Annotated in this window: 318 protein-coding genes, 5 tRNA genes, 1 other RNA gene, 1 pseudogene and 1 riboswitch; of the genes and pseudogenes, 174 read left to right on the forward strand and 151 right to left on the reverse strand. The window is 43.3% G+C overall.

Annotation, left to right across the window (positions count from 1 at the left end; genetic code table 11):
• The 5 genes and pseudogenes from V6M43_RS14755 to V6M43_RS14775 form a co-directional block, all read left to right on the forward strand.
• Positions 1-1477 (forward strand): RHS repeat domain-containing protein (locus V6M43_RS14755; RefSeq protein ID WP_332736544.1); only part of this gene is annotated, 1477 nt, incomplete at its 5' end.
• A complete protein-coding gene (locus V6M43_RS14760; protein WP_332736546.1) occupies positions 1474-1842 on the forward strand; it encodes a hypothetical protein in 369 nt (122 codons plus the stop codon). The genes V6M43_RS14755 and V6M43_RS14760, both read left to right, overlap by 4 nt.
• A 378-nt stretch (positions 1843-2220) precedes the next feature.
• Entirely contained in the window at positions 2221-2757 is a 537-nt protein-coding gene (locus tag V6M43_RS14765; protein WP_332736548.1) for a hypothetical protein, read from the forward strand.
• A 471-nt stretch (positions 2758-3228) separates the two neighbouring features.
• Positions 3229-4185: pseudogene (locus V6M43_RS14770) on the forward strand (RHS repeat-associated core domain-containing protein); the annotation flags it as partial.
• On the forward strand, positions 4142-4630 hold the full coding sequence (locus V6M43_RS14775) for a DUF6438 domain-containing protein (protein WP_039134469.1): 489 nt from the start codon (positions 4142-4144) through the stop codon (positions 4628-4630). The pseudogene V6M43_RS14770 and the gene V6M43_RS14775, both read left to right, overlap by 44 nt.
• Positions 4631-5957: 1327 nt before the next feature.
• Here the strand turns inward: V6M43_RS14775 and V6M43_RS14780 are convergent.
• Entirely contained in the window at positions 5958-6956 is a 999-nt protein-coding gene (locus V6M43_RS14780) for a beta-ketoacyl-ACP synthase III (protein WP_332736552.1), read from the reverse strand.
• Between the two features lie 54 nt (positions 6957-7010).
• On the opposite strand from V6M43_RS14780, the gene ruvA reads away from it, so the two are divergent.
• A complete protein-coding gene (gene ruvA / locus V6M43_RS14785) occupies positions 7011-7595 on the forward strand; it encodes a Holliday junction branch migration protein RuvA (protein WP_039134461.1) in 585 nt (194 codons plus the stop codon).
• 77 nt (positions 7596-7672) lie between these two features.
• On the forward strand, positions 7673-14920 hold the full coding sequence (sov, locus tag V6M43_RS14790; protein ID WP_332736554.1) for a T9SS outer membrane translocon Sov/SprA: 7248 nt from the start codon (positions 7673-7675) through the stop codon (positions 14918-14920).
• Between the two features lie 366 nt (positions 14921-15286).
• Here the strand turns inward: sov and V6M43_RS14795 are convergent, their stop codons facing one another.
• From V6M43_RS14795 to V6M43_RS14840, 10 genes are all read right to left on the reverse strand, one after another.
• Positions 15287-15808, reverse strand: a complete 522-nt coding sequence (locus V6M43_RS14795) for a hypothetical protein (RefSeq protein WP_332736556.1) — start codon at positions 15806-15808, stop codon at positions 15287-15289.
• Between the two features lie 97 nt (positions 15809-15905).
• A complete protein-coding gene (locus V6M43_RS14800; RefSeq protein WP_332736558.1) occupies positions 15906-16664 on the reverse strand; it encodes an SDR family NAD(P)-dependent oxidoreductase in 759 nt (252 codons plus the stop codon).
• A gap of 53 nt (positions 16665-16717) precedes the next feature.
• Positions 16718-19375: a PKD domain-containing protein gene (locus tag V6M43_RS14805; RefSeq protein ID WP_332736560.1), complete on the reverse strand. Its 2658-nt coding sequence runs from the start codon at positions 19373-19375 to the stop codon at positions 16718-16720.
• Positions 19375-20160 (reverse strand): alpha/beta fold hydrolase, encoded by a 786-nt coding sequence (locus V6M43_RS14810; RefSeq protein ID WP_332736562.1) that lies wholly within the window; start codon positions 20158-20160, stop codon positions 19375-19377. The genes V6M43_RS14805 and V6M43_RS14810 overlap by 1 nt, the downstream gene beginning before the upstream one ends.
• Entirely contained in the window at positions 20157-21773 is a 1617-nt protein-coding gene (lnt, locus tag V6M43_RS14815; RefSeq protein WP_332736564.1) for an apolipoprotein N-acyltransferase, read from the reverse strand. The genes V6M43_RS14810 and lnt overlap by 4 nt, the downstream gene beginning before the upstream one ends.
• A gap of 116 nt (positions 21774-21889) precedes the next feature.
• A complete protein-coding gene (gene guaB, locus V6M43_RS14820; protein WP_332736566.1) occupies positions 21890-23392 on the reverse strand; it encodes an IMP dehydrogenase in 1503 nt (500 codons plus the stop codon).
• 53 nt (positions 23393-23445) lie between these two features.
• Positions 23446-24552, reverse strand: coding sequence for a DNA-processing protein DprA (gene dprA, locus V6M43_RS14825; protein WP_332736568.1), 1107 nt, complete (start codon positions 24550-24552; stop codon positions 23446-23448).
• A gap of 66 nt (positions 24553-24618) precedes the next feature.
• The gene (locus V6M43_RS14830) at positions 24619-26544 is read right to left on the reverse strand and encodes an OmpA family protein (protein ID WP_332736570.1); all 1926 of its coding nucleotides are present in this window, start codon (positions 26542-26544) and stop codon (positions 24619-24621) included.
• Positions 26545-26617: 73 nt separating this feature from the next.
• Entirely contained in the window at positions 26618-27217 is a 600-nt protein-coding gene (locus V6M43_RS14835; protein WP_332736572.1) for a 7-carboxy-7-deazaguanine synthase QueE, read from the reverse strand.
• A 76-nt stretch (positions 27218-27293) separates the two neighbouring features.
• Positions 27294-28169 (reverse strand): bifunctional 5,10-methylenetetrahydrofolate dehydrogenase/5,10-methenyltetrahydrofolate cyclohydrolase, encoded by an 876-nt coding sequence (locus V6M43_RS14840; protein ID WP_332736574.1) that lies wholly within the window; start codon positions 28167-28169, stop codon positions 27294-27296.
• A gap of 238 nt (positions 28170-28407) precedes the next feature.
• Between V6M43_RS14840 and V6M43_RS14845 the strand changes: the two genes are divergently transcribed.
• From V6M43_RS14845 to V6M43_RS14865, 5 genes are all read left to right on the forward strand, one after another.
• Complete coding sequence (locus V6M43_RS14845; RefSeq protein ID WP_332736576.1) at positions 28408-31620, forward strand: SusC/RagA family TonB-linked outer membrane protein; 3213 nt, start codon at positions 28408-28410, stop codon at positions 31618-31620.
• Positions 31621-31632: 12 nt separating this feature from the next.
• Positions 31633-33066: a SusD/RagB family nutrient-binding outer membrane lipoprotein gene (locus V6M43_RS14850; protein ID WP_332736578.1), complete on the forward strand. Its 1434-nt coding sequence runs from the start codon at positions 31633-31635 to the stop codon at positions 33064-33066.
• Between the two features lie 342 nt (positions 33067-33408).
• On the forward strand, positions 33409-34014 hold the full coding sequence (locus tag V6M43_RS14855) for a hypothetical protein (protein WP_332736580.1): 606 nt from the start codon (positions 33409-33411) through the stop codon (positions 34012-34014).
• The gene (locus tag V6M43_RS14860; RefSeq protein ID WP_332736582.1) at positions 34011-36056 is read left to right on the forward strand and encodes a hypothetical protein; all 2046 of its coding nucleotides are present in this window, start codon (positions 34011-34013) and stop codon (positions 36054-36056) included. The genes V6M43_RS14855 and V6M43_RS14860 overlap by 4 nt, the downstream gene beginning before the upstream one ends.
• 47 nt (positions 36057-36103) lie before the next feature.
• Entirely contained in the window at positions 36104-36421 is a 318-nt protein-coding gene (locus V6M43_RS14865) for a DUF3467 domain-containing protein (RefSeq protein ID WP_039134432.1), read from the forward strand.
• Between the two features lie 3 nt (positions 36422-36424).
• Here the strand turns inward: V6M43_RS14865 and radC are convergent, their stop codons facing one another.
• On the reverse strand, positions 36425-37117 hold the full coding sequence (gene radC / locus V6M43_RS14870) for a RadC family protein (protein ID WP_332736585.1): 693 nt from the start codon (positions 37115-37117) through the stop codon (positions 36425-36427).
• Positions 37118-37211: 94 nt separating this feature from the next.
• Between radC and V6M43_RS14875 the strand changes: the two genes are divergently transcribed.
• The 8 genes from V6M43_RS14875 (at position 37212) to V6M43_RS14910 (ending at position 44209) form a co-directional block, all read left to right on the forward strand.
• On the forward strand, positions 37212-37415 hold the full coding sequence (locus V6M43_RS14875) for a hypothetical protein (RefSeq protein ID WP_332736587.1): 204 nt from the start codon (positions 37212-37214) through the stop codon (positions 37413-37415).
• 109 nt (positions 37416-37524) lie between these two features.
• Positions 37525-38490, forward strand: coding sequence for a ribose-phosphate pyrophosphokinase (locus V6M43_RS14880; protein WP_332736589.1), 966 nt, complete (start codon positions 37525-37527; stop codon positions 38488-38490).
• Positions 38491-38517: 27 nt separating this feature from the next.
• On the forward strand, positions 38518-39105 hold the full coding sequence (locus V6M43_RS14885; protein ID WP_332736591.1) for a 50S ribosomal protein L25: 588 nt from the start codon (positions 38518-38520) through the stop codon (positions 39103-39105).
• A 95-nt stretch (positions 39106-39200) separates the two neighbouring features.
• Complete coding sequence (pth, locus tag V6M43_RS14890) at positions 39201-39779, forward strand: aminoacyl-tRNA hydrolase (RefSeq protein ID WP_332736593.1); 579 nt, start codon at positions 39201-39203, stop codon at positions 39777-39779.
• Positions 39780-39910: 131 nt separating this feature from the next.
• Positions 39911-40522 (forward strand): fumarylacetoacetate hydrolase family protein, encoded by a 612-nt coding sequence (locus V6M43_RS14895; protein ID WP_332736595.1) that lies wholly within the window; start codon positions 39911-39913, stop codon positions 40520-40522.
• A 105-nt stretch (positions 40523-40627) separates the two neighbouring features.
• A complete protein-coding gene (locus V6M43_RS14900; protein ID WP_332736597.1) occupies positions 40628-42700 on the forward strand; it encodes an alpha-ketoacid dehydrogenase subunit alpha/beta in 2073 nt (690 codons plus the stop codon).
• A gap of 147 nt (positions 42701-42847) precedes the next feature.
• Positions 42848-43489, forward strand: coding sequence for a hypothetical protein (locus tag V6M43_RS14905; protein WP_332736599.1), 642 nt, complete (start codon positions 42848-42850; stop codon positions 43487-43489).
• Positions 43490-43645: 156 nt separating this feature from the next.
• Positions 43646-44209 carry a fasciclin domain-containing protein gene (locus V6M43_RS14910; protein ID WP_332736601.1) on the forward strand — a complete coding sequence of 188 codons (564 nt, stop codon included), beginning with the start codon at positions 43646-43648 and terminating at the stop codon, positions 44207-44209.
• A 44-nt stretch (positions 44210-44253) separates the two neighbouring features.
• On the opposite strand, the gene V6M43_RS14915 is transcribed toward V6M43_RS14910, so the two are convergent.
• From V6M43_RS14915 to V6M43_RS14945, 7 genes are all read right to left on the reverse strand, one after another.
• Positions 44254-44640: a group III truncated hemoglobin gene (locus V6M43_RS14915; protein ID WP_332736602.1), complete on the reverse strand. Its 387-nt coding sequence runs from the start codon at positions 44638-44640 to the stop codon at positions 44254-44256.
• A 6-nt stretch (positions 44641-44646) separates the two neighbouring features.
• On the reverse strand, positions 44647-45414 hold the full coding sequence (locus V6M43_RS14920; protein WP_332736603.1) for an ABC transporter permease subunit: 768 nt from the start codon (positions 45412-45414) through the stop codon (positions 44647-44649).
• 4 nt (positions 45415-45418) lie between these two features.
• Complete coding sequence (locus V6M43_RS14925; protein ID WP_332736605.1) at positions 45419-46129, reverse strand: ABC transporter ATP-binding protein; 711 nt, start codon at positions 46127-46129, stop codon at positions 45419-45421.
• Positions 46126-47361, reverse strand: coding sequence for a nitrous oxide reductase family maturation protein NosD (locus tag V6M43_RS14930; protein ID WP_332736607.1), 1236 nt, complete (start codon positions 47359-47361; stop codon positions 46126-46128). The genes V6M43_RS14925 and V6M43_RS14930 overlap by 4 nt, the downstream gene beginning before the upstream one ends.
• Positions 47361-48374, reverse strand: a complete 1014-nt coding sequence (locus V6M43_RS14935) for a nitrous oxide reductase accessory protein NosL (RefSeq protein WP_332736608.1) — start codon at positions 48372-48374, stop codon at positions 47361-47363. Before V6M43_RS14935 ends, V6M43_RS14930 begins: the two co-directional genes overlap by 1 nt.
• Positions 48375-48439: 65 nt before the next feature.
• Positions 48440-50458 carry a Sec-dependent nitrous-oxide reductase gene (gene nosZ / locus V6M43_RS14940; RefSeq protein WP_332736610.1) on the reverse strand — a complete coding sequence of 673 codons (2019 nt, stop codon included), beginning with the start codon at positions 50456-50458 and terminating at the stop codon, positions 48440-48442.
• 23 nt (positions 50459-50481) lie between these two features.
• Positions 50482-50946: a c-type cytochrome gene (locus V6M43_RS14945; protein ID WP_332736612.1), complete on the reverse strand. Its 465-nt coding sequence runs from the start codon at positions 50944-50946 to the stop codon at positions 50482-50484.
• A 204-nt stretch (positions 50947-51150) separates the two neighbouring features.
• Here V6M43_RS14945 and V6M43_RS14950 point away from each other — a divergent pair, with 204 nt between their 5' ends.
• Together V6M43_RS14950 and V6M43_RS14955 are read left to right on the forward strand one after the other, a co-directional pair.
• Positions 51151-51780 (forward strand): Crp/Fnr family transcriptional regulator, encoded by a 630-nt coding sequence (locus V6M43_RS14950; RefSeq protein ID WP_332736614.1) that lies wholly within the window; start codon positions 51151-51153, stop codon positions 51778-51780.
• A 60-nt stretch (positions 51781-51840) separates the two neighbouring features.
• Positions 51841-53046: a hypothetical protein gene (locus V6M43_RS14955; RefSeq protein WP_332736616.1), complete on the forward strand. Its 1206-nt coding sequence runs from the start codon at positions 51841-51843 to the stop codon at positions 53044-53046.
• On the opposite strand, the gene dinB is transcribed toward V6M43_RS14955, so the two are convergent.
• From dinB to V6M43_RS14980, 5 genes are all read right to left on the reverse strand, one after another.
• Positions 53041-54192 carry a DNA polymerase IV gene (gene dinB / locus V6M43_RS14960; RefSeq protein ID WP_332736618.1) on the reverse strand — a complete coding sequence of 384 codons (1152 nt, stop codon included), beginning with the start codon at positions 54190-54192 and terminating at the stop codon, positions 53041-53043. The two genes, V6M43_RS14955 and dinB, sit on opposite strands and share 6 nt — an antisense overlap.
• The gene (locus V6M43_RS14965; protein ID WP_332736620.1) at positions 54176-57166 is read right to left on the reverse strand and encodes a DNA polymerase III subunit alpha; all 2991 of its coding nucleotides are present in this window, start codon (positions 57164-57166) and stop codon (positions 54176-54178) included. Before V6M43_RS14965 ends, dinB begins: the two co-directional genes overlap by 17 nt.
• Positions 57167-57248: 82 nt before the next feature.
• Positions 57249-58901 carry a SulP family inorganic anion transporter gene (locus V6M43_RS14970; protein WP_332736622.1) on the reverse strand — a complete coding sequence of 551 codons (1653 nt, stop codon included), beginning with the start codon at positions 58899-58901 and terminating at the stop codon, positions 57249-57251.
• A gap of 36 nt (positions 58902-58937) precedes the next feature.
• Positions 58938-59219: a hypothetical protein gene (locus tag V6M43_RS14975; RefSeq protein ID WP_332736624.1), complete on the reverse strand. Its 282-nt coding sequence runs from the start codon at positions 59217-59219 to the stop codon at positions 58938-58940.
• Between the two features lie 9 nt (positions 59220-59228).
• On the reverse strand, positions 59229-59837 hold the full coding sequence (locus tag V6M43_RS14980) for a class I SAM-dependent methyltransferase (protein WP_332736626.1): 609 nt from the start codon (positions 59835-59837) through the stop codon (positions 59229-59231).
• Positions 59838-59900: 63 nt separating this feature from the next.
• Here V6M43_RS14980 and V6M43_RS14985 point away from each other — a divergent pair, with 63 nt between their 5' ends.
• The gene (locus V6M43_RS14985) at positions 59901-60608 is read left to right on the forward strand and encodes a Crp/Fnr family transcriptional regulator (protein ID WP_332736628.1); all 708 of its coding nucleotides are present in this window, start codon (positions 59901-59903) and stop codon (positions 60606-60608) included.
• Positions 60609-60611: 3 nt separating this feature from the next.
• Here the strand turns inward: V6M43_RS14985 and zwf are convergent, their stop codons facing one another.
• Positions 60612-62069, reverse strand: coding sequence for a glucose-6-phosphate dehydrogenase (gene zwf / locus V6M43_RS14990; protein ID WP_332736630.1), 1458 nt, complete (start codon positions 62067-62069; stop codon positions 60612-60614).
• A gap of 41 nt (positions 62070-62110) precedes the next feature.
• On the opposite strand from zwf, the gene V6M43_RS14995 reads away from it, so the two are divergent.
• The gene (locus V6M43_RS14995; RefSeq protein ID WP_332736632.1) at positions 62111-62767 is read left to right on the forward strand and encodes a cupin domain-containing protein; all 657 of its coding nucleotides are present in this window, start codon (positions 62111-62113) and stop codon (positions 62765-62767) included.
• A 2-nt stretch (positions 62768-62769) separates the two neighbouring features.
• On the opposite strand, the gene V6M43_RS15000 is transcribed toward V6M43_RS14995, so the two are convergent.
• The 6 genes from V6M43_RS15000 to V6M43_RS15025 form a co-directional block, all read right to left on the reverse strand.
• A complete protein-coding gene (locus V6M43_RS15000; RefSeq protein ID WP_332736634.1) occupies positions 62770-63177 on the reverse strand; it encodes a MerC domain-containing protein in 408 nt (135 codons plus the stop codon).
• A 136-nt stretch (positions 63178-63313) separates the two neighbouring features.
• Positions 63314-63390 (reverse strand) — tRNA-Met (locus V6M43_RS15005).
• 83 nt (positions 63391-63473) lie between these two features.
• Positions 63474-64664 (reverse strand): pyridoxal phosphate-dependent aminotransferase, encoded by a 1191-nt coding sequence (locus V6M43_RS15010; protein ID WP_332736635.1) that lies wholly within the window; start codon positions 64662-64664, stop codon positions 63474-63476.
• Between the two features lie 23 nt (positions 64665-64687).
• Positions 64688-65620, reverse strand: a complete 933-nt coding sequence (locus tag V6M43_RS15015) for a polyphosphate kinase 2 family protein (RefSeq protein WP_332736637.1) — start codon at positions 65618-65620, stop codon at positions 64688-64690.
• 340 nt (positions 65621-65960) lie between these two features.
• On the reverse strand, positions 65961-66392 hold the full coding sequence (locus V6M43_RS15020; protein WP_332736639.1) for a DUF1573 domain-containing protein: 432 nt from the start codon (positions 66390-66392) through the stop codon (positions 65961-65963).
• 11 nt (positions 66393-66403) lie between these two features.
• A complete protein-coding gene (locus V6M43_RS15025) occupies positions 66404-66850 on the reverse strand; it encodes a DUF1573 domain-containing protein (protein ID WP_332736641.1) in 447 nt (148 codons plus the stop codon).
• Positions 66851-67055: 205 nt separating this feature from the next.
• Here V6M43_RS15025 and V6M43_RS15030 point away from each other — a divergent pair, with 205 nt between their 5' ends.
• Together V6M43_RS15030 and V6M43_RS15035 are read left to right on the forward strand one after the other, a co-directional pair.
• On the forward strand, positions 67056-69449 hold the full coding sequence (locus tag V6M43_RS15030; RefSeq protein ID WP_332736643.1) for an alpha-ketoacid dehydrogenase subunit alpha/beta: 2394 nt from the start codon (positions 67056-67058) through the stop codon (positions 69447-69449).
• A gap of 11 nt (positions 69450-69460) precedes the next feature.
• Entirely contained in the window at positions 69461-70087 is a 627-nt protein-coding gene (locus V6M43_RS15035) for a trimeric intracellular cation channel family protein (RefSeq protein ID WP_332736645.1), read from the forward strand.
• On the opposite strand, the gene V6M43_RS15040 is transcribed toward V6M43_RS15035, so the two are convergent.
• From V6M43_RS15040 to V6M43_RS15055, 4 genes are all read right to left on the reverse strand, one after another.
• A complete protein-coding gene (locus V6M43_RS15040; protein ID WP_332736647.1) occupies positions 70059-70499 on the reverse strand; it encodes a thiol-disulfide oxidoreductase DCC family protein in 441 nt (146 codons plus the stop codon). The genes V6M43_RS15035 and V6M43_RS15040 overlap by 29 nt on opposite strands.
• Complete coding sequence (locus V6M43_RS15045; protein ID WP_332736649.1) at positions 70468-71382, reverse strand: hypothetical protein; 915 nt, start codon at positions 71380-71382, stop codon at positions 70468-70470. Before V6M43_RS15045 ends, V6M43_RS15040 begins: the two co-directional genes overlap by 32 nt.
• Before the next feature lie 184 nt (positions 71383-71566).
• Positions 71567-72289, reverse strand: a complete 723-nt coding sequence (locus V6M43_RS15050; protein WP_039134344.1) for a YebC/PmpR family DNA-binding transcriptional regulator — start codon at positions 72287-72289, stop codon at positions 71567-71569.
• Between the two features lie 114 nt (positions 72290-72403).
• Complete coding sequence (locus V6M43_RS15055; protein ID WP_332736652.1) at positions 72404-73942, reverse strand: amino acid permease; 1539 nt, start codon at positions 73940-73942, stop codon at positions 72404-72406.
• Positions 73943-74113: 171 nt separating this feature from the next.
• Here V6M43_RS15055 and V6M43_RS15060 point away from each other — a divergent pair, with 171 nt between their 5' ends.
• The 4 genes from V6M43_RS15060 to V6M43_RS15075 are packed head-to-tail and all read left to right on the forward strand — an operon-like array spanning position 74114 to position 78622.
• Positions 74114-75349 (forward strand): dicarboxylate/amino acid:cation symporter, encoded by a 1236-nt coding sequence (locus V6M43_RS15060; protein WP_332736654.1) that lies wholly within the window; start codon positions 74114-74116, stop codon positions 75347-75349.
• Between the two features lie 17 nt (positions 75350-75366).
• On the forward strand, positions 75367-76356 hold the full coding sequence (locus V6M43_RS15065) for a DedA family protein (protein ID WP_332736655.1): 990 nt from the start codon (positions 75367-75369) through the stop codon (positions 76354-76356).
• 12 nt (positions 76357-76368) lie between these two features.
• Entirely contained in the window at positions 76369-77598 is a 1230-nt protein-coding gene (locus V6M43_RS15070) for an MFS transporter (RefSeq protein ID WP_332736657.1), read from the forward strand.
• A gap of 19 nt (positions 77599-77617) precedes the next feature.
• Positions 77618-78622 carry a glycosyltransferase family 9 protein gene (locus V6M43_RS15075; protein WP_332736659.1) on the forward strand — a complete coding sequence of 335 codons (1005 nt, stop codon included), beginning with the start codon at positions 77618-77620 and terminating at the stop codon, positions 78620-78622.
• On the opposite strand, the gene V6M43_RS15080 is transcribed toward V6M43_RS15075, so the two are convergent.
• The 3 genes from V6M43_RS15080 to V6M43_RS15090 form a co-directional block, all read right to left on the reverse strand.
• Positions 78623-79195, reverse strand: coding sequence for a hypothetical protein (locus V6M43_RS15080; RefSeq protein WP_332736661.1), 573 nt, complete (start codon positions 79193-79195; stop codon positions 78623-78625).
• Between the two features lie 216 nt (positions 79196-79411).
• Positions 79412-80341, reverse strand: a complete 930-nt coding sequence (gene mdh, locus V6M43_RS15085) for a malate dehydrogenase (RefSeq protein ID WP_332736663.1) — start codon at positions 80339-80341, stop codon at positions 79412-79414.
• Positions 80342-80420: 79 nt separating this feature from the next.
• On the reverse strand, positions 80421-80969 hold the full coding sequence (locus tag V6M43_RS15090; RefSeq protein ID WP_332736665.1) for a TlpA family protein disulfide reductase: 549 nt from the start codon (positions 80967-80969) through the stop codon (positions 80421-80423).
• Between the two features lie 109 nt (positions 80970-81078).
• Between V6M43_RS15090 and V6M43_RS15095 the strand changes: the two genes are divergently transcribed.
• The 5 genes from V6M43_RS15095 (at position 81079) to accC (ending at position 85945) form a co-directional block, all read left to right on the forward strand.
• Positions 81079-81438, forward strand: a complete 360-nt coding sequence (locus tag V6M43_RS15095; RefSeq protein ID WP_332736667.1) for a BlaI/MecI/CopY family transcriptional regulator — start codon at positions 81079-81081, stop codon at positions 81436-81438.
• A gap of 51 nt (positions 81439-81489) precedes the next feature.
• Complete coding sequence (locus tag V6M43_RS15100) at positions 81490-83313, forward strand: M56 family metallopeptidase (protein WP_332736669.1); 1824 nt, start codon at positions 81490-81492, stop codon at positions 83311-83313.
• Between the two features lie 101 nt (positions 83314-83414).
• Positions 83415-83981 carry an elongation factor P gene (efp, locus tag V6M43_RS15105; RefSeq protein WP_039134321.1) on the forward strand — a complete coding sequence of 189 codons (567 nt, stop codon included), beginning with the start codon at positions 83415-83417 and terminating at the stop codon, positions 83979-83981.
• A gap of 96 nt (positions 83982-84077) precedes the next feature.
• Positions 84078-84572, forward strand: coding sequence for an acetyl-CoA carboxylase biotin carboxyl carrier protein (gene accB / locus V6M43_RS15110; protein ID WP_332736671.1), 495 nt, complete (start codon positions 84078-84080; stop codon positions 84570-84572).
• Between the two features lie 35 nt (positions 84573-84607).
• Positions 84608-85945, forward strand: coding sequence for an acetyl-CoA carboxylase biotin carboxylase subunit (accC, locus tag V6M43_RS15115; RefSeq protein WP_039134316.1), 1338 nt, complete (start codon positions 84608-84610; stop codon positions 85943-85945).
• Positions 85946-85993: 48 nt separating this feature from the next.
• Here the strand turns inward: accC and hxpB are convergent, their stop codons facing one another.
• On the reverse strand, positions 85994-86656 hold the full coding sequence (gene hxpB, locus V6M43_RS15120; protein ID WP_332736674.1) for a hexitol phosphatase HxpB: 663 nt from the start codon (positions 86654-86656) through the stop codon (positions 85994-85996).
• 96 nt (positions 86657-86752) lie between these two features.
• Between hxpB and V6M43_RS15125 the strand changes: the two genes are divergently transcribed.
• Entirely contained in the window at positions 86753-87541 is a 789-nt protein-coding gene (locus V6M43_RS15125) for a lysophospholipid acyltransferase family protein (RefSeq protein ID WP_332736676.1), read from the forward strand.
• A 9-nt stretch (positions 87542-87550) separates the two neighbouring features.
• On the opposite strand, the gene V6M43_RS15130 is transcribed toward V6M43_RS15125, so the two are convergent.
• Together V6M43_RS15130 and V6M43_RS15135 are read right to left on the reverse strand one after the other, a co-directional pair.
• On the reverse strand, positions 87551-88063 hold the full coding sequence (locus V6M43_RS15130) for an acyl-CoA thioesterase (protein WP_039134497.1): 513 nt from the start codon (positions 88061-88063) through the stop codon (positions 87551-87553).
• Positions 88064-88113: 50 nt separating this feature from the next.
• Entirely contained in the window at positions 88114-89214 is a 1101-nt protein-coding gene (locus V6M43_RS15135) for a mandelate racemase/muconate lactonizing enzyme family protein (protein WP_332736679.1), read from the reverse strand.
• Positions 89215-89301: 87 nt separating this feature from the next.
• Between V6M43_RS15135 and V6M43_RS15140 the strand changes: the two genes are divergently transcribed.
• The 3 genes from V6M43_RS15140 to V6M43_RS15150 all read left to right on the forward strand — a co-directional run bounded on the left by V6M43_RS15140 (position 89302) and on the right by V6M43_RS15150 (position 92332).
• Positions 89302-90018 (forward strand): SDR family oxidoreductase, encoded by a 717-nt coding sequence (locus tag V6M43_RS15140; protein WP_332736681.1) that lies wholly within the window; start codon positions 89302-89304, stop codon positions 90016-90018.
• 70 nt (positions 90019-90088) lie between these two features.
• Complete coding sequence (locus tag V6M43_RS15145; RefSeq protein WP_332736682.1) at positions 90089-91315, forward strand: proline dehydrogenase family protein; 1227 nt, start codon at positions 90089-90091, stop codon at positions 91313-91315.
• Between the two features lie 162 nt (positions 91316-91477).
• Positions 91478-92332, forward strand: a complete 855-nt coding sequence (locus V6M43_RS15150) for a hypothetical protein (protein ID WP_332736684.1) — start codon at positions 91478-91480, stop codon at positions 92330-92332.
• A gap of 15 nt (positions 92333-92347) precedes the next feature.
• On the opposite strand, the gene V6M43_RS15155 is transcribed toward V6M43_RS15150, so the two are convergent.
• Entirely contained in the window at positions 92348-92821 is a 474-nt protein-coding gene (locus V6M43_RS15155; RefSeq protein WP_332736686.1) for a GAF domain-containing protein, read from the reverse strand.
• An 83-nt stretch (positions 92822-92904) separates the two neighbouring features.
• Between V6M43_RS15155 and V6M43_RS15160 the strand changes: the two genes are divergently transcribed.
• The 8 genes from V6M43_RS15160 (at position 92905) to V6M43_RS15195 (ending at position 100489) form a co-directional block, all read left to right on the forward strand.
• Positions 92905-93699 (forward strand): thymidylate synthase, encoded by a 795-nt coding sequence (locus tag V6M43_RS15160; RefSeq protein ID WP_332736688.1) that lies wholly within the window; start codon positions 92905-92907, stop codon positions 93697-93699.
• A gap of 41 nt (positions 93700-93740) precedes the next feature.
• Positions 93741-94265 carry a dihydrofolate reductase gene (locus tag V6M43_RS15165; protein ID WP_332736690.1) on the forward strand — a complete coding sequence of 175 codons (525 nt, stop codon included), beginning with the start codon at positions 93741-93743 and terminating at the stop codon, positions 94263-94265.
• Between the two features lie 4 nt (positions 94266-94269).
• On the forward strand, positions 94270-95082 hold the full coding sequence (locus V6M43_RS15170; protein ID WP_332736692.1) for an O-methyltransferase: 813 nt from the start codon (positions 94270-94272) through the stop codon (positions 95080-95082).
• A gap of 72 nt (positions 95083-95154) precedes the next feature.
• Positions 95155-96285: a Re/Si-specific NAD(P)(+) transhydrogenase subunit alpha gene (locus V6M43_RS15175; RefSeq protein WP_332736694.1), complete on the forward strand. Its 1131-nt coding sequence runs from the start codon at positions 95155-95157 to the stop codon at positions 96283-96285.
• Positions 96286-96295: 10 nt separating this feature from the next.
• Positions 96296-96604: an NAD(P) transhydrogenase subunit alpha gene (locus V6M43_RS15180; RefSeq protein WP_039134492.1), complete on the forward strand. Its 309-nt coding sequence runs from the start codon at positions 96296-96298 to the stop codon at positions 96602-96604.
• Between the two features lie 3 nt (positions 96605-96607).
• Positions 96608-98062, forward strand: a complete 1455-nt coding sequence (locus V6M43_RS15185; RefSeq protein ID WP_332736697.1) for an NAD(P)(+) transhydrogenase (Re/Si-specific) subunit beta — start codon at positions 96608-96610, stop codon at positions 98060-98062.
• Between the two features lie 32 nt (positions 98063-98094).
• Complete coding sequence (locus V6M43_RS15190; RefSeq protein WP_332736699.1) at positions 98095-99462, forward strand: methyltransferase RsmF C-terminal domain-like protein; 1368 nt, start codon at positions 98095-98097, stop codon at positions 99460-99462.
• A 136-nt stretch (positions 99463-99598) separates the two neighbouring features.
• Positions 99599-100489, forward strand: a complete 891-nt coding sequence (locus V6M43_RS15195) for a LysM peptidoglycan-binding domain-containing protein (RefSeq protein ID WP_332736701.1) — start codon at positions 99599-99601, stop codon at positions 100487-100489.
• Between the two features lie 52 nt (positions 100490-100541).
• Here V6M43_RS15195 and V6M43_RS15200 read toward each other — a convergent pair whose 3' ends face one another.
• Positions 100542-101330: a DUF4382 domain-containing protein gene (locus V6M43_RS15200; protein ID WP_332736703.1), complete on the reverse strand. Its 789-nt coding sequence runs from the start codon at positions 101328-101330 to the stop codon at positions 100542-100544.
• Between the two features lie 216 nt (positions 101331-101546).
• Between V6M43_RS15200 and V6M43_RS15205 the strand changes: the two genes are divergently transcribed.
• On the forward strand, positions 101547-102887 hold the full coding sequence (locus V6M43_RS15205; RefSeq protein WP_332736705.1) for an OmpA family protein: 1341 nt from the start codon (positions 101547-101549) through the stop codon (positions 102885-102887).
• 59 nt (positions 102888-102946) lie between these two features.
• On the opposite strand, the gene V6M43_RS15210 is transcribed toward V6M43_RS15205, so the two are convergent.
• The 7 genes from V6M43_RS15210 to V6M43_RS15240 all read right to left on the reverse strand — a co-directional run bounded on the left by V6M43_RS15210 (position 102947) and on the right by V6M43_RS15240 (position 109673).
• Complete coding sequence (locus tag V6M43_RS15210) at positions 102947-104197, reverse strand: NRAMP family divalent metal transporter (RefSeq protein ID WP_332736707.1); 1251 nt, start codon at positions 104195-104197, stop codon at positions 102947-102949.
• Positions 104194-104871, reverse strand: coding sequence for a response regulator transcription factor (locus V6M43_RS15215; RefSeq protein WP_332736709.1), 678 nt, complete (start codon positions 104869-104871; stop codon positions 104194-104196). Before V6M43_RS15215 ends, V6M43_RS15210 begins: the two co-directional genes overlap by 4 nt.
• Positions 104858-105676: a sensor histidine kinase gene (locus V6M43_RS15220; RefSeq protein ID WP_332736711.1), complete on the reverse strand. Its 819-nt coding sequence runs from the start codon at positions 105674-105676 to the stop codon at positions 104858-104860. The genes V6M43_RS15215 and V6M43_RS15220 overlap by 14 nt, the downstream gene beginning before the upstream one ends.
• Before the next feature lie 9 nt (positions 105677-105685).
• The gene (locus tag V6M43_RS15225) at positions 105686-106324 is read right to left on the reverse strand and encodes a hypothetical protein (RefSeq protein WP_332736713.1); all 639 of its coding nucleotides are present in this window, start codon (positions 106322-106324) and stop codon (positions 105686-105688) included.
• A 22-nt stretch (positions 106325-106346) separates the two neighbouring features.
• Complete coding sequence (locus V6M43_RS15230; RefSeq protein WP_332736715.1) at positions 106347-106739, reverse strand: hypothetical protein; 393 nt, start codon at positions 106737-106739, stop codon at positions 106347-106349.
• Between the two features lie 112 nt (positions 106740-106851).
• Complete coding sequence (locus tag V6M43_RS15235) at positions 106852-106989, reverse strand: hypothetical protein (protein WP_332736717.1); 138 nt, start codon at positions 106987-106989, stop codon at positions 106852-106854.
• 416 nt (positions 106990-107405) lie between these two features.
• A complete protein-coding gene (locus V6M43_RS15240; RefSeq protein ID WP_332736719.1) occupies positions 107406-109673 on the reverse strand; it encodes an aconitate hydratase in 2268 nt (755 codons plus the stop codon).
• Between the two features lie 173 nt (positions 109674-109846).
• Here V6M43_RS15240 and V6M43_RS15245 point away from each other — a divergent pair, with 173 nt between their 5' ends.
• Complete coding sequence (locus V6M43_RS15245; RefSeq protein WP_072037640.1) at positions 109847-110068, forward strand: PspC family transcriptional regulator; 222 nt, start codon at positions 109847-109849, stop codon at positions 110066-110068.
• Between the two features lie 2 nt (positions 110069-110070).
• On the opposite strand, the gene V6M43_RS15250 is transcribed toward V6M43_RS15245, so the two are convergent.
• Positions 110071-110691, reverse strand: coding sequence for a porin family protein (locus V6M43_RS15250; protein ID WP_332736722.1), 621 nt, complete (start codon positions 110689-110691; stop codon positions 110071-110073).
• Positions 110692-110707: 16 nt separating this feature from the next.
• Positions 110708-112402 carry a gamma-glutamyltransferase gene (ggt, locus tag V6M43_RS15255; protein WP_332736724.1) on the reverse strand — a complete coding sequence of 565 codons (1695 nt, stop codon included), beginning with the start codon at positions 112400-112402 and terminating at the stop codon, positions 110708-110710.
• A 128-nt stretch (positions 112403-112530) separates the two neighbouring features.
• On the opposite strand from ggt, the gene V6M43_RS15260 reads away from it, so the two are divergent.
• The 5 genes from V6M43_RS15260 (at position 112531) to V6M43_RS15280 (ending at position 119988) form a co-directional block, all read left to right on the forward strand.
• Positions 112531-115044 carry a M14 metallopeptidase family protein gene (locus V6M43_RS15260; protein ID WP_332736726.1) on the forward strand — a complete coding sequence of 838 codons (2514 nt, stop codon included), beginning with the start codon at positions 112531-112533 and terminating at the stop codon, positions 115042-115044.
• A 21-nt stretch (positions 115045-115065) separates the two neighbouring features.
• Positions 115066-117573 (forward strand): PIG-L family deacetylase, encoded by a 2508-nt coding sequence (locus V6M43_RS15265; RefSeq protein WP_332736728.1) that lies wholly within the window; start codon positions 115066-115068, stop codon positions 117571-117573.
• Entirely contained in the window at positions 117574-117738 is a 165-nt protein-coding gene (locus tag V6M43_RS15270; RefSeq protein ID WP_332736730.1) for a hypothetical protein, read from the forward strand.
• Between the two features lie 115 nt (positions 117739-117853).
• On the forward strand, positions 117854-119551 hold the full coding sequence (locus tag V6M43_RS15275) for a sodium:solute symporter (protein ID WP_332736732.1): 1698 nt from the start codon (positions 117854-117856) through the stop codon (positions 119549-119551).
• Between the two features lie 8 nt (positions 119552-119559).
• Positions 119560-119988: a hypothetical protein gene (locus V6M43_RS15280; RefSeq protein ID WP_332736734.1), complete on the forward strand. Its 429-nt coding sequence runs from the start codon at positions 119560-119562 to the stop codon at positions 119986-119988.
• A 76-nt stretch (positions 119989-120064) separates the two neighbouring features.
• Here V6M43_RS15280 and V6M43_RS15285 read toward each other — a convergent pair whose 3' ends face one another.
• Positions 120065-120901, reverse strand: coding sequence for a DUF2911 domain-containing protein (locus V6M43_RS15285; protein ID WP_332736736.1), 837 nt, complete (start codon positions 120899-120901; stop codon positions 120065-120067).
• 82 nt (positions 120902-120983) lie between these two features.
• Positions 120984-121886 carry a site-specific tyrosine recombinase XerD gene (gene xerD, locus V6M43_RS15290; RefSeq protein ID WP_332736738.1) on the reverse strand — a complete coding sequence of 301 codons (903 nt, stop codon included), beginning with the start codon at positions 121884-121886 and terminating at the stop codon, positions 120984-120986.
• 81 nt (positions 121887-121967) lie between these two features.
• Here xerD and V6M43_RS15295 point away from each other — a divergent pair, with 81 nt between their 5' ends.
• Positions 121968-122489, forward strand: a complete 522-nt coding sequence (locus tag V6M43_RS15295; protein WP_332736740.1) for a YkgJ family cysteine cluster protein — start codon at positions 121968-121970, stop codon at positions 122487-122489.
• A gap of 29 nt (positions 122490-122518) precedes the next feature.
• On the opposite strand, the gene V6M43_RS15300 is transcribed toward V6M43_RS15295, so the two are convergent.
• On the reverse strand, positions 122519-122869 hold the full coding sequence (locus V6M43_RS15300; protein ID WP_332736742.1) for a YraN family protein: 351 nt from the start codon (positions 122867-122869) through the stop codon (positions 122519-122521).
• 33 nt (positions 122870-122902) lie between these two features.
• Between V6M43_RS15300 and manA the strand changes: the two genes are divergently transcribed.
• Positions 122903-124117: a mannose-6-phosphate isomerase, class I gene (gene manA / locus V6M43_RS15305; RefSeq protein ID WP_332736744.1), complete on the forward strand. Its 1215-nt coding sequence runs from the start codon at positions 122903-122905 to the stop codon at positions 124115-124117.
• A gap of 68 nt (positions 124118-124185) precedes the next feature.
• Positions 124186-124743 carry a DUF6580 family putative transport protein gene (locus V6M43_RS15310; protein ID WP_332736746.1) on the forward strand — a complete coding sequence of 186 codons (558 nt, stop codon included), beginning with the start codon at positions 124186-124188 and terminating at the stop codon, positions 124741-124743.
• A gap of 80 nt (positions 124744-124823) precedes the next feature.
• On the opposite strand, the gene V6M43_RS15315 is transcribed toward V6M43_RS15310, so the two are convergent.
• The 5 genes from V6M43_RS15315 to V6M43_RS15335 all read right to left on the reverse strand — a co-directional run bounded on the left by V6M43_RS15315 (position 124824) and on the right by V6M43_RS15335 (position 130217).
• Positions 124824-125882 carry a cyanophycinase gene (locus tag V6M43_RS15315; RefSeq protein ID WP_332736748.1) on the reverse strand — a complete coding sequence of 353 codons (1059 nt, stop codon included), beginning with the start codon at positions 125880-125882 and terminating at the stop codon, positions 124824-124826.
• A gap of 35 nt (positions 125883-125917) precedes the next feature.
• On the reverse strand, positions 125918-126802 hold the full coding sequence (locus V6M43_RS15320) for a maleylpyruvate isomerase N-terminal domain-containing protein (protein ID WP_332736750.1): 885 nt from the start codon (positions 126800-126802) through the stop codon (positions 125918-125920).
• A gap of 25 nt (positions 126803-126827) precedes the next feature.
• Entirely contained in the window at positions 126828-128027 is a 1200-nt protein-coding gene (locus tag V6M43_RS15325; RefSeq protein WP_332736752.1) for an MFS transporter, read from the reverse strand.
• A gap of 15 nt (positions 128028-128042) precedes the next feature.
• Positions 128043-128510 carry a ribonuclease HI gene (rnhA, locus tag V6M43_RS15330; RefSeq protein ID WP_332736754.1) on the reverse strand — a complete coding sequence of 156 codons (468 nt, stop codon included), beginning with the start codon at positions 128508-128510 and terminating at the stop codon, positions 128043-128045.
• Positions 128511-128588: 78 nt separating this feature from the next.
• Positions 128589-130217 carry an acyl-CoA carboxylase subunit beta gene (locus V6M43_RS15335; protein WP_332736756.1) on the reverse strand — a complete coding sequence of 543 codons (1629 nt, stop codon included), beginning with the start codon at positions 130215-130217 and terminating at the stop codon, positions 128589-128591.
• 124 nt (positions 130218-130341) lie between these two features.
• Between V6M43_RS15335 and V6M43_RS15340 the strand changes: the two genes are divergently transcribed.
• On the forward strand, positions 130342-131427 hold the full coding sequence (locus tag V6M43_RS15340) for a DUF3810 domain-containing protein (protein ID WP_332736758.1): 1086 nt from the start codon (positions 130342-130344) through the stop codon (positions 131425-131427).
• A gap of 70 nt (positions 131428-131497) precedes the next feature.
• On the forward strand, positions 131498-134140 hold the full coding sequence (locus V6M43_RS15345; protein WP_332736760.1) for a zinc-dependent metalloprotease: 2643 nt from the start codon (positions 131498-131500) through the stop codon (positions 134138-134140).
• Between the two features lie 66 nt (positions 134141-134206).
• Here the strand turns inward: V6M43_RS15345 and dcd are convergent, their stop codons facing one another.
• Positions 134207-134743: a dCTP deaminase gene (gene dcd / locus V6M43_RS15350; protein WP_332736761.1), complete on the reverse strand. Its 537-nt coding sequence runs from the start codon at positions 134741-134743 to the stop codon at positions 134207-134209.
• Positions 134744-134820: 77 nt separating this feature from the next.
• On the opposite strand from dcd, the gene V6M43_RS15355 reads away from it, so the two are divergent.
• Positions 134821-135459, forward strand: a complete 639-nt coding sequence (locus tag V6M43_RS15355; RefSeq protein WP_332736763.1) for a 4'-phosphopantetheinyl transferase family protein — start codon at positions 134821-134823, stop codon at positions 135457-135459.
• 14 nt (positions 135460-135473) lie between these two features.
• Here V6M43_RS15355 and V6M43_RS15360 read toward each other — a convergent pair whose 3' ends face one another.
• Positions 135474-136745 (reverse strand): DUF2130 domain-containing protein, encoded by a 1272-nt coding sequence (locus tag V6M43_RS15360; RefSeq protein WP_332736765.1) that lies wholly within the window; start codon positions 136743-136745, stop codon positions 135474-135476.
• 126 nt (positions 136746-136871) lie between these two features.
• Between V6M43_RS15360 and V6M43_RS15365 the strand changes: the two genes are divergently transcribed.
• The 6 genes from V6M43_RS15365 to V6M43_RS15390 all read left to right on the forward strand — a co-directional run bounded on the left by V6M43_RS15365 (position 136872) and on the right by V6M43_RS15390 (position 142872).
• Positions 136872-137642, forward strand: coding sequence for a DUF3108 domain-containing protein (locus tag V6M43_RS15365; RefSeq protein ID WP_332736767.1), 771 nt, complete (start codon positions 136872-136874; stop codon positions 137640-137642).
• A gap of 147 nt (positions 137643-137789) precedes the next feature.
• Positions 137790-138863, forward strand: a complete 1074-nt coding sequence (locus V6M43_RS15370; protein ID WP_332736769.1) for a Gfo/Idh/MocA family protein — start codon at positions 137790-137792, stop codon at positions 138861-138863.
• 9 nt (positions 138864-138872) lie between these two features.
• Positions 138873-140144 carry a gluconate:H+ symporter gene (locus V6M43_RS15375; protein ID WP_332736771.1) on the forward strand — a complete coding sequence of 424 codons (1272 nt, stop codon included), beginning with the start codon at positions 138873-138875 and terminating at the stop codon, positions 140142-140144.
• 9 nt (positions 140145-140153) lie between these two features.
• Positions 140154-140624, forward strand: coding sequence for a RidA family protein (locus tag V6M43_RS15380; RefSeq protein WP_332736773.1), 471 nt, complete (start codon positions 140154-140156; stop codon positions 140622-140624).
• Positions 140625-140634: 10 nt separating this feature from the next.
• Positions 140635-141795 carry a D-TA family PLP-dependent enzyme gene (locus V6M43_RS15385; protein WP_332736775.1) on the forward strand — a complete coding sequence of 387 codons (1161 nt, stop codon included), beginning with the start codon at positions 140635-140637 and terminating at the stop codon, positions 141793-141795.
• 9 nt (positions 141796-141804) lie between these two features.
• A complete protein-coding gene (locus tag V6M43_RS15390; protein ID WP_332736777.1) occupies positions 141805-142872 on the forward strand; it encodes a dipeptidase in 1068 nt (355 codons plus the stop codon).
• 26 nt (positions 142873-142898) lie between these two features.
• Here V6M43_RS15390 and V6M43_RS15395 read toward each other — a convergent pair whose 3' ends face one another.
• The 3 genes from V6M43_RS15395 to V6M43_RS15405 all read right to left on the reverse strand — a co-directional run bounded on the left by V6M43_RS15395 (position 142899) and on the right by V6M43_RS15405 (position 144831).
• Positions 142899-143618: a DUF998 domain-containing protein gene (locus V6M43_RS15395; RefSeq protein ID WP_332736779.1), complete on the reverse strand. Its 720-nt coding sequence runs from the start codon at positions 143616-143618 to the stop codon at positions 142899-142901.
• Between the two features lie 17 nt (positions 143619-143635).
• Positions 143636-144277 (reverse strand): DUF998 domain-containing protein, encoded by a 642-nt coding sequence (locus V6M43_RS15400; RefSeq protein ID WP_332736781.1) that lies wholly within the window; start codon positions 144275-144277, stop codon positions 143636-143638.
• A gap of 134 nt (positions 144278-144411) precedes the next feature.
• A complete protein-coding gene (locus tag V6M43_RS15405; protein WP_332736783.1) occupies positions 144412-144831 on the reverse strand; it encodes an SRPBCC family protein in 420 nt (139 codons plus the stop codon).
• Between the two features lie 496 nt (positions 144832-145327).
• Here V6M43_RS15405 and V6M43_RS15410 point away from each other — a divergent pair, with 496 nt between their 5' ends.
• Complete coding sequence (locus V6M43_RS15410; RefSeq protein WP_332736785.1) at positions 145328-145552, forward strand: hypothetical protein; 225 nt, start codon at positions 145328-145330, stop codon at positions 145550-145552.
• A 15-nt stretch (positions 145553-145567) separates the two neighbouring features.
• Here V6M43_RS15410 and V6M43_RS15415 read toward each other — a convergent pair whose 3' ends face one another.
• The 5 genes from V6M43_RS15415 to V6M43_RS15435 are packed head-to-tail and all read right to left on the reverse strand — an operon-like array spanning position 145568 to position 148721.
• Positions 145568-145987: a hypothetical protein gene (locus tag V6M43_RS15415; RefSeq protein ID WP_332736786.1), complete on the reverse strand. Its 420-nt coding sequence runs from the start codon at positions 145985-145987 to the stop codon at positions 145568-145570.
• Between the two features lie 30 nt (positions 145988-146017).
• Positions 146018-146560, reverse strand: coding sequence for an STM3941 family protein (locus V6M43_RS15420; protein WP_332736788.1), 543 nt, complete (start codon positions 146558-146560; stop codon positions 146018-146020).
• 55 nt (positions 146561-146615) lie between these two features.
• Entirely contained in the window at positions 146616-147434 is an 819-nt protein-coding gene (locus tag V6M43_RS15425; RefSeq protein WP_332736790.1) for an AraC family transcriptional regulator, read from the reverse strand.
• A gap of 14 nt (positions 147435-147448) precedes the next feature.
• Positions 147449-147931 carry a GyrI-like domain-containing protein gene (locus V6M43_RS15430; protein ID WP_332736792.1) on the reverse strand — a complete coding sequence of 161 codons (483 nt, stop codon included), beginning with the start codon at positions 147929-147931 and terminating at the stop codon, positions 147449-147451.
• A gap of 19 nt (positions 147932-147950) precedes the next feature.
• Complete coding sequence (locus tag V6M43_RS15435; RefSeq protein ID WP_332736794.1) at positions 147951-148721, reverse strand: family 16 glycoside hydrolase; 771 nt, start codon at positions 148719-148721, stop codon at positions 147951-147953.
• A 671-nt stretch (positions 148722-149392) separates the two neighbouring features.
• Between V6M43_RS15435 and V6M43_RS15440 the strand changes: the two genes are divergently transcribed.
• From V6M43_RS15440 to V6M43_RS15500, 13 genes are all read left to right on the forward strand, one after another.
• Entirely contained in the window at positions 149393-149968 is a 576-nt protein-coding gene (locus tag V6M43_RS15440; RefSeq protein WP_332736796.1) for a Crp/Fnr family transcriptional regulator, read from the forward strand.
• A 126-nt stretch (positions 149969-150094) separates the two neighbouring features.
• A complete protein-coding gene (locus tag V6M43_RS15445; protein ID WP_332736798.1) occupies positions 150095-150748 on the forward strand; it encodes a hydrolase in 654 nt (217 codons plus the stop codon).
• Positions 150749-150770: 22 nt separating this feature from the next.
• A complete protein-coding gene (locus tag V6M43_RS15450) occupies positions 150771-151127 on the forward strand; it encodes a hypothetical protein (protein ID WP_332736800.1) in 357 nt (118 codons plus the stop codon).
• Positions 151128-151137: 10 nt separating this feature from the next.
• Positions 151138-152010 (forward strand): pirin family protein, encoded by an 873-nt coding sequence (locus tag V6M43_RS15455; protein WP_332736802.1) that lies wholly within the window; start codon positions 151138-151140, stop codon positions 152008-152010.
• Positions 152011-152029: 19 nt separating this feature from the next.
• Positions 152030-152893 (forward strand): SDR family oxidoreductase, encoded by an 864-nt coding sequence (locus V6M43_RS15460; protein WP_332736804.1) that lies wholly within the window; start codon positions 152030-152032, stop codon positions 152891-152893.
• 43 nt (positions 152894-152936) lie between these two features.
• The gene (locus tag V6M43_RS15465; RefSeq protein WP_332736806.1) at positions 152937-153326 is read left to right on the forward strand and encodes a nuclear transport factor 2 family protein; all 390 of its coding nucleotides are present in this window, start codon (positions 152937-152939) and stop codon (positions 153324-153326) included.
• Positions 153316-153630 carry a MoaF-related domain-containing protein gene (locus V6M43_RS15470; RefSeq protein ID WP_332736808.1) on the forward strand — a complete coding sequence of 105 codons (315 nt, stop codon included), beginning with the start codon at positions 153316-153318 and terminating at the stop codon, positions 153628-153630. The genes V6M43_RS15465 and V6M43_RS15470 overlap by 11 nt, the downstream gene beginning before the upstream one ends.
• Positions 153631-153644: 14 nt before the next feature.
• The gene (locus V6M43_RS15475) at positions 153645-153929 is read left to right on the forward strand and encodes a GNAT family N-acetyltransferase (RefSeq protein WP_332736809.1); all 285 of its coding nucleotides are present in this window, start codon (positions 153645-153647) and stop codon (positions 153927-153929) included.
• 8 nt (positions 153930-153937) lie between these two features.
• The gene (locus V6M43_RS15480) at positions 153938-154150 is read left to right on the forward strand and encodes a (4Fe-4S)-binding protein (RefSeq protein WP_332736811.1); all 213 of its coding nucleotides are present in this window, start codon (positions 153938-153940) and stop codon (positions 154148-154150) included.
• Between the two features lie 133 nt (positions 154151-154283).
• The gene (locus tag V6M43_RS15485) at positions 154284-155267 is read left to right on the forward strand and encodes an alpha/beta hydrolase (protein WP_332736813.1); all 984 of its coding nucleotides are present in this window, start codon (positions 154284-154286) and stop codon (positions 155265-155267) included.
• Between the two features lie 151 nt (positions 155268-155418).
• Positions 155419-156288 (forward strand): alpha/beta fold hydrolase, encoded by an 870-nt coding sequence (locus tag V6M43_RS15490; protein WP_332736815.1) that lies wholly within the window; start codon positions 155419-155421, stop codon positions 156286-156288.
• A 5-nt stretch (positions 156289-156293) separates the two neighbouring features.
• The gene (locus V6M43_RS15495) at positions 156294-156731 is read left to right on the forward strand and encodes an SRPBCC domain-containing protein (protein WP_332736818.1); all 438 of its coding nucleotides are present in this window, start codon (positions 156294-156296) and stop codon (positions 156729-156731) included.
• A gap of 77 nt (positions 156732-156808) precedes the next feature.
• Complete coding sequence (locus V6M43_RS15500) at positions 156809-157198, forward strand: RidA family protein (RefSeq protein WP_332736820.1); 390 nt, start codon at positions 156809-156811, stop codon at positions 157196-157198.
• Positions 157199-157286: 88 nt separating this feature from the next.
• Here the strand turns inward: V6M43_RS15500 and V6M43_RS15505 are convergent, their stop codons facing one another.
• From V6M43_RS15505 to V6M43_RS15540, 8 genes are all read right to left on the reverse strand, one after another.
• Positions 157287-157772, reverse strand: coding sequence for a hypothetical protein (locus V6M43_RS15505; RefSeq protein WP_332736822.1), 486 nt, complete (start codon positions 157770-157772; stop codon positions 157287-157289).
• Between the two features lie 214 nt (positions 157773-157986).
• Positions 157987-158796 carry a helix-turn-helix domain-containing protein gene (locus tag V6M43_RS15510; RefSeq protein WP_332736824.1) on the reverse strand — a complete coding sequence of 270 codons (810 nt, stop codon included), beginning with the start codon at positions 158794-158796 and terminating at the stop codon, positions 157987-157989.
• A gap of 1 nt (position 158797) precedes the next feature.
• A complete protein-coding gene (locus V6M43_RS15515; RefSeq protein ID WP_332736826.1) occupies positions 158798-159307 on the reverse strand; it encodes a hypothetical protein in 510 nt (169 codons plus the stop codon).
• Between the two features lie 71 nt (positions 159308-159378).
• The gene (locus V6M43_RS15520) at positions 159379-160125 is read right to left on the reverse strand and encodes an SDR family NAD(P)-dependent oxidoreductase (RefSeq protein WP_332736828.1); all 747 of its coding nucleotides are present in this window, start codon (positions 160123-160125) and stop codon (positions 159379-159381) included.
• Positions 160126-160340: 215 nt separating this feature from the next.
• Positions 160341-160961, reverse strand: a complete 621-nt coding sequence (locus V6M43_RS15525; RefSeq protein ID WP_332736830.1) for a lysozyme inhibitor LprI family protein — start codon at positions 160959-160961, stop codon at positions 160341-160343.
• Positions 160962-161108: 147 nt separating this feature from the next.
• Positions 161109-161930, reverse strand: coding sequence for a DUF5694 domain-containing protein (locus tag V6M43_RS15530; RefSeq protein ID WP_332736832.1), 822 nt, complete (start codon positions 161928-161930; stop codon positions 161109-161111).
• Positions 161931-162003: 73 nt separating this feature from the next.
• Positions 162004-162426 (reverse strand): ester cyclase, encoded by a 423-nt coding sequence (locus V6M43_RS15535; RefSeq protein WP_332736834.1) that lies wholly within the window; start codon positions 162424-162426, stop codon positions 162004-162006.
• 74 nt (positions 162427-162500) lie between these two features.
• On the reverse strand, positions 162501-162980 hold the full coding sequence (locus V6M43_RS15540; RefSeq protein WP_332736836.1) for a Crp/Fnr family transcriptional regulator: 480 nt from the start codon (positions 162978-162980) through the stop codon (positions 162501-162503).
• Positions 162981-163961: 981 nt separating this feature from the next.
• On the opposite strand from V6M43_RS15540, the gene V6M43_RS15545 reads away from it, so the two are divergent.
• From V6M43_RS15545 to V6M43_RS15555, 4 genes are read left to right on the forward strand one after another with little or no spacing between them, the layout of a single operon-like run.
• Positions 163962-164573 (forward strand): FMN-binding negative transcriptional regulator, encoded by a 612-nt coding sequence (locus V6M43_RS15545; protein ID WP_332736838.1) that lies wholly within the window; start codon positions 163962-163964, stop codon positions 164571-164573.
• A gap of 55 nt (positions 164574-164628) precedes the next feature.
• Positions 164629-166125, forward strand: coding sequence for a cryptochrome/photolyase family protein (locus V6M43_RS15550; protein ID WP_332736840.1), 1497 nt, complete (start codon positions 164629-164631; stop codon positions 166123-166125).
• Entirely contained in the window at positions 166122-166280 is a 159-nt protein-coding gene (locus V6M43_RS18310) for a DUF2256 domain-containing protein (protein ID WP_442902322.1), read from the forward strand. Before V6M43_RS15550 ends, V6M43_RS18310 begins: the two co-directional genes overlap by 4 nt.
• The gene (locus tag V6M43_RS15555; protein WP_332736842.1) at positions 166258-166563 is read left to right on the forward strand and encodes a TIGR03643 family protein; all 306 of its coding nucleotides are present in this window, start codon (positions 166258-166260) and stop codon (positions 166561-166563) included. Before V6M43_RS18310 ends, V6M43_RS15555 begins: the two co-directional genes overlap by 23 nt.
• A gap of 25 nt (positions 166564-166588) precedes the next feature.
• On the opposite strand, the gene V6M43_RS15560 is transcribed toward V6M43_RS15555, so the two are convergent.
• The 5 genes from V6M43_RS15560 to V6M43_RS15580 form a co-directional block, all read right to left on the reverse strand.
• Positions 166589-167428: a sterol desaturase family protein gene (locus V6M43_RS15560; protein WP_332736844.1), complete on the reverse strand. Its 840-nt coding sequence runs from the start codon at positions 167426-167428 to the stop codon at positions 166589-166591.
• Positions 167429-167444: 16 nt separating this feature from the next.
• The gene (locus V6M43_RS15565; RefSeq protein ID WP_332736846.1) at positions 167445-167678 is read right to left on the reverse strand and encodes a hypothetical protein; all 234 of its coding nucleotides are present in this window, start codon (positions 167676-167678) and stop codon (positions 167445-167447) included.
• Entirely contained in the window at positions 167660-168106 is a 447-nt protein-coding gene (locus V6M43_RS15570) for a hypothetical protein (protein ID WP_332736848.1), read from the reverse strand. Before V6M43_RS15570 ends, V6M43_RS15565 begins: the two co-directional genes overlap by 19 nt.
• Positions 168107-168227: 121 nt before the next feature.
• Complete coding sequence (locus V6M43_RS15575) at positions 168228-169574, reverse strand: MFS transporter (RefSeq protein WP_332736849.1); 1347 nt, start codon at positions 169572-169574, stop codon at positions 168228-168230.
• Between the two features lie 41 nt (positions 169575-169615).
• The gene (locus tag V6M43_RS15580; protein ID WP_332736850.1) at positions 169616-170359 is read right to left on the reverse strand and encodes a hypothetical protein; all 744 of its coding nucleotides are present in this window, start codon (positions 170357-170359) and stop codon (positions 169616-169618) included.
• 212 nt (positions 170360-170571) lie between these two features.
• Between V6M43_RS15580 and V6M43_RS15585 the strand changes: the two genes are divergently transcribed.
• Together V6M43_RS15585 and V6M43_RS15590 are read left to right on the forward strand one after the other, a co-directional pair.
• The gene (locus tag V6M43_RS15585) at positions 170572-174726 is read left to right on the forward strand and encodes a hybrid sensor histidine kinase/response regulator transcription factor (RefSeq protein ID WP_332736851.1); all 4155 of its coding nucleotides are present in this window, start codon (positions 170572-170574) and stop codon (positions 174724-174726) included.
• 412 nt (positions 174727-175138) lie between these two features.
• Complete coding sequence (locus V6M43_RS15590) at positions 175139-176689, forward strand: hypothetical protein (protein WP_332736852.1); 1551 nt, start codon at positions 175139-175141, stop codon at positions 176687-176689.
• A 122-nt stretch (positions 176690-176811) separates the two neighbouring features.
• Here the strand turns inward: V6M43_RS15590 and V6M43_RS15595 are convergent, their stop codons facing one another.
• From V6M43_RS15595 to V6M43_RS15640, 10 genes are all read right to left on the reverse strand, one after another.
• Positions 176812-177909, reverse strand: a complete 1098-nt coding sequence (locus V6M43_RS15595; RefSeq protein ID WP_332736853.1) for a hypothetical protein — start codon at positions 177907-177909, stop codon at positions 176812-176814.
• A gap of 12 nt (positions 177910-177921) precedes the next feature.
• Complete coding sequence (locus V6M43_RS15600) at positions 177922-179811, reverse strand: S8 family serine peptidase (protein ID WP_332736855.1); 1890 nt, start codon at positions 179809-179811, stop codon at positions 177922-177924.
• A gap of 15 nt (positions 179812-179826) precedes the next feature.
• Entirely contained in the window at positions 179827-180171 is a 345-nt protein-coding gene (locus V6M43_RS15605) for a hypothetical protein (RefSeq protein ID WP_332736857.1), read from the reverse strand.
• A gap of 457 nt (positions 180172-180628) precedes the next feature.
• A complete protein-coding gene (locus V6M43_RS15610) occupies positions 180629-181492 on the reverse strand; it encodes a hypothetical protein (RefSeq protein ID WP_332736859.1) in 864 nt (287 codons plus the stop codon).
• 146 nt (positions 181493-181638) lie between these two features.
• Positions 181639-183069, reverse strand: coding sequence for a DUF4041 domain-containing protein (locus V6M43_RS15615; protein WP_332736860.1), 1431 nt, complete (start codon positions 183067-183069; stop codon positions 181639-181641).
• 103 nt (positions 183070-183172) lie between these two features.
• Positions 183173-184834, reverse strand: coding sequence for an ATP-dependent nuclease (locus tag V6M43_RS15620; protein ID WP_332736862.1), 1662 nt, complete (start codon positions 184832-184834; stop codon positions 183173-183175).
• Positions 184835-184999: 165 nt separating this feature from the next.
• Entirely contained in the window at positions 185000-185275 is a 276-nt protein-coding gene (locus tag V6M43_RS15625; RefSeq protein ID WP_332736864.1) for a hypothetical protein, read from the reverse strand.
• A gap of 12 nt (positions 185276-185287) precedes the next feature.
• On the reverse strand, positions 185288-186031 hold the full coding sequence (locus V6M43_RS15630) for a DUF6602 domain-containing protein (protein WP_332736866.1): 744 nt from the start codon (positions 186029-186031) through the stop codon (positions 185288-185290).
• Positions 186032-186477: 446 nt separating this feature from the next.
• A tRNA-Leu gene (locus V6M43_RS15635) sits at positions 186478-186561 on the reverse strand.
• Between the two features lie 52 nt (positions 186562-186613).
• On the reverse strand, positions 186614-187774 hold the full coding sequence (locus V6M43_RS15640; RefSeq protein WP_332736868.1) for a sensor histidine kinase: 1161 nt from the start codon (positions 187772-187774) through the stop codon (positions 186614-186616).
• A gap of 69 nt (positions 187775-187843) precedes the next feature.
• Here V6M43_RS15640 and V6M43_RS15645 point away from each other — a divergent pair, with 69 nt between their 5' ends.
• The 4 genes from V6M43_RS15645 to V6M43_RS15660 all read left to right on the forward strand — a co-directional run bounded on the left by V6M43_RS15645 (position 187844) and on the right by V6M43_RS15660 (position 189484).
• A complete protein-coding gene (locus V6M43_RS15645; RefSeq protein ID WP_332736870.1) occupies positions 187844-188869 on the forward strand; it encodes a glycosyltransferase family 2 protein in 1026 nt (341 codons plus the stop codon).
• A gap of 45 nt (positions 188870-188914) precedes the next feature.
• Positions 188915-189130 (forward strand): hypothetical protein, encoded by a 216-nt coding sequence (locus tag V6M43_RS15650; RefSeq protein ID WP_039128078.1) that lies wholly within the window; start codon positions 188915-188917, stop codon positions 189128-189130.
• A gap of 136 nt (positions 189131-189266) precedes the next feature.
• Positions 189267-189342: transfer RNA gene (locus tag V6M43_RS15655), tRNA-Gly, on the forward strand.
• A gap of 55 nt (positions 189343-189397) precedes the next feature.
• A tRNA-Leu gene (locus tag V6M43_RS15660) sits at positions 189398-189484 on the forward strand.
• Between the two features lie 200 nt (positions 189485-189684).
• On the opposite strand, the gene V6M43_RS15665 is transcribed toward V6M43_RS15660, so the two are convergent.
• Positions 189685-190515: a hypothetical protein gene (locus tag V6M43_RS15665; protein WP_332736875.1), complete on the reverse strand. Its 831-nt coding sequence runs from the start codon at positions 190513-190515 to the stop codon at positions 189685-189687.
• A gap of 146 nt (positions 190516-190661) precedes the next feature.
• On the opposite strand from V6M43_RS15665, the gene V6M43_RS15670 reads away from it, so the two are divergent.
• From V6M43_RS15670 to V6M43_RS15680, 3 genes are read left to right on the forward strand one after another with little or no spacing between them, the layout of a single operon-like run.
• Positions 190662-191915 carry a DUF3667 domain-containing protein gene (locus V6M43_RS15670; protein ID WP_332736876.1) on the forward strand — a complete coding sequence of 418 codons (1254 nt, stop codon included), beginning with the start codon at positions 190662-190664 and terminating at the stop codon, positions 191913-191915.
• Positions 191916-191924: 9 nt separating this feature from the next.
• Complete coding sequence (gene mazG / locus V6M43_RS15675; protein ID WP_332736878.1) at positions 191925-192701, forward strand: nucleoside triphosphate pyrophosphohydrolase; 777 nt, start codon at positions 191925-191927, stop codon at positions 192699-192701.
• Positions 192698-196456, forward strand: a complete 3759-nt coding sequence (locus tag V6M43_RS15680) for a sensor histidine kinase (RefSeq protein WP_332736880.1) — start codon at positions 192698-192700, stop codon at positions 196454-196456. The genes mazG and V6M43_RS15680 overlap by 4 nt, the downstream gene beginning before the upstream one ends.
• A gap of 39 nt (positions 196457-196495) precedes the next feature.
• Here the strand turns inward: V6M43_RS15680 and V6M43_RS15685 are convergent, their stop codons facing one another.
• The 4 genes from V6M43_RS15685 to rplU form a co-directional block, all read right to left on the reverse strand.
• Positions 196496-198178 carry a helix-hairpin-helix domain-containing protein gene (locus V6M43_RS15685; protein ID WP_332736883.1) on the reverse strand — a complete coding sequence of 561 codons (1683 nt, stop codon included), beginning with the start codon at positions 198176-198178 and terminating at the stop codon, positions 196496-196498.
• 122 nt (positions 198179-198300) lie between these two features.
• Positions 198301-198552 carry a hypothetical protein gene (locus tag V6M43_RS15690; protein ID WP_039128095.1) on the reverse strand — a complete coding sequence of 84 codons (252 nt, stop codon included), beginning with the start codon at positions 198550-198552 and terminating at the stop codon, positions 198301-198303.
• Positions 198553-198652: 100 nt separating this feature from the next.
• Positions 198653-198919 carry a 50S ribosomal protein L27 gene (gene rpmA / locus V6M43_RS15695; RefSeq protein ID WP_039128098.1) on the reverse strand — a complete coding sequence of 89 codons (267 nt, stop codon included), beginning with the start codon at positions 198917-198919 and terminating at the stop codon, positions 198653-198655.
• Between the two features lie 37 nt (positions 198920-198956).
• Positions 198957-199259, reverse strand: coding sequence for a 50S ribosomal protein L21 (gene rplU / locus V6M43_RS15700; protein ID WP_039128099.1), 303 nt, complete (start codon positions 199257-199259; stop codon positions 198957-198959).
• A gap of 137 nt (positions 199260-199396) precedes the next feature.
• On the opposite strand from rplU, the gene V6M43_RS15705 reads away from it, so the two are divergent.
• The 10 genes from V6M43_RS15705 (at position 199397) to V6M43_RS15750 (ending at position 211014) form a co-directional block, all read left to right on the forward strand.
• On the forward strand, positions 199397-200890 hold the full coding sequence (locus V6M43_RS15705) for a GH3 auxin-responsive promoter family protein (protein WP_332736887.1): 1494 nt from the start codon (positions 199397-199399) through the stop codon (positions 200888-200890).
• 470 nt (positions 200891-201360) lie between these two features.
• Positions 201361-202089 (forward strand): GNAT family N-acetyltransferase, encoded by a 729-nt coding sequence (locus V6M43_RS15710; protein ID WP_332736889.1) that lies wholly within the window; start codon positions 201361-201363, stop codon positions 202087-202089.
• Positions 202090-202105: 16 nt separating this feature from the next.
• Complete coding sequence (gene argG / locus V6M43_RS15715) at positions 202106-203317, forward strand: argininosuccinate synthase (RefSeq protein ID WP_332736891.1); 1212 nt, start codon at positions 202106-202108, stop codon at positions 203315-203317.
• Positions 203318-203328: 11 nt separating this feature from the next.
• A complete protein-coding gene (gene argC, locus V6M43_RS15720) occupies positions 203329-204321 on the forward strand; it encodes an N-acetyl-gamma-glutamyl-phosphate reductase (protein ID WP_332736893.1) in 993 nt (330 codons plus the stop codon).
• An 11-nt stretch (positions 204322-204332) separates the two neighbouring features.
• Positions 204333-205463 carry an aspartate aminotransferase family protein gene (locus tag V6M43_RS15725; RefSeq protein ID WP_332736894.1) on the forward strand — a complete coding sequence of 377 codons (1131 nt, stop codon included), beginning with the start codon at positions 204333-204335 and terminating at the stop codon, positions 205461-205463.
• A gap of 24 nt (positions 205464-205487) precedes the next feature.
• Positions 205488-206471, forward strand: coding sequence for an acetylornithine carbamoyltransferase (locus tag V6M43_RS15730; RefSeq protein WP_332736896.1), 984 nt, complete (start codon positions 205488-205490; stop codon positions 206469-206471).
• A gap of 84 nt (positions 206472-206555) precedes the next feature.
• The gene (gene argB / locus V6M43_RS15735) at positions 206556-207350 is read left to right on the forward strand and encodes an acetylglutamate kinase (RefSeq protein ID WP_332736898.1); all 795 of its coding nucleotides are present in this window, start codon (positions 206556-206558) and stop codon (positions 207348-207350) included.
• Positions 207347-208471: a M20 family metallo-hydrolase gene (locus V6M43_RS15740; RefSeq protein ID WP_332736900.1), complete on the forward strand. Its 1125-nt coding sequence runs from the start codon at positions 207347-207349 to the stop codon at positions 208469-208471. The genes argB and V6M43_RS15740 overlap by 4 nt, the downstream gene beginning before the upstream one ends.
• Positions 208468-209799, forward strand: coding sequence for an argininosuccinate lyase (argH, locus tag V6M43_RS15745; RefSeq protein WP_332736902.1), 1332 nt, complete (start codon positions 208468-208470; stop codon positions 209797-209799). The genes V6M43_RS15740 and argH overlap by 4 nt, the downstream gene beginning before the upstream one ends.
• A 57-nt stretch (positions 209800-209856) precedes the next feature.
• Complete coding sequence (locus V6M43_RS15750; protein ID WP_332736904.1) at positions 209857-211014, forward strand: 1-deoxy-D-xylulose-5-phosphate reductoisomerase; 1158 nt, start codon at positions 209857-209859, stop codon at positions 211012-211014.
• Positions 211015-211029: 15 nt separating this feature from the next.
• Here the strand turns inward: V6M43_RS15750 and V6M43_RS15755 are convergent, their stop codons facing one another.
• Entirely contained in the window at positions 211030-211446 is a 417-nt protein-coding gene (locus V6M43_RS15755) for a hypothetical protein (RefSeq protein ID WP_332736906.1), read from the reverse strand.
• A gap of 128 nt (positions 211447-211574) precedes the next feature.
• Here V6M43_RS15755 and rseP point away from each other — a divergent pair, with 128 nt between their 5' ends.
• Positions 211575-212924: an RIP metalloprotease RseP gene (rseP, locus tag V6M43_RS15760; RefSeq protein WP_332736908.1), complete on the forward strand. Its 1350-nt coding sequence runs from the start codon at positions 211575-211577 to the stop codon at positions 212922-212924.
• A gap of 56 nt (positions 212925-212980) precedes the next feature.
• On the opposite strand, the gene V6M43_RS15765 is transcribed toward rseP, so the two are convergent.
• Positions 212981-214789 (reverse strand): MutS-related protein, encoded by a 1809-nt coding sequence (locus V6M43_RS15765; protein ID WP_332736910.1) that lies wholly within the window; start codon positions 214787-214789, stop codon positions 212981-212983.
• Between the two features lie 141 nt (positions 214790-214930).
• Between V6M43_RS15765 and ssrA the strand changes: the two genes are divergently transcribed.
• Positions 214931-215306: a transfer-messenger RNA gene (gene ssrA, locus V6M43_RS15770) on the forward strand.
• A gap of 194 nt (positions 215307-215500) precedes the next feature.
• Entirely contained in the window at positions 215501-217996 is a 2496-nt protein-coding gene (locus V6M43_RS15775) for a prolyl oligopeptidase family serine peptidase (RefSeq protein WP_332736912.1), read from the forward strand.
• 15 nt (positions 217997-218011) lie between these two features.
• Here V6M43_RS15775 and V6M43_RS15780 read toward each other — a convergent pair whose 3' ends face one another.
• Both V6M43_RS15780 and V6M43_RS15785 read right to left on the reverse strand, forming a co-directional pair.
• A complete protein-coding gene (locus V6M43_RS15780) occupies positions 218012-219220 on the reverse strand; it encodes an exo-alpha-sialidase (protein WP_332736914.1) in 1209 nt (402 codons plus the stop codon).
• Positions 219217-219729, reverse strand: a complete 513-nt coding sequence (locus tag V6M43_RS15785) for a TlpA family protein disulfide reductase (protein WP_332736916.1) — start codon at positions 219727-219729, stop codon at positions 219217-219219. Before V6M43_RS15785 ends, V6M43_RS15780 begins: the two co-directional genes overlap by 4 nt.
• Before the next feature lie 141 nt (positions 219730-219870).
• On the opposite strand from V6M43_RS15785, the gene V6M43_RS15790 reads away from it, so the two are divergent.
• From V6M43_RS15790 to V6M43_RS15800, 3 genes are read left to right on the forward strand one after another with little or no spacing between them, the layout of a single operon-like run.
• The gene (locus V6M43_RS15790) at positions 219871-220833 is read left to right on the forward strand and encodes a 3-keto-disaccharide hydrolase (RefSeq protein WP_332736918.1); all 963 of its coding nucleotides are present in this window, start codon (positions 219871-219873) and stop codon (positions 220831-220833) included.
• Positions 220834-220844: 11 nt separating this feature from the next.
• Positions 220845-221519 carry a ribose-5-phosphate isomerase RpiA gene (gene rpiA, locus V6M43_RS15795; protein WP_332736920.1) on the forward strand — a complete coding sequence of 225 codons (675 nt, stop codon included), beginning with the start codon at positions 220845-220847 and terminating at the stop codon, positions 221517-221519.
• Positions 221520-221522: 3 nt separating this feature from the next.
• Positions 221523-222416, forward strand: a complete 894-nt coding sequence (locus tag V6M43_RS15800) for an EamA family transporter (protein ID WP_332736922.1) — start codon at positions 221523-221525, stop codon at positions 222414-222416.
• 1 nt (position 222417) lies between these two features.
• Here V6M43_RS15800 and V6M43_RS15805 read toward each other — a convergent pair whose 3' ends face one another.
• A complete protein-coding gene (locus tag V6M43_RS15805; protein ID WP_332736923.1) occupies positions 222418-224964 on the reverse strand; it encodes an ABC transporter permease in 2547 nt (848 codons plus the stop codon).
• Positions 224961-225668 (reverse strand): ABC transporter ATP-binding protein, encoded by a 708-nt coding sequence (locus tag V6M43_RS15810; RefSeq protein WP_332736925.1) that lies wholly within the window; start codon positions 225666-225668, stop codon positions 224961-224963. Before V6M43_RS15810 ends, V6M43_RS15805 begins: the two co-directional genes overlap by 4 nt.
• Positions 225669-225724: 56 nt before the next feature.
• Between V6M43_RS15810 and V6M43_RS15815 the strand changes: the two genes are divergently transcribed.
• Genes V6M43_RS15815 through V6M43_RS15825 form a run of 3 tightly spaced genes read left to right on the forward strand, consistent with a single transcriptional unit; the run spans position 225725 to position 227776 of the window.
• On the forward strand, positions 225725-226408 hold the full coding sequence (locus V6M43_RS15815) for an arylesterase (RefSeq protein ID WP_332736927.1): 684 nt from the start codon (positions 225725-225727) through the stop codon (positions 226406-226408).
• A gap of 10 nt (positions 226409-226418) precedes the next feature.
• Entirely contained in the window at positions 226419-227486 is a 1068-nt protein-coding gene (locus V6M43_RS15820) for an NADH:flavin oxidoreductase/NADH oxidase (protein WP_332736928.1), read from the forward strand.
• 5 nt (positions 227487-227491) lie between these two features.
• The gene (locus V6M43_RS15825) at positions 227492-227776 is read left to right on the forward strand and encodes a hypothetical protein (protein ID WP_332736930.1); all 285 of its coding nucleotides are present in this window, start codon (positions 227492-227494) and stop codon (positions 227774-227776) included.
• A 6-nt stretch (positions 227777-227782) separates the two neighbouring features.
• On the opposite strand, the gene V6M43_RS15830 is transcribed toward V6M43_RS15825, so the two are convergent.
• Positions 227783-229021, reverse strand: coding sequence for a glutamate-5-semialdehyde dehydrogenase (locus V6M43_RS15830; RefSeq protein ID WP_332736932.1), 1239 nt, complete (start codon positions 229019-229021; stop codon positions 227783-227785).
• Between the two features lie 11 nt (positions 229022-229032).
• Entirely contained in the window at positions 229033-230067 is a 1035-nt protein-coding gene (gene proB, locus V6M43_RS15835; RefSeq protein WP_039128178.1) for a glutamate 5-kinase, read from the reverse strand.
• Positions 230068-230155: 88 nt separating this feature from the next.
• On the opposite strand from proB, the gene V6M43_RS15840 reads away from it, so the two are divergent.
• Complete coding sequence (locus tag V6M43_RS15840; protein ID WP_332736935.1) at positions 230156-231133, forward strand: ABC transporter ATP-binding protein; 978 nt, start codon at positions 230156-230158, stop codon at positions 231131-231133.
• A 3-nt stretch (positions 231134-231136) separates the two neighbouring features.
• Here the strand turns inward: V6M43_RS15840 and V6M43_RS15845 are convergent, their stop codons facing one another.
• Together V6M43_RS15845 and V6M43_RS15850 are read right to left on the reverse strand one after the other, a co-directional pair.
• Positions 231137-231337, reverse strand: a complete 201-nt coding sequence (locus tag V6M43_RS15845) for a hypothetical protein (protein WP_039128185.1) — start codon at positions 231335-231337, stop codon at positions 231137-231139.
• Positions 231338-231420: 83 nt separating this feature from the next.
• Entirely contained in the window at positions 231421-232599 is a 1179-nt protein-coding gene (locus tag V6M43_RS15850) for a DUF1624 domain-containing protein (RefSeq protein ID WP_332736937.1), read from the reverse strand.
• Between the two features lie 186 nt (positions 232600-232785).
• On the opposite strand from V6M43_RS15850, the gene V6M43_RS15855 reads away from it, so the two are divergent.
• Positions 232786-233322 carry a hypothetical protein gene (locus V6M43_RS15855; protein ID WP_332736939.1) on the forward strand — a complete coding sequence of 179 codons (537 nt, stop codon included), beginning with the start codon at positions 232786-232788 and terminating at the stop codon, positions 233320-233322.
• Between the two features lie 3 nt (positions 233323-233325).
• Here V6M43_RS15855 and V6M43_RS15860 read toward each other — a convergent pair whose 3' ends face one another.
• The 4 genes from V6M43_RS15860 to V6M43_RS15875 form a co-directional block, all read right to left on the reverse strand.
• The gene (locus V6M43_RS15860; RefSeq protein WP_332736942.1) at positions 233326-234102 is read right to left on the reverse strand and encodes an MlaD family protein; all 777 of its coding nucleotides are present in this window, start codon (positions 234100-234102) and stop codon (positions 233326-233328) included.
• Between the two features lie 8 nt (positions 234103-234110).
• A complete protein-coding gene (locus tag V6M43_RS15865; RefSeq protein WP_332736944.1) occupies positions 234111-234845 on the reverse strand; it encodes an ABC transporter ATP-binding protein in 735 nt (244 codons plus the stop codon).
• Positions 234846-234848: 3 nt separating this feature from the next.
• A complete protein-coding gene (locus V6M43_RS15870) occupies positions 234849-235625 on the reverse strand; it encodes an MlaE family ABC transporter permease (RefSeq protein WP_039128199.1) in 777 nt (258 codons plus the stop codon).
• A gap of 96 nt (positions 235626-235721) precedes the next feature.
• Positions 235722-237611: an ABC transporter ATP-binding protein gene (locus V6M43_RS15875; RefSeq protein WP_332736946.1), complete on the reverse strand. Its 1890-nt coding sequence runs from the start codon at positions 237609-237611 to the stop codon at positions 235722-235724.
• Between the two features lie 62 nt (positions 237612-237673).
• Here V6M43_RS15875 and V6M43_RS15880 point away from each other — a divergent pair, with 62 nt between their 5' ends.
• Positions 237674-238756 carry an amidohydrolase family protein gene (locus V6M43_RS15880; protein ID WP_332736948.1) on the forward strand — a complete coding sequence of 361 codons (1083 nt, stop codon included), beginning with the start codon at positions 237674-237676 and terminating at the stop codon, positions 238754-238756.
• A gap of 71 nt (positions 238757-238827) precedes the next feature.
• Here the strand turns inward: V6M43_RS15880 and V6M43_RS15885 are convergent, their stop codons facing one another.
• From V6M43_RS15885 to V6M43_RS15900, 4 genes are all read right to left on the reverse strand, one after another.
• Positions 238828-240276, reverse strand: a complete 1449-nt coding sequence (locus V6M43_RS15885) for a Gfo/Idh/MocA family protein (protein WP_332736950.1) — start codon at positions 240274-240276, stop codon at positions 238828-238830.
• A gap of 28 nt (positions 240277-240304) precedes the next feature.
• The gene (locus tag V6M43_RS15890) at positions 240305-241360 is read right to left on the reverse strand and encodes a phosphotransferase enzyme family protein (RefSeq protein ID WP_332736952.1); all 1056 of its coding nucleotides are present in this window, start codon (positions 241358-241360) and stop codon (positions 240305-240307) included.
• A gap of 109 nt (positions 241361-241469) precedes the next feature.
• Positions 241470-241988, reverse strand: coding sequence for an anti-sigma factor family protein (locus V6M43_RS15895; protein ID WP_039128237.1), 519 nt, complete (start codon positions 241986-241988; stop codon positions 241470-241472).
• 30 nt (positions 241989-242018) lie between these two features.
• Positions 242019-242603, reverse strand: a complete 585-nt coding sequence (locus V6M43_RS15900) for an RNA polymerase sigma factor (protein WP_332736956.1) — start codon at positions 242601-242603, stop codon at positions 242019-242021.
• A 231-nt stretch (positions 242604-242834) separates the two neighbouring features.
• On the opposite strand from V6M43_RS15900, the gene V6M43_RS15905 reads away from it, so the two are divergent.
• On the forward strand, positions 242835-243194 hold the full coding sequence (locus V6M43_RS15905; protein WP_332736958.1) for a DUF6249 domain-containing protein: 360 nt from the start codon (positions 242835-242837) through the stop codon (positions 243192-243194).
• Between the two features lie 128 nt (positions 243195-243322).
• Here the strand turns inward: V6M43_RS15905 and V6M43_RS15910 are convergent, their stop codons facing one another.
• A complete protein-coding gene (locus V6M43_RS15910; protein ID WP_332736959.1) occupies positions 243323-244912 on the reverse strand; it encodes a S41 family peptidase in 1590 nt (529 codons plus the stop codon).
• Positions 244913-245025: 113 nt separating this feature from the next.
• Here V6M43_RS15910 and V6M43_RS15915 point away from each other — a divergent pair, with 113 nt between their 5' ends.
• The 15 genes from V6M43_RS15915 (at position 245026) to V6M43_RS15985 (ending at position 260101) form a co-directional block, all read left to right on the forward strand.
• Positions 245026-245865 (forward strand): N-acetylglucosamine kinase, encoded by an 840-nt coding sequence (locus V6M43_RS15915; protein WP_332736961.1) that lies wholly within the window; start codon positions 245026-245028, stop codon positions 245863-245865.
• Positions 245866-245892: 27 nt separating this feature from the next.
• Positions 245893-246711 (forward strand): N-acetylmuramic acid 6-phosphate etherase, encoded by an 819-nt coding sequence (murQ, locus tag V6M43_RS15920; protein ID WP_332736963.1) that lies wholly within the window; start codon positions 245893-245895, stop codon positions 246709-246711.
• Between the two features lie 70 nt (positions 246712-246781).
• Entirely contained in the window at positions 246782-247951 is a 1170-nt protein-coding gene (locus V6M43_RS15925) for a T9SS type A sorting domain-containing protein (protein WP_332736965.1), read from the forward strand.
• Positions 247952-247996: 45 nt separating this feature from the next.
• Positions 247997-248560, forward strand: a complete 564-nt coding sequence (locus V6M43_RS15930) for a hypothetical protein (protein WP_332736967.1) — start codon at positions 247997-247999, stop codon at positions 248558-248560.
• Between the two features lie 226 nt (positions 248561-248786).
• Positions 248787-249617, forward strand: coding sequence for a prephenate dehydratase (locus tag V6M43_RS15935; protein WP_039128258.1), 831 nt, complete (start codon positions 248787-248789; stop codon positions 249615-249617).
• The gene (locus V6M43_RS15940) at positions 249614-250798 is read left to right on the forward strand and encodes a pyridoxal phosphate-dependent aminotransferase (RefSeq protein WP_332736968.1); all 1185 of its coding nucleotides are present in this window, start codon (positions 249614-249616) and stop codon (positions 250796-250798) included. The genes V6M43_RS15935 and V6M43_RS15940 overlap by 4 nt, the downstream gene beginning before the upstream one ends.
• On the forward strand, positions 250732-251646 hold the full coding sequence (locus V6M43_RS15945) for a prephenate dehydrogenase (RefSeq protein ID WP_332737118.1): 915 nt from the start codon (positions 250732-250734) through the stop codon (positions 251644-251646). Before V6M43_RS15940 ends, V6M43_RS15945 begins: the two co-directional genes overlap by 67 nt.
• A gap of 53 nt (positions 251647-251699) precedes the next feature.
• A complete protein-coding gene (locus V6M43_RS15950; protein ID WP_332736969.1) occupies positions 251700-252791 on the forward strand; it encodes a chorismate mutase in 1092 nt (363 codons plus the stop codon).
• A 19-nt stretch (positions 252792-252810) separates the two neighbouring features.
• Positions 252811-253830, forward strand: a complete 1020-nt coding sequence (gene aroB, locus V6M43_RS15955) for a 3-dehydroquinate synthase (protein WP_332736971.1) — start codon at positions 252811-252813, stop codon at positions 253828-253830.
• A gap of 13 nt (positions 253831-253843) precedes the next feature.
• Entirely contained in the window at positions 253844-255124 is a 1281-nt protein-coding gene (gene aroA / locus V6M43_RS15960) for a 3-phosphoshikimate 1-carboxyvinyltransferase (protein WP_332736976.1), read from the forward strand.
• A 75-nt stretch (positions 255125-255199) separates the two neighbouring features.
• Complete coding sequence (locus tag V6M43_RS15965; RefSeq protein WP_332736978.1) at positions 255200-256198, forward strand: chorismate synthase; 999 nt, start codon at positions 255200-255202, stop codon at positions 256196-256198.
• A 21-nt stretch (positions 256199-256219) separates the two neighbouring features.
• Complete coding sequence (locus V6M43_RS15970; RefSeq protein ID WP_332736979.1) at positions 256220-256513, forward strand: DUF952 domain-containing protein; 294 nt, start codon at positions 256220-256222, stop codon at positions 256511-256513.
• A 90-nt stretch (positions 256514-256603) separates the two neighbouring features.
• Positions 256604-258277, forward strand: coding sequence for a L,D-transpeptidase family protein (locus tag V6M43_RS15975; RefSeq protein WP_332736981.1), 1674 nt, complete (start codon positions 256604-256606; stop codon positions 258275-258277).
• Positions 258278-258281: 4 nt separating this feature from the next.
• On the forward strand, positions 258282-258728 hold the full coding sequence (locus V6M43_RS15980) for a septal ring lytic transglycosylase RlpA family protein (protein ID WP_052323822.1): 447 nt from the start codon (positions 258282-258284) through the stop codon (positions 258726-258728).
• A 53-nt stretch (positions 258729-258781) separates the two neighbouring features.
• On the forward strand, positions 258782-260101 hold the full coding sequence (locus tag V6M43_RS15985; RefSeq protein WP_332736984.1) for an OmpA family protein: 1320 nt from the start codon (positions 258782-258784) through the stop codon (positions 260099-260101).
• Positions 260102-260214: 113 nt separating this feature from the next.
• On the opposite strand, the gene V6M43_RS15990 is transcribed toward V6M43_RS15985, so the two are convergent.
• Entirely contained in the window at positions 260215-262635 is a 2421-nt protein-coding gene (locus V6M43_RS15990; protein WP_332736986.1) for a transglycosylase domain-containing protein, read from the reverse strand.
• 71 nt (positions 262636-262706) lie between these two features.
• Complete coding sequence (porW, locus tag V6M43_RS15995; protein ID WP_332736988.1) at positions 262707-265649, reverse strand: type IX secretion system periplasmic lipoprotein PorW/SprE; 2943 nt, start codon at positions 265647-265649, stop codon at positions 262707-262709.
• 122 nt (positions 265650-265771) lie between these two features.
• Between porW and V6M43_RS16000 the strand changes: the two genes are divergently transcribed.
• The 5 genes from V6M43_RS16000 to V6M43_RS16020 are packed head-to-tail and all read left to right on the forward strand — an operon-like array spanning position 265772 to position 267814.
• Positions 265772-266167, forward strand: a complete 396-nt coding sequence (locus V6M43_RS16000) for a hypothetical protein (RefSeq protein WP_039128287.1) — start codon at positions 265772-265774, stop codon at positions 266165-266167.
• A gap of 10 nt (positions 266168-266177) precedes the next feature.
• Entirely contained in the window at positions 266178-266585 is a 408-nt protein-coding gene (locus V6M43_RS16005) for a bactofilin family protein (RefSeq protein WP_039128290.1), read from the forward strand.
• 16 nt (positions 266586-266601) lie between these two features.
• The gene (locus V6M43_RS16010) at positions 266602-266805 is read left to right on the forward strand and encodes an AtpZ/AtpI family protein (protein ID WP_332736992.1); all 204 of its coding nucleotides are present in this window, start codon (positions 266602-266604) and stop codon (positions 266803-266805) included.
• Positions 266780-267175: a hypothetical protein gene (locus V6M43_RS16015; RefSeq protein ID WP_332736993.1), complete on the forward strand. Its 396-nt coding sequence runs from the start codon at positions 266780-266782 to the stop codon at positions 267173-267175. The genes V6M43_RS16010 and V6M43_RS16015 overlap by 26 nt, the downstream gene beginning before the upstream one ends.
• A gap of 6 nt (positions 267176-267181) precedes the next feature.
• Positions 267182-267814, forward strand: a complete 633-nt coding sequence (locus tag V6M43_RS16020) for a SprT-like domain-containing protein (protein WP_332736994.1) — start codon at positions 267182-267184, stop codon at positions 267812-267814.
• A gap of 16 nt (positions 267815-267830) precedes the next feature.
• Here the strand turns inward: V6M43_RS16020 and V6M43_RS16025 are convergent, their stop codons facing one another.
• A complete protein-coding gene (locus V6M43_RS16025; protein ID WP_332736995.1) occupies positions 267831-268313 on the reverse strand; it encodes a GNAT family N-acetyltransferase in 483 nt (160 codons plus the stop codon).
• Positions 268314-268564: 251 nt separating this feature from the next.
• Between V6M43_RS16025 and V6M43_RS16030 the strand changes: the two genes are divergently transcribed.
• Genes V6M43_RS16030 through V6M43_RS16045 form a run of 4 tightly spaced genes read left to right on the forward strand, consistent with a single transcriptional unit; the run spans position 268565 to position 276828 of the window.
• Complete coding sequence (locus V6M43_RS16030; RefSeq protein WP_332736996.1) at positions 268565-270853, forward strand: TonB-dependent receptor; 2289 nt, start codon at positions 268565-268567, stop codon at positions 270851-270853.
• Between the two features lie 44 nt (positions 270854-270897).
• Positions 270898-271278, forward strand: coding sequence for a hypothetical protein (locus tag V6M43_RS16035; protein WP_332736997.1), 381 nt, complete (start codon positions 270898-270900; stop codon positions 271276-271278).
• 37 nt (positions 271279-271315) lie between these two features.
• Positions 271316-275686 carry a CusA/CzcA family heavy metal efflux RND transporter gene (locus tag V6M43_RS16040; RefSeq protein WP_332736998.1) on the forward strand — a complete coding sequence of 1457 codons (4371 nt, stop codon included), beginning with the start codon at positions 271316-271318 and terminating at the stop codon, positions 275684-275686.
• A gap of 2 nt (positions 275687-275688) precedes the next feature.
• Positions 275689-276828, forward strand: a complete 1140-nt coding sequence (locus tag V6M43_RS16045) for an efflux RND transporter periplasmic adaptor subunit (RefSeq protein WP_332737000.1) — start codon at positions 275689-275691, stop codon at positions 276826-276828.
• A 3-nt stretch (positions 276829-276831) separates the two neighbouring features.
• Here V6M43_RS16045 and V6M43_RS16050 read toward each other — a convergent pair whose 3' ends face one another.
• Genes V6M43_RS16050 through V6M43_RS16080 form a run of 7 tightly spaced genes read right to left on the reverse strand, consistent with a single transcriptional unit; the run spans position 276832 to position 284699 of the window.
• A complete protein-coding gene (locus V6M43_RS16050; RefSeq protein ID WP_332737002.1) occupies positions 276832-277146 on the reverse strand; it encodes a cupin domain-containing protein in 315 nt (104 codons plus the stop codon).
• 10 nt (positions 277147-277156) lie between these two features.
• A complete protein-coding gene (locus V6M43_RS16055) occupies positions 277157-278350 on the reverse strand; it encodes a hypothetical protein (RefSeq protein ID WP_332737004.1) in 1194 nt (397 codons plus the stop codon).
• A 35-nt stretch (positions 278351-278385) separates the two neighbouring features.
• Positions 278386-279240, reverse strand: a complete 855-nt coding sequence (locus V6M43_RS16060; protein ID WP_332737006.1) for a type 1 glutamine amidotransferase — start codon at positions 279238-279240, stop codon at positions 278386-278388.
• Positions 279241-279297: 57 nt separating this feature from the next.
• Positions 279298-280935: an amidohydrolase gene (locus V6M43_RS16065; protein ID WP_332737008.1), complete on the reverse strand. Its 1638-nt coding sequence runs from the start codon at positions 280933-280935 to the stop codon at positions 279298-279300.
• 15 nt (positions 280936-280950) lie between these two features.
• On the reverse strand, positions 280951-282600 hold the full coding sequence (locus V6M43_RS16070; protein WP_332737010.1) for an amidase: 1650 nt from the start codon (positions 282598-282600) through the stop codon (positions 280951-280953).
• Positions 282601-282607: 7 nt separating this feature from the next.
• Entirely contained in the window at positions 282608-283720 is a 1113-nt protein-coding gene (locus V6M43_RS16075; RefSeq protein ID WP_332737012.1) for a carboxylate-amine ligase, read from the reverse strand.
• 25 nt (positions 283721-283745) lie between these two features.
• Complete coding sequence (locus tag V6M43_RS16080) at positions 283746-284699, reverse strand: ATP-grasp domain-containing protein (protein ID WP_332737014.1); 954 nt, start codon at positions 284697-284699, stop codon at positions 283746-283748.
• A gap of 104 nt (positions 284700-284803) precedes the next feature.
• Between V6M43_RS16080 and V6M43_RS16085 the strand changes: the two genes are divergently transcribed.
• Together V6M43_RS16085 and V6M43_RS16090 are read left to right on the forward strand one after the other, a co-directional pair.
• Entirely contained in the window at positions 284804-285628 is an 825-nt protein-coding gene (locus V6M43_RS16085; protein WP_332737016.1) for an alpha/beta hydrolase, read from the forward strand.
• A gap of 201 nt (positions 285629-285829) precedes the next feature.
• Positions 285830-286132, forward strand: a complete 303-nt coding sequence (locus tag V6M43_RS16090) for a hypothetical protein (protein WP_332737018.1) — start codon at positions 285830-285832, stop codon at positions 286130-286132.
• 77 nt (positions 286133-286209) lie between these two features.
• Here the strand turns inward: V6M43_RS16090 and V6M43_RS16095 are convergent, their stop codons facing one another.
• Complete coding sequence (locus tag V6M43_RS16095; RefSeq protein ID WP_332737020.1) at positions 286210-289437, reverse strand: TonB-dependent receptor; 3228 nt, start codon at positions 289435-289437, stop codon at positions 286210-286212.
• 236 nt (positions 289438-289673) lie between these two features.
• On the opposite strand from V6M43_RS16095, the gene V6M43_RS16100 reads away from it, so the two are divergent.
• A complete protein-coding gene (locus tag V6M43_RS16100; RefSeq protein ID WP_332737022.1) occupies positions 289674-290879 on the forward strand; it encodes a bifunctional 3,4-dihydroxy-2-butanone-4-phosphate synthase/GTP cyclohydrolase II in 1206 nt (401 codons plus the stop codon).
• A 4-nt stretch (positions 290880-290883) separates the two neighbouring features.
• Here the strand turns inward: V6M43_RS16100 and V6M43_RS16105 are convergent, their stop codons facing one another.
• Together V6M43_RS16105 and kdsA are read right to left on the reverse strand one after the other, a co-directional pair.
• The gene (locus tag V6M43_RS16105; protein WP_332737024.1) at positions 290884-295620 is read right to left on the reverse strand and encodes a translocation/assembly module TamB domain-containing protein; all 4737 of its coding nucleotides are present in this window, start codon (positions 295618-295620) and stop codon (positions 290884-290886) included.
• Positions 295621-295868: 248 nt separating this feature from the next.
• Positions 295869-296687, reverse strand: a complete 819-nt coding sequence (gene kdsA, locus V6M43_RS16110; RefSeq protein ID WP_332737026.1) for a 3-deoxy-8-phosphooctulonate synthase — start codon at positions 296685-296687, stop codon at positions 295869-295871.
• Between the two features lie 98 nt (positions 296688-296785).
• Between kdsA and V6M43_RS16115 the strand changes: the two genes are divergently transcribed.
• Both V6M43_RS16115 and V6M43_RS16120 read left to right on the forward strand, forming a co-directional pair.
• Positions 296786-297736 carry an NAD-dependent epimerase/dehydratase family protein gene (locus V6M43_RS16115; protein ID WP_039128343.1) on the forward strand — a complete coding sequence of 317 codons (951 nt, stop codon included), beginning with the start codon at positions 296786-296788 and terminating at the stop codon, positions 297734-297736.
• Between the two features lie 25 nt (positions 297737-297761).
• Positions 297762-298994 (forward strand): peroxiredoxin family protein, encoded by a 1233-nt coding sequence (locus V6M43_RS16120; RefSeq protein WP_332737028.1) that lies wholly within the window; start codon positions 297762-297764, stop codon positions 298992-298994.
• A gap of 3 nt (positions 298995-298997) precedes the next feature.
• On the opposite strand, the gene dapB is transcribed toward V6M43_RS16120, so the two are convergent.
• From dapB to V6M43_RS16145, 5 genes are read right to left on the reverse strand one after another with little or no spacing between them, the layout of a single operon-like run.
• On the reverse strand, positions 298998-299714 hold the full coding sequence (dapB, locus tag V6M43_RS16125) for a 4-hydroxy-tetrahydrodipicolinate reductase (RefSeq protein ID WP_332737030.1): 717 nt from the start codon (positions 299712-299714) through the stop codon (positions 298998-299000).
• A gap of 27 nt (positions 299715-299741) precedes the next feature.
• Positions 299742-300404: a DUF5683 domain-containing protein gene (locus tag V6M43_RS16130; RefSeq protein ID WP_332737032.1), complete on the reverse strand. Its 663-nt coding sequence runs from the start codon at positions 300402-300404 to the stop codon at positions 299742-299744.
• 4 nt (positions 300405-300408) lie between these two features.
• Positions 300409-301326, reverse strand: coding sequence for a ParB/RepB/Spo0J family partition protein (locus V6M43_RS16135; protein ID WP_039128352.1), 918 nt, complete (start codon positions 301324-301326; stop codon positions 300409-300411).
• A gap of 38 nt (positions 301327-301364) precedes the next feature.
• Positions 301365-302192: a ParA family protein gene (locus V6M43_RS16140; RefSeq protein ID WP_332737034.1), complete on the reverse strand. Its 828-nt coding sequence runs from the start codon at positions 302190-302192 to the stop codon at positions 301365-301367.
• 41 nt (positions 302193-302233) lie between these two features.
• Complete coding sequence (locus V6M43_RS16145; RefSeq protein WP_332737036.1) at positions 302234-302914, reverse strand: metal-dependent hydrolase; 681 nt, start codon at positions 302912-302914, stop codon at positions 302234-302236.
• Between the two features lie 119 nt (positions 302915-303033).
• On the opposite strand from V6M43_RS16145, the gene V6M43_RS16150 reads away from it, so the two are divergent.
• The 7 genes from V6M43_RS16150 to V6M43_RS16180 all read left to right on the forward strand — a co-directional run bounded on the left by V6M43_RS16150 (position 303034) and on the right by V6M43_RS16180 (position 308245).
• Positions 303034-303534 carry an NADPH-dependent FMN reductase gene (locus V6M43_RS16150; RefSeq protein ID WP_039128360.1) on the forward strand — a complete coding sequence of 167 codons (501 nt, stop codon included), beginning with the start codon at positions 303034-303036 and terminating at the stop codon, positions 303532-303534.
• A gap of 180 nt (positions 303535-303714) precedes the next feature.
• Positions 303715-304791, forward strand: a complete 1077-nt coding sequence (locus tag V6M43_RS16155) for a metallophosphoesterase (RefSeq protein WP_332737039.1) — start codon at positions 303715-303717, stop codon at positions 304789-304791.
• A 108-nt stretch (positions 304792-304899) separates the two neighbouring features.
• The gene (locus V6M43_RS16160) at positions 304900-305496 is read left to right on the forward strand and encodes a porin family protein (RefSeq protein WP_332737041.1); all 597 of its coding nucleotides are present in this window, start codon (positions 304900-304902) and stop codon (positions 305494-305496) included.
• A gap of 48 nt (positions 305497-305544) precedes the next feature.
• Positions 305545-306357: a 2,3,4,5-tetrahydropyridine-2,6-dicarboxylate N-succinyltransferase gene (locus V6M43_RS16165; protein ID WP_332737043.1), complete on the forward strand. Its 813-nt coding sequence runs from the start codon at positions 305545-305547 to the stop codon at positions 306355-306357.
• The gene (locus V6M43_RS16170) at positions 306357-307289 is read left to right on the forward strand and encodes a DMT family transporter (RefSeq protein ID WP_332737045.1); all 933 of its coding nucleotides are present in this window, start codon (positions 306357-306359) and stop codon (positions 307287-307289) included. The genes V6M43_RS16165 and V6M43_RS16170 overlap by 1 nt, the downstream gene beginning before the upstream one ends.
• A 59-nt stretch (positions 307290-307348) precedes the next feature.
• Positions 307349-307430: transfer RNA gene (locus V6M43_RS16175), tRNA-Leu, on the forward strand.
• A 77-nt stretch (positions 307431-307507) separates the two neighbouring features.
• Positions 307508-308245, forward strand: coding sequence for a DUF481 domain-containing protein (locus V6M43_RS16180; RefSeq protein ID WP_332737047.1), 738 nt, complete (start codon positions 307508-307510; stop codon positions 308243-308245).
• A 5-nt stretch (positions 308246-308250) separates the two neighbouring features.
• Here V6M43_RS16180 and V6M43_RS16185 read toward each other — a convergent pair whose 3' ends face one another.
• The 4 genes from V6M43_RS16185 to V6M43_RS16200 all read right to left on the reverse strand — a co-directional run bounded on the left by V6M43_RS16185 (position 308251) and on the right by V6M43_RS16200 (position 313517).
• Positions 308251-310794 (reverse strand): TonB-dependent receptor domain-containing protein, encoded by a 2544-nt coding sequence (locus V6M43_RS16185; protein ID WP_332737049.1) that lies wholly within the window; start codon positions 310792-310794, stop codon positions 308251-308253.
• A 74-nt stretch (positions 310795-310868) separates the two neighbouring features.
• Complete coding sequence (locus tag V6M43_RS16190; RefSeq protein ID WP_332737051.1) at positions 310869-311849, reverse strand: glycoside hydrolase family 43 protein; 981 nt, start codon at positions 311847-311849, stop codon at positions 310869-310871.
• A gap of 23 nt (positions 311850-311872) precedes the next feature.
• The gene (locus V6M43_RS16195) at positions 311873-313213 is read right to left on the reverse strand and encodes an MFS transporter (RefSeq protein ID WP_332737053.1); all 1341 of its coding nucleotides are present in this window, start codon (positions 313211-313213) and stop codon (positions 311873-311875) included.
• Positions 313214-313223: 10 nt separating this feature from the next.
• Entirely contained in the window at positions 313224-313517 is a 294-nt protein-coding gene (locus V6M43_RS16200) for a hypothetical protein (RefSeq protein ID WP_332737055.1), read from the reverse strand.
• 278 nt (positions 313518-313795) lie between these two features.
• On the opposite strand from V6M43_RS16200, the gene V6M43_RS16205 reads away from it, so the two are divergent.
• On the forward strand, positions 313796-314803 hold the full coding sequence (locus V6M43_RS16205) for a LacI family DNA-binding transcriptional regulator (RefSeq protein ID WP_332737057.1): 1008 nt from the start codon (positions 313796-313798) through the stop codon (positions 314801-314803).
• 3 nt (positions 314804-314806) lie between these two features.
• On the opposite strand, the gene V6M43_RS16210 is transcribed toward V6M43_RS16205, so the two are convergent.
• Entirely contained in the window at positions 314807-316501 is a 1695-nt protein-coding gene (locus V6M43_RS16210; RefSeq protein WP_332737059.1) for a hypothetical protein, read from the reverse strand.
• 80 nt (positions 316502-316581) lie between these two features.
• Here V6M43_RS16210 and V6M43_RS16215 point away from each other — a divergent pair, with 80 nt between their 5' ends.
• Positions 316582-317025: a DoxX family protein gene (locus V6M43_RS16215; RefSeq protein WP_332737061.1), complete on the forward strand. Its 444-nt coding sequence runs from the start codon at positions 316582-316584 to the stop codon at positions 317023-317025.
• A gap of 88 nt (positions 317026-317113) precedes the next feature.
• Positions 317114-317211, forward strand: a riboswitch (TPP riboswitch).
• Positions 317212-317330: 119 nt separating this feature from the next.
• On the opposite strand, the gene V6M43_RS16220 is transcribed toward V6M43_RS16215, so the two are convergent.
• Entirely contained in the window at positions 317331-317453 is a 123-nt protein-coding gene (locus V6M43_RS16220; protein ID WP_332737063.1) for a hypothetical protein, read from the reverse strand.
• A gap of 126 nt (positions 317454-317579) precedes the next feature.
• Between V6M43_RS16220 and V6M43_RS16225 the strand changes: the two genes are divergently transcribed.
• The 3 genes from V6M43_RS16225 to V6M43_RS16235 are packed head-to-tail and all read left to right on the forward strand — an operon-like array spanning position 317580 to position 323502.
• A complete protein-coding gene (locus V6M43_RS16225) occupies positions 317580-319901 on the forward strand; it encodes a PSD1 and planctomycete cytochrome C domain-containing protein (RefSeq protein WP_332737065.1) in 2322 nt (773 codons plus the stop codon).
• Positions 319902-319903: 2 nt separating this feature from the next.
• Positions 319904-321355 (forward strand): DUF1501 domain-containing protein, encoded by a 1452-nt coding sequence (locus tag V6M43_RS16230; protein WP_332737066.1) that lies wholly within the window; start codon positions 319904-319906, stop codon positions 321353-321355.
• Positions 321355-323502 (forward strand): FN3 associated domain-containing protein, encoded by a 2148-nt coding sequence (locus tag V6M43_RS16235; protein WP_332737067.1) that lies wholly within the window; start codon positions 321355-321357, stop codon positions 323500-323502. The genes V6M43_RS16230 and V6M43_RS16235 overlap by 1 nt, the downstream gene beginning before the upstream one ends.
• 150 nt (positions 323503-323652) lie before the next feature.
• Here V6M43_RS16235 and V6M43_RS16240 read toward each other — a convergent pair whose 3' ends face one another.
• On the reverse strand, positions 323653-324645 hold the full coding sequence (locus V6M43_RS16240) for a LuxE/PaaK family acyltransferase (RefSeq protein ID WP_332737069.1): 993 nt from the start codon (positions 324643-324645) through the stop codon (positions 323653-323655).
• A 52-nt stretch (positions 324646-324697) separates the two neighbouring features.
• Here V6M43_RS16240 and V6M43_RS16245 point away from each other — a divergent pair, with 52 nt between their 5' ends.
• From V6M43_RS16245 to bioB, 4 genes are read left to right on the forward strand one after another with little or no spacing between them, the layout of a single operon-like run.
• Positions 324698-325168, forward strand: a complete 471-nt coding sequence (locus V6M43_RS16245; protein ID WP_332737071.1) for a hypothetical protein — start codon at positions 324698-324700, stop codon at positions 325166-325168.
• 9 nt (positions 325169-325177) lie between these two features.
• Positions 325178-326011, forward strand: coding sequence for a UbiA family prenyltransferase (locus V6M43_RS16250; RefSeq protein WP_332737073.1), 834 nt, complete (start codon positions 325178-325180; stop codon positions 326009-326011).
• Positions 326012-326042: 31 nt separating this feature from the next.
• Positions 326043-327158, forward strand: a complete 1116-nt coding sequence (locus V6M43_RS16255; RefSeq protein ID WP_332737075.1) for a M42 family metallopeptidase — start codon at positions 326043-326045, stop codon at positions 327156-327158.
• Positions 327159-327168: 10 nt separating this feature from the next.
• Complete coding sequence (bioB, locus tag V6M43_RS16260) at positions 327169-328137, forward strand: biotin synthase BioB (RefSeq protein WP_332737077.1); 969 nt, start codon at positions 327169-327171, stop codon at positions 328135-328137.
• Here the strand turns inward: bioB and porQ are convergent.
• Both porQ and lon read right to left on the reverse strand, forming a co-directional pair.
• Complete coding sequence (gene porQ, locus V6M43_RS16265) at positions 328115-329113, reverse strand: type IX secretion system protein PorQ (protein ID WP_332737080.1); 999 nt, start codon at positions 329111-329113, stop codon at positions 328115-328117. The genes bioB and porQ overlap by 23 nt on opposite strands.
• Before the next feature lie 161 nt (positions 329114-329274).
• Positions 329275-331680, reverse strand: coding sequence for an endopeptidase La (gene lon, locus V6M43_RS16270; protein ID WP_332737082.1), 2406 nt, complete (start codon positions 331678-331680; stop codon positions 329275-329277).
• 181 nt (positions 331681-331861) lie between these two features.
• On the opposite strand from lon, the gene V6M43_RS16275 reads away from it, so the two are divergent.
• The 10 genes from V6M43_RS16275 (at position 331862) to V6M43_RS16320 (ending at position 341504) form a co-directional block, all read left to right on the forward strand.
• Positions 331862-332674 carry a purine-nucleoside phosphorylase gene (locus V6M43_RS16275; protein WP_332737084.1) on the forward strand — a complete coding sequence of 271 codons (813 nt, stop codon included), beginning with the start codon at positions 331862-331864 and terminating at the stop codon, positions 332672-332674.
• A gap of 2 nt (positions 332675-332676) precedes the next feature.
• Entirely contained in the window at positions 332677-334686 is a 2010-nt protein-coding gene (locus V6M43_RS16280; RefSeq protein ID WP_332737086.1) for a putative porin, read from the forward strand.
• A gap of 66 nt (positions 334687-334752) precedes the next feature.
• Positions 334753-335157 (forward strand): HYC_CC_PP family protein, encoded by a 405-nt coding sequence (locus tag V6M43_RS16285; protein WP_332737088.1) that lies wholly within the window; start codon positions 334753-334755, stop codon positions 335155-335157.
• A gap of 72 nt (positions 335158-335229) precedes the next feature.
• The gene (locus V6M43_RS16290) at positions 335230-335691 is read left to right on the forward strand and encodes a heavy-metal-associated domain-containing protein (protein ID WP_216593771.1); all 462 of its coding nucleotides are present in this window, start codon (positions 335230-335232) and stop codon (positions 335689-335691) included.
• A gap of 17 nt (positions 335692-335708) precedes the next feature.
• Entirely contained in the window at positions 335709-336254 is a 546-nt protein-coding gene (locus V6M43_RS16295) for a heavy-metal-associated domain-containing protein (RefSeq protein WP_332737091.1), read from the forward strand.
• A gap of 84 nt (positions 336255-336338) precedes the next feature.
• Positions 336339-336782 carry a TlpA family protein disulfide reductase gene (locus tag V6M43_RS16300; RefSeq protein ID WP_332737120.1) on the forward strand — a complete coding sequence of 148 codons (444 nt, stop codon included), beginning with the start codon at positions 336339-336341 and terminating at the stop codon, positions 336780-336782.
• A gap of 4 nt (positions 336783-336786) precedes the next feature.
• Positions 336787-337605, forward strand: a complete 819-nt coding sequence (locus V6M43_RS16305) for a hypothetical protein (protein ID WP_332737093.1) — start codon at positions 336787-336789, stop codon at positions 337603-337605.
• 61 nt (positions 337606-337666) lie between these two features.
• The gene (locus V6M43_RS16310) at positions 337667-338749 is read left to right on the forward strand and encodes a hypothetical protein (RefSeq protein ID WP_332737095.1); all 1083 of its coding nucleotides are present in this window, start codon (positions 337667-337669) and stop codon (positions 338747-338749) included.
• Positions 338750-338757: 8 nt separating this feature from the next.
• Entirely contained in the window at positions 338758-340209 is a 1452-nt protein-coding gene (locus V6M43_RS16315) for a gluconokinase (protein ID WP_332737097.1), read from the forward strand.
• Positions 340197-341504 (forward strand): GntT/GntP/DsdX family permease, encoded by a 1308-nt coding sequence (locus V6M43_RS16320; protein ID WP_332737099.1) that lies wholly within the window; start codon positions 340197-340199, stop codon positions 341502-341504. Before V6M43_RS16315 ends, V6M43_RS16320 begins: the two co-directional genes overlap by 13 nt.
• A 2-nt stretch (positions 341505-341506) precedes the next feature.
• Here V6M43_RS16320 and V6M43_RS16325 read toward each other — a convergent pair whose 3' ends face one another.
• From V6M43_RS16325 to V6M43_RS16340, 4 genes are all read right to left on the reverse strand, one after another.
• A complete protein-coding gene (locus V6M43_RS16325; RefSeq protein ID WP_332737101.1) occupies positions 341507-342361 on the reverse strand; it encodes a matrixin family metalloprotease in 855 nt (284 codons plus the stop codon).
• A gap of 87 nt (positions 342362-342448) precedes the next feature.
• Positions 342449-343432, reverse strand: coding sequence for a YpdA family putative bacillithiol disulfide reductase (locus V6M43_RS16330; RefSeq protein ID WP_332737103.1), 984 nt, complete (start codon positions 343430-343432; stop codon positions 342449-342451).
• A 1-nt stretch (position 343433) separates the two neighbouring features.
• The gene (locus V6M43_RS16335; protein WP_332737105.1) at positions 343434-344504 is read right to left on the reverse strand and encodes a 3-oxoacyl-ACP synthase III family protein; all 1071 of its coding nucleotides are present in this window, start codon (positions 344502-344504) and stop codon (positions 343434-343436) included.
• Positions 344505-344571: 67 nt separating this feature from the next.
• A complete protein-coding gene (locus V6M43_RS16340; RefSeq protein WP_332737107.1) occupies positions 344572-345126 on the reverse strand; it encodes a DUF1415 domain-containing protein in 555 nt (184 codons plus the stop codon).
• Positions 345127-345194: 68 nt separating this feature from the next.
• Between V6M43_RS16340 and V6M43_RS16345 the strand changes: the two genes are divergently transcribed.
• Positions 345195-346364, forward strand: coding sequence for a THUMP domain-containing class I SAM-dependent RNA methyltransferase (locus V6M43_RS16345; RefSeq protein WP_332737109.1), 1170 nt, complete (start codon positions 345195-345197; stop codon positions 346362-346364).
• 11 nt (positions 346365-346375) lie between these two features.
• The gene (locus tag V6M43_RS16350; RefSeq protein WP_039128450.1) at positions 346376-346603 is read left to right on the forward strand and encodes a CDGSH iron-sulfur domain-containing protein; all 228 of its coding nucleotides are present in this window, start codon (positions 346376-346378) and stop codon (positions 346601-346603) included.
• 41 nt (positions 346604-346644) lie between these two features.
• On the opposite strand, the gene V6M43_RS16355 is transcribed toward V6M43_RS16350, so the two are convergent.
• Positions 346645-347385, reverse strand: coding sequence for a hypothetical protein (locus V6M43_RS16355; protein ID WP_332737112.1), 741 nt, complete (start codon positions 347383-347385; stop codon positions 346645-346647).
• Positions 347386-347703: 318 nt separating this feature from the next.
• On the opposite strand from V6M43_RS16355, the gene V6M43_RS16360 reads away from it, so the two are divergent.
• Positions 347704-348279, forward strand: a complete 576-nt coding sequence (locus V6M43_RS16360) for a hypothetical protein (RefSeq protein WP_332737113.1) — start codon at positions 347704-347706, stop codon at positions 348277-348279.
• A 48-nt stretch (positions 348280-348327) separates the two neighbouring features.
• Here V6M43_RS16360 and V6M43_RS16365 read toward each other — a convergent pair whose 3' ends face one another.
• Both V6M43_RS16365 and V6M43_RS16370 read right to left on the reverse strand, forming a co-directional pair.
• A complete protein-coding gene (locus V6M43_RS16365) occupies positions 348328-349146 on the reverse strand; it encodes a glycoside hydrolase family 16 protein (protein WP_332737115.1) in 819 nt (272 codons plus the stop codon).
• A 113-nt stretch (positions 349147-349259) separates the two neighbouring features.
• Positions 349260-350733 (reverse strand): hypothetical protein (locus V6M43_RS16370; RefSeq protein WP_332737116.1); only part of this gene is annotated, 1474 nt, incomplete at its 5' end.

The raw sequence follows: 350733 nt of genomic DNA on the forward strand, positions 1-350733 counted from the left end.
CAGTGTACAGTTCCAATATACAGCCACCAATGCCAACAACAGCAGTGCCAGCGGCATCAACAGCCTGGTGGCCAATATCACCCAACTGATCGCAAACTCGGTATCGCCCAGTGAGGTGATCAAGAGCGGGGTGAGCAGCCTGGGCAGCAGCCTCTCCTCACAGACGGCCCTGGCCAACCTGCTGAATACAGCCAACACTGCCAGCGGCAGCAACCAGGCTCCCAAGGCCTACCTGCATGTGTTGCTGTTCAATGACCAATTTAAATTCGATGCCGTCAACAGCAAGGTGATCCCCGTGCCCTATACCGTCAACAGTTGGGGTACCTTGTCCCGGATAGGTGCAAATGCAGTAAGTGTTAAAAAGAACGGTTATGCCTATGTATATTTTAGCAACGAATCCAATGAGCTGGTATATTTTGATAACTTTAACCTGACCCACGAACGCGGACCCGTGCTGGAGGAAACGCATTATTATCCGTTCGGACTCACCATGGCGGGAATTAGTTCTAGGGCGATGGGGAAACTGGAGAATAGGTATAAGTTTAATGAGGGAACTGAGCTGGCCAATAGAGAGTTTAGTGATGGTAATGGATTAGACTGGTATGTTACGAATTATAGAATGTATGATCCACAGATTGGTAAATTCAATCAGATTGACCCCTTATCTATTTTAGCCTTTGAATATTCCCCATATTCATTTGCAAGTAATAATCCTTTGCTTTTCAATGACCCATTTGGATTAATTTCTACGCCTGAGAATCCAGAGGTTTTAGAGGAGGTAATTGTCACTCCAGCAAACAATCGACAACAACGCTTTACATGGTTTGGTTGGTCGAGTACTATTAATACAAATTTTAGTAGGAGTTTGGATCAGTATAGTCAACGAAGAGAAGCTGGCTTAGCTACGGTTCAGCCAAAGGATCCGAGCTGGTATAAGGCAGATGTGAATGAGTATAACATGGAGAAATGGCACCAGAATAGCATGTCTGCAAGACAATTTGAACGACAATTTTATCTGATTTATTTTTCTGCTTTAGCCTTGCCCTTTCTTGCACCCGAACTTGCGGTGGCGGCCCCAGAATTAATTGCTGCAAAATCAGCTGTTAGCGCTACGGCCCAAGCTGTTATAAATGGGCCTTCTAATATTAATGTTCTTGGAATTGGTGCTGATGCATTATTGCCATTTGGTTCGGCTGCTGTTGTCAATGGGGTTGCAAGCTGGCGTCCATTTTCAGCCAATGTTGCTGATAGGTTTTCATATTTAGGATATAATAAGGGGTTAGGGCAAGCAAGCATTGATTTTGGCACTTCTTTTATTGGAGGTGGTATTGGTGAGCGAATTGGATCAAGTCTGCCTCAAGTTAACGGAAGCTTTCAGAAAAATGTAGTTAAAGTCAGCATGGGCGTACCAGTAGCTTTTGGGCAAGAAATTGGCAATATGATAATTACTCAAAAGATGTCAACACAAAAGCAATGAAAAAAAATCTAAATACGATAGTAGTAATAGCGGTTATTATTGGAGTTGTTGGTTTGATAATCAAGAATATTACTGATTCAAACAGAATTAATGATAAGGGTGTGTATGTTATTGGAAATATTGAAAAGATTGGTCCCGGTTCTGGAGGACAAAGAGTTTATGTCAGTTATAAGTTCAGAGGGGAAATTTATAATATTGATTATTTAAATCCAAATTGGCAAGACAATAAAGCAATTGTTGGAAAGTATTTTTTTAAGATTGATCCTACGAATCCAAAATCTATAGATATAGTGTTTGATAAGTTTGTTCCAGATTCTTTAAACGAATCACCTTCCGAAGGATGGGATTCCATACCTATATATTAGTAGGATGCTTTGATGGGTTTCTGATACGTATTAAAAACCGGTAAAATAATGTGGATATTCCATCAAAGCTAACCACTTTATTCCGGAGCAAATAGACCACTAAAAGTTACTGTCATTTTCATGTTTAAAAAGTTATTCGATTTATTAGTCAAAAATATCTATGGTTTAATGATATTTTAATCAGTTATTCTAATAGGTACGTTAGGTCTTTTTTTTCGTAGTGATTCTATAGCCCACCCCCAAGATCAGCCATCTTATTTCTTCGTTAGATCGTATTACCAGTTTAGGGTATTTTTTGGTTCCACTTGTACGATTACATTTGAATAACGATGATGGACTGAAGCGGAAGCCCCAGGATAAAGATTAAAGAAGCAGATTATGATTGGTTTTAAGTGGTTGGCGAGAATCAGCGTAATGTTTTTTGGTTTTAATTTACAATCGGATTTTCCTGTTATGGAATTAAATAATGTAATAAGGAGCAATAAAGTTGATAGTTTTATTGCTAATAAGTTGGACAGTGTGGGAACTTCATATCGAAATCCAATTTTCCCATATAAAGTAAACTTTAAATCTCGAGGCGATTCAATTACTTTCTGCGGTGTCCCAGTCATTGATTACTGGGCGTTAAAATTAGATAGCTCTTATACATTTTTTTTACTTGTTAAGCAGTCCTCTAGCTTAGTCAGTTTAATATCTCAAATTTATGGTCGACAAGAGAGTGAGATTGAATCCGAAATAAATAGTCAATCGACTTCCCTCACTTCATATGCTTGGGAGACTGACAGTGGGACTATCTTATTAAGGAGTTTTATGAATGTTGAAATGGATAAAAAGCATTATGGATGTTCACTTATAGTAATAGGTAATATGAGTTATATCGATATTGTGATCATGCCGCCACTTAGGGGGTTTTAACACTAAGCTGTTATGATTATCTCGAACTAGTTGTTTTTAGGCGGTGTTTCATTAGGATTTTTCATTGCTATCCATCCTGCCAGTACGGTTATGGCGAGGTTGAACCAGAACTGAAAATTTTTATGCTCAATCCTCGCCATCAAAAGGAAGGTTGCAAAAAGCAACCCTAGTAGTGGATAATCCACCCTGGTTGACCACTTTATTCCGGAGTAAACTGACCACTAATAGTTACAGTCACTTTAGTGTTTAAAATGTTATTTTTTTTGTTGGTCTTCAATAATATCCATCATCATTGTCCGGTTTTATGCATCAAACGTGGTCAGATTGACGCAGAAAAGTAATATTTATTTTGCTCGGAAACCAGTGATCAGTTTGGCACGGAAATTAGTGATCAGGTTGCGCGGAATTTCCAAGTTGGTTCCAGCAAATTGGTTGGAGCAGTAAAATGGGGGCAGTGATTATTATCCTTTTGGACTGACTATGGCGGGGATAAGTTCAAAAGCAATGGGGAAAATGGAGAATAAATACAAGTTCAATAAAGGTTCAGAGTTACAGTCAAAAGAGTTCTCTAATGGTGTAGGCTTAGATTGGTATAGTACTCAGTACAGGATGTATGATCCTCAAATCGGAAGATGGCATGTAATTGATCCCAAGCCTACTATGTCTGAAAGTCCGTATTCTGCGATGGGAAGTAATCCGATTTCATTTAATGATCCTTTGGGTGATACTATTCGTGTGGATAATTCCATTACTGGAAATAAACTTTTAAATTCTTCATTTAATGCTTTTGCAAGAACAAAAGAGGGGAGAAAGTATTTATCTAAATATGCATCTAAAAATCAAACTATAGGCGGCCAGACTTTTAAAAAAGATGGCAAATACAGCAAAAAGGGAATTGACTTGAATTATAACGCCAAGTCTTTCGATAAAGACAAAGGCGGTGAAACCACCAAGTCTATTGATGCAGGTGGCAGGGGACAGATTACTATTTCTGTAAATTCAAATTTTTACGAGAAAACAACGGATGGCTTAGTCAATGAAGCAGTAAGTAAAATTGGTACTTTATTCCATGAGTCATTTATTCATGGAAGCTTACATACAGCCGACTTTTTAGACAACAAAAAGTTTGATTACAGCAACATTAATTCGGATGTGAAAAATGCAGTTGGTGACTCGCGACATTATCATCATTATAAGGTATTAAAGGACTATGTTAATAAAGGGTATAATAGCGGCAATTTGTGGCCACTTAATGCATTTAACGGGATGAAAGAAATAAATGACAAACTCAAAGTATTTCCATCAGACCAAGCATTGTTAATTGATATGTGGAATTATGATGGTAATATTGAATTGGATGAAAATGGCAATAAAAAAAATAGTAATGAAGCAGTCAATTATTGCATTTATTTTATTTTGTTCCTGTAATACGAGCGAAAAAGTTTATGCACCTAATTTTGAACAGATTGACTTTACCTATGACAGTGGGTGGAAGGTGGCGTACTCAATGAAAATTTACAAGGACGGTTCAGTTTACATTGGAGACGGCAGATGGAATAAAAAATATTTTTCGGCAACATTGCCTATAGAGAGAGTGAAATCTATGGATAGTCTTTTTACGAAAATTCCTTTTAGCCAGTACGACTCTAATTATAAAGAGGAAATTGAAGATCAATCATCATATAAGGTTATTATAATAAAACCAGATAATGATACTGTATCGGTTTTTGTATACGGGAAAAATGCTCCTTTGTTATTGGAAAACTTTTTTCACGAATTAAAGAATATACGGGAAACACTACAATTAGAGGCAAAGGATACAACTATTTCTTTTTTAAGTTTGCGAAACTTTTATCTACCCCCAATAAAATAGTGAATGTGCCCAACATATGTTGACAGTTGTTTAATATTTCTCAGTTGCCTCCAGAGCCGGGATTTTTGTTCTAAATACATCATTTAGTGTTTTATTTGTAAAGTTGAAGAGGTGTAAATTTCCCCAAAGTTTGGTTCCCTTTGACGATTACTTTTGAATAACGATGATGGACAATCTAATTATTTATCAGGTAACTTTATCCCAACCAACCTATACTGCTTTTACGATGCGAGCCTTTGACCGGTTAAAAAATAGGAGTTATGGCAGGTAAAGCTGGGGACAATAATGGAGTTGGTAAAGCAGTACTTGTTTTTATGTATAGGAGCATTGGTTTTGCTGGAAATGGGCAACCGAAGGTCTAAAAGGGAATTTGCAAGAGTGCCGCGAAAAAGTAAAAAAGCTGGTTACAATGTCTGTCTATTACCACACTAATATATTATACAATTTATAAGGCGTATCAATATTTATTCTTCAAATTATATTCTTGGAATAAGATTTTTAGCAATAAATCTGAGAACCCTATATTAAATGCATTCCTTGCAGTTAGTTTATTGTGTTATATCAACCTTGTAAGTTTTTCATTGTTAATAGAAGCGTTATTCGGGATTTCCATTTTGAATTTTGAAAATTATCATGGCTGGTATTGGATTGGAATTATCTTGGGTGTTATGCTAGTAAATTACTTTTTATTAATCTTTAATGGTAAGCATAATAAAATCATTCAATATTCTAATAATAATAAATCTATAAAAAAAGATTATGCAGTAATTAGTTATATCATATGCACTACAGTTCTTATTCTCGCAATCTTTGCTTTTTAGATGGTGTGAATCCCAAAGATGAAGATTAATATAGGATGTCCTCTTACTTCTTACATTTCATAGCTCCATTTGATCCAAGTAGCTTGCAAGCTTTGTAAGCTTCCCCAAAGTTCGGTCGGCAAAGTTTGAACAGACAACAAATTTGAGGTCCTGTTTTTATTAATTTAAAGATGAGTGAAAGACCACTATGACCGTTCGTGCGTATTGGTTCGACAATCCTTCGAGGGTCCTTCGAGCATCCTTCGAGTAGGGTTCGGAAAGCCTTAGAACCTGATGGTATGCGGGGATATTTTTATCAGAATACTAATTTAGTTTCCATGGCCCATGATAGAACAAGAATACATTCATAAGGCAGGGGTTTCCAAATCAAACTGGACAAACAGGCATATGGTATACACAAACGCCATATTTGATGCACGAAGGTTATTCAATTACTTACTGAACGCAATTCCCAATTCTTACATCTTACTTCTTACCTACAAATCTTACCTCTTACCTCTTAGATCTTACATGTCATAGTTCCACTTGATCCACGTGGCTCCCCAGGTAAACCCTCCCCCAAAAGCAGCAAGCACCAAATTATCTCCCTTCTTTAATTCCTTCTCCCATTCCCATAAACACAATGGAATGGTTCCCGCAGTGGTATTTCCATAGCGCTGGATATTCACCATCACTTTTTCTTTGGGAAGGTTCATCCTTTCTGCCGTTGCATCAATGATACGCAGATTGGCCTGGTGGGGTACCAGCCAAGCAATATCATCTCCCGTCAGGTTATTCCTTTCCAGTAACTCCGCACTTACATCTGCCATTCCCTTTACCGCAAACTTGAAAACGGTCTTGCCTTCCTGGTAGGCAAAATGTTCTTTATTGGTAACGGTCTCTATTGTTGCCGGACGCGCAGAGCCTCCCGCCTTCATATTTAAATAATGCCTTCCACTGCCATCTGTCCGCAAAATACTATCCAGCACTCCGCTTCCATCAGTTGCCGGCTCCAGCAACACAGCCCCGGCACCATCACCAAAAATCACACAGGTGTTCCGGTCCGAATAATCTATAATGGCACTCATCTTATCGGCTCCCACTACAACCACTTTTTTATATCGCCCGCTCTCAATATAGGCAGCGCCGGAAGTGAGTGCAAAAAGAAATCCCGAGCAGGCCGCACTCAAATCATATCCCCATGCATTTACCGCCCCGATCTTATCACATACTATATTCGCAGTTGCCGGAAAAACCATATCGGGTGTAACGGTTGCCACTATCAAACAGTCTATCTCAACAGGATCGATCCCCCTTTTTTTACAGAGCTCTAAAACCGCTGGAACAGCCATGTCAGAAGTGGCTTTGCCTTCCCCTTTCAGTATTCGCCTTTCAGAGATACCGGTACGGGTGCGGATCCATTCATCATTGGTGTCAACCATCTTTTCAAGATCAAAGTTGGTAAGCTTGTCTTCTGGAACATATCCGCCAACTGCAGTGATGGCGGCAGTGATTTTATTAGTCATGCGTTTAATTTCGAAAGCGCAGCGAAATTACGGCTAATAGTTTATTTTGCAGCCATGATCGCTTATCTGAGGGGGAAATTCACACTTATAACCCCAACAACTGTACATATTGATGTGCAGGGTGTGGGATATGAAGTTTTTATTACATTAAATACATTTGCGGCTATAGAGGCACTTGAATCCGGACAATTGTTTACGTATCTTCATATCAGGGAAGATGCGCATATTGTTTACGGTTTTCACACAGTGGCAGAAAAAGAGATGTTTCTCCAATTGCTGGGTGTAAATGGTGTAGGAGCAGCAACAGCCAGGATGATGTTGTCTTCCATGCAACCCGAAGAGATCATTCGCGCCATCACCCAGGGCAATGCCCGGCAACTTGAATCGGTGAAAGGTATAGGGCGAAAAACCGCGGAAAGGATAGTGCTTGAATTGCGTGATAAGGTAACCCGGCAATCGCTTGAAGCAAATATTTCAAATGCAGCAGGCAATACTGCCGAACAGGATGCGTTAATTGCCTTGGTAGCATTGGGGATCGCGAGACCCGCAGCAGAAATGGCATTGAAAAAAGCGATCAACTCCGGATCTGGTTCTGATAAAGTAGAAGAAATAATTAAATCAGCACTTAAAAACCTCTAAGCCTATAGCTGCACGTTTACCTAACTAATTACCTGGGAAAAAAGACTGTGGGCAATTTATTTCATCAACTTTTCAGGTTGGCATTCCTTATCCTGCTGGCTGCTGGTGGTGTTGTGCTGCCATCTGAGGCTGTTGCCTGGCAACAACCCGATACCGCCCGCAAAGCAATTGCCGATACTTCCAAAAAACCTTTGGCCGATTCCGCCATCCTTCCCCTGCGTGATACCATCCGCGGGGTCGATACCCTAAAATATCCTCTACGCGACAGAAGAAGCGAAGACCTCTCTTCTCCCAACAGAAACCCTTTTGACCTTAAGGATCCCTCCAATATTAAACGCAGCGTTGAATATGATCCGGTAACGCGGCAGTATTATTTTGTTGAAAAGATCGGCGATAAATATTACCGCTCACCTACCTATATGAGCTTCGAGGAATACCTCCGCTTCCGCGCCCGCGAACAGGAAGAGGAATATTTCCGCGACCGTGCCGATGTGCTGAGCCAGCTTAACCGTAAACGCATCAAGCCAAAACTTACCGCCCACGAAACTTTCTTCAACAGGATCTTCGGTACCGGTAAAGTGGATATCCGTCCCCAGGGTAATGTGGATATTATCGCCGGTTACCAGGGACAGAATATCAAAAACCCAACGCTTCCCGAACGCGCCCGCCGCAACGGGGGATTTGATTTTGATATGAATGCCAATCTTAGTGTGTTGGGTAACGTTGGTAGCAAACTTAAACTGCCCATCACCTATAATACCCTCGCCAACTTCGACTTCGAAAACCAGCTTAAACTAGATTATACCGGCGATGCCGACGAAATCATCAAACGTATTGAAGCAGGTAATATCTCCTTCTCCACCAAGGGATCTTTGATTCCCGGCGCTCAATCGCTGTTCGGTATCAAAACCCAGTTGCAGTTTGGTAAACTTTTCATCACCACGGCACTGGCTAACCAGCGGGCTCAACGCCAGTCGATGGGACTGCTGGGCGGCGCTGCCACCACCAACTTTGAATTCCGCGCAAACGACTATGAAGAGAACAGGCACTTCCTGCTTTCACAGTTCTTCCGCAAAAATTATAATAAGGCCATGGGTAGCCTTCCCGCGGTGAATTCACTGGTGAACATTCTTCGTATAGAGGTGTGGGTTACCAACCGCACCGGCGTTACCACCGAAACCCGTGATATCGTTGCGCTGGCCGATCTTGGTGAAAGAAATCCTTATAACTTCCCCGACCCCGGCGGTGTTGACAGTCTGCCTTCCAACACGGTGAATGGCCTCTACCGCACCATCACCAGCGACCCCACCAGCAGGTTCTCGGCTCAGATAACCAATAAGCTTCAAAGTCTTGGTTTAAGACCCGTGCAGGATTTTGAAAAGACCTTTGCCCGCAAGCTGGGTCCCAATGATTATTACTATAACCCACAGGTAGGTTTCATCTCCCTCAACCAGCCCCTGCAGCCCGATGAAGTGCTCGGCGTTGCTTTTCAATACAACTATAATGGAAGGATCCTCCAGGTGGGTGAATTTTCTCAGGATGTTCCGCCTGATACTACCGCCATCATCGCCGGTAACCCCAAGGTGCTCTTCCTGAAATTACTGAAGGCCACTTCGCAGCGTACCACATTGCCGATCTGGGACCTGATGATGAAAAACGTTTATGCCCTGCGTACCCGCGAAGGTGGCTATATCTCCAGTGTGCAGCCCACCGATTTCAAGCTGAACGTCTTGTATGAAGAACCGAGCCTGGGTACCAAACGCTATATCCCCGAGGGTCCAAAAACAGGTATCCCGCTTATCACCATCCTCAACCTCGACCGGCTTAATAATAACCGCGACCCACAACCCGATGGGGTATTCGATTATATTGAAGGCTATACCATGATCTCCAACCAGGCCAGGGTGATCTTTCCCCTGCTGGAGCCTTTCGGCCGCGACCTCGACAGTATCGCCTTCCAGGGCGTAACGCAGGACATCCGCGACAAATATGTTTTCACCCCGCTCTATGATACCATTAAGGAAATTGCCAAGACCTTCGCCAACCTCGACCGCTTTATCATCAGCGGTACAGCCAAAGGACAGGCAAGTTCAGATATATCACTCGGGGCTTTCAATGTGCCGCAGGGTTCGGTGCAGGTGTCGGCAGGCGGAAGAATGCTGGTGGAGGGGATTGATTTCCTTGTAGATTATAACCTTGGCTCCGTCAAGATCATCAACCAGGCCATCCTCAATTCTGGCATCCCGGTGAATGTGCAATATGAGAACAGTGCCACTTTTGGAATACAACAGCGAAACTACCTCGGTCTCCGATGGGATTATATGGCTAAAAATACCGCCAAGGAATCATTGACCTTTGGCGGACAGATGGTGCGATTGGGAGAGAGGCCCTATTTCACCAAGATGAACTATAATGAGGATCCCATACGCAACACCATGTATGGACTCGATTTCAGTTATCGTTCCGATTTCCCCAAACTTACCCGACTACTTGATAAACTGCCGTTCTATTCCACCAAGGAAATGAGTAGTATCATGGCCTATGGTGAAGGCGCTATCCTGAAACCGGGGCACCCGCCACAGATCGGAAAGGGAGATGAGGGACTTATATACATTGATGACTTTGAGGGAACAAGAAATAGTATCGACCTGCGTTTTCCGTTGATCAGTTGGTCGCTGGCTTCCACGCCCCAGGGCAATGGACTCTTCCCCGAAGGCTCCTATAATGATTCACTTCCTTATGGATACAATCGCGCCAAGCTGGCCTGGTATAATATTGAACCCAACCTGCAGGACCGTCGCGCGCCCAATAACCCGGTTGCCGGCTACCAGGATTATAAAGACCCTCGTATACAGGCTATCCTCCAGCAGAAACTATTTCCTGCCAAAACACCCGACTACGGACTTGCGCAGCTGATCACTTTTGATATGGCCTATTACCCAACAGAGAGAGGTCCATATAATTTTGATGCCCGGGCAGGAAGTGTTGCGGCCAATGGCAAACTCCTCAACCCCAGCCAGCGCTGGGGTGGTATCATGCGCGGCCTCGACCAGGTTGACTTTGAAACGGGCAACGTGGAATTCATTGAGTTCTGGATGCAGGATCCCTTCCTGGTGCAGCCCAATAGTACCGGCGGACAGCTTTATTTCAACCTCGGAAATATTTCGGAAGATGTTCTCCGCGATGGCCGTCGCTTCTTTGAAAATGGACTTCCAACGCCCAATATACAGGCTGCGGTAGATTCATCATCGCGATGGGGTAATGTTCCCAATAACCCGATACAGGTTACTACTGCTTTCAGTAATGATCCCGCCGACCGTCCCTTCCAGGATGTTGGTTTTGATGGATTGAATGATGATTCTGAAAGAAGAAAATTCAGCGCATACCTGTCGCAGTTAGCAGCAGTTGCAGGCACGGGTTCACCGGCTTACCAATCTGCACTTACCGATCCTTCGAGTGATAACTTCCGCAACTACCGCGATGCAGAATATGACCGCACCCGCGCGGATATCCTCACCCGTTATAAGAACATTAATAATCCACACGGTAACTCGCCCATTGCCGATAATAATTCGACCACTACAACAGCCTTCACGCTATACCCCGACCAGGAAGACCTTAACCGCGATAACACCCTCAACGAACTGGAAGAATACTTCCAGTATAAGGTTGACCTCACGCCTGAAAGAATGACCATAGGGCAGAATTATATCACTGATATGAGAGCCTTCGATATTGATGGCGTCAATCATAAATGGTTTCTTTTTCGCATACCCGTAGCCGAGTATGAGCAGAAAGTGGGCAATATCCCCGACTTTAAGTCGATCCGTTTCCTTCGTATGTTCATGACCGGATTCCAGGATTCTGTTATCACACGTTTTGCCAAGCTGGAACTGGTTCGTAACCAATGGCGTCGCTTCTCCTTTGAGCTCGATACTACCGGTATCTACAAGCCTTTGGCAACAAGCAATCCAACTTCGTTTAATGTGTTGGCGGTGAATGTGGAAGAGAACAGCGGACGTGCGCCGGTGAATTACCTGATACCTCCCGGCATTGAAAGGGTTCAGCAGCTCAGTAATAACAACGTAAATATTTTGCAGAACGAGCAGGCCATGAGTATGCAGATCTGCAACCTGGCAGGTGGTGATGGAAGAGGCGTATTCAAAACCCTTAACCTCGACCTTCGCCAGTATGGTGAACTGAAAATGTTTGCACATACCGAAAGCGTTGAAGGTTACCCCGAGATCCGCGATGGCGATCTCTCTGCCGTTATCAGGATCGGAAATGATTTTGTAGGCAACTATTATGAAGTGCGCATACCCCTGAAGGTTACTCCATTTGGAAGGTATACCGATCAGCAGAATGATATCGTGTGGCCCCTCGATAATGAATTGAGATTATCACTGCAGCGGCTGATTGATCTGAAAATAAGACGTAACAATGTTTCGCAGCCAAACCTTTACTATAAGGAAACCGATGATGATGGAAAGAGTTATGCCATCTTCGGAAACCCCAACCTCGGCGAGGTAAGAGGTATGTTTGTGGGTGTTGTGAACAATACTACCGGTGATGCCTGTACGGAAGTTTGGTTCAATGAACTCCGCCTCTCTTCTATTGATGAAAAAGGCGGCTGGGCTGCCACTGGAAGGGTGGATGTTAAACTCGCCGATCTTGGTACACTTTCTCTTTCAGGTGCTGCAAGAAGTATCGGTTTCGGAAACCTCGAGATGCGGGCCAATGAAAGGGCAAGGGAAAACTTCACACAGTTTGATGTTGCCACCAACCTCGAGCTGGGTAAACTCCTTCCCGCCAAAGCAGGTATTTCTATTCCGGTGTATGCAGGCTATTCACAAACCATTCTTACTCCGGAATATGATCCCTATGATCTCGATGTAAAACTTAAGGCAAAACTGGATGCGGCAACTTCAGCCGAACGTGATTCTATCCGCGCTGAGTCAGTTGATATTACCACCACCAAAACGGTGAACTTCACCAACGTCCGTAAGATTAATACCAGTGGTAAAAAGCAAAAGATCTACAGCATCGAAAATTTTGATGTCAGCTACTCTTATACAAAGATGGAGCGCAATAACCCGCTCATCGAATCAGAAGAGCTCACAAGGCATAGGGGAGGACTCGGTTATAATTTCGTAGCCACGCCAAAGTATTGGGAGCCTTTCAAGAAAAGCATGAAGGCCACCACCAAATGGCTCGACCTGGTAAAGGATTTCAACCTTAACTATGCGCCATCCCTGTTGAGTTTCCGTGCCGATGTAAACCGGCAGTTCGGCGCCATCAGGCCCCGGAACGTGGGTGGTCCCAAAGGCATCATCCCCGAAACCTATGACAAGTACTTTACGTTCGACCGTTATTATAATCTACGCTGGGATCTCACCAGGTCGCTCAATATTGATTTTACAGCAGTGAACCGGGCAAGGGTAGACGAAGATTCGGGTCGCCTCGACCAGGCCGAGAAAAGAAGGATGTGGCGTTTGTTCTGGCAGGGGGGAAGGAATGTGATGTATGACCAGAGCGCTAATATTACTTATACACTTCCAACCACCAAGCTGCCACTGGTAGACTGGACAACCATCCGTCTCGGATATGTAGCGCGATATAACTGGCTGGCATCATCGCTCGATCCATTTGCCAAGAGCCTAGGAAATTTTGTTGGTAATGCACAGGAAAAAAATGTGACGGGAGAGTTTGACTTTACCCGGCTCTATGCCAAGAGCAGGTTCTTAAGGGCGCTCGATTGGGATGCACCACCACCGCCTCCAAAAGCGCCGGAACAACCCAAGGCACCCGGTGATACTACATCAACCGGCAAAAAGGAAAGGGCGAAACGTGATCCAAACCAATTACCGCAACTGAATGGCTTTGTGAAAGTGATCGGAAGAATTATCACCTCTGTTAAAAGAGTAAGCGTGCAATATGGTGAAGTGGGAACTACGTCTATTGCCGGTTATACCGACAGCACAAAAATACTGGGAATGAATCCGGGTTCCAATGCGCCGGGATGGGGATTTGTTTTCGGCAAGCAACCCGATACTTCCTTTATCAATGATTTTGCCCGCAGGGGATTGATCACCCGCAACCCCTTGCTGAATAACCTTAACCGGCAGGATTTCAACCAGCGACTCAGCATCACTGCCCAGTTGATCCCATTGCGTGATCTCACCATTGATATCAGTCTAGATAAAACTTTCGGAAAGAATTACTCCGAGCTCTATAAGGATACCGTGGGCAATGGAAACTTCGTTCGCCTGAGTCCATATGTTTCGGGAACATTCAGCGTTTCCTTTATTTCTTTCCAGACCCTGTTTGGAAAGTTTGAGCCCAACGAGATCACCAATACCTTCAGGACCTTCCAGGAAAACAGGATCATTCTCTCCAAGCGCAATGCCGAAAGAAACCCTTACTGGAAAGACCTTCCGGATAACGAGAAGTTTTTGTCCGACGGCTATTATACCGGCTATAGCAGGTATGCCCAGGATGTGCTGATCCCGGCATTCATTGCTGCCTATACCAAAAAGGATCCGCTGGATGTTGCATTGATTGACCAGGAGAATGGTGACATCCGCTCCAACCCATTCAGGAAGATCATCCCGAAACCAAACTGGCGATTGACTTATACCGGACTCACCAAAATTCCGGCTCTCGAGAAGCGATTCTCCAGTGTCACCATCACTCATGCCTATAGCAGCACCCTGGGGATGAACAGCTTCAACAACAACCTGCTTTTCCAGGATCCCCTGAGTTATAATATGCCTGGCTTTATAGATACGGCCACCGGAAACTTCTTCCCGTACTTCCTGGTTCCGAATATCTCCATCCAGGAGGCTTTTGCTCCATTTATAGATATCGACCTTCAGTTCACCAACCAGCTGACCGCCCGTTTTGAATACAAGAAGAGCCGGCAGTTGAGTCTTAGCCTGGTCGATTTCCAGTTGAGTGAGGCAAGGTCGGAGGAATTCACGATCGGGGTGGGATGGCGTAAGCGCGGACTTAACCTGCCCTTCAAAGTGAAGCTACCGGGAATGAAAGAGTCCTCGAAGGAGTTGTCCAATGACCTTAACCTCCGCCTTGACCTGAGTTTACGCGATGATGCAACAGCCAATAGCAGGCTCGACCAGGAGGCTGCCCTGCCCACGGCGGGACAAAAAGTAATAACAATTTCTCCCTCAATAGATTATGTGCTGAATAATAGGATCAATCTTCGGCTCTTCTTTGACCAGCGACGTACTGAACCCAAGGTTTCGACCTCCGCGCCAATTACCACCACCCGTGCCGGTTTGCAGATTCGGGTTTCCCTTGCTCAGTAGTATGAGCCAATTAGTATTAATGGTTTGATAGTGAAATAGGCCTTGATGCCTTCTCGGTGCCTTCTCGGTTAAACCTAAGTGCCTTTTATGTCGGAGGATGGCCGGAGGATCCGCGGATGATGTTGGGTTGATGATCTCTACCCATCTGACGCATGTCAGGACAGGCGTCAGATGAGTTTATTTCTTAACTTGCTTTAAATGAGACGATTACTTTAGAAATTCAGCCGATAAATTCTAGAATTGTTGCTTTTTCAGGGCACCTGTCTGACGTTTGTCCTGACACATGTCAGACGGGTAAAAGGCTCATTTGATTCTAATAATTGGCTCAAAGCATGAAATAATGGGCTCATTTGTTGGGTGATTGGCTCATCGTTTTCCGACCACTTGCGGCTCGCCGGGAGCACTGGTTCGCTTGAAGAGCATTACATATCCACAGAGATCCTTTTTGGTTTTGTGGACCTGCACCGGCTTGATCATATGGAACTCGGAAGTGCCGGGAACATAAGTGAAGTTGATTATATTTCCATCTACATCTCCCCAGAGGTTCTTCCTGTAGATGACTTGTTTCTCAGTGTAATCATACATCCTCACCTCGTAGAGGCGGGCACCCGGATCACCAATAAAAACAAAACTGTACCATTCCTTAGAATTCAGTGGAACGATAATAGGCATCTCAAATGCACTTTCCATCTGCATCGATGCTTCCCTTAAAAGACTGAAACCATGCGACTTATAATATTCTTTGAGACTATCGATCTGGTGGGTGTAGTTATTGGTGGCACAAGAACGCTGCCGGATAATATTATCCTCTTTCTGTGCAAGTGCCGGCGCAGCAAACAGACTTGTTGCAAGTGCCAGCACTAAAAAAAGGATATGGGATGATTTCATAACAATTTTATAGTCACAAGAATTGTTCCAGTAACTGTATTCTAAACGCAAAAGGAGAAACTTTATGTTTGCCCTTATACTATTAAAGCTGATTTAGTTATTTTTTAAAAGTGAGGTATGAATTTGCCTGGGCAGTTGCCATGATCACCAGATCATTAATACATACATGGGGTGGGAGACTGGCGCAATACCATGCCGTGTCAGCAATATCTTCCGCCCTTAATGGTTCATAGCCAGTATAAACGGCTGCAGCTTTTTCGGCATCGCCCTTAAAGCGGACAATAGAGAATTCTGTGTCGGCAGCACCCGGATGAATGGCGGTAACTTTAATTCCCAGCCTCAGCAGATCAATACGCATAGCTTTGGAAATGGCATCCACCGCGTGCTTGGAAGCGCAGTAAACATTTCCTTTTTCATATACTTCCTTCCCTGCAATGGATCCGATATTAATGATATGGGCATTAGCCGACTGTTTCAGATGCGGCAACACCGCACGGCTAACATAGAGCAATCCCTTCAGGTTGGTATCGATCATGGTTTCCCAGTCATCCATATCAGCCTCATCAAAATAATCGCGGCCAAGTGCCAGTCCCGCATTGTTGATCAGTAAATCAATTTTCGAAAATTCACCCGGGATGCTGTCCACAGCCTGCTTTACTTCATTTTTATTCCGGACATCAAAAACCAACGGAAGGCATTTTACAGAATAGGTTTCCCTGATCTGCTGGCAGAGATAATCCAGTTTTTCCGCTCTTCTTCCCGTTACTATAAGATCATATCCACCTTCTGCAAATTTCTCGGCACAGGCCTTACCAAAGCCGGCAGTAGCGCCGGTTATCATCGCGATTTTTGACATACGCAATATTAAGCAGCATTCATGATTGAACAATAAACCGTTAGAAAAGATCGCTAGCGGATCAACACCATCGTGCCCTTTTTGAAGATTGTTTTGCCGGTAAAATCTGTGCCCTGCACCATCCACACATAAGTGCCGGTTCCCTGAGCATTTCCATTGATATTTCCATCCCAGCCACGGTTGGCTTCGCGGGTGGAGAATACCAGTTGTCCCCAGCGATTATACACCCGGAAATAATCAAACCTTGCTATGCCCACCGGGCGTGGACGAAAGACAGTATTTGAACTGCCACCGGGAGTAAAGGCATTCGGAACAAAAATATCAGGGTTGGTCCGGAACACGGTTATATTAATGGTGTCATAAGCAAAGCAATCTTCCGGCGTGGAGACCCTGAGTACATAGGTCTGGTTCTGCGAAAGGTTTGCTATGGGGTTGGGTATATTGGTGAAGTTGAGTCCGGTTGAAGGTTCCCATACATAAATATCAGCACCGGTGCCCTGTAACTGCAGCGGCTGCCCTAATACTATTGCTGTATCATTACCCGCAAACGCCTGCACCAGCGGCCTTACGCCCACCACCACAGTATCGATTCCGGGTTTGGGGCATCCCTTGTTATCGGTTACCGTCAGCACATAGGATGTTGTAGTTAAAGGGAAGGCTATGGGACTTAATGTTTCAGGTGCTATCAACGTATTTTGGGGGCTCCAGCTAAATGATAATCCATTGATGGTGGCATTCAACTGGATAGAATCTTCATAACAGATGATGATATCTTCTCCAGCAAATGCACCCGGATACGGCACTGTCCGGATATTGATATTTTCAGTTTTAGTACACTTGCCAATACTCGCTGTAACAGCATAGGTAGTTGTAGCAGTGGGTGTTGCAATGGGATTGGAAACAGTGGGATCATTCAGCGATTCTGCCGGCGTCCACTGGTATTTTAATCCATCCCCAAAAGCCTGTAACGGTATTGGATCGGTGAGACAAATAGTTGTGTCGGCGGAAGCAGACAAGGTAACCTCATTCACTACACGGACCCTGATAGAATCGCGGGTGATACAACCATTGTCTTCGAGATCCACATAATAGGTGGTAGATGTTTTCGGGTATACCAATGGGTTAGCAATACTCCGGTTGGAAATATTTGTTGCCGGGCTCCAGGTAAACCTGGGAGCAAGGCTTCCGGGCGAATTGGCCTGCAGTTGCAGGCTGTCGATACTACAGATCAGCGTATCGCGGAAGGGAAGTTCAAGAGCGGGCTTGTCGAGCACATCCACCGTTCCGGTGAATATTTTCTGGCATCCCTTATTGGTTTCAACAGTCAGCCTTACAGTTTTTACTCCCAGTGAATTATAGAGATAGCTCGGGTTCTGTAGCGTGGAAACATCGAGTGGAGTGGTTTCATCACCAAACTCCCATGACCATTTATTCACGGTTCCGTAGCGCGTATTTGATGTGTCGCGGAAATTGAAAGGCGTAAAAAGACAGGCTCCCGTATAAGTAAAGCCGGGGAAGAAACCCGGGTAAACTTTGGCAAGAGTAAATGCAGAATCAAGGCATTGTCCCCCCGGCAGCATCACCATCAATTTAACCCTATAGGTTCCTGTATCGGCATAAAGATGCTGCACATTTCCGAGGGCAGCTGTGGATGTGTCTGTTTTGGTTCCATCACCGAAATCCCATACATGGATGGATCCGGACGGATTTACCTGGCCATTCTGGAAACTGACATTGAAATCATCGCAGAATTTATAATCGGGATTGAGTACGGCTTTCAATGGATTACAATCCGATACTTTAAGGTGAATATCCTTACGATGGACATTAATGAGTTTTCCCCTCCTGTATTCACTAATACAAACGGTTACCACATACTGCCCAACAACGTCGGGGGCAAGACCTGTAATGATTCCGGTAAACCGGTTAATACTTACCGATGATCCAAGTGGACTGGTGCCTGGATAATTAACTTGGTAGGGTAATCCCCGGTAAGGCGGAGGCGCTGCAGGGTTAGGGGCGGGACAAGTATAGCAATCTTCAGCCTGAGTTCTTCCCCCACCATCATAAGCTGAGCATAACTGGTAGGTTAGTGAATCGCCGTCATTGACGTCCCTTGCAGAAAAATCAAATTCAAATCCGGAGCCGGCGCAGATGGCTACAGCATCATTTCCCGTGATCTCTGGACTGCTGTTATGCTCATTGGCAGCAAGTGTGTTGGTACCGGGAATTTCAGCAAGATAAGTTGCACCTGTAGCGGCACTGTTTCCAGAGATATTTTCAATACCTGCGATCCTGCAGCAACGCTGGAAAGAAATTATATATCCATCAGGGTCATCCGGCAGATCGATGGTAGTGCGGTAAAAGCGAAGGTTATAACAGATATCGGTGGGTGGATTGGTGATACATGGATTTGAATTGGGATCATAGCCAATCCTGCTTTCAGATATAAAGGGTGCAATAAATGCTGCCCGGAGTTGCGAGTTATTACTTTTGCGGAAAACAGTGAAAGGAGCCGACTCATCAAACTGTCCCTGACTGTTCTGAAAACAGTCGATAAATAATTTTAGCGTAACCTCATACCGCGAACTGTTAGGAGTGCTACCCACGCCGAGGTATTTATAAGTTAGCTCCCCGCCCCTGATATGGTTGGCACGCGATATGGTAGCCGCGGACAATACGATTATGAGTAGGAGCCAGAATGTTTTCATTAGATGCGATTATGCCCGCCCATATGCAGATCATTCATGAATTTCTGAATGGCAGCAGTGAACTTTTCGGTTTCCTCCAGCATACCCATATGGCCAGAATGCTGAAGTATATAAATATAAGACAATTCAGGAAGATGAACCTGTTGCATGGTATCGGCAAAAGGTACTGCCTGGTCTTCTTTCCCAACGATAAAAAGGACAGGAATAGTTGCCTTTTTCAATATTTCTGTTCTATCGGGTCTTGCTTTCATCGCTTCTAAAAACGCTGCCAGGCTCTCCGGAAGTATATAAGTGTTATCATTTATGATCTTATCTATGGTTTTTACCATTGTTTCACGGTTGGCCGGGGCAAAGAGATTGGCAGTAGCCGTTTGAAGAAAAGCTGCTGACCCATTTTCCCGGATAAAGTTGATGCTCTTGGTTCTTGCTTCCTTTTTGGCCTCAGGATCTGCAAAACCCGTTGAATGAAGCAGTCCAAATCCCCTGAGCCGTTCCGGGTATTTTTCTGCAAAGGCGAGGGTGATATAACCACCCATAGAATGACCCAGCATTACGATAGACTCTATTTTTTCCTTCTCCAGAATTTCCAGTATCTCATCAGCCATTGATTCCATTGTCAAAGAAGATTGCATGGGCGATTGGCCGGTACCCGGAAGATCAGGAATGAGGAGTTGGTAATGATTTTTTAATACCGCTACCTGCTTCTCCCAGATTTGGCTGTCTTCGCCAAAGCCATGTATAAGCATTAGCGGTTGTCCCTCGCCGGTAATTGTATAATGCATCATAGTGCTGGTTTTTTTCTTTTTTTCTTCAGGCTCATTAAGATCAACACAAGTACGCCTGCAACCATGAATTTTGAAATAAGATCACCATTGCGCGAAAAAAAGCTCATCTCCCTCCGCAGGGTCACCACTTCCTTAATGGCAATGGCCTTATCCCAGGGTTGTTGTTGTAATATACGGCCATATGGATCAATAAATGCACTGATTCCTGTATTTGCACTTCTTGCTATCCATCGCCGGTTTTCAATTGCCCGAAGTCTTGCATAGAGTAGGTGTTGCTTATGTCCGGATGTATTTCCCCACCAGCCATCATTGGTGATGATGCCAATTATATTGGCACCATTACGCATGAACCCAGTCATGAAATCACCATAGATACTTTCATAACAAATGGCAGGTGCAATGGCATATCCATTACCGGCATGGCGGAGCACGGTTCTTTCTTCCTGTCTTGCATAGCCACCTGTTGTTCCACCAAATTGTTCAAGCAATGGACCAAGGAAATTCAGGAAGGGGGGAAGCAGTTCAACTCCAGGTACCAGTTTTGATTTATGGTAGCGGGATAGAATACCGGATGAGTCGAGCAGCATGGCGCTATTGTAGGAATCATACCATAGCTCGGTATCGCGGATAGGTCTTGAATATTTTGATTGCTCTCCGCTTCGATAAATCTTATACCCTTCCAATCCGCTTAATAAAACAAGCTTTGGATTATTTCCCAGGAATTCCCATAGTGGTCTCAGTAAATAATTGTTTCGGATACTATCTTCTTCAATTCCATTGGGTAGGTTGATAGCTGTTTCCGGCCAAACAAGCAAGCGGGTATTGCTGTCAATTTGTGAAGCGGAAAGCTGAATGAGTGTGGCCAGTTGTTCATCCTGGGTGCCTACCGTAAATTTTTTATAGGGATCGATATTCGGTTGAACCACTACAACATTATGGAGGGGATCATTATTTTTACGTGCATCATCAGCTAGCCTTGCATCCTTTTTTTGACTGAATGTGCTTACCAGCACCGAAATCAAGATGGGTACGCCGATACCCGACAGCAGGGTAATAGAAAATGCACGGCGATTATTTATTTGTAAACTACCGGTTCTGTATAGCTGCTTGAACAACAAAACATTCATCAGCAATATCCAGAGTGAGCCGCCGCTGGTTCCGGTGAATTCATACCATTGGATCCAGGAGGGTTGTGCAGCAAATGCATTACCCAGTGTGAGCCAGGGCCAGCTAAGATCCCAGCTAAGATGTACGTATTCAAAGGTCATCCAGGAGGCTATAAAAGCCCAGTGGCTGTAGCGGCTACCAAATCTTTTAACTGCCCAGTAAAATGCCAGCCATGGAATACTCATGAGTACCGTATTCACAATAATGGCAGCTATAGAACCCGGACCGGTAGAATTCCAGATCCACCAGGTGGTGAGTGCATTCCAGGTCATCATTGATAATGCACACCAACCAACAAAAGCCCATTTTCGTGGCTGTTGATCAGCCAGCATGAAGAGGGGTATGAACGCAATGAAAATTAAAAAAGTAGTTGGAAGGGGAGGCCATGCTGCAGCCAGTAATATTCCGGATGCCAATGATAAAATGAGGGGATGTATTTTTTTCAAGATCAATTAAAATGAATTGGAGAAATGTACGGAAAGGTTCTCAAAAATAACCCATCTGTTCATTTCTCCAAATCTCTCTCCATCTCTCCATCCCTCCATCCCTCCATCTCTCCAAATCATTTCCTGCTATAGTTAGGCGCCTCCTTCGTAATATCTACATCATGCGCATGGCTTTCTTTCATTCCCGCATTGGTGATCTTGGTAAATTTCGCCTCAGCTTTCAGTGTTTCAATATCTTTCGCCCCGCAATAGCCCATTCCAGCCCTGAGTCCACCAACAAACTGCGCTACTACCTCACGGAGATTGCCCTTGAAAGCAACCCTTCCCTCAATACCTTCCGGTACCAGCTTTTTGATATCATCTTCCACATCCTGGAAATAACGGTCGCTGGATCCCTGCGACATGGCACCTATCGATCCCATTCCACGGTATTCCTTGAACTTACGGCCTTCGTAAATAATGGTATCACCTGGACTCTCTTCCACGCCTGCGAAAACGCTTCCCATCATCACGCAATCGGCCCCCGCGGCAAGTGCTTTTACCATATCACCGGTATAACGTATACCACCATCCGCAATTATGGGAATACCCAATGGCTTGAGTGCACTGTAGGCTTCCATGATAGCCGTGAGCTGGGGAACGCCCGCTCCCGCCACGATACGTGTTGTACAGATAGAACCTGGTCCAATCCCGATCTTTACACAATCAGCACCTGCTTCTACCAACGCTCTTGCACCATCAGCGGTACCCACGTTTCCTGCTATAACCTGGAGACCCTTAAAATTCTTTTTTACATTCTTCACGGCTTCCATCACGCCCTTTGAATGACCATGCGCACTGTCGAGCGTAACGATATCTACACCTACATGTTGAAGTGCAGCAACACGGTCGAGCATGTCTTTGGTTATACCAATTGCAGCGCCGGCAAGTAACCTGCCGAATTCATCTTTATTGGCATTCGGAAAACTGGTGAGCTGAAGAATATCACGATAGGTGATGAGTCCGGCGAGCGTACCATCCTTTCGTACCACCGGAAGTTTTTCGATCTTATATTGCTGCAGAATTTTCTCTGCCTTCTTCATGGTAGTACCTTCGGGGGCGGTGATCAGCTTTTCGCTGGTCATCACTTCACTGACCTTCTTCGATTTGGTATTCTCAAAACGGAGATCCCTGTTGGTGAGAATACCAACCAGCTTATTGTTCTTATCTACAATGGGTATACCACCGATCTTATTCTCTTTCATGAGGCGGAGGGCATCGCCAATAGTTGATTCAGCCAATAATGTAACGGGGTCAAGGATCATTCCGCTCTCACTTCGCTTAACCTTTCTAACCTGCTCCGCCTGCCTTTCAATGCTCATGTTTTTATGCAACATTCCAATACCGCCTTCGCGGGCCAGGGCAATTGCCAGGTTGGCCTCGGTAACAGTATCCATTGCTGCACTTAACATCGGGATGTTAAGACTAATGCTTTTTGTAAGTCGGCTTTGGATATTTACTTCACGGGGTAACACCTGCGAAAATGCAGGAACCAGTAACACATCATCGAAGGTGAGGCCTTCTCCAAAAAATTTATGGGATAAATCTATCTTACGGGTGGTGCTCTTTCTTGTTGCCATGTGCAAAGATATGGCAGCAGGTAAATTAGTGCCAAATTTTTGTATAACCCGCTCTAAACCATTCTGTATTGCTTGCCCGGAAGGCTTTTGATGATGTTCCTTATTTCAAGATTAAGGATAGCACTGGCAGCTGCACCTGAATTCAGACCACTCCGGAGGTATAGTTCATCTATAGCAAGCTGTCCATGGATACCGAGCAGATTTACAATTGTTGCTTCCGCAGTATTTAATTCGCCAAAGAAGGAAAGCTGGTTGTTTTTCCGGTTAGGATCCTTAGGTAGTTCCCATTGTAGTTCTTCCAACAGGTTATCTGCATCAAGAATAATGGTGGCAGTATTCCTTCGAAGCATCATATTGCAGCCTGCATTTTTGTTATCAGTTGTTCGGCCCGGAAATACAAACACCGGATGGTTATAACTTGCTGCAATGGATGCTGTGATCATACTGCCACCTTTAAGACCTGTTTCAACTACAACAATGGCATCGCATATACCTGCCACGATGCGGTTGCGGATAGGGAAGTTATGACGGTCGGGTTTGGTGCCAACTATGAATTCCGTTACCAGCGCGCCCTTACCTCTCAACATTTCCCTCGCCATGGAAGTATGCTCGCTGGGGTAGATGGTATTCAGTCCATGTGCCAGCACACCAATGGTAGGGATATCATATTTAATGGCATTTCGATGTGCCAGTCCATCTATTCCATAGGCCATGCCGCTTACAATGGTGATATCTTTATCACGAAGATCGCGGATCAGTTTCTCCGTCACCTGCCTTCCATATTCACTATGGCTCCTGGTTCCGATAACCGCCACTTTTTTTGGAGCATTGAGAGAGATATTCCCTTTATAAAATAGCAGGGTAGGAGGATCATAGCAGTCTAAAAGTTTTTTCGGGTAGGCCTCATCGTTTAAGAAGATCATTGATAGCTTATACTGTTCCACATCATTCAGTATTTTCTCGCATGCCCTGAAATCGCGGAATCTACTCAACGATCTCGCAATACCAGTTCCAACGCCTTCTACCAATTCAAGGTCGGCAGCACTGGCTTTGAATACGTCAGTAGCTGATTTGAACTTTTCGATCAGCGCTTTTGCGATTACACAACCAACATGCGGCACCCGTGTAAGTGCCACCTGGTACAACCTCTCATCGTCCATACCTACTTTTCAATGAAAATAGAATGACGGAGGGAGTTATACCAGCGTGAAATAACGGTATTTACATTACTGGGAAATTACCTTGAGTTCTGTGCGGCGGTTAAGGGCGCGTCCCTCTTCTGAATTGTTATCCGCTACAGGTACCGTTGCGCCAAAACCTTTATGGGTAAGTCGTTTTGCATCCACTCCATTTTTCACCAGGAAATTCACCACTGAATGAGCCCTGTCATTCGACAGTTTCAAATTGTCGGCCGCCTTCCCAACATTGTCGGTATGTCCATTGAGCTGGATGCTTAATGATGGATTTTCCTTTAATAACTGAACGATCCTTTCGAGTTCAACCTCAGAGTTGCTACCCAGTGCGGCACTGTTGGTTTCGAAGAAAATATTCTTCAAAACGATGGTTGCATTTGCCGTGATAGGCTTAAGCAGGATATCGATATTATAGGTGGAGTCGGGTGATTTCTGGCTTAGTGAAAAATTCTCCGAATAGAATAAGTATCCCTTACGGTTAACATTAAATGCATAATCGCGGCCAATTGGAAGGGTAATCAAATAATTACCTGTTTCGTCGGTTTGTACCTTGCTGATCATCTGGCGGGTAAGGATATCTGTTAGTTCAACAGCAGATGGCAGTCCATCTTTAGTTTTCTCATCCATAACCCTGCCTTTGATCCAGAGCGTTTTCACCGGCCGAACATCATTGCGCATGGTGAATGTATAGAGGTCAAGTCCCCCTTTGCTATCGGCACGGTCACTGGCGTAATAGGCCGTGCTGCCATCGGCAGTGATCACTAGGCTTCCTTCGTTTTCAATGGTATTGATGGGGTAGCCAAGGTTTCGCGGGAGGCTGAAGCTGCCTTTCGGACCTTTACGCGCCATGAAAAGATCATCTCCACCATAGCCCTGCAATCCATTGGAGGTGAAATAAAGACTTTGATTATCGGCGTGGATAAAGGGGCAGCTTTCATCACCACTGGTGTTGATCTCTGGTCCAAGATTTTCGGGTTCACTCCACTTACCGTCTGTGCCGAGATGGGTCACCCAGATATCATTTCCCCCAAATCCTCCCTGGCGCCTGCTCGCGAAATAAAGATCCCTTTTGTCTGGCGATAAGCTTGGCGCTGAATCCCAGAATTCTGAATTTACTTTACTTCCGAGATTAAGGGGTTCACTCCATCCCTGAGGTGTTAGATAGGAAATATAGAGATCGCAACTACCCAGTCCATCCGGGAAATTACATCCTGTAAACACCAGCCACTGGCCATCCTGTGAAATAGATTGAGCACCTTCATTAAGGTTTGAGTTGATCATGCCCGTTAGTCCGCTACTCCGGTTCCATTTCCCACCTTCGATGCGGGTTTCATAGAAATCCTCATTATAATTATTAACGCGACGGGTGAAGATCAGTTGGCTGTTATCGATGGTAAGGGTTGGATAATATTCTGACACGGCACTGTTCACACTATCGCCGAGGTTAATGGGAGTGAAATTGTAATTAGCTATATCCGGATTCTTTGCCTGTTCCAGTGCAAAGAGGTAACAGCGTCGGCGATAGGAGGAGGCCCGCTGGCTGCTTTCATTCAGATCGTTAACCATCATGAAGCTGTTTACAGCTTTGAGGGCATCTTCAAAGCGGCCCTTCCCCGCAAGGTTGATGGAGAAGGGGAGGTTATAATCGCGGAAGTAGTTTGAATCAATTGATTTTGCCCTTTCATAATGCAGGATCGCATTATCATAATCTTTTAGTTCACCATACATGCCGGCAATAGAAAGCCATGCATCTGCAAAGTTGGGATCTATCTTAACGGCATCTTTAAGGAGTCTTATACCTTCCGGAAAATTATCATTCTCTGCCTGTTGCATTGCCTGCTGGTAAAGTTTAGCAGCTTTTGCATTGATCTTATCGGGATTGTATTGTTGTGCATTAAGCGGGAGGGTGCAGATTATAGCAAAGGCTATAGTAATAAAAATGGCTATTCGTTTCAGCATAGATTTTAAACTGGTCTTACTACAACGAAAGTTAGGCCATAATATTAGAGAGAAATGTGAAAAAACTCCCTTCTCAGGGCACATTGATGTACTTATGGCTCTGGATGCTGAGTTCCCAGCGGGGGTGTGCTTTGATATAATCGATGATAAGGGGCAGCATTTGTTCCTTTTTTCCCCATTCGGGCTGGAGGTAAAGTTTGCAGGCAGGCTTCACTTCTGCTGCCCATTTTTCTGCCCAATCAAAATCCGTTTTATTATATACAACCACTTTAAGTTCATCGGCAGCCTGTACCACTTCGGGTAGGGGGAATTTAAATTTCTTGGGTGAAAGGCAGATCCAGTCCCAGTTTCCACTGAGCTCACTACTTCCCGAAGTTTCAATATTGGTCTCAAATCCAGCCTCCTGCAACGCACTTGTAAGGTCGTTCAGATTGTGTAACAATGGCTCACCACCTGTGATCACTGCAAGCCTTCCCGGGTAGGCTTTTGCATTTTCGACGATCTCTTCAACAGATTGTTTGGGATGAAGTGATTCATCCCAGCTTTCTTTCACATCACACCAGCTGCAACCAACATCACAGCCACCGAGCCTGATAAAATAGGCTGCCCGACCCTGGTGAAAACCTTCCCCCTGGAGGGTATAAAATGATTCCATTACCGGCAAACTCAACATCACTCAATTTTTAAATTTCAACTTCCTCACCTCTTCCCTCAAATCTTACCTCTTACCTCTTACTTCTTACCTGTATTCAGTTTTTATCCACACAAGCCTTAAACGTGTTCTTCATCAGGGCCGCTATTGTCATTGGTCCAACCCCACCCGGAACAGGGGTAATATAGCTGCATTTAGGAGCTACCGTCCCAAATTCAACATCCCCTTTCAAGGCAAACCCCGATTTCTTGGAAGCATCTGCAACACGGGTAATACCAACATCAATAACAATGGCGCCATCTTTCACCATATCAGCTTTTACAAATTCAGGGATGCCTAGGGCAGCTACGATTATATCGGCGCTCCTGCAAAGCTCAGCAAGATTTTTTGTATGTGAATGTGTGATGGTGACGGTGCAATTACCAGGATCAGCACTTTGGCTCAATAATATACTCATGGGCCGGCCCACGATATTGCTACGGCCAATTACCACCGCGTGCATTCCCTTGGTGTTAATCTTATAATGTTGCATCATCAATATAATGCCGTAGGGCGTGGCGGGAATAAAAGTGTCCAGCCCCTGAACCATACGGCCAACATTCACCGGGTGAAATCCATCCACATCTTTGGAAGGGAGGATGGTATTGATCACTTTTTCGTCAGAAATATGCTTGGGAAGGGGTAATTGAACAAGGATCCCATCAATATCGGGGTCTTCGTTCAGTTCTTCAATAACGGATAAAAGTTTGTTCTCACTGATCTCGTCTTCCAGCCTTATGAGCGTTGACTTGTAGCCAATCTCCTGGCAGGCCTTCACTTTGGCTGCCACGTAAGTTTCGCTGGCACCATTGGATCCAACCAAAACAGCGGCCAGGTGGGGTATCTTTTTTCCTTCTGTTACGAGCTGGGCTACCTTGATTTTCAATTCATCTTTGGTCGCTTTTGAAACCAGTTGTCCATCTAAAATTTGCATGGCGCAAAGGTAATGTGCGGTTTATTCAGGGAAAAATGGATTTTTTTTAATATTTAAGACAGCATTCTGTTAAATTTATTGTCTTATTAATGGCGTCAACAGTTCAACAAGCCTGGATTAGATTCTCCTCTCTGGCAAAAAGACATATCGCAAATTCGTTTTACCACACTTCCTGATCTCTTACCGTAGAGACTTTTCTTATTGGGTTAATGTAACCCGCCACTTTAAAATGACATATATGAGAAAAACATTCCTGATGTTTACACTATTGCTATTGGTGGCATTGGTGTATGGACAGGCCCGACAAATTACCGGGCAAGTGAAAGATGCAAGCGGTAATCCCATACCATTTGCTTCGGTTAAGATAAAAGGTACCAACACAGGTATTGCGGCCGACCAGAATGGAAATTTTACAATAAGTGCGGAAAAGGGAAATGTATTAGAGATCACAGCGGCCAGCTACGAGCGTTTCGAGGTTACTGTAGCTGACCAGGATATAATATCGGTAACACTTGTATCGCAGGATAACCTGAGTGAAGTAGTTGTTACCGCCCTCGGGGTTCGGCGTGCTAAAAATACCCTGCCCTATGCGGCACAACAAATAAAGGGTGATGAAGTAAACAATACCCGAATAGCCAATGTTGCCGCTGCATTATCTGGTAAAGTTTCCGGGGTTGAGATCCGCCAGGGCAATGGAATAGGCGGCTCTACTAACGTTGTGATCCGGGGAACAAAATCTCTTACCAATACCAACCAGGCACTATTTGTAGTGGATGGTGTACCTATCAATAATGCCACCGGAAATTCAACCAACCAGATGACCGGTAGGGGGGGAGTGGATTATGGAAATGCTGCAGCCGATATTAATCCTGATGATATTGAATCTATAAACATTTTGAAAGGGGCTGCTGCATCCGCACTTTATGGATCACGTGCAGCCAACGGAGTAATTATGATCACCACCAAGAAAAGTAGAAGAGGATTAGGAATTACAATTAATTCAGGTGTCACTTTCGGTTCTATTGATAAGGAGACATTTGCAAAGTACCAGAACCAGTATGGTGCAGGTTATTCGGCAGCGTATGGTTCGCCGGACGAGAACCCGGGCTTCTTTTATTTTGACGTGGATGGAGATGGACAGGATGACCTGGTTGTTCCTACCAGTGAAGATGCTTCCTATGGCGACAAATTTAATCCAGACCTGATGGTATTCCATTGGGATGCTTTCGATCCAACTTCCCCATTTTATAAGACCCCAAAACCTTGGGTAGCAGCGCAAAACACACCTGAAACTTTCTTCGAGAAACCAATTTCCAATAACAACAGCATCATGCTCGATGGGGCAAATGATAAAGGAAATTTTAAGGTTGGTTATACAAGGAGCCAGGAAAAAGGTATTCTGCCGAACAGTGAAGTAATAAAGAATATAATAAACTTCGGTGCAGGTTATGAAATAGCTAAGGGATTAACTGCAACAACAAATGTGAACGTGTCCAAAGTTGAGGGCTTGGGAAGATATGGTACCGGTTATTCAGGAAAGAATGTAAACCAGAACTTCCGGCAGTGGTACCAGACAAATGTTGATAATATAGAACAAAAAGAAGCGTACTTCCGTACACGCAAAAATATAACCTGGAACTGGCAGGATCCTTCAACTGCTGCAGGTACACGTCCCATTTACACTGACAACTTCTACTTCATGCGGTATGAGAGTTTTAATAATGATGAACGCAACCGTGTATTCGGAAATGTTTCACTGAATTACCAGGCAACAGAATGGTTGAGTTTTCTTGGAAGAATCTCTACAGACATTTATGATGAGCTCAGGGAAGACAGGACAGCAGTGGGTAGTGTTGATGTACCTGGATACACTCGTACCAACAGACATTTCCAGGAAACCAATTATGATCTGATGGCAAATTTCAATAAAGATCTTAATGATGATTTTAACTTGCAGGCCTTGCTTGGCACGAATATGAGGCGGTCGAGGTTTGAATCAATTGCTGCATCAACAAATGGCGGGTTGGCTGTACCGGGATTATATTCCATCAGCAACTCATTAAATCCTGTGAATGCACCTACCGAATCATATCAGCCCGTTGCAGTAGACGGTTATTTTGGTGGGATTACTATCGGTTATCGCAATTTCCTGACACTTGATGGAACATATCGTTATGATCGCTCTTCTACTCTGCCTATCGGCAATAATGAGTATGGTTATTTCTCTGTTTCTGGTAGTTGGTTGTTTTCCGAGAATCTGAAAGATGTAAGTTGGCTGTCTTATGGAAAACTTCGTGCAAACTATGCGGAAGTGGGTAATGATGCCCCATGGGGTGCTGTTGCCGATGTTTATAGTAAGCCAAACCCATTCGGAAATACAATCCTTTTCACATTGCCTGATTCAAAGAATAATAATGAACTACTTCCTGAGAGAACCAATAGTAAGGAAATAGGACTTGAAATGGCTTTCTTCGGTAACCGCCTTGGCTTTGACGCAAGCTATTATATAACCAATACTATTAACCAGCTTATTCCTGTTGCGGTTTCAAATGCAAGTGGATATAGCAGTAAATGGCAAAATGCCGGTGATGTGCAAAACAAAGGAATTGAATTATCATTATTTGGCACACCTGTTAAAACAAGGGATTTCAGCTGGACAACAAATATTAACTGGACCCGGAACAGGAATGAAGTGACTGCCCTGTTTGGTGAAAGTAAAAACCTGCAGATAGCTACATTCCAGGGAGGCGTTTCAATAAATGCAACATTGAATGAGCCATATGGTGCAATCATGGGCCGAACATGGGTATACCATGAAAATGGGGGAAAGCTTGTAAGGGATAATGGTCGTTATGCTCTTTCTTCATCAACCAATAATGTTATCGGTAATATGAACCCCGATTGGATAGGAGGAATTTACAACACTTTCAAATATAAAGACCTTTCGCTTGGATTTTTGATCGATGTTCGTCATGGTGGAGATCTTTTCTCACTTGATCTTTATTATGGACTTGCAACGGGTATCTATCCGGAAACAGTTGGTCTAAATGACTTAGGCAATCCATCCAGAAATTCTCTGGAAGATGGTGGTGGTATTATTGTTCCTGGAGTTACTGCCGATGGCAAAGCAAACACGCTCCGCGTACCGAATGATTATGGTACCTACGGATATGCATACAATCCGGCAGCAGCATTTATATATGATGCCAGCTATGTTAAGTTAAGGGAGTTAAATCTAACTTATTCACTACCACCTGCATTGCTCGACAGGCTGGATCCATTTAAGGGTATAGAGTTTTCCCTGATTGGAAGGAATCTTTGGATCATCCACAAGAATCTGCCTTATGCAGATCCCGAGGAAAATCTTTCTGCAGGAAATGCACAAGGATACCAGAGCGGAGCCTATCCAACCACAAGGCAAATTGGACTAAACCTTAAACTGAAATTCTAAAAGATGAATGTTATGAAAAATTATCTGATAATAACCGCAATATCATTAATGACGATGATCTCCTGTACAAAGGATATCTCCAGATTTAATGAAGAAAAGAAATTGCCGGCAGTAGTGCCCGCCGAAACATTGTTTTCGAATGGCCTGGTAAACCTTACAACAGCACTGGCTTCACCCAATGTGAATCTGAATGTATTCCGGTTTACAGTTCAACATTGGGCTGCAACTACCTACCAGGACGAGCCTAACTACGATTTTTTTACAAGAAATATCCCACAGGCCTGGTGGACAAGGATGTATCGTGATGTTCTTGCAGACTTAAAAGAGTCAAAGAAGATCATTGCAGCAACAACTCCGGGTTTAGTATCAGAAGCAACCCTGAAAAACCAGGCTGCTATTGTTGACCTGATGGAAGTTTATGTTTATTCCATCCTCGTAAATACATTTGGCGACGTTCCATATTCTGAGTCAAATGATTTTAATAATCTTTTTCCGGTATATGATGATGCGAAGGAGATCTATGATGATCTTTTTGTTAGGATAGATAATAGTATAGCATCCTTAAGTACAGAGGGTGAAGGATTCAGTTCAAAAGCCGATCTCATTTATAAAGGAGATGTTAGCAGCTGGATCAAATTTGCCAATACCCTTAAAATGCGGCTGGCCATGACTGTTGCAGATGTTGATGATACTGCAAAACAAAAGTTTGAAGAGGCTGAAGAGAATGGATTTACCAGTTCGGCAGATAATGCTGTTTTCCAGTTCCTATCTGCATCTCCTAATACAAACCCTATTTGGGTTGATCTCGTAGAAAGTGGTAGAGCAGATATGGTTGCCGGAAAACCTTTGCTAGATAAAATGGTTGAATTGAATGATCCAAGGTTAGAGGCTTTCTTTGAACCTAATAATGATGGCCAGTTTGTTGGTGGGATTATTGGCGAGAACAATGCTTATGCAACTGTTGCCCGTCCAAGTGAGTTAATAAAAGATCCTGCACTTCCTCACTTATTGCTTGATTATGTTGAGGCAGAGTTTCTTAGGGCAGAAGCAGCGGCAAGAGGATGGGATGTTTCAGGTACAGCAGCTGAACATTATGCCAATGCAATACGTGCTTCAATTATTTATTGGGGAGGTACTGAAGCAGAAGCCACTGCTTACCTCGCACAACCTTCAGTTGCCTATGCATCAGCACCTGGTGACTGGAAAGCCAAAATTGGTTTGCAAAAATGGATCGCCCTGCATAACCGTCCATATATTGGTTGGGTGGAATTACGCAGGCTGGACTTCCCGCTCTTAAGCCCTCCTGCAGAACCTGAATCTGGTTTCCCTAACAGGTTAACTTACCCTATTAATGAACAGACACTCAATCCCGATAATTACACCTCTGCATCTTCAGCCATTGGAGGTGATGAGGTAGAGACTAAACTTTTCTGGGATATATATTGATGCCTGTATTTGCAACCCTATTTTAAAGACCCCCGTTGATTTACTGGCCTCGCATCTGCGGGGCCAGATTTGTTTTTATAACGGTCATGATTACCGTTAAAACACGCTTGACTACAGAACAGAATCTTTGGATCTTGCCCTTGTATGAAGTGTGCGTGTGTGTGTATGTTGTTATGGCTGCTGTGTGCCGGTTTACAAGCCCAGGACCTTTTTGATAGATCCTCCGCCGCGGCTGGTGCATGGAGCCATAACTTTTTAAACCCGGAAGCCGCGTTGATAAATCCGGCGGCAATACCGGCTGAACCGCAGATGGTGCTAAGGCTTGTGACAATAAGACCCTATATGATACCCGGCTTGTCGGCCAGCAGGATCAGTGCACAGAGCACAATTATGAAGGATATTTCTGTTGCTGCCGGCATTAGCAATTTTGCGAATTCCGATTTCCGGGAACTGAAATTTTATTTGGCCAGCGGAAGGAAATTGGGTGAAGATTTTAGTGTAGGTATTTCTATAGATGTTGCAAACAATAAAGCAAGAGGGTATGCGGGGTTGAAGACTTATCGGGCTTTAGCCTCAGTAGCAAGGAATATGAGTGCATTACAAACAGCTGTATCGATTTTCTTTGAAAGCAATGAAACAAAAAGCCGCAACTTTTATCCTGGAATAATTGCTGGTATAGGCAAAGAATGGGCACCCTCATTTTATACTGACCTGGCTCTAATGATATCAGCAAGAACGCAAGTTGTAAATACTTCTCTGCAGTATATCGCAATGTCAAAGCTACTGCTGGCAATCAGGGTGATCAGCGATCCTATGCGTCTCGATTTTGAATCAGGTTGGATCTACCAGAAGCTTCGGCTCAGCGTGCTGGGAGGCTGGCACCCGCAACTGGGCTGGTCACCCGGATTTGCACTTCAGTATTCACCTGCTTTAAAGGAATCAAGATGATGCGGTTCCTGCTTAGCTGCTTGTTCATACTAAATTCAGCTGCATCATTTACGCAGGAGGGAAGTGAGCCAGATCCACTTGCTCTTGAAGCAATGGCAGAGATTACAGAATCGGATATAGAGAATAATGATTTGCAATTAGATCTTCAGCATCTGGTGTCGCATCCAATTTCCATAAACAGAATAGATGGATCATTACTTGCCGATATATTCCGCTTAACACCCCTCCAGGTTGCATCTTTCCTGAATTACAGAGAGGTTTTTGGTTCTATCCGAAGTAAATATGAATTGCAGGCTATTCCATATTGGTCCCCGGAACTTATCAGGCAAATTGCAAAATTCTTTCGTTTTTCGGATGAGGATGCAGGTGATGGAAACATTCTCAATTTACTTAAAAGGGGCAATCACCAACTTCTTATGAGAACAAGTGGACTGGCAGAAAGGATAAAGGGGACAACCCCAGACAGTATGGGTGTAAAAGTATATCCGGGTAGTCCGCAACGTATTTTTTTCAGGTACATCTATCAATATAAGCAAAACTTATGGTATGGCTTTACTGGTGATAAAGATGCCGGTGAAACCCTTATTACAAAAGGTTCTTCTCTTCCGGATTTTACCAGTTTCCATTTTTTTGTTCGGAGAAAAGGTTTAATTAAAACAATAGCAGTCGGAGATTATACAATTAACATTGGACAGGGGTTGGTACAATGGCAAGGCCTTGCTTTTGGTAAAACAAGTGATGCTATGGCTATTTACCGGCAGGGGAATACCCTGCAACCTTATAGATCTGGAGGCGAGTTTAATTTTCACAGAGGAGGGGCGCTTCAATTTCAAAAGAAGCGATATGAGCTTACGGTTTTTGGTTCATTAAGAAAGCTCTCAGGCAGTCTCCTTGCTGATTCCGGTAATATTATTGGTTTTAGTAGCATCAATGAATCGGGATATCATCGTACCCCCGGAGAAAGGACAGGCAGAAAACAGATAACGCAAAGGTCTTATGGGGCACACATGCAATACCTGGGAACAAGTTTTCGGGGAGGTATCAGCATGATCAGGTATAATTTTTCTATTCCTATAATTCCCAGAGATGCGCCTTATAACCTTTTCAATATGAGGGGAACAAACTGGTGGAATGCGGGGATCCATTACAGCCTCAGCATCCGGAATCTTTTTCTTTTCGGTGAAGCCGCAACCTGTAAAACGGGGCTCGCTATGATCCATGGTGTGGTAATTAGCCTGAATTCAAAAGCTGATATGGCAATTGTTTACCGCAACCTTCAGCCTGATTATCAAAGTTTGTATGCCCGAACGTTTTCAGAAAATTCAAATGTTAATAATGAAGTAGGTACATATATGGGGCTGACCCTTTTGCCTCACCCTTCCTGGAAAGTGCAGGCATATATTGACTTTTACAGATTTCCATGGCTCCGGTTCCGTGCTGATGCCCCTACCAATGGTTCAGAGTGGTTACTGCAGTTTACTTATACCAAAAGAAAAAAATGGGAGGGAATGCTTCGCTTGCGAAGTAGTTTAAAGCCGGAAAATCAATCAGGTCAGGTCATCAATCAAATAGTACCGAAAATGAATAAAAATGCGAGAATACATTTTGAAAAGATTTTCAACCCACAATGGGTATTTGCAGCCAGGTTAGACCAGGTATGGTTTGAAAAATCTTCAAATAAGAACCTGGGCTCTGCTTTTTACCTCGATGCCCGATATCAACCCAAAAGAAGTTCTCATGTTATTTCGGCGCGACTTCATTATTTCAATACCGATGGCTATGACGCACGTATATATGCCTACGAGCGTGATCTGCTCTATTCATTTTCTATCCCAGCCTTTTATGATAAGGGCTGGAGATATTACCTTCAGCTCCAGGGGAAGCTTCGCAGGGATATCATTCTCAAAGGGCTTAAAGTTCAATGGTGGTTGCGTTGGGCTCAAACTCTTTACAATAACAGGGAAACAGTGGGCTCGGGCTATGACGAGATCATAGGTAACCGGCGTTCTGAATGGAAATGCCAGTTAATGCTTAGCAGGTAACCAAAGAAGAAGGCTTTTTATTAGCTTTGAAGATTAAATCGATTATAATGGAGAACAGCAATAATAATCCGGCCAACCAACTAAACATTGAAATATCTGAAGAAGTAGCAGAGGGGGAATATGCAAATCTTGCAATCATCACGCATTCACATGCAGAATTTGTTATCGACTTTGTGAACGTGATGCCCGGTACTCCCAAGAGCAGGGTTAAATCCAGGATCATTCTCACCCCGCAGCATGCCAAAAGATTCATGAAGGCCCTTATAGAAAATATTGACCGTTTTGAAGATGTGAATGGTGAGATCAAAGACCTTGAAGAAGTTCAGATCCCAATGAATTTCGGGGGACCAGCCGCACAGGCTTAATGGTCATAAAAGACCCTCATCCGCAAAACTGAAATAGCCTTCCGTACTCACTATAATATGGTCCATTACCTTGATATCAAGGAGCTTGGCGGCTTCCCGTATTTTGTAGGTCAGTTCTTCATCAGCTTTGCTGGGCTTCAGGTTGCCCGAGGGATGGTTATGACTTAGTATCAATGCAACAGCTTCCTGTTCAAGGGCTTTTTTCATAATTATGCGTGGGTCTGCCACAGTTCCGGTTATTCCCCCTGAGCTTATAATTTCTGAATGGCGGATCTTATTGGCACGGTTGAGGAACAATACAACAAATACTTCATGGCTGTAGTCCTGGAATAGCTGTTGCAGGTAAAGCGCAACATCCCTGCTGCTGGTAATGATGGGGCAATCGAGTGCCAGTGCGGCCTGCCTTCGGCGGCCAAGTTCCATGGCTGCAGTAATGATCACTGCCTTTGCTTCCCCAATTCCCTTTACTTTCATCAGATCAAAAACAGAAAGTTTACCCAGTTCCTGGAGGTTATTTCTACACAACTGCATCAGGTCGCAGGCCAGGTCAAGCGCAGACCGATCGCGATTTCCGTTATTCAGGAGAATTGCAAGCAATTCTGCATCGCTGAGTGATATGGGACTTTTACTAAGTAGTTTTTCCCTTGGTCTATCGTCTTTTGCCCATGATTTAATTGAGTAGTTCCGCTCTTGCATGCGGTAAGATTAATCAATAATTTTATGCCAGAAAACAGGGTTTTAACCCAATATCCAAACTGATCCTTTTGAAAAACTTTTAAAATCAATGTCCATGAACGCCCGTACATTCAACCTCTTAGGAGGCTTCCAATCAATGTTATTCTGCATTGGGATTTATGTGGTTGCACTTTTCTTTTCCATCTTTATCTGTTCTGCAATTTTTAAGGCTGTAAGTAGCCGTAAAGTTGCTGATATTGGTGCTGTGAAAGGGATTCAGCCATCTGCCACTGCCCATACCCTGGTAGCATCCAGGTAAAGCAGAAGATTAAAATAGTTGAAGGTTGTACCATCGGTACGACCTTTTTTGTTTTAAGGGCCTTTCTTTTTCTGCCAATGTTTATCTTCGCCGCACCAACTCTACGTCTATGACCGCAAAAATCTTCTCCGGTACCGGTTCCCAATACCTGGCAGAAAAGATCGCCAACAGCTATGGAATTCCGATGGGTAAGATCAATATCCAGAAATTCAGCGATGGAGAGATCCAGCCCGTATACCAGGAAAGTATCAGGGGAGATGTTGTTTTCCTCGTGCAGAGTACTTTTTCACCCTCAGACAACCTCATGGAGTTGTTGCTGATGATAGATGCAGCCCGCAGGGCGTCGGCTTATAAGGTGATAGCTGTTATTCCATATTATGGGTATGCGCGGCAGGATAGAAAGGATAAACCCCGTGTTGCTATTGGTAGTAAGCTGATTGCCAATATGTTAACTGCAGCAGGTGCCGATAGGGTAATTACTATGGATCTTCACGCTCCGCAGATTCAGGGATATTTCGATATACCCGTTGATCACCTCGACAGTTCTGTAATTTTTATACCATATATAGAGCAACTAAAACTGGAAAACCTTACCTTTGCGGCCCCTGACGTAGGAAGTGCCAACAGAATCAGGGAAATAGCAAGTTATTTCAATGCCGAAATGGTTATCTGTGACAAGCACAGAAAGCGGGCAAATGAAATCGCCAGCATGGTGGTTATCGGTGATGTGACTGATAGGAATGTGATACTGATAGATGATATCTGTGATACTGGAGGTACACTCGCAAAAAGTGCCGGTTTGCTGATGGAGAAGGGCGCTACAACCGTTAGGGCAATGTGTACTCATCCTGTTCTGAGTGGTAAGGCATATGAAAATATTGCAAATAGCGTGTTGGAAGAATTGGTGGTTTGTGATACCATACCATTGAAACAGGATATAGAAAAGATCAAGGTGTTATCAGTGGCAGATCTTTTTGGAAAGGCATTGAGAAATGCATTTGAGCAAAGAAGTATTACCAGTCTTTTCATTCATTCGCAAAGACGTGAACAGGAAAAGATCCAGGAAGAACAATGAAATAAGCTTTTTTAAATACAAACAATAATGAAAACAATTACAATCGAAGGACAACTCAGGACCGAAACCGGGAAAAAAGCCACCCGCCAACTTCGCTCTGAGGAGAAAGTGCCAGGTGTAATTTACGGCGGTGAGAAAGAAATTAATTTCGTAGCACCAGCAAAGGCCTTCAAGGCACTGGTATATACTGCAGAATTTCTACTTGCAGAAGTAAAGATCGATGGCAAGTCATACAAATGTATCCTCAAGGATATGCAGTTTGACAAGGTTTCAGATCTGCTTACACACGTTGATCTCCAGGAGCTGGTTGAAGACAAAAAAGTTGTTGCGTCTTTACCTCTTCATCTCACCGGGGCTCCGGCCGGCGTTAAAGCAGGTGGTAAGCTGGTAACAAAGATCAAAGCATTGAAAGTGAAAACCCTTCCGAAATACCTGAAGGAAAGTATTGAACTCGATATCACCAACCTCGAGCTTAATCAAAACATTCGTGTTGAAGATGTAAAAGCAGATAATATGGAGATCATGATCTCTCCACGTATTCCTATTGCATCAATTGTTATGACACGTCAGCTTAAGCAGGAAGAAGCTGATAAGGAAAAAACAGCTAAGAAATAAACTGGCGATCAGTATAGAAAAGTGAAAAAGTGAAAGTATGACCTTTCACTTTTTCATTTTTACAACTTTTGCATTCACCGTAGATTTGATTCCTGATGAATAAATACCTTATTGTAGGTTTAGGGAATATCGGAGATGAATATGCCCACACAAGGCATAATATCGGTTATGATATTGCAGATGCCCTTGTGCAAAAACATGGGGGCCAATTCAGGGCCGACCGTCTTGCGGATGTTGCCGAGATCAAAATAAAGGGCAAACAGTTGGTGGTTATAAAGCCTACAACTTATATGAACCTGAGCGGAAAGGCCTTAAAACACTGGCGCGATAAGGAAAAGATCCCAAATGAAAATATTCTTGTTCTGGTTGATGACCTGGCGTTGCCACTTGATCGGCTGAGAATAAGGGGGAGCGGCAGCGATGGCGGTCATAATGGTTTAAAGAGCATCCAGGAATCTCTGGAAACAACAGAATATCCAAAGCTTCGTTTTGGTATTGGAAGTAATTACCCTAAAGGGCGGCAGGCTGATTTTGTACTTGGCAAATGGAAAGGGGATGAATGGCCGCTGGTATTACTTAAGATCACAAAAAGTGTTGAACTGATTGAGCAGTTTGTAATGGCCGGACTTTCAACTGCAATGAATCAGTTTAACAATGTGCTATTCAAGTTATGATTATTGATTATGAATGGTTATTTTCGCAATCCACGGATACCCCGCAAGCAGTTCAATAGCCCTATGTAATGCCAGGACCATACAGGTCATTATTAATTCTATGATTCTTCAATCATTAAACCCTCTTGAATATGAAAATATTCTGCATAGGCCGTAACTATGTGGCTCACGCCAAAGAACTGGGCAACGATGTGCCAGATGAGCCCGTAATTTTTATGAAACCTAAAAGTGCGCTGCTCCAGGCTCATACCCCTTTTTACTATCCCGAATTTACCAATGAACTCCATTATGAAGCTGAACTGGTGCTGCGCATCAGCAAGAACGGGAAGTATATACAGGACCGTTATGCCAGCAAATATTACGATGCGGTAACCGTAGGTATAGATTTCACCGCGCGCGATATTCAGAACGAGCTCAAAGAAAAGGGGCTTCCCTGGGAAAAGGCAAAAGCCTGGGATAATTCAGCAGTGATCGGTAAATGGGTTCCGCTCGCAGAAATTAAGAGTAAAAAAGAGATACTTTTTAGTCTGCAGAAAAATAAGGAAGTGGTGCAGGAAGGAAACTCATCCCTTATGATCTTTAACTTTGATACTATCGTAGCTCAGATCTCCAATTATTTTTCGGTTAATATCGGTGACCTGATTTTCACAGGAACCCCTGCCGGCGTGGGTGAATGCGTAGTGGGAGATGAACTGGAAGGCTTCCTGGAAGGGAAGTCTATGTTTAATATAGAGATCAAATAAATTCAGTTTTTTATAGTTATAGAACTGCCTTAGGGCAGTTTTATTTTTGCCTTCCCGGTAATGCTAACGACTGTTCGTTTATATTTGCCACCGATTGTTACCGTTATGACTGGAATTGAACTCGACCTGTTGAAGAAGACCTTTCGGCATATGAGTCTGGCCTATTATATGGCTGAGATCTATGAACAGAACCGATCAGTTTGTAAGTATGTGCATTCTACATCCCGGGGGCATGAGGCAATTCAGCTTGCCATGGCAGGCTTTCTGAAGAAAGGCGACTATGTGAGTCCATATTATCGCGATGAAAGCATGCTGTTAGGTCTGGGATTTACACCTTATGAACTAATGCTTCAATTGCTTGCCAAAGCCGATGATCCATTCACGGGAGGCAGGGAGTACTATTCGCATCCCAATTACCGCAATGGCGATAAGCCAACCATCATTCACCAGAGCAGTGCCACCGGAATGCAGGTGATACCCACCACCGGTGTAGCTCAGGGTATTAAATACCTGGAGGAACATCTTCCTTCCAATCTCATCCGAACTCCCGATGGAAGTTTGCCCATAGTGGTTTGTTCCCTTGGTGACGCCAGCGTTACCGAAGGCGAAGTAAGTGAGGCCTTCCAATTTGCCATCCTGAAACAACTTCCCATCATATACCTGGTTCAGGATAATAGCTGGGGTATCAGTGCCACGGCAGAGGAAACAAGGGTTATGGATGCGTATGATTATGCCTCAGGTTTTCCAGGGCTTGATCGCATAAGGATAGATGGTAGTGATTTTGAGGAAAGCTATAATGCGCTGGCAGCTGTTGTGGAAACTGTACGCCAGGAAAGGAGACCCTTCCTGGTTCAGGCACATGTTCCTCTTTTGGGCCATCATACTAGTGGGGTAAGAAAAGAATTTTACCGTCAGTCGGCGGAGTTGGCTGGTCAGTCTATACGTGATCCATATTTGAAACTTCGCAATTCACTGCTCGAAAAAGGCTTGACGGAGGAAGAACTGAATAGCATCGCTGTGGAAGCGGAGCAGCAGGTAAGAACCGATTTTCAAAAGGCAGTGCAGGCTTCCGAACCTGACCCTGATACGGTAGCTGATCATGTGTTCGTACCTGCTACGGTAATCGTTGAATCAGGAACCCGCGAACCAAAAGGCAAAGACCGTATAATGATGGTAGATGCAGCACTTTTCGCCATCCGTGAAATAATGGAGAAAGATCCCACTGCCATTTTATATGGACAAGATGTGGGCAGGCGACTGGGGGGCGTTTTTCGTGAAGCAGCAACTCTGGCGGAGAAGTTTGGAGATCACAGAGTTTTTAACACCGCAATCCAGGAAGCATATATTATTGGATCCACTGTGGGAATGAGTGCAGTGGGATTGAAACCAATTGTGGAAGTTCAATTCGCAGATTATATTTATCCGGCCCTTAATCAATTGGTAACGGAGATATCTAAATCATGCTATCTGAGTTGTGGCAAATTTCCTGTACAGGCATTAATACGTGTGCCAGTTGGTGCATACGGTGGGGGAGGTCCTTATCACAGCGGAAGTATTGAATCAACCCTTCTAACAATTAAGGGTATTAAGGTAGTATATCCCTCTAATGCAGCAGACATGAAGGGATTGATGAAAGCTGCCTTCCTCGACCCTAATCCGGTTGTAATGCTTGAACATAAGGGCTTGTATTGGAGCAAAGTGCCCGGCACAGACGGTGCCCGCTGCATTGAGCCATCAGAAGATTATATACTTCCGCTGGGTAAAGCTGCAGTTGCACTTGAAGCGTTCAGGACTACAGTGGAAGAGGGTGATTCAGTTTGTATCATAACCTATGGCATGGGGGTACACTGGGCAAAAGCCGCTGCTGCTATATTTCCCGGACAGGTTGAAGTAGTGGACCTCCGCACCCTATTTCCACTTGATGAAGAATTGGTTTATGAAACAGTTCGAAAGCACGGAAAATGCATCGTACTTACTGAAGAACAACAAAACAATTCCTTTGCTGAAGCCCTTGCCGGGCGGATCTCATATAATTGTTTCAGGTGGCTTGATGCCCCCCTTGAGGTAATGGGTGCATTGAACCTGCCTGCCGTACCAATGAATACCATTCTTGAATCAGCCATGTTACCCAGTGCTCAGAAGCTCTCACAGCGAATACGGATTATGCTTGAAAATTAAGTGAGCCCTTAACCCTCCATCATTTAATAAATCCATTCCTCCTCTAACATCGCCCTGTTGGTGTATATTATGTTTTTGCTGCAAGTATTTGGTTGGAAATTTATCTCCGAAGTTTTTCGTAATTAAACCAAAACCAAACCTTATCGGATGAAAAACAAAATGCTTAAAGGCGCGCACCTTTCAGAGCGCAAGTCGAGGGAGATCGTTAACCTGTTTTGTGAAGACCTGACCGCAACCCAGATCGCAGAGATCACAGGCGTTAGTCGCGTTACAATAAACGCCTACCTGAAAATGATCCGGACGAAATTGGCGCACCATTGCGACAGTACATTCCCAACGCATCAATTACCAGAAAATTATCTTCTCTCTGGTCAGCAACCCGGAGATTTTCCAAAAACAACCTATTACGGCTTTACAAGATGGAATGGCCTGGTATATTCAGCAGGTTTATCTGATCTGGATAGAGACAGTCTTGTGCAGTGGCAACAACCTGCCCATGCGGAGGCAGGACCTATGGCAACTATTCATGCAGTAGCTGATTTTTCAAACTGGCGACTTTACCGTCGAGATGCGGGTAGTAATGGCCGACATTTTAGTGATGAGATATCCGGCTTCTGGGGACTTACCCGAAACCGCCTGCTAAAATTTCGTGGACTTAACAGGAATACACTTTACCTCCATATTAAGGAGTGTGAATACCGATATAACAACAGGAATGGCAATATGGAAATGAGTCTTTTGCAGATGATCAACAAGACGCCCCTTCAAACATTGCAATTACAATCCTGAACTTTTTATTTTCTCATGTGTGTGTAACGCGGGTAGTTTCTACTACCTGCTTTTTTTATGACAAAAATCATAGCTACATGATAGCAGGAATCATAATGTTTGTGTGACTTGCGCAATATTTTCGGGTAATTATTCAACCCCCAAAATAACAATAGTATGAAATTGTCAAACTGGTGCATCGCTTCCTGTGCGATGCTGTTTTCCTTAACTGCCTGCAATGATAATGCAACAGAAACCACAACAACTGAAACCGCTGTTGAATCAGGTGCTGTTGTAGCCGGACAATCTGCCGTGCAGGATGATGTGTCACAAAAAGATATTGTCAAAGTTGCTATCGGAAGTGCAGATCATACAACACTGGTTAAAGCTGTTCAGGCTGCCGGACTGGTAGACGTTCTGTCCAACGCCGGCCCCTTTACAGTGTTTGCTCCAACCAACGCTGCTTTTGATAAACTTCCTGCTGGTACTGTTGAGGGATTAATGAAGGCTGATAAGAAGGCTGACCTGGAAAATATTCTTCAGTATCATGTTTATGTTGGTGTAATCAAAACAGATTATATGTCAGATGGCCAGGTACTTGGTCAGGCCAATGGAGGTAAGATCAATATCAGTGTTAAAGATGGCAAGGTGATGGTGAATGGAAAAGCAACAGTTCTCGCATCAGTTCCCGCCAGTAATGGAATCATCCATGTGATTGATGAGGTTTTATTACCTCAATAAAAAACATTTAAAAAGGTTTGAAGTTTTCTTCAAACCTTTTTTATTTAATCAAGATTGGCGGGATGGAGAATTTTTAATTCCATAACTGTTGCAATGGACTGTGCCCTTTGGATAATCAAATCTGTATTAGGTCCACTGAATAAGTTGTTTGCCGTATTTCTGAAGATCATTAACCATTGCTCAAAATGTTCTTTTTTCAGTGCTGACAGATGATGTAGGTTTTTGTGAATGGCCATTGGATTACCATTGTAAACACCCGTATAAAAAAGGATGTTCTCCCAGAAATCATACATGGTGGGGAGGTGTTTCTCCCAATTCACCTTTACTACATCATTGAAGAAATAACCAATTACAGGATCTTCCTTTACTATTTCATAAAAGCTGTTAATCAACAGTTCAATGTCTTTCCTACCGGTGATATCTTTTTTCATAAGCTACTAAAGGTCTTTGTTCTTGAATTTTCTGATAGCAATGAATGCAGGTATAACCATCCAGACCACCATAACCAGGGAAGCAAATAATACCCCCAGATTGCTGCCGAAGAAATCTCTGAAAAGGGCCCCGGTAAATCCCATCATTGCTGATATGTCTAGTTGCAATAACAATAGTATCCTCCCCAGATCGATGGGGTTGAGTGCACTGAGCGCTATCATTGCCGTTTCCATTGGGTAGTCCGCAAACTGGAATAGTATGAGTAATACCAAACCATCATAGATAAAGGAAAAATAGAACCATAGGAGCAGTGCCAAACCAATTCCTTTTGCTTTATCACGGGTAATAACAGCCGATAATAATGCCAGTGATGCAAATACGATACTAAGTGCTCCGGCGGTCATCAATAATGTCATGCCGGTTGGTCCCGGGTCATATAATAAAACTGGTAAGCCTAACCCCACAATGGTGGCTAATAGTAGTGATCCGATCAAGCCAAGGTATATGCCGAATAACAGTTTAGTTCTCTTTATGGGTTGGGCTACTAATAATTCAATGAATTCACTTGAATTATAAAGGTAAATAGTACAGAAAATAATGCTGATCAGGGGTACTATGATAAGGGTGATATTCAGAAGACCCAGCACGGCCTTGGAGGGATTATCTTCCAGCATGAAAAGGCTGAGGGAAACGATAAAAAGCAGGGCCGTATAAGCAATGATGATCCTGTTCTTAAGGATATCTATCAATATATATTTAATGATTTTTTTCATAGAATTATTTTACCTGTTCTCTCATGATCTTTGCTATCACCTTATTCAATTTTTCTTCTCCTGTGTCTTTTCGGAGATTGGCAACGGAACTATGCAACCGTAGTGATCCATCCTGGAGGTAAATGATCTCCGTTACAAGGTCATCGAGATCGCTCAGTACATGAGAGGTGACCAGCGTGAGTTTTCCTCTTGATTTTTCTTTCATTATCTTTTCCTTCAGCACCTCGCTTGAGATGGGGTCAAGACCAGCTGTTGGTTCATCCAGAATAAGAATGGCGGGATCGAAAATAAAAGCAAGGGAGGCACTAACTTTTTGCCGGGTGCCACCTGAAAGGGTCCTCATCTTCTTCTTATAAAGAGCAGGTAAGCCAAATGCCTCAACCAACTCCATATCAAGACCTGACTTCTTACCGCGGATATCCTTGACCATATCAATTACCTGTTCAATGGTCATGTTATCAGGAAACCTGCTGATCTGCGGCATATAACCAATATGTTCTCGGTATTGACAATCGCGTGCAATATTTTTTTCATTCACGGTAATAAATCCACTATCTGGAATAACCATACCCAGCAGGCATTTGATGAATGTAGTTTTCCCTGAACCATTAGGGCCAATAAGGGCAATGGTCTGTGATTTATTGCAATTAACTGATATGTCATTCAATACCCGAAGCTTGCCAAATTGCTTATTTACGTTTGTAGCGATAATCATAATGGTAATGGTTTCATCAATGGATATTCATCCTTAAGATTTTCAGGTGTGAGGCCAGGCATAACTTTTTCTGCTTTTTCCAGCAGTCCAACCACCGGACTCCTGAACAGCATCATTGCTGTGGCATTTCTTTCCACGATCATGGCATACACACTTAAGGGCCTGTAGGGTACATCGCCAACTTTATTGCGATTAAGGTCGTATCCCTCATACTTGTCCCAGAAATTGCCATTAAAAGTATTGAGCACCAACGAACCATTTGTTGCTATATCAAAACTGTTGCCGGAGAAATTATTCTTTTCAATGGTGTTATCATCACAGCTTGCCTGAATCCTTATGGCATAGCCATTGTTGGTAAATCTGTTTCTTCTTATAAGTGTACGGCTACTTCCTTCCATATAAATGGCAACGGTATTTTTATAATAGAGGTTGCCTTCTGCGTGGCTATCAGAAATGTCTTTCAGGAGGATACCAAAAGAAGCGCTTCCCCAGTTTTCGCGGAATTCATTATTAAGCATAATAACACGACGGCTATGCATTACTGCCACACCTGATCCGTTATTGTTGAAGATATTATCCAGATAGGTGTCATCATTAGAGAACATGAAATGCAGTCCATATCTTATATTCTTATGGCTGTTATTTTTCATGATCAGCGTTTGTGTAACAAACTCAAAATAAATACCGTCCCTGTGACCGCTTATATTGTTATTATAAATAACGAGGCTGTCGCTTTTCCAGCCATGGATTCCATTACCGCTTTCCAGTTCGCTTATGCCATTACTACTGATTGTATTATTGGCTATATAAGCTTTTGATGCATGCTGGCAGTAGATTCCAAAAAAATTATTCAGTAGTTTATTGTTACGGATACCTACTCCCTTTGCATTTATAATTCGAATAGCGGCAAGTTCATTCATGCTAGAGTAACCTGAATTAATGATAGTGAATCCTTCAATCACCACATTGTGAGCGGTGATGGAGATTACTTCATATTTCTTCTCGCCATCCAATACAGGATTTCCAATGCCCATCAATACGATGGATTTGTCGATAACTATGCCCTTCTCTTTATATGTGCCGGCTAATACGCGAATCAGATCGCCGTCATTGGCCTGTTCAATAATTTGTTTGATAGATTGACCAGGTTGCACTGTAAAGGTTCTTGCATAGGCTGACGGATTATTCATCAGCAGCAAACAACTTATCGTTATGACAAGAAATTTAAACATTATGGTACAATTGTTTTCCATTCCACAGCCATAGATTTATTGTCTTTGATAAATGCGTCTCTGTCTGCTTTAGAGGCAAATGCTGCAATATCCCCACCCATCGGGCCACGAAGATTCCCGCCTTTAGCAAATGCTGCCGATTCGGGCGATAATAATTTTCCTGATCCGGTAAAATCGCTGATATAAATTGATCCCTCTTTAATCTCTGTACCGGTATTTGCTTTTTTATATTCCAAAAGGCAGGTAAGATCATCAAAGAAAAATACCTTTCCTTTTGTACTTACCAGTTCTGTTCCATATTTATTATCCATGATCGTCATCCTGCACTGATCGCAAGCTGCTTTACCAAAGGGGATTTCTTTGGGCCCGGTTTGGCATGAGGCCAATAGGAGCATTGCAGGAATCAATAATGCCGTGAATGCTCTCGGGGGAGTTTTTTTGATGACATGTCGAAGTTCGAGCCACATGCCAAAAATCAATGCGAGTCCCACGCCCACAAAAATCCATCCACCTATATCGGGCATACTGTAAGCGCCAAAATTGAGTAGTTGCTTATAACCTATCAATGGGGGCTGGTAGCTTTGTCCGGGAACTTTAATTGCGGCTGTGGGGTCAAGGTTATGACCGTAGTTATGAAGCCAGATATAGAAGTCAGCCATCGCAACAACTCCAAATGCGAGTATGAAACCAAACCAGGTATAAAAGAACCATTTGCGGTTAATAACAGCAGCCAATACTCCGAAGACTGCCAGGCCACCAATCAGCCAGGGTAAAACACTGAATTCAACGAAATCTTTTGCAGCGATATGCTTCATTCCAATATAATGGTTTAATCCATTTATGATATCAATATCTCCACCCAATTTGTTGGGATATATCTGAAGAAAAAGTCCCTCAGGATATTGCGGCGCCATAAGGTCAATACGCCACATGGGAAGAAAGATTACCGCCCCCAGGGCAATAGCCGCAACCACGCAGATTATCCGGGTTACTGGGTTTAGCTTATTGATCATGATCATACTATTAGGGAGATAAAAAAAGAGGTCTGCCGGTGGCGGCAGACCTTTGAGCTTTTGATTTATTTTTTGGTACTGTCGCTATTACTGTTGTTTTCCGGCGCTTTTGGGTCGGAGCTATTCTTACCTAAACTGAATGTTAGGGGAACATTACTTCCCTTTGGACTCACTCTCACATATCCCTGCATTTCCTGATGGAGTGCACTACAGAAATCTGTACAGTAAATAGGCCAGATTCCAACTTTTTCAGGAACCCATTTCAATGTTTGTGTTTCGCCAGGCATAATGAGGAGTTCCGCATTTTTTGCACCTTTCACAGCAAAACCATGTGGCACATCCCAGTCCTGCTCCAGGTTGGTAACGTGGAAATAAACCTCGTCGCCCACATAAACACCTTCAATATTATCGGGCGAGAAATGTGATCTTATAGCAGTTAGATAAACATGCACTTTATTGCCCTCCCGCACTACCTTAGATTCTTTTTCTCCTTTGGCGGCATAAGGATGTTTGTTTTCTTCGATCTTAAAGATCTTAACAGAATTGGGTCGTATAACATCAGCATGGGCCGATTGCGCATAGTGAGGTTCACCAATGGTTGGGAAGTCATTGATCAGTTGCATCTTATCCCCGCTTATATCATAGATCTGAGCTGCCTGTGCAAGTTCAGGGCCTGTTGGCAGGTAGCGGTCTTTGGTGATCTTATTGTAGGCAACTACATATTTACCATTTGGCTTACGGGTGTCACCACCAGGAACGCTAAGGTGACCAATTGAATAATAAGTGGGTACGCGATCCAGTACTTTAAGATCTTTTACATTCCATTTTACGATCTCTGAAGAAACAAAGAATGAAGTATAAGCATTACCCCTTTCATCAAATTCTGTATGCAATGGTCCAAGTCCGGGTTTCTGAACTTCACCATGAAGGGCAGATTCATACTTAATTACAGGAATGCCATCGTATTCACCTTCGAAATCTTTTGCAGCAATTGCTTTCTGCATTTTACTAAATGAGAATACAGGGATCAGGGCAGCAAGCTTACCGCTTCCTACTATGTATTCACCAGTTGGATCAACATCACAACCATGGGGTGATTTGGGACAGGGGATCATATAAACGATATCCTTAAGCGCAACTGCATCAAGTGTCATCACTTCTGTAAGCATTTCATGTTTGCCACTATGTGTACTCTCATCCCATGTATTGCGGCTATAGCTTGCTTTCTGCTTAACTCCTTTGCCAGCTTTCAGGTATTCTTCTGCTTTTTTCCAGTTCACTGCCATGATAAAATCTTTATCACGCTGAGAAGCATTCACTTCTAAAAGTGTATTTGCCTGCTCACTGTTATAGCAGCTGAAGAAGAACCATCCATGGCTTGGACCCTTACCGGCATGGCTTAAGTCAAAGTTTACACCTGGCAGAATTAACTGGAAGGCGATATCCATTTTACCACTTGTTTTATCAACACTGATGAAGGATACAGTACCCTTAAAATTCTGTTTGTAAGAACTGATGGGTACATCACCATTTGAATTATCGAGTGGAACACTGAACCTGGTACCAGCAATAACGTACTCAGTATTTTCAGTAATAAAGGGGGAGGAGTGGTTACCCGCACTGTTTGGAATCTCGATGATTTCTGCAGTACGGAATGTTTTCAGGTCGATACGGGCAATACGTGGTGTATTGTTGGCATTACCGAAAACCCAGCGTCCATCTATCTCTCCATTGGTCTGGGAGAGTTCGGTATGGTGAAGGTCATCCCATGGAACGAAGCCATGTGATGTTGTAAGCATCGCTTTAGTTTCTTCACTATAACCCCATCCTTTTTCAGGATCAACAGAAAAAACGGGGATCACACGGAACAGACGGCCCGAAGGAAGACCATACACACTCAGCTGTCCACTGAATCCACCGGAAACGAAATTGTAAAATTCATCATACTTTCCAGGTGCTACAAAAGCTTTGGCAGCTGCATCACCACTAACAGCACTACCTGCGTTCTTCGGTTTACAGGCATTGAAACTAAAGGCTGCAAAACAGACCAGTAGTCCGATGCCTAATTTTGAAAGATTGTTCATTGTTGGGTTGTTTTTAGGCTTTATTATTTTACTCCATCATTTTGCCTCATGAATTCATATACATGACGGGCATCATCATCGCTTAAATTTTGATTGGGCATACGTACAAGACAAATCTCTAATTGTGCCTGTGCCTTAGGATCGGTATTCAGCATCTCATCAACGTTAGTGGTGAAATTCATGATCCAGGCTGCAGTATTTCTTTTTGTAACATCTTTCCAGCCCGGTCCTACAAGCCTTTCATCTGTAAGCTTATGGCAGGAAGAACATTTAACTTCATAAACAGATTTACCTTTTTCTGCCATGGCTACATCTAATGTAGCAGGAATCTGTACGTCTTTAAATTTACCTACACCATCCACAGGCGCTGCTGCTTCCGGCTTTGATTCTGTTGTTTCGGAATTTTCTGACTGCTTGTCTTCTTGCTGTGCACCACCGCAGGCAAATAAAAGTGCGGAAAATGTAGCGAGGAGGAGGAGCTTTTTCATAATTGCAATTTTTTTGTGAATGTTACAGACACAAGATTAGCACGAAGCGGAGAGCGCAAATATGATTGAGGTCATATTCTGGCAATAAAGGGTGCCAGTTGATGAAACTCATTAAGCGCAATGATACAGGTCATCCTGCCCCATTACCTATATCATGTTCATTAGTATTGATTATCAATATTATTGCTTAAATTATAGCTCAATTTGTCACTAAAAGAACCTTATATGTCGATGGCAAAACCAACAGTTGAAGAAGATATTCTTCTCAGCTGGGGCGCAGCTTATAAAAAGGTTAATAAAGGCGATATCATCTTCATGGAAGGTGGACAGGCTTGTTTTTATTATCAACTCGTAAAAGGAAGAGTTCGATGGGTAAACATTAATGAAGACGGTCGGGAGTTTATCCAAGTCATGATAGAAGAAGGTGAAAGTTTTGGGGAGTTACCGCTGTTTGATGAAATGCCATATGCGGCTACTGCTATTGCTGATGAAGATTCAATGGTTCTTCGTTTGTGCAAGTCCCATTTTCACCAGATGGTACGCTCCAGCTATGATATTCATTTTAATTTCACCCGCCTTTTGGTAGAAAGATTAAGATTCAAATTCCTTACGCTGAAGGAAATCGCTTACAATAATCCTGAACAACGGATCTCTAACCTTCTCAATTATTACAAGCGTAATAATAGTATAGGTGATAAACTGGTTAAACTACAATATACACGTCAGCAGATCGCTGATATGACTGGTTTAAGGGTGGAAACAGTTATACGAACCATACGTAACCTCCATGAGAGGGGTGCCCTGAAAATTCAGCGGGGCAAAGTTTTCTTTTAAAAATGATTCAAATCATCTTCTGCAGCGATGCGAATGTTTTCTTTTGTAAAAAAATAAGGAATGAATCCAATCGGTAAGAAATGGTGCAGGATAGCTTTGTTCAATCTTTTACTTGTGGCCTCCGCCGGGGTGTTGCTTCGACTGAAAATATTAACCCCGCTTACATGGCTGAACCATAAATATATGCTTCATGCTCATTCCCATTTTGCTTTTGCCGGATGGGTGAGTCTGTTTTTAATGGCAGCTATGATTGGTAACCTTCCCGAAAAATTTTCAAAAGGTTATGAACGCATTCTAATAGCCTATACTATTACTGCTTATGGTATGCTCTTCAGTTTCCCTTTCCAGGGATATGGGGCTGTCTCAATATTCTTTTCCACTCTATCAGTTCTTGTAAGTTGGTGGTTTGCAATCAGGCTATGGAAAAGTATTTCGGAGGAAAATATATGTCCGGTAATTGTATCGAATACAAAATGGTCACTTGCTTTTCTAATTCTTTCGGCAGTTGGAACGTTTTACCTGGCCTGGTTAATGGCCAACAAAGTTGATAATCCTTCCCTTTACTTTGGCGCAGTTTATTTCTATCTGCATTTTCAATATAACGGGTGGTTTTTCTTTTCCATTGCTGCACTTTTTCTCAGCAGGGTTTCTCCATCTTATAGGGAAAAGATTAAAAGACCTCTACAACTTCTCGCCTTAGCCTGCATACCGGCGTTTTTTCTTTCCGCATTATGGATGCGGCTCCCTTCCTGGATGTATTATACTGCAGTAGCGGCCGCAATAGTTCAACTGTTCGCATTCGGGCAACTTCTCCTGCTTTTAGTTCGCGATGCGCGCAATCATATTGCTGATAAAGTAGTTCAAACCATCTGGGGATTATCATTGTTAGCCTTGGTAATAAAATTCCTTTTGCAATCACTTTCGGTATTTCCATCGCTAAGTAAATATGCGTTCGCTTACCGCCCGGTAGTGATCGGATATCTCCACCTGGTATTACTTGGTTTTGTATCACTTTTCCAGATCGGATGGCTCATAAAACAAGGTTGCCTGCCCACAAGCAATCAGAAAATACCTGCTTCAGTATGGGCATTCGTTACCGGCTTTGTACTTACGGAAGGCACCCTGATGGCACAGGGCATCAGCTCAATGTTTTTTGTTGCCATCCCACATACCAATGAAATGTTACTTGTTGCGGCTATCTTCCTGTTTGCTGGCATAGCATGGATGAACAGGCAGGTATGGTGGAGAACAAATGGGTCTTTATAGACCATGCGCCCTTTTTAGTTTACTCTCACCGAATCTTAATTTAATACTGTCAATAGCCTGGTAAAGTCGGATCATTTCCTGAGTATCATCAAACAGGCTTATCTGGTAGTTTCCTGGTATCAGGTGTGTGAAACGGATACCCAGAAGCCGCACCAGTAAACGCCTGTCATATAGTTGTTCAAAAAGAGTCTTTGCAGTTTGAAGCAGAAGATGATCAGCACCTGTATAGGGTATACTGCTTTGTTTGGTTACTGTATCGAAATTGGCATAACGTAGTTTAACTGTAACAGCACCAGTTAGCTTGCCCTGTTTTCTTAGTTCAAATGCTATGCTCTCTGTCATACGAACCAGTTGCGCCTGCAGGAAATGAATATCTATGGTATCTGCCTGGAATGTCTGTTCCGTAGAGATGGATTTTTGCTCGCGGTAAGGCATAACCGGTGATTCATCTATCCCATTGGCCCTTCGCCATAGTTCGGTTCCATTTTTCCCCAAAAGATTATGCATCATCACGAAAGGGATCTCACTTAATGTTTTGACTGTTTCAACTCCCATCCCTTCCAATAAAAGAGCTGTCTCCTTACCAATTCCCGGGATCTTATTGATGGAAAGGGGTGCAAGGAAAAGTTTCTCATTCCCAAAAGGTATTTCGAGCTGACCATTTGGTTTTACTTCGTTAGTAGCAACCTTACTTACAAGTTTATTACTTGCCAGGGCATAGGAGATGGGTAATCCACTGTCTTTTGCTATAGACTTTTTGAGATCGGCAGTGAATAAACTGCAGCTATGGTATTTATCCATCCCACTCATATCAATATAAAATTCATCGATAGAGGATTTCTCGAATACAGGTACTTTTTCTGCAATAATATCCGTAACAAGCTTTGAATAACGACTATAGTCTTCCATATCACCGCTAATGATCATTGCCTGTGGACAGAGCCGCCGGGCGAGTTTCATGGGCATGGCACTATGAATTCCAAATCGCCTTGCTTCGTAGCTGCAGGCTGCAACCACCCCGCGATCACCCGAACCACCAACGATAAGAGGTTTGCCTTTGAGGACCGGGTTTTTCAGACATTCAACCGATACAAAAAATGAATCCAGGTCAAGATGGGCAATATGTCTTTCACTGTTGATCAGCATTTGATTTTCTTTTTCTCAGTCCAAGTTTCTGCATATGGCTTACTTCCAGATTAAATACGCCGAAATCTTCCACCACTTTCCCTGTGAGTTCATAGAATCCATTTCCAACCAATGGGAATCGCTGGAGGGAGTCAGGAAAATGTATCGTATCAATCCAATCAAGTTTCGAATCAATGAATGTTCCAAAACACATCGTGTCACCCTTGATTGTAAGCACGGGTTTATATGTTATCAGGTATCCCAGCATGCTAACCTGTTTGCCTTTATGCAAATGGATTTTGCCTGCTGGGGTATACTGAGAAGGATCAGCATCTACCATTGGAAAAGGATTGTGTAAAGGAAAATCCATTAATTCCATTTGGTCATACAATGTTTCAAGTGGGTATGTAGGCAGATCGGGTAAACTAAATTGGAGCGGTGCTTCCTGGAATAGTTTTACTCCGGCAATTTGTTTTTGTTTCTGGTGGCCCCGGAGCATATTGGCTTCCCATAATAATTGTTTCTTTGTTTTTCCGGTAAAGCGGAAGGCATCTATCCGAATAAGAATATTAAGGCTTTCTTTTCCGATACCGGTTCTATCAATCATGTCCTGCAAATGGAGATATGGCCCACTCGTATTTCGTTCATGGATCAATTGTTCTGCAATGGATTGTTCCAGTGATTTAAGATGGATAAATCCCGTATATACATCATTCCCCCTGATATGGGTAAGCCAGTTACTGTTGTTTACACAGGGAGGATGAATAAGGGCGCCTGTTTTCTCCAGTTCATATAAGTATAATTCCCTGCTGTAGAATCCCCCGAAATTATTGATCACTGCTACCATGAATTCTTTCGGGTACCATGTTTTTAAATAAAGGCTCTGGTAGCTTTCAACAGCAAAGGATGCAGAGTGAGCCTTTGAAAAACTATATCCTCCAAAGCTTTCGATTTGCCGCCACACTTCTTTGCTGATAGCATCCGGATAGCCACGCTCCGTACAATTTTCAAAGAATTTCTCCCTTATCCGCAGCATTTCCTTATTGCCCCTGTACTTGCCACTCATAGCCCGTCGCAGGATATCAGCCTCACCCATATCCAATCCTGCAAAATGATGGGCTACCTTGATCACATCTTCCTGGAAAACCATCACACCATAGGTCTCTTCCAGTAATTCTTTCATAATTGGATGTATGTATTCGAAGCAATCAGGATTATGATACCTTTCAATATAGGCCTTCATCATACCGCTGCTCGATACGCCCGGCCTTATGATGGAACTGGCGGCAACAAGGGTTATATAATCATCGCACTCAAGTTTCCTGAGTAATTGGCGCATGGCCGGACTCTCAATGTAAAAGCATCCAATAGTATCAACCTTCCTTATCTGGTTTTTTACCTTAGGATCTTTTTTGAATTTTTCAATCTCATGGATATTAATACTTACCTGTTGATTTTCCTGAACTAGTCGAAGGGTCTCTTTGATATGGCCGAGCCCACGCTGACTAAGAATATCTAATTTATATAATCCAACCTTTTCAGCGATGAACATATCAATCTGTGTTGTAGGAAATCCCTTGGGAGGCATATACACAGCAGTATACCGGTAAACAGATGATTCGCTTATCAGCATACCGCCAGGGTGTATACTCAGGTGGTTGGGAAAATTTACCAGAAGCTGACCATAGAACAGAATCAGTTGCTGGATAAAATCATCTGCTTTTCGGTTTGAAAAAGAATGCGCCCTCGCGTAACCTTTCACAGCCAATTGGTCTATCTCTGTTTTCGGAAGGCCAAACACTTTTCCCAATTCTCTCACAAGTGCATTGTATTGAAAAGTTGTTACCATACCCAGCAAGGCAACTTGTTTTTTCCCATAACGTTTGAATACATAATCGATTACATCATCTCTGTCGAGCCACGAAAAATCAATATCAAAATCAGGTGGGGAGGTTCGGTATGGATTAAGGAACCTTTCAAAATATAGGTCGAGTTCTATTGGATCTACATCCGTGATCTGCAGGCAATAAGCAACTATAGAATTTGCACCGCTGCCACGACCAACATAATAATATCCCTTACTTTGTGCATAACGAATAATATCCCATGTAATAAGGAAATACGCATTGAACCCCAGCTGATCAATGATGGCAAGTTCTTTTTCTATTCTTTCCTTAGCTTTTTTATTACGAGTACCATATCGACTATTACATCCATCAAATGCCAGCTTTGCCAGGAAAATCCGGTCATCATCTGCTGTTGCGCTGAATGTTTTTTTGTTCTTGTCGGTATGCAATTCCATTTCGATATTACAGGCATCACAGAGGCGAAGGGTGTTGCTTATAATAAATGGGTATTTTGAAAAGGCCGACATCAGATCTGATGTGCTGATAAACATCTCCTGTATGCTGCCCTGTTGATGCGCATGCAATTTTGATAGGAGTACATTATTATCAATTGCCCTTAATAAGCGGTGAGCATTAAAATGCTTCTTACTCTGAAAACTTACGGGGTGGAGAACAACAAGTTTGTGGCTGTATGTCTTAACAGAGAAGCTAAATAATTTAGTAATATGATGCGGACTTATTCCTATAAATTCATGAAGGCATAATTTGTCTGGTGGTTTTTGAGCAATTGGGTATATGATGAACATGCCGGAATCAACCCCCAGAAAAGGAGACTCTGCTGCGTCTTCCGGAAAAGGGATGCCTGCCTGCAGGTAGTAAGACAGAAATGCGTTTATGTTTTCAAATCCCTCGAGATTGGCTGCCAGTAAAATGAAACAGACCTTATTTTGATTTCTTATCTCTGCGCCCAGTATGGGTTTTATGTTATTATTTATGCAAAAGTTATAGAAATCCCATGCATCCGAACTGTTGTTTATGTTGGTGATCGCCATCGTAGTAATGCCCATTTCAACAGCAGTGTTCACTAATTCTTCCGTGGAATATGTGCCATAACGAAGGCTGAAATATGTTTTGCAGTTAAGGTACATCTTGCCCGTTTAGTTGGGCGGTAAAGGTACACTAAATGCTAAATATATTAGTAATTAACTTGGTGTTAGAAAGCCGGATGACCTATGACTTCCATTGCTGATATCTCCTGATAGCCGCATCAACCGTGGGTAGGATGTTTGCTTTACCAATAAGAAAAACCAATCTCGATTGCCTTAATTCCTTCATAACCTGTTCACTGTGAACTTCCGCGAGAATCAGTTTTGTTCCCCTGCTGCTGGCCGACTTGTGAACATCTTTTAGAATATTAATACCTGTGGCGTCAATGATAGGAACGTTTCTCATCCTGATGATCAATGCAAGCGGGGGGGTCTCAATGACCCTTATTGCATCTTTGAATTTATAGGCAGCACCAAAAAACAGAGGACCATTGATCTCAAATAATTCCACACCCTTCGGTAATTGAAATGCGTCGGTGGTTGCAGTTTCATCACCATGATTAATTTGACCAAAATCATTGGTTATAGATGCAACGGAGCTGAACTGTGTCATTTTTCGCATGAAAAGAAATGCAGCGAGTACCATCCCGATTTCTATTGCTACTGTAAGGTCTACCAATACTGTGAGCAGAAAGGTTGTGATCAATACAATCGCATCGCTTTTGGATCCCCGCGCAATTGATAAAAAGTTTTTCCATTCACTCATATTATAGGCTACCGTTACAAGTATACCCGCAAGTGTAGCCATTGGTATCAAAGCCGCCCACCTGCCAACAAAAAGAACAATGATGAGCAGGGTAAGGGAGTGTATCATACCGGCAACCGGTGTACGGCCGCCATTCTTCACATTTGTAGCAGTGCGTGCGATCGCTCCGGTGGCAGGTATCCCTCCAAACAGCGCAGAAAGGATATTACCGCCTCCCTGGGCAATCAGTTCAGTATTACTGCGATGGTTCCCCCCGGTCATACCATCGGCAACAACAGCGGAAAGCAAGGATTCAATTGCTCCCAGCAATGCAATTGTGAAAGCAGGACGTATAAGACTTTGAATAGTTTCCCACTCAATTAGAGGCAACCCCGGTGCAGGCAATGAAAATGATATATTTCCAAAACGACTACCAATTGTATCAGTCGGTAATGAAAGAAAGGAAGTGGCTGCCGTTGTGATAATGATGGCTACGAGTGATCCCGGGATCTTGTAGGTTATCTTAGGCCAGTAAATTATTATGAGGATGGTGAACATTGAAATAAAAACAGCATATATATTAATGGCAGATAATGCCTTTGAGTAGGCCATCCATTTTGTCAGAAAATCGGCCGGCACTGCCCCCATCTCTAAACCAAAAAAATCTTTGATCACTGATGAGAAAATAATAAGTGCTATACCAGTAGTGAAACCAGTTATCAGTGGATACGGAATATATTTAATGAGTGTTCCCATTTTTGCGAAACCCATTATCAGCAGAATTAATCCTGCCATAAAAGTGGCAATGATAAGACCGTTCACTCCATATTGTACAACAATTCCATATACCACTACAATGAATGCTCCTGTGGGTCCGCCAATCTGTACCCTGCTGCCACCGAGCAGCGAAATAATAAATCCCGCAACAATGGCCGTGATAATACCTTTTTCGGGTGATACTCCCGACGCAATGGCGAATGCGATGGCCAGTGGAAGGGCAACGATGCCTACAATGATTCCTGCTGTTAGGTCTTTGCTGAATTGCTGCCTGTCGTATTGCCGCAATGTGTCCAGCAATTTCGGTCTGAACATAAAGTATAGATTGTAATCGGAGATATTAGCTGCTGGTTATTGTACCGGCATAAGGGTCATCTTCATCAGGTTCACATATTCACCAGCAGATCTTATATTACTGCATTCCCGGGGGTCAAGTGCTCTTTCATGAGTTCTGTCAAGTTCCTGCAAAAGCTTTTCTATGAATCGCATGGTAATATGACCATGCACATTATGATATTGCAGGCTTTTTAAAGCTGCATCAATATATCTTCTGATTTCTTCCTCAGATCGGCTGAGAAGGATCTTGTTAATCAGGTTGCACCTGTACTCATTAAGATTCCTCGGCTTAGGCATTATCCGGTTTTAAATTTTAATCCAACATTTCAGGTAGTCATTTACATCCGTATTCACTACATGAAAGTCGGGTGGTATTTCAGTTTCCAGACTGTGGTAGGTAACAAGCCTTGTTCCTTTTGGAACGTTATACAATTGCTTGCAGAGGTAATGGCTGTAATATTCAAATAGCTCAACAGAGTGCTCAACATCCTTATCTATTTTCTCGGTACAGGCAAGATTTTCATAGAACGAATTGTAGAAATAAAAATGGTCATACTGCCTGAAGTTGATCTGTGTGAAATTAGCGTTGATGAAATTTACATTATCCTGTCCGGTTTGCTTCAGGGCCGCATTGGCATAATCTACAAGATATGCTCTTTGTTCCACACCGGTAAACTGTAATTTGGGTTGATAATAAGAGGCGGCCAGGCAGAACTTTCCTGCACCGCTTCCGATATCAAGTATTTTTGCCCCTGGCTCTGTTGCCAGGAAACCACTTGCTTTCCTTGCTACCAGTAATGGTGTCCAATGTCGTCTTGCCATATCCCGTATAGCCTGGGGATAAAGTTCATGACAGGTGGCGTCTGACTGGAACCATTTATCTATTTCCCGATCTGTGGAAGATTGCAGGTACATTTGATAAAGTTAAGGCCTGCATTTGGTGCGAGGATTGATAATTATCACTTTTGAAATTAGGGCATGAGTATCAGGCATTTATTCCCGGTTCAAAGCTGGGATTTCCAGTCCGGTTCTATCATTTCGAACCTACCTCCAAAGGAATGGTCCCTGCTCTCTGCACATATGGTAGAGGCTCAATATAATAAGGGGGACATTCTTTTCAAAGAAGGATTTTATCCCAATGGTATCTTCTTTATCCGTAAAGGGATGGCTAAAAAATACAGGATCAATAAAGATGGGCAGGAACAGATTATTTACGTTGCCAGCCAGGGTGAACTGGTGGGATATCATGCGGTTTTGGCGGAGGATCGTTATCCTGATTCCTGTGCGCTTCTTGAAGATAGTATAGTGGGATTTATTCCAAGGGAAGACTTTCTGAAAACGATCGATTATTCTCCCTTACTTAGCAAGCGCTTACTCAAAACCCTTAGTCACGAATTTGCTGTTCTGGCCAATAATATTACTTTCTTCAGCCAAAGTTCCGTTCGTGAAAGAACTGCCCTGCAACTTGTGGTATTGCGGGAAAAGTATAAACCTATGAATGATAAAAACGGACCGGTGGAAATAACCATGTCCAGGGAAAATCTGTCTAACCTTGTTGGCAGTGCCCGCGAAAATGTTGTTAGGGTATTGTCGGAATTTAAGGAAGCAGAACTTATAACTACAAATGGTAGAAAAATTATTATACTGGATGTTGCGGGATTAATTAAAATCGCAAACCTCCGATGAGTTCTAACCAGGTAAATGGTTCCAGTCTGTTGAATAGGGTTTGATTAATTCAGTTGCCGCTCGTGGCCCCCAACTGCTTTGCTCATAATATCTGAGGTCTTTTCCCTGGTGTTTTTTCCAGTAATCAAGAATTGGCATTACCAGTTTCCAGGCTGCTTCCACCTGGTCGCCCCGCATGAACAGCGTAGCATCTCCTTTTAATACATCGAGGATCAATGCCTCATAAGCTTCTGGTATTTCTTCCTCGTGCGATTCTTTATAGGTAAAATCCATTTCCACCGGCTTGAGTTTCATTTGTAGTCCGGGTACCTTACTTTCAAAAAGCAGGCTGATCTCAAGCTCTGGTTGGATACTTATAGTTAATCGGTTTGGTATTACATCACCTTTAAAGATCTTATTGGGACTATCCTTGAATTGAATGATAATTACTGTTGATTGTCTTTGCATTCCTTTTCCTGTTCTTAAGAAAAAGGGGACACCTTTCCATCTCGGGTTATCAATGTATAACCTGGCAGCAACAAAGGTTTCAGTATAAGAACGGGATGGTACATGTTCTTCTTTCCTGTAACCCCTGTATTGGCCGCGTACAACATTTTTTGAAACAGTTGAAGGGGTGAAGGGCCGAACCTGTTTAATCACAGCGGTTTTGGCATTCCGGATGGTTTCGGCTTCGTATTTAGCCGGACATTCCATTGCGGTTATACATAACAGTTGTAACAGGTGGTTTTGAACCATATCGCGCAATGCACCGCTACCATCATAATAACCACCCCTGCTACCTACAGTAACTTTTTCCGCTACTGTGATCTCAACATGGTCAATATATTTATTATTCCAAAGCGGTTCAAAAACATAATTAGCGAAACGGAAAGCCATGATATTCTGGACGGTTTCTTTTCCGAGGTAATGATCAATGCGATAAAGCTGTTTCTCTGTGAACCGTTTACGAAGGAACCTGTTGAGTTTCTTTGCTGTTTCAAGATCGGTTCCGAATGGTTTCTCAATGATTATTCTATCTAAGTTATCCTGGTTTGCCAGTTTAAAACGATAGAGGGAATCAGATATTATTTCTATAAAACGTGGAGCTACGGCGTAGTAGAATATCCTGATACCCCGCTTTTTGTTTTGAAGGTCAACAGTATCCAAAACTGTCTTCAATTCCAGATAAGTATCTTCTTTCAGGAAATCGCCGCTTATATAAGTGATCCTGCTAGTAAAAGTTTTCCATTGGTTAATATCAGGCGGGCCTGTCCTGGAGAATTCAACAACTCCTGACAGGAGTTCTTCCAGGAATGTTTCCCGCTCAATAGATATATAATCAATACAAAAAATCCGGAATGTATCAGAGAGGTGTTGGTTAATAAACAGATGGTATAAAGCGGGAATCAGTTTACGTCGGGTGAGATCACCTTTAGCACCAAAAATTACGCAAACGGCCGAAGCATCCTTTTTTTGTCTCATACCTGGCTTTTAGCTGATCAATATATTCTATATCGGGGATTATGCAAACGATTGACTTACAATTCATGCAATATTCCTGCCGTTTCATCCTGCTCCGGTTGAATGGAAGCGAAGGAGTTCCGGAATTTTGTACCAAGTATTTATCTATGGCTTATAAAGGAAAGAGAATATATAATATCTACACTGGCCAGCATATTGTTTTTTTGCAAACAGCAGAGGAAACAAATGGAAGGCGCTTGTGCATGCAGATGAGTTACCAGGGTAACGGGCCCGAGCCTCCCGTCCATTATCATCCGCACCAGCAGGAAGTATTTACTGTTAAAAAGGGAGTTCTTTGTGTGCGGATGAATGATAAGCTTGAATATTACCCGGAAGGATCCATGATCCATGTTCCTGAGAATACGCCGCATGCCATGTGGAATGGTCAGCAGGGTGAAACAGTGGTTCATTGGGAAGTACAACCTGCTTTGCGTACAGAATATTTTATGGAGAATGTTTTTGGAATGATCAATAATGCCCATACCAGTCGAAAAGGAACGCTGGGTTTTCTCCAGCGTATTGCTATAGCCTGGCATTTCCGTAATGAATTTCGCTTACAGAAACTACCTCTTTCTGCCCTGAACCTGCTTTACCATCTCTGTTTACCTGTTCTGGGTGTTTTAAGAGTGCGCGGATCTTATAAGGAATTGATGGATTAAGATCAGCCTTCTTTACCGCATTCAAGAGGATCGTTGCATTCCAGGCTTCCTACCCTGTAGTATTGATTCAATAAAGATGTGCCGATTATTGTCATTATTGGAAGATATCCCAGCCATTCGAACTGTCCCCATTTTACAAAGGCGAATTGTGATATAAGGTGAATAGCGAACAAAATTGCAGGGGTCCATTTCCTGTGATATTGCCAGGAAAGAAACAGGCCGAATGCATAAATAAGGTAAATGAATGAAAAGAGGTAGATGTCATTTTTGAAAAACAAAGGTTCAAATGGTATGCTCATAAAGCCCGCAGTAGCAATTAATATTGGCAGTATAGCACAGGGAATGGTTACCAAAAAAGCAAGCTTCCTCAGCGGTTTATTTTCTCTATGGAATAATGAATCTATGATCATGCTCTACAGACGGAATTCAATCACCAACGATACAAAGGTTTAAGCCTTTTAACATTTATTTTAGCTGAAGAAGCTCTTTGACAAAATAACCACATACAGAAAGGCCGAAACCCGATATGATATCAGGTTTCGGCCTTGGTAGCGAGGAGCGGACTTGAACCGCCGACCTTCGGGTTATGAATCCGATGCTCTAACCAGCTGAGCTACCTCGCCAAACGGAGCGCAAAAATATAGAAACTGGTCTAAATGATGAAAAAAATCTCCTAAAACCTGTCTGACATATGTCAGGACGGATGTCAGATGGTGGCGTATTCCTGAAGTGCTTTTTCAAGGCAGTCCATAGCTGCATGGATTTCTTCAACTTTCAACACATATGCCAGTCGTACCTGGTTTTTTCCCAATCCCGGTGTCCCATAAAATCCGGTTGCAGGCGCGAGCATAACGGTTTGGCCATTCCAGGAAAAGCTCTCTAATAACCACTGGCAAAATTTGTCGGCATCATCAATGGGTAGCTTTGCAATTGCATAGAATGCACCTCCTGGGTTTGGACAAAAAACTCCTGGCATGGCGTTCAATCTTGATACAAGAGCATCGCGCCTGCGCATGTATTCTGCCTTGGTGCCATCAAAATAATGGGGTGGTAAATCTATGGCTGCTTCTGCAGCAATTTGTGCCAATCCCGGCGGACTCAACCTTGCCTGCGCAAATTTCATGGCAGCATCAAGTAATTCCTGGTTCCGCGTAACAAAGGCACCTATACGAGCCCCGCATGCACTATATCGTTTGGAGATCGTGTCCATTAACACGATATGATCATCAACTCCTTCCAGGCGCATGGCGCTGAAATGTTCTCCGCTGTAGCAGAACTCACGATATGCCTCGTCGGCAAAAAGAAACAGATTGTGTTTGAGGATAATTTGTTTTAGAATTTCCAGTTCTTCCCTGCTGTATAAATAACCTGTGGGATTATTTGGATTACATACCATGATGGCTTTGGTACGCGGGCCGATTGCCTTTTCGAATTCTTCCATTGCGGGAAGGGCAAAGCCGTTTTCGATATAGGAGGGGATAGGTTTTACCACCACACCAGCTGCCACTGCAAAGCCATTATAGTTTGCATAGAATGGCTCAGGGATGATGATCTCATCACCCGGATCAAGGCAAGCCATAAAACCGAATAGTATAGCTTCCGACCCTCCCGTAGTGATAATGATCTGGTTATGATTCACCTGTATACCAGCCGTTCTGTAATACTCAACCAGCTTACGTCGATAGCTCTCGTTGCCCGCACTATGACTATATTCCAAAACCTTGAAATCAGCATGCCTTACAGCTTCCATCATTTCCGGAGGCGTTTCAATATCGGGCTGACCGATATTCAGATGATAAACACGTATGCCTTTTTTCTTGGCAGTTTCCGCATATGGTACAAGTTTGCGGATTGGAGATGGCGGCATTGCCGAACCGCGTTTACTAATCACTAACATGGCGCAAAGATAAAGGGCCGACCTCAATCATTTCCATTCACGTTACCGTTCTTATCAATTTCGCTCATCAGTTTTTCTCGCATTCCCTGCAATTTGGCTCTTTCAGTTTCACTGATCACAGGGTAGGTGGGGTCAATTTTATCGAACTCGCGGGAGATGATCGCTGCCAGACAAAGGCGGGTGAACCACTTATCATCTGCAGGCAAAACATACCAGGGTGCATTATCTTTTGAGGTTGCGCCCAACATGGCACTGTAAGCATTCATATAATCTTCCCAATGTGCCCTTTCTTCAACATCGGCAGAAGCAAATTTCCAGTTCTTCTCAGGGTCATCTATTCTTTCGAGGAATCGCTTCTTCTGCTCCTTTTTAGATACATGGAGAAAGAATTTAAGAACTATCGTACCGCTCTGCGTCAGGTTCTTTTCAAAACGATTGATCTGTTTGAATCTTCTTTCCCAGAATTCATCATTGATATCTTCCACTGAATTAATGCCGGGCAGGTTCTCATTGAGGATATATTCAGGGTGCACCCTGGTCACAAGTACGTTTTCATAATGTGAACGGTTGAAAATTCCTATTTCACCTCTGGGGGGAAGTGCTTTATAATGCCTCCAGAGGAAGTCATGATCAAGTTCATCGCGGGAAGGAGTTTTGAAACTGTGCACTTTAACGCCCTGAGGGTTGAGCCCAGACATAACATGTTTAATTGCACTGTCTTTTCCAGCGGCATCCATAGCCTGCAAAACTATCAGAATACTATGGCGGTTATGGGCATATAATTTATCCTGCATTTTGGCCAGGTTTTCAATACCAGCCTGCAGCATTTGAGCGCCTTCCTCTTTGCTGAAAATTTTATGATCATAGTCAGTTTCGAAATCCTTTTTAAGGGAAACCTTTTGATTTGGTTTAACCATTAGGGAATCGAGATACTGGAAAAAAAGTTTGATGTCCATGATCATGATTTTATGCTCCAATGTAAATAAAATTGGCTTAACGGTGCCGTCACGGTGCCGTCAATTGTTTTGCTATCCTTCGGAGCTCCTTCGTTTGTACATGTGCTTACCCGGCCTAACCGCTATCTCATCTCTACCCGCCACCCTAGCAACAACCTTACTTCTGGTCCCCATCTGGTCCCCATCTGGTCCCCATCGGGTCCCTATTTTTTACCTCCTTGGTACGGGACGGATACGTTTTCAGATCGGGGGCCGCTCTTACCCATGGTCAGTGATATAAAATAAAAAGAGGCCGTCTCAGTTCAATTGAGACGGCCTCTTTAATATCAGGACGAAGAAATTACTTGCTTCCTTTTTTATCTTTTTCAGCTTCAAACTTTGCATAGTCCTCTGCTTTTAAAACCTCACCACTGATACGGAGTTCAACAGGTTTGTCAACACCCGCTACAGTTACAAAAACAGTTTTGTCAAACGGACCAGGCGCAGCAGCATTGAAACCAGCTGTGATCTTGTTGGTTTTTCCACCCGCTACAGGCTGCTGGGGCCAGGTTGGTGTGGTACAGCCACAGCTTGCTGACGCCTTCTGGATAACCACTGGCTGAGAAGATACATTGGTAAATTCAAAGTTGTAATTAACAGGAACACCCTGCTTGATCTTGCCAAAATTGTGTTTAGTATTGGCAAATTTTACCAATTCTTCAGCACTCTTTGCCTGCGCGAAAATGGCCGCACTGATAATTACTGCAAAAAGAGTAAGCGCTATTTTTTTCATAATTGATCGATTTAATCTTTATTGTTTGTTTGTTTTAATAATTGTACAGATGTATTAACAGGAACTGAAGCCATTGGTTTACCTACTTCACCCTTAATGTAGATGGTTTTTGTTTTCCCGGAGTTGTAAAAGATGGTAACAGATTTTTCAAATTTTCCCTCCGAAGCGGCATTATAGCCAACAGTTATGCTGCTACTGGCCCCGGGAGCTACCAATTCTTTAGACCATTCCGGTGTTGTACAGCCACAACTGGCCGAAACATTTTCTATCTTAAATGCTTCTTTTCCGGTATTGGTAAATTCAAAAGAATAGGTTACCGGCCTGCCATGCCGAATGGTTCCAAAATCATGAGAATTTGCAATGCTAATTACTTCCTGGGCCTTTGTGGCATCAGTTACCTGTCCATCGGAAACAGATAAACTTAGGGTCAGGGCTATCAGGAATGCAACTCTTTTCATTTACTCAGGTGTTCTACCGTAACAAATTTAATAATTGTGATTGACTTTGTCCAGTGCCCGACCCAATTAATATTTTTTTGGCAAAACATTAAATAATTATTTCTAAGGAATTAATTAATAACAATTTATCTACGCGTTAGGTATCTGGGAGGGAAAACCGACTAACGATTGTTCGCTTCCGGTCATTTTCTCTTAGTTTTGTTCGATGGAAAATCTCATGGAAAACGAATTGCTGGATTCTGAAAAGCTAAGCTTCGATCGCTTCCGCGATGAAGTACTCCGTGATTACCAAATGGCCTGTGAGAGCCGCGAAGCCAGCCTGATGGGCCGAAAGGAAGTTCTTACCGGAAAAGCAAAATTTGGCATTTTTGGCGATGGTAAAGAAATAGCCCAGATAGCTACCGCTAAATTTTTCCGAAATGGTGACTGGCGGGCGGGTTATTATCGCGACCAGACTTTTGTTTTCGCGAGTAAGCTGGCTACTATAGAACAGTTTTTCGCCCAGCTTTATGCCAATCCGGACGTTAACCTGGATCCCCATAGTGCCGGCAGGCAGATGAATTCCCATTTTTGTACGCCCAATACAAATGAGGAGGGAGACTGGGTGAATCTTTCCAGGCAGAAAAATATATCCAGTGATATAGCCCCTACTGCAGGGCAGATGCCGCGTGCACTCGGACTGGCATTCGCATCCAAGGTATTCCGTAAGGTGGATTCATTGAAGGCCTTTCCTGAACTTTCAGACAATGGTAATGAAATATGTTTCTGCACTATAGGCGATGCTTCCACCTCGGAAGGGCATTTCTGGGAAGCTGTAAATGCCGCCGGAGTAATGCAAATTCCACTTGCGATTTTCGTGTGGGATGACGGCTATGGAATTTCCGTGCCCAAAAAATTACAAACTACTAAAGGTTCTATTTCAGAAGTGCTTAAAGGATTTCAGCAGCGGGAAGGAACAAACGGAATTGATATTTATAAACTGAAGGGATGGGATTATGCCAGTATGATTGAGTTGATGGAACCTGCCATTCAGAAAATCCGGGATACACATATCCCGGCGATTTTTCATATTGAAGAGATCACACAGCCACAGGGTCATTCAACTTCGGGTAGCCATGAGCGCTATAAAACTCCAGAGCGCCTTGAGTGGGAGCGTTCCTTTGATTGTATTAAAAAATTCAAAGAGTGGATCCTCGAGAACACTCTCAGCAGTGAAGAAGAATTAACTGACATAGAATTAAAGGCAAAAGAATTTGTACGTGATTGCCGCAACAAGGCATGGCTCGCCTACCAGCAACCTATCCGTGAACAGGTGGGCCGAACTACCGAGCTGGCTACGGCTGTTATCAGGCAACTCCCCCTGCAGGCAGCGGCTATGCAGCAGTTGGTTCAGAAACTCACAATGGAGAAAGAACCTACCAGAAGGGATATCATGCTGACACTGCACAGGCTTCTGGGCCTGGCTGGCAGGCATTCGAGTACAAACGAAATGCAGGAATATTATAAGCAGCTTAAGATTGAAAACGAAGCGCTCTACAGCACCCATTTGTACAATGAGGGTTCTAAAGGAACATTACATGTGGAGGCCCGCGAGGCAACTTATGTTGCAGATGCACCTCTGCTGAATGGTTATGAGATCCTGAACAGATATTTTGATAAGCTTTTTACTACCAATCCAAAGGTTCTTGCTTTTGGTGAAGATGTTGGTTATATCGGTGATGTGAACCAGGGCTTTGCAGGGTTACAGGCAAAGCATGGTGAATATCGCATTTCAGATACAGGCATCAGGGAGCTCACAATAATGGGGCAGGGAATCGGTGCTGCTTTACGCGGCCTTCGCCCAATTGCAGAAATACAGTATGTAGATTACCTGTTGTATGGACTTCAACCATTGAGCGATGATGTGGCCACCACACATTATCGCACAGCTGGCAAAATGAGTTGCCCGCTTATTGTAAGAACCCGTGGCCACCGTCTTGAGGGTATCTGGCACAGCGGATCTCCTATGGGTATGATCATTAATTCACTTCGTGGCATGTGGGTATGCGTACCACGCAACATGGTACAGGCTGTTGGTATGTACAATACATTGCTTAAAGGAAATGATCCGGGCATTGTTATCGAGTGCCTGAACGGCTATCGGCTTAAAGAAAAACTTCCCGATGATCTTCTCGGTTATACGGTACCGCTAGGCATACCGGAAGTGATAAGACAAGGTACAGATATCACGATTGTTTCTTATGGATCAACACTTAGAATTGTTCAGGAAGCTGCAGTTTTATTGGCTTCTTCGGGTATTCAATGTGAAGTTGTGGACGTACAGACATTATTGCCTTTCGATATCAATCACCTTATACTTGAATCGTTGAAAAAAACCAGCAGGATACTATTTGTGGATGAAGATGTTCCCGGTGGTGCTGCTTCATACATGTACAATAAGGTAATGGAAGAGCAGGGTGGATATCGCTGGCTGGATGTTGCACCCCGCACACTATCGGCAAAGGCTCATCGACCAGCGTACGCGAGTGATGGCGATTATTTCAGCAAACCTAATACAGAAGATGTAGTAGATATAGTTCTGGAAATGATGGCCGAATAGTTCTTCAAAATATGGAACTCAACTTCTTAACCATTATTGATCTGTTTGGCACATTTGCGTTTGCCTTATCAGGTGCATTTGCAGCAATGGAAAAAAAGCTTGATCCGTTTGGGGTTATAATCATGGCCTTTGTTCCTGCTATTGGTGGTGGATCTGTGAGGGATATTTTGATTGGTGATCTGCCGGTTGCCTGGCTTTCTAATAATATAACAATTGGTATAATCATCGCGGCTGCTGTGTCGGCGATGTTTTTTGGATCGTTGCTTAGGAAATTTGATCCCCTGCTCGAAGCTTTTGATGCACTGGGCCTTGGACTATTTACCATCGTTGGAATTGAGAAAGGTATTTTGCACGGGTATCCACCTGGTATTTGTATTTCGCTCGGAATATTTACCGGATGCTTTGGTGGCGTGCTTCGTGATGTTATTTTGAATAATGTTCCCCTGCTTTTTCACAAAGAGATTTATGCCTCTGCCTGCATTCTGGGCGGCATAAGTTATTACCTGCTTTCCTGGATCGGCATTGACCAGGCCCTGGTAAATATTATTTGTATAGCCATCATCTTCGCAATAAGGATGATGGCGATTCGATACCATTGGAGTCTCCCCGCTATATACCTTGATCGCTCCAATCGATAAACCGTTCCTGGAGATTCGGCGAGGGAAGCCAACAACTTTCCTTTTTTCCAAACCAACTATATCTGTTTTTTGCAATCAGGTCATAGACAAAATTCCGGAGGAAGGCAGGAACATACAATAATATTTTCGTCCATCCCCAACCTCTGAGGCGGTATAGCGTTTTAATCGCAGCGGTTGAACGAGTATAGATTTTCCCCTCTTCATAAAGAATAAATGAGCCCGGTAAATTTTCCTCACCTGTATATTCCTTTAAAAGTGTACGTCCATACGACGATTGTAATGATGCAAAACGGAACCGTGCAGCCGGATCTCTCCTGATCACAAACTGCACGGAACTGTTACAAAGGTTACAGACCCCATCATATAATATAACGGGACTGTTATTTAATGGTGCCCTGGTCAACGTGGTCAATTAATTTCCAGATATCACTCCTTACCATTTTCCGCACCTGATCAACCCTTTCACTCATAATAATGTAGTTGGAATTATTGGGAATATAATTAAATGCTTCTTCATACTTTGGATCAATAAGTGATTTTAGATTTTCAAAGAAATTAGCAGTTACAAAATCATTTTCAGAATTGGCTGTAAACGGAAGAACCTTCTCATATAGTCCCCAGTCAGTAAGCGCTCCTAATTTTATTCTTTCCTGGTGGATGGGATAAAATATTTCCCTTTCAGTTTTTATATATTCTGCCGTTTTTCCTGGAAGGGGTTTCATATAATCGATCTGCACATATTTGCTTACAGGTGTTTTTGGATCTATACCCGCGCGATGTGCATATACTTCATATTTTACCACCGAGCGGTATTCAAGCAGCTTGCTATTATAACTTTCCCAGTTCATTTCCTTGGATCCTGTAATGGCTTTGGAATAACGTTCTTTCATTGATACCGGATTATCAACAAGATCATTGAATTTGGGTGAAACAGTAACAACTACATAATCATATTTGTTTTCCATTTCAGGCGACATCAGTACCTGGTAAAAATACCATCCAAGAAGATCGCCATTTCGTACTGATTGCTCTACAACACGATGGGCATGGCTCCTGACCAGATTCACGTATGCCTCTGACTTGCCTGGATTTACTTTATAAAATGTAACACCAATATACACCTGTTGCCCGGGAGTTTGGGAATGACTCTGTATTGGCATTAATAATAACAGGATCATTGCCAGCATAACCCAGCTACAATTATTAATGATTGGCCTTAAATATCCTAAGGTTAAATTATTTGTTTGCCGGTCGGTCTCTGCCTTGCAACAAACATGTTGGTCTTTTACTAGCATATACAAAGATTAAGGGTGATTGGAATCTTTGGTTGCTGGTGCGGAATTAGTGGGGCGGAAGGGGTGCGGATAATGGCGGTTGCACATGCACGAAATACATATACAAGTTAGCGCTATTGTTGAATATGGACAATAAAAAAACCTGCCTTTAAAGCAGGTTTATCACGAATGAAATCCAAATATATCAGACCAGGTTATGGAAAACTTTCTGGACGTCCTCATCCTGTTCCAATTTGTCCACCAGTTTCAAAACATCCTGTGCCTGTTCTTCATTTAATTCAACAGTGTTCTGCGGTATCCATTCCACTTCTGCCGATACTGGAGTAAGTCCTTTATCTTCCAGTGCCTTTTGCATCAATCCGAAATCAGTGAAGGCGCAACGTACAACTAAAACATTCTCACCATTTTCGCCAGTGCCGTCACCCAGTTCTTCAAGCCCGAAATCTATAAGTTCCAATTCCATATCCTCGGCATTCAACCCTTCGGGTTTCAATTTGAATACTCCCATTTTTTTAAACTGGAAACTCACACTTCCACTGTTTCCCAGGGCACCGTTTCCTTTATTGAAAATTGATTTCACATTGGCAACGGTACGAACATGATTGTCGGTTGCAGTTTCCACTAGTATTGCTACGCCATGGGGACCATATCCCTCATAAAGGATCTCCTCGTAGTTTTCCATGTCTTTACCCTGGGCACGCTTAATTGCGGCTTCCACACGGTCTTTAGGCATGTTCACTGCTTTGGCGTTCTGCATGCAGCGCCTGAGTGCAGGATTCACATCCGGATCGGGTCCGCCAGCTTTTACAGCTATAGCGATCTCTTTTCCTATACGAGTGAATTGCTTGGCCATTCTGTCCCACCTGGCAAACATGGTGGCTTTACGTACTTCGAATATCCTGCCCATATATAGATTGTGGTTTGTAATTGGGTGGCAAATTTAGCTTTTCGGGGTGGTAACACAAAAAAAGCGTCCCGGCCTCAAAAGAGTGGGACGCTTTTCTGGCAAAAGCCTTAGGGATTATTCAAAATCTGATGCTTTCGGAAGTATTTCACCAGGATGATGACCCGGGTCTTTGAGTTTGCTATTTTTCTTGCTATAGGCAAAGTAAACAACCAATCCGAGTACCATCCAGATCATAGCAACTGTTAGTGTTTGTTTATCAAGTGCAAAGATCATGGCACTACATACCAGTACACCGAGAATTGGAACCAATGGAACCCATGGGGTTTTGAATGGACGTTTGATATTTGGTTCTGATTTACGCAGAATCCACACGCCAGCACTCACAAGTACAAAAGCGAAAAGGGTACCGAAACTGGTAAGATCACCAGCCACATGCCCTGGAACAAAGGCGGCAAATGCACCTACAAATATCAAAAGGATCCAGTTTGCCTTATAAGGTGTTTTATATTTTGGATGGAGGTCACCAAATGCTTTCGGGATCAATCCATCACCACTCATGGTATAAAAGATACGGCTCTGTCCCATCAACATTACCAGGATAACCGAGGAGAAACCTGCAAGTATGGCAACCGTGACGGCGGTTGCAAGCCATCCATAGCCGGTCATGTAAGTGGAGATGGCATAGGCAACAGATGCTTCGCGGCCTTTAACCGGGTCAACGAAGTCTGTCCATGGTGCTACACCCGTCAACACATGTCCGAATAATATATATAATATGGTACAAACAGCAAGTGAGCCAAGAATACCTATCGGCATATCACGCGCCGGGTTTTTCGCTTCCTGGGCGGCAGTACTTACTGCATCGAATCCGATGAAGGCGAAGAAAACGATTGCTGCACCACCAAGTACACCGCCCCATCCATGCCTGAATACGCCGGAGTAATCAGCAATAGTTTTGCCGGCCTGATCTTTAAAGGCCTCAGTTCCTTCCGGAATCATATAGGGTGTATGGTTGTCAGGATTAATAAAGCCCCATCCCACTACAATAAATATGAGAACAATTGCTACTTTAATGAATACGATAATAGCATTCACCATGGCCGATTCCTGGGTGCCTTTGATAAGCAAAAGCGTCAGCAAAAGCAGGATGACAAGGGCTGGTGCATTTAAAATTCCCTGGTGTAAAACACCAGATGCATCGGTAAAGCTTTCGAAAGGCGAGTGGCTCCATTCATATGGTATTCGCCCCCCCAGCAAAGTATTAAGGTATTCGCTCCAGGCAATAGATACAGTGGCGGCACCAAGGGCATATTCCATGATAAGGGCCCAGCCTATGATCCATGCAACAAGTTCTCCCATGGTAACATATGAATAGGCATAGGCACTTCCTGCAATAGGAATCATCGCTGCAAATTCAGCGTAGCAAAGTCCGGCAAAAGCACAACCGATGGCGGCAATGATAAAGGAGATAGTAACTGCGGGGCCCGCAGCTTGTCCGGCGGCTGCAGCAGTTCGCACAAACAAACCGGCGCCAATAATGGCGCCTATTCCAAGGGCTACCAGGTTAGTAGCTCCTAGTGTTCGTTTCAACCCTTTTTCCGAATCAGCCGTGGCCAGTAGTTGAGTAAGAGATTTTTTTCTGAATAAGCTCATACAGTTAGTGTGATTTGTTTTATTGAAGCTGTTAAGAAGGGCGTAAAATAAATAATTATTCAATTCGCAGCCGCTAAACTTTGACAGGATGGTGTTTTCAGAGGATTATTTTGGTGGGGTCAGGATTTTTTTGAATTTTCGGCCTTCTTTTCACACACCACAAAACGGATAATGGTAAAACAAAACAGGTTAACCCTCTATATATTGGTAGCTATGGTATTGGGAGTAATCGTAGGCTATATAGTTCACCACAATGCCAGCCCCGGATTCCTGACAAGTTTTGCCGATAATATAAAAATACTGACCACCATCTTTTTACGGATGGTACAAATGATCATTGCACCACTTGTTTTTTCTACACTCGTTGTGGGAATCGCCAAATTGGGAGATCTTAAAGCAGTAGGACGGGTAGGAGGAAAAGCCCTGCTTTGGTTTATTACAGCTTCACTGGCAAGCCTGCTGATAGGAATGCTGTTGGTGAACTTTTTCGAGCCCGGGTCGGTTATTGATCTCAGCAATGCAGATACCTCAGGTGCGCAGGACCTGATAGGAAAGACCAAGGTATTCTCCATCACTAATTTTGTGGAACATGTATTTCCTAAAAGCGTAGTGGAGGCGATGGCCACCAATGAAATTTTGCAGTTGGTGGTATTCAGTATTTTCTTTGGTATAGCAGCCACTTCAATTGGCGATTATGCAAAGCCGGTGATAAAGGCGCTCGATGGGGTTGCCCATATCATCCTGAAAATGGTGAATTATGTTATGGCATTTGCTCCTCTTGGAGTTTTTGGTGCTATCGCAGCAGTAATAGCAGTAAAGGGACTGGAAGTGTTCCGCTTTTATGGTCTGTACCTGTTTTATTTCCTGATAGGCATAATAGTTCTTTGGGCCATTTTGTTGCTGGTTGGGTTCATGATACTAAAAAACCGCATGCCGGTTCTACTGCGTCGGATCGCCCAGCCGTTACTGATTGCATTCAGTACAACATCCAGCGAAGCTGTTTTTCCAAAACTAACAGAGGAGCTCGAGCGTTTTGGTTGTAAGGATAAGATCGTGGCTTTCATACTTCCCCTTGGTTATAGTTTTAACCTCGATGGAAGTATGATGTATATGACATTTGCCAGTTTAGCAATTGCCCAGGCATATGGCATACATTTGGACCTTGGCACACAAATTACTATGCTGTTGGTATTGATGCTCACCAGCAAGGGTATAGCAGGTGTTCCAAGGGCATCACTGGTGGTGGTAACAGCCACCCTCGCCATGTTCAATATTCCGCCGGAAGGTATCGCACTAATATTGCCGATTGATCATTTCTGCGATATGTTCCGCAGTATGACAAATGTTCTTGGTAATGCACTTGCAACTACTGCTGTAAGTAAATGGGAAGGAGAGTTAGAGTCTTAAACAGAAGAAGAATAGATATGATACAACAATTTAAAGGGTTTCTGCTGGTACTGATTGGCTTCATGTTGTTTATGCCGGTCATTGCGCAGCAGGATGTGCGTGTAAGGTTTCTTAACCAGTACGAAGGTCCGGTTACAGAGTTCACATTGGAAACATCGGCTGGCAATAAGGATTATATTACTGATAAGGAAGGATATGCATCTGTTAGTTTGCAACCGGGTGAGAAGGCAATTCTTAAGGCTACGGATCATGACACCACGAGTTTCTCCATCGATCAGTTGCCAGAAAACAAAACAGTGGTCGTTAAAAAGCACTTCTCCTGGAAAGACCTTCTCAACCCAATGTTCTATATAATATATGGTGGCTTGTGGATGTTGTTACTCATTGTATTTGCGGAAACGGGATTGTTCGCAGGTTTCTTTTTGCCTGGCGATAGCCTGCTTTTTGTTGCTGGAATTTATAGCAGTCCGCTAGCTAATGAAGCATGGAAAATAATAGGTATGGATGGCAGAGGTAATGAATGGCTCGACCTTCTTCTCCTGATCGGCCTTATTTCCTTTGCAGGTATTATAGGCAATACGGTTGGATTCTGGTTTGGACGAAAAATTGGTCCATCCATGTTCAGGTGGAAGGATAATTTATTATTCAAAAAACATTACCTGGAAGAAGCCCATGAGTTCTATGATAAGCATGGTGGTGGAGCAATTGTATTTGCCCGTTTCCTTCCGGTAGTGCGCACTTTTGCACCCATTATTGCCGGTATCGTGGGCATGGATAAGAAGAAATTCGCTTTCTATAATATTGTCGGATGTTTGGCCTGGGTGGTGAGTATGATAATGGGGGGGCATTTCCTGCAGCTCTGGGTCAAGAATCAATTCGGCTTTGAGTTAAAAGAGCATCTTGAAGTGATCATAATTGTAATTGTCCTGGTCACAACAGCTCCCGTTGCCTGGAAAGTAATCAGTGGCAAAAGAAAGAAAATGGCTAAAGAGAAAGCTGAAAATTAATCCCTCAACCGAATGAACCAAACTGCTGCCCGATCCGGTTCTGTTTTCAATGTAGCTGTAATCGTTGCAGCGTTAGGTTACTTCGTGGATATCTATGACCTGCTGCTTTTCAGCATCATCAGGGTTCCCAGCCTGCAGGAACTTGGTTTATCAGAAGACCAAATCCGGGATGATGGATTGTACATCATTAATATGCAGATGATGGGTCTTCTCATCGGTGGTATATTATGGGGTGTGCTTGCTGATAAAAAAGGAAGACTTAGTGTATTGTTTGCGTCTATCATTTTATACTCACTCGGAAATATTGCCAATGGTTTTGTTCAAACGGTTGACCAGTATGCATGGGTAAGACTTATATCGGGAATCGGACTGGCGGGAGAACTTGGTGCAGGCATTACGCTGGTGAGTGAATTATTGCCGAAAGACCGGAGAGGTGTGGGCACATCACTAGTAGCCGGTATTGGATTGTCTGGCGCTGTGCTGGCGTATATCATGAAAGAGAATTTCCATTGGCGAACCTGCTATTTTATAGGGGGAGCACTTGGATTCATGTTATTATTTCTTCGGATCAAAGTTGCCGAATCTGGAATGTTCAAGGATGTTAGGGACAGTAAAGTCAGCAAGGGTAATTTCCTGATGTTCTTCAACAATGCAGATCGGTTTAAAAAATATATGCTCAGTATATTGATCGGGTTGCCAACATGGTTTGTGATCGGCATACTGGTTAGCTTTTCAAAAGAATTCGGAAAGCAGATGGGAGTAGTAGGTGAAATAGATCCGGGTAAATCTATTATGTATGCCTATGCGGCTATTTCTTTGGGTGATATAGCCGTGGGACTTGTGAGCCAGGTTTTAAAAAGCAGGAAGAAGGCACTTTTTATATTTTATGGTCTCACTATAATCGGAATGATCTGGTTCTTCAACCTCCAACAGGCTACAGCGCAGGAATTATATTGGGCATGTGCATTACTGGGATTTGGTACAGGCTTCTGGGCAATATTTGTTACAATGGCTGCTGAACAGTTTGGTACCAATCTCAGGGCTACAGCTGCCACCACCGTTCCTAATATGGTGAGGGGTTCCCTGAACCTGATTGCTTTATTATTTACAGGACTGCAGGTGAGTTATAGTTATGTTCAAAGCGGTATAATAACGGCAGTTGTGATCATGGTTATCACATTTGTGGCAGCTGCATATACCCGTGAAACATTTGGCAAAGACCTGAATTATGTAGAAGAATAGTCTCCAAAACAAGCCTTGCATGAAAGTCCTAATTATACGCTTTTCATCTATTGGTGACATAGTACTAACAACACCGGTTATACGCTGTTTGAAAAAACAATTGGAAGGGATTGAATTACATTATCTCACCAAGAAAGCATTCCTACCGGTATTAATTGCGAATCCATATATTGATAAGCTTCATGTTCTCGACGATAATCTCGATACTACAATAGAGGAACTGAAAGCAGAGAAATTTGACCAGGTAATAGATCTCCATCACAATCTCAGGACCCTTCAGGTTAAGCGGGCACTAAAATGCAAAGCACATAGTTTCAATAAGCTCAATGTTCAGAAATGGATGATGACTAACCTGAAGCTGAACATCCTGCCTTCAATCCATATTGTTGATCGGTATTTAAAGACGGTGGAACATCTTGGAGTTAAAAATGATGGGGCGGGATTGGATTATTTCATACCCCCCGATGAAGAGATATCACAGAATGATATTCCCGCTTCACATCAGCTTGGTTACATCGCTATTGTTGTGGGTGCCGCACATTCAACCAAGAGATTACCCCTCGACAGGTTGAAAGAACTGGTGCAAATGATAGATCATCCTATAGTTTTATTGGGAGGTAAGGAAGATCGGATCATGGGTGATGTTTTGGCTGAAAGCGACCCCGTTAAAATATACAATGCTTGTGGTAAGTTTACCCTGAATGAATCGGCCCATCTTGTGCAGCAGTCTAAATTACTGATCACGCATGATACAGGATTGATGCATATTGGGGCTGCCTTCAATAAAAAAATCATAACGGTATGGGGAAATACAATTCCGGAATTTGGGATGTATCCCTATTTTGGAAATGCTGCCCGTAATGCAGCAGGAATGTATGATAGTTTTGAAGTAAAGGGACTTAGTTGCCGGCCCTGCTCCAAGATCGGATATGAAAAATGCCCCAAAGGTCATTTCAACTGTATGATGAAAATTGACCTTGGGGGCATAAAAGCGGCAGCCCAGCGTATGCTTTCAGCTACCTGATTATTTGGCGAAATTGCCGGTCCATTCACCGGCGCTGTCAAAATGATTGAAGCCTACCATTGAATCCTCACAATAAAATGTGCGGGTCCATTCATCCTGCAGATTGAAATAATTGAAAGTGTTGGAACTGGTCTTCACCAGGTATCCACGCCATACTCCTTTATCATCAAAATCCAGGATCACAAACTGGTTTGCGATCACCATGTATCCCGTAAGCTTACTGTCTTTGTCAAACATGTAATATCCGAGCCAGTTATTATTGCTCAGCGGATGAAGGCTGAACGTATACATCGGATTGATACTGTGGTTGTGCAGCGGACTGAAATCTTTGTTGAACTTCGGATTTATAACCTTGTTTTTTTCAGGGTTAATGCCTTCGTTCATAGCTGGATTAATATTCCAGTTATGCTTTGGGTTAATACGAAAATTCTTTCCTGGGTTGATACGCGGGTTCGCGTAGGGACTGATGGTTTGATTTACAAGGGGATCTCTTTCTTTTGGAAGTTCGAGGTCTTGTGCGGTAGCGATCAATCCTGTGAGCAACAATACTACGGTTAGTAAGGGCTTGTTCATACTCTTTTTGTTTGAATAGGTTTCAGAAATAAATGCCTTTGAGGCGTTTGGTAAAGCGGGCCGGAGGCCCTGAGGAGCTTTAAATAGGTATGGGACAAGCGTACTGAGTACAAATCTAATCGTTTCCTTTAGTCATCAAAATAGTTTGCCTGTTTTTTTCGATAAAAAGCACAAAAAAACCGGCGAATGCCGGTTTTTTACCATAGTGGGCTATTATTATAAGGACTTTAATACATCATTCATTGCCCTTACAGCGTCAGCACTCTTTTGGAATAATGCCTTTTCTGCATCGTTAAGGTCAAAATCAACAATTTTCTCCCATCCGTTTTTGCCAATTACAACAGGCACTCCCAGGCAAATATCTTTCTGTCCGTATTCACCATCAAGCTGTACGCAGCAGGTGAATAATTTTTTCTCATCACGAAGAATGCTTTCAACAAGCGCTGCTCCGGCTGCCCCCGGGGCATACCAGGCAGATGTTCCTATCAGCTTAGTAAGTGTAGCTCCACCTACCATTGTATCAGCAATAACCTGCTGCTGCTCTTCTTCGCTAAGGAATTTTGTCACCGGAATAGAATTCCAGGTAGCAAAGCGAATAAGAGGGATCATGGTAGTATCACCATGGCCACCAACAACAAGTGCATTCAGGTCGGCAGGTGAGCATCCCAAACGCTGGCTGAGCTGGTATTTGAAGCGTGCGCTGTCAAGCGTACCACCCATTCCAATGATGCGGTTTTTAGGAATACCTGATGATGTTATGGCAAGTTGTGTCATAGTATCCATCGGATTACTGATCACTATGATTATTGCCTCAGGTGAATATTTTAATATGTTCTCACAAACGGTTTTTACAATCCCTGCATTGGTACCGATCAATTCTTCCCTTGTCATTCCCGGCTTACGAGGAATACCTGATGTTATCACAACTACATCGCTGCCGGCAGTTTTGCTGTAATCATTGGTAGAGCCAACAATACGAGTATCAAATCCAAGCAGCGCGGCTGTCTGCATCATGTCCTGGGCCTTGCCTTCCGCAAGTCCTTCCTTGATATCAAGCAATACCAGCTCCTCGCAAAGTTCTTTGCGGGCAATGTTGTCGGCACAGGTTGCGCCTACGGCTCCGGCACCTACTACAGTAACTTTCATTTGGAAAAATTTATGTGTGATATGATTTATTTGCGCAGCAAAGGTAGGGGGGAAGCTTCAATTATTATTATGCAAAGCACTACTGTTCCAATGTTGAAAGGATCCTGGCAGCAGGGGTTGTATTTTCAAACGTTTCGATGAGTTTTCCTTTGCGGTCATATAATGCAATGAAGGGAAGATTCGACAAGCGGTAATACGTTGGGAGGAAATATTTCTCATCGCGGCCTATATATAGGTTCTTCCATGTTTCAAGGCCATACTGCTTGTAAAACTCCTGAAGCTGCTCTATGGGCTGGTAGGTGGCCATCACCAGGTTGTATTTTTCAAAATCCTTTTTCACATTGTTAAGCTGGTTGAACTGGTCAATACAGTGATGGCAATCCGGACTAAAAAACATCACTATGGTGGCTTTGCGCTTAGCCATATCATCCCTTTTGATCAGATTATCATTCACTCCTTTTAATTCAAAAGGAGGGAGTACCGGGAACCTTTTATAGGGAGGGGGAAGACTATCATTAGCCTGGGCCACCAGGTTGGTGCTGTGAAAGAGAACCATTATAAAGAATGCCAGATACGACCATAACCTGAATTGGAGTGCTTTCAAAAAGTACACAGAACTGAGTTTCATGCACTAAAAATAGCGAGGAGCATCCCTTTCCAACCGTCTTTTATTTTATTTAACAAGAATTATTTGAATTGCTACGATTATTTCGTAGGTTTACGAAAAGTTCGTAGAAATGGAAAGATTAACTGTTCAGGAAGAGGAGGCGATGCAGGCAGTGTGGCTGACAGGCGAGGGAAATGTAAAATCATTTCTTGAGAAAATGGAAGAGCCACTTCCTCCATATACTACACTGGCATCAACCATCAAGAATCTGGAGAAAAAGGGCTACCTGCAAAGCCGGCAGGTTGGTAATATGTATATGTACCGGCCAACAATAACCGAATCGCAGTATAAGCAGGGATACATGAATAATTTCATCCACAATTATTTTGACAACTCTTACAAGGCTATGGTGAATTTTTTCGTAGAGCAGAAACAGCTTAGTAAAGATGAGTTGCAGGAAATTCTGGAAATGATTGAAAGAAAAAAATAACCAACCCCACAAGCCATCCCCATGCCGGCAATACTTATTTATATCCTGAAGATGTCCATAAGCCTCGCGGCTGTCTATATCTTTTATTTCCTGTTGTTAAGGCAGATGACATTTTATCAATGGAACAGGTGGTACCTTCTGGTATATGCCATTATGTGTTTCGTGTTGCCATTTATGGATATATACTGGTGGCTTGACAGCTCACCACAAGATATAAGCTTCCTTCAATACATGCCGGCTATTGGTGATTTCCCCGCTACTGAAACAGCATTGCAGGAAAATCTCTTATACAATTGGAACTGGTTGACAGTATTAATTGGTGTGGGCGTGGGTGTTATGTTTGTGAGACTTCTTATTCAATATGCATCGCTGCTGAAGATGCATTCACGTGCAAAGCTTTTTGTAAATGGCAATGTCAGATTGTATGAAGTAAAAGACGCAATCGTTCCATTTTCATTTGGCTCTGCAGTGTATATTAATCCATCCCAGCATGAAGAGTCTGAACTGAAAGAGATCATCCGCCATGAAATGGTGCATGTGCGCCAGCATCATACAATTGATGTGATATTATCAGAGTTGCTGGTAGTTTTATGCTGGTTCAATCCCTTTGCATGGTTACTTAGAAAGGCTATTCGTCAGAACCTTGAATTTATCGCCGACAGGCAGGTACTGGTGAATGGTGTTGACCGAACACAATATCAATATCTTCTTTTAAAGGTGGTGGGACAACGTCATTTCAGCATGGCCAGCCACCTCAATATTTCAGCATTAAAAAACAGGATTGCCATGATGAACAAGATCAGAACAGCCAGGTTACACCTGGTAAAATTTGCCTTTGCAGTGCCGGTTATCGCAGTATTGCTACTTGCATTCCGGAAGCAGGACGATAGTAAGCAGGAAAATAAGGTTGAAGGAATGACTGCCTTGAATTTTTTTAATCCCGGATTTACTCTTAATGACGGCATGTTTGAATCAGGAACTGATACTGTTCCAGGTAAGAAAAGAGTATGGAAAAATGGACTTAATGAAAAGGGATACTATGTAACGATAGCCGACAATCATGGTGAGTGCATCGTTATTGTAAAAGACAATAACAAAAAGCTGATCAAGGCGGTGCAATTAACTGAGTGGAATGCCAGCAAGTCTTATGAAGCACAGTATGGTGAAATTCCACCACCACCACCACCTGCTCCTGCAGCGCCACCGGCTCCTCCGGCTGTAAAAGGACAGATAGCACCTCCTGCACCTCCAGCCCCACCTGCACTGCCCAACTTACCAGATAATGTTAGCACCCTCGATATATCAGACAAAAAAGCGACTATTCGTCTGAAGGATGGTACCCTCGAACGCTATGACCTGGAATCCCCAAAAGACCGTTCCAGCTTTGAAAAAAAGTATGGCCCTTTACCAGAGGCGCCAGAAAAACCCGATCAAACGGACAATACTATATACCAGACCAATCAAAACAACCAGGAACCGATGGTTATAGCTGGCAACAGGAAAATGACCATGAGCATGCTTCGCCAGATACCGTCTTCCCAGATCGAGTCTATGAATGTATTGAAAGGTAAAACGGCCACCGATAAGTATGGCCAGCAAGGGCAGTTTGGCGTAATTGAAGTAAGCCTCCGTGAAGAAGGTGATATTCCAGCCGGCGTGCTTTATATAGTGGATGGTAAAGAAGCAACCCGCGAACAGGTTAATGCACTTTCAAACGATGAGATCCGGGAAATGAAAGTATTAAAGGGAGACGCGGCTGTTGAGAAATACGGAGAGAAGGGTCGTAATGGTGTTGTGGAGATATACAAACAAAAGGTGATACGTGTTGAATTATGGAATCCACTGAGCATGATGAATAAGAAAGATAACTGCTAGGGGCTGATGTAAATAACGCTACTGTTTCATTGCCCTTTTAACGAATTACAGTAATTTTGCCCCCTCAAATCTATTTTGCATTCAGAAAATTGTAATTCGTTATGGCAAATACATCGGACATCAGCCGGGGCCTTATCATTAAGCTCGATGGCAGCCTTTATAAAATCGTTGAATTCGGGGAAAACAAAACAGCACGTGCAGCCGCAAAAGTATGGGCTAAATTAAAGGGAGTTGATAATAACCGTTCCATTGAACAAACCTGGAACAGCGGTGATACTATATACCCTATACGCGTTGAAAGAAAGAATTTCCAGTTTCTTTATAAAGACGATTCAGGATATAATTTCATGGATAATGAAACTTTCGAACAAATCATTGCGCAGGAAACATTGGTAGATGCTCCACAGTTCCTTAAAGATGGCCAGGAAGTTTCTGTTCTGGTTAATACGGAAACGGATACTCCAATGAGTATAGAACTTCCCGACAAGATTGTTTTGAAAGTTACTTACAGCGAGCCTGGAATGCGTGGAGATACAGCAACAAGAACTTTAAAACCTGCCACTGTAGAGACCGGAGCAACAGTTATGGTTCCTCTTTTTGTGAACGAAGGGGAATTGATCAGGGTCAATACAAAGACAGGAGATTATGTTGAAAGGGTGAAAGAATAATAAGATATACAGCCCCTCTTCGGAGGGGTTTTCTTTTAGGCAATCTTTTTCCCTATCTTAGCCGCCAAAATAATCACCAACGGTAAATTCAGTACAATGGATTTCAAACAAATTCAGGAGTTGATCCGACTGATCAACAAATCGAACATCGGTGAATTGAGTATTGAGGAGAAGGGGTTCAAGGTTACGATTAAGCAAAAACAAGACAACATTCAGCAGGTGATGGCTGCACCGGTTTATGCGCAGGCACCATCGGCACCCGCGGCAGCCGCAGCAGCTGCACCTCAACCCGCATCATCATCATCGCCAGTGGCAGAGAAACCAAAGGCAGCCGAAGCCACTCCCTCCAACCTGGTCACTATCAAGAGTCCGATGATCGGAACATTCTACCGTAGACCTTCACCTGACAAACCACTTTTAGTTGAAGTGGGGGACGAAGTGTCTGAGGGTAAAGTTGTTTGCATTATTGAGGCAATGAAACTTTTTAATGAAATTGAAAGTGAAGTAAAGGGTAAGATCGTAAAGGTTCTTGCTGAAGATGCTTCACCGGTTGAATATGACCAGCCGCTGTTCCTTGTTGAGCCTGCTTAAATCAATGGTTAAGTTCCACCAAACCAAAATGGAAGATGTTTAAAAAAGTATTAATCGCCAATCGTGGCGAGATTGCGCTTCGCGTGATACGTACCTGTCGGGAGATGGGGATCAAAACGATAGCTGTTTATTCTACTGCTGATAAAGATAGTCTACATGTAAAATTTGCCGATGAGGCAGTTTGTCTCGGTCGCCCGCAAAGCGCTGATTCATACCTGAACATTCCTCACCTGATGGCAGCTGCAGAAATCACCAATGCCGATGCTATTCATCCGGGATATGGTTTCCTGGCTGAAAATGCGCGTTTTGCGGAAATATGCGGCGAACATAATATCAAATTTATTGGACCTACGCCCGACCAGATCAGGGCTATGGGTGATAAGATCACCGCTAAGGAAACCATGATCAAAGCCGGAGTTCCGGTTATACCTGGTAGTGAGGGCTTATTGGAGAGTCTTGACCAGTCCTATACTGTAGCCGAGAATATGGGCTACCCGGTCATCATCAAAGCAACTGCCGGTGGTGGGGGTAAAGGTATGCGTGTGGTTTGGGCGAAAGAAGAGATGGAGCGTGCCTATAATAATGCCAAGGCGGAGGCACTCGCCTCATTCAAGAATGATGGCATCTACATGGAGAAATTCGTGGAAGATCCCCGCCATATTGAAATTCAGGTTGCGGGTGACCGTTATGGTAAGGTATGCCACCTGAGTGAGCGTGATTGCTCTATCCAGCGCCGGCACCAGAAGTTGGTTGAAGAATCACCTTCCCCTTTCATGACCCCTGACCTTCGTTTTGCAATGGGAGAGGCAGCCAAGAAGGCAGCTGAGGCTATCAGCTATGAAGGCGTTGGTACAATTGAATTCCTGGTTGATAAGCACCGCAATTTTTATTTCATGGAAATGAATACCCGTATACAGGTTGAACACTGTGTTACGGAAGAGGTGATAAATTTTGATCTTATCAAAGAACAGATCAAAATCGCAATGGGAGAGCCTATCAGCGGAAGGGATTATGAGCCTCAGATGCATGCCATCGAATGTCGTATTAACGCTGAAGATCCTTACAATGATTTCCGTCCAAGTCCGGGAAAGATAACAACACTCCATACCCCCGGTGGTCATGGTGTGCGGGTAGATAGCCATGTTTATGCAGGATATACCATTCCGCCTTACTATGATTCAATGATTGGAAAACTTATTACGGTTGCACGAACAAGAGATGAAGCGATCAATACCATGTATCGTGCTTTGAGCGAATATGTGATCGAAGGTGTTAAGACTACAATTCCGTTTCATCTGCAACTGATGCAGAACGAAGATTTCAGAAGCGGAAACTTCACTACCAAGTTCTTAGAAACTTTCAAGATGAAATAAATAATCGCAATACTTAAGTAGCCGTCTCATTTGAGACGGCTTTTTTTATTATTTCCATAAACCTTCCAGCAGCAACTCATTGAAATTAGCGAGTGACCTTAACTTCAGGTCAGCAGCTCCCCATTTGAGTTCATTATACTGATCGGGTGCAGGCACCACCACACATTTCATTTTTGCTGCCTTAGCTGCAATCATACCATTGAATGAATCTTCAAAGCATACACTGTGGTATGGTTTAACGCCAAGTTGTTCTGCGCACTCAAGAAATACCTGTGGGTGAGGTTTGCCAAAAGGAAGTTCACCCGCAGAAGTAATATTATTAAGGTAGGGCCCTATGCCTAATTTCTCAACAACCATATTGATAAGTCGCATAGGAGAGGAGGATGCAAGCCCGATCCGAAAATCTTTTTGAAGGAAAAAATTAATGATATGCTCAACCCCTGGCATGGGATGCCCTGAGGCTTTTATTTTTTGCAAAGCTGCTTCCTCAATATTTTGAATGGCTGTTGGTGCATGTGCATGATCTACCCCGAAATAGTTGAACCAATGATCGATCCATTCAATAGTTCTTAAACCTGTACTGGAATGGTATTGTTCAGCACTCAGACTGATACCGAAACCAGAAAGCGTTTCAATGCCTGCTTCCTGCCAGTAGGGCTCGGAATCTATCAGCAGACCATCCATATCCAAAATGACGGCTTTCTTTGACATCTGCAAATATACATTTGGAGCAACCAATATTCGATGGTATCTATCATCAAATATGTATATTGCGGCACTGTTTGTTAGTGAATCAACAACCCCTGCATGAGTGAACTGATCGATAGATTAAAACAAATAAGGCTGGTTCGTAAGCTTGTATATGCGGTGGTAGGAATTGTTTCCTATCCCGGACTTTGCTGGGTGAATAAAATAAAGATTACCGGAACCGAGAATATAGAAAATCTTCCAAGGAAGAATGTTTTGTTCGTCAGTAATCACCAGACCTATTTTGCCGATGTTATAACTTTCCTTCATATTTTCTGTGCTGTCAAATGGGGTAAACGTAATGAGTTGGGTATTCCATATTACCTCCTCAACCCATATACAAATGTTTATTATGTGGCCGCAGAAGAAACAATGAAAGGTTCGTGGGTCAGTAAATTTTTTATTCTTGCAGGTGCACTAACAGTGAAGCGTACGTGGAGACAGGGAGCAACCGAAGTAAGACGTGGTCTTGACCCATCCGATACAAGAAAGATAGAACGTGCACTTGGCAATAGTTGGGTTATCACTTTCCCACAGGGTACTACAAGACCTTTTGCTCCCGGCAGAAAAGGTACGGCACTGATTATAAAGAAAAATCGTCCCATAATTGTTCCTGTCGTGATCAACGGATTTTGGCGTGCTTTTAATAAGAAGGGACTGAGTTTTAAAAAGAAGGGCTCTCTACTTACAGTGAATTTTAAAGAGCCACTTCAGATCGATTATGATGCATCACCAGAAATTATCCTGGAACAGATCATGGACTCAATTGAACAAAGCCGCAAATTCATGATGAAAGTGCCTCACCTTGCCGCTACTTTCCAGGATAAACCTGAAAGGATGAAATCCTGACGATACTTTTTATAGATTAAAAAGAGCTTTCAACTCCGTTGCATCATGTGGTTTCATTTTTCCGCCAAGTATAAGTCGCAGTTGCCGTCTTCTTAAAGCCCCTTCATACAACTCCGTTTCTTCTTTCGATTCAGGCACTAATACCGGAACAGGTCTCGGCTTGCGATTTGGATCAAGTGCAACAAAAGTATAATATGCCTCATTGCTCTTGTATTTATACTGGTGGGTGAAATCTTCGCCCCACACCCTGAGATGCACTTCCATAGATGTGTTAAAAGCGCGGGTCACCTTTGCCTCAATGTTTACAACATTACCAAGTTTAATAGGTGCCTCGAAAGAAATATTATCTACTGATGCGGTAACTACCGGGGCATTGCAATGTTTGCCGGCAGCAAGCGCTGCAGCAATATCCATCCAGTACATAAGTCTGCCCCCCATAAGATTGCCAAACAGGTTTGTGTCATTGGGTAAAACCAACTCCGTCATTACAACAAAACTTTCAGAAGGCTTTCTATGGTCCATATAGTTCAATTTTTGAAGCTGCAAGCTACATTGTTTTGGGCAATCACTCTTTATACCCTGATCATTTCAAGTGTTTCCAGAAAGGAAGGATCAACATCCGCTCCAATGCCATTGCCATCCGGAAGTTCCACCATAAAACCATTATAATTCACTCCACCAGTTACAGGATCAGTTTTGTGGCCCAGCAGGCAGGTATCCATATCATAAAAACAAACATTTTCTGATGCGGTTGCAAAATGTGCGAAGGCAGTAAGTGCAACCCTGCTTTCCAGCATACCACCCATCATGCAGGGTATAAAATTTTCTTCACAAACCTTATTGATAGCGATTGCCTCAAGTATACCTCCGCTCTTTGCAAATTTGATGTTCACAAAGCTGCAGGCATTGGCATTGATGAGCCGATCCGCATCATGATGATCATAAACGCTTTCATCAGCCATAATGGGGATGGCACTCAGCTTCTTTAGTTCAGGTAACAAGGCGTCATTCCATGTTCGCATTGGCTGTTCACAGAATTGTATATCATATTCAGCCATGGCCACCAGCGCCCTGGTGGCAGCAGTTGGTTCCCATCCCTGGTTGGCGTCAATGCGGAGTTGTATTTCTGGTCCGGCTGCTTCCCTTATTGCCCTGACCCTTTCAATATCCGTATCGGGATCCCTGCCAAGTTTGATCTTTATAATACGAACGCCCCGATTAATAAAATCCGATGCCTGCGATGCCATATTTTGTGGATCACTGATTCCAATGGTGAGATCAGTTTCCATAGGCTTTAAAGATTTCCCGCCCAGGAACTGGTATAATGGTTTGGAAGCGGCTTTTGCAGCCAGATCATATAAAGCCATGTCAAACGCGCTCTTGATTGTTGAATTGCCCGCAGTGAACCAATGCAGCTCTTCCATCCTTTCTTCTATCTGTAATGCATTCCGACCTTTCCATAAGGAGGCAAAATCTTTTGCCATTACAAAACAGGTATTTTGTGTTTCTCCAACAATCATTGGGAATGCCGAACATTCCCCAACTCCATATACACCCTCATCAGTATGGATGCGGATGAAAATGTTTTGCGCATGGTCCATTGTGCCGGTGGCAATTGTGAAGGGATGCATCGGAATGCTGTAACGGTAGATATCGGTATGTGTAATCTTCATGCTAAGAAATGATTACACAAAATAAGCCAATCCCTGAAGTCTGAACAACAAAAGCGTCGGGTCATTGTTGATAGCTATAAAATTTACATGGAATCTTTAAAGGGAAAGAACGTACTACTTATCGGGGCAACCGGGGGTATTGGAGCACACACGGCTAAGCTACTTGCATCCAGCGGAGCAAATCTTTTTCTTACTGCACGAAATGCGGACAAACTAGATGCACTGGCATCAGATTGTAAACTCGCTGAAAAATATACTGCCGTTGCCGACCTCACCCGGGTGGAGGAAGTAATTGCACTTCACCAACGTTTTTTTGATGTATTCGATCATATCGATATTCTGGTGAATGCATCAGGTATCGGAATTATCAAGACCATGGATAATCTTTCGGAAGAAGAGTTCAGAAGATCGCTGGACACGAATCTTATTGGACCGTTTCTGATATTGCAATCTTTTCTACCTGATTTTAAAAACCAGAAAAAAGGGTTGATCATTCATATACCCGGCGTATTGGGTAAAACACCGATGGCGGGTGCAGCCGCTTACAGTGCATCCAAGTATGGTTTGGTAGGCATGTTACAGAGTATGCGTGAAGAAGTAAAACGCACGGAGATCAGGTTTACAAATCTTTTCCTTGGTGGCGTTGATACTGCCTTTTGGGATAACATTGACCTGCGTGTACAGCGTGAAAAGATGGTACAGGCAGAAGAAGCTGCAAAGGCTATCTGGTTCCTTTGCCAGCAGCCGCTGAGCGGTGTTGTTAGTGAAATGGTGTTACAGCCTTTCAATCACCAGGCCATATGATCAAACTCAGCTCTTTGTATTTGTAATGCCCACATATTTCTCCTTATTTTTGCGGCCATAATTGCGCGCCATGGATCCAAAACCCCTGATTTCTTTCGACAATACTGAGAACGCTTTTGCCTATAAATCTGAAAAGTCGCTTCGTAAAGCAAGTTTCCTTTTTACCAGCATGGGATTTCAGACGTTGGTGAAGTTGGGAACCAGTATAACTCCCTGGGCTATCCGTGCGGGATTACCGATCAGGGGACTGATAAGAAATACAATTTTTGAGCAATTCGTTGGTGGAGAAACGCTGGAGGAAACTGCCCCTGTTGTTAATACCATGGCAAAATACCATGTTCAGGTGATTCTTGATTACGGTGTTGAAGGGGGAGATTATGGTGAGGAAGGATTGGATCACGCGGGGGAAGAATTCATGAAAGTTATAAGGTATGCAGCAACACAGCCTAATATCCCCTTCATGAGTATAAAGGTAACCGGACTCGCACGAACCGGCCTCCTCGAAAAACTTGATGCTGCTTCTGCTACCAAAAGTGGCTTTGAAGGAAGAGTACATACAGAAGTACTTACAGATAGTGAAAAGAAAGAATGGGATAAAGTTGTTGGGCGGATGGAAAGAATCTGTGGCCTCGCTGCTGAATTAAAGGTTGGTGTGCTGATAGATGCAGAAGAAAGCTGGATACAGGATCCTGTTGACGCATTAACCATGCAAATGATGGCGAAGTACAACAAAGAGGTGGCGGTAGTGTATAACACCATGCAACTTTACCGGATAGATCGCTTACAGTTTCTCAAAGACAGTTACAACGCAGCCGAACAGCAGGGTTTCGTGCTGGGCGCAAAACTCGTAAGGGGCGCATACATGGAAAAGGAAAGAGAACGCGCCGCTGAAATGTCATACCCATCACCCATCCAGCCTAATAAGGAAGCATGCGACCGGGATTATAATCTCGCCGTTGAATTTTGTGTTGAGCATGTAGAAAGGATAGCTGTTATAGTTGCTTCACATAATGAATTCAGTAATTTATATACAACTCAGTTAATGGAACGTAAGGGTCTTGCGCATGATCATGAACATATTCATTTTTCCCAGTTGTACGGCATGAGTGATAATATTACTTTCAACCTGGCAAAGGCCGGCTATGCCGTTAGCAAATACCTCCCATTCGGACCCATTCAGGATGTAATCCCTTACCTCATGCGCAGGGCGCAGGAAAACAGTTCGGTTGCCGGACATACCGGCCGTGAACTTGGACTTATTAAAAAAGAACTTGCAAGAAGAAAGTCCACTGACTGAGTTTATTCACATAATTTGATTTTGGTATTATTGTTGTTTCAAATGATCTGTTAGAACGGATCATTTTTTTTGCCCTTCCTATTCCCCAGCCGTATCTACTATAGCCAAATAATCACCGGAAAGCCTTGCTGCATGAGTATAATGCTACGCTAAACTGTCTCTATGTCTTTTCATTTACTGGTTTCCACCTTTGAGGTTGGACGATTTTTACAGATCGTTGGCCTGATCAGCCTGCCTATAATCCTGTTAACTCTCGGTGTGATCTGCTGGTTGCATTACCGGAACAAAAAGCAATCCATTGCCATGGCTGAGGATGCGGATCCTCCACCAGCTTTTTTTCTGCAAGAACCCTCAACAATAATTCCTCTTGAAGGCCAGGCTCCTTACATACGTAACAACACCCTGGTGCATTTATACAATAGCCGGCAACGCCTTCAAAGCAGCCTCTCCATGTATGAGGATCTTCAAAATAGATATGAAGTTCTTCAGCAGTCTTATGATTCAATGGTACATACAAACAATAACAATGAAATCAAAAACAATCATATGGAAAATGAAGTAAGGTCAACAGAAACAGATCATCGCTACCTCGAAGATATGCTGCATGAGAAACAGCTGCAGATTGAATTTCTGCAGAACCAGCTCAGCCAGCGAATCCGAAACTTCCACGAGCTGGAAGCACGCGACAGGGAAATTGTACAACAGGCTTCACAGGCTGATTCCAGGGCAAATGAGTTGCTGCAGCAAACAGAATTATTGAGGGAGGAGCTCCGGCAACTTCAGAGCAACCAGGATTCGTTGAGAATCGCCGAAGAGAAATTAATTAACCAGGAAGAGATCATCCGCCTCCAGGAAAATGCATTGGAAGAAATGAGCAGGAAATTAAAACAGAAACAAGAACTGCTCAGCACTTTGCATGCACAACTCTCCAGTGTATTGGAGGAAGAGAATACAGTAATTCGATTAAGCCAGCCAATGGCGCAAACCGAAAATAATATGGTTGCAGTAGGAGCCTGAGCAGTAAGTATATATTTACCAGTTGATAAGGGATACAATCTTTTCAAGATATAGTTTATCAGTTTCATCAAACTGGTCCAGTTCGCTGCTGTCAACATCAAGCACACCAACAACCGCTCCGTTATGTATTAGCGGAACCACGATCTCCGATCTTGAAAGGCTGCTGCAGGCAATATGCCCCGGGAACAGTTCCACGTCAGGAACTACCAGGGTAGTTGCCTGCTGCCAGCTGCTGCCACAAACGCCGCGACCCTTCCTGATTCTTGTACAGGCAACGGGCCCCTGGAAAGGTCCCAATACAAGTTCATCCTCTTTTACAAGATAAAATCCCACCCAGAACCATCCGAACTGCTCTTTCAGCGCAGCGGATATATTGGCCAGGTTGGCGATAAGGTCGGTTTCGCCTTCAAGAAGTCCACTGATCTGGGGTAGGAGCGATTCGTATTGTTCCTGTTTGGTTCCTTTGAGTATTAATAGATCTTCTGCCATGGTGCAAAAATAAGCAATTCACATACTGCCCACAGTCATCATTTGCACAAATCAACAATCCCTCATTTCCTTAACTTGCAGCCATGCAACAATACCTCGATCTGTTAACACATATCCTCAAGAACGGCACCCAAAAATCTGATCGTACCGGCACTGGTACAATCAGTTGCTTCGGATACCAGATGCGTTTCAACCTGCAGGATGGATTTCCCATGGTGACTACCAAGAAGGTTCATCTCCGCAGTATTATTCATGAATTGCTATGGTTCCTTAAAGGCTCCACCAACACCGCCTATCTAAAAGAAAACGGCGTAAGTATCTGGGATGAATGGGCAGATGAAAATGGTGACCTCGGACCCGTTTATGGTAAGCAATGGCGGAGCTGGGAAGGAAAGGATGGAAAAGTGATCGACCAGATTGCAGATGTGGTGAAGCAACTTCGTACAAATCCTGATAGTCGAAGGATGATCGTTAGTGCCTGGAATGTTGGAGAACTTTCGGAAATGGCCCTGATGCCCTGCCATACCATTTTCCAGTTTTATGTAGCCGATGGCAGGCTTAGTTGCCAGTTATACCAACGCTCTGCCGATACATTCCTGGGAGTGCCGTTCAACATTGCATCCTATGCATTATTAACCCTGATGATGGCGCAGGTATGTGACCTGGAGCCCGGTGAATTCATACATACTTTCGGTGATGTTCATATTTACAACAACCATCTTGATCAGGTTAATCTTCAGTTATCACGCAAACCATATCCTCTTCCTAAAATGAATCTCAATAAAGAAGTGAAAGATATTTTTTCCTTCCGTTATGAAGATTTTGAGCTGCAGGATTATCATAGTCACCCCGGCATTAAAGCGCCGGTAGCTGTGTAACAAATTTTATAAAAAAGGCTGTGAATAATTCAACACCCAGAATGCTATCCCGCAATGAACTCCCTGCTGGCCTTACCGTCAATATTGTTGTTGCCGTTAGTGATAACCAGGTTATAGGAAAGGACAATAAATTGTTATGGCATTTACCAAATGACCTTAAGTTTTTTAAAAACACCACCTGGGGTATGCCGGTGATCATGGGCAGGAAAACATTTGAAAGCGTTGGCAAACCTTTGCCCGGCCGAACTAATATTGTTGTAACTACTAAAGAGGGATGGACTGCCGAAGGCACTACTACAGCCAATAGCCTTCATGCCGCGCTGGAAGCCGCAGCTTCAACCGATGCACTGGAGGTTTATATTATCGGGGGAGGGGAAATTTACCGGCAATCACTACCCATATGCCACAGGGTTTATTTAACCCGCGTGCATACAAAAATTGATGGGGATACCTTCTTTCCGGAACTGCCGGATGGAGAATGGAAGATGCATTCCAAACTTGATTTTACAGCAGATGAACGTCATGCCTTTTCATACAGTTTCGAGATCTGGGAAAGGAAGCAGTAATAAAATGGCCAACAATAAACCCTATAGTTTTCCTGCCATCGCAGTACGATACATTCGTTATTTGATCAGCGCAGGAAATAGCAAAGGTCATGGTATACATTCACCCTTTGTGTTCAGCTTTATCCGCGATATTTTAAATGATAACTCAAAGCATAATTGTTATGAGACGGTCGAAATAATCAGGAGCAGATTACTGAAAGATCAAAATCACCTGGTTGTGGAAGATCTTGGTGCGGGTGCAGGAAGGGGAGGGGGCAGGGAAAGAAGCATTGCCTCCATCGCAAAAAACGCAGCTAAACCACCCCGGCTTGCAAAACTCTTATTTCGCGTGGTTAATCATTTTCAGCCTTCCGTAATGATAGAATTGGGTACTTCTTTAGGCATTACCACTGCCTACCTTGCATCAGGAAATATAAAAGGAAAGTTATATACGCTCGAAGGCGCACCTGCTATAGCAGCGGTTGCAAAACAAACCCTGGATGAGGCGGGAGTTTCCAATGTAGAACAGATCAGTGGTAATTTTGATGATACGCTTGCTCCTTTGTTGAACAGAATTGGTAAAGTAGATTTCGCATATATCGATGGCAATCACCGCTATGAACCAACAATACGGTATTTCAGGCAGTTACTGGCCTCTTCCCATCAAAACAGTATAATTGTTCTCGATGATATTCACTGGAGTAATGAGATGGAAAAGGCCTGGGATGATATCCGCAATCACGCTGGTGTAACTTGTACAATAGATCTTTTTTTCCTGGGCTTTGTTTTTTTCAGACCCGAATTCAAATCAAAGCAGGATTTCATTATACGATTCTGAGAAATAATATTCTCACGTTTCCTGTTATGCGCAATAACACTTAAATTGTCAGCGTAAACAATAACTGACCGCATGATCATTGGCGTACTGAAAGAGCCTTCTTTTGAAGCCAGAGTTTCTCTTCTGCCCGAAGCCGTTTCAGCACTTATAAAACAAGGGAATGAGTTGTGGGTTGAAACGGGTGCAGGAGAATCTGCCTTCGCTTCCGATGATCAATACACGCAGGCAGGGGCATCGGTACGAAACAGGACAGAGATTTATGATGCTCAACTTTTACTTTGCATTCATCCCCCCGAAGAAGGATTTGGTTCATTAAAATCCGGAACCGCAGTTATCGGGGTATTCCAACCACTCTATCGAACCGACCTCATTCAGCAATGGGCTGATTCAGGAATCACCTGTTTCAGTCTCGATATGCTTCCACGAACAACACGTGCACAAAGCATGGATGTTCTGAGCTCGCAGGCAAATATTGCGGGCTATAAAGCCGTACTGCTGGGTGCCTATACTTATGGACGATATTTCCCCATGCTGATGACTGCCGCCGGAAGTATTGCACCCGCTAAGCTTTTGGTTTTGGGTGCAGGTGTTGCCGGCCTCCAGGCTATTGCAACTGCCAGAAGACTTGGAGCAGTAGTGGAAGTATTTGATACAAGGCCCGCAGTGAAAGAAGAAGTGATGAGCCTCGGTGCAAAATTTGTAGAGGTTGAAGGCGCAGCCGATGCAAGCAAGGCAGGTGGATATGCTGTTGAACAGGATGAGGCATTCCAGCAACGACAAAAACAGCGAATCGCCGAAAGCATAGCCAAAGCTGATATCGTTATCACCACCGCCCAAATACCAGGTAAAAAAGCCCCTCAATTGATAACGAAGGAAATGTTGGAATCAATGCGCGCAGGATCAGTTGTGATTGACCTTGCAGCTGCATCAGGAGGAAATACATCACTTACAGTTAATAATAGTACCGTTGTTCATAATGGCGTTACCATAATCGGTAATTCAAATCTTCCTTCCACCATGTCATCAGATGCAAGTAAATTATATGGAAAGAATGTCATGAATTTTATCAAGCTGATTTCTGCAAAGGATGGCAGTCTCTTCCTGAATTGGGAAGATGACCTTGTGAAAGGATCCTGCATACTCTTCGAAGGTAATATCACCAACGAGCGATTAAAATCTTCCGCTGGAACGGGGCTTAATTAATTAAATATTTATGGAAACGCTACTTCAAAAAATTGCACTTCACCAGGAATATATCTACATAGTAATACTGATGATCTTTCTTGGAATCGAGGTCATCGGCAGAGTGCCAAGCGTATTGCATACACCCCTGATGAGTGGAGCCAACGCTATTCATGGTGTGGTTATCATAGGAGCCATCATCGTTATGGGCAAGGCTGAATCTGATAACTATATCGCACTGATCCTGGGCTTCCTGGCAGTTATCCTCGGAACACTGAATGTTGTTGGCGGTTTTGTTGTGACCGACCGGATGCTGGAAATGTTCAAACATAAAAAATGATCCATGGCGTTTTCTGTTCTTACCATAATTTATCTTCTTGCTTCAGTTAGTTTTATAACAGGACTAAAAATGCTGTCAAACCCTTCCACAGCACGGAGGGGTAATCTTATAGCAGCAGCCGGTATGGCGCTTGCTATATTCGGAACCATTTTTCTTTATACAGATGATACCGGAAAAAAACTGGGAAATTATATCTGGATATTTGCCGCACTTTTCATTGGCTCTGTAGTTGGTACTATGGCTGCACGCAAGGTCAAAATGACCGCGATGCCGGAGATGGTTTCATTATTCAATGGAATGGGCGGTGCCTGTGCTGCGCTGATCTCAATTGTGGAATTTAACCACCTCTCACATGAGATCCACCAGTCCACCGGCACTACACTTACTGATATATTTCCTGCCAGCGCAAGTTATTCTGCCTGGTTTTCCGAAATGGCGATCATACTCGCCGGATTGGTTATTGGTGCCATTTCATTTGCAGGAAGTATGATTGCATGGGGTAAACTGAATGGAAGGATCAATGATTTTTCTTTTAAGGGACAACATATTTTTAATATCGTTTTGTTCGTGGTAGTTCTGGGTCTTGCAGGATGGATGGCGGGTGTTTACCAGAACGCAAACAATATGGTATTCTATCTTATCCTCGTACTATCCCTTCTCTATGGTGTCTTCTTTGTATTGCCAATTGGCGGTGCAGATATGCCCGTGGTTATATCACTGCTCAACTCTTTTACCGGCGTGGCTGCGGCCTGCGGCGGCTTCCTGTATAACAATAAAGCAATGCTTACAGGTGGGATCCTGGTTGGCGCAGCGGGTACATTACTTACTATCCTAATGTGCAAGGCAATGAACAGGTCACTGCTGAATGTATTGATAGGCTCATTCGGTGCCTCTGCAGCCGGCACATCAAAAAGCCAGGTGCAGGGCAACTTTAAGGAGATCAACCTGAGTGATGCGGCCATCCTCCTTAGTTATGCGAACAGGGTTATGATCGTGCCGGGTTATGGCCTCGCCGTTGCCCAGGCACAACATAGTTGCCACGAATTAGAAAAGTTGCTTGTATCAAGAGGTGTAGATGTGAAGTATGCCATCCACCCGGTTGCAGGAAGAATGCCCGGCCACATGAATGTGCTCCTTGCTGAGGCAGATGTTGCCTATGAGCAACTGCATGAAATGGAAGAAGCAAATGAAGAATTCCCAACTACGGATGTTGTGCTTGTGCTGGGTGCAAACGACGTGGTGAATCCAGCCGCCAAATCTGATCCGGGTTCACCCATTTATGGCATGCCCATCCTGGAAGTTGAGCTTGCAAAAACATGTATCGTAAATAAGAGAAGTATGAAACCGGGATATGCTGGAATTGAGAATGAACTTTTCTTCCGCCCACGCACATCCATGTTATTCGGAGATGCTAAAAAAGTATTGCAAGATCTTACCGCAGAGATCAAGAATCTTTAAACCTCGTAAATTCGTATCCATAACATATTCGCTTGATAATTTCTCCTTCTATTTATAGAGCATTTGAAAATGCTCCCGGCTTTGATGCAGATGCTTTCTGCGGGGTGCATGCTTCGGGTGAACAGATCAGTTCTATAAGGATCAATCCCGCCAAATTAAATGATCTTTCTGATCTTGGTTTTTCTGTAGAATCTCCTGTGCCCTGGTGCAAAAGCGGATGGTATCTGGAGGAACGTCCTTTTTATACTTTCGATCCATTATTGCATGCGGGGGCTTACTATGTACAGGAAGCCAGCAGTATGTTTCTTGAACAGGCATTGAAGCAAACTCTTGACTGCTCAGCACCATTGAGAGTACTTGATCTCTGCGCTGCCCCTGGTGGCAAGTCAACCCATATTCAGTCAGTTCTGTCGCCTGATTCCGTACTCGTTTGTAATGAAGTGATCCGCTCGCGGGCCGCGATCCTGGAGGAGAATATTACCAAATGGGGCGGGGCGAATGTGATCGTTACCAATAATGACCCACGCGATTTCTCCCGCCTCACTGGCCTGTTTGACGCAATGGTTGTAGATGCTCCTTGTAGTGGTAGTGGCATGTTCAGAAAGGATGCATCGGCAGCAGAAAACTGGAGTGCTGACCTGGTGACATTATGTAGCCAGCGCCAACAGCGGATTATTGCTGATATATGGCCATCATTAAAAGAAGACGGAATACTTATTTATGCAACCTGTTCTTACTCTATAGAAGAAGATGAAATGATAGCTGATTTTATCATGGAGGAACTGGGAGCTGAATCATTCCCCTTATCAATTGATAGCAATTGGAATATTGTTATTTCAAATAGCCCGAAGTATAATGCGACAGGATATAGATTTTACCCCGATAAATTGAAGGGCGAAGGATTCTTTCTTGCAGTATTCAAAAAAACATCGGGCACCGAAAAGAGTAGTAAAAAATCCGTAAGGCCAAAATGGGAAACAGTTCCTAAAATTAATTATAAGGTATTGGAGCGATGGCTATCAGTGAAGGGTATGCGATTTATTTCAATCAACGATTCCATATTGGCCTTAACCGAACAGATGGAAGAAACTCTCGTTCAGCTTCAAAGCTTATACATAAAAAGAGCTGGCATTACTATGGGTAAGATTGCAGGTAAAGAACTTATCCCGGATCATTCCCTTGCACTCAGCACGCTGGTAAGCCCCCATCTTTCCTCAATAGAACTCGATCGGGACCTTGCTTTACAGTACCTGAGAAAGGAAGAGATCAGGGTTGGCGATATTCCTAAAGGCTGGACAATTGCCTGCTATAAAAATCATCCATTGGGCTGGATTAAGGTGCTTCCCAACCGCACTAATAATTATTATCCGAAGGAGTGGCGGATATTAAAACCGGCTTAACGGCAATTTGGCTTCAATTTTGCCGATAATCCTGCATATTTGCAAGGTTTAAATTTCATTTCCTATGCTTCCAAAACCGTTATTCTATACTATTGCCCTCTTGTTTTCTATTCCGGTTTTTGCTCAACCTAATCTAATGGTGCAAAAATCTGGAAACAGCTTCTTTGTTCAGCATAAGGTTGAACCAAAAGAAACATGGTATAGCCTCGGCCGACTGTATAATCTTAGTCCCCGGGATATCGCACCTCTCAATAATACTGATATAACAAAAGGACTTTCCATTGGACAACTTGTAAAAGTGCCATTGGTAGCTTCTAATTTTTCCCAGAACGATCGTAAATCGGCTGATGAAGTTCTTGTGCCCGTATACTACCAGGTTAAGGAAGGAGAGTGGATGTTCCGGATCAGCACCAATAATAATAAGGTTCCGATAGAGCAGTTGGAGAAATGGAATAAAATAGATCGTAACCAGGTAAAGGCCGGTATGAAACTTATAGTTGGCCACCTGAAAGTGAAACGCGATCAATCAGCCCTCGCAACAACAGATTACACTCCGCGAAATGAAAATGCAGTAACCACATCTCCTAAAGCACCGGTTACACCACCCCGTGAAACTAAAGAGATCGTATCAGTTGATACCGATAAAAAGCAGCCTGTTTCTAATCCGGAACCTGCGCCGGTTTTGAAACGCGAGGATAATTCTGGCGGGGCAGCAATAGATTTTAATCGTGGATATTTCCGCCGTCAGTATGAAGGCGGTTCAAAATCAACACAGGGAGCTGCCAATATCTTCCGTAGTACCAGCGGCTGGAAAGATGGTAAATACTATGCCCTGATGGATAATGTTGCTGTTGGAACCATAGTACTGGTAACCAACAGATCTACTAACCGCTCGGTGTATGCGAAAGTGTTGGGAAACCTTTCTGATATAAAAGAGAATGCCGGACTGATAATCCGGATAAGTAATGCAGCCGCTGCAGAGCTGGGATCTGGAGAATCCAGATTCACCGCCGAAGTGAAATATTAAGCATAAAAAAAGTCCGGCGCAGCCGGACTTTTTTTATTTAGAAGATCAGATCTTATTTCATATCTAGTTTAATTGTATCAACAACAGTTACCTGCCCCAATGTTATTGCCACGTTTTTCTCTGCCATTTCATAGGTTTCAGGGCCATAATAATGGAACTGATAATCGCCTGATGGAATATCATAGAACTGGTAATTACCCTCGTCAGTAGATGTTGTAGCAACGGTATCAGAACCTTTCAAAGCATATATCGTAGTAAGAACTGTACCGGGATCAACATAGCCTTTGGCAATGCCTCCTGATGGTACAAAAGAAATAACTCTTATTACCGGCTTCAGGTTAAAGTTTCCACTGTTACCAGCTTCCACCACCGACTTAGCTGCGTCGAAATCAAGGATCAGCCTGTAAAGAACACCTCCCTGAAGATCATTCTGGATCTGAACCTTCAGGCCAGATTGCTGTGCACTTGGAGTTGTCAGATCTTTCCTGGTTCCGTCTTTCATTACAATATAATTATCATCACCGAGGATAAGCCTGAGCTGCTCAAGGCGGCCGGCAGGAATAGTTGCATCAGCTAATAATGTGTCCTTTCCGTTTGTAAGTTCCAGGAGATTATAAACACCTGGGTAAATATTCTGCAATGTTTGCCATTCTCCCGTTTCAGAAGAATTGATCTGGATCTCTTTAATGTCAACCCAAACCTCGGCAATATTGGGATTTGGAGCATCCGTCAGTCGAATCTCCAGCCGGGCCTGCTCCGGATCACCGTCGTTGTTTTGGTTACAGGCTGTAAAAGTCAATGCAGCAATACCAGCTGCCAGGGCAAAAAGTCTTGTTTTCATAAGTGAATGTTTTGTACACCCCAACATATTCAAAGACTGTTCCAGTTAATTAGATTTTACAGAAATTGCGGTCAGCCACACTCGTTATAAAGTAGATTTACTAACTCTTTGTCAACCTTTTCCTATAATTTTCTGTTTATCATGTATTTTTGTATGAATATTAACGATCTGTGCAGAAATAAATGATCTGTTAAAAACGATTCTAAACCAGCTATTATGAGGAAAATACTACTTACGGCAATATTGCCATTGTTTTCAATGATTGCATTTTCTCAGGAGGGCGGTAATGTTTCCCACCTGGGTATTAAACTTGGTACAAATCTGTCAACTATTAAAATGACAGGTGATCAACAAGTGGGCATTGAGTCAGATATTATGTTCCGTCCGATGGGCGGACTATTTGCGAACCTTCCGGTAAGCAGCCGTTTGGCAATTCAACCCGAAATTCTTTACTCAGTAATGGGAGCCAAAATCAAAGATGCCGGAAAGGATATCAATCAAAGATTCCAGGAATTATCTGTTCCGGTTTTACTTAAATATTGGGTCAGCGATAAGGTCAGCTTTTTGGCCGGTCCGCAGTTGGACCTTCTTATGAGTTCAAGGGGCGAGGTCAATAACGAAACAACCAATAATATTGATGATCTGAATCGCTCCAATTTTTCTGCCACGGGAGGATTAGAAGTATGGCCTCATCAAAAATGGGTGCTTGGTGTGCGCTATATTTATGGACTTACCAATATGAGGAGGGATGGCGATCCGTTTGAATGGAAAGACCGGGCATTTAACTTTTCTCTTGGATATAAGTTTGGGGCAAAGGCTGAACCCAAAGTTATTCCCCCACCACCTCCACCACCAGTTGTTGATACTGATAAGGATGGCATCAATGATCCCGAAGATAAATGCCCTACAGAACCAGGTACTGCAAAATATGAAGGCTGCCCCATTCCTGATTCCGATAAGGATGGCATCAATGATGAAGAAGATAAATGCCCTTCAGTTCCGGGAATCGCGAAATACAATGGCTGTCCTATTCCAGATACTGACAAGGATGGCGTTAATGATGAAGAAGATAAATGTGTTGATGTTGCCGGCCTCGCGCGTTACCAGGGCTGTCCTATTCCGGATAGGGACAATGATGGAGTTAATGATGAAGAAGACAGATGCCCCGATCTCGCCGGTCCATCCGAAAACGGCGGATGCCCAATGCTGGAAGCTTCAAAATTCAATGCTTCCAATGTTCAGTTCGTCACAGGTAGTTCAACACTCACTGCCACTGCAAGAAAGGAACTCGACAAAGCTGCAAGAATTCTTAATGAGCAATATCCGCAGTTAAAAGTTGAGATCGCAGGTCATACCGATAATACCGGTAAACCTGAAAAGAACCAGATCCTGAGTGAAAAGCGTGCTGCTTCAGTGAAAGCCTATCTCGTTAAGAAAGGCATTACGGAAGACAGGCTGAGTACAATTGGCCTGGGCCAGGATCAACCAATTGCCGATAACGAAACTGCTGCGGGACGCACAAAGAACCGTCGCGTGGAGTTCAAGGTTAGCCAGTAATTTTACCTACATAATAACAAAAAGGGCCGGAGTAAATTCCGGCCTTTTTTTATGCTCTTCTACAAAAGTGCAAGAAATAATATTGCAGTTAATGTCATAACTGTAAGGGTAAAGAAACCCACAATATTGGTTAGACGATCATTTGTATACCTGCCCATGATCATCTTGTTATTACAGATATGCAAAATGATTGCGATCAGGATAGGTGCTACTATACCATATAAAACGGCGGTGTAAAGAAGTGCTTTAACGGGGTTGATATCAAGAGCCTGGATCAATAATCCCAAGACAAGTGAAACCGCCATGGTGAAATAAAATCCCTTTGCTTCATGAAATTTTTTATCGAGTCCCTCCTCCCAGTTAAATGCTTCTGCCATCATATAACTAAGGGAGCCTGCAAGAATAGGAATGGCTAAAAGTCCGGTTCCAATCACCCCCATCGCAAAAAGTATATAACTTGTTTTCCCTGCAAGAGGTTCAAGAGCTTTAGCAGCTTCCTCTACCGTATTCACTTTATGAATGCCTGCGCTGAATAATACATTGGCAGCCGCCAGAATAATAAAGTAAAATACAATATTGGTGAATAACATTCCCCCTTTGATATCATATTGCATTGCAGTGATCGATCTCTTATCAACGATGATATGTTGCTCCCTTACCTCTTCAACTTCCATGGAGGTTTGCCAGAAAAACAGGTAAGGCGAAATAGTTGTTCCCAGTATCGCAACAATGGCCATCAGGTAATCAGCATTCAGTTGAATTCTGGGAAGAAAAGTGCTGTAAAGAGCAGCCTGCCAGTTTGTATTCGTAATGAATGGAATAAAAATATACGTGAACAAGGAAATACAAAGCCATTTCAGCACAGCACTGATTCTTTTATAGTTCCATTTAATGATACTGTATATGAGTAAGATGGTGAAAAGTACAGAGAAGAACCATCCGGGAAGTTCAGGAAAAAGAAGGTTTGCAACTGCACCCATTCCCGCGATATCTGCTCCAATATTAAGTACTACGGAAGGGAAACTAATTGCTATTACAAGAATAAGTACCGGCCTGGGGTAAAAGCGTTTAATAATGCCCGTGAGCCCCATCTTTGTAACCATCCCAATTCTTGCACACATCTCCTGGATGGCTACCATCAGGGGATAAGTTACTATGGCAGTCCAGAGTAATGAAGTTCCAAACTGTGCGCCAGCTTGTGTGTATGTAGCTATTCCGGATGGGTCATCATCACTGGCACCGGTAATAAGGCTGGGACCAAGTGCTTTTCGGATATAATTGATCCGCTTTGCTTTTCTTCTTTTTCTCATGTTCGGTCGGCTTTCACCCAGCCGGCACGGATCGCAAAAAGAACGAGCCCAACCCGGCTCTTCACCTGTAACTTTTCAAAAAGAGCTTCCCTGTAACCATCAATTGTTCGCTCACTGAGTTTCATGGAATTCGCGATCTCTTTATAAGTCATTTCAGAGGCTGCATATTTAAGGAATTCCATCTCGCGCTCTGTAAGCCTTACCAATTGATCAGGATTCTTTTCTTCTTTATGTATCGTGTGTATCAACTTGCCCGTAACAAAATCTGAATAATAAAATCCGCGTTCGAGAATCTCTGTCATGGCACGCTGAAGTTCTGACTGGGTGCAATCTTTCAGCAGATAACCGCGGCAGCCCGCCCTTATCATCTGTATCACCGAAGTTTCATCGTCATTCATACTCAGGGCCAGCAACCGGATATTGGGATAGCTCTCCGAAAGCTGCCTGGCTGTTGCCACACCATTCATCTCCGGCATATTAATATCCAGGATGGCGATATCAGGAAGGGTGGGAGAGCTGGCAAGTTTTTCCAATAATACTTTTCCATTACTTCCTATGAGTATAACTTCAAAGCCAGGTATATCATTTATAAGATGTGAAAGCGACTCGGCAACTAAACGGTGATCATCGGCGATGGCAACCATATAACGCGATGGTGATTTACTGGGTGACATTTTCTGTTATTTTAGGAAGTCTGATGGTAATAATTGTGCCCATACCCGGACTGCTATCTATATTTATTTCTGCTCCCACAAGCGCTGCCCGCTTCTGCAGGTTACGGAGGCCTGATCCGGCATCTTCAATTGTACGGGAATAATTATCGCCGGGACTAAATCCTTTTCCGTTATCACTGATCCTGAGTTGGAAATCCAATGCTGTATAAACCATTGAAATGCTGATCTCAGTAGCGGCAGCGTGTTTCAGGATATTATTCAGTATCTCCTGAACCATCCTGAAAATTACTATCTCTTTTTTGGAATCTATATTGAAATCTTCACCCTGTGTATGGAACTGGCAATTGATCATTGCCGTTTGCTCGATTCGTTGTAATTCAAAACGGATCGATTCGCGAAGGCCATAAGAAGTTAGCATATCAGAATTTAAACCCTTCGATAGCATCCTGATATATTTAATAACATCTGCCAGAATCTGGTTGGTATCGGTGATACGTTTAACTGGTGCCTGTCCGTCCAGTTCTTTCTCAAGTATGTTGAGATTGATCCTGGCCACACTGAGAAGCTGCCCCATATTATCATGGATCTCCTGGCTCACATCTCGCAGGGTCTGGTCCCTGCTTTCAATCTGTGTGGTAAGCACCTCTTTCTCATAGGCCTCTTTTAGTTGCTGCTGTTCATGATCCTGCCTGATCCTTCTTTTCTGACTACTGAAGATAAAATACACAACAAATCCACTCAACGCCAGCATAATTATTACCGCCGCTGCAAGGGTGTAAATGATCTCAAATTCGGTAGGCTTCATGAAACATATTTATCCTGTTACCCTTTTCTTCTGTAATGTAAAATTAATTATGAATGAAAGGTAAAAAAGCCATTCACTAACTATCAGAATTGGGATCACCTTAACCTGACCCTCCCGGCTAAGAAAGTTATGAATGCCCATGGAAAGAAAGGAAGAAATAGAATTGATAAGGATACCCATCGCAATCCAGAAACTGTACTGGTGGATGGTCTCCTGCCAGTTGTTGCGATCAAACAGCCGGGCTATATAGAACAGGATCTGGATGATCAGTAAGAGACAGGTTAAAACTATTATGATCGTATTAAGGCTGGTGGTGGGAGGTTGAAGATAATATCCATTCAAAATTGCGGCGATATATACAAAACCTATCGATAATTTAAGGGCATTCTTCAACCTCCCCATTTCACCCAACAATGCAATTGTCAGCAAAGCATAGTATATGGGACGGTAGGTGTGATAGTAAAGAAAATTATTTTCATAGATACGAGCCATCAAAGCATCCATGATTTCGCCCGGCAATGCTACAAGCAGGAAAAAAAGAAACAACCTGTTGGCATTGCTAAGTTTTTCCTCACGTATAAAACCCACGATCAGTGCTATTACAATGAGCGCTAATTTTACAAGGGTTCCGATCACATATATATTCATTGTCCTTGAAGCTTAAGGGAAATTACCCTTTTCCGCAGATGGTTGGGCATGGATAATATACCATATAGATTACATCAGCGAAAGCATCAGATCTTTTGTAATTGAGTTGCTGACGTGATCCGTATATTATGAAAACAGGGCTTTTGAATTCAGGATGTTTGCCATAATAAATGGATATACCTGAAATGCCTTCCTGGCGGATCAGCGAATCGAGTACAACGTTAGGAATAAACATTCCCCTTTTAAACTTTCCCCTGAATAATGGCTTCTTTTCGTAATTCTTTATATACTCGGATGCTGTAGAATCTGAGATCTGGACTGCCTGGTATTTTCCTTCGTCAACGATCTTGTTGATGGAAGTGCAGGAAGCAAGTACTATCATACCTGCAAACAGGTATAGCATAAAATATTTCATGGCAACTGGTTTAGGTTAATGTGTATTATAAATATAACTAAATGGTCATGGAAAAACCAGGGTTTGTTGTTCACGCCCCCTGGTTATATGAAAAGTAAGCACACATACTACTTCATTCTTTCCTGTTGATCTTGATATGCTGTTGACGTTTGTGATAAAGCACCACAAGCATGGTCACCAGCGTCAGCAATGCCATAATTAGCATCAGCCAGGGAAGTGTTTCGATGGAAAGGCTAAGCAATTTTTCCATACAACTGATTTGAACTGTTTATAATAGAGGCCGGTATGGCTGTGGCGCCACGAGGCTACCACAACCGTGACCGACCGAACCCGATTCTTTGGTGAAAGTAGTTCACCCGCTATCCCCGGGAAAGGGGAGATTCCTCGTTTTACCACGGGAAAAACCCCGTATGCATGATTTAACAACAACAAAAAAAAGGTCCGCCGTTGGCAGACCGGGGCTAAAATAGGTGCGAGGGAATAAAAGCCCATTTGATAAGGTAATGGTTAGTGGTATCTGATGTAAGCATCCCAACACTGTAAATCTAAGATCATTTTCCAGGGTAATAACGGGCGTTAATCACGTGTGCAGGGGGGTATTTTCCCCGTTACATAAAAAAGCCGCTGTGTATTATACAGCGGCTTCTATATTTTGCTAAGTTGAAATTAACTGACGAACTGGTTACGAATGATATTCAATGCAGCACCTGCTTTGAACCATTCTATCTGCTGGTCATTATAGCTGTGATTGGCCAGTATCGTGTCGGAACTTCCATCCGTATGATTCAAAACGATCTGCAGCGGCTCGCCTGGTGAGAAAGTAGTCAGACCAAGAATATCTATACTATCATCTTCCAGGATCTTGTCGTAATCCGATTTCTCCGCAAATGTCAGTGCCAGCATTCCCTGCTTTTTGAGGTTGGTTTCGTGTATACGTGCAAAGCTCTTCACCAACACCGCCCTAACACCAAGATGACGCGGTTCCATGGCAGCATGCTCGCGACTGGAGCCTTCTCCATAGTTCTCATCACCTACAACTATAGATCCTATGCCCGCTGCTTTATACGCACGTTGTGTTCCTGGCACTGCACCATAATCACCCGTCAACTGGTTCTTTACATTATCAGTTTTCTCATTGAAGAAATTCACCGCTCCAATAAGAAGGTTGTTACTGATATTATCCAGATGGCCCCTGAACTTCAGCCATGGACCCGCCATTGAAATATGGTCGGTTGTACATTTCCCTTTAGCCTTGATCAGCAATTTCAATCCCCTCAGGTCTGTTCCTTCCCAAGCCGGGAATGGATCCAACAACTGAAGTCGCTTTGACGCCGGATCAACTTTTACCTGCACCCCGCTACCATCGGCTGCTGGTGCCTGGTAGCCTGCATCTTCCACATCAAAACCTCTTGCAGGAAGCTCATCACCCGTTGGTGGATCAAGTTTTACCTGCTCACCTTTATCATTGGTTAATGTATCTGTAAGCGGATTGAAAGAAAGATCACCTGCAATGGCCAGGGCCGTTACAATTTCCGGTGAAGCTACAAATGCATAAGTATTAGGGTTACCATCAGCCCTCTTTGCAAAGTTCCTGTTGAAGGAATGTACGATGGTATTCTTTTCCTGCTTTTCTGCTCCCATGCGATCCCACATTCCGATACAGGGTCCGCATGCATTCGCGAATACCTTGGCACCTATGCCATTGAATATATCGAGGAATCCATCGCGCTCAATGGTATAACGTACTTGTTCAGAACCCGGGGTTATCATGAACTCGGCTTTCGTCTTCAGGCCTTTTTCATTTACCTGTTTTGCCAGACTTACTGCTCTACTGATATCTTCATAAGATGAGTTGGTGCAGGAACCAATCAGACCAACTTCAACTTTTGTAGGCCAGCCATTCTTAGCAGCCTCTTCCTTCATTTGGGAGATCGGTGTTGCCAGGTCGGGCGTGAAAGGACCATTAAGATGTGGCTCCAGTTCACTCAGGTTGATCTCGATCACCTGGTCAAAATATTGTTCTGGATTGGCATACACTTCAGCATCTGCAGTAAGATGTTCGCGAATGCCATCAGCCAGAGCAGCAACTTCTGCACGGCCGGTAGCTTTCAGGTACCTGCTCATACTGTCATCATATCCAAAGGTGGAAGTAGTAGCTCCTATTTCCGCACCCATATTACAAATTGTTCCTTTACCGGTACAGCTCATGCTGGTAGCGCCTTCGCCAAAATATTCCACCACGGCACCAGTACCGCCTTTCACGGTAAGGATACCCGCAACCTTAAGGATCACATCCTTAGGGGCTGTCCAGCCATTGAGTTTGCCGGTAAGTTTTACCCCGATCAGTTTAGGCATTTTCAATTCCCATGCAAGTCCACTCATTACATCACAGGCATCTGCACCACCAACTCCTATCGCGATCATTCCCAGTCCACCCGCATTCACGGTATGACTATCTGTTCCTATCATCATTCCACCAGGGAAGGCATAATTCTCCAGCACAACCTGGTGAATAATTCCTGCTCCCGGCTTCCAGAAGCCAATTCCATATTTGTTTGAAACCGAAGCAAGGAAATCATACACTTCACTGCTCTCATGCACGGCACGGTCGAGGTCAACTTTACTATTGTCCTTGGCCACTATCAGGTGATCACAATGCACGGTGGAAGGAACCGCTACAGTAGTTCTGCCCGCCTGCATAAATTGCAACAGCGCCATCTGGGCCGTCGCATCCTGCATGGCTACACGGTCGGGTGCAAAATCCACATAGCTTTTTCCTCTTTCAAAAGACTCTGTGGCGTCTCCCTGCCAGAGGTGGGCATACAATATCTTTTCTGTTAATGTGAGTGGTCGGCCAACAACCTTACGGGCAGCACTAACGCGGCCGGGGAAGCTGGCATACACTTTTCTGATCATCTCTAGGTCGAAAACCATAACGATGTATGTTTGAGGTTTGATTTATAGAGGTTTGAAACCTGGCCTCAACTTTTCCCGGTTTGGGGAACAGGACCAGGGGAAAACCATGGGCACCGCGAAATTACCGATAAAACCGCTTTCTTTATAACCTTTTCGACTGCTAAATTGTTGAAATTGTCTAATTTGCTATTATGAAGAACTTCAAACACTTTATTGAGTGGCATGTGTTTGGCGTGTGCTCCTATTTGGGCGACAAGATGGGTATAGCACCAGCTACCATCCGAAAACACTTCATGTATATTTCACTGCTCACCATGGGATCTCCCATCGTGTTCTATCTTTTCACAGCTTTCTGGCTGAACATCCGTCAGTATATATATGACGGAAGAAGAAATCCGCTTCGGAATTTCTAGGATCAACGGCTGAAATAGTACCCGATTCCAACGCCTGCCTGCGCTGTTCGCATCTTAGGCTTGGTATCACCGTTGGTTATACTCACCAATCCATAGTGATATCCTGCATCTACAAAGAACCCGTTGCTGAAATGATATCCAAGAATCCCGCTCACAGATACATTCACCGGATTATACTGTGTCATGCTGAATACCAGTGGGTCAGTTGCTTCAGAGGTTTTAACTGATCCCGAAAATGCATATCCCAACGCCGGACCAAATTCTGTATACAACCCCTGGTGATGTATCCGCCCCAGTTCAATATGGAAGAGCATGGGGATCTCAATATAATGTAAGCGAAAGGTTTCAGTATCTCCATTTGTTTCACCAGGCAACTTAAGTCCGTTGGTAGAATACTGCAGCCTTGGAGCAAAATAAAGACGGTTATCAAAATCCGCTTTCATTCCTATCGAAGCAGTAAAACCCTGCACAGATGTTCCATTGGTTGTATTTCCATTGTCCTTGTCAACCCTTTTGCCAGAACTCATCTGCCATCCTGCTCTTACATTCCACCTGGTTGATTGTGCATGTGTAGTGCCCGCAATTAATATTACGGTTGCCGCTGCTAAAATTCGTTTCCTCATTGATTGTTTTGGTTATTTAGAATCCTTCCGCTGCATCATCACCCCGCTTGTCTCCTACAGCTTCAATAGTTCCGTCATCTAATATTTTTATCACTTCTGTTCTTCCGATTTGTCCCCTGCGCTTTATCTCATACCCCATTTTTTCAAGGGCGGCACTGATCTCTAATGGAAAATCTTTTTCCAGGAAAAGAATATCTGGCGACCATTGCATATGAAATTTCGGTTTGTTCACTGCATCGAAAGTACTCATATTGAAATCGATCATATTCACCAGTGTCTGATAAACCGATGTTGTGATGGTAGTACCTCCCGGCGTTCCGGCTACAATATAGGGCTTACCGTTTTTAAGTACAATAGTCGGCGTCATTGAACTTAGCATGCGTTTGCCGGCTACAATGGCATTGGCCTCACCGCCAATGGCGCCAAACATATTTGGCACTCCCGGCTTTACACTAAAATCATCCATCTCATTGTTCAATAGAAATCCAGCCCCGCCCACTACAGTACAGGCGCCATATCCGCCATTAAGTGTGGTAGTGATCGCAACAGCATTTCCTGAACCATCAACAATGCTGAGGTGAGTGGTTTCTTCACTTTCCTTTTCTACAGATCCTTCCCTTATTGCCTTGCTATTGCCGGCAGTATCAGGCTTGTATAAACGCAATCTTTCCTTTATATAGGCATCGCTGGTAAGCTTTGCTACCGGCACTTTATAAAAATCCTCATCGCCTAAATAAAAGGCACGGTCAGCATAGGCAAGCCTTTCGATCTCTGTCATCAGTTGTACCGCCTTCAACGAATGGAATCCATATTCAGCAATCGGAAACTGGTCGGTCATCTTCAGCATCATCGGTAATAAAACGCCTCCACTCGATGGAAGCGGCATCGTTACCACATCATATCCTTTGTATTTAAACGCAGATGGATTCCTGCTCACCGCTTTATAATCTTTCAGGTCCTTACGGCTGATGATTCCACCACCTCTTTTCATTTCTGCCACCAGCAGCTTAGCTGTTTTGCCGGCGTAAAATCCTTTCATCCCACGCTTGCTGATCCGCCTTAATGTATTGGCAAGGTCTTTCTGCACCAGCGTATCACCAGCCTTCCATGGATTTTTTTTCGTGAAAACAGTTGACGTAGTATTGTATTTCAGGAAGTTTTCCCGCTCACTATTAAGTCCATCTGCTTCTTCTTCTGTGATCCTGAATCCATTCTCTGCCAGTTCAATAGCTGGCGCGATGAGATCACGGAATGGCAACCGGGCATATGTATGCGCAGTAAACAATCCGGCAACCGAACCGGGAACACCTGCCGCCAAATGCCCATACTGGCTCTTATCAAGGTCGGCATTGCCTGCAGAATCGAGGTACATATCACGATGGGCCTTGCCCGGGGCTTTCTCCCTGAAATCAAGGGTGATATTTCTTCCGTCATTCAGGTGGGCCACCATAAATCCACCCCCGCCAATATTTCCCGCCCCCGGATAAACAACCGCCAGGGCAAGCTTTGTCGCAATAGCGGCATCTATGGCATTGCCACCTTTCTTCAGGATCATCACACCCACCTTACTGGCAAGCGGATGTGCCGATACCACTGCTCCATTCCTTCCTTTGAATGTTTTTTGTATTGAATAGTTATAGGGATCCAACTCCTGGGCCACAACCACATTAACCACTAACAGTCCATAAATAACCGGGAGAAAATATTTCATGCACCTTATTATGGGCTAAAAATAATGATTCTTTTCACCTATCGTTTAAATCGATTCATGAGTTTACCCATCGGGTGAAATTCCTTAGCTTCACAACTCTTTTTACAATTAATATGTTTTAACGCAATATGAAAAGGATCATCCTGATGCTGGCCGCCTTTATGGGAAGCGCCGTGGCCATGGCGCAATTGCAATCGCCCGACCAATTCCTGGGTTATAAAATTGGTACCCGCTATACTCCACATTATCGTATTGTACAATATTACCAGCACGTGGCAAAAGAAATGCCCGCACAGGTGAAGCTGGAACAATATGGAGAGTCTACCGAAGGCCGGCCCCTGTTACTCGCCACCGTGGGATCTGCAGAGAATATTGCAAATATTGAGCAGGTGCGGAACAATAACTTGCGGCTTGCCAATGCAGCCCGCGACAGGATGGCTCCAAATGAGAATGGTCCGGCCATTGTTTGGCTGAGTTATAATGTTCATGGCAATGAAACTTCCTCGTCTGAAGCTTCCATGATGACCATCTATGAATTACTCAATCCATCAAATGCACAATCAAAAGAATGGCTGAAGAATACTGTTGTACTCATCGACCCCTGCCTGAATCCGGATGGGCGTGATCGTTATGTTAACTGGTATACCAGCGTTTTGGGAAAGAATGTGAATCCACAACCCATCGCCCGCGAACACCGCGAGCCATGGCCCGGTGGAAGAAGCAACCATTATAATTTTGACCTGAACCGCGACTGGGCCTGGCAATCGCAGGTTGAAAGCCGTCACCGTATCAAAAAATACAATGAATGGCTTCCCCACGTACATGTTGATTTTCATGAGCAGGGGGTAAACGAACCCTACTATTTCGCACCGGCAGCTGAACCATTTCACGAGGTCATCAGTAAATGGCAGCGCGAATTCCAGACCATGATCGGCAGAAACCACGCGAAGTATTTTGATAAGAATGGCTGGCTATATTTTACAAGAGAAAGATTCGACCTCTTTTATCCTTCTTACGGTGATACCTATCCCACCTATAGCGGATCGATCGGGATGACCTATGAGCAGGGGGGTATCAGGGCCGGACTTGGAATAATAAACGAAGACGGCGATACGCTTACACTTGTTGACAGGGCCCTCCATCATCATACAACGGGTATGAGCACGGTAGAAATTACCTCGCAGAATGCAGCCCGCGTGGTGAAAGAATTCCGCAGCTATTTCAATAATGCTATCAATAATCCGATCGGCGAATTCAAATCATGGGTCATAAAGAATGATGGAACTGATCGTGTAACAAGATTGAAAGAACTCCTTGACCGTAACCAGATAGACTGGTCATGGGCCAACGGTGGTAACCTCAGCGGATTGAATTATCTCACTGGTAAATCTGAATCTTTTAAGGCAGAGAAAGGGGATATTGTAATAAACGTTAACCAGCCCAAAGGGAATTTTATAAAAGTGTTGTTTGAAAGAACTTCCAAATTAAGCGATTCAGCTACCTATGATATCACTGCATGGTCGGTGCCTTTTGCGTATGGATTAAAAACATATGGTGTCGCCAATTATATTACTGCAGTAAATAAAACAGCACCAGAAAATACGGCAACTACCTTCACTGATAACGCTTATGCCTATGCGGTTAAATGGGATGGACTCAACAGCGCGCGACTGCTGTCAGAATTATTGCAGAAGGGGATCAGGGTTCGCTATGCCGAACAACCCTTCCATATTGGAACGGAGCAATTTGAAAAAGGTACCCTGCTGGTAACCCAGGCAGCAAATACAGGGAAGCCTGTGAGGCAGGCGCTGGAGGCAGCAGCTAAAAGTACCGGTACAAAAGTATTCCCTGTTGCATCAGGATTTGTTGATAAGGGCTATGACTTTGGATCTGATCGTGTACGTATAATCAATGCGCCGAAAGTTGCTATGTTATATGGTGAAAATGTTTCCTCCCTTGCCATGGGAGAACTTTGGCATTTCTTTGATCAGCAACTGGAGTATCCTGTTACGCTAACCAGCGCCAATGATTTCATGCGCGAGGGAATGAATAAGTATAATGTGCTTATCCTCGCCGATGGTATGTATGATTTCTTCAGCAAAAAAGAAACCAATGAAGAACTCAAAGCCTGGGTAAGAAGGGGTGGAAAGATCATCGCTCTGGAGAATGCTGTAGCACAAATGGCAAAAACAGACTGGGGTATCAAGCTGAAAGAAGATGATGACGATAAAAAAGATGACGATAAAAAAGCAGATTACAGTCTCCTTCGCAAATATGAAAACCGCGAGCGCGACTGGCTGATGAACAGCATGCCCGGATCAATATTCAAAGTTGAACTCGACCATACACATCCACTGGGTTTTGGCTACCCTGATTTTTATTACACCTTAAAGCAGGATGGTAATATATATGAGTATATAAAAGAAGACGGATGGAATGTTGGAGTTATCAAGAAAGACAATTATGTGAGCGGATTCACCGGAAGTGTTCTGAAAGAAAAGTTAAAGGATGGTTTATTGATCGGTGCACAGGATATGGGAAGGGGACAGGTTGTTTATCTTGCTGATAACCCCATATTCAGGAGCTTCTGGGAAAATGGTAAACTGCTGCTTTGCAATGCCGTATTCCTGGTTGGTCAGTAACAAAATACACGATAAGAAATCATGATCAAAAGGATACTCCCCCTGTTGTTATTTATAGCAGCAGCAAATGGATCGAATGCCCAGACTCCTCAGATGCCCACGGCAGCCGACATCCTGTTGTCAATGCAGAAACTTAAAGTGCTGGGCTCAGTACTCTATGTGGCAGCACATCCTGATGATGAGAATACCCGCCTCCTTGCATGGCTGGCTAAGGAAAGAAAATTCCGAACCGGTTATCTCTCCATAACAAGAGGGGATGGGGGACAGAACCTCATAGGAACTGAGCAGGGTGTATCACTCGGCCTGGTAAGAACACAGGAATTACTGGCAGCACGTCGTATTGATGGAGCCGAACAATTTTTTACCAGTGCCTACGATTTTGGGTTTTCGAAATCAACTGACGAGGCCCTGCGTGTGTGGAAGAAAGAAAAGATACTGAGTGATGTGGTTTGGGTTATAAGGAAATTCAGACCCGATGTAATTATCACGCGATTTCCACCCGACGAGAGGGCAGGGCATGGACATCATTCGGCATCAGCAGTGCTTGCAATTGAAGCCTTCAAGGCTGCTGCTGATCCAAAAAGATTTCCGGAGCAATTACAATTTCTCAAGCCATGGCAGGCAAAGAGAATTCTTTGGAACACCTACAATTTCGGTAATACCAATACACAACGCGAAGACCAGTTCAAACAGGATGTTGGAATTTTTAATCCACTCCTTGGAAAAGGATACGGTGAACTGGCGGCAGAAAGCAGGAGCCAGCACAAGAGCCAGGGATTTGGTGTTCCCCGCCAGCGTGGTCCCCTCTTTGAATATTTCTCGCATACAGATGGGGAAGTTCTTCAATCTGACCTCGCCGATGGTGTTATCCTAAACTGGAGCAGGATCGGCTTACCTGAAGTAAACAACAGGATCGATGCCATAGTCAATAACTTCAAACCACTGGATCCTTCCCAAAGTGTTACTGCCCTGATTGACCTGCGCATTTTAATAAAACAAAAGGCTAACGATGAATACTGGAAGTCTGTAAAGGTCAAAGAGATCGATGCACTCATCCAGGCATGCATGGGAATCTATTTTGAAGCAGTTACCAATCAGCAGGTTGCTGTAACAGGAGACTCCATTAGAATAACACTGAATTTTATAAACAGGAGTGCCATCCCCGCGCAAAAGATCAGCGTATCTGTATTTGACTCTTCTTTTACCCTTGCCCCATCGGCCAGCAATAACCAGTTGATCAGTACGAGTTTCAACCAGTTTGTGAAGTATGATTTCATGAGCGACCAGCCCTACTGGTTACGCGAGCAGATGGATACCGGCAGCTTTAATATTAAAACAAACCTGCTGATAGGTGAGCCCCAAAATATTGCGAATGATATATCTGTGAATTTTAGCGTTGGTGCTGTAAACCTAACTATGAAATATCCCCTTCTCTATAAATTCACAGACCCGGTAAAGGGCGAAATATACCAACCTGTATTTACTGTGCCGCAGGTGGTGGCAGGTGTTCAACCCGCAGTAGTATTGAGTAATCTGCAACCTAAGCATACTCAGTATGTGCAGCTTTCTTATAAGAGTTATTCGCAGAGTGATACAGCAGAATCAAATATTCGATTTGAAATGCAGAATGGAAAATCATTGCGCGAAAAGAATATTCCTGTCAAATTACCACTGGTTAAGAACACCATGCAATCCATCACCTTCCCGCTCGATTCTCTCATTGGTGATCAAAAACCTAACCTGGTATATCCCTGGCTTGAGTTCAAGGGTAAAGGGAAAAAGAACGGCTTCAATAATGCCATGAAAATTATTGAATACGATCATATCCCCACCATCCATTATTTTTTCCCTACCAGTGTTCGTGTGATCAATGAAGAAATAAAAACGGTTGGGAAAAGGATTGGATATATACCCGGATCGGGAGATGGGGTAATGGATGCCTTGAAACAAATGGGCTTTATTGTTGACATTCTCGATGAGGCATCACTTGCAGCGGCTGACCTGAGCCGTTATGATGCCATCATTACCGGCGTGCGTGCCTATAATGTGCGCGAATCGCTCAATAACCACTATGATAAGCTGATGGCGTATATTAATAATGGGGGTAACCTCATTGTTCAGTATAATACTTCCAGCCAGCTGGGCCCGGTAAAGGCTAAGATCGGTCCCTATCCCTTTGATATTTCAAGAACACGCATCACCGATGAGAAGGCTGTAATTAAATTTGAACAACCTTCGCACCAGCTCATGGAATTCCCTAATAAGATCACGGAAAAGGATTTTGAAGGCTGGGTGCAGGAGCGGAGTATTTACCACGCTTCCAACTGGGATAAGCGATACGAGACTATCTTTAGTATCAATGACCCCTCCGAAAAGCCTGATTCAGGAAGCCTGATCATGGCCAGATATGGAAAAGGTAATTTTGTATATACAGGATTGGTATTTTTCAGGCAGTTGCCTGCAGGTGTGCCCGGAGCTTATCGCTTACTGGCAAACCTCGTGGCACTCAATCAAAAGAAAGGATTCTAAATGGCAACCAATAATAACACCCGCAGAGATATGGGGATCATCATTTGTGTGATTCTCGGATTAGTGATCGGTGTCTTCATTAAACGGGTGCATATTGGACTCATTATTGGATTGGCGATCGGATTACTCACCGCCGGACTGGTATCTGGCAGAAAAAGATCTTAGCCATGTCAGAAGATAAAGTGCCTCTCTTTAAATCCTGGACTCACTGGTACATCTTTGTACTGGCATTCCTGCTATTGCTGATCATCGGATTTCATTTTTTTACCCAATACTTCTCATGAGTTATATCGACTGGATAGTGCTGATAGCAACTCTCACAGGTATTATCTCCTATGGATTATACAGGAGCAAAACCAGTAAAGATCTCGATGGCTATTTTCTGAGCAACAGGAGCATGCCATGGTACCTGGTTCTCTTAAGTATAATGGGTACTCAGGCGAGTGCCATTACATTTCTTTCAGCACCCGGACAGGCTTTCACCGACGGCATGCGATTCGTTCAGTATTATTTCGGATTGCCGCTGGCAATGATCATCATCTCCATTTTCTTTGTGCCCATTTTTCATAAGCTCAAAGTGTTTACCGCCTATGAATTCCTGGAGAAACGTTTCGATAAAAAAACACGAACCTTCACTTCATTTCTCTTTCTTGTAAGCCGCGGACTATCAACCGGTATCAGCATTTATGCACCGGCAATTATACTCTCTTCACTGATGGGATGGAATATTTACTGGACCAATATTTTTATGGGTGGTCTCCTCATCATCTATACCGTTAGTGGAGGCGCTAAAGCTGTTGCCTATACGCAGCAGCTCCAACTGATTATCATCTTCACCGGAATGTTCATTGCTGCATACATGATGGTGCATCTCCTTCCCGATGGTATCGGGTTCATTGATTCACTGAAAGTGAGTGGTAAACTGGGCAGACTGAATGTGATCACCAGCGGTGTCAATGAAAATGGCTTTGCCTGGAACGATCGCTATAATATCTGGAATGGTATCATTGGCGGCGGCTTCCTCGCACTTTCTTATTTCGGCACCGACCAAAGCCAGGTGGGACGATACCTCACCGCCAAAAGCCTCTCTGAGAGCAGGGTAGGGCTCCTCATGAACGGCATCGTGAAAGTGCCGATGCAGTTCGCCATCTTACTGATCGGCGCGCTTGTATTCACTTTTTACCAATTTAACCCGGCTCCCGTTTTCTTTAATAAGGCAGTGGCAGGAAATGTGGTTGACAGTGCAGCCAATCACCGTCTCAAGGCAATTGAGTCCACCTTTAATGAACATTCGGCAACACAAACAAGGCTTGTAAATGCATTCGCCAAAGCACCGGAGAACCAGCTGATCATTGATTCAATGCAGGCTAACCAGGCGCTGGTAAACGGAACAAGGGAAGAATACAAACTCGTATTGAAACAAGCCATGCCGCTTGCTGATACAAATGATACCAACTATATATTCCTGCGATTTGTGGTTGATCATATGCCGGTTGGATTAGTAGGGCTACTCATTGCCGTTATATTCCTCGCGGCCTGGGGGAGTATTGCTGCTGCCCTCAATTCACTCGCCTCCAGCACCATGTGCGATATCCATAAACAATATGCAGGAACCCCTCGTACTGAATTACAGGAATACAAGATATCCAAATGGTATACGCTGGCTTGGGGAGTGTTCTGCATTTTCGTGGCACAGTTCGCAACCGATATGGGAAGCCTTATTGAAGCAGTGAATGTGCTGGGATCACTTTTCTATGGCGTAATACTCGGGATATTCCTGGTGGCTTTCTTCTTTAAGAAGGTTGGCGGCGATGCAACATTCTGGAGTGCCGTCATCACCGAAACAATTATAATCCTTCTCTTCTGGAAATCAGATATTGCCTTCCTCTGGCTCAATGTGGTTGGAGCGATGGTGCTGATTATCCTGGCTTTACTCATCAATGCAACGATTGGATCCGGAAAGCGGTCAACAGTATAAAAGATACCATGGCCTTTCTAAAGGGTGGTTTAATACTACTGCTTATTCCGGTTCTCCTGTTCTCCTGCAAGAAAGAACAACTTCGCTCGGGCAGGGAACTGATCGGCGTTTGGGTTGATATTGCACACACGGCCGATACACTGGTGATAACCCGTGAAGCGGGTGGAACCGTTTTGTTCGATAATTCCCTTGCATACCGCACCAATCTTCAAACCTTTTCATTAGCTACAACTTATCGCTACTATATTAGATTAGGTGATGATGTTATTGCTACAAAACCATTGATAGAATACGGCGTGGATAACGCTTTTGAATCATACCGCGAATTTCCCTTTGAATGGCTGGAACCAGGAAGACGATTTAAAATTGAACCTGGGGCCTTCCGGCCCTATATCAGCTGCAGAGGCTGTCTGCTTACTTTTGAAAGAGTCAGGTGAGTGAAGCAAAAAAAATCCGGCAACCATGTGGTGCCGGATTTCTGTTTTTAATTCAATCCTATTTCTATGGATCTTATTATTTGAGTGTTGCAAGCAACTTCTCGTTCAAAGCAACATAATCATCGTTCTGTGCTTTCTTAGCAAGTTCAATTGACTTGTTTGCAGTGGCGATTGCTTCCTGCTTCTTACCCTGTTTTGCAAGGGCATTGGCTTTCTGGTGGTAGATCCAGAATGCATTCGGATTCTGCTCAATTGCTTTGTCGAGCCAACCCACTGCCTTGTTAAGATCTTTTCCATTCTCCAGATAGTACATCGCTGCATTAAAATAAGGACGGTTATCCTTATTCATCAGGTTGTCGATCTGGCTCATGATCTTGTCTTCAATGTTGGCCTTAACGGGAACGGCTACCCCAACATTCGCCCAGATGATCTCGAGATCCATGGATGATGCTTTCACATTATCAAAAACGATCATGAAGTTCTCAACATTAAAAGGTAATGTCTCCGCCTTGGCAGTGATGCGGGCAACATCCTGGTCTTGCTTATATGCAGCCGGACTGGTTACATCAGTTTGCTTGGAAATGATGATGGTCCACTCTGATTGTCCGGGTATAGTAAGCAATCCATATTTACCTGCTGGTACGGGCTTATCGCCAACAATCACATCTTCACCAAAAGTGATGGTGGTGGCAGCATTTGCCCCTGTGCGCCATACTTTTCCAAAAGGAACCAGGTCGCCGAATACCTTACGGCCACGCACAGCCGGGCGTGAATAATTCACTTCAACATTTGATAGGGCAAACTCCTGTTTGATAGTAGTTGCCGGACTAGGCGCCGGCGTACGAAGTTGCTGCGCCTCCACCGCCTGCAAAGTGCAGAAGGCAAGTGTGAAGGCTAAAATCGCTTTTTTCATATTGGTTAAATTTGAGGTGGTAAAGATAACAGCTAATAAGCTTAATTGTTTATGAAGTTGGATTTCAGGTTGGTGGAATTTACTATCGACGGAAGGAAGGATGGAAATCGTGCAGGGTCTTTCTCAGGAACTCCCGGTCCAAATGCGTATAGATCTCAGTGGTGGTAATGCTTTCATGGCCCAGCATTTCCTGCACCGCTCTCAGGTCGGCCCCACCTTCCACTAAATGGGTGGCAAAAGAATGCCGGAAAGTATGCGGCGAAACGGTCTTCGTTATGCCCGCCACCTTCGCCAGCTCTTTGATCATCAGGAAGATCATCACCCTTGTCAGCTTGTCGCCCCGCCGGTTAAGAAATAATATATCCTCAGCACCGCTCTTAATGGTCATAAATCGTCTCGTGTGTTCACGGTATATCCCGATCTGCTGAACTGCCTTATCACCAATAGGTACCAGCCGCTCTTTATCACCTTTTCCTGTTACCCTGATAAAACCACTTTCCAGAAAAAGGCAGGAGATTTTGAGTCCAACTACCTCGCTCACCCGAAGTCCGCAGCTATACATGGTCTCCAGTATCGCCTTGTTGCGTTCGCCCTCAGGTTTACTTCTGTCAACAGCTCCTATAAGCATCTCTATCTCTTCAAAACTCAAAGTATCAGGTAACATCCTTTTCAGCTTTGGACTCTCCAGCAGAATCGTCGGATCTTCTCTGCTGATCTGCTCCACCAGGCAGTACTTATAAAAACTGCGAATGCCCGATAATATCCTTGCCTGTGATGCCTGCGTCATTCCCAGTTCACCTACCCACCGGATGAACTGCTGCAGGTGCTCCATCTGCAGTTGGTCCGGATTGTACATCCACCCCTGTAGCTGTAAATATTGCGTGAGCTTTTCCAGATCATGGAGATAAGCTTCCACCGAATGATCCGATAGTGATTTCTCCAACCTCAGCCATGCTTTGAATCCTTTTTTATAGGGCGCCCACATTTTCTGCTCCGATTCTTTTGGAAAGCAATTTAACGCATTGAAACCTTTATATTGCGCTTTCTTAAAATCAGTATGGAGAGCATGATCGCAGCAATTAATACCCGTGCCGTTAACCTCAGGAAGTTTAAAAAACAACTGCTTACTACAAAGAGTAAATTTCGTCGCTTCCTTACTAAACTGGAAGCTAAAAGGCCGAGGGGATTAGACCAGCTCACACCCGTATTGGAAAAAGAAGTTTGGGAAGAGATCGATTGCCTTACCTGCGCCAACTGCTGTAAGACCATGAGCCCCACCTTCAATAAAAAAGATATCACACGCATCTCCGCTCACCTTGGAATGACCGAAGCCGCTTTTAAAGATAAATGGCTCTACCTCGAGAAAAAAGATAACGACTGGATGAATCGCAAACAGCCCTGCCAGTTCCTGAATCTCCAGACCAATATGTGCAACATATATGAAGTGAGACCAGCGGATTGTGCCGGCTTTCCTCATCTTTCAAAAAAGAAATATGTGGACTATGTGCATGTGCATAAACAGAATATACAGTATTGTCCCGCCACACATAGAATGGTCGAAAAAATGAAAGCTGTTGTGCCTGTTTAAAAGGCAGCGCACTCTTTTACTGGCATCTCTTAGGAAATATCTTCCAGCAATTGAATATTATGCCCCTCTGGTGCAAAGATGATACTTACAATGTCAAACTGCACCCTTCGCCATTGAGGAAAGATTTCCAGGTAAGCTTCCGCGGCAGTTTTTATATTCTTTAGTTTTCTTCTTGTCACCTGTTCTTCAGGCATACCAAAGCCATGTCCCCTCCGGGTTTTGACTTCAATAAAATGCAGGATATTATCAAGGGAGGCAATGATATCTATTTCTTTGCGGCCATATTTCCAGTTGCAGGCCAGGATGGTGTAGCCTCTTTGTGCAAGCCATTGGGCGGCGAGCTTTTCACCACTTTGGCCAGTATCAAGGTGAATCCGCATGGTTTGATGTTTTGCAGTACTTTCGACCAGCATATGAAAAATCAAAATAAAGTATTTGTGCTGGAAGGGAAAGTTCAGCACTATCAATGGGGTGGTTTCACCTACCTGCCTGAATTGCTGGGAATTGACAACCAGAAGGGCGAGCCTTTCGCAGAATACTGGCTGGGCGCACATTCACAGGCAGCTTCTATTATCAGGGGAGATGGATCGCTGGCAGAATTAATTGCGAATGATCCTGCTGTACTGGGAGAAAAGGTGAAAAACACCTTTGGCCGTTTGCCCTACCTGCTCAAGATCCTCGATGTAAAAGATATGCTCAGCATACAGGTGCACCCAACAAAGGAGATGGCCGTCAAAGGATTTGCCGCTGAGAATTCGGCAGGCCTGGCGGCTACTGCTTCCAACCGGAATTATAAAGATGATAACCACAAGCCAGAACTGATGGTGGCGCTGGGCGATTTCTGGCTATTGCATGGTTTCAGGCCGGTACAGTCCATGCATAATATTCTCGACTCCATTCCTGAGTTGCAATTCCTGCTGGAGATTTTTGGAGATGGCGACTATAAAGCTCTTTATAAAGAGGTTATGGAGATGCCACAGGAGGAAGTGAATCGCAGACTGGGTCCACTCCTTGAGCGCATACTGCAGGTTTATGAGAAAGGAAAGCTCCAAAAGTCAGCACCCGACTTCTGGGCAGCAAGAGCAGCCCTCACCTTTAAAAACGGTGAGAATATCGATCGTGGAATATTTTCTGTTTACCTGCTGAACCTGGTATTCCTGAAGAAAGGGGAGGCCATCTTTCAGGATGCAGGAATTCTGCATGCCTATCTGGAGGGACAGAATGTAGAGATCATGGCCAATTCTGATAATGTTTTGAGAGGCGGACTTACACCCAAGCATATTGATGTTCCCGAGTTACTAAAGCATGTTTCTTTTCATGCAGTGGAACCGAAGGTGATAGTGGGAACCACGCTGAATGGTTTCGAGAAGAAGTTCTTTAGCCCTGCTGCCGATTTCGAACTGAGCCAGCTCCATATTGTGAAAGACAGCAGCAAGAGCCTGCATACCCCAACCACTGATATACTGATTGTTTTGGAGGGAAAGCTGGTAGCAGAGGAAGAAAACGCAGGAAGCCAAACCCCCATAATTGTGGATAAAGGGGGTAGCCTACTGCTTACGGCAGGGGCCCGGATAAGGCTGGAATCCCCAACAGGAGCGGTTTTATACCGCGCCACGGTACCATCCTGAGGGCCCTGAAAAACTTTAATGGCCGGAGCCCTCTTTTATTTTATTTTTGCCATCTATCTTCACTCATTATGAAACTGAACAGATCTATAATCATTTCACTTGTTTTACTGATTATCGTTGCGGCCCTATACCGTATCATCCCTTCCCGTCCCCTTGGTTTTGCTCCCCATATTGCCATGGCATTGTTTGGTGGCGCTATGCTTAAAGACAGGAAATGGGCTTTCGCACTTCCCATATTTTCCATGTTCATTAGTGATGCCCTCTATGAGGTGTTGTACAGAAATGGCCTTTCAGATATCTCCGGATTCTACAAGGGACAGATCACCAATTATATTCTCTTCATGGGTCTCACACTAATTGGATTCATGATCCGTAAGGTGAATGTTATCAATGTTGCCGCCGCATCACTCGCTGCGCCAACTGTTTATTTCCTTGTTTCTAACTTCCTGGTATGGATCTCTGGTGGTGGTTTCAACCGTCCCAAAACTTTCGGCGGATTGATGCAGTGCTACACCGATGCACTTCCATTCTATACTGGTAGCCTTGCTGCAACTGCAGTTTTCAGCCTGGTACTTTTTGGAGGATATTATTTTGTAAGCAAACAATCCAAAGCAAGCCTCGCATAATATTATTTTTCCGACCAATCATAAAAAAAGATCCCGCACTAAATGCGGGATCTTTTTTTATACATAAACCTGTCAATTTTTTAAGGAAGCAAAGTTCCGTTCTCTACATAATGCGTGAGCGCATTGCCGCCCGAAAAACTTGTCCAGTTATTCAGATCAAAACTTCCATTGCCGGTTCCTGACCCTGTAATTCTATATCCTGCCACTGCCAATTGATTGCGATTCCAGGTAAGGGGAGTTTTTGCTATGCAGGTTTCAGGCCCTGTAGAATTGTTCCAGAGGAAATATGCAGAATTGGTTCCAAATACTTTTGCAATTCCATTTGCTTCAATAGCTACCGCCGTTTGTTCATCAACACCAATTCCTCTTACAGTTGGCATAGCCCTGTCTTTCATCATGCGCGCCAGCCAGCTTATATGCCTGCCCATGCGGGTGCGCTGCGAATAATGGGAATCAGTAATCGTATTGGCTAAAATTGGAGCAGCAACAAAATCCGCGTGACCAAGTGTGTTATAACGATGATAGGGGTCACCCAATGCCTGCACCGATGTTACCGAGCCGGCAGATGCACTATAATAACTGCTGCCAAGAATTGCCAGTCCCGCACTGGTACCACCCACCGGAACCTTTTTGGTATTGATGAGATAGTTGATAGCATCTTCCGTTGGCGTATCCTTCCAGTAGCTTATATAATTCCACTGGTCGCCACCCGCAATGAAAAGCATTTCTGCATTTCTTATCTTCTGCGCTACCCCGGCATCCATGGCTTTTGTTCTGCTGTCAAGCATTATCGTTTCAACTGAATTGACGGTACCCAATCCAAACATATAACTGTTATACCCATCCGCACCGGAAGACCTTATCACCACAACATCACCACCGCCACTTTTGCCTATCATCCACTGGATGGCAGCATCTACATCTGTGCTTCCACCCATCAGCAATAATCCTCCCGTGGTAGTTGTTTGAACGTCGGCTGCATCACCTGTTAAATAGGTTACGATGCCTCCGCTGCCACCTCCTCCTGGCTTAGCCATTTGAATGGGATCTAATGTTGCAGTATCTATTTTTTCCTGCGTCTTTGCACAGGAGCTCAGAATAGTGAGCGCAATAATTGTTGGGATAAAGCCTGACTTCATAGTGCTGGTTTTTTGTATAAGATAGTAAAATTATCTTATGCCATAACCGCTACCATACCCAATGCCTCTCTCGCGAGTTCTTTACTACCGTCTATCTCCACCCGCTCCATTGCTTCAAGGGGATTGATTGCCCTGGTAAATAGTTGCCAGGCGAGTTCTGCTGGTATGCGGATGCTGGCAGTAGCAATCATGCCTGCATCATTTGTTTCCTTTTCGGTGACACCAGCAATTGTATTTCCATTATAACCAACTTCAGCCTCTTCAATCAACACCCAGCCCTCACCCGTTTTTTTCCATTGCCAACGGAGCAGACTAGCCGAAATGATCTCCATCCTCAAAACAGAACCTTCCCCAGCCTTGCTGTTTCTTAATGCATGGGGCATTCCCATTAATAATGTGCTGATAAACGGATCGAATAATTCAGGCACCATCAGTGGTTCGGGCATGCCAAGTGCTGTCCTGATCTGCTGCTGGTGATGCCATTTTTCAGTGTACTCCCTTGCAACATGAAACCAATTGAGTGATCGTGTTTCTCCTGCCCAACTCACCGCAAAGATCGCTTCAGCCATGGGATCAAGCGATGCCATGCAGGCACAGAATTCCAGACCCGTTGTTTCCAACTGCTCAATCAATAACTCGGCACTCACACGCTTATATGCCGATACCCATTCAGCATTCAGCTTATTGAGAAAATCCACCAGATCTGAATAGGAATTTATTGCTCCAGGCGGCTCCCCAAAATGGCCATCCCTCAGCATGGAAATGGTCCGGATATTTCCATCCAGCAAATGCGCCGCCACATCTTTCACGGTCCACTTCCTGGCCAGCGTATACCGCTTCCAGTCTTCTTTAGAGCAGGATCGCAGGCATTCTATAAGCAGCGTGTCCAATACAGGGAAGAGGGCAACAGTATGGATCATCGGCTATTTTTTTAGGTTGAAATGATCAGAGTAACTGGTCGGGATAATTGGTTTGGGGGATGGCAGTGTTTTTATTAAAGAGATACCTGTTCTTCCATGCTGCAAAAGCCGCGGCCAGCGTAAGGAAGAATAGTATGCTTAGTCCGGAGGCAACACTGTACTGTTCTGCCACCAATCCGATCATCGACGGACCAGCAAGAAATCCTATCAGCCCACCACTGGCTACTGCCGAAATGCCCGTTACAGCGCTTACTCCCGGTACCTTGGTCGCCGCGCTGAATAGCACCGGCACAATACAGGAGAATCCAAGCCCTATCAAAGTAAATCCTGTTATTGCCACTGGTATCGAATTAAATGCAATGGCCAGCAGAAATCCTATACCTGCAATGATACTACCGGCAATGGTTATCCGTTTGCTCCCCACCCTCGGTATCCAGTTATCACCATTGAACCTGCCAATGGCCATGGCAATGGAGAAGCCTGCAAATCCCAGTCCTGCAATGGCCTTGCTTCCTTCCAGTGATTCCTTAAGATAAATAGCACTCCAGTCGGCCACGCATCCTTCGCCCATAAAAGTGACGAAGCAAATAAATGCGAGTCCCAATACACTCCCCGAAGGTAACCGGAAGCCCTGGTCTGATTCAATGATCTGACGGTAGGAGAGGAAGTGGTTACGCATCAGCAATATGCTTACCATCAATACTGCTGCTACCAATAGTATCTGATGATAGGCCGTCATCTGCATGCTGTAAAAGAATGCCGCCAGACCAGCACTGAAGCCTCCTCCCAAACTGTACATACCGTGAGAGGTACTCATTATATGCCTGTTATGTTTTTTCTCCAGCAGGTCAACAACAGCGTTGGTGGAAACGCCATTTAGAAAGCCGATGAGTCCTGTTGCATATAGCGCTATCCACAACATCACCGCACTATTAGCTGTTACCTGGCCAATGAAGGCAATACAATATAGCAGGTGCCCGATCACCAGCCATTTACCAACTGCTATCCTGCGAAACACCGAAGAGGAAATGGCCACCCCTGTTAAGGCACCCACGGGTGCTAACAGTAAGGATAGTCCCAGTGTTGCATCAGTGAGGTTTAACCTCGTTTTGATTTGCGGAATAGCAGCCACCCATATCCCTAATAAAATACTGGCTACTGCAAAAAGGAACCCGATGCTGATGCTGGGCCTATGCCGGAAATAGGAGATGGTATTCTGGAGCATATATATACGCTAAGGTCAGGGATTTTCTGACTCATACACCTCATCCACTTCTAATCCCGACCCGTCGGCTGCCGCCGTGGCAAGAATATCACATCGGTTGTTGTAGGGATTGTCGGCATGCCCTTTCACCCATACAAACTTTATCTGGTGCTGCATGGCGAGGCGGTAATAATGTTCCCAGAGGTCGCGGTTTTTTTTGCCACCCTTAAATCCGGTGGCGATCCAGTTCTTCAGCCAGCCTTGTTCAACCGCTTTTACAACATACTGGCTATCGCTGTATATAGTGATTTTTAATCCCGTCTTTGTTAGTGCTTCCAATCCCGCGATCACCGCCATCAGTTCCATGCGGTTATTGGTTGTTTTGCGGAACCCACCTGAAAGTTCTTTCTCCCTGCTTCCCCATTTCAGTATTGTTCCATATCCACCTCTTCCCGGATTGCCCCTGCTAGCCCCATCCGTGTACATAACTAAGCCTTCTTTCATGCTGCAAATTAAAAGACTTTTTCCATCCCTCCATCCCTCCATCTCTCCATTCCATCCCTCCATCCCTCCATCCCTCCATCACACCTGAAACACCCCCACACTCATATTCCCCACCACCGGGTTATGATTCGCCGCATGTATTCCCTCAGCAATCACCCGCCGCGTTTGCAGCGGATCTATAATTTCGTCTACCCAAAGACGTGATGCTGCATAATATGGACTGGTTTGTTTTTCATAGCTTCCCTTGATCTCATTGAGTAAACGCTGCTCGTCTTCCGGCGCTACTTCCTGTCCCTTGGCTTTCATCGCAGCAACCTGTATCTGTAACAGTGTTTTAGCAGCCTGGTCGCCGCCCATCACTGCAATACGCGCACTAGGCCATGCATAGATAAATCGTGGGTCATACGCCTTTCCACACATCGCATAATTGCCCGCGCCATAAGAGTTGCCGAGTACAATAGTGATCTTTGGAACAACTGAATTGGCAACGGCATTCACCATTTTTGCACCATCTTTAATAATACCTGAATGCTCACTTCTTGAGCCAACCATAAAGCCGGTTACATCCTGTAAGAAAACCAGCGGTATTCTTTTCTGGTTACAGTTGAGAATGAAACGCGCGGCCTTGTCGGCACTGTCGTTATAGATAACACCACCCATCTGCATCTCGCCCTTCTTGGTTTTTAATACAAGCCGCTGGTTGGCTACAATACCAACAGCCCATCCCTCAATTCGCGCATAACCGCAAACGATAGTCTTGCCATACTCGGCTTTGAACTCATCAAATGTGGAGCCATCAACAATGCATTCAATGATCTCCTTCATATCATAGGGCTTGGTATTGCCCTCCGGGAAAATGGTATAGATATCTTTCGGATCACGACTTGGTGCAACTGCAGCAATGCGGTCGAAACCCGCTGTGGGTTTATGTCCCAGCCTGCTCACAATACGCTTCACCTGCCTCAGGCAATCCTCTTCTGTATCAAATTTATAATCGGCGATACCACTGATAGCATTATGCGTAACAGCACCACCAAGGGTTTCTGCATCAACGTCTTCTCCTACAGCAGCCTTAACCAGGTATGGACCGGCAAGAAATATCGAGCCCTTGCCCTCCACCATCAGCGTTTCATCACTCATGATGGGCAGATATGCACCGCCCGCCACACAGGCACCCATCACCGCTGCGATCTGGGTGATACCCATGGCGCTCATCTTTGCATTGTTGCGGAACACCCTGCCAAAATGTTCTTTGTCGGGGAAGATCTCATCCTGCATCGGAAGAAAAACACCTGCACTGTCAACCAGGTAAATCACGGGTAGGTGATTCTCCATGGCGATCTCCTGAAGCCTTAAATTTTTCTTTCCGGTAATAGGAAACCAGGCGCCTGCCTTCACGGTCTGGTCGTTGGCAAGTATCACACACTGCCTTCCACTCACATAGCCGATGCCCGCAACGGTGCCACCAGCCGGGCATCCGCCCTGTTCTTCATACTGCTCATACCCGGCAAAGGCTCCCAGCTCAATGAAGCTCGCCATATCATCCACCAGAAACTCAATGCGCTCCCTGGCAGTAAGTTTTTCGCGCTCATGCTGTTTGGCAATGGCTTTCTTTCCACCCCCCTCATAGATCTTTTCCAGCCGCTGCTTCATTTCTGCCAGGCTCAGTTTCATCGAATCTTCATTGCGGTTCTTTTCTATATTCATGTAAGCAAGTATAAGGATGCAAAATAAGCAGATCTGTTTCTACAAACAAACAGCTGTTAGTATTTGGTAATTGGCCCGAACATTCTTTTATTGCCGTTAGTTTTACATTCAACCCCGCGGGCCAATGAATCAAAGATACCGTTACATAGGATTGTTCTCACTGGTAGGAATTGCCTTTTTGATCAAGCTGTTTTCCCTCTTCCCCAAAGCGGTGGAGAAATATTATTCCACCGGGGCCTATCCCATCATCTCGCGGGTGCTTCGCTGGCTGTTTGGATGGATGCCATTCAGTTTCGGCGACCTTGTATATGCAGTGGCGGTGATCTTTATGGGGATAGCCCTCTATAAGCTGATCCGCGCCTTTGTTCGCAAAACAGTTACCAATGCCTGGCTGCTGCGAAACGGCGTTCGCTTCATGGTGCTCTGGCTCTGGATCTATATAATCTTCAACCTGTTCTGGGGACTGAATTATAACCGCCTCGGCATTGCCGAGCAGTCACAACTCCAGGTTACACGCTACCGCACTTATGAACTCGATACCCTGGTGGTGACCCTCATAACCCGCATGAACAGTCTGCACGCTGCCTCCGTGGAAGAAAGAAATCCCCTCCATCATAAACGAACCCTATTCACCAGGGCCTTCAACGCCTACCAGTCGCCCTCGCGCAATACGCCTTACCTACGTTACGGCGGACAATCAGTTAAACCATCCCTCTATAGTTATATCGGCAATTATCTCGGCTTCACGGGATATTATAATCCATTTACCGGCGAAGCACAGGTGAATACCACCGTTCCGGTTTTTGTTCAGCCCTTCACCACCTGCCATGAAATTGGCCACCAGCTTGGCTATGCCAAAGAGAACGAAGCCAATATGGCCGGCTTTCTCACCGCCAAACACAGTGAGAGCGCGGCTTTCAGGTATTCTGCCTATTTCGATCTCTACCTCTATGCCATCCGCGATCTCTACCTGCGCGACTCGGTAAGAAGTCGTGTGCTGCAGGAAAGAATTTCGCCGGGCGTGAAGGCCGATCTCAAGTTCCTGCGCGATTTTAACCGGCGCCATGTAGGCCTCCTGGAACCCGCCGTGCGCAGCCTTTATGCACAGTTTTTAGTGGCCAATAATCAGCCCCACGGACTCATGAGTTATAACCAGGTGGTGGCCCTGGTGATCGCCTATATGAGAAAATATGGGATTGATGGCTTATAATTTACCACTCAAATAAAGTTTGAAGGCGTACACAAGATTTTCAGCATATTGTCAGACAATTTTAACTTGTATGAGAAAAAACAGTATTCTGCTGATGTTCGCCCTTGCACTGGCCACCGGAGCCATGGCGCAAAAGAAGAACAAGAAGCAAAAACAGCCCGCGCCTGTTGCCGCGGACACAGCAAAAAAGGCCGCCCCGGCCGCTCCCGCCAAGGCCTCCATTAAAGACAAAGTGAAGTCCAGCAAGAAGATCGACGGGATGTTCACCCTCTACCAGGATACTGTTACCGGCAGTGTGCAGATGTACCTGAGAAAAGACCAGCTCGGAAAAGAATATATCTACCAGAGCTTTTCTATGGGTGGACCAACAGCTTTATTCCTTCACCAGAACATGCTTCGCGAGACCTTCCCCTTCAAAGTACAGAAGGCCTACGACAAGCTGGAGTTCATGCAGCTCAACACCAATTTCTATTATGATAAAGGCAACGCTGTTAGCAAAGCTGCCAATGTGGATGTGAGCGATGCGGTTTTCTTTGCCGAGAAATTCACTGTGGAAGATAGCCTCGGCTACCTGATTCCAGTGGATGGTCTCTTGCTTGGCGATAAGCTCGACCAGGTTAAACCAACCATGCCGCCAACAATTCCTCCTGGCGCTGTATTCAACCTCGGAAACCTGAACCCTGCCAAATCTAAATATGGTATGGTGCGCAGCTTCCCTAATAATACAGACGTATTGGTGGAACTGGCATACGACAATCCAAACCCACTGAACCGTGGTGGAAAAGATATCACCGACGCGCGTTTTGTTCGCGTTAAAATGCAGCATTCATTCCTGGCTATGCCCGAGAATGATTACCGCGCAAGAAGAGATGATCCAAGGGTTGGATATTTTGGCGGACAGGTTGATGACCTTACATCACTTTCCTTTACTCCCTACAAAGATTTTATCAGCCGCTGGCATCTTGTAAAGAAAGATCCATCTGCTGCCATCAGCGAGCCGGTTGAACCGATCGTTTGGTGGATCGAGAATACAACCCCTGTTGAATTCAGGCAAACCATCAAGGAAGCAGGAGAGAAGTGGAATGAAGCTTTCGAGAAAGCTGGTTTCCGCAATGCTGTAGTGATGAAGATCATGCCTGATGATGCCGATTGGGATCCTGCTGATATCCGCTATAATGTTATCCGCTGGGTAAGCAGTGCCAATCCGCCTTATGGTGCCATCGGACCAAGTTTCTTTAATCCACGCACCGGACAGATCCTCGGGTCTGATATCACGGTAGAGTGGAGGAGTGGTGCCGGTACACCAAATTTTGATGAGCTGTTCAACGGCGGACTATCAACTGCAGCAGTAACAATGCCGTGGGATAATCCTGCTGAAGCAGTTAAGCCTCCGGTAACAAATGGTTTTGGTCATAAGCACCTTGCCACCTGTGCAATGGCAAATGAACTCGCTATTCAATTCCAGACAGGACTTGCAGCAGTTGAAATTCTTGATGATGCACCTGCTAATGGAAAAGCAGCAGGTGAAATCAGTGAGATGCACAAGCAGTTCCTCTATTATCTGATCATGCATGAAATGGGTCATACACTTGGACTGAACCATAACATGAAAGCAAGCCAGATGCTGAGTCCGGAGCAGATCCACGACAAGGAGATCACTTCAAAGATCGGTTCGCTGGGTTCAGTGATGGACTATCCATCCATCAACGTTAACAGCAACCGCGCTAAGCAGGGTGATTACTATACAACTAAAGCTGGTCCATATGATATATGGGCTATCGAATATGGTTATAAGCCATTCTCTGCTGCTGAAGAAGAGAGTGCTCTCGCGGCTATCCTTAGTCGCAGTACTGATCCTCAGCTCGCCTTCGGTAATGATGCCGATGATATGCGTGGCTCAGGTGGTATCGATCCAAGGGTAATGGTGAATGATAACAGTAATGACATGATTGCATATGCAGAGGACAGGTTCAAGTTGGTGAACACTATGCTCCCCAAATTGAAAGCTCGCTTTGCACGTCCTGACCAGAGCTGGAATGAACTCCGTACACGTTACCTGATGTTACAGGGACAGCGTTCACAAATGGCGAATGCGGTTAGCCGTTATATTGGTGGTGTGTATGTAGATAGAAGTTACCCCGGACAAAAAAGCAAGAGCAATCCTTTCACTGTAGTTCCTGTTGAATACCAGAAGAAGGCGATGGCGTTGCTTACGAAGTATCTCTATTCACCAAATGCCTTCCAGGCCGATGCACAGTTATTCCCTTACCTGCAGGCGCAGCGTCGTGGATTCTCTTTCTTTGGTGTTGGCGAAGATTTCAAAGCACAGAATGTTGCACAGCAGGTACAGATGCCTTCATTGGGACATATCCTGCATCCCAATACCCTGGCGCGTATCAACAACAGCTCACTCTATGGAAATACCTATAGTGTTGCTGATGTTATGGGCGACCTGGCAAAAGGAATTTTCAGTGAAGACCTGAAAGGAAATGTGAATCTTTATCGCCAGAACCTGCAGACAGAATTTGTAAAAGGTGCAGCAGCAATAGTTGATGCAAAAGCTGGTTATGATAATTCTTCAAAGGCAGCCGCGCTGTTAACTTTGAAGAAAGTGAAGACTATGCTTGCCGGTGCTGTAAGTACAAATGAGCAGACAAAAGCACACAGGATGAACCTTGTGCTTATCATTGATAATGCACTTGATCCTGAATAAGGTGATGGTGTAGATGAAAGAATAAACAAAGAAGCCGTCTCATTTGAGGCGGCTTCTTTGTTTATATCAAAACGCATTCTTCCACATCATACTTTCAATAGGCCTGTCTGGCTGTCCGCTATACTTCGCATTTTTCTTCTGGTTGTACTTCACTTCAATTTCACCATCCACCGGGAAATAGATCAACTGCCCGATCGGCATCCCCTTATAAACCTTCACCGGTTGCTTAACCGAAATTTCGAGGGTCCAGTGCCCGCAGAAACCAACATCTCCCTTACCCGCGGTAGCATGAATGTCGATACCCAGCCGGCCGGTTGATGATTTTCCTTCCAGGAAAGGCACATGCGCATGCGTTTCAGTATACTCTTCCGTTACGCCCAGGTAAAAGATATGCGGGTATAATACAAACCCATCTTCAGGTATCTCGAAATATTCGATCTGGTTATGTTTTTTGGCATCGAGGATATGCTCCTTATAAGTGGCAAGCCATTTGCCCAGATGAACATCATAGGAGTTGCTTCCAAGGCATTCACGCTGGTAGGGTTCGATCTTAATGGTTCCTTTTTCAAATTCTTCCAGAATACGGGTGTCCGACAGAATCATGTGCTTCGCTTATTTTATATTTGATGATCAGTGCCCTTTGAAACGGGTCCTGCAATGTTACCTTCAAAATCGCAACCTTGGCCTTATTTTATCAACATAATATCAACCATTCCACCCGGCTGGCTATTTGGCGCATAGAAGAACCTGAAGAATTTTTCCTGGAGCGCGTTCCGCTGAAAAAAGATGTCACCCATCCCTATAAACGCCTGCAGCACCTGGCTGGCCGATACCTGCTGCTGGAACTGTTCAATGATTTCCCGCTTTCGGAGATCATGGTCGCCGATACCCGCAAGCCCTACCTGCCAGGAGAGAAATACCATTTTTCCATCTCCCATTGTGGCAATTTCGCAGCGGCCATTGCCAGCAGCGAAAAAAGAGTGGGGATAGATATAGAACTGGTAACACCCCGCATTGAAAGGATCTCTCATAAGTTCCTCACAGAAAAAGAGCAGGATTTCCTCCGCGAATGGGAATTGTTCGACCGGTTACAGTTAGAACTGGTTACCACTCTCTGGAGCGCCAAAGAGGCGGTGTTCAAATGGTATGGCAATGGAAAAGTTGATTTCCGCGAGCATATCAAACTGGCCGGACCGCTTCATTATACCGCCAGTGAATGGATGCGGCTGCCTTTCAGTTTTGAAAAGGAAGCACCGGTTGAACTCAATATTGAAGCCAGGATCTTTGAACACCTGGTGCTTGCCTTCACGGTATCATAAATTCGGTATACATATTATTCGGGAAGCTCAAGTGGATCGTCATCCGCCAGACTAAGATTCACCATATCAGCACCGGCGATCCCTTCAATACTTCCTTTAACATGCGCGGCATTCAGTAAAACTTTTTCAAGCTGCTTCTCACGTGCCTTCCAGAGTTTTTCCATGGCATCCCTTTCACGCTGAATGCTGAGCTTCATGCTGAGAAATCCTTCGCGTATGGCTTTCCACTGTTCACTGAATTCATTGCTGGTGAGATAATCATAGAGCATATGCATCTTATCTCCCTTATTCTCCTGGTTGCGCGCGGCATTAGAAATTTTGATGATGCTATCCCTCAATACTTGCACCAGTGGCTTCACTTCAGCAAAGCTGCAGATCCAGATGCCATTCTTCTCTCCAAACTGGTCCATATCGGCTGGCATGTTCTGCGTTACAAGGATGGCCATATCAGCGCCCTGGTTTCTGCAATCGGCCTTTAGTTTTTCTATCCAGTCCTGCGAGAAAACTTTTGTTCGCTTGCTTTCAAAAATGATACTGCCACATTCCTGTCCAAACTGGTTGCGGATAGTTAGAATACAATCTGCCCCTCTCACACCTTTCCCCACTTCAGAAACCATATCAAATGGAAAGCAGGTTCTAAGCATTTCTTCCAGTGCGAGTTCCATCACTTCACCCTGTAACTGCATACTGCCCTGTTCTGCCTTGCGACGCATTTCTTCTGCCAGCTTTTTCTGGTCTTCCAATTGTTTTTCCAGCTCTTTCAGTCGAAGCTGAAACTCAGTTTCCTTAGCGATATTTTTCTGCTCTTCTATCTTTCTTATCTCATCAGAAAGCTTTCCTCTTTCCTCCTGAAGCTTGGTGTGCAATACAATCTCCAGTTCGGCTTCCTTATTTTTTAGCTCCTGCTCTTTGCGAAGAAAGTCGAGTTCCTTCTTCCTCGACTCACGAAGTTTTTCTTCATTGTCTCGGTTGGTATCCTGCAATATTTTTAACTGGTTCTCAAAATCAGCATGCATGCTTTTGCGAATGGATTCTTCCAGTTGCTGGTTCTGTTTTTTTAATTCCTGGTCGAGCTGGCTCCTGTACGCAGCTTCCTGGCTGCGCTTGAAAACTTCAAACGCTTCATCTTTTTTACGAAGCTCTTCTTCCTTCTGGTTCCTGTATTCGATCATCTTTTCCCGCAGTTCCTGCTTCTCCTTTTCTATCGCCTCCTTCAGCTCATCATTGAGCGCCTCTTCCAGCGGAAATTCATGTCCGCAGTTGGGACATTTAATATTTGTGGCCATTCCTTCAGATTTATGGCAATTTAAGGGATGAGCGCCGAAGCATTAACAATTTCATATCATTCTTTAACCGGGCTATAGTAAAAGATTAACAGATGCAGTGGTAATTTTAGATCTAAAGCAAAACCTATGAATCGTTTTTTACTTACTCTCTTTGCCGCAATCAGCTTAGCGCTGCCCACCATGGCACAGGACGATGCCTGGAAGCCGGGCGAAAAGATCAATTACACGGTATTTTACAGTGTGATGGGATTATATGTAAACGCCGGAACAGCCAGCTTTACAACCTCCAGCGCCGTGCATGAAGATCGTAATGTATATCATGTTGTAGGAGAGGGAAGAACCAATCCAAGCTACGACTGGATCTTTAAGGTGCGCGATCGTTATGAAACATTCATCGACCAGGAAAGTAAGAAGCCGGTGAAGTTTATCCGCAATGTTCATGAGGGCAACTACAAGCGTTATGAAGAAGTTGTTTTTGATCATGGCGAGAAGGCAGCAGTAACTAAAAAAGGTATCTATAAAATTCCTAATGAGGTGCAGGATGTGGTGAGTTCACTCTACTATGCGCGCAACCTCGATTACGATAAATTCAAACCCAATGATAAGATCCGTTTCAACATGTTCCTCGGTGATGAAGTATATGATATGTATATCCGTTATGTTGGAAAGGAAACGATCAAGACCAAGTTCGGAACCTACCGTGCTATAAAACTCAAGCCTTTGCTGATAAAAGGAAATGTGTTTGAAGGAGGAGAGAAAATGACGGTGTGGGTAACCGATGATGCCAACCATATTCCCGTACGTATTGAAAGTGATCTCAGTGTAGGAAAGGTTAAGGTGGACCTTAATAACCATAAAAACCTGAAGTACCCGCTTACATCGCTTGCAACCAAATAATCATTTGTGATGGTTAATCCATCCCTATTTTCGAAAAGAGAAGGCTTAGGCCTTCTTTTTTTATGCCCATTTGCTATTGATGCCTAATCAAACTTGGCTATCTCTTCAAAATGCTATAATATGAAGATCAATTTTTAAAAAGGGGAAATGAGCAAGATTCGAGTATTGGTAGTAGGCTGCGGAAATATGGGAACCGCCCATGCAATAGCCTATCATAATAATGATGCCTTCAAGATCTGCGGCATCGTGGCAAGAGGAAACAGCAAGCATATACTAAATGAAAAGCTGGGCAATGCCTATGATGTATATGATGATTATTTTACAGCGCTTGAAGCTTCCTCTCCTGATGCGGTTTGTATATCCACCTATCCCGATACGCACGAAAGCTATGCAATAGCCGCATTGGAAAAGAATCTGCATGTGTTCATCGAAAAGCCACTGGCCGACACCGTTGAAGGAGCAGAGCGGGTAGTGGAGATGGCGAAAAGAAAAGACAGAAAACTGGTTACAGGATACATACTCCGCCATCATCCATCCTGGCAGTATTTTATCAAAGCATCACATGAGTTGGGAAAGCCACTGGTGATGCGCATGAACCTCAACCAGCAGAGCAATGGTAAGAAATGGGCCGTGCATAAGAACCTGCTGGAAAGTCTGAGTCCCATCGTTGACTGTGGTGTTCACTATATTGATGTGATGTGCCAGATGACAAGATCGAGGCCGGTGCAGGTGAGTGCCATAGGCGCGCGATTAAGCGATGATATCCCCGCCGATAATTACAACTACGGACAACTACAGATCCGCTTTGAAGATGGTTCTGTGGGATGGTATGAAGCAGGCTGGGGGCCAATGATTAGTGAGACGGCATTTTTTGTGAAGGATGTTTTCGGTCCGATGGGATCAGCCTCCATTGTTGCGAAGCAGGCCGCTGCGGCCGGCAAATCAGATGATATTGATTCACATACAAAAACAGAATCTATTCTTATCCACCATGCTGCATTGGATGGTGATGGAAACTATATCCGCGAAGATGAATGGGTTGACCTTAGTGATGAACCCGATCACCAGGAATTATGCAATCGCCAGCAGGCATATTTCCTGCGGACCATCCGCGAGAGCATCGATCTCTCCGATCATATGCTGGATGCCGTAAACAGCTTGCGAATTGCATTCGCCTGTGATGAATCTGTCAGAACCGGTAAAGTGGTCATGCTCCCATAATACATTTTCATGAAGCGATCATTCAGCATCCATCCTTTCATTGCCTTCCTGCTGGTATCCGTTGCCGTGGGGATCATATTCGGACTGCCACTTAAATCAATAGCCGGCAGTCTCGAAAAAGGAATAGGCGATATCATGTCGGCGCTGGTGATACTGCTTGTATGCGGCGCCATGTTTGGAAAGATCATCGCTGAATCAGGCGCTGCACAAAGAATAGCATCAGCGATGATTGCCGCTGTTGGCGTAAAGCATATACAATGGGCCATGATGGCCATCGGCTTTATTATCGGCATTCCACTTTTCTATGGAGTAGGATTTGTGTTGCTGGTGCCGCTGCTTTTTTCGGTATGTTATAGCTCAAAAATATCTCCTGTATATGCCGGCCTTCCCATGCTTGCGGCATTATCGGTTACTCACGGCTTTTTGCCACCACATCCATCTCCCAGTGCGCTGGTGGTGCAGTTTGGAGCAGATATGTCGCTCACCCTCATACTCGGATTGATAATCGCCATCCCGGCTATCCTGGTAGCTGGTCCGCTGCTCGCCCGGTTCCTGAAAAATATGGACTCAAAACCACTGGCAGCCTTTGTTATAGAAGAAAGACCCGCGACCGAACTGCCTGGCATTTTCAATAGTTTCTTTACTGCCCTGCTGCCGGTATTATTATTGGTGACGGCAGCTTTATTGACATTTCTATGGCCCGTGAAAGGTGCTGCCATCGATATTGTTGCATTTCTCGGATCACCATCCATCGTGTTATTGTTTTCACTTGTTTATGCAGGTATTGCATTGGGCATTTCAAGAGGCATGAGCTTGGCAGCACTCACCGCCCATTGCGGCAGCGCTGTAGTAAGCATCGCACCGATACTACTGATCATCGCCGGTTCGGGCGCACTCAAGCAGGTGCTTACAGATACAGGTCTTAGTCAGTCCATTGCCACTGCATTAAATAAGTTGCCATTGAACCCATTGGTATTGGGATGGTTGATGGCCGCTATCATCCGCGCCTTTATTGGATCCGCCACTGTGGCTGGATTAACAACGGCCGGCATCATGACCAGTTATGCAACAGAAAGTCTCTCGTCTCCAAGCCTGATGGTACTGGCCGTTGGCGCCGGTAGCCTGGCTTTCAGTCACGTGAATGATGCAGGCTTCTGGATGTACAAAGAATACTTTAATCTTACCATGAAACAAACGCTTTTGAGTTGGTCGGTGATGGAAACGCTGGTGGCCATCGTGGGACTGATTGGCGTTTTGATCCTGAATTTTATCTTACATTAAATATCGTTTATGCAAATCATTAATGCCGACAACCAGTTAGAATCACTGGGACTAACATTGCCTCCGCCCCCCAAGCCGCTGGGTGTTTATAAGCCCTGCCTGGTGGATGGAGAATACCTTTATGTATCGGGTCATGGAACCGTGCAGGCCGATGGCAGTCTGATAATTGGCAGGGTGGGAGACACCATCAGTATGGAAGAAGGCAAACTCGCTGCAAGGCAGGTGGGGCTTGCCATTCTGTCCACCATCAAAGCCAACCTGGGAAGTTTGAATAGAGTGAAAAGAGTGATCAAGGTATTGGGGATGGTGAACTGTGTTCCCGAGTTTGAAAAGCATCCCTATATCATCAATGGCTGCAGTGAACTCTTCGCCGAAATTTGGGGAGAAGAAAATGGCATTGGTGTACGCAGCGCGGTAGGGATGGGGTCACTACCGGATAATATTCCGGTGGAGATAGAAGCACTATTTGAATTGCATTAAATTGAAAACTATGGTGCAGCATCAGCAACCCTGGTACACGGTTAACGGAGTTGAAGAATTAGATTCCCCGGCCCTTCTTCTTTATCCCGATCGGGTGAAAAAGAATATCGCCACGCTCATCGAAATGGCCGGCGGAGTAGAAAGACTGCGGCCACATGTAAAAACAAGTAAGTCTGCCGATGCCTGTCAACTGATGTTGGATGCCGGCATCTCCAAATTTAAATGCGCCACTATTGCCGAGGCCGAGATGCTTGCTACCATTGGTGCTCCTGATGTATTACTCGCCTACCAACCTGTTGGACCAAAAATCGACAGACTAATTCAACTTACCCTAACCTACACCAACACACGCTTTAGTTGTTTAATTGACAATGAGGCAGCCCTGGCGGCCATAGCTTTAGCGACGGCCGCCGCTAAAGCTTTGGCCGTCGGAGACGGCAGCACGAACAGTTTAGAGCAACCATTAAACATCTACATTGATCTCAACGTCGGCATGAACCGCACCGGTATCCCCCCTGGCGATGAAGCATTTAACCTTTACATGGCAGCAAGGGAAATGAAAGGCATCAAACCCGTGGGACTGCATGCCTATGATGGACATATTCATGATGCATCGCTTTCAACCAGGAAAGAACGCTCTGCTGCTGCATTTGAACCCGTGTACAAATTGCTGGAAAGGATCGGAGAGCAGGTTGAAGACTATCCTGAATTGATTACAGGAGGAACGCCTTCTTTCCCCTATCATCTTGAAGAAGGAAGGGCAATTTGCAGTCCGGGTACTTTTGTATACTGGGACAAAGCCTATCTCGAAAAATTTACCGAACAACCCTTTCTTCTGGCGGCAATTATTCTCACAAGGGTTGTATCAAAGCCTGGCCCCAACTTATTATGCCTTGACCTTGGGCATAAATCCATTGCCGCTGAAAATGAACTGGCGCGGCGCGTTGGGTTTCTAAATGATACTAACCTGCAACCCGTTAGCCAGAGCGAGGAACATATGGTGGTGACTTCGGCTGATGCCGATCGTTATAAGGTGGGAGATGCCATGTATGCACTTGCCTATCATATTTGTCCATCTGTTGCCCTCTACCGCGAAGCAACATTAATCATTGACCATAAGGTTGCCGGCGTTTGGAAGACAACTGCCCGCGACAGGCGTATCACTCTTTAACTATTGTCTATGTTCATACTCGATGCACATCTCGACCTGTCAATGAATGCGATGGAATGGAACCGCAATCTCCGGCTGCCGGTGGACCAGATCAATGCCCGGGAAAAGCATCTCACGGATAAGCCTGACCGCGGAAAGGCAGTGGTATCTTTACCCGAGCTGAGGAAGGGCAATATCGGGTTAGTGGTAGCCACACAGATCGCACGCTATGTTGCTCCCGATAATAAATTGCCAGGATGGCATTCGCCCGAGCAGGCATGGGCTCAAACACAGGGGCAGCTTGCCTGGTACAGGACCATGGAAGCCGCAGGTGAAATGGTCCAGGTAAAAGACCGCGAAAGCCTCGAAACACATCTTCGGTTATGGATGGATGATAGTGAGAACAGTTCAAAGCCGGTGGGTTACATACTGAGCCTGGAAGGCGCTGATTCACTGGTGGATATTTCATATTTAGAGAAAGCTTACCACGATGGATTGAGAGCAGTGGGACCAGCACATTATGGTCCGGGCCGATATGCCCAGGGCACGGATGCCACCGGCCCTTTAGGCAGTGCCGGCAGGGAATTATTGAAAGAGATGGAGCGACTCAATATCATTTTAGATGCAACGCATTTATGTGACGACAGTTTTTGGGAAGCGCTGGAAAATTTCAATGGACATGTATGGGCGAGTCACAATAATTGCCGTGCACTGGTAGATCATAACCGTCAGTACAGTGATGACCAGATCAAAGCATTGATTGAAAGAGGCGCTGTAATTGGCGGCGCCATGGATGCATGGATGATGGTACCCGGCTGGGTGCGTGGTAAATCGGATCCGCTCAGCATGGGTTGCAATCTTGAATCGCTGATCGATCATATGGATCATATCTGCCAGCTCGCAGGCAATAGTTTACATGTAGGGATAGGATCCGATCTTGACGGTGCCTTTGGGAAAGAGCAATGCCCCTATGATGTAGAGAGCATTTCCGATATCAGTAAGCTGGAAGGCCTGCTGCGGGCTCGTGGCTATGCTGATACCGATATCACCAATATCATGCACGGCAACTGGATCAGATTCCTTAAAAATGCGTGGTGATTCAACAACATGGTCGGAAGATAAATTTAATCCACACGACTTGCTTGAACCAACTCAGAATTGTATTGAATACCAGCCGGCGCTCTCCCATGAATTTTGATATAGCTCCTCGCCGTTATGATCAACCATGAAACATAAGCCAGGATCAATAACCTGTTCACATATCCCCCCAATGCAATAACACCATCAGGAACAGATTCAGGTGGCGCAGCATTTTCAGCATATTCAATTCCCGCATTTTGAAATCCACTCATCATCAACATCATCGCAGCAACCATTAATACTAAACTAAGCCAGGTGGAATGTGCCGATAATAGCAACCGCTTTTTATCCGCTGCCCAATATGGTTTTTTACTGAGATGATAACTGATCAGCAATGCCGCAATAATCAGGGTGGGTATTCCAAGTGCAGCCGCTAGGCCATGAAGCGGATGTTCAACATCAAAGGCCGCCGCCATTGCTGTGCCGATGCCGGAAACAAATAATAAGAAAACACCTGCTTTTGCCCAGATCGATGAAACCTCTTTCTTTAAAATTATCGCAAGGCAAATAGTACTGCATCCCCAAAACAAAAAGAATAGGGTTAGTGCCCACTGGTGACTGCCCAATGCGTATTCACTCACCATTCGCCAGGAGGGGTCAAACTCCGGACTAATAAAATGCAGTATTACCAACAGCAGCAATGCAAGAACAGAGCTGATTATTACAAGCTTAGCCACACTTGTATTTTGTTCTGAATTTTCCATGACGCAAGATTTTGAAGTTATAAACCCAATAATATTTTAGCGATCAGTAGCAGCCAGAGGATATAAGTAAATACAAGTATTCTGTTGGCATAGCCGGCAACTGCAATAACACCAGGCGGCACCGATTCAGGTGGTGTTGCATCGGGGCCCATGGGCATACCGGCTTTCTTGAAACCGGACATCATGATGATCATGGTAACAACCATCAGCACGATACTGATCCAGGTGGAATGAGCCGATAGCAGTACCGATGATCTGTATTCACTCCAATATCCCGTGGACGGAAGACGATAACTTATCAGCAAAGCGGCGATGGGAAGGAAAGGCACGCCCAGCACGGCAGAGAGCCCATGCAGTTTATGTTTGGCATCAAATAGTCCGCCCATGATGGCACCGATTCCTGAAATAAAGAGCAGTACCACACCAATCTTTGCCCAGTTACTGCTTACAATTCCCCATAGAGAAATGGCGAGCAGAATAGAGCTTAAGCCCCATAGAAAAAAGAAAGCGGTGAGCAGCCATTTATGTTTGCCAAAGGCATATTCACTCACCATGCGCCAGCTGGCTTTAAACTCCGGACTCACAAAATGAAGCACCAGCAGGCATGCCAGTGAAAGAATTCCAGCAATCAGGCTGGCAAGAGCAAGCGTATTTTCCATAACATAATTTTTAATTCCGCAACCTTCTGGTTGCAAATATAAATGCAACCGATGAGTTGCGCAAATATTTTTTTAGGGGTATTATTCAAATAGGGTGGGATTAGATATTTACGGCTGCCGGCAATGAATAAATTTTATTGCAGAAGATAGTTTTTAAGAGATTCCCCGATAATCTGGTTCCATCCTTCCTGGTAATTTTCAGGGGCAAAAGCAGGCCCGCCATCGGCGAGGTTTTCAATTCCTTCGTGGGTTAGTTTCACAAGGGTGCTATCGCCTTCCGGAACTAACTCCCAGGTTAGGAGGGAAGTTCCCTTGCTGTGATGGGGATGGGTCCATGTATGCTGCAGCAGCTTCTTTGGCTCAACGCAGGTAATGGTGCAACGGTGGAGATACTGATGCTCTTCACCCGGCTCATAAAACTCAAATACAGCCCCTTCTTCGACCTTAAAGCCGGGGATTGTAAAATACCACTCCCTCATAGCCTCGGGGTCAGTGATGGCCTTCCAGATTATTTCTGCAGGCACTCCAAATTTTTGTTCAATGATGATAGGCATTTAGGTGATTTTATGGGTGTTTAAAGCTCAGAAATTGCCTGTTAGGCCTTATCTAATTTAATTAATCTATTTAAATGGATCGTTCAGGTATAGCAGGAGGGTTGTTTGGCATAATTTTCAGTGCTGTGGACGCTTTGAGGACTACTCATTGACTACTAAAAGACGCTTCAAAGACGCTTCAAAGACGCTTCAAAGACGCTTCAAAGGCGTTTCAAAGACGTTTCTGACACGCTTCTGAGTCGCTTAGAGAAAGCTTAGAGAAAGCTTAGAGAAAGCTCAGAGAAGGCTTAGAGAAAGCTTAGAGACGGCTCTTAGTCGGCTCTTCGTCGGCTTTTCGTCGGCTTCAAACACCGCTCATATGTCGCTTGTCTGGTCTTAAAAAAACTTTACACCTGTTTATAATCAGGCGGGGGGTGTAAGTACCGGAAATATTGGTGTAAAGGCCTTTTGCATTAACAACCAAAGGCTCTATTTTTATAAATCTAAGAGATGAGTTATGGAGAAAATGCCGGTTGTAATAGATTATCTGAAACGTGCTGCTGTTTTTGATTATGCAAAAATTGAAGAGTATTGCAGTGTGCCCGCTGCATTGATAATTGATGCAGTGAATGGAAATAATAAATTGGATGAGATCCAGGTAAGAAGACTTGAATGGTTTTTAGGAATGCTAGGTATTGATTTCAGGATTGTGGAGAAGCTTGATGGGGATAAGAAAGCTTAGGAAATTACAGCAGATTCATCTTCTACCGGGCTCCGTGCCTGTATTATTAACTCTCCTAAACATCACATTGGGACTTGATTCATCCTTATAGAGTGTAAGGAAAGATTGATCCACATTTACGATCTGTATAGTATCATCTTCAATTACTAATTTATTACCTGGAAGCAGCTTATAGTCTGAAATTTTATTATTCCCCTCGTCGCCACCGGGCTGGTCAGATTCATATTCCCCCTGTGGCGAAAATCTGATAGTCAGCCCCTTGTTTAAGCTATTATAGCTTTCAAGCTCAGCATCCATCTCTTTGGTTGTTTCAGATTCGGTATAAAACTTTAGAAACGCCCATTTCCCAATTAGTAATTTTGAAGAATCTTCATTTGAGCAGCATAGTAAAAAGGTGGTAGATAATACTAATAAAGTCAATAAAGTTAAGCGCATAGAGATGGTGTTAAGGAAACAAAGAATCGTCTATTGCCCCTGTGATTTTACTTTGTCTATTAATGTTGCCATAAGCTCGTCAAAAGATATTTTAAGTCCGTTGGCAGAAATGCTTAAAGGAGTTCCATACATGTTATAATTCATCTGCATCATCTTTCTTTTAAAACCACTGGTTTGTTTGTCAATATATTCCTGTGGATTTTTTACATGCAGCATTATGAGTTTTTGACGGTGCATTTCCATTACTGAAATGTCCTCCAGGTCTGACCATAAAATTTGCCCGGCCGAAACACCACTTGAATTATCTGTAACCCCTGTACCGTCTATAATTAAACCGGGTTTGTTGTCTGATAGCTTACGAAAGAACAGGAAAGCAAAAAGCCCAAATATTAATATGGAGGCAAAGCCAACAATGGCAAGTTTTGTTGGATTACCCCAATAGGGATTGGAAATGGGAGGGGGTGATATTACAAACCAAAATCCAATGCCAACGAATGCCAATGATCCTAAAAGCATTAAGAGTATTTTTTTCTTGCTTAGTTCGATCTCTATGATTTCTGCAGATGTTTCCATAAAAATTTATTAGGGTTATGTGGATTTATAAATATACATAATCGCAACATTATATTTACCTGCCGAAAGCCTTTCCTGGTGTTACGCCATAAAAATTCCTGAACTCTTTTATAAAATGTGCCTGGTCGTAATATCCAACATCAAAGAAGAGCTTGTTTTGTTTAAGACTCTGTTTTGAAGGTTTTGCCTTCAGGATATTTTGGAAGCGAATAACCTTGCTAAATGTCTTAGGCGTGTCGCCAATATAAAATTCAAAGAGCCGCCTAAGTTGGCGATAGCTAATACCTGTATTTATATCCTTTTCAATATCCAGTACGCCAGCCCTGCTAAGGATAATTTCAATAGCCTCATAAAGCCTGGGATCATTATCGAACTTTGATTTTTGAAGAACTTCTGTGAAGTAAGTATCAAGTATCTTTTTAGCTTCACCAATATTTTGTATTGCATTAAAATGACTGGCAATGAAATGGGAAGTTGCCGGTACCACCATTTGAAGTTCTTCAAAGCGATTGCTTAATTCGGAGGCATCCACTTTGAATAGTTGCGGAAACATGGTTGGTAAGAAACGAACGCCAATATAATTGAAAGAATGATGGAGCGGGAACTCAGTGAACTTCTTACAAAATCCCATTACGAAGTTGTCGGCCGGATTATTCAGTTCAAAAAATATGTCAATACAGCCATCTGCTACTACACGATAAGTGAAAGGCGATGAAAGCGGCCTGGTGCTTTTGAGCTGCCAATAGCAATAAATTACATTTTGTAGTTCAAGGGCAGGCAACATTTCTATGTAGCTAACATCTTCAGCCGATTGTTTAACGGTTGGCTGAATTGGTTTATATAGTTGCCGTATGGTGTTATTTAAATTCAACATGCTCTCCGTCAAAGTCAAACTTTTTTCCTTACCGGAATCCAGATCTCTTCTTCAGAATCAGGATCGTCATTTTTATACTTTGATCCCATCAGGGCAAAATGTGGTCTTTCATCTACAACGAAATTTGACTGGGGCATCCATGTTGAGAAAATGTATTGATAGGTTTTTGCTGCTTCACGGGCGGGACCTTTGTGTATAAAAATTGCGTATAGTCCCTCGGGAATAGTAACAACATTCATGCCTGCCGGAACCCGGTCAAAATCTGACACCTCGGTAGCTGCCCACTTTTCAAAAGCACTCGTTGGATTGAAATGCTTAAAGAAATCTGGCGGATAAATTTCAAGCGAATACAAGTCAGCGCCAACACTGTTTATTATTTCCGCTCTTCTGGGCATAAACATTTGCCATAATTCCCTGGTCTTATTATTCGCAAATGACATCTCCGTTTTAAGTCCAGCCAATTTCTTTTTAGTCAGAATTTCTAGTCTTGGTTCCATTATTATTTCCAGGTCAATATTAAATCTCTGTTACCTTATCGCCGGTTTTCGGTTGAACTTTCAATGTTTTCTTTGTTACTTTCAGATCTTTGAAATACCCAATCGTACCTATATCCACATATAGTCCGATTCCCCCTTTTTTATGTGTGCCGAGCAATTTGTCAACTATGAAAGTAGAATATTTCATGTCATTTATAAACATTTCGGCCGTTTCTCCGTTCACTTCGATCCGCATGGTGATCCACTCATTCAATGCAACAGGGGCGGAGCCTTCATATTTGAATGGGGCGATCTTTCGCAATGTATCAAATTTATAATGTGGATACGATATGTATTGCACTGCATGATTCCTGTATTGCTGGTTGTTGACTCTGCCAACTTTTGGTCTTACATAAATGCTCTCAAAAGCAGAATCGTTTTCTGCCACCCGAAAGTATAACCCAATAAATCCTGCGATTCCCGCATAAGGCGCTGGATTTTGAAGCTGGCTATACATTTTCACTTCTATGGTTCCATTTTCAAAATCATCCAGCCCGGCAAGTTTGGCATAGTGTGGCTCGTCTACTGTTTCTTCAATATTAGTGCTGTCAAAAGGGATAGCAGTGAGATCCCGTTCTATTTTTAGAACATCCTTACCCTGGAATTTGATTATTTCTCCTGTAACATTATGCAGCTCGAAAGTTTGTTTACCCAGCTTTAACTGCTGTCTGTTCAAGGCATTTTGAGCCACTGCACCAAAGGAGATGCCCAAAACGAAACAAAGGGTTGAAATCAGGAATTTGGTATTCATTATTTTAGTTTTTAATAAATTATACCACAAAGATGCGTTGGCATACAGGCTCCGTCCAATGAACTGTATTAAGAAAAACCATTGATCTAGGTTAAGGTTTTTACGTGTGAGTATTCTTCAACGTTAATTCTTTACAATTCGAAAGTAGGTATAACAGGGATGTTGGTTTTCAAGTAAGCTATTAATTCACAATTTGAAAGTAGTTGTAGAAGGTATGTTGTTTTTTAAGTTCGATATTAATTTACAATTCGAAAGTAGATGTTGAAGGGAAATTGTTTCTTGAGATCGATATTAATTTACAATTCGATAGTAGGTGTAGGGGGATGTTGAAATTTATCGGCGTGAGCTACTTTCGATTTGTAAGAAATCAATACACTGAGTTATAGGTAGCAGTTGTTCTGTACTTTCGATTTGTAAGAAATCAATACACTGAGTTATAGGTAGCAGTTGTTCTGTACTTGCGATTTGTAATAAATCAATAGAATGGTGTATAGTAACTAGTGTAACTGTACATTCCATTTGCAAGAAATCCATACAATTTGTTTAAGGTTTTTATATTGGCGGTAGTTTCTATTGTACAGTATCGCAACTGAGCACTAGTTGTCAACTTCACCGGCTTTGCAGTAAAAGCAAATAAAAAATCTACTAACTTTATTTATCAATATATGCTCATGCACCAACTACACAGTTATCTTAATGCATATGCTTCAAATCCAGTTACAGACGAAGACTTTGAAATAATTAAAAGCCATTTCACCAACAAGACCCTACGAAAAAGACAATATTTTTTAGAAGAGGGGGAAATATGTAAACATTTTGCTTATATCATTAAAGGCGCTATGCGAAAGTATCATGTAGACGACCAGGGAAAAGAACATGTAGTAGACCTTTATATTGAGAATTGGTGGGCAGGTGACCTTGAGAGCTTTGTTATGCTAAAACCTAGTATCTATTACGTAGATGCCTGCGAAGATTGTGAATTGATGCTCATTACAAATGAAAGCAAAATAAAATTGTGTAGTCAATTACCTTCTTTTAATCAATTCTTATTAAAGCTTGATGAGAGAAATCATATTGCTACACAAAGAAGAATAACTTCTACAATCAGCTCTTCTGCCAAAGTTCGTTATGACGATTTTGCAAGTTGTTATCCTGAATTTTTACAACGCTTTCCTCAACATATCATCGCCTCCTACCTGGGCATTACAAAAGAAACCCTTAGCCGTGTGCGTAGCCAGGTTTCTTAAAACATAAACCACTGTATACTTTTTAGACTGTTGACATTTGTCAACATTTTATTTTACCATATATCATCGTTTTAAGCTTATCATTCTATGCAAATTTGTGCTATCAAGCATTTAAATTTTAAAACGATGTCAAAGAATCCCACCATAGGTCTTGCTGGCCTTCTTCGTCCTGAAGATAGTATAGTTGTACTGATCGATCACCAACCTTATCAGTTCACAAATCTGAACAGCCATGAACCAACAATGATTATTAATAATGTTGTCGGTCTTGCAAAAACAGCAAAAGTATTTAAGGTGCCAACTATTCTTACCACCGTCATTGAAGAGCGGGGTGGTTACATCATCAAAGGATTACAGGATGTATTCCCTGAACAAAAACCCATAAACCGTACGTTCATCAACACCTGGGAAGATCCGAAGGTGACTAATATCGTAAATGAAAGCGGTCGTAAGCAACTTATACTTGCCGGACTATTCACTGAGATCTGTGTGGTTATGCCAGCAATTCAGGCACTGGAAGAAGGGTATGAAGTATTCGTTGTGACCGATGCCTGTGGCGGTGTAAGTTCAGAAGCTCATGACATGGCAGTACGCCGTTTGGTTCAAGCAGGTGTTGTTCCGATTAACTGGATGGCTGTAGCAGGTGAATGGCAGCGCGACTGGGCCCGTACCGATACGGCAGCTGGTATGGCTAGCGTCATTTTGGAGCACGGTGGAGCTAGTGGTATTTCTTTAGCCTGGGAATTACAGCTTCTTGCAACTCCTCCTGAAGCACATTAAGGATAGATCTAAAATTATAATCATGAATAATAATTTGGCTTCTCTTATGGAAGAGAATCTATCCCGGGTATGGAGTGAAAGGAACGCTTCCCTTAGATTTAATTCAATACAAACCATTTATACTGCGGATAGTAGTTTATATCATACCGGGCATCAAATATCAGGGCATGAGGCTATCAACGAAAGCGTCAATAACCTACTTGCGGATATGCCTGCCGCTTTTACATTTTTTAAACTTAAACCAGTTGTTATCAATAATATTATTGGACGACTAATCTGGGGGATGGGACCCAATATAGATTCGCTTGTTGGCAAGGGAATGGATATAGCTGTGTTTGAAGAGGGGAAAATAAAATCATTATACGTATTCCTTGATTAGACATAAGAACATGAAGAAAAAAACCAGTTTTTCAACAAAAGGCCATAGAGCCGATATCGGCGACTTAACAATCTATAGAATACTAGCAAACAGATATGCAGATGCCGTTGGCCCATTTGTATTTCTGGACCATTTAGTTCCACAAATTCCCTCATCCTCCATGATGAAAGGAACTGGTGCTCACCCCCATCGTGGAATAGCTACATTAAGTTATATTTTAGAAGGCGAAGATGAGCATTTCGATAGCGCAGGAAATTATGCGAAAGTTTATTCCGGAGGTATTCAATGGATGAAAGCCGGAAATGGAATTATTCATGATGAGACGCTGAATGCAGACTCACGCACAGGAAATAACTATATCCATGGTTTTCAATTTTGGATTAATCTTCCTTCTAAGAATAAAGCTGAAAAGCCGGAATACTTAGCGATCCAAAATAATGAAGTTCCAAAGAAAAAATTATCTGATGATGGTGGTTTTATAAAAGTGATAGTGGGTAATTACGAAGATTTGAATGCTATAATTCCAAATTATTCTAAGCAGTTTTTATATCATATTCAACTTCAGCCGGGCAAAAACATCAGCTTTTTTATTGAGGAAAAAATAGAGGTTGCCGCATTCCTGCCAGCTAAAAATGCGACGCTTAACGATGTTGAATTCCATGGAGGAGAGTTTGTAGAATTTGACAGAAATGCTGGTGAGATAGTTATTGAAAACAAACTGCAGGAAACTACCGACATCATTCTGTTTGGAGGAGAACCTTATACAGAGTCTATTGTGGCCGAAGGCCCTTTCGTGATGAACAGTTCTGCTGAAATAGCAGAAGCCTACCGCGACTTTCATGCCGGTAAATACGGCAAAATCGATTATGATAAAAGTGAATAAACAAATTAAAAATATTGAAATGGACAAGAAGATTGTATTGATTACAGGAACCAATAGTGGTTTTGGATGGCTTACCGCCCATAGTGTAGCCGCATCAGGACATAAAGTTTATGCTACTATGCGGCACACTAATGGGAAGAATGCCGATAAAGCAGAAGCCTTATCCCAGGTAAAGAATATAACTGTTTTAGATGTTTCGTTAACTGATGAAACAAGCGTCAAAAATGCTTTTGATACCATTATAGCAAAGGAGGGAACGATAGATGTATTGGTAAACAATGCAGGTGGAGCGATGTTTGGTGTTGCTGAAAGTTCTACAACGGAAGATGTGCAGCGGATGCTTGATATCAATATGATCGCCCCCTGGAGATTGATGAAATTGGCAATACCCTATATGCGTAAACAATCAGAAGGTTTGATCATAAATATCTCGAGTGGCTGGGGTAGATTTTCCGCTCCTTTTGCTGTTGTATATGCCGCTTCAAAATTCGGTCTGGAAGGTTTGAGCGAAGGTTTACACTATGAACTACGGCCGTTGGGCGTTGATGTAACCATTATTCAACCCGGTGCCTTTCCTACTGAAATGTCTCAGAAGATCCAGTTTGGATCCGACACATCAGTTGTTGATGAATATAAAGCGATAGCAGATGTTCCTGGTAAAATGGGTACTGCCCGTGATCAAATGTTTGAAACTGCAAATCCTGATCCACAGGATGTTGCAGATGCCGTGGTGAAGCTGATCAATATGCCTAAAGGACAAAGGCCACTAAGAACAGTTGTTGACCCAACTACAGGAGAGTTTATCAAAAGGGCTAATGAGGCTGTAAACGTTGAGTATGGAAATATTTTAACAGCATTTGGGATGAAAGGCTTGTTAAACTAAATCGGCATTTAGATCGTCACAAAACATTTAAAGTAATATGAAAATGAGCAATAAAGAAATTGTGTTGAAGGCAATGAATGAGTTGTTTCACGAAAAAGACAGCAGGGCCATAGAACGATATTGGCATGAATCTTATGTGCAGCACAATCCATCGATGATAAATGGCCACGAGGGACTTAGAAATCTTCTGCCCATGTTAGATTCAAACTTTAAGTGGCAGCCAGGTATCATAGTTGAGGAAAACAATATTGTGATTACACATAGTCTCGTACATGGATGGGGCCCGGTGCAAGTTATTGTTGTGGATATTTTCCGCATTGAAGATGGAAAAATTGCAGAGCATTGGGATGTTGTACAGGAAGAAACCCCGGCTTTGAAATCTGCGAGTGGAAATGTTATGACATCTTTCAATGTATTAACCAATGAAAAGTAAATTAACAGGCAATAGGTACAAAATGGATGTGGGTGTTCTGAAAACAGAACTCTATTTCGAATCAGATGAAGCTATGGTTTTTACTGTTTTAGAAGGAGGGGAGTTAACAAAAAATGGCTATTCCGAAAGAGTGGAAACAGTAATAGCTGAAATACGTCCACAGGTGTATATGGTAGCATGGAAAGAAATTTCAGGTGCTACGGTAACGCATGTTGAAGACCATGAAAATGGAATTATTTATAGTAATGCCACATTGCCCGATGGTAGTTTTTATACGCTGAAGGGGTCCATACAACAAATTTAAAAAGAAATATAATTATGGAAATACTATTAAAAGAAGAAAGCAGCAAAGGCTTTGCGATGGCAAGATATAATAATGAACGCGCAGGGATGATGACCTATTCCATAGCATCAGCAGAATTGATCATCATAGATCATACAGAAGTTGAGCCGGCTTACAATGGTAAAGGCGTGGGCAAACAGATGCTCTATAAAATTGTAGAAATGGCAAGAGAGAAAAATATCAAAATCATCCCTTTGTGCCCGTTTGCAGCATCTGTGTTCAGGAAAGCAGTTGATATTAAAGACGTATTGAAAAATTAATCATGGCAATGGAAACGATCAAATATTATCAGAAAGACAATTTGACAATAATCTGGGAGCCGAAAAAATGCATCCATTCAGGCGTATGTGTAAGAACGTTACCAAAGGTTTACGATCCAAAAGGAACGCCTTGGATTAATACAGATAATGCTTCGGTAGTGGCCTTAAAGCGTCAGATTGATGCTTGCCCATCCGGAGCATTAAGTTATATCGTTCCATAGCTAATTCCGTTTACGCAGGCTTTGCTGGAAAATCAAAAGTGTATTCCTAACCAATTATCAGAATAGTATGAAACAGATCAGCATATCGGTAACAACAATTTTATTCTTTTTATTCAATTTAAATTCAAACATCATGGCACAAGCAATCGCCGGTGAAAAAGATCCGAATATCTCAAAACATACCCGTGAATTTTTGAAAGCACTAAACAGTGGAGATGGTCCGCCCTTGGAAAAATTATCACCCAGGGATGCCCGTCAGGTTCTGGTGAATGCACAAAATTCAGTATCCTATGACTACAGTGATATTGAAGAGTCAGAACGAACCATTACCCAGGATGGCCATACAATCACCATTCATGTTGTGAAACCCAAAGGAGCCAAAGACAATCTTCCCGTATTCATGTTTTTCCATGGTGGTGGTTGGGTACTCGGTGATTACCCAACGCATAAACGTTTAGTAAGGGATTTAGTGGTGAAAAGCGGAGCGGTAGCCGTGTTCCCCGATTATACTCCTACACCCGATGCTCAATTTCCAGTAGCTATCAACCAGGCTTATGCGGCTACTAAATGGGTTGCAGAAAATGGAAAGGTTATAGGCGTTGATGGTTCCCGGTTGGCGGTTGCAGGTAACAGTGTGGGAGGAAATATGTCCACCGTAGTTGCCTTAATGGCCAAAGAGAAAAAGGGACCTAAGCTGGCCTTTCAACTTCTGCTCTGGCCGCTTATTGATGCAGACATGAGCCGTCCTTCTTATACGAAATTTGCACAGGGCAGATTCTTGACCACGTCCACAATGAAATGGATGTGGGATATGTATATTCCTAATCCTGAAGACCGCAAACAAAAATACGTTTCTCCAATTAATGCTACTCTGGAAGAATTAAAGGGATTGCCACCCGCATTAATTCAGGTTGCCGAAAATGACATCTTGTATGATGAAGGAATTGCCTATGGCCGCAAACTGGATGAAGCAGGTGTAGCCACCACTGTTACAGTATATACAGGAATGATTCACGACTATGGAATGTTGAATCCCTTATCACATATTCCGGGTGTGCAGGAAGCATTAAGTCAGGCTTCAGCTTTATTGCGCGAAGCTTTGTTCCGGAACCCTTAAATATATTTTTATGATGGCAGCAGTATTATATGAATTCGGGTCGTATGACAGTTTCAATAGAGGTTGAGCATTAAATGCTTTCTTAAGACTGGTAGATGAACCTAAAGAGTATTTGACAGAGTAGCAAACATTAATTGAAAATGAAAGTAAAATGCAACAAATTAAATACAGGTCATTAGATGTAAATGGAGTGAACATCGCATATCGTGAAGCTGGAAACATCAAAAAGCCAACAATAGTATTGCTGCATGGTTACCCTTCATCTTCCCATCAGTACAGAAAACTATTGAATCAACTTTCAGATGAATTCCATCTGATAGCGCCTGATTACCCGGGATTCGGAAACAGTGACTTTCCATCCCCCGAAGAATACGAATACACATTTGATAATATTGCGGCAACTAGGAATGCATTTTTAGAGTTAAAATGCATTACTTCTTATGCTATAATGATGCAGGATTATGGTGCCCCTATTGGATTCAGAATCGCAACCATGCATCCGGAAAGGGTAACCGCAATAATCAATCAAAATGGCAATGCTTATGAGGAAGGGCTTGGAAAAGGATGGGCACCTATTAAAGCATTATGGGCCAATAGAAATGAAAGTACTGAAAAGGCCTTATTACCTGCCTTTACATTAGAAGGTTTAAAATGGCAATATACCCACGGAACCAGAAACCCTGAAAATGTAAATCCTGATTCCTGGCATTTGGATTACCTCAGAATGAGCCGTCCTGATGCCCATAAGGTAAATATAGATCTGTGGTATGATTACCGGAATAATGTAAAATTATACCCCCAATGGCAACAATACCTGAGAAAACATCAACCCCCCATGTTAATTGTATGGGGTAAGAATGATGAATACTTTCCCGAAACTGGTGCAGAAGCTTTTAAGAAAGATCTCGATAATATCGACTATAATATATACGATACCGGGCATTTTGCTTTAGAAGAAGAAGGGGATGAGATCATTGAAAAGATCAGGGCTTTTATGGCAAATGTTTATAAGGCAAACTAGTTGTAATGGAAATCAAAACACAAATCACCATCAATGCCACGCCTGATAAAGTTTGGGCAGTGTTAACAGATTTTGAAAACTATACCAATTGGAATCCATTTATTAAAAGCATCACTGGGAAACCTATAGTTGGTAGTCAAATTGCAGTAAGCATTGTACCGCCACAAGGTAAGAGCATGACATTCAGTCCAACTGTGTTAGTGTTTGAGCGAAACAGAGAGTTTCGCTGGATAGGCAGATTATTATTTAAAGGTGTATTTGACGGAGAGCATAAGTTTGAACTCATTGATAACGGAAACGGGATAACTCTCTTTAATCATAGTGAAACGTTTAAAGGGATCCTGGTAGGCTTATTCAAAAAACAACTTGAAACCAATACCAGGAAAGGCTTTGAACTGATGAATGAAAGCTTAAAGAAAATTGTGGAAAGCAGTAATAGATAGCAATTACTGAAATGAGATAATCATCTTCTTATCCATTTAATAAATGTGATGTATTCATAAAATAAAAAGTCGAGAATATGGAAAAACGTGTAATTAACCCCTGGACCTGGCAAAAAGAACGTAGTTACAACCAGGCGGTAGAAGTAAAGAATGTAACAGGAACCCTCTATGTTTCCGGGCAAACCGCCATCAATGATAAAGGCGAATCAAGTACCGCTGATATGAAAACTCAACTGGAGTTGGCGATTGAGAATCTGGAGAAAGTAGTTACTGAAGCGGGTTATGATTGCAAAAATATTGTACGCCTTAATATTTACACCACATCCACCAAAGATCTTTGGCCGCATTTTAGCATACTCCAAAATTGGGTGGAAAAACACGGAATGGAACAGGCTTTGACGTTATTGGAGGTTGTAAGTCTTTTTGAAACCTTAACTGTTGAGCTCGAGGCAACTGTTGTAAAGTAGTTGATAAAAAGCTCATGATCTTGTAATGAGGGGTGGGCTGACCAATAGAAGCGAATGAATAGTCATCAGTGAAAATTACGTAAGTATTTTATTGAACCCGCTTGTATATGAAATCAGCCTTCTTCATCCATTCCCCATTATTTACGGCTGCTTCTTCTACAAAATGAAGATTTTTGTCAATTGGAGTAATCGTAATTCTCCATTTTGTGGTTTTTTCTGGAATTATTCGCTGACCTTCAAAAATGAAATGATCTGTTTCCCACCTTCCTCTTAGCGTTCTTGAATTGCCGGAAGTGTAAAGCCCATAATAAATATATGTTTTCTCGAGCGGGGAATAGGACAGATAACTTACAGAACTATCAACACCTTCTTTCTCTTTCGAAGCAGATATGCATTGAATATGGTTTCCTTGTATCCTGTCACAAATTTCCAGGTAAGTGGCTTCACTTCCTTCAACCGTCCAGTGACCCTGGAAAACGCTAAGTCTTTGTTGCTCTGGGAGCACCGTTTTTTCCTGGGCCTGCACTCCCATCCAAAAGAATAAAATATATGATAAAGTGAAAAACAGGTTCATTTTATAAACATTTAAGGGATGAATTACTGGTAACGAGTCGGGCTATATGCAGGTTGGGAATTAGTATTCCGTCTGCCGATAACCGCCGATGATTGAAAATATGTTGATGAAGTTATGTACAAAAGCTGATAGTTATTCGTCTGCTGGAACTGAAGCTGGGATTTGCAATTGGTTGATGTTACAATGTCAAGCCCAACTTGCACAAAACCCAATGTTAGCTGTGGTTTTTCTCGATTGCTGATGGGTTCACCCCAAATTTTGATTTAAACGTTCTTGAAAAATGAGAGAAGTTTACAAAGCCAACGTCAAAGTAAACGTCTGTCGGCTTTTGGTGTTTTTTAGAAATTAAAAAGTGTGCTAAGTCAAGCCGTTTTTTAATCAGCCATTTGTTAGGTGTCTCGTTAAATATGGCTTGAAAATCTCTTTTAAAAGTTGAAATACTACGTCCTGTCAACGTTGCAAATTTTTCTAATGGAATGTTGTGCATATAGTTCTTGTTCATATATGCTTCTAAATCAATTTTGAAGTCTGTGTCAAAATTGAAAAGTATGTTTTGCATTGAAGTCTTTTTAAGCAATAGTTCTATCACTTCAATGGTTTTGATTGTCGCTAAATTGTTGGTTAGAGCATCTGGATTTTCAAAGTAAGGAATCAAAGAGTCAAAATAACCTTTTAGAAAAGAATCATGAGGAAACACAAAACTTGGCTTTCCTGTGTAGTTTCCCCTCGGAATAATATTATGCTCTTTAGAATAATTGTATAAGATTTCTTTTGGTAGTAAAATGCTAATGCTCATAAAGGGCTTATTATCCTGAGGTATTTTTTGGATTTTTAAAAGCTGATTTTTGGAAATAAAAGCCATTTCACTTTTATTAAATGTTATTTCTACAAGACCGTCATTGATTATCAACTTACCGTTTAAAATAAATGACAAGGCATGGTCTTCAACAAAAGGTTCAAAATCTTTTCTTGCCTCACCCGTGCAGGAGAATAAAATATTATCTTTTGTTCTGTCTTTAATCATTTTATTGATTTTGCTGAGTGTAATTGATTATTTGTTTGTAGTAAATAGCTGAACGTTCTTTTGAAAAATAATCAATTACCATAAATGCGAAACCGAATACAGTTAATGCAATAGCAATGGCATGTAAATGATGATTTTTCATAAAGCCTAAAAAAACTACTGCTATAACAAAACAAACAGCACTAATGCTAAGAGAAAGAGGATAGAGATATTGAAAATCTTCCACTCTTTTTTTTTCAGCTGTCACAAACTCACCAATATTTTCTTTGCTGGCTTGTACAACCGTTGCCATTGTCTTTTGATTTGAATAACCCATTGAGCCGCCAATGGCAATAAATATTAGTCCAACAATCAGCATAGGAATAAATAATGATTTTGAATTGAGTGTACTTCCAAAATATCGGAACAAGGAAGCAACAAGGATTGTCGCCACTCCAAAAGCAAGAATAAATTTCGCTTCAAAAATTTCTCCTTTATACCAGTTTAAAGTGTGTTCTATCATTTTATTCACAGTTATTGAATTATAAATTTAAAAAAGTCTGCCTAAATAATAGGGCAGACATTTAAATGGCTTTTGCTTATTTATTTTGCGTTGTAACCACCATCAATACTCAATACAGTTCCTGTCATAAATTGATTCTCATCGGAAGCTAAAAAATAAATTCCCTTTGCAATATCTTCAACTTCTCCCAAACGTTTCATTGGATGCAACGCTTCAATGCCTGAAACATCGTAAGTGCCCGAAGCGATAGCATTTTTCAAAATGTCGGTTTTGATAGCCCCTGGTGCAACTGCATTTACACGAATGCCTTGTGTCGCATAATCAAGTGCTGCACCTTTTGTCAAACCGACAACCGCATGTTTGGAAGCATTGTATTGTGCAGTACTTACCAACCCATTCAAACCTGCGATTGATGCAAGATTTACAATTGTTCCGCCTCCCGTTTTCAACATTGCCTTTATAGCATGTTTCATACCGTAATAAACTCCCATTACATTAGTTTCCAGCATTTGTTTTAACTCGTCAGATTCTGTGTCTGCCAATAAAGCGTTGCCTAAAGAAATTCCTGAATTGTTTACAATAGAATCAAGTTTGCCGAATTTTTCAACTGTTTTTTCAATTACAGTTTTTACTTGTTCTTCATTAGTTACGTCCAAAGAGAAAAATGTTACCGAAGCTCCATTTTTTTCAAAGTCTTTTAGTACTTCTGCTTCTTTGTTTGCATTTCTGCTTGTTACAATAACGTTGTATCCATTTTTAGCAAATAGTATTGCTGTTGCTTTACCGATACCGGTTGTTCCGCCTGTAATAATTACTGTCTTTTTCATATTCTGTTTTTTTAATTGTACAGGGCAAAGGTAAAAAGAGAGTAAGTCGGGGATTTTTCTGTAAGGTTCAAATTACTGTCCTGTGAGGTCGTGTAGGGTATGCTAAAATCACAGCTAACGTTAAAGTATTGGCGAAGGCGGGCGCATTTGATTTTTTTCATCCACCTGGATGTTGGCAGCCCGCTTTTGCCAATACCATGTTGTAGGCAGTATTATTATTTATATGTATTAGACCCATTAAAGTTTCTATTATAGATGTTTCTTAAAAAGAACACCCTCTTTTCGATCATCTCGAAATAATAGCTCCAACAATAAAGTCTAGAATTATGGTTTCCAAAGTCGTTCAAATCAAAAATGAATTCCTTCTCTTTAATAAAAAAATCAAGCCATTTTCTTTGCGAGTCAATTAGTTTTCTTTTCATTTCTGGCGTTAATACCGAAAGTGACTTTTGATAGTACTTGTTAAGAAAATTGTCATACGCGTCCATATACTTTGAACCTTTCCAGTTCATACCCATTGTTGTCGTTGCCATTGAATATGATCCATCATATTCGGATAAAAACTCATTAATCCTAATCGTGTCTTTCGCAAATTCAATTTCATCTAGTCTCTGTTCATCTGTCAAGGTTTCAAAATTGCTTTTATTGTCAATTTTAAATTTTTCAAGTTTTTGCTTGATTATAGGTTCAATTCTCTTATTTATTTTCTGCTCAACTTCTGGTTTAAGTACTAAATAATTCAGTTTATCAACTTCAAAAATATCAGTAGTGTCAATTATTTGAGCCACACTTAATTGACAAATAAAGATGGATAGGATTAGTAAGGTTGGTTTCATCGGGCTGTTAATATTGCCTACAACGTTTGTATTAATGAAATATACGAAAATTAGGGACCATCAGAAATAGTTACGTTCATTTAATGAATGGTTTTTAGGAATATTTGGTAATGATTTCTGCAAACTGGAAAAGCTAGTATTGCTGATTCATTTCAGAAAATCATTTGTCTTTACTCGTGTGAACTCCGGTGAACAATCAAAAAAGTAATTTAGCAGATTCAGGTGATCTGAACCAAATATTACCAGAATTCTATCAGATGCATTGGCATTAATTCGCTGAATATTTCTGAATATTTTTAAATTTCTACTGAACCATCGGCCTGTTTCAAAATCAACACCTGTAAAATCATGCTCCTGCGATTCATATTTAAATAGGCCTATCAGATAGTTACCCAGACTTTTTTTTATGTTTACTTCATCATTGGATTGACGTAAATCAGCCAGAATACCTTTGGTTTTGAATAGTGGAATACTATTATATCGTTTCGAAGAATCAGGATTGTTTACAAAATATGTTTCAAATTTATTGGCTTCAATGCTGTCCTTCCCACTTATGATGCTATCGATTTTATTATTAAAATTCCCCCACTCATCAACACAGTATAATTTCTTTAGGCCCATCTGTTTTGCTAACCTGAATCCAATTTGTTCTTCTTCGTTTCTTTTAAGCTGGTAGTTACCTTTTAGGTATTGATTAAAGATTGAATCAGTTTTATGTTGTTTATTAGGTTGCCTTTCTATGACAATAATGGTGGGTTTGAACCTCGCAATTTTACTCACTATATCTTCTATCTCTTTTTGAAACCTAGGTTCCAGAACATCAATTTGATCATTTTTACTGATTTGTTTTACGTCTAAATTTGGGAAATTGAAATGAAAGGTCCCCAATGTCATCACTTCCGTTTTGGGGGACTGGGCAACTATAATGGCAGAGAAGAGTGTCAGCAAGATTGTGAAAATTGCTTTCATTTTATTTTTGACGTATAACGGTCTGAGCGCCGGACTTGTTACAGCCACTTATAAAGTTTCTTTGTTGGCAATGCTATTGTACAATTTTACAACCTTTAGTATCGGCTTTTAATTGGTTCTCAATATTTTGTGCATCAATCAATGCCCAATGTTCAATAATTCTTCCTTCTTTTATTTTAAACTGCCTGTATCCGCTTGTTTGCAATTCAACGCCTGTAGGTTCAATGCCCCGCCAAATACCGATATGTTTTAAATTCATTCTTATTTTGACGATGCATTGGTCGCCTTCTGTTACCTGGTCTTCAATGATGGTCTGGTGTTCGAATGAAAGGCCGGTGTTGATGATCCATTTTTTTGTTCCTTCCTTATCAGGCGAAAGCATTGGTGGCAACGAGTGATCTTTAAAGTGGGGATGTAAGAAGTTTCCCAGGTCTTCCAGCGTTTTGTTGTTCCAGATCTGGTCAATAAATTTCTGTACCAAAATTGAGTTGTCCATTTGCGAATGATTTTAATGTATTCGCAAAATTGGTGATCAGACTAATAACGCACCTGTGTCAAAAATCACAAAATTCATTTTACAGCACGAAATCTGCTTAATGTTTCTCTGCTGATTCCTAGGTACGATGCTGTTTGAGTAAGTGAAATTCTTTGTAAGAAGTCGGGATGTTTTGAAACTAATGCATCAAAACGTTGTTTGGGTGATAATAGTTTGAAGCTGTCTGAATGTTCTTCCTGTTTGGCCATGATCTGTTCTAATACCTTCCTTCCAAAAGTTTCAATCTGGTGCGATTGGTTGTAGGCCTCAAGCAGTTTGGATTTGTCAATTCGTATCGCCTTTGTTTTCTCAGAAGCTTTTATGGTGTATGCGGATTTTACAGATTTAGTGAGGCTCTGGATATTTGTGGCGAAATCATTTTCAAAATAGAATGCGGTATTAATTTCTTTTCCATCCAGGTTATAGCACGATTTGCATAGCCCTGAACTGATAAAGAAAATTGCGTTGCAGATTTGTCCTTCTTTCAGAACGGGTTCATTTTTTTTAAATTCCATTTCTCTCAGACATGTGCATAGAACCGTCCAGTTTTGCTCTGAAAGTTCGGTTATAGATCTGATGTAATTTTTAAAGTTTTCCATGCAGGTGGTTGTCCGGAAAAATAATGGCGGCCAATATTTGAATTTATGAAATTTTGAAGAAGGGATCGATAGTACTATAGCCGGCTAGTTTGGTCATCTTCCCGGTTACTTTTTTACAAATCGGAACTAGGTGGTAGTGCTAGATGGTTTTTTGGTTGCGCGATTATTTTACAATTCGAAAGTAGGTGTGGGGAGGGATGTTGTTTTTCGGGCGCGGGATTATTTTACAATTCGAAAGTAGGTGTGGTGAGGGATGTTGATATTCTGCTACGGTGATTTAGTTTCGATTTGTAAGAAATAAATGCACTGAGCAATAGGTACTAGTTATTGCCGTACTTTCAATCTGTAAGAAATCAATGCACTGTGTTATAGGTACTAGTTGTGACCGTACTTTCGATTTGTAAGAAATCAATGCACTATGTTATAAGTACTAGTTGTGACCGTACTTTCGATTTGTAAAATCCCTCTCTTTCCGGCATTCAGATTAACTTCCCCCATTTTTTGGCCTCCCCAAAATACCTCCTGCGCCAGTTTTAATACCTCCTGCGCCATAAATCATACCACCCGCGAATTTCATTTGGAATCCTTACTGTAACATACTATTCTTGTTACTGTATTGATGACGGGTAGCCTGCAAAGGCTCATTTTTGCAAAAACCTACGGGACTGCCGTGAGAGTGCCGAGAGAGTGCCTAGATAGTCCTTAAAAACCCTGTAGAAACCCTGCAAAAACCCTATGGAAACCCCTGCCGAAGTACGGGAAAACCCAAGTGAACTGTCACGAATAGCACCCCCCGTATGGCACGAATGACCTGTTTTGAAGCACTGATCAGCTTATTTTGCATTGTTCTACCCGGTCAACTGTCACGAATGAACATTTTTATAACGGAACCAGTAAATGTATATACCAAAACACTTTTCAGAAGAAGATATATCGCAAATTCTAAGCTTTATGAAGGAGTTTAGTTTTGCAACGATCGTTTCCATGCAGGATAGTATGCCTGTTGCAACGCACCTGCCGTTTGTAATTGAGGAAAGAGAAGACAAAATTATTCTTGTTGCTCATTTTGCCAGGGCAAATGAACAGTGGAAAGCGATGGAACAACAAACTGCTTTGATAATATTCGCTGAGCCACATGCCTATATTTCGCCAACGCATTATGAAACAGAGTTGAATGTACCAACCTGGAATTATGTTGCCGTTCATGCCTATGGTAAAGTAGAGATTATAGCAGACAAGCAAAAGACTATTGAGGTGTTAGAGAAAACGATCCGCAATTATGAAGCAGGTTATGAGCAACAATGGAACCAGCTTCCTGAAAAATATAAGGATGGTATGGTTAAGGGGATTGTTGCTTTTGAAGTTACAGTAACTGATCTCCAGGCAAAGTATAAATTAAGTCAGAACAGGACTGAAATAGAAAGAAAATCAATTATTGAAAGCCTAAAGAATAGTAAGAGTGCCGTTGAACATAAGGTTGGTGAACTAATGGAGAATAGAAGTGTTTGAAATCTAAATTTCCCAACTAACCAAACAGAATCTCCTTCCCGTTGGTTATAACCAGATGCCAAAACCGGTTACGATCATTTTTCCGCACCAGCTATTTCAAAATCATCCTGCCTTAGCACCAGGCAGCACGGTTTACCTCGTTGAAGAATGGTTGTTTTTTAGGCAGTATACCTTCCACAAACAAAAACTGGTCTTGCATAGGGCCAGTATGAAGTTTTATGAAAGCTGGTTGCGTGAGAATGGTTTTACCGTCAATTATATTGAAACGACAGTTCCTGAAAATGATATCAGGCAATTGGTTGAAACCCTGGCTAAGCAACATGTAAACGATATCCATATTGCTGCTGTAGCCGATGACTGGTTGCATAAAAGAATAAGGGAGGCATGCACTAAGCATAATATAAAACTGCAGATTTATGATAGTCCGGCATTTATAAATACTCCCCACGCTGTTGAAGATTACTTCAATAAGAAGAAGAAATATTTCCAGACCGATTTTTATACCAGTCAGCGGTCGCGGCGCAATATCTTACTGGACAAAGATGGAAAACCTCTCGGCGGCAAATGGACCTATGATGCTGAAAACCGACAGAAATTTCCAAAGAAGGAAAGGGTCCCTGCCATTCAATTGACTGCAGAGAATATGTTTGTATCTGAAGCCAGGCAGTATATAGAAAAGCATTTCCCCCACAATTACGGCGACATCAACAGCCCCTGCTTATTTGCAGTCACCTTTTCAGATGCAGAAAACTGGCTGGATGATTTCCTTACCAACCGTTTTGAGAAGTTTGGAATTTATGAAGACGCCATCGTCGCCAAAGAAGCCGTGCTGCATCATTCCGTACTAACCCCAATACTTAATACCGGTTTGCTGCAACCGCAACAGATTCTCGACAAAGCCCTGGCCGCTGGCAAAGAATTCAATATCCCTTTAAACTCCCAGGAAGGCTTTATCCGGCAGATCATGGGCTGGCGGGAGTTCATCCACATCGTGTATGCGCGGGAAGGCAGCCGGCAACGCAGCACCAATTACTGGAAATTCAAGCGGAAGATCCCACAATCTTTCTGGACGGGTACAACAGGCATTGATCCCATCGACATTACTATTAAAAAGGTGCTACAAACCGGCTATTGTCACCATATTGAAAGACTCATGGTGCTGGGGAATTTTATGCTCCTGTGCGAATTTGATCCCGATGATGTGTATCGCTGGTTTATGGAAATGTTTATTGATGCCTATGATTGGGTAATGGTGCCAAATGTTTATGGAATGAGCCAGTTTGCTGATGGCGGCCTTATGACCACCAAGCCCTATATCAGCGGAAGTAATTATTTAATGAAGATGAGCGATTATGCAAAAGGGGATTGGCAACCTGTATGGGATGGACTCTTCTGGCGTTTTATGCATGTGCACCGGAGTTTCTTTTTGTCAAATCCGCGCTTAGGCATGCTGGTGAACAGCTTTGATAAGATGCCTCCCGAAAAACAACAACTTCATTTAAACAATGCAGAAAACTATTTACAAAACCTCGATACCCAATTCATACAATGAAAGCGGTAAAGAAAGAGAACCTGCCTACAAAAATATGCCTGGCTTGTAACCGACCCTTTAGCTGGCGCAAGAAATGGGCTAAGGTGTGGACGGATGTAAAATATTGTAGTGATAAATGCAGAAATAATAAAAATGCAAAAAGTAATAACTCCTGAATTATCTGTGTCAACCTTAAATGTAAGAGACGTTGATCGCATTATTGAAATGGCCTGGGAAGATCGTACGCCCTTTGAAGCGATCGAGATGCAGTTTGGCCTGAAAGAGAAAGATGTGATCGCGCTTATGCGCAGGGAAATGAAGTCTAGTAGTTTCCGGATGTGGCGGAAGCGAACCAACGGGAGAGGAACAAAGCATGCAGCATTGAGAGGAGAGGAGGTAAAGCGATTTAAGTGTAAGCGGCAGAGAGTTATAACAAGCAATAGGGTCAGTAAGCGTTAGATGGTGTGCGGCAATAGGATTCTTTTCACCTATCTACAGTTTTGGGCATGTCAGGCTTCTCCTCAATATTCCTATCAATAGTAATAAATGGACTGATCATCAGGTACCAAAAGGTTTGCTTCTTAGCACTGTCAAACTCCTTTAACCCATAATGGCGTGATGCAACCGGACTGTATTTATAGGTTCCGAATATTTTATCCCAGAAAACAAATATGTCGGCAAAGTTTGAATCGGTATAATACTGGTTCTGGTCATGATGCACCTTATGGATGTTGGGTGTGATAAACACCTTCCCGAATACTTTATCGGTCCAGGCTGGTAACTGTACATTGGCATGTTGCGCTACCAGGAAGGGCAGTTGCACAATCAGGTAAACGCCTAAAATCTGAAGGTCGATTCCGAAAATAATACAACCTACTGTACTGGCTGTTCCAAATACCAAAACTTCCAGTGGATGCCCCCTGAAAAACGTAGAGGTGTCCATCCTCGTATCACTGTGATGCACCCGGTGAAGCCTCCAGAACAAGGGTGACCTATGTGCCAGCCGATGGAACCAATAGGAGGAGAGATCGAGGCACATCACGCCAATGATCACCTTTAACCAAAGCGGTAGTTCAATCAAATGAAATAGCCCGATCTCATTTGCGGATGACCACTTTACGATGCCTACCTGAACTAGGGCAAAAGCCAGGTTGGCAAAGAAAAACGGAAGCTGGAATAGAACGTTATTGACGAAGTGATTTAAGCGGTGGTCAAATTTAAATGGACTTCCAAGCAGATGCTCCAGACTGTAAAACAAAGCTATCAGGATGATGATAATATAATTACCATCAATCGAGCCAATGTATTTAATTATGCTTTCCATAATTCAGTGGTTGATTTTATTTAATCTCAAACAACACCATATTTATTCCTGCATCACCATCGGCAGAAAAGTAAAATGCAGCACCTGGTTCTATATAGAAATACTCCCCCCACTTCAATCGCGAAAGTTCTTTTCCTTTTTCATTATGGATGATTACCTGCCTGCCCGCAACCATCTGTGCTACCATCGGTCCACGGTCCTTAATGATTTCACCATTGAGCTCTCCCGCCATTAACCTGTAAGCAACCACTCTTTCATTTTCAAACAATAGCGGAAAGGGTAGTGGCTCCAATTTTGTTCCGGCTTAAAAGCCAAAAGCAACTCAACATCGGTTACATGAAAAGGGACAGTATCGCAATTACTCACCCTGTGCACCAGGGTGTCATTTTCAAATGATCTGTAAGAAGCATTACCTATGGTGTTTTTCCCGCTTTGCCATTCTTTTCCTTTTATCTGTGTGCATACCATGGTGGTTGAATAATGCACGAAAACAGAGGGGGTGGAATGGATATGAAACATAGTTGTATCGCCCGGCTCTATATTTACATCCAATAGCCTGATATATTTATTTTCCAGGCTCAACTTATGCAATGGTTCTTTGCTTACCTGCACCTGGGCAGATACTGCATATGAGTTGCATATGACAATAAGTAAAAGCGCGGTCCGTTTCTTTTGCATTCTATGAATTTGCAAATAGCTAATCGTTGGGGGTTGCTTTTCAGTTAAGGTGAAGAAAAATTGCTGTAGCGGGTTATTGCTTAACGGTTATTAAGGTACTTCAATTATTCAGGTAGTGCAATTATTCAGAAAGTTCTCTTTTCTCCAGCTCCACCACCGCCTGCATCTGCTTATCCACTTTCAGGAACTGCAATACCAACCATGCCAGTGCAATTATTATTGCAGCAAAAAATAGGGAAACCGTCCAGCTATAATTTGCTTTTATCGGACCTATTAATCCGGCAAAGGACATCTGTCCCAGGTTGGCAATCGTCATGTATAATGTGAACTGGCTGGCCGACACCTTCTTCCAGCAGCATTGCATGGCAATGGCGAAAATGCCGATACAGGCAAACGTATACAGCAGATTGTAAATGATCATAAAGGCATAGATAAAACTTCTGTCGCCCCAGTAAGCTTTTGAAAACGACAAAATGGCAATGAAGAAAATCGTCCCCACGAAATATACATTCAACATGCCCATTTTGCCGTATTTCACCATCAGAAAACCCCCAAGTATCATCCCGGCAATGCCTCCGACAAGTTTTGCCGTAGAATAATAGCGGGAGTAATCCAAATTCGTCCAGCCCAATTCTGTTACTGTGAATATGGGCAGCATGGTGCTCATATACTTAAATCCGCCCTGGCTGATAAAAAGTACAGAAGCAACCAATATGGAATTTCTTAAACTGCATACACTGTACAGCGATCGGAAGATCATCCGCCAGTTGCTTAGCTGTAATTTCTTCGACTCCGACGAGGCCTTCCCCTTCGTCCAGGGTGCAATTTTTTCGCCCTGCCGTTCTCTTATAAATATCGGCACCAGCATAATAATGCCGATCACGATCGCCAGCATCAGTATCGCAACAGTAAAACTGAATTCACTCAGCAGCCAGCTTCCAACCGCCAATGAAATAGAAATCCCGCAAATTTTTGATCCCCACATATACCCATTCGCCGTTGCCTGTTGTTCTGCTGGAATAATATCCACGGCCATGCCATCAGTTGCCACATCCTGGAATGATCCAAAGAAGGCTACAATAAATGCAGCGATCATCAAATGGTTCAGGTTATTCAACGGATCGGGCACATAGGCCAGGTGAATACAACTGAGTATCAGTCCTGCTTGTCCAACCAGTATCCATGGCCTCTTTCTCCCCATCGGCAAATAGGTGTACCGGTCCATCAACGGCGCCACAATAAATTTGATGCTCCATGGCAGCACAGCAACTATCACGAAGCTGGCAATTTCTCCCGGCGATTTCCCATTCATGGCCATCCATGCCGGTATACCAAAAGTTAACATCCCCTCCGGTATCCCCTGGGCAAAATACAGGGCTATGAAATTGAAGTATCGTAGCCATGTATTTTCCGAGAGGGATGGTATGCCGCGGGTTTTGGGGTCTGCAAATGGTTGGGCTATTTGCATGGCACTGGTCTAAGGTTTAAGGTTTAATGGTTAATGATATCTTACTTAGAACTCAGGTCCTTCCGCATAAAAAGCAGTTCGCTCCATGATTCGTCGAGATAGTCTGACACGTCCCTCAAATATTGTGCATGCGATCCTTCTCCATTAGCAGCTTCATAGACTTCTTTAAATGGCTTGCGATAGCCGGATGCTCTTTCTTTTAGTCCATCCTTATACCTCGTCACCAAAGTATACTGCGCCTTACCACTGCTGCTGGCAGCATAAACGGCTACAGTTACGCCAGCTGCGGTCCAGGTTTTTCTCAGTCTCTTGATCATCTTCACCACCTCATCGCCCTTGCCTATTTTGGGATATACATGTGATATATTGATCTTGTCAGTGAACTCACCCAATCCGATTGTACTCAGGGAATCGATATAAACGGAATAGCCGGCTGATTGCCTGTCGGTTAAATGAGCAGATACATTCTTGTTCCAGTCCTGCGTATGCGCTTCACCAAGGTCACCTCTTGCATCTTCGCTTTCCCAACTCTTTGGTCCCTCGGTGATATGATAGCCGCCGGCATCGGGGCCCGACTGTATCGCAAACACCCTCCACGTTGCATCGCCGGTATGGTATTTCTGTGCATGGGCAGCAAGGCCTTTTTCGAATTCACTGATCTTATCCATTTTGGGGAATACCCGGTGGGTGGAGATCACATTTTTGTTTTGCGCGGTAGCAGCGGCAGGTAGCAGCCCGAGAAGGCAATAAATGAATGCCTTTTTGAAGATTAATTTGAGTGTCATTGTCGATTGGTTTATTGGTTTAGTGTGAAAGACAAAATTCCGCCACCAATCAAATTTCTGTGAGGACAAACCCGCCTTTGATCCCTATAAATCCAGCATTCAGTAGGACAAATTCTTCATGATCAGGATAATTTCATCATTCTGCCCCGAAAGCCGGTTTAATATATAGAAAGGGCAGTAAAAATTGCAGCTTCTATTATCTTTATAAGGAAATGCCCCCGCGTTATACCCCACCTAAACTGCTGGCAACCATTTTTTGGTTTTGCCTGGCACTGCCTCTATTCGGGCAGCAGAAGTATGAGTGGCTTACCACCTCCAGCGGCTTGTCGCAGGGCTATGTTTATGATATATTGCAGGATAAGGATGGCTTCATGTGGTTTTCCACCAAGGCGGGACTCAACCGTTATGATGGCTACAGCTTTAAGGTGTTTTCGCATGATGCCTACAATCCCAATACCATCAGCAGCAATTCCATCAACAAACTTTTTGAAGACAGTAAGGGGCGGCTCTGGATCGGCACTGAGGATAATGGTTTGAATGTGTACGATAAAACCAAAGGGATCTTTCACCACATATTGCACGACCCTAATAATCCAAAGAGTCTGTCGGGTAACAGGATCCCCGGCGATGTGATCGAACTGGCGGATGGACGTTTTCTGGTGTATGCTTCCAACAAAGGGTTTAATCTTATCAACCTTCCCGCCAATTATTTTGAAACAAATCAACCCCCTGCCATCACCCGCGTTGCTGCTGTATCGGACGCAAGCTATGTTCCCCTCTGCAAAGATGAAAAAGGTAGGATCTGGACCACCAGCAAAGGAAAGCTCTACCAGTTTGATGCTGAAAAACTTGCCTTCGAGTTTCGAAAAGACAGTATAAGTTTCAGTAACTCCTATACCACCAATGCCAACGGCAGCATCCTGATGAATGGTGAAAGGTTTCAGCTGGTGGAATTTGATGAAGGGTTTAAGACTTACCCTTTGTTCTCGCGTACAATAACATTTGGCAATGAATCCAGTTTCCTGAAAGAGGAAAAGGGAAGGATCTGGATCGGCATTCCCAATCTTAATCAGTTACTGGTATATGATATAAAAAATTGGCAGAAAGCAAAGCCGGTTGATCCGGATGCTGCATTACTGTTCAGGGACAGTGCCGTGGCGCCAATGAGAATTATGAAGGATAATGCCGGTACAGTTTGGTTGGGAACCAATGGCTATGGTATTCGAAAGTATAGATTTGAATCGGAACTTTTTAATCATCTGGCAAAAGGATATAGTGTAAGGAAGATCAACAGCTATAATCAAAATGAGATCTTCCTGATAGGATGGGGGGCTGGTAAAAGAATGACAACAGATGGTGCACCGCTTTCAGATCTGTCTGCCCAGGGAGGCTATTCCCCACATAATTATTTTATCTCAAAAAGCGGCGATTTCTGGATGATTATAAAGAAGGGGCTGGGGCCGGATAATCATATTGCTACCGCAATTGAAAACTATGATCCGGCAACCGGGGCAAGAAAGGTATATCCTTTATCCCTGCAAATAAGTTATGATGCGCTGGAGCCCATCATGGAAGATAAAGATGGTAAGATCTGGGTATGTGGCTTGAATGGAAAGGTGATGGTACTGGATCCTGTAACCGGCGCTGTATCTGCAATCAGCATCAATACAGATGCAACGAAGGCAATGCTTCCCGATGCTTTTATAACTGCCTTATACCAGGACAGGAATGGCATTTTCTGGATCGGTACAGAAGAAGGTTTTGCAAGGATGCAATATGATAATACAGGCAGGGCTGAGCCCGCAATAACCTGGTACCGGAGTAAGAGCAATGATAAGAACTCCCTCAACTTTAATCATGTTTCCTGCTTTTTAGATGACCCCGTTGATAAGAATATACTGTGGGTAAGCACCAAGGGTGGGGGCTTGAATATTCTCGATAAAACAACGGGAAAGTTTACCCATATCACCACCACGGAAGGCCTCTGCAATAATGTGGTTTATGGTACACTGGCCGATGATGAAGGCAACATCTGGGGCAGTACCAATAATGGGATCTTTTGTTTGCTGAGTAAGAGAAAGGATGAATATGGATCATGGTTATTTCGGCATTTTACCAAAGCTTCGGGACTGCAGGACAATGAGTTTAACACGGGTGCTTTTGCAAAACTGAACAATGGCGATCTGGCTTTTGGCGGTGTTAACGGGTTAAATATTTTTAATCCGGCCACCGTTCTGAAAAATGGGATATCACCAAACGTTTTTATTACAAATGTTTTGGTAGGAAATGAAACGGTGCTGCCCAACGATAAAACGGGAATACTAAAACAAACAATTGAATATACTCCATCCATTACCCTGAATTATGCGCAGGATATTTTAACGCTGGAATTTTCTTCGCTTGATTTTACTGCGCCAAACCAGAACAAGTACCGCTACCAGTTAGTGGGTATTGATAAGAAATGGGTGGAGAGCGGCACGAGGCGCAATGCTACTTACTTACATTTGCCTGCAGGCAACTATGTTTTTAAGGTGCAGGCCAGCAATAGCCAGGGCGTGTGGAGTAATAAGATCAAAGAGCTGCAGGTAAATGTGATGCCACCCTGGTGGCAAACATGGTGGGCTTACCTGGTGTATCTGGTGATAGCGGGGTTCTTACTGCAGACCTATTTTAAGTTTCGGTTGAACAAGGCGAAGCTGCAATCTGAATTACATTTTGAGCAGCAGGAGGCAAAGCGTGTAAAGGAACTGGATACGCTTAAAACTCAGCTCTATGCCAATATCACGCATGAGTTCAGGACGCCGTTAACCGTTATACTCGGGATGGCCAACCAGGTAAAAAGCGATCCCGCCAAATACCTGGATAATGGGTTGGATATGATTGTTCGCAATGGCAATAACTTATTGAAGCTGGTCAATGAGATGCTGGACCTATCCAAACTGGAAGATGGTAAGATGACCCTGAATTTGGTGAAGGGCGATATTGTTGTTTTCTTACGCTATATAGTGGAAGCCTTTCAATCGCTTGCCATCAGTCAGCAAAAGCAATTTCATTTTCTTGCCGATACCGATGAGATGATGGTAGCCTATGATGCAGAGAAGATCAGGCAGATCATTACCAATTTACTTTCCAATGCTTTGAAGTTTACGCCGGCTTACGGTAATGTATATGTGAATATTTCTCAAAAGGGGATGGCCGATAATGAGAAGACCAGCTTGCTGATAAAGGTGAAAGACACGGGAATTGGAATACCTGAAAACCAGATCGAGCATATCTTTGACCGGTTTTACCAGATCGATAACAGTCACACCCGGAATGCGGAAGGCACGGGCATCGGGCTATCCCTAACGCGAGAGTTGGTGAAGCTGATGAATGGAACCATAACGGCAAAGAGTCCGCCAGTGGGGGCAACCAAAGGGACTGAGTTTATCATTACGATTCCTTTGACCAAAGTGAATAATGGGGCAAATGAAAACGGGCATGCAACAGTTGTGAATGAAAATAATGTTGCTATTTCCCCGGCCGCGCCTGCTATTGATTATATCGACGACCATACAAAGGCCGACAGTGCGCCGTTGATATTGCTGGTAGAAGATAATATTGATGTAGTAGCCTATACGGCGAGTTGTTTACCCGATTACAAATTAAGTGTGGGAAAAGATGGTCAGGAGGGATTTGATATTGCTGTGGAGATAATTCCGGATCTGATCATTACCGATGTGATGATGCCGTTTATCGATGGCTTTGAGATGTGCCGCAAGTTGCGACAGGATGAGCGAACCAGTCATATTCCCATTATTATGCTCACTGCCAAGGCCGACATGCAGAGTAAGCTGGAGGGATTGGAGAAAGGCGCGGATGTTTACCTGGAGAAGCCATTCAATAAAGAGGAGCTGTTGGTGCGGATAAGAAAGTTGTTGGAGCTAAGAAAGAGATTGCAGCAATACTATAGTAGTCAGATTGGCATTGCCGGGCCTGGAGCGGGTGTGTTGGCGGTGGCGGGTGAATTAGCGGATGCAGGGAAATTAGCGGCTGAAGAGCCTGCCGAGCATGATTTTGTAAGAAAAGTGAGGGAGCTGGTAGAAGCCAATTTCACCAATTATGAATTCAGTGTGGAGCAGTTATGCCGGTTGATGTTTATGAGTCACTCCCAGTTGCATCGTAAACTGGAAGCATTGACCAGTTGTTCACCTAACCGCTTTATTAAGTTGGTTCGTTTGCAGAAGGCAAAGTCCTTGCTGGCAAATCCTGCACTAAGTATTGGCGCTATTGCGTTGGATTGCGGCTATATTGATGCCGGTTATTTTGCGCGGGTGTTCAAGCAGGAGTATGGCGTCACCCCGCAGGAGTGGAGGGTTGGTAGGTGAGGGGGAAGTATTGTATTATAGAATGATCAAGAACCCTTGAAGAAAGCATATTGAAAGACCCACCAGTACTTGAACTATTTTTTTACACTTATCTATATTATCCAGTATACTCCCGATACTGCCAAATAAAAAACCTCAAATAGCTAAAGGTCCTAAGTCCTAACTTACTTACGTCATAAAATAAAATTCTAAAAAAAAGAAGGACTCCATCTTCATACATCACGCTTAACTAGTACATCACAGAATATTAGATTAATCATTCAGTATGTGAATAAAGTTATTGTTCCCATTGTCATGTTCATATCCGTACTCACTTAGCCACTATGCTAGCATTTAATAATAAAAAATATACAAGATGATTGTAATATATGTAAAAAATACATAATTTGATAGTACTAAACTAATTATTCTTATGAAACTATTTTTGTTAATTATTATCAGTGTAACTATGTTAAATGCATTTTCTCAAACAAAGTCTCCATCTACAATTAAGGATGAGAATGAGTGCAAAGTTCGTCATCCACTTGAACCTTATGTTTTTGATAGAATGATAATACAGGATATAACATACGCTATAGCTGGAGAAAATGTACCTGTAAGTGGTTTGAAAATTGATGTTACAAAACCAGAGGGTACGATATCAGGTTTTTTCCAATTAAAGAAAAAATGGGTAGATATAATAAGCTTTGATATAAAGGGAGGTGTAACTGATAGAAATTTCAGTATTATTAAGGGCTATAAAAATTTCAATACTTCTTTTGAGGTACGTCCTTCTTTTCATATTATTCCTGCAAACAGTGGGGCTATGTATGGGATTTGTGATGTTGCAAAACAAAATACCCGAATACTGAATGCGAAAAATGACTTATTAGAAATTTACAAAGCAAACGTTGTAGATTCTTTATATGTTATCACGGCATTAAGAAATAGGCATTTGGGTGATCTTACTAAGATTGATTCCCTCCCAATAATAAACCTCAAATCAAAAGAAGATACAATCAGATTATTAAGAATATTTCAAGAATTTTTAAGGAAAATAAAGAATGATAATGAAATAAAAATACCTGAGAATGAAACTTTAATGGAAGCAATAAACAGATTAAACATGGCTAAGATGCAGCAGAACGATATCGATATTGCTCCAGAATCATATAATGATTTAGTTCAGGAACTGTATATAAAATATAAAAAGCATTATAAAAATTTGGAGGAAGATGTGATTAACAGAAAAATTAGCAATGCTAGTGAAATTTGGACACGGAAAAAATATTTCTGGATTACTTTTACACCTTTTGCCCGTACTGAAAAAATAACAGAGTATCACACGAAATATGATAACGTTGATTCATTGTATTTTAAATCAAATCATCCTTTTACATATGGAGTTAGTACATATTTAAATTGGTACGTATTTTATCCTAAGAGAAAGTTCGCATATTTGATTCGGCCAGGTATTAGCCTGAATCAAGGAAATAATCTTACAAACCTTAGTCCATTTAATTATGAAACCAGAATACCATTTTTTGCAAATGGTACAGCTATAACCGAAAAAATAAAATCTGGAACAGCATATAATAAAAGTGAAGTGCGAAGTGGTTTTATTGCGCAGGTTCATGCAGAAGGTTACGTACTTCCAATGACAGATTACTTTCTCCCTGGCTTATATGCATCAACTAGTTTCAACTTTAGTCAATTGTATAAATTACCAAATATTATTGGTCGCGAATATGACAAGTTCCAATTAATGTTGGAAGGTGGGCTTGTAATAAATATTAATAGTCGAGAAAAGGATAAAGAAAAGACAATCCTTTCAATTCTAGCATATTATCGCCATGAGGATCTTACTGATAAGGTAAGGACTAATATTCTGACCCAGCAAGCAGAGACTAGAGATGATTTTCGTAAGCGCAATAGTACCTTGGGAATTCGGGTGGGTATTCCTATTAATCTTCCTAAGCGTTAAATATAAAATCTGTCTTATAAATTTAGCTAAGTAATCATCTCCAGAAAAAAGCTTAATCGTGACTAGACTCTGCTTACTGTGGCAGTAATAATTTTGCAACGTACAGAAAGGGAAAAATCTTACTATATTTCAATGGAATTTTTAATATTTGAAATAAATGTGATCGAATACCCAAATTCTGCGGGATTGTAATCATTGACAATTCTTTTGGTTGAAGCAGTATCATTAGTTACAACTAAATTAATTTGTCTGCCAGCTTCGTTTGCTGATTCGATTATCCAGGAAAGGGTAGCATAGTCCGGGTTACTATGTTTACCATTGGCCGATATTACATATGTGTCAGCTGTTATATTTTCGAAAAACGTCCGGTTTGTATTTCTGTCGCTTCCATGATGAGCCACTTTTAAAACCTCTACATGCATTCTTCCATTATTTAATAAACCCTTTTTCTTTAATCCCTCAGTCAAATGGTCTCCACGGCCATCACCTGTAAATAACATACTCCTACCGTTTCCTTCAATTAAAAATGCGATACTGCTTAAATTTGGAATACTTTTATCTGACATTGATAAAATATTGAAATTACCTGCTCCCATTTCATTTTCTCTTGCTGTAATCCATTCTTCCCATTCTGTTTTTAAGGCCTCAAGATTTTCTTTTGTTGGCCCCACGATTGTTATGGTAAGATTGCCATAAGTTAAAGCAGCGTTTGGGGAACCAACTCTGAAAATACTTTGAACGGTTGGGGTATTAATCGGAATTTGTAAAACGTTGCAAAGTGTTGTTACTTTATTCCCTTCTTTAATCCCATTTATTGCGATTCCGGTGGATGCCATATTTACATTGTTGCTGGCGGCATTTGAAAAAATTGTATTTATTCTTTTTGTCATTGCGCCATCATTATCAATTGTACCGCTAAAAGTATTCATCCATAAATCTTTTACTTTTAAAAAATGCTCTTTTCCATTATCACTTTGACTTTTTAATTCGGCTAAGAAATCCAAGATACCTTTTATGTGGTCAATATCTACATGTGTGATAGCCACAACATCGAGAGTTCCTGATGCTCCTACAATATTTTCAAGTTCGGAACGAAGGAAATTATCATAGACATCTGATGGGCCGCCATCTATTAAGAAATATTTTGGTGATTGCCTACTCCCATATTCGATTAGCATACTGTCACCAAATTCGGCTTGAATAACATGAAGTTTAAACATAAATAAGGAGGTTTAAATTTTATTAATAGTTGTATGTAAATTTCCTGTTGTTACAACTATGGCAAAATCCTGAATTCCTTTTACAATATTTGTGGCACTTACTTGTAAAGTATATTGACCTGCAAGAGCATTATCGATTACAATGGTTTCCACATTATTTACGGTGTCCGGCATCCGTAAAAGAGAAGGCAATTTTTCATTTCCTGTCCATTTTTGGTTAGTAAGGTTATAATCAAGCATAAGGTTTAGATTATTCTGCAATGCCCTTCCTGGAAAGTCAGTATAGGTCAAGCATATCCTCAACCAGGTATTTGCAGGCAGGTGTATTTGCAGCCTGATACGCTGGCCGGTAATTTTAAAATGCTCATTGGTGTTTTGGTAATTATCATAAAAAAACAAATAAAAATCATGGTTGGGTGAAGGGATTGTATTTGTCATTTCAACCATCCCGTAACCTTGGTTGAAATTCGGCAAATCTCCAAATTTCACCACAGCATCTATACCAGTAAGTTTTTTACTGCCATTTATTATAGCAGCTTTTACTAAAGCCGCACTTGCCGAATGATTGTGTTTCTTTTGAAAATATTCCCTTACTACTGCGGCACATCCTGCAACGATTGGAGCAGACATGCTTGTGCCGCCCATTATAGCATAATACTTATTACCGGGATAAGTTCCCCAAAACTTTGACAAAGATGCTTTTGAAGACTTTGGAGAAGCAATGTCAGTGCCCGGAGCTACTACATCTGGCTTAATACGAAAGTCATCACAAGGGCCACGACTGCTAAAGCAAGCTAAGGCATTGCTGTTGCCAGAAACGTTTTCAGAATTAAGAGGTGGGTTAGGAAAAAATTGCGGCCAAACTACACCATAAGAGAATTCAGCATAACCCCCACTTTTTCTTGTGCTCCTGCTGGCGCCAACTGTTAACACATTTTTTGCTGATGCCGGAGAACCTATTGATAGAAAATCAGGAAAACCAGCAGGTACATTCACTGGGTTTACTGCATTCCCATCGTTACCGGCGGAAAAAACTAGTAGCATGTCTTTGTTTTTCCATACAAATTCATCGACTTCAACAGAGTTCACAGTATATCTTGAACTTGTAGAAGAACCCCAACTGTTGTTATGAATTCTTGCACCATTATTGTATGCTTCCTGAAACAGTGTTTGTAGCTGAAATGGCAATTTTAATTCTTCATTACCGTCCATAATGGATTGAAAAAACACTTTTGCACCCGGTGCTGTTCCTTTAATTTGACCATTAGATGCTGCACCATTCCCTACAATTGACCCGGCAACATGTGTACCATGTCCTTCCTCGTCAGAATAATCACCCGGTCTGCCCCAGGCAGTTGGAATGAGGTGAATTTGATTTTGGAAATCAGGATGTGTATCATCTATACCAGTATCCGCAACACCTACAATTTGCCCGTCACCGTTATAATTTAATCCCAATGAAGATATGGGAATTAAATTATCAAGTCCCATAATCTGCCTAGCTAAATCATTATGCAGTTTTGGAGGAACATATTCATCAAAGGATTGAACATATATATTCTCTGAAATCTCTTGCATAACAGGTGAATCTTCCAATAAATAAATTCGTATTTTATTACCAGCTGCGCCGGCAATAGCAGCTCCTTTTTGATTAAGCCATTGCTCAACTGTTTGTAAGTCTACGGACCTATGCAACAAAATATCAAAGCAAAGCATTTCTTTTTCTGCTTGGCCAGCAGGGATAACTTTATCCAGTTTTTTTACAATGTGAATGCCAGTATCTTTTGAACTGTAGAATGAAATATCTTTTGCGAAAGGGAAATTTTTTAAATCAAAAAGTGACTTTTGTGTACCAAGACGGATGATATAAGAATTGGGTGGTACAAATTCACTTACTTCCAACTGATAGGCTTCTAGTTATTCCCGGTATTCTTCTAATAAAGGACCTTCAATAGAAAATTTGTAAAATGCCGGAAACCCTGCGTTATTTTCTTCACGTAAAATAATATCCTTTGTAGGATTGTGAATATTGGAGAAACCTCTTATTTTCGAAATTTTCTTAATGACATTATTAATACCATCATCAGGTTGGGTTCCTAAAATCTGCACTATAATATTTTGCTTTTGCAGCTCTTTTAATCCAATCTCGTCAACATCTCCTAAAATATAACTTTGTGTGTGCTGCTTATTTGAAAGAATTTTGTTGACAAAACCCTCTTCTTTTTCATGCATGAAATAAGCAATAACTTTTTGTGAAGACATATAAATTGACTTAAAATGTGATCTCTTAAAGGAAATGAATTTTACACTTTGCAGGCTGGGTGTTTTCCCCGGGTTGGTTAGGTATTTTCCCCATTTAGCATTAGCAGCAAAAGTTACACTAAGTATATAATAAATTAATGATATTCATTCAATTGTTGGCATGAGCTGTTGAATGCATACCTGTTTAACAGCCTTGCCGAAATACGGGAATTGAGCGAGTAATGGAGTATGGATTACAACACAGTGAAAGGCCTCATTTATTATTGGGATACCTATCCCCATTGAATAACACCGAACTGAAAAAAATGATACAGTTTTATCCACACCGGCAAGAGGAAACCATTTAAAAAATGAAGCGCAGCCGGTAATGGATAAAGTGGTTGAAACAAAGTTTACTACTTTTGCAAACTCTAACTGACAATAAAATAAGGGGAGCTTACATACTGTTTTTCATTCTCTAATATCTGATATTTTTTTTATCCCTCTTAAAACTCGCTTTGATTATTTTTGCTGTATCTAGGAAGGTGCTCATAATGCGGGCTTCTTTAGGGGGGGCATAAATACTTAATAATCGATTATCGAGTCCTTTAAAATTTTTATAATAAAAAGTTTTAATTGATTTTTCGTTTGTCAATGGGTCGACATATTCAGCCATTATTGCCATTGATGAAATCTTAAAAATACTATCTAAAAATTTGTTTGACGGAATAGTTGCATAATGGAAGTTAGATGAATTTGGCTTTAAATCGGTTGTGTTTCCATCAAATATCGTTGGCTCAAATGTCATTAAATAATATATTGAATCTTTAACTTTTACAGTGGGTAAAAAGACTAAAAGTTTTGAATGTAAGTCTTTTAATGCTCGACCTCCAATGTTATTAAATTGGTAACTTAAAATATTCTCACCCTCTTTAATATTGCTTTTCGAGAAATCAATTTTTCCTAATGATATGTCAGGGGAGTAGCTGTCCTGTAAAAATGACGTTTGATCTTTAATTGATATAATTTGTTCAGATAATTTCTGTGAAAATTCAATTGATATTTTTTGAATGTCTTGTAGTTTAGATAATTGTTCATTTTGCTTTAGATTTTGAACTGCAATCAAAGCAATTAAAGAGTCCATTTTTTCCACTTTGGTGGAGGTTTGGGCAATTTTATGTGTTAGGTATATTGAAAAGCCTGCAAGAAGTGTTGATGCAATAGTACCTATAATTGTGATAGAATAAAGGAGTTTCTGTTGGCGGGTTGAAAGGATAGGCTTTTTATGGTTTGAATTATTTTGGTGCCTATTAGTTTTCGGAAAATATCTTTTAACTCTCATGTTTTGTTCCTCTTGAGTTCGCAAAATAATTCCTATGGGTGTGGATTACTTTGTTCATTTATTTCATATGGATCGATGTGCTGATTTATGGGATTATACATTTTCATCTGTAATATTGAAGCAGGTTAACTCTGTATTTTATAGGCTTAATTAATAAGTTCTGATGGGAACTTGTTATCGACATGGTTTTCGGTTTTTATATCAAATGCTTCCTGAATTTTAATGATGGATTCCCGAAATTCTCTAGCTTCAGCTAGTTTAGTAAAATGAATTTCAGCATTAGTTTGGGTTAGAATAAATTCTTCGATATCATTAAGTGAGACTTTAAAAAATTCCTTTCTTAGATTAATTTTATTAATTCTTTTTTCTTTAAAATATTGATGTAATTGATATTCTAATTGCGGAGCATTTTCAGAATATATTATAGCATGAATATCAAATTGAAAAGGTACTGAGGCATCACCTAGTTCACGTATTCTATCCAAGGGATCTAATCTTCTAGTCATTCCTATTTTATAAACTTCATCTCCAAATGAGCCAATATTTGAGATTATATAAATATGGCCTACCTTAGTCATTTGTGCTAGTGATATAGCTCTTTCCTTTTTCTCATGCGCTTCGATTAAATTTTGTTCTAATAGTTTGATTCGATTTGACAACTCTTCAATTTCATGTGGATTATGTGGTTGAAATGCCAAGTCTTGCCTAGCTCTTTCAAGGGCTTTCTTGTATGTGTTTTCTTCTTCTTCTGCATCTCTTTGGGCTCTTTCAAATTCCTTTTGCGCTTTTTCCTCTTCACGCATCTGTTCTCTAATTCTGCGTTGCTCTTCCTTTTCTTGGTACTTTTTATCCTCGTACTCGTGTGTTAAAAATAGTTCTTTAAGTTTTAATTCTAAAAAATCACGATTAATTAGAATGTTATGTGATTCACCAAGTTTATTGATGCTATTAAATGTTTCTATGATTCGCAGTTCAATTTTAGAGACATTATTCCATTTGACATTTGCAATTAAAGCATCACATTCTCCATTGAAAGCATATAGCATCAATTTGCTATATCTTTTTGTCATTTTTCTTCCTTCAACTTTACTGCCAGACACTTCCCACTCTGTAAAACAATTAATTGCTGTACCGTCCTTTATCAATTGCTTTTGTTGTTGATAGATAGTATCTAACGCTATCTTGTATAGATCAGAAGCATCGAGATTAAATTTTGGCTCAAATAATCCATATTCCGTGATATCTAATGTTTCACGATATAATTCAACATGCTTCTCTAGTTCAGAATATATTAGCAATCCTGATTTGTATTTATTATTTAGATCTTCAAGTTCCTGCTGCTTATGAGAAATGTTTTCTTCCAGATCATTTAGAAATTTCTCTTTATCAATAATTTGTGAAAATCTAGCAATATAGCTCCTCACTGTATTATTGCAACTTGCTAATTCTGCCTGAGAAGTATCAAACAAATTTTTGGAGTGTTGTAAATCTGATTTTAATAATGAAATTTCGGCTAAGGCAATTTGTAATTCTCTTTCCTTCTCAATTAGAAGTTTTTTACTTTTGTTAAAAAACATAATCTAAGGTTTGATATTTAATTTTTCAATCTGCTAATTATAGTTGCTGCATCATATGTAAATTGCAATGTTACAAGAGGCCCTTGTGTAGATTCCGTAGTATTTAAATTCTCATTTTTTTGATTAGCTCGATCAAGCTTTGCATTTGCTTTTTGCCTTCGCTTTTTGCTTCCAGATTAATGAGTTTTGCAGTTTCTCTTGCTATTAGATTTTTGGAACTATTACCGAGGGTTTCGATCACTTGGCTTTCGATTTTGCCGTAGTCCTCAAACGACACTCTCATTGTCGTCTCGAAATCAGTTCCAAATATGCAAAAGCGATCTGACACACACCAGTTTTCTATACTTAAAATATTTTTCAATTCCTCATCTTTAATGCCAATTGCTTTTAGTGCATCTTGACGTCTGGAACCGTCCTTATCTTCTGTTTTTGCATCATTGTCAAAGCAAATAAAAGTTGGAATTTTATAAAGTGTAAAAAGACGCCACCATTTGGCAAGATTACCCTTGCCGCCAACTCCGATAATTTCAATTCCAAATTCTGTTGGATCAAAGCCTAATCTTTCAAAATAAATTGGCAAGGATAATTCTTCTGTGGGACCTTCAACAAGAATGATTTTGTTGGCAAAGAAACCCGATAAAATATGAGTTGTTGAGTTGTTCGCATAAAAAGGTATAATTGTTTCTTCTTTAGTTTTTTGAGTATTGGACCCTGTATTTAAGCAATGATTAAATAGTAATTCTGCATTATTATTTATTCTAAATGTCGAATCACCATCTTTACGAATGAGATTAATCCCTTCGAGATAGTTTAAATCCACAAAATATGGACTGTGAGTAGTTACGATGATTTGTAAACCATCTTCTGCCATTTTAAACATTTTTTTAGCTAACCACTTTTGGGCTAACGGATGCAAATGTGATTCAGGTTCATCAAGTATAAATATTAATCCTTGGCCTATGAAAGACTTTGCATATGCATGAGCAAATGATAACGCTAAAATTTGCTGTTGTCCAGTACCTAGTTCCTCGTATGCCCTTGTTTCACCATTTTCAGTTGGATGTACTCTCAGAGTTTTGAAATAATTACTGGGGTCATAAGCTGAAAAATCAAATGCTAAAGCATGTGTCATATTTGATAAAACTGTTTCAGCAATAGTTGACATATTTTTACTGAACGTATCAAATTCAGGAACTTCTAGAAATGTATCCTTAATACTTTTGAATAGAGCCTTTAATTTTTCAACCCTCTGTTCATCACTTGTTAATTGATCATGAAATGCCTTTGTCACTCTGGACAAAAGCGTGTACTTTGATGCGTAGCTAAGTTGGAAGTTTAAATTTTGTTCTGACGTTACCACGACACATAAAAGTTCTTCTCGTAGTTGGGTGCTCACATATTTATTTTCTTGACCATTCTCAGCCTGCACTGCATTGAATAAGGTTTCTCTACCTTTTTGTGCAGAAAACTTAAAGCCGCCGCAACTAAATTGTTGTTGATTACCAAGTCTACCTGCAAAGCCAGAAACCGAAGTTTCAATTATTAATTCAATTGTAGGATTTCGCATATGATGATCATAATCTTCAAGTTTCTTATACTTTGGATGAAATTCTCCAAACATCAATTCTATTGCACGTATAATGTTAGATTTCCCTGAATTATTTTCGCCGATTAATACGACCGGCTTATTTTCCGGAAAGTTGATCACTAACTGGTCACCAATTGAACGAAATCCTTCAATTGTTATTTGTTTGAGTCTTGGCATTTCTTATAATATGTCGCTTCAGGTTAATTGTAACAATTCTGGTATTGCCCAACGCGGGACTTTTCTGCACTACTGATGATTTAATAAACTAATGTTTGGTTAAACACAAAAGTGTCATAAATGCTCGTTACCCGTGGTTTTGGCAATACCATGTTATAGTTCGTTTTATTTCCCAGTGTAAACATGCAATGCATCATAGCTTCCATCTTTCGATGGTCCGTAAAATGCGTCTTTATGTCCGTTTACTGCTTCTATATTTATATCAACAGTATTATCTATACTTACTGAACCGCTAACGTCTGCATCAATCTTGCCGCCTTTAACGTAAACATTTTGCTTAGTGGGAATTATTCCTGCATTTTGTAACACAATTACCCAAATGCCAAGTCCAATAGCAAATAATAATGCTTTAAGTGAAATGTTTTTTCCTTTTGTGTCCATTTTATTATTTCTTTAAAATTGTTGAATTCTATTTAGCTCTTTGTCAGTTGCATACCAAATAAAGTTGTTCTTGTTTATTGACTTGTTTGAAAGGACGTCTGTAAGGTTGGATATGAAAAACGAAAATGATAAATCTTCAATATTATAAAGTGAATGTGGATTTGCATCATCTTTCCAATATTTAATGAACCAGTCTTTATTCAAGCTTACGTGATTGACTTTGTATTTCGAAAAATGTTCGTCATCAAAACCATTGTTACTTTGTAAATAAGAATTTACAAAAGCGTTTTGGTCAAAGTTATTTTCATATCCTTCAAATGAAAATACCCCATTAAAGAACTGTTGCATTTTGTCATCCTTTCCGCTGAAAATAAATTGACCGTTTTTATTTGCTTGTTGCAGAACATGATTAATTCCCTGATTTTGCAAATTGGCTTTAACTTCTATTATACCTTTTACTGCATCAGGTGTCAAAATTACAAAGTCTCCTTCTTTGAATAATACTGGGCTTGCATCATCATAGATTAAAAGGTCAATTTGTCTTGAAGATAAATGCTCACCACGATTATTAGTTTGCTTAATAACAAAACCAGTCCCAATAGTGAATTTTTCAGGCAAGAAACGTCTAATTACATTTTTAAGGACAGCTTCCTTATATCGACCATCTTCACCCCAATGAGTAATAAGATTTCTAACTTTATTTGTCAGAGCCAATAGTTCTTTTGTTGTTGTCCTGTGATATTCAATTAAGCTCATTGTGGTATTCTTTTAAATATGACCTATAGCGCTTTTATTTATGCAATAAATTAAATTGCAAATAGACTCTTTGTTCACGAACCATACTTCATAATCTTTCAATTGTGCAAGTATTCTCTGATTGTTCCATTCCGCAAATCTTACTTATGTAATGAGTGTTGGAAATAATTATCACTTGTAATTTTCACTGCTTCAATTGCTCACTCACTCACTTACATCGTTTAGGGGTATGGGTAATAAAAATTCCTTTGTTCCGGTTGTCAATATATCATGTTTATACTAGCTGTGCAATACCACTTATAGGTAATTTTTGTGTCCATAACCGTGGGAGAGGAGATGATAGGAGTTCGTCTCTTGCGTGGCCAGAATTTTTAATTAGGCCGAATGTGCGAGCAAGCTAGTGCAGCTACAAATGAAAAAACCCTCAGCATAGCTGAGGGTCTCTGTGCCCAGGACTGGATTCGAACCAGCACGCCGTTTCCAGCACCACCACCTCAAGGTGGCTTGTCTACCAGTTTCAACACCTGGGCCCGCTAAAAGCGGATGCAAATGTAAGGATTCATCTAATTGCACCCAACATTTTTAGACTGCCTTTTTATCGCCCGTGGGTAAAATGATCCGGAACGTCGTCCCCTTGCCGGGTTCGGAATGTTTTACAAACAACTGTCCCCTATGGTATTGCTCTATGATCCGCTTACTTAATGATAATCCTAATCCCCATCCTCTTTTCTTGGTAGTAAATCCGGGATCAAATACTTTCCCGATATGACTCGAACTTATGCCTTTCCCGGTATCGGTCACATCAATTTGCACGTTTTCGCCCACCGGCCTGATATCCACTGTAATGGTTCCTGTTCCCTCCATGCTATCCAGTGCATTTTTCAACAGGTTCTCGATCACCCAGTCAAACAAGGTCCCGCTCAACGGCACCGTCAGCATTTGCTCACTGCTGTTGAGGGTAAACAGGATCTTGCCCGAGGCCCTTCGCTTCACATAATCCATCATGCTCTGCACCTTGGCCACTATATCCATCGGCTCCACATGCGGCGTACTGCCGATCTTACTGAAACGGTCACTCACCAGCTTCAACCGGTCCACATCCTTTTCCAGCTCATGGGTAATGGAGTTATTTGTGCCGGTCTCCTTCAACATCTCCACCCAGCCCTCCAGAGAGGAGAGGGGCGTTCCCAACTGGTGTGCCGTTTCCTTGGCCATCCCCGCCCATAACTGATTCTGCGCCGAGCGGTGCTGCGTGTTCAATAGCATCAGCGTCAGTAGTAGCAGTATCCCTACTATCACCAACTGGATAATAGGATAATACTGCACCTCATTCAGCAGCCTGGTATTGCCATAATAATATTTATTGGCCACATAGGGCTCTTCACTTAATACCAGCACAAAGGGATCATTGGTCTTGAAGGCCTTGAGCTTTCTTGGTAGGTAGGAGGGGTCCTGCCGCGCACGGGCTGAATCGAGATTGATAAAGTTCACGATACTGTCATGCTCATTGGTCTCGATGATGGGAATATCGGTCTGCTCATTGCGGATCATATTAGGAAGCGTCAACGGCATATCAGGATTGTCGAAGATGGCCTTGCTGGCGCTTACCCACAGTTCTACCTTATCTCTTTCTTCCAGCGCGATCTTTTTTGCGAGATACCTCGAATAGAAGATAGTGCCGATTACAATGATCAGTGCCACTACCGCTAACCAGGTGCGCCAATTGTAGAAGGATGGTATCATCCATCTAATTTAGCTATTCAAATAGTTTGCTTACTGTATTTTTGGCCACTAAATTATTCCGGAGCCATTTTGCAAGCAACCTTATCAATAGTGATCCTTAACTGGAATGGTAGAAAATACCTCGAGAAATTCCTGCCTTCCGTGCTGGCTTCCGGGTATCCGTCTTTTGAGGTGATCGTGGCGGATAACGCCTCCAGTGATGATTCCGTGGCTTTCCTGCAGACTGCATTCCCCACTGTTAAAGTATTGCAGCTTCCAGAAAACTATGGTTTTGCAAAGGGATATAATGAAGCGCTCAAACAAGTTCATTCCGATTATTATATTCTATTAAATTCTGATGTGGAAGTGGAACCGGGCTGGCTTCATCCCCTGATGGCCTTGATCCAGCGTGATGATACTATCGGTGCCTGTCAACCGAAAATCCTGATGTATGATAATAAAGCATCTTTTGAGTACGCTGGTGCTGCAGGGGGATGGCTTGATTCACTGGGATATCCATTTGCCCGTGGCAGGGTCTTTGATTTTTGTGAACTCGACCATGGACAGTATAATGATAACGCGCCTGTTTTCTGGGCCAGTGGTGCTGCTTTGCTGGTAAGGGCAAAACTTTATCATGAGCTCGGCGGATTGGATGAATTCTTTTTTGCGCACCAGGAAGAGATCGATTTCTGCTGGCGTATGCAACTGGCAGGCTATAAAGTGATGGTTTGTCCCGCTTCCGTGGTCTACCATGTGGGTGGTGGCACACTTCCCAAAGGCAATGAGTGGAAGGTATTCCTGAATTTCCGCAACAACCTCGTGATGCTTGCCAAGAACCTGCCGCTATACCAGTCGATCTGGAAGATACCGCTGCGTTTTCTGCTTGACTCTATCTCTGCGTGGAAATCGCTCTTTGATGGACAGGGTACTTATTTCAAAGCGATACTTGAAGCGCATATTGGATTTATGGGATGGTTGGTTTTCCGGCATCGCAAAAGTGTTTTTCCTAAATCAAAAAAAGGTGCGCTAAATGGATGGTACAGCGGGAGTGTCGTATGGCAACATTTTGTAAAGGGTAAAAAACAATTTTCTGAAATTGTAGCAGACAAAAAATGATTTTTATTGTAGTACCCTTATTTTTGCACAGCAATTATCAAAACTATGGCTAATCATCAGGCTCACGAAATAGAGAATCCACTGGAGAAAGATTTTACGCATAGCTGGGTGAATTCTTCTACCTTTCTTTTTTACCTCCAGGTTTTCTGTATTCTTGCTTTTGTTTTAGGTGGATGTTATGGTTTATACACCAATCGCTACAAGGGAAAACCAAGGGTAAATGTTCCTGAAAGTACCCAGTACACACCGAAGTACAAGTAGAAAAAATTTGGTGAAATATTTGGCAGATAACCCATAGTTCTTATCTTTGCCATCCCAATTGAAAAAGAGTTCTTTAGAAATAAATGCTGGTAATAGTAAAGGCAGACTGCCTTCACTAAAGTTACGGCAGTCACAGGCGGAAGTAGCTCATTTGGTAGAGCACGACCTTGCCAAGGTCGGGGTGGCCGGTTCGAGCCCGGTCTTCCGCTCCATTTTAAAAATTAATTCCAGACTCGCGTTTGGAATTTTTTTTTACAGCAAGAATCTACCCGGGTGGTGGAACAGGTAGACACGCAGGACTTAAAATCCTGTTCGCCGAAAAAGCGAGTACGGGTTCGACCCCCGTCCCGGGTACTTATTTAAATTGTTTAAAGGCTTCCTTCCGGAAGCCTTTTTTTATGCACTGAACTCTTTATTCTCCGCATTTTTTGCGGCGAATAAAGCATCTAATCTCCGCATATTTTGCGGTGAATGAGAAGTATAAAATCCTGATAAAGCAAAAGCCCTCATCAATCAATGATGAGGGCTTTAATATCTAAGTTTATTCTCTCGTTTTACATATCATATTCATACTGCACCTTCCCCAGCAACTGCTGTTGCTTGTCGTAACAGAGTTCCATTCGCTTTAATCCATTCGGCGTATACTGGTAATACCATGTCTGGTATTCATTGCTGCCCTCAGGTATCACTACCATCTTTTTCAGTCGGCCAGCCTCATCATATTCAAACATATAATCAGGTAACAACCTGTTGGCCTTTGCATTGAAACGTACAATATCAGTCATCCTGTTCTGCGCATCATAATAATAGTAAACGATCGCGATGGGCAGGTTGGGACGGATAACTTTTTCTTCCACCACATTGCCATTTTCATCCAGCGTAAAAGTCACTCTTGTTGTATCTGAATTATTGCGTACCCTGATCATCTCCGTTGGTTTCCCATCTGCTCCATATCTCCAGCTATGCGTCTCCGTTGTATTCACATTATCGGAACTGTTGGTGGAAGAGATCTTTACCAGTCTTCCCTCCGCATCATATTCATAACTGCCGCGGCTGGAGGCATTCTGTGCACTGTCCTCCGTGGAGCTTAATAGTCCCTTTGCGTTATAAGTTGTTTTGAGATAGGAATCACCTATCACGGTTGTGCTGGTGGTGGTGGTTACCGTTCCTTTCTTCAGATCAACCTGCTGAACACCCGTGAAGCCTGCTGTTTCGGAAGAGTTGCCATCAAAGCTTTCCAGCGTCACTTTTTTGATGCCGTTCTTTTGTAAGAGCGCATATTGATCATTTGCCTGTTGGGTTGTTACCAGGTCTTTGTAATAGTATTGGGAAAAAGCCGACTGACCGGCAAGCATAAGTAAAAAGGTATACAGGATTTTTTTCATAGCGGGATCCGGGTTTTACAATTTAGGTCGCAAGATACATTTTTTGGGGGTTTTGGCAGGGTATGGGAGGTGCACCGATAGTGCAACGATAGAGCAACTGTGGAGCAAGGTTAAAATTGCCTTATTTTTATTCAAATTACTAACCCGTGTCGCATTATCCCGAAAGAAAGGAAAAAGACTGTCTCAATTGCGGAACCATGGTAGAAGGGCGGTTCTGCCAGATCTGTGGCCAGGAGAATATCGTGCCTAAGGAGACTTTCTGGGGCCTCCTCACACATTTTGTATATGATATCACCCATTTCGATTCAAAATTCTTCAGCACCCTTAAATACCTGTTTACAAAGCCGGGCTTCCTTTCTCTCGAATTCCTGAAAGGTCGCCGCGCCAGCTACCTGCATCCTATCCGGATGTATGTTTTTACCTCGGCACTGTTTTTTGTGATTTTCTTCACGCTCTACAGCGCCAGCAGCCTCATCAAAGAAGAGCAGGACCTTGAACAGCAACGTTCCAATATCAGCCTTGCTCTGCTCAATATAAGGGAGAGCGCCGCCAGGGAAACGGATCCCGTCTTCATAACCGCCGCAGGTAAAGCAATTGAAAAACTGAAACGCGATAGTCTCCAGCTTGAAGCAAAACTGGTTGAGAAAAATAATGCAAAGACGGATGTTCCGGAAGTGGTGAACATTGTTAAAGATTCACTGGAGAAGAAAGGGATACCGGTGGGCAAGGGCGACTGGAAAGTTAAGACCCGAACAGGCAGGAACAGGGATGGTGAGTTTGAAGAGGAATCTACCGTTATTCTTGATTCCGCAGAATTGAAAAAAGGTCTGACCGATTTCGGCTACCGCTCCCAGATCGCCTATACTGCCATGCAGGAATCACTGCCAGCCGATAAACGCGACTCCTGGGGTAAACGGATCTTCATGACCCGACTCATCAGCGTTGTGGAAGAACAGAAAGAAGGTAAGAAAGCCTTTCTGCGGGCCTACCTCGATAACCTGTTGCATAGCTTTCCTAAAATGTTATTTATCTCGCTTCCGCTGTTTGCCCTGCTGTTGAAATTATTATACCTGCGCCGGAGAGATCTTTACTTTTCCGACCATGCCATCTTCACCATCCATTTGTATTGCGCCACCTTTATCTTCCTGCTGGCCTGGTTTGGACTCATTAAACTGGAGGAATATACCAACTGGGGTTTCCTCACCGCCCTGATAACCATCTCGGTGTTCCTGATATATTTCTACCTTTACAAAGCAATGCGCCGATTTTATGGACAGAGCAGGAGAAAGACCATTGTAAAATTCCTTTTGCTGAATTTGCTGTCATTCATCATGATGGTTTTCCTGCTATCGATTTTTACTATCCTAAGCGCCACAAGCTTAAGTTCAGGCGCACATTAATAAAAGCATATGAATAAAGCTACCGCCGAGTTTGAAAGACTGGTACAGATAATGGATGAGCTGCGGGAAAAATGTCCCTGGGATAATAAGCAAACCATCCAGAGCCTGCGCCACCTTACCATCGAAGAACTGTATGAACTGGCGGATGCCATCTCCGACGAAAACTGGAAAGGCATCAAAGAAGAGCTGGGTGATATTTTTCTTCACCTTGTTTTCTATTCTAAGATAGGAAGCGAGAAGGGACAGTTCACCCTCGAAGAAGTGCTTCAATCGATTAACCAGAAACTGATCAACCGTCACCCGCATATATATGGCGATGTTACCGTGAAAGATGAAGAAGATGTGAAAAGGAATTGGGAGCAACTCAAGCTAAAGGAGGGAAAAAAATCAGTGCTGAGTGGTGTTCCCAAGGCCCTCCCCGCCATGGTAAAATCAATGCGCCTGCAGGATAAGGCAAAACAGGTTGGTTTTGAATGGGAGAAAGCCGATGATGTTTGGGAAAAGGTGAAAGAAGAAATGCAGGAACTCCAGGAGGCGGTAGAAAAAAACGACCAGGATCATATTGAAGAGGAGTTTGGTGATATGGTTTTTTCGATGGTCAATTATGCACGGTTTTTGCAGGTTGATGCCGAACATGCACTGGAGCGCACCAATAAAAAATTCATAGACCGTTTTACCCGCATGGAAGAGATGGCTACATCCAAAGGATTAAAACTCCAGGATATGAGCCTCACTGAAATGGATGCACTCTGGAATGCTATTAAAGCAGAAAAGCCCCTGATTTGAGCAACTTCGTCCTTACCATATTAAAGCGCAATGCTTATTTCCTGCTGGCGGCTGCCTGGCTGTTTACCATAGCATTCATCATCAATAATTATTTCGCCGGCGCTTCTTCGGCTCCCTATCTCCGTGATGCCATGGAAGAAAGGATCCAGGAGCAGGAAAATGCTTTTGATAAGATCGCCGCAGATACGCTACTGCTGAAAATGCTGGCAGAAGGCAGCTATAGCACGGGACAGCTTGCTGAAATGGCTGACCTTGATTTCGGACTCTTCATCTATAAAGCTGCTCCATCCCAAAGCTGGAACCTCGCTTTCTGGAGCAACCAGCAGGCCGAGCCGCATGATGAAATTATTTATGCCGGCGATAGCAGGCAACTTGTCCGCCTGCGGAATGGACAATATGAATTTATCCGTCAAACGGTTACCCTTGCACGAGAAACGCTGCTGGTGATTGCGCTGGTGCCGATCCGCACCGAATATTTTATCCAGAATAATAACCTGCAGAAACAATTTGTAGGCTTCCCCAAAGCCGAGAACAGCGTCTCACTCAGTGAATATGAAACGGATTATGTTATTAGAAGCAAGGACGGCAAACCACTGTTCTACCTGCAACCAAAAAATATCTATGCCACACGCCACGCCAATGGCTGGAGTATGTTCCTCGATATAATGGCGATCGTGCTCCTGCTGATGGTGATCCATAATGCCGCCAGTAGTATCGCATCGCGATTTGGTTTTATCAAGGGAACACTGTTCCTGTTTGGTACCATCGTTGTACTGAGGGGACTCACTTACATATTCACCGACTGGCTCTCCTGGCGATCCTTTGAACTCTTTGACCCCGTCATCTATAGCTCCAGCGGCTTTCTGCCCTCACTGGGTGATCTGTTGATCAATTCATTTTTGTTTTGCTGGATATTGCTATTCCTGTATCGCCGGTCAACACGCGTAACCATGGAAAGCTTCCGCAACCACATCCTCCAGTGGCCCCTGGTGGCTACCGGTGCAATGATACTGGTGATCATCACCTTCGGTTTTGCCGTGGTGATCCAGAGCCTGATCGCCGATGCACGCATATCCTTTAACGTTACCAATTTCTTCAGTCTCGATATTTACAGTATTGTTGGTTTCGTTGTACTGGCAACGCTGGCCCTGAGCTTTTTCCTGGCCTCGTCAATGATCATCAGATTACTGGAACCACTTCTTGTTCAAAGATCCTATCTCCTATACGCCTTCATGGCGCTGTTCGGATTAATTGTGATCACTTTTATCCGTAAGAACATCCTGGTTGAACTGAACATTTTTGTGCTGGTTTGGCTGATCGCCTATATATGGCTGATAAGGCAGCCGATACTATCGGCAATCGATGGTCGCTGGAATGTTTCAGTGATGTTGTTACTGATCTTTCTCTATTCCATTTCTATATCCATTATCATCGTTTCAGAAAACAGTCGCATTGAGATTGAACAACGAAAACGCACAGCCGAAAAGCTTTCCATGCAGGCGGATCCTACCAGTGAAAGATTGTTAAGTATTGCCCTCACGTATTTTGATAACGATTTTCTCTATTCCAACTTTCATCGCTTTCAGCTCGCTTCTACCAACCAATACCTCAAGGATAGCCTGATTAACAAGAACTTCATGGCTTACCTCAATAAATATGATACGAGGATATTCACCTTTGATGAAGAGGAAAAGCCATTGTACAACGAGGCGCCTGTTTCATATGACACACTGAATACAATTTTCAGGATAGAAGGGAAGCCCACCAATATTCCCGACCTGCGCTATTTCGAGAAATCCTTTGATAAGTTCTCCTATATCAGCCGCAAAATGGTAACGGATACAAGTGGTGTGGCAGTGGGTTATATGTTCATTCTTTCCGAACCCAAGAAGTATAAGAATGATGCCCTGGTTCCTGAGTTGTTCCGCCAGCGGAAAGATTTCATGCCCGATGAATACTCGCCAATTTACAGTTATGCCATCTATAATAACCGCGAGCTGATCGATTATTATAATGACTACGCATTTCCCACCAGGCTAACACCCAACCAGGTTCCGAAGCAGAACTTCTCACGTAAATTCAAGGACAAATACGATGAGCTCTGGTACCGTGATAATAATAAGCTGGTGGTCATTGCACGTCGCGATAACCTGTGGCTGGAGGCTATTACACTGGTAGCCTACCTCTTCAGTACCTTTCTTTTGTTACTCGGATTGTTCCGGCTTATAACCATGATCGTTCGATCAAGACTGAGGTTGAATGAGATCAAACAGGAGCTGCAGATGAACCTTCGAACGCAGATCCATGGTACTATTATTTTCATCAGCCTGTTTTCGTTTTTGGTGATCGGGGTAACAACGATTATCTTTTTCATTAACCGGTATAATAATAATAAACAGGACCAGCTAAGCAAGGCCATGCAGATCATGACCAATGAAGTGCAGACCGAGATGGAAAGCAGGGCCATGTTTGAATACCTGTTGAGCTTATATGAAGGCGGTTATAATGAGGTGCTGGAGAATATGATCAAGGAGGTTTCCGAGATCCATGGAACCGATATCAATATCTATGATCTTAATGGAGAACTGAGAATATCTTCCAACCCATTCGTGTATGATAAAGGAATTCTTAGCGTAAGAATGAATCCTGAAGCCTATTACAGGATACACCGGCAAAGGCTGGTACAGTTTACTGCAGAAGAGCAGATGGGGGAGGTGAGTTATAAAAGTATCTATGCACCGGTGCGCGACGACCAGGGTAACGCCTATGCCTATCTGAACCTGCCTTCCTTTGATAGCCAGGTTGAACTGAAAAGGGAGATATCGAATTTTCTTATCACCATCATCAACCTGAATGTGTTCATCTTCCTGATAGCGGGTGTGATCGCACTTTTCATTACCAACAGGATCACTTCCTCTTTCTCACTCATCAGTGAAAAAATGCGGGCGGTGAACCTGGGCCAGCACAACGAAGAGATTAGCTGGCATCGCGAAGATGAGATAGGGGAGTTGGTGAAAGAATATAATAAGATGGTGATGAAGCTTGATGAGAGTGCGGTGGCTCTGGCCAAGAGTGAGCGGGAAGGTGCGTGGAGAGAGATGGCAAGGCAGGTAGCGCATGAGATCAAGAATCCATTGACGCCTATGAAGCTGAGCATACAATACCTGCAGCGGGCTATCGATAGTAACAGTGGCGATGTGAAGGTGCTCACCTCCAATGTTGCCAATACACTGGTGGAGCAGATCGATCACCTTTCCAAGATCGCATCTGAATTTTCGCAGTTTGCCAATATCAGTAATACAAGAACGGAGTTGTTCGATCTCCATGAAATTCTTTACTCACTTTCATCCTTATACGAATCGAGCGAGCAGGTTGAATTCAGCTGGCACCCGGTGCCGGGTAAGGTAATGGTGGAAGCGGATCGCACCCAGCTTAACAGACTATTCACTAACCTGCTTCAGAATGCGGTTGAATCTACACTTCATCGTTCAGACCGTTCGGTGAAATTGGAAGAGTCTATCCTTGAGGGGAATGTTGTTATAATGGTGCGCGACAATGGTCAGGGTATTCCGGAAGCAATGCAGTCGAAGATCTTCACGCCCAATTTCACTACCAAGAGTTCGGGTACGGGCCTGGGCCTTGCCATGAGCAAGGGCATTGTTGAACAGGCCAAGGGCAGGATCTGGTTTGAGACCAGGGAAGATGTTGGAACTACTTTCTTTGTGGAGTTGCCGCTGGCTACTATACATGCTTAATAAGCACCCGCAGCCAATCAGGAGGCCAATAGTGCAATCTTAATTCCTTACCGCGGATCTTCTCTCTGTGAGATAATTCTCAAGCTCCGCCCTCGTGAAACTGCTCAGGTTGGAAGCCTTTGTCAATCCCCCTTTCTGCGCACTGATCACTCCATAACGGCAATCCTCATAACCTTCTACTGCATGCGCATCGGGATCTATTGAAAGGAGGCATCCTTTTTCCATGGCATAAGGGATCCAACTCCAGTCGAGGTCCAGGCGCCGCGGATGGGCATTGATCTCAATAACCACCTTGTGCTCCGCGCAGGCGTCTATGATCATTTTATGATCAAGTGGGTAGCCGGGTCGGCTCAGCAGGAGGCGGCCCGTCATATGTCCGAGGATAGTAACAGCCGGGTGGGTGATGGCCTTCAGGAGTCGTTGCATGGCCTTTTCCTCGGTCATCTTGAGGTTGCTGTGCACCGAAGCGATCACCAGGTCAAAGCTGTTTAATATGTCGTCACTGTAATCGAGGCTGCCATCGGTAAGGATATCGCACTCGATGCTCTTGAAAATGCGGAAGGGGGCGAGTTTGCTGTTAAGCTCATCAATATAGAGGTGCTGCTCGGCGATCCGCTCGGCTGAGAGGCCATTGGCATAGAAGGCCGAGCGACTATGGTCGCTGATCACCAGGTACTCATATCCCTTCTCAATACAGGCCCGGGCCATTATTTCGATGGTATGGAGGCCATCGCTCCAGTTGGAATGGCTGTGGATTATGCCTTTTATATCGCCGGGTTCAATCACAGGTTCTAATGGTCCCATTAGGGCGGCGCTGATGATCTCAGGGTCTTCTCTCCGGTTGGGGGCAATGAAATGTAGATTGCTCTGTTGGAAGATCTCTTCTTCAGAACCGTAGTTCCTATCCTCTGAAAAACCTGTTGATTTTTTGAATATTTCCAGGAAGAGTTCACTGCAGGTGCCGGAGAACTTCCTGGCAATAAAGTTGTCTTCACTGCAAAGCTGGATAGCAATTTGTATTCCTCCACTAGTGGTGGCTGTTATGGTTGAATCTTCTGCTACTATGTTTTGAAATTCCTGTCGCTCCAAAAGATCATGCACTTCATTTTTCGGAGCGGTTGTAAGGATCTCGAGTTTAGTAATGATGTTAAGTTGACGACCGATCTCTCCCGTCAGGCAACTGCGATATTTGGGAAACTGCTCCTGGAAAATTGTTTCCGCCTTGAAGGCGAATTCTTCAATTTCTGCATAAAGAAAATGTCCTTTGTTATGCATGAAAAAATTGATCGACTGCCTTACACTTTCCTGTGTTTTTTCTCCAAAACCTTTATATAGAAGTAACCGGTTTTCACCACATGCATAGAGCAATTCGCCCATATTTTCGATGCCCATCTCTTTCCAGATGGTAGAAATCTTTTTGGGACCCAGTCCTTTTATCTGCATCATTTCGAGTATGCCTGCAGGTGTTTTTGCAATCAGATCATCCAGTTGTTGAAGCTTTCCGGTCTCCAGCATTTCAACAATTTTCTTCGCACTGCTATCACCAATTCCTTTCAGTGATGCGATCTTTTCTGCGGGTGTATCAGAGAGTTGAACGGGCAGCTTTTCAATGTTGAAAGCAGCCGATGCATACGACTTTGATTTGAACGGATTATCACCATGAATATCCATCAGTTTTGCAAGCAGGGAAAACTGGTCGGCGATCGCATAATTGTCCATCATCTAACAAAGATAGGGAGAATGAGAGAGTGCTATAACCCTTTGTGGGGGCTAAATGCAGGGGGAGGGGCATTAAAAAAGTCCCGGCGTAACCGGGACTTTCAGATATCATTTGCTGTAAATGATTAAGCCTTCTTAGGAGCAGCTTTCTTAGCAGCTTTTTTAGGAGCAGCTTTCTTAGCAGCAGCTTTCTTCGGAGCGGCTTTTTTAGCAGCCTTTTTAGGAGCGGCTTTCTTTGCAGCAGCTTTTTTAGGAGCAGCTTTCTTAGCTACTTTTTTAGCGGCCTTCTTTGGGGCGGCTTTCTTAGCAGCGGCTTTTTTTGGAGCGGCTTTTTTTGCAGCAGCTTTTTTCGGAGCGGCTTTTTTTGCAGTTGCCATTTTGTTAGAATTTAATGATTAGTAAATGGGTTACCAATAGTAAAAATATAAACTAATCTGAAACTGCAAAATTTTTTTTTGTTGTTTTAATCGGAAATGATTAAGCAACAACTTCAACAGCCGACACAGAAACGATGGTTTTATTCTCTCTTGTCTTTCTGAATTCTACTACACCATCAGTTAATGCGAAGATTGTAAAATCTTTTCCAACACCAACGTTTTTACCAGGATGGTATTGAGTACCACGTTGACGAATAATGATGTTACCAGCAATTGCAGGTTGACCACCATAGATTTTTACACCGAGGCGTTTGCTTTGTGAATCGCGGCCGTTCTTTACACTGCCTTCACCTTTTTTGTGTGCCATGACGAATGAATTTTATACGGTATTCTACAATACCAGATTAAGCGATTTCGTTGATCTTAATTTTAGTATAGTGTTTCCTGTGACCAAGCTTCTTACGGAAACCTTTCCTCCTTTTCATTTTGAAAGCAATCACTTTATCACCCTGGAGGTGATCAACGATCTCGGCTTTCACTATGGCTTTAACAGCGTCACCTGATGTCAGGCTACCGTCGTTATCAACCAGCAATACTTCGGGGAATTCCACTTTGTCGCCGGCGTTACCTGACAATTGAGGTACATACAAAGTTTGGTCTTTTTCGACCTTGAATTGCTGACCGGCTATTTTAACAACTGCAAACATAACTTACCAAAATTAGGAGTGCAAAGGTAAGGGGAAAATCCATACCTGCAAACAGATTTTTAGAAATAATTACAGCAAATTTAGGTCGATTAGAGCAAATCAGCCCCTAAATTTGCGGCACCATCCTCCTTCTACAAATGAAATTCAAGTCATTCCTCGCTAAACCCTTTGCTTCCTACGTCTCCAAACAGGTAAAAAGGTCTATGCAGCAGGCAGTTGCAGATCAGGATAACCTTTTCAAGAGTCTCCTGAAAACAGTTGCAACCACACAGTTCGGGCAGGATCACCATCTTGAATCAGTAAACACCCCGTCGGAATTTCGCCAGGCCGTCCCCATCCGCGATTATGAACAGCTCAAACCATGGATCGAACAGGTGAAGGAAGGCAAGCATAATATATTATGGAAGGGCAAACCCATCTACTTCGCCAAAACCTCGGGTACCACCAGCGGGGTTAAATATATCCCCATCACCAAAGAATCTATTCCTAACCATATCAATACTGCCCGCAACGCATTATTATGTTATATGTCGGAAAGCGGAAACAGCGCCTTTGCCGATGGTAATATGATCTTCCTCTCGGGCTCCCCCGAACTGGAAAGGGTGGGGGGAGTTCCAACCGGCCGGCTCAGCGGTATCGTGAACCATCATATTCCAAGCTATCTCCGCAAGAACCAATTGCCCACTTATGAAACCAATTGCATCGACGATTGGGAAACCAAGTTGGATAAGATCGTTCAGGAAACGATGAATCGCAATATGACCCTCATCAGTGGGATACCTCCATGGATGCAGATGTATTTCGACCGCCTGCAGGAACTGAGTGGTAAAAAGATCAGCGAACTCTTCCCCGATTTTTCCGTGATGGTTCATGGCGGGGTGAATTTTGAACCCTACCGGGCACGACTATTCGAAAGTATCGGTCGCGAGGTTGCCACCATCGAAACCTTCCCTGCATCTGAAGGATTCTTCGCGTTCCAGGATTCTCAAAATGCAGAGGGATTACTTCTTAATACAAACAGCGGCATCTGGTTCGAATTTGTTCCTGCTGCAGAAATATTCTCCGAGAATCAAACCCGCCTTGGATTGCATGAGGTTAAAGTGGGCGAGAACTATGCGCTAGTTATTAATAGTAATGCCGGACTCTGGAGTTATAATCTTGGCGATACCGTGAAGTTTGTTTCGCTGGATCCTTACCGCATTATTGTATCGGGACGTATCAAACATTTTATCTCCGCCTTTGGCGAACATGTGATCGGCGAAGAAGTGGAATACAGTCTGATGAAGGCTGCCACCGAAGCCGGCGTTCATATCACCGAGTTCACCGTTGCCCCACTTATTTCCCAGGATAAGGGGAAATCTTACCACGAATGGTTTGTGGAATTTGGCTCCGAGCCCGACAACATGGAAGCATTTACTTCTCTTGTCAACAATAACCTCCGCGCGAAAAATATCTACTACGACGATCTGATAAAGGGCAATATCCTATTGCCGCTGCGCATCACGCGCGTTAAGAAAAACGGATTCATCGACTACATGAAAAGTGTTGGCAAGCTTGGCGGACAGAACAAGGTCCCCCGCCTCAGCAACGACCGCAAACTAGCAGAGGCATTGGGTCCCTGGACGGAATAATACCGCCCCAACACCCGTCTGACATCCGTCAGGACGGATGTCAGATGGACCCCCCGGGTCTGTCGCGACAGATGCTTGACGTCTGTCCTGACGGATGTCAGACGGGTAACTAACAATCGTTAGAAATTATCTTTGTTTTTGGCCACTTCCTTGGAGAAATAACAAATACTTAAATTTTATTTTGTTCGTTATTCTGCAAAAGGCATAATTTTGGCATCGTTATTTAAAAACAAAAGGTATATACATTATAAGATGAAAGCATTCCAACAACATAGCGCTCCCTTCCAGATGGATTGCCAGGTTGTGTTCTCCCCGGAGGCTTCCTTTTGTTTGTGCACCCACTCCCGACGTGGATGCTGATAGGACGAGCCCTTTGCAAAGGTCCCTATCAGTGAAAAAAGCCCCACGGAATTTTATTCTTACACCCGAAGTGTACGCTAAAAATTTACTGATCCTTAATTTATTGCCAGTTGGAAAATACTTCCGTTATCGTGAGGGTAGCCACTCCCGAGGATATTCATTATTCAACCATCATCACCGATGAGATGGAGTCTTCCGCAAAGGCTCGCGGAACCGGTATCGCCAAACGTTCGCCGGATTATATCGAGCAAAAAATGCGCGAAGGGAAATCCGTTATCGCCGTTACAGAAGAGGGTGTATGGGTTGGATTCTGCTATATCGAAACCTGGAGCCATGGCGAGTATGTTGCCAACTCGGGACTGATCGTTGCGCCCGAATTTCGCAAGAGCGGAATAGCAAAGCGTATCAAAGAGCGTATCTTCGAATTGTCGAGGACCCTCTTCCCTGATGCAAAATTATTCGGTCTCACCACCGGCCTCGCCGTGATGAAGATCAACAGCGACCTCGGTTACGAACCTGTTACCTATTCTGAACTCACGCAGGATGAAGCCTTCTGGGCCGGCTGCAAGAGCTGTGTGAATTACGATATCCTGATGAGCAAGGAGAGAAAGAACTGCTTCTGTACCGCCATGCTCTATGATCCCAAAGACCATTACCAACCCGAAGAAACCGCCGAAGATTTCAAGCAGCATTCGAAAGCATATGAGCGACTGCTTCGTTTCAAACAATCGCGGTTCATCAAAGCATTCCGTAAAAAGAATTCCGGTGATAATGCCGGCGGGGGCGGAGGCGAGAAAAAGAAAATGTTCTCGCTGCTGAATTTCTTCTTTAATCTTTAAAACAGTTTAAATACCGATGTCACAGAAAGTTGTACTTGGATTTAGCGGTGGCCTCGATACCACCTTCTGCGTTAAATATCTCAGTGAAGACAAAGGATATGAAGTGCATTCCATCATCGTTAATACCGGTGGATTCACAGAAGAGGAACTGAAAAATATTGAAGCACACGCCTACAAGCTAGGTGTGAAATCACATACTACCATCGATGCTGTTGAGGGATATTATGACAGGATCCTGCGCTACCTGATCTACGGTAACGTCCTGAAAAATAATACCTATCCCCTAAGTGTAAGCGCAGAAAGACTGAGCCAGGCACTCCATATTGCAGAGCATGTTAAAAAGCTTGGCGCAACTGCGGTTGCCCATGGCAGTACGGGTGCGGGTAACGACCAGGTGAGATTCGATATGGTGTTTCATATCATGATTCCGGGCGTGGAGATCATCACCCCCATACGCGACCTCAAACTCAGCAGGGAAGCGGAGATAGAATACCTCAAAGCAAAAGGAGTGGAGTTGAATTTCGAGAAAGCGGCCTACTCAATCAATAAAGGATTATGGGGAACAAGTGTTGGCGGTAAAGAAACCCTGAACTCAAAAGGAATTCTTCCCGAAGAGGCATGGCCTACACAGGTAACAAAATCGGAAGCCGAAGAAGTTAAACTGCATTTCGAAAAAGGTGAACTAACTGCTATCAATGACCGCAGTTTCAATCATCCCTCAAAAGCCATTCAATATTTACAAACCATTGCCGGTCCATTTGGCATCGGCCGTGATATTCATGTGGGCGATACCATCATCGGAATCAAGGGCAGGGTTGGATTTGAAGCCGCCGCGCCCATGGTCATCCTCAAAGCCCATCATGCCCTCGAGAAACATGTTCTCACCAAATGGCAGCTGAACTGGAAAGACCAGCTTGCATTATTCTATGGTAACTGGCTTCATGAGGGTCAGATCCTTGATCCCGTTATGCGCGATATCGAAGCCTTCCTCGAGCATTCGCAATCAAATGTTACCGGTGATGTATATGTGCAGTTGTTACCTTACCGTTTCCAGGTGATCGGGATAGAATCTCCCTACGACCTGATGTCGGCAAAATTTGGTAAGTACGGAGAGATGAATACAGGCTTCACCGGCGAAGATGTTCGCGGCTTCAGCAAGATCTTCGGCAACCAGACAGCCATCTGGAATGCAGTAAATGCAGATGCAACAGGTAGTGGAAGCAAATAAAACATTTTCTTATGCGGATCAGAATCGGAATTATTGGCGGGGCAGGATATACCGGGGGAGAGTTGCTGCGTTTATTGATCAACCATCCCAATGCAGAGATCGCTTTTGTTCATAGTAACAGCAGCGCCGGGATGCTATTGCACAAAGTGCACCAGGATCTTTTGGGTGAAACAGATATACTCTTCAGCAGTGAGCTTCACCAGGATATCGATGTTTTGTTTCTCTGTACCGGTCATGGTGAGGCGAGAAAATTCCTTCAGGCAAATCCACCTGCAGCTCATGTAAAACTGATCGACCTTTCCAATGATTTCAGGTTAGCGGAGCAGTCCACCCTGGATGTTGCCGGCAACGATACCATCCAATTCATCTATGGCCTCCCCGAATTAAACCGGGATGCCATTCGCAAAGCCCGCGCTATTGCAAATCCAGGTTGCTTTGCAACTTCTATACAACTGGGATTATTACCGTTGGCCAAAGCCGGACTATTAAACGACATATATACAACTGGTATAACCGGTTCTACCGGCGCGGGACAATCGCTTTCCGCTACCTCGCATTTCAGCTGGCGATCCAATAATATCCAGGCCTATAAAACACTCACCCATCAGCACCTTGGTGAAATAGGACAGAGTCTTCGTCATTGGCAACCCGATGCAGCCATTGACCTCAGCTTTGTTCCATGGCGGGGCGATTTTGCACGTGGAATATTTATCAGCTCCACCATGCATATGGCATTGAGTTACCAGGAACTGGAGAATCTGTTTACTGAATATTATAAAGAACATCCCTTCACCCATATAAGCAAGGAAGCAATTTTCCTGAAGCAGGTGGTGAATACCAATAAGGCAATCATCCAGTTGGAGAAAGTAGGAGAGAAGCTGGTGGTGCATTCGGTGATCGATAATCTCCTGAAAGGCGCAAGTGGACAGGCAGTGCAGAATATGAACCTCATGTTTGGTCTGCAGGAAGAAACCGGTCTCAGATTAAAGGCAGGATATTTTTAAAACAAGCAGCAATGAAACTTTTCGACGTATATCCACTTAATAATATCACCATCACCCATGCAAAGGGATCTTCTGTTTGGGATGATGCAGGCAATGAATACCTCGATATGTATGGCGGCCATGCTGTCATCTCTATCGGTCATACACACCCGCATTGGGTAAAACGCATTGAAGACCAGCTGGAGCAGATCGCATTTTATTCCAATTCAGTGTTAATTCCACAACAAATAGAACTTGCTGAAAAGCTGGGACGGATATCGGGCAAGAATAATTACCAGCTATTCCTCTGCAACTCAGGCGCAGAAGCAAATGAGAATGCACTGAAGCTGGCTTCCTTTCATACCGGCAGGAAAAAAGTGATCGCTTTTAAGAATGCCTTTCATGGGCGCACTTCACTGGCCGTTGCCGTTACTGATAATCCAGCTATCGTAGCACCCATCAACCAGACGGCGAATGTGATCTTCCTTCCCTTCAATGATGTAGCGGCCCTCAGGGCCTGCTTCAGTGCACAGGGCGATCAGGTGGCAGCCGTTATCGTTGAAGGCATACAGGGTGTGGGGGGAATCAAAGTTGCTTCCGATGAATTTCTTCAAACCATCCGCCAGCTCTGCGATGCACATGGCGCGGTTTTTATTGCAGACTCCGTTCAATGCGGTTATGGAAGAACGGGCAGGTTTTACTCCCACGATCATGCCGGTATAAATGCCGATATTTATAGTATGGCCAAAGGCATGGGAAATGGATTCCCGATCGGCGCCATTTCCATTGCCCCGCACCTGCAACCAAAGCATGGAATGCTGGGTACCACTTTCGGGGGAAACCATCTCGCCTGCGCTGCTGCACTTGGTGTGCTGGAAGTGATGGAGACGGAGAACCTTCTTGAGAACGCTGCTGAGATCGGAGACTATCTGATGGAGCAACTGAAATCCATCCCCCATCTGGAAAACGTGAGAGGAGCGGGATTGATGATTGGCTTTGATGTACCTGAGTCGCATAAGGATCTGCGTAAGAACCTGCTTTGGAAGCATCGGATCTTTACCGGTGAAGCAAAACCGAATGTGATCCGCCTGCTGCCATCGCTGGCATTAACCCGGCAGGATGCAGATAAGTTTCTTGCAGCGGTGCGGGAGGAGATGAACTAATAACAAGATTTCAATTCAGCATACATGAAACAATTCGTTTCCGTAAATGATGTAACCGACATAGATGCGCTGGTGGCGCTGGCCCTATCTTACAAGGCCGATCCCTACCGCCATAACACACTCGGTGCCCGCAAACGCATTGGCATGTTATTCCTGAATCCCAGTATGCGCACAAGGTTGAGCACCCAGGTTGCGGCCCAGCAATTGGGCATGGAAGCGGTTGTATTCAATGTTGGAAGTGAAGGATGGGCCATTGAATTTGAAGAAGGCGCCATCATGAACGGAACAACGGCCGAACATGTAAAAGATGCCGCACCCATCATGGGCAAATATTTCGATATACTCTGCATCCGCACTTTTCCTTCATTAAAAAACAGGGAAGAGGACTACAGTGAAAAATATATAAACCAGTTCATTAAATATGCTGGTATCCCGATCGTGAGTCTTGAGAGTGCAACCTTGCACCCGCTTCAAAGCTTAACGGATATCATAACTATAGAAGAATATCTCGCCACGCAGCGAAGTCTTAACCCACAATTAGTAAACCGAAAACCCAAAGTTGTGCTTACCTGGGCGCCACATGTGAAAGCACTTCCGCAATGTGTTGCCAACAGTTTCGCTCAATGGGTGAATGCATGGGGGAAGGCAGATTTCGTGATAGCACATCCCGAGGGTTATGAACTGGAAGAAAGTTTCAGCAGGGGTGCAACTATCACGCATAACCAGGATGAAGCCTTAAAAGACGCCGACTTTGTATATGTAAAAAACTGGAGCAGCTATAAGCAGTATGGACAGATTCTCAGCAACGATATAAGTTGGATGATGACGAATGAAAAACTTGCTCTCACGAATAATGCACGCGTGATGCATTGTCTGCCCGTGCGTCGCAATGTTGAATTGAGTGATGAGATACTGGATGGACCGAACAGCTTAGTGACCACAGAGGCGGGCAATAGGGTTTGGGCTGCGCAGGCGGTGCTTGCGGAGATTATAGGGAATAGGCAGTAGGGAATGGTGGAGGCAATGGGCAATGGGCAGTAGGGAATGGGCAATAGTCATTAGTCAATAGAAAGAAAATCAAAAAAAGCAAAATTGAAACCCCCATTATTTGTCATAAAGATCGGCGGCAATGTGATCGACCATCCGGAAGCACTGGATGCATTCCTTGCTGATTTTGCAGCAGTGAAGGGGCATAAGATCTTAGTGCATGGAGGTGGAAAGATCGCCACCCGTATCGGTGATAAACTGGGAATTGAATCAAAGTATATCGATGGCCGCCGAATTACTGATGATGCTACCATTGACCTTGTTACCATGGTTTACGGCGGACTGGTAAACAAACAGATCGTGGCAAAGCTGCAGGCCAGGAACTGCAATGCCATGGGTATTACAGGAGCTGATGGAAATATGTTGCCGGCAATGAAAAGACCGGTTAAAGAGATCGACTATGGATGGGTGGGAGATATACTGCAGGAGAAGATTCCCTCCGATCGCTGGCGGGTTTTATTGGAGCAGGATATCGTTCCGGTGCTTGCACCACTCACACATGATGGACAAGGTCATATTCTCAATACCAATGCCGATACCATGGCATCCGCCGTGGCAGTCGCTTTGTCCGAAGCTTATACAGTGAGACTGATCTATTGCTTTGAAAAGAAAGGCGTTCTTGAATATGTGGAGGATGAAAACTCTGTATTGCCGGTTATTACGAAAGCCTCCTACCAGCAATTAAAATCAGCCAATAAATTATTCGCCGGTATCCTTCCCAAACTCGATAATGCATTTGCAGCAATTGATGCGGGAGTAAACGAAGTATTGATAGGTCATGCCGATGATCTCCTGCAAAATACATCCCAACCAACAACAGGAACCCTGATCACCGCATGATTGATCCCAATAAAATAAAACTGCTTGCCTCGGATGCCATTAGCCTCCTGCAATCCCTTATCCGCACCCCATCATTCAGTAAAGAAGAATCGGGTACGGGTGATCTATTGGTTTCTTTTTTTAAAAAGCATAACATTGATGCACATCGATACCTCAATAATGTATGGGCAGTAAATAAACATTTCGATAAGTCAAGGCCCACCTTACTGCTGAACTCACATCACGATACAGTTAAGCCCAATCCACAATACACGAAGGATCCCTTCCAACCAGTTATTGAAGATGGTAAATTATACGGATTGGGTAGCAATGATGCAGGTGGGCCGATGGTATCACTGATAGCCGCCTTCATTTATTTTTATAATGTGGAGGATCTTCCCTGGAACATGGTGATTGCCGCCACTGCCGAAGAAGAGATCTCCGGCAAAAATGGAATTGAGGCATTATTGCACGAGGAAAATTTTCTTACTACCACCGGAGCATTCAATAACACCTTTCAAAACTGGTCGGCCATTGTTGGTGAACCCACCCAAATGGAACTGGCAGTAGCTGAGAAAGGCCTCCTGGTGCTTGATTGCATCGCACATGGTAAAGCCGGACATGCAGCCAGGGAAGAGGGTGTAAATGCCATATACAAGGCAATGGATGCCATCCAATGGTTCAGGGATCACAGGTTTCCAAAAGTGTCGGAAACACTTGGGATGGTCAAGATGAATGTGACCTCTGTCATCACAGAAAATAAAGCACATAATGTTGTGCCGGCCACCTGCCAGTTCACGGTAGATATCAGGGTTACGGATGCTTACACACATGAAGAACTGCTTGATATTATCACAGCATCAATCGACTGCGAGGTGAAACCCAGAAGCATGCGATTGCGTGCTACTGCCATCCCCCTCCATCATCCGCTTGTGAACGCTGCCATTGAAATGGGAAAAGGTTATTATGGATCACCTACCAGTTCTGATAAGGCACTGATCCCGTTTGCGGCATTGAAGATGGGTCCGGGTGATAGTGCCCGAAGCCATTCCGCCGATGAATATATTTACCTTAGGGAAATTGAAGAAGGTATAGAAGGCTATACCAGGCTTATTGAAACAACATTTAAAAAGGTTCAATGAAACTCTGGCAAAAGAATATAAGCTCTCTCGCAGAAGTAGAAAGATTTACTGTGGGCAACGATCGACATTTTGATGCCATGATGGCAAGGCATGATGTGCTGGGTAATATGGCGCATGCTATCATGCTTTCAGAGATCGGTCTGCTGACGGAATCAGAGAAGGAGCAATTGCTTGCGGAGTTGAAAAGGATCCATGATACAGTGAAAAGCGGATCGTTCCAAATTGCCGATGGAGTAGAGGATGTTCACTCGCAGGTGGAGTTCCTGTTAACTGCTGCACTTGGTGATACGGGAAAAAAAATCCATAGTGCACGCAGCAGGAATGACCAGGTGCTGGTTGACCTGAAACTTTTTCTGCGCGATGAACTGCAGTCGCTCGCAGAAGCCATCCTTCCATTCTTTGATTTACTGCAAAAGAAAAGCGATGAATTCAAAGACCATCTTCTTCCCGGTTATACGCACCTGCAATTGGCCATGCCGTCCTCCTTCGGACTCTGGTTCGGCGCTTATGCCGAAAGCCTGGTGGATGATATGATCATGTTGCGTGCTGCTTATGAAGTGGTGAATAAGAATCCACTTGGATCAGCTGCCGGTTATGGGTCATCTTTTCCTATTAACAGAACCCGCACTACACAACTGTTGGGTTTCGCCGATCTCAATCACAATGTTGTATATGCGCAGATGGGAAGAGGAAAGGCGGAGCGTATTGTTGCCATGGCCATGGCCAATATCGCGGATACATTAGCAAGGCTTTCGATGGACGCCTGTCTTTACCTCAACCAGAATTTCGGATTCATCAGTTTCCCACCCGAACTTACCACCGGCAGCAGCATCATGCCGCATAAAAAGAATCCCGATGTTTTTGAGCTGATACGCAGTCATGCTAATCGTATTAAAGCATTGCCGAATGAGATCATGATGATGACCACCAATCTGCCCTCAGGTTATCACCGCGATCTTCAATTGCTTAAGGAGAATCTTTTCCCGGCATTTGGCACCCTGAAAGATTGTATTGCGATGGCATCCCTCATGCTTGAAAACATTGCAGTAAATGATAATATACTGGCCGATGAAAAATATAAATACCTCTTTAGCGTAGAGGAAGTGAACAAGCTTGTATTGAAGGGAATGCCTTTCAGGGATGCCTATAAAACGGTGGGCCTCGCCATTGAAAACGGCAGCTACACCTATGATACACACGTGGCGCATACCCATGAAGGAAGCATCGGTAACCTGCATAATAAGGAAATAGAAGCTGCCATGGAGAAGGTGCTGGCGGGCTTCAATTTTCAACAAACAAATGCGGCTTTGGAGCAATTATTACGTTAATTTGCCGTTTCCCGACAGGCCAGGGCGGATCTGACGCCCATCCCAAAAGCTGAAGAAATGATGCAGAAACGTATAGCAATATTTGGATCCACAGGCTCGATAGGTACGCAGGCACTTGAAGTGATCGCCGCCAATCCCTCGTTGTTCACGGCGGAGGTGCTCACCGCGCAATCCAATGATGACCTGCTTATAAAGCAGGCCCTCCAATTCAATCCAAATATTGTAGTTATAGGCGATGAAACCCGCTACCAGAAGGTAAAAGATGCCCTTGCCAAAACTGATACAAAGGTTTTTGCGGGCGAGAAAGCCCTTGAAGAAGTTGCCGCGATGGATTGCTATGACCTGATGCTGGCGGGCATTGTTGGTTTTGCCGGTCTTAAGCCAACCCTGCAGGCTGTTGAACAGGGTAAGCCTGTTGCCCTCGCCAATAAAGAGACGCTTGTTGTAGCCGGAGATATTGTGATGCAGAAGGCCATCGAAAAAAGAGTGCCGATCATTCCGGTTGATAGTGAACATTCCGCTATATTTCAATGCCTGGTGGGAGAGAACCTCAATCCCATCGATAAGATCATCCTCACCGCTTCGGGTGGACCATTTCTTGGAAAGAAACCTAATTTCCTCGTGAACGTTAAGCGCGACCATGCCCTGCAGCATCCTAACTGGAGTATGGGGGCTAAGATCACTATCGACTCGGCCACGCTGATGAATAAAGGACTCGAAATGATCGAGGCCAAATGGTTATTCAACCTCAAGCCCGATCAGGTTCAGGTGTTGGTGCATCCGCAGAGTATCATTCATAGCATGGTGCAATTTGAAGACGGTAGTATTAAAGCTCAGATGGGGTTGCCCGATATGAAACTGCCAATCCAGTATGCATTGGCTTTTCCACAGAGGCTGGCCAATAAATTTCCCCGTTACGATTTCCGCAGACCCAATACTTTGAATTTCGAAGAGCCTGATATAAAAACATTCCGCAACCTGGCGCTCGCTACTGAGGCATTGCATAAGGGAGGAAATCTTCCCTGCGTGCTGAATGCTGCCAATGAAATTGCGGTGTTCGCTTTCCTACGCAACCGTGTAGGATTTCTTGATATGACCGATGTAATCGAAAGGACAATGGAAAAGGTTGCCTTTATTGGGCAACCTACACTTGAAGAATATTTTGAAAGCGATGCGGAAGCAAGAGAGTTTGCTGCCACATTGATTCATCTCTGATTTATACCATCCTTATTAGTTCACTTCAAAAGTATCGGCACGGTATAACTGCTGGTTATTATAATAACGAAGAATATAACGTCCGCCGGTAGATACCTTGAACTTAAAGGTTGAATCTTTTGCATATATACCAGTTGGACAGGTAGTATCTGCTCTCTGCGGATTAGGAACCGATGCGATAGCCTGCACCTCAAACTGGTTTACACCCAGGGAAGAACTCCGAACATCAAATCCCTCCAGTTTATAGCAAAGGTTGGGGGCCTGTACACTGATATTTGTGCTCACGGTATCTCCAACTTCAGCATCTGGTATAGGCGAAACCCCGGTTATGGTAATGGGAACATAAAGCCTTTCAGCCGGTGGTAAGGATTCAGTTTTCAGGCAGGATGCAGCCCCAGCCAGTATCACCGCACATAAAACAGGTATTTTCATATAACATTTTAGAGGTTGACAACAGCCGGTGCAATAACGTTGCCAGTTATCAAAATTTTATCATCCCTTTACCCTTTTTTACCGGATATTTGTCACTATTTAAAAATTGAATTTCACTGATTTATAATATGAGTTTGTTAGCAATTAACTGGGCGGAAGTAGGTGTTAAGGCCGGACAATTTATTTTATCCTTTTCCATTATTGTAGTGCTCCATGAACTGGGGCATTTTCTGCCTGCGCGATGGTTCAAATGTCGCGTTGAAAAATTTTATCTCTTCTTCAATCCATGGTTCTCCCTCTTCAAGAAAAAGATCGGTGAAACAGAATATGGACTGGGATGGGTTCCCTTTGGCGGTTATGTGAAAATTTCCGGGATGGTTGATGAGAGCATGGACAAAGAGCAGATGAAGCAACCTGCACAGCCATGGGAATTTCGCAGCAAGCCAGCCTGGCAGCGACTGATCATCATGCTGGGTGGTGTAACAGTGAACCTGATCCTGGGTTTTTTGATATATGCAGGTATGCTTTGGTATTGGGGTGAAAGTTATGTTCCAACAAATAAGTTCACCTATGGTATTGCAACCGATTCACTTGCACAGAGTATCGGCCTGCGTGATGGTGATAAAGTACTGAGTGTTGATGGAAAATATATCGATCGCTTTAATAAGATCCCTCTTAAGGTTATACTTGAAGGTGCCAATACAATTGAGGTGGAGCGTGATGGCAAACCAATTTCGGTAAACATCCCCGAAGATTTTGCTGCCAAGCTGATCCATTTCAAGACAATCAATTTCATTGATATGCGGGTGCCTTTTCTAGGCGTTGATTCTGTTGCTGATACAAGTGCTGCTGCCAATGCAGGCATACTTGCTAATGACAGGATCATTGCAGTGAATGGTAAGTCCACCGCGTTTTTCCATGATTTCCGAAAAACCGTTCAGAGCAATAAAGGGAAGAAAGTAGATATGGTGGTGCTGCGTGGAACTGATACTTTACAGGTAGCCATGACCGTTCCTGCATCGGGTACCATTGGTGTTTACAATATGTCGCCCAAGGACCAGTTTGAAGTGAAGGAGATCAGTTATGGTTTCCTCGAAGCGATTCCTGCCGGCTTCAAGAAAAGCATAGAAACACTTGAATCATACTGGCTGCAACTGAAGCTTATCTTCAGTGGTAAGGTCAATACAAATGAATCACTCGGAAGCGTTATTAGTATCGGTAAAATGTTTGCGCCGCAGTGGGACTGGATGCAGTTCTGGAGCCTGACAGCATTTTTCTCGCTGGTGCTGGCGCTGATGAATATACTTCCTATTCCCGGTCTCGATGGAGGTCATGCCCTCTTCACCATTTTTGAGATCGTGAGCGGCCGCAAGCCGAGCGATAAGTTCATGGAATACGCACAGATGGTGGGTATGGTGTTGCTGCTGGGACTGATGGCCTACGCACTCGGCCTGGATATTTTCCGGCTATTCAAATAGGTGTCTGACACATGTTCGCAACATGTTCGAACATCATCCGAACATGTGTCAGACACCTAACCTCCCAGGTCTATTCCAATCTTCTTCATGAGAATGGAAGCGTTCATGCTTTGGCAGATACCTGGTTTGAGTTTGTAATCAAAATACAATTCTTCTCCTTCAACGGAAACATCGAAATGATAGTTGCTGATGGCATCGGGGAAGGTGGTGGCGAGTTCTGTAAGGGCAAGATCATGGGTAGCCAGCATTCCGCAGGCATCCTGTTTTACCAGTTGTTGCAGCAGGGCCCTCGAGCCGGTATGGCGATCGTGGGAGTTGGTACCTCTGAGTATCTCATCAAGCAAAAGGAATACAGGCTCCTTTGCATTTACGGATTCAATGATCGATTTCAGTTTGCTTAATTCGGCATAAAAAGTAGATGCATTTTCTTCGAGATTATCCGCGATCCGCATACTACTCATGATGCGCATATTGGCCACTTCGAGTAATTCGGCACAAACTGGAGCTCCAGCCATTGCAAGTACCTGGTTTACTCCCACACTACGAAGGAATGTACTTTTCCCTGCCATATTTGAACCTGTTATTAGTGCAATGGCCGGCCGGCCTGAAGTGCTGAAATCATTGTTGACCCTCTTGCCCTCAGGTATGAGGGGATGACCAAGTGATATGGCATGGTATCGCCCATGCTCTGCATGGATAGTTGGGAAGGTCCACCGGGGATGATTAAACGCCGCACGCCCCAGGCTGTTCAGCATTTCCATTTCCGCCAATGTATGGAACCATTGAGATGCATCGCTGCCATGATCATTTTTCCATTTTTCAAGGGAGAGGATCTGGCGCAGATCCCACAATAAAAAACTGTTCAGAAAAAGAAATACCAGTGGGTTCAGGCGATAGTCGAACCGGTCGAGGATCTTCTCCAGCAATCGGATCGATACCGATGCTGCGGGTGCATTAGCGGGTGATAATTTTTCCCGGATCGCAATCAGCTTTGCAGATTTAAATGGTGAAGATTCAATATGCAGAAGGGAAGAAGAAAGTGTTTTCAATTCCGGAACAATCTTATCGAGGATTCGATATTGCGGGGTTACTTTCCGGGTAATGGAAAATGCGATGACCACATATACCAGCACCAGCAGGTAGAAGACAGATGTATCCAGCAATCCGATAATATGCAATAGGAGAGAGCCAAGTGAAACGAAAGGGAAAATTATCGCAAGCAATTTCCAGGATCGCTTTGGCAGAAAAGCAGATGATTGTTGCATCCATTCGGAGATGCGGGTTTCTGTTTTCAGGGTAACAGATTCCGAAATTCCGGTAGCCTGGAAAATGGTACTCCACGCAGGTTCCAAAGCAATTTCTGCTGCAGCCTTCTGACGTAACATTATTTCCTCTGTTGATGCAGGCGCTAACAATTCATTTGCCAATTGCCTGTTGCCCTGTTCACTGGTGCAGCGATTTAGGTATTGAAAGAGAGATGCCTGTCCCAATATATCCAGATCCCCTGCATAAGCATGTGATTTTGGCGCGAGATCAAGTCCGTTATATCTCTTTGTGAAATGATGTTCGGCAATCTGCTGTTCTTCCTGGTGGATATTGATAAGTTGTTCGAGCAGGCTGATACCTGCGCTGAGGTTGAGGCTGCGGGCAAGTAGCCAGAGAAAGGCGGCCGTGGCAATTGCAAAACTAATGAAGGCTGCAGCTATGCTTATCTTCCAGCTTTGCCAGGTGATGACAGCGCCCAGAATAAAAATGCCAACTCTTATCCAGCCGATAATATTTTTTTGCCTTGCAAGCTCTTCTTTTTTCATTCGTGAGCTTGACTCCTCCTCTTTATACCAGTTAACAGGGTTAGTTTGAACCATGCCATGAAACTAGTATATTTTAGAATCGGTTAACGAAAATGGCGCCTGATTTGTGCTATATTTGCTGTACGCAGTAAGGAATGTTATTTAAAAGTTAGACCACAAATCTTACCTCTTAAATCTCACCTATTACCTGCAAATGGGGCTGTATTGGCTTCGACAGCGTAGTTCTTTGAGAGTATAAGCATGTCGTGCGTTGGATAATTAGCACGTTAATCTGAATATTCAAAACTCAAATGGCAATACACAGTATGCCATGGCTGCCTAATCAGTGATTAAGTAGTCATTAGGGCCGCGTTGAGCAGGTTGGTCTGTTACCAAGCTCCGCCGCCGACTCAAAACAAAATACAGGCTGCTGCAAGTGAAGGCTGTGACGCTTGCTTAAGACCATCCAGCTAAGGGGGAAATTGGTTCGTGCTGTTCCTGCTTCCCTTCGACAATTAATACAGTAATAAGCATGTAGAAAGCTTTCGGCGGATATGTTTGGACGAGGGTTCGACTCCCTCCAGCTCCACGGCGCCTGCTATAGCTTTAGCGAAAGCAGGCTGAAAAAAAGCCCTTGAATTATTCAAGGGCTTTTTTATTTACGTTAGTGGAAGCCATGAAATTATTTCAGAAGTTTTTTCGTCTTTATGTCAGCGTGGTAAAATGAATAGCATGCCTATTATATTTCTGCGTTAGTATATTTATCAAATCGTCAAAGAAAGTCTAATGCTTAATAAATCATTTCTTTTCGTTGCCTTCCTTGTTTCTGCACTTCAATGTTATTCCCAAACAGTCCATCATTTTACTGAGGCTCTTTTGATCAACTCAGGAAGTCGCTACGGTCGTGAGGCGGTATATACCGACCTGCTGGCCTGGAAACTCTATAATAATACGCTAGCCAAACCCGCAGCCGGGGCTCTTTTTGACATCACGGAAAAAGGGGACACCCAACGCTGGCAGGCGATCAAAGCTGATAGTGCCAACAGGTTCCTGACCCGACAGTGGCAGGCGATTGCGAGGGGTAACACTTTTGGAAATCCCAACAGGGTCGACCGTGGAACGGGTTATATCTATCTTACCTATACTTCACCAAAAGAGCAGTCTGCAATACTTAATATAAGGGGCAACAGCGGGGTTTATTTCAATGGTATTCCGCATATGGGCGATCCATATAACTCAGGTTATATGCATATTCCGGTGAGCTTAAGAAAAGGATTGAACGAACTATATGTAAGAGGCACAAATATCTCAGCAGATCTTATCTTTCCCGGCAAAGCAGTTTCACTGGCTTCCGATGATCTCACACTACCTTCCGTCATTAAAGGAAAGGACAATAGCAATCTGGAAGCTGCCATCGTTGTAATCAATACAAGTTCAAAAACATTATCCACCCTTCAATTAAAAACCTCAATGGGAGGGAAGGAGATTAAATCCACGCTACCCCCGGTTCCTCCCATGACTACAAGGAAGGTGAAATTCAGGTTTGATGCGAGTGGTATTACCGAGAAAGGATGGAATGATTGCAGTGTTTCACTATTTGAAAAGCAAAAACTCATTGATACATCTACCATAAAAATTGAGTGTGTTGAGCCGATCGATAAGTATAGTGTCACCTTCACCAGCAATATTGATGGCAGCCTGCAATACTATGCAGTAACACCCCAATTGCCTGCATCAAAAGATTCTGGTAATGCCTTATTCCTGTCTGTTCATGGGGCGGGAGTTGAAGCACTTGGACAGGCCAGGGCTTACCAATCCAAGGATTGGGGAACACTGGTTGCCGCTACTAACCGACGACCTCGTGGATTTAACTGGGAAGACTGGGGCCGGCTTGATGCACTGGAAGTACTTGCCATGGCAAAGGAAAAATTCAAACCGGATCCACAGCATATTTATCTCACGGGTCATTCAATGGGTGGACATGGTACATGGTTCCTCGGAGCAACCTATCCCGATAAATGGGCGGCTATCGCACCTTGCGCGGGTTATCCCACGCTGAAAGGATATGGCTCGGCTGATGGACTAATTCCAGATAGCAGTAATTCACCTGCTGAACAAATGCTACTGCGTTCCAGCAACCAAAGCGACGTAATAAAACTTGCCACCAACTATAAATCTTTAGGTATTTATATAATGCATGGTGATGCCGACCGCGTTGTTCCTGTTACCTATGCCAGGCAAATGAGAAAGGTGCTGGCTGATTTTCATAGTGATTATAACTACTATGAATACCCGGGTGGCGAACATTGGATAGGAAGTGAGAGCGTTGACTGGCCCTATATATTCGACTATTTCAAGTGGCACAAGATTGCTGTGGACACTGCCGTTAATACAATTGATTTCAGCACGGCAAATCCAGGTATATCTTCATCCTATCGCTGGGCTTCTATTCTGCAACAACTGTTTCCACTACGCTATAGCCGGATCCAACTTAAAAGAAGTAACAGCGGAAAAACTATAACAGGAACTACTGAAAATGCAAAGTTGATTCAATTTGGTCTCGCCAATTTTGGGAAAGGCGCTACTGTGAATATCATGCTTGACAGCCAGCTGATAAAGTATTCAACCACCTCCGCAAATGATACTGTGATCCTTAAAAAGGAAAATAACATTTGGGTCTTAGGAGGATTTCCAACGGCGCAAGAGAAGAACCCCATCAGGAATGGCACATTCAAAGATGCCTTTAACTACAACATGATTTTTGTGTATGGCACAACCGGCAACAAACAAGAAAATGAATGGAGTTATAACAAAGCGATTTATGATGCCGAAACATGGTACTACCGCGGCAATGGAGCAGTTGAGATAATTGCTGATAAGGATTTTGATCCTACGCGATATAAGGACAGGGGTGTGATCCTTTTTGGGAATGCAAGCACCAACAGCGCCTGGAATAAGATGCTATTGAACTCACCCATCCAGGTTAAAAGAAATCAAATACAGGCTGGGGACAAAACCTGGACCGGCGATGACCTGAGCGCCTACTTCGTTTGGCCGCTGGAGAATTCCTCTTTTGCCAGTGTTGGTGTTGTAACCGGTACTGGGTTGAAGGGAATGAATGCGGCAAATGCCAATCAATATTTTGCTGGTGCCAGCGGCTTCCCTGATTTTATGATCTATAGTTTGGACATGCTAAAAAATGGTCCATCAGAAATTAAGCTGGCTGGTTTTTTTGATAATAACTGGAAACTTACCAGGTCAAATATTGCAGAAGGTAAGTAACAACAGGGCCACTTGTCATTTCCTTAATGCGGCAACGCGAATTGTTTTCGCGTTGTCGTCAGTCCACGCAAACAGGAGTCCATCACCCGACCGAACCATTTGCGGGAATCCACTGGATCTGGATTCTGTGGAAGTCGCAATGGTGTGTACATCACCTTTTTTTCCATTTGCAAATACCTGCACCGCTTTGATGGCAGCGCCTTCCATCCAGCTTACCATAGCGCTGGAATCATCCATCATTACAAGATCAACCCGACCGATGGCTTTGCCTTCATCGATCCGGATGGGTTTTTCAAAACTTGCCCCGCCGTCTTTAGAAAATATCAATTTGACCTGTGCGTTTTTATCAGTTGCACTATACCAGGCAATGGCGAGGTTATTACCTTTTGCTGCCGATGCAGGCCCATTAACCGGGCACCCGCTTATTTTCCAATTATCCGGATAAATTGTTCGGGGACTGGTCCATTTTCCATCTACCATTCTCACTATTGACATATCTCTCACTTCATCTGCAGTGCGATCACGATAAATTACAACGGGACCATTTGCGGTGATAGAAGTGCTTGTCTGGCAACAATCACAGGTGCGTGCATCGAGTTCCCATTCATTCATCTTCTTACCTGACCTATCAACATGAGCTCCCCTTACTGTCATTTCTCCGTGATGACCATCATGGCCCTCATGGCCTTCCATGGATGCATTCCGGCCATCGAGCCAGGAAATAAAATATCCGTTTTCGTAAGCTGCCATTGAAACAAAACCATGTTCTGCTTTTTTGCCATCATCGTGCAGGGTTAAGGGTGAGGACCATTCGTTTCCACCATCTGCAGATGTTGTGATCTTAACATCATAGGCAAAGGTGCTGCTATCGCTTTTCCGGAGGAAATGAGCTATCATATTGCCATTACCGTCCGATGCCAGCATGGGGAAGTCGGCCCAGTTAACGAACCAATCTTTTCCCTTAGCAATTAGTTTTGGCGCGGACCATTTATCTCCCTCCAATACCGAAAACATAAGTTTGCTGGAATCCCCTGAGCGATCGATCCAGGAGAGATAAACGCTTCCTTTTTTACCGGCAAATAAAAACGGCTCTGCCGATAGTGAATCAGCAGGAGAGGGCAGGGCCATTAATTTTAAAGGACCACCGGTATTTTCATTTTGTTTCTCATTGCCACAGGAAACCATGATAGTTGTGAGCAGCAATCCAATCAATATCTTTTTCATTTTCCGGCGATGGTTTTACGGAGTAAATCAAGGTTGTTGACATCATCCCATTTCCGGTATCCCGGCTCAAAAAATACCAGTTGGTGATTGGCATCAAAGATTAGCGTGGTGGGTAGTGCCTCTATTCCCAGTGACTCTGCATTCTCAACCCTAGTATAAGTGAAGTTGTATTTATTTTCCTGGATGAATTCTTTGATCTGGTCCATATTTTCATTGCTTGCAAGAAGGAAGATCATATTTTCTTTTCCGATCAGTTCCTGCGCTTTTTCAATGGAGGGCATTTCCTTCAAACAGGGTTTGCACCAGGTGGCCCATATATTAATGAATAATGGTTTCCCTTTATAGGCGGATAAATCAATTGGTTGATTATTCATATCCGTTAGACGGATCTGGGTAATGGAATTCTGTGCCGTACTTGATTTGTCCTGCCCTGGCCTTTCATTACAGGCGGCCATCATAAAGAGGCAGAAACATGTGATAAATAGTCCCGAATATAGAAAGGTTCTCATTTTAATCATTATACCAGGTTGGATTAAACGGGCAAATTATGCAAATTATATATGCGGTGGCCGATCCTGTTAATCATCATAAAATATATTGCTGATAACCTGTCATTTCGCTTAATTTTAATATACATTAATTGCCCCCATATGAGAAGGTTTCCGTTAGTACCAGCATTACTACTTTTAGTAGTTGCCTTATTCAACAATTGTGCATCTCCTTTAGCCGCCAATACACCTCCCGAACAACAGCCAGCTCCTGGTATTGAAGGGCGTTGGGATATTACTATTTATGATGATGGGAAAGTTTATCCATCCTGGCTGGAAGTTTTCCATTCAGGAACCAAGCGGTTAATTGGTCATTATGTAGGTATTTCAGGCAGTGCGAGGCCGATTTCAAAAATCAATTTCAAGGATGGCAAGATGAGCTTTACCATTCCACCACAGTGGGAAGAAGAAGACAATGACTTATCCTTTGAAGCAAGTTTGCAGGGCGATAGCCTGGCTGGTACCTTGGTTGCTGCCAATGGTAAATCCTATAAATGGAGTGGTCGCAGGGCACCTTCTCTCCATCGTGATAAAGACGTTGTTTGGGGTGAGCCTTTGCAGCTTTTCAACGGAAAGAACCTTGATGGCTGGCGTGCCATGGGAGATAACCAGTGGGTAGTGGAGTCGGGTGTTTTGAAAAGTCCGCGTTCCGGTGCCAACCTGGTTACCGAAAAAACCTTCAATGATTTTAAGCTGCATGCTGAGTTCCGTTGCCCCAAGGGGAGTAACAGTGGCCTGTATCTTCGCGGCCGGTATGAAGTGCAGATAGAAGACAGTAAGGGCAAGGATCCGCAGAAAGATCTGCTGGGTGCCGTATATGGTTTTATCAAACCAAGTGATATGCCGGCCAAAGATGCCGGTGAATGGCAGACCTATGATATAACCCTTGTTGGCAGGATGGTTACCATCGTTCTGAATGGCAAGCAGGTTGTTTGTAACCAGGAGATACCCGGTATTACAGGTGGCGCACTCGATAGCAGGGAAGGAGAACCCGGCCCTATCATGATACAGGGTGATCATGGTCCTATTGAATTCCGCAAAATTACGATTACTCCCGGCCGTTAGTCCATCATAAAATGATCAACCCCAAACATAAAGCAGCCCAGGAAGCAGCATCCTATGTGAAAAATGGGATGATCATTGGTGTGGGAACAGGCTCTACTGCGGCCTACTTTATCCAGGAATTGGTAAAGCTTTTCCAGCAGGGAACAGACTTTGCCACCATCCCCACATCAAAAGCAACAGCAGTGATTCTGCAGCAATTTGATTTACCCATCTTACCAATGGATGATGTTTCTACTATTGATCTTACGGTGGATGGCGCCGATGAAATTGATAAGGAATTACAACTGATCAAAGGTGGTGGTGGTGCATTACTGCAGGAAAAAATGGTAGCATTTGTTTCAAAGAAATATATAATCATTGCCGACGAATCCAAATGTGTAGAGCAGTTAGGCCGCCATCCACTTCCCGTAGAAGTGATCCCATTTGGATACAAGGCCGTAAAAATGGTCATTGAAAATACCTACGGCATTAAAGTGGTTTTAAGAATGAAGGATGGTAAACCCTTTATTACCGACCACAGACACTATTTGCTGGATTGTCATTTTAACCGGATTGACGATGCTCCTGCATTGCATAGCCATCTGAATAATATAACAGGTGTTGTAGATAATGGCCTGTTCCTGAATATGGCGGATACAGCTATTATTGGGCAATTAGATGGAAAGGTATTTACAGTGTCAATTTAGTATGTGAAGCTTAAAATTTTCCTTGCATTTACAGCGATTTACCTGATATGGGGCTCAACCTACCTGGCCGCCTATTTTGGATTGGGCAGTATTCCGCCTTACCTTATGTCAGCTTTACGATTTACTGCAGCAGGTATGATATTATTGGGATTATCTTTCTTCAAAGGTTACCCATTACCACCCCGAAAGAACATCCTGGTGAATGCATTAGGTGGTATAATGATGCTTGTTGGAGGCAGTGGTTCAGTATTATGGGCACAACAATATATACCATCGGGACTAGCCGCTATACTTGTATCTGCCCTGCCTATCTGGTTTGTTATACTGGATCGGAAACAATGGCCACTTTATTTTTCCAACAGGCTTATTATTCTGGGTGTTTTGCTGGGTTTCGCCGGCATCATCCTATTATTTGGATCCAATGCCATGGATGCAACACAAACCAAAGAGGGATATATGAAGTCCCTCGGAATTCTGGTGATCATTGCCGGAACCATTATGTGGACTATCGGTTCGCTATATACGAAGTATAATTCTCCCAACCAGGATGTGACGGTGAGTGCCAGTATACAATTACTCGCAGCAGGTTTATTCAGTTTCTGTTTGAGTCCATTCCTCGACTCGCTTACTTCTTTTTCATTTGCTGATGTTTCCCTGCAGGCATGGCTGGCATTGTTTTACCTGATCATATTCGGATCGGTAATCGGATATCTTTCCTATGTATTTTTATTATCAGTAAGGCCCGCAGCACAGGTAGGAACACATGCCTATGTTAACCCGGTGATCGCAGTGGTCCTTGGGATTGTTTTTATAAATGAAAACATATCACTTATACAAATGATAGCCCTGGTGGTGATACTCGCCAGCGTAGTACTCATCAATCGTAAGACTGCATAACTCAGATAATATCTGCAGTCTTGGGCGGTGCGTTCAGAATACTCCTGCTATTGAATAAACCTATCATCACCGTGAGTGCTGATATACTCAGGAAGATCAATAATGTAGGCAAAACCGGCGGGGCAAACACTGTTTTGAAACTGAATACTGCAAGAGCCCACCCTCCGGCCAGTGCCAGCAATATTCCTGTAATGGCAGCGAGTGCACCCAAAAAGAAATATTCCAATGCAGTAATTGTAAGCACCTGCCTGCGACTGGCACCAAGAGTCCTTAATAGAACAGTTTCCTGTATGCGCTGATATTTGCTGATAAGGATGGATGCAATCAACACCACCAATCCTGTAGCAATGCTGAAGCCACCAATAAACCTTATGACGAAAGCAATTTTGGAGAGTATATCATCTACCACGCTGAGGATTAATCCCAGGTCAATCATAGATACTGTTGGATAAGCACTCACCACGGCACGCTGGAATGATGCAGATAATTCTTTTGATGGTACCCTGGTAATAAGCACATGAAATTTAGGAGCAGATTCAAGTACACCCTTTGGGAAGATAACCCTGAAATTGGTTTGCACGCGGTTCCAGTCCACCTTCCTCAGACTTCCCACAACAGTAGATACTAATGCTCCCTGCACATTGAATACAATAGTATCCCCAACCCCCACATGCAGGCGTTTAGCATAGCCATCTTCCATGGATATGCGAACATCTGTAACAGATGGTGCTACAGTTTGTAATTTTCCTTCCAGCAACGTTTCAGTATCGGTTAAACTATCACGGTAGGTAGAACGCACTTCCCCTTCAAATGCCCAGCGTGGAAGGTCTAATGTACTATCCTGCCTTGCCATGGTAGCAGTAATACCATTAATCTCCTCAATACGCATGGTTACTATTGGAACTTCCTGGATAACAGGTAAATTAAACTTGCGGGTGATGGCGGCAATCGGTTCCTTCTGTTCTGGTTGTATATCAAAGATCACCATGTTGGGTTGGTTTTCGCTTGATGAGAGCGCTACCTTATTAGTGAGCAGGTGCTGAACAAAAAACAGCAGGCAGATAAATGTTGTTCCCAGTCCAATAGCAACAACCAGTATCACTGTTTGGTTATGGGGACGGAATAGATTCGCAAATCCCTGTCGCCACAAATAGCTCCATGATTCAGGAAAATACTTCCTGGTTACCCACATGATAAGCCATGCCATACCTGCAAGAATTCCAAAGGCGGCCAGCACACCAATTGTGAAAACAACGGCCTGCATCCAGTTATTCATCTGAAGCCAGCTAAAGCCAAGAACGAATGCGAGGATCAGCAGGTAAACCAGCCACTGCAAAGGATCGCGTAAAAACCTGTTCTTTGTTTCTGTTATCCGAAGTGTATTCAGCGGGGCTATATTTCTGATGGATAATAGTGGTAACAAGGAGAATAGAACCGAGATCAGTAATCCAACAAATATGCCTTGTGCAATTGCTTTCCAGGAGATCTGCATGGTGATATCAACCGGAAGGAAATCTTCCAATACGGCCGGTAACAAAAATTGAATGGCGGTTCCGGCAATAGTTCCCGCTATTGAACCAAGTAGTCCCAGCAAACTAACCTGTATAAGATAAATCAGGAACGCTTGCTTTCCTGTAGCACCGAGGCAGCGGAGCACTGCAATGGAGTTCAGTTTTTCCCTGATATATATATGGATGGCACTAGCAACGCCGATACATCCAAGTAACAGTGCAATAAAACTGACCAGGTTCATGAAGGAGGTAAAATCTTCGAAAGAATTGCCTGTATTGTTTTTTGCAGCTTCCACTGTATCAATATCAAATCCTGCATCTTCAATGCGTGGCTCAATTTTCTCTACGAGCGCATTTATATCAACAGGGTTATCGTATTTGAAATAATAGCTGTAGTTGATCCGGCTGCCGCGCTGCGATAAGCCTGTTGCAGCCAAATAGCGTAAAGGGATAAATATACCTGGGGCAACAGCTGCAGAGAATCCGGTTTTACCTGGTACCTTATCAATCTCACCTGCAATTGTAAAAGTTAGTTCACCGACCTTTATTGAATCCCCCAGTTTCGCCTGGTATTGAAGCATAAGGGTTTTGTCAACCAAGGCCTGTTGCGCTGCCTGGTATGTTTTAGCTGCATTTACCGGGTTGGTTCGAATGCTTCCATAAAAAGGATAATTACCTTCCACCGCCCTTATCTGTACCAGTCTTGTTCCTCCTGTGCGAAGGAAATAGACCATCGATGCAAAACTTTGTTCAGTAGCTTTCTGGTCGCCGATAGAGTCAAGTAATGGTTGCAATGCGTCTCCCGCTGGTTTATTGGCTTCAATCACAAGGTCAGCTCCCAGCAATTCCTTTGCCTGTTTGTCGATATCCCCCTGAACTGTATATCGCAGTGAATAAATAGCAACCAGCGCTGCAATACCTAGTATGATGGAGGATATAAAAAGCAGCAGTCTTGATCTGCTCCTTCTGCTATCGCGCCATGCCATGCGGAAGAGCCAGGCAAAATTCAATCGTCCTTTGTTACTGTACTGGCTCATAAGGTAAGATCATTGTTGATGAAGGTCTCCTGGTCAGAAATGATGGAACCTCCCCTGAGTTTTATGATCCTGCCTGTGCGGGCGGCCAGTTCCAGGTCATGAGTAACGATTATAAGAGTTGTGCCGGCTTCCTGGTTGAGGTCAAATAATAAGCGGATGATCTTCTCACTTGTTTCTGCGTCAAGATTTCCAGTGGGTTCGTCAGCAAACAATATTTTTGGTTGTGTTGAAAAGGCCCTGGCTATGGATACCCGCTGTTGTTCACCGCCCGATAATTGGGAAGGGTAGTGCTGCACCCTTTCTTTGAGACCAACTTTATCTAAGAGGGCAAGTGCCCTGCTCCGGATATTCTTTTCTCCTCTCAATTCTAATGGAACCATAACATTTTCAAGTGCAGTGAGGGTTGGTAACAGCTGGAAATTCTGGAAGATAAATCCAACATACTGGTTCCTGATCCTTGCCAGTTCATCTTCAGAGAGATTATTAAGGAGTATATTATTGAGGTGAACGGTCCCTTCACTGCTGCGATCAAGTCCCGCACATAAACCAAGTAAAGTTGATTTTCCACTGCCCGATGGCCCCACGATTGCCATGGTGGCGCCTGCCTCAACGGAGAAGTTAACATCTTTTAATACAGTAGTCGATCTTCCCGCCCCTTCATATGTTTTACTTAAATGTGCTGTTTCTAGTATTGTTTCGGGCATAAACATCCTTATTCTTTAATAATATTGCGCTAATTTATCATTTAATACAACAGTTGATGACGAGAACATTGTTAATATACCTGCTATCACTGCTGATTATTTCAACCATAGGTGCTTGTGGCAATGCTGCGGACAAGGCTCCGGATGATAACCAGAAAGCAACTGAAAAGGTTGCCGAGCCCGTTGATTCATTAAAGACCATCCTCTTTTTTGGCAATAGTCTGACGGCAGGATATGGGCTTGACCCGGTGGAAGCTTTTCCTGCACTGATTCAAATAAAAATTGATTCGCTTAAGCTGCCTTATAAAGTGATCAATGGTGGATTAAGTGGCGAAACCACTTCGGGTGGCAAAACACGAATTGATTGGTTATTGCGTCAAAAGATCGATGTTTTTATTCTTGAGCTTGGTGCTAATGATGGACTTCGTGGTATCCCGGTTAAGGAAACCAAACAAAACCTGCAGGCCATCATAGACCAGGTGAAATCAAAATATCCGGATGTGAAATTGGTGCTTGCGGGTATGCATGTTCCTCCTAATATGGGGGCAGCTTATGCTAAAGAGTTCCATGCTATATATTCGGACATTGCCAGGAAGAATCAAATGACCTTGATACCGTTTCTTTTAGAAGGTGTTGGGGGTAATCCTGAATTGAACCAGGGAGACGGCATACATCCAACGGCAGAGGGTTATAAGATAGTAGCCGATGAAGTTTGGAAATATATCCAACCGATACTTTAATATAATAAACATGTCTTCATTATTTTCTCCTTTAACTATCAAGGGCCTTACGTTGCGAAACAGGGTAGTGGTGTCACCTATGTGCCAGTATTCAGCGACGGATGGATTCGCCAATGACTGGCATCTGGTACATCTCGGTGCTATGGCAGTTGGCGGCGCTGCTCTTGTTTTCGTAGAGGCTACAGGTGTATCACCCGAAGGCAGGATTACGCCGGGTTGTTTGGGTATCTGGCATGATGAACATATTGATATGCTGAAACGTATCGCAGGTTTTATTGAGCAACATGGAGCAATACCTGGTATTCAAGTGGCGCATGCGGGCAGAAAAGCATCTCATGATTTACCCTGGAAAGGTGCTGCCCAGTTAAAGGAAGATGAAGGCGGATGGTCAACAGTAGCGCCAAGTGCTATCCCATTCAGCGAGGGTGAAGTTCCACCCATTGCCTTAGATAATGCAGGTATACTAAAAGTGGTAGAGGATTTTAGCAAGGCCACTCAAAGGGCGCTGGAAGCCGGATTTAAAATTGTTGAGATCCATGCTGCACATGGATATTTATTGAATGAGTTCCTTTCACCGTTGAGTAATCAACGAACCGATGAGTATGGTGGATCTTTTGATAACCGTATTCGCTTATTGCTGGAGGTTGTAGAAGCTGTGCAGAAAGTTTGGCCGAAATCACTTCCATTGTTCGTCAGGATCTCCGCAACTGATTGGGTAGAGGGTGGCTGGACGATCAACGATTCTGTTAGGCTCGGCACGATCCTTAAAGAGAAAGGTGTTGATCTGATAGATTGTTCTTCGGGTGGAAATGATGCCAGTGCAAGAATTCCCCTGCAACCATGCTACCAGGTACGTTTTGCAGAAGCCGTGCGTGAAACAGGTATTATGACGGGGGCAGTTGGATTGATCACAGAAGCAAAGCAGGCTGAATCAATAATCAGGGAAGGTAAGGCTGATCTTGTTTTCCTTGCAAGGGAGATGTTGCGCAATCCGCATTTTGTGTACTATGCTTCAAATGAATTAGATGCTGAGCATCAGTGGCCAAAGCAGTACTTAAGAGCAAGGTTTAAAAAATAATTACTATGGACCTTATGCAGTTTCTTACAACTATCCAGGATAATCAGATGCCGGAAGGAATTTCTGTTTATCTGCAATCACTTTGGTATGCAGGTAATGATAATTGGGAGAAGGCACACGAGCTTATACAGGACCTGCCGGGAAAGGATGCTGCAATATTGCATGCCTATCTTCACCGTGTGGAGGGTGATAAGTGGAATGCGGGGTTTTGGTATGATAAGGCAGGAGAAAAAATGCCGGAATATTCCACCCAAGAAGAATGGGAATTATTGGTGAAAAGATTTCTGTGATTATAATTATCTTATTTGTCCGCTACCACGAACAATCCATTTTTCTGTTACAAGTTTTTCTAATGCAAAGGGTCCGCGGGCATGCAGCTTCTGTGTGGAAATGCCAATTTCCGCACCAAGTTCAAACACCTCTCCATCTGTAAAACGGGTGGATGCATTTGAATATACAACTGCAGAATCTACATTTCGGATAAAATATTCGCAGGCTTTTTTGTCTTCCGATAAAATGGATTCAGAATGTTTAGTAGAGTAGGTAGCAATATGATTTAGAGCTTCTTCAATACCATCTACAACCTTTATGGCACATTTGAGGCTTAGGAACTCGCGACCATAATCTGCTGTAGTGGCTGGTGTAAGAAAAGGATATCCCTTCAATAAAACAGTTTCTGGCTTACCAGCAAAAATCTCCACTTCTTTTGCGGCAAACAGGGGGGCAAGTTTCTTCAAAAATCCAGAGGCAATTTTTTTATCTACCAATATAGTATCAACAGCATTGCATACAGACGGCCTGGAGGTTTTCGCATTTACCACTATCTCTAAAGCCTTGCTTAGATTTGCTTTTGATTCTACATATATATGGCAAACACCTGCTCCTGTTTCAATTACAGGTACCAGGGAATGCTTTCTCACATACCTTATAAGGCCATCAGATCCTCTTGGAATAAGCACATCGAGGTATTTGGTAGCAGTAAACATTACCTCTACAACCTCCCTGTCTGGTGGAAGGAGGGTAACAAGATCAGCGTCCATACCATAACTCCTAAGCACCTTTTTTATCAGTCCAACGGCTGCTTTATTGGTATGATCTGCTTCATTGCTTCCTTTCAGTACACATGCATTTCTGCTTCGCAGGCAAAGGGCTGCAATATCAAAGGTTACATTAGGCCTCGATTCATATATCGCACCTACAACACCCAGGGGCACCGCTATTTTTTCCAGTTTAAGTCCGTTGTGCAAAGTCTTTTTTTCCAATATTTTTCCGGATGGATCTGGCAGTTTTGCAATATTCCTGATACTGGCGGCTATAGCACGAATTCTTTTTTCATCCAGCATAAGGCGATCTATCCTGGGATTATCCGCTGATTGTTTAGCAAGATCTTTTGCATTTGCTTTTAATATTGCCGGGATTGAATTATTCAGTTCATCTGCCAGCGAGCGTAACAATTTCCTTAGCTGGATATCAGGCACTGACAGCAGACTCCCAGAAGCAGCGTGAGTCTTTTTTATATTTCCTAAAACAGTCATTCTTCTTTTTGTTAGAATAATACAATATCATCTGCATGCGCTGCGATCACATTCTTTTCTTTTAGTTGATCATTGATGCTGGAGGCTTCCAGCCGGGTTTTCGCAACACCCAGGATCTCGCCGGTTTCATCCATGATCTGTATCACCTCACCCGCTACGAATTTTCCTTCGGCTTTTGTTATGCCAATGGTTAAAAGACTTTTCCTTCCCTGTAGAGCCCTCGCAGCACCTTTATCTACATGGATGGTTCCCAGTGTTACTGAACCACTTGCAAGCCATTTCTGCCTCGCCCGTAGATTGGATTTTTTTGCCAGGAAATAGGAGCCATTATCACCCTCAAGCGCATCCGAAATTGGGTGCCGACCTTTCAATCCACAGATCATAACATTGATACCAAGGGAAGTTGCTAAACGGGTAAAGGTCAGTTTAGACAACATGCCGCCAAGTCCCGGGCCACTGGTATCTGTTCGAACATACTGTAACACTGACGCATCAACTTTTTCTATACGGGTAATGATATTTTTCTTGTCATCCAATAAGCCGCCTGCAGAAGTACAGAGCACGAGGTTACTGGCATCAAAACCAATTGCAATAAGCGTTGCGAGTTCGTCATTGTCTGAAAACTTAATCTCCACATTACTGACAAGATCATTTTCATTTACAACCGGGATAATTTTATTATCCCAGAAAGTGGCAAAGGTTTCACGGAGTTGCAGAAACTGTTTCCTGCTCGAGAAATGCACCCTTTCACAAAGTGCCTGTGCCACCGTAATACCATGGACACTAAAATACTTATGATACATTTGAATAAGTATCGGGTTGCCTACTGCCGCGGCAGCTTTTCGCTCCGATAATGTTCCTTTATAATTGTGCAGAAATTTCCTGCCACTACCTACCGCACCACTGGAAACCAGTACAATATTGAATTGCTGGCTTAGTGCTGCAATTTCCGCAGCCACTTTTTTGATAACTGAAGTATCGATATTTCCTTCCTGGTTAGTTATTACGGCAGTCCCTAATTTAATAACTAAGACTTCCCTTAACATTGCTTGCTTGCTTGGTTTGTTTGCAAGATAATGTAATAAATAAACTACACCATGGGGGTTCGGCCCCCGATGCTTTGTAAATTGCAGTATGCTACAGGTGTTTGGTATAAGTAAGAAAGATCAGGATATATTTATCTTAAAGGATATTGAGTTTTCGGTTCCGGGCAACCGGAAGTTGGCCCTTGCAGGTGAAACCGGTTCAGGTAAGAGCACTCTAATGAAGATAATTGCCGGACTGGTTCAGCCCGATGAGGGTAGCGTATTCTTCCATGATAAAAAAGTGGATGGCCCATTGGAGAGATTGATACCTGGCCATCCGCAGATTGCTTATCTCTCACAGCATTTTGAACTACGAAACAATTACAGGGTTGAAGAGATACTCGAGATTGCCAGTAAACTCGACCCACCACATGCCCGGAAAATATTTGAGATATGCCAGGTAGAACATTTGCTCAAACGTAAAACTGACCGGGTTTCAGGAGGTGAACGTCAACGTATAGCGATGGCAAGAGCCCTCGTCACCTCTCCTGATCTATTGCTGCTGGATGAACCATACTCTAATCTTGATACGATACATAAGCAGATTATGAAAGCAGTTGTGCAAGATATCGGGGAACACCTGGGTGTTTCCTGTATACTAGTGTCACATGATGCTGCCGATACTTTATCATGGGCCGAAGAAATTATGGTTATGCATGATGGCAGTATCATCCAACGGGCTGATCCCGAAACAATTTATCATCACCCCGCCAATGCTTATGTGGCTGCACTCTTTGGTAAATTCAATGTGCTGAATACTGAAACATCAATAGCACTTGGATATAATAATAAGTCATCGCAAGATGGTGATTTTTCAATGTTACGCCCCGGGCAGTTCAGTTTGAATCAAGGCACTATTAATAGTGTAAAGGGGGAAATAAAAAAGGTGTCCTTTTTGGGAGACACCTATGAGTTGGATATCCAGCTTGAATCTCAATCCATTGTGGTGAAAACAGCTATTAACGGTTTGATCAAAGGAGATGCCGTTACTGTTTCCCTAAACCGGGGATCTATTGGGATGCCCTGATTCTCAGGATGGAGTGTAGGCAGATCTTTTTATGGATCTGAGTACAAAATGTAAACTGATCAGCGATGCGCCAAACAGGTAGAGATACATTTTCTGATCAAGCGGGTGATTGTTGCCGAAATAAGTGAGCGCCACAAGAGTGGTGCCCCAGATGAACAGCGCATTCTTAATGGCTGATAACAACAGGGTACGTAGGGTTACCATGACGGATTTTTTTTGTCTCCCTTATTAACAAAATACCTTATTTATTATTGTGCAATTGATTTGGTTTTCGATGAAAGGCACGCTTATATATACTTCAGCCACCAGTAATTGTTCCGGGCTTTATAGCGTCCAAACCATTGGCTGGGCTTATATAAAAGAAGTACAATAACTATCCACAGCACATAAACGATCCATAGGTCGTAGCCGAAATTCAGGGGGCGGAAGTAAAATGGAAGTCCGGGACTGCTGATATCTTTTATTCCATAGCCTGAACTAAAGAAGAGTATAATGAGGAACAGATGGATAAGATAGAAATGTAAAATATAATAGAAAAAAGGAACCTTTCCATACACACTTACAAAACGGCTCCACGCGGTATTTGTTTTCTCCCAGATAGATAGTAAAATTAATGAGGGTCCCAGGGTCATACAGAGATACATTAATGACGGTGGGTATTTGCTGGTATTTAGAAACGAGAAAAGGTCGTGTGGAAAGCTGCCATTTGTTAGTCGGGGAGAGGGGTCACCATACCCATTGATAAACCGTAGCAGAAAAAATGCAATTGTCATCACTGATCCGGTTATTAAAAGATTTTTTCTTCTTCTGCTGCCAGAATAACCTGCATTGTACCAATACCCCAATGCATAACCGATAAACATTGCTGCGGTCCATGGTAATATAGCATATAGTGTCAGTATGATGTGGGTTGAGGAAATGGGAATTGCCGATCCAAAGGCCCTGAAAAAGATATTCCATAAGGCTCCCGCCGCACCGGTTTGAGGAGCTGTAACATAATCAAGCATATTATGTCCTACGAACAAAATGATTCCAGAAAATAAAACAGCCTTGAATGATATTCTGCTGATTAAGGAAAGCAGTATCATGCTGAATCCGATTGCCCAGATCACCTGTAGAATTATTACATTAAAGAAAGGATTGAAGGTTATGCCGAAAGTAACAAGCGTGATTTCGGCAATAATGAGCCAGAGGCCCCTTTTGAACATGGAGGCACTGGCCTCTGCCCTGGTTTTATTTTGGGATGATATATAGATGGATATGCCTGATAGCATAACAAAAACTGGTGCGCAGAAATGCGTTATCCATCTTGTGAAGAAAAGCGGATAAGTAGTTGATGCAGGCGCCAGGGGATCTGCTGTCATAGCTGAATGATGAAAGAAATCCCTTGTATGGTCGAGGGCCATAATTATCATTACAATACCCCGAAGAATGTCGATTGATTGTATCCTCTTAGATTTTTCCATGTATTAATGAAGTGGTATAAAACTATATAAAAATAAAAATAGATTTGAAACCACTTTTAACGTCACCCAGGAACAACGTGACCTGGTCATATGTTCGAACGTCCACCTAACGTTTGTCAGACACTTAATCTCCCAAGCCTTGCAGTTAGCGAAAGAATTTATTATATTGATTCCCAAACCTTAACCATGAATCGTTTTCTATTCCTGCCAGTACTTTTCTCTATCATGTTTTTTTCATGCTCTAAAAGCAGTGATAGTTCTAATCCTCAATACTATTTCAATGCAACTGTCAATGGTCAAAAGGTAGCATTTAATACCAATGCATTTGCCCAATGGGAGATTAATGGAGATTTTGCTGCTCTTATGGCCGGAGGTTATGAGAATAATTCCCAGGATTCAAGAACTGCAGGATTTGTAATTATAAATCTTCCCTCAAAAAAACAAATCACAGCTGGTGCCTATAATGATTCAGGAGATGAATTCGAAGTAATTGGTAGTTATAATATTCCAGCACAGGAGAAGGACTATCAATCCGGGACAACATTATCTGCAGAAGCTGAAAGGATGGGAATGAACCTGCCAAATAAATTTGAGCTGATCATTACCTCGGTATCTGACAATATTATTCAGGGAAGTTTCAGTGGTGATTTTTACCTTGAAGCTGATCCTATGGCTGAAAAGGTAACTATTACGAATGGCAGCTTCAGGCTAAAGGTTCTTTAATAATTAATCCTTTTTCTTATTGTCAGGTTCGGCTTCTTTCTGAGCCTCCTTTTTTTGTTCCTTAGCATTGGCTATGGAATCCTTTATACGCTGTCTTTCCTTTCTTTTGAAATGACCTCTCAATAAGAAAGACCCCTGTGCCGCTTCCAATGTCTCATTGGCGGTGCTGGCTGTTTTCTTGATTGTGCCAACTGTTTGTTTTGTCTGATCAATAGCACCTTCCAGTTTAACTGCCAGCTTATCATCATTCAATAAACGGCCCAGACTTCCTTCGCCGTCATCAATTCTGCCGACAATATTGGCAAGTCCATCCGTAAGATCTGCTGCATTCTCCGAAATCAGACTAATATTATTCATCACCTTATCCATATCCATTGGATTAACCGATTGTATCACTGCACCATCTTTTACAGGAACTGTGGCTGAATCACCGGGTGATATCATAATTAGTTTATCACCCATTAAACCATCTGATCCAATGCTGGCAACTGCATCAGCTTTAATATAAGGCTGCATTTCTTTTTCGAGAGTTAACATAAGCCGAACGGTCGTGTCATTAATGATCCTGATCTGGTCAACTGTTCCGATATTGATTCCCGCAAACCTTACATAATTACCTTCTCTTGTTCCGGCAATATTCTTGAAGTCGGCAAATACATTTATTTTATTTCCGAACAGGTTTTGTTGTTTCCCGATTAGGAAGATTAACACCAGTAGCAGGCCCAGGCTCACTGCAACGAAGGTTCCTGTTTTTATTTTTTGTTCTGTAGATATTTTCATGCACTTAATTATTTAAAAAATGATCTTATAAATTCATCATCTGAATGGTAGAGTTCATCATAAGTTCCTTCAGCAATTATCTCTCCTTCATCCAAAACCAGGATCCGGTCGGCAGTCAGTTCTGCACAGGGGATATCATGGGTGATGATCAATGATGTGGTCTTATATCTTTTTTGCATTTCTAACATCAGGTAACTGATTTCTTTTGAGGTAATTGTATCCAAACCTGTTGTGGGCTCATCATACAACATGATTTCGGGCCTTACTATAAGTGTACGAGCCAGTCCCAGCCTTTTGCGCATCCCCCCACTAAGATCAGAAGGCATCTTATCAATAGCATCTGCTAATCCAACCGCTTCGAGCACTTCAAGAGAGCGTTCCCTTATCTCTTTTCTGTCTTTTATTTTCAAAACCTTCTTAAGGGGAAAAGCAAGATTCTCTCTTACTGTCATACTATCGTAAAGCGCAGCTCCCTGGAATAGAAATCCGAGTTTGCTTCTTAGCCCCTTAAGTTCCTGATCATCCATCTCTTTTACCTCCCTGCCAAACACCAGGCAATCGCCTTCATCCTGGTCGAGCAGTCCGGCTATGCATTTAATGGTTACTGATTTGCCTTGTCCGGATTTTCCCAGCACTACCACATTCTCTCCTTTCCTGACGGTTAAGTTGATATTCTTTAATACCTCCTTTCCGTTGAAGCTTTTTTTGAGTCCTTTTATTTCTATGATCGCTTCCTGGTTCATGGCTTAGGAGTATATTAATGAGTTGGTGACCTGTACCACGATGGCGTCTATTACTATTATCCAGATTGATGCTGTAACAACTGATGAATTTGCTGCCAGTCCTACGCTCTCTGTTCCTTTATTAGAATTAAATCCTATAAAGCATCCCACAAAACCTATACTAAATCCGAACATGATTGATTTGATAAATGCAGGGAAAACATCAGAAAAAGCAAGGCTTGAAATGGCCTTGGTAAAATATAATTTGATGGTCATATCGCCGGAGAGCGCAGCGGCGGTAAATCCTCCTACCAATGCCATTGCATCTGCAAAAATGGTGAGTAGCGGAATCATTAATGTGCAGGCAAGTATTCTTGGCACAACAAGAAAGCTAACAGGATTTGCCCCGGATACTTCCATGGCATCAATTTGCTCGGTTACATTCATGCTTCCGAGTTCTGCACCAATACTGGAGGCGATTTTTCCAGCACAAATAAGGGCAATGATCACCGGACCTATTTCCCGAATGATAGAAACAGATACCATACTCGGTATATAACTTTCTGCTCCGAATTCTTTAAGTGTAGGTTGAGATTGAAGTGTTAATACTATACCGAGAATAAATCCTGTTAAGGCGCAAATACCTATCGAACGGAAACCGATGGTATAGGACTGGCGGGCGAATTCTTCAAATTCGAACTCTTCCCGCAGGAGATTCCTGAAAAAGGATCGAAGGAAGATTCCCTGTTCGCCCATGGCAATAAGGGTATTCCTGAAATTTAGGTGTTGGGTTAATGACATTATTTGGCCTGCTTGGTTAGACCCCTATTGCCAAAGCCCTGCCATCATTATAATGCGTGAAATATCTTAAATCCCATTTTTACTGGGGAATAAATTCTACAACGACTGTGTTTCAACGCCGAATTCAAACTGCATCTCATTTAATTTACGATATAGGCCATTTTGGAGCATCAGTTCCTGGTGGGTACCGCTTTCACTGATTCGGCCTTTATCGAGCACCACGATCCTGTCTGCATTGCGGATGGTAGATAGCCGATGGGCAATCACAAAGGATGTGCGGCCTTTCATCAGGTTTTCCAGCGCTTCCTGAACCAGCTGCTCACTTTCACTATCGAGAGACGAAGTGGCCTCATCAAGGATGAGGATGGCGGGATCTTTCAGGATGGCACGGGCGATGGCTATCCGCTGGCGCTGGCCACCGCTTAATTTGATGCCTCTTTCTCCCACGATGGTTTCGTATGTTTCCGGGAACCGGGAGATGAACTCATGAGCGTTGGCGCGTTCAGCTGCTTCACGGATCTCTTCATCAGTAGCACCAGGTTTGCCATACCCAATATTTTCGCGGATGCTACCGCCAAAGAGCAAAACCTCCTGAGGAACAAAAGCCATCTGCTGTCTTAATTGAGTAAGGGGATATTGCTCCGCTGGTTTATCATCAAAATAAAGTACGCCTGCGTTGGGTTTATAGAACTGCAAAAGGAGGGAAGCAATTGTAGTTTTGCCGGCCCCACTGGGTCCAACAATAGCTATCTGCTGGCCTTTGGCTACTGAGAGGTTAAGATCCTTCAAAACCGAAATGTCTTTGCGGCCGGGATAACTAAAAGCCACATGATCAAAACGAACATTCCCATGGAGAATATGTTCAGGTGCTCCTGCGTCTTCCAGCGAAACAGGCTCACCCTCACTGCGCAGGATCTCACGGATGCTTTCTGTTGCGCCAAGGGTTTTCTGAAGCTGCGAGAAGATATCGGCAAAACCGGCAAAGGTTCCCCCAACAAACATGGAGAAGATTACGAACATAGTAAGAGAGCCAAGGCTTAATTCGCCGCTTCTGATCATATTGACACCATACCACATCACAAAAGCGATGGCGCCAAATACACTGAATATCATAAAGGAAATAAAGGCACCCCGGTAACGGGCATTGCTGATAGCTGTGTCTACAACGGCAGAAATGCTTTTCACATAACGCGAAATTTCATGGTACTCGCTGGTAAAGGCTTTCACGACGGTGATACCCTGGAAAGTTTCCTGCACTATAGTGCCACTTTCTGCCAGCTGGTCCTGCGCTCTCCGGGCCATTTTTCGAATGCGTTTGCCAAATAATACGGCCAATATTGCTATCAGTGGAACTACCGCAAGCATCACCAGGGCAAGCTTGGTACTGATCCAGAAGATAAATACCAGTCCTATCACCAGCGTGAATATCCCTCTCAGAAATTCTGCCAATGTAAATGATATAGCGTCCTGGATCTGAGAGAGGTCGGATGAGATCCTGTTGCTGAGTTCACCTACTCTCTTCTCAGAGAAATAACTCATAGGCATAGTAAGCAACTTACTGTAAACATCCTTTCTCATGCCGGCAAGAGAACGCTCGCCAACTTCGGTTAAGAGGTAAACGCGCATATAGGAGAAGAGCATCTGGAAGCCTAGTTGTATAAAGATGAGAAGAAGCGTTGTGTTAAGGTCCCAGTTAAGATTTCTTAATTGCTCGCCGAAGGGCATCATAGAAGTTGATCCGGTCGTAGGAACAGTTGTTGTTCCCGGTGCGGCAGCATCTATCATTTTGCCAAGAAATAGAGGAAACAGGCTGGTAGTAAATGCTGAAAGTGCAATAAAAACAAGGCTTAGGATGAATTTTCCCTTATATGGCCTGAGGTAATTGAAGAGTACCATGGCCTGGCGGATATTTTCCTTATTGATCTTTGCTTTGGGGCTATCATCTTTATCATTACTGCCGCTGCCTCTTCTTCTTCCGCCTGCCATACTGTATATTCGGGTTTTAATTAAACTGCAAGATAAGAATGGTTAAGCCAAAAGCTTTCATTATGTTGAGTAAACTGCTCACCGCCTGCCTGTTGTTAACTACCCTATCGCAGGCACAACAAGGCCCTATTGATTTTGAACAGTATAATCCTGTTTCTACCCTGGTGGTGAAGGAGAATCCGGTTGCAAGGGCTAAATTTCCTTTCATAGATGTGCATAATCATCAGCGTGGGATGGATTCGGGAAGCCTCGAACCGCTTCTCTCAGAGATGGACAAACTGAATATGCAGGTGATGGTAAATCTTAGCGGTGGAACCGGTAATTCACTCGAGAAAAAGATAGGTAATATCAAATCTGCCAACTCGAAACGATTCCTGGTATTTGCCAATATTGATTTTTCGGGGTTTGGAAAAACCGGCTGGACAGAATTCACCGTCAAGCAATTGGTGAATGATGTAAAGAATGGCGCAAGCGGGCTTAAAATTTTTAAGAACCTTGGATTTTCTGTGAAGGATCCCGATGGCAAACGGGTTGGGGTGGACGATCCCCGGCTTGCGCCCATATGGGAAGCATGTGCTGACCTTCGCATACCAGTGCTGATACATACAGCTGATCCGGCTCCTTTCTGGGATAGCCTGGATAATAACAATGAAAGATTATTGGAACTAAAAATCCATCCCCGCCGCCAGCAAAAAAATGAAGAATATAGCTGGCAACAACTCATTGATGAGCAGCATAGGGTTTTCCGCAAGCATTTCCGAACAACGTTTATTGCCGCCCACTTTGGTTGGTATCCTAATAACCTTGGTAAACTCGATAGCATACTAACGGCAATGCCTAATGTAGTAGTGGAATTTGGAGCTGTTATTGCTGAGCTGGGCCGTCAGCCACGGGCCGCTAAATACTTCTTTAATAAATTCCAGGACAGGATACTTTTTGGTAAAGATAGCTGGGTGCCATCTGAATATGCGACTTATTTCAGGGTGCTGGAAACAGAAGATGAATATTTTCCTTACCACAAAAAATACCATGCCTTTTGGGGAATGTACGGAATGGGTTTGAGTGATGAGGTGTTGAAAAAGATCTATTATAAGAATGCCCTTCGAATAATTCCCGGCATCGATAAATCACAATTTCCATTATAAGCAATAGAAGAATTGCTTGATAAAAAGAAGCCCCTTGTGTTATGCAAGGGGCTTCTTTTTTTGCTAATTTATTAAAGTTGTTTCGCGCCTTTTTCGGCAGATTTTTTCCTTACGGTTGTGGTTGCCCCACCATCCAATGTCAGGTTAACCGGAACATTGGTGATCCAGTTGCCACGTGTAAAATCCGGTATTTCTACTGTCCTTGACCTGTTATTTACGGAGCTTTCTGATAATGGAACAATAGAACTCCAAAGTGCTGCGTCATAAACATCCTGGTCAAGTGGAAGTCCATTTCGCAAACAATCGATCAGTCTCCAATCCATGATGAAATCCATTCCCCCATGTCCACCTACACTTTTTGCGATCTCTCCTATATGTTTTACAATAGGTGGCGTGTATTTTTCTTCCAGAGATTTGAATTCAGCTTCCTTGATCCAGCCGTGCCCAAATGCAATTCTTGCCGGGTCAGGCCATTTGCTCGCAATTCCTTTTGTTCCACTCACAAGGTGAATCCTGGAATAGGGCCGCGGTGATGATACATCATGCTGAACCATGATGGTTTTTCCTTTTACCGATCTGATCAAAGTGGTATTCATGTTTCCACGGTAGCGCTGGTTTTCAAAAGGTTTGAAAAAAGGATCAGTAGCCGCCAGTTCTTTTGCCTTTGCTGCCATTGTGAAATCATTCGTTGACATTGAAGTGAGATGTTCAAGCTGATCGCCACGGTTTATATTCATGCACTGCGCTATTGGTCCCAGGCCATGTGTTGGATAAAGACTTCCGTTATGTTTTATATTCTCCTTCAATCGCCACATATCGGCATATCCTTTTTTATTGAAGTTGAGAGACACGAGGTCATGTATATAGGCACCTTCTGCATGCAACACCTCCCCAAAAAGACCATTCCGGGCCATATTCAAGGTCAGCAGTTCAAAAAAATCATAGCAACAGTTTTCCAGCATCATACAATGCTTGCGGGTTCTCTCAGAGGTTTCTACCAGTTCCCAGCATTCATCAATACTCATTGCAGCCGGCACTTCTGTTGCAGCATGTTTACCATTATTCATTGCATAAACTGCAATTGGTGTATGAAGATCCCAGGGCGTAGTGATATATATTAAGTCAAGGTCCTTGCTTTCACACATCGCTTTCCATCCCGTATCACCACTGTATTCTTTGGCTTTTGGTAAACCTGCTTTTTCCAGGATCTTCTGCGCAGAACTTACCCGGTCAGGATATTTATCACACAATGCTTTTATTTCAACACCTTCAATAAAGCTCATTCGTTCTACGGCTCCCGGCCCACGCATACCCAAACCAACAAAACCGATCCTTACTTTGTCGAGCTTAGGTGCTGCATATCCGCACATATTAAATGATGGAGATTTTTCAGCTTGAATAGGACCCTTGTCAATAGAAGATTCCGGATCGCTCTGGCCAGCAATAGCGGGAAGTCCGCTTACTATTGCACTTGTACCCAGAGTGATATTCCTTAAAAAGTTTCGCCGATTTGAACTCATTTTGCTTGATTTTATATGGCTTTTATTATTAAATGAATTTTTGAAGAAGCGTATCTAGTATCGATTCCTTTTCAATCAGTTTGCTGAGGAGATCGATCTGGTTAGCTGCCCTGTTGAAATTATGTTCAGGATAGCTGGAACCGTAATAAGTATCATCGTTGAAATAGTCGGTAAGGAATCGAATAGCCTGCATATAGATCATGAATTTACCGGCATACACGATAGAAGTTTTCTCTGCATCGCTTAATACGGATCTCATTTCACTGAGGTAACCCTTAACGATCGCTTCAAAGATTTCTTCGCGGATATATATATTATCAAAGTCTGTTTCTTCTTCACTCGCAGGGGAAAGATATGTTCGCAGCATATCGCCAACATCACTGATGAAATATCCAGGCATCAGTGTATCAAGGTCTATTACACATATACCTTTGTTTTTTTCATCCAGCAGTACATTGCTGATCTTGGTATCATGATGCATAACCCTGATCCTGAAATCAGGGTTTGCGCGGATGGCATCAAATTGATCCACTATCGGTTCATTCGCTGCAATAAAGTCGATTTGGTCTCCGGCTCTCAGGATCCTTTTCTGATTACCCTCTTTTATGGCGGTTTTAAACTGATCATACCTCAACCTAAGGTTATGAAAATCAGGAATGGTAATAAATAGTTTGTTTGCATCGAATCCATCAAGTAAAGCTGAGAATCGGCCGAATTGTTTTGCCGCTTCATATGCTACCTCTGCAGTTAAGACCACATCTTCTGTGTGAGAGCCTTTAATGAAAGGAGTGAGGCGGTAGAAACCATCGCCTTCCATGAATGCAAGATCCTTGTTTTCCAGTGTTTTGATTGGATCAACAAAAAGGTAATCGGGATGATGATGGCGGAGATAATCAGAGATCATCCTGACATTGCTGGCAATCTTCACCGGATCTTTAAATACATCTGCATTAATTTTCTGAAGTATGTATGCTGAATCCTTATTATATACTCTCCAGGTGGTATTAATAAGTCCGGAACCATAAGGTTCTGCCTGGAGGTCTTCCGTATATTCAAGGTATGCAGGTAAAATAGATCTTGCCATTGGAATTGTTCTTGTCTGCTATTCTGCCTCTAACTTAATATTTACTATTGATTCAACGGTATGCAACCGATTGTTCAAAATAAATACGGATGTCAAAGGCAGGAGGCAGTTACAAGTCCCCTTTTTTCCATTCGCGACGTTGCTGGGCCAGGTAGCGGTCAAGCAACATTAGACCAAGTACCACATTCATTATCATAAATGAATTGATATAGTTATTGCTAAGCACTTTGCTCATATCCACCCTGCTTAAGTCAAAACTGCTGCTTCCACTACTTGAAGCTGAACTCCAGTCGATCTGTGCAAAAGCATAGATGAGGAATCCGGCGATCAATGACAAAAGAAAACCAGCGATCCCATATATGATCTTTTTATTGATATATGTTTTTGCCGCCGGAGCAATCTGGTGGGTGGCAATCGCTTCCATAACATTGCGGGAAAACCGCATAGATGGCTCCTCCAGTTCAATATTATCAGCAAGGCTGGAATTGAATTCCAGTAATTCCTGGTATTTGGCTCTCCATTCGGCGTTGGTTGCAAGGAGTTGCTCAATGAATTTGCGCTCTTCAGGTGTTGACAACCCGTCGATGTATTCCCAGATCTGGGACTCAATATTCTGATGCGGGGTCATATAATTTGTTTTGTGTTATTTCAATTTGTTTTACATAGCCAGGTCACGGACCTCAGCCCGGAAATGTTTTTCCATTTTCTCTTTAAGTCTTTGCCGGGCACGATGTAACCTCACTTTTACCGTATTTGTTTCCTGCCCTAAAACCTGTGCGATCTCATCAAGACTTTGTTCGCCTTTGTAAAATAAGGTTATCACCTGGGCATCATCGGGTGATAGCATCGCAATTGCCTGGTTCACCATTGTAACCCTGGATTTCTGTTCTACCTGGTTTGCGCGCATCCCGCCATCGATATTTTCGGCATGGGCCATCACTTTTTCATTGTCTAGCGAATGAACATCCAGCTTCTTCTTTCTCAGGAAAGTGATACAACTAGTGGTGGTTATAGTGTACAACCAGGTGCTGAACTTACTTTCTCCCCTGAAATCACTCAGGCTACGATAAGCTTTAACAAAAACATCCTGTGCCACTTCTTCTGCGTCTTCCCTGCTGTTTATATATCTTAATACAATCGTGAACACGTAGTTCTGGTATTTGTTGACCAAACTGGCATAAACAGACTGATTTCCTTTCAGAACCTGCTGTATGATCTCTATATCTGTAAGGCCGGTTTGCATTCCTGGTATCTTTGACGTTGTATGCTTTGTTTAGGTTACAGCCGTAGGTGATTTCATCCTTTTTAAGAAAAATCCGCTCTTCTGTAACCAAAAATACTAAATGGTAGTCCTAATCAGGTATACAGGTTATCCAGAAAAAAATAAGTTCTTCAGCCCTGTAACCTCAATCCGGATGAGGTAGTCTGATAGAATAGAACAAACACAAACAAATAACAATAAAAATCAAGTTTTATGCAAAGTGCTGAAGTTTTAATTCCAATCCTGGTTCCACTGGGTCTGTTTTCAATGATCTTCGGATTGGTATACATTAAAAGCAGGGAGAATATGGCGATGATTGAAAGAGGAATGAATCCAAAAGAATTTGCCAATCGTCCAGCCCCTTACCGTAATCTAAAAAATGGTTTATTGCTCCTGGGAGCTGGTATTGGCCTTGCGCTGGCCTATTTTATAACCACCTACGTATTACATGACGATGAAAATCCAGCCCTATGGTTCGCCTTTATAGGAATTGGAGGTGGAATTGGCCTCATAAGTTCTTACAGGATCGAAAAACGGGAATTGCTCGATAAGAATACAGAAATCCCTCTTTGATAATTTTACCAATGGTGCATAAACTGGTTTTTCCAGCCATAACACCTTATCCTTAAATCGTCGGAAATGCAATGGGCGCCCAACACAGGACGCCCATTTTATTATTTTACAGATCCCTTAAATAATTATTATAGCAATTCAAGGGCTTTGATCACCACATCGTCCTCCTTATTTACTACCTGGTAATATCCCTCATTGCGCCAGCGATAACGGGCAAGCAATCCCTTCATCCGTTCCTGTAAAAAACTCTTATCAAGATCGGGCAGGTTTTTTAATGTTATACTGTCCTTTGCGGCGAAAGAAACAAAGCTGTTCCAATCGGCTTCGGTCCAGCTGAACCTTTCGGCAAAATTTGCGGCGTCACTGAATCTCTTCATTTGGTCCAGATGACCAATATAATATAAATAGGTAAAATTGCTGAGTGTATTGTTGCGAAATACAGCATTCACGCTTCTCGAAAGTATAGAAGTATCGGCAGCTATAAAATGATCCGGCATGATACCTCCCCCGCCGTAAACTGTTTTTCCGCCATTGGTTTTATAGGCCTTTCCATTAGACACTTTATTACTGTCGGCATTTACCAATTCTCCATGTTGGTAACGGTCAATAATATCATTATCATATGCATCCGCCCCTTTGTCATAGGGCTTCTGGATGCTTCTGCCTGAAGGAGTATAATAACGTGCTACTGTTAAACGCAGTGCCGATCCGTCACTTAATTCATATTGCTCCTGCACCAGGCCTTTTCCGAAACTACGCCTGCCCAGAATTTCAGCACGGTCCCAATCCTGTAGTGCGCCGGCAAGAACCTCACTGGCTGAGGCCGATTGTTCGTCCATCAGCAATGCCAGCTTTCCCTTTTCGAAAAGCCCTTTTCTGCGTGAGCGGTATTCCTGACGGGGAGTATTCACCCCTTCTGTATATACGATCAGTTTGTCACCATCCAGGAACTCATCGGCAATATCGATAGCCTCCGATAAAATGCCGCCACCGTTTCCTCTAAGGTCAACAATGAGGGAACGCATACCTAAACCTTGTAACTTCTCCAGTTCGGTCATGAATTCTTCATATGTTGTTTCGGAGAATTTACTAAGCCTTATATAACCTGTTGCTGAATCTGCCAGATAGGCAGCATCTAAGGAAGGAAGAGGTATAGTTCCTCTTTGAATGGTGAAAGTTTTTCGATCCCTTCCACGAAGGATAGTAGTTGAAACCTCCGATCCTGCAGGACCACGAAGCAGTTTTTTGATCGATTCGGTGGTCTGGTTTCCTGTTACAACACTATCTCCTACTGAAAGGAATTTATCTCCTACTGCAAGTCCGGCCTTTTCACTGGGGCCACCCGGCAAAACATTTAACACATTAACGGTATCTCTGAATATCTGGAACTCAATCCCAATTCCCTGGAAATTTCCTTTCAGGTCTTCTGTAATGGCTCCAAGGTCGGAAGCGGGAATATAACTCGAATGGGGATCAAGGCGTGTAAGCATATTCTGGATAGCGTCATTGCCGAGGGTATCAGTATCTACTTTATCTACATATTTTAACATCACAAGATCAAGCACCTCCTGGATGGGAGAACGTTTTACAGAAAACTGGAAAAAACTCCGGGCGGCCTGGGTATTGTCACGCAGCTTATATCCCAATGCCATGCCTATCACCATAACAACTGCAAAAAGCAGCGGGAGCCAAACCTGTAATTTCTTGTTCTGCTTCATAATCAATATTCTGGTGCAAATTACATAATTGCAGCCATGGGCCTGCTACCATACATAAATAACGCCGATTTCCGAACATAGTTTTATTTTCGTCTGACCATCAATAAAACCTTATGGCAATCCTCATAGCTGATAGTGGTGCTACAAAATGCGAATGGTGTGTAGTTGAGAAGGGCAAACTCAAAAAAACGCTGTTCACACTTGGAATAAGTCCATACTTTCTCAATGGCCAGCAGGTGGAGGAATTGGTAAGGAGAGATCTTTATCCGGAAATAAGCAGGTATAAAATAGATGCGATATTCTATTATGGTACCGGTTGTAAGAATCCGGCCAACCAGAAAATGATCCTAAAAGCACTTAAGCGGGTATTTCCAGATATAGAAATAACTGTAAACCACGATCTTATGGGTGCGGCCCGGGCAGTATGCCTGCAGGAAAAAGGAATAGCCTGCATCCTCGGCACGGGCAGTAACTCATGCTATTTTAATGGTAAACGTATCATGAAGAATAGTCCGGGACTCGGTTATGTTCTGGGGGACGAGGGTAGCGGAGCATATCTTGGCAAAAAGGTTGTACAATATTATATGTATAATACATTTGACGAGGAGCTACGATACCGCTTTGAGGAAAAATACAAGTTAAGTGATATGGATATCCTCGATAAAGTGTACACCCAGCCATTACCAAATAGATTCCTGGCTGGTTTCACTCTATTCCTTGCCGAAAACAGAGGGCATTTTATGGTGGAGAATATTATTGAGGATGGCTTAAATGATTTTTTCTTCCAGCACCTTTGCAAGTATTCGGAGAGTTGGAAATACCCGGTACATTTTGTTGGAGGAGTGGCTTTTGGTTTCAGGGATGTTATCACTCAACTTTGTGATTCCTATGAACTGGAACAGGGAACCATCCTGCAGCACCCTATGGAGGGACTGATCCGATATCACTCATAACAGAAAACTGAACAATCTAGATACCACATGTCAGCGTTTGAAAAAATAACTGAACAGGAAAGCAATTACCATGGCCTTGATAAAATGTCGGTTAATGAAATACTGGTGAACATAAACCAGGAAGACCAGGAAGTGCCGCGCGCTGTTGCCAGGGCCATCCCCCAGATAGAAAAACTAGTTACCACCATTGCCGACAAAATGCTGGCAGGTGGAAGATTATTTTATATGGGGGCGGGTACGAGCGGTCGATTGGGTATTTTGGATGCAAGTGAGATCCCGCCAACATATGGCATGCCTTATGGCCTTGTTATCGGGCTGATAGCAGGGGGAGAAGAAGCGATCCAAAAGGCCGTGGAAAATGCCGAAGACAGCTTTGAGCAGGGTTGGAAGGACCTGAAAAAACACTTTGTTAATAGTAAGGATGTTGTCATCGGCATCGCCGCCAGTGGAACAACGCCATATGTAATAGGCGCTCTTAAAGCCTGCCGCGAACAAGGTATCAGCACAGGCTCAATCGCCTGTAATCCCCACTCGCCAATGAGTGAGCATGCCGATATTGCGGTTGAAGTAGTTGTAGGTCCTGAGTTTGTAACCGGAAGCACCAGGATGAAAAGTGGTACTGCACAGAAACTGGTATTGAACATGATCTCAACCGCAGTCATGATACAGATCGGCAGAGTGGATGACAATAAAATGGTAAACATGCAACTCAGCAATGAGAAATTGGTAGACCGGGGAACACGAATGGTAATGGAGGAACTGGGCATCACTGATTATGATAAAGCGCGGGCATTGCTGCTTCAATCAGGTAGTGTAAAGAAGGCCGTTGACGCATTCAGAAGTTGATATCCATACTTGCGTGGTCAGGGAATTTTGCGTAACTTTTACTCCATTTCATCCCCTTAATCCTATTGGTATGCGACAATTTTACCTGCTTGTATTTACAATTATTAGCTCTGTGGCTTTTTCACAGCGTTCGCTTCCTGTTTATACGATTACTGCAGATCAGCAGGGCCCCACCAGCTGGACCCAATTACAACTCATGGACCTTCAAACAGGTAAAGCGATCGGCGCTGCCATTCAGGGGAAAGTTAACCATGTAAAACTTAGTGCAGGGCAGGATGCTTCAAAGCAATTGCTGGCAGCTTGTGCACTTGATAAACAAGGGCAGAGACTCTATTTTGCCCCGATGCAGCAAAACCAGTTACGATACCTTGATCTTGCTAATCCATCCAATGGAATTAGTGTAATAGCAGGCCAGGAACTGATAGCTGGTGCTGACATGGGTGATATCGGAAGCCAGGTCACAAGAATGACCATCGACTCACGCGGGAATGGATATGCGCTTTCCAATGATGCAAAACACCTTGTAAGATTCAATACTAACGGCGATATACAGGTGCAGGATCTTGGCGCCCTGGTAAATAATCCTGGCAATGATGTTTATTCTGTGCATGACCGTTGTATAAGCTGGGGCGGCGATATATGTGCAGATATTAATGGTGATATCTACCTCGTAACGGCAAATAGGGCAGTTTTTTTTATTGACATAAAAACAAGGGTCGCAAGCTATAAAGGACTCATCACAGGTCTTCCAAAAAGCTACAGTACTAATGGGGTGGCAGCTGATGACCAGGGCAGGATGGTTGTGGGTAGTTCCAATAGTAAGGATGGTTATTTTGCGGTAGATCTGAAAACGCTCAAAGCAACCCGAATAGATGCGGGTAATGCCGTTCTGAGTGTTGCTGATATGGCCAGTGCATATGTTATTGGTCAGAAACCCGTTGCGTGGAGTAATAACCTTATGGATGCAATAGTACGTAATGAAGCAATACATGTATTTCCTAACCCCGTTATTAATGGAAATTTCCGGGTAAGTTTCAGTGAACTTCCCGCCGGTCGTTATGAATTGCAATTGTTCGACTGGAATGGTAAACTTGTAACTCAACAGGTTGTTTTTATCAACCAGGGCAAACAGGTTGAAAAAGTTGTGGCGGATGGATCTCTGGCTAAAGGTGTTTATCTACTTAAGATTACTGGCAAAAATGCGCGTACTGTTTATTCAGATAAACTGATGGTGCAATAATCAGAAACACCGTAATTTAACATCAAGGTAATTGCGGTATTGATTATGCATGATATTGAACCATTCTACAATTGGAGATACATCTATATTAGTGAAGAAGATGAACGATCTCCTTTCCATGGACGTGTTTATTCAGAGTTCGAATATTCACAGACCATTTACAACTATTATATCCATCCTCAATGGGATGAGTTTGGTTCCCGCACATTATATATGAAAGTAATCATGGCTGATTATGAAGAAGGTTATGCCATTATCGAACTGCTGGGCGAATGGAATGATGCCATTGAGAACGATATTATGAATTTGAAAAGAGAAGTCATTGATAAATTTGAGGCTTTCGGAATTCATAAATTTATCATCATCGCTGAGAATGTGCTCAATTTTCATAGTGGCGACCGTGATTATTACGAAGAATGGTTCGAGGAAATGATTGATGCAAACGGTTGGGTTGTTCTTCTGAATATGCCTGAACAAACCCAGTACGACTTCCGTAAAGCAAAGCTGCAACGTTATCTGGAACTGGTTGAAATCAGCAACTGGCGTACTTTTAAGCCCTTTCATCTCTTCAGGAAAGTAGACGAGGATCAACAGAAAAGGTTGTCATAAGAATGCCTGCAAACTAACGATCGTAAGGAAAAAACATTTTTCTCTTATTAATTCATTAGTTATTTTTACTCCATGATCACAGCAAAGTCATTTGGCCGATTTTATTTTTACTTCTACTTTTTTACAGGCAGAAGGCCGGCGATGCTTTGTGTAAGATCAAGGAATTAAGATCAAACTAAACCAACATAAAGAGTCCCGGCAGGAAAGCCGGGACTTTTGTTTTTTTATGGCAACAAGAGTATCAATACAAGGTTATGAAGGAAGCTTCCACCAGGTGGCAGCACAGCAGTTCTTCGGTAAGGAAGTTGAAGTGATTCCCTGTGCCACCTTTCGGGAGGTAGTTCGGATCGCCGGAAATAAGAAAGAGAGTGAAGGCGGGGTGATGGCAATTGAAAACTCCATCGCGGGAAGCATCCTCCCTAATTACAATCTACTTCAGAAAAGCAACCTGAGGGTGGTGGGGGAAGTTTACCTGCAGATTCGCCAGAATTTGCTGGTGAACCCCGGCGTAAAGCTGGAGGATATCCGTGAAGTACATTCCCATCCGATGGCTATCCTTCAATGCATAGACTACCTGGAAAAATTCAACTGGAAATTGGTGGAAACCGAAGATACTGCTCTTAGTGCCAAGCATATACACCAGAAAAGAAACCGGCATTCCGCTGCAATAGCAAGTAAACTGGCAGCCGACCTCTTCGATCTTGAAGTCCTTGCTCCCAATATTCATACGATGCGAAATAACTACACGCGTTTCCTGGTGATAAGGCGCGTAGGTGATGACCTGCCTGTGGAAGGGGCGAATAAGGCAAGCGTAAATTTCCATACCGATCATTCCCGGGGAAGTCTGGCAAGGGTATTAAGTACTATTGCCAACGGTGGTATTAACTTAAGTAAGCTTCAAAGCTTTCCTATTCCAGGAAGTAATTTTCAGTATAGTTTTCATGCAGATATGGAATTTGATTCTATTGAGCAATTCAACAGCATAATTGAAGCCATAAAGCCTCTGACGGCATCATTGCAGGTTTATGGCATCTACAAAAACGGAAGAACAATATGATCTCAACATCCAGAAGACTTGAAGGCATTGGTGAATATTATTTCTCACAGAAATTGAGGGAGATCGATTCACTTAATAAAGCAGGTAAATCCATAATCAACCTTGGAATAGGAAGTCCGGACCTGCCGCCTCACCCTGATGTAATTAAAGTGTTGCAAGAGGAATCAGTAAAGCCCAATGTACATGCATACCAGAGTTACAAGGGATCTCCAGTTCTGCGCAATGCAATGGCATCATGGTATGCGAAATGGTATGGAGTAAAGCTTGATCCTGAATCAGAAATACTACCCTTGATAGGCAGTAAAGAAGGCATCATGCATATTTGTATGACATACCTGAACGAGGGCGATGAAGCATTGATACCAAATCCCGGATATCCAACATATAGTAGTGCCGTAAAACTTGCGGGAGGGAAGCCGGTGAGTTATGAAATGGAAGAAAATCTAAACTGGGAACCCGATTTGGCTGCTTTGGCCCGTTTGGATCTTTCAAGGGTAAAATTAATGTGGGTGAACTACCCGCACATGCCAACAGGCCAGATCCCTTCCCGATCATTCTTTGAAAAGCTCGTTGCTTTCGCCCGGGAAAAGAATATTCTGGTATGCCATGATAACCCTTATAGTTTCATTTTGAATGATTCACCATTGAGCCTTTTATCAGTACCAGGGGCTAAGGATGTAGTGGTAGAATTGAATTCACTTAGTAAGAGCCAGAATATGGCGGGATGGAGAGTTGGCATGCTGGCGGGAGCAAAAGAACGGATCGATGAGATCATTCGTTTCAAAAGCAATATGGATAGCGGAATGTTTCTGCCGGTTCAACTGGCCGCCGCCAAAGCGCTTGAGCTCGGAGAGGATTGGTATAACAGCATCAACGCCATCTATCGAAAAAGAAGAGAACTTGTTTTTGACCTGCTGGAAATGCTCAACTGCAGTTTTGACAAAAATCAGGTAGGAATGTTTGTTTGGGCAAAGATACCTAACGAATACGTAGATGGTTATGCGCTTAGTGATAAAGTTCTTTATGAAGCGGATGTATTTATTACACCGGGAGGAATATTTGGTTCCGCAGGCAATGGTTATATCCGTGTGAGTCTTTGTAGTCCGGAAGAAAAATTAATGGAAGCGATCAACAGAGTAAAAAAGATTGTAAGCAGAACAGCACAAATAAACAATTTGTAATGGAAAGAAAAAGGATAGCCATAGTGGGTGTTGGTTTGATAGGTGGTTCAATGGCATTACAACTTAATGAAAAAGGACTCGCTGCAGGAATAGTGGGTGTGGAAAGCCATTCTGAACATGCCGCCAGGGCATTAGAAATGGGACTGGTTGATGAAATTCTTCCATTGGATGAGGCTATTGCATGGGCAGAAGTTGTAATTCTCGCGATACCTGTTGATAAAATGGTTGACATGCTCGCAGCCGTTTTAGATCAGGTTGACCAGCAGATTGTTTTTGATGCTGGTTCAACCAAATCTGAGCTGATCCGAATCGCAGATGCTCATCCAAAACGGGGCCGGTTCGTAGCAAGCCATCCGATGTGGGGAACAGAATATAGCGGACCACAGGCAGCTGTAAAACATGCATTCGAAAATAAAGCGGTGGTAATTTGTAATGCCGCTGATAGTGATTCAGATGCTGTTGAATGGGTAAAGCAGTTATATCGAAAGATTGGTATGCATTTACTTGAAATGGATGCGGTATCCCATGATCTGCATGCGGCCTATGTTAGCCATATCTCACATATTACTTCCTTTGCACTTGCCAATACTGTATTGGAGAAGGAAAGGGAAGACCAGGCAATTTTTGAAATGGCAAGTGCTGGCTTTGAGAGCACTGTGCGGTTGGCGAAAAGTAATTCCGCCATGTGGGTACCCATATTTATGCAGAACAGGGATAATGTACTGGATGTACTCAATGAACATATCACTCAACTGCGCAAATTCAAATCATGTCTGGAGAAAGAGAATTATGAATACCTGCATGAGCTAATTGAGAATGCGAATAAGATCAGGAGAATCCTTGGATAGCCTCCAAAGCACTATAATATAAATCGTAAATCAGAACACGTTAATTTTATACAATGCAAGCAACCGAAAACAAATCAATGAAACAGGTAACCCAGGATGCCTGGGCAAAGCGCCCCCTGATCATAGCAGGACCATGCAGCGCCGAAACCGAAGAGCAAGTTCTTCAAACTGCACAACAATTGGCAGCAACTGGAAAAGTGGATGTAATGCGCGCAGGTATCTGGAAGCCCAGAACCAGACCCGGCTCTTTTGAAGGGATAGGCACCAAGGGTTTGCCCTGGATGCAGCAGGCGAGAAAAATCACTGGTCTCCCTGTGGCAATCGAAGTAGCCACTGCGAAACAGGTTGAAGACGCTCTTCATTTTGATATTGATATACTCTGGATTGGCGCAAGAACCACTGTCAATCCTTTCAGTGTTCAGGAAGTTGCCGATGCACTGAAAGGAGTGGATGTGCCGGTTCTGATCAAAAACCCCATTAATCCTGACCTTGAGCTTTGGTTGGGTGCAGTTGAAAGGGTAGCTAAAGCCGGTATCAACCAGATTGGACTGATCCATCGTGGATTCTCATCCTATGGTAATACTGAATATCGTAATGCCCCTATGTGGCATCTGGCCATTGAAATGAAAAGGCGCAACCCGGAGTTGATGCTAATCAACGACCCATCACATATTTGTGGCAGAAGAGATATTCTCCTGGAAGTTATGCAGAAAGCAGTTGACCTCGATTATGATGGCATGATCATAGAAAGCCATGTTGATCCTGATAATGCATGGAGTGATGCGAAACAGCAGGTAACACCTGAACGCCTTGCGGAAATGCTTGACAGCATTATCTGGAGAAGGGAAGATGTTGATTCGGCAGCATTTCACGCAGCTCTGGAAAAACTGCGTCAGCAGATCAATCACCTTGATGATGAATTGATGCAGATACTGGGTCAGAGGATGAAAATAGCTGAACAAATCGGCACCTATAAAAAGAATAACAATATCACTATCCTTCAAACGAACAGGTGGAATGAGATACTCGATCGGGCCTTCCTGAAAGGAGATAAACTTGGTTTGAGTAATGAATTCATTACGCGTTACTTTGATGCAGTTCATATGGAGAGCATTAACCACCAGAACAGGATTATGAATAGTTAAGAGAAAGCGTTAATTAAGAATGGAAAAGAAAAAAATCAGGATCGGTAATACAATAACTGAATATTACTTTGATGCTTCACTTTCTAAACTTGGCCAGGTTGCGGATAAAAAGTATTCGGTAATTCTGACCGATGAAAATATCTTCAAACAATACCAGAAATACTTCAAGGGTTGGAATACCATCGTCCTGAAACCAGGTGAAGAATATAAAATTCAGCAAACAGCTGATGGAGTCATTCACTCTCTAATAGAAATGCATGCAGATCGTAAGACCACACTTGTTGGAATTGGCGGTGGTGTGATAACAGACCTTGCAGGTTATGTTGCTGCTGTGTATATGCGTGGTATAAGGGTTGGCTTTGTTCCTACCAGTTTGCTGGCGATGGTGGATGCTTCCATTGGTGGTAAGAATGGGATAGATGTTGGGGTATTTAAAAATCTTGTTGGCACGATCCGGCAGCCAGACTTTTTATTCTTCGATGTATCACTCCTGAAAACGCTGCCCGAGGCGGAATGGCAAAATGGATTTGCAGAAATCATCAAACATGCTTGTATTCGTGATGCCGTAATGTTCCGTGAACTTGCTGAGAAGAATATTGATTGGTACAGGATGAAAAAAGCCGCACTCGCTGCACTTGTTCGCCGCAATGTGATGCTTAAAACAAAAGTTGTACAGGCCGACGAAACAGAACAGGGTGATCGCAAATTGCTGAACTTCGGTCACACACTCGGGCATGCATTGGAAAACCAATTTGAACTTTCACACGGCCAGGCAGTAGCCATTGGGATGACCTACGCTTCACAATTGTCTGCATCTATGCTTGGTTTTCGAAGCGCTGAAAAAGTAGTTGACCTTATCGCGAAATATGGATTACCAACCTATGCGAAATTTGATAAGGTCAAAGCATTCGACGTGCTTTTGCATGATAAAAAAAGAGAAAGATCCGAGATTCATTACATCCTTTTACAGCGTATCGGAAAAGGAGTAGTGCAAACACTTCCTATAAGTGAAGTGAAAAAGATAATTGAACAATTTTAACGCATTTTAATTCATGATCGCTACGATACATTCCTCCAAACTAAATGGAGACGTAATTGCCCCTGCATCCAAAAGTTCCATGCAAAGGGCATGTGCTGCAGCTCTTGCTGCCGGAGGCACTACCAGGCTTCATAATCGGGGTAACTCAAATGATGATAATGCGGCCCTTGAAGTAATAAAGGCACTCGGCGCAAACGTTCATGAAGATGGTGCTGATATTATTATTGAAAGTTCGGGTATCCGGGCTCGTGAAAACAGGGTGCACTGTGGTGAAAGTGGCCTCGGCATACGCATGTTTACACCTCTCGTGGCCATGAATAATACCGCTATTTCTATCACAGGAGAGGGAAGTCTTGTAACAAGGCCAATGGATTTTTTTGATCTGGTACTTCCACAGGTAGGCGTAGACGTTAGCACCAATGATGGCCGGCTTCCGATAATTGTGAAAGGCCCACTTACACCTCAGAATATTACAATTGACGGCTCACTTAGCTCCCAATTCCTTACAGGTATGCTTATGGCTTATGCGGCATCTGGTGCAAGGGATGTTTCCATTCGTGTAACCAATCTTAAAAGCAAACCCTATGTTGACCTGACCCTTTCCGTTATGGAGTCCTTCGGTCTGCCAGTACCGGAAAACAGAAATTACGAGTCATTTTACTTTAATAATAATGGACTCAAAAATAACCTGGTTAATTCGAGGGAATATACTGTAGAAGGAGATTGGAGCGGTGCGGCATTTTTGTTAGTGGCAGGTGCAATTGCAGGTGAAATAACTGTAAGGGGATTGGATACATTTTCCACACAGGCCGATAAGGCAATCCTGAAGGCACTCATGGATTCAGGTGCTGGAATCAGTGTTGAGACCAATCGGGTAAGCCTCCGGCCAATGCCGCTAAAAGCATTTCATTTTGATGCCACTGATTGTCCCGACCTGTTTCCACCACTAGTTGCCCTTGCTGCATATTGCGATGGCACAACTGTAATTGAAGGGGTTGAACGACTTGCACATAAAGAAAGTAACAGGGCATTGACCCTCCAGGAAGAATTTGGAAAAATGGGTTTGGATATTCAATTACAGGAAAATCTGATGATCATAAAAGGAGGCGGAGGTTTGCATGGTGCGGCATTACATTCACACCATGATCACCGGATAGCAATGGCAGGTGCTGTGGCAGCCTTAAGAGCAACCGGAACAACTACTATAGAACAGGCAGAGGCTATTAACAAATCATACCCGTCTTTTTTTGACCACCTCTCCCAATTGGGAGCAACGCTCAAATTAGGTGTCTGACATATATTCGTCACACGTTCAAACATATGTTCGAACTTCCTAAGAACATATGTCAGACACATTAAAATAAACAAGATGAATGCATTCGGAAAATTATTCAGAGTTACAATAGTTGGAGAATCTCATGGACCTGTAGTAGGTGTTGTTCTCGATGGCATACCTGCTGGTCTTCCTCTTTCAGCAGAGGATTTTCTTGTTGATATAGAAAGAAGAAAAGGGGGAGTGCAGAAAGGGACTACTCCCCGAAAAGAAGATGATATTCCTCTCTTCCAGACAGGATTGTTCAATGGGCGTTCAACCGGAGCCCCATTGACCATATTATTTGAAAACAAAAACACCCGCTCGGGCGATTATGAAAAACAGCGGTCTGTTCCAAGGCCCGGTCATGCAGATTTTGTGGCACACCAGAAATTCGGAGGCTTCGAAGATTTCCGTGGTGGCGGGCATTTTAGTGGTCGATTGACAGTTGGATTGGTTGCTGCGGGCGTAGTGGCAAAAAAGGTATTGGGAAATATTACCATACAGTCAACAATACTAGAGATAGGAGGGGAGGCTGATCTTGATACAGGCCTTCAGAAAGCAATAGATGCCAAAGATTCAATAGGGGGTATAGTAGAATGCAGGGTTTCCGGACTCCCTGCTTCGCTGGGTGAGCCTTTTTTTGATTCGGTGGAATCATTGATTAGTCATGCAGTTTTTTCTATTCCTGCAGTCCGTGGTATTGAATTCGGTACTGGATTCGCAGCTGCCAGAATGTTTGGTGCCGAACACAATGATCCGATAATTGACAGTTCAGGTAAAACAGCATCCAATCATGCAGGTGGTGTGGTGGGAGGAATCTCCAATGGAAATGAACTTGTTTTCCGGATTGCCATTAAACCTACTTCATCAACGCCAAAAGAGCAGCAAACATTGAATTGGGAAACTGGCCAGCTGGAAGCATTTTCCGTAAAGGGTCGACACGATCTGTGTATTGCACTCAGGGTTCCTGTAGTTTTGGAAGCAGTTACAGCAATGGTATTGGCCGACCTGCTTATGCTTGCGGGAAAGATCGATAGGATTCATGCACAATAATTAAATTCCAAAAAGTATAGGATGATTTATCATATAACTACCCGCAAAAGATGGGAAGAAGCCCTTGCTAAAGGTTCGTACGAACCGCAATCTCTAAAGGAAGAAGGATTCATTCATGCATCGCACGAGGAACAGATCCCTGGAGTTCTTGAAAGATATTATACCGGACAAAATGGCCTCATTAAACTTATAATTGATCCGGAAAAACTCAGTAGTCCACTGATTTTCGAATGGTCTCCTTCTACCCAGGACACCTTTCCCCATATTTATGGGCCAATCAATATTGAAGCTGTGATTGATACCCGCGAACCTTAACATTTTCCGTTTTCAGGTTTTTCCAGGGGATAGGTATGCATTATAATCATGAAATATTATCTTGTATATTGAAATTTGAATATCCTATCAATGAAACCTGTATTGATCCCCTGCCTTTTAGCTGCATTTTTTTTGATGCAATACTGCGCTGAGAAACCGTCCCGCCCCCCTGATGAAGTTGTTATAGCAGAAAAACCGGAAGAGGTGCAACGGAAAATTCATGAACAGTTACAGGAATTAATCGCTTATATCAAATCCAATAATGGAAAGCTGAATGATTCGAACCTGATTTCCCATTCCAATCTATTAAGTACTCTTTACGAAGGAAATGAATTCAAACCATTCTGGAGCGTGGCAGACAGGTGGACTGCGGCCGGGGATTCATTATTTTTTCTAATCAGTAAGAGTAGGGAGCTTGGATTGTTTCCATCCGATTATCATTTCCATACATTACTGAAGATCCGAAATAACATTGTTACAGATAGTATTTCCAGGAAAAACATAGCCCTATGGGGGCGGGCTGATCTGCTCTTATCGGATGCCTTCCTGGAAATTGGCAGGCATCTGCAGATGGGCCACTTACCAAAAGATAGTATCACTATAAATAATGGCCAACAGCTTGATACCTCAAATCTCCTTTCCTTATTCAGGCAGGCAGCTACCAGTTCAACAGTTAGAAGTTTACTTGAAACTTTAGAACCTTCTCATCCTGGCTACAAGGCAATAAGGGAGGCCATTCCTTCATTTCTCGACACTGCTGATTTCCGCCAGTATACATATGTCCGTTATCCAAATCCGGATTCATTGGCGCTCATCCGTGAAGTTGCTAAAAGATTGCAGGAAGAAGGTATCCTTTCAACAGGATGGAATGAAACTGACAGCCTCAGTTACATTGAAGCAGTAAGGAAATACCAGAAGCAAAATGGAATTCGTAATACTGGGGTGGCAGCAGCGCTCACCATCGCAAATATGAACAATACTGATTGGTTCAGGTTTCAGCAGTTGGCACTTAACCTCGACCGTTACAGGCAATTACCCGCAAAAATGCCTTCAACGTATATCTGGGTTAACCTGCCTGCCTATAAATTAACAGTGGTGGATATGGATACAATTGCTCTTGAATCAAAAGTAATAGTTGGAGCTGCAAAAACACGTACACCCGTATTGAACAGCCAGATCACCAACATCATTACCTATCCGCAGTGGACAGTACCATACAGCATTATATTTAAGGAGATGTTGCCTAAAATAAGAAAAGATATCTCCTATCTCCAACAACAGAATCTCATGGTTGTTGACAGATATGATAGTGTTATCAATCCAGCCGCCATCGATTGGTCGAAACTTAATGAAAAATATTTTCCGTATCTTATCAGGCAGAGGGAAGGAGATGATAACTCACTTGGACTGATGAAATTCAACTTTCGCAATAAGTATAGTGTTTACCTGCATGATACCAATGCGAGAGGATTATTTGAAAAGAATAACAGGGCATTAAGCCATGGTTGTGTTCGGGTAAAGGAATGGGAGAAGCTGGCACATTTTATCACCAGAAATGATGAAATCCGATATCACCCCGATACGCTTCGGTCATGGATTGGCAGACAGGAAAAGCATGTGATTTCTGATTTCGAAAATGTACCTATATATATCCGGTATTTTACAGTAGATGCCATTGATGGTAAACTACAGTTTCTGGATGATATTTATTCAGAGGATAAAATACTGGCAGAACGGTATTTTAAATCCAAACCAATAAACTGATACTATGAAATTCTTACCCCGGATCCTGCTGGCCATGAGCCTGCTCTACACAGGAGTAGTTGTGGCCCAGACAGGTGCCAATTCCAAAACACCTGTAAAAAAGAAACGGAAACTTAACAATGCGAAAGTTCAGTATGGCATTGCAAGCTATTATTCACCCAAATTCAATGGCCGGCGAACTGCGAATGGTGAAATTTACAACCATAAAAAATTAACGGCTGCTCACAACGGTCTTCCGCTTGGAACATGGATTAAGGTCACTAATCAAAGAAATGGACGTAGTGTGATCGTAAAAGTGAATGACAGACTTCATCATAATAATACAAGATTGGTGGATATGTCAGGTGCTGCAGCAAAAAAACTCGGCTTCACTTCCAGAGGATTAACCAAAGTTAAGCTAGAGGTGCTGGGAAAGAAAAAGCCTGCAGAACTAACGGCTATCAATAAATAATTTCCCAGTTAGCATCCAAGGTTCTATTTTTGCCGCAGTTATAAACTACCATTATGAAGAAAATTATGTTTTCGTTGCTGGCCCTGTTCAGCTTGTTCTCTGCTGCTTACAGCCAGGAGAATGATGAAATTAAGAGGCCTGCCCTGGGAATTCATTTTTTTGGAAATGACTTCCAGACTCCGCAGAGAATTAAAGCATCTTCACTAAGTTCAGTTCTAAAAGACAATCAATGGGGCAAATTTAGTGATATGAATTTCGGCTTTGCGGCAAACTATATGAAAGGTGTTACCCGTAAACTTGATTTCTCAACTACACTTGGTGTGTCCTTCCTTGATTATCCACTTGAAGGCAAAATGGCCTCAGGTGACGATGCTGCACTTCTTGAATGGGATGCGATGGTGCATGCTAAGATGCTGACTGATAAATACTGGGTTGTACCATATATTTCTGCTGGCCTGGGCGCTTCTAAGTGGAAAGGTTACTATGGTGCTATCATGCCCGTTGGACTTGGTCTTCAGGTAAGTTTTTTCGATGAGGCCTTCCTCATGGTCAATTCTCAGTACCGCATGAAGATTACCAACACTACATCAAATCATTTCTATCACAGTATCGGTTTTGCAGGAAATATAGGAAAACCAAGAGCTCCTAAAGTAATTCCTCCACCACCACCACCTGTTGATATCGACAAAGATGATGATACGGTTGTAGACTCTCTGGATGCGTGTCCTGATATTCCAGGTCTTGTAGCTCTTAATGGCTGCCCCGATCAGGACGGTGATGGCATTGCTGATAAAGATGACAAATGTCCGACTGTTCCTGGTATTGCTCGTTATCAGGGTTGTCCTATCCCGGATGGTGATGGCGATGGCGTGAATGATGAAGAAGATAAATGCCCTACAGTGGCAGGAGTTGCCCGTTATCAGGGTTGCCCTATCCCTGACCGTGATAATGATGGTGTTAACGATGAGGAAGATCGCTGTCCTGACCTCGCAGGTCCGGCAGAAAATGGAGGTTGCCCATTGTTGGAAGCTTCTAAATTCAATGCAAGCGCTGTTCAGTTCGTTACCGGTAGTTCAAATCTTACAGCTGCTGCAAGGAAAGAGCTTGATAAAGCCGCGCGTATACTTAATGAGCAGTATCCGCAGCTTAAGGTTGAGATAGCTGGTCATACTGATAATACAGGTAAAGCTGAGATGAACCAGACCCTGAGTGTTAAACGTGCAGAATCAGTTAAAGCATACCTCGTTAAAAAAGGTGTTGCTGAAGAGCGCTTGTCAACAGCTGGCTTCGGTCCCGACCAACCAATTGCAGACAATGAAACTGCTGCCGGTCGTACTAAGAACCGTCGCGTTGAGTTCAAGGTTAGCCAATAATTACAAAGTTTAAGTTGTGATAAAATAAGAGAGCCCACCATTATGGTGGGCTCTCTTATTTCTATGTACTTTCTATTGTCTATTGTCAATTGCCTTTTGCCTATTGCCTCCTCTCAATACTCATTATCCTTCTCTTTATCCTTCTTTCCGCCGAATATCTTTCTAAGTAATCCTTTCTTCTTTTCTTCCTGTGGTGGTGTAGTGGGATTCTTGCCATTTTTCTTCTCATCCTTTTTTTGATTAGCTTCCTTCAGCACCTTTTGTTCTTCTTCATCCAGTTCAGAATCTACCGGAACATTGTTGGTATCAGGTTCCATCATATACTGATCTGCTGCTCCATTACCCTGGTCTTCACCCTCAGCGCCTGGAGGAGGCGTCTGGTCAATGATATTCATGTAGTCATAAAGTGCCTCTTCCCGCATTTGTTCAGGTTGGGCAAATCGTGCATCTTTATCAATACCGAGTGTTTTATCTGCATAAACTTTCTGGAAGAAAGTTTCCCAGATTGGCCTTGCTGCCTGGCCACCATAACCTAATCCACTTTCCAGGCGGATGAATCGGTCATCTGCCCCAATCCAGGTTCCTCCAAGCAATTGCGGAGTGAATCCAATAAACCAGGCATCTGCATTATCATTGGTTGTACCTGTTTTACCAGCCATTTCAGCGGCGCCCAACCTTGCCCTTAAACCTGCTGCAGTTCCAATTTCTACCGGTCCGCCCAGCATTTTAGTTGTTGTATAAGCTGATGATTCACTTATCACCTGGTTCATCTTGGTCTGGAAACTCTCAAGCACATTTCCATTACGGTCTTCTATGCGGGTAATATAAGTTGGTTTGGTACTGAAACCATGATTTGCGAACATGGTATAACCGTATAACATTTCAAACATTGAAAGATCCACCGCACCAAGAGAGATTGATGGGTAAGGATCCATCTTACTTTTGATATTGATATTATTCAGGAATTCGACAAAGCGCTTTGGGCCGATTTGTTTCATTATATAAGCGGTTGCGCAGTTCATTGAATAGGTAAGTGCGCTGGCCATACTTACGGTATTGCCTTTACACTCACCTTTAGCAGGAACAAGACCAAATCCCGGGAAATTCTGTACCACATTCTCCACTGGGGTTTCAGGCGTAAACCCGGCTTCTTCAATAGCCTGGCAATAAAGAAAAGGCTTGATGGCCGAACCTACCTGGCGTTTTGTATTGAGGTTTACATGATCAAATTTATAGGTCTTAAAATCAATACCGCCAACCCAGGCCTTTACTTCTCCGGTTACAGGATCCATCACCATAAAAGATGTTTGTAACATCTGACGATGGTATTTGATGGAATCCATAGGAGTCATCACGGTGTCTTTTTGCCTGCGTGAGTTCCATGCGAAAACTTTCATCGGAACTTTCTGTTTGAAGCTGGCCCTGAGTTCTGCATCAGTCATGCCATCTTCCTGGCCGTTTTTCCATCTGTCGGTATTTTTCATGGCAGTTTCCAGGATTCCATTACGTCCTTCCCAAACTTTTCCTTTTTTGATGGAGTTTTGTGCATTCAAAGCTTTTTGAAGCACTGGCATATGCTTGGCTACTGCCTCTTCCGCATAAATCTGCATCCTTGGATTTATAGTGGTATAAATTCGAAGCCCATCTTTATATATATCGTAGGGGTCACCTGTTGCAGGGTTTGTATTGTTTTTACACCATTGCTTGATGTCATCACGCAGCACTTCACGGAAATAAGGGGCCAGACCAGTATTCTCATCCATTCGTTTATAGTTCAAAACGATTGGCTTTAATTTGATCTTGCTGGCTTCCTCTTCAGTGATAAAACTATTCTCTCCCATTTTGGTGATAACATGATTTCTTCGCATCAATGCTGATTTGGGGTTGCGACGCGGATTGAAGATGGTTGGTCCATTCACCATCCCTATAAGAACAGCAGATTCTTCGATGTTTAAGCGGTCAGGTTCCTTGCTGAAAAAGGTAAGAGACGCATTTCGGATGCCATACATGTTGTCACTGAATGGTACTACATTAAGGTATAACGCTAATATTTCCTGTTTGGTGAAATTTCTTTCCAGCTTAATGGCAATGATCCATTCTTTCAATTTCTGAATCACCCGGGTTATAGGATTCCTGGCCCTCTCCGAGAACATATTCAGCGCAAGCTGTTGTGTAATGGTACTGCCACCGCCTTTACTTCCTAAGAAGGCAACTGCACGAATAACACCTTTTCCATCGATTCCAGAATGATCATAAAACCTTTCATCTTCAGTTGCCACAAGCGCATTTATGGCATGCTTTGAAATATCCCGAAAATCTACATTACTTCGATTTCCACGGTCCCTGAAATACTTGCCCATCAATGTACCGTCCGCAGCGTATACTTCAGTAGCTTGTAGAATGGTGGGATTCTCCAATTCACTCAAAGAAGGGAGTTTTCCAAATACCCCCATATAGATCATCAGGAGAAGTAGGGCAAATGCTGCGAAACCAATAAAGAAAATCTTCCAGAAAACGCGGACTGTTTGTTTCATATACGATCAATGACTTGGTAAATGATATTTCAAAAATTACGCCTGATTTTACCGTCCTGAATTTTAAACGGTTAAAATTGCCCAGGGAATAGCTGTTCAAGGAAATTCCTGTATTCAGGCAGGTTTTTGTTGGCGATAAGAAGGTTCATATTGTCTTCCGCAACGGGCATGAAGTAATATTTATCAGTTTTTAACCAGGGAATAATATCCTTATTTGCCTGCACCCTGGCCTTCGCAATATAGTCGATAGCCTCCTTTTCGTTGGAAAATCCCCTGATTGTGACCATATTTACTTTTTCAGTGAGGGAAACGATCAGGACGTTCATAGGCTGATTGTAATAGGTCTCCTTATTGTAACGCGTAAATGCATTGCGCGATTCATTTACATAAACAGGGTCAACATCATTGAGAACCACTACCACAAAATGTGGTTGTGCAGAATGCCGGCTGAACATGGTTTTCAGTTCGGGTGCCTTTTTATCAAGCCTGTTCTTATCTATTTCTTTCTTTTCCTTTGTTACATCCCGGGTGGTTGCGGCCTTTATTTCAGGATCTTCCGGTTCTTTTTTAGTAGTGATTTCCGGAAGGGCCACAGTACTGTCTTCAGCCGGCCTCTCAACATCCAGATTAGTGAGATATTCTTCAATCTCCTTCCTTCGCTTCAAAACATCAATCATATTATTGACCTTAGCTGCTAATCCGTGATCGGGGAATTGTGAACTGATCTGCTCCAGCCTTTTTATAGCAACACTATCCGACTGCTGCCGGATATGGTAAACAGCTTCTATATATAATAATTGGGGGGTCCAGTAATGGCTTCCGTATACGCTATCCGCTTTTTGCTTTGCAGCTAATGCTTCATCAAACTTTCCGGATATAAACTGATCATAGATTTCATCATAGGTGGTGGTGGCTTTTCTGGAGATCGCACTATCTTCCAACTGTACTCCCAGAGGATCTGAAATCAATTTTGTTTGTCTGCTTCCGGGAAACTCAGTAGTCAGCCGATTTTTCAACTGTGATACCATATCTGACCTTCCCATCATCCGGTAACATATAGCCAGGTTATATAAAATGTCAATTTCCTGAACATTTCCCGGGAATCGCTGCAGCAGTTTTTCATATTCAGTTGCGGCAGTTTCATAATCTTCCAACCGGTTCTGTGCCGTATAGGCAAGCAGGTATCCCGCCTGGAGTATAGAATCATTGGATATTTTTAGCATTTCCGGTGTCGTAGGTATCCTGCTTAGCAATCCCTCTACAGTGGTTTCATCAATTGCATCAGTTGTAACTACAGAACTTGTATCAGGATTTTCTTTCGTGAACCCGGGAGCCGTCGCAGCCGCACTTCTTCGCCAGTTATCGGCATTTGCTCTGTTACCCCATTTGGATCGGAACTCACTGAATCCCCTCGATTTAAGTGCATTATTATAGAAATACCAATCACCTGTTGCCTGGCCACCAAAGAGATCTGTTGGTACATTGTTACCAAGCTGCGACAAAACGGGGTTGGTACCTCCACCAGTCATCTCATCTTCTTTTATTCCCCGCTGCCGACGGAGTTGTCTGGCCTGTTTTTTCAGGAATTCATTTCGTTCTGCTTCAGGCATGGCCGCCAGTTTCTGCAGACTATCCTGCCTCGATATTATTCCATATTGAGTTGCTAATATGCCTAATACATCCTTTCTGTCCTCAATAAAAGCAGACATTGTATCAGGGAGATTTCCCATTTGCAGACTGTCGTAATAATTTTTTGCTGGCAGGTATTCTCTCTGGTCAAATGATAATCCAGCCAATAAAAGATAGCTTCTGGTATGCTGGTATGGATTATCAGGGGTGTTGTATTTGATACTCCTTAGCAGATTAGCTTTTGCCTCCGCCCATTTCTCCCGCTTGATCTCCAGTTTGGCTATCGTATAATATATCAGATCACGATAATTGGAATACCTCTCCCGTTTAGCCATTTTTAATAGTGCATCAATGGCCGATTGCCAGTCGGCCTTATCTAGACTGTCTACCTGTTGAGCGATCTGTAACTGTGCCGCCACCTCCATTACGGGATTTATGGTGTGTTTTATAGATCTCCTGAATGCATCCTTGGCCTGCTCAGGCTTGGATGCTCTTTCATAAAGTTGACCTAAGAGGAACTCCCATCGGGCCAGTTGTGGCTTGTCATCGGCTGCCGGAAGAGCATTCTCAAGATAAAAGGCGGCACTATCATATTGCTCCTGCTGGTAAAACCACCAGGCGGTCACTTCTGCAAGTTCAGGTTCTAATCTTTCAGGTAGGAGTGGGTCCTGTTTTAGTGTCTGGATGAGGGAAGCAGCGGTGCTCATCTCATTATTCCGGATATGCGTCCTCACCAGCCAAATAAGTGCGTCATTTCTATTAGGAGGTTCGGAAAATGCCCTGTCGATAATATTACGGTCTTCCTCCGTGGCAACTTTCATGGCATTTCCACCCTCATTTGCATTGCTTGCGATCACCTTGTCAAATCCATCTGCCTCCTTAGGAGAGAATGCATAATTCATATACTGGAAAGTCATCCAGGCAGTGTCTAACGTATTACGGAAATAATATGCCTGACCCATCAGCAGGTATAGATTGTCCATCCAGTTGCTTCGCAGGTCGTGCAAAAGGATGCCTGCGTTTACCTTATAAATTACCGAGTCGAGCTCTGTTCTTTGATTGGATGTATTTTCTATACTATAATCATAGAAGGAGAGGAGCTGTTCATAATCATCGAGGTGCTGTGCCCTTGCTGAAGCGATCACCTGGTTGAGCTTGGCAGTGGCATTGAAAGCATAATTGTAGTGGGTGAAAGTATTCTGGAAGAATCGCCTGGGAAGATTGAATTTCTTATCCCCTGTTTTTTCTGACCTGAGTACACGATTCTCGTACTTCTTTGGTTTCTTCATATCCGGGTCAAGCGTAGGTTGCCCTATCCCCCACAAATAACATGTCAGGAAAACAAGGGAAAGAATAAGGTGGTGAATGCCCCGGCTTTTGATCATTAGCGCAATGATAAATTGATAATAACTCTCACACAAGAAAATTATTTTAAAGTTAGCCAAATTATTTGGCTCGAATTTTATGTAAGTTGTGGCGGCTTTTTTACTGAAACTGAACAATTTTAATGTCCGAGAGCAATACGAATACCACCTTTAAACGTTTACGTAATAGGTACCGCCTGGTGGTGATGAATGATGACACATACGAAGAGGTCGTAACTTTCAAACTGTCGAGATTAAGTGTGTATATCGGGTTGAGTACCATTTTCATGTTACTGACGGGGCTAACGGTAGCGCTTATCGTCTTTACCCCCCTGAAAATGTATATTCCCGGCTATGGCAGTGCCAATGCTACCCGCGAGTTACGCCAGCTGAAAATAAAAACCGACTCCCTGGAGCAGGCAATGCAGTACAGGGAGCAGTATTTAAATAGTATAAAAGGGGTATTGCAGGGAGATACCAGTATTAAACTGGATACTACCGCTTTAAATATTCCGGTAACCGAAATAACTACAGACTAAAATCCAGACTATGTTCAACGGAAAATCCAAATCAGAATTTGCTGCAGAAACCGGTGGCAACAGTACCAATCTTATTGGCAACGGCACTACGCTTAAAGGGGATATCACCTGCAATGGCGATCTTCGTATTGATGGCACCCTCATCGGTAATATTAATAGTACCGCCAAGGTGGTGATAGGCGCCAACGGATTGGTAGAAGGTGATATACACTGCCAGCAGGCCGATGTGATGGGCAAAATTGTGGGAACCATCAAGATCAAAGAATTATTACAGCTTAAGGCCAGTGCGGTTGTTAATGGAAACATTTACGCGGGCAAATTGCAGATTGAACCAGCCGCAACATTTAATGGTGCCTGTCATATGGGCTCCGAGCCGGCTACAGTTATAAATGAAAAGCAGAAAGACAAAGCAGCCTGAAGGTAAAACTCCCTGGATGAGATATGTAGGACTGGGAACCCAGTTGATGGCCGCCCTGGCTTTATCTGTGTGGGCCGGCATCTGGATCGACCAGCGCTTAGCTATTGCTATGCCCCTATTGGTTTGGATCTTACCTTTGCTGGTATTGGCTGTTACCATTGTTAAACTGGTAAAAGAAACAGCTGCCAAACCAGATGGAAAAGACAAGTTCCCCCAGTAGAAAACCATTTCGCCTTATCACCTTTGCTTTTGCCCTTGTGAATATCCTGCTGATCGTTTTCAGGAGTCGCCTTGAACCATGGGGACTCGACACAAATGTGCTGCTCTATGGAAATATTTTCCTCTTCCTTATTTTTCTGATCAGTGGCTGGATGCATTTTAGTGCCGCCGGCAATAAGTCCACCCAGGTTTTCATGCGTAGTATGTATGGAGGGATGATCCTCAAATTGTTTGGCATCGCCATTGCCGCATTCATTTACATATATATTGCACGCGAAAACGTGAATAAGCCAGCCCTTTTTGGCTTTATGTTTTTATACTTGCTCTATACCTTTATAGAGCTAAGGATAGTTTTGAAGCAAACCAAGTGACCAGAAATGCCCAAAAAGGAATATCCCTTACAACAGTTGTCTCATTTCTTACCTCCAGGCTCTTTCGAGATGGTAGCGGCATACCTGCATTCTTATAAAGTTCATTTATCTATCACCCGCGAAAGGCGTACCGTGCTGGGCGACTACCGTCATGCCCACCAGGACCGAAATCATCGCATCTCGGTAAATGGTAATCTGAATCCTTATGCCTTCCTGATCACACTGGTGCATGAACTGGCGCATCTCGTTACGTTCGAAAAATTCGGTAACCGCGTGCTTTCCCATGGCAAAGAATGGAAACAGGTATATAGGTCACTCCTGGAAAACTTCCTGGGTAAACAACTTTTTCCTGCCGATGTGGAACAGGCTCTGCTGCGCAGTCTTCATGATCTTCCCGCAAGTAGCTGTGCCGATGAACCCCTGATGCGGGTATTACGAAATCACGATCATCCTGATGAACGTGGCACACTCGTGGAGGAGATCCAGGAAGGAGCGCTCTTTGCAATTGAAGGCGGGAGAATGTTCCGTAAGGGGAAAAAACTTCGGAAGCGCTACCAGTGTAAGGAATTAGCAACCGGAAAGTTGTACCTTTTCAGTGGACTCTATGAGGTTTACCCTGCAGGCAATGAAGTCGCATGATTCTATTGCAATGAGATCAAAGCGATTTAAGCATCCAGACATCGCATCCGAAATGTCCTGAATTGCCCAGCGGACCATCCAGGTAATGGAAGCCGAACCTTTCATAAACACTTACGGCCTTTCTCAGTTCAGGCATAGTTTCCAGGTAAACATGTGTATAACCCGCTGTACGGGCCTCTTCTAAACATTGGCTGATAAGCTTACGACCCAGCCCCATTCCCCTTGCTGAAGGATCCAGGTACATCTTAACAAGCTCTGAATAACCATCGGGAAGTCCCTCCGTAGGGTAGATACCTGCGCCACCTAATATTACCCCATCCTGTTCTGCCACATAATAGAAACTTCCGGGATGTTGAAAAAGATCAGACAAATGATCTGTGGATTCGTCGAAATAAACGGTGCCTGGCTTATTTGCCCCGAATTCTGCGAGAGCAGAGCGGATGATTTTGGCGAGCGCGGCATTGTCGCGGGCCTCTATGGGCCTGATCACTGGGTTCATGTAGCAAAACTACAAAACCGCAGTCAAAGCGCTTAGCCAATGATCATTACCGCCACCGAGTAGAACAACACCAGTGAGGTAAAAATGGCTGCCAGGAATATTTTTTCAGCATGTTTCATAATGAACCGCTTTTGCCAATAACGTGCCAGAACCCGGGATATTATTAATGTGTGTAATTAATTACCATGCATTGGAAATGGAGGAATTATATTAAATTTGTCTAAAAATAAATTTAGACACGCCTAAATAATATGAGAGTCCTCTTTCTGTTTCTGATTTTCTTCATTAACCTTTCTGCGAAATCACAGGAGCAGTGGCTGGTGGGCAAGGTTTTCATCCATGGCTCGGGCGAACCACTGTCCGGAGCAACAGTTTCCCTTCTATCCGGTAAAACGGTAGTTACATCATCAACCGGGGGGTTCAGGATCCCTTCCAGTTCCCTCTCTGATACCATTATTGTCTCTTCTGTTGGATATGAAAATTTGAGGGTGGCAATTGCTTCCAACCAGCTTCAAATCTATCTGAAGCCCACCGGTAAGCAAATGGAGGAAGTAGTTATAACAGGTACCATGAGGGCCATACAACGCAGTGCCAGCCTGGTTCCTGTTGAGGTTTATTCTCCACAATTTTTTCGCAAAAACCCAAGCCCAACCATCTTTGATGCCTTGCAGATGGTAAATGGCGTAAGACCCCAGCTAAATTGTAATGTCTGTAATACCGGTGATATTCATATAAATGGCATGGAAGGTCCCTACACAATGGTACTGATCGATGGGATGCCCATTGTCAGCAGCCTTGCCTCAGTTTATGGACTTCAGGGCATTCCCAATTCACTTGTTGAAAGAATCGAGATCGTAAAAGGTCCCGCCGCCTCACTTTATGGCTCAGAGGCTATAGGGGGTTTGATCAATGTAATAACCCGAAGCCCTTCAAAAGCTCCGGCAATATCAATTGAATATAGTGCCACGAGCTGGCGCGAGCATAACCTTGATGCAGGCTTCCGTTTCCGCACAGGCCCTAAAAGCCAGGCGCTGGTGGGTATTAATTACTTCAACTTCACCCATCGTTATGATAAGAATAAGGATAATTTTACTGACCTCACACTGCAGAACAGGCTTTCCTTATTCCAGAAAATAAGCTGGAAAAGAAAGGAAGACAGACAGGCGGGTATTGCAATCCGCCTTTTCACCGAAGACCGTTATGGTGGTGAAATGCAATGGACCCGACAGTTCAGGGGAGGTGATTCTGTTTATGGAGAACAGATCAGTACAAAAAGAGCTGAGCTTATTGGTAACTACCAACTTCCCGTATCCGAAAAAATAAATGCCTCATGGTCGGCCAATACGCATAGCCAGCGTTCAGCTTATGGCAATACTATTTTCAATGCCGACCAGCATATTGGATTTGCCCAGCTGACCTGGGAAAAAAATGCAGGAAGCCACCACCAGTTATTATCAGGTATTGTTGGTCGTTATACATGGTACGACGATAATACAGCCGCTACGGCCGATAGTAGTGGAATCATCAACCAGCCCGATAGGATTTTCCTACCCGGAATATTCCTGCAGGATGAAATTACTTTGAATAGTAAGCACCAACTGCTGGCCGGATTAAGATATGATCACGATAAAAGGCATGGATCCATCTGGACACCGCGCGCTGCATGGAAATGGCAGATTTCAGAAGTGGAGCATCTGCGATTGAACGCTGGTACAGGTTTCAGGGTAGTAAACCTTTTTACCGAAGACCACGCAGCACTTACTGGTGCCCGTAAGGTGATCATTGAAGGTGATCTTAAACCGGAACAAAGCCTTAACGGAAATATTAATTATACCCGGAAGTTCATCTTCAACCGTGGTTACATGAACCTGGAAGCAGCTGCCTGGTATACCTATTTCAGGAATCGTATTCTGCCCGATTATACCACTGACCCGGATGCTATTATATATCGCAACCTTGATGGATATGCGCTTTCAAGGGGATCAAGCCTTAATATTGAAGCATCTTTCAGCAACCAGCTCCGCCTCACTGCCGGATTCACACTCCAGAATATATCCATTGTTGAAAAAGATGAAACAGGAAAGAAGACTGCAAACCGCCAGATCCTAACCGAACCGTGGTCGGGTACCTGGACGATCTCCTACACTTTCGGTAAAACCGGCTGGTCGGCCGACTATACCGGTAATGTTTATGGACCAATGAAGCTTCCACTTGTTTCTTCACTTGATCCAAGAAATCCATACTCCCCGGTATGGAGCATGCAGAACCTGCAGCTTACAAAGAAGTATGGTAACGGTTTAGAATGGTTTGGGGGAGTTAAGAATCTCCTCAATTTTACGCCAGCCAGGAATAATAACTTCATCATTGCAAGGGCAAATGATCCTTTCGATAAGCAAGTGGAAAGGGATGGCTCGGGCAATATACTGGTAACCCCTGATAATCCCTATGCAATGAGTTTTGATCCTAATTATGTGTATGCCCCCAACCAGGGAAGGAAACTTTTTTTTGGCATACGTTACCACTATAAAGGACGAAATTGATTTAAATCACCTAATGCTTCCAACATCCTTGTTATATTTACAGGGTGAATCGGCGCATCCCCATATTTTTCCTCTTATTGTTTACCCTGGCACAAACGGAATTACACCAATTGCTGAAATTACCGGTGTTGGTAGAACATTTCCGTGAACACCAACTCCGCGATCCACAAAAGAGTTTTATCAGTTATTTGGTTGAACATTATCGTGATGATACCGATCCCGATAATGATTACCAGCGCGACATGCAATTACCTTTCAAGACCACTGATTGTATCACCGCCATCAGTTTTATTTTTGTGATACCATCATCTTATACAATCGAAAGGGTATTCGCAACTACAGTCAAAGAATATAACATCCATCCCGACCATATTGCCGTTTGGCAGAACCTCGACAATATTTTCCAGCCTCCGCGCAACGCATGATCAGCGTTCTCTCTTTTTGATCATGTAATGTATATGTATGCTTAATAAAATCATTCGCTTTTCCATAAGGAACAAGCTGATCATCGGGCTATTTATTCTTGGCCTGGTTGGTTGGGGATCCTTATCGGTTTCCAGATTACCCATCGACGCTTTGCCAGATATTACCAGCAACCAGGTGCAGGTGATAACGGTTTCCCCAACGCTGGCAGCGCCAGAGGTTGAAAGGCTTATTACTTTCACCATTGAACAATCCACCGCCAATATCCCAGGTATACACGAGATGCGATCTATTTCGCGCTTCGGACTAAGTGTGGTGACCATCGTTTTTGATGACGATACAGATATTTACTGGGCCCGGCAGCAGGTAGCTGAAAGACTTACCGTCATCAAGGAGCAGATCCCGGCCGGTTCAGGTATTCCGGAAATGGCTCCGTCTACAACAGGTTTGGGGGAGATATACCAGTATGTGGTTAAACCCAAAAAAGGCTATGAACAAAAGTATGATCTTACTGAATTGAGGTCCATTCAGGATTGGATCATCCGCAGGCAACTCCTGGGCACCAAAGGTGTTGCCGATGTAAGCAGTTTTGGTGGCAAACTCAAGCAATATGAAGTGGCAGTAATGCCCGATAAACTTAAAAGCTTCAATACCTCCATTGCTGAAGTGTTTTCTGCCCTTGAACAGAACAACCAGAATTCGGGGGGATCCTATATAGAAAAACAATCTACCGCACTTTTTATCCGCACAGAAGGACTGGCAGCCTCACTTGATGATATACGTTCCATTTTCATCAAACATACTACAGGAGGAATTCCTGTGTATCTCCGCGACGTTGCAGAGGTTCGTATCGGGCACGCAGTGCGCTATGGCGCCATGGTCTATAAAGATGAAGGTGAAGTGCCAGGTGCGGTTGTACTCATGCTTAAAGGGGCAAACGCATCTCAGGTTGTAAAGGATGTAAAGATCAAGATGGAGGCTATCAAAAAGACCTTACCCGAAGGTGTTGAAGTAGAAACATTCTATGATCGTACCAAAATGGTTACCAACGCCATCAGTACAGTTAAGAAGAACCTGCTGGAAGGTGCTTTGATCGTTGTCTTTGTTTTGGTACTGTTTCTGGGTAACCTGCGGGCCGGACTCATCGTAGCATCAGTGATTCCTCTTGCCATGTTATTTGCTGTGATCATGATGAATATTTTTGGGGTTTCGGGAAACCTTATGAGCCTCGGTGCACTTGACTTCGGCTTAATTGTTGACGGAGCTGTAATTATTGTAGAAGCTGTAATGCATCGTTTGTATCATACAAAACATGTCCAAACAGCTAAGCTGGAAATCACTGCTGCAGAAATGGATAATGAGGTTGGATCAGCTGCCGGTAAAATGATGAATGCCGCCGTATTTGGACAGATCATCATTCTTATTGTTTATCTGCCCATCCTTTCACTGGTAGGTATTGAAGGGAAGATGTTCAAGCCTATGGCGCAAACAGTTGCCTTTGCCCTCATAGGGGCATTCATACTCTCACTTACCTATGTGCCCATGATGACGGCACTGGTGCTAAGTAAAAAACGGAGGCATAAACAAAACCTCTCTGACAGGATGATGGATCGTTTGCAGGGCCTGTACAAACCGTCATTACAAAAAGCACTTGCATACCCCAAAACGATAGCTATGATTGCAGTGCTGATGTTTGTGATGGCAATTTTTATTATGACGCGAATGGGAGGTGAGTTCATCCCCGAACTCGAAGAAGGTGATTTCGCCGTTGATACAAGAGTGCTGGTAGGAAGTTCCCTCACCGCATCGGTAAAAACTTCGCAACAAGGAGCGTCACTATTACTGAAAAAATACCCGGAGATTGAAAAAATTGTAACACGTATTGGGGCAGGAGAAATACCTACTGATCCTATGCCCATTGAAATGGGAGATATGATTATACTCCTGAAGGATAAAAAGGAATGGACAAGCGCAAAAAGTTTTGATGAGCTGGCCTCAAAAATGAGTGCTACTTTATCCCAAATTCCCGGACTCACAGCAGGATTTCAATTTCCTGTGCAAATGCGGTTCAATGAACTTATATCAGGTGCCCGCCAGGATGTGGTTTGTAAGATCTTTGGCGAAGACCTTGATTCACTTGCCGCCTATGCCCATCGCCTTGGCCGTATCATTGGTAACGTAGATGGCGCCACCGATATTTTTGTAGAAACAGTTACTGGTTTGCCGCAGATCATCATTAAATACGACAGGGCTGCTATGAGCCGTTATCAATTGAATATTACTGATGTGAACAGATTGATCCGTGCAGGATTTGCTGGTGAAAGCGCGGGGATGATCTATGAGAATGAACGAAGGTATGAGCTGGTGGTCAGATTGCAGGCAGAGGGCAGGGAACAGGTGAGTGATATTAATGAATTACTTATTCCAACACCCATGGGATCACAGATTCCGCTGGCACAGGTTGCCTCCATTGAAGTGAAAGATGGTCCCAACCAGATCCAGCGTGAAGATGCTAAAAGAAGGATCGTAGTCGGCTTCAATGTGAGAGGCAGAGATGTGGAGAGCATAGTGGAGGAATTGCAGAATAAAACCAATCAACAGCTTGATCTTCCACCCGGATATTATATTCATTATGGTGGACAGTTCCAGAATCTGCAGGATGCGAAACAGCGCTTATCCATTGCCGTTCCTGTTGCCTTATTGCTTATTTTCCTGATGCTTTATTTTTCCTTTGGCTCAATGCGGCATGGACTGCTGATCTTCTCCGCCATCCCCTTATCTGCTATAGGTGGTGTGCTGGCGCTCTCCCTGCGCGGAATGCCATTCAGTATTTCTGCCGGTATAGGATTTATAGCACTTTTTGGAGTTGCAGTACTGAACGGCATTGTATTGATTTCAGAGTTCAATCGACTTAAACAATCAGGAATCACTGATATTAAACAATTGGTAATGGAAGGAACCGCACTCCGGTTAAGACCAGTATTGATGACAGCCGCTGTAGCCTCACTCGGATTTTTGCCAATGGCGCTCAGCTATGGTCCGGGTGCAGAAGTTCAGCGGCCCCTTGCTACCGTGGTCATTGGAGGGCTTCTCACTGCTACCTTCCTTACACTGCTTGTATTGCCGGTTTTATATGTGTGGGTGGAGAAAATGCCTGTCCGGAAATTGCGTAAACATGCTGTGATCCTGATTCCTCTCATCGTATTGGGATCATATAACACAATGGCACAACCAACAAATGACCGGCGTGCTACATTGGATTCACTGCTTCAAATGGCCGATCGTAATAATCTTCTGCTTCAGTCGGCCCGTAAAAAGACCGACTACTGGAAAGCACTGGAAAGCGCCACCATAGAACCCGGTAAAACACAGGTTGGTATTGAATACGGCAACATAAACAGTCTTAATACAGATAACAGGTTCTCTTTGAGCCAGGGCTTTTCATTACCCGTTGTTTATCGTCGCCAGAAAGAACTCTACATGCAGCAACGTAATGGACAGGAGGCAATGGTTGCGGTTAAACAGGTTGATATTCGCCGCCAGGTTCAATGGTTATTTTACCAATTGGTTGACCTGGAAGAAAGGGAAAAGCTGCTCCTTGAATTAGACACGGTATATCTTCGTTTCCGTGATGCCGCAGCGCTAAGGCTAGAAGTGGGTGAATCTAATATGCTGGAAAAGGTTACTGCTGATGCTCAAATGGAACAACTCAGGTTACAGGGCCGTTTACTTAAAGCTGATCGTATTGCCCTGCAGGAGCAACTCGCAGAACTCCTGAATACAGAAACCCAATTTCTTCCACTCTATAATGATCCGCTTAACCCTTCAGCAATATTGCTTTCTGATTCATTGGTCAATCCGCTGCTTGCCTGGCAAACGCAACAAATTCAGATTGCACGGGCGGAAGCTGCTGTTGAAAAAGCAAACCTTACACCGGGTTTTTCCCTTGGCTATTTCAACCAGTCCTTTGTTGGCTATCAAACCAAAGATGGAATAAGCCAGGAATATTTCGGATCGGGTCATCGCTTTAATTCAGTTGGACTAACTGTTGCGGTTCCGATATTCATGAAGGCAACCAGAGCAAGGGTGAAGGCGGCTGATATAAATGCTTCCATCGCCTCCATTGATGCTGATCTTACCCGTCGTTCCCTTGAATCAAAGAAGCGGCAGTTGCTTGCCCAACATGATAAATACCGCCTTCAATTGGATTATTATCATACTGTAGGAAAGCAGCAGGCCCATGCCCTGCAGGAACAGGCAAGAATGGCCTTCACCAATGGTGAGATCGATTACCTGCAGTGGACTCAATTGATGAACCAATCGGTGACCATAAGGTTCACTTACCTCGAAGCATTGAAAGGCATGAACCTGAATACTATTGAACTAGAATATATCAACGGAAAAAAATGATCATGAGAAAGATAATATACTTCCTTACCCTGCTGATTGTTGCATTGGGATGCGCTTCCCCGCAAAAAGAAGAAGCACCTATGCAAACCGAAAAAGTGGTTACTGAAGTGCAGTTAAGCAAAGAACAAATTGCCAATGCCGGCATCGAAACTGGTAAACCGGTACTGTCAGATGTGAGTAATACTCTCAAAGTAAATGGTATCGTAGATGTTCCACCACAGAATATCGTTTCGGTTAGTTTCCCTATGGGAGGCTACCTGCGCTCAACAAAACTCTTACCTGGTATGCATGTAAACAGGGGCGAAGTTATTGGCATTATAGAAGACCAATCGCTCGTTCAGTTGCAGCAGGATTACCTGGTAACCAAAAGCCGGCTTCAATATCTCGCCAAAGATTATGATCGGCAGAAGATGCTGCAGGAAAATAAAGTGAATGCTGAGAAACAATTCCAGCAGGTGAGTTCCGATTACCAATCGGCCCAGGTGATGCTGAAAGGTTTTGCTGAGAAATTAAGATTGATCGGCATAAATCCCGAATCGCTCTCTGACTCAAAGCTTAGTCGCTCCGTTGCCATCCGTTCACCCATTAACGGATATGTTTCAAAAGTAAATGTCAATATTGGTAAATATGTAAACCCAACCGATGTTCTTTTTGAATTGATCAACCCGGCAGATATTCATGCTGCACTTACTGTGTTTGAAAAAGATATCAATAAGGTGAGGGTGGGACAAAAAGTATCGATCCGGTTCGTTGATGATCCGGAGCGTATTTATGAGGGAGATGTGCTTATTTTCACCCGCAATGTTGATGAAAACAGGAGTGGTATTGTGCATTGCCATTTTGATAAAATGCCTTCCAACCTGATGCCCGGAATGTTTCTGAATGCCACCATATTCCTTGATAATGTTAAGGCATTGACTGTTCCGGAAGATGCGGTGGTGCGTTTCGGTGGCAAACTCTATGTATTTGAAGCTGTTGGAAACGACAGGTTCAATATGCTTGAAGTGGAAGTAGATTCCACCGCTTCCAATAACAGGCTTGCCATACAAAATCAACAAATTCCGTTAGAGAATAAAACCCTGGTCACCAAAAACGCATATGCTGTATTGGGGAAAATGAAGAACACTGCTGAAGAAGAATGATCATCAGCGGTAGGCTTCCCTCACTGGAGCCCAGGTGTCAATTACTTTACAATCTGTCAGTGCCAGCGCACTATGCGGAACATTAGCAGGTATCACCTGCAGGTTTCCTGCTTTGAACACGGTGGTGATGCCACCAATGGTCATTTCCAGTTCTCCTTCAAGGATATAAGTTATCTGTTCATTTTCATGGTAGTGTTCGGGAAGAACACTACCTTTTTTAATATCCCAAACTCCCAGGGTGCTTTTATCACCATGAAGAAATTTTCCGAATAGTCCGGGTAATACTTCGCGCGTGGCTATATCGTCAAGATGTAACATGTATATTTTTTTACTGTTCAAATAATGCAACGCTTCCCCCAACCCAATCCTTGTCTTTATTATAGCGCACGCCTATCATCTTACCCTTGCTGAGTCTGGCAAGGTTGGTAGCAGGCCGGGGCCGTTCCCATTCATCTTTCCAGATATACATTATCCGTATCTCTGCTTTTGCCGGAACATTTGGCGTAGGGATCACTTCCGCATAATTTACTTTCTTCTGCAATATCCAATTCTCCGGATCTTTAATTGACTCAATATCCGCCGTGGTAACGTCTATCACAACACCCTGTCCTGCAAAAGAAAACAGGGGCTTTAATACATAATTCTCAAGGTCGGCCGGAACCTGTTTCAGCTCGTTCAAAAACCAGGTTGCCGGAACATAAGGGTGACGTATAAAAGGCAGCGTAAATTTGCTGATGCGGTAGAACCAGTTTGGATGTGGCACCCATTCAACATCAAGATCCTGCGTTATATCAACAAAATTTCCAAGCTTATCTTTCTGTGCTTTCAGGTCATCAAAGATCACCCTGTTATAAATTCTTTTGACCTGGGTACGCACGCCATCTTTTTGATAATAGAGTTTTTTCCCTTCCTGTTCTAACTCGGTAATACATACAGGCTTAATTCCGGTATACTGCTCGGTGCAATAAAAATCGATCCGCGTTTTCTGCTGATGTGGAAGGATCTCCAGTAATATCACTTCCTCAGGATCATGGGTGCCCAGTAAAAGTTCTTTTAGATCTGCGAGATAGGTTTCGCGGTCATAACCCCCAAGAAACTGATTATAGTTATCCGGGAAAGGAAAATGTTTACGAAGATGGTCGGGATAAAATACCTGGAACCCATAGAGGGTAGGGAAGCCCTGCATTTCAATAAGCTGTGGCTCGAGCTCATTAGCACTGTTTAAGCATATCCCAAAGTCAAATGCTATCATGTGCGAATGTGCATTCTCGTTAGGAACAGTTTCTCCGGGTGGAATGCTTCTTTGTGTAAGTGAATGGAAATCTTCGTCAGTGATCACATCCACAATGCTTTCACATGCTTCTATCATTTTATCCCGAAATGATTTGTCGATAAAAACGGGTGTTTCAGCAACCCTGAACTCAATTGCACCAGGATAGGTGTTGTTCAGGTCATTCAAGAAAGCTTCATATTTTTCTGTGCTGAAGGAACTGTTGAATGCATTCCTTAATGATGGAACCATATTGATGCGGCTTTACCGAAAGATAAGAAAAATGACTAGACTTCCGCCGGAACAAGCTGCTCAATTGAATGTGCAATAAAGTTGGGAAGCACCTGTGAATAGGTCCAGAGAATTTTATCGGGATCATTTAGGTGTTCAATCATGCTTTCCCATTTTTCATAGCCATGGCTGGCGATGACGGTATTTTTTTTATCCTCCCGTTGCAGGTACATACTCATACCTATGGCATCCGCTTCGGGATGAAACTGTGTACCTACCATGTATTCGTTGAATCGTATTGCCATCATCGCTCTTTCAAATGGAACATGCGGCCTTTCTTTTTCAATGGCAAGGATGGTGGCACCCATTTTTCGGATAAGGGAATGATCGGGTTCTATCACCTGGTAATCGCGACTGTCAACGGCATAAAAGGGATCCTTCAGGTTAGCGAATACAGGTTCATTATGCGCACCTTCCAGCATGTGAACGGGGAATACACCAAAAGCTGTTGATTTCCTTTTTGCAACCTGGCCTACCTTGTAATGTCTGCAGGCCAGCTGGTAAGAGTGACAGATAAAAAACACGAATTTCCTTCTTACCGCGTCGGCTGATTTGTTATGGTCTTCCACCATACGTAACCAGTTGAAGTAGACCGTCTCCCATTCACTTCCTTCACTTTCGAGTGGTGATCCCGGCCCTCCACTCGAAATATAAATATCATAGCCCAGATCGGGTACCTGCTTGTTTATTCTTACTTCATATTCGTCCCATTCCAGTTCAACATGGTTGTATTCGGCATACTGATTAAGTATTTCCCTTATACATCTCATGCCCTGGTTTTCCACTCCTTCATAGAGGTCGAGGATCGCTACCCTGATATTGCTCAAAGCCCCTGCCATAGCTGCAAACATAAGAATTTTCTTTTCAACCACAGGAGGCCTGCATTGTTATCCGTTACGGTTCTTATTTTATCTCTTATATACAGCCTGTCCATTCACATATGTTGCGTTAACAGAAGTAGAGAGTATTTCTGCTTCCGGCATTTTCATTAAGTCTTTTTCCAACATAATAAAATCTGCATATTTTCCTTTCTCCAGACTTCCTTTCTCGTTTTCTTCAAAATTTGAACGCGCTGCCCAGATGGTCATTCCACGTAGTGCATTTTCCCTGCTAAGTGCATTCTCCGGCTGGTACCCACCTTTCGGAAATCCATTTGCATCTTTCCTTATCACCGCTGCAAAGAAGGTCTTGAATGGTGAGATATCTTCCACCGGGAAATCAGTTCCCAGTGGTATCCATCCATTCTGGTTCAGCAGATCATTAAATGCATAAGCTCCTTTCTCGCGCTCTTTCCCCAGGCGTTCACCCGCCCAATACATATCTGAAGTTGCATGAGTAGGTTGTACGGAAGGGATGATATTGTATTTTCCAAATAATGCGAAATCATCCGGATGCACTACCTGTGCATGTTCAATTCTCCATCGCCTGTCATTTGAACCCTTCAGGTATTTCGCATAGGTATTGAGGATAGTTCTGTTACCGCTGTCGCCAATTGCATGTGTACACATCTGGAAGTCTTTTTTATAAAGCAGCGCTGCTACCGAATCAAAATGCTCGGGCTTACTGAGCAGAAATCCTGTATGGCCGGCCCTGTCGCTATATGGCTGCAAGAGGCAGGCCCCACGTGATCCCAATGCTCCGTCGGCATACACCTTGAATGAACTAACATTCAGATATGGCGTTTTTATTTTCCCGTTTTTAAAGATGGCCTCGTAATTTTTTTTGCTATCACTAAGCATAGCAAACACCCGCATTTTCAGAGACCCCTCTTTATGCAGACTGTCAATAACACGCACTTCTTCAAAATCAAGTCCGCAATCATCTACTGTCGTTAAACCCATTGCAAAGCAATTGGCCTGCGCATCCATAAGCGCAGCTTTCATTTGCGTTTTATCAGGAGCAGGTAGTTTGGAATAGACCAGGTCAACGGCATTGTCTATAAGGATGCCCGTTAGTACCCCGTCCTTCACTTCTATATCGCCACCGGTTAGTGATTGTCCAGCCCTGATACCCGCCATCTCCAATGCTTTCTGGTTTGCAATGGCAGCATGACCGTCGATCCTCGTTAATATCACCGGCCGGTCGGGAAAGAGTCTGTTGAGTTCTGTATTGGATGGATATGATTTTTGTTGCCAGTCATTCTGGTCCCAACCCCTGCCAACCAACCATCCATCGGGATGCGATCCTGCAAAATTTTTCAGACTATCCAGGATAGCCTCCCAGCTTTTTGTTCCTACCAGGTCGGCTGTTTGTAAGCCAAGTCCATAGCGATAAAAATGGCAATGGGCATCGATGAGTCCGGGATAGATGAATTTACCCCCGGCATCTATTGTTTCTTTGGCAGTAAATATTGACAAAAGTGAATCACTGGTTCCAACGGCAGTGATCTTCCCATCTTTTACAGCCATCGCTTCATAGATGGTGAAACTGCTGTCGACACTGTAAATAGTGGCATTGTGCACCAGCAGGTCTGCTTCCTGTTTAGTTGTGCATGCAGGTAATAAATAAAGGAATGCTACAGCAGCTACAAGATTGCGTAAAAACATCAACATTGTTATTTATCAGTGAGTGAATTTTTCGGGATGCTTACGGTGATGGTCAGTTGCTCCCTGGAAAGCGCTTGCCAGTTCCAGCAGCGACGCTTCATCATATAAATTGCCGAGAAAAGTTATACTTGCCGGCGTTCCATTCGGGAGAAAACCAACAGGTATGCATAGAGCAGGGTGACCTGTAAGATTTGTCATCGCCAGTTGGTTGCCGCCGTAGGTAGGTACAATAACTACGTCATAATTTTCCATGAACTTATTCATTTGCTGCATGAGCAAACTGCGATGCCTGTTTGCATTTATATATTCCACAGCGGGTATAAGCCTTCCCACCCGAAAACTGTTGGGCCAGAAATTCTTATCCTGCCGGCGGATCAGGTCATCCCTGTTACTACGTGTTAGTTCATCAAATGCTGCCGCAGATTCTGCACTGATGATGGGGTCCATGATAGGGTAGGGATAGATCGTTGAATCCGGAAAATCTACTGCCACAATATTGGCACCCATGGCTCTCAACTGATCCAGCACTTTCGACTGCAAAGACACTGAGCCGAGCCGCTTGAAATAATTTTCAGCATAGGCGATCCTCATTTTTTTTATATCGCGGCCGGCATTAAAATTGAATGCATGCTCTGTGGCAGACGGGTCTTTTCCATCTGTTCCCTTTATATAATAAAAAACAATTGCTGCATCTTCTGCAGACCGGGTAATGGGTCCTACTTTGTCAAGGCTCCAGCTAAGCACCATGGCACCGGTTCTGCTCACAGAACCGAATGTTGGCCTTAAGCCTGTTGCCCCGCAGGTATGTGAAGGGGAGATAATTGAACCCCATGTTTCTGTGCCAATGGCAAAAGGTAATAGTCCCGCAGCGGTTGCTGATGCCGATCCGGCAGAAGACCCACTCGACCCATATGCTGTATTCCATGGGTTTTTTGTTTTACCGCCAAACCACTGGTCTCCAAAGGCAAGTTCTCCCAGCGTTAGCTTGGCACAGAGCACTGCTCCTGCCTTTCGGAGTTGTTCATACACAAATGCATTCTCCTCGATCACCTGGTCTTTATAAGGAACCGAACCCCAGGTTGTTTTATATCCTTTTACGGCAAACAGATCTTTTAATCCATAAGGGATGCCATGCAGCGGCCCGCGCCATTTCCCTTTCTTCAATTCCTCATCAGCTGCAGCCGCTTCCTTCATGGCGAGTTCTTCTGTAATGGTGATAACACATTGCAGGGTATCTCCCCATTTTTTTAATCGCCCGATGAAGAAACGGGTAAGCTCAACCGAACTGATCTTTTTAGCTTTCAGCAGTGATGCCAGCTCTGGGATGGAATAAAACGCCAGGTCTTCCTTATTGGCAGGCAGTACAGTATTTGCTGGTATGCGCCAGTTGAATTCTTTTTGCATGCCCGCAGTTCTTCCTGAACCCAGCGCGGGCTGGAAGCCAAATGGGTAGGCGAGGTCATTAGGTATTGGCTGTTTCCTTAGGCCTTCATACATTTTCAGGTTATCTTTTAACCCGTCGGCCATGGAATCTTTTTCGGCAGCGGTAAAGTCCAGTCCCGCAATAATCAAGGCACTGCTGATAGTTGCAGTGTCAATTTTCTGTGCGCTTGCGGGCATAACTGATATGCACGCAAACAGTAATAGCACTATTGGGTTTCTCATATTATATTTAAATTCCGTAGAGGAATTGCTCTCGGATATAATCAACAACTTCCACCATACTATTGGTTTCATTGTAGACCTTAAGTTGACGATCGGCACCAGTACCGGTTTCCAGTAAATTGGGAACCAGTGATAATATATGCCTGCTCCCAAGTTCATCAACCACATCATCCACAAATTCGAGGAGTTCATATATCAGTACCCTGGTATTCACTTCTTCCTCCTTACCGAAATCAATTAGTCTGCCGTCAAGTCCATACCTGCTCGCGCGCCATTTGTTTTCATTTATCAGCGCCCTTGAGTACTGAATGAAATTCAGGTTATTGGTGCGCAACTTATAGATCTTGGCACAGATGGCCTGGAACAGGGCTGCTATGATTATTGTTTCATGCGCCGTGAGCGGCACATCACATATCCGGAACTCAACAGTATTGAAAAAAGGATGAACCCGAAGGTCCCACCAGATCTTCTTTGCATTGTCGATGCAATTGGTTTTCACCAGCATCTTTACAAAATTGTCATAATCTTCGATGGTGGCGAAGTATTCGGGTATGCCTGTACGTGGGAACTTATCAAAAACTTTTGTCCTGAATGATTTATATCCCGTTTGCCTTCCTTCCCAGAAAGGAGAGTTGGTACTCAGTGCATAAATATGTGGCAAAAAATAACGCGTGCTATTGGCTATATGGTTAGCCATCTCACGATTTTCCATTCCAACATGCACATGCAGTCCGAAGATGAGGTTACTGCGTGCAGCTTCCTGTAATTCATTTACAATTTCGCTATAACGTACATGGTCGGTTATAAGCTGGCTTTGCCAATGACTGAAGGGATGGGTACCTGCGGCTCCCATGGCGAAACCCAGTTCACCGGCAACCTGTGAAATGGTTTTTCTCAGAATAGAGATATCATTAAGCGCCTCATCGATGTTTTTACAGATATCTGTTCCCACTTCCACCACGGCCTGGTGCATCTCTGCTTTAACCTTATCCTTTATGATCTTTTGTCCCTCGAGCACGATTTTCTGTTCGTGACTTTTTAGTTCGCGGGTCTGCGGATCAATCACCATATATTCTTCTTCAACGCCAAGTGTAAATTGCTGGTAATTGATAGATGACATAAGCAAGTTAGTTTTTCGATCCTGATCAGATCAGGGGTATTTTGTTGCTGCTTCTTTTTACATATTCACCCCAGGTTAGATTATCCATTCCCGGCTGAAATGACATAGCTTTTTCAATGGCATAATTAGCCGCTGTTTCTACCACCCAGGCAAAATTATCTTCTCCAACACTTTTTATTTCTGCATCAGGGGCAGGGTTGCAGAAATCGATAGCATAAGGAACACCATCACGAAGTGCAAGTTCAACTGTATTGAAATCATAGCCCAGATACTGGTTAATACGAAGCACGATCTCTTCCATCTGGGCATGCCTTTCCGGACTCGGTGAAAAATCAGCCTGGTAACGCAGGTGATGCGGATTGCGGGGTTCATAGGGCATGATGTGTACATGCTTTCCGCCAATGCAATAACAACGGTAATATTCATCGAACACGATCTCTTCCTGCAATAACATCACCAGCTCGCCGGTTTCATTATGTTTCTCGAAGAAATCATCCATGCTGGTAAGCTTATAAACGTTTTTCCAGCCGCCTCCCGCAAATGGCTTCATGTAAGCAGGGAAACCAGTATACTGAAATATACCTTCCCAGTCGAGTGGATAGGCAAGGTTGCTGAAACTCTGGTCAGTGGTATCTGCAGGCAGGTCCCTTGATGGAAGTATAACTGTTTTGGGAACAGGCACGCCTATTTTAGTGGCCAGCGCATTATTAAAGAACTTCTCATCGGCACTCCACCAAAAGGGGTTGTTGATAACTGTTGTGCCACTGATCGCGGCATTTTTCAGGTAGGCGCGGTAAAACGGTACATCCTGGGATATGCGATCTATGATCACTGCATATTCAGTTGGTTCGCCCTGCATAACCTTATCGATCCGTACAGGTTCTGCAACAATACCTTCTATATTTTTACTATTTACGCGCTCAATAAAGGCCATCGGAAAGCTGCGTTCCTGGCCAAAGAGGATGCCAATCTTTTTCATAAGTCTCTTGTCAGTTTAATGATTACTAACTGTTTTCAATATACTATTATTTAGCAGAAAACCCTTATTTTCATCCGCTACAAACATTCCCGAGAGAAACCGATATGAAGGAACTGATGTGCCCAGAAACAACACTCCCGATAGAAAAGCTGCATTTCGAAATAAGGTCCGAACACCTCGATCGCAAAGTAAAAGTTGACGCCTGGCGTCCCCGCTCTCTTTCCCCTGAAAGCTATCCTTCATTATTACTGATTAATGATGGGCAGGACATGGAAAAGGTGGGCCTCACTGATATGCTGGCCGGCATGGAAAAGTCAGGACACCTGCGCCCGCTAGTATGTGTAGGTATCCATGCAGGCGAAGACCGCCGGCTCGAGTATGGCACCGCCGGTATCCCCGATTATATGGACAGGGGTAATAAAGCCGACCTCTACACCTATTTTATTTTTGAAGAGTTGCTTCCCTTTCTTCGTAAGAAACTCGGCATCGCAGAGTTTGGCGAAAAAGCTTTTGCGGGATTCTCTTTAGGTGGATTGAGTGCCCTTGATATTGTATGGGCGCATCCCCATGAATTTACCAGGGTGGGAGTATTTTCAGGCTCTTTATGGTGGCGTAATATTGACCAGGATGATCCTGAATATGATGATGATAAACATCGCATCATTCACCAACAGGTAAGGAAAGGGAACTATGCCCCCTGGCTGAAATTCTTCTTCATGACCGGAACCCTTGATGAAACCAATGACCGTAACAATAATGGCATCATCGATTCTATTGAAGACACGATGGGATTAATGGATGAACTAGTGGCCAAAGGATATAGCCGCGAAAATGATATGGTCTACCTCGAACTTGCCGATGGCCGCCACGATGTGGCTACCTGGGCCAAAGCAATGCCTGCATTCCTGAAATGGGCATTCGGTAAATAAAATATTCCTGTTTTTCTGGCTAGCCTGTCCTACAATACAAGGAGGGTAAATCATGTCTATTCTTTAATCTATCCTAGGGTTATCCTAGGGTTATCCTGGGGTTATCCTAGGGTTTTCAGGCCATAAAAGCCTAGGATAACCCTAAAAATACCCTTGGAAAACCCAAGGATATTAATTATATTAGTCATAAAATGAACTGATATGGCAATCGCTAAAAGCTTTTTAATGAAACTTGCTTCCGGCCGCATAGGCAAGGACATTGTTATAAAAAAGAGAGGGGATAAGACCTTCCTCAGCCAATACCCGGATTTTAGCAAGCGGGTATTAACAGAAAAGCAGTTGAAGAATAACGAGCGTATGGAGCAAGCCAATTATTATGCCCGGGGTATTATAAGTGATGAAGCCACCCGGGATGCGGCACTATTAAGGTTGAATGTGACCCGTAATAAATTGTACACCTCACTGGTGCGTGAATTTTTTAAAGAGATGAAGGATACAGAATAACCCTTTAGTATATGCGTAAAAAAAGAGGCCGTCTCATATTATATGAGACGGCCTCTTTTATATTGATCTGATTATTATCAGAAGTTAAAACGAAGTCCAACCTGGCTGGTCCAGCGACTGCTGTTGAAAACACCATCGTTTATGGTGTAAGGCTTACCGTTAGTTGGTGGCGTAAATGTATAACGTGGAGTAAGATCTGAGCTATAGCTGGAAGCAAGGCTCAGGATACGGTAGTTATCATTAAGCGCAAAATACTGACGGCCCCAATCGCGGTTCAACATATTGGTGAAGTTGAACACATCGTAAGAGATCTGGAACTGGTAAGTCTTCTTGGCGATGCGGATATTGAAGTCCTGCTGGATCTTCAGGTCAATCACATGCGTGAAGGGAAGACGTGCACCATTTCTTTCAGCATACTGTCCACGACGCTTGCTCAGGTAGTCGTCATTTTCAATATAATCATTGAAAAGCGTCCACTGCTGGTCAGGAGTGAGGTTACCATTCTGAACGAAAATGATATCACTCTTATTCTGCGGAACATAGATCAGGTCATTGTCTTCGTTGTTGTCGTAGTCACGGATCATACCACGACTCATAACATAACTGAACGGTGCGCCACTCTGTCCATTATACACAAGCGAGAAGGTTGTAGCCAACATCTTGCTTGCATAAGTGATCTTCTTGGCGATATAGGCATTCAGTCGATGTGCGATATCAAAGTCACTGGTACTGCGGGTCATGTAATTGCGACCATAAACAGTTTCCATAAACCTCCACTGTGAAAGGTTCTGTGAACTTGTTCCTTCATTCATTACCACTGAATTGCCATAGGTATAGTTTGCATTGAATGCAAAACCTCTTCTCCATGCTTTGTCAACAGTAAAGGTGAAGTTGTAGGCAAATCCTTTTTTGCCATCGTTATTTGAAAGAAGGAAAACACCAGTATATGGATTGCTTCCATCAGGACGCATCGGGATGTTCTTAGGGAAGTTTCCGGAAAGTTCATATACAGGGCGTTTGTCAACACCTACAGACTCTAAAGTTGGAGGCAACAGGTTTACCTGCTTGTAATCGATCTCGTTGATATTCTTGGTGAATACACCTTCGATGCTCAGTTTCCATCCACCTTCCAGGTTCTTATCAACACCAAGTGATGTACGGAATACCTTGTTAAGGCGGAAATCTTTTGCAATCAGGTTAACTTCTCCTGATGGAAGCCTTGCCGTACGGCCAATATCTTCAAGTGTGTACTGGTCAAACGGATCAGGACGGAATGCAAGGTTAGAGGCATTCATACCAGCAAGGCTCACACCATTCTGGTTGTAAACACCACCAGGCCATACCAGGGGCACACGACCTGTAAATGTTCCAAGTCCACCACGGATGGTGATATTGTCTTCACCTATCTTGTAAGTGAATCCAACACGTGGATTGATAGACCATTTCGGATCAGCGATCTGTCCGCTTCTTGCACCCTTCAGGTCATAATACTGACTGATGGCTGCTACGGCAGTATCATTGAAGAAATTATCAGTACGTGGATCATCCAGGTAGATTGTATTGTCTGCACGCAGACCAAGATTAAGGGTGAAATTATCAGTAACCTTGATCTCATCGTTTACGAAAAATCCGAGACGGAGATTCTTGAAGGCTGCTGCTGCATTAACACTCGCATCCCCCGTTGCATTATCCACAACTGAATATGAACGGTTATAGGTTGCTGCGTTTTCTCCTTCTAAGAAATCTTCCAGGCTGTTGAATACATAAGATCCATAGTTCTGGCGAATGAAAATATTATATGAATCACTCAGCTCATTGTCTGTACCAATTGATAATGTATGCTTACCCTTATAAAGTTTGAACACATCGAAAATGGCAATATTCTTCTGCTCCAGCTTGTTACCGGTAGAAAATTCTTCTGTACCGAAGAACAACCTGTTGCTGCCATCATTGATGGTAACCCTTGGGAAGGCAGATCCAATTGGTCCGCGGTCATCAACAACATTCGTGAAAGTCAACAACAACCTGTTGTTAGCACCTTTGTTGAAACGGCTATTCAATTCCAATGATCCTGAGTTGGTCTTGTTAGGGATGATATAACCGTTATTATAGAAGTTGATATTCTGTGCAGTACTTCTGCTTGTATTATAACGCTCAGCGCTGTTATAACGGTAGCTGAGGCTGAGCTTGTGGCGGCTGTTGATATTCCAGTCTAATTTGGCTGCAACACGATCAGCATCCAGCTTCTCGGCATTATTCTCATAACCACCCGGATCATATCCATACTCGCTTATAAGAAAGGAAGAGAGTCCGTCTATATCCGATTTAGTGAGTGAACCACTGTAATCATCGAAGTTGAAAGGCTGTGGACGTTCATCGCGCTGCATTTCAGCATTCACGAAGTAGAACAATTTGTTCTTGATAATTGGACCACCAATACGGAAGCCATATGTTTTATTGCTGAAATCACTCAGCTTGGTTGCTGCATCTTTATCAACGCCGGGAGTCTTACCACTGAGGTCCTGGTTACGGAAGAAATAGTAAAGACTTCCCTGTGTTTCGTTGGTACCACTACGTGTGATGGCATTGATACCACCACCGGTGAAGTTACCCAAAGAGGCATCATAAGGTGATACTACAACCTGGAACTGGTCGATGGCATCTATTGAAATAGGGGGCGCGCCTGTTTGACCACCATTTGTTCCGCTGGCAGCAAGACCAAAAACGTCATTGTTCACAGCACCATCTATATAGAATGAATTGTAACGGTTGTTTTGTCCGGCAATAGCTACACCACCATCTCCGGTGATCTTAGCCTGGGGAACAAAACGGAGGAAGTCAGAAATATTACGGCCAACCGTTGGAAGGTTTGCCATTTTATCTCTTCCCACAGAAGTTTCTGTACCGCCTTTTCCAGTTTCGCGGGCACGGGCAACACCTGCTACAACTACCTCAGTAAGCTCAGTAGATTTGTCTGTGAGGGAAAAATTCTGCTGCTCTGTTTCACCGAGATCCACGAATATGTCTTCCCTGGTAACAGATTCAAAGCCCACGAATGATACCTGCACCCTGTAAGGGCCACCCGTATTGATATTGGCCAGGTCAAAACGGCCACCCGAACGGGTTAATGTGGTATAGACTGTTCCTGTTGGCACATGCGTCACGGTAACAGAAGCTCCTACAAGAGGATCTCCCGTTGCAGCCTTAACCGAACCGGTCATGCTACTGGTGGTTACCTGAGCGTTTGTGCTGATCGCGAATGCCAGGAAAAGGCATACTAATCGGACAATTCTCTTTAAAAACATAATGTGTGTGTTTTACAAATTTGCTGCAAAGAAAATGAATTATCCCCTAACTCCGTTAAGACAATATTAACAAATTGTAACCCATCCGGTATTTTAATGTTTAGCTATTGAATATTACCCATTTACCCTTAAATCATTCATCCGGGTTTGAATAGTAGTGATGGTCGTCACCACCTCTCAGTACTCGTTCTGAACAGGAGAGACTTATTATTGTTAGTTTTGCTTAAATATCTTGTATGCTGGACAGTATAGAAAGTGCCATTGAAGATTTCCGTAACGGCAAAATGCTGATTGTTGTTGATGATGAGGACCGTGAAAATGAGGGCGATTTTGTAATTGCCGCCCGGCATGTAACCGCGGAGGTTATAAACTTCATGAGCAAAGAGGGGCGGGGACTGATTTGTGCAGCACTTGTGGAAGACCGTTGTGATGAGCTGAACCTGGAAATGATGGTGAACAGTAATACTGCCCTTCATGAAACAGCATTTACGGTATCTGTCGACTTGCTGGGTCATGGCTGCACTACAGGTATTTCGGCCCAGGACAGGGCCCGGACCGTTCAGGCACTTATCGATCCGGAAACAAAACCATCCGATCTTGGCCGTCCCGGTCATATTTTCCCTCTGAGGGCAAAAAAGGGTGGCGTATTACGCAGGGCCGGACATACAGAGGCCACCATTGACCTGGCCAGGCTGGCGGGAATGGAACCGGCAGGGGTTCTGGTGGAAATTCTCAATGAAGACGGATCTATGGCCCGGCTTCCCGAACTGCAGGTGCTATCGGCTAAACTTGGGATCAAGATCATTTCCATAAAGGATCTCATAGAATATCGCCTCAAACGCGATTCACTTATTGAAGAAGTGGTAACAGTTGACATGCCCACCAAATATGGCCATTTCAAGATGGTAGCCTTCCGTGAAAAGCATACCCAAAACGAACATATCGCCCTGATAAAAGGTGAGTGGGAAAAAGATGAGCCCATCATGGTAAGGATCCATTCATCCTGTTTTACTGGTGATATACTTGGCTCGTTGCGATGCGATTGCGGTGACCAGTTACACAAGGCATTGGAAATGGTAGAGGCAGCCGGTAAGGGTGCAGTACTATATATGAACCAGGAGGGAAGGGGGATAGGGCTGATGAATAAACTCCGTGCATACAAATTGCAGGAGGAAGGTATGGATACCGTTGAGGCCAATCTCCATCTGGGCTTTCCCATGGATAAACGCGATTATGGCGTTGGGGCCCAGATACTACGATACCTCAATATCACCAGGCTTCGTTTGATCAGTAACAATCCCCGCAAACGTGCCGGCTTAATGGGATATGGAATTGAGATCGTTGATTGTATTCCTATTAATGTTAAGTCGAACCCCCATAATGAGAAGTACCTCAAAACCAAGCGCGACAAACTAGGCCATCGCATTCTGGATGCAGAATAATCCATTATTCATTTAATGTGCTATCGGAAGGGGGAGATTGTAAATCCTCTATAGTTTTCTTTGGCTTTCGGGAGAACAGTTCACGGATGCGATCGAACTCTTTGCGGAACGATAAGCTTACACCTGAACGCTGAAGCGCGTTCTGTGCTATATAACTCCAGTTGTTGCGATAGAAAAAGGTGATGCGGAATTTCCCGTCGGGGGTCAGTTTGTATTCGGCCTGCACATCCGGAAGGAACTGGAAGGTTGCCGCCTGCTGTGACCCAATACCAAAATCAATGGCACTTCCCACTACAAAGGTCAACCGCTCATTGAGGTAACTTTTTGCAACACTAAGATTGATATTGGTACGGTCGGGAAGCATGATGGAAGAATTGTTCTGCCCGGTGATATTGGTTCCGCTATACAATGAAGCATTCATATTAAACTTCAGACTCTTATCATTGAATACATTCTGAAGCAGCTTGGAGAATTCGTTCGACAATACATTGGAAAGGAAACCGGATATGCTACTAACAACCAGGCTTTCAAATGCCGCACTGGCAAAAGATCCACTGTTGTTCTGCGCACTACCTGCCGCCGTAAGCGGACCAAATGTATTGAAGAGGATAAGGTATGAAACCTGTTTGTTCAATTCATTCTCATCGCGCTGGATAATGGAGATAAGTCCCTGTGCTTCTGTATTGTTTCGGAGTGGACTGTTATCTGGCAATTCGATCTGAAACTTGATCCGGGGCTGGGTGAGTTTATCGGAGATATTGGCAATTACGTTTACCCGTCCCCGGTAGCGCCTCACATCTTCATTAGTTACACTAAATCCACCACTGCTCAGCAGGTCACTGAAACGAACATTATCTGCCTGGTATAGGGCATCGATCTTTAAAGTGGCCTCATAGGGATCACCATTCCAGGAAATATAATTATTCCTTTCCGGTAAGAGAATAAAGGTCTTTTTCCAGGCCTGAAAATTGAAATCATAAAAACCGCTCTCAATTTCATAGCGGCCATTCATGGTTAGGTTTTCATTGGTGCCAACCCGCATTTTAAGATTGCCATTTCCTTTCGCAGAAATGATATCTCCCGTGGTTTCATCAATGATCATATAAACCGTTGCCTTGTTATTGGCAGTAATATCAAGTGATACAGTAAGGTTGGATTCCTTTCCATAGGGGCGGTAGGCTTCCATTTCCTTACCATATTCTTTCCAAACGATAAAATCAGCCTCGGCACTTTCCCTGCTGGCACCGGTGGCAATATAGACCCTGCTGCTGTCTGTAGGTTCACCACTGATATCCATGGTCATATCATACATGGGACCACTGATATTCATATTGGCTTTCCCTATCACTGTACCGTAGAATAATTTATTGTCCACACTGGTTGTGTTCAACAGCAACATATTAGATGACCGCACTTTAAAATCAAAGGCCATGTCCTTGAAATTATTGTGGTATAATTTCCCTTCCGTTAGTTCACCCTTATTGCCAAGCGTATCTTCCAATTGTATCCTGCCAAAGTCTATCATGCCATCCGAAAGTTTCACCGTGGCCAAAGGAATGCGGTAATAAACTTTTGTATAGTCCACCAATATGCCGCCTTCACTGAGTTCAAGATCACCCAGGTACTTCAGGTTACTGCCCCGGCCAACAATGCGGAGATTGCCGGTAGCCTTTCCATCGATCTTGCTGAATACTCCCCCAAGGTATTTCTCAAGAAGGCTGATACTTGTGTGATCCAGTTTTGCATTTATATCAATAGCATCAGAAAGTGAGTCGCGGGTATTGACAAGACCGGTTATATCGAAATTATAATTTTCGTTGGCGGAGAATGTTTTGAAGGTGACCTTTCCAGACTGCTTTGAATAGGTGCTGCTAAGATCTATTGTGCCTATAGAATCATCATCAAGCCTGAACTGTTCTGCAACAGCGGTGGCATCTACCTGTAATTTTCCGAATGGTTCGATCACTTCCACTGTTCCAGTGAGTAAACCCTCTAAGCGGTTACTCTTCACAAAGAATGGGGCAAAATCGCCGATCTGTATTTTTTTAAGATCCACTTTCAAATCATTGCCGGTGCCAATGGAAGAGGGAGCAGAACTTATGAGGATCTCCTGGTCGCCACTATAGATCCTTACTCCATCAGATGTTACCAGGTCTTTACTCAGGATGATCTCACCACCTTCGTCAATGGTCCATTCTTTATTATTGATGTCGAAAAAGGAAGGGTTGAATTTAAGCCGGAAACCATTTTTCAGGGTCTGCACTTCACCAGAGATATCAGCCCTGTTGAGCGTTTGGTTAGCGCTGGTTTTGATGTTTACTTTAGAAAGGTCATTGCTGGTAGTAATGGCAATTTGTGATCCCGGAAAATGAAGGCTGTCATTCACAAAAATATCGCCGATGGTGGTGGCCACCGATAAGGAATCATAATTTCCTCTTCCCTGCAGTTTCACTTCGTAAAAGCCGAGATTATTATAACCAAAATGGGGCAGCTCTGCATCCACATCAAAAATATTTTCCTTGGTGTTCAAGCGTCCATTAATGGTTGCGTAGTTGAATCCCTTTAAACGTTTGTCGAGAAGATCCAGGTAGTCGTCGATTTTACGGGTGGTGATGAAAAAACTGAAATTATTATCAACCTTTTTGGTGGAAGCTGCTATATAACTGGGGAAATAGCGGTTAAGGAAGGTCTGGAAGGCATCCGGAAGGGAGCTTATATTGAATTCGCCTGCCAGTATCCCCTCAAATTCATTGCTTTTTACAGTAATAGTTTTGTTATTGTTTGGAAGCCTAGACGATTCCACATACAAGGAATCAAAGGCGATCCGCTGGCCATTCTTAAATATAGAGGCTTCCGCAATCCTGGCGGTACCGAGGAAATTGTCAATAGTATTACCGGTGAAATTTACATTGAAAATTCCATTGATATCCAGCTCTTCCTTTGAAAAATTGAGACTCTGCAGGTTGGCATTATTAATAAGTGCGTTGAAATCGAACTTCGGTATTTTACCGGAGAGATCAACCAATCCTTTGAGGGTTGCTTCAAGATGTGGATCATTCACTACGAGGTTTCCATTGAATAGCCTTTTGGCGAATTGACCATCAATGGCTATATCCGTGTAGCGGTAACCGTTATATTCAATAAATGGAAGTGTTCCAACCAGGCTGGCATCCAGTGCCGACATGGTAAATCCTTTTCCTTTAATATCTCCGGCAACAGCGAAATTGCCGATCTTATTATTGTCGATGAATTGTCCCAGTTGGAAATCGTCGGTCTTGATGGTTCCTGAATAGGAGGGTGTTCCTTTGACAGGGATCTTCATATTCAGATCGGTGCGAATGGTGCCGAGCGCTGTTTCTATGGTGCCATAGGTAACAAAATCGCGGATAAAGCCGGTAAAGCTGCCTTTGAAGTTGAGATAGGAGAGTCGTTCAATCCGAAGATCCCTTACCTGTTTTAATTCAGGAAAGATCTTTTGGGCATCCGAATAGGTAGTCCTGAAATCATTGGCCGTGAAATCAATATAAGTTTTTTCAATATCCGGAAGACCACTCAATGTGAAATCACCGTTCAGGTAGGTGCTTGACCCTGCGCGTGCAATAACCCTTTTGCCATTAAGGTTGCTGATGGTTCCTTTGATCTTACCGGTAAGGGATATGCGCTTTTCCCATTCCTTAAGCGCCGGGGCAAAATAGGCGATATCATCACTATGGATGACAGCATCCACAAAATTTCCTTCAAGCCTCACTTTATCTATAAAGCTGCTCATATCATTGAAGCTGTCGTAGCGCATGGCAAAGAAATTCCTTAACCTGCTTTTGCTGGTCCTTATATCAAGCTCCCTGAACTCCATTGCCTCAGGATGAAATTTCATCTTTGACTTGAGTTGCTTTACTTCAAATCCGCTTCTTTCTTTTGTGGCGATTAAAACGTTAGCCGAAAATGTATCATTAATGAGTGTGAGGTTCTCGAAGCGGGAGTTAATATTTCCAAATACGAAGTGGGCGCCGTCAAAATAATAGAAGGGTTTCCGGCCATTCTCCACATCATTTCTGAATCCTCCATCATTGATGGTGAGTGCTTTAATGCTAAGACCCCACTTGCCGGGATTCCAACGCAGATTATCAGGGTCATTCACCGGTGCTATACCGGTTTTGGGCCTTCGTTCAACAGGTGGTCTTTTACCATCATAATTATAAATGGAGAAAACCGGTTGCTCGAGGGCAAGCTGGTTGATATGGATCTGTTTGTTTTTAAGATCGAATACCCGGGCCTCGAGATGAAGTGATTTTAAGGCCAGTCCGAGATTCTCACCCCGCCAGCCATCCTGTTGCAGGAGCCGGATATTTTTAAGATCGATTGTGTTGACCGATAGCTCGATGGGTTGTTTTTTCTTTGCTGATGGCGGTGCAGAAAAATAATCTATGAGGAATTGGTAATTCCATACCGAATCCTGCCTTTGCAGATTAATGTAGGTACTTTCCAGTCCTATATATTTCAACTCGATCTTATCCTTAAAGAAAAACCAGTCAGTTATATTCACTTTAACGGCACCAGCGTAAAGAAGGGTATCCTTATTATGGTCTCTCACGAGGGTTCCCTTCAATTCCAGTTTGTCAAAGAATTCGAGATCTATATAGCTCACTTTAACCTCGGTATTCAGGGCTTTTGACAGGCGGCTGGCAGCCTGCTTAACAAGAAAGTTCTGAACAGGCCTGGTTTGCAGGGAGAAATAGATCAACACCACCAATAAAAGCAGCGAAAGCAGGATGTAGCCAATTATGGAGAGTACTCTTTTCAGGATCCGGTAATTATGGGTAAAAATAATTATTCGCTACTTTGCGCCCCTTGTTATTTTTATAAACTAACGAAATTATTATACGAGAAGCATATTCTTCCTTGCTTCTGTCCTGCTTTTTAACAGCCTGTTGGCTCAGGATAAAGATGGGGGGCAAAAAGGCATGTACCGTGGCGTTATCAGGGCCTATCCTAGAGCACTTTTCTCAATCGCACCAGTTCTTCCAGTAATCCTTCCAGCCTGTCGAGCTGAAGCATATTGGCCCCATCGCTTTTTGCGATGGCCGGATTGGGATGGGTTTCAATGAAGAGGCCATCGGCTCCTGAAGCCAGAGCAGCTCTGGCGATGGTGCCGATCATGGCTGGATTTCCTCCTGTAACACCCGAGGTTTGATTGGGTTGCTGGAGGCTATGCGTCACATCCATCACCACCGGCACACCGTGTTCCTTCATCCAGGGTATATTCCGGAAATCCACAACAAGGTCCTGGTAGCCAAAACTATTTCCCCTTTCAGTAAGGATGATCTTGCCATTTCCAGCGTTACGGATCTTTTCAACAGCAAATTTCATGGCCGGACCACTAAGGAATTGTCCCTTTTTCACATTGATCACCTTACCGGTTTCTGCAGCAGCAATGAGAAGATCGGTTTGCCTGCATAAAAAAGCAGGTATCTGCAAGAGGTCGGCATATTGAGCAGCGGGTGCTGCCTCATCATGTGCATGAATATCGGTAATGGTGGGAAGATTGAATCTTTCCCCTGTCTTTTTTAATAAGGATAGTCCGGTAGCATCGCCGAGGCCGGTGAATGAACTGGCACTGGTTCGGTTCGCTTTGCGGTAGGATGATTTAAAGATATAGGGGATGCCTAACCTTCTGCAGACAGTACTTACTTTTTCTGCTACTTCCATAAGCAGCTCTTCGCTTTCTATTACACATGGGCCTGCAATCAGGAAGAAGTTTTTTTCATCATATGTCTGGCCTTTGAAAAGGTCTTTTAGAAATTGTTCCATGCGCAAATATAATAACACTGGCAATGACGTAATCGATTGCATGAAAGTTTCAAATCTCATTGTTCCTTCTTAGGTTTGCAGCCATCAAATGATTGCAAATGACCAAAGAAAAGATTCTGGTGATCGGTGCCTGCGGACAGATCGGCGTTGAACTTACCCTGGCACTTAGAAAGATTTACGGTAATAGTAATGTCATCGCTTCAGATCTCCGCGAGGAAAATGAACTCCTTCGTGGTACCGGTCCCTATGTATCCATTGATGCACTGAATAAGGAAATGCTGCATGTTCAGGTCATACGCCAGAATATCACCCAGGTTTACCTGCTGGCGGCAATACTTTCTGCTACCGGCGAAAAGAATCCCAACCTGGCATGGCACCTCAATATGCAAAGCCTGCTGAATATCCTCGATATTGCCCGGGAAGAGAAACTGCATAAAGTTTACTGGCCATCTTCCATTGCGGTATTCGGACCTACATCACCAAAGCAAAACTGTCCGCAGTATACCATCATCGAACCTACCACGGTTTACGGCATTTCTAAATATGCAGGCGAATTTTGGTGTAATTATTATTTCCAGCGTTTTGGCGTTGACGTGAGAAGTCTGCGGTATCCGGGTCTGATCTCGTACAAATCAGCCCCGGGCGGCGGTACAACGGATTATGCAGTTGAAATATTCCATGAGGCACTGGAAGAAAAAAAGTACGAATGTTTCCTGAAAGAGGATACCTACCTGCCAATGATGTATATGCCGGATGCCATCCGCGCAACCATTGAACTCATGGAGGCGCCAGCCGAGAGCATTTCAGTGAGAACCAGTTATAACCTGGCTGCTATGAGCTTTTCACCGCGCGAAATAACCAATGCGATCCATAAACATATCCCTGATTTTAAGATGAGCTATAAGCCTGATTACCGGCAGAATATAGCCGATAGCTGGCCGCAAAGTATTGATGATTCTATTGCACGTCGCGACTGGGGCTGGAACCACCAATATGACCTCGAAAGGATGACGGCTGATATGCTGGAAAATCTTAAGGAGAATTTATGACCCCTGCCACCTAATTTTGCAGGTTATGAAGCGCATACCTGCCCTGTTGTTTATTCTTTTATTTTATGTAGCTGGTGCCCATGCCCAGCAACTCCGTTCCGGACTTTGGAAAGCTGCCCTCCAGCGGGCAGATGGCAATGATATCGTTTTCAACTTTGACCTCAGCTATGAACAGCAACTTCCGGTGATCCGTATCCGCAATGCGGAAGAAAGGATGGAAGTGCGGCAGGTGAAAGTTGAGAGGGATTCTGTTTTCATTGATATGCCTTTTTTTGAATCCTACTTCAAACTGCAGGTGCAGCCCGACGGCTCTCTCAAGGGAAATTGGATCAAAGCAACCAGCACGGGAAAAGATGTTGTTATGCCATTCATTGCAAAGCATGGTACCGAACCAAGATTTCCTTCGGGGAAGGCTCCGGCAGCCAATATCAGCGGGAGGTGGGATATGGAGATAATACGACCTGCCGGAGGTACAAGACCTGCCATTGCGGAGTTGAAACAGGAGGGATCAAAACTCACCGGAACCATTCTTACCCCCTCAGGCGATTACCGCTTCCTGGAAGGCGTGGTGAAAGGCGACAGTATGTTCCTTTCAACATTTGACGGCAGCCATGCATATGTTTTCTCGGCACATATCGGCAATGATCAAACGATAAATGGGGGTTACTTCTACTCGGGACCTTTACATAAAGAAGCCTTCTCAGCAAAGAAAAACGCCAACGCAAAACTTGACCTGGGAAACGTCAGCATCTTTGTTAAACCAGGGCAGGATAAACTGAATTTCCGTTTTCCCGATATTGATGGCAATCATGTTGGTATAAAAGATGATAAATTCAAAAACAAAGTGGTTGTGATACAGTTAATGGGAAGCTGGTGCCCTAATTGTATGGATGAGACAAATTTTCTGAGTACTTATTACCGTAACAATAAGCAGCGCGGTATTGAAATGGTTGCGCTGGCCTATGAATATAGCACAGACCTTGAAAGATCAAGGAAAAGCCTTCGTAAATTTCAACAGCGATTCAATGTTGATTATCCGATCCTGATCACGCCTGTAACGAGTTCTGATACCTTGCGTACTGAAAAAACATTGCCCCAGCTAACAGCAATCAAGGTTTTTCCAAGTACTATTTTCCTTGGAAAAGACGGGCGTGTGGCGAAGGTACATTCAGGCTTTTATGGTCCCGCAACAGGCGATCGCTATACAGAATATATCAGGGAATTTGAAGAAACGGTCAACAGTTTACTGGCTGAATAAAATCTAAAGCCCAAGTACATCTTTCATACTGTAAATGCCTTTTTTGCCAATAATGAATTCAGCTGCAAGAATAGCGCCGGTAGCAAATCCGGTTCTGTTGTGGGCAGTATGGATGATCTCAATATCATCAATAGGGGAGCTGTACAAAACGCTATGTGTTCCGGGGACGGGGTCAACGCGTTCACTGATGATCTCCAGTTCTTCCGGGTTATTGCTTGCATTATTCACCCATTTTTTTATCCTGGGTATTTGCTGCATTACCTGATCGGCTAATGTTACAGCAGTCCCACTGGGTGCATCCTTTTTTTCGGTATGATGTATTTCCGTCATTGATACTTCATAGGAGGGCTGATTGGTCATAAGCGCTGCAAGGCGTTTATTGACCTCGAAGAAAATATTCACTCCAACCGAGTAGTTACTTGAATATAAAAAAGCGCCTTGTTGCTGAAGGCAATATTCTTCTACAGCTTCTAATTTATCAAGCCATCCTGTTGATCCGCATACAACAGGAATCTTGTATTCAAGAAGTTTCATGATATTATCGAAAGCGCTGTGGGGACTAGTAAATTCTATTGCTACATCGGCTTTAGCAATGTTGTCACTGTTAAGGTCTGCAGCATTGTCCACATCAATTTTCAGCACAATTTCATGCCCTCTCTGCAGAGCAATCTCTTCAATGGCTCTTCCCATTTTGCCGTAGCCTACCAATGCTATTTTCATATTGATCAGAAATTAAAGAAATGCAATTTAGGGAGAAATGGGCAGAAGCCGTGGTCGGGCCTTGTGGATGTCCAGTACAAGGGAAAGTCCGGTTAAGGAACCTGGCGTGTTACCATTCTGGCTCATATTGGTGGGAAGCATGGGTTTGATCTGCATGCTCAGATTGGGACTAACATCAAAATCTTTCAAATGCGCATCTACCGTTGCATCAACAACATTGAGGCCCCAGAAAAGCAGGAAAACAAGAACCGAGTAATCTATATTTCTCCTTGACTCATTCCGGAAATTTCGCAATGAATTGGTGTAATTGCCCCTCACAAAAGGTTTGAGATATTCGGCTACTGACTCATATTTGGAAGTGTCACCTTCAACTGAAACCTGGTATGCATAGCGCACATCCCTGTATACTTTTATATTATCAGCAAACACATACCCGGTAGCACCCAATGCACCATATATAATGGGGATCTTCCAGTATTTTTTATTGTATGCCTGACCCCAGCCGGGTAATATCGCAGAACGAATGATCGCTTTCCTCGGGCTATGCTTTTTTACAGTATCACCTGTAATATTTGCCTTGAGCAGTACGGCCGAATCAATGATGAGGGTTTGGGTACTGTCCTGGGCATAGGAAAGTGATCTGCAAAGCAGTAAGGTAAATAGCAGAATAAATGCCCGGGTTTGTTTCATGACTTTAGTTCACATCAACACCCATTGCTTCAAGGATCTTATTCAATTCCTGGATCGAATAATACTCCAGTGTAATATTGCCATGCCCTTTCTTGTTATGGTTCAATTTTACCCGGGTGCTGAAATGTGATGCTAAATTATCTTCTATTTTTTTATAGGCAGGGGGAAGTGCCAGTTTTGCGGCATTTTTAACAGCGGGAACATCTTCCTTGTAAAGTTTACGCACCAGCTCTTCCGTTTGGCGAACTGATAATCCCTTGTTCTTGATCTCGTTGAAAATATATAGTTGTTTATCTACAAGGTCAACATTGATCAGTGCCCGGGCATGTCCCATACTAACGGTTCCATTGCGTACGGCTACCTGGATATCAGGAGGTAACTTTAAAAGCCTTACATAGTTGGCAACGGTACTTCTTTCTTTTCCCATTCTCTCTGCAACCTGTTCCTGGGTATAGTTGAGCTCATCCATCATCCGCTTGTAGCTGAGGCTTACCTCGATTGCATTGAGATCTTCACGCTGCAGGTTTTCAAGCAATGCCAGCTCAAGAAGTTGCTGGTCATCTGCCTGACGGATATAAGCGGGCATGTCTTTAAGTCCCGCGATCTTTGAAGCCCTGAATCTTCTTTCCCCTGAAATCAGACGATACTTGCCGGATGGAAGTTTGGAAACTGTTATTGGTTGAATGATATCATGGATCCGGATAGAAGCAGCAAGTTCATTCAATGCCTGTTCGTCAAAGTCATGACGAGGTTGTTTAGGGTTTGTTTCGATCTGGCCAATCGGTATGCGCATCATGCCGGTAGCCGCTTCAACCACCTGAGGTTTTAATTGTCCCGCAGTATTTTTTAAATCAGCATCTATATTCTGTAAAAGGGAACGGATTCCTTTTCCTAAGGCATCTTTTTTATTGGGACTATTCATTTCTGTATTACAACTTTAAAATTCTAAATCAGGTTGGCTTAATCTTCTGTGTTGCCTTCTTCTTCCATTTCAATAACCCTGTCTTCCTGTTTGATCTTGGTCATATTGTTCTTCTGCAATATTTCCTTGGCAAGGTTTAGGTAGTTCACAGAACCCTTGCTATATGCATCATAGAGAATCACCGGCTTGCCCACAGATGGCGCTTCACTGATTCTTGTATTCCGGTGAACGATAGTATCAAACACCAATTCATCAAAGTGACGGCGAACTTCACTCACAACCTGGTTGCATAGACGAAGACGACCATCATACATGGTCATTAGTATCCCTTCAATAGCAAGTTCCTGGTTGAGCCTGTTCTGAACGATCTTTATTGTATTGAGTAGTTTTCCCAATCCTTCCAATGCAAAAAATTCAGTTTGCACCGGAACAATAACTGAATTGGCTGCTGTTAATGCATTCACCGTAATTAGTCCAAGGGAAGGAGAACAATCGATCACGATAAAATCATAATCATCCTGGATAGGTTGCAAAATTCCTTTCAGTACATTTTCACGGTTGGGATAGTTGATCATTTCAATTTCAGCACCTACCAGGTCAATATGGGAAGGGACCACATCGAGGTGGGGAATATCCGTTTTCAGGATAACATCTCGGATCGGTGTCCCATTCACCATGCAATCGTAAAGGCTCTGGGTGATATTGTGAAGATCGAAACCCGTTCCAGTGGTACTGTTGGCCTGCGGGTCAGCATCTACCAGTAATGTCCTGTATTCAAGTACTGCAAAGCTTGCTGCCAGGTTAATGGCAGTGGTAGTTTTTCCGACACCACCTTTCTGATTTGCTACACCAATTATTCTTGCCATATTATTCTCCTCGTTCTTTCGTGTTTTCAGGGATTCTTAAATCAGAGGGAAATGGTCTCACCAATTGCTACCAGGTGAAGCCTTTTTCCCGATGCTGCAAATACCTGTTTTGCAGCATTGTGATCTATTTTAATATATCCGAATGTGTCATAATGAACGCCAATAACTTGCTGGCACTGTATCATTTCAGCGCAGGCAAGAGCATCGGCAGCATCCATCGTAAAGTTGTCGCCAATAGGTAACACCGCAAAATTAAGTTTTGCCCATCGTGGAATAAGTTGCATATCAAGGGTTAAAGCAGTGTCACCACTATAATAGAAGTTTCCGGCATCCGTAAATATGATGAATCCCATTGGATTGCCACCATAGCTTCCATCGGGGAGTCCTGAAGAATGCTGCGCCACAACACATTTGACCCTGAAATCATGGAAGTCCCACATGCCACCAGTATTCATTGGATGGGTATTGGCTACTCCGTTCTTATTCAACCATTCATGTATTTCCCAATTAGCTACCACTTTTGCACCTGTTCGTTTTGCGATGGCAACACAGTCTGCAATATGATCAACATGTCCATGAGAAACCAGGATATAATCTGCTTCAATAGCTTCTACATCAATACCCGACGCCAGTTCGTTATAGGTAACGAATGGATCAAACAATAGTTTTTTTCCATTTATACGCACAGAAAAGCAGGAATGTCCGTAGTAAGTGAATTGCATAATTACCTTGATTTTAATGTAGGGATGGCAAAAATAACGTTTCAGGGCATAAAATCCGGAACAAACCGGGTTGGATGGTGTTATTGAAAGGCAGATTTTTGCACCCTGAATAAAATTTCATGTACACCATCATATCCGGAACTAACCGACCAGGAAGTAATACCATCAAAATTGCCAATCAATACAAAGAATTACTGGCCGCAAAAGGTATAGAAGCTGAAATGGTCTCTTTAGAAAATTTAGATGTCAGTACCCGCAATGAAGGCATCAGGGCATTGGAGAACAGGCTTCTGGCTGATACAGAGAAATTTATTTTTATATCACCTGAATACAACGGCAGTATCCCCGGGGTATTAAAGAGCCTTATAGACAGTACCGATATCAACCGGGTGTGGGCAGGGAAGAAAGCACTGTTGACGGGCGTTTCAACGGGTAGGGCAGGAAATCTTCGCGGAATGGAACACCTCACTGGCATCCTTCATTATGTCAAAATGATGGTGCACCACAACAAACTCCCGATCTCTGTTGTGAATGTTTTGCTTAACCTTGATGGTAGTATAAAAGACGAACCAACGCTTGCAGCCATAGACCAGCAGCTTAACGAATTCATAGCATTTTAAAAGAATAACATGCGTAATTCCGGATTTTTATGGGTCATAATGGCCATATTGATTGTTTTGGATATATATGTATTCCAGGCACTGAAGGTTGTAAGTCAATCTGCCGGTTCACGTGTGCGGTTACTTATATATTCGGTTTATTGACTGGTATCATTACTATCAGTTCTTGCCCTGGTATTTATGCCCAACATCCAGGCCGCTGCAATTTCCAAATCATTAAAGAGTTATCTCTTTGCCGTTGTGGTTGGATTATTCTTTGCTAAACTGATAGCTGTGTTATTTTTTGTGGCTGATGACCTGAGAAGGGGGATGATGTGGATAGTAGGGAAACTTTATAGCAACCCTTCCGTTCCTGTATCTCAGAGTGCAGATGGAATAACCCGATCTGCATTTCTTAGCTGGATGGGCCTGGCCGCTGGATCTACGCTGTTTGGCACACTGGTTTATGGCTTTTCCAATAAATACAATTACAATCTTAAAAAGCTGAAGCTGTCTTTTGATAATTTACCTGCTGCATTCCGCGGACTAAAGATCATCCATATCAGTGATATACATGCGGGTAGTTTCAATGATCACCTCGCGGTAAAAAAGGGGATACAAACCATTCTATCACAGAAGGCCGATCTGATTCTTTTTACCGGCGACCTCGTGAATGACCGTGCTGTGGAAATGGATGAAGTGAAACACTTGTTTGCTGATCTCAATGCGCCATTGGGTGTGTATTCAATTTTGGGAAATCATGATTATGGGGATTACTACAGATGGCCTTCCAATGAAGTAAAAAAGGATAACCTCGAGACGCTTAAGCAGGTTCATAGTGAAATGGGCTGGCGGCTTTTAATGAATGAGCATATTAGTATTGAAAGAGAAGGGGAGAAAATTGCAATTCTTGGAATAGAGAACTGGAGCGCAAAAGGAAACTTTCCCAAGTATGGTAAATTATCGGAGGCCTATAAAGGCACGGAAGAATTCCCTTTCAAAATATTGATGAGTCATGATCCAAGTCATTGGGATGGAGAAGTTCGTGAATCATATAAAGACATTGACCTGATGCTTAGCGGCCATACACATGGAATGCAGTTTGGTGTGGAGTTACCCGGCTTCAAATGGAGTCCGGTACAATATATGTACCGCCAATGGGCCGGCTTATACGAAACGGGCAATCAAAAACTTTATGTGAACCGTGGATTTGGTTTTATAGGATATCCGGGGCGTGTAGGCATATTGCCTGAAATAACGCTGATCGAGCTCGTCTGACCTGCTAAAAATCTAAAGGTTTAATCCTCAACTGTTTGTTTTTTATTTAACAGGCGATACTTTCTCTTGGCATTCAAGTTGAATTATGTTTGGGTATAAATACCCGTTATGAAATTCAAACTATTATTCCTAGCAACCGCCCTGCTGGCGGTATCAGGCCTCCAGGCACAAGGTTTTCATCTTGGTGTAAAAGGCGGTGCAAACATTACTAAAGTAGATGGCAAGGCAATGTCTGACGAGTTCAACTATGGTTATCACCTTGGTGGATTCGCTGAAATCGGACTTGGCAAGAAATGGTATATCCAACCCGAAGTATTGTGGAACCAGTACAGCACCAAAACAGCAGATGATTTTGAAGATATCTTTAATGGCATCGCATTGCCGGGATCGAATGATGAATCTATTAAACTGAATTACCTCAGTATCCCTATCACACTTAATTACCGTTTAACCGACTGGCTTTCTCTTCAGGCCGGGCCACAATTCGGGATACTGATGAATGAAGACAGGGCACTGTTGGAAGAAGGTAAGGAGGCATTTAAAAATGGAGATGTATCCATCCTTGGGGGAGCACAGATCAACATTGGTGCCTTCAGGATTTCAGGCCGGGCCTTTACGAGTCTGAGTGATGTGAACTCGGGAGATATTAACCAGGCCTGGAAGAATAAGGGATACCAGATTGGTGTTGGAATTAAAATATTATAATAGACTTCGGGTCGTCTTCTGTCTTATGTTTGCAAAAATTTTGCAAGCATGCACCTACAAGACCAGATCCGGCAGGCATGGGAAAACCGGGAACTGCTAAAAGACGCTACTTACTCAGATGCTGTACGCGCCGTAATTGAAGAAGTGGATAAAGGAAGGCTACGCGTGGCGAGCCCGGGTGAAAATGGCTGGACAGTAAATGAATGGGTAAAGCAGGCAATCCTGATGTATTTCGGTATCCAGCAAATGAAGACCTATGATCTTCCGCCTTTTGAGTTTTACGATAAGATGGAGCTGAAGAAAAATTATGCATCACTTGGTGTTCGCGCAGTGCCCCATGCAGTAGCTCGCTATGGTGCATTTATTGCCAGGAATGTTGTGCTGATGCCCAGTTATGTAAACATCGGTTCTTATGTGGATGAAGGCACTATGGTAGACACATGGGCAACTGTTGGTAGTTGTGCACAAATAGGAAAAGGTGTTCACCTTAGTGGAGGGGTTGGTATAGGTGGTGTTCTGGAACCTTTGCAGGCAGCACCAGTGATTATTGAAGATGGTTGCTTTCTGGGTTCACGTAGCATCGTAGTTGAAGGGGTAAAGGTGGAAAAAGAAGCAGTGCTTGGCGCCAATGTAGTGTTGACACAAAGCACACGGATCATAGATGTTAGTGGTGATGAACCAGTAGAATACCGGGGGCGTGTTCCGGCCCGTAGTGTAGTCATTCCCGGTAGTTATCCAAAAAAGTTTCCTGCAGGTGAATACCATGTTAATTGCGCACTTATAATAGGGCAGCGTAAACCCAGCACTGATCTCAAGACAAGCCTTAATGATGCTTTACGTGATTTCAATGTAAGCGTTTAGTGTCTGCATTAGCTGATAAGAAAAGACTGCACTGGATGGGGGTGATGATCACCTTTACCGGTGCAGTTTTGTTTTCTACCAAGGCTGTTCTGGTTAAGCTTGCCTTCCGTGATGCTGATACAGATGTTATCACCCTGCTGGCAATCCGGATGTTATTTTCCCTACCCTTTTTCCTGGTGGCGGCATGGTTTGCAACAAGGGAAAAAACAGAACCGCTTACCCGCAGGCAATGGCTTTCAGTGATCGGCCTAGGAGTTACTGGATACTATATCAGTAGCTGGTTCGACTTCGTGGGACTTCAATACATCTCGGCTGGATTAGAGCGATTGATCCTGTTCCTCTATCCCAGTTTTACCGCACTTATCAATTATTTCATCTTTCACCAGGTATTGAATAAGCGGCAACGATGGGCAATGCTTTTAACCTATGTGGGAATCGGCATTGCATACATGGGAGAATTGCAGATTGATGCGGGTAACGAAAATTTTTTCCTGGGAAGTTTTATGGTATTTATTTGTTCCATAACCTATGCCGTATATATGGCAGGCAGTGGAAGGATCATTCCAAAAGTTGGTGTAACCAGATTTACTGCATTTGCCATGCTTGCCGCCACAGCAGGTGTTTTTATTCATTTTTTACTGGCTAATAGTACCCGTGAAATGCAATGGTCGCCCGGATTATTGAAATTTGGATTGATGGTAGCCATTCTTGCTACTGTGCTACCATCATTTCTTATATCAGCCGGAATGAAAAAGATAGGGGCAAATAATGTTGCCATAATTGGAAGTATTGGCCCTGTTTCAACCATCCTTCAGGCCTATTTATTTCTGGGGGAAGAAATTCACCGTGGACAAATCATCGGTACATGTTTAGTAATTGCTGGCGTACTATTGATTGGATGGAAGTCGGGCGACGGAAAAAAATATGAATAGTATACTTGGGTGGTGTTTTAGTTTCTGTATATTTGCCCCCCGTTACTCAAATAACGATTGCCCAGGTGGCGAAATTGGTAGACGCACCGTCTTCAGGTGGCGGCGCCGCGAGGTGTGCTGGTTCGAATCCAGTCCTGGGCACATGGAAAATAAAGAAACCCTTGATAGCAATAGCTTTCAAGGGTTTCTCTTTTATGGTGAATTAATAGGTATTCGAAATGAATCGATCATTATTTCTGCCCGTGCTTGTTTGTCTTTTAACTGTTGGATATACTGTTCATTCCCAGGATACAACTGTATATTTAATCGGGTTTTCCGGAACGGGGAATATTAATAAAACCAGCCTCGGAACCAGTTATGTTTTTAATAATTCATTGCGATTTAGTGTTGAAAGACCGTTTCTTACATTCAATGCTACTTCATACTGGATTTATGGGGAGAATACACAACGGAAAACAAATAATGATTTCCTCAATGTTGTTGATGTTGACCTGTACAAAAATACCCGCAAGCTTTATTACTGGGCGTTGGGTAATTATGAGAAAAGCTTCTCATTGAAAATTGAGCATCGTATCCAGACAGGTGCTGGCATAGGTTATAATCTTTTGAAAAAGGAGAAGGGGCAGATCACTTTATCCAATGGTATTTTATATGAATCCACTGACCTAAGGGAAATGGATAAATATGGACGGCTGCACTATGAAACAGCCCGAAACTCATTTAGATTTAAATATCGTTTTCACATTGGTAAGATCATCATCGTGGAAGGGGTTAATTTTCTTCAGAATGCCTTTACTGATGGAGAGGATTATATATTGCGTACAAATAACCAGGTCAATTTCAAACTGACCAGTTGGCTGGGGCTAAACACTTCTTTTACATACAATAAATTTAACCTCACCAAAAACGAAAATCTATTGTTCACCTATGGACTTGTAATGGAAAAAAAGTTTTGATCATATCAGCCTGAATTATCATCATTTCCGCCCTGCTTCCGCTTGAATATTTCAATATCATTATTTCCGAACCTGTAGCTGAAAGTAAGACGGAAAGTACGCACACTCCATCTCCTGTATGAGTCCTGGTAGAAGTTTTCTGTATCTGTAATGTTTCCGAATCTTCTGCTATTGAGTACATCATTAATATTAAATGTGAGGGTACCAGCTTTATTCTTCAGGAAGTCTTTTCTTACAGCAAAATCAACAACATATTGTTCTTTATTTCTACCCTGCGGGGTTACCCTTGGTGATTCATATTCACCCGAGACCTGGAAGGAGAAATTATTCAAAAGCTTCTTATCAGGATCGTTGATCTTATAATTTGCCATCAGTTCAAAATCCCAGTTAAACCCTGTATTGCTTAGGTTGAGTCCACCCACAGATGCTTTAACATCCCGATACTGCGCATTGAAGCTGGGCGTAAAATCAAAGCTGTTTCCAACTCTTTGCTGCCATACAATTTCGAGTCCGGTGCGATTTGTTCTGTCTGCGTTAATAAAGGTTGTCAGGATAGCATTGGGATCAATTGAGGCATTGTTGAGTTTATCGAGTTCAGCATTACTGATAGTATCGCTGTAATTTGTAATATCCCTTGTATTGTTCCTGAAATAAGTTGATACCAAAATATTTCCTGTACTGTATGTTCTGTTATAATTCAACTCAAAAGAATTGGTGAACTCGGGTTCCAACTCGGGATTACCTTTGCGGATATTCATCGGATCACTTATATCCACATAAGGATTGATCTGCCAGAAATTTGGTCTCCTTATCCTCCTGGAAAAATTCACCTGGAGATCATTGCCTTCTTTCAATTCATAGGTTAAAAACAAACTGGGGAAAACGGCATTCCACATATCGTTTCCTTTGGAAGGATAATCATAACCAAATGATTTTGCGCTATCCAGTAGTTTACCGGTAAATGATGATTGTTCAAGTCTGAGACCCCCCTGATATTTTAATTTTCCAAGTTGATTGGAGTAGTTAGTATAAATAGCATTTATAACCTGCCGGAAACTATAATTGTTGCTGAGGGGAAGCTTTGTAAGCTCATCATTAGCTACTGAAAATACATCGAGCTTATCCTTAGAGTAATTATGGAAGCTTCTTGCACCCAGTTCAAGTTTGCTTTTCTCTGATAATGGATTTACATAATCAGTCTGGATAGTGAACTGCTGGCTATTTCCGGTTGAATAGTTCTCAACCCGGTTCTGCGTGCCTGATAGTTGCCCGTCGGGTGTGTAAAACTGGTTCAGAATACTGCTTTCACCACCATTATTACCACTGTTATAAGTTATATCTGCCGTCCATTCTTTTTCAGCTTTTTCATAAGTGCGACGGAAATTCAATTGAGTATTGGAACGCTTGAAAAAGTTTTCCTCTAAACTTTGACGAGTACCCGTTTGTGTTAGTACCTTATTCTGGTCGAGGTAACGCTGGTTCTGGTCTTCTATATTATTAAACCTTCCATCAACAAAACCCTGGCTGATGGAGATGGTGTTATTGTCATTGAATTTATAATCCATTCCAAAACGAAGCGATTTAAATTTTCGCTGCCTTTCACGCTCACTTTCCTGGTCAAAATAATCAGTTATGATACCATCGGATTTGTTCTGACGTTTGGCTTCCCCTTCTGCAATCCCGCCAGAACGGTTGTATCCACCGCTTGCAAAGAGGTTGACACTTCCTTTTCTGTAATTCAGGCTCAGGTTACTGTTAAAGAGTTCAGGCGTTCCACCACCTACTGATACCACGCCGTTTAAGCCAGCCTTTCGATTCTTTTTAAGGATAATATTAATTATCCCCCCTGTACTTCCCGCATCATAACGGGCCGATGGATTTGTGATCACTTCAACCTTTTCAATATCCTCAGCCGGAATTTGTTCAAGTGTGAGGATGGTTGGTCTTCCATCCACAAATATCTGTGGCGTGCTATTCCGCAATTGAACATTCCCATTTATATCCACTGAAAGGGAAGGAATATTCTTCATGAGGTCGGCTGCATTACCCCCCTTGCTGGTGATAGCTGCATCCGCATTGAATATCCGTCTGTCAACACCCATCTGCATGAGAGGTTTCCTGGCAGTCACTACCACGCCTGCGAGATTAGTAGCTTCTGTTCCCAAAAGGAAATCACCGGCATTAACCTCAGTAGCATCTGCACTTATGCGTAGTGTTTTCTTGAGTGTTTCAAATCCTACTGCAGTAATAAAGATTTCCGCACTGGTGGCCCTTATTACGGCAACACTGAATTTTCCATCTCTGTCGCTTATCGATATCCGTGAGAAATTTTCTGTGCCCACACCTTCCTGTTCCTGTTTTATCAAAACAGTGATTGTGGCAGACTCAACTGGGTTTCCGGTTGTTTTGTCGATTACTTTTCCAATTACTGAAACCTGGTCTTTTCCGGTTTCCTGTGCAATTGAAGTTGTTGCACTAAAAATAAAAAGCGTTACTAATATGCGCAGAAACTTGCCCATATTAAATTGAAGTGGGTAGATAAAATCCATAATTGCAAAGGAACTTATTTAAACCTGAAGGAATCCTTAAAATTCTAAGGATATGTTAACGCAACAATCAAACTCTATAATTGTTGTTTTGACACTCCTTTATTTGTGAGAACCACAGGTTTAATTAATCCCGCTTCATCGAAGTAGAGATTTTCAATACAGGTTTCCCTTGAATTACCATCTTTTTCAGTTAGTGGCCTTCTATGGTATACGATATAATATTTGTCTTTACCCGGAACACTTATTACAGAATGATGGCCGGCGCCGGTTGCAATCTTTGGATCCTGTTGAAGTATTTTCCCAATTCTTTTAAAGGGCCCCAATGGTGAATCCGAAATTGCATATGCTACACTGTAATCGGGGCCAGTCCATCCTCCTTCCGACCACATAAAATAATATTTGCCATTGCGCTTGAATACAAAAGGTCCTTCAACATAATTTGCAGGAGTGATTTCCTTAAAAACTTTCCCATCCTCAAAAGCAATAAACCCGGTAAAATCATTTTTCAGCTTTGCAATATTGCAATGTTTCCATCCTCCATAATACAAATAGAACTGCCCATCATCATCCCTGAATACAAACTGGTCTATGGGTTGGGCTCCGTTATGGAAGCGATCGATCAATGGCTTACCAAGGTAATCACGAAAGGGCCCCTCAGGTTTTTCAGCTATCGCTACACCAATTCCGCCATACTCGTTGTTTGATTGTATATCATTAGCGCTAAAAAAAAGATAATAAGCATTGTTATTGAAAATTATTGAAGGTGCCCACATTGCCCTCTTGGCCCATTTTATAGCAGATGTATCAATTATGTGCGCATGCCTTGTCCAGTTAACCAGGTCAGGGGAGGAGAAGGCGTCCATGAAAACCTGCTGGTAATAGGGTGCCGAAAATGTAGGGTAGATCCAATATTTATTACTGAACACAATGGCTTCGGGATCAGCGTACCATCCTTTAAACAAAGGATTCCCTGAAAATGACAGGGAATCCTTTGTTTGCGCGATACTTATTTTACCAAGGGTGATAAGGAGGAATAATAGTTTTACAATTTTCATCCTTAAAACTACTGAATACTGATTTAATTTGTTTGAAGGGCCATCGCGGGCTTCCCTGATTGCCTGTATTTATTTGCCAGAACGAGGCATAAAAGAAATCCTGCGAAAGCAAGGGCTGCTCCAACATATTGTGGTGAAGTATAGCCATAGCCGGCTACCAGGGGTAGTCCCCCCAGGTAAGCACCAAGGGCGTTTCCGGTATTAGCACTGGCCTGAAGGGAAGCTGATGCCATCATTTCTGAACCCTTCGCTGCATTGATGATGAGCATCTGCATGGGAGCGATAACTGCAAACGCAAGAGCTCCGGTAACAAATGTCATAATGATTGCCGGCACCTGCCATTGTGTTACGGTTGCAACAATAATGAGTGAGAGAACCATCAACATTAAAAGCATGCTGGTAGTACGTAGCGGCGAGTACCTGTCTGCAAGTCTTCCGCCAAGGAAATTACCCGCAGCCATTCCAAGTCCCGCCACTATCATAATATATGTGATCTTATCATCTCCAAAGCCTGCAACTTCTGTCATCATTGGAGCGATATAACTTATCCATGCAAATAATCCACCGGTACCAATTGCTGAGATGGCTATAATGATCCATAGTTCCTGTTTGCGAAACACCTGCAGGTTATTTCTAAACCCGGTGGTTCCACTTGCTGCCAGTGACGGCATCCAGCGACGAATACTGATTGCAGCAATGAAACCTATGGCCGCGATTAGCATAAAGGATATTCTCCAATCGAGGTTATGGCCGATATAGGTACCCAGGGGCACACCAATTATATTTGCCAATGTTAATCCAGCAAACATCACGGAAACAGCCCTGGCTTCTCTTCCGGGTTCTGCTAGTCTGCTGGCAACTACGGCACCCATACCAAAAAAGGCTCCGTGAGGAAGGCCTGAAAATAGCCTGGTAATAAGAAGCATTTCATAATTAGGGGCGATTGCAAACAGGCCGTTAAACAGTCCAAACAGAACCATCAGCCCGATCAATACTTTACGGGGAGGGTAGCTGCTGGCCAGACCTACCATCAGGGGGGCACCAATTACAACACCAAGGGCATATATGGAGATGAGGTGCCCTGCGGTTGGAATAGAAACAGACAGTGAAGTTGCTACATCAGGCAGCACCCCCATCATCATGAATTCTGTCATGCCAATGGCGAAACCGCCAATGGTAAGGGTAAGCAAACTGCTTTTAAGCGTTCCTTTACCTGCCTTTTTATTTTTCTCTATTGTTTCACTTTTAAGTTCGGTTGTTTCTGCTTGCATGTTCTCTGAATTTTCGGTTATGTTTTTTTTACTGGCAAGTGCTACATAAGCTTTTCGTTTAGAGATGTGAGGAAAATATATTCTGTTGTTCATAACTGTTTTTTTAAATAATGCGGACGTATTTGCCGGCATCACTAACCTGTTTGATAAGGTTCAGGTCGCTGCCTGCATTGCCGGCAAGTACTACTAAGTTGATTGAATCATCCTGGAGAATGGCATGGAGACCTTCCACCAGTTCTGCTCCAGGATATTTTGTTTCAGCCATCCGGGCCGGAAGGGCTTCGTTGATCAATACTTTCTTCAACTGGTAGCCGTTCTGGATGCTTACACTTGAAAGGGTAGCTTCCTGTATGCCTGCGCCAGATGCAATCAGGCCGATATTTATAGAGGTATTCATTTTTTTGTTTTTATCTGTGTTCATGATTATAAAGCAAAATTACATAATATTGTTTAAACGATTAAACAAGTATCAAATACTGTGCCTGGTGATAACTGAGATTTAACACAACAGTACATGGCCTTCTGGTTATTGATTATGACAAAACCTTGATTATTAAGTAATAATATCCTATTTTTGTTTAAACGATTAAGCGAATGGTTTATCTACAATTCCGCTTATAATTCCATTTTCATCCATTTTGGCATGAATTCAACCTCGATTGCCTGTTTTGTCATATGAAGAAAAAAGTATCACTTAAAGATATTGCTAACAGGGTAGGGGTGTCTACCGCCCTGGTTTCTTATGTGCTCAACAATAAGAAAGAAGGTCGGATCAGTGAAGAATCGGCTCGTAAAATCCGCGAGGCCGCCCGGGAAATGAATTACCGCACCAACCAGATCGCCAGAAGCCTTAAAACAAATAAAACATTTACCATCGGACTGGTGATCGCTGATATCTCAAATCCTTTCTTTTCCCGCCTGGCACGTATCATTGAAGACGAAGCAGAATTAAAGAATTATACCGTCATCATCGGGAGCTCCGACGAAAAGCCCGAGAAATTTTGTAAGCTGGTGGATACATTCCTCGATAAGCAGGTAGATGGACTTATTATCGCCGCCACAGATGGTACTGAATCATGCCTTAATGAACTGATAGAAAATAATATCCCATTTGTTCTGGTGGATCGGTATTTCCCCGCTATCCATGCCAATTACGTAGCCCTCGATAATTTCAAAGCTGCTTTTACTGCCACCCAACATCTCATTTCAATTGGTTGCAATAATATCGGGATGGTAACCTATGAAAGTCCATTGTTCAACCTCACCGAACGTAAAAAAGGATTCCTGGCGGCGCTGAAAGAAAATGGTAACCGCAATAATCGCAGCCGTCTTAAAGAGGTATCTCTCAAAGCAAGACAGGATGAAGTTGAAAAGGCCGTGGCTAATCTTCTATCAGCAGCTCAGCCCGTAGATGGATTATTGTTTGGTTCCAATACCATTGCTGTACAGGCAGTAAAATATATTAACACCCTGCCGCTTAGGGTACCAAAAGATCTTGCCCTGATCTGTTTTGATGAAACGGATTCTCTCGACTTATTCTATGCCCCGCTTACTTATATCCGTCAGCCACTTGAAGATATGGCAAGGCAGGCAACAGCAATTTTGTTAGACCGGATTGATAAGAACAATAAGATCACACAGGTAAATATTGAAGGGGAACTCATTATCCGGAAATCGGCTTAGCGCCTACTCATGGATGGTAGCCCTGTCCTTATCCAAACCTTTTTCCCCAATTCCGGTATTGCCTTTTACGCCGTAAAATACAGTCTTCCAGATCAGGTTGAAAAATGCTTTTGTAGGATCACGTCGATAGGTGACCCTGTATGTATTCGGATGCCTGTCATCGTTAGTATTATTAGTACGCACAAGGAAGGTATTTGCGAGTAAACTCACAACACCACTTTTCTTGTATCCGTCTGATTTGTCTTTCTTCATCACTTCAACCTTTAAACCCTCATAGGCCATAGTGGTTGTTCCAGTTGCCTGCCTGTCATTTCCGTTAAGCCGGAATGATAGCGAACTGATCTTCCCTTCCTCTAGCTTAACATTACCCAATGGAAGTATTGCTTCATTCAGCAATCTAACATCAAAGGCACCCATTACAGCATTCACTGTAAAACTTCCATTTCTGTGATCAGGAAAATTAAAGCGCACATTTGTGTTTATCTTATCCATGAACAAAGCCTCAAAACTTGCCTCCAGTGGCGATAAAGTTGAATTGCTTTTCTTCACAGGGCCCAGCTTGCCATTGATATTACTGAAACGTATTTGTCCCGTTGCATCACCATCTGCATTTCTCTCCCGGTACCTTACACGCCCATCCTCAATTATAATTTGGCGTACCTCCATAGTATAAGGAACCCTGGCCAGCATCTGGTGAGGATATTTGCCCACCTTTGACTCAGTTAATGGCTTCTGGCTCCTGTCATTATATACTTCCAATACCGGGTTCCTTACAATCATCAGATCGCCACGAATAACACTGTCTTCCATAAAGGCATTATAATCGAAATTGCTGATGATCACCTCCCGGGCTTCCAGGTCATAAACATCTTTCTGGAGGCCTGATCTTCTGGCTACCGCTTCTGCGTTGGCCCCGGTATTAGGTTTGAGATAAATTCCACGGATGGTGGAAATACTGCTGTCATCAATGGTTAACACTAATTTATTAGCACCAAGTTTATACTTGCTTTCGCCCAGTGGTACCGATATAGTGTCAACAGATAGTACTAGTGATTTAGCAAAGAAAATGCGCGATGAATCAAATGCCGCATTGCTTCCAATATAAACAGATGCCAATGCTATATGAACCTGTTTAACTTTCTTTTGCTGGTTTTTTCGGTTGGCATAGGTAATGTTCAGGTCATTCAATTGGATACTGTCTATATGAATCGACTCCAATGCTTTCTTTACTTCCCTTACTACCTCCTTTTTATTTTCCTTCATCTCTATGGGCTTGCCTTCTGCTTCATCAAATTTGCGGATAAATAGCTCACCACCTGAAACAGTAATAGCGCCCAGACTTGCTTTATTTTCCTGCAAGAATGCCATTACATCAACATTCCTGATAATGATGTTATCAAGTTTGAGGTCATAAATAGTTGGCGGATTGTTCCCTTCCTTACGTCTTCTTCCCAGCACAACCGAATCAGTTGTTAGTTCAATCTTCCGGAGCATGACCGAACTTTTGTCTATGTCAATATTCACATCTCCTATGCGAAGCTGGTATAGGCCATCACTTTTTTCGGTTACGAGATTGACCAGTCGGTCTTTCAATTCATTCTGAAGATCAGGTGAGCCGGTGAAACGTTTAATTGCCCACCAGGCACCGGCAACCAGTAACAATACCAGTATAGCCAGTAGATAAAAGCGTTTGGTCATATGCTGTTCTTTATATAATTGTTATGCCACCCGTTTTTCGTAAATTACAGTAAGCAATTGGTCCACCTAAATTAAGTTGTATGAATCTCCTTCACCGTGTTGAGCATTGGGGGGATAGACATCACCCCGGCTGGACAGATATTATTCGTATAGCACTCGGTATCTTTTTGTGTTTCAGGGGTCTTCAGTTTCCCATGAACATGAGTACCTTGCTGGCAGAACTTCCACCTTCATTATCAGGAGGGCCCTTTGCCCTTATAGTTCTGGGACACTATATTTTTGTTGCCCATCTATTAGGAGGTATACTGCTAATCTTTGGAATGTATACACGAATCGCCTGCCTTATTCAGATACCAATACTGCTTGGTGCTATTATATTTGTTAACTGGAACAAAGATCTCTTTCGGCCATTTCCTGAATTAATCGTGTCCCTAATAGTACTAATGCTCCTGTTTTATTTTCTGATAACAGGAAATGGCAAGTACACTTTGGAAACCATAACCGGGAAAGAAAAGGAACGCTGAAGGGGAATATTTTCCACTTTTAATGAAGGTGGATTACTTATTTACAGCGAAGGTTATACTGGCATGAAATTAGAAGTATTATAAGTACAATCACTGCAGGAGGTGGTTCACATTTCAAACCTGAGAATTATACTCCCACCACCTGATCAAGGTAATGCTTGCGAAGGGAAGCAGTGAACAGATAAGGCGCCGGCTTACCCCGGTGCTTTATCATTTTATACAATCTCCATTAATTACAGAATAACCTATAAATAAAAAAGTCACCTGCGTTGTATGCAGATGACCTGAATTACTTGTTAATCATGTTAGCAGCCGGTTGCTCCCAATAACCAGTAAATGATCAGAAAGACCACTATGGTTCCCAAACATCCGCCTCCCCATTTATAAGCCCCGTAGCCCGCGATGAGTGATTTTAACCAATTTTGCATACCTAAAGTTTAAGATTTTTATCTGAATTATTGAGAATGTGTTAAAATAATTGTGCCATCTAATAAAAAATAAGTTTCAGAAATAGGTCATGGAAGTTAACTTTAAGCCACTGCTTAAGGAGCCATATGAGGAAATACCAACTGATTGCATTTTGCATGGCAGGTTTGCTTGCCTGTTTACAATTTGGCTGTTCAAGTGATAGCCGCGAAGAATCTTTTGAACTTCCGGAAACCATCAGTTATAATTTTGATATTCGCCCCATCCTTTCTGACAAATGCTTTAAGTGTCATGGTCCGGATGGTAATACAATAGAAGCGGGATTGCGATTGGATATCCCTGATTCCGCCTACGCACCACTAAAAGAAACAAAAGGATCATTTGCCATCGTTCCGGGAAAGCCTGATGAATCCGAACTGTTGCGGCGTATTAGTTCGCAGGATCCCGACTACCAGATGCCTACCCCCGAATCTCATCTTGGCTCACTAACTCCTTACCAGGTAGAGCTTTTCAGGAAATGGATACAACAAGGGGCTAAGTATGAAAAGCACTGGGCTTTTGTACTGCCTCAGAAATCACCTCTTCCTTTGTTCAAAACCAAAGAAGGGCTCAACAATGAGATCGATTATTTTATCCGGGCCAGGTTAAAGGAAAAAGGACTTGAACCAAATCCACCCGCCGATAAGGAACGATTATTAAAGCGCCTTGCTTTTGACCTTACAGGGTTGCCACCATCGGAAGAACTGATGAACAGTTTCCTGGTAGATGAGGATCCTGATGCATATACCAATATGGTAGATAAGTTACTGGACCTTCCCCAGTATGGTGAAAAGATGGCCCTGCACTGGCTTGATCTCGCACGATATGCTGATAGCTATGGATACCAGGATGATAATATCCGAACGCAATGGGCATGGCGCGACTGGTTGATACATTCTTTCAACAGCAATATGCCCTATGATCAGTTCGTTACCTGGCAACTTGCAGGAGATATGCTGCCAGATGCTACAAAAGAACAGGTGCTGGCAACCGCATTTTTCCGAAACCATAAATACACCGAAGAGGGGGGAGTTATACCCGAAGAATACAGGGTTGAATATGTGATCGATAAAACTAAAACATATGGTAAGGCAATACTTGGACTTACCATTGAATGTGCGCAATGCCATGATCATAAATACGACCCCATTTCGCAGAAGGATTATTTCAGCATCTACGCTTTTTTCAACAATACAAAGGAACTTGGTTTTGAAGGCGATATCCTGGTGTCAAAACCTGCCAAGAAGCCCATCCTGACTATTTCGGATGATGATGTCCGTAACATGATGAAGTTTATCAATAAGAAAGATACCGGCCAGTTAATGGTATCAGTTATGGGTGAACGTGACACTTTACGTAAGACCTATCTTTTAAACCGCGGTGCCTATGACCAGCCGGGTGAAGAAGTATCTCCCATTGGCCTGCAATCCGTAATGAAATATGATACCTTATCACTCCCAAAAAACCGGATTGGATTGGCCAACTGGACCGTGAGTAAGCAGAATCCACTTACTGCCCGGGTGTTTGTAAATCAACTTTGGCAGGAGTTTTTTGGAAGGGGATTGGTGAAAACATCAGGTGACTTTGGCATGCAGGGCGAACTTCCCTCTCATCCCGAATTACTCGATTGGCTGGCCGTTGATTTCATGGAAAATGGATGGAATATTAAACGGCTGGTAAAACAACTTGTGATGTCTGCCACCTACCAGCAATCAGCAAAGATCTCAAAGAAAAGTCTTGACCTCGACCCGGAAAACGTTTTTCTTTCCCACGCCCCCCGCAATAGGTTGAAGGCAGAATGGGTTCGTGATATGGTGCTTGCCAGTAGTGGACTGCTTGTTCCTGATATCGGAGGACCAAGTGTTAAACCTTACCAGCCCGACGGGCTATGGGAAACAGCTACTTCAGGCCGCGGTGAACTGGCTACATATAAACAAGATAAAGGTGATGCGCTATACAGAAGAGGGATGTACACATTTATTAAACTGACAGTACCTCCTCCTTCGCTTATGTTATTTGATGCAAGTAACCGTGATCAGTGTGAAGTGAAGCGACTGCAAACAAATACCCCTTTACAGGCCCTTGCCATGCTAAATGATCCAATGATTCTTGAGGCATCAAGGGTTTTTGCACAGCGATTACTGGAGTCTGACACTAATGCACAAACGAACATTCAAAATGCCTTCCGGAGAATTGTTTGCAGGAAAGCCACTAAAAAGGAGTTAGCTATCCTTCTGAAATATTATGATGAACAACTTGCCTTGTTCCGGTCAAAGAAACTGGCTGCAAAAGAAACCCTCGCAGTTGGAGAGTATAAACATAATCCTGATCTGGATAGCAACCTGCAGGCTGCTTTGATGAAGACTATTCACCTCATTTATAACATGGAGGAATCCATTGTAAAAACCTGATGATGGCCAAACAAGCATTGGAATACAGACTCCAGATGAACCGGCGCCGGTTTCTTTCCAGGCTAAGCCTGGGCATAGGAAGCGCTGCACTTGGTTCTTTACTGATACCCGACCTTTTCAGTGGAAAGGCCAATGAAGAAGCCATACTGGAACAGTTACCACATTTTGCCCCTAAAGCAAAAAGGATTATTTACCTCTTTCAGAATGGTGCGCCCTCCCAACTTGAATTATTTGATTACAAACCCATGCTGAGAGAGAAATTCGGACAGGATCTTCCTGAGTCGATCCGCATGGGGCAAAGGCTCACCGGAATGACAGCTGAGCAGACTAAATTCCCATTGGCCGGTTCACTTTTCGATTTCGCACAATACGGTGAATCAAAGGCATGGATCAGTGAACTGCTTCCATATACAGCCGGTATTGCAGATGAACTCTGTATCATTAAAAGCATGTACACGGAAGCTATCAACCATGATCCCGCACTCACCTTTTTCCAGACAGGTGCACAGGTTGGAAACAGGCCTAGTATGGGCTCATGGCTTAGTTATGGACTGGGTAGTGAAAACAAAAACCTGCCTGCCTTCTGCGTTTTATTATCAAAAGGAAAAGGAAATGGTCAGGGTGTATATTCAAAGCTATGGACCAATGGGTTTCTGGACTCCGTTCACCAGGGTGTTCAGTTCAGCAGTGGAGAAAACCCGGTTCTTTACCTGAATGATCATGCCTCTGTTACCCGTGCCGACCGACGTAATATGCTCGACCAACTGGAAGCACTGAACGAGCAAGGTTTGAAGGAATTTGGTGATCCCGAAATCAATGCTAAGATCCAGCAGTATGAAATGGCCTATCGCATGCAAACTGCGGTACCTGAGGTAACTGACATCAGTAACGAACCCGAATCCATTATAAAATTATACGGCCCTGAATGCCTGGTGCCAGGTACTTATGCAGCCAACTGCCTGCTTGCCCGGAAACTTTCTGAGAACGGCGTTCGATTTGTTCAGCTTTATCACCAGGGATGGGATGGACATGGAAACCTCCCTGCTGAAATAAAAGGCCAGTGTGCTGATACCGACCAACCGTCTGCAGCCCTCATAAAAGACCTGAAACAAAGAGGGATGCTTGATGAGACCCTCGTCATCTGGGGTGGAGAATTCGGGCGTACCAATTATTGCCAGGGACCGCTTACAAAAGATAACTACGGCCGTGATCACCACCCTCGATGTTTTACCATCTGGATGGCAGGTGGAGGAATTAAGCCCGGGGTGTATGGGGAAACAGATGACTTCGGATATAATATCACCAGCAATCCGGTACATGTACATGATTTCCACGCTACCGTTTTACATCTTATGGGAATGGATCACGAGCAACTTACTTTTAAACACCTTGGTCGCAGGTACAGGCTAACAGATGTTGCCGGTAAAATTGTAAACGATATTATCAAAGCCTGATGCGACACTGGAAAAATTTATTATACAATATCGTTTTTGCAGGCAACTGTTTATTATTCTTCCTGCTATTAGTAGAAGATCGCCTGGCAATGCCATTGTGGTTGCAGGTTGTGGGCAGAATGCATCCCCTTGTTTTGCATTTTCCGGTGGTTTTGCTGCTGATGGTTGTTGTTTGGGAGATCGCATATAGAAAACGTTTCCAGCTATCCGAAACAGAGGATGAAACCGGAAGTACATTATTGTTACTGGCGGCTGCCTTTACAAATCTGGCAGCTTTGATGGGGCTCATGCTTTCCCTTGAACCCGGTTATGAAGGCGATGCAATTCTCTGGCATAAATGGGGTGGATTTTTTCTTTCCATTCTTTCCCTGCTTTGGTATTCTGTAAAACATCCTGTCCGTCGATCCCGCAGCTTATTTGTAGTAATGAGTTCCCTTACTATCGGAGGTTTGATCATCACTGCCCACCAAGGTGCTACAATTACTCACGGCGAAGATTTCCTGCTTGCGCCCATCAATACAAAAGAAGAAGAGATCACCGTTTCACTTCAGGATGCAATGGTATATGATCATGTTATAGAACCCATCCTTGAAAAGAAATGTGTTAGCTGCCATAATACATCCAAAGCAAAAGGAGAATTGATAATGGAGACAAGATCTGCCCTTTTTAAGGGAGGGAAGAGTGGTATTCTCTGGGATACAACAGCAAAGAATTTCGGTTTGATGATGCAGCGCCTCCATTTACCCCTCGAAGAAAAAAAACATATGCCTCCCAAAGGCAAGCCCCAGTTAACACCAGAGGAATTGAGTATCCTCTATCATTGGATAAAAGCTGGTGCCGATACAACGGGCAGATTGATAGCTTTGGATCCATCCGATAGTTTATACATACTGGCATCCTCAACATTTTCTGAAGGAGGTGATGAATTATATACTTTTGATCCCGCTTCTCCCGATTTAATCAATGACCTCAATGATCATTACCGGGTAATTAGTCCCATCGCCAAAGGATCTCCTGCATTGCAAATTGATTTCTACACTTCGGCAAATTATCAGCCTGACCAACTGGAGGAACTGAAGCAGATACAGGAAAAGGTTGTTTCTCTTAACCTGAGTAAGATGCCCGTCAGCGACCCCGACCTTCGGTTCATTGCATCATTCAAATCATTACGAAATCTGAATATTTCTTTTACCGGTGTAACTGATAGCGGTATGGCGGCGCTTAATGGACTTAACTACCTCCGGCAACTTTCACTTGCCGGCACAAAAGTATCGGGGGAAGGAATCCGCAAATTATCCGGATTAACTTCATTGCAAAAGATCTATACCTGGGGAACGAAACTAAGCCCCACCGATCTTACCGCTCTCCGGAAGCAGATGCCCGGAGTGAAGTTTGAAACGGGTTTTGAAGGGGATACTATTCTCATGCCGCTGAATCCTCCCATTATTGAAAACCAGGAATCAATTATTGTAGATGCAGTTCCGTTAAAACTGAAGCATTTTATGAAAGGGGCCGAGATCCGTTATACGATTGATGGTTCTGAACCCGATAGTATTCTGTCACCAGTTTATAAGCCAGGCATCTTATTACAAAATACACTTGTAGTTAAGACCCGTGCCTACAAAAAGGGCTGGGCTACTAGTGCCACTAACCTCAAATATTTTTACCATTCCACCATAACGCCTGATGCCACAGCACTTATTAACCGGCCAGATAGTTTATATAGGGGGAATGGGGTGAAAACACTTTTTGACGAAGAAACAGGGGATATGAATTTCCGTTCGGGTAAATGGCTGGGCTTCAAATCAAAACCCCTTGAACTTCGGTTAAGTTTTGAAAATCCAACCCGCGTCAGTTCCTTCACAGTAAGCACACTTGTTGATACCCGCAGTTATATCATGCCGCCTGCTTCGGTAGAACTCTGGGGCGGAAATAAGGACAATGACCTTAAAAGATTGGGTATAATAAAACCTCCTCAACCCCAGAGCGATTCTGCAGCAGGTAATGTGGGATACATTTTTCGTTTTGAACCGATGTTGCTGAAATATATGAAACTGATTGCAAGGCCTGTTCCCCGATTACCCTCCTGGCATAAAGGAAAGGGGGAAAGAAGCTGGGTATTTGCTGATGAGATCTTTATTGAGTAAGCTCCTGAAACAAAAAAACCGGGAGAAATTCTCCCGGTTCGGTGGTTGGTAAGCATAATGCAGTAAGATCTGGTCAATCAGATGGTCACAAAACCTCTGTACCATAGACTGCCTCTGTTATTATAATGCTGCTTAGCGACAAACTTTTTTTTAAAGCACCAGTTGGCTGCAGCCCCGGATATCAGAATTATCCATCCGCCCCAGCACCTCAAATCCCCCATTGGGATGGATTCTTCCCCTGTCATCGGTGGCAATAAAGCTGCAGGAATCAATATTTGCCAGGTCTATAATATTAATCACCCCGCCTATTTTCTCTCCCCCGCCTGGTAGTAGCTGGAGGGGGTCATCCTCTTCTCTTAAAAGAATCTTCATCCAGGGGGGACAAAAAAACAGCCCGTCATCCCCTGCATATGCCTGCGACAGGAGTTCCGTCATCCCATACTCACTATGAATCGGGCAACCTGGAAATCCGGACTGAATCTGTTCATGGAGCTCCTGACGGGTCAATTCCTTCCTTCGACCCTTCATCCCCCCCGTCTCCATGATAGTGGTATGCCTGAGCTCCATAGGATATTCTGCTGCAAAGTCAAGCAAAGCAAAACTTACCCCGAATAATAGGGTTTTTTGGGAAGCCCGCTCCAATTGATCAAGTGTGGAATGCAATGAATCATGATCATAAAGGTAAAATCCCGATGAACTATGTCCCGAGAGTTTGATCAAACGGTCTACCATATAAACCAGGCTTGAATGCTGCCTTTCCAGGTATGCGGGGAGCAACCCAAGGATACACCAGTCTGCCGGATCACCATAAAATTGCCTGAAGCAGCGGGTAAAACTTTCTTCATAGAGCTCCAATCCCTTTATATAATGCCGGCTGTTTACAGATCCGGTGGTACCGCTGCTTTCAAACCAGGTGACAGGCTTAAAATCACCTGTCCTGATTTCATGCGTTTTAAAAAAACTTATTGGCAGGAAGGGGATATCTGTCATACCATTCACAAGCTCGGGATATCGGCCCAACTGATCACAGAACAACCTGTAAAGCGGGTTGTTATGGTATTGATACTGGAAAACCTCTAATGCAAGCGATTCAATACCAATAGACTCGACGTTGAAAATTTTATGAATCAATTCGCTTCGCATGTTAGGTTAATCAGCTTGTTGTTGATAAATTCGTTCACAAGATAGCTCGTATATGATAAGGAAACTGGCACCTATAGTCGCGATCCTGTTAACGCTGATCGCCTGCAGCAAAGATAAATTCCAAACAGAACCATCTCTGGAAGTAAAAAGTCATTCAGAGGTGGTTGCAGTGCAGAGCAGCTTTGATGTAACCCTTGAGTTTACAGATAAAGAAGGCGATCTGTCTGGTGCCGGAGATTCTACCTTATGGTATAAAGCTGAATTACTTAATACAAGAAGACTTTCCCAGGGCGTTCCCCGTGAATATTTTGATGGCTATGCGCCCCTTCCTGAGTTCCCTGATAAAAGCTCGGGAGAGATACAATTCAGGCTTGAATACCGTGATTTCTATAAAGAAATTGATGAACGTAGGGAAGGCTTTGATAAAAACGATACCATCCGGATTAGGTTCGCTGTTAAGGACAGGGCCGGTAACCTGAGTGATACTGCAATTACCGGTAATATAGTACTGCTCGGACAGTAGATTTGCATAATGAAAAAGCTGGTAGATCTCCTGCTTTTCGGAGCCATTTTTATTGCAGTTTGCGCAGTTGCCCTTTGTATGGAAACCAACTGGTTACTGGGGATCCCTCTTAACCATTGGTCTTTTTACCTCCTTGTATTCGGCGCTACCCTTGTTCAATACAATCTTCATTATTACTTTAAGCAACCTACTGGCTTACCATCTTCCCGCGATGAGTGGAGTGTTAAAAACAGGAATACCCAAAAAGTTCTTTTGGCCCTTGGAGTAATTTGCATTGCAATCAGTTTAGGATGGTTGAATACCCGGCATTTTGGAGTACTGATAGTGTTGGCTATCATAGCATCCCTCTATTCTCTTCCCTTACTTCCTTTTGGAAAAAGAAGACTTAAAGAGTATGGATTCCTGAAAATTTTCCTCCTTACACTGGAGTGGACATTAGTGACTGTTTGGTTTCCCGTTGATCAGTCTGCCCAGGACCCCACCAGTTTCTGGCTTGTATTCAGCCGACGTTTTATTTTCATGTTCATCCTCTGTTTACTTTTTGATATCCGGGATTTGGAGGCCGACCGGGCCGCTAACATTAAAACACTGCCCATTCAACTTGGACTTCGCCGTTCATACCTGCTGGCCAATATTTGCCTCCTGTTTTTCGTATCCCTTTCAGCCTGGCAGCTGGTACGGCAGGGGGAATTTGTATTTTTTCATGCAATGCTTCTCTCAGCAGCCTGTACATGGTTTATGATGATGCAGACCAAAAAATTAAACAACGATTATATTTATTTGGCGGGTGTGGATGGAATGATGCTATTACAGGCAATACTTGTAGGAATCGGAACCATCTAGTCTTTATCTTTGGTCGCAAAATAGTTAGGATATGGCCAAAAGCAAAGCAGTTAAAAAGTCTCCCAACATACTAACCGAATCTTCACACCAGTTTTTACGTGAGTACCTTAATACGCCTTCACCGGTTGGATTTGAAACGGGTGGGCAGAAGGTTTGGCTGAATTATATTAAACCTTATGTTGATACACATTTCGTGGATCCATATGGAACTGTTGTTGGGGTGATCAATCCGGATGCTCCTTTCAAAGTTGTGATTGAAGCACATGCCGATGAAATCAGCTGGTTCGTCAATTATATTACCCCTGAAGGTTTGCTTTACCTGAAGCGCAATGGGGGAGTAGACCACCAGATAGCCCCATCTCAACGGGTTTTTATTCATGGTAAGAAAGGTGCTGTTAAAGCTGTATTTGGATGGCCTGCTATTCATACCCGCCTTTCCAACAGCGACCAGAAAGAACCCGTCGCAAAAGTTGACAATCTTTTCCTGGATTGTGGTGCAAGAACAAAAAAAGAAGTGGAAGATCTTGGCATTCACGTGGGTGCTGTGGTTACCTACCAGGATGGATTTGATGAGCTGGCCAATGATTACTATATCGCAAGGGCTTTCGATAACCGCATTGGAGGTTTCATGATCGCAGAAGTAGCAAGGTTGCTGAAAGAAAATAAAAAGAAACTACCATTCGGATTATATGTAGTGAATGCAGTACAGGAGGAGATAGGTTTGCGCGGAGCTGAAATGATTGCCCGCAGAATAAAACCTGATATCGCTATCATCACTGATGTAACCCATGATACTTCAACTCCTATGATCAGTAAGATCATTGAAGGTGATGTGGTATGCGGTAAAGGCCCATCTCCAACTTATGGTCCGGCCGTACATAACAAACTGCTTGCCCTGGTACAGGATGTTGCTGAAAAGGCTGCCATCCCCCTTCAGATGCGAACAGTGAGCCGGAGCACAGGAACAGATACCGATTCTTTTGCCTATGCAAATGATGGCTGCCCTTCTGTTCTTATATCCATTCCTCTGCGCTATATGCATACTACCGTTGAAATGTTGCATAAGAATGATATAGAACAAACCATCAGGCTTATGTATGAAACATTATTAACCATCAGCCCCAAGACCAATCTCCAATATCTATAAATCAGAACCGATGATCAGAACTGACTGGACCAAAGAAGAAATCACCAGCATCTATAATACACCTTTGCTGGAACTTATTTATAAGGCGGCTACCCTTCACCGTGAATACCAGGATACCGCTGAAGTACAGGTATGCACTCTCTTATCTATTAAAACCGGCGGTTGTTCAGAGGATTGTTCCTACTGTCCGCAGGCTGCCCGCTACAATACCGGCGTTGATGTTCAGGCCCTCATGAAAACAGAAGACGTATTGGATTATGCCCGGAAAGCCAGTGAAGCAGGTTCCACACGTTTTTGTATGGGAGCGGCATGGAGAGAGGTGCGCGATAACCGTGATTTCGACAGGGTAATCGAAATGGTTAAAGGCGTAAACCAACTGGGCATGGAAGTTTGTTGCACCATGGGCATGCTAACCGAAGAGCAGGCAAAAAAATTACATGATGCGGGACTCTATGCATATAACCATAATCTTGATACATCAGAAGAACATTACAGTGATATAATTACCACGCGCACCTATGATGATCGTCTTCGCACGCTGAGCAATGTTCGCAAGGCGGGCATCAGCGTATGCAGTGGCGGAATCATTGGATTGGGCGAAACACATGCCGACCGTATCGGTATGCTGCATACCCTGAGCACCTTGCCTTCACATCCCGAATCAGTTCCTATCAATGCACTGGTACCTGTTGCCGGTACACCTTTGCAGCATAATAAAAAAGTGGATATATGGGATATGGTTCGCATGATTGCTACTGCCCGTATCCTTATGCCCGCTACCATGGTCAGACTGAGCGCAGGACGCAATGAAATGAGCATTGCCGAGCAGGCGCTTTGCTTTATGGCTGGAGCCAATTCTATATTCGCAGGTGATAAATTACTCACTACGCCAAACCCATCTTTCGATGATGATAACCTGATGTTCCAATTGTTGGGACTAAAGGCCAGGGAAGCTTTTAAGGAAGAGGTCGGCTGTTAGAAGCAAAATTCACTGCAACACCAAAAACATTCCAGGCCTGCTGGTTGCTGATATTGCTTCTGGCGTATCGAATGGCAATACGAGGTAACAATACACCGATGCCCATGGAGAAACCTGTGAGTCCATTAGATGTATTCGCAATCCGCAGTTCCTGGCGTCGTAAATGGTTATAAGCAGCAGTGAGTTCTATTTTGTTCGCAATAAAAAATTGAGTGGCAAATATAAAATGCTGGAATACCTGGTCAAAAGTTCCACTGCTGTCGGCCTTGAATAAAATGAGACGGTGCAACTCACGTGCCGTTAGGGAAAACTGCAGTGGGGCTTCGGCCAGACGTTTGGTAAAACCCAATTGCAGGTCAAAAGGCAGATTATCCTTGCCTTGCCCGGTATAGGATCGCAATTGAATACCCATATTTTTCATGACCAATCCAAACTGTAACTGGCGGCTGCTATCATAATAATTCACACCAATATCCATTGCTATCGCAGAAGAGCGATACTGGCCATAATTAGATCCTATATACTTAATACCTGCTCCATAAAACCATCGGCTGGCATATTGCCTGGATCCATACACTGTTGCAACAAAATCTCTTGCCCGGAAGCTTCCCGTTTCATTGCCTCCGGCATCAGTGGATACAAGATCGCCATAACTGAAATACTGAATGCCCACACCAATATTTGTGGCCAGTTTATCGTGATGCATTCCCCCTGTCAAAACAAGGCTACGTATTCCAGGTGCAATACTGGTGAAATTGGCTGAGAGTTGCTGATGCATCCCTGACCTCAGTAATGCAGGATTCTGTAATCCCGTGGAATTTTCATTACTGATCACACTAACCTGCTCTCCACCAAGTGCCGTGTTTAATGCACCCGCCGGAATACGGAGAAAATTATAAACAGCATCACCCCCGGCGGACTGGGCCTGCAGATAAATGGAAGAAATAAGAAAAGTTACTATAAGCCCTGGCCTCATGTAGTTGGCTGTTTGAATCGGAAAAGTAAAGAAAAATCCCCCATTGAGATGGGGGATCTATTAACCCTTAAAACAACCAACATGAAAAAATTCAATTCATATTTTATTACAAAATAATTGTTGGTTTGTTTAAAATATATAATGTTAAAACCTAACATTTTTTATGGAACCAATGCAAGTTCCAGAACCTGCTGCATGGTCTTCACATAATGGAACTTTAATCCCTTGATGAAACTGGCATCGATCTCCTCAACGTCTTTTTCATTTTGCCAGCAGAGAACAATTTCCTTCAACCCGGCTCTTTTCGCCGCCAGCACTTTTTCCTTTATTCCACCCACTGGAAGAACCTGCCCGCGAAGGGTGATTTCACCGGTCATGGCAAGATATGGTTTTACCTTACGCCCGGTAAATGCTGAGGTAAGGGCCGAAAGCATGGTTACACCGGCACTTGGACCATCCTTTGGAACAGCACCTTCAGGTACATGGATATGTATATTCTTTTTCTGGAACATTTCCGGATCAATGCCCATCTTACGGGCATTTGCCTGCAGATAGGTGAGGGCAGTACTGGCACTTTCCTTCATCACGTTTCCAAGGTTTCCTGTTAGCCTTAATTCACCCTTACCATCCGATAACGTGGTTTCAATAAATAGTATATCCCCACCAACATAGGTCCAGGCCAAACCAACAGCAACCCCCGCCATATTCGCGGTTTTATAGATCTCATTGCTATACCTGCTCCTGCCAAGGATCTTCTCTACATCATTAATATTCAGAGCAGCTTTAACCTTCCCGTTTGTGGCATATTCCTTAGCCATTGCACGCATAATGGATGCTAACTGGCGGTCAAGTTCCCTAACACCGCTTTCCCTTGTATAGTCTTCAATGATCTTCTCCAGCACTTTATCAGATATCCTGAAGTTGATCTTCGAAAGGCCATGTGCCTCCTTTTGTTTTGGAACCAGGTGCCTGCGGGCAATTTCTACTTTCTCCTCAACCGCATAACCACTAAGGTCAATGATCTCAAGGCGGTCGCGAAGGGCTGGCTGTATATTGCCAACATTATTTGCAGTGGCTATGAACAATACCTTGCTGAGGTCATATTCCAGCTCCAGGTAATTGTCGTAAAAGCTGTTATTCTGTTCAGGATCCAGCACCTCCAGTAAAGCAGAGGATGGATCTCCACGCTGGTCGGCACCCACTTTATCGATCTCATCCAGTATCATTACCGGATTGGATGTCTTGGTCTTCCGGATCTGCTGCAAAATTCTACCAGGCATCGCACCTATATAGGTTTTACGGTGACCACGGATCTCACTTTCATCATGTAGCCCACCCAAACTGAGACGAACATATTTACGTCCGATTGCACTTGCTATGCTTCTGCCCAAAGATGTTTTGCCTATACCGGGCGGCCCAACAAAACAAAGAATCGGACTTTTCATGTCGCCCTTAAGTTTCAGGACCGCTATATATTCAAGAATTCTTTCCTTGATCTTATCCATTCCATAATGGTCGTGATCAAGAACTTCTTTCGCGTGAACCAGGTCATAGGAATCTTCCGTGTACTCGCCCCAGGGAAGATCAAGCATGAGATCCAGATGGTTATACACAACAGAATAGTCAGGTGTGGAGGGATGCATACGCTCCAGCTTTTCAATACCCTTCTGGAACATATCCCTTGCTGCAACACTCCATTTTTTCTGCTCTGCTTTTTTCTTCATCTCCTTTATCTCCAACTCATTGGTATCACCTCCCAGTTCTTCCTTGATACTCTTCATCTGCTGCTGAAGAAAATACTCCCGCTGCTGCTTATCCAGTTCAGTTTTTGTTTTGTTGGTCAGCTTGTTTTTTAACTCGGCAAACTGTAGTTCACGCTGTAACAACTTCATCAGTAATTCTGCTCTCTCCCTTATATCATTGGTCTGCAGGATGAGTTGCTTTTCTCCCAGCTCTGTATTGAGATTACTACTTACAAAATGGATAAGGAATGAGGGATGCTCAATATTTTTTAATATGATACCCGCCTCTGATGGCATGTTAGGAGATAGCTGGATAATTTGTGTTGCCAGGTCCTTTATATTAGAGATATAGGCAGCAAAATCTTCGTCTTCCGGTGGTGCCGGCTCTTCAAGGAGTTCAACCCTTGCGCGGAAAAAAGGATCATTGGAAGTGAATTCCCTTAACTGGAATCGTCTTTTACCCTGAATGATAACAGTGGTACCACCATCAGGCATTTTGATAAGCTTAACAATCTTTGCCACGGTTCCGGTTGATTCCAGATCTACTGTTGTAGGATCTTCAATATTACTGTCTTTCTGCGCCAGCACACCCACAAGTTTATCAGCTTTGTATGCTTCATTAACAGCCTTTATACTTTTATCGCGGCCAACCGTAATTGGTAAAACAACACCCGGGAACAGAACAGTGTTGCGTAGTGGTAATATGGGTAGATCCTCTGGTACAACAAGATCCTGGCTATCGTCTGTATCGTGTTCATTCAGGGGAATGATGGGAATAAAATCCATTTCGTCTTCGGGCTTCAAATAAAATGTCGATTGGTACATAATCGTCTGTTGATATGACAAAATAACACTTCCGGTTGCGTATTTGCAATGGCGTAAGTGGAAGGCTATATAGTCAAGTATGGTGCCATGGCAGTAAAATGACCAGAATTGGCGGGAAAGGGCAGGTTCAATCCTTATATTTGCGCCTGCCTTTAGGCGGCTAAATCTTTAAATGACAGCTATGATGAACAGACTGGATGAGACGGTCCAATATATACGCTCCCGTTATAACCATGCACCCGTGGTAGGAATTGTGCTGGGAAGCGGGCTGGGAAACCTGGTGGCAGAAATGAAAGTAGAAGCAGAGATTCCCTATAAAGACCTGCCTCATTTTCCAGTATCAACCGTTGAAGGCCACAGGGGCCGCCTACTATTCGGGGAAATATCTGGCAAAAAGGTTGTAGCCATGGCTGGCAGGTTTCATTTTTATGAAGGCTACTCCGCCAGTGAAGTTGCCTACCCCATCAGGGTAATGAAATTATTAGGTGTCAATACACTGCTGATAAGTAATGCCGCCGGTGGAATGAACAGTGATTTCAAAGTTGGTGACCTGATGATTATCCGTGACCAGATCAGCCTTTTCACTGTAAATCCGCTTATTGGTAAAAATGAAGATGCGCTGGGACCACGTTTTCCCGACATGAGCGAACCCTATAGTAAAGACCTGATCAAAAAAGCAAAATCAATTGCTAAAGAGCTTAAGATTCCTGTGCATAAAGGTGTGTACGCGGGAGTAACCGGACCAACATTTGAGACCAGGGCTGAATACAAGATGTTACAGGTGCTGGGAGCCGATGCGGTTGGAATGAGTACTGTACAGGAAGTGATCGTTGCAAGGCATATGGGGGTAAATGTTTTTGCCATCAGTGTGATCACCGACCTTGGTATAAGGGAAGAAGAAAACATCATCACACACCAGGAAGTACTGGAAGCTGCCGCTGCAGCAGAGCCAAAACTGACTGCCATCTTTAAAGAACTGGTGAAAGCACTCTGATCTTGAAAAATAGCGTTTATATATACCTGTTGGTGCTGCTTTTCCTGTCCGTTGAGCTGACTGCACAAAACCCAATGCGCCGGATTCCGGGTATGAGCGGTATTGGAAGGGGAGCTTCTCAAGGGCAGGACAGTCTTAAAAGGCGCGACAGTTCCGAAGACTCCATCACTATCCGGTTCCGTTACCTCGATACTTCCAGGCTTAATATGCTGGATTCCTCTATAACGGACTTCCGTAAACGATTCCCTATTCCCGTCGATTATGCCTTCCTCGGTAATCTGGGCCAGGCCGCAAGGCCATATGGATTTGCCCCCAGGATGGAAAGTGGCTGGGACCACGGCTTTCATGCCTTCGACATATATAAATACAAGCCAGAAAATGTTCGCTTCTTCCAAACCACCCGGCCTTACTCAGAACTGGGTTATCTCTTAGGAAGTAATTCCGAACAATCAATACACCTGCTTCACACCCAGAACATTCAGCCCAACTGGAATTTTGCTTTACAGTATGGACTAATTAATGCACCCGGACTTTTCAAAAACCAGAATACCAATCATAACCGATACCTCTTCAATACCGATTACCATTCCAATAACCGGCGCTATAACCTTTATTTTATGGTGCTGAGTAATTCAATGCAGGCTAATGAAAACGGAGGAATCAAGAACAATGAAAATTATCTTGACAATGTTACCACTTATGAACAGCGTGTAACCATTCCTGTTAACCTGGGCGATTATGTACAGGCGGGGCAGAGTTTCCTCAACAGCAGTCTTAATACAGGTAATAAACAACGCAGTACCACCATGATGCTTCGCCAGCAATATGACCTTGGGAAGCGTGATTCCATCGTCACCGATTCGAACGTTGTACAGTTATTTTATCCTAAGTTCAGGATGGAGTATAACCTGAACTACAGTACCTATAAGTTTCGCTATTATGATTCCAACCCCGATACACCTTTCTACACCACCCGCTATGATTTCCTGGTGACACCTGCTTCTGATTTTTCCATAGAAGAGAGATGGTCTGAAGTGATCAATGATTTTTCACTCTATAGTTTCCCGGATTCGAAGAATCCACAGCAATTTCTAAAAGCAGGATTATCTGTCCAAAACCTCACAGGCCAGTTTGATGATGGTAAACGACGGTTTTATAATTTGTTCGGGCATGGAGAGTACAGGAATAAAACGAGGAATAAAAAATGGGATATTGAAGCGTATGGTAAGCTATACTTTGCCGGACTGAATAATGGGGATTTTAATGCAAGCGGAAGCCTGAAGAGGTATATCAGTAAAAACATTGGCTATGCACAATTGGGATTGCAGAATGTAAACCGCACACCATCTTATATTTATGAAACGGCCAGTAGTTTCAGTTTTGGAAACCAGCCTGGTTTCAACAAAGAAAACACTACCAGGGTATTTGGATCGCTGGAAAATGATCTTAAGCGATGGCGTGTTGGGGGAAGCTATTACCTGGTGAGTAACTATACATTTTTCCGCGACTTCTATAAGGCCGATCAGGCATCCGGTCTTTTCAATGTAGTTCAGGTTGATGCCGAAAAAACCTTCCGGCTAAGCAAAACACTGCACTGGTTGGCAAGGGTACAATTGAACCAGCGAATAGGAGATGGCCCCGTTAACCTGCCACTATTATTTACATTCCACCAGTTTGGATTTACAAGCAGCCTTGGTTTCAAAAACCTGTTATTGTCAACGGGTATAGAAGCCCGTTACCATACTGCCTATAAAGCCGCAGGATACTCACCTCTGCAAAGCCAGTTCTTTTACCAGGATGAAGAAGAGATCAGGCTCGAACTTCCCGATGTGGCAGCCTACCTGAATTTCAGAATACGTGGATTTGCCGCTTATTTGAGGGCGGAAAATCTCAACACGGCAAGGATTATTGATGGTAGTTTTGGATTCACCAATCATAATCTTGCCGCACCAAATTATCCATATCCAGGTCTGCAGATCAGGCTCGGAATATTCTGGAGTTTTGTCAACTAAGCGAATTAACCAGCTTTTTAACAGCCAATACTTTGATATCCCGAATTTGCTATTAATTTTGCACCAGTGAAGAAATTTCTCGCCATATCTATTGGGATACTTTACCTGGCTGTTTCCAGCGGACTGCTGCTTGAAGTACATCATTGCATGGGTCGTATTGCCGATGCGGGCTTCACATTCATTACTTCCAATCAACAAGATGCCTGTGGTAATTGCGGGATGGATGTAACAGATAGTAAGAACCATTGCTGTAAGGACGAGTATAAACTTCTAAAGATCAGCGCCGACCAGAAAGCATCATCCTTACAATTTACTGTAGATGCGCCTGTGGTCATTTTCACACCATTACTGGTGCCGGAAGAATATATTCCTATTCCCCGTGAAACGGCTTCGAAACCCTATATGGCTAATCCGCCACCTGGCGCCTTAGCGGCATCAGTCCAAAGTCTTCTTTGCGTTTTCAGGATCTGATAATGATAGCATGCCTCTCCGGCATGTTGAACATGTTTATCTATTTATCTATCATTATCAAAAATTAAAGTCATGAAAACGCTTTCATTATTCACCACTATATTATTTGTTCTTTTTTCTTCCGTCTCCTTTGGCCAGTCAAAATCTTCCAACAGCGAGAATATAAAAGTTTGGGGCAATTGCGGTATGTGTAAGAAAACAATTGAAACAGCCGCAAAATCTGCCGGCGCCTCCAAGGCCAGCTGGAATGACGAAACCCAGATTCTCGCTGTAAGCTATAAAGGAAAGAAGACCAGTTCTGATAAGATCCAGCAGGCAATTGCAGCAGCAGGATATGATACAGAAAAGTTTAGTGCCGATGATAAAGTCTATGATAATCTTCATGGATGCTGCAAGTATGACCGCAAGGAAACATCTTCAGTAACCCCTGCAAAGCAATCCTGTTGCACCGATTCAGCCTGTACCAACTGCAATCATGATGATTGCGGAAAAGACAAACAGGCATGTAAGGAGAAGGGTTGTTGCAAATCATAATCACAAAATCAGAAAAAATGAAAAAGATCATATTACTGGCAGCAATAGTGCTGTCGGCCGTAGCCGTTAATGCGCAATTCTCTAAGGCTAATCTACAGGCAAGCGGACTAACCTGTGCTTTGTGTACAAAAGCTATTAATAAGTCATTGGAAAAACTACCATTTGTAGAATCCATCACTGTGGATATCAAATCTTCCAATTTTGAAATCCTTTTTAAAAAGGACCAGCCGGTTGATATTGATGCCCTTCGCAAAGGTGTTGAAGATGCGGGATTTTCAGTTGCACTGCTAAAACTCAAAGGTGAATTCAACAACGTTGAAATAAAAAAAGATTCACACCATACCATTAATGGTGTTACCTACCACTTCCTGGCGGCAGGAAAAGGGAATCTTGCGGGCGAGCAGGAGATAACCATCGTAGATAAAAATTTCCTGCCTGCGAAAGCATTCAAAAAATATAGTTTATCATCTAAAATGAGCTGTGTTCAAACGGGTAAAGCAGGCGACTGCTGTACTGCTGAGGGTATTAGTGCGGGTACCAGAATTTATCATGTGATCATCTAAAATAAGTTCCGTTCCGGTAATATCAATTGCCGGAACGGCATTCGTATTATGAGAAATTTTATATTAATTATTATAACCTTTTTGGTGCACTCTTCAGTGAATGCACAACCGAAAATAGGCACTATTGCTCCTGAAATTTCCATCCCTGACACAACTGGACAAACTCTAAGTTTATCATCCTTGCAGGGCAAAGTTGTTTTGGTTGATTTCTGGGCAAGCTGGTGTGTGCCCTGTCGCAAGAGCAATCGCTCAATCGGATCCATCTACAATAAATATCACCAGAAAGGTTTTGAGATTCTCGGGATCAGCCTCGATACAGATATTAAGGCCTGGCAAAAAGCCATTCGCGCCGACCGTATAAATTGGCTGCAGGTTCAGGAACCCGGTGGCTGGGATGCTCCCACCGCATTGGCATGGGGTATTGAACAATTGCCCGCCGCCTGGTTATTGGATAAGCAGGGGAGGGTCATTTCCATTGATCCCACCCATGAGGAACTTGAAAAATATTTGCAGCAAGCTTTAAAATAATGGCATGAATAAGGTTCTATTGTTATTCGGATGGATGCTGATTTTTACTGCATCCCTCCGTTCACAGGAATTATATGTTTTTTCTGACCCGGCATCTAATGTTCCGGCACGCTCACTCAGTGCAAAGCTGACTGCCCGCTTTGCCGACAATGAAGAATCAGGCAAACTGGCGCAGCGTTATATGCCCGAGTTAATGGCAGGCATCAGTAAAAACATTATGCTTAGGGCAAGCACAACATTCTCTGATTTCTATTCGGATAATCTGAAATGGGAATCGGCAAAGGCATACCTGAAATGGAGGTTTTATTCTAAAGACGGTATCCATAATCATTTCCGGATGGCAGCATTTGCTGATGGATCCTATTCCCGCAATAACATGGTTTATGAAGAAATGAATCTTGATGGTGATAATAGTGGTGTTCAGGCCGGCCTTATTGCTACGCAGCTCGTTAACAAACTTGCAGTCTCTGGTACAGCATCACTAATGGTGCTAACAGATAAGGAGCCCGCTCTGCATCATGGGCGCGAATATGAAAGATCTGCACTGAATTATAGTCTCTCAGCAGGTTACCTGCTCTTTCCCCGCGAATATGAAAGCTACGATCAGGTTAACTTAAACCTATACCTTGAATTGTTGGGAATGAAGGGCTTAGAGGCTGGAATGTACTATACTGACATTGCTCCTTCTGTACAGCTGATCTTCAACAGTGCCACAAAACTTAACCTGGGGGCACGCTTTCAGGCATCTGGAAATATGAGCAGGATCGCACGCAATAACTACTTCCTCAGTCTTGAGACCACCTTTCTTAATGTTTTCAGGTGATGGAGCCAATAGAATAATTCGAAGGATTCAGCGTTATAGGCCTAGCCAAATTGTCCATTTTATGAAAAACCTATGGTTGATAGGCATAGCGCTGTTCAACACAGTAGCCCTGCAAGCCCAGAGTACAGATCTCGACCGTTTTAGTTTCACAGTATCCTATCGTGACCTTCCGCGCCTCCCGATCGATTCTTCTTATCATACCTATGATTTTAACCTCGAAACTGGACCGCTGATGAAACTCGGGCTTCAACAGGAAAAACCGGAAGAAAGCCTCGTTATAGAAGGCTGGCGTCAATTAGAAAATGATGGCCATATTACCGTGGAGTTGAAAATGGAAGACCTGATCATTGTTAAATCGGATATAGTTCAGCGTGAGGAAATTAAAAAGGATAAAAATGGAAATATTACCGGTAAGCGTTTGTGGTATGCCCCGGTGCTTACCTATAATTATGCAGCCCGTGTTCTGATCAAAGATCACCGCGGAAAGCAGTTGCAACAATACCAGTTAATGTCACGTGAAAGCCAGCACCAGTATAAAGGACTGGAAACCGGAATTCGTTCTGAAGCTGCCAATATTTTCCTGAATATTATGGTGCTGAGTACGCAACTCAGTCGTGATGTACTTATGGGTACCATCAACCGGCTTTCCTATAATCTTACCGACCAGTATGGTTATGCCGAGCGCAGGGTATCAGACCAGGTTTGGATACTCGATAGCCGGAAACATCCTGAATACGATGATTTCAGGGCTAATTGGGCTACAATAAAGAATGCACTTTTCAGGCTTAACCCTAACGACCCTGTTGATGAAGTGCGTAAGGAGGTAAAGCCTGCTATTGCCTATTTCGAAAAGATCCGGAAGCATTATAGTGGTCGTAGTAAGAGCCATCGGAAATTGCGTTATGCTTCCCATTACCTTCTGGCAAAACTCTACTACTATCTCGACGATCCTGATATGGCCATTAAAGAAGCAACCGACCTGGTGCTGAATGATTATGACAGCAGGGACGGTCGTTCACTGGAGGCCGCTGCCGCAGCTCTTAAGCAACAATTATTACAAAACAAACGCACCACCCGGCATTTCCCTCTTGATGTATATGCGCTGGAAGGTCCTCGCAGGGAAATCTTATATTCGGGACAGTAAATCTGTCTATGCAATATTTCGCCGGTGTTGATATCGGTACAACCCATACCAAACTACTTGTTTGTGATGAGCGCCTTCAATTGGTTTATCAATCCAAACGGGGATATACTAAAGGAGCCGGCGCCATTCTGGATGCCCCGGAAATTCTTGATGCAGTAAAGCAATTGCTTTCTGAAGCAGGAGAATCGCTGTCATTATTTCAAAAGGAGCTGACTGTAAGTTTTAGTTCGGCAATGCATAGCATTATGCTGGTTGACGCTAATAACCTGCCGATCACTCCTTTGTATACATGGGCGGATAATAGCGCTGCTCCTATCATTCAGGATTTAAAGGCTAGCGTGTTGGCGCGGGGGCTCTTCGAAGAAACCGGCACACCCATTCATCCCATGTCGCCACTTTGTAAACTGGCATGGATAAATCATTCCGATCCAACTCAACTTGCCCGAACCGGTAAATGCACCGGCATCAAGGAGTATATATGGTTTCACCTCACCGGTGAATGGGAAACTGATCATAGCATTGCTTCAGCAACCGGAATGTTTTCTACCCGGTCGCGTCAATGGTATGGTCCTGCTTTAACACTGGCTGGAATTCGCAAAGACCAATTACCAGAACCCGTTCCGGTGGAATTTTGCCGGCAAGGTAATTCAGCAATACATGGCTTGCCCTTTACGCATGTCAAATGGGTGATTGGAGGGAGTGACGGAGGGATGGCACAACTTGGCAGCAATGCGCTTAAAAGGGGAGAAGCTGCCCTAACCATAGGAACCAGCGGTGCCATCAGGGTGGCGCACAGTGAACTCAGCACAAATCCTTCCTCCGAATTATTTACCTATATTCTTGATGAACAATTTTACATAACTGGTGCTGCTACAAATAATGGTGGTATTGTCTTGCAATGGTGGGAAGAAAAGGTGATGAAGGGTAATCGCAATGCTGCGACCGTTATAAGTTCTTTCATTGAGATGGCCTCTGCAGTACCGCCGGGGGCTGATGGAATGATTTGTGTGCCATGGTTTGGAGGAGAAAGGGCACCGGTTTGGGATGCTGGTGCAACAGGAATATTTTCGGGTATAAGTGTGAATCATCGGCAGGAACATTTTAAAAGAGCTATCCTGGAAGGTATCGGATATTCTTTTCGACTTTTGCTACAGCACCTGGAAACTGCCACTGGTAATATCCACACCATCCATGCCAGTGGTGGCTTTACCGCCAATAAATGGTGGGTACAACTTATGGCCGATATACTTGACAGAAAACTGGTTGTTCCTTCCAAAGAAGCAGATGCATCGGCCATGGGCGCTATTGCAACAGGAATGAGATCGCAAAAAATCATTGTAGATTATGATGCATTCTTTTCTCTTTTGAAGGGTGAAATGGAAGAGTTTATCCCCAATGCACAAACGAATTCTATATTCAATTCCAATTACCAGCAATTTCTTCGCTTATGTCATTCCTGATAATAATTGCAGCCATCGCTGTTCTCCTGTTCCTGACAATAAAAAAGGTCAGCCCCTTCATTGCTCTTTTACTGGTGACCCTTATGGTTGGATTTTTATATGGGCTCCCCTTCACAAAACTGATGAAAGCTGTTCAGGATGGCGTGGGTTCAACGCTGGGTAGTATGGCCCTTATACTCTGCCTGGGAGCCATGCAGGGACGCATACTTGAAAAGTCAGGGGCAGCAACTGTTATCAGCCAGTCATTGATGAAAACCTTCGGAAAAGACCATCTTCAGTGGGCTGTTTTATTGATGGGCTTCCTGGTAGGCATCCCACTTTTTTACAATGCCGGATTTGTGATACTTGTTCCTTTTGTTTTTACCATTGCTGCAAGTGCAGGAGTTCCGCTGCTTTATGTGGCAATGCCCATGGCGGCATCCTTATCTGTTACGCATGGTTTTCTTCCTCCCCATCCCGGCCCCGTTGCGCTGGCGGCCATATTCAAGGCTTCAATTGGTAAGACCATACTATACGGAATGATGGTAGCATTGCCATTGGTCTGGATCGCAGGTGTATTGTTCGGAAAGAGATTCCGTCACCGCGGGCCTATGGTTACTGAAGAGATTACTGCAACCACAGACACAACTGGTCTGCCCACTGCCCGCGCCAGTATCTGGATCGCCCTCTTGCCGGTTTTATTAATTGCCATTCCCGCAGCACTCATAAATATTATCCCTGCCGATAACCCAGTTTACCCTTTTTTAATGGCCATTGGAGAACCCGTGCTGGCCATGCTTATCGCTGCCTTACTTGCAGGTTATTGGCTCGGAATCCGAAAGGGTATGAATATGGCAACCCTGATGGGGCACTATGGCTCAGCAATAGAAAGCATTGCGATCATTATGATGGTTATTGCGGCCGGAGGGGCTTTCAAGCAGGTGCTTACAGAAAGTGGCGTGGCAAATGAAGTTGCATCACTTGTGGCACGATATGAATTTCCTCCCCTTGTAGCTGGTTGGCTGGTTGCAGCAGCTATAAGAGTGATGATAGGATCCGCAACTGTATCAGCCCTTACCGCTGCCGGTATTGTTGCACCTATTGTTCAGGCCGGCGGAGTATCCCCCGAATGGATGGTTCTCTCTGTTGGAGCCGGGAGCCTTTTCTTTTCTCATGTAAATGATACAGGATTCTGGATGTTCAAGGAATACTTCAGGCTTACGGTCAAAGAAACCCTTTTGTCATGGACCATCATGGAAACCATCGTTTCAATTGGTGGGCTGCTGCTGGTGTTACTTTATGCAGCATTGATGTGAGATCAGTTGATCCAGTTCTTCCAGATAAGACATTCGTAGGATTTGTCGGGTCCTTTAATTTCACGGAGTACTCCCTGGTAAACAGGATTCATAACTGCGCGTGGACTGAATTTTAGTTGTCCGTTTCTTTGCAGTTCTCCTTTTCCATAATGACCTAAGCCAAGGGCATGCCCTGTTTCATGAAGGGCAACCGATTCGATATCGTAATCGGTGGATAAAGATGTGGTCCAGTTAAAATTGTTGTTGTAATAGGTTTCCTGGAAAGCGATATCATTAGCACCATTTTTATCAATATCAGTTGGCATGCCATTCTCATCAAAGAATATCAATGTGAATGTTGCGGCCAGTATATATCCTGACCCTCCTGATACGATCTGATCAAAAAATGCAGCATCTAAAAATCCGGCATGAACAATGTCAGCCATATAATTCTGGCTGCCACCAAAGCCGAGTAACGAGGATATATAACCGACAGCGCCTGCAGGCTGCAATTTGCGGAAGCTTAAACGGGAGCAATTTGTGCCAGCCCAACTGTTCATTGCCCTGTCAAAAGCTGCTGATTGCTGTTGGATATTGCTACCTGAATTTGTGCTGTATTTATTAGCTACCATATAGCTTAATCCCTGCCCGCTCTGCCTCCTTGGATCCCTTGCTACGAACGCACTCGATGGCCTCGTTTTTTTATCATTATACAAAATTGCTTTGCCCGCAGAACTTGCATTTCGTGCACCCAGGTATTCAACTTTATAAAGAACAGGACGATGTTTTTTTAAGGAAGAGTTTTTTGCAATTTGAGAAAGAGATGTCCCGGGAAGATCAATTTGATTAGTATCGGAATGTTTGGAACATGAGGACATTATGAGGTATGCGGATGCCCCGATTACGCATTTGGATAAAGGTCCCATAAAGAGGTTTTGAGGGTGAGATAGCTACCTAAATATAATTCATTTTTCCCTTCTCCTGATATGGGCCATTATCCTTTTGGCATGTATCCTTGAATTTTCTATGAAGAGACTGTGCGTATCCATCCCTCCGCATATTACACCTGCCAGATAGATTCCCTCAATATTCGTTTCCTGTGTTTTCTCATTGTATTCCGGTTTTCTCACAGGTGCTTTTGAAAGTCTGATACCTGTTTTTTTCAGAAAGCTAAGATTGGGTTCATACCCCGTCATAGCAATCACCCTGTCATTGGGAATAGTTATCATTCCATCCGGTGTTTGTATTTCCATTTCATGCTCACGAATAGCAGCCACAGTGCTTTCAAAATAAGCTTTAATGGATCCTTCTTTAATTCTATTAATGATATCTGGTCTTACCCAATACTTCACTCTTTTACCAATTTCCGGCTGTCTTACAACCATGGTTACAATTGCACCCTTACGCCATGTTTCAAGGGCAGCATCCACAGCAGAATTCTGTGCGCCAATGATGGCTACATGTTGGAATGCGTAAAAATGAGGATCCTTGTAATAATGGGTAACTTTCGGAAGGTCTTCACCTTCAACATTGAGACGGTATGGAATATCGTAAAAGCCTGTTGCTATAATTATATTGTTAGCAGTATAATTGGTCATCGCGGTTCGAACCGTGAAATTGACGTCTTGTTTTTTTACAGCCAACACCTCTTCAAATAATTTCAGATTGATCTCATTACTTACTGTTACCCTTCGGTAATATTCCAGGGCCTCCGCACGCGTTGGCTTGGCGTTATTCGAAACAAAGGGGACATTACCGATTTCCAACCTTTCCGAGGTTGAAAAAAAGGTCATATTCGTAGGATAGTTATAGAGCGAATTTACCAGGCAACCCTTTTCCAGAACTACATAACTAAGTCTGGATCTCTTTGCTTCCAGCGCACAAGCCAAACCAATGGGTCCTCCACCGATAATGATGACCTGGTAATGTTCAGGCTTGGGTTTGATCATACTAGTATCGGTAACAAACTGCATTAATATTCATACCAGCTCCAACGGATGCAAATAAAATAATATCTCCCTTCTGAAGGTGGTGATCCGGCAACTCATCTCGCTTAACCAGGTCATACAAGGTGGGAATGGTTGCAACCGAACTGTTTCCCAACCATTGTATGCTCATGGGCATAATTTTTTCAGGCGTTACCCGCTGACCATAGAGCTTATAGAAATTTTTAATGATCACTTCATCCATTTTTTCATTTGCCTGGTGAATGAAAATTTTCTTCAGATCAGCTATGGAAACTCCGGCTTTGTCAAGGCAGGCCTTCATTGCTGCGGGTACCTGTGTAATCGCATATTCATATACTTTCCTTCCCTTCATCTTAATATAACGGTGGTTCTCCACACTTCCCGGAATATAGGATATGCCAAAATCAATAAAATCCATTTCAACTGTGCAGTCTGACTGTGCTGCCGAACCCAGTATACCGGTATCTCCGGCATCCTCTTTATATTCAAGTACAGTGGCACCCGCTCCATCGGCAAATATCATACTGTCTCTGTCATGTGTATCTATTACTCTCGAAAGGGTTTCCGATCCTATCACCAATGCCTTGCTGGCTGCACCGGCTTTAAAGAAAAGATCGGCCTGGATCACTCCTTGTAACCATCCCGGACAACCGAAAAGAATATCGTATGCAACACAGGCTGGATTTTTTATTCCAAGGTGGTGTTTCACTCTTGAAGCCAGTGATGGTACTGCATCAGACTGTATACTTCCGGTCTGGATATCGCCGTAATTATGAGCAACGATGATATAGTCAAGTGTTTCCGGATCTATTCCACTATCTGAAATAGCTATACGTGAAGCTTCCAATGCCATTGCGGATGCCGTAAGGTTTTCCTCGGCATATCTTCTTTCTTCGATACCGGTAATCTGGCGAAATTTCTCCGTAACTTCTGCAGGAGGAGTTTGAATCGGTTGACCATCCTCGGTATAGAAAACATGGTGTCCAAATGCGCTATTCTTGATGATTCGGTTGGGAATATATTTTCCGGTTCCCGTTATTATCGTTCTTTTCATTTCAAAATCAGGCATGTATAGCATGCCGGCTTAAAGTTCGCAGATTTTTGGTTTCAACATAAAAATATTAAAAACAACTGTCCCGCAACATTTTCATATATGTAGTTCCTTTCTCCCTTGCAAAGCGGATATTGTTGTCTGGTATCTCATCAGCATTGCCACTGTAATGTTCCAAAGCTATTTCAATGCTTTCCTCCCGAAGCAGGTGAAGCATTGGATAAGGTGAACGGTTGGTATAATTGGCTGCATCCGTTGCAGGCTCACCCGCAAAATGATATTTGGGATGAAAACTCGCCACCTGGTATATTCCTTCATAGCCCTTTTCTATAATAAGGTTTTCCGCGAGTTCCAAAAACTGCAGATAGTCCTGGAACTCCTCAAAAGCGTATGGAAGAATGATAAGAGTTGTTTCCGTATTGGGATCGGCATCCAGGTGCAGGCACTCATCATGGAATGATTGCAGTAAAATGCCCGGATCATGACTCTCCTCAACAATGAAGCGAACAGTTCCCCGCTTCATCTCACGTTCGGCAAATGGACAAAAATTACATCCGATCACAACTTTATAGATCCATGCTTTAGTTTGCTGAATGATCTCGTCTATAGTATAGTGATTGCTCATAATATGGAACTGCTGCAAAATTAGTACAGAATGAAAGAAGTTGATCCCCGTACGTTACTTTTGCTGGAATGAGTCATTTTACACGGCGTAGCAGGATTTTCATCACCTGTAATAAGAGATTGTCGTCTTTCCTGAAAATGGAAGTGGAAGCCCTGGGATATACAGTTAAAGATGTACTGTCTACCGGTTTATTCATGGAAGGTACATTGGCTGATTGTATCAGACTCAACCTCAACCTGCGTACTGCCAGCCAGGTAATGTACTCCCTTAAAAGATTTGCTTGTTTTGATCCGGATGGATTATATAAAGCAGCACGTGAAGTTGATTGGGAAAAAGTGATTCCGGCCGACGGATACTTTTCTGTTTCCAGTAATGTGTATCATGAAACCATCCGGACAGATATGTTCGCCAATGTCAGGATAAAGGATGCTATCGTTGATGTTTTGCGCGAAAAAACCGGTAAAAGACCGGATTCAGGTCCTCTGCTCGATAACACCGTTATCTATTTATTCTGGAAGAACGACCAGGCAGAACTTTTCATTGACAGCTCAGGTGAAACCCTTGCCAAGCATGGGTACAGGAAAATCCCCGGTAAAGCACCTATGCTGGAAGCACTGGCGGCTGCAAACCTCCTGGCAACCAACTGGAACAGGGAATCGCCAATGATAAATCCAATGTGCGGTTCTGGTACGCTGGCAATTGAAGCGGCTTTGCTTGCTACTTCGCGTATGCCCGGACTTCTCAGGAATAATTATGCATTTATGCATATCCACGGATATGATCATACGCTATATGAAAAAGAGATGGCTTTATTGAGGGCAAAGGTGAGAGAAGTACCCGGATTAAAAATTTATGCTTCGGATATCAGCGCCGATGCCATTAATGTATCTAAGATCAATGCTGGTATGGCCGGCGTTGAGAATTATATTGAATATTTTCAGGGCGATTTTGCTGAGGCACCTTTTCCTGAAGAAGGAGGTGGCATTGTGATCATTAATCCGGAATATGGTGAGCGTTTGGGGGAGGAGGCTGAACTGGAAGAAACTTATAAACGGATAGGAGATTTTATGAAAAAACGCTGTCGGGGCTATACTGGTTATGTTTTCACAGGTAATCTCGAACTCGCAAAAAAGATCGGATTAAAAGCAAGCCGTCGCATCGAATTTTTCAATGGCAAAATAGACTGCCGGCTGTTGGAATATGAATTGTATTCAGGTACAAAAAGAACAAGTGTATAAATTATATAAATATGGCAACTACAATTATTACAGTCAACAACAACGGATCATTACGCGTGGAAGGGGATTTTGAGATCCGCGACAAGGAAGGGAATATTTATGATCTCGGGGGAAGAGAATTAGTAAGTATATGCCGATGTGGTATGTCACAGAACAAACCCTTCTGTGATGGTTCGCATAAGGGGCATTTTGAGCATGAGGCAAAAGCATTTGCACTACCACCAAAAAAAACAATCTGATTAAAAAAGGCTGCCAGTTTGATTGGCAGCCTTTTTTTGTTTTATTGTTTATTGACGCTAAGATCAGTTCTTAAAACCCTCAGTTCACTTCTTGAATTTTTTGTCCACTCATTCAGTTTATCTACTTCCCTGTACCAACTGCCGGTTCCATTTACTTTATCATACAGGTCAGTTAGTTTTTCATCGTAGTCGAGTTCTTCCCATTTCTCAAAATAGCGGACACTGGCATACATATTCAGTGGCCCGCTTGCTACAGGGCGGTATATGTCCACATCAACCTTTGATCCCCCGGCAATTCGGGCATCTTTTAGTTTTTTGAGTATATCCCGGGTATCGCCCCAGCTTCCGTTTTGAAATTCGCGGTATGTAACCTGCAGAAATTTCAGCTTTCTATCCGTTTTTGCCATACTTAGATCATTCACCCTTCGTAAGTGGCTTACTTCGGCTTTAACGGAAATAGCGTCCAGCGCCTGCTCATCTGCCATTCTCGCAGCCTCGCCTTTGGGACTTGTCATAGGCTGGTCAAGGTCTTTGTAAGATAATGGTCCGGTAACCACGGCATAGGAACCTGTGTTTGGTCCGGTAATAATTTCATAGATCCGGAAGCTAAAACCGGGATAATGTGTTTTGAGGAAGGCGGGAAGCTTCTTTTCGAAATCGGCTCTTTTGTCAAGTTTTATCTGGATGATGTTGGTCCAGAACACGTTGTTGTTGTCTTCCTGCGAAAATGCGAATGAAAGGGATGCTGCAATGGCCAGCACCATCATGATTGATCGTTTCATAACTATGGTTTTGGGTTTAAAAAAGCGAATGAATGCAACAGGTGCAGATGCTATTTTTCAACACAAATCCATCGTTCACTGATCATAAAGAGGGTAGGGATAATGGTTAGTAAAAGATAATGAATTAATGGTAAAAAACAAATAAAATACGGTATAAATAATTGTATTTTATTTAAGAAAAGGCTTGCATGAGCATGCCTTAAGCGGAGTTAAAGCTAAGTTGAATGCCTTCTAATACGAAGGATTTTCGGAAGATATCCGTAGGATGTCCGTAGGATGATTTTTATTTCGGATTATATTAGTAATAAATTAATTTATATGGCCGACGGTAGTTTTAATATTATAATGCAGCGCATCTCAGGTTCTATTGGAAAAACCATTGTTTACCGCGATTATAGAGGGAAGACTGTGGTTAGCAAACACCCGAATATGAGTAAAGTGGTTCGCTCTCCCGCTCAACGTGCCTCCAATGCATTATTTAGTAAGGCAATGAAACATGCCAGGGAAATACTTGCTGATCCGGTTCAAAGGGAGGAGGTGATGGAAAGGATTAAACATCTTAAGGATAAAGGCTACCGAAGAGCCTGTAGTCTGCTGGTAAAAGAGTATATTAATAAGCACAAAGTTCTCTCACAAAGGGCGGTTGAAAAACTGGCGGTAGAAAAATTTGGAGCCTTTCCATTGTCTCTACGCCAGCTAAATGGATTAATTTATCTGGCAAGATTTAGTGAACTAAGCAATTCAATTTACCAGAATATCAATAAGGTATCCAAAGCAACGGCTACCCGTGATTTGAAGGATATAATCAGTATGGGCATTCTTATTGGTGAAGGTAAAGGAGCGGGTGCAAAATACATATTTGCTAAAAATATGAACCCTAAAGAAGTTGAATAATTGGCTCATGTACCCCCATTAATTGGATCATAAATACAAATAATTGGCTCATGGAATCTGGAATTGGCTCATGAGTATTAGAGGAGGCTCACCACCTTTACTGTATACCCGTACATAATCAACTTCCATATGCTGGGGCCAGATACTATCATCAATTCCTTTCTGTCCACCCCAGTTACCGCCAACAGCAAGGTTCAATAGAAGGTGGAAACGCTGGTCAAAAGGCCAGACATCGGGATCATTCTTCTCTTTTGTGAAACGGAAAACTTCTTTTTTGTCGACCAGGAAAATGATCTCATTTGCCTTCCAGTCAATTGCGTAAATATGGAAGTTTTCATGTGTGTCGGAGAGAAATATTCCCTTTGTTTTCTGTGTGCCGATGGAGTGGTTATATGATTTTGTATGTACACTAAAGAAAACTGAGTCTGGCATATACCCTACAAACTCCATGATATCGATTTCGCCGCTTGCGGGCCAGTCGCCATATTTCCAGTCTGTTGGCAGCATCCATATAGCTGGCCAGGTTCCTAATCCTTTTGGAAGCCTGGCACGAACTTCAATGCGACCATATTTCCAGTCGCCCTTGTTTTTGGTGATCATCCTTGCCGAGCTGTATTTGCCCTCACCTGTTTTGCGGGCGGTTATGAATAATGATCCATTGCGAACTACTGCATTATTGGAATCTGCGTTTGTGTATAATTGCTTTTCATTGTTTCCCCAGCCATGATCCCCTACATCATAATTCCATTTCGTGGAATCAGGCAGTCCGGCTTTGTTAAACTCATCTGACCATACAGGCTTTTGGCTAATGCAGGCGGATAATGATAGCAGCAAACAACTGAGCAGTATAAAATTTACTTTATTCATGGCAACTAATCTTGGTTCTAAAGTTAGCGGTAAAAAGGATGGGAGGGGTGTGGTATAATAAAAAAGCAGGCATATTTAAATGCCTGCTTTGGGATGTTTAAAGGGGTTTAATTTTATTTACTTCCTGGGATGAGTTTGCCAGTTACAATATGTGATCCAATTACAAGACGATAGAATAGTGGTTCTCTTCTTGCTCCTTGAATCCTATACTTGACAGAATTCGTTACACCGGCGCGAACATTTCCACTGTATGCAATTGCAATTTTTCTGCCCAGCAAATCATACATTTCAATTGTTGCTTTATCACTGACAGGTGAAATGAAATTGAAGTTCACCTCATCAATGTATGGATTTGGAAATGCTTTCAAGATTATGCTTTCAGGACCTTCAGAAATCGCAGCCTGGATAGATGGTGCAGCTGCTGTGATCAATGGTGCTTTACACTCAGATATCAGTATGTTTCCAGCTGTGCTATTATCAACAACACCATTCACTTTCGAGATGAAATAGTATTGGCAATCACCTGCCGGCATGGTTCCACCAATAATGGATTTGGTGTCATACTTCACAGAAACTACTACCATTTGTCCTGGCGTGAGGCCGGTGAATGATATGGTTGCATCCCCTGGCTTGTTTCTGATCTCTGCCCCAGTTGCAATTTTTGTACAGCCGCCACTGAATCCAAATACCTGTCCTTTTTGAACGATAAATGGTTTAAGGACTGGGCTGCAAACATTGTACTGAATAACATCTACAGTAAAGTTAGCAGATGGCGCAATTATACTGGTGTAGTAGAAGAATACTCCTGGTGTTGCATTAGAGATCGTTGACTTAGTACCTTTTGTTGCACGTGTTATGCAAATCTTATCTAATGGTGGTTGACCATTCAGGAAGGAGTTGCATGTTGTAGATGTTGGATAGATAAGGCCATTACAATTGGTGGAAGAAACAACGATTTCAGCTATCGCAAAACAACCGATTGTTGATGTCCCTTTCACATAATACGTACCTGATTGACTGATGTTTTGGATGTTTGTACCAGTAATCTGGTTGCTAAGAACATTATCGAGATATGTTCTCCAATATGTGAAAGTGAGTCCACTTGTTGTTCCTTCTGCGCTTATAGTTGTTGACAAATCCACCACTCCTGGCGCACAAACTGCTCCTGGCTGATTGATGACAATAACCGGTGTTGGTTCAACAGTGATCTTCACGGCATTGGAAGGTGCTTCGGCACACACGCCGCTCTTGACGATAACCCTGAACCAGGTATCTACATTGAGGGCACCGGAAGTATAGGTAGGACCGGTATGTGCTATTGTGGTCCATGATCCATCAGCACCTGATGGAGAAGACTCCCATCGCTGGATGGTACCGGTCTGTCCGGTGAGGCCCAGCTCTCCGCTGGTGCTGCCTTCGCAAATTGTTTTAGCTCCTGATAGAATTCCTCCGGTTGATGCTAGATCCACGGTGATGGTCACGGCATTGGAAGTAGAGCTGTTGCACTCTCCGCTGCTGACGATGCGCTGGAAATCGGTGGTGGTGGTGAGGGTTCCTGGCTGGTAGTCCTCATCGTCTGCGCCACTG

Source organism: Flavihumibacter sp. (assembly GCF_036676075.1).
Lineage (GTDB): Bacteria > Bacteroidota > Bacteroidia > Chitinophagales > Chitinophagaceae > Flavihumibacter.

Coding starts and splice junctions, on each gene's coding strand:
- V6M43_RS15595 (WP_332736853.1), bottom strand. CDS start 177,909: ATGTTTAAACTTCATGTTATTCAAGCCGAATTTGGTGACAGTATGCTA.
- V6M43_RS15430 (WP_332736792.1), bottom strand. CDS start 147,931: ATGGAACCAAGACTAGAAATTCTGACTAAAAAGAAATTGGCTGGACTT.
- V6M43_RS15030 (WP_332736643.1), top strand. CDS start 67,056: ATGGAAAATCTCATGGAAAACGAATTGCTGGATTCTGAAAAGCTAAGC.
- V6M43_RS15245 (WP_072037640.1), top strand. CDS start 109,847: ATGAAGAACTTCAAACACTTTATTGAGTGGCATGTGTTTGGCGTGTGC.
- V6M43_RS16305 (WP_332737093.1), top strand. CDS start 336,787: ATGAATAAGGTTCTATTGTTATTCGGATGGATGCTGATTTTTACTGCA.
- V6M43_RS14840 (WP_332736574.1), bottom strand. CDS start 28,169: ATGCAAATTTTAGATGGACAACTGGTTTCAAAAGCGACCAAAGATGAA.
- V6M43_RS16085 (WP_332737016.1), top strand. CDS start 284,804: ATGAAGGAACTGATGTGCCCAGAAACAACACTCCCGATAGAAAAGCTG.
- V6M43_RS15210 (WP_332736707.1), bottom strand. CDS start 104,197: ATGAGAAAAAGAAGAAAAGCAAAGCGGATCAATTATATCCGAAAAGCA.
- V6M43_RS15395 (WP_332736779.1), bottom strand. CDS start 143,618: ATGGAAAATTCAGAACAAAATACAAGTGTGGCTAAGCTTGTAATAATC.
- V6M43_RS16210 (WP_332737059.1), bottom strand. CDS start 316,501: ATGACCAAACGCTTTTATCTACTGGCTATACTGGTATTGTTACTGGTT.
- V6M43_RS15625 (WP_332736864.1), bottom strand. CDS start 185,275: ATGGACACAAAAGGAAAAAACATTTCACTTAAAGCATTATTATTTGCT.
- V6M43_RS15470 (WP_332736808.1), top strand. CDS start 153,316: ATGAAAAGTAAATTAACAGGCAATAGGTACAAAATGGATGTGGGTGTT.
- dapB (WP_332737030.1), bottom strand. CDS start 299,714: ATGAAAATAGCATTGGTAGGCTACGGCAAAATGGGAAGAGCCATTGAA.
- V6M43_RS16095 (WP_332737020.1), bottom strand. CDS start 289,437: ATGTTTTTAAAGAGAATTGTCCGATTAGTATGCCTTTTCCTGGCATTC.
- V6M43_RS15205 (WP_332736705.1), top strand. CDS start 101,547: ATGAGGAAAATACTACTTACGGCAATATTGCCATTGTTTTCAATGATT.
- V6M43_RS15420 (WP_332736788.1), bottom strand. CDS start 146,560: ATGGAAACATCTGCAGAAATCATAGAGATCGAACTAAGCAAGAAAAAA.
- V6M43_RS16010 (WP_332736992.1), top strand. CDS start 266,602: ATGAGATATGTAGGACTGGGAACCCAGTTGATGGCCGCCCTGGCTTTA.
- V6M43_RS15275 (WP_332736732.1), top strand. CDS start 117,854: ATGAGTTATATCGACTGGATAGTGCTGATAGCAACTCTCACAGGTATT.
- V6M43_RS15570 (WP_332736848.1), bottom strand. CDS start 168,106: ATGCAAAAGAAACGGACCGCGCTTTTACTTATTGTCATATGCAACTCA.
- V6M43_RS15650 (WP_039128078.1), top strand. CDS start 188,915: ATGGCTAATCATCAGGCTCACGAAATAGAGAATCCACTGGAGAAAGAT.
- V6M43_RS16255 (WP_332737075.1), top strand. CDS start 326,043: ATGGCCAAAAGCAAAGCAGTTAAAAAGTCTCCCAACATACTAACCGAA.
- V6M43_RS15340 (WP_332736758.1), top strand. CDS start 130,342: ATGAATCAAAGATACCGTTACATAGGATTGTTCTCACTGGTAGGAATT.
- V6M43_RS16215 (WP_332737061.1), top strand. CDS start 316,582: ATGAATCTCCTTCACCGTGTTGAGCATTGGGGGGATAGACATCACCCC.
- V6M43_RS15990 (WP_332736986.1), bottom strand. CDS start 262,635: ATGAAACAAACAGTCCGCGTTTTCTGGAAGATTTTCTTTATTGGTTTC.
- V6M43_RS14885 (WP_332736591.1), top strand. CDS start 38,518: ATGAAAACAATTACAATCGAAGGACAACTCAGGACCGAAACCGGGAAA.
- V6M43_RS15665 (WP_332736875.1), bottom strand. CDS start 190,515: ATGAAAAAAATCCTGTATACCTTTTTACTTATGCTTGCCGGTCAGTCG.
- V6M43_RS16140 (WP_332737034.1), bottom strand. CDS start 302,192: ATGGCAAGAATAATTGGTGTAGCAAATCAGAAAGGTGGTGTCGGAAAA.
- V6M43_RS14925 (WP_332736605.1), bottom strand. CDS start 46,129: ATGATTATCGCTACAAACGTAAATAAGCAATTTGGCAAGCTTCGGGTA.
- V6M43_RS15380 (WP_332736773.1), top strand. CDS start 140,154: ATGCAAATCATTAATGCCGACAACCAGTTAGAATCACTGGGACTAACA.
- V6M43_RS15280 (WP_332736734.1), top strand. CDS start 119,560: ATGGCCTTTCTAAAGGGTGGTTTAATACTACTGCTTATTCCGGTTCTC.
- V6M43_RS15465 (WP_332736806.1), top strand. CDS start 152,937: ATGAGCAATAAAGAAATTGTGTTGAAGGCAATGAATGAGTTGTTTCAC.
- V6M43_RS15265 (WP_332736728.1), top strand. CDS start 115,066: ATGATCAAAAGGATACTCCCCCTGTTGTTATTTATAGCAGCAGCAAAT.
- aroB (WP_332736971.1), top strand. CDS start 252,811: ATGGAAAAGAAAAAAATCAGGATCGGTAATACAATAACTGAATATTAC.
- V6M43_RS15705 (WP_332736887.1), top strand. CDS start 199,397: ATGAAATTCAAGTCATTCCTCGCTAAACCCTTTGCTTCCTACGTCTCC.
- V6M43_RS15815 (WP_332736927.1), top strand. CDS start 225,725: ATGACGAGAACATTGTTAATATACCTGCTATCACTGCTGATTATTTCA.
- rpiA (WP_332736920.1), top strand. CDS start 220,845: ATGATCAACCCCAAACATAAAGCAGCCCAGGAAGCAGCATCCTATGTG.
- V6M43_RS14945 (WP_332736612.1), bottom strand. CDS start 50,946: ATGAAAAAGCTCCTCCTCCTCGCTACATTTTCCGCACTTTTATTTGCC.
- V6M43_RS16150 (WP_039128360.1), top strand. CDS start 303,034: ATGTACACCATCATATCCGGAACTAACCGACCAGGAAGTAATACCATC.
- V6M43_RS15750 (WP_332736904.1), top strand. CDS start 209,857: ATGATGCAGAAACGTATAGCAATATTTGGATCCACAGGCTCGATAGGT.
- V6M43_RS14905 (WP_332736599.1), top strand. CDS start 42,848: ATGAAAAACAAAATGCTTAAAGGCGCGCACCTTTCAGAGCGCAAGTCG.
- V6M43_RS15160 (WP_332736688.1), top strand. CDS start 92,905: ATGCAACAATACCTCGATCTGTTAACACATATCCTCAAGAACGGCACC.
- V6M43_RS15145 (WP_332736682.1), top strand. CDS start 90,089: ATGGATCCAAAACCCCTGATTTCTTTCGACAATACTGAGAACGCTTTT.
- V6M43_RS15135 (WP_332736679.1), bottom strand. CDS start 89,214: ATGAAGATTACACATACCGATATCTACCGTTACAGCATTCCGATGCAT.
- V6M43_RS15900 (WP_332736956.1), bottom strand. CDS start 242,603: ATGCAAACCGGCCTTACAGATATAGAGATCATACAGCAGGTTCTGAAA.
- V6M43_RS15950 (WP_332736969.1), top strand. CDS start 251,700: ATGCAAGCAACCGAAAACAAATCAATGAAACAGGTAACCCAGGATGCC.
- V6M43_RS16130 (WP_332737032.1), bottom strand. CDS start 300,404: ATGAAACAAACCCGGGCATTTATTCTGCTATTTACCTTACTGCTTTGC.
- V6M43_RS16200 (WP_332737055.1), bottom strand. CDS start 313,517: ATGAATACCTCTATAAATATCGGCCTGATTGCATCTGGCGCAGGCATA.
- V6M43_RS15610 (WP_332736859.1), bottom strand. CDS start 181,492: ATGAGAGTTAAAAGATATTTTCCGAAAACTAATAGGCACCAAAATAAT.
- V6M43_RS14810 (WP_332736562.1), bottom strand. CDS start 20,160: ATGATGCATTATACAATTACCGGCGAGGGACAACCGCTAATGCTTATA.
- xerD (WP_332736738.1), bottom strand. CDS start 121,886: ATGTGGGCGCCCTATAAAAAAGGATTCAAAGCATGGCTGAGGTTGGAG.
- V6M43_RS16185 (WP_332737049.1), bottom strand. CDS start 310,794: ATGGATTTTATCTACCCACTTCAATTTAATATGGGCAAGTTTCTGCGC.
- V6M43_RS15310 (WP_332736746.1), top strand. CDS start 124,186: ATGAAACTGAACAGATCTATAATCATTTCACTTGTTTTACTGATTATC.
- V6M43_RS15055 (WP_332736652.1), bottom strand. CDS start 73,942: ATGAGCTTATTCAGAAAAAAATCTCTTACTCAACTACTGGCCACGGCT.
- V6M43_RS15405 (WP_332736783.1), bottom strand. CDS start 144,831: ATGCCTATCATCATTGAACAAAAATTTGGAGTGCCTGCAGAAATAATC.
- V6M43_RS15575 (WP_332736849.1), bottom strand. CDS start 169,574: ATGCAAATAGCCCAACCATTTGCAGACCCCAAAACCCGCGGCATACCA.
- V6M43_RS15225 (WP_332736713.1), bottom strand. CDS start 106,324: ATGAATATATATGTGATCGGAACCCTTGTAAAATTAGCGCTCATTGTA.
- V6M43_RS15045 (WP_332736649.1), bottom strand. CDS start 71,382: ATGCTAGTAAAAGACCAACATGTTTGTTGCAAGGCAGAGACCGACCGG.
- V6M43_RS16165 (WP_332737043.1), top strand. CDS start 305,545: ATGCACCTACAAGACCAGATCCGGCAGGCATGGGAAAACCGGGAACTG.
- V6M43_RS14910 (WP_332736601.1), top strand. CDS start 43,646: ATGAAATTGTCAAACTGGTGCATCGCTTCCTGTGCGATGCTGTTTTCC.
- V6M43_RS14775 (WP_039134469.1), top strand. CDS start 4,142: ATGAAGCAGTCAATTATTGCATTTATTTTATTTTGTTCCTGTAATACG.
- V6M43_RS16005 (WP_039128290.1), top strand. CDS start 266,178: ATGTTCAACGGAAAATCCAAATCAGAATTTGCTGCAGAAACCGGTGGC.
- V6M43_RS16160 (WP_332737041.1), top strand. CDS start 304,900: ATGAAATTCAAACTATTATTCCTAGCAACCGCCCTGCTGGCGGTATCA.
- V6M43_RS15010 (WP_332736635.1), bottom strand. CDS start 64,664: ATGTTAGTGATTAGTAAACGCGGTTCGGCAATGCCGCCATCTCCAATC.
- V6M43_RS15435 (WP_332736794.1), bottom strand. CDS start 148,721: ATGAATACCAAATTCCTGATTTCAACCCTTTGTTTCGTTTTGGGCATC.
- V6M43_RS14835 (WP_332736572.1), bottom strand. CDS start 27,217: ATGTTGAGTTTGCCGGTAATGGAATCATTTTATACCCTCCAGGGGGAA.
- V6M43_RS15880 (WP_332736948.1), top strand. CDS start 237,674: ATGTTGAGTAAACTGCTCACCGCCTGCCTGTTGTTAACTACCCTATCG.
- V6M43_RS16350 (WP_039128450.1), top strand. CDS start 346,376: ATGGCAACTACAATTATTACAGTCAACAACAACGGATCATTACGCGTG.
- V6M43_RS15500 (WP_332736820.1), top strand. CDS start 156,809: ATGGAAAAACGTGTAATTAACCCCTGGACCTGGCAAAAAGAACGTAGT.
- V6M43_RS15530 (WP_332736832.1), bottom strand. CDS start 161,930: ATGAAAGCAATTTTCACAATCTTGCTGACACTCTTCTCTGCCATTATA.
- V6M43_RS15025 (WP_332736641.1), bottom strand. CDS start 66,850: ATGAAAAGAGTTGCATTCCTGATAGCCCTGACCCTAAGTTTATCTGTT.
- V6M43_RS15215 (WP_332736709.1), bottom strand. CDS start 104,871: ATGTCACCCAGTAAATCACCATCGCGTTATATGGTTGCCATCGCCGAT.
- ruvA (WP_039134461.1), top strand. CDS start 7,011: ATGATCGCTTATCTGAGGGGGAAATTCACACTTATAACCCCAACAACT.
- zwf (WP_332736630.1), bottom strand. CDS start 62,069: ATGAGACAAAAAAAGGATGCTTCGGCCGTTTGCGTAATTTTTGGTGCT.
- rpmA (WP_039128098.1), bottom strand. CDS start 198,919: ATGGCACACAAAAAAGGTGAAGGCAGTGTAAAGAACGGCCGCGATTCA.
- V6M43_RS16120 (WP_332737028.1), top strand. CDS start 297,762: ATGAAGCGCATACCTGCCCTGTTGTTTATTCTTTTATTTTATGTAGCT.
- V6M43_RS15620 (WP_332736862.1), bottom strand. CDS start 184,834: ATGCCAAGACTCAAACAAATAACAATTGAAGGATTTCGTTCAATTGGT.
- V6M43_RS15125 (WP_332736676.1), top strand. CDS start 86,753: ATGAGTGAACTGATCGATAGATTAAAACAAATAAGGCTGGTTCGTAAG.
- V6M43_RS18310 (WP_442902322.1), top strand. CDS start 166,122: ATGAAAGCGGTAAAGAAAGAGAACCTGCCTACAAAAATATGCCTGGCT.
- rplU (WP_039128099.1), bottom strand. CDS start 199,259: ATGTTTGCAGTTGTTAAAATAGCCGGTCAGCAATTCAAGGTCGAAAAA.
- V6M43_RS14980 (WP_332736626.1), bottom strand. CDS start 59,837: ATGTACCTGCAATCTTCCACAGATCGGGAAATAGATAAATGGTTCCAG.
- V6M43_RS15495 (WP_332736818.1), top strand. CDS start 156,294: ATGGAAATCAAAACACAAATCACCATCAATGCCACGCCTGATAAAGTT.
- V6M43_RS16190 (WP_332737051.1), bottom strand. CDS start 311,849: ATGAAAATTGTAAAACTATTATTCCTCCTTATCACCCTTGGTAAAATA.
- V6M43_RS15140 (WP_332736681.1), top strand. CDS start 89,302: ATGGAATCTTTAAAGGGAAAGAACGTACTACTTATCGGGGCAACCGGG.
- V6M43_RS16240 (WP_332737069.1), bottom strand. CDS start 324,645: ATGCGAAGCGAATTGATTCATAAAATTTTCAACGTCGAGTCTATTGGT.
- V6M43_RS15820 (WP_332736928.1), top strand. CDS start 226,419: ATGTCTTCATTATTTTCTCCTTTAACTATCAAGGGCCTTACGTTGCGA.
- V6M43_RS16360 (WP_332737113.1), top strand. CDS start 347,704: ATGGCCGACGGTAGTTTTAATATTATAATGCAGCGCATCTCAGGTTCT.
- mdh (WP_332736663.1), bottom strand. CDS start 80,341: ATGAAAGTTACTGTAGTAGGTGCCGGAGCCGTAGGCGCAACCTGTGCC.
- V6M43_RS15065 (WP_332736655.1), top strand. CDS start 75,367: ATGATACAACAATTTAAAGGGTTTCTGCTGGTACTGATTGGCTTCATG.
- V6M43_RS16245 (WP_332737071.1), top strand. CDS start 324,698: ATGATAAGGAAACTGGCACCTATAGTCGCGATCCTGTTAACGCTGATC.
- V6M43_RS15545 (WP_332736838.1), top strand. CDS start 163,962: ATGTATATACCAAAACACTTTTCAGAAGAAGATATATCGCAAATTCTA.
- hxpB (WP_332736674.1), bottom strand. CDS start 86,656: ATGTCAAAGAAAGCCGTCATTTTGGATATGGATGGTCTGCTGATAGAT.
- V6M43_RS14985 (WP_332736628.1), top strand. CDS start 59,901: ATGAGTATCAGGCATTTATTCCCGGTTCAAAGCTGGGATTTCCAGTCC.
- V6M43_RS15320 (WP_332736750.1), bottom strand. CDS start 126,802: ATGATCCATACTGTTGCCCTCTTCCCTGTATTGGACACGCTGCTTATA.
- kdsA (WP_332737026.1), bottom strand. CDS start 296,687: ATGGAACAATTTCTAAAAGACCTTTTCAAAGGCCAGACATATGATGAA.
- V6M43_RS16155 (WP_332737039.1), top strand. CDS start 303,715: ATGCCCAACATCCAGGCCGCTGCAATTTCCAAATCATTAAAGAGTTAT.
- V6M43_RS16030 (WP_332736996.1), top strand. CDS start 268,565: ATGAGAGTCCTCTTTCTGTTTCTGATTTTCTTCATTAACCTTTCTGCG.
- V6M43_RS16230 (WP_332737066.1), top strand. CDS start 319,904: ATGGCCAAACAAGCATTGGAATACAGACTCCAGATGAACCGGCGCCGG.
- mazG (WP_332736878.1), top strand. CDS start 191,925: ATGAATAAAGCTACCGCCGAGTTTGAAAGACTGGTACAGATAATGGAT.
- V6M43_RS15930 (WP_332736967.1), top strand. CDS start 247,997: ATGCATGATATTGAACCATTCTACAATTGGAGATACATCTATATTAGT.
- V6M43_RS16015 (WP_332736993.1), top strand. CDS start 266,780: ATGGAAAAGACAAGTTCCCCCAGTAGAAAACCATTTCGCCTTATCACC.
- V6M43_RS15965 (WP_332736978.1), top strand. CDS start 255,200: ATGAATGCATTCGGAAAATTATTCAGAGTTACAATAGTTGGAGAATCT.
- V6M43_RS15685 (WP_332736883.1), bottom strand. CDS start 198,178: ATGATGGACAATTATGCGATCGCCGACCAGTTTTCCCTGCTTGCAAAA.
- V6M43_RS15365 (WP_332736767.1), top strand. CDS start 136,872: ATGAATCGTTTTTTACTTACTCTCTTTGCCGCAATCAGCTTAGCGCTG.
- V6M43_RS14805 (WP_332736560.1), bottom strand. CDS start 19,375: ATGAAAACATTCTGGCTCCTACTCATAATCGTATTGTCCGCGGCTACC.
- V6M43_RS16145 (WP_332737036.1), bottom strand. CDS start 302,914: ATGCAATTCACTTACTACGGACATTCCTGCTTTTCTGTGCGTATAAAT.
- V6M43_RS15070 (WP_332736657.1), top strand. CDS start 76,369: ATGAACCAAACTGCTGCCCGATCCGGTTCTGTTTTCAATGTAGCTGTA.
- V6M43_RS15200 (WP_332736703.1), bottom strand. CDS start 101,330: ATGAAAACAAGACTTTTTGCCCTGGCAGCTGGTATTGCTGCATTGACT.
- nosZ (WP_332736610.1), bottom strand. CDS start 50,458: ATGAACAATCTTTCAAAATTAGGCATCGGACTACTGGTCTGTTTTGCA.
- V6M43_RS16135 (WP_039128352.1), bottom strand. CDS start 301,326: ATGAATAGTCCCAATAAAAAAGATGCCTTAGGAAAAGGAATCCGTTCC.
- V6M43_RS15020 (WP_332736639.1), bottom strand. CDS start 66,392: ATGAAAAAAATAGCGCTTACTCTTTTTGCAGTAATTATCAGTGCGGCC.
- V6M43_RS15150 (WP_332736684.1), top strand. CDS start 91,478: ATGTCTTTTCATTTACTGGTTTCCACCTTTGAGGTTGGACGATTTTTA.
- V6M43_RS14850 (WP_332736578.1), top strand. CDS start 31,633: ATGAAAAATTATCTGATAATAACCGCAATATCATTAATGACGATGATC.
- V6M43_RS15840 (WP_332736935.1), top strand. CDS start 230,156: ATGCTACAGGTGTTTGGTATAAGTAAGAAAGATCAGGATATATTTATC.
- V6M43_RS16080 (WP_332737014.1), bottom strand. CDS start 284,699: ATGAAAAAGATTGGCATCCTCTTTGGCCAGGAACGCAGCTTTCCGATG.
- V6M43_RS15050 (WP_039134344.1), bottom strand. CDS start 72,289: ATGGGCAGGATATTCGAAGTACGTAAAGCCACCATGTTTGCCAGGTGG.
- V6M43_RS15400 (WP_332736781.1), bottom strand. CDS start 144,277: ATGGAAAATACGCTTGCTCTTGCCAGCCTGATTGCTGGAATTCTTTCA.
- murQ (WP_332736963.1), top strand. CDS start 245,893: ATGTCAGCGTTTGAAAAAATAACTGAACAGGAAAGCAATTACCATGGC.
- V6M43_RS16060 (WP_332737006.1), bottom strand. CDS start 279,240: ATGTTTGCAGCTATGGCAGGGGCTTTGAGCAATATCAGGGTAGCGATC.
- V6M43_RS15475 (WP_332736809.1), top strand. CDS start 153,645: ATGGAAATACTATTAAAAGAAGAAAGCAGCAAAGGCTTTGCGATGGCA.
- V6M43_RS15015 (WP_332736637.1), bottom strand. CDS start 65,620: ATGGACATCAAACTTTTTTTCCAGTATCTCGATTCCCTAATGGTTAAA.
- V6M43_RS15090 (WP_332736665.1), bottom strand. CDS start 80,969: ATGAAACTCAGTTCTGTGTACTTTTTGAAAGCACTCCAATTCAGGTTA.
- V6M43_RS16045 (WP_332737000.1), top strand. CDS start 275,689: ATGAGAAAGATAATATACTTCCTTACCCTGCTGATTGTTGCATTGGGA.
- V6M43_RS15170 (WP_332736692.1), top strand. CDS start 94,270: ATGGCCAACAATAAACCCTATAGTTTTCCTGCCATCGCAGTACGATAC.
- V6M43_RS15765 (WP_332736910.1), bottom strand. CDS start 214,789: ATGGTTCAAACTAACCCTGTTAACTGGTATAAAGAGGAGGAGTCAAGC.
- V6M43_RS15235 (WP_332736717.1), bottom strand. CDS start 106,989: ATGGAAAAATTGCTTAGCCTTTCCATCGAAACACTTCCCTGGCTGATG.
- V6M43_RS16000 (WP_039128287.1), top strand. CDS start 265,772: ATGTCCGAGAGCAATACGAATACCACCTTTAAACGTTTACGTAATAGG.
- porQ (WP_332737080.1), bottom strand. CDS start 329,113: ATGAGGCCAGGGCTTATAGTAACTTTTCTTATTTCTTCCATTTATCTG.
- V6M43_RS16055 (WP_332737004.1), bottom strand. CDS start 278,350: ATGGTTCCATCATTAAGGAATGCATTCAACAGTTCCTTCAGCACAGAA.
- V6M43_RS16320 (WP_332737099.1), top strand. CDS start 340,197: ATGTCATTCCTGATAATAATTGCAGCCATCGCTGTTCTCCTGTTCCTG.
- V6M43_RS16025 (WP_332736995.1), bottom strand. CDS start 268,313: ATGAACCCAGTGATCAGGCCCATAGAGGCCCGCGACAATGCCGCGCTC.
- V6M43_RS15490 (WP_332736815.1), top strand. CDS start 155,419: ATGCAACAAATTAAATACAGGTCATTAGATGTAAATGGAGTGAACATC.
- V6M43_RS16295 (WP_332737091.1), top strand. CDS start 335,709: ATGAAAAAGATCATATTACTGGCAGCAATAGTGCTGTCGGCCGTAGCC.
- V6M43_RS15845 (WP_039128185.1), bottom strand. CDS start 231,337: ATGGTAACCCTACGTACCCTGTTGTTATCAGCCATTAAGAATGCGCTG.
- V6M43_RS15000 (WP_332736634.1), bottom strand. CDS start 63,177: ATGATCATAGATTCATTATTCCATAGAGAAAATAAACCGCTGAGGAAG.
- rseP (WP_332736908.1), top strand. CDS start 211,575: ATGAGTTTGTTAGCAATTAACTGGGCGGAAGTAGGTGTTAAGGCCGGA.
- V6M43_RS15915 (WP_332736961.1), top strand. CDS start 245,026: ATGGCAATCCTCATAGCTGATAGTGGTGCTACAAAATGCGAATGGTGT.
- V6M43_RS15550 (WP_332736840.1), top strand. CDS start 164,629: ATGCCAAAACCGGTTACGATCATTTTTCCGCACCAGCTATTTCAAAAT.
- V6M43_RS15855 (WP_332736939.1), top strand. CDS start 232,786: ATGAATCGTTTTCTATTCCTGCCAGTACTTTTCTCTATCATGTTTTTT.
- V6M43_RS15165 (WP_332736690.1), top strand. CDS start 93,741: ATGCTATCCCGCAATGAACTCCCTGCTGGCCTTACCGTCAATATTGTT.
- V6M43_RS14860 (WP_332736582.1), top strand. CDS start 34,011: ATGATGCGGTTCCTGCTTAGCTGCTTGTTCATACTAAATTCAGCTGCA.
- accC (WP_039134316.1), top strand. CDS start 84,608: ATGTTTAAAAAAGTATTAATCGCCAATCGTGGCGAGATTGCGCTTCGC.
- V6M43_RS16040 (WP_332736998.1), top strand. CDS start 271,316: ATGCTTAATAAAATCATTCGCTTTTCCATAAGGAACAAGCTGATCATC.
- V6M43_RS15370 (WP_332736769.1), top strand. CDS start 137,790: ATGAGCAAGATTCGAGTATTGGTAGTAGGCTGCGGAAATATGGGAACC.
- V6M43_RS14845 (WP_332736576.1), top strand. CDS start 28,408: ATGAGAAAAACATTCCTGATGTTTACACTATTGCTATTGGTGGCATTG.
- V6M43_RS15935 (WP_039128258.1), top strand. CDS start 248,787: ATGGCAACAAGAGTATCAATACAAGGTTATGAAGGAAGCTTCCACCAG.
- V6M43_RS14995 (WP_332736632.1), top strand. CDS start 62,111: ATGCAAACGATTGACTTACAATTCATGCAATATTCCTGCCGTTTCATC.
- bioB (WP_332737077.1), top strand. CDS start 327,169: ATGATCAGAACTGACTGGACCAAAGAAGAAATCACCAGCATCTATAAT.
- V6M43_RS16220 (WP_332737063.1), bottom strand. CDS start 317,453: ATGCAAAATTGGTTAAAATCACTCATCGCGGGCTACGGGGCTTATAAA.
- aroA (WP_332736976.1), top strand. CDS start 253,844: ATGATCGCTACGATACATTCCTCCAAACTAAATGGAGACGTAATTGCC.
- V6M43_RS14780 (WP_332736552.1), bottom strand. CDS start 6,956: ATGACTAATAAAATCACTGCCGCCATCACTGCAGTTGGCGGATATGTT.
- V6M43_RS15095 (WP_332736667.1), top strand. CDS start 81,079: ATGGAAAGATTAACTGTTCAGGAAGAGGAGGCGATGCAGGCAGTGTGG.
- V6M43_RS15740 (WP_332736900.1), top strand. CDS start 207,347: ATGATTGATCCCAATAAAATAAAACTGCTTGCCTCGGATGCCATTAGC.
- V6M43_RS15230 (WP_332736715.1), bottom strand. CDS start 106,739: ATGAAATATTTTATGCTATACCTGTTTGCAGGTATGATAGTACTTGCT.
- V6M43_RS16115 (WP_039128343.1), top strand. CDS start 296,786: ATGACCAAAGAAAAGATTCTGGTGATCGGTGCCTGCGGACAGATCGGC.
- efp (WP_039134321.1), top strand. CDS start 83,415: ATGGCAAATACATCGGACATCAGCCGGGGCCTTATCATTAAGCTCGAT.
- V6M43_RS15860 (WP_332736942.1), bottom strand. CDS start 234,102: ATGAAAATATCTACAGAACAAAAAATAAAAACAGGAACCTTCGTTGCA.
- V6M43_RS16050 (WP_332737002.1), bottom strand. CDS start 277,146: ATGTTACATCTTGACGATATAGCCACGCGCGAAGTATTACCCGGACTA.
- V6M43_RS16235 (WP_332737067.1), top strand. CDS start 321,355: ATGCGACACTGGAAAAATTTATTATACAATATCGTTTTTGCAGGCAAC.
- V6M43_RS16335 (WP_332737105.1), bottom strand. CDS start 344,504: ATGAAAAGAACGATAATAACGGGAACCGGAAAATATATTCCCAACCGA.
- V6M43_RS15785 (WP_332736916.1), bottom strand. CDS start 219,729: ATGAGAACCTTTCTATATTCGGGACTATTTATCACATGTTTCTGCCTC.
- V6M43_RS15980 (WP_052323822.1), top strand. CDS start 258,282: ATGAAATTCTTACCCCGGATCCTGCTGGCCATGAGCCTGCTCTACACA.
- V6M43_RS14920 (WP_332736603.1), bottom strand. CDS start 45,414: ATGAAAAAAATCATTAAATATATATTGATAGATATCCTTAAGAACAGG.
- V6M43_RS16020 (WP_332736994.1), top strand. CDS start 267,182: ATGCCCAAAAAGGAATATCCCTTACAACAGTTGTCTCATTTCTTACCT.
- dinB (WP_332736618.1), bottom strand. CDS start 54,192: ATGCTGATCAACAGTGAAAGACATATTGCCCATCTTGACCTGGATTCA.
- V6M43_RS15780 (WP_332736914.1), bottom strand. CDS start 219,220: ATGAAAAAGATATTGATTGGATTGCTGCTCACAACTATCATGGTTTCC.
- V6M43_RS15890 (WP_332736952.1), bottom strand. CDS start 241,360: ATGGCAAGATCTATTTTACCTGCATACCTTGAATATACGGAAGACCTC.
- V6M43_RS15075 (WP_332736659.1), top strand. CDS start 77,618: ATGAAAGTCCTAATTATACGCTTTTCATCTATTGGTGACATAGTACTA.
- V6M43_RS15260 (WP_332736726.1), top strand. CDS start 112,531: ATGAAAAGGATCATCCTGATGCTGGCCGCCTTTATGGGAAGCGCCGTG.
- V6M43_RS16315 (WP_332737097.1), top strand. CDS start 338,758: ATGCAATATTTCGCCGGTGTTGATATCGGTACAACCCATACCAAACTA.
- V6M43_RS14935 (WP_332736608.1), bottom strand. CDS start 48,374: ATGATCAATAAGCTAAACCCAGTAACCCGGATAATCTGCGTGGTTGCG.
- V6M43_RS15035 (WP_332736645.1), top strand. CDS start 69,461: ATGGAACTCAACTTCTTAACCATTATTGATCTGTTTGGCACATTTGCG.
- V6M43_RS14895 (WP_332736595.1), top strand. CDS start 39,911: ATGAAAATATTCTGCATAGGCCGTAACTATGTGGCTCACGCCAAAGAA.
- V6M43_RS16345 (WP_332737109.1), top strand. CDS start 345,195: ATGAGTCATTTTACACGGCGTAGCAGGATTTTCATCACCTGTAATAAG.
- V6M43_RS15560 (WP_332736844.1), bottom strand. CDS start 167,428: ATGGAAAGCATAATTAAATACATTGGCTCGATTGATGGTAATTATATT.
- V6M43_RS14880 (WP_332736589.1), top strand. CDS start 37,525: ATGACCGCAAAAATCTTCTCCGGTACCGGTTCCCAATACCTGGCAGAA.
- V6M43_RS15725 (WP_332736894.1), top strand. CDS start 204,333: ATGAAACTTTTCGACGTATATCCACTTAATAATATCACCATCACCCAT.
- V6M43_RS15925 (WP_332736965.1), top strand. CDS start 246,782: ATGCGACAATTTTACCTGCTTGTATTTACAATTATTAGCTCTGTGGCT.
- ggt (WP_332736724.1), bottom strand. CDS start 112,402: ATGAAATATTTTCTCCCGGTTATTTATGGACTGTTAGTGGTTAATGTG.
- rnhA (WP_332736754.1), bottom strand. CDS start 128,510: ATGAAAGAAGGCTTAGTTATGTACACGGATGGGGCTAGCAGGGGCAAT.
- V6M43_RS15285 (WP_332736736.1), bottom strand. CDS start 120,901: ATGAAAAAAGCGATTTTAGCCTTCACACTTGCCTTCTGCACTTTGCAG.
- V6M43_RS15060 (WP_332736654.1), top strand. CDS start 74,114: ATGGTAAAACAAAACAGGTTAACCCTCTATATATTGGTAGCTATGGTA.
- dprA (WP_332736568.1), bottom strand. CDS start 24,552: ATGGACGATGAGAGGTTGTACCAGGTGGCACTTACACGGGTGCCGCAT.
- proB (WP_039128178.1), bottom strand. CDS start 230,067: ATGTTAAGGGAAGTCTTAGTTATTAAATTAGGGACTGCCGTAATAACT.
- V6M43_RS14965 (WP_332736620.1), bottom strand. CDS start 57,166: ATGTACCTTAACTGCAAAACATATTTCAGCCTTCGTTATGGCACATAT.
- V6M43_RS15885 (WP_332736950.1), bottom strand. CDS start 240,276: ATGAGTTCAAATCGGCGAAACTTTTTAAGGAATATCACTCTGGGTACA.
- V6M43_RS15425 (WP_332736790.1), bottom strand. CDS start 147,434: ATGTTGAATTTAAATAACACCATACGGCAACTATATAAACCAATTCAG.
- V6M43_RS15555 (WP_332736842.1), top strand. CDS start 166,258: ATGCAAAAAGTAATAACTCCTGAATTATCTGTGTCAACCTTAAATGTA.
- V6M43_RS15325 (WP_332736752.1), bottom strand. CDS start 128,027: ATGCTCCAGAATACCATCTCCTATTTCCGGCATAGGCCCAGCATCAGC.
- V6M43_RS15615 (WP_332736860.1), bottom strand. CDS start 183,069: ATGTTTTTTAACAAAAGTAAAAAACTTCTAATTGAGAAGGAAAGAGAA.
- V6M43_RS15910 (WP_332736959.1), bottom strand. CDS start 244,912: ATGAAGCAGAACAAGAAATTACAGGTTTGGCTCCCGCTGCTTTTTGCA.
- V6M43_RS15810 (WP_332736925.1), bottom strand. CDS start 225,668: ATGCCCGAAACAATACTAGAAACAGCACATTTAAGTAAAACATATGAA.
- V6M43_RS15130 (WP_039134497.1), bottom strand. CDS start 88,063: ATGGACCATAGAAAGCCTTCTGAAAGTTTTGTTGTAATGACGGAGTTG.
- V6M43_RS16075 (WP_332737012.1), bottom strand. CDS start 283,720: ATGTCATCTATCAATTACCAGCAATTTACACTTGGCGTTGAAGAAGAA.
- V6M43_RS15445 (WP_332736798.1), top strand. CDS start 150,095: ATGTCAAAGAATCCCACCATAGGTCTTGCTGGCCTTCTTCGTCCTGAA.
- V6M43_RS16355 (WP_332737112.1), bottom strand. CDS start 347,385: ATGAAACGATCAATCATGATGGTGCTGGCCATTGCAGCATCCCTTTCA.
- V6M43_RS15830 (WP_332736932.1), bottom strand. CDS start 229,021: ATGACTGTTTTAGGAAATATAAAAAAGACTCACGCTGCTTCTGGGAGT.
- V6M43_RS14930 (WP_332736607.1), bottom strand. CDS start 47,361: ATGTTTAAATTTCTTGTCATAACGATAAGTTGTTTGCTGCTGATGAAT.
- V6M43_RS15825 (WP_332736930.1), top strand. CDS start 227,492: ATGGACCTTATGCAGTTTCTTACAACTATCCAGGATAATCAGATGCCG.
- V6M43_RS15895 (WP_039128237.1), bottom strand. CDS start 241,988: ATGACCCCGCATCAGAATATTGAGTCCCAGATCTGGGAATACATCGAC.
- V6M43_RS14795 (WP_332736556.1), bottom strand. CDS start 15,808: ATGAAATCATCCCATATCCTTTTTTTAGTGCTGGCACTTGCAACAAGT.
- V6M43_RS14865 (WP_039134432.1), top strand. CDS start 36,104: ATGGAGAACAGCAATAATAATCCGGCCAACCAACTAAACATTGAAATA.
- V6M43_RS15540 (WP_332736836.1), bottom strand. CDS start 162,980: ATGGAATTTAAAAAAAATGAACCCGTTCTGAAAGAAGGACAAATCTGC.
- V6M43_RS15520 (WP_332736828.1), bottom strand. CDS start 160,125: ATGAAAAAGACAGTAATTATTACAGGCGGAACAACCGGTATCGGTAAA.
- V6M43_RS15175 (WP_332736694.1), top strand. CDS start 95,155: ATGATCATTGGCGTACTGAAAGAGCCTTCTTTTGAAGCCAGAGTTTCT.
- V6M43_RS15460 (WP_332736804.1), top strand. CDS start 152,030: ATGGACAAGAAGATTGTATTGATTACAGGAACCAATAGTGGTTTTGGA.
- V6M43_RS15180 (WP_039134492.1), top strand. CDS start 96,296: ATGGAAACGCTACTTCAAAAAATTGCACTTCACCAGGAATATATCTAC.
- V6M43_RS15080 (WP_332736661.1), bottom strand. CDS start 79,195: ATGAACAAGCCCTTACTAACCGTAGTATTGTTGCTCACAGGATTGATC.
- pth (WP_332736593.1), top strand. CDS start 39,201: ATGAATAAATACCTTATTGTAGGTTTAGGGAATATCGGAGATGAATAT.
- V6M43_RS15775 (WP_332736912.1), top strand. CDS start 215,501: ATGCTTAATAAATCATTTCTTTTCGTTGCCTTCCTTGTTTCTGCACTT.
- V6M43_RS15100 (WP_332736669.1), top strand. CDS start 81,490: ATGTCCATAAGCCTCGCGGCTGTCTATATCTTTTATTTCCTGTTGTTA.
- radC (WP_332736585.1), bottom strand. CDS start 37,117: ATGCAAGAGCGGAACTACTCAATTAAATCATGGGCAAAAGACGATAGA.
- V6M43_RS14970 (WP_332736622.1), bottom strand. CDS start 58,901: ATGTTCAGACCGAAATTGCTGGACACATTGCGGCAATACGACAGGCAG.
- V6M43_RS15590 (WP_332736852.1), top strand. CDS start 175,139: ATGAAACTATTTTTGTTAATTATTATCAGTGTAACTATGTTAAATGCA.
- V6M43_RS16325 (WP_332737101.1), bottom strand. CDS start 342,361: ATGTCCTCATGTTCCAAACATTCCGATACTAATCAAATTGATCTTCCC.
- V6M43_RS15690 (WP_039128095.1), bottom strand. CDS start 198,552: ATGGCAACTGCAAAAAAAGCCGCTCCGAAAAAAGCTGCTGCAAAAAAA.
- V6M43_RS15250 (WP_332736722.1), bottom strand. CDS start 110,691: ATGAGGAAACGAATTTTAGCAGCGGCAACCGTAATATTAATTGCGGGC.
- V6M43_RS14830 (WP_332736570.1), bottom strand. CDS start 26,544: ATGCTGAAACGAATAGCCATTTTTATTACTATAGCCTTTGCTATAATC.
- V6M43_RS15580 (WP_332736850.1), bottom strand. CDS start 170,359: ATGACACTCAAATTAATCTTCAAAAAGGCATTCATTTATTGCCTTCTC.
- V6M43_RS14760 (WP_332736546.1), top strand. CDS start 1,474: ATGAAAAAAAATCTAAATACGATAGTAGTAATAGCGGTTATTATTGGA.
- V6M43_RS15450 (WP_332736800.1), top strand. CDS start 150,771: ATGAATAATAATTTGGCTTCTCTTATGGAAGAGAATCTATCCCGGGTA.
- V6M43_RS14955 (WP_332736616.1), top strand. CDS start 51,841: ATGAATCCAATCGGTAAGAAATGGTGCAGGATAGCTTTGTTCAATCTT.
- V6M43_RS16195 (WP_332737053.1), bottom strand. CDS start 313,213: ATGAACAACAGAATATATTTTCCTCACATCTCTAAACGAAAAGCTTAT.
- V6M43_RS15155 (WP_332736686.1), bottom strand. CDS start 92,821: ATGGCAGAAGATCTATTAATACTCAAAGGAACCAAACAGGAACAATAC.
- V6M43_RS15300 (WP_332736742.1), bottom strand. CDS start 122,869: ATGCGGATTCACCTTGATACTGGCCAAAGTGGTGAAAAGCTCGCCGCC.
- V6M43_RS15975 (WP_332736981.1), top strand. CDS start 256,604: ATGAAACCTGTATTGATCCCCTGCCTTTTAGCTGCATTTTTTTTGATG.
- V6M43_RS16330 (WP_332737103.1), bottom strand. CDS start 343,432: ATGATCAAACCCAAGCCTGAACATTACCAGGTCATCATTATCGGTGGA.
- argH (WP_332736902.1), top strand. CDS start 208,468: ATGAAACTCTGGCAAAAGAATATAAGCTCTCTCGCAGAAGTAGAAAGA.
- V6M43_RS16070 (WP_332737010.1), bottom strand. CDS start 282,600: ATGAGAAACCCAATAGTGCTATTACTGTTTGCGTGCATATCAGTTATG.
- V6M43_RS16100 (WP_332737022.1), top strand. CDS start 289,674: ATGCTGGACAGTATAGAAAGTGCCATTGAAGATTTCCGTAACGGCAAA.
- V6M43_RS16205 (WP_332737057.1), top strand. CDS start 313,796: ATGAAGAAAAAAGTATCACTTAAAGATATTGCTAACAGGGTAGGGGTG.
- V6M43_RS16365 (WP_332737115.1), bottom strand. CDS start 349,146: ATGAATAAAGTAAATTTTATACTGCTCAGTTGTTTGCTGCTATCATTA.
- V6M43_RS16275 (WP_332737084.1), top strand. CDS start 331,862: ATGATGAACAGACTGGATGAGACGGTCCAATATATACGCTCCCGTTAT.
- V6M43_RS14765 (WP_332736548.1), top strand. CDS start 2,221: ATGATTGGTTTTAAGTGGTTGGCGAGAATCAGCGTAATGTTTTTTGGT.
- V6M43_RS15220 (WP_332736711.1), bottom strand. CDS start 105,676: ATGAAGCCTACCGAATTTGAGATCATTTACACCCTTGCAGCGGCGGTA.
- accB (WP_332736671.1), top strand. CDS start 84,078: ATGGATTTCAAACAAATTCAGGAGTTGATCCGACTGATCAACAAATCG.
- V6M43_RS15850 (WP_332736937.1), bottom strand. CDS start 232,599: ATGGAAAAATCTAAGAGGATACAATCAATCGACATTCTTCGGGGTATT.
- V6M43_RS15270 (WP_332736730.1), top strand. CDS start 117,574: ATGGCAACCAATAATAACACCCGCAGAGATATGGGGATCATCATTTGT.
- V6M43_RS16225 (WP_332737065.1), top strand. CDS start 317,580: ATGAGGAAATACCAACTGATTGCATTTTGCATGGCAGGTTTGCTTGCC.
- V6M43_RS15640 (WP_332736868.1), bottom strand. CDS start 187,774: ATGATACCATCCTTCTACAATTGGCGCACCTGGTTAGCGGTAGTGGCA.
- porW (WP_332736988.1), bottom strand. CDS start 265,649: ATGATCAAAAGCCGGGGCATTCACCACCTTATTCTTTCCCTTGTTTTC.
- V6M43_RS15605 (WP_332736857.1), bottom strand. CDS start 180,171: ATGTCTTCACAAAAAGTTATTGCTTATTTCATGCATGAAAAAGAAGAG.
- V6M43_RS15730 (WP_332736896.1), top strand. CDS start 205,488: ATGAAACAATTCGTTTCCGTAAATGATGTAACCGACATAGATGCGCTG.
- V6M43_RS15385 (WP_332736775.1), top strand. CDS start 140,635: ATGGTGCAGCATCAGCAACCCTGGTACACGGTTAACGGAGTTGAAGAA.
- V6M43_RS16290 (WP_216593771.1), top strand. CDS start 335,230: ATGAAAACGCTTTCATTATTCACCACTATATTATTTGTTCTTTTTTCT.
- guaB (WP_332736566.1), bottom strand. CDS start 23,392: ATGGCAACAAGAAAGAGCACCACCCGTAAGATAGATTTATCCCATAAA.
- V6M43_RS15480 (WP_332736811.1), top strand. CDS start 153,938: ATGGAAACGATCAAATATTATCAGAAAGACAATTTGACAATAATCTGG.
- V6M43_RS15585 (WP_332736851.1), top strand. CDS start 170,572: ATGCCCCCGCGTTATACCCCACCTAAACTGCTGGCAACCATTTTTTGG.
- V6M43_RS15390 (WP_332736777.1), top strand. CDS start 141,805: ATGTTCATACTCGATGCACATCTCGACCTGTCAATGAATGCGATGGAA.
- lon (WP_332737082.1), bottom strand. CDS start 331,680: ATGTACCAATCGACATTTTATTTGAAGCCCGAAGACGAAATGGATTTT.
- V6M43_RS14915 (WP_332736602.1), bottom strand. CDS start 44,640: ATGAAAAAAGATATCACCGGTAGGAAAGACATTGAACTGTTGATTAAC.
- V6M43_RS15415 (WP_332736786.1), bottom strand. CDS start 145,987: ATGCGCTTAACTTTATTGACTTTATTAGTATTATCTACCACCTTTTTA.
- V6M43_RS16180 (WP_332737047.1), top strand. CDS start 307,508: ATGAATCGATCATTATTTCTGCCCGTGCTTGTTTGTCTTTTAACTGTT.
- V6M43_RS16250 (WP_332737073.1), top strand. CDS start 325,178: ATGAAAAAGCTGGTAGATCTCCTGCTTTTCGGAGCCATTTTTATTGCA.
- V6M43_RS15505 (WP_332736822.1), bottom strand. CDS start 157,772: ATGAACCTGTTTTTCACTTTATCATATATTTTATTCTTTTGGATGGGA.
- V6M43_RS15630 (WP_332736866.1), bottom strand. CDS start 186,031: ATGAGCTTAATTGAATATCACAGGACAACAACAAAAGAACTATTGGCT.
- V6M43_RS14975 (WP_332736624.1), bottom strand. CDS start 59,219: ATGCCTAAGCCGAGGAATCTTAATGAGTACAGGTGCAACCTGATTAAC.
- V6M43_RS14855 (WP_332736580.1), top strand. CDS start 33,409: ATGATACCCGGCTTGTCGGCCAGCAGGATCAGTGCACAGAGCACAATT.
- V6M43_RS15870 (WP_039128199.1), bottom strand. CDS start 235,625: ATGTCATTAACCCAACACCTAAATTTCAGGAATACCCTTATTGCCATG.
- V6M43_RS16310 (WP_332737095.1), top strand. CDS start 337,667: ATGAAAAACCTATGGTTGATAGGCATAGCGCTGTTCAACACAGTAGCC.
- V6M43_RS15440 (WP_332736796.1), top strand. CDS start 149,393: ATGCACCAACTACACAGTTATCTTAATGCATATGCTTCAAATCCAGTT.
- V6M43_RS15375 (WP_332736771.1), top strand. CDS start 138,873: ATGAAGCGATCATTCAGCATCCATCCTTTCATTGCCTTCCTGCTGGTA.
- V6M43_RS15360 (WP_332736765.1), bottom strand. CDS start 136,745: ATGGCCACAAATATTAAATGTCCCAACTGCGGACATGAATTTCCGCTG.
- V6M43_RS15755 (WP_332736906.1), bottom strand. CDS start 211,446: ATGAAAATACCTGTTTTATGTGCGGTGATACTGGCTGGGGCTGCATCC.
- V6M43_RS14800 (WP_332736558.1), bottom strand. CDS start 16,664: ATGTCAAAAATCGCGATGATAACCGGCGCTACTGCCGGCTTTGGTAAG.
- V6M43_RS15970 (WP_332736979.1), top strand. CDS start 256,220: ATGATTTATCATATAACTACCCGCAAAAGATGGGAAGAAGCCCTTGCT.
- V6M43_RS15295 (WP_332736740.1), top strand. CDS start 121,968: ATGATCGCAGCAATTAATACCCGTGCCGTTAACCTCAGGAAGTTTAAA.
- V6M43_RS14875 (WP_332736587.1), top strand. CDS start 37,212: ATGAACGCCCGTACATTCAACCTCTTAGGAGGCTTCCAATCAATGTTA.
- V6M43_RS15805 (WP_332736923.1), bottom strand. CDS start 224,964: ATGAGCCAGTACAGTAACAAAGGACGATTGAATTTTGCCTGGCTCTTC.
- V6M43_RS15985 (WP_332736984.1), top strand. CDS start 258,782: ATGAAGAAAATTATGTTTTCGTTGCTGGCCCTGTTCAGCTTGTTCTCT.
- V6M43_RS15510 (WP_332736824.1), bottom strand. CDS start 158,796: ATGATTAAAGACAGAACAAAAGATAATATTTTATTCTCCTGCACGGGT.
- argC (WP_332736893.1), top strand. CDS start 203,329: ATGCGGATCAGAATCGGAATTATTGGCGGGGCAGGATATACCGGGGGA.
- V6M43_RS15410 (WP_332736785.1), top strand. CDS start 145,328: ATGGAGAAAATGCCGGTTGTAATAGATTATCTGAAACGTGCTGCTGTT.
- V6M43_RS15185 (WP_332736697.1), top strand. CDS start 96,608: ATGGCGTTTTCTGTTCTTACCATAATTTATCTTCTTGCTTCAGTTAGT.
- V6M43_RS14900 (WP_332736597.1), top strand. CDS start 40,628: ATGACTGGAATTGAACTCGACCTGTTGAAGAAGACCTTTCGGCATATG.
- V6M43_RS15315 (WP_332736748.1), bottom strand. CDS start 125,882: ATGAAGTCAGGCTTTATCCCAACAATTATTGCGCTCACTATTCTGAGC.
- V6M43_RS15335 (WP_332736756.1), bottom strand. CDS start 130,217: ATGAATATAGAAAAGAACCGCAATGAAGATTCGATGAAACTGAGCCTG.
- V6M43_RS15875 (WP_332736946.1), bottom strand. CDS start 237,611: ATGGCAGGCGGAAGAAGAAGAGGCAGCGGCAGTAATGATAAAGATGAT.
- V6M43_RS15525 (WP_332736830.1), bottom strand. CDS start 160,961: ATGAAACCAACCTTACTAATCCTATCCATCTTTATTTGTCAATTAAGT.
- V6M43_RS15865 (WP_332736944.1), bottom strand. CDS start 234,845: ATGAACCAGGAAGCGATCATAGAAATAAAAGGACTCAAAAAAAGCTTC.
- V6M43_RS15485 (WP_332736813.1), top strand. CDS start 154,284: ATGGCACAAGCAATCGCCGGTGAAAAAGATCCGAATATCTCAAAACAT.
- V6M43_RS15535 (WP_332736834.1), bottom strand. CDS start 162,426: ATGGACAACTCAATTTTGGTACAGAAATTTATTGACCAGATCTGGAAC.
- V6M43_RS15455 (WP_332736802.1), top strand. CDS start 151,138: ATGAAGAAAAAAACCAGTTTTTCAACAAAAGGCCATAGAGCCGATATC.
- V6M43_RS15905 (WP_332736958.1), top strand. CDS start 242,835: ATGCAAAGTGCTGAAGTTTTAATTCCAATCCTGGTTCCACTGGGTCTG.
- V6M43_RS15790 (WP_332736918.1), top strand. CDS start 219,871: ATGAGAAGGTTTCCGTTAGTACCAGCATTACTACTTTTAGTAGTTGCC.
- argG (WP_332736891.1), top strand. CDS start 202,106: ATGTCACAGAAAGTTGTACTTGGATTTAGCGGTGGCCTCGATACCACC.
- V6M43_RS15195 (WP_332736701.1), top strand. CDS start 99,599: ATGGTGCAAAAATCTGGAAACAGCTTCTTTGTTCAGCATAAGGTTGAA.
- V6M43_RS16065 (WP_332737008.1), bottom strand. CDS start 280,935: ATGTTTTTACGCAATCTTGTAGCTGCTGTAGCATTCCTTTATTTATTA.
- V6M43_RS16340 (WP_332737107.1), bottom strand. CDS start 345,126: ATGAGCAATCACTATACTATAGACGAGATCATTCAGCAAACTAAAGCA.
- V6M43_RS15240 (WP_332736719.1), bottom strand. CDS start 109,673: ATGGTTTTCGACCTAGAGATGATCAGAAAAGTGTATGCCAGCTTCCCC.
- V6M43_RS15940 (WP_332736968.1), top strand. CDS start 249,614: ATGATCTCAACATCCAGAAGACTTGAAGGCATTGGTGAATATTATTTC.
- V6M43_RS16090 (WP_332737018.1), top strand. CDS start 285,830: ATGGCAATCGCTAAAAGCTTTTTAATGAAACTTGCTTCCGGCCGCATA.
- V6M43_RS15345 (WP_332736760.1), top strand. CDS start 131,498: ATGAGAAAAAACAGTATTCTGCTGATGTTCGCCCTTGCACTGGCCACC.
- manA (WP_332736744.1), top strand. CDS start 122,903: ATGAAAAATCAAAATAAAGTATTTGTGCTGGAAGGGAAAGTTCAGCAC.
- dcd (WP_332736761.1), bottom strand. CDS start 134,743: ATGATTCTGTCGGACACCCGTATTCTGGAAGAATTTGAAAAAGGAACC.